At 64.5% G+C, this 459225-nt stretch carries 393 protein-coding genes, 6 tRNA genes, 4 rRNA genes, 2 other RNA genes, 3 pseudogenes and 1 riboswitch (2 of these 409 running past the window's edge); of the genes and pseudogenes, 184 read left to right on the top strand and 224 right to left on the bottom strand.

What is annotated here, in order from left to right:
• The 8 genes in view from CVS48_RS01140 to CVS48_RS01175 are tightly spaced (at most 25 nt apart) and all read right to left on the bottom strand, a layout consistent with a single transcriptional unit that may run on beyond the window.
• On the bottom strand, window positions 1-508 hold the 5' portion of the coding sequence (locus CVS48_RS01140; RefSeq protein ID WP_100852890.1) for an aromatic ring-hydroxylating oxygenase subunit alpha. Its footprint begins 770 nt before the window's first position; only the first 508 of its 1278 coding nucleotides appear in the window; the start codon lies at window positions 506-508; its stop codon lies beyond the left edge, outside the window.
• A gap of 9 nt (window positions 509-517) precedes the next feature.
• Window positions 518-1279, bottom strand: a complete 762-nt coding sequence (locus CVS48_RS01145) for a drug:proton antiporter (protein WP_100852891.1) — start codon at window positions 1277-1279, stop codon at window positions 518-520.
• A complete protein-coding gene (locus tag CVS48_RS01150) occupies window positions 1272-2378 on the bottom strand; it encodes an electron transfer flavoprotein subunit alpha/FixB family protein (RefSeq protein WP_100852892.1) in 1107 nt (368 codons plus the stop codon). Before CVS48_RS01150 ends, CVS48_RS01145 begins: the two co-directional genes overlap by 8 nt.
• Window positions 2378-4276, bottom strand: a complete 1899-nt coding sequence (locus CVS48_RS01155; protein WP_100852893.1) for a (Fe-S)-binding protein — start codon at window positions 4274-4276, stop codon at window positions 2378-2380. The genes CVS48_RS01150 and CVS48_RS01155 overlap by 1 nt, the downstream gene beginning before the upstream one ends.
• 2 nt (window positions 4277-4278) lie before the next feature.
• Window positions 4279-6342 carry an NADH:flavin oxidoreductase gene (locus tag CVS48_RS01160; RefSeq protein WP_100852894.1) on the bottom strand — a complete coding sequence of 688 codons (2064 nt, stop codon included), beginning with the start codon at window positions 6340-6342 and terminating at the stop codon, window positions 4279-4281.
• A gap of 8 nt (window positions 6343-6350) precedes the next feature.
• The gene (locus tag CVS48_RS01165) at window positions 6351-6872 is read right to left on the bottom strand and encodes a 4-vinyl reductase (protein WP_100852895.1); all 522 of its coding nucleotides are present in this window, start codon (window positions 6870-6872) and stop codon (window positions 6351-6353) included.
• Window positions 6873-6884: 12 nt separating this feature from the next.
• Complete coding sequence (locus tag CVS48_RS01170) at window positions 6885-7871, bottom strand: dipeptidase (protein ID WP_100852896.1); 987 nt, start codon at window positions 7869-7871, stop codon at window positions 6885-6887.
• Between the two features lie 25 nt (window positions 7872-7896).
• Window positions 7897-9174: a serine hydroxymethyltransferase gene (locus CVS48_RS01175; protein ID WP_100852897.1), complete on the bottom strand. Its 1278-nt coding sequence runs from the start codon at window positions 9172-9174 to the stop codon at window positions 7897-7899.
• Window positions 9175-9465: 291 nt separating this feature from the next.
• Here CVS48_RS01175 and CVS48_RS01180 point away from each other — a divergent pair, with 291 nt between their 5' ends.
• From CVS48_RS01180 to CVS48_RS01190, 3 genes are all read left to right on the top strand, one after another.
• Window positions 9466-10605, top strand: coding sequence for a GlxA family transcriptional regulator (locus CVS48_RS01180; RefSeq protein ID WP_197723135.1), 1140 nt, complete (start codon window positions 9466-9468; stop codon window positions 10603-10605).
• 168 nt (window positions 10606-10773) lie between these two features.
• A tRNA-Gly gene (locus CVS48_RS01185) sits at window positions 10774-10849 on the top strand.
• Between the two features lie 55 nt (window positions 10850-10904).
• A tRNA-Cys gene (locus CVS48_RS01190) sits at window positions 10905-10978 on the top strand.
• A gap of 100 nt (window positions 10979-11078) precedes the next feature.
• Here CVS48_RS01190 and CVS48_RS01195 read toward each other — a convergent pair.
• Genes CVS48_RS01195 through CVS48_RS01250 form a run of 12 tightly spaced genes read right to left on the bottom strand, consistent with a single transcriptional unit; the run spans window position 11079 to window position 24064 of the window.
• Window positions 11079-12701: an acyl-CoA synthetase gene (locus CVS48_RS01195; RefSeq protein WP_100852898.1), complete on the bottom strand. Its 1623-nt coding sequence runs from the start codon at window positions 12699-12701 to the stop codon at window positions 11079-11081.
• Between the two features lie 9 nt (window positions 12702-12710).
• Window positions 12711-13787, bottom strand: coding sequence for a phosphotransferase (locus tag CVS48_RS01200; RefSeq protein ID WP_100852899.1), 1077 nt, complete (start codon window positions 13785-13787; stop codon window positions 12711-12713).
• Window positions 13784-15010 (bottom strand): acyl-CoA dehydrogenase family protein, encoded by a 1227-nt coding sequence (locus CVS48_RS01205; RefSeq protein WP_100852900.1) that lies wholly within the window; start codon window positions 15008-15010, stop codon window positions 13784-13786. The genes CVS48_RS01200 and CVS48_RS01205 overlap by 4 nt, the downstream gene beginning before the upstream one ends.
• Window positions 15011-15040: 30 nt before the next feature.
• Window positions 15041-15802, bottom strand: coding sequence for an SDR family NAD(P)-dependent oxidoreductase (locus CVS48_RS01210; protein ID WP_100852901.1), 762 nt, complete (start codon window positions 15800-15802; stop codon window positions 15041-15043).
• A 3-nt stretch (window positions 15803-15805) separates the two neighbouring features.
• Window positions 15806-16192, bottom strand: a complete 387-nt coding sequence (locus CVS48_RS01215) for an AtuA-related protein (RefSeq protein WP_100852902.1) — start codon at window positions 16190-16192, stop codon at window positions 15806-15808.
• 10 nt (window positions 16193-16202) lie between these two features.
• Window positions 16203-17561 carry an acyclic terpene utilization AtuA family protein gene (locus tag CVS48_RS01220; protein ID WP_100852903.1) on the bottom strand — a complete coding sequence of 453 codons (1359 nt, stop codon included), beginning with the start codon at window positions 17559-17561 and terminating at the stop codon, window positions 16203-16205.
• A 22-nt stretch (window positions 17562-17583) separates the two neighbouring features.
• Window positions 17584-18561, bottom strand: a complete 978-nt coding sequence (locus CVS48_RS01225; protein ID WP_100852904.1) for a Bug family tripartite tricarboxylate transporter substrate binding protein — start codon at window positions 18559-18561, stop codon at window positions 17584-17586.
• A gap of 37 nt (window positions 18562-18598) precedes the next feature.
• Window positions 18599-20746: an acetate--CoA ligase family protein gene (locus CVS48_RS01230; RefSeq protein WP_100852905.1), complete on the bottom strand. Its 2148-nt coding sequence runs from the start codon at window positions 20744-20746 to the stop codon at window positions 18599-18601.
• A gap of 39 nt (window positions 20747-20785) precedes the next feature.
• Entirely contained in the window at window positions 20786-21757 is a 972-nt protein-coding gene (locus CVS48_RS01235; RefSeq protein WP_100852906.1) for a tripartite tricarboxylate transporter substrate binding protein, read from the bottom strand.
• A 57-nt stretch (window positions 21758-21814) separates the two neighbouring features.
• Window positions 21815-22156: a Zn-ribbon domain-containing OB-fold protein gene (locus CVS48_RS01240; protein WP_100852907.1), complete on the bottom strand. Its 342-nt coding sequence runs from the start codon at window positions 22154-22156 to the stop codon at window positions 21815-21817.
• Window positions 22153-23301, bottom strand: coding sequence for a thiolase family protein (locus CVS48_RS01245; protein WP_100852908.1), 1149 nt, complete (start codon window positions 23299-23301; stop codon window positions 22153-22155). The genes CVS48_RS01240 and CVS48_RS01245 overlap by 4 nt, the downstream gene beginning before the upstream one ends.
• The gene (locus CVS48_RS01250; protein WP_100852909.1) at window positions 23294-24064 is read right to left on the bottom strand and encodes an IclR family transcriptional regulator; all 771 of its coding nucleotides are present in this window, start codon (window positions 24062-24064) and stop codon (window positions 23294-23296) included. Before CVS48_RS01250 ends, CVS48_RS01245 begins: the two co-directional genes overlap by 8 nt.
• Before the next feature lie 202 nt (window positions 24065-24266).
• Here CVS48_RS01250 and CVS48_RS01255 point away from each other — a divergent pair, with 202 nt between their 5' ends.
• Both CVS48_RS01255 and CVS48_RS01260 read left to right on the top strand, forming a co-directional pair.
• The gene (locus tag CVS48_RS01255) at window positions 24267-24587 is read left to right on the top strand and encodes a hypothetical protein (protein WP_100857459.1); all 321 of its coding nucleotides are present in this window, start codon (window positions 24267-24269) and stop codon (window positions 24585-24587) included.
• 2 nt (window positions 24588-24589) lie between these two features.
• Window positions 24590-25180 carry a DUF2946 family protein gene (locus CVS48_RS01260; protein ID WP_100852910.1) on the top strand — a complete coding sequence of 197 codons (591 nt, stop codon included), beginning with the start codon at window positions 24590-24592 and terminating at the stop codon, window positions 25178-25180.
• Window positions 25181-25200: 20 nt separating this feature from the next.
• On the opposite strand, the gene CVS48_RS01265 is transcribed toward CVS48_RS01260, so the two are convergent.
• Window positions 25201-25602, bottom strand: a complete 402-nt coding sequence (locus tag CVS48_RS01265; protein ID WP_050447291.1) for a DoxX family protein — start codon at window positions 25600-25602, stop codon at window positions 25201-25203.
• A gap of 128 nt (window positions 25603-25730) precedes the next feature.
• On the opposite strand from CVS48_RS01265, the gene CVS48_RS01270 reads away from it, so the two are divergent.
• From CVS48_RS01270 to CVS48_RS01290, 5 genes are all read left to right on the top strand, one after another.
• On the top strand, window positions 25731-26663 hold the full coding sequence (locus CVS48_RS01270) for a LysR family transcriptional regulator (protein ID WP_167400932.1): 933 nt from the start codon (window positions 25731-25733) through the stop codon (window positions 26661-26663).
• Window positions 26664-26673: 10 nt separating this feature from the next.
• Window positions 26674-27255 (top strand): NUDIX hydrolase, encoded by a 582-nt coding sequence (locus CVS48_RS01275; protein WP_100852912.1) that lies wholly within the window; start codon window positions 26674-26676, stop codon window positions 27253-27255.
• A complete protein-coding gene (gene aat, locus CVS48_RS01280; protein WP_100852913.1) occupies window positions 27252-28025 on the top strand; it encodes a leucyl/phenylalanyl-tRNA--protein transferase in 774 nt (257 codons plus the stop codon). The genes CVS48_RS01275 and aat overlap by 4 nt, the downstream gene beginning before the upstream one ends.
• Before the next feature lie 40 nt (window positions 28026-28065).
• Entirely contained in the window at window positions 28066-28800 is a 735-nt protein-coding gene (locus tag CVS48_RS01285) for an arginyltransferase (protein ID WP_100852914.1), read from the top strand.
• 64 nt (window positions 28801-28864) lie between these two features.
• Window positions 28865-29908, top strand: a complete 1044-nt coding sequence (locus CVS48_RS01290; RefSeq protein ID WP_100852915.1) for a quinone-dependent dihydroorotate dehydrogenase — start codon at window positions 28865-28867, stop codon at window positions 29906-29908.
• Window positions 29909-30111: 203 nt separating this feature from the next.
• Here the strand turns inward: CVS48_RS01290 and CVS48_RS01295 are convergent, their stop codons facing one another.
• Window positions 30112-30690, bottom strand: coding sequence for a phasin family protein (locus tag CVS48_RS01295; protein WP_100852916.1), 579 nt, complete (start codon window positions 30688-30690; stop codon window positions 30112-30114).
• 383 nt (window positions 30691-31073) lie between these two features.
• Here CVS48_RS01295 and CVS48_RS01300 point away from each other — a divergent pair, with 383 nt between their 5' ends.
• Entirely contained in the window at window positions 31074-32051 is a 978-nt protein-coding gene (locus CVS48_RS01300; protein ID WP_100852917.1) for a tripartite tricarboxylate transporter substrate binding protein BugD, read from the top strand.
• Between the two features lie 69 nt (window positions 32052-32120).
• Here CVS48_RS01300 and CVS48_RS01305 read toward each other — a convergent pair whose 3' ends face one another.
• The 3 genes from CVS48_RS01305 to CVS48_RS01315 form a co-directional block, all read right to left on the bottom strand.
• Window positions 32121-32984, bottom strand: coding sequence for an IclR family transcriptional regulator (locus CVS48_RS01305; protein ID WP_100852918.1), 864 nt, complete (start codon window positions 32982-32984; stop codon window positions 32121-32123).
• 124 nt (window positions 32985-33108) lie between these two features.
• Window positions 33109-33924, bottom strand: a complete 816-nt coding sequence (locus CVS48_RS01310) for a competence/damage-inducible protein A (RefSeq protein ID WP_100852919.1) — start codon at window positions 33922-33924, stop codon at window positions 33109-33111.
• A gap of 31 nt (window positions 33925-33955) precedes the next feature.
• Complete coding sequence (locus tag CVS48_RS01315) at window positions 33956-34765, bottom strand: EI24 domain-containing protein (RefSeq protein WP_100852920.1); 810 nt, start codon at window positions 34763-34765, stop codon at window positions 33956-33958.
• Between the two features lie 64 nt (window positions 34766-34829).
• Between CVS48_RS01315 and CVS48_RS01320 the strand changes: the two genes are divergently transcribed.
• Window positions 34830-35213 carry a thioredoxin family protein gene (locus tag CVS48_RS01320; protein WP_100852921.1) on the top strand — a complete coding sequence of 128 codons (384 nt, stop codon included), beginning with the start codon at window positions 34830-34832 and terminating at the stop codon, window positions 35211-35213.
• A gap of 73 nt (window positions 35214-35286) precedes the next feature.
• Here CVS48_RS01320 and CVS48_RS01325 read toward each other — a convergent pair whose 3' ends face one another.
• The 3 genes from CVS48_RS01325 to CVS48_RS01335 all read right to left on the bottom strand — a co-directional run bounded on the left by CVS48_RS01325 (window position 35287) and on the right by CVS48_RS01335 (window position 38248).
• Window positions 35287-36783 carry a DEAD/DEAH box helicase gene (locus CVS48_RS01325; RefSeq protein WP_100852922.1) on the bottom strand — a complete coding sequence of 499 codons (1497 nt, stop codon included), beginning with the start codon at window positions 36781-36783 and terminating at the stop codon, window positions 35287-35289.
• Window positions 36784-37166: 383 nt separating this feature from the next.
• Window positions 37167-37502: an AzlD domain-containing protein gene (locus tag CVS48_RS01330; RefSeq protein WP_100852923.1), complete on the bottom strand. Its 336-nt coding sequence runs from the start codon at window positions 37500-37502 to the stop codon at window positions 37167-37169.
• Window positions 37499-38248 (bottom strand): AzlC family ABC transporter permease, encoded by a 750-nt coding sequence (locus CVS48_RS01335; protein WP_167400933.1) that lies wholly within the window; start codon window positions 38246-38248, stop codon window positions 37499-37501. The genes CVS48_RS01330 and CVS48_RS01335 overlap by 4 nt, the downstream gene beginning before the upstream one ends.
• A gap of 309 nt (window positions 38249-38557) precedes the next feature.
• Here CVS48_RS01335 and CVS48_RS01340 point away from each other — a divergent pair, with 309 nt between their 5' ends.
• From CVS48_RS01340 to CVS48_RS01350, 3 genes are read left to right on the top strand one after another with little or no spacing between them, the layout of a single operon-like run.
• A complete protein-coding gene (locus CVS48_RS01340) occupies window positions 38558-38776 on the top strand; it encodes a zinc-finger domain-containing protein (protein ID WP_100852924.1) in 219 nt (72 codons plus the stop codon).
• Window positions 38777-38822: 46 nt separating this feature from the next.
• The gene (locus CVS48_RS01345) at window positions 38823-39245 is read left to right on the top strand and encodes a YybH family protein (protein WP_050447305.1); all 423 of its coding nucleotides are present in this window, start codon (window positions 38823-38825) and stop codon (window positions 39243-39245) included.
• Window positions 39246-39262: 17 nt separating this feature from the next.
• Window positions 39263-40363 (top strand): YheT family hydrolase, encoded by a 1101-nt coding sequence (locus tag CVS48_RS01350; RefSeq protein ID WP_100852925.1) that lies wholly within the window; start codon window positions 39263-39265, stop codon window positions 40361-40363.
• Between the two features lie 42 nt (window positions 40364-40405).
• Here CVS48_RS01350 and CVS48_RS01355 read toward each other — a convergent pair whose 3' ends face one another.
• Complete coding sequence (locus tag CVS48_RS01355; RefSeq protein ID WP_172616213.1) at window positions 40406-41929, bottom strand: M48 family metalloprotease; 1524 nt, start codon at window positions 41927-41929, stop codon at window positions 40406-40408.
• 57 nt (window positions 41930-41986) lie between these two features.
• Between CVS48_RS01355 and galU the strand changes: the two genes are divergently transcribed.
• A complete protein-coding gene (gene galU, locus CVS48_RS01360) occupies window positions 41987-42838 on the top strand; it encodes a UTP--glucose-1-phosphate uridylyltransferase GalU (RefSeq protein WP_100852926.1) in 852 nt (283 codons plus the stop codon).
• 25 nt (window positions 42839-42863) lie between these two features.
• Here galU and CVS48_RS01365 read toward each other — a convergent pair whose 3' ends face one another.
• The 5 genes from CVS48_RS01365 to CVS48_RS01385 form a co-directional block, all read right to left on the bottom strand.
• Entirely contained in the window at window positions 42864-43736 is an 873-nt protein-coding gene (locus CVS48_RS01365) for a cytochrome c oxidase assembly protein (protein WP_100852927.1), read from the bottom strand.
• A 98-nt stretch (window positions 43737-43834) separates the two neighbouring features.
• Window positions 43835-44941: a porin gene (locus CVS48_RS01370; protein WP_100852928.1), complete on the bottom strand. Its 1107-nt coding sequence runs from the start codon at window positions 44939-44941 to the stop codon at window positions 43835-43837.
• Window positions 44942-45017: 76 nt separating this feature from the next.
• Window positions 45018-47822, bottom strand: a complete 2805-nt coding sequence (gene mgtA / locus CVS48_RS01375) for a magnesium-translocating P-type ATPase (protein ID WP_100852929.1) — start codon at window positions 47820-47822, stop codon at window positions 45018-45020.
• Window positions 47823-48256: 434 nt separating this feature from the next.
• A complete protein-coding gene (locus CVS48_RS01380; RefSeq protein WP_050447311.1) occupies window positions 48257-48595 on the bottom strand; it encodes a hypothetical protein in 339 nt (112 codons plus the stop codon).
• Window positions 48596-49054: 459 nt separating this feature from the next.
• Window positions 49055-50062 (bottom strand): sodium:calcium antiporter, encoded by a 1008-nt coding sequence (locus tag CVS48_RS01385; RefSeq protein ID WP_100852930.1) that lies wholly within the window; start codon window positions 50060-50062, stop codon window positions 49055-49057.
• 79 nt (window positions 50063-50141) lie between these two features.
• Window positions 50142-50307: riboswitch (yybP-ykoY riboswitch) on the bottom strand.
• A 135-nt stretch (window positions 50308-50442) separates the two neighbouring features.
• Here CVS48_RS01385 and CVS48_RS01390 point away from each other — a divergent pair.
• Window positions 50443-51786 (top strand): aminopeptidase P N-terminal domain-containing protein, encoded by a 1344-nt coding sequence (locus CVS48_RS01390; RefSeq protein ID WP_100852931.1) that lies wholly within the window; start codon window positions 50443-50445, stop codon window positions 51784-51786.
• Between the two features lie 37 nt (window positions 51787-51823).
• Here the strand turns inward: CVS48_RS01390 and CVS48_RS01395 are convergent, their stop codons facing one another.
• Window positions 51824-52288, bottom strand: a complete 465-nt coding sequence (locus CVS48_RS01395; RefSeq protein ID WP_100852932.1) for a TM2 domain-containing protein — start codon at window positions 52286-52288, stop codon at window positions 51824-51826.
• Window positions 52289-52378: 90 nt separating this feature from the next.
• Here CVS48_RS01395 and CVS48_RS01400 point away from each other — a divergent pair, with 90 nt between their 5' ends.
• From CVS48_RS01400 to ruvA, 6 genes are all read left to right on the top strand, one after another.
• Window positions 52379-53542: a UbiH/UbiF/VisC/COQ6 family ubiquinone biosynthesis hydroxylase gene (locus tag CVS48_RS01400; protein WP_100852933.1), complete on the top strand. Its 1164-nt coding sequence runs from the start codon at window positions 52379-52381 to the stop codon at window positions 53540-53542.
• Between the two features lie 152 nt (window positions 53543-53694).
• Complete coding sequence (dusB, locus tag CVS48_RS01405) at window positions 53695-54720, top strand: tRNA dihydrouridine synthase DusB (protein ID WP_167401075.1); 1026 nt, start codon at window positions 53695-53697, stop codon at window positions 54718-54720.
• A 36-nt stretch (window positions 54721-54756) separates the two neighbouring features.
• Window positions 54757-54996, top strand: a complete 240-nt coding sequence (locus tag CVS48_RS01410; protein ID WP_100852935.1) for a helix-turn-helix domain-containing protein — start codon at window positions 54757-54759, stop codon at window positions 54994-54996.
• Between the two features lie 105 nt (window positions 54997-55101).
• A complete protein-coding gene (purH, locus tag CVS48_RS01415) occupies window positions 55102-56691 on the top strand; it encodes a bifunctional phosphoribosylaminoimidazolecarboxamide formyltransferase/IMP cyclohydrolase (RefSeq protein ID WP_100852936.1) in 1590 nt (529 codons plus the stop codon).
• Window positions 56691-57239, top strand: coding sequence for a crossover junction endodeoxyribonuclease RuvC (ruvC, locus tag CVS48_RS01420; RefSeq protein ID WP_100852937.1), 549 nt, complete (start codon window positions 56691-56693; stop codon window positions 57237-57239). The genes purH and ruvC overlap by 1 nt, the downstream gene beginning before the upstream one ends.
• Before the next feature lie 139 nt (window positions 57240-57378).
• On the top strand, window positions 57379-57951 hold the full coding sequence (gene ruvA / locus CVS48_RS01425) for a Holliday junction branch migration protein RuvA (RefSeq protein ID WP_100852938.1): 573 nt from the start codon (window positions 57379-57381) through the stop codon (window positions 57949-57951).
• Here ruvA and CVS48_RS01430 read toward each other — a convergent pair.
• The 5 genes from CVS48_RS01430 to CVS48_RS01450 form a co-directional block, all read right to left on the bottom strand.
• Entirely contained in the window at window positions 57948-58874 is a 927-nt protein-coding gene (locus CVS48_RS01430) for a complex I NDUFA9 subunit family protein (RefSeq protein WP_100852939.1), read from the bottom strand. The genes ruvA and CVS48_RS01430 overlap by 4 nt on opposite strands.
• 140 nt (window positions 58875-59014) lie before the next feature.
• Entirely contained in the window at window positions 59015-59980 is a 966-nt protein-coding gene (locus tag CVS48_RS01435; RefSeq protein ID WP_100852940.1) for a threo-3-hydroxy-L-aspartate ammonia-lyase, read from the bottom strand.
• Window positions 59981-60070: 90 nt separating this feature from the next.
• Window positions 60071-61144 (bottom strand): Holliday junction branch migration DNA helicase RuvB, encoded by a 1074-nt coding sequence (ruvB, locus tag CVS48_RS01440; protein WP_100852941.1) that lies wholly within the window; start codon window positions 61142-61144, stop codon window positions 60071-60073.
• Between the two features lie 104 nt (window positions 61145-61248).
• The gene (locus CVS48_RS01445) at window positions 61249-62850 is read right to left on the bottom strand and encodes a sensor histidine kinase (protein WP_100852942.1); all 1602 of its coding nucleotides are present in this window, start codon (window positions 62848-62850) and stop codon (window positions 61249-61251) included.
• On the bottom strand, window positions 62850-63551 hold the full coding sequence (locus tag CVS48_RS01450) for a response regulator (RefSeq protein ID WP_100857462.1): 702 nt from the start codon (window positions 63549-63551) through the stop codon (window positions 62850-62852). Before CVS48_RS01450 ends, CVS48_RS01445 begins: the two co-directional genes overlap by 1 nt.
• Window positions 63552-63744: 193 nt before the next feature.
• Between CVS48_RS01450 and CVS48_RS01455 the strand changes: the two genes are divergently transcribed.
• Window positions 63745-65079, top strand: a complete 1335-nt coding sequence (locus CVS48_RS01455) for a fimbria/pilus outer membrane usher protein (RefSeq protein ID WP_242001127.1) — start codon at window positions 63745-63747, stop codon at window positions 65077-65079.
• A gap of 132 nt (window positions 65080-65211) precedes the next feature.
• Window positions 65212-67041 (top strand): DNA helicase RecQ, encoded by a 1830-nt coding sequence (gene recQ / locus CVS48_RS01460; protein WP_100852943.1) that lies wholly within the window; start codon window positions 65212-65214, stop codon window positions 67039-67041.
• A 372-nt stretch (window positions 67042-67413) separates the two neighbouring features.
• On the opposite strand, the gene CVS48_RS01465 is transcribed toward recQ, so the two are convergent.
• Complete coding sequence (locus CVS48_RS01465) at window positions 67414-68466, bottom strand: cytochrome d ubiquinol oxidase subunit II (RefSeq protein ID WP_100852944.1); 1053 nt, start codon at window positions 68464-68466, stop codon at window positions 67414-67416.
• Window positions 68463-69806: a cytochrome ubiquinol oxidase subunit I gene (locus tag CVS48_RS01470; protein ID WP_100852945.1), complete on the bottom strand. Its 1344-nt coding sequence runs from the start codon at window positions 69804-69806 to the stop codon at window positions 68463-68465. The genes CVS48_RS01465 and CVS48_RS01470 overlap by 4 nt, the downstream gene beginning before the upstream one ends.
• A 136-nt stretch (window positions 69807-69942) precedes the next feature.
• Between CVS48_RS01470 and CVS48_RS01475 the strand changes: the two genes are divergently transcribed.
• The 4 genes from CVS48_RS01475 to minE all read left to right on the top strand — a co-directional run bounded on the left by CVS48_RS01475 (window position 69943) and on the right by minE (window position 73994).
• Window positions 69943-71712, top strand: a complete 1770-nt coding sequence (locus tag CVS48_RS01475; RefSeq protein WP_100852946.1) for a glutamine--tRNA ligase/YqeY domain fusion protein — start codon at window positions 69943-69945, stop codon at window positions 71710-71712.
• Window positions 71713-71870: 158 nt separating this feature from the next.
• Window positions 71871-72764 carry a septum site-determining protein MinC gene (gene minC / locus CVS48_RS01480; protein WP_100852947.1) on the top strand — a complete coding sequence of 298 codons (894 nt, stop codon included), beginning with the start codon at window positions 71871-71873 and terminating at the stop codon, window positions 72762-72764.
• A 153-nt stretch (window positions 72765-72917) separates the two neighbouring features.
• Window positions 72918-73733, top strand: a complete 816-nt coding sequence (gene minD / locus CVS48_RS01485) for a septum site-determining protein MinD (protein WP_100852948.1) — start codon at window positions 72918-72920, stop codon at window positions 73731-73733.
• Window positions 73734-73736: 3 nt separating this feature from the next.
• On the top strand, window positions 73737-73994 hold the full coding sequence (gene minE / locus CVS48_RS01490) for a cell division topological specificity factor MinE (RefSeq protein WP_050448917.1): 258 nt from the start codon (window positions 73737-73739) through the stop codon (window positions 73992-73994).
• 75 nt (window positions 73995-74069) lie between these two features.
• Here the strand turns inward: minE and CVS48_RS01495 are convergent, their stop codons facing one another.
• The 6 genes from CVS48_RS01495 to CVS48_RS01520 all read right to left on the bottom strand — a co-directional run bounded on the left by CVS48_RS01495 (window position 74070) and on the right by CVS48_RS01520 (window position 78747).
• The gene (locus CVS48_RS01495; RefSeq protein WP_100852949.1) at window positions 74070-74294 is read right to left on the bottom strand and encodes a glycine zipper 2TM domain-containing protein; all 225 of its coding nucleotides are present in this window, start codon (window positions 74292-74294) and stop codon (window positions 74070-74072) included.
• Between the two features lie 189 nt (window positions 74295-74483).
• Window positions 74484-75017 carry an isochorismatase family protein gene (locus tag CVS48_RS01500; protein WP_100852950.1) on the bottom strand — a complete coding sequence of 178 codons (534 nt, stop codon included), beginning with the start codon at window positions 75015-75017 and terminating at the stop codon, window positions 74484-74486.
• 75 nt (window positions 75018-75092) lie between these two features.
• Window positions 75093-75470 (bottom strand): type II toxin-antitoxin system VapC family toxin, encoded by a 378-nt coding sequence (locus tag CVS48_RS01505; RefSeq protein WP_100852951.1) that lies wholly within the window; start codon window positions 75468-75470, stop codon window positions 75093-75095.
• Window positions 75457-75666: a type II toxin-antitoxin system VapB family antitoxin gene (locus CVS48_RS01510; protein WP_100852952.1), complete on the bottom strand. Its 210-nt coding sequence runs from the start codon at window positions 75664-75666 to the stop codon at window positions 75457-75459. Before CVS48_RS01510 ends, CVS48_RS01505 begins: the two co-directional genes overlap by 14 nt.
• A gap of 394 nt (window positions 75667-76060) precedes the next feature.
• Entirely contained in the window at window positions 76061-77734 is a 1674-nt protein-coding gene (gene ettA / locus CVS48_RS01515; protein WP_100852953.1) for an energy-dependent translational throttle protein EttA, read from the bottom strand.
• 86 nt (window positions 77735-77820) lie between these two features.
• Window positions 77821-78747 carry a DMT family transporter gene (locus CVS48_RS01520; protein WP_100852954.1) on the bottom strand — a complete coding sequence of 309 codons (927 nt, stop codon included), beginning with the start codon at window positions 78745-78747 and terminating at the stop codon, window positions 77821-77823.
• 317 nt (window positions 78748-79064) lie between these two features.
• Here CVS48_RS01520 and CVS48_RS01525 point away from each other — a divergent pair, with 317 nt between their 5' ends.
• Window positions 79065-79586 carry a hypothetical protein gene (locus CVS48_RS01525; protein WP_100852955.1) on the top strand — a complete coding sequence of 174 codons (522 nt, stop codon included), beginning with the start codon at window positions 79065-79067 and terminating at the stop codon, window positions 79584-79586.
• Between the two features lie 76 nt (window positions 79587-79662).
• Here the strand turns inward: CVS48_RS01525 and CVS48_RS01530 are convergent, their stop codons facing one another.
• From CVS48_RS01530 to CVS48_RS01555, 6 genes are all read right to left on the bottom strand, one after another.
• Entirely contained in the window at window positions 79663-80652 is a 990-nt protein-coding gene (locus CVS48_RS01530) for an ABC transporter ATP-binding protein (protein WP_100852956.1), read from the bottom strand.
• The gene (locus tag CVS48_RS01535) at window positions 80649-81650 is read right to left on the bottom strand and encodes an ABC transporter ATP-binding protein (RefSeq protein ID WP_100852957.1); all 1002 of its coding nucleotides are present in this window, start codon (window positions 81648-81650) and stop codon (window positions 80649-80651) included. Before CVS48_RS01535 ends, CVS48_RS01530 begins: the two co-directional genes overlap by 4 nt.
• Window positions 81651-81657: 7 nt before the next feature.
• Window positions 81658-82572: an ABC transporter permease gene (locus CVS48_RS01540; protein ID WP_100852958.1), complete on the bottom strand. Its 915-nt coding sequence runs from the start codon at window positions 82570-82572 to the stop codon at window positions 81658-81660.
• Window positions 82572-83561 carry an ABC transporter permease gene (locus CVS48_RS01545; protein ID WP_100852959.1) on the bottom strand — a complete coding sequence of 330 codons (990 nt, stop codon included), beginning with the start codon at window positions 83559-83561 and terminating at the stop codon, window positions 82572-82574. The genes CVS48_RS01540 and CVS48_RS01545 overlap by 1 nt, the downstream gene beginning before the upstream one ends.
• A gap of 67 nt (window positions 83562-83628) precedes the next feature.
• The gene (locus tag CVS48_RS01550) at window positions 83629-85200 is read right to left on the bottom strand and encodes an ABC transporter substrate-binding protein (RefSeq protein ID WP_100852960.1); all 1572 of its coding nucleotides are present in this window, start codon (window positions 85198-85200) and stop codon (window positions 83629-83631) included.
• Between the two features lie 201 nt (window positions 85201-85401).
• Entirely contained in the window at window positions 85402-85908 is a 507-nt protein-coding gene (locus CVS48_RS01555) for a MarR family winged helix-turn-helix transcriptional regulator (protein ID WP_100857464.1), read from the bottom strand.
• A gap of 370 nt (window positions 85909-86278) precedes the next feature.
• On the opposite strand from CVS48_RS01555, the gene CVS48_RS01560 reads away from it, so the two are divergent.
• The 14 genes from CVS48_RS01560 to CVS48_RS01625 all read left to right on the top strand — a co-directional run bounded on the left by CVS48_RS01560 (window position 86279) and on the right by CVS48_RS01625 (window position 103600).
• On the top strand, window positions 86279-88525 hold the full coding sequence (locus tag CVS48_RS01560) for an indolepyruvate ferredoxin oxidoreductase subunit alpha (RefSeq protein WP_100852961.1): 2247 nt from the start codon (window positions 86279-86281) through the stop codon (window positions 88523-88525).
• 13 nt (window positions 88526-88538) lie between these two features.
• On the top strand, window positions 88539-90083 hold the full coding sequence (locus CVS48_RS01565; protein WP_100852962.1) for an indolepyruvate oxidoreductase subunit beta family protein: 1545 nt from the start codon (window positions 88539-88541) through the stop codon (window positions 90081-90083).
• Window positions 90084-90125: 42 nt separating this feature from the next.
• The gene (locus CVS48_RS01570) at window positions 90126-91103 is read left to right on the top strand and encodes a PDR/VanB family oxidoreductase (RefSeq protein WP_100852963.1); all 978 of its coding nucleotides are present in this window, start codon (window positions 90126-90128) and stop codon (window positions 91101-91103) included.
• Window positions 91104-91133: 30 nt separating this feature from the next.
• Window positions 91134-92453 (top strand): aromatic ring-hydroxylating dioxygenase subunit alpha, encoded by a 1320-nt coding sequence (locus CVS48_RS01575; RefSeq protein ID WP_100852964.1) that lies wholly within the window; start codon window positions 91134-91136, stop codon window positions 92451-92453.
• On the top strand, window positions 92450-92941 hold the full coding sequence (locus tag CVS48_RS01580; protein ID WP_100852965.1) for an aromatic-ring-hydroxylating dioxygenase subunit beta: 492 nt from the start codon (window positions 92450-92452) through the stop codon (window positions 92939-92941). The genes CVS48_RS01575 and CVS48_RS01580 overlap by 4 nt, the downstream gene beginning before the upstream one ends.
• 9 nt (window positions 92942-92950) lie before the next feature.
• Window positions 92951-94600, top strand: a complete 1650-nt coding sequence (locus CVS48_RS01585; protein WP_100852966.1) for an AMP-binding protein — start codon at window positions 92951-92953, stop codon at window positions 94598-94600.
• Window positions 94597-95766, top strand: coding sequence for a thiolase family protein (locus CVS48_RS01590; protein ID WP_100852967.1), 1170 nt, complete (start codon window positions 94597-94599; stop codon window positions 95764-95766). Before CVS48_RS01585 ends, CVS48_RS01590 begins: the two co-directional genes overlap by 4 nt.
• A complete protein-coding gene (locus CVS48_RS01595) occupies window positions 95763-97004 on the top strand; it encodes an SDR family NAD(P)-dependent oxidoreductase (protein ID WP_100852968.1) in 1242 nt (413 codons plus the stop codon). The genes CVS48_RS01590 and CVS48_RS01595 overlap by 4 nt, the downstream gene beginning before the upstream one ends.
• A 92-nt stretch (window positions 97005-97096) precedes the next feature.
• The gene (locus CVS48_RS01600; RefSeq protein ID WP_100852969.1) at window positions 97097-97882 is read left to right on the top strand and encodes a cyclase family protein; all 786 of its coding nucleotides are present in this window, start codon (window positions 97097-97099) and stop codon (window positions 97880-97882) included.
• Between the two features lie 35 nt (window positions 97883-97917).
• Entirely contained in the window at window positions 97918-98646 is a 729-nt protein-coding gene (locus tag CVS48_RS01605) for an SDR family NAD(P)-dependent oxidoreductase (RefSeq protein WP_100852970.1), read from the top strand.
• Between the two features lie 186 nt (window positions 98647-98832).
• A complete protein-coding gene (locus CVS48_RS01610; RefSeq protein ID WP_100852971.1) occupies window positions 98833-99984 on the top strand; it encodes an ABC transporter substrate-binding protein in 1152 nt (383 codons plus the stop codon).
• Between the two features lie 18 nt (window positions 99985-100002).
• The gene (locus tag CVS48_RS01615) at window positions 100003-101043 is read left to right on the top strand and encodes a branched-chain amino acid ABC transporter permease (RefSeq protein WP_100852972.1); all 1041 of its coding nucleotides are present in this window, start codon (window positions 100003-100005) and stop codon (window positions 101041-101043) included.
• A complete protein-coding gene (locus tag CVS48_RS01620) occupies window positions 101040-102833 on the top strand; it encodes a branched-chain amino acid ABC transporter ATP-binding protein/permease (protein WP_100852973.1) in 1794 nt (597 codons plus the stop codon). The genes CVS48_RS01615 and CVS48_RS01620 overlap by 4 nt, the downstream gene beginning before the upstream one ends.
• Window positions 102833-103600 (top strand): ABC transporter ATP-binding protein, encoded by a 768-nt coding sequence (locus CVS48_RS01625; protein WP_100852974.1) that lies wholly within the window; start codon window positions 102833-102835, stop codon window positions 103598-103600. The genes CVS48_RS01620 and CVS48_RS01625 overlap by 1 nt, the downstream gene beginning before the upstream one ends.
• Here CVS48_RS01625 and CVS48_RS01630 read toward each other — a convergent pair.
• Window positions 103597-104532: a glycosyltransferase family 2 protein gene (locus tag CVS48_RS01630; RefSeq protein ID WP_100852975.1), complete on the bottom strand. Its 936-nt coding sequence runs from the start codon at window positions 104530-104532 to the stop codon at window positions 103597-103599. The genes CVS48_RS01625 and CVS48_RS01630 overlap by 4 nt on opposite strands.
• Before the next feature lie 224 nt (window positions 104533-104756).
• Here CVS48_RS01630 and CVS48_RS01635 point away from each other — a divergent pair, with 224 nt between their 5' ends.
• Entirely contained in the window at window positions 104757-105728 is a 972-nt protein-coding gene (locus CVS48_RS01635; protein ID WP_100852976.1) for a LysR family transcriptional regulator, read from the top strand.
• Between the two features lie 91 nt (window positions 105729-105819).
• On the opposite strand, the gene CVS48_RS29755 is transcribed toward CVS48_RS01635, so the two are convergent.
• The 4 genes from CVS48_RS29755 to CVS48_RS01650 form a co-directional block, all read right to left on the bottom strand.
• Entirely contained in the window at window positions 105820-105948 is a 129-nt protein-coding gene (locus CVS48_RS29755) for a hypothetical protein (RefSeq protein WP_006226408.1), read from the bottom strand.
• A 187-nt stretch (window positions 105949-106135) separates the two neighbouring features.
• Window positions 106136-107074, bottom strand: a complete 939-nt coding sequence (locus tag CVS48_RS01640) for a sugar kinase (protein WP_100852977.1) — start codon at window positions 107072-107074, stop codon at window positions 106136-106138.
• Complete coding sequence (locus CVS48_RS01645) at window positions 107067-107714, bottom strand: bifunctional 4-hydroxy-2-oxoglutarate aldolase/2-dehydro-3-deoxy-phosphogluconate aldolase (RefSeq protein ID WP_100852978.1); 648 nt, start codon at window positions 107712-107714, stop codon at window positions 107067-107069. The genes CVS48_RS01640 and CVS48_RS01645 overlap by 8 nt, the downstream gene beginning before the upstream one ends.
• A 22-nt stretch (window positions 107715-107736) precedes the next feature.
• On the bottom strand, window positions 107737-108522 hold the full coding sequence (locus tag CVS48_RS01650) for an IclR family transcriptional regulator (RefSeq protein WP_242001126.1): 786 nt from the start codon (window positions 108520-108522) through the stop codon (window positions 107737-107739).
• 254 nt (window positions 108523-108776) lie between these two features.
• Here CVS48_RS01650 and uvrA point away from each other — a divergent pair, with 254 nt between their 5' ends.
• From uvrA to CVS48_RS01670, 3 genes are all read left to right on the top strand, one after another.
• Window positions 108777-114584 carry an excinuclease ABC subunit UvrA gene (uvrA, locus tag CVS48_RS01655; protein ID WP_100852980.1) on the top strand — a complete coding sequence of 1936 codons (5808 nt, stop codon included), beginning with the start codon at window positions 108777-108779 and terminating at the stop codon, window positions 114582-114584.
• Window positions 114585-114589: 5 nt separating this feature from the next.
• On the top strand, window positions 114590-115726 hold the full coding sequence (locus CVS48_RS01660; RefSeq protein ID WP_100852981.1) for an aminodeoxychorismate synthase component I: 1137 nt from the start codon (window positions 114590-114592) through the stop codon (window positions 115724-115726).
• A 457-nt stretch (window positions 115727-116183) separates the two neighbouring features.
• A complete protein-coding gene (locus CVS48_RS01670) occupies window positions 116184-116816 on the top strand; it encodes an aminotransferase class IV family protein (protein ID WP_100852983.1) in 633 nt (210 codons plus the stop codon).
• A 90-nt stretch (window positions 116817-116906) separates the two neighbouring features.
• On the opposite strand, the gene CVS48_RS01675 is transcribed toward CVS48_RS01670, so the two are convergent.
• On the bottom strand, window positions 116907-117845 hold the full coding sequence (locus CVS48_RS01675; RefSeq protein ID WP_100852984.1) for a LysR family transcriptional regulator: 939 nt from the start codon (window positions 117843-117845) through the stop codon (window positions 116907-116909).
• 110 nt (window positions 117846-117955) lie between these two features.
• On the opposite strand from CVS48_RS01675, the gene CVS48_RS01680 reads away from it, so the two are divergent.
• The 3 genes from CVS48_RS01680 to CVS48_RS01690 are packed head-to-tail and all read left to right on the top strand — an operon-like array spanning window position 117956 to window position 120007.
• A complete protein-coding gene (locus CVS48_RS01680; RefSeq protein ID WP_100852985.1) occupies window positions 117956-119194 on the top strand; it encodes an aromatic ring-hydroxylating dioxygenase subunit alpha in 1239 nt (412 codons plus the stop codon).
• Between the two features lie 2 nt (window positions 119195-119196).
• Window positions 119197-119670, top strand: a complete 474-nt coding sequence (locus tag CVS48_RS01685; protein WP_050448951.1) for an aromatic-ring-hydroxylating dioxygenase subunit beta — start codon at window positions 119197-119199, stop codon at window positions 119668-119670.
• Window positions 119671-119695: 25 nt separating this feature from the next.
• Window positions 119696-120007 (top strand): non-heme iron oxygenase ferredoxin subunit, encoded by a 312-nt coding sequence (locus tag CVS48_RS01690; RefSeq protein ID WP_100857465.1) that lies wholly within the window; start codon window positions 119696-119698, stop codon window positions 120005-120007.
• Window positions 120008-120074: 67 nt separating this feature from the next.
• On the opposite strand, the gene CVS48_RS01695 is transcribed toward CVS48_RS01690, so the two are convergent.
• From CVS48_RS01695 to CVS48_RS01710, 4 genes are read right to left on the bottom strand one after another with little or no spacing between them, the layout of a single operon-like run.
• Window positions 120075-120914 (bottom strand): tRNA threonylcarbamoyladenosine dehydratase, encoded by an 840-nt coding sequence (locus CVS48_RS01695; protein WP_100852986.1) that lies wholly within the window; start codon window positions 120912-120914, stop codon window positions 120075-120077.
• A gap of 48 nt (window positions 120915-120962) precedes the next feature.
• A complete protein-coding gene (locus tag CVS48_RS01700) occupies window positions 120963-122372 on the bottom strand; it encodes an efflux transporter outer membrane subunit (RefSeq protein WP_172616212.1) in 1410 nt (469 codons plus the stop codon).
• A gap of 5 nt (window positions 122373-122377) precedes the next feature.
• The gene (locus CVS48_RS01705; protein ID WP_100852987.1) at window positions 122378-124336 is read right to left on the bottom strand and encodes a MacB family efflux pump subunit; all 1959 of its coding nucleotides are present in this window, start codon (window positions 124334-124336) and stop codon (window positions 122378-122380) included.
• A 1-nt stretch (window position 124337) separates the two neighbouring features.
• Entirely contained in the window at window positions 124338-125543 is a 1206-nt protein-coding gene (locus tag CVS48_RS01710; protein ID WP_100852988.1) for an efflux RND transporter periplasmic adaptor subunit, read from the bottom strand.
• Window positions 125544-125924: 381 nt separating this feature from the next.
• Here CVS48_RS01710 and CVS48_RS01715 point away from each other — a divergent pair, with 381 nt between their 5' ends.
• The 6 genes from CVS48_RS01715 to purU all read left to right on the top strand — a co-directional run bounded on the left by CVS48_RS01715 (window position 125925) and on the right by purU (window position 131117).
• Window positions 125925-127133, top strand: a complete 1209-nt coding sequence (locus CVS48_RS01715; RefSeq protein WP_100852989.1) for an MFS transporter — start codon at window positions 125925-125927, stop codon at window positions 127131-127133.
• 4 nt (window positions 127134-127137) lie between these two features.
• A complete protein-coding gene (locus tag CVS48_RS01720) occupies window positions 127138-127800 on the top strand; it encodes a gamma-glutamylcyclotransferase (RefSeq protein ID WP_391441741.1) in 663 nt (220 codons plus the stop codon).
• A gap of 117 nt (window positions 127801-127917) precedes the next feature.
• Complete coding sequence (pdxH, locus tag CVS48_RS01725) at window positions 127918-128547, top strand: pyridoxamine 5'-phosphate oxidase (protein ID WP_100852990.1); 630 nt, start codon at window positions 127918-127920, stop codon at window positions 128545-128547.
• A 39-nt stretch (window positions 128548-128586) separates the two neighbouring features.
• On the top strand, window positions 128587-129111 hold the full coding sequence (locus CVS48_RS01730) for a flavin reductase family protein (RefSeq protein WP_050448957.1): 525 nt from the start codon (window positions 128587-128589) through the stop codon (window positions 129109-129111).
• Window positions 129108-130217: an NAD(P)/FAD-dependent oxidoreductase gene (locus CVS48_RS01735; protein WP_100852991.1), complete on the top strand. Its 1110-nt coding sequence runs from the start codon at window positions 129108-129110 to the stop codon at window positions 130215-130217. Before CVS48_RS01730 ends, CVS48_RS01735 begins: the two co-directional genes overlap by 4 nt.
• Before the next feature lie 45 nt (window positions 130218-130262).
• Complete coding sequence (gene purU, locus CVS48_RS01740; RefSeq protein ID WP_100852992.1) at window positions 130263-131117, top strand: formyltetrahydrofolate deformylase; 855 nt, start codon at window positions 130263-130265, stop codon at window positions 131115-131117.
• An 11-nt stretch (window positions 131118-131128) separates the two neighbouring features.
• Here purU and CVS48_RS01745 read toward each other — a convergent pair whose 3' ends face one another.
• Window positions 131129-132040 carry a LysR family transcriptional regulator gene (locus CVS48_RS01745; RefSeq protein WP_100852993.1) on the bottom strand — a complete coding sequence of 304 codons (912 nt, stop codon included), beginning with the start codon at window positions 132038-132040 and terminating at the stop codon, window positions 131129-131131.
• A 114-nt stretch (window positions 132041-132154) separates the two neighbouring features.
• Between CVS48_RS01745 and CVS48_RS01750 the strand changes: the two genes are divergently transcribed.
• The 4 genes from CVS48_RS01750 to CVS48_RS01765 all read left to right on the top strand — a co-directional run bounded on the left by CVS48_RS01750 (window position 132155) and on the right by CVS48_RS01765 (window position 138661).
• On the top strand, window positions 132155-133858 hold the full coding sequence (locus tag CVS48_RS01750; protein ID WP_100857468.1) for an acyl-CoA dehydrogenase family protein: 1704 nt from the start codon (window positions 132155-132157) through the stop codon (window positions 133856-133858).
• A 50-nt stretch (window positions 133859-133908) separates the two neighbouring features.
• Entirely contained in the window at window positions 133909-134892 is a 984-nt protein-coding gene (locus CVS48_RS01755) for a Bug family tripartite tricarboxylate transporter substrate binding protein (protein WP_100852994.1), read from the top strand.
• 12 nt (window positions 134893-134904) lie between these two features.
• On the top strand, window positions 134905-136017 hold the full coding sequence (locus CVS48_RS01760; protein WP_100852995.1) for a CaiB/BaiF CoA transferase family protein: 1113 nt from the start codon (window positions 134905-134907) through the stop codon (window positions 136015-136017).
• A gap of 1237 nt (window positions 136018-137254) precedes the next feature.
• A complete protein-coding gene (locus CVS48_RS01765; RefSeq protein ID WP_100852996.1) occupies window positions 137255-138661 on the top strand; it encodes an APC family permease in 1407 nt (468 codons plus the stop codon).
• 8 nt (window positions 138662-138669) lie between these two features.
• Here the strand turns inward: CVS48_RS01765 and ggt are convergent, their stop codons facing one another.
• Window positions 138670-140427, bottom strand: a complete 1758-nt coding sequence (gene ggt, locus CVS48_RS01770; RefSeq protein WP_100857469.1) for a gamma-glutamyltransferase — start codon at window positions 140425-140427, stop codon at window positions 138670-138672.
• Window positions 140428-140541: 114 nt separating this feature from the next.
• Here ggt and CVS48_RS01775 point away from each other — a divergent pair, with 114 nt between their 5' ends.
• Window positions 140542-141447 (top strand): LysR family transcriptional regulator, encoded by a 906-nt coding sequence (locus CVS48_RS01775; protein WP_100852997.1) that lies wholly within the window; start codon window positions 140542-140544, stop codon window positions 141445-141447.
• A gap of 99 nt (window positions 141448-141546) precedes the next feature.
• On the opposite strand, the gene CVS48_RS01780 is transcribed toward CVS48_RS01775, so the two are convergent.
• Complete coding sequence (locus tag CVS48_RS01780; RefSeq protein WP_100852998.1) at window positions 141547-142539, bottom strand: tripartite tricarboxylate transporter substrate binding protein BugE; 993 nt, start codon at window positions 142537-142539, stop codon at window positions 141547-141549.
• A 244-nt stretch (window positions 142540-142783) separates the two neighbouring features.
• Between CVS48_RS01780 and CVS48_RS01785 the strand changes: the two genes are divergently transcribed.
• Complete coding sequence (locus CVS48_RS01785) at window positions 142784-143677, top strand: AEC family transporter (protein ID WP_242001125.1); 894 nt, start codon at window positions 142784-142786, stop codon at window positions 143675-143677.
• 94 nt (window positions 143678-143771) lie between these two features.
• Here CVS48_RS01785 and fumC read toward each other — a convergent pair whose 3' ends face one another.
• On the bottom strand, window positions 143772-145166 hold the full coding sequence (gene fumC, locus CVS48_RS01790; protein ID WP_100853000.1) for a class II fumarate hydratase: 1395 nt from the start codon (window positions 145164-145166) through the stop codon (window positions 143772-143774).
• A 161-nt stretch (window positions 145167-145327) separates the two neighbouring features.
• Here fumC and tsaE point away from each other — a divergent pair, with 161 nt between their 5' ends.
• Complete coding sequence (gene tsaE / locus CVS48_RS01795) at window positions 145328-145867, top strand: tRNA (adenosine(37)-N6)-threonylcarbamoyltransferase complex ATPase subunit type 1 TsaE (RefSeq protein ID WP_100853001.1); 540 nt, start codon at window positions 145328-145330, stop codon at window positions 145865-145867.
• A complete protein-coding gene (locus CVS48_RS01800) occupies window positions 145795-147168 on the top strand; it encodes an N-acetylmuramoyl-L-alanine amidase (protein ID WP_145964667.1) in 1374 nt (457 codons plus the stop codon). Before tsaE ends, CVS48_RS01800 begins: the two co-directional genes overlap by 73 nt.
• 223 nt (window positions 147169-147391) lie before the next feature.
• Here CVS48_RS01800 and CVS48_RS01805 read toward each other — a convergent pair whose 3' ends face one another.
• On the bottom strand, window positions 147392-148024 hold the full coding sequence (locus CVS48_RS01805) for a VTT domain-containing protein (RefSeq protein ID WP_100853002.1): 633 nt from the start codon (window positions 148022-148024) through the stop codon (window positions 147392-147394).
• 100 nt (window positions 148025-148124) lie between these two features.
• Here CVS48_RS01805 and mutL point away from each other — a divergent pair, with 100 nt between their 5' ends.
• Window positions 148125-150146 carry a DNA mismatch repair endonuclease MutL gene (mutL, locus tag CVS48_RS01810; RefSeq protein WP_100853003.1) on the top strand — a complete coding sequence of 674 codons (2022 nt, stop codon included), beginning with the start codon at window positions 148125-148127 and terminating at the stop codon, window positions 150144-150146.
• A 2-nt stretch (window positions 150147-150148) separates the two neighbouring features.
• On the top strand, window positions 150149-151114 hold the full coding sequence (miaA, locus tag CVS48_RS01815; RefSeq protein ID WP_242001124.1) for a tRNA (adenosine(37)-N6)-dimethylallyltransferase MiaA: 966 nt from the start codon (window positions 150149-150151) through the stop codon (window positions 151112-151114).
• A 76-nt stretch (window positions 151115-151190) separates the two neighbouring features.
• On the opposite strand, the gene purM is transcribed toward miaA, so the two are convergent.
• Window positions 151191-152240 (bottom strand): phosphoribosylformylglycinamidine cyclo-ligase, encoded by a 1050-nt coding sequence (gene purM / locus CVS48_RS01820; RefSeq protein ID WP_100853004.1) that lies wholly within the window; start codon window positions 152238-152240, stop codon window positions 151191-151193.
• A 392-nt stretch (window positions 152241-152632) separates the two neighbouring features.
• Here purM and hda point away from each other — a divergent pair, with 392 nt between their 5' ends.
• The 4 genes from hda to CVS48_RS01840 are packed head-to-tail and all read left to right on the top strand — an operon-like array spanning window position 152633 to window position 155905.
• On the top strand, window positions 152633-153334 hold the full coding sequence (gene hda / locus CVS48_RS01825) for a DnaA regulatory inactivator Hda (protein ID WP_100853005.1): 702 nt from the start codon (window positions 152633-152635) through the stop codon (window positions 153332-153334).
• Window positions 153331-154029, top strand: coding sequence for an HAD family hydrolase (locus CVS48_RS01830; protein WP_100853006.1), 699 nt, complete (start codon window positions 153331-153333; stop codon window positions 154027-154029). Before hda ends, CVS48_RS01830 begins: the two co-directional genes overlap by 4 nt.
• A complete protein-coding gene (gene pcnB / locus CVS48_RS01835; RefSeq protein ID WP_100853007.1) occupies window positions 154030-155412 on the top strand; it encodes a polynucleotide adenylyltransferase PcnB in 1383 nt (460 codons plus the stop codon). It abuts the gene before it with no gap.
• Window positions 155413-155416: 4 nt separating this feature from the next.
• Window positions 155417-155905, top strand: coding sequence for a 2-amino-4-hydroxy-6-hydroxymethyldihydropteridine diphosphokinase (locus CVS48_RS01840; protein WP_100853008.1), 489 nt, complete (start codon window positions 155417-155419; stop codon window positions 155903-155905).
• Between the two features lie 209 nt (window positions 155906-156114).
• Here CVS48_RS01840 and CVS48_RS01845 read toward each other — a convergent pair whose 3' ends face one another.
• The 4 genes from CVS48_RS01845 to CVS48_RS01860 are packed head-to-tail and all read right to left on the bottom strand — an operon-like array spanning window position 156115 to window position 159858.
• Complete coding sequence (locus CVS48_RS01845) at window positions 156115-157011, bottom strand: sugar kinase (protein WP_100853009.1); 897 nt, start codon at window positions 157009-157011, stop codon at window positions 156115-156117.
• Window positions 157008-157841 (bottom strand): HpcH/HpaI aldolase/citrate lyase family protein, encoded by an 834-nt coding sequence (locus CVS48_RS01850; protein ID WP_100853010.1) that lies wholly within the window; start codon window positions 157839-157841, stop codon window positions 157008-157010. The genes CVS48_RS01845 and CVS48_RS01850 overlap by 4 nt, the downstream gene beginning before the upstream one ends.
• On the bottom strand, window positions 157838-159031 hold the full coding sequence (locus tag CVS48_RS01855; protein ID WP_100853011.1) for a CaiB/BaiF CoA transferase family protein: 1194 nt from the start codon (window positions 159029-159031) through the stop codon (window positions 157838-157840). Before CVS48_RS01855 ends, CVS48_RS01850 begins: the two co-directional genes overlap by 4 nt.
• A complete protein-coding gene (locus tag CVS48_RS01860; RefSeq protein WP_100853012.1) occupies window positions 159028-159858 on the bottom strand; it encodes an HTD2 family dehydratase in 831 nt (276 codons plus the stop codon). The genes CVS48_RS01855 and CVS48_RS01860 overlap by 4 nt, the downstream gene beginning before the upstream one ends.
• A 164-nt stretch (window positions 159859-160022) precedes the next feature.
• Here CVS48_RS01860 and CVS48_RS01865 point away from each other — a divergent pair, with 164 nt between their 5' ends.
• Window positions 160023-160916, top strand: coding sequence for a LysR family transcriptional regulator (locus tag CVS48_RS01865; protein ID WP_100853013.1), 894 nt, complete (start codon window positions 160023-160025; stop codon window positions 160914-160916).
• Window positions 160917-160955: 39 nt separating this feature from the next.
• Here CVS48_RS01865 and paaG read toward each other — a convergent pair whose 3' ends face one another.
• Genes paaG through CVS48_RS01880 form a run of 3 tightly spaced genes read right to left on the bottom strand, consistent with a single transcriptional unit; the run spans window position 160956 to window position 164121 of the window.
• Complete coding sequence (paaG, locus tag CVS48_RS01870) at window positions 160956-161774, bottom strand: 2-(1,2-epoxy-1,2-dihydrophenyl)acetyl-CoA isomerase PaaG (protein ID WP_100853014.1); 819 nt, start codon at window positions 161772-161774, stop codon at window positions 160956-160958.
• Window positions 161771-162901 (bottom strand): acyl-CoA dehydrogenase family protein, encoded by a 1131-nt coding sequence (locus CVS48_RS01875; RefSeq protein ID WP_100853015.1) that lies wholly within the window; start codon window positions 162899-162901, stop codon window positions 161771-161773. Before CVS48_RS01875 ends, paaG begins: the two co-directional genes overlap by 4 nt.
• Before the next feature lie 29 nt (window positions 162902-162930).
• The gene (locus CVS48_RS01880; RefSeq protein WP_100853016.1) at window positions 162931-164121 is read right to left on the bottom strand and encodes an acyl-CoA dehydrogenase family protein; all 1191 of its coding nucleotides are present in this window, start codon (window positions 164119-164121) and stop codon (window positions 162931-162933) included.
• Between the two features lie 224 nt (window positions 164122-164345).
• Here CVS48_RS01880 and CVS48_RS01885 point away from each other — a divergent pair, with 224 nt between their 5' ends.
• From CVS48_RS01885 to CVS48_RS01905, 5 genes are read left to right on the top strand one after another with little or no spacing between them, the layout of a single operon-like run.
• Entirely contained in the window at window positions 164346-164750 is a 405-nt protein-coding gene (locus tag CVS48_RS01885) for a Zn-ribbon domain-containing OB-fold protein (protein WP_050447482.1), read from the top strand.
• Window positions 164747-165919: a thiolase gene (locus tag CVS48_RS01890; protein WP_100853017.1), complete on the top strand. Its 1173-nt coding sequence runs from the start codon at window positions 164747-164749 to the stop codon at window positions 165917-165919. Before CVS48_RS01885 ends, CVS48_RS01890 begins: the two co-directional genes overlap by 4 nt.
• Before the next feature lie 35 nt (window positions 165920-165954).
• Window positions 165955-167475, top strand: a complete 1521-nt coding sequence (locus CVS48_RS01895) for a class I adenylate-forming enzyme family protein (protein ID WP_100853018.1) — start codon at window positions 165955-165957, stop codon at window positions 167473-167475.
• Between the two features lie 58 nt (window positions 167476-167533).
• Window positions 167534-168508 carry a Bug family tripartite tricarboxylate transporter substrate binding protein gene (locus tag CVS48_RS01900; RefSeq protein ID WP_100853019.1) on the top strand — a complete coding sequence of 325 codons (975 nt, stop codon included), beginning with the start codon at window positions 167534-167536 and terminating at the stop codon, window positions 168506-168508.
• Between the two features lie 19 nt (window positions 168509-168527).
• Entirely contained in the window at window positions 168528-169484 is a 957-nt protein-coding gene (locus CVS48_RS01905; protein WP_100853020.1) for an NAD(P)H-dependent flavin oxidoreductase, read from the top strand.
• A 67-nt stretch (window positions 169485-169551) separates the two neighbouring features.
• On the opposite strand, the gene CVS48_RS01910 is transcribed toward CVS48_RS01905, so the two are convergent.
• Both CVS48_RS01910 and CVS48_RS01915 read right to left on the bottom strand, forming a co-directional pair.
• Entirely contained in the window at window positions 169552-170547 is a 996-nt protein-coding gene (locus CVS48_RS01910) for a Bug family tripartite tricarboxylate transporter substrate binding protein (RefSeq protein WP_100853021.1), read from the bottom strand.
• 256 nt (window positions 170548-170803) lie between these two features.
• Window positions 170804-171703, bottom strand: a complete 900-nt coding sequence (locus tag CVS48_RS01915; protein WP_100853022.1) for a LysR family transcriptional regulator — start codon at window positions 171701-171703, stop codon at window positions 170804-170806.
• 151 nt (window positions 171704-171854) lie between these two features.
• Between CVS48_RS01915 and CVS48_RS01920 the strand changes: the two genes are divergently transcribed.
• The 3 genes from CVS48_RS01920 to CVS48_RS01930 are packed head-to-tail and all read left to right on the top strand — an operon-like array spanning window position 171855 to window position 174866.
• Window positions 171855-172769, top strand: a complete 915-nt coding sequence (locus CVS48_RS01920) for an SDR family NAD(P)-dependent oxidoreductase (RefSeq protein WP_100853023.1) — start codon at window positions 171855-171857, stop codon at window positions 172767-172769.
• A gap of 7 nt (window positions 172770-172776) precedes the next feature.
• Window positions 172777-173637, top strand: coding sequence for a MaoC/PaaZ C-terminal domain-containing protein (locus CVS48_RS01925; protein WP_100853024.1), 861 nt, complete (start codon window positions 172777-172779; stop codon window positions 173635-173637).
• Window positions 173634-174866 carry a CaiB/BaiF CoA transferase family protein gene (locus CVS48_RS01930; RefSeq protein WP_100853025.1) on the top strand — a complete coding sequence of 411 codons (1233 nt, stop codon included), beginning with the start codon at window positions 173634-173636 and terminating at the stop codon, window positions 174864-174866. The genes CVS48_RS01925 and CVS48_RS01930 overlap by 4 nt, the downstream gene beginning before the upstream one ends.
• A 319-nt stretch (window positions 174867-175185) precedes the next feature.
• On the opposite strand, the gene CVS48_RS01935 is transcribed toward CVS48_RS01930, so the two are convergent.
• Both CVS48_RS01935 and CVS48_RS01945 read right to left on the bottom strand, forming a co-directional pair.
• The gene (locus tag CVS48_RS01935) at window positions 175186-176709 is read right to left on the bottom strand and encodes a fumarate hydratase (RefSeq protein WP_006217560.1); all 1524 of its coding nucleotides are present in this window, start codon (window positions 176707-176709) and stop codon (window positions 175186-175188) included.
• 326 nt (window positions 176710-177035) lie between these two features.
• The gene (locus CVS48_RS01945) at window positions 177036-177803 is read right to left on the bottom strand and encodes a crotonase/enoyl-CoA hydratase family protein (protein WP_100853027.1); all 768 of its coding nucleotides are present in this window, start codon (window positions 177801-177803) and stop codon (window positions 177036-177038) included.
• A 278-nt stretch (window positions 177804-178081) separates the two neighbouring features.
• On the opposite strand from CVS48_RS01945, the gene glyQ reads away from it, so the two are divergent.
• The 7 genes from glyQ (at window position 178082) to def (ending at window position 184448) form a co-directional block, all read left to right on the top strand.
• Entirely contained in the window at window positions 178082-178993 is a 912-nt protein-coding gene (gene glyQ, locus CVS48_RS01950) for a glycine--tRNA ligase subunit alpha (RefSeq protein ID WP_006217557.1), read from the top strand.
• Window positions 178994-181132 carry a glycine--tRNA ligase subunit beta gene (gene glyS, locus CVS48_RS01955; protein ID WP_100853028.1) on the top strand — a complete coding sequence of 713 codons (2139 nt, stop codon included), beginning with the start codon at window positions 178994-178996 and terminating at the stop codon, window positions 181130-181132.
• A complete protein-coding gene (gmhB, locus tag CVS48_RS01960) occupies window positions 181129-181668 on the top strand; it encodes a D-glycero-beta-D-manno-heptose 1,7-bisphosphate 7-phosphatase (RefSeq protein ID WP_100853029.1) in 540 nt (179 codons plus the stop codon). The genes glyS and gmhB overlap by 4 nt, the downstream gene beginning before the upstream one ends.
• Window positions 181669-181672: 4 nt before the next feature.
• Window positions 181673-182395, top strand: coding sequence for a lysophospholipid acyltransferase family protein (locus CVS48_RS01965; protein WP_100853030.1), 723 nt, complete (start codon window positions 181673-181675; stop codon window positions 182393-182395).
• Entirely contained in the window at window positions 182388-183428 is a 1041-nt protein-coding gene (locus CVS48_RS01970) for a M48 family metallopeptidase (RefSeq protein ID WP_100853031.1), read from the top strand. The genes CVS48_RS01965 and CVS48_RS01970 overlap by 8 nt, the downstream gene beginning before the upstream one ends.
• Before the next feature lie 75 nt (window positions 183429-183503).
• On the top strand, window positions 183504-183899 hold the full coding sequence (gene gloA, locus CVS48_RS01975) for a lactoylglutathione lyase (protein ID WP_006217551.1): 396 nt from the start codon (window positions 183504-183506) through the stop codon (window positions 183897-183899).
• Window positions 183900-183914: 15 nt separating this feature from the next.
• On the top strand, window positions 183915-184448 hold the full coding sequence (def, locus tag CVS48_RS01980) for a peptide deformylase (RefSeq protein ID WP_100853032.1): 534 nt from the start codon (window positions 183915-183917) through the stop codon (window positions 184446-184448).
• On the opposite strand, the gene CVS48_RS01985 is transcribed toward def, so the two are convergent.
• Window positions 184445-186847: an acyl-CoA dehydrogenase gene (locus tag CVS48_RS01985; RefSeq protein WP_242001123.1), complete on the bottom strand. Its 2403-nt coding sequence runs from the start codon at window positions 186845-186847 to the stop codon at window positions 184445-184447. The genes def and CVS48_RS01985 overlap by 4 nt on opposite strands.
• A 148-nt stretch (window positions 186848-186995) precedes the next feature.
• On the opposite strand from CVS48_RS01985, the gene CVS48_RS01990 reads away from it, so the two are divergent.
• The gene (locus tag CVS48_RS01990) at window positions 186996-188225 is read left to right on the top strand and encodes a nucleoside recognition domain-containing protein (RefSeq protein ID WP_100853033.1); all 1230 of its coding nucleotides are present in this window, start codon (window positions 186996-186998) and stop codon (window positions 188223-188225) included.
• 47 nt (window positions 188226-188272) lie between these two features.
• Here the strand turns inward: CVS48_RS01990 and pyk are convergent, their stop codons facing one another.
• Window positions 188273-189715 carry a pyruvate kinase gene (gene pyk, locus CVS48_RS01995; RefSeq protein WP_100853034.1) on the bottom strand — a complete coding sequence of 481 codons (1443 nt, stop codon included), beginning with the start codon at window positions 189713-189715 and terminating at the stop codon, window positions 188273-188275.
• A gap of 106 nt (window positions 189716-189821) precedes the next feature.
• Here pyk and CVS48_RS02000 point away from each other — a divergent pair, with 106 nt between their 5' ends.
• Complete coding sequence (locus tag CVS48_RS02000) at window positions 189822-190964, top strand: glycerate kinase (RefSeq protein WP_100857472.1); 1143 nt, start codon at window positions 189822-189824, stop codon at window positions 190962-190964.
• Window positions 190965-191813: 849 nt separating this feature from the next.
• On the opposite strand, the gene rsmA is transcribed toward CVS48_RS02000, so the two are convergent.
• Genes rsmA through CVS48_RS02015 form a run of 3 tightly spaced genes read right to left on the bottom strand, consistent with a single transcriptional unit; the run spans window position 191814 to window position 196576 of the window.
• Window positions 191814-192599 carry a 16S rRNA (adenine(1518)-N(6)/adenine(1519)-N(6))-dimethyltransferase RsmA gene (gene rsmA / locus CVS48_RS02005; protein ID WP_100853035.1) on the bottom strand — a complete coding sequence of 262 codons (786 nt, stop codon included), beginning with the start codon at window positions 192597-192599 and terminating at the stop codon, window positions 191814-191816.
• A gap of 18 nt (window positions 192600-192617) precedes the next feature.
• Entirely contained in the window at window positions 192618-194180 is a 1563-nt protein-coding gene (locus tag CVS48_RS02010) for a peptidylprolyl isomerase (protein WP_100853036.1), read from the bottom strand.
• Window positions 194177-196576 carry an LPS-assembly protein LptD gene (locus CVS48_RS02015; RefSeq protein ID WP_100853037.1) on the bottom strand — a complete coding sequence of 800 codons (2400 nt, stop codon included), beginning with the start codon at window positions 196574-196576 and terminating at the stop codon, window positions 194177-194179. The genes CVS48_RS02010 and CVS48_RS02015 overlap by 4 nt, the downstream gene beginning before the upstream one ends.
• A 168-nt stretch (window positions 196577-196744) precedes the next feature.
• Between CVS48_RS02015 and CVS48_RS02020 the strand changes: the two genes are divergently transcribed.
• From CVS48_RS02020 to CVS48_RS02045, 6 genes are all read left to right on the top strand, one after another.
• On the top strand, window positions 196745-197785 hold the full coding sequence (locus CVS48_RS02020) for an aminoglycoside phosphotransferase family protein (RefSeq protein ID WP_100853038.1): 1041 nt from the start codon (window positions 196745-196747) through the stop codon (window positions 197783-197785).
• Window positions 197785-198471 carry an N-acetylmuramate alpha-1-phosphate uridylyltransferase MurU gene (murU, locus tag CVS48_RS02025; RefSeq protein ID WP_100853039.1) on the top strand — a complete coding sequence of 229 codons (687 nt, stop codon included), beginning with the start codon at window positions 197785-197787 and terminating at the stop codon, window positions 198469-198471. Before CVS48_RS02020 ends, murU begins: the two co-directional genes overlap by 1 nt.
• A 153-nt stretch (window positions 198472-198624) precedes the next feature.
• Window positions 198625-199323, top strand: a complete 699-nt coding sequence (locus CVS48_RS02030; RefSeq protein WP_100853040.1) for a DUF6776 family protein — start codon at window positions 198625-198627, stop codon at window positions 199321-199323.
• A gap of 119 nt (window positions 199324-199442) precedes the next feature.
• Window positions 199443-201068 (top strand): FAD-dependent monooxygenase, encoded by a 1626-nt coding sequence (locus CVS48_RS02035; RefSeq protein ID WP_100853041.1) that lies wholly within the window; start codon window positions 199443-199445, stop codon window positions 201066-201068.
• Window positions 201065-201292, top strand: a complete 228-nt coding sequence (locus CVS48_RS02040) for a hypothetical protein (protein WP_100853042.1) — start codon at window positions 201065-201067, stop codon at window positions 201290-201292. The genes CVS48_RS02035 and CVS48_RS02040 overlap by 4 nt, the downstream gene beginning before the upstream one ends.
• Window positions 201289-201738, top strand: a complete 450-nt coding sequence (locus CVS48_RS02045; protein ID WP_100853043.1) for a MarR family winged helix-turn-helix transcriptional regulator — start codon at window positions 201289-201291, stop codon at window positions 201736-201738. Before CVS48_RS02040 ends, CVS48_RS02045 begins: the two co-directional genes overlap by 4 nt.
• On the opposite strand, the gene CVS48_RS02050 is transcribed toward CVS48_RS02045, so the two are convergent.
• From CVS48_RS02050 to CVS48_RS02120, 14 genes are all read right to left on the bottom strand, one after another.
• Window positions 201735-202061, bottom strand: a complete 327-nt coding sequence (locus CVS48_RS02050) for a 4a-hydroxytetrahydrobiopterin dehydratase (protein ID WP_050447524.1) — start codon at window positions 202059-202061, stop codon at window positions 201735-201737. The genes CVS48_RS02045 and CVS48_RS02050 overlap by 4 nt on opposite strands.
• Window positions 202062-202070: 9 nt before the next feature.
• Window positions 202071-202718, bottom strand: coding sequence for a YiaD family glycine zipper/OmpA-like lipoprotein (locus CVS48_RS02055; RefSeq protein WP_100853044.1), 648 nt, complete (start codon window positions 202716-202718; stop codon window positions 202071-202073).
• Between the two features lie 100 nt (window positions 202719-202818).
• A complete protein-coding gene (locus CVS48_RS02060; protein WP_100853045.1) occupies window positions 202819-203427 on the bottom strand; it encodes a hypothetical protein in 609 nt (202 codons plus the stop codon).
• A 12-nt stretch (window positions 203428-203439) separates the two neighbouring features.
• Entirely contained in the window at window positions 203440-206604 is a 3165-nt protein-coding gene (locus CVS48_RS02065; RefSeq protein ID WP_100853046.1) for a T6SS effector BTH_I2691 family protein, read from the bottom strand.
• Complete coding sequence (locus tag CVS48_RS02070) at window positions 206601-207656, bottom strand: DUF4123 domain-containing protein (RefSeq protein WP_242001122.1); 1056 nt, start codon at window positions 207654-207656, stop codon at window positions 206601-206603. The genes CVS48_RS02065 and CVS48_RS02070 overlap by 4 nt, the downstream gene beginning before the upstream one ends.
• Window positions 207653-210382 (bottom strand): type VI secretion system Vgr family protein, encoded by a 2730-nt coding sequence (locus CVS48_RS02080; protein ID WP_100853048.1) that lies wholly within the window; start codon window positions 210380-210382, stop codon window positions 207653-207655. The genes CVS48_RS02070 and CVS48_RS02080 overlap by 4 nt, the downstream gene beginning before the upstream one ends.
• Window positions 210383-210398: 16 nt before the next feature.
• Window positions 210399-213113 (bottom strand): type VI secretion system ATPase TssH, encoded by a 2715-nt coding sequence (tssH, locus tag CVS48_RS02085; protein ID WP_100853049.1) that lies wholly within the window; start codon window positions 213111-213113, stop codon window positions 210399-210401.
• Between the two features lie 22 nt (window positions 213114-213135).
• Window positions 213136-214227, bottom strand: coding sequence for a type VI secretion system baseplate subunit TssG (gene tssG, locus CVS48_RS02090; RefSeq protein ID WP_167400935.1), 1092 nt, complete (start codon window positions 214225-214227; stop codon window positions 213136-213138).
• Window positions 214191-216029, bottom strand: coding sequence for a type VI secretion system baseplate subunit TssF (tssF, locus tag CVS48_RS02095; RefSeq protein ID WP_100853051.1), 1839 nt, complete (start codon window positions 216027-216029; stop codon window positions 214191-214193). The genes tssG and tssF overlap by 37 nt, the downstream gene beginning before the upstream one ends.
• Before the next feature lie 52 nt (window positions 216030-216081).
• A complete protein-coding gene (gene tssE, locus CVS48_RS02100; protein ID WP_100853052.1) occupies window positions 216082-216567 on the bottom strand; it encodes a type VI secretion system baseplate subunit TssE in 486 nt (161 codons plus the stop codon).
• Window positions 216568-216634: 67 nt separating this feature from the next.
• Window positions 216635-217138 carry an Hcp family type VI secretion system effector gene (locus CVS48_RS02105; RefSeq protein WP_006226591.1) on the bottom strand — a complete coding sequence of 168 codons (504 nt, stop codon included), beginning with the start codon at window positions 217136-217138 and terminating at the stop codon, window positions 216635-216637.
• Between the two features lie 45 nt (window positions 217139-217183).
• Complete coding sequence (gene tssC, locus CVS48_RS02110) at window positions 217184-218680, bottom strand: type VI secretion system contractile sheath large subunit (protein ID WP_100853053.1); 1497 nt, start codon at window positions 218678-218680, stop codon at window positions 217184-217186.
• The gene (tssB, locus tag CVS48_RS02115) at window positions 218673-219188 is read right to left on the bottom strand and encodes a type VI secretion system contractile sheath small subunit (RefSeq protein WP_006226593.1); all 516 of its coding nucleotides are present in this window, start codon (window positions 219186-219188) and stop codon (window positions 218673-218675) included. The genes tssC and tssB overlap by 8 nt, the downstream gene beginning before the upstream one ends.
• Window positions 219189-219261: 73 nt before the next feature.
• On the bottom strand, window positions 219262-219942 hold the full coding sequence (locus tag CVS48_RS02120) for a tetratricopeptide repeat protein (RefSeq protein ID WP_242001121.1): 681 nt from the start codon (window positions 219940-219942) through the stop codon (window positions 219262-219264).
• 156 nt (window positions 219943-220098) lie between these two features.
• Here CVS48_RS02120 and tssJ point away from each other — a divergent pair, with 156 nt between their 5' ends.
• From tssJ to CVS48_RS02145, 5 genes are all read left to right on the top strand, one after another.
• Window positions 220099-220716 (top strand): type VI secretion system lipoprotein TssJ, encoded by a 618-nt coding sequence (tssJ, locus tag CVS48_RS02125; protein ID WP_100853054.1) that lies wholly within the window; start codon window positions 220099-220101, stop codon window positions 220714-220716.
• Window positions 220717-220780: 64 nt separating this feature from the next.
• Entirely contained in the window at window positions 220781-222127 is a 1347-nt protein-coding gene (gene tssK / locus CVS48_RS02130) for a type VI secretion system baseplate subunit TssK (protein ID WP_100853055.1), read from the top strand.
• 16 nt (window positions 222128-222143) lie between these two features.
• Window positions 222144-222923, top strand: a complete 780-nt coding sequence (gene icmH / locus CVS48_RS02135; protein ID WP_100853056.1) for a type IVB secretion system protein IcmH/DotU — start codon at window positions 222144-222146, stop codon at window positions 222921-222923.
• Window positions 222920-230932 (top strand): type VI secretion system tip protein TssI/VgrG, encoded by an 8013-nt coding sequence (gene tssI, locus CVS48_RS02140; RefSeq protein WP_100853057.1) that lies wholly within the window; start codon window positions 222920-222922, stop codon window positions 230930-230932. The genes icmH and tssI overlap by 4 nt, the downstream gene beginning before the upstream one ends.
• A gap of 25 nt (window positions 230933-230957) precedes the next feature.
• Window positions 230958-231458 carry a hypothetical protein gene (locus CVS48_RS02145; protein WP_100853058.1) on the top strand — a complete coding sequence of 167 codons (501 nt, stop codon included), beginning with the start codon at window positions 230958-230960 and terminating at the stop codon, window positions 231456-231458.
• Between the two features lie 114 nt (window positions 231459-231572).
• Here CVS48_RS02145 and CVS48_RS02150 read toward each other — a convergent pair whose 3' ends face one another.
• The 5 genes from CVS48_RS02150 to CVS48_RS02170 form a co-directional block, all read right to left on the bottom strand.
• Entirely contained in the window at window positions 231573-233891 is a 2319-nt protein-coding gene (locus tag CVS48_RS02150; protein WP_100853059.1) for a DUF2235 domain-containing protein, read from the bottom strand.
• Entirely contained in the window at window positions 233884-234663 is a 780-nt protein-coding gene (locus tag CVS48_RS02155) for a DUF3304 domain-containing protein (RefSeq protein WP_100853060.1), read from the bottom strand. The genes CVS48_RS02150 and CVS48_RS02155 overlap by 8 nt, the downstream gene beginning before the upstream one ends.
• 62 nt (window positions 234664-234725) lie before the next feature.
• Window positions 234726-235706 carry a DUF4123 domain-containing protein gene (locus tag CVS48_RS02160; RefSeq protein WP_100853061.1) on the bottom strand — a complete coding sequence of 327 codons (981 nt, stop codon included), beginning with the start codon at window positions 235704-235706 and terminating at the stop codon, window positions 234726-234728.
• Between the two features lie 5 nt (window positions 235707-235711).
• Window positions 235712-238672, bottom strand: a complete 2961-nt coding sequence (locus CVS48_RS02165) for a type VI secretion system Vgr family protein (RefSeq protein ID WP_100853062.1) — start codon at window positions 238670-238672, stop codon at window positions 235712-235714.
• Between the two features lie 73 nt (window positions 238673-238745).
• Entirely contained in the window at window positions 238746-239615 is an 870-nt protein-coding gene (locus CVS48_RS02170; protein ID WP_100853063.1) for a hypothetical protein, read from the bottom strand.
• Window positions 239616-239807: 192 nt separating this feature from the next.
• Here CVS48_RS02170 and CVS48_RS02175 point away from each other — a divergent pair, with 192 nt between their 5' ends.
• The 5 genes from CVS48_RS02175 (at window position 239808) to CVS48_RS02195 (ending at window position 247693) form a co-directional block, all read left to right on the top strand.
• Window positions 239808-240650, top strand: coding sequence for a M15 family metallopeptidase (locus CVS48_RS02175; protein WP_404976451.1), 843 nt, complete (start codon window positions 239808-239810; stop codon window positions 240648-240650).
• A 10-nt stretch (window positions 240651-240660) separates the two neighbouring features.
• Window positions 240661-242058: a hypothetical protein gene (locus CVS48_RS02180; protein WP_100853064.1), complete on the top strand. Its 1398-nt coding sequence runs from the start codon at window positions 240661-240663 to the stop codon at window positions 242056-242058.
• A 65-nt stretch (window positions 242059-242123) separates the two neighbouring features.
• On the top strand, window positions 242124-245915 hold the full coding sequence (gene tssM, locus CVS48_RS02185; protein WP_242001120.1) for a type VI secretion system membrane subunit TssM: 3792 nt from the start codon (window positions 242124-242126) through the stop codon (window positions 245913-245915).
• The gene (gene tagF, locus CVS48_RS02190) at window positions 245912-246895 is read left to right on the top strand and encodes a type VI secretion system-associated protein TagF (RefSeq protein ID WP_100853065.1); all 984 of its coding nucleotides are present in this window, start codon (window positions 245912-245914) and stop codon (window positions 246893-246895) included. Before tssM ends, tagF begins: the two co-directional genes overlap by 4 nt.
• Window positions 246896-246898: 3 nt before the next feature.
• Complete coding sequence (locus CVS48_RS02195; RefSeq protein WP_100853066.1) at window positions 246899-247693, top strand: OmpA family protein; 795 nt, start codon at window positions 246899-246901, stop codon at window positions 247691-247693.
• Window positions 247694-247774: 81 nt separating this feature from the next.
• On the opposite strand, the gene tssA is transcribed toward CVS48_RS02195, so the two are convergent.
• On the bottom strand, window positions 247775-248920 hold the full coding sequence (gene tssA / locus CVS48_RS02200; RefSeq protein WP_100853067.1) for a type VI secretion system protein TssA: 1146 nt from the start codon (window positions 248918-248920) through the stop codon (window positions 247775-247777).
• 191 nt (window positions 248921-249111) lie between these two features.
• On the opposite strand from tssA, the gene CVS48_RS02205 reads away from it, so the two are divergent.
• From CVS48_RS02205 to CVS48_RS02220, 4 genes are all read left to right on the top strand, one after another.
• On the top strand, window positions 249112-249366 hold the full coding sequence (locus CVS48_RS02205; RefSeq protein WP_100853068.1) for a hypothetical protein: 255 nt from the start codon (window positions 249112-249114) through the stop codon (window positions 249364-249366).
• 82 nt (window positions 249367-249448) lie between these two features.
• On the top strand, window positions 249449-249718 hold the full coding sequence (locus CVS48_RS02210; protein WP_100853069.1) for a PAAR domain-containing protein: 270 nt from the start codon (window positions 249449-249451) through the stop codon (window positions 249716-249718).
• A gap of 152 nt (window positions 249719-249870) precedes the next feature.
• Entirely contained in the window at window positions 249871-251382 is a 1512-nt protein-coding gene (locus tag CVS48_RS02215; protein WP_167400936.1) for an NfeD family protein, read from the top strand.
• 38 nt (window positions 251383-251420) lie between these two features.
• A complete protein-coding gene (locus CVS48_RS02220) occupies window positions 251421-252206 on the top strand; it encodes a slipin family protein (protein ID WP_100853071.1) in 786 nt (261 codons plus the stop codon).
• A 67-nt stretch (window positions 252207-252273) separates the two neighbouring features.
• On the opposite strand, the gene CVS48_RS02225 is transcribed toward CVS48_RS02220, so the two are convergent.
• The 4 genes and pseudogenes from CVS48_RS02225 to CVS48_RS02240 all read right to left on the bottom strand — a co-directional run bounded on the left by CVS48_RS02225 (window position 252274) and on the right by CVS48_RS02240 (window position 254140).
• Window positions 252274-252588 (bottom strand): XRE family transcriptional regulator, encoded by a 315-nt coding sequence (locus CVS48_RS02225; RefSeq protein ID WP_100853072.1) that lies wholly within the window; start codon window positions 252586-252588, stop codon window positions 252274-252276.
• Window positions 252581-252945, bottom strand: a pseudogene (locus tag CVS48_RS02230) (type II toxin-antitoxin system RelE/ParE family toxin). Before CVS48_RS02230 ends, CVS48_RS02225 begins: the two are co-directional and overlap by 8 nt.
• Before the next feature lie 196 nt (window positions 252946-253141).
• Window positions 253142-253217, bottom strand: a tRNA-Lys gene (locus tag CVS48_RS02235).
• 176 nt (window positions 253218-253393) lie between these two features.
• Complete coding sequence (locus tag CVS48_RS02240) at window positions 253394-254140, bottom strand: 3-oxoacyl-ACP reductase family protein (protein WP_100853073.1); 747 nt, start codon at window positions 254138-254140, stop codon at window positions 253394-253396.
• Between the two features lie 115 nt (window positions 254141-254255).
• Between CVS48_RS02240 and CVS48_RS02245 the strand changes: the two genes are divergently transcribed.
• Entirely contained in the window at window positions 254256-254903 is a 648-nt protein-coding gene (locus tag CVS48_RS02245; protein ID WP_100853074.1) for a TetR/AcrR family transcriptional regulator, read from the top strand.
• A gap of 11 nt (window positions 254904-254914) precedes the next feature.
• Window positions 254915-256513 carry a GGDEF domain-containing protein gene (locus CVS48_RS02250; RefSeq protein ID WP_100853075.1) on the top strand — a complete coding sequence of 533 codons (1599 nt, stop codon included), beginning with the start codon at window positions 254915-254917 and terminating at the stop codon, window positions 256511-256513.
• Window positions 256514-256595: 82 nt separating this feature from the next.
• On the opposite strand, the gene CVS48_RS02255 is transcribed toward CVS48_RS02250, so the two are convergent.
• Window positions 256596-258671, bottom strand: coding sequence for an AsmA family protein (locus CVS48_RS02255; RefSeq protein WP_100853076.1), 2076 nt, complete (start codon window positions 258669-258671; stop codon window positions 256596-256598).
• Between the two features lie 271 nt (window positions 258672-258942).
• Here CVS48_RS02255 and CVS48_RS02260 point away from each other — a divergent pair, with 271 nt between their 5' ends.
• Window positions 258943-260868, top strand: coding sequence for an LTA synthase family protein (locus CVS48_RS02260; protein WP_100853077.1), 1926 nt, complete (start codon window positions 258943-258945; stop codon window positions 260866-260868).
• Window positions 260869-260898: 30 nt separating this feature from the next.
• Here the strand turns inward: CVS48_RS02260 and CVS48_RS02265 are convergent, their stop codons facing one another.
• Complete coding sequence (locus tag CVS48_RS02265; RefSeq protein WP_100853078.1) at window positions 260899-261504, bottom strand: DNA-3-methyladenine glycosylase I; 606 nt, start codon at window positions 261502-261504, stop codon at window positions 260899-260901.
• Window positions 261505-261711: 207 nt separating this feature from the next.
• On the opposite strand from CVS48_RS02265, the gene CVS48_RS02270 reads away from it, so the two are divergent.
• Window positions 261712-262173 (top strand): YkgJ family cysteine cluster protein, encoded by a 462-nt coding sequence (locus CVS48_RS02270; RefSeq protein ID WP_100853079.1) that lies wholly within the window; start codon window positions 261712-261714, stop codon window positions 262171-262173.
• A gap of 30 nt (window positions 262174-262203) precedes the next feature.
• Here the strand turns inward: CVS48_RS02270 and CVS48_RS02275 are convergent, their stop codons facing one another.
• Window positions 262204-262989 carry a helix-turn-helix domain-containing protein gene (locus CVS48_RS02275; protein WP_100853080.1) on the bottom strand — a complete coding sequence of 262 codons (786 nt, stop codon included), beginning with the start codon at window positions 262987-262989 and terminating at the stop codon, window positions 262204-262206.
• A 108-nt stretch (window positions 262990-263097) separates the two neighbouring features.
• On the opposite strand from CVS48_RS02275, the gene CVS48_RS02280 reads away from it, so the two are divergent.
• From CVS48_RS02280 to CVS48_RS02310, 7 genes are all read left to right on the top strand, one after another.
• Window positions 263098-263538 carry a Fur family transcriptional regulator gene (locus tag CVS48_RS02280; RefSeq protein WP_100853081.1) on the top strand — a complete coding sequence of 147 codons (441 nt, stop codon included), beginning with the start codon at window positions 263098-263100 and terminating at the stop codon, window positions 263536-263538.
• Window positions 263535-263954, top strand: coding sequence for a hypothetical protein (locus tag CVS48_RS02285; protein WP_100853082.1), 420 nt, complete (start codon window positions 263535-263537; stop codon window positions 263952-263954). The genes CVS48_RS02280 and CVS48_RS02285 overlap by 4 nt, the downstream gene beginning before the upstream one ends.
• A gap of 329 nt (window positions 263955-264283) precedes the next feature.
• A complete protein-coding gene (locus tag CVS48_RS02290) occupies window positions 264284-265195 on the top strand; it encodes a LysR family transcriptional regulator (protein ID WP_100853083.1) in 912 nt (303 codons plus the stop codon).
• Window positions 265196-265407: 212 nt separating this feature from the next.
• Window positions 265408-267018 carry a methyl-accepting chemotaxis protein gene (locus CVS48_RS02295; protein WP_100853084.1) on the top strand — a complete coding sequence of 537 codons (1611 nt, stop codon included), beginning with the start codon at window positions 265408-265410 and terminating at the stop codon, window positions 267016-267018.
• A gap of 148 nt (window positions 267019-267166) precedes the next feature.
• Window positions 267167-267454 (top strand): ClpX C4-type zinc finger protein, encoded by a 288-nt coding sequence (locus tag CVS48_RS02300; RefSeq protein ID WP_100853085.1) that lies wholly within the window; start codon window positions 267167-267169, stop codon window positions 267452-267454.
• Between the two features lie 337 nt (window positions 267455-267791).
• The gene (locus CVS48_RS02305) at window positions 267792-270797 is read left to right on the top strand and encodes an autotransporter family protein (protein WP_100853086.1); all 3006 of its coding nucleotides are present in this window, start codon (window positions 267792-267794) and stop codon (window positions 270795-270797) included.
• 371 nt (window positions 270798-271168) lie between these two features.
• Window positions 271169-273988 carry an autotransporter family protein gene (locus CVS48_RS02310; RefSeq protein ID WP_100853087.1) on the top strand — a complete coding sequence of 940 codons (2820 nt, stop codon included), beginning with the start codon at window positions 271169-271171 and terminating at the stop codon, window positions 273986-273988.
• 96 nt (window positions 273989-274084) lie between these two features.
• Here CVS48_RS02310 and CVS48_RS02315 read toward each other — a convergent pair.
• The 6 genes from CVS48_RS02315 to mnmC1 form a co-directional block, all read right to left on the bottom strand.
• Window positions 274085-274160: transfer RNA gene (locus CVS48_RS02315), tRNA-Lys, on the bottom strand.
• Window positions 274161-274296: 136 nt separating this feature from the next.
• Entirely contained in the window at window positions 274297-275094 is a 798-nt protein-coding gene (locus CVS48_RS02320) for a MetQ/NlpA family ABC transporter substrate-binding protein (RefSeq protein WP_100853088.1), read from the bottom strand.
• A gap of 66 nt (window positions 275095-275160) precedes the next feature.
• Window positions 275161-275814 carry a methionine ABC transporter permease gene (locus tag CVS48_RS02325; RefSeq protein WP_100853089.1) on the bottom strand — a complete coding sequence of 218 codons (654 nt, stop codon included), beginning with the start codon at window positions 275812-275814 and terminating at the stop codon, window positions 275161-275163.
• The gene (locus CVS48_RS02330; protein ID WP_100853090.1) at window positions 275771-276859 is read right to left on the bottom strand and encodes a methionine ABC transporter ATP-binding protein; all 1089 of its coding nucleotides are present in this window, start codon (window positions 276857-276859) and stop codon (window positions 275771-275773) included. Before CVS48_RS02330 ends, CVS48_RS02325 begins: the two co-directional genes overlap by 44 nt.
• A gap of 226 nt (window positions 276860-277085) precedes the next feature.
• Window positions 277086-279311, bottom strand: a complete 2226-nt coding sequence (locus CVS48_RS02335) for a glycoside hydrolase family 31 protein (RefSeq protein ID WP_100853091.1) — start codon at window positions 279309-279311, stop codon at window positions 277086-277088.
• Between the two features lie 269 nt (window positions 279312-279580).
• On the bottom strand, window positions 279581-281455 hold the full coding sequence (mnmC1, locus tag CVS48_RS02340; protein ID WP_100853092.1) for an FAD-dependent 5-carboxymethylaminomethyl-2-thiouridine(34) oxidoreductase MnmC1: 1875 nt from the start codon (window positions 281453-281455) through the stop codon (window positions 279581-279583).
• 145 nt (window positions 281456-281600) lie between these two features.
• On the opposite strand from mnmC1, the gene CVS48_RS02345 reads away from it, so the two are divergent.
• Complete coding sequence (locus CVS48_RS02345; RefSeq protein ID WP_100853093.1) at window positions 281601-282488, top strand: inositol monophosphatase family protein; 888 nt, start codon at window positions 281601-281603, stop codon at window positions 282486-282488.
• Here CVS48_RS02345 and CVS48_RS02350 read toward each other — a convergent pair.
• Window positions 282485-284170 (bottom strand): AMP-binding protein, encoded by a 1686-nt coding sequence (locus CVS48_RS02350; protein ID WP_167400937.1) that lies wholly within the window; start codon window positions 284168-284170, stop codon window positions 282485-282487. The two genes, CVS48_RS02345 and CVS48_RS02350, sit on opposite strands and share 4 nt — an antisense overlap.
• A 76-nt stretch (window positions 284171-284246) precedes the next feature.
• On the opposite strand from CVS48_RS02350, the gene CVS48_RS02355 reads away from it, so the two are divergent.
• Entirely contained in the window at window positions 284247-285443 is a 1197-nt protein-coding gene (locus tag CVS48_RS02355) for a M20 aminoacylase family protein (RefSeq protein WP_100853095.1), read from the top strand.
• 3 nt (window positions 285444-285446) lie between these two features.
• On the opposite strand, the gene CVS48_RS02360 is transcribed toward CVS48_RS02355, so the two are convergent.
• The gene (locus tag CVS48_RS02360; RefSeq protein ID WP_100853096.1) at window positions 285447-286340 is read right to left on the bottom strand and encodes a LysR family transcriptional regulator; all 894 of its coding nucleotides are present in this window, start codon (window positions 286338-286340) and stop codon (window positions 285447-285449) included.
• Window positions 286341-286457: 117 nt separating this feature from the next.
• Here CVS48_RS02360 and CVS48_RS02365 point away from each other — a divergent pair, with 117 nt between their 5' ends.
• The 4 genes from CVS48_RS02365 (at window position 286458) to pagP (ending at window position 290278) form a co-directional block, all read left to right on the top strand.
• Window positions 286458-287564, top strand: a complete 1107-nt coding sequence (locus CVS48_RS02365) for a YeiH family protein (RefSeq protein ID WP_242001119.1) — start codon at window positions 286458-286460, stop codon at window positions 287562-287564.
• A 105-nt stretch (window positions 287565-287669) separates the two neighbouring features.
• On the top strand, window positions 287670-288080 hold the full coding sequence (locus tag CVS48_RS02370; RefSeq protein WP_100853097.1) for an acyl-CoA thioesterase: 411 nt from the start codon (window positions 287670-287672) through the stop codon (window positions 288078-288080).
• 10 nt (window positions 288081-288090) lie between these two features.
• Entirely contained in the window at window positions 288091-289563 is a 1473-nt protein-coding gene (gene mgtE, locus CVS48_RS02375) for a magnesium transporter (RefSeq protein WP_100853098.1), read from the top strand.
• 160 nt (window positions 289564-289723) lie between these two features.
• The gene (gene pagP, locus CVS48_RS02380; RefSeq protein WP_100853099.1) at window positions 289724-290278 is read left to right on the top strand and encodes a lipid IV(A) palmitoyltransferase PagP; all 555 of its coding nucleotides are present in this window, start codon (window positions 289724-289726) and stop codon (window positions 290276-290278) included.
• A gap of 22 nt (window positions 290279-290300) precedes the next feature.
• Here the strand turns inward: pagP and CVS48_RS02385 are convergent, their stop codons facing one another.
• The 11 genes from CVS48_RS02385 to CVS48_RS02430 form a co-directional block, all read right to left on the bottom strand.
• A complete protein-coding gene (locus CVS48_RS02385; RefSeq protein ID WP_100853100.1) occupies window positions 290301-290912 on the bottom strand; it encodes a gamma-glutamylcyclotransferase in 612 nt (203 codons plus the stop codon).
• Between the two features lie 204 nt (window positions 290913-291116).
• Entirely contained in the window at window positions 291117-291575 is a 459-nt protein-coding gene (locus CVS48_RS02390; protein ID WP_006226278.1) for an Lrp/AsnC family transcriptional regulator, read from the bottom strand.
• 87 nt (window positions 291576-291662) lie between these two features.
• Window positions 291663-292445: an SDR family oxidoreductase gene (locus tag CVS48_RS02395; RefSeq protein ID WP_100853101.1), complete on the bottom strand. Its 783-nt coding sequence runs from the start codon at window positions 292443-292445 to the stop codon at window positions 291663-291665.
• 154 nt (window positions 292446-292599) lie between these two features.
• Window positions 292600-294294, bottom strand: a complete 1695-nt coding sequence (locus CVS48_RS02400) for a thiamine pyrophosphate-binding protein (protein WP_100853102.1) — start codon at window positions 294292-294294, stop codon at window positions 292600-292602.
• Window positions 294295-294353: 59 nt separating this feature from the next.
• The gene (locus CVS48_RS02405) at window positions 294354-295340 is read right to left on the bottom strand and encodes a tripartite tricarboxylate transporter substrate binding protein (RefSeq protein WP_100853103.1); all 987 of its coding nucleotides are present in this window, start codon (window positions 295338-295340) and stop codon (window positions 294354-294356) included.
• The gene (locus CVS48_RS02410) at window positions 295337-296092 is read right to left on the bottom strand and encodes a GntR family transcriptional regulator (RefSeq protein ID WP_100853104.1); all 756 of its coding nucleotides are present in this window, start codon (window positions 296090-296092) and stop codon (window positions 295337-295339) included. The genes CVS48_RS02405 and CVS48_RS02410 overlap by 4 nt, the downstream gene beginning before the upstream one ends.
• Before the next feature lie 89 nt (window positions 296093-296181).
• Window positions 296182-296334 carry a hypothetical protein gene (locus tag CVS48_RS29140; protein ID WP_157814445.1) on the bottom strand — a complete coding sequence of 51 codons (153 nt, stop codon included), beginning with the start codon at window positions 296332-296334 and terminating at the stop codon, window positions 296182-296184.
• Between the two features lie 112 nt (window positions 296335-296446).
• The gene (locus CVS48_RS02415) at window positions 296447-297580 is read right to left on the bottom strand and encodes an IS481 family transposase (RefSeq protein WP_100853105.1); all 1134 of its coding nucleotides are present in this window, start codon (window positions 297578-297580) and stop codon (window positions 296447-296449) included.
• A gap of 389 nt (window positions 297581-297969) precedes the next feature.
• Window positions 297970-298698: a VOC family protein gene (locus CVS48_RS02420; protein ID WP_100853106.1), complete on the bottom strand. Its 729-nt coding sequence runs from the start codon at window positions 298696-298698 to the stop codon at window positions 297970-297972.
• A 15-nt stretch (window positions 298699-298713) separates the two neighbouring features.
• Window positions 298714-301449, bottom strand: coding sequence for a preprotein translocase subunit SecA (gene secA, locus CVS48_RS02425; RefSeq protein ID WP_100853107.1), 2736 nt, complete (start codon window positions 301447-301449; stop codon window positions 298714-298716).
• A 176-nt stretch (window positions 301450-301625) separates the two neighbouring features.
• A complete protein-coding gene (locus CVS48_RS02430) occupies window positions 301626-302612 on the bottom strand; it encodes a M23 family metallopeptidase (RefSeq protein ID WP_100857477.1) in 987 nt (328 codons plus the stop codon).
• A 127-nt stretch (window positions 302613-302739) separates the two neighbouring features.
• Between CVS48_RS02430 and CVS48_RS02435 the strand changes: the two genes are divergently transcribed.
• Window positions 302740-303147, top strand: a complete 408-nt coding sequence (locus CVS48_RS02435) for a DciA family protein (protein ID WP_100853108.1) — start codon at window positions 302740-302742, stop codon at window positions 303145-303147.
• Between the two features lie 198 nt (window positions 303148-303345).
• On the opposite strand, the gene lpxC is transcribed toward CVS48_RS02435, so the two are convergent.
• From lpxC to rnpB, 16 genes are all read right to left on the bottom strand, one after another.
• Window positions 303346-304269, bottom strand: a complete 924-nt coding sequence (gene lpxC / locus CVS48_RS02440) for a UDP-3-O-acyl-N-acetylglucosamine deacetylase (protein WP_050449964.1) — start codon at window positions 304267-304269, stop codon at window positions 303346-303348.
• Between the two features lie 238 nt (window positions 304270-304507).
• Window positions 304508-305692: a cell division protein FtsZ gene (gene ftsZ, locus CVS48_RS02445; protein WP_050449963.1), complete on the bottom strand. Its 1185-nt coding sequence runs from the start codon at window positions 305690-305692 to the stop codon at window positions 304508-304510.
• A gap of 192 nt (window positions 305693-305884) precedes the next feature.
• On the bottom strand, window positions 305885-307111 hold the full coding sequence (gene ftsA, locus CVS48_RS02450; RefSeq protein ID WP_006217473.1) for a cell division protein FtsA: 1227 nt from the start codon (window positions 307109-307111) through the stop codon (window positions 305885-305887).
• A gap of 4 nt (window positions 307112-307115) precedes the next feature.
• Window positions 307116-307940, bottom strand: coding sequence for a cell division protein FtsQ/DivIB (locus tag CVS48_RS02455; RefSeq protein WP_100853109.1), 825 nt, complete (start codon window positions 307938-307940; stop codon window positions 307116-307118).
• 12 nt (window positions 307941-307952) lie between these two features.
• Window positions 307953-308903 carry a D-alanine--D-alanine ligase gene (locus CVS48_RS02460; protein WP_100853110.1) on the bottom strand — a complete coding sequence of 317 codons (951 nt, stop codon included), beginning with the start codon at window positions 308901-308903 and terminating at the stop codon, window positions 307953-307955.
• Window positions 308900-310306 (bottom strand): UDP-N-acetylmuramate--L-alanine ligase, encoded by a 1407-nt coding sequence (gene murC, locus CVS48_RS02465; RefSeq protein ID WP_100853111.1) that lies wholly within the window; start codon window positions 310304-310306, stop codon window positions 308900-308902. Before murC ends, CVS48_RS02460 begins: the two co-directional genes overlap by 4 nt.
• Entirely contained in the window at window positions 310303-311379 is a 1077-nt protein-coding gene (gene murG, locus CVS48_RS02470; RefSeq protein ID WP_100853112.1) for an undecaprenyldiphospho-muramoylpentapeptide beta-N-acetylglucosaminyltransferase, read from the bottom strand. Before murG ends, murC begins: the two co-directional genes overlap by 4 nt.
• On the bottom strand, window positions 311376-312569 hold the full coding sequence (gene ftsW / locus CVS48_RS02475; protein ID WP_100853113.1) for a putative lipid II flippase FtsW: 1194 nt from the start codon (window positions 312567-312569) through the stop codon (window positions 311376-311378). Before ftsW ends, murG begins: the two co-directional genes overlap by 4 nt.
• Complete coding sequence (gene murD / locus CVS48_RS02480; protein ID WP_100853114.1) at window positions 312566-314098, bottom strand: UDP-N-acetylmuramoyl-L-alanine--D-glutamate ligase; 1533 nt, start codon at window positions 314096-314098, stop codon at window positions 312566-312568. The genes ftsW and murD overlap by 4 nt, the downstream gene beginning before the upstream one ends.
• Window positions 314095-315264, bottom strand: a complete 1170-nt coding sequence (gene mraY / locus CVS48_RS02485; protein WP_100853115.1) for a phospho-N-acetylmuramoyl-pentapeptide-transferase — start codon at window positions 315262-315264, stop codon at window positions 314095-314097. The genes murD and mraY overlap by 4 nt, the downstream gene beginning before the upstream one ends.
• Entirely contained in the window at window positions 315254-318112 is a 2859-nt protein-coding gene (murF, locus tag CVS48_RS02490) for a bifunctional UDP-N-acetylmuramoyl-L-alanyl-D-glutamate--2,6-diaminopimelate ligase MurE/UDP-N-acetylmuramoyl-tripeptide--D-alanyl-D-alanine ligase MurF (protein WP_100853116.1), read from the bottom strand. Before murF ends, mraY begins: the two co-directional genes overlap by 11 nt.
• Window positions 318109-319839 carry a peptidoglycan D,D-transpeptidase FtsI family protein gene (locus CVS48_RS02495; protein WP_100853117.1) on the bottom strand — a complete coding sequence of 577 codons (1731 nt, stop codon included), beginning with the start codon at window positions 319837-319839 and terminating at the stop codon, window positions 318109-318111. Before CVS48_RS02495 ends, murF begins: the two co-directional genes overlap by 4 nt.
• A complete protein-coding gene (gene ftsL / locus CVS48_RS02500) occupies window positions 319836-320150 on the bottom strand; it encodes a cell division protein FtsL (protein WP_100853118.1) in 315 nt (104 codons plus the stop codon). Before ftsL ends, CVS48_RS02495 begins: the two co-directional genes overlap by 4 nt.
• Window positions 320150-321247: a 16S rRNA (cytosine(1402)-N(4))-methyltransferase RsmH gene (rsmH, locus tag CVS48_RS02505; protein ID WP_100853119.1), complete on the bottom strand. Its 1098-nt coding sequence runs from the start codon at window positions 321245-321247 to the stop codon at window positions 320150-320152. Before rsmH ends, ftsL begins: the two co-directional genes overlap by 1 nt.
• Before the next feature lie 8 nt (window positions 321248-321255).
• A complete protein-coding gene (gene mraZ / locus CVS48_RS02510; protein ID WP_006226256.1) occupies window positions 321256-321684 on the bottom strand; it encodes a division/cell wall cluster transcriptional repressor MraZ in 429 nt (142 codons plus the stop codon).
• Between the two features lie 353 nt (window positions 321685-322037).
• Window positions 322038-322443, bottom strand: an RNA gene (gene rnpB, locus CVS48_RS02515) — RNase P RNA component class A.
• A gap of 129 nt (window positions 322444-322572) precedes the next feature.
• On the opposite strand from rnpB, the gene CVS48_RS02520 reads away from it, so the two are divergent.
• The gene (locus tag CVS48_RS02520) at window positions 322573-324399 is read left to right on the top strand and encodes an ATP-binding cassette domain-containing protein (protein WP_100853120.1); all 1827 of its coding nucleotides are present in this window, start codon (window positions 322573-322575) and stop codon (window positions 324397-324399) included.
• A 126-nt stretch (window positions 324400-324525) separates the two neighbouring features.
• Here the strand turns inward: CVS48_RS02520 and pyrC are convergent, their stop codons facing one another.
• Both pyrC and CVS48_RS02530 read right to left on the bottom strand, forming a co-directional pair.
• Window positions 324526-325590 (bottom strand): dihydroorotase, encoded by a 1065-nt coding sequence (gene pyrC, locus CVS48_RS02525; protein WP_100853121.1) that lies wholly within the window; start codon window positions 325588-325590, stop codon window positions 324526-324528.
• A gap of 12 nt (window positions 325591-325602) precedes the next feature.
• Window positions 325603-326796, bottom strand: coding sequence for a M20 aminoacylase family protein (locus tag CVS48_RS02530; protein ID WP_100853122.1), 1194 nt, complete (start codon window positions 326794-326796; stop codon window positions 325603-325605).
• Window positions 326797-326943: 147 nt separating this feature from the next.
• Between CVS48_RS02530 and CVS48_RS02535 the strand changes: the two genes are divergently transcribed.
• Complete coding sequence (locus CVS48_RS02535; protein WP_006217453.1) at window positions 326944-327222, top strand: SWIB/MDM2 domain-containing protein; 279 nt, start codon at window positions 326944-326946, stop codon at window positions 327220-327222.
• Window positions 327223-327688: 466 nt separating this feature from the next.
• Here CVS48_RS02535 and CVS48_RS02540 read toward each other — a convergent pair whose 3' ends face one another.
• The 7 genes from CVS48_RS02540 to CVS48_RS02565 all read right to left on the bottom strand — a co-directional run bounded on the left by CVS48_RS02540 (window position 327689) and on the right by CVS48_RS02565 (window position 335208).
• A complete protein-coding gene (locus CVS48_RS02540) occupies window positions 327689-328108 on the bottom strand; it encodes a DUF4870 family protein (RefSeq protein WP_100853123.1) in 420 nt (139 codons plus the stop codon).
• 152 nt (window positions 328109-328260) lie between these two features.
• Window positions 328261-328373, bottom strand: a 5S ribosomal RNA gene (gene rrf, locus CVS48_RS02545).
• A gap of 181 nt (window positions 328374-328554) precedes the next feature.
• Window positions 328555-328667 (bottom strand): 5S ribosomal RNA (gene rrf, locus CVS48_RS02550).
• 203 nt (window positions 328668-328870) lie between these two features.
• A 23S ribosomal RNA gene (locus CVS48_RS02555) occupies window positions 328871-331755 on the bottom strand.
• Window positions 331756-332098: 343 nt separating this feature from the next.
• A 16S ribosomal RNA gene (locus tag CVS48_RS02560) occupies window positions 332099-333629 on the bottom strand.
• Together the 16S, 23S and 5S rRNA genes form the textbook arrangement of a ribosomal RNA operon.
• 686 nt (window positions 333630-334315) lie before the next feature.
• Window positions 334316-334495: a hypothetical protein gene (locus CVS48_RS29145; protein ID WP_126376175.1), complete on the bottom strand. Its 180-nt coding sequence runs from the start codon at window positions 334493-334495 to the stop codon at window positions 334316-334318.
• 236 nt (window positions 334496-334731) lie between these two features.
• Window positions 334732-335208, bottom strand: a complete 477-nt coding sequence (locus CVS48_RS02565) for an Lrp/AsnC family transcriptional regulator (protein ID WP_100857478.1) — start codon at window positions 335206-335208, stop codon at window positions 334732-334734.
• Between the two features lie 156 nt (window positions 335209-335364).
• On the opposite strand from CVS48_RS02565, the gene hppD reads away from it, so the two are divergent.
• Complete coding sequence (gene hppD / locus CVS48_RS02570; protein ID WP_100853124.1) at window positions 335365-336477, top strand: 4-hydroxyphenylpyruvate dioxygenase; 1113 nt, start codon at window positions 335365-335367, stop codon at window positions 336475-336477.
• A 113-nt stretch (window positions 336478-336590) separates the two neighbouring features.
• Here hppD and msrA read toward each other — a convergent pair whose 3' ends face one another.
• From msrA to ilvD, 3 genes are all read right to left on the bottom strand, one after another.
• Window positions 336591-337145, bottom strand: a complete 555-nt coding sequence (msrA, locus tag CVS48_RS02575) for a peptide-methionine (S)-S-oxide reductase MsrA (protein WP_100853125.1) — start codon at window positions 337143-337145, stop codon at window positions 336591-336593.
• A 76-nt stretch (window positions 337146-337221) separates the two neighbouring features.
• A complete protein-coding gene (locus CVS48_RS02580; protein ID WP_100853126.1) occupies window positions 337222-337557 on the bottom strand; it encodes a c-type cytochrome in 336 nt (111 codons plus the stop codon).
• A complete protein-coding gene (gene ilvD / locus CVS48_RS02585) occupies window positions 337541-339226 on the bottom strand; it encodes a dihydroxy-acid dehydratase (protein WP_100853127.1) in 1686 nt (561 codons plus the stop codon). Before ilvD ends, CVS48_RS02580 begins: the two co-directional genes overlap by 17 nt.
• A 131-nt stretch (window positions 339227-339357) precedes the next feature.
• Here ilvD and lgt point away from each other — a divergent pair, with 131 nt between their 5' ends.
• Window positions 339358-340146, top strand: a complete 789-nt coding sequence (gene lgt, locus CVS48_RS02590) for a prolipoprotein diacylglyceryl transferase (RefSeq protein WP_100853128.1) — start codon at window positions 339358-339360, stop codon at window positions 340144-340146.
• On the opposite strand, the gene CVS48_RS02595 is transcribed toward lgt, so the two are convergent.
• From CVS48_RS02595 to CVS48_RS02610, 4 genes are all read right to left on the bottom strand, one after another.
• On the bottom strand, window positions 340121-340882 hold the full coding sequence (locus tag CVS48_RS02595; RefSeq protein ID WP_100853129.1) for an SIMPL domain-containing protein: 762 nt from the start codon (window positions 340880-340882) through the stop codon (window positions 340121-340123). The two genes, lgt and CVS48_RS02595, sit on opposite strands and share 26 nt — an antisense overlap.
• Before the next feature lie 90 nt (window positions 340883-340972).
• Window positions 340973-341155, bottom strand: a non-coding RNA gene (gene ssrS / locus CVS48_RS02600) — 6S RNA.
• 32 nt (window positions 341156-341187) lie between these two features.
• Window positions 341188-341499 carry a cell division protein ZapA gene (locus CVS48_RS02605; protein WP_006217444.1) on the bottom strand — a complete coding sequence of 104 codons (312 nt, stop codon included), beginning with the start codon at window positions 341497-341499 and terminating at the stop codon, window positions 341188-341190.
• The gene (locus CVS48_RS02610) at window positions 341499-341945 is read right to left on the bottom strand and encodes a hypothetical protein (protein WP_100853130.1); all 447 of its coding nucleotides are present in this window, start codon (window positions 341943-341945) and stop codon (window positions 341499-341501) included. Before CVS48_RS02610 ends, CVS48_RS02605 begins: the two co-directional genes overlap by 1 nt.
• Before the next feature lie 478 nt (window positions 341946-342423).
• On the opposite strand from CVS48_RS02610, the gene CVS48_RS02615 reads away from it, so the two are divergent.
• The 3 genes and pseudogenes from CVS48_RS02615 to CVS48_RS02625 all read left to right on the top strand — a co-directional run bounded on the left by CVS48_RS02615 (window position 342424) and on the right by CVS48_RS02625 (window position 345471).
• Window positions 342424-342888, top strand: a complete 465-nt coding sequence (locus CVS48_RS02615) for a tripartite tricarboxylate transporter TctB family protein (protein WP_100853131.1) — start codon at window positions 342424-342426, stop codon at window positions 342886-342888.
• Between the two features lie 13 nt (window positions 342889-342901).
• Window positions 342902-344406: pseudogene (locus tag CVS48_RS02620) on the top strand (tripartite tricarboxylate transporter permease).
• A 159-nt stretch (window positions 344407-344565) separates the two neighbouring features.
• Window positions 344566-345471, top strand: a complete 906-nt coding sequence (locus CVS48_RS02625; RefSeq protein ID WP_100853132.1) for an NAD(P)-dependent oxidoreductase — start codon at window positions 344566-344568, stop codon at window positions 345469-345471.
• A 70-nt stretch (window positions 345472-345541) separates the two neighbouring features.
• On the opposite strand, the gene CVS48_RS02630 is transcribed toward CVS48_RS02625, so the two are convergent.
• Window positions 345542-346171 (bottom strand): FMN-dependent NADH-azoreductase, encoded by a 630-nt coding sequence (locus tag CVS48_RS02630; RefSeq protein ID WP_100853133.1) that lies wholly within the window; start codon window positions 346169-346171, stop codon window positions 345542-345544.
• A 199-nt stretch (window positions 346172-346370) separates the two neighbouring features.
• Here CVS48_RS02630 and CVS48_RS02635 point away from each other — a divergent pair, with 199 nt between their 5' ends.
• Complete coding sequence (locus CVS48_RS02635; protein WP_100853134.1) at window positions 346371-347306, top strand: LysR family transcriptional regulator; 936 nt, start codon at window positions 346371-346373, stop codon at window positions 347304-347306.
• Here the strand turns inward: CVS48_RS02635 and CVS48_RS02640 are convergent.
• The 6 genes and pseudogenes from CVS48_RS02640 to CVS48_RS02665 form a co-directional block, all read right to left on the bottom strand.
• Window positions 347300-348229, bottom strand: coding sequence for a 2-hydroxyacid dehydrogenase (locus CVS48_RS02640; protein WP_100853135.1), 930 nt, complete (start codon window positions 348227-348229; stop codon window positions 347300-347302). The two genes, CVS48_RS02635 and CVS48_RS02640, sit on opposite strands and share 7 nt — an antisense overlap.
• 113 nt (window positions 348230-348342) lie before the next feature.
• Window positions 348343-349872: a tripartite tricarboxylate transporter permease gene (locus tag CVS48_RS02645; RefSeq protein ID WP_100853136.1), complete on the bottom strand. Its 1530-nt coding sequence runs from the start codon at window positions 349870-349872 to the stop codon at window positions 348343-348345.
• 6 nt (window positions 349873-349878) lie between these two features.
• The gene (locus tag CVS48_RS02650) at window positions 349879-350307 is read right to left on the bottom strand and encodes a tripartite tricarboxylate transporter TctB family protein (protein WP_100857479.1); all 429 of its coding nucleotides are present in this window, start codon (window positions 350305-350307) and stop codon (window positions 349879-349881) included.
• A 264-nt stretch (window positions 350308-350571) separates the two neighbouring features.
• Window positions 350572-352083: pseudogene (locus CVS48_RS02655) on the bottom strand (sensor histidine kinase).
• A gap of 17 nt (window positions 352084-352100) precedes the next feature.
• A complete protein-coding gene (locus CVS48_RS02660) occupies window positions 352101-352790 on the bottom strand; it encodes a response regulator (protein WP_100853137.1) in 690 nt (229 codons plus the stop codon).
• Window positions 352771-353343 (bottom strand): RNA pyrophosphohydrolase, encoded by a 573-nt coding sequence (locus CVS48_RS02665; RefSeq protein ID WP_006217428.1) that lies wholly within the window; start codon window positions 353341-353343, stop codon window positions 352771-352773. Before CVS48_RS02665 ends, CVS48_RS02660 begins: the two co-directional genes overlap by 20 nt.
• Window positions 353344-353408: 65 nt before the next feature.
• Between CVS48_RS02665 and CVS48_RS02670 the strand changes: the two genes are divergently transcribed.
• The 10 genes from CVS48_RS02670 to CVS48_RS02715 all read left to right on the top strand — a co-directional run bounded on the left by CVS48_RS02670 (window position 353409) and on the right by CVS48_RS02715 (window position 362454).
• Window positions 353409-355139 (top strand): proline--tRNA ligase, encoded by a 1731-nt coding sequence (locus tag CVS48_RS02670; protein WP_100853138.1) that lies wholly within the window; start codon window positions 353409-353411, stop codon window positions 355137-355139.
• A 59-nt stretch (window positions 355140-355198) separates the two neighbouring features.
• Complete coding sequence (ybgC, locus tag CVS48_RS02675) at window positions 355199-355621, top strand: tol-pal system-associated acyl-CoA thioesterase (protein ID WP_100853139.1); 423 nt, start codon at window positions 355199-355201, stop codon at window positions 355619-355621.
• A gap of 2 nt (window positions 355622-355623) precedes the next feature.
• Entirely contained in the window at window positions 355624-356304 is a 681-nt protein-coding gene (gene tolQ / locus CVS48_RS02680) for a protein TolQ (RefSeq protein ID WP_046807611.1), read from the top strand.
• On the top strand, window positions 356304-356765 hold the full coding sequence (locus CVS48_RS02685; protein ID WP_100853140.1) for an ExbD/TolR family protein: 462 nt from the start codon (window positions 356304-356306) through the stop codon (window positions 356763-356765). Before tolQ ends, CVS48_RS02685 begins: the two co-directional genes overlap by 1 nt.
• Window positions 356766-356804: 39 nt before the next feature.
• Window positions 356805-357977, top strand: a complete 1173-nt coding sequence (tolA, locus tag CVS48_RS02690; RefSeq protein ID WP_100853141.1) for a cell envelope integrity protein TolA — start codon at window positions 356805-356807, stop codon at window positions 357975-357977.
• Between the two features lie 85 nt (window positions 357978-358062).
• A complete protein-coding gene (tolB, locus tag CVS48_RS02695) occupies window positions 358063-359313 on the top strand; it encodes a Tol-Pal system beta propeller repeat protein TolB (RefSeq protein WP_391441077.1) in 1251 nt (416 codons plus the stop codon).
• Between the two features lie 31 nt (window positions 359314-359344).
• On the top strand, window positions 359345-359845 hold the full coding sequence (pal, locus tag CVS48_RS02700) for a peptidoglycan-associated lipoprotein Pal (protein WP_050449181.1): 501 nt from the start codon (window positions 359345-359347) through the stop codon (window positions 359843-359845).
• Window positions 359846-359930: 85 nt separating this feature from the next.
• Window positions 359931-360617, top strand: a complete 687-nt coding sequence (gene ybgF / locus CVS48_RS02705; RefSeq protein ID WP_100853142.1) for a tol-pal system protein YbgF — start codon at window positions 359931-359933, stop codon at window positions 360615-360617.
• On the top strand, window positions 360617-361660 hold the full coding sequence (locus CVS48_RS02710) for a FecCD family ABC transporter permease (RefSeq protein WP_100853143.1): 1044 nt from the start codon (window positions 360617-360619) through the stop codon (window positions 361658-361660). The genes ybgF and CVS48_RS02710 overlap by 1 nt, the downstream gene beginning before the upstream one ends.
• Entirely contained in the window at window positions 361657-362454 is a 798-nt protein-coding gene (locus CVS48_RS02715) for an ABC transporter ATP-binding protein (protein ID WP_100853144.1), read from the top strand. Before CVS48_RS02710 ends, CVS48_RS02715 begins: the two co-directional genes overlap by 4 nt.
• A gap of 50 nt (window positions 362455-362504) precedes the next feature.
• Here the strand turns inward: CVS48_RS02715 and CVS48_RS02720 are convergent, their stop codons facing one another.
• Complete coding sequence (locus CVS48_RS02720; protein WP_100853145.1) at window positions 362505-363002, bottom strand: YbaK/EbsC family protein; 498 nt, start codon at window positions 363000-363002, stop codon at window positions 362505-362507.
• 157 nt (window positions 363003-363159) lie between these two features.
• Here CVS48_RS02720 and CVS48_RS02725 point away from each other — a divergent pair, with 157 nt between their 5' ends.
• Entirely contained in the window at window positions 363160-363969 is an 810-nt protein-coding gene (locus tag CVS48_RS02725) for an alpha/beta fold hydrolase (protein WP_100853146.1), read from the top strand.
• Window positions 363970-364003: 34 nt separating this feature from the next.
• Here CVS48_RS02725 and fusA read toward each other — a convergent pair whose 3' ends face one another.
• The 4 genes from fusA to CVS48_RS02745 form a co-directional block, all read right to left on the bottom strand.
• On the bottom strand, window positions 364004-366115 hold the full coding sequence (gene fusA / locus CVS48_RS02730; RefSeq protein ID WP_100853147.1) for an elongation factor G: 2112 nt from the start codon (window positions 366113-366115) through the stop codon (window positions 364004-364006).
• A gap of 323 nt (window positions 366116-366438) precedes the next feature.
• A complete protein-coding gene (locus tag CVS48_RS02735; protein ID WP_050449174.1) occupies window positions 366439-366903 on the bottom strand; it encodes a universal stress protein in 465 nt (154 codons plus the stop codon).
• An 88-nt stretch (window positions 366904-366991) separates the two neighbouring features.
• Window positions 366992-367336 carry a protein tyrosine phosphatase family protein gene (locus CVS48_RS02740; RefSeq protein ID WP_100853148.1) on the bottom strand — a complete coding sequence of 115 codons (345 nt, stop codon included), beginning with the start codon at window positions 367334-367336 and terminating at the stop codon, window positions 366992-366994.
• A gap of 29 nt (window positions 367337-367365) precedes the next feature.
• On the bottom strand, window positions 367366-368781 hold the full coding sequence (locus CVS48_RS02745; RefSeq protein WP_100853149.1) for an aminotransferase-like domain-containing protein: 1416 nt from the start codon (window positions 368779-368781) through the stop codon (window positions 367366-367368).
• 175 nt (window positions 368782-368956) lie between these two features.
• Between CVS48_RS02745 and CVS48_RS02750 the strand changes: the two genes are divergently transcribed.
• From CVS48_RS02750 to CVS48_RS02765, 4 genes are all read left to right on the top strand, one after another.
• Complete coding sequence (locus tag CVS48_RS02750; RefSeq protein WP_100853150.1) at window positions 368957-369877, top strand: DMT family transporter; 921 nt, start codon at window positions 368957-368959, stop codon at window positions 369875-369877.
• Window positions 369874-370518 (top strand): LysE family translocator, encoded by a 645-nt coding sequence (locus CVS48_RS02755; protein ID WP_100853151.1) that lies wholly within the window; start codon window positions 369874-369876, stop codon window positions 370516-370518. The genes CVS48_RS02750 and CVS48_RS02755 overlap by 4 nt, the downstream gene beginning before the upstream one ends.
• A 101-nt stretch (window positions 370519-370619) precedes the next feature.
• Window positions 370620-371507 carry an alpha/beta hydrolase gene (locus CVS48_RS02760; RefSeq protein WP_100857481.1) on the top strand — a complete coding sequence of 296 codons (888 nt, stop codon included), beginning with the start codon at window positions 370620-370622 and terminating at the stop codon, window positions 371505-371507.
• A 99-nt stretch (window positions 371508-371606) separates the two neighbouring features.
• Window positions 371607-372257 carry a GntR family transcriptional regulator gene (locus CVS48_RS02765; RefSeq protein WP_100853152.1) on the top strand — a complete coding sequence of 217 codons (651 nt, stop codon included), beginning with the start codon at window positions 371607-371609 and terminating at the stop codon, window positions 372255-372257.
• A 5-nt stretch (window positions 372258-372262) separates the two neighbouring features.
• Here the strand turns inward: CVS48_RS02765 and CVS48_RS02770 are convergent, their stop codons facing one another.
• A complete protein-coding gene (locus tag CVS48_RS02770) occupies window positions 372263-372772 on the bottom strand; it encodes a multidrug/biocide efflux PACE transporter (protein ID WP_100853153.1) in 510 nt (169 codons plus the stop codon).
• A 95-nt stretch (window positions 372773-372867) separates the two neighbouring features.
• Between CVS48_RS02770 and CVS48_RS02775 the strand changes: the two genes are divergently transcribed.
• Window positions 372868-373749 (top strand): LysR family transcriptional regulator, encoded by an 882-nt coding sequence (locus tag CVS48_RS02775; protein WP_100853154.1) that lies wholly within the window; start codon window positions 372868-372870, stop codon window positions 373747-373749.
• A gap of 18 nt (window positions 373750-373767) precedes the next feature.
• Here the strand turns inward: CVS48_RS02775 and CVS48_RS02780 are convergent, their stop codons facing one another.
• Window positions 373768-374577: a ChbG/HpnK family deacetylase gene (locus CVS48_RS02780; RefSeq protein ID WP_100853155.1), complete on the bottom strand. Its 810-nt coding sequence runs from the start codon at window positions 374575-374577 to the stop codon at window positions 373768-373770.
• A 36-nt stretch (window positions 374578-374613) separates the two neighbouring features.
• On the opposite strand from CVS48_RS02780, the gene CVS48_RS02785 reads away from it, so the two are divergent.
• Window positions 374614-375006: a GtrA family protein gene (locus CVS48_RS02785; protein WP_100853156.1), complete on the top strand. Its 393-nt coding sequence runs from the start codon at window positions 374614-374616 to the stop codon at window positions 375004-375006.
• Between the two features lie 44 nt (window positions 375007-375050).
• Here the strand turns inward: CVS48_RS02785 and CVS48_RS02790 are convergent, their stop codons facing one another.
• Window positions 375051-376130: a glycosyltransferase family 2 protein gene (locus CVS48_RS02790; RefSeq protein WP_100853157.1), complete on the bottom strand. Its 1080-nt coding sequence runs from the start codon at window positions 376128-376130 to the stop codon at window positions 375051-375053.
• A gap of 237 nt (window positions 376131-376367) precedes the next feature.
• On the opposite strand from CVS48_RS02790, the gene CVS48_RS02795 reads away from it, so the two are divergent.
• From CVS48_RS02795 to CVS48_RS02815, 5 genes are all read left to right on the top strand, one after another.
• Window positions 376368-376883, top strand: a complete 516-nt coding sequence (locus CVS48_RS02795; protein ID WP_100853158.1) for a GNAT family N-acetyltransferase — start codon at window positions 376368-376370, stop codon at window positions 376881-376883.
• A gap of 163 nt (window positions 376884-377046) precedes the next feature.
• Window positions 377047-378255, top strand: a complete 1209-nt coding sequence (gene gltS / locus CVS48_RS02800) for a sodium/glutamate symporter (protein ID WP_100853159.1) — start codon at window positions 377047-377049, stop codon at window positions 378253-378255.
• Window positions 378252-379754: a TAXI family TRAP transporter solute-binding subunit gene (locus tag CVS48_RS02805; protein WP_167400939.1), complete on the top strand. Its 1503-nt coding sequence runs from the start codon at window positions 378252-378254 to the stop codon at window positions 379752-379754. Before gltS ends, CVS48_RS02805 begins: the two co-directional genes overlap by 4 nt.
• A 42-nt stretch (window positions 379755-379796) precedes the next feature.
• Window positions 379797-380063, top strand: a complete 267-nt coding sequence (locus tag CVS48_RS02810; protein WP_100853161.1) for a hypothetical protein — start codon at window positions 379797-379799, stop codon at window positions 380061-380063.
• 6 nt (window positions 380064-380069) lie between these two features.
• A complete protein-coding gene (locus CVS48_RS02815; protein ID WP_100853162.1) occupies window positions 380070-380522 on the top strand; it encodes a YaiI/YqxD family protein in 453 nt (150 codons plus the stop codon).
• On the opposite strand, the gene CVS48_RS29335 is transcribed toward CVS48_RS02815, so the two are convergent.
• The 7 genes from CVS48_RS29335 to CVS48_RS02845 all read right to left on the bottom strand — a co-directional run bounded on the left by CVS48_RS29335 (window position 380509) and on the right by CVS48_RS02845 (window position 387577).
• Window positions 380509-380676: a tellurite resistance TerB family protein gene (locus CVS48_RS29335; protein WP_145964666.1), complete on the bottom strand. Its 168-nt coding sequence runs from the start codon at window positions 380674-380676 to the stop codon at window positions 380509-380511. The genes CVS48_RS02815 and CVS48_RS29335 overlap by 14 nt on opposite strands.
• Before the next feature lie 333 nt (window positions 380677-381009).
• Window positions 381010-381084 (bottom strand) — tRNA-Val (locus tag CVS48_RS02820).
• A 61-nt stretch (window positions 381085-381145) separates the two neighbouring features.
• The gene (gene dnaQ / locus CVS48_RS02825) at window positions 381146-381868 is read right to left on the bottom strand and encodes a DNA polymerase III subunit epsilon (protein ID WP_100853163.1); all 723 of its coding nucleotides are present in this window, start codon (window positions 381866-381868) and stop codon (window positions 381146-381148) included.
• 3 nt (window positions 381869-381871) lie between these two features.
• Entirely contained in the window at window positions 381872-384988 is a 3117-nt protein-coding gene (locus CVS48_RS02830) for an efflux RND transporter permease subunit (protein WP_100853164.1), read from the bottom strand.
• A 33-nt stretch (window positions 384989-385021) separates the two neighbouring features.
• Window positions 385022-386107, bottom strand: a complete 1086-nt coding sequence (locus tag CVS48_RS02835) for an efflux RND transporter periplasmic adaptor subunit (protein WP_100853165.1) — start codon at window positions 386105-386107, stop codon at window positions 385022-385024.
• Window positions 386108-386283: 176 nt separating this feature from the next.
• A complete protein-coding gene (gene rnhA, locus CVS48_RS02840) occupies window positions 386284-386745 on the bottom strand; it encodes a ribonuclease HI (RefSeq protein WP_050449156.1) in 462 nt (153 codons plus the stop codon).
• 52 nt (window positions 386746-386797) lie between these two features.
• Entirely contained in the window at window positions 386798-387577 is a 780-nt protein-coding gene (locus CVS48_RS02845; RefSeq protein WP_100853166.1) for a class I SAM-dependent methyltransferase, read from the bottom strand.
• Window positions 387578-387597: 20 nt separating this feature from the next.
• Between CVS48_RS02845 and gloB the strand changes: the two genes are divergently transcribed.
• The 3 genes from gloB (at window position 387598) to fabI (ending at window position 390752) form a co-directional block, all read left to right on the top strand.
• Entirely contained in the window at window positions 387598-388419 is an 822-nt protein-coding gene (gene gloB, locus CVS48_RS02850; RefSeq protein WP_100853167.1) for a hydroxyacylglutathione hydrolase, read from the top strand.
• A 7-nt stretch (window positions 388420-388426) separates the two neighbouring features.
• Window positions 388427-389845: a transglycosylase SLT domain-containing protein gene (locus CVS48_RS02855; RefSeq protein ID WP_100853168.1), complete on the top strand. Its 1419-nt coding sequence runs from the start codon at window positions 388427-388429 to the stop codon at window positions 389843-389845.
• Window positions 389846-389966: 121 nt separating this feature from the next.
• A complete protein-coding gene (fabI, locus tag CVS48_RS02860) occupies window positions 389967-390752 on the top strand; it encodes an enoyl-ACP reductase FabI (protein WP_100853169.1) in 786 nt (261 codons plus the stop codon).
• 47 nt (window positions 390753-390799) lie between these two features.
• Here fabI and CVS48_RS02865 read toward each other — a convergent pair whose 3' ends face one another.
• Window positions 390800-391198, bottom strand: a complete 399-nt coding sequence (locus tag CVS48_RS02865; protein ID WP_100853170.1) for an OsmC family protein — start codon at window positions 391196-391198, stop codon at window positions 390800-390802.
• Between the two features lie 157 nt (window positions 391199-391355).
• On the opposite strand from CVS48_RS02865, the gene CVS48_RS02870 reads away from it, so the two are divergent.
• The gene (locus CVS48_RS02870) at window positions 391356-392048 is read left to right on the top strand and encodes a tellurite resistance TerB family protein (protein ID WP_100853171.1); all 693 of its coding nucleotides are present in this window, start codon (window positions 391356-391358) and stop codon (window positions 392046-392048) included.
• A gap of 52 nt (window positions 392049-392100) precedes the next feature.
• Here the strand turns inward: CVS48_RS02870 and CVS48_RS02875 are convergent, their stop codons facing one another.
• The 3 genes from CVS48_RS02875 to CVS48_RS02885 all read right to left on the bottom strand — a co-directional run bounded on the left by CVS48_RS02875 (window position 392101) and on the right by CVS48_RS02885 (window position 395053).
• Window positions 392101-393090, bottom strand: a complete 990-nt coding sequence (locus CVS48_RS02875) for a Bug family tripartite tricarboxylate transporter substrate binding protein (protein ID WP_100853172.1) — start codon at window positions 393088-393090, stop codon at window positions 392101-392103.
• A gap of 9 nt (window positions 393091-393099) precedes the next feature.
• The gene (nadC, locus tag CVS48_RS02880; protein ID WP_100853173.1) at window positions 393100-393984 is read right to left on the bottom strand and encodes a carboxylating nicotinate-nucleotide diphosphorylase; all 885 of its coding nucleotides are present in this window, start codon (window positions 393982-393984) and stop codon (window positions 393100-393102) included.
• 82 nt (window positions 393985-394066) lie between these two features.
• Window positions 394067-395053 carry an NUDIX hydrolase gene (locus CVS48_RS02885; RefSeq protein ID WP_100853174.1) on the bottom strand — a complete coding sequence of 329 codons (987 nt, stop codon included), beginning with the start codon at window positions 395051-395053 and terminating at the stop codon, window positions 394067-394069.
• Between the two features lie 177 nt (window positions 395054-395230).
• Between CVS48_RS02885 and CVS48_RS02890 the strand changes: the two genes are divergently transcribed.
• The 4 genes from CVS48_RS02890 (at window position 395231) to CVS48_RS02905 (ending at window position 399542) form a co-directional block, all read left to right on the top strand.
• Window positions 395231-395461 (top strand): hypothetical protein, encoded by a 231-nt coding sequence (locus CVS48_RS02890; RefSeq protein ID WP_100853175.1) that lies wholly within the window; start codon window positions 395231-395233, stop codon window positions 395459-395461.
• A 188-nt stretch (window positions 395462-395649) separates the two neighbouring features.
• A complete protein-coding gene (locus CVS48_RS02895) occupies window positions 395650-396357 on the top strand; it encodes a fimbria/pilus chaperone family protein (protein ID WP_100853176.1) in 708 nt (235 codons plus the stop codon).
• A 104-nt stretch (window positions 396358-396461) separates the two neighbouring features.
• On the top strand, window positions 396462-398897 hold the full coding sequence (locus CVS48_RS02900) for a fimbria/pilus outer membrane usher protein (protein WP_100853177.1): 2436 nt from the start codon (window positions 396462-396464) through the stop codon (window positions 398895-398897).
• Between the two features lie 33 nt (window positions 398898-398930).
• On the top strand, window positions 398931-399542 hold the full coding sequence (locus CVS48_RS02905; RefSeq protein WP_126376250.1) for a DUF1120 domain-containing protein: 612 nt from the start codon (window positions 398931-398933) through the stop codon (window positions 399540-399542).
• Between the two features lie 40 nt (window positions 399543-399582).
• On the opposite strand, the gene CVS48_RS02910 is transcribed toward CVS48_RS02905, so the two are convergent.
• Window positions 399583-400287 (bottom strand): response regulator, encoded by a 705-nt coding sequence (locus tag CVS48_RS02910; protein ID WP_167400940.1) that lies wholly within the window; start codon window positions 400285-400287, stop codon window positions 399583-399585.
• 180 nt (window positions 400288-400467) lie between these two features.
• On the opposite strand from CVS48_RS02910, the gene CVS48_RS02915 reads away from it, so the two are divergent.
• From CVS48_RS02915 to CVS48_RS02925, 3 genes are all read left to right on the top strand, one after another.
• Window positions 400468-401187 carry a DUF1120 domain-containing protein gene (locus CVS48_RS02915; protein WP_100853180.1) on the top strand — a complete coding sequence of 240 codons (720 nt, stop codon included), beginning with the start codon at window positions 400468-400470 and terminating at the stop codon, window positions 401185-401187.
• 181 nt (window positions 401188-401368) lie between these two features.
• Window positions 401369-402070 (top strand): DUF1120 domain-containing protein, encoded by a 702-nt coding sequence (locus CVS48_RS02920; RefSeq protein ID WP_100853181.1) that lies wholly within the window; start codon window positions 401369-401371, stop codon window positions 402068-402070.
• 84 nt (window positions 402071-402154) lie between these two features.
• Window positions 402155-402820, top strand: a complete 666-nt coding sequence (locus CVS48_RS02925) for a DUF1120 domain-containing protein (protein WP_157814446.1) — start codon at window positions 402155-402157, stop codon at window positions 402818-402820.
• A gap of 115 nt (window positions 402821-402935) precedes the next feature.
• On the opposite strand, the gene CVS48_RS02930 is transcribed toward CVS48_RS02925, so the two are convergent.
• From CVS48_RS02930 to ribD, 5 genes are all read right to left on the bottom strand, one after another.
• A tRNA-Ser gene (locus CVS48_RS02930) sits at window positions 402936-403026 on the bottom strand.
• A 142-nt stretch (window positions 403027-403168) separates the two neighbouring features.
• A complete protein-coding gene (locus CVS48_RS02935) occupies window positions 403169-404722 on the bottom strand; it encodes a SpoVR family protein (RefSeq protein ID WP_100853183.1) in 1554 nt (517 codons plus the stop codon).
• The gene (locus CVS48_RS02940) at window positions 404719-405978 is read right to left on the bottom strand and encodes a YeaH/YhbH family protein (RefSeq protein WP_100853184.1); all 1260 of its coding nucleotides are present in this window, start codon (window positions 405976-405978) and stop codon (window positions 404719-404721) included. The genes CVS48_RS02935 and CVS48_RS02940 overlap by 4 nt, the downstream gene beginning before the upstream one ends.
• Before the next feature lie 12 nt (window positions 405979-405990).
• Entirely contained in the window at window positions 405991-407907 is a 1917-nt protein-coding gene (locus CVS48_RS02945) for a PrkA family serine protein kinase (protein WP_391441073.1), read from the bottom strand.
• Between the two features lie 771 nt (window positions 407908-408678).
• Window positions 408679-409833 (bottom strand): bifunctional diaminohydroxyphosphoribosylaminopyrimidine deaminase/5-amino-6-(5-phosphoribosylamino)uracil reductase RibD, encoded by a 1155-nt coding sequence (gene ribD / locus CVS48_RS02950; protein ID WP_100853186.1) that lies wholly within the window; start codon window positions 409831-409833, stop codon window positions 408679-408681.
• 196 nt (window positions 409834-410029) lie between these two features.
• Between ribD and CVS48_RS02955 the strand changes: the two genes are divergently transcribed.
• The gene (locus CVS48_RS02955) at window positions 410030-410593 is read left to right on the top strand and encodes a cysteine hydrolase family protein (RefSeq protein WP_100853187.1); all 564 of its coding nucleotides are present in this window, start codon (window positions 410030-410032) and stop codon (window positions 410591-410593) included.
• Between the two features lie 17 nt (window positions 410594-410610).
• A complete protein-coding gene (locus CVS48_RS02960; protein ID WP_100853188.1) occupies window positions 410611-411573 on the top strand; it encodes a GlxA family transcriptional regulator in 963 nt (320 codons plus the stop codon).
• Window positions 411574-411614: 41 nt separating this feature from the next.
• Here the strand turns inward: CVS48_RS02960 and nrdR are convergent, their stop codons facing one another.
• From nrdR to tyrS, 4 genes are all read right to left on the bottom strand, one after another.
• Complete coding sequence (gene nrdR, locus CVS48_RS02965) at window positions 411615-412094, bottom strand: transcriptional regulator NrdR (RefSeq protein ID WP_006217321.1); 480 nt, start codon at window positions 412092-412094, stop codon at window positions 411615-411617.
• A gap of 219 nt (window positions 412095-412313) precedes the next feature.
• Entirely contained in the window at window positions 412314-413564 is a 1251-nt protein-coding gene (gene glyA, locus CVS48_RS02970; RefSeq protein WP_100853189.1) for a serine hydroxymethyltransferase, read from the bottom strand.
• A gap of 323 nt (window positions 413565-413887) precedes the next feature.
• On the bottom strand, window positions 413888-414544 hold the full coding sequence (locus CVS48_RS02975; protein WP_100853190.1) for a YbhB/YbcL family Raf kinase inhibitor-like protein: 657 nt from the start codon (window positions 414542-414544) through the stop codon (window positions 413888-413890).
• 71 nt (window positions 414545-414615) lie between these two features.
• Window positions 414616-415845, bottom strand: coding sequence for a tyrosine--tRNA ligase (gene tyrS / locus CVS48_RS02980; RefSeq protein ID WP_100853191.1), 1230 nt, complete (start codon window positions 415843-415845; stop codon window positions 414616-414618).
• Window positions 415846-416100: 255 nt separating this feature from the next.
• Here tyrS and CVS48_RS02985 point away from each other — a divergent pair, with 255 nt between their 5' ends.
• Window positions 416101-417510: a M23 family metallopeptidase gene (locus CVS48_RS02985; RefSeq protein WP_100853192.1), complete on the top strand. Its 1410-nt coding sequence runs from the start codon at window positions 416101-416103 to the stop codon at window positions 417508-417510.
• A gap of 80 nt (window positions 417511-417590) precedes the next feature.
• Window positions 417591-418724 (top strand): anhydro-N-acetylmuramic acid kinase, encoded by a 1134-nt coding sequence (locus CVS48_RS02990; protein ID WP_279629468.1) that lies wholly within the window; start codon window positions 417591-417593, stop codon window positions 418722-418724.
• A gap of 114 nt (window positions 418725-418838) precedes the next feature.
• Here the strand turns inward: CVS48_RS02990 and erpA are convergent, their stop codons facing one another.
• From erpA to pmbA, 12 genes are all read right to left on the bottom strand, one after another.
• The gene (gene erpA / locus CVS48_RS02995; protein WP_006217313.1) at window positions 418839-419210 is read right to left on the bottom strand and encodes an iron-sulfur cluster insertion protein ErpA; all 372 of its coding nucleotides are present in this window, start codon (window positions 419208-419210) and stop codon (window positions 418839-418841) included.
• Window positions 419211-419296: 86 nt separating this feature from the next.
• The gene (locus CVS48_RS03000; protein ID WP_419191419.1) at window positions 419297-420052 is read right to left on the bottom strand and encodes a DUF6776 family protein; all 756 of its coding nucleotides are present in this window, start codon (window positions 420050-420052) and stop codon (window positions 419297-419299) included.
• A 46-nt stretch (window positions 420053-420098) separates the two neighbouring features.
• On the bottom strand, window positions 420099-421163 hold the full coding sequence (gene argC, locus CVS48_RS03005; protein ID WP_100853194.1) for an N-acetyl-gamma-glutamyl-phosphate reductase: 1065 nt from the start codon (window positions 421161-421163) through the stop codon (window positions 420099-420101).
• A gap of 221 nt (window positions 421164-421384) precedes the next feature.
• A complete protein-coding gene (gene rpsI / locus CVS48_RS03010) occupies window positions 421385-421777 on the bottom strand; it encodes a 30S ribosomal protein S9 (protein ID WP_006217310.1) in 393 nt (130 codons plus the stop codon).
• A 9-nt stretch (window positions 421778-421786) separates the two neighbouring features.
• Window positions 421787-422215: a 50S ribosomal protein L13 gene (rplM, locus tag CVS48_RS03015; RefSeq protein ID WP_006217309.1), complete on the bottom strand. Its 429-nt coding sequence runs from the start codon at window positions 422213-422215 to the stop codon at window positions 421787-421789.
• Between the two features lie 318 nt (window positions 422216-422533).
• Window positions 422534-423244, bottom strand: a complete 711-nt coding sequence (locus CVS48_RS03020) for an ABC transporter ATP-binding protein (protein ID WP_100853195.1) — start codon at window positions 423242-423244, stop codon at window positions 422534-422536.
• Between the two features lie 55 nt (window positions 423245-423299).
• Window positions 423300-424088 carry an ABC transporter ATP-binding protein gene (locus CVS48_RS03025; protein WP_100853196.1) on the bottom strand — a complete coding sequence of 263 codons (789 nt, stop codon included), beginning with the start codon at window positions 424086-424088 and terminating at the stop codon, window positions 423300-423302.
• A complete protein-coding gene (locus CVS48_RS03030; RefSeq protein ID WP_100853197.1) occupies window positions 424081-424962 on the bottom strand; it encodes a branched-chain amino acid ABC transporter permease in 882 nt (293 codons plus the stop codon). Before CVS48_RS03030 ends, CVS48_RS03025 begins: the two co-directional genes overlap by 8 nt.
• 3 nt (window positions 424963-424965) lie before the next feature.
• On the bottom strand, window positions 424966-425847 hold the full coding sequence (locus CVS48_RS03035) for a branched-chain amino acid ABC transporter permease (protein ID WP_100853198.1): 882 nt from the start codon (window positions 425845-425847) through the stop codon (window positions 424966-424968).
• A 172-nt stretch (window positions 425848-426019) separates the two neighbouring features.
• The gene (locus CVS48_RS03040; protein ID WP_100853199.1) at window positions 426020-427174 is read right to left on the bottom strand and encodes an ABC transporter substrate-binding protein; all 1155 of its coding nucleotides are present in this window, start codon (window positions 427172-427174) and stop codon (window positions 426020-426022) included.
• Between the two features lie 260 nt (window positions 427175-427434).
• On the bottom strand, window positions 427435-428529 hold the full coding sequence (locus CVS48_RS03045; protein ID WP_100853200.1) for a TRAP transporter substrate-binding protein: 1095 nt from the start codon (window positions 428527-428529) through the stop codon (window positions 427435-427437).
• 306 nt (window positions 428530-428835) lie between these two features.
• Complete coding sequence (gene pmbA / locus CVS48_RS03050; RefSeq protein ID WP_100853201.1) at window positions 428836-430200, bottom strand: metalloprotease PmbA; 1365 nt, start codon at window positions 430198-430200, stop codon at window positions 428836-428838.
• A 58-nt stretch (window positions 430201-430258) separates the two neighbouring features.
• On the opposite strand from pmbA, the gene yjgA reads away from it, so the two are divergent.
• From yjgA to CVS48_RS03080, 6 genes are all read left to right on the top strand, one after another.
• Window positions 430259-430810, top strand: coding sequence for a ribosome biogenesis factor YjgA (yjgA, locus tag CVS48_RS03055; RefSeq protein ID WP_050447125.1), 552 nt, complete (start codon window positions 430259-430261; stop codon window positions 430808-430810).
• A gap of 32 nt (window positions 430811-430842) precedes the next feature.
• Window positions 430843-431520: an alpha/beta hydrolase gene (locus tag CVS48_RS03060; RefSeq protein WP_100853202.1), complete on the top strand. Its 678-nt coding sequence runs from the start codon at window positions 430843-430845 to the stop codon at window positions 431518-431520.
• Window positions 431521-431953: 433 nt separating this feature from the next.
• The gene (locus tag CVS48_RS03065; RefSeq protein ID WP_100853203.1) at window positions 431954-432970 is read left to right on the top strand and encodes an ABC transporter substrate-binding protein; all 1017 of its coding nucleotides are present in this window, start codon (window positions 431954-431956) and stop codon (window positions 432968-432970) included.
• On the top strand, window positions 432970-433782 hold the full coding sequence (locus tag CVS48_RS03070; protein WP_100853204.1) for an ABC transporter ATP-binding protein: 813 nt from the start codon (window positions 432970-432972) through the stop codon (window positions 433780-433782). The genes CVS48_RS03065 and CVS48_RS03070 overlap by 1 nt, the downstream gene beginning before the upstream one ends.
• A gap of 3 nt (window positions 433783-433785) precedes the next feature.
• Window positions 433786-434622, top strand: coding sequence for an ABC transporter permease (locus CVS48_RS03075; RefSeq protein WP_100853205.1), 837 nt, complete (start codon window positions 433786-433788; stop codon window positions 434620-434622).
• Between the two features lie 9 nt (window positions 434623-434631).
• Window positions 434632-435324 (top strand): cysteine hydrolase family protein, encoded by a 693-nt coding sequence (locus CVS48_RS03080; RefSeq protein WP_100853206.1) that lies wholly within the window; start codon window positions 434632-434634, stop codon window positions 435322-435324.
• A gap of 55 nt (window positions 435325-435379) precedes the next feature.
• Here CVS48_RS03080 and CVS48_RS03085 read toward each other — a convergent pair whose 3' ends face one another.
• The gene (locus CVS48_RS03085) at window positions 435380-437821 is read right to left on the bottom strand and encodes a bifunctional acetate--CoA ligase family protein/GNAT family N-acetyltransferase (protein WP_100853207.1); all 2442 of its coding nucleotides are present in this window, start codon (window positions 437819-437821) and stop codon (window positions 435380-435382) included.
• 119 nt (window positions 437822-437940) lie between these two features.
• Between CVS48_RS03085 and gltX the strand changes: the two genes are divergently transcribed.
• On the top strand, window positions 437941-439347 hold the full coding sequence (gene gltX, locus CVS48_RS03090) for a glutamate--tRNA ligase (RefSeq protein ID WP_100853208.1): 1407 nt from the start codon (window positions 437941-437943) through the stop codon (window positions 439345-439347).
• A gap of 146 nt (window positions 439348-439493) precedes the next feature.
• Here the strand turns inward: gltX and CVS48_RS03095 are convergent, their stop codons facing one another.
• From CVS48_RS03095 to CVS48_RS03105, 3 genes are all read right to left on the bottom strand, one after another.
• Window positions 439494-440693, bottom strand: a complete 1200-nt coding sequence (locus tag CVS48_RS03095; RefSeq protein ID WP_100853209.1) for an MFS transporter — start codon at window positions 440691-440693, stop codon at window positions 439494-439496.
• 98 nt (window positions 440694-440791) lie between these two features.
• A complete protein-coding gene (locus CVS48_RS03100) occupies window positions 440792-441298 on the bottom strand; it encodes a hypothetical protein (protein WP_100853210.1) in 507 nt (168 codons plus the stop codon).
• A 254-nt stretch (window positions 441299-441552) separates the two neighbouring features.
• Window positions 441553-442002 carry an Lrp/AsnC family transcriptional regulator gene (locus CVS48_RS03105; RefSeq protein ID WP_046806515.1) on the bottom strand — a complete coding sequence of 150 codons (450 nt, stop codon included), beginning with the start codon at window positions 442000-442002 and terminating at the stop codon, window positions 441553-441555.
• Between the two features lie 130 nt (window positions 442003-442132).
• Here CVS48_RS03105 and CVS48_RS03110 point away from each other — a divergent pair, with 130 nt between their 5' ends.
• From CVS48_RS03110 to CVS48_RS03130, 5 genes are all read left to right on the top strand, one after another.
• Entirely contained in the window at window positions 442133-445639 is a 3507-nt protein-coding gene (locus CVS48_RS03110; protein WP_100853211.1) for an indolepyruvate ferredoxin oxidoreductase family protein, read from the top strand.
• 303 nt (window positions 445640-445942) lie between these two features.
• On the top strand, window positions 445943-448873 hold the full coding sequence (locus tag CVS48_RS03115; protein WP_100853212.1) for a ribonucleoside-diphosphate reductase subunit alpha: 2931 nt from the start codon (window positions 445943-445945) through the stop codon (window positions 448871-448873).
• A 19-nt stretch (window positions 448874-448892) separates the two neighbouring features.
• The gene (locus CVS48_RS03120) at window positions 448893-450089 is read left to right on the top strand and encodes a ribonucleotide-diphosphate reductase subunit beta (RefSeq protein WP_050447107.1); all 1197 of its coding nucleotides are present in this window, start codon (window positions 448893-448895) and stop codon (window positions 450087-450089) included.
• Between the two features lie 347 nt (window positions 450090-450436).
• The gene (locus CVS48_RS03125) at window positions 450437-451189 is read left to right on the top strand and encodes a histone H1-like DNA-binding protein (RefSeq protein WP_100853213.1); all 753 of its coding nucleotides are present in this window, start codon (window positions 450437-450439) and stop codon (window positions 451187-451189) included.
• 148 nt (window positions 451190-451337) lie between these two features.
• Complete coding sequence (locus tag CVS48_RS03130; RefSeq protein WP_100853214.1) at window positions 451338-451898, top strand: YggT family protein; 561 nt, start codon at window positions 451338-451340, stop codon at window positions 451896-451898.
• Window positions 451899-451936: 38 nt separating this feature from the next.
• Here the strand turns inward: CVS48_RS03130 and CVS48_RS03135 are convergent, their stop codons facing one another.
• The 8 genes from CVS48_RS03135 to CVS48_RS03170 form a co-directional block, all read right to left on the bottom strand.
• Entirely contained in the window at window positions 451937-453382 is a 1446-nt protein-coding gene (locus CVS48_RS03135; RefSeq protein WP_100853215.1) for a D-alanine--poly(phosphoribitol) ligase, read from the bottom strand.
• A gap of 16 nt (window positions 453383-453398) precedes the next feature.
• Window positions 453399-454526 carry an MBOAT family O-acyltransferase gene (locus tag CVS48_RS03140; protein WP_100853216.1) on the bottom strand — a complete coding sequence of 376 codons (1128 nt, stop codon included), beginning with the start codon at window positions 454524-454526 and terminating at the stop codon, window positions 453399-453401.
• 8 nt (window positions 454527-454534) lie between these two features.
• Entirely contained in the window at window positions 454535-454687 is a 153-nt protein-coding gene (locus tag CVS48_RS03145; protein WP_100853217.1) for a hypothetical protein, read from the bottom strand.
• Window positions 454684-455871: a D-alanyl-lipoteichoic acid biosynthesis protein DltD gene (locus CVS48_RS03150; RefSeq protein WP_100853218.1), complete on the bottom strand. Its 1188-nt coding sequence runs from the start codon at window positions 455869-455871 to the stop codon at window positions 454684-454686. The genes CVS48_RS03145 and CVS48_RS03150 overlap by 4 nt, the downstream gene beginning before the upstream one ends.
• Entirely contained in the window at window positions 455849-456088 is a 240-nt protein-coding gene (locus tag CVS48_RS03155; RefSeq protein WP_100853219.1) for an acyl carrier protein, read from the bottom strand. The genes CVS48_RS03150 and CVS48_RS03155 overlap by 23 nt, the downstream gene beginning before the upstream one ends.
• Window positions 456089-456460: 372 nt before the next feature.
• The gene (locus CVS48_RS03160) at window positions 456461-456964 is read right to left on the bottom strand and encodes an outer membrane lipoprotein (protein ID WP_050447100.1); all 504 of its coding nucleotides are present in this window, start codon (window positions 456962-456964) and stop codon (window positions 456461-456463) included.
• Window positions 456965-457167: 203 nt separating this feature from the next.
• On the bottom strand, window positions 457168-458109 hold the full coding sequence (locus CVS48_RS03165) for a carbohydrate kinase family protein (RefSeq protein WP_100853220.1): 942 nt from the start codon (window positions 458107-458109) through the stop codon (window positions 457168-457170).
• A 12-nt stretch (window positions 458110-458121) separates the two neighbouring features.
• Window positions 458122-459225 carry the 3' portion of a DUF3426 domain-containing protein gene (locus CVS48_RS03170; RefSeq protein ID WP_100853221.1) on the bottom strand. Its footprint extends 210 nt past the window's final position, so 1104 of the gene's 1314 nt are visible here — the last part of the coding sequence; the start codon falls outside the window, past its right edge — the gene reads right to left on this strand; the stop codon is at window positions 458122-458124.

Here is a 459225-nt window from a genome sequence, read left to right on the forward strand (position 1 = left end):
AGTCGTCCGGTGCGTTCGGATCCAGGCAGATGAAGATCAGGCCGCTCAGGCTCTCGACCCGCACGGGCTTCAGGCTGTAGAGGCTCTTGTCGAACCCGTCGCCCATGTGCTCGGCGTAGGCCAGCTTGCCGTTCAGTGTGTAGGTCCATTGATGGTAGGAACACACCAGGTTGCCAACCGAACCCTGCGGCTGCACGCAAAGGCGCGCGCCCCGATGCCGGCATACGTTGTGGTACGCACGCACGTGCCCGTCGTCGTCGCGAACCAGCACAACGGACTGCCGTCCCACCTCCACCGCCAGATAGTCGCCGGGTTCAGGAATGTCTGGTTCGACGGCCACGAATATCCAGTGGCGCCCGAATATCTCTTCCATGTCCACATCGAAGATGGCTGGACTCAGGTAGAAATCGGCCTCAAGGCTGTAGCCCTGGCGGCGCCGGGCGATCATCGCGCGGACCGAGTCGTCTACAGGCTGGCGAACCACGGGAATCTGCTTGATGAAGCTCATTGATCCACCTCAGTAATCGATCAGGCTGTGGGTGCGCAGATAGGCGATGACCGCCTGCGCCTTCTCAAGAGGGCTGCCGTCGGTGATGACGGCCCCGCCTCGGCTTTCCATCGTGATGGCGGCCAACAGCCGAGCGTGGCCCGACCGCGATTCGCGCGCAGCCAGCTTGCGCGGGCGCCCGTAAGCCGCTTCGATCCGCAGCGCGGCGAGCGGGGCGGCCACCGCCCTGGGCTCGCGCGCCACAATCTGGCCGGCGCGCTGCCGTGCATAAACGTGGCGCACGTCCAGCGCGGCCAGGGGATGCACGGCCAGCACCGCCGGCAGCGTGGCGGCGACTTCACGCCGTTTTCCTTTGGGCAGCCATTGCTGCGTGACGACGCTGCCCGCGTCTATATCCGCCGACAAGACGGCGGGCAACAGCGGCCTATGCAGCGCCTGCGCCAGCAGATAAGGCAGCAGGCCACTGCCCGCGCCGCTTTCCGCCCGCGTGCCGCACAGCACCAGGTCGTAGTCGCGCACGTGCTCGGCCAGGGCTTGCAGCACGTCGCGGCCAGGGGCAACGTCAATCGCCTCGATCACGGCCGCGCCCAGTGCCAGATAGTCGCGCAGCGCCGGGGCGGCGGGGTCGCCCGCGTGGACCACATCCACGTCACCGTCCGCGAGCATCCGCGCCAATGCCAGTGCAAGCGCATCATTGCGGCTTGAGCGCGCCACCCCGCTGACGGGGTGTTCGCCCACCGAGACCAGCACCACGATGCGCGGCTTAGTCATGGCTGGCCTCGGGGTTGCGACGGGCGGCACGCGCCTGCCTGACTTCGGTCAACAGCGCCTCGGCCACCCGTTTGGTGTCGTCGATGATGCTTAGATCGGCGCGCCGGACCAGCGGCGCGCTGGCGTCCAGGTTGACCGCGATGACGTGGCGGCAGTCTTTGATGCCTTGCAGATGCTGCACCGCGCCCGAGATGCCGAATGCCAGGTATGCGCTGGCGCTGACCGTCTTGCCCGTGGCGCCGATCTGCTGGCCACGAGAGAAGCGCCCGTCGTCAACAGCGACCCGGCTGGCGCCCACCGCTGCGCCCAATGCGTCGGCCAAGGCCTGGAAGCCGGACAAGTCGCGCACGCCATTGCCCGCCGACACGATCAGGTCGGCCTCTTCCAGGCCCACTTCCGTTGCGGGTAGCGTGCGGGTGCCCTGATCGCGGTAGGCCGAGTTCATCGGCAGCGGCATGACGCGCGCGCTCTCGCCCTGCCCGACGAAGGGCAGACGGTCATCGATGGCGTCCGGCGCCAGCAGCACGATGCGCGGCAAGGCCTGGCGCGCCCGGCGCAGGCCCGCCCGCAGATAGGGGCTGGCCACGCTATCGGCGCTCAGTTCCAGCACATGGGCCGCCGCCGTATCGCCCGTGGCTGCCGCCAGGCGCCGGCCCAGGTCGCCGTCGGGCAGGCCGTTGTCAGGCAGGAAGACATGCAGCGGGCGATCACGCTCGATCAGCGTCATCAAGATGGCCAGTTCGGCATCAGGCGCATAGGCGGGCGGCGCGGTGATGACGGTGAGGCGGTCCGCGCCCAGTGCCCCGGCATCGCCGTCGAATTCGCCGAAAACCAGCAAATGCACGAAGGTGTCTTGCTCGGCAAGCAGGGCGGCGGCGGCCACGGCCTGACGCGCGTGCGGGTCCAGTTGGCCACGGTCGCTGTGCGCCACGGCGAGCATGCAGCGCCGTGCCTCGGCGGCACGCAAGGGCTTTTGCGCGGTCCTTTCCTGCAAGTCCGGGCCCGATGAAGGGCTGCCTTCGCCCAGCACGATGCGCCGGATTCCCCCTTCCGCTACGGTGTGGGGCCTGCGCGGATCGACTCTGCGTATGCGATGCATCATGCCTCCAAGGCGTCGGCCACCAGTTCCGCGATATCGCGCACGTCCGGCCTTGGCCCGACCACGCCTTCCAGCATGGCCGTGCAGTTTGGGCAGGCGACCACCACCCGGTGTGCGCCCACGTCGCGAGCGTCCTGGATGCGGATGTCGGGAATGCGCCGTTCGCCCGGAATATCCGTCAACGCGGCCCCGCCACCACCGCCGCAGCAGCGCCCATTCAAGCCGTGACGTGTCATTTCGTTGAGCGTCAGGCCCAAGTGGCGCAAGAGCTCACGCGGCGCCTCGGTCTCGCCGTTGTAGCGGCCCAGATAACAGGGGTCGTGATAGGTCAGGGGCGCGGGGTTGTCGGCCGGCTTCAGCCGCAAGCGGCCCGTGCCCGCCAATTGCGCCAGCAGGCTGGTGTGGTGCAGTACGTGGTAATGGCCGCCCAGCGCGGGATATTCATTGCGCAGGCTGTGCAGGATGTGCGGGTCGGCCGTGACGATGCGCTTGAACGTCAGGTGCGACAAGGTGCGTATGAGTCGGGTGGCCAGCAATTGGAACGTGGCTTCATCACCCAGACGTCGGGCGACGTCGCCGGTGTCGGTCTCGCAAGCCCCCAGCACGGCAAAGTCCACCCCGCCCGCCCGCATCGCCTTGACCAGCGCCCTCAGGCTGCGCTGGTAGCGCAAGCCGAATGCGCCCTCTCCGGCAATCAGCAACACGTCCACGGGTTTTCCGGGCTGGGCCTCCGGCACATTCAAGTCCACCGCCCAGTGGTAGCGAGCGCCAAGGTCATAGCCCCCAGCCGAGCCGGTTTCGCGCAAATTGGCCAGCACCGCGGGCGCCGTGCCCGGCACCGCGCCGTGTTCAAGCGTCTGCTGGCGGCGCATGTCGATGACAGCGTCGACGTGCTCAATCAGCATTGGGCATTCGTGCACGCAGGCACGGCAGGTGGTGCAGGCCCACAGCGACTCGGCGGCGAGCAGCCCCGGCACGATGGCGCTATGAGCCCCGCCCTTGCGCTCGCCCACGGGCATGCCCGGCATGGGGCTGCCGGCGTAAGCGGCATCTGATCCCCCTGCCATGCCCACCACCATGTCCTGGATCAGCTTCTTGGGATTCAAGGGCTGGCCCGCCGCATACGCGGGGCAGGCGGCTTCGCATTTGCCACACTGCACGCAGGCATCAAAGCTCAGCAGTTGGTTCCAGGCGAAGGCCGCCGGCTTGCCCACGCCCAAGGGCGCGGATGCCGGGTCGGCAAGCAGCGGCAGCGGGCGCAAGGCCGCCTTCTGGCCGGGCGACGCGCGGCCGAATCGTTCTGGCCGGGGATGAAAAGCCAGATGCAGCAGGCCTGCCAGCGCGTGCTTCATCGGCCCCCCACGGGCCGCGCCCACCGTCAGTTCCCACGCACCCAGCGCCAGCAGCGCCACCGTGGCAACGCCCGCCGCGCCCGATAGCAACGGCGTCGACACCCCACCAAGCAAGAGCAGGCCCAACGCGAAGGCGCCGAGCATCCAGGGCAGACGGTTCCACACCCCGCGCGACAAGCGCGCTGGCGGCTTGCGACGCCGATGCCAGACGAACAGCAGGCCGCCCAGCATCACCAGCGCCGCCACGGCGATGGCATGGTCCAAGGCCGGAACGTACAACGCCAAGCCGTAGTTCACCGCCACCAGCGCCATGGCGGCCACGGCGGCGCCGGCCGTAGCCACGTGCGTGCGGGCGATATAAGGGTCGCGCGCCACCACGCGATGCAGGTCGACGAAATACCGCTTGGGCACGGCCAGCAGGTCGCGCCAGCGCACCGGTGCGGCACGGCCTACGCGCCATAGCGCGGCCCGACGCAAGCCACCCACGCCCAGACCCAGCAGAGACAGCCAGAACAGCACGGTAATGACGGTGGCGAACGGTTGCATGATCAGAAGTCCTTGCAAAGCCGCAATGCGTCGTAGATGGCCGCGTGGATGTTGTGCATCGACACGCAATCGCCCACGCGAAAAAGCAGGAATCGGCCATCGCCCAAGGGCTGGCCAAGCGCGGGTTGCGGGTCGGCCGCGTACAGCGCATGCACGTCGGTCTGCCCCATGTTGGCGGACTTGCGCTTGAGCATGCCGTACAGCGCGTCGTTGGGCGTGATGCCGTTTTCGATGACCACCTGATCCACCAGGCGTTCTTCGCGCTCTTCGGTGTATTCGTTGCGCAGTAGCGCGACTTTCTTGTCACCCTCGGCGCTGACACGCAGCAGCCAATGGTTGGGGGTGAACACAACCTGCCGCGCATACAGGCGGCGATAGAAGATCGGGAAAGTGGTGCCACCCACGTCGTCGGCCACCTTGGGGTCGGGCGTCACGATCTCTACCTGCGCGCCGCGGCTGGCCAGAAAGTCGGCCACGCCTGCCCCGGCGTGCGTGCTGACGCCGTCATAGACCAATACATTGCGAGCGGGCTCGACCGCGCCCGACAGGATGTCCCAGGAGCTGACGGCCAGCCCGCGTGCAACGCCCCAGTCCGGCTGTTCGTGCACGTGGCTCAAGCCGCCCGTGGCCAGCACCACGATATCGGGACGCTGCGCCAACACCATGTCCTCGGTGGCCAGCGCACCCAGCCGGCAGTCCACGCCCAGGCGTTTGAGTTCCAGCGCAAACCACCGCACGATGCCGTCCATCTGCTCGCGCTGGGGCGCTTTTGCCGCGAGCAGAATCTGGCCGCCGATGGCAGCGCCCCGCTCGAACAGCACCACGTCATGCCCGCGTTCGGCACAGACGCGCGCGGCCTCCATGCCTGCCGGGCCGGCGCCCACCACCACTATTTTTCGATGCGGCCCGCGCGAACGCGGAACCACGTGCGGCATGGTCTCTTCGCGGGCGGTCGCCGCGTTCTGGATGCACAGCACGTCCAGGCCGTCGTACTGCCGATCGATGCAGTAATTGGCGCCCACGCACTGCTTGATCTCGTCTTCGCGGTCGTCACGTATTTTCAGGACCAGGTGCGGGTCCGCAATGTGGGCGCGCGTCATGCCGACCAGGTCGGCGTGGCCCGCGGCCAGCAGGCGCTCGGCCTGCACCGCGTCGCGAATGCTTTGCGCGTGCATCACCGGTATTCGCACCACCGACTTGATGCCCGCCGCCAGATACGCAAAGGGTTCGGGCGGAAGCGCCATCGGCGGCATGCAATTGGCCAGCGAATTGTGCGTGTCCGCCCCCGACCCGATCACACCCAGGTAGTCGATCAGCCCCGTCTCGGCCATGGCTTGCGCAATCTCGCGCAAGGCTTCGTGGTCAAGGCCGTCGTCGTGGAATTCATCGCCGCACATGCGCAGGCCCACGCAGAAATCCGCGCCCACGGCTTCGCGGACGGCTTGCAACACATCCAGCCCAAAGCGCAGACGATTGCGCAAGCTGCCGCCATAGGCGTCGTTGCGGAAGTTGGTGCGGGGGCTCCAGAATTGGTCGATCAGATGCTGGTGCGCGGCTGATATCTCGATGCCGTCCATGCCCGCCTGCTGCACCCGCTTGGCGGCCGCGGCGAAGTCGCCGATGATGCGCCCGATCTCTTCCACTTCGATGGTCTTGGCGTTGCCCCGGTGCACAGGCTCGCGCACGCCGGACGGCGACAGCAGATGCGGCCAGTGTTCGCCATGCCAGGCCGAGCGCCTTCCCATATGCGTCGCCTGGATCATGACCTTCGCGCCATGGCGATGCATGGCGTCGCTGAGTTTTGCCAGCGGTTCGATGACGCGGTCGGTGGTCAGGTTGACTGACCGCCACCAGCCTTGCGGACTGTCTTGCGACACCGGGCTGGACCCGCCGCAGATGGCAAGACCCAGGCCGCCCTTCGCCTTTTCCTCGTAGTAGGCAATGTAGCGGTCACCGGGCAGGCCGCCGGGTTCTGCATGCACCTCGGCGTGCGCGGTGCTGACGATGCGGTTGCGCAGCACCAACCGGTTCAACGTCAACGGCGCAAACAGATGGGGATAACGCATGGCCGGCCTCAGGCGACAGGGCTGACGGTGAATTCGCAGTGCGCGTGCCCTTCCGCGGCGCACTGACTTTCCACACACTGCGCGCGCGTGGCGCCGCCGTGCTGGTCGGCAAGCCAGTCCATGGCCCCCGCGAACCATCCCGAGAACATGTGGCAACACTTGCCGCCCGCCTGTGGTTGGCCAAGCACAAAGGCGGAATGGCGCAACACGATGCGCGCGGTCATCGCGGTGGGATCCGCATCGGTCAAGCGGAACAAGCCCCAGCCTCGTTGCGACAGCCGCGTCAGATAGTGCTCATAGACGGCAAGGCCGGCCAGGCGATGTTCGCGCGCTTCCTGCTCGCACCAGTGGTAAGCCGAACGATGCCCGGCGCCGTACAGAATGCGCGCGTAGGCCTCGTGCCCCAGCTCGGCCTCGATGGCCGCATGGTTATTGATGAAGAAATGGCGCGGCACATACAGCATCGGCATGCCGTCCGTGCTCCAGACGCCCGTCTGTTCATTGACGTTGATCGGAACCTGGGGATTCATTTTGACCGCTCCTTAAGCTGCCTGCACGCCCGAGGGCCAGACTTCGCCGAACACGCGCAGCCAGTTCTCGCCCAGGATTTTCCGGATGTGGATCTCGCTCCAGCCCGCGCGCTGCATCGCGGCGGTCAGATTGGGAAATTCGCCGATGGTCTGAATGCCCTCGGGGTTGCGGATGGCGCCGAAGTCCGTCAAGCGGCGATGGCGGCCCTTGTCGTGCGTCAGCCAATCGAAGAATGGCTGGCCATACCCTTGCGTGAAATCGGTGCCGATACCCACCGCGTCTTCGCCGACCAGGTCGACGACATAGCCGATGGCCTCGACGTAGTCGTCCACGGTGGCCTGCACGCCGCGCTTGAGAAAGGGCGGAAACATCGTCACGCCGATGAATCCGCCGCGCTCTGCAATAAAGCGCAACTGCGCGTCGCTCTTGTTGCGCGGGTGCTCTTTCAGCCCGGCCGGCAGGCAGTGCGAATAGCAAACGGGTTTGGAAGAAGCCAGGATCGCCTCTTCGGACGTCGTGGCGCCTACGTGGGACAAGTCCACCATGATGCCAACCCGGTTCATCTCGGCGACAACTTCGCGGCCGTAGCCGGACAAGCCGCCGTCGCGTTCGTAGCATCCCGTGCCGATCAGGTTCTGCGTGTTGTAGCAAAGCTGGACCACGCGCACACCCATGTCGGCAAAGGCTTCGACCGCGCCCAGGTTGTCCTGGAATGCATGGCCGTTCTGAAAGCCCAGGATGATGCCCGTCTTGCCGTCGCGCTTGGCTTGGCGGATATCTTCGGTGGTGCGCACCAACGTCACCAGGTCATCATTGGCGCGAATCAGCGCTTTCATGGCGGCGATGTTGGCGACGGTTTGTTCAAACCCCTCCCAGACCGACACCGTGCAGTTGGCAGCCGTCAACCCGCCCCGTTTCATGTCTTCGAACACGGACCGGTCCCATTTCGAGATGATCAGGCCGTCAATAACCATACTTTTCTGATGAAGCGTCGTCATGCCGTTCCCCCTGGAATTGTGCCGCTCAGTAGATGGGATGGCGCTGACAGAGCGCCTGGACCTCGCTTCGGATACGCCGCTCGGTGGCTTCGTGCTCGTCAGGGCTGGTGACCAGCATGTCGATCACATGGACGATCATTTCCCCGATGGCGCGAAATTCGTCCTCGCCAAAGCCGCGCGACGTGGCGGCCGGCGTGCCCAGGCGGATGCCGGAGGTGACTGACGGGCTTTGCGTATCGAAAGGGATGCCGTTCTTGTTGCAGGTGATGCCCGCCTGCTCAAGGGCGCGCTCGACATGGGCGCCAGTGAGCCCCTTGGAACGCAGGTCCAGCAATAAAAGGTGGTTGTCCGTGCCGCCCGAAACCAGGTCGATGCCGCCCGCCATCAGCACGTGACCCAGCGTTTTCGCATTGGTCAGGACGCGGTCGATATAGCGCTTGAAGTCCGTTTGCAGGGCTTCGCCGAAGGCCACCGTCTTGGCGGCCACCACGTGCATCAGCGGGCCACCCTGCAACCCGGGAAACACCGCCGAATTGATCTTCCTGGCGAGCGCGCCATCGTTGGTCAGGATGAAGCCGCCTCGCGGACCGCGCAACGTCTTGTGCGTGGTCGAGGTCACGACGTGCGCATGCGGGACCGGGCTTGGATGCTTGCCGGCCGCGACCAGGCCGGCAATATGCGCCATGTCCACCATCAGCAGCGCCCCGGCTTCGTCGGCAATCTGGCGAAAGCGGGCGAAGTCCGGCTGCCTTGGGTAGGCCGAAAAGCCCGCGATGATGAGCTTGGGACGGTGCGCCAGCGCCAGGCGCCGGACTTCGTCATAGTCGATCAGGCTGTCGTATTGGCGCACGCCGTACTGCACGGCGTTGAACCATCGCCCAGACATCGCGGGCCGCGCACCGTGGGTCAGGTGCCCACCGGCATCCAGCGACATGCCCAGCACGGTGTCGCCGGGTTCCAGCAAGGCCAGCATGACCGCGCCGTTGGCCTGGGCGCCCGAATGCGGCTGCACGTTGGCGTAGTCGGCCTGGAACAGCTCGCGCACGCGCAGCAGCGCCAGCGATTCCACCTCGTCCATGTGTTCACAGCCGCCGTAGAAGCGCCGCCCCACATAGCCTTCGGCGTACTTGTTGGTCAACACCGAGCCCTGCGCTTCCATCACGGCGCGGGACACCAGGTTTTCAGATGCGATCAGTTCGATCTGGGTCTGTTGGCGGCGCAGTTCGCGTTCCTGCATGGCCATCACGACCGGGTCGCGCTTGGCCAGCGGTGCGGAGAAAAAAGACGACGAGGACTGGAACATGACGACCCTGCCTTCGGTAGCAACGGCATTCGGAAATCCGGCATGAACCGGCCCTGTGGAGCATTCTTTCCCAAACGTCCTGGACGCTGTTATCTGAACCGGACCAGATCTTGTCCGATTACGACAGCGTCAATCGCCATCGGCCGGCAAGCCGCCTGCAGCAATGTTCTGCGAATTTTCGTATTCGTCCTAAGGGCACAGGCGCAAGGCTGGCCTACGATGCAACGGTCCCATGCCGAATCCTCCGAGCCGGCATCCCAGTGCGACTACATCCGCCCAAGGAGCATCGCCATGACAGCCCCTTTGCCGAGCCCGGATCGCCAGCATCTTCGGCACTTCGGTTTCCTGCCCTTGCCGCAATTCACCATGCTGTCGTTCATGACCGCGATTGAAGTGCTGCGCATGGCCAACCATCTGCTGGGCCGGCCTTATTACCGATGGTCCATCGTCAGCGCATCATCCGGGCCGGTCGTGGCCAGCAACGGGCTGACCGTGCAAGCCAGCATGCCGAACGATGCCGATCCGCCCGACGCCGTGTTCGTTTGCGGCGGCACGCGCGCAAACGCCGACGTCGACCACGCCACATTGGAATGGCTGCAGCACCTGGCCGCGCGCGATGTGACGCTGGGTAGTCTGTGCACGGGCACCCACACGCTGCTGCGAGCCGGCCTGCTCGACGGCTATACCTGCGCGTCGCATTGGGAAGACCTGGTGATGCTGCAACGCGAGTTCCCCAAGAGCCGCTTGTCGCAAGACCTGTTCGTGATCGACCGCGACCGCATCACCTGCACGGGCGGCACCGCGCCGCTGGACATGATGTTGAACCTGGTGGGCGAATCCGTCGGCGCCGGCATCGTCGCCCTGATCGCCAACCAGTTCACCATCGGACATGTGCGCGACCACAAGGACAAGCAGCGCATGCCCGCGTCGATGCGCATGCCCGCCGCGCATCCCGCGCTGGCCGAAGTCATCGCGCTGATGGAGGTCAACCTGAAAGAGCCGTTGTCGCTGGATGAGCTGGCGCATCTGTCGGGGGCTTCGCAGCGTCAATTGCAGCGGTTGTTCCGCGAACACCTGGGCACCACGCCCAAGCAGCACTATCTAAGCCTCAGGTTGCGCCACGCACGCGCACTGCTGCGCCAGACGCCGATGTCGATCACCAGCATCACGTCCGCCTGCGGCTTTCAGTCGGCATGTCATTTCAGCAAGACGTACCGGGCGCTGTATGGGGCCGCGCCCAGTTCGGAACGGCGCAATCCGCAGTCGTTTGACCACGATCGGCGTGGCCCGGCGTTGGGGCCGGGATCGGGGCTGGGATCGGGGCCGGGATCGGAGGCGGGGTTGGATGCCAGATTGGGGGCCGGCCTGGGCACGGATCTGGATCCGAAAGCCTTTTCCCCCCGATCCACCCGCAACGCTACACAAGCCTGAAATTCTGTGTATAATCGCTGTCTTTGGTGAACACGGCCTTCGAGGAAAGCTTCTCGAATTTCACCAAACCCCTGCTGAAAATTTTCATAATTTCAGCGGAAGAAGCAGTAGCAGCGGAAGAAGCAGTAGCAGCGGAAGAAGCAGTAGCAGCAGAAGAAGCAGTACAACGCGGGAGTAGCTCAGTTGGTAGAGCGCAACCTTGCCAAGGTTGAGGTCGCGAGTTCGAGACTCGTCTCCCGCTCCAAATACAAGAAGGAAGCATCGGCCAACACCGCGCTTCCTTTTTTCTTGCAAGTGCTGGCGCAATGGCAGAGTGGTCATGCAGCGGATTGCAAATCCGTGTACGTCGGTTCGATTCCGGCTTGCGCCTCCAGTATCTTTAAGGCTCGCAGCGATGCGGGCCTTTTTGTTTTCTGGCGCGGTGTGGGGATAGCCACGGTCGAATAGCCGCCATTGGATAGCCATCGTCACGATCAGCCAAGCTGGCTGGCGCGGGTTCGCAGGACAAACTTCTGGATTTTCCCCGTTGCGGTCTTCGGCAAGTCGCCGAAGATCACGGTGCGCGGCGTCTTGAAGCCCGCCAAGTGTTCGCGGCAATACCGGACCAGATCCTCCACCCCGCATGCCGACCCGGGTTTCAGCGTGACGAAGGCGCAGGGTGTTTCGCCCCACACGGCATCCGGACGGGCCACCACGGCGGCTTCCAGCACGTCGGGGTGCCGATACAGGAGGCTTTCGATTTCCAGGGTGGAGATGTTCTCGCCGCCAGAAATGATGATGTCTTTGGCCCGGTCCTTGATTTCGATATAGCCGTCGGCATGCACCACACCCAGGTCGCCCGAATGGAACCAGCCACCGGCGAACGCTTCGGCGGTGGCATGCGGGTTGCGCAGGTATCCCTTCATGAGCGTATTGCCTCGCAGCACGATCTCGCCAAGTGTGGCGCCGTCGGCAGGGACCGGCCGCATGGCATCGTCCACCACTTGCACCGCCTCCAGGTTGACCTTGCGCACGCCGATGCGGGCCTTCAGCGCGGCGCGCTCCTGCAGCGGCAGCGCGTCCCATTCCTCGTGCCAGGCACAACTGATGGAGGGCCCATAGGTTTCAGTCAGACCGTACAGGTGAGTCACTCCCATGCCCAGTTGGTCCATGGCTTCGATCACGGCGGCGGGCGGAGCCGCGCCACCGGTCATGGCCTGGACAGGATGCGTGGCGCGACGCCGCAGCGCGGCAGGCGCGTTGATCAGCATGTTCAGCACCACGGGGGCCGCGCAAAAGAAGCCCACGCGACTGCGCTCGATGGCCTGGAAGATCGCCTCGGGCTCGACGCGGCGCAAACAGACGTTCGTGCCCGCCAACGCCGCCATGGTCCAGGGAAAGCACCAGCCGTTGCAATGGAACATGGGCAGGGTCCATAGATACACCGAGTGCGGCGGCATGCCGCAGGTCAGAACGTTGCCGGTGGCATTGAGGTACGCGCCCCGGTGGTGGTAGACCACGCCCTTGGGATCACCGGTCGTGCCCGAGGTGTAGTTCAGGCTCAGGCTCTGCCATTCGTCCTGGGGCCAGTCCCACAACGCATCGGTGGACTGCGCCGCCAACCAGGACTCGTACTCGGCATCGCCCAGGTCGCCATGCGCGCCCCGATATTCGGCGTCTTCGATACGCACCGTCTTTGGTGGCGCGTGCAGGCGCGCCAGCACGCCACGCACCAGATCCGCGTACTCGCTGTCGTACAGCAACACCCTCGCGGCGCCATGCTCCAGGATGAAGGCAAGCGTGCTCGCATCCAACCGTGTGTTCAGCGCGTTCAGTACGCCGCCGGCCATCGGGATTCCAAAATGCGCCTCGTACAGTGCCGGCACATTCGGCGCCAGGATGGCGACGACATCCCCACGGCGCACCCCCCAGTCTTGCAAGGCAGCCGCCAACTGGCGGCAGCGCCCATAGGTCTCGCCCCAACTCTGGCTGCGCTCGCCGTGCAGCAAGGCGGCGCGTTCCGGATACACGCTGGCCGCCCATTGCAGAAAGCCCAGCGGCGTCAGCGCGACGTGGTTGGCGGGGCTGGGCGGCATGTCGGACGGGATGGCGGTCATTGCAATCTCCTAGGAAACGGAATTGGCCAAGCGCGCGGACTCGCGTTGGGCGGCGTCCCACCCGAGTCCGGCCAGCGGTGCCACCCTGGCACCCATCTCCTTCCCATCGATAGCGGCGGCGTTGCCCCCCAAGGCGCGCGCGTAGACGCCTTGCAAGATGGCGGCGATGCGGAAGAAGCTATATGCAAGGTAGAAATCCCAATTCGGCGGCGGCTGGATGCCACGCGCGCGGCAGTACGACCGGACGAACTCGGCCTCGCTGGGAATGCCCAGCGCTGCCAGATCCAGCCCCGCGATGCCTCGCCACAACGACGGCGGGATCCGCCAGCACATGCAGTGGTACGCCAGGTCCGCCATGGGGTGACCCAGCGTGGACAACTCCCAATCCAGCAGGGCGATGGCACGCGGCGCCACGGGGTCGAACACCAGGTTGTCGATTCGGTAGTCGCCGTGTACCAGACGGGTCTGATCGTCTGTGGGAAGGTGGCGTGGCAGCCAGTCGATCAGTGCGTCCATGGCGGGGATCACAGCGGTCTCGGTGTCGCGGTACTGCCGCGCCCAGCGGGCCACCTGCCGTGCGAAGAAATCCCCTGCCCGACCATAGTCCGACAGGCCCACGGCAGCGGGATCCACGGCGTGCAGCGTCGCCAGCACACGGCCCGTTTCGCCATACAGGGCGCCGCGTTCGGCGGGTTCCAGGCCAGGCAGGGCCGGATCCATGAAGACGCGGCCCCGCGCATAGCTCATCAGATAGAACGGCGTGCCCAACACGTCAGCGTCTGCGCAGTAGTGCAGCATGCGCGGAACCGGCACGTCGGTACTCGCCAGCGCGGCCATGACCCGGTATTCGCGGTCGATGGCGTGGGCTGACGGCAACAGCGTGCCGGGCGGCTGCTTGCGCAGCACGCGCGCGCCGGCCTTGTCCTCCAGCAAATAGGTGGGGTTGGACTGCCCCCCCGTCAACGGGCGGACGCTCAGGCTTTGCGCGTCGCACAAGCCATGTTCGGACAGGTAGGCAGCCAGTGCCGGCAGCCAATCGGGCGCGTTGCCGGAGGCAGCCAGGGACGAGTGCGGGGACGCGCTCATACCAGCGCCTTGCGCGGAGCATCCGCTTCGTCCCAGCACCAGAATGCGTCGCCCTCATCCATCAGGTGGCGCGCCAGCACCATCTTGTGTACCTCCGACGCGCCATCCACCAAGCGAGCCTGGCGCGCGTAGCGATAGATCCATTCCAGCGGCGTGTCCTTTGAATAGCCACGGGCACCATTGAGCTGCAACGCAGTGTCAACGACCTTATGCAAGGTCTCTGATACGACGATCTTGGCCATGGAGATTTCCTTGCGCGCAAATGCCCCCTGATCCAGCCTCACAGCCGCGCGCATGGTGAGCAGCCGGCCGATTTCGATCTGCATGGCGGCGTCGCCCAAGAGCCACTGGACGCCCTCGCGGTCGGCCAGCTTCTGCCCGAAGCTGCTGCGCTCGCCCACGTAGTCGACCGCCACCTCCATGGCCCGCCGCGCCAGGCCCAGCCACCGCATGCAATGCGTAAGGCGCGCGGGACCAAGCCGAATCTGCGTCAGCTTCAGGCCGTCGCCCACATTCATCAGGCGGTTCTCGTCGGGGATCTCAAGCCCGTCGAATTCCAGTTCGCAATGCCCCCCGTGTTCCTCGGGGCCCATGATCGGTATGCGGCGCTCAATGCGCCAACCCGGCTGGCTGGCATCGAACAGGAACGCGGAAAGACCTTCGCGCGTATCGTCCGACGTGCGCGCGATCAGGATGAAGTGTTGCGCCGCGCCGGCCCCGGTGATGAACCATTTGCGGCCGTTGATGACCCATTTATCGCCCTTGCGGGTGGCGGTGGTGCGCATCATGGACGGGTCTGAGCCACTGCCGGGGCTGGGCTCGGTCATCACGAAAGACGAGCGCACCTTGCCGTCGATAATGGGTTGCAGCCAGCGGTCTTGCTGATCGGGCCGCGCCACTTGCGCCAGCACGCGCATATTGCCGTCATCGGGTGCGGCGGCATTGAAGGCCGCCGGCCCAAAAATCGAACGGTTCATTTCCTCGTAGCAGGCGGCCAGGCCCACCATGGGCAGCCCCTGGCCGCCCCGCTCGCGCGGCATCTGCAAGGCCCACAGACCTGCCTCGCGGGCCTTGGCGCGCACGCGGTCCAACAAGGCCTCGTCTATGTTCTCGTGGGCATCGTAGTTGCCGCGGTCGGCTTCCAGCGGAATCAGTTCACGGTCGACGAACGCGCGTACCCGCAAGCGGGTGGCTTCCAGTTCGGGGGGCAGGGAAAAATCCATGTTCTAGTCTCCGGATAAAGGAAATTCGGTTCAGATAGAACTTGTCAGGTGGCCGCCGTCCACGTCGATGACGGCGCCGGTCATGTAGGCGGAGGCGTCGGAGGCCAGCAGCAACAAGGGGCCGTCCAGGTCTTCCATGCGGCCCAGGCGGCGCTGCGGGATACGCTTGATCAGCGCCGCCCCGGCCTCCGTGGCAAAGAACTCGCGGTTCAGGTCCGTGCCGATGTAGCCAGGAGCCAGCGCGTTGACGCGAATACCATGGCGCGCCCATTCCAGCGCCAGCGCTCGGGTCAGATGCAACAGGCCAGCCTTGGCGGCGGTGTAGGCGGCAACATGCGAGGCCACGCGCTGGCCCAGGATGGAAGCGATATTGATAATGGCGCCCGACCTGCCACGGCCGTGGAAGTGGCGCGCCGCGCATTGGGCGACACGCCAGGCGCCGTTGAGATTGACGTCGATCAGTCCCGTCCAGTCCGCTTCCGAGATATCGAGCGCCGCGCGCGTCATGGCAACGCCGGCATTGTTAACGACGATATCCACCGGCCCCAGCTCGCTTTCCACCTGCTCGAATGCTGCCTGCACGCTGTCGGGCCGCGTGACATCCATGCCCGCCACGCAGGACTGACCGCCCTGCGCGCGGATTTCGCGCGCCAGATCCTCGCCCAGTTCGGTGCGGCGTCCGCATAGCGCCACGCGCACGCCGGCGTCGGCCAGGCGTAGCGAGAAGTGGCGCCCCAACCCGCTGTAGGCGCCGGTCACCAGCGCAGTTTTGGATTTCAGGTCTTCAAACATCGGCTAGGCTCCTTGGTCCAAGGTGGCGGGCGTCCGACCCTTGCCCGGCCCGCGCAACAGCGGCGACAAAACGTCCGGCACGTCCAACTCGAAACGCAGCACGGCGCTGGCCAGGGACTTGCCGTAGTTGTCGAGCGCCAGGCTGCGCGAGACTCCGCCGCCCAGCGCGCCTTCCAGCACGAAATTCAGCACGCACAGGCCATCGACCTCGTAGCGCGTGATCGGGCCCAGCACCGCTTGCTCGTTGTAGATGACACGCAGCGCCTGCGCGCTGAGCGCCTGCTTGATGTGGGGATAGAAATCCGGCTCGTAGGCAATCACCGCAATGTTCGAGGTGTTGCCCTTGTCGCCGGAACGTGTATGCGCAATTTGACGTAAGGTGACCCGCATGTCGGCTCCTTCAAACGAAATCGATGGTGCATTGCACGGATTCACGCGGTGTCAGCGCCGACCACAGGCCGATGACCTCACGGACCCGATCCTGGTGCGGCACGCGTTTGCCGGTGGAGGCCAACCCGCATACCGCCATGCCGTCGACCTCGCGCCCGATCTTCTCGGCTTCCGCCCGAGAGCCGCTGCGGGCGGCAATGCGCACCGCCACCTCGGCCGGTTCGCACGCGGAGGGCGATGACGCGGCGCCATGCACCGCGTTGACGCCGATGAAGTCGATGCGCAGTGCATCGGCGCGCAAGCCCACAATGCGCAGGCGTTCGCGCAGAATGGTTTCCGCCAGGCGCGCCTTGTCCAGACAGCCCGGTCCGGCGAAAAAGAACATGTCTTCGCCAATATAGCCCTCGGCACATCCCAGCGACACCTTGAGCGTCGACGTGCGCGGATGCCCCGCTATGCCGCTCACCCGCACGCGGTCCGGGCCGGTTTGCACCAGGCTCGCGCCGGTGAAATCCACCACCACGTCCGGCGTGATGTAGCGCGCCGGGTCGTGGACTTCGTAGAACATCTGTTCTTTCACCGTGCGCAGGTCGATGCAGCCGCCTGTGCCGTCCACCTTGCCGATATCGGCGGTGCCATCGGCTTGCACATCCGCATAAGGAAAGGCCAGGTTCCACGGCTGCGGCACGTCTTTGTAGCCAGGATCACTGAAGTAGCCGCCGGTGACCTGCGCGCCGCACTCCAACAGATGACCGATGCCGCTGCCCTGCCCCAACCTGTCCCAGTCATCATCGCGCCATCCAAAGTGATGCATCATCGGCGCCAGGAAAAGCGACGGATCCGCCACCCGGCCGGTGACGACGATGTCGGCGCCTTGGTCCAGGGCCTGGACGATGGCGGCAGCGCCCGCGTAGGGTTCCGCTGAGATCAGGCTGTCCGCGATCGAGGCCACGGGCGCGCCGCTTTCCATGATCGTGGCGCCGCTGGCGGCGATGGTGGCGCTAAGGTCGGTGGCGCTGACCGCCGCGACGCGAGCGTGCGACCAACCCGCCTCGGCGCACAGCTCGGCGATACGTTGGGCCGCGCCACGCGGGTTGATCCACCCCTGGTTGGAGATGATGCGTGTGCCACGCTTCATGCAGTGCGGCAGCACGGCACGCATGCGGTCGTCCAGCCAGGTGTCATAACCAGGAAACGCGGGGTCGCGGCGCTTGCGCACCTGGGCCGCCGAGACCGTCGCTTCGGCCATGGTTTCGAAGCACAGGAAATCCAGCTCGCCACGCTCGGCGTTCCAGCGCGCCGGGTCGATGCGGTCGCCCCACCAACCGGCACCCGAGCCGATACGCAGTGTTGTCGCGTTGTTCTTCATGTCTTCCTCCTGTTCGCGCGGCTTACTGCGCGTGGATGCCGGCCTGGCGTATGACCGTGCGCCATTTGTCGGTGTCGGCGCGGATAATGGCGGCGTAGTCTTCCGGCGTATTGGCGACGGGAATCGCGCCCAGCGCCTCGACCTGTCCGCGCAACGATGCGTCCTGCATGGCGTCGGCCACGACCGCTTGCAGGCGCGCGATGATCGGCGCGGGCGTGCCTGCCGGCGCCAGCAGACCGAACCAGGCATTCACCTCGTAGCCGGGCAGCCCGGATTCCGCCACCGTGGGTACATCCGGCAGCATCGGCACGCGCGTCGCCGTGGTCACGGCCAAGGCCTTCACGGCGCCCGACTTGATCTGACCCATGGCCGAGGGCAAGTTGTCGTACATCAATTGCACCTGGCCACCGATCAAGTCGGTCATTGCAGGGGCCGAACCCTTGTACGGCACATGGCGGACATCCACTTGCGCCATGCTGTTGAAGAGTTCCCCCGACAGGTGTGGAGATCCGCCCAGACTGGTGGACGCGAAGTTCAGGCTGCCCGGGTTGCGGCGCGCGAGATCAAGCAGTTGCGCCACGCTGTTCACACCGACCTTGGGATTCACCAGCAGCACGTTGGGTGAGTTGGCCAGCAAGGTGACCGGCGCAAAATCGCGTGCGGCGTCGTAAGGAAGCTGGGCGTACAGGAACTGGTTGCTGGCCTGCGTGCCGACCGTGCCCATCAACAGCGTGTAGCCGTCGGGCTTGGCCCGCGCCACCGCGGCCGCGCCGATGCCGCCGCCGGCGCCCGGCCGATTTTCCACCACGATGCTCTGCCCCAGACCGGCACTTGCCTCGCGCGCGACCAGCCGCGCCAGCAGATCGGTGGTGCCGCCAGCCGGAAAAGGCACCACTAGCGTAATGGGCCGCGTCGGCCAGTCGCTGATGGCTTGGGCATGGATGGCAGGAGTGGTCGACAGGGCTAGCGCCGCTGCGACCAGAAGGACGAATCTGTGCATAAGGGTCTCCTTGGATCGGGCTTGGGGTGTGCCGTTGTCAGGCTGCAAGGCCTGGCACCGATAAGCTGCTTCCATTGATTTCGACAAGCGCATCCAGCGCCACCGCCCCCTGCCCCATGGCGCCAACCAGCACAGGGTTGATATCGATCGAAGCCAGCCGAGATCCGGCGGACAGCACGTAGCGGCCAAGCGCCACGGCCTGCACCGCCAAGGCCGGGATATCCGCGGGCGGATCGCCGCGCACACCCCGCAACAGCGCGCCGATGCGCAGGCCACGCAATTTTTCGATGACCTGATCGGTGTCGAACGGCGGCATCAGCACCGCCACGTCGCGCAGCGCCTCGACATACTTGCCACCACTGCCGATCATGACGACGGGTCCCAGCACCGGATCCATCCGCGCGCCCAGCGCGCATTCGTGCAGGCCGCGCTGCATTCGCGCCACCAGCCAGACGCCGTCGCGCACCCCCAGGCCGGCCAGGGTTTGCGCCTGTTGCGACAGCGCTGTCCGCAGCGCCGCTTCATCATTCAGTCCCAGCGCCACCAAGCCATGTTCCGACTTGTGCGGCAATTGCGCCGAGCAAGCCTTCAGGGCCACCGGCGCGCCCATACGCCGCCATGCCGCCACCGCCTCATCGGCGTCGCGACAGACAGCATGCGCCACAACGGCCAGTCCGGCCCGGGCCAGTAAAGCCAGGCTCTCGGCCTCAGACAAAAAACCACCAGCCACGCCGGGCGCCAGGCAGCTCGCAATCTGGCCTTGCGGCGCGGCGGGCGCGGCGAGGCTGCTGCGCTCGCGCAGCCGGCGCAGTCGAAACAGCGCCGCCATGGCATCCATCGCCTGCATTTCGTCGGCGTACACCGGCAGGCCGCGCGCGCGGAAGACCTTGGCAACGTTCTCCTGCCAGGCAACCACGGTGACCGGCTTGGACGCCGACCGGGCAAAGTCCGCCGCATCGGCCGCGAACGAGTCCACGTCGTAGCCACGGCCCGCCACCGGGATGTCCAACAGGAACATGTCGGCGGCCGGGTCGGCGCCTATCACCGGCAGCACCTGGCCAAACAGGCCGTTGTTCGACAGCAGTGCCGCGGTGATGTCCACGGGATTTACGGTGGTGGCAAAGCCGGGCAGGCGTTCGGCCAGCGCCCGCTGGGTGGCGATGTTCAAGGGGGCGATGTCCAGCCCCCGATCCGCGGCGGCATCCGAGGCCAGCACGCAACTGGCGCCTGAATTGCTGACCACTACCACCCGAGGGCCCTGCGGCAGCGGGCTGCGCAGGGCCAGTTCGGCGTAGCGCACAAGCTCCTGCGGATCGCGCGCCCGGAGGATGCCGTGATGCTCAAGGAACGCATCCACGGCCCGGTCTTCGTTGGCCAAGGCGCCGGTATGCGAGGCCGCGGCGCGGGCGCCCGCCTCGGACCGCCCTGCCTTGACCACGATCAACGGCACGCCACGCGCCCGCGCCATCGCGGCGGCCTGGGCTAGCGGCCCAGCCTCACGCAGCGACTCAAGGTACAGCAGCACGATGCCCACTTCCGGGTCGCGTAGCGTCGCGCAGGCCAGTTCCGAGACCGAGACGTCGGCCTCGTTGCCGGTGGCATGCACATGCCGCACGCCGATGCCGCGCTGGCGCAGCAGGCCGTACACCATGGCGCACATGCCGCCGCTTTGGCTGATGACCGCCACGGGCCCATCTTCCGGCTCCACCTCCATGAACATGGTCGAGAAGCTGGCGATGGCGCCGTTGCCGAAATTGGCCAGGCCTTGCGAATTCGGGCCCACGATGCGCAGGCCGGCGGCGCGCGCCCGTGCCGTCATTGCATCTTGCAGCGCGCGACCCGCCGGCCCGGTTTCCGAAAAGCCCGCCGAAATGACGATGGCGGCGGCCACGCCCAATTCCGCGCATTGGTCCACGGCCTGTACGGCCTGTTCTCCCGCCACCGCCACGATCGCAAGGTCCGGCGCAACGGGCAACGCGGCCAGGCTGGGCCAGGCGCGTTCGCCCTGGACCTCGGCACGTTGTGGATTGATCGGGTACAGCGTGCCCGCATAGCCGTGACGCCGCATGTAATGTATGGGTCGGCCGCCGATCTTGTCCGGGTTGTCAGACGCGCCGACGATGGCGATAGAGGCCGGGTGAAGCAGCCGTGCAAGGCCTGCTTCACCGGTAAGTACAGAAGCCATGGAACTCCCCTAGCTAGGATAGGTGCGTGGCCGGAGCGGTCAGTTGACCGTCGCCCCGGAAGTCTTGACGACGCTTGCCCATTTGCCGATCTCGGCGTCCAGAAAGCGGGCCGTGTCGGCGGGCGTCATCCAGGCGGAGGCGAAGCCCTGCGCCGCAAACTTTTGCTTGATATCGGGACGTTCCAACACTTTGTGCAACGCGCTGCTAAGCCGCTGCACCACCGCGTCGGGCGTGCCGACCGGCGCCAGCAGGCCATTCCAGGCGGTGGCTTCATACCCCGGCAGCCCAGCCTCGGCCACCGTCGGCACGTCAGGCGCGGCAGCCGAGCGTGTCGCGCCGGTGATGGCAAGCGCCTTGAGCTTTCCACCCTTCACATAGGGCATTGATGACAGCATCGTGTCGAACATGACGTCGGCCTGCCCGCCCATGACGTCGGTCAGTGCGGGCGCGCTGCCCCGGTACGGCACATGCACCATGCGCACGCCGGCCATGGCGTCGAACAACTCTGCCGCCAGGTGGGTGGACTGCCCATTGCCGGACGAGGCGAAGCTGAGCTTGTCGGGTGTGGCCTTGGCCAGCGCGATCAGCTCGCGCACATTGGAGGCGGGCAGGTCCGGCCGGGCGACGATAACCAGTGGCCCTTGGGTCAACAAGGACAACGGCGCGAAGCTCTTGCGCGTGTCGTAGTTCAAGTTCTTGAACAGCGACATATTGATGGCGTGGGCGGTGGTCGCCATCAGCAGCGTATAGCCGTCGGGAGTGCTTTTGGCGACCATGTCGGCGCCGATGTTGCCGCCGGCGCCGGAACGATTGTCGACGATGATGGTTTGCTTGAGCTCGTCGCCCAGGCCCTGCGCCACGACGCGGGCCACGATGTCGGTGGGGCCTCCCGGGGGATAGGGAACCACGAGGGTGATGGACTTGTCAGGCCAGTCCTGAGCGGCCGCGGCGGTGGCCGCCGCCAGGGAAATCACGGCCAGGGCCGTGCGCCATGCTGCGATTGCGCGCATGTTGTCTCCTCCTTGCGGATGTGTTGTTCTACAGAGTGTGGAAATGCCGGCGGCGCATCAAGGCGGCCGGCGCGCCTCGAAACCCAGCAATGCGCGGCCGTCGATGCGCATCGCGCGGCCCACGACTTCCTGGCCAATGGCCACGCCGGTGTCGGCATGGCCCATCAGTACCGCGCCCTCCTCAAGGCGCACCAGAACCAGCGTGTAAGGCACATGCCGACGCCAGAATTCGTCGGGCGCGCGATGCACGTCGGTGCGCGCCAGGACCACGCCCACCCCGCCGCTGTGACGCCATTTCAAGGACGTGCCGCCGCAGGACGCGCAGGCATAGGGGCGCAAGGCCCACCAAGCACCGCAATCGTCGCAACGCTGCAATTCCAACGCGCCGTGCGTGTTCATCGGGCGTCCTCCGCTTGCAGCACCAGGCTGACGTGGGCCGACAGCACACCGCCGTCGGCATGCACCAACGCACAACGGCGCCTGGCCGCCTGGCGTGCCCCGCCACGGCCCGCCAGTTGGGTCCAGGCCTCGGCAACATGCGCCATGCCGCCGGCCACGCCGGAATGCCCGAAGGACAACAGTCCGCCATGCGTATTGAGCGGCAGCGGCCCAGCAGCATTGAAATCTCCGCGCCGCACCCGTTGCGCGGCCCCACCGCGCGGCGCGTAGCCCAGCTCTTCAAGCAGCATGGCCAGCGTGATGGTGAAGGAATCGTAGATGCCCAGGTAATCGATCTGGCCGGGTTCGATGCTGGCATCAAGGCGAGCGCGCTGCCAGGCGCGCGCGGCGCCGGTGTCTTCGACGTCGTTCAGCGCCGACAGGTGCTGGTGGCGATGCGCCTGGCCCGCGCCGCTGATGCGCACCGGGCCATCGTCCGTGCTGATGAGCAGCGCCACCGCGCCATCCGAGATTGGGCAGCAATCGAGCAGGTGCAACGGCGTGGAGATGGGCCGCGAAGCCATCACCTGTTCCACGCTGATGGGCTCCGCCAAGTGCGAGCAGGCGTGGCCGGCGGCGTGGCGCCGCATCAGCACGGCAAGCTCGGCCAGGTCTTCGCGGCGCGTGCCGGTAAGGTGCATGTAGCGGGACGCCAGCAGCGCGTAATAGGCGGGCACCGAGGCGCCATTGGGCACTTCTGTGTCGGCTTCGCCGACCTGCGCCAAGGTCTGGATGGAGGCGTCGACCGGCTGCCCTGTCAATCGGTTCTCGCCGGCCACTACCAACAGGCGGCGGCAACGGCCCGAGCGTACCAGCTCGCGGGCCAGCATGACCATGGCCGCGCCGGTCGCGCCGCCCATCTGCATGCCATGGGCATAGTGAGGGTCCAGGCCCAGCTTTTCACTGAGTAGCGTGGCCAGCATCAAATGCGGGTACGTGGTGGCGTAGCCACACAGCACGCCGTCGATATCGCCGCGCGGCACGCCGGCTTGCGCCAGCGCATCATTGGCGGCCTCGGCCATCAGGTCCAAGGCCGAACGCCCTTCATGGCGACCGAATCGCGTGGTGACGGCGGCAAGCAAGTAGGCGTGGCGGCGATCAAGCATGAGGCATCCACGCGCGTTCGATGGCGCGCGCCTCGGCAGTGAGCGCCTGCGCCAGTTCTGTTTCACGCGATCGGATGCGGTCGCTAAGCGCCGCCACGCTGAGCGCGGCAATGGCGCGTCCGCTGGGACCACGCACGGCCACGCCCAGGCCACCCATCTTGTCCACCACCACGTCCAATAGCATCGAATGGCCGGCCTTGCGGGCGCGGGCCGTCATCCGGTCCATCACTTGGGCCGGGTAGTTCGGGTAGCGGTCGCGCAGCCACTGACGCACGGGCGGCAGCACGGCATGCGCCTCGCTCTCATCCAACGCGGCCAACAGCGCCAGACTGCCCGCGCCGACGCCCAGCGGACGCCGGCTGCCCACATCCAGGTAGTTGGCGCGTATCGGGTAATCGCCGAAACACAGATCCAGGCAAACGGACTCCCAGCCGGTGGGCATGGACAGGATGACGGTGTCGCCGAACTTGCGGGCAAGACGGATCAGCGAGGCGCGCGCCAAGCCGCGCAAATCCAGGCCATCGACCATAGCGTGGTGCATGGCGTAGATCTGCGGTCCCAGCATGTAGTGCTTGCTGACCGGGTCTCGCTCCACGAAACCCTCGGCTTCCAGGTCCTTCAGGATGCGCAGGGCCGTGGAGACATCCAGCTGCGCCGCCTGGGCAATATCCGTCAGGCGCTGGACGCGCCGGCTGGACAGGCTGGCCAGTACGCGGCAGACCTTTTTCGTAGCAGAGACTAGGCTCGTTTCCTGGGATGGCATGGCAGCGGCAAGGCCCGTTGGCTAAGTATGGGCACAAGATAGGCAAGCCCGCAGACCCGGTAAAGTTGCGTCGCAGCAAATTTTCGTCCAGCGAAAATCGCGCGCCCCGCCCCCTCGGCCTCTCGCAACTCGTTACGCATCCCTACGCGCGGACAATCGAATGATTGCTAAGGTGACGCCGTTTTCCACTCACGTCGACGCCATGCACCGCATTCTGATTTCCCGCGCCTGTTCCCCCATGCTTGCCCTGTCGACCGCCGCCTTGCTATCGCTTGCACCGATAGCTGCCCAGGCCGACGACGACGACCGCCACCACCATCGTCACGGACGCGAGTACAAGGAAAAATACTGGGACGGCGCGTGCAAGGTCGAGCGCAAATGGAAGCGCAACGGCGAATACCAGGAAAAGCGCAAGTGCCGCGATGATTACCGGCAGGGGTACTATGCACAGCCTCAGGTCGTCGTACCGATGGCGGCCCCCGCCATTGTCATCACGCCGCCTTCCATCATCATCAGGCCCTGAACATGGATCAATCGGTAAAGGACGCACTCGCCCGCTGGCCCAACGTGCCGGCGGTGTTTGGCTGGCTGTCGCTGGACGGACGCGGCCGGTGGCGCCTGCATCCGCAGGGCCAGGCCGGGCAAGGCGGCGCGGGCGAATCCATTACCAATACCCAGATCCTGGACTTCATCAACCGCAACTATGAACATGACGACGCCGGCCGCTGGTATTTCCAGAACGGGCCGCAGCGGGTCTTCGTGCGCCTGGACGGCGCGCCGTTCGTGCTTCGTCTGAGCGACGACAACCGCCGCCTGCTGACGCATACGGATGTGGCGGTCGACACCATCAGTAGCTGGTGGCTGGACGACGCGGGCCAGTTGTACGCGGTCACGCAAGCAGGCGCCGGCTTGCTGCTGGACCGCGACCTGCCCGCAGTGCTGGAAAAACTGTGTACCGAGGATGGCGCCCCACTGCTTGAGACCTTGGCCGACCTGGCACCTGACACGACGATCTCGGTTTCCTGGCCTGGCGTCTACGCCGCCGCGCCACTGTGCGCGATTACGCGGCAGGATGTGGCGCGACGCCTGGGGTTCGATCCCAATCCGGCTGGCTGATTCGCCTGCGCGGGTTGCTATCAGCCGCGCCCGCTCTTGACCAGGGCGAACTTGCCATCGCCCAGCAGCACCAGCACGGCGGCGGCAACGGTCAGGAAGATCGGATATTCCCAACCGCCGCCGGCATTGCCGAAGCCCCAGCCATTGCCAAAGTGCACGGTGGACGCCACGAACAACTGCACCACCGCGATCGCCGCCACCCAGCGCGGCACAATGCCCAAAATCAACAGCACGCCGGCACCCACTTCAAAGAACGTGACGGGGTAGGCCAGCCAACCAGCGAACCCGATCTTGGCGAAGAACTGCGCGGTGCCGGGCAGCGTGAACACCAGCAGCTTGGTCAGGCCGTGGGCCAGGAACATGACGCCAAGCGCCACGCGCAGCAGCAGCGCGGCGTAAGGCGCGGTACGGGTATCGATCATTGCAATTCCTTGTGCGGTTGGGAATCTCCCGACACGGGAGATCCTTCCAAGGGCGCTATTCTTGCGATTCCAAAAACAAAGATAAACCTGCAGAATTGCAAATTATTGTTCCCCGTTAGGAAACAATCTTGGATACACACACCGCCATGCAGACCTACGCCAAGGTCGTTGAATTGGGCTCTTTCGCGGCCGCGGCCGACAAGATGGGCCAGGCGCGCTCGGTCGTGACGCGGCAGATTGCCTATCTGGAACAAAAGTACGGGGTGCGCCTGCTGAACCGCACCACGCGCAAACTCAGCATGACGGACGCCGGGCGCGCGTTCTATGAGCGGGTGCGCCCCATCCTGGCGGAAGTGGCGGATCTGGAGCTGTCATTGCAGGCCGAGGGCCAGCGCCCCAGCGGCCGCCTTCGGATCAGTGCGCCGGTGTCGTTCGGCATTCTGCATCTGGGGCCCGCCATTGCGGAATATCTGCAACGCTATCCCGACGTAGTCATCGACCTGGACCTGAACGACCGCGTGGTGGACCTGGTGGAAGACGGCTACGACGTGGCGGTGCGGATCGGGCCGCTGCAAGACTCGTCGCTGGTGGCACGCCCCCTGGCCCCGCAGCAATTGCTGGTTTGCGCCGCCCCCGCCTACCTGAAGCGCCATGGCACACCAAAGACGCCCGAAGACCTGAAGCAGCACCGTTGCTTGCACTACGCCTATGCCAGTACCGGCAATGAATGGCACTTCGAGAAAGACGGGGTCACGCATCTGGTGCGCATCACCGCCGCGTTACGGGCCAACAACGGCGACGTGCTGCGCACCGCGTCGCTGGCCGGCCATGGCATTATTCTGCAACCCGAATTCCTGGTCGGCGACGATATCCGCGCCGGCCGGCTGGTGGCCTTGCTGGCCGACTACGCGCACACCCCGATTTCCATGTACGCCATCTACCCGCATCGCCGCTTCCTCTCGCCCAAGGTGAGGTCGTTCGTCGAGCACTTGGAAGAACGGTTCGGCGGCGCCACCCCTGCTGCCCCCGGGGGACGCGCCGGTCCGCGCCGCAGCCGTTAGAATCAAGCCCATGACCGCCAAATCGTCCATCGAATACTTCCCCGCCCCCCGCCGTTCGCTTTTTTGCAGCCAGTGCGGCACGCCCGTCAACCGCCGGGTGCCGGAAGGCGACAACCGTGAACGCGACATCTGTGATCACTGCGGCGCCATCCACTACCAGAACCCGCGTTTGGTGGTGGGCACGGTGCCCGTCTGGGAAAACCGCGTGCTGCTGTGCCGGCGCGCAATCGAACCGCGCTACAACACCTGGACGCTGCCGGCTGGCTTCATGGAGCTGGGCGAAAGCACGGCCCAAGGCGCGGCCCGCGAAACGCTTGAGGAATCCGGCGCGCGTATCCAACTGGGCGAGCTCTACACCATGATCGACCTGCCGCAGATCGATCAGGTACACGTTTTCTATCTGGCCCAGGCGCTGGGGCCCGAACTGGATCCCGGCCCGGAAAGCCTGGAGGCCCGCTGGTACGACGAAGCCGACATCCCCTGGGACGATCTGGCGTTTCGCACCGTGGCGACCACGCTGCGCCATTACTTTGACGACCGCAAGCAAGGCGCGTTCGTGCCCCATCACTACACCCTAGAATCGCACCGTTGAAGCTGCCCTGGCTTGCCGTCGACACTCCGTTTCCGCCCGCGGAATATGCGCTGACGGAACCTGACGGCCTGCTCGCGGCCGGCGCCGACCTATCCACCGACCGCCTGATCCAGGCTTATTCCAACGGCATCTTTCCCTGGTATTCGGAAGGTGAGCCCGTGCTGTGGTGGAGCCCCGACCCGCGCATGGTGCTGGCGATCAAGGACTTTTCGCCATCCCATTCACTGCGCAAGCTACTGCGGCAAATTGCCAGCCAGGAGCAGGACGCGCAGCCGCGCGTGCAGGTGCGGGTGGACACTGCCTTTTCCGAGGTCATGGCGCGATGCGCTGCCCCACGCGCGGGGCAGCCGGGCACCTGGATCACCAGCGCCATGCAGCACGCGTATGCGGACTGGCACCGGGCTGGCTATGTGCATAGCATCGAAACGTGGATCGATGGCGAACTGGCTGGCGGCCTTTACGGCATCAGCCTGGGCCGCATGTTCTTCGGCGAATCCATGTTCACCCGCGCGCCCAACGCGTCAAAGATCGCCCTGGCCTACCTGGTGCGCTATCTGGCGGCGCAAGGCGTGGAACGGATTGATTGCCAGCAGCAGACACAGCATCTGGCCAGCCTGGGCGCCCGCCCTATCCCGCGCACGCAGTTCCTCGAGTACGTCCGCCATGCCACGGCGCAGCCCCCGATTTCCTGGGCCCGGGGCACCCTGGACAGCGCCGCGCGCCTGCTGCCGGACGCCCCATCCGACGGCGACTTAAGCGTTAATATGTAGCCATCCCATCGCGGACGGACCGCGCGATGCGCACTACTCCATGAGCCAGCTCAAAGAACTCCCCTTCTCCACGCTGCAGTTCTACGCAACCGCTCCTTACCCTTGCAGCTACCTGCCGGGTCGCCAGGCGCGGTCGCAGGTTGCCGCGCCGGGCCATCTGATCAACGCGGGCACCTATTCGCAGTTGGTCGAACAAGGGTTTCGCCGCAGCGGGCTGTTCACCTACCGCCCCCATTGCGACAATTGCCGTGCCTGCGTGCCCGTGCGCGTGGACACGGCGGGTTTCGCGCCCAACCGCAGCCAGCGACGCGCCTGGCGTGACCATCAATCCCTGCAGTCGTTCGTGGCCGAGCTGGCCTGGTCGCCCGAACACTATCGGCTCTACACGCGCTATCAGCAGGGCCGGCACCCGGGCGGCGGCATGGACGAAGACAGCCGCACGCAGTACGCGCAATTCCTGCTGACCAGCCGGGTCAACACGCGCCTGGTGGAATTCCGTGACCCCGAGGGTGTGCTGATGATGGTGTCGATCATCGACGTGCTGGATGACGGGCTGTCGTCGGTCTACACCTTCTATGATCCGGACATCGAAGGCAGCCTGGGCACCTACAGCATCCTGTGGCAGATCGAGCAGTGCCGCACGCTGAACCTGCCCTGGCTCTATCTGGGCTACTGGATCGCCGAGAGCCGCAAAATGTCCTATAAGTCCAGCTTCCATCCCGCGCAGTTCCTGGTCGATGGCGAATGGCAGGCTCAGGCCAATCCGTCCCTTTGACTTGATTCCGGAGCCGCCTGGGTTTAGCGCAAGCCAGGCGAAATTCGCTCTACAATTCCGCCCCATGTCTATCCTCTTCCACGCCTATCCCCTGGCCCGCCCGGCGTTGTTCGCCATGGACGCGGAAACCGCCCACGAAGTTACGCTGTCGGGCCTGCAACGCGCGTATGAATGCGGCGCCACGCGCAAGCTGATGCATGCGCAGCCCAAGGCGCCATGCACGCTGATGGGCATGCAACTGGAAAACCCGATCGGGTTGGCGGCGGGGCTGGACAAGAACGGCGCCTATATCGATGCGCTGGGCAACCTGGGCTTTGGTTTTATCGAGGTCGGCACGGTGACCCCGCGCGCGCAGCCCGGCAACCCCAAGCCGCGCATGTTCCGGTTGCCGCGCGCCAATGCGCTGATCAACCGCCTGGGCTTCAATAACCAGGGCCTGCCCGCCTTTCTGGCTAATGTGCAACGCAGCCAGTGGCGCAAGCAGGGCGGCATCCTGGGCCTGAACATCGGCAAGAACGCGGACACGCCCATTGAGCGCGCCGCCGACGATTACCTGATCGGCCTGGAAGGGGTGTACCCGCATGCGGACTATGTGACGGTGAACATTTCGTCGCCGAACACCAAGAACCTGCGGGCGCTGCAAAGCGGCGATGAACTGTCGGCGTTGCTGGCGCAGTTGGCCGACAAGCGCCGGGCCTTGGAAGACCAGCACCAGCGCCGCGTGCCCATGGCGGTGAAGATCGCCCCGGACCTGACGCAAGAACAGATCGACGCCATTGCCGATACCTTGCCGCGCCACGGCATCGACGGCGTCATCGCCACCAACACCACGCTGTCGCGCGACGCGGTCGCGGGTCAGGCGCACGCCGAAGAAGCCGGCGGCCTGTCGGGCGCGCCGGTGCATGAACTGTCGTTGAAAGTGATACGCCGCCTGAAGGAACAGCTGGGCAACAGCCTGGCAATCATTGGCGTGGGCGGCGTGCTGTCGGGCCAGCAAGCGCGCGAAAAAATGGCTGCCGGCGCGGACGCCGTGCAGTTGTACACGGGTTTGATCTACCGCGGCCCTGCCCTCGTGGGCGAGTGCGTACGCGCGACGGCAAAACGCTAGCCATCAAAAAGATGCACCCTCGGGGTGCTTCCCAAGTGCACACTTGGGGCTTGCCGAGTGCACCCTTGGGTGCGCCCCACTGCGCCCGGCCATCGCGCCAGGCAAAAAAAGGGGCCACCCTGTGGGTGGCCCTAATTCCAGCTCTGCTCTGTTACTCAACAGTACTACATTACTGCGATTTGCGCAGCATCGCGCGCCAAGACTCAGGCGGTGCGACGGCTACGGCTGGCAACCTTGGTGGCGGCATCGGCGGCATCCGTTGCTGCCTTGAAGGTCGCGTTGGCGGCGGCATTCAGGTTCGACTCGGCAACTTCAGCAGCCTGCTTGGCGGCCTTGGTCACGGAATCGTAAGCGCTGGTGGCGGTGGCCAGCGAGGACTTGATCAGGGCGACGGCGCTTTCGGAACCAGCCGGAGCGTTCTTCGACAGTTGGTCGACGGCTTCGCTCAGTTGCTGCTGGCTTTCAGCGATTTGCTCTTCGGTCAGCTTGACCAGGCTGCCTTGCACACCGGCAACGATGTCATACACGTGCTTGGTGTAGGCCATGGCCTTTTCAGCGCCCGGCTGCAGCAGGCCCGAGGCAAACGCGGCGGCTTCCTGCGGATCCTTGACTTCAGAGGCTAGCTGCGACTTCTGGGCGACTTCGTCCAGCGTGGCGCGCACGACCTTCATATTCAGTTCGACCAGCTTTTCAAAGCCAGCGAAAACGGCGGACTGGGCAGCCACGAAAGTGTTGATGCTGGCCTTTTGACGGTCCAGGACTTGTTGCGGAATTGCGCTCATAGAATGCTCCTTTAGAGGTAGCCGGACGCTTTCCGGCAAGAAGGATTGGTTGTCTGCGACGAAAGATAAAAACGTGCGCGGAAACTGGTACTACAAGCTACCGCCGGCCCGTTTGATGCACTGCACAATTCACATTCTAGACTGGCAGAAATTGTTGTCAAGCGGTTTTTGTGCAACGCAACAAGTATTTGCACTTTAACGGTGCAGACGTTTGCACGTCTTTGATCCTGGACAAGTTTTTCCCATGATTCGGGAAATACCGGACATGACGGCGTATCAATTCTTTTCTAAACTGCTTGCACGCTGATGACAGAAAAAACAAACCATAAATCAGCGGTCAATAACTAAATCGCAGCAAGCAAAACCCTGCAATTGGAGACTTCATGACCCTAATTCCCCGCACGCTTTCGGCCCTGCTCGCGGCCAGCGCCATGTTCGCGGCCGGCGCCGCCCAAGCGGAATATCCGGAACGCCCCATCAATATGGTCGTGCCGTTCGCCGCGGGTGGCCCCACCGACAACGTAGCCCGCTCCCTGGCGGAAGCCATGCGGCAAAGCCTGGGACAGACGGTCGTGGTCGAAAACAAGGGTGGCGCCGGTGGCACCATCGGCACGACGCAGGTTGCACGCGCCCAGCCGGACGGCTATTCCGTCCTGCTGATGCACGCCGGCTTCACGACCGCGCCCTCGCTGTACAAGAACCCTGGCTACGACCCGTTCAAGGGCTTCGAGCCCGTGGGTCTGGTGGTCGATGTGCCCATGACCATCGTCGCGCGCTCGGACTTCCCGCCCAACAACATCAAGGAACTGGCCGAATACGTCAAACAGAACAAAGACAAGGTGTCGCTTGCCAACGCCGGTATCGGCGCGGCCAGCCATCTGTGCGGCACCATGCTGGTTGAAGCGCTGGGCGTCCAGTTGCTGACGATTCCGTACAAGGGCACCGCTCCGGCCATGAATGACCTGCTGGGCAAGCAGGTGGACCTGATGTGCGACCAGACCACCAACACCACGCAGCAGATCGAAGGCGGCAAGGTCAAGGCCTACGCCGTGACCAGCCTGAAGCGTGTGCCCACGCTGCCCAACCTGCCGACCATGGACGAATCCGGCTACAAGGGCTTTGAAGTGGGTATCTGGCACGGAATGTGGGTGCCGAAGGGCACGCCCAAGCCGGTGGTGGACAAGCTGGTCAAGAGCCTGCAGGCCGGCCTGGCCGACCCCAAGTTCCAGGAACGCATGAAGCAGCTTGGCGCTTCGGTGCTGACCGCGGAAGCGAACCCGCAGGCGCTTGACGCCAAGGTCAAGCAGCAAGTCCCGCAATGGGCCGAGCTGTTCAAGAAAGCAGGGCTTGAACCGCAATAACGCGGTGGGCAAGAGCAAGAAAAGCCCCGCAAGGGGCTTTTCCTTTTCCTCATGGGCAAGCGCCCGGCTCTACGGACGCAGGGCTTCCGCGGCCATACCCAAACCGTTGAAGCCGGTGGAAACCGAGGGTTCGTAACCCAGCGCTTCCGAAATACTGGCCGCGGTGTCGACCAGCGCCTTGATCCAATCGTCCTGCAAGCGTTCGGCGGGCGCCGAGATGGACAGCCCGGCCACCAGCTTGCCGGTGTCATCAAAAATACCCGCGGCGATGCAACGCACGCCCAGCTCAAGCTCTTCGTTGTCCCGCGCATAGCCGTGGCGCCGCACCAGCGCCAATTCGCGTTCCAGGCGGTCCAGGTCGGTCAGGCTGTTGCGCGTATGGCCGGCAAGACCCGTGCGCAGCGCGTAGGCGCGCACCTGCCGCGTGTCGCCGGTGGACAGGAACAGCTTGCCGGTAGACGTCAGGTGCAAGGGGGCGCGGCCACCAATGGCGCGCACCACCTGCATGCCGGAGCGCTCGCTCCAGGCACGGTCGATATAGACAATTTCATCCCCCTGCTGCACCGACAGGTTGATTGTCTGCCCGGTCAGCTTGTGCAGGGAACGCATGGCCGAAATGGCGGCCTCGCGAACATTCAGGCGGCCCTTCACCAATGACCCCAATTCCAGCAGCCGCATGCCCAACTGGTACAGGCCGTTGTCGACGCGCTCAACGTAGCGGCCCACGACCAGGTCATTAAGAATGCGATGCGCGGTGGACGCATGCAGCCCCGTGGTGGCCGACAGTTCCTTCAGCGTGACGGGATCCTGCTGCGCGGCCAGGGCATCCAGCAGACGCATGGCGCGCTCGATCACCTGGATGGCGATGGGATGGCTGGACGCGCCTTCGGTCTCGGCGTCCAAGGGAGTACGGGGTGTCGAAAGACGGGGCATAGGGGTAGATAGGGCTAGCGCCGCAACACCGAAAAAGCCCGGTCTTGCGGCAACGCAGCAAACAGTCCTTTCCCGTATTGTGAAATTTACGACGCCATTTTGCAATGGCTTTTTGCAAGGTTTCCTATGCGGCGGCCGGCGGAGCCAGCTTTCCACCCAACCGCAGGACCTCGGCACGCAGGAACTCAAGCGCCTCGGCGGCACCGACCGGTTCGCCCTTCACACCCAGCTCAATATGGGGCGTTCCGCCGGCTTCGCCCACGCTGGGCAAGCTGAACGCGCGCACATCGGGCCATCGGCTTTCCACGCTGACCATGGCCGGGGTGATGCGTGACTCCGGCATGCTGAACACCAGGAACGAATGCTCGACGTGGACTCGCACATGCTGCAGCGCACGATAGCGGGTGTCCAGCGTCCATTCCAGCATCGGCCAGGCCATTACGGGAAAGCCGGGCACGAAGGTGTGATCCTGAATGAAAAAGCCCGGAATGCGGTTGTACGGGTTCGGCACGATCTCGCAGCCTTCCGGGAACATGCCCATCTGCAGGCGCTGCTGGTTCTCGGGCGCGCTCATGTCGGCCGTGCCCTGCCCCTTCTCGGCCATTTCAGCGGTACGCAAGGCGATGGCCTGCTCGGCTTCCGGGTGCAAGGCCAGCGGCAAGCCCAAGGCGGCGGCGGCGGCCTGACGCGTATGGTCATCGGGCGTGCCGCCGATGCCGCCACACGAAAACACCACGTCGCCCGTGGCGAAGCTGCGCCGATACGCTGCCACCAGGGTGTCGCGGTCATCGGGCAGGAACTCGGCCCAGCCCAGTTGCATGCCGCGCGCGCTGAGCAGCTCGACGACTTTCGAAAAATGCTTGTCCTGACGGCGGCCCGAGAGGATTTCATCCCCGACGATGATGAGGCCAATGCGACGGGCGGCGGATTCTGCGGCCATGTCCAATTCCAGAAGGTAAGTAAAGTTGCGATCAAACGTCGATGACGTTGTCCTGGCGCAAGCGCTTGAGCGCGTCCAGCCCGTAGTGGGCGTAAACCAGCGCCGAAAACACCGGCAGGATAATCCAGGCGGGCGGCAAGAGGTTCAGGAGCGAACAGATCAGGCCGATGGTCCAGAAGCCACGATTATTGCGATCCAGGATCAACTTGCGTTCTTCGGGGCTGGCATGTTCAACGATGGCATCCACGCGCATCATGCGCGAGAACGCGAAGGCCCACCAGAAGATAGACAGGATGATCGCCATGGGCGGCACCAGCCACAGGGGCAGCGTCAGCACCCAGCCGACCGCGAATGCGGCCGACACCCAGACGGCATTCCACACGCTGACCGCCGTTGAAAATTTGCCGCGCCGCGTCACGCTGGCGTATTCGCGCTGCCCCACGTGGCGCAGCACCAGCGGCATCACGAACACCGCGGCAATCGCCAGGCCCAGGATGCCGGACACGGGCAACAAGATGGCGGCGGCAATGACAGGAATGAGATAGATCTTGAGCGAAAACAGGCCCATGGCGATCATCCATTCGTCGGCCCGGTTGACCATGTCCCAGTGCGATACCTCGGCGCGCAGCCAGTCCGTCAACGGCGTCCAGAAGAGGTACAGCAACAGGAACGCGCCAACCAGCGCAATCAGGAAGGGAAGCAGCACCGCGAACAGCATCGTCGGGTGGCATTGGGACACCAGGGCGCGCTTGAACGCCTGGCCGACGCTGACGGCGCCGTTACCCGCGCCAGAGAAACGGCCATTGCCGGGCGTGGCGGTATCAGTGCGTAAAACGGTCATGGGAGCGGAAAAAAGGGGGTGGACATCCCGGGTATGATAGTCAAACACGCCCCGATCTGCTCACATGTCTCTACTCGTACCCGGCAACGACCTGGCCGCGCTGCGCGCGCGTCTTGGCACCCCCCCCGACACCTGGCTCGTCGCCTGCTTCTGCGCGGCATGGTGCGACACCTGCGAACAGTACAAGCCCAAGCTGCAAGCGCTGGCCGACGCGCTGCCGCAACATGTCTTTGCCTGGATCGACATCGAAGACCACGCCGAATTGCTTGGCGACATAGACGTCGAGAACTTCCCCACGCTGCTCGTGCAGATTGGGTCGCGCGTTGTGTTCTACGGCCCCATGCTGCCGCATATCGGGCATCTGGAACGCCTGCTTGAAAGCGTGAACGCAGACAGCCCGGCAGTGGCCACCGAATTACCTGACTTGCCCAAGCTGCTGGCAGCCTGATTGCCGCGCTGCCAACAAAAAACCCGCAAGGCCTTTGAGCGTTGCGGGTTTTTTCATGCGTACTGGCTGGCGATCAGTTCTTGCGCGAACCGCCCAGCAGTACCGCCACTTGGCGCTTGGGCGCGGACGAACCGCTGTCGTTCTTGGGCGCTTGCTCTTCGACGGACGAGGCCGAGGGCGAAGGCTCGTAAGGCTTCAGGAAGAAATCGTCCACCGGCTGACGCGGGCCGCTGGAGGTGTAACCCGAACGACGATCCGACGAACGGCTACCGCGATCACCACGGCTGTCACGGCCGCCTTCGCGCCCTTCACGCCCCTCACGCCCTTCGCGCGAGGACGAACCGGAGCGTTCTTCGCTGCGGCGGTGGCTGCGCGCCACGGCGTCTGCCGGCAGGTCGAGCGTGCCGCGCGGCACTTCGCGCTTGATCAGCTTTTCGATGTCGAGCAAAAACCGTTCTTCGTCGGGCGTGAACAGCGCGATGGCTTCGCCCGAGGCACCCGCGCGGCCGGTACGGCCGATGCGGTGAACGTAGTCTTCAGCGTTGTACGGCAAGTCGTAGTTGATGACGCACGGCACGCCGGCCACGTCCAGGCCGCGCGCGGCCACGTCGGTGGCGACAAGCACTTCCAGGTCGCCGGCCTTGAAGGCTTCCAGCGCCTTCATGCGGTCCGCCTGCGTTTTGTCGCCGTGGATCGATTCGGCCTTGACGCCATCGCGTTCAAGTTCGCGGGCAAGGCGCGCCGTGCCGATCTTGGTATTCGAAAAAACGATGACCTGCTTCAGCCCGCGAGACTTCACCAGATGCACGACCGCGGCGCGCTTGGCGTCGCTGGGCATCTTGTAGGCGATCTGCGTGATATTTGTGGCGGTGGCGTTGCGCGCCGCGACTTCGATCTCGACCGGCTGGTTCAGGTACGAACGCCCCAGCTTGCGGATTTCGTTGCTGAAGGTGGCCGAAAAAAGCAGGCCCTGACGCTGCGCGGGCAACAGGCGGATGATGCGTTCCAGATCCGGCAAGAACCCCATGTCCAGCATGCGGTCCGCTTCGTCCAGCACCAGGATGCCGACCTGGCTCAGGTTCACGTTCTTTTGCTCAACGTGGTCCAGCAGACGGCCAGGTGTAGCCACCAGGATTTCGCAACCGCGACGCAGCGCTTCTTTTTGCGGACCGATGTCCACGCCGCCAAACACCACGGCCGAACGCAGCGGCGTCTGCTTGCTGTAGCGCTTGACGCTTTCAAACACCTGGTCCGCCAACTCGCGCGTGGGCGTGAGGATCAGTGCGCGCACCGGGTGCCGCGCGGGCGATGCGCTGGCATTGGCCAACGGCATCAGGCGATGCAGGATCGGTACGGTGAACGCGGCGGTTTTGCCGGTGCCGGTCTGGGCGGCGCCCATGACGTCGCGCCCTTCCACCACGACAGGGATGGCTTGCGCCTGAATGGGCGTCGGAATGGTGTAGCCGGTTTCGGCGATGGACTGCAGCAACAACGGGTGCAGTCCAAAATCGGCAAACGTCGGCGCGGGCGCGTCGGCGGTGGGTGCTACGGATTGAGTGGATTCAGTCATCAGGGTTTGGCAGATACCGGGACCAGTGAAAAAGAACAAAACGAGAGTGCTACATGCACTGCACTACATACGCATCGGGGCAATCTGAATACACGTGGTCGCGTTGCGACGGCACGCAAATTGACGCGAAGCCGATACGGCTTCACGGACAATCGGCACCCTGCCATGCAGGCCAGCGGGCGCATTCTGGATTCGATACTTATGAGGGCAGTACCAGGCCCGGATTGCTGTGGATAACTTGGATTTTAGCGCAGGCGCCTTACCACAAGGTCAAACCGTGGTTTCAAGCGGGGGCACGAAGCATCGCCGGGCAATGGGCGCGCCCGCTTCCCGGCGATTCGGAGTGTCCACCAGATGGACTAATCATGATTAAAGACCGGACATCAACCGGCTAACCAGCGTAGTCCCCACAACACCAGCATGCCCGCCACAATGACCAACACGGCGCTGCGGGTACGCAAAAAAACCAGGATGGCGACCAGGCCGGCCACCAATTTGTAATCGAACACCGGGCCCAAGCCCGCCTTCCAGGGCAGCAGGTCGGGCACGACGATGGCGGTCAACGCGGCGGCGGGCGCATAGCGCAACGCGCGACGCACGCCATCGGGCAAAGGAATGTAGTCGCCAAACAGCATGAAGCCGGCGCGCGTCAACACGCTGCACAAGGCCAGCAACAGGATGGCCGAATAGACGTAGATCTCGGAAGGCCAGAGGGTCATGGGCGCGCCTTGAAGAATCGTTCGGCCCACATGCCGGCCACCACGCCGGCCACGACGGCCGCCGCCAGCCCCAGCCGCAAAGGCAGCACCTGCCCCGTCCAGGCGACCACACCGGCAGCCAGCATGGATACCAGCATCGGCTTGGAACTGGCCAGCGGCACGGTGATTGCCAGCAGCGCCAGCACCGCGGCGAAATCCAGCGACCACCCGGTGGGCACCATGGTCCCCAGATAAATACCTACGATTGAAGATGATTGCCAGACCAGCCAGCCTGGCACGATCGTGCCCAGGAAGAACCACAGTTGGTCGCGCGTGCCGCGTTCGGCCGAATCCCCGTAACGCGGCATGAACAGCACGAAGCCCATGTCGGTGGTGAAGTAGCCCAGCCCCAGACGCTTGGGCCAGGACAGGTGGCGGAAGTACGGTTGCAATGCCGCGCCGAAGATGATGAAGCGGAGGTTCACGACGAAACCCGCCGCGAAAATCAGCCACAGCGGCGCGCCCGTGGCAATCAGCGGAAGCGACGTCAGTTGGGCCGAGCCCGCGTACAGCAGCAGGGTCATGGCCAGCGCCATGGATTCCGTCAGGCCGGACTTGACCATGGCCACGCCGGTTACCAAGCCCCAGGTCGCGGTGGCGATCAGCGCGGGCACGATGGCGTGGACGCCCGAGCGAAACGCGTTCAGACGTTGCTGGCGAACCGCACCGGGATCTTCGGATTCAGGAAACGCGGATTCAGAGGACAACGGCTGACCCCTGGCGATTCGGACAGGACGACATGGGAACTCTTACGGATTGCGTGGGCCGAATGGCACCACGCCGGTGCGCGAATAGGCCAGTATTGTAACCCCGCCGCTTGATACAATAGGCGCCTGAAATTTCTTGGCTGGTGGCGGCCTGGCGCACTCCAAAATCGACCGTGGTGAATGGCCGCGTCCCGAAGTACCATCACTGGCTACGTAAGATGCGATCTTATTTCGTCATTCGCGCGGGCGGTCCCAGACCGGCCACCTTGCCCAACCTGCCGTTTATCGGTTTTTTATTCAGGAATATCCATGACCGCTGCTGCCCCGGCCGCCGTCCCCAACGCTCACGAAGTCATTGAAGTCGGCGCTGAAGACCTGCCCGTTTTCTGTCCCGGCCCGAAAGCGCCGCTGTGGAGCATGCACCCCCGCGTCTTCCTGGACGTGGCCCGCACCGGCTCCGCCAGCTGCGCCTACTGTGGCGCGCAGTACCGCCTGAAGGCCGGCACGGTGCTGCACGGCCACCACTAAGCACGCCGACGCCGCCCCGCCGCACAACGCCACCGTCACAGCAGCCATGTTTGCCACACCCGAAGAAGCCGAACACGCATTCTACGAAGCCCTCGAACAGGGGGACAGCGTCCGTCTGATGCAGGTGTGGGCCGACGACGAAGAAGTCATCTGCATCCACCCTGGCGGCCTGCGCATCGTCGGACACTCGGCGGTGCAGGAATCCTGGCAACAGGTGCTGTCCAACGGCCCGCTGCACGTACGTCCATTGCGCCCCCTGGTCATGCTGAGCATGATGTGCGCGGTGCACGTGCTGGTTGAGCAGGTGGCCGTACGCACGCGGGAAGGCATGCAGTTTGCAAACTGCTACGCGACGAACATCTACCACAAGGGCCCAACCGGCTGGCGCATGGTCATGCACCATTCGTCTTCGGCGCCCACGGAAGCCGGGGTGCTCGACTTGCACGACGTACCCGACATGCTGCATTGAATCGGGTGGATTTTTAGTTGGCCGCTGCTCGTCTTGACTCGTCCCCCTGCCCCGTTCCCTCCTGGTTGCCCGGAGGCGACAGCCAGACGGTCTACGCGTCCCTGTTCGCGCAATACCATCGGATCGCCTTCGTGCGGGATCGGGTGGACACGCCCGACACTGATTTCGTGGACTTTGACTGGACCGGCCCGGGGCTGTTTCCGCACAAGGCCGCCGATGGCGCGCCTGTCAGCGGACAGGGGCCTGTCGCCAACGGCAAAACCGCCGCGGCGCGCTGGATGACGGCGCCCGACTGGCAGTCCCTGCCGCAGACACCCGACACGCCCGCGCTGATCCTGCTGCACGGTTTGGAAGGCGGCAGCAACAGCCGTTATGCCCAGTCCATCGCCCACTACTTCCGCGCTCGCGGCTGGATCGTGGTGATCGCGCATTTTCGCGGTTGCTCCGGGGTTCCCAACCGGCTGGCCCGTGCCTACTACTCCGGTGATTCCGCCGAAGTGGGCTTTTTGCTGAACACGGTGCGCGACCGCATTCCCCATGCACGCTGGCACGCGGTGGGCGTTTCGCTCGGCGGCAACGCGCTGCTGAAGTACCTGGGCGAACATCAGGAAGACACTCCCTGGCTGACTGCCGCCGCCGGCGTGTCGGTACCGCTGGATCTGGTCGCCTGCGGCAAGACCTTGTCCACCGGTATCTTCAACCGCCGCGTGTACACCGCTCATTTCCTGAAAACGCTCAAGCACAAGGTGCTGGAAAAGGCGCATCGCTTTCCAGGTTCAATCGACGTGATGCGTATCGCACACGCTCACGACCTGCGCGAATTCGATGACACCTACACCGCGCCCATGCATGGCTTTCGCAACGCGCTGGATTACTGGACGCGCGCGTCCAGCAAACCCTGGCTGCCCAAGATCTCGGTACCCACACTGGTTCTCAACGCGCGCAACGATCCGTTCATCCCCGCGGCCTCGCTGCCCAAGCCGGAAGATTGCTCGCCTGTGATCTTGCTGCACCAACCCAGCGACGGCGGGCATGCGGGATTTCCCACGGGCGCGTTTCCCGCGCATCTGAACTGGTTGCCGCAACGCCTGGGGCGCTTCTTCGAAACGGGCCTGTAGGGCAACGCGCCCGGCGTTCAGCCGGGGCGCGCGCCTGCCGCGTCAACCCGATCTGAAGCGTTCCAGCAACTGCCGCTCTTCGGCCAGCTTGTCTTTCACTTCCTTGATCTGCACGTCGATCTGCGATTGTTCGTAGAAATCGGTGGACAGCCCGCGCGCTTGCTGCAACTGCGACTCCGCAGCGGCGAACGCGCCGGTCATCACATAAAAGCGCGCCAGGTCGCGGCGCGCCTGCACCGGTCTGCCGTTGCGTTCTTCGCTTTGCGCCAGCATCTGATAAAGACCGGGTTCGTCGCTGCCCCACTGCTTGATCTTCGCGCGCAGATAGTCTTGCGCGTCGGCATGGCGGCCATTGCCTTGCAACGCCTGGGCATAGGCGATGCCCAGCGCCCGCTGGTCGGGCCAGCGCTTGGTGGCCGACTGCGCCAGTTCCAGCGCGCGCGGGTAGTCCTTGCGGGCCAATGCGATATCGACGCTGAGCTTGGCAAGCTGGGCGGAATTGCGCCCCCCGGCCGTAGCCAGATTCCAGAGCCGCTCCGCTTCCGTCAGGTTGTTGCGCTGAAACGCCTGCAAGGCCAACCCATAGTAGGCAGCCGACTGGCGTACGCCGGACAGCGCCTGCGCCTCATCCTGCAATTGCTGGCCAGCCGACCGCAAGCTGACGGCATCGCGCCCCTGCACCACGCGCATCTTGGCGCGCACGTACCAGAAGTCGTCACTATCAATATGGCGCGAGGGCGGCAGCGAGCGCACGCGGTTCTGCACATCGGACATACGCTCGATGGACAGCGGGTGGGTGCTGGCCCACGAGCCCCCGCCCGCGCCCTCGTTCAAGCGCGAGGCGTTCATCAGGCGCGAGAACATCTGCGACATGCCGTCGGCGTCGTAGCCCGCCTTGGTCAGCATCTGGAAGCCGGCGCGATCCGCCTCGCGTTCGGCGTCGCGTGAAAACCCCAGTTGGCGGTTGATGGCCGCCGCCTGCCCAAACGCCGCGACGCCCATCGCCAGGTTGCCGCCGCCGCCCGCCAACGCCGCCAGCAGCGCGCCCGCCAGGCTGGCCAGCATCACCATGCTGTTCTGGCTCTGCTGCGTCATGCCGCGCGCAATGTGGCGCTGCACGACGTGGCCGATTTCGTGCGCCAGCACAGCGGCCAATTCAGATTCGCTGGCCGACGACACAATCAAGCCGGTATTCACACCGATGAATCCGCCGGGCATGGCGAAGGCGTTGATCTCGGGGTCGCGCACGCCGAACATTTCCACCTCGGGCACGGCGCCGGGCGCAAACGCGGCCAGCTTGCGGCCCATGGTCGTCAGGTATTGGCTGAGTTCAGGGTCATCCACATAGGTGGGATCGCGCCTGCCCTGCGACATGATGGCTTCGCCCAGGCTGCGTTCCAGCATCGGGGACAGCTCGGCGGCGGACGCCGCGCCCATGGATGGCAGGCCAACCGGTTGCGCCCAGGCGGCAACCGGAATGGAGGGGGCGATCAAGGCGGCGCTCAGGCCGAGAATGGCGCTTCGTTTCGCAATAGCGCAAATGGATGGCATTTTCCTGCGGTTCATAAGCCTATGATAGCGATGAGCTTAAAATGTTTCATCGATACTCCCAACGAGGTCTCAATGCGTCCCGTCCGTAAAGCCGTTTTCCCCGTCGCCGGGATGGGCACCCGCTTCCTCCCCGCCACCAAGGCGATGCCCAAGGAAATGCTGCCCGTGGTCGATAAACCGTTGATTCAATATGCCGTTGAAGAGGCCGTGGCCGCCGGCATCACCGACCTGATTTTTGTGACCGGCCGCAACAAGCGCGCCATCGAAGACCACTTCGACTCCGCCCCCGAGCTTGAGTCCGACCTGGAAAGCAAGGCCAAGCACGAGCTGCTTGCCATGGTGCGGGGCATTCTACCCGCGCATGTGAATTGCCTCTATATTCGCCAGTCCGCCCCGCTGGGCCTTGGCCACGCCGTGCTGTCGGCTGCCCCCGCCGTGGGCGACGAGCCCTTTGCCGTGTTGCTGGCCGACGACCTGATCGACGCCGACACGCCCGCCATGAAGCAGTTGGTGGACGTTGCCGTGGCGCAGAACGCCAGTGTGCTGGGCGTGCAGGACGTGCCGCGCGCCGATACCCGCAAGTACGGCATCGTGGCCACCCGTGCCGGCGAGACCCATCTGGATCCCCGCACCGAGCGCGTCACGCACATTGTTGAAAAGCCCGAACCCGACGTCGCTCCGTCGACGCTTGCCGTCGTGGGTCGCTACGTACTGGAAGCCGCCATCTTCGACCATCTGCGCTCGACCAAAATGGGCGCGGGCAATGAAATCCAGTTGACCGACGGCATTGCTTCGATGATGCGCGAACGCGCCGTGTTCGCGCACCGTTTCGAGGGCGTGCGCTACGACTGCGGCAACAAGGCCGGCATGTTCCAGGCCACCGTGGCGCTGGGCAAGAAATACCACGGCCTGATACCGGAATAAGCCCCGGCCCGAGCCCAGGCCCGCGCTAGCCCGATAGCGCCGCCCGAGCCTTGGCCCGGGCGCGCGCATCGCGGTCCACTTTGCGCAGCCGCCCCTTGGCGGACAGGCGCATCAAGGTGCCAAGCGCCACCATCAATCCAATCACCTCGACCAGCGCGGCGGGGATCCACATGGTCAGGCCGCCGATGGTCTGGTCCGTTTGGGCCGACATCGCGATGGCGCGGCCGCACAGTTCAAACAAGGGATAGATATCGCTTTCGGTGAAGGCGATGACAGCGCCCGCCACCATTTGCGGAAGCATGGTCAGCACGGGGGATATGACACGACCGCCCGGCGTCATGGCCGCGGGTGGCGCGGGGCGGCGGTCCAGGATCAGGTTCCAGTACATGAAGCCGCTGATCACGACAGACCAGTTCATCAGGCGGTACAGCCGCCAGTCCAGCATGGAATAGAACTGCACCGACGGAATCAGCCAGATCAGCACCAGAAAGACGAACAGCGCGGGAACGAAGATTTTATTGGTCAGCACCGCGACCGTGACCCGACCGCTGCGCGTGCGCAGGAAATCACGCAGACGAATGCGCCAGGCCATCGGCAGGCCGGCGCGCATGACTTGACCCGGAAAGGCCGCCATCACCAGCAGCGGGCCCAGGTGGTGCAGCACCAGATGCTGGATGCGATGGATGAAGAACATCCGCTCGGCGTAGTAATCCACCCGAGTGTGCAGCGACAGATACAACAGCACCAGCCCCGCCCAGAACAGGAAGCGGCGCCCCCCGGTCACATGGTGCACACGCTGGCCACGCACGAACAGCACGATCGCCACCACGAAGGAAGCGACCAGCGTGGGAGAGAACTCCCAGGGTATGAGCCATTCAAGACTATCCATGCGGGCCATCCGAAAGACACCGGGTAAGACAAAGGCGGCGACTTGCGCCAACCCGTGCGCTGATTGTAGTAGACCGCGCCGGCCCGTGGTCCGGTGGGTCAGCAGGATCAGAAGTGATGCGAAACGCCCGCTCCGACGCGCGTGGTGTGGGAATGGGCGGGGTCAAACTGGTTGTCCAGCGTGTAGTGGGACGCATAGCCGGCAAAGCCGTAGAGCGTCGTGCGCGCGGACAGGGCATAGGTATAGCCCAAGGTCGCCACCTGCGCCTTGCGCGCCGTCATGCCGTTGTCCCATTGCCAGTCGGGCTGCGCCATCGACCACTGCACCAGCACGGCGCCGGGGCCGACGGGCACGCTGGCGCCCAGCAGCCAGGCATTGATGGTGCCGCCCTGCACAAACGGGGCCGGACCCAGGCCCAGGCCTGGCATGTCGGCGTCACCCCCGTTCAAGCCCACATAGCCGTTTTTCTGGCGCGACCAGGCCAGCGACACCTTGAGCACGTCAAAGTCGACGGCCGCGCCCAATTGCACGGCGCGAGGCCGCTTGCCACCGCCAGCCGGGGAATCCGCCAACTGCAATTGGTCCCAGGTGGCCACGGCCAGCAGCGGGCCGCTTTCGAACTTCAAGCCGGCGCTGGCGGCGCGCGGGTTCTGCCGGGTCCGAAAATGATTCTGGCCGTCGGCATCAAAGGAATAGCCGACGCCGATTTGAAAACCGTTCCAGTCCGCCGACGTGACGTTCACCATATTGCTGAACTGGAAGTTGTCCGAGGCCTTGAACGTGGCGCCCATGCCCATGTCCTTCCACGAGGCGATTTCCAACGCGGACCCGTAGATCTGGCCGATGGTGTTTTGGCGCCCAATGCGGACCTCGCCGTAGCGGTCGCTGCCCACGCCCACCCAGGCCGCGTAGTTGAACAGGCGGCCATCATCTTCCGACTTGCCGCTGGACGAATCGAAGCCGCTTTCCAGGCGAAAGCGGGTGCGCCAGCCGCCGCCCAGATCTTCGGTTCCCGACAGGCCCCATAGCGAATCCGTCAGCCCCCCGTTCAACACGGCAGCGCGGCTGCCTTGGCCGGACACCCGGGTCACCGCCACGCCGGCGTCAACCACGCCGTACAACTGCAGGCCAATGTCTTCAACCGCCGCCGCGGCGGCCAGCGCCGGCGGCAAGGTCAGGCCCGCCATGAGGGCCTTGCAAAATGCTTTTTTCATGCTCTTCTCCTATCAGGGCGGACACCCTCGCCCGCCCTGTCCGGTGTGGCCTTATTATCCTGGCCTCACCGTAGTCTTATTGCCAGCCGTATCGGCGTACCCAGATGCCCTTCAGAAACTGCGTCAGCACGCAATAGCTCAGCAACACCCCCACCAGCCAAGGGAAATACGCCCACGGCAAGGCCTGCAACTGGAAGTACTCAGCCAGCGGCGAGAACGGCAACGCCAGGCCTAGCACCACCACCATCGCCGTCATGGCCAGCAATGGCCACGCCGCGCGGCTTTGCAGGAAGGGAATCCGGCGGGTGCGGATCATGTGCACGATCAGGGTCTGCGACAGCAGGCCTTCCACGAACCAGCCCGACTGGAACAGCGTCTGATGCTCGGGCGCGTTGGCCTGGAAGACGAACCACATGATGGCGAACATGGCGATGTCGAACAGCGAGCTGATCGGACCAAAGAACACCATGAAGCGCCCCAAGCCGTCGGCATCCCATTGCTGCGGCTTCTTCAGCAGTTCTTCATCGACGTTGTCGAAAGGAATCGCCGTTTGCGAAATGTCGTACATCAGGTTTTGCAGCAGCAGATGGATCGGCAGCATTGGCAGGAACGGCAGGAAGGCGCTGGCCACCAAGACCGAGAACACGTTACCGAAGTTGGAGCTGGCCGTCATCTTCAGGTACTTGAGCATGTTGCAGAAGGTCTTGCGGCCTTCGATCACGCCGTCCTCCAGCACCATCAGGCTCTTTTCCAGCAAGATGATGTCGGCGGCTTCCTTCGAGATATCCACCGCTGAATCCACCGAGATGCCGACGTCGGCGGCGCGCAGGGCCGGCGCGTCGTTGATGCCGTCGCCCATGAAGCCCACCGTGTCGCCTTGCGCGCGCAGGCTGCGCACGATGCGCTCTTTGTGCGCGGGAGTCAGCCGGGCGAACACGTTGGCGCGGCGCACGGCAATGGCCAATTGCGCGTCGTCCATGGCCTCGATGTCCGCGCCTAGATAGACGTGGCGCACGTCGAAACCCACTTCGCGGCAAACCTTCTGCGTGACCAGTTCCACGTCGCCGGTCAGCACCTTGACCTCGATGCCTGATGCTTTCAGCGCCGCCAGGGCCGGGGCGGTCGATTCTTTTGGCGGATCCAGGAAGGCCATGTAGCCCACCAGCACCAAGTCGGATTCGTCGGCCACGCCATAGGTCAACTGCGTGGGCGGCATTTCCTTGACGCCCACCGCAATCACACGCAGTCCATCGCGGTTAAGTTCCGCCGTCACGCGCCGGATATCCGCGCGCCGCGCATCCGTCAACGGAAGCACCGAGTCGCCCACGCGCAGCCGCGTGCAAGCCAGCAGCATTTCTTCCAGCGCGCCCTTGCAGATCAGTTCGTGATGGTCTCGGCCGTTCTCGGTTTCATTGACTACGACGGACATCCGGCGACGCGAGAAATCAAAGGGAATTTCATCGACCTTGCGGTACCTGGCGGCCAGGTTCAGGCTGCGCTTGACCTCCGCGTGCTGCAGCACCGCCACGTCCAGCAGATTCTTCAGGCCAGTCTGGTAGTAGCTGTTCAGATAGGCATAGGCCAATACGTCGTCGCTGCTGGATCCGTAGACGTCGGTATGCCGTTCCAGCACGATGCGGTCTTGCGTCAGCGTGCCGGTCTTGTCCGTGCACAGCACGTTCATCGCGCCCAGGTTCTGGATGGCGTCCAGCCGCTTGACCACGACTTTACGGCGCGACATCCGCAAGGCGCCCTTGGCCAGCGTGGCCGTGACAATCATCGGCAGCATTTCGGGGGTCAAGCCCACGGCAATGGCCAGCGCGAACAGCAGCGCCTCCAGCCAATCTCCCTTGGTGAAACCGTTGATGAGCAACACGATGGGCGCCATCACCAGCATGAAGCGGATCAGCACCCAGCTGACGCGGTTGATGCCCTGCTGAAACTGCGTCGGCGCACGGCTGGCTTGCGTCACCCGGCCGGCCAACTGGCCGAAATAGGTATTGGCGCCCGTGGCGATGACCAAAGCGCTGCCCGAACCGCTGACCACGTTGGTGCCCATGAACGCCATGTTTTCGAGCTCAAGCGAGTTCTCGGTCGCTTCGCGCTGGACGGCATGCTTTTCAACCGGCAGCGACTCGCCCGTCAACGCGGCCTGGGCGACGAACAGGTCTTTCGCGTTCAGGATCCGGCAGTCGGCGGGAATCATGTCACCCGCAGACAGCAGCACGACATCGCCCGGCACCAGCTCGGCCAGCGGCACTTCCATCTGGTGCGAGCCCGAGTCATGCAAAGGGGCGCCAAACAATCGCCTGGCGTTGCCGGCCGCCGGCGCCTCGGCGTTCACGCGCAGCACGGTGGCGGTGTTCTGCACCATGGCCTTCAGCGCTTCGGCCGCGCGGTTCGACCGCAATTCCTGAGCAAAGCGCAGCACGGTGGAAATCACCACCATCGACCCGATGATTGCCACCGCCGTCCACGATTTGTCGTCAGGCTCGGCCATGCGCACATCGGTCAGCCACGACAGGCCTGCCAATGCGGTCAGCAGCAGATTGAAGGGATTGCGATAGGACAGCCACAGGTGGGATACCCAGGAGAGCGGCTTTTCATGGTCTACCTCGTTGGCGCCATGGCGTTCACGCGCCGCTTGCGCCTGGGCTTCCGACAGGCCGCCCCGGCCGCTGGCCAGCTGCGAGAACAAGGCATCAAGCCCCATGCGCGACCGCTCCAGCATGTGGCGGTTGGCGCGGCGCGAAGCCTCGGACGGCGTCGACACGGCGCCGCTTTGGCCGCCCTGTTCAAGAATGGGAGTGCGCCGGAAATGCCGGCTTGCGCGCCGCCGGCCCGAGGCGGACGAAAAAAATGATTTCAGGAAGGTAAACATCGGAGTGCTCCGGTTCTTGTTTGATTTCTTGTCGGAGACACGGGCGCGCCCACCCTCGGGGCCTGACACGCGGGCAGCGGCGGGCCGCGGCTTTCACGCTGAAAGCCGTCAAGCCGCCCCTGATGGGCGTGCGCAGGCACCGGGGCAAAGTTGCCGGTGTCCGGATCGCATTGAAGTCGCGCCGGAGTGCGTAAAACGGAAAGGGAGCTAGCTAGGAATCGAGTCCGGCGCCTTCGGGCGCGTCCGTCGTCAAAAACGGGGCCTAGGCCGGGGATTCATTGCTGCGGAGTCCGCCAGAACCGGGATGAAGTCCGGCCGGTCGGCTCGCAAGAGTAGACAGGTCAGACAGGCATGCCGGCGCCACACACAGGGCGCAATCGAGGGTCAGGGTCTAAGGCACTAGGCATGATCTCTCCTGTGGGAAACAGCGGTTCTCAAGCGGCCATCGCGGCGGCTTGCGCGCCGAAATGCACGTGGCGAACGGCGGGGTTGGCGCTGAGGCGGCGCGCTTGCGACATCAATTCAGCGCGCAATTCGGGCGGGCAATTGACGGTGATGCAAGCTGAGGCCAGGTTCGGGTCGCGGCCTTGGTCGACCTGCACTTGCGAGACATCCAGGCCGGCGGCGCTGAAGTCCAGGCAGATCTGCTTGCGCAAGGCGCCCAATTCGTCGCGCGGACAAATGACCGTCAAACGCGACGTGCCGCGACGGCGGCTCAGGGCGGTGGCACGGTCTACGCCAGCGCGGCGTAGGAACAAGTCGAAGAAACGCATAACGACCTCCATTGCAAGATGGGGAGCGGTATCGCGAGTACGCGAGCAGCCGGACGCGGCGCATGACGGACGAACACAAGACGTGCACGAACGCTGACGCTGCGACTAGCGGCGGTTCTGGCGGTTTACGTTGGGGAATTTCCCGGCAAGCCGAAGGCCTGCGCTATTGCCCGGGTAGAAGCCCGAAGCTTGGGATACGCCGCAACCTGTATGACAGGATGCGGCAGATGGAGCTCTGCGTGTTTCCTGTCAGACAGCGATGTCGATGCAAGATCGACTACTTTCGCCGGAATCGGTATTCACGAAGACTGCTCCTGAGATGGATAACGGACGGATTTTACGCGGGTTTCCACTGATGGACAAGGTTTTTGCGGTTTAACGTCACAACGATGCAAAAAAGATAAAGCGGCGCAAAAGCGCGTCGGCCTCGCGCCGCTTTTCCCATTCACCTTGCCAGCGTCAGGCGTAGAAATGCCACCCCAGATAGGTGGCGAACAAGGCATAGAAACCACCCACCGCCGACAGTGCCGGCACGGTCATCACCGAGCGGCGGAAACGCAGCCACAGCAGGCCGATCGACAACATGGTGAACAGGCCGGCCGCCAGCAAGGGGGCGTCCAGCAACCACGGCGTCATGAAGATCCCCAATGAGCTGGGAATGGTCGCCTGGATCATCATCGCGCCCGAAATATTGGCCAGCGCCAGGCGTTCCTTGCCCTGGCGCACCCAAATCAGCGCGTTCATGATTTCCGGAAGTTCCGTGGCCACCGGCGCCAGCAGCAAGGCCGCCACGTGGGGCGAGGCGCCCATGGCAATGCCCAAGAGCTCGATCTGGTTCACGAAGACGTGCGACGCGCCGGCAATGACAAGCAACGCCAGGATGGTTTGCGTGGCGGCCCAGAACATGGACGGGTCGGTGTCGCTGGGGCGCAGCTTCAGCGGTTCAAGGTCTTCGCAGTCGGCGCGCGCCTCGTCATGGCTGAGTTCGCGCCTGACGTACATGCCGTAGGTGGCCAGGAACAGGATGCCCAGCCAGGGCTTCCACGCAAAAGCCAGCAGGCCCAGGCCCACCTTGAAGAGGAAGATGCCCATGAACCAGGCCTGGTCGCGGGCCAACCGGCGCTGGTCCGCGTTGATACAGTTGGCTTTTTCCGGCTGGCCGCCGCGGCGTGCACGCCACAGGGCAATACCCACCACCGCGTACGCCAAGGTGGCCAACACCAGCGGGCCGCCCATGGCCGCGCCGACGCCGATGTCTTTCTGTTCAGGGGTGTCGCCGAACACGACCGCCATGAAGGTGACCGCGCTTTCCGGCAACGCCGTGCCAAAGGCCGCCAGAATCGTGCCGGTGGCGGTGGCGCCCAGGTGGAAGCGGTGTCCGACCCATTCCACGCCATTGACGAAGAATTCGCAGGCGAAGTAAATCACTGCCGCGGACAGGAAAAACAGAAACAGGGTGAGCAACATATGAATGCAGCCGGACGAGCAGAAACCAATTGGCGCGACGCAACGGCTCGCCCGGCTAGGGTGAACGCTACGCGGCCAAAGGTCTCGCCTGGCTGATCCATGCGGCGGGCAATGCCGCTTGCATGGAAACCGTTAGCGCCATGGAGTTCTAGCAACCGCTACGCGGCACTGAACCACCAAGTCTGTTGACGCTAACTCCTTTGGGGACAAAGGATGGCTACTCCCCAATGACAGAGCCGCGATTGTAGCAGCGCGAATCGGGCCGTCCAGTGAATCCCGCGCGGCGTTCGCGGGATCCGCATCCACTGTTGTTTGCGCGCGATAGCGGGGTAAAGTAGGCCGCATCCACATCTTTCGCGGGGTTCGCGCCCCTGCCCGCCATGAGCCTGCCTCCCGCTGACATCGCCCCGTTCGTCGCCCGCCGCCAACGCCTGATGGAACGGATGCGCGCCGATGGCGGCGGCATCGCCATCCTGCCGACCGCCCCCGAAGCCATCCGCAACCGCGACGCCGAATTCCCGTACCGCCACGACAGCGACTTTTTCTACCTCACCGGCTTCACCGAACCCGGCGCCTGGCTGGTGCTGATCGCGGGCGCGACGGACCGTGCCTTGCTGTTCTGCCGGCCGCGCCATGTGGAACATGAAATCTGGGAAGGCAAGCGGTTCGGCCCCGAGGCGGCGGCCGATACCTTCGGTTTTAATGATGCCCATCCGATCGATGCGCTGGATGAGTTGATTCCCAAACTGATGCTGGACCATCCCACGCTTTATGCGCCGCTGGCGGGCGACAAGCGCAGTGACGGGCGCCTGCACCGCTGGCTGGCCGCCGCGCGCGACGCTGGCCGCGCGGGCCACGCTCCGCCCGTCCGCCAACAGGACATCCGCGCGGTGTTGGCGGAAATGCGCCTGGTCAAGGACCCGGCCGAAATCGCCACCATGCGGCGGGCCGCCAAGATATCGGCCGGTGCGCACGCGCGCGCCATGCGGGTCACCCGCCCCGGCATGCACGAGTACGAACTGGAAGCGGAATTGCTGTATGAATTCCGCCGCCACGGCGCGCAGGCCGTGGCCTACAACAGCATCGTGGCGGCGGGCGCCAATGCCTGCGTGCTGCACTACCCGGCCGGCGAGGCCGTGCTGCGCGACGGTGACCTGGTCCTGATCGACGCAGGCTGTGAAGTCGACAGCTACGCCAGCGACATCACCCGGACCTTTCCCGTGAACGGACGCTACAGCGGCCCGCAGCGCGCGCTGTATGACCTGACCGTGGCGGCCCAGCAAGCCGCCGCGGCCGCCACAGCGCCCGGGCGCACGTTCAATGACGGCCACGAGGCCGCATTGCGCGTGCTGGCGCAAGGCATGCTGGACCTGAAATTGTTGAAAGGGTCGCTTGACGGCGTGCTGGAGTCCGGCGACTACAGCCGCTTCTACATGCACCGCACCGGCCACTGGCTGGGCTTGGACGTCCATGACGCGGGCGACTACCGCCAGCCCGGCCCGGCGCAAGGCGGCGACCGCCCGTGGCGCACACTGGAACGCGGCATGATGCTCACGATTGAACCGGGCATTTACGTGCGTCCGGCGGACGACGTGCCGGAAAGCTACTGGAACATTGGTATCCGCACGGAAGACGATGCGCTGGTTACTGATGAAGGCTGTGAACTGATCACGCGCGGTGTGCCGGTGGAAGCCAGCGAGATCGAGGCATTGATGCGCGAATAGGCGCGATCGAAAGGGAGAAAACGCGGGTGGGCTGGAACTACAACACCAGCCCGTCCAGCCACCCCATGGCCACCCAGACGTAGACCACCACCATGGCGATGGCGAACATCGACACCACCGACCCCACCAGACACGCCAGCAGCGCCACCAGCACCGGCCCCCAGCCCGTGGACGTGGGCCGGCCCAGCCCGGGGTTGTAGCGCCGGTCGAATTTTTCGTCGGACATCAGCGAAAACACGGCGCTTTCAATGAATCCGTCGATCATGGGAATGAACAACAGGAAGAAGGCGGGGTTGTCGTACCAGACCGGGTAATAGCGGAACGCACAGAACAGGCTGACTGCGGCCAGCAGTGTCACGGCCCAGGCGTAACGGCGGCCCAGATACCACCAGTGCGCACCCAGCCACCCAAACAGACAAGCCAGCAGCCCCACGGCGACCTTGCCGCGCGGACGTCGGGCGGGGGCGGCGGACAGTGAAGGTGAAGCCTGAACCTGCGTCATGGGAATCAACCTGGGGATCAACCGGAAAGGATGGGGCGCGGCCGGCCGCGCTGGCTGTGCCGGATTGTAGTGGACGGTTAAAATCCCGGCATGACTGCATCCGCCTTCGACATTGCGATTCTTGGCGCCGGCCCCGTGGGCCGCGTGCTGGCCCTGATGCTGGCGCGTGTGGCGCCGGACCCGGCGCGCATCGCCCTGCTCGCCGGTACCGCCCCGGCCACCCCCGCCGCCGCCGTGCCCGCCTCGGACCCCCGCGTGCTGGCCATGAACCACGGCAGCCGCGTGTTGCTGGAATTGTTGCAGGCCTGGCCCGAGCGGTCGGCTGATATTCGCAACATCCATGTGTCGCAGCGCGGGCGCCTTGGCCGCACCGTTATCCAGAACACGGATTTCGGCGTACCGCAGTTGGGCAGCGTGGTGGCCTATTCCGGCTTGCACGCCAAGTTGGACGGACGCGTGGCGGCCTGTGGCGTCACCGTGCTGCCTGGCCCCGGCGCCCTGATCGAACGCCAGGACGTGGACGGGGTGCACATCAAGCAAGGGGACCACACCCTGCTGTGCCAAGTCGCCGTACAGTCTGACGGCGCGGGCGCCACCGACGTACGCCGCGACTATGACCAGCATGCCGTCCTGACGACGGCCCACGCCACGCTGCCGCGCCGGGGCTGGGCCTGGGAACGCTTTACTTCCGAAGGTCCGCTGGCCCTGCTGCCGCATCCGCAGACGCCGGACGCCTATTCGGTGGTCTGGTGCAGCGCGCCGGAACGGGCCAAAGAACTGGCCGCGTTGGACAACGCGGCGTTCTCGTCGGCGCTGTCCGCCGCCTTTGGCGACCGCCTGGGCAGATTGTCGAGCCAAGCGCCCCGCCACGTTTTTCCGCTGGCACTGGCCGCCCGCCGCGCCCAGGTGCAAGGGCGCGTGGCCGCCATCGGCAACGCCGCCCAGACCCTGCATCCCGTGGCAGGCCAGGGCCTGAACCTGGGCTTGCGCGACGCCGCCAGGTTGGCCCAGACGCTGGCCGGCTGGCTGGCCCGGCCCGAGTCCAGCCCGACTTCCCTCTTGACCGAGTTTGCCCAGGCCCGTCAGGTCGACCGCGCCATCACCGCGGGCCTGACTGATTTGATGCCGCGCGTGTTCGCGACCGGTCTGGCCCCGGTTGAACATGCCTGCGGGCTGGCCTTGCTGGGAATGGATCTGGCGTCGCCGTTGCGCGCCCCGCTGGCCCAGCATCTGCTGCAAGGCTTTCGCGCCTGATCCACCCGCGATCCGAGCACAATCCGGCCCCGCCACCCGGCCCTGAAATGGGACCCTGGAATAGGGTCGGATCCGCCTGATTTCTCCCTTCTTGTTACCAAGCTGTCGCCCTCGAAAAATGGGGGTTTGATCGAGCCGGTTAAAATGTGACCATGCGCATAGGCCAGTGGACCCTTCCCAACAACGTTCTAGTCGCGCCCATGGCGGGCGTGACGGACCGTCCATTCCGACAACTTTGCAAGAAGTTGGGGGCGGGCTATGCCGTGTCCGAAATGGCCGCCAGCAACCCCAAGCTGTGGGACAGCGTCAAGACGTCGCGCCGCCTGAACCACGACGGCGAAATTGCGCCCATTTCGGTCCAGATTGCGGGCGCCGACCCGGCCATGATGGCCGAGGCCGCCGTCTTCAATGCCGGCAAGGGCGCGCGCATCATCGACATCAACATGGGCTGCCCGGTCAAGAAAGTGTGTAACGTGGCGTCGGGTTCGGCGCTGCTGCGCCATGAAGACCTGATCGTCCGCATCCTGGACGCCGTGGTGTCAGCCTGCGCGCCGTTGGGCGTGCCGGTCACCTTGAAGACCCGCACGGGTTGGGACCGCGACAGCCGCAACGCCTTGCGCGTGGCCAAGCTGGCCGAAAACGCCGGCATCGCGGCCCTGACGCTGCACGGCCGCACCCGCGCCGACCTCTATACGGGCGAGGCGGAATATGACACTATCCGCGCCGTCAAGGCCGAGCTGACCATCCCCGTGATCGCAAACGGAGATATCGACTCTCCTGAAAAAGCCAAGCACGTCCTGGATTACACTGGCGCCGACGCGGTCATGATTGGCCGGGCGGCACAGGGCCGTCCCTGGATCTTCCGCGAAATCGATCACTATTTGCGCACGGGCGTATCACTGGCCCCGCCCTCCCATGGGGAAATGCGCGAGCTGTTGCTTGAACATCTCGACGACCATTACCGCTTCTATGGCGAGCACACCGGCGTACGCACGGCGCGCAAGCATATCGGCTGGTATCTGGACGGCCTGCCGGGCGCGGATTCGTTCTGCGCCCGCATGAACCTGATCGACAATACCCGCGACCAGTGGCGGGCGGTGTCGGATTGGTTCGACACCCTCTCGCGCGACGGCGAGCCCCACCCGGCGCCGGTCGCAGAAGCCCTGCTGGCGGCATGACCGCCTCAACACCAACATAAAAATATCTGTACTCAAATGAGCAAGAAAGATGTCCTGGAAGAATGCGTGCGCGCCAGCCTGGAGCGCTATTTCGAAGACTTGGGTGAATCCGAGCCCCACGATATGTGGGACATGGTGATGCGCTGCGTTGAACGCCCGGCGCTTGAAGTGGCGCTGGAGCGATCGGGCGGCAACCAGTCGCGCGCGTCTGAAATGCTGGGCATCACCCGCAACACCCTGCGCAAGAAGTTGCTGGCGCACAATATCCAGGTATAGCTTTTCCGCGAGGACGGCCCCCCGGCGGGCGCCGCCCTCTCCCACGCCGATTTCCCATCCCGACCTGAACGAGAAAGGCGCACCGCCCGACTCCCGTCCCCCACCATGAAAATCGAAACCGCCCTGCTTTCGGTGTCCGACAAGACCGGCATCGTTGAATTTGCCCGCGCCCTGGCCGCGCGCGGCGTGCGCCTGCTGTCGACCGGCGGCACCGCCAAGTTGCTGGCCGACGCCGGCCTGACCGTCACTGAAGTGGCCGCCCACACGGGTTCGCCGGAAATTCTGGATGGCCGCGTCAAGACGCTGCACCCGAAGATTCACGGCGGCCTCCTGGCCCGTCGCGACAGCGCCGAGCACATGGACACCATCAAGGCGGCGGGCATCGATCGCATCGACATGCTGGTGGTTAACCTGTACCCGTTCCGTGAAACGGTGGCCAAGCCTGATTGCACGTTCGCCGACGCGGTCGAGAACATCGACATCGGCGGCCCGGCCATGCTGCGCGCGGCCGCCAAGAACCACGGCACCGAAGCAGGTGGCGTGACGGTCGTGATCGACCCGGTGGACTATTCGCGCGTGCTGGCCGAAATGGACAAGAACGGCAGCACGTCCTATGGCCTGCGTCTGGCGCTGGCCTCGAAGGTCTATGCCCACACGGCCGCCTACGACGGCGCCATCGCCGCCTACCTGACCAGCCTGACCGAAGCCGAACCGGCCCAGGAGGCCGTGCCGGCCCGTAACGAATGGCCCGGCACGCTGACCTTGCAGGTCAAGCAAGAGCAGGCGCTGCGCTACGGCGAAAACCCCCATCAGACCGCCGCCTTCTACGTGGACGCGCAGCGTCCGGCCGGCCTGTTGGGCAACTACCGCCAACTGCAGGGCAAGGAACTGTCCTACAACAACATCGCCGACGCCGACGCCGCATGGGAATGCGCGCGCAGCTTCGACGCGCCTGCCTGCGTCATCGTCAAGCACGCCAACCCCTGCGGCGTAGCCGTGGCGGCCAACACGCTGGGCGCTTACCAGCAAGCATTCAAGACCGACCCGACCTCCGCGTTCGGCGGCATCATTGCCTTTAACCGTCCGGTGGACGCCGCCACGGCCGAAGCCGTCAGCGCCCAGTTCCTGGAAGTGCTGCTGGCGCCCGCCTACGACGGCGCCGCGCTGGCCATTCTGGCCGCCAAGAAGAACGTGCGCGTGCTGGAAGTGCCGATGGGAGTGGGCCAGAACGCCTTCGACATCAAGCGCGTGGGCGGCGGCTGGCTGGTGCAAAGCCCGGACGCCTACAACGTGCCGCGCGATGCGCTGAAGGTGGTCAGCAAGCGCCAGCCCACCGAGCAGGAAATGAACGATCTGGCTTTCGCGTGGAAGGTTGCCAAGTACGTCAAGTCCAACGCCATCGTCTTCGTGGGCGGCGGCATGACCTTGGGCGTGGGCGCCGGCCAGATGAGCCGCATCGACTCGGCGCGCATTGCGTCGATCAAGGCGGAAAACGCCGGCCTGACGTTGAAGGGTTCGGCCGTGGCGTCGGACGCTTTCTTCCCGTTCCGCGACGGCCTGGACGTGGTGGTGGCGGCTGGCGCAACCTGCGTCATCCAGCCCGGCGGCAGCATGCGTGACGATGAAGTCATCGCGGCAGCCGACGAGCATGGCATCGCCATGGTGCTGACCGGCACCCGCCACTTCCGCCACTGATGCGCGTCCTGGGCATCGATCCCGGCTTGCGCCGCACCGGCTTCGGTGTGATCGATGCCGAGGGCTCGCGGCTGCGCTACGTGGCCAGCGGGACCATCGTGGTCCCGCCGGCACTGACGCTGGCCGAGCGCCTGAAAGTCATTCTGGACAATCTGCGCGAAGTGGCGCGCGACACCCAACCCGATGTCGCCGCGCTTGAAATCGTCTTTCTGAACACCAACCCCGCGTCCACGCTGCTGCTGGGCCAGGCCCGGGGCGCGGCGCTGTGCGCCTTGGCGGACAGTTCGCTGGCGGTGCACGAATACACGGCCTTGCAGATCAAGAAGGCCGTGGTGGGCACCGGCCGCGCCGCCAAGGAGCAGGTGCAGATGATGGTGCAGCATCTGCTGTCACTGGACGGCGTGCCCGCGCCCGACTCCGCCGACGCGCTGGCCTGCGCCATCTGCCACGCGCACGTCGGGCCCTTGCAGGACAAACTGGAACGGCTGGGCACGGCATTGCGCATGGGCGGCAAGACCCGTTTCCGCAACGGCCGCTTGATCGGCTGATTCCTGCCACGGGCGCGCGGCATTCAAGTGCGGCGCGCCGACAATTCCCCCACCCGACTCGCACGGCCGCTTGCGCGTATAGAATGCCCGCATTCGCCGCGCATTCCGCGCGCGCCATTGCTACCAGGCCATCATCACCATGATCGGACGCATTACCGGAACCCTGATCGAAAAGCTGCCTCCCACCATCTGCGTGGACGTGGGCGGCTTGGGGTATGACATCGACGTGTCCATGAGCACGCTGTATTCGCTGCCGGAAACCGGCGCGCGCGTCACGCTTTATACCCACCTGACGGTGCGCGAAGATGCGCACATCCTTTACGGCTTTGGCACCGCCAGCGAACGCAGCGCGTTTCGCGAACTGATCAAGGTCAGCGGCATCGGCGCGCGCACGGCGCTGTCGGTGCTGTCCGGCATGTCGGTGGCGGACCTGGCGCAGGCCATCACCTTGCAGGAAACCGGCCGTCTGACGCGCGTACCCGGCATCGGCAAGAAGACCGCCGAACGGCTGTTGCTGGAAATGCGCGGCAAGCTCGGCGCGGACATCGGCGCCACCTCGCACGCTACGCCGGACAACCAGTCGGACATCCTGAACGCACTGCTGGCGTTGGGCTATTCGGAAAAGGAATCGCTGTCGGCGTTGAAGACGCTGCCCGAAGGCGTGGGCGTGTCCGACGGCATCAAGCAGGCGCTCAAGGCACTGGCGCGCTAGGTCTGGGTAGTGCGCTGCAAATAACGCGGCGCCACGGCCTCAAGACCCGTCGGCACCACGTGCAATTCGGGCGCGATCGGACCCACGCAGATGTTGTCGCGGCGCAAGGAATCCAGGTTGTCGCGCGACATCAGCGGTTCGCCCGGCATGCATTCGAACAGGCGCGCCTGCATGCGCCCCACCCCCATGGGCACGGGAATCACGGGCCGAGGGTTGCCGCTCCAGGCCGCGCACAAGCGCGCGATCTCACCCAGCGTGTAGATCTGCGGGCCACCCAGCTCGTACGTCTTGCCGCAGGTGTGGGTATCGCCCAGCGCCGTCGCCATGGCCGCCACCACGTCGCCCACATACACCGGCTGCATGCGCGCATGCGCGCCCGCCAAGGGCAAGACCGGCAGCCAGCGAGCCAGTGATGCAAACATATTGGTGAAATTGTCGTCCGGGCCGAAGATGACCGACGGACGGAAAATGGTCCAGCCGCCGTCGTTGCCGGGTGAAAACTCGCTTTTGATGGCGGCTTCGCCATCGCCCTTGGAACGCTGGTACATGCTGTCGCCCTGCGAATCAGCGCCTAGCGCGCTGATATGCAGCAGGCGGCGGACGCCATGGCGCTGGCAGGCCCGCGCAATGCGTTGCGGCAGATGGACATGCGCGCGCGCAAAATCAGAGCCGTATGGCTTGCCGACGTTGCCGTGCAGGATGCCCACCAGGTTCACCACCACGTCGCAACCCGCGACCAGCTCGTCCAGCGCGGCATCGTCATGGATGTCGGTCTGGATCAGTGTGGTGGTGGGATGGACTTGCAGTTCGCTGCCGCGCGCCAACAGGCGGGTAGGCACGATGATCTGGTGCAGGTCGCCGGAAAGCCGGGCAATCAGGTGACGGCCGATGAAACCGGTGCCGCCGATGACAAGGATACGCATGCCGCAGCCCCCTGTTCGTCAGGATCGAGACCCGATTCTGCCCTGCACGGACAACAACCGCAAGCACGCATCGTCGGCCCGGGGTGCGGGCCGCTTGATGCGCGTCATGCGTGGGTCAATTCACCTGCCATTCTGGGGGGTCAGGACGCCAGCAGCTTGGCGTAGGCCGGAAGGTCGACGTTGCCGCCGCTGATGATGACCCCGACCCGCGCGCCCTGCACCGGCACCACGTTCTGCATGACCGCGGCCGCGGCCAGGCAGCCCGTGGGTTCCACCACCATCTTCATGCGTTCGGCAAAGAACTTCATGGTGGTGACCAACTGGGCGTCCGACACCGTGACGATGTCGCGCACATATTTCTGGATGAGCGGGAAGGTCAGGTTCCCCAGGTGGGTGGTGGCGGCGCCATCGGCCAAGGTCTTGGGGGCGGGAATTCGGACGATTTCACCCTTGCGCAGCGACTGTTGGCCGTCGTTGCCGGCTTCGGGCTCAACGCCGTACACCAGGCAGCGCGGGCTGAGCGCAAAGGCCGACAAGGCGGATCCCGACAACAGGCCGCCGCCGCCCAGGCAGACGAACAGATAGTCCAGTTCGCCCACTTCCTCGAACAATTCCTTGGCCGCCGTGCCCTGCCCCGTGATCACGTCTTCGTGGTCGTAGGGCGGGATCAGCGTGGCCCCGGTTTCGGCCTGGATACGCCGCGCGATCTGTTCGCGGTCTTCGGTGTAACGGTCATAGGTGACGATCTTGCCGCCGTAGCCTTCGGTGGCGGCGCGCTTGGCCGCCGGGGCGTCCAGCGGCATGATGATCGTGGCCGACACGCCCTGCAGCTTGGAGGCCAGCGCAATGGCCTGCGCATGGTTGCCCGACGAGAACGTCACCACGCCGGCGGCGCGCTGTTCGGGCGTCAGGCGCGCGATGGCGTTGTAGCCGCCCCGGAACTTGAAGGCGCCCATGCGCTGGAAGTTCTCGCACTTGAAGAAGATCGACGCGCCGCTGATGGCGTCGGCCGTGGCCGAGGTCAAGACGGGCGTGCGGTGTGCGTTGCCGGCCAGGCGCTCGCTGGCGCGCACGACGTCATCATAGGTAGGCAGTTCGGGCAGCATGGGAATCCGGTCCTTTGATAGCGGGGATGTCGAAACCCCAGGATCATAAACCCGCCGCGCCGATCGCGCCGCGCCCGCTACCCGACCCGCCTACTTATTGAAGAGTTCGCCGGTGCCGGTGGCCGCGCCAGCGGGAGGCGCCAGGCCCAGATGGCGCCAGGTGGACAGCGTGGCGGTGCGGCCGCGTGGCGTGCGTTGCAGATAGCCGTGCTGGATCAGGTAGGGCTCGATCACGTCTTCGATGGTGTCGCGCTCTTCGCCGATCGCGGCCGCCAGGCTGTCCACGCCCACCGGGCCGCCGTCGAACTTGTGGATGATGGCTTCCAGCAGCTTGCGGTCCATCAGGTCCAGTCCCTGCGGGTCGACTTCCAGCATCGCCAACGCACGGCCGGCAACGTCGGCGTCGATGGTGCCGCTGGCTTTGACCTCGGCGTAGTCGCGCACGCGGCGCAGCAAGCGGTTGGCGATACGCGGGGTGCCGCGTGCGCGGCGCGCCACTTCCGCAGCGCCATCGGGCGTGATGACGGCGTTGAGCAAGCCCGCGCTGCGCGTCACGATATGGCCCAAGTCCGTGGCGTTGTAGAACTCCAGCCGCGAGACGATGCCGAAGCGGTCGCGCAGCGGGTTCGTCAACATGCCCGCGCGCGTGGTGGCGCCCACCAGCGTGAACGGCTGCAGGTCCAGCTTGACGCTGCGCGCGGCCGGGCCTTCGCCGATCAGGATGTCGATCTGGAAATCTTCCAGCGCCGGATAGAGAATTTCTTCCACCACGGGCGACAGGCGGTGGATTTCATCGATGAACAGCACATCGTTCTTTTCCAGGTTCGTCAGCAATGCGGCCAGGTCGCCCGGGCGTTCCAGCACGGGGCCGGAAGTCTGGCGCAGTTGCACGCCCATTTCGTGCGCAATGATGTGGGCCAGCGTGGTCTTGCCCAGCCCTGGCGGGCCGAAGAGCAGCACGTGGTCCAGGGCTTCGCCGCGCTTGCGCGCCGCGGCGATGAAGATTTCAAGCTGCTCGCGCGCGCGCTGCTGGCCCACGTATTCCTGCAGCGCCTTGGGCCGCAAGGCGCGCTCGATCGATTCCTCGTTGGGCGACACCGGCTGCGGCGCCACAATGCGAGGGGCGTCGGGACGAGAGGAAAGGGAATCGGACTGGATGGCCATGGTGCGGAAAACGACAAGGGACGAAGCAGGATGCATCGTACCGTATGGTGGCGCCGGCTAGGGGGGCCGGCTAGTGGCCCCACCCCGGCGTCCGGTTCCACCGGCTAGGCGTTTTCCGAAAGTGGCAGCCTTACCCGCACGCACAGGCCGCCGGATTCCGCCTGGCGAAGCTCCAGCGAACCGCCGTGCGCGCGCGCAATGGCCTCGGCCAGCGCCAGGCCCAGCCCCACGCTGCCGGTGCGCGTGCGCGCATCGTCCAAACGGCTGAACGGGCGCAGCGCCTCCTGGCGGCGTTCGGGCACGATGCCGGGGCCATGGTCCGCCACATCCAGCACCGCCTCGCGCGCTTCGCGGCGCAGGCTGACGTCCACGGGCGGCGCGCCGTGGTTCAGCGCGTTGCCGATCAGGTTGTCCAGCAGGCGGCCCAAGGCCACCGCGTCGGCCTGCACCACCAGCGGTGCGTCGTCGTCCACCGACTTCAGCGTGATGTCGGTACCGGCGCCATGCCATGCGCCGACGCGCTCGGCCAACCATTCGGACAGCACGATGGGCGCATAGCGGTAGGCGGCCGGGTCCGTGCCGCGCACGAAGCCGATGAACTGGTCCACCATGTGCTGCATGTCTTGCAGATCGGTGCGCAGGCCTTCCTTCAGCTTGGAATCGTCGGCCATTTCAATGCGCAGCCACATGCGCGACAACGGCCCTTTCAGATCGTGCGGCAAGCCGGACAGCAGCGTGCGGCGTACCGAGTCGGACTCGGCCAGCGCGTCCAGCATGGCGTTGAAGCGCTCGCCCAAGGCGCGGGTTTCATGCGGCCCCGAGGGTTCCACGCGTTGCGGTTGCCCGGCGGCCAAGCGGTCAGCGGCGTCCGCCAGCCGGGTGATGGGCCGCGTGATGTGCCAAGAGAAACCCACGGCCAGCAACAGCAACAGGCCCAGTCCCCCCAGCCAGGCGGCGATGAAGGGCGTGGCCACGGGCGGGTCCAGACGTTCAAGGGGAATCACCAGCCATTCCCGCAGGCGCGGCACGTCTTCGCTGGCCGAATTGGGCGCCAGCGAGATAAAGATCTCGGGCGTGGGGCCGCGCGACAACGCCACGCGGGTGCCGTCGTTCAGCCGTTCGTTCAGCAACTGCACCAGCGCTTTCAGGTCACGGCGGATGTCGTCGGGCTCTGGCTTGTTATGGCGCCGCATGCGCTCTTCGTGCGCCGCGCGGTCGGCCTCGCGTTGCTGGGCGGTGCGCGTGTCAGTCTGGTCGGCATCGGCCTCGTGCTCGCCGCCGCGCTCGTCGCCACGGTCGTCGCCATGCCCTTCGGGCGGCGGCGGCATGTCGCCAGGCCGGGCGTCCGAAGCCGGCGGGGGTGGCGGTCGGGGCGCTGAGCGGGGCGGCGGCGGCGGACGCCGGCCATTGAAGCGCTGCAACTTGGCTTCGGCAGGCAGCACGCGCGACCACAGCCGCCATTGGTTCTGAGACGCCGTGCGCACGAAATCCGCGCGGTCCTCGGCGGGCACTTCGGACAAGGCGGCGCGCAGGGTGCGGATGGTGGTGACGATGTAGCCGATGGCCACGTCTTCCATGAACTTGTGCCGGAAGTACGACACCGTCACCAGCGTGGCTGCTTGCGTCAGCAGGACGGAACCCAGGATCAGCAGAATCAAGCGCGCCCGCAGCGAGCGCGGCACCAGGAAGCGGGCAAGAAAACGCATCAGGGCGAGAACCGGTAGCCAATGCCCCAAACGGTCTGGATCCAGCGCGGCTGTTTCGGGTCGTCTTCGATCACGCGGCGCAAGCGCAGAATGGCGATGTCGATGGCGCGGTCGTTGCGTTCGCCTGAGTCATCGTCGCGCGCAAGCGCCAGCAGGCGTTCGCGCGACAGCGGCTTGCCCGCGTTGCGCACCAGGGCTTCCAGCAAATTGATCTCGCCGCCCGTCAGCTTGACGACCGTGCCATCGCGCGACAACTGCCGGGTGGACGGGTCGAACAGGAACGGGCCGAAGGTGACCGGCGCGTCCTTGGTCAAGGCGGACGGGCCGCGCTTGCGGCGCAACACGGCTTCAATGCGGGCCAGCAGTTCACGCGGGTCAAACGGCTTGCCGACGTAATCGTCGGCGCCTGCTTCCAGGCCGATGATGCGGTCCACGGCCTCGTCGCGCGCGGTCAGAAGAATGACGGGGATGTCTTCGCCTTGCTCGCGCAGGCGGCGGCATGCGTCGGCGCCGTCGCCGCCGGGCAGCATGCGGTCCAGCACGAGCAGGTCGGGGGCGTAACGGGTAATGCGCGTCGACAGGTCGGTGGCATCTGGCGCCAGCAAGGTGTCGTAACCGTGCCGATTCAGGTAGTCGGCCAGCAGCTGACGCAGGGCCGGGTCGTCGTCGACGACCAGCAGCTTGGTATGAGGATTGTCCATGGCGCCATAGTGCGGCGCGGCGCGTCCAACCGCAAGGGGCAAGAAATCAACTGAAATAGACCTGTTGCATGATGTACGGCGTCTTGTGGCGCGCTTGATCGGCCCTAAAATGGGGCCCTTCGTCTTGCCGCTGGTCCGGTTTACTAAAAATCGTTTACAGCTACGACAGCGTCCCCTCTTTACACTGATTTTTATGGTCGCCCCTGCAATCTGGCGCAGACGGTTGTTGCACGCGGCGCTGACGGCGGGGGTGGTTTGCCCACTGTCGGCCGCGCTTGCCGACACGCTTGATGCGTCCCCCTCTTCCGTTACGTCGCCCGCACCGGGGGCGCCGGTGCTGATGGCACGCGGCATCGGCGTACTGTCGCCGGTGCAGCCGATTCCCGTGCGCCCGGCGCCGTCGATCGCTTCGCGCGCCGTTCCCCTGGACCCGCCCCTGTGCGGTCTGGAAGTTGCCGAGCCCGCCATGGACACCAGCGTGCGCGGGGGCGAAGACGAGGGCGAGGGTTCCGGTTTGATCCCCGGCCTGGACTCAAGCCTGTCGGGAAGCCGCGAAGACATCCCGGTGGAGTGTGTAAACACCCCTGCGGCGGTTATTGAAGACAGCACACCCGACTATTCCTTCGCCTTGGAAGACAGCGACATACCCCGCGTGCCTGTCGTGGTGATCTCGGGCGTTTCGCGCCCGACCCGCCCCTGGTTCGCGTCGGTCAGCGGCCAGGATGGCCTGCGCTACGGCGGCGACCGCAACTGGGTGTACCGGAACACGGCCGGCCCGTCGCTGACGGTAGGCAATATCAACGCCAATGCCCCCGTCTGGGGCAGCAGCGCGCCAGTGGGCGGGGTGCAGATCGCCAACTGGGCCGGCTCGGCCGCCACCGTGCCGGAGGGCAGCTTCGGCTACTCGTCGTCGGTCGGCAAGCTGAACCGGATGGACCCGACCGCGCGGTCGGGCGCGGTGGATTACGGCGCGTCGGTGGGCTCCGGCAGCGTGCGATACGGGCTGACCCCGGCGCTCACCTTGGAAGGCCAGATGCAAAGCGCGCCCGCGCTGACCACGCGCGGCATGGGCACGACCTATGCGGCGGGCGAATACGGCACGTTCCAGGCGGGCGCCACGCAAAGCTCGTTCGACGCTTCCAACGCCTGGCGCTACCGCTTCGGCTACAACGTGGACGTAGCCGACATGGTCAACCTGGGCTACACCAACGAACAGATCGGCGCGGGGTTCGGCGACCTGTCCACCTATTCCGGCGGCGTGGCCTCGGCGCCGCAGATCCGCAACACCCTGTCGGCGGGCGTGCCCATCACTGGCTGGGGCACCGTCAGCGGCACCTATTCGGGGTTGCGCGAGGGCTCGACCCTTGCCGAGCAGCGTGTGGGCCTGTCGCACAGCATGTTCGTGGCACCCAAGGTGCAACTGGCGGTGGGCGCCGACCGTGACATCGTGTCGGGCAACTACGAATGGCGTGCCAACCTCAGCATGCCCGTGGATACCTTCATGCGCGGCACCTGGTTCAGTTGGTAGTGAGCCAGCAGGCCGGCGGGCGCGAGGTGTTACCGGACCCGGACCGCAAGCCGGACGGAAATATCCCCCCGAAAAGAGCCGCCCTGGAATTGCGGCTTAAAATCCCCGCCATGATGCTTCCGGCCTACCCCCATGTCTGACGCGCGCGCCCTCGGCGTCCTGCAGCGCGTTTTCGGTTACGAATCCTTCCGCGGCGACCAGCAAGCCATTGTCGAACAAGTGATCGACGGCGGTGACGCGCTGGTCCTCATGCCCACGGGCGGAGGGAAATCGCTCTGTTACCAGATTCCGTCCCTGGTGCGCGAAGGCACCGGCATCGTCGTGTCGCCCCTGATCGCGCTGATGCAGGACCAAGTCGACGCCCTGACCGAACTTGGCGTGCGCGCGGCCTTCCTGAATTCCACGCAGGATTGGCGCGTGGCTCGCGACGTTGAACAAGCGTTCCTGGCCGGCGAACTTGATTTGCTTTACGTCGCGCCCGAACGGCTGCTGACCGACCGCTGCCTGCAACTGCTTGAGCGCGGCCGCATCGCCCTGTTCGCCATCGACGAGGCGCACTGCGTGTCGCAATGGGGGCATGATTTCCGGCCAGAATACCTGGGCCTGTCCATGCTGCACGAGCGCTGGCCCGACGTGCCGCGCATCGCGCTTACCGCCACGGCCACGGCGGACACCCGCACCGAGATCGCGCAGCGCCTGTCGCTGGACGATGCCCGGCATTTCGTGTCCAGCTTTGACCGCCCCAACATCCGCTACCGCATCGTCGAAAAGAACGAGGTGCGCAAGCAACTGCTGGAAATGATCCGCACCGAACACGACGGCGAGTCCGGCGTGGTGTATGGCTTGTCGCGGGCGCGGGTCGAAGAGACGGCCGAATTCCTGTGCAACCAGGGTATTGACGCAATGCCCTACCACGCCGGCCTCAGCCCGCAGGTGCGCGCGGCCAACCAGTCCCGCTTCCTGCGCGAAGACGGCGTGGTCATGGTGGCCACCATTGCCTTCGGCATGGGTATCGACAAGCCGGACGTACGCTTCGTGGCGCACATTGACCTGCCCAAATCCGTTGAAGGCTACTACCAGGAAACCGGCCGCGCCGGCCGCGATGGCCTGCCCGCCACGGCGTGGCTGGCCTACGGCCTGCAAGACGTGGTGCAGCAGCGTCGCATGATCGACGAATCCCCCGGCGACGAGTCCTATCGCCGACGCCTGGGCCAGCAACTGGACGCCATGCTGGGCCTGTGCGAAACGGTGGAATGCCGGCGGGTGCGCCTGCTGGCGTACTTCGGCCAGCAGATTACCGCCTGCGGCAACTGCGACGTCTGCCTGGAACCGCCGCAAGCCTGGGACGGCACCGTGGCCGCGCAGAAAGTGCTTTCGGCCGTCTATCGCTTGTGGAAGGAACGCGGGCAGCGCTACGGCGCGGGCCACATCATCGACATCCTGCGCGGCAAGGTCACCGACCGCACCAAGCAGCACGGCCATGAAACCCTGAGCGTGTTCGGCGTGGGCGAAGACCTGAGCGACACCGCCTGGCGCGGCGTGCTGCGCCAGTTGCTGGCGCAAGGCTTGCTGACCGTCGACAACGAAGGCTTCGGCACCCTGGCGCTAACGGAAGGCAGCCGCGCCGTGCTCAAGGGCGAACGCCAGTTGATGCTGCGCCGGGAATCCGAAAAGAAGACAAAGTCGGGCAAGACGAGCAGTGGCCGTACCAAGGCGGCGGCGATTGACCTGCCGGCTGAATTGCAACCGGTGTTTGAAGCACTGCGCGCCTGGCGCGGCGAAGTCGCCAAGAGCCACGGCGTGCCGGCATACGTCATTTTCCACGACGCCACGCTACGCGAAATCGCCCTGGCCCAGCCGGATTCGATGGATGCGCTGAGCCACATCAGCGGCGTTGGCGCCCGCAAGCTGGAAGCCTACGGCGAAGAGATTCTGCAGCGGGTGGCAAGACCGGTGTTATGACCGTGGGACGTGGCCTGTGGTCGTCCCGTGATCGTCCGGCGGTCGTCCGGTGGTCGTGGCCCGTGGTCGTGATCCGTGGTCGTGGCCCGTTGTCGTGGCCCGTGGTCGTGGCCCGTGGTCGTGGCCCGTGGTCGTGGCCCGTGGTCGTGGCCCGTGGTCGTGGTCGTGGCCCGTGGCCGTGGCCCGTGATTGTAGGATGGGTGAAGCGCGCAAGGCCGCATAAAAGAATGCTGGCCTGTATCGCGCGTAACCCATCAGACGGCCGCCCCCACCGTGGCCCGCGTTGCGAAAAATTCGGGGCGTTGCATGATGGGTTGCGCGCGATCGATGCCGGGGATTTTGCATTGACCTTTTCGCGCTTCACCCATCCTACTACGAGGGTGGCGGCAATAGCGGGACCGGTGCGCGTTCCTTGCCGAAGACCGACCGGTACGCCAGGATGTTGAACACCAGCACTACCGGCACCCCCACGACCGCGCCGGCCATGACCAGGCGCATCGAACCGAGCGCGCCCGCGCCGTCCCAGAGCGTCATGTCATCCAGGATCAGATACGGGAACAGGCTGTAGGCCAGGCCGCTCAGCATCAGCAAGAACAGCCCCACGCACAGCACGAACGGCAGCCAGCTGAAACGCTCCGCCCGGCCGGGCAAGCGGGCCAGCAGCATTTCAGCCGCGACATACCCCGCCAGCATCAACACCCACACGCTTGCAGCCAGGCTCAGGTGAGCGATGTTGCTCCACTTGTAGAAGATGCCCGCGTTGGCCAGCCCCAGCGTCACCGCAATCGCCACCATACCCACCGCCGTCCAGCGGATGGCATGCCGAGCCCAATAGGCCGCGCGGCGTTGAAGATCGCCGTCCACCCGCATGACCAGCCACGACGCCCCCAGCAGCACGTAGGCCGCCACCGCGCACAAACCCACGAACATCGCGAACCAGCCATAGCCCGCGTCGGATTGATAGCCGGTGGCGATGCGTCCCAGCAGCATCCCCTGCCCGAACGCCGTAATGATGGAACCGGCCCAGAACCCGAAGATCCAGCGCGGCTTCATCTCGTTGCGCGCGCGGATGCGGAATTCGAACGACACGCTGCGCAGCACCACGCCCAGCACCATGAAGGTCAGCGGCCCGTAAAGCTTGCCCAGCACCGCACCCCATGCGAAGGGGAAGGCCGACGCGAACAGTCCCATGCCCAGCAGCAACCAGAATTCGTTGGCATCGCGCCAGGGGCTCAAGAGCGACATCATGCGGCCGCGCTCATGTTCGGGCGCCAGTTGCAGCAGGATGCCCACGCCCAGGTCAAAGCCATCCAGCACCATGCCCGCGGCAATCACCACGAACAACAGCCCCATGAAGGCAAGCGGCATCCAGAATGATGGGTCTTCGGGGCTAAGCCCCTGCGACGCGGCCAACATGGCGATCATGGCGTACCTCCGGCCAATTTACGCACCGGCACCACGCCATAGCGCGCCGCGTGGAACAGCATGCCCGTGAACGCGGCCAGTAGCAGGGCATACAGCAGGCCATAGCCCACCAACCCATAAAGCACCGTGCTGGCCGGCACCTGCCCCAGCACTTCGGATTGCGTAATGGTGCCGTTCACGACGAACGGTTGCAGGCCGATGATGGACACCCACCAGCCCGCCACCACGGCGATACCGCCCGAAAACATCATGCCGCACAGCACGCGCTGCCACCACACGGGCAGGGTCGAGGGATCCATCCCGCGCCGGAACGTCCATAGAAACGTCACGCATGCCACGGCCAGCATCAACAGGCCCAAGGCGACGGCCACGCGCAGCGACCAGAACGTCAGGGCCACGGGCGGCAGCATGCCGGAATATTTATCCAGCCCCTCGTAGGTGCCTTCCGCATTGCGATGCAGCCATCCGCCACCCGCGTTGCGGAAAGTCAGGGCCGACACGTTGGTGTGGCTGCGCGCATCGGGCCAGCCAAACAGCACCAGTTGCGGTTCAGTGCCGCTTTGCCAGAAACCCGCCGCCGCCGCGGCCTTGGCCGGTTGCAGCTTGGCCATGACATGACCGCTGCCGGTGGCAACCGGAATCTGCAAAAACGCGGCCACCACGCCGATGACCAGCGCCGTCTTGAATGCGTTGCGCTCGCCATCGCCCAGCGGGCGGCGCAAGGCCTGCAACGCGGTCACGCCCATCATCAGGAACGAGACGGCCAGCGCCGCCCCCACCGCCACCATGGCCATGCGCCAACCCACCGACGGATTCAGCACCACGGCCACCCAGTCGTAGACTTGGTAGCGCCCGTCGACAAGAATGGCGCCGTCGGGCGTCTGCATCCAGGATTGCAAGGCCAGCACCCAGAACACCGCTACCAACTGGCCCACCGCCACCATCAGCACCGCCAGCGTGTGCGCGGTATCGGACACGCGGCGCTGACCAAACAGCATCACGCCCAGGAAGCATGACTTCAGGACGAAGACCGACAGGATGCCGTAGCCCAGCAGGGGGCCGGCCACGTTGCCGATCTTGTCCATCAGGCCCGCCCACAGGCTGCCGATCTGAATCAGAACGGGCACGCTGGCGGCCAGGGTCAGGACGAAAGCCAGGGCGAAAATGCGCACCCAGAAGCGGTAGGCGGCGGTCCAGCCCGAGCGGCCGGACCAGCGGGCGCGCACCTTGAAAAACAGCAGCACCCAGGCAAGGGCCAGGGAAACCGCCAGGAACAGCGCCAGAAAGCTCAGGCTGGCCACGAACTGCGCACGGGCCAGGGAAAGGGTGGATATATCCATGATGGCCCGTAGTGTAGAGCCAGTTACATGGCTGTGGGGACAGTTTGAAACCGGTTGCACCGGGTTCAAAAAGGCCCCGGTTGCGGAACGTGGCAAAATTGACGCTTTGTCGCCGCTTTTTCCTATTCTTTCAAGAATGACCTCCGCCACGACGCCGACCCCAGCTGCATCCAATTTCCTGCTTAACATCGTCCAGGACGACCTTGAAGCCAACCGCTTCCAGGGCAAACGCTGGGCGGGCAAGCCTGGCCCGGCCGACGTGCAGGCGCAGGGGACGGCCGATCCGGCCCGCATCCGCACCCGCTTCCCGCCGGAGCCCAACGGCTATCTGCACATCGGTCACGCCAAGAGCATCTGCGTGAACTTCGGCCTGGCGCGCGACTTCGGCGGTGTCTGTCATCTACGCTTTGATGACACCAACCCCGAAAAGGAAGACCAGGAATACGTCGACGCCATCATCGAGGCCGTGCATTGGCTGGGCTTTGACTGGAAGGCCGACGACGGCCAGGAAAACCTGTACTTTGCCAGCGACTACTTCGGCTATATGTACGAGTTCGCCGAAGCCCTGGTCGAAGCTGGCCATGCCTACGTCGATGCGCAAAGCCCCGAAGAAATCCGCGCCAACCGTGGCACCCTGACCGAACCCGGCACCGATTCGCCCTGGCGCAACCGCCCGGCCGCGGAATCGATTGCCCTGCTGCGCGAAATGCGTGACGGCAAGCATCCGGACGGCAGCCTGGTGCTGCGCGCGAAGATCAACATGGCGTCGCCCAACATCAACCTGCGCGACCCGGTCATGTACCGCGTGCGCCACGCCACCCACCACCGCACGGGCAACCAATGGTGCATCTACCCGATGTACAGCTGGGCGCATCCGGTGGAAGACGCGCTGGAAGGCATCACGCACAGCGTGTGCACGCTGGAATTCGAAGACCAGCGTCCGTTCTACGACTGGATCCTGACGCGCCTGGCTGAACTGGGCAAGCTGGCCCAGCCGCTGCCGCACCAATATGAATTCGCCCGCCTGAACCTGAGCTACGTCGTCACCAGCAAGCGCAAGCTGCTGCAACTGGTGCGCGAAGGCCATGTGGACGGCTGGGACGACCCGCGCATGCCGACCATCTTCGGCCTGCGCCGCCGTGGCTACACGCCGGCCTCGATCCGCCTGTTCTGCGACCGCACCGCCGTGTCCAAGTCGGATTCGCGTATCGACTACAGCCTGCTCGAACAAGCCGTGCGCGACGACCTCGACCCCATCGCCGCCCGCTCGGTGGCCGTGCTGGATCCGATCAAACTGGTGATCACCAACTACGCGGAAGGCCAGACCGAGCTCTGCACCGCCCCGCGTAACCCGCATGACCCGGAAGCCGGCGTGCGTGAATTCCCGCTGTCGCGCGAGCTCTGGATTGAACGCGACGACTTCCGCGAGGAAGCGCCGAAGAAGTATTTCCGCCTGTTCCCGGGCAACACCGTGCGCCTGAAGTATGGCTACGTGGTGCGCTGCACCGGCTTCACCAAGAACGAAGCGGGCGAAGTCGTTGAAGTCCAGGCCGAGTACCTGCCCGAAACCAAGAGCGGCACCCCGGGCGCGGATAGCGTCAAGGTCAAGGGCAACATCACCTGGGTCAGCGCGGCCCATGCGGTAGCCGCCCAGATCCACCTGTACGACCGCCTGTTCGCCGACGCGCGTCCCGACGGCGGCGACAAGGACTTCCTGACCTGCCTGAATCCGAACTCCAAGCAGACCGTCACGGCCTGGCTGGAACCGGGCACCGTCGCCACGCCGGGCGCCACCTGGCAATTCGAGCGCCTGGGCTATTTCACGGCCGACCTCAAGGATTCCACGGAGGCCGCCCCGGTGCTCAACCGCATCGTGACCCTGCGCGACTCCTGGGCCCAGGGCTAGGCATCCGCGCGCGTATCACGGGAAAAGGCGCCTTGTGCGCCTTTTTCTTTCAGCTTTCGGCCCGCGCGCCCCGGCGTTGGGCGGGTTATCATGCCCGACATCCCGCAGCCGGTTGAACGCGCCTTTTTTCGGCGTCCGGACCGCCAGCCCAAATCAAGATGAACACTGAATCCCTAGCCCTGGACTTCAAAAGCGCCACCCTTTATGCCATCCGGGTGGTACTGCACAGCGCGGACCCCGAACGGCTTGCCGCCGCCCTTGCCAAGCGCATGGCCGACGCCGGCAGCTTCTTCGAAAATGAACCCGTGGTCATCGACGCCAGCCGCGTCGAAGAAACGATCGATTGGAAAGCGCTGGTCGCCGCGCTGCGCGCGCACAACCTGCCCGCGATCGGCGTGGTGGCCGAAGGCGCCAACCTGGCGGCCGCGCGCGAAGCCGGCCTGACGCCGGTTGAGCTTTCCACTCCGCCCGCGCGCCCCGCTCCCGTCGTGGATACCGCGCCGCCCAATGATGTGTCGACGCCCGTGCCGTCGGTGCCGGCCGCCGCCGTTGAAACCGCGCCCGCGCCCACCGACACGTCGGCTGCCGACGTTGCATCCAGCGACACCACCGCGACGGACACGCCGGCCAAACCCGCCTCGACCGAACCGCTGCCGGCTCGCGAGGCCAGCGGCACCACTTCAGCCGCCACGCCCACGCAGGCCGCGCCGCATTCGGCGTCGGCGCTCGTCATCACCAAACCCTTGCGATCGGGCCAGCGCGTGTACGCGCGCCACACGGACCTGGTCGTGATCGGCATGGTGAGCCAGGGCGCGGAAGTCATTGCCGATGGCAATGTGCACGTTTATGGCCCTTTGCGTGGCAAGGCCATGGCGGGTGCGCGCGGCGACACATCGGCCCGCATTTTCACGACGCATCTGGACGCCGAGCTGCTAGCCGTGGCCGGGGTGTACCGTGTCGTGGAAGACAAGCTGGACCGCACGTTGCAAAACCAGCCGGCGCTGGTGCGCCTGGATGGCGACACGCTGCGTATCGAAGCTTTGAAAAGCTGACGCGGGGACTGCTGCGCGGCGTGCGCGCCAGCGCGGTATTTCAGTCGAACATCAGCATCGAACATCAAGTCTCAACACATTCTGTAAGAAGCCTTACACAGGCTTTTTGCTTTACGATAACGCGGTTTCTTCGAACATAAGGGTTTGATCGTCATGACACGCATTGTTGTGGTGACTTCCGGCAAAGGCGGCGTGGGTAAAACCACGACGAGCGCCAGTTTTTCCGCGGGCCTCGCGATGCGGGGCCACAAGACCGCTGTCATCGACTTCGATGTCGGCCTGCGCAATCTCGACCTCATCATGGGCTGCGAGCGTCGCGTGGTGTACGACTTCGTCAACGTGATTCAGGGCGAAGCCACCCTCAACCAGGCGCTGATCAAGGACAAGCAGCTTGAAAACCTGTTCATCCTGCCCGCCTCGCAAACGCGCGACAAAGATGCGCTGACGCAGGAAGGCGTGGAAAAGGTCATCAACGACCTGAAGGAAATGGGTTTCGAATACATCATCTGCGACTCGCCCGCCGGTATCGAAACGGGTGCGCTGATGGCCGCCTATTTTGCCGACGACGCGCTGGTCGTGACGAACCCGGAAGTCTCGTCGGTGCGCGACTCCGATCGCATCCTGGGCATCCTCGCGGCCAAGTCCAAGCGCGCGGTGGATGGCGGTGAACCCGTCAAGGAATTCCTGCTGCTCACGCGCTACAACCCCAAGCGCGTGGTCGACGGTGAAATGCTGTCCTTGGGCGATATCGAAGACATCCTGCGCATCAAGCTGATCGGTGTCATTCCCGAATCGGAAGCCGTGCTGCAAGCGTCGAACCAAGGTCTGCCGGCCATTCACTTGAAAGAGACCGACGTTTCCGAAGCGTACAAGGACGTCGTGGCCCGCTACCTGGGCGAAGACAAAGCGCTGCGCTTTACCGATTACGAAAAGCCCGGTTTCCTGAAACGCCTGTTCGGAGGCAAGTAAGCAATGTCCTTCCTGTCGTTTCTGCTTGGTCAAAAGAAAACTTCCGCTTCCGTTGCAAAGGAACGGTTGCAGATCATCCTGGCCCACGAGCGGGGCCGCGGCGACTCGCCCGACTACCTGCCGCAGTTGCAGCAGGAACTTATCGCGGTGATTTCAAAATACGTGAAGATCAACCCTGAAGACATCAAGGTGCACCTGGAACGCCAGGACACGCTGGAGGTGTTGGAAGTGAAGATCGAGATGCCACAGAACGAACCGTGATGCGGCCAGGCCGCCCTCTCGCGGCCATAAAAAAAAGCCCGGCATTGCCGGGCTTTTTGCATCAAGGACAGGCGTTTAGCGCTTGCCGACCTGATCGCCGATGACGCCGCCGATCGCCGCTCCACCCACCGTACCCAGGACGCCGCCGTTGGTGATCACGGCGCCTGCGACACCGCCCAATGCGGCGCCGCCCACCGTGCTCTTTTGGCGATGGCTCATGCCGTCCCAGGACGAGCAGCCCGCCATGGCGGCGGTCATCGCCAGTGCGACACAGATTTTGGAAAGAGATGCGATTTTCATGTTGAGGCTCCTATTCTTATCCCCGGGGCCGCACCATGGACCTAACGCGAGCGCGCGATCCCCATATGGGTTTAGAAACTTCAGGATCTCAAAATATCGGCGCGCGCGGTGTTAGGTTTGCCCAGGAATTGTGTCAAAGGGCGAGAGAATCTTTGCGCGCCCCTGGGACGATGTTGCAAGCGCCGTCGGCTATTTGACCAGACGTAACACATCGCGAAAGCGCGGGTGCTCGCAAGTTTCCATCCACTCAAATATGGCCATTTCCGAGGTGACGATATCGGCGCCATGCGCCCGCGCGCGCCGCAGCGCAGCGTGGTGATCCGAGGGCTTGCGCGACCCCGCGGCGTCCGACACCAGCACGGCCTTGTAGCCCATGTCCACCAGGCCGATCACCGTTTGCAGCACGCAGATATGCGCTTCGCAGCCGGCCACCAGAATTGTTTTTCGCGCCGCCGGCAGCCACGCTTCAAAGCCAGGTTCGCGCGTGGAAGAGAAGTGCATTTTCTGGAACGTGGACTGCACAAGAGCGCGTAGCGGATCCACAGTAACGCCGAGCATCTTGCCGTGGTGCTCCGTGGCGACAACCGGCACATCAAGTATCCGCGCGGCTTGCGCCAGCTTGTGCGCGGTATGCAGCACGGCTTCGTTATCGTGAATGGCGGGCATCAACCGGCCCTGCATATCGACGATGAGCAACGTGGAATCGGAGGCTTGCAGCAGCATGATGAATCTCCGGGAAACCGGCAACGGAATAAGGGAAACCGCAACGCGGCGAAGCCAACGCCCCGCCCGTGCAGCTCAATGATATAGCGGGGGCTCGACAGACAGGTTCAAGGTCTTGGCAAGAGATCCCAGCCGCTTGTCTTTGGTCCACAGCGAAGCACCGGGCGTCAGGCGGGTCGATGCAAGCAGATGCAGGTCGACATAGCCGATGCCTTTTCCAAATAGCCGTTCGGCATGAAGAAAGTGGATTGCCTCGTCGTGGCTCGCCCGAACCGCCTGTGGCAAAAGCGTCAGTGCGCCCAACACCATGTCCCGCTTATTCAGCGATCCGAGCGCCAGTTCGCCAACGATGAACGGGTGCATCAGGACAAATTCATTGTGGAGCAACTGTTCAAGCCGGGGTTCGCTTGCCCCCAGATGATCGATCCAGATCGACGTGTCAACCAAGATCATCGGGTGTCTCCGTTTGCCGCCGTGGCGTCGGCTTCAATTTGGGTGAACTGCCGCCCAGTTTGGCCAGGCGCTTGGCCGCCTCTTTCTGCACCAGGTTCGTCAGCGCCTGCTGCACAAGCGCAGAGGTTTCCTGTATGCCCGTATAGATTCGCGCTTTCTCGAGCAAATCGTCATCGAGCGTCACTGTGGTACGCATGCCTGTTCCCGCCACGAAGGTGAATCAAAATTAACATCAATTGATGCAATTTTTGATTCTACCATTGGAAAAAATTTCCAGTGCACCGTAGGATGGGTGAAGCGCGACACGACAAAGAAAAGAATGCGATATCGAACGCGCGCAACCCATCAAGCAACGGTGGACCATGGGAAAGATCGGCCATAACGCGACGGTTGCGTAATGGGTTGCGTAATGGGTTGCGTGATGCGTTGCGTGATGCGTTGCGTGATGGGTTGCGCGCGTTGGGCGGTGGGGTTCTTGTGCGTCGCCGTGGCGCGCTTCACCCATCCTACAAGGTACGTTCGCAAAGGGATACGCGCCCACAAAAAATCCCGGCAATGCCGGGATTGTTTTCAACCACTTACCGCAAGGCTTACTTCAGTGCCTTGTAGCGCAGGCGCTTGGGCTTGGCGCCCTCTTCGCCCAGGCGGCGCTTCTTGTCGGCTTCGTACTCTTGGTAGTTGCCGTCGAAGAACACCACTTGCGAATCGCCTTCGAATGCCAGGATGTGGGTGGCGATGCGGTCCAGGAACCAGCGATCGTGGCTGATGACCATGACGCTGCCGGGGAACTCCAGCAAGGCGTCTTCCAGCGCGCGCAGCGTTTCAACGTCAAGGTCGTTGGACGGTTCGTCAAGCAGCAGTACGTTGCCGCCGGCGATCAGCGTCTTGGCCATGTGCAGGCGGCCGCGTTCACCGCCCGACAGTTGGCCCACGACCTTGTTCTGGTCGCCGCCCTTGAAGTTGAAGCGGCCCAGATAGGCGCGAGACGACATTTCAAACTTGCCCACGGTCAGGATGTCGGCGCCGTCGGCCACCGCATCAAACACCGTCTTCTTGTCTTCCAGCGCATCGCGCGACTGGTCCACATAAGCCAGCTTCACGGTCTGGCCGATGGTGACCTCGCCCGAATCCGGCTGTTCGCGGCCCGCGATCATGCGGAACAGCGTGGACTTACCAGCGCCGTTGGGGCCGATAATGCCGACAATGGCACCCGGCGGAATCTTGAAGCTCAGGTCGTCGATCAGCAGGCGGTCGCCATACGCCTTGCTGACGTTTTTGAATTCAATGACCTCGTTGCCCAGGCGCTCGCCCACGGGAATGAAGATTTCCTGGGTTTCGTTGCGCTTCTGGTATTCGTAGGACGACAGTTCCTCGAAGCGGGCCAGGCGCGCCTTGGCCTTGGCCTGACGGCCCTTCGGGTTTTGACGCACCCATTCAAGTTCTTTCTTGATGGTCTTCTGGCGGGCCGATTCCGAAGACTCTTCCTGCTTCAGGCGGTCTTCTTTCTGTTCCAGCCAGGAGCTGTAGTTGCCCTTCCAGGGAATGCCGTAGCCACGGTCCAGTTCCAGGATCCATTCAGCCGCGTTGTCCAGGAAGTAGCGATCGTGGGTCACGCCGACCACGGTGCCGGGGAACTTGTGCAGGAATTGCTCCAGCCATTCCACGCTTTCGGCGTCCAAGTGGTTGGTGGGTTCGTCAAGCAAGAGCATGTCGGGCTTGGACAGCAGCAGGCGGCACAGGGCCACGCGGCGCTTTTCACCACCGGACAGGTTGCCGACGATGGCGTCCCAGGGCGGCAGGCGCAGTGCGTCCGCGGCGATTTCCATCTGGTGTTCGATGTCGTCCGAACCGCTGGACGCGGCGGCGGCGATGATGGCTTCCAGGTCGGCTTGCTCAGCGGCCAGCGCGTCGAAGTCGGCGTCCGGCTCGGCGTAGGCGGCGTAGACCTCGTCCAGGCGCTTCTTGGCGGTGACGACGGCGCCCAGGCCTTCTTCGACCGATTGGCGCACCGTGTGCTCGGGGTTCAGTTGCGGTTCCTGCGGCAGGTAGCCGATGTTCAGGCCCGGCATGGGAATGGCTTCGCCTTCGATCTCTTTGTCGACGCCAGCCATGATCTTCAGCAGCGTCGACTTGCCCGAGCCGTTCAGGCCCAGCACGCCGATCTTGGCGCCAGGAAAAAACGAAAGCGAGATATCACGCAAAATCTGCCGCTTGGGCGGCACGATCTTGCCGACGCGGTTCATGGTGTAGACGTATTGGGCCATGGGCTCGTATAGGGAAAGAAAGCTGATGAACCGTCGATTGTAGGCCGGAACCCTGACAGGCGCGCGTCAGGGACGGAACAGCCCATTCAACCCGCCGCTTTGCCTGCGCGCCCACCCAGGCCAGGCGTGCGCATCTGCGCCAGCATCACACCGGCCAGCGCCAGCAAACCGCCCACGATGTGGAACAGATGTGGCTTTTCGTCCAGGAAGACAGACGCGATGGCCACCGTGCCCACCGGCATCAGGTTCAGGAAAATGCTGGCGCGGTTGGGACCCAGGTGCTTGACGCCCTGCATCCACAGGAAGGGCGCGAACAGGGACGGAAAGATCGCGGCATACAGCACCAGCGGCACGTTGTCGGCATTCAGCGGCGACGGCGCGGCCATCAGGAACGCAGGCAGTTGGAACAGCACGCCGAAGCCGATCTGCACGTAGAGTGACACCCACGGCCCCACCGGCAAGCCCCAGCGGCGCAGCAACACGCCATACAGCGCATAGGCCAGCGCGGCCAGCCCCATCAGCAGGTCGCCGGGGTTCGCGCCCACGGACAGCAACCGGGCCGGGTCGCCTTCGCCGATCAGCAGCGCCAGGCCCGCCAGCGACACCAGGCCGCCCAGCATCGCCATCAGCGTGGGCCGCTGGCGCAACACCACCGTGCCCACCGCGATGGTCAAGAGCGGGATCATGGCGGTGATGATGCCCATGTTGGTGGCCGTGGTGCTGGAGGCCGCCACATAGGCCAGCCCCTGGTATAGCGCCATACCCAAGCCGCCCAGCACGGCGAACTTCGGCAGATAGGGCCAGATCAGCCGGCGCTGCATCCACACGCCCCGCAAGGCAAACGGGGTCAGCACGGCGCCGGCCAGGGCCCAGCGGTAAAACCCGATGACGGCAGGCGAAATGACCCCGGCGGCCATCTTGGTAACGATCATATTGACCGACCAGATCAGGGCCGCCAGCAGCGGAAACAGCAGGTAGCGGGCGGGAATGGCGGAAGATTCGGAGCGCGTCATGGGCGGTGATGCGTAATGGGAATATAGGAACAGGCCGCAAGTGTAGGCCCTGTCCGAATGACGGTGTATCGCCGCCGTACGCCATCTGGATACCGCCTCGGGTCGAGCAATACCGCCAGAAGGAAGGCAAGGGTGAAGGCGAAGGGCATTACGCCTGAATCACTCTTCCGGCTACAGTCCGCGCCGGCCTGACAGCCTTGTCACGCCGCGTCATCCAAGCGTCTGATGCAACGCAACGCCGATCGCGCGACAATAGCGCCTGACTTAATGTATCTTGCCGTGCCGTCGCGGCTTCATCGCGCCCAGGAATCCCCTTCATGTCCGCCTCTGCCACTCCCCCCGCCTCCGTGACCCATTTCAGTGCATCCGAACTGGACATGCTGGCCAAGACCGCCGATGCGCTCAGCGCCTACCTGGGCAAGCCCGTGTTGGCCGAAGTGATCCTGGGCGACGAAGGCACCGAGTGGGTCACGTTCGGTGTCCCGCTGGACGAAGGCGCCGAAGCGGACGAAGAGCAGACCCACGTCCAGATGGGCGGCGCGGGCTCGCGCTTGCTGGGCAATCGCGGCGGCCTGCCGCATGCCGATGACGACACCTACGATTGCCTCTACCTGTGGGCCGTGCAGATTTCGTTGAATGAAGGCGAACGCTTCATCAAGCTGGACCACGACGGAGAAGAATCCGCGTGGTCCGACACTCTGGAAGACGTCCTGCCCTTCGCCCTGACCGAGGAACCGCAGCCGGATCCGAACATGCAGGAAGAGGAAGACGACGAAGACGATGAAGATGACGAGGACGACGACACGCCGTATGACTCGGTGCACGAGCCCCGCCACTGAGACAGAAGGGGCCGGCGTCGGCCGCTGACGACCCACGCACGACCCGCCGGCGCGCTATGCCAGCGCGCCCCTCCATTTACGCGCGGCCTTCCTCCACCGCGTGGCACGCCACGACTGAAACCCCTGCCTGCATCGCCACCGGCGCTTCGGCCCGGCAGCGGTCATTCGCATGCGGGCAGCGCGGATGAAACGTACACCCTGATGGCGGATTCAACGGGTTCGGCACTTCCCCCGCCACCGCCGTGCGCGATTTGCCGGCCCCGTTGATGTCCGGAATGGCCTCCAGCAGCATGCGCGTATACGGATGCCGTGGCCGCGCGAACAACTCGTCGCGCGGGGCCACTTCCACCATGCGGCCCAGGTACATCACGCCCACCCGGTCGGCCACGTGATGCACCACCGCCAGGTTGTGGGAAATGAACAGGTAGGTCAGCCCCAGCTTGCGCTGCAGGTCTTTCATCAGGTTCAGCACCTGCGCCTGCACCGACACGTCCAGCGCCGAAGTCGGCTCGTCGCACACCAGGAATTCCGGATTCACCGCCAGCGCCCGCGCAATCGAAATGCGCTGACGCTGGCCGCCTGAAAACTGGTGCGGATAGCGGCCCTGGTCCGCCGGATCCAGGCCCACCTGCTTGAGCAGTTCGCTGACGCGCGCCACGCGCTCGTCGGCTGTCATCTGCGTATGCGTCAGCATCGGCTCCGCGATGATGCGGCCCACGCGCCAGCGCGGGTTCAGGCTGGCGTAGGGATCCTGGAAAATCATCTGCAAGCGCTTGCGCAAGTTGCGCCCGCCTTTCTCAGACATCCGCGACAGCGGCTGGCCATCGAAACGGATATCGCCGCGCGTCAGCCCGTACAGGCCCACCAGCATGCGCGCGACCGTGGATTTTCCACAGCCCGATTCGCCCACCAGCGCCAGTGTTTCGCCGCGCGCGATGTCGAACGACACGCCGTCCACCGCGCGCAGCATCACGCGCGGCTTGCCGGCCAGCTTGCGTTCCAGCCAGGGCGGCGACACATCGAACCAGCGCGCCGCGTCTTTAACTTCCACCAAGGGCGTGCTCATGCAGCCACCATCGTTTTATCGTCATGCAACCAACAGGCCGCGCGGGACGTGCCCGCCGGCATCAATTCGGGGCGCTCGGTCGCGCAGCGCGGCAAGCGCTGGCCGCAACGCGGCAAGCGCTGGCCGCAACGCGGGTTGAACGCACAGCCCGGCGGAATGGCGTTCAGCCGAGGCATGCTGCCGTCTATCTGCACCAGCCGTTCGGTATGCCCGTCCATGGACGGAATCGACCCCATCAGCCCCGCCGTATACGGGTGGCGCGGCTTGTGGATCACATCGGTCACCGGCCCGATCTCGGCCACGCGGCCCGCGTACATCACCGCCACGCGGTCGGCGGTTTCGGCGATCACGCCCATGTCGTGCGTGATCAGCATCACCGCCGTGCCATGCTCGCGGCACAGGCGCTTGAGCAGCTCGATGATCTGCGCCTGAATGGACACGTCCAGCGCCGTCGTGGGTTCGTCGGCCACCACCAGCTTGGGCTCGGCCGCCAGCGCCAGCGCGATCACCACCCGTTGGCGCATGCCGCCCGAGAACTGGTGCGGATAGTGGTCGATGCGTTCGCGCGCGGCGGGAATGCCGGTCGACGCCAGCAATTCCACTGCGCGGTTGCGCGCCTGCGACCACGTCATATCCAGGTGCGTGACGATGGTTTCGGCCAACTGCCGGCCCACCGTGTACAGCGGGTTCAAGGACGTCAGCGGGTCTTGGAACACCGCGCCGATTTCGCGGCCGCGCACGCGGCGCATCTGCTCGTCGGGCAGGTTGTCGATGCGGCGGCCCGCCAGCAGGATTTCACCCGCGGCAATGCGCCCCGGGGGTTCCAGCAGGCCGATGATGGACGCGCCGGTCAGCGATTTGCCCGCGCCCGATTCGCCCACCACGCCCAGCACTTCGCCGGCCTGGATGGAGAAGGACACGTCGTCCAGGGCGCGTAGCGTGCCGCGGCGCGTGGGAAATTCCACGCGCAGGTTGCGGACTTCTAATAGTGCGCTCATGGTTACCTCAATTCAGCCGCGGGTTGAGCGCATCGCGCAGCCAGTCACCCAGTAGGTTGACCGACAGCACCAGCAGCACCAGCGCCGCGCCCGGGAAAATGGTGATCCACCATTCGCCGGAAAACAGGAAGTCGTTGCCGATACGGATCAGCGTGCCGAGCGACGGCGCGGTCGGCGGAACGCCCACCCCCAGGAACGACAGCGTCGCCTCGGTGATGATGGCGGTGGCCAGGTGCACCGTTGCCAGGACCAGCACCGGCCCCAGCACATTGGGCAGCACGTGGCGGAACATGATCACGGGCGAGGCCACGCCGATCACGCGCGCCGCCTGCACGTATTCGCGGTTTTTCTCCACCAGCGTGGAGCCGCGCACCGTGCGCGCATACTGCGGCCAGCCGGCCAGCGCGATGGCGCCGATCAGCACGGGGAACGCGATCAGTTCATGCATGTCGCGCGGCACCGCGGCCCGCGCCACGCCATCGATCAAGAGCGCAATCAGAATGGCGGGGAACGACAACTGCACATCCGCCACACGCATGATGAAGGCGTCGATGCGTCCGCCCGCGTAGCCCGAGATCAGCCCCAGCACAATGCCGATCAGCATCGACAACAGCACCGATGCCAGCCCGATCAAGAGCGATACGCGGGTGCCGTACAGAATGGCCGAGAACAGATCGCGGCCCTGGCTGTCGGTGCCCAGCAGGTAGTTGGCCTGGCCGTTGTCCTCCCAGGCGGGCGGCAACAAGGCGTCCAGCAGTTCTACCGTGGTCAGGTCGAAGGGGTTGTGGGGCGCGACCCAGCCGGCGCCGAACGAGCCGATCAGCAAGATTGCCAACAGCAGCGTTGCCAGAATGGCCACGGGCGCCCGGCGCCAGGCCCAGGCAATGTCGCTGTCCCACCAGCGTTTGAGTGCGGCGCGCATCAGTGAGCCCCCCCGGCGCGAGTCATTCCCGAACGCAAGCGCGGGTCCACGACGAAATACAGAAGATCGACAACCAGGTTGATCACCACGAAGACCAGCGCGATCAGGCACAGGTACGCGGCCATGACCGGCACGTCGGCGAATTGCACCGCCTGGATGAACAGCAAGCCCATGCCCGGCCACTGGAACACGGTTTCCGTGACGATGGCGAAGGCGATGATGCCGCCCAACTGCAAGCCGGTAATCGTTATGACGGGCACCATGGTGTTCTTCAACGCATGGCCGAAGTGGATGGCGCGACGCTTCAAGCCCCGCGCGCGAGCGAACTTGATGTAGTCCGACCGCAGCACTTCCAGCATTTCCGAACGCACCAGGCGCAGCACCAGCGTCATCTGGAAGAGCGACAAGGTAATGGACGGCAGGATCAGGTGCTTCCAGCCGGTGGCCGTGAACAGGCCCGACGTCCACCAGCCCACGGCGACGGTTTCGCCTCGGCCGTAGCTGGGCAACCAGCCCAGTTGCACGGAGAACACCAGGATCAGCAGGATGCCGATCAAGAAGGTGGGCAGCGATACGCCCAACAAGGATCCGGCCAGCAGCATCTGGGACACCAGGCTGTTGCGCTTGAGCGCGGTGTACACGCCCAGCGGCACGCCCACCACCAAGGCCAGCAAGGCCGCCACCATGGATAGCTCAAGCGTGGCCGGCAAGCGGGATTTCAACAGGGTGGAAACGGGTTCGCTCTGACGCAGGGAGATGCCGAAATTTCCTTGCGCGGCGTTGGCCACGAAATGGCCGAATTGAACGATGGCGGGCTCGTTCAGCCCCAGGCGCTCACGCAGCTCGATGCGCTCGGCGTCGGTGGCGTCCTGCCCCAGCATGATGGTGACAGGGTCGCCGACGTATTGAAAAAGCACAAAGGCCAGTAGCGCGACGGTGAGCATCACCGCTACGGCCTGCAACAGGCGGCGCAGTATGAAAGCAAACATAGGCGGGAAAAACCAAAAGCAAAACGGCGGGAGCCGGGTAGGCTCCACGCCGTCTGGTTAGCCGGGATCAGTCAACCTTGACCCAATCGGCAACAAGGCGATTGTCGGCACGGTGGATGACCGTGACGTTCTTGCGCATCGCCCAGGGGATGACCTGGTCATGCAGCGGGATATGCCCAAAGTCCTTGGCGTGCCCTTGCAGCACGGTGATGATGTCGGCGTCGCGCTTGGCCGGATCGGTCTCGGTCTTGATGCGATCGATGATCACGTCAAGTTCCTTGTTGCTGTAGCCGCCCAGGTTGTACATGCCGTCGGCGCCTTCACCCTTGGTGCGGATCAGGTTCTGCAACGAGTACATCGCGTCGAACGTGGGCACGCCCCAGCCGAACAGGTAGGCGCTGGTGTCAAACGACTGCACCTTGGGGAAGTACGTGGAACGCGGCATGGCGTTCATCGTGGCCTTCACGCCCACCTTGGCCCACATGCCAACCACCGCCTGGCAGATGGCTTCGTCGTTGATGTAGCGGTTGTTGGGGCAGTCCAGCGTGAAGTTCAGGGTGCCGTCGTAGCCGGCTTCCTTCAACAGCTCGCGAGATTTTGCGGGGTCGTAGGGCACGCGCTTGTGCACCGATTCCGACCAGCCATGCACCTGCGGCGCGATCATCGTGCCGGTGGGCGCGGACAGGCCACGCATCACGGCGCGCTTGATGGCGTCCACGTCGATGGCGCGGTACAGCGCTTCACGCACGCGGATGTCCTGGAACGGGTTCTTGCCCTTGATGTTCGAGTACTGCAACTCCGGACGCTTCTGGTCCAGGCCCAGGTAGATGGTGCGGTATTCGTTGCCTTCCACCACTTTCTGCGCCTGGCGCAGGCGTTCCAGATCCTGCGCGGCCGGGTCCAGCACGAAGTCGATTTCGCCCGACAGCAGCGCGGCGGTGCGGGTGGCGTTCTGCTTGATCGGCGTGAACACCACTTCGGTCACGTTGCCAACCTTGCCGGCCTTGTTCCACCAGTCCTTGTTTTCTTCAAAGACGGTGCGCACGTCCACTTCGCGCGTCTTCAACTTGTACGGGCCGGTGCCGTTGGTGTTGCGCGCGCCGAAGGTCTCTTCCTTGTTGACGTAGTCCTGCGGCTTGGCGATGTTGTTCTTTTCCGACCAGGCCTTGTTCATGATGAACACGTTGGTCAGTTGGCGCAGCAGCACCGGGTTGGGCGCCGACGTTTCGATCTCGATCGTCAGGTCGTCGACCTTGCGCGCTTCCTTGATGCCGGTCGTGTAGGCCTTGTAGTTCGACGTGGGCGCCATGGCGCGGTGAATCGAGAACACCGCGTCGTCCGCCGTGAAGGCGGCGCCGTCATGGAACTTCACGCCGGGGCGCAGCTTGAAGCGGTACAGGGTGGGCGACAGTTGTTCCCATTCCGTGGCCAGGCGCGGCACCACCTTGAACGTCTTGTCGTAGTCCACCAGCGGTTCGTAGATGTAGCTGTTGGCGGCGATCGTCATGCCCTCGTTTTGCGAGTGCGGGTCGAACGTAAGAATGTCGCCCTGGGCGGCCCAACGGAAAGTCTTGGCCTGCCCGATCGAGGGCACGGCCACGGCGGCGGCGATCGCGATAGCAATCAAAGTGCGGCGCATAGTGGGTTAACTCCTGACATTAGTCTGAATACCGGCGCGAGTGTGCCTAGCCCCAAGACCCCCGTCAATTCAGGGTTTATGCGTACCGTGACCCCTTTTCACAGAGGGGGATCTATTAAGGGACGTATATGCAAGTAACAAAATAATTGGGTCGAACAGTGTTCGAGTGCGCCGATGCAACGGACGAGGATGCCTCGCTGCTCATTCCTCGTCGTCGATCGGCAACTCCAGCGGCACGTGCTCGGTCATCAGCACTTCCAGCATGTCGATCAGCAGCGCCGCTTTTTCTTCGCCGAATGGCGCCAGCACCGCTTTCTGATGCTGCAAGGCCTGTTCGCACAAGGCGGCGATCAGGTTGGTGCCCTTGGTGGTGATGCACACGCGCGTTTGCCGGCGGTCTGCCCGCACGCCCGTGCGCGCTACCAGGCCATCGGCTTCCATGCGCTGCACCACCTTGCTCAAGGTGGGCTGCTTGGTGATGGCCAGCACCGCCAAGGTGCCGATGGTTTCGCCGGGGCTGCCTTCCAGGCTGGCCAGCACCCGCCATTCAGTCACCGACAACCCGGCCGCCTTCACCTGCAGATGAAATTCGGCCGAGATGCGCTGGCTGGCCTGCGCCAGCAGATAGGCCAGATAGCCGTCGACGAAACGCGGCCCCGACGTACCGCGACCGGTCAAAAGGGTGTCCCGCTGCTTGTCCAACCGCATGTTGCTGTGCTCCCACGCACCGGAATTTCGTGAACGGCCCAGGGCCGCAAAGCGCATTGCACCACGACGGCGCAAACGCGCGCCATGATGTGCCGCAATGCTGTTGCGCAGCACAGGGTATACCCCGAATCGCAACCCGTTTTTGCACCATGCCGGGGATGAAAACACGGCGGGTAGCTAGAGAACAACCAGTATATACATCCTTGTTTTCGCGTGATATTTTTTGATTTCCATGAAATTTCATCTTTTTTGTTGACAGCTAAAACGTTGACTCCTAAAGTATTTTTTAGACGGAAATTTTCGTGACACGACGATGCTGCACGGCAGCAAGGCTTGAGGACCGGTAAGCCGGCCCGACCAGGAGTTCGAGATGGCTGAAAGGTCTTTCAAGAAAGAAGTCCAGCAGTTGCGAATTGGCGCCGGCAAAGAGTTTCGCGGCGAAGGCATACTTGCCGTCACGAAAGCCTTGCTGCAATCGGGCGTGGGCTATGTGGCGGGCTACCAGGGCTCGCCCATCTCGCACCTGATGGACGTGCTGGCGGACGCCAACGAGATCCTGCAAGAGCTCGGCGTGCACTTCGAGGCCAGCGCCTCGGAAGCCACCGCCGCCGCCACGCTGGCCGCCTCCGTCATGTACCCGATACGCGGCGCCGTCACGTGGAAATCCACCGTGGGCACCAACGTGGCCTCGGACGCGCTGGCCAACCTGGCATCAGGCGGCGTCACGGGCGGCGCGCTGGTCATCGTGGGCGAAGACTACGGCGAAGGCTCGTCCATCATGCAGGAGCGCTCGCATGCGTTCGCCATGAAATCGCAGATCTGGCTGCTGGACCCGCGCCCCAACCTGGAAAGCATGGTCAAGGCGGTGGAAGACGGCTTTGAATTGTCGGAAGCCAGCAAGACGCCGGTCATGCTGCAACTGCGCATTCGCGGCTGCCACGTGCATGGCCGCTTCATCGCCAAGGAAAACAAGCGGCCCACGTTCTCGCTGGCCCAGGCGCTGGAAAGCCCGGCGCGCGACACCAGCCGCATCGTGCTGCCGCCCGCGTCCTTCCTGCACGAACAGGAAAAGATCAAGGACCGCTGGCCCGCCGCCATCCGCTACATCAAAGAGCACAAGCTGAACGAGCACTTTGACGGCGATCAGAACGATATCGGCCTGATCCTGCAAGGCGGCCTGTACAACGGCGTCATCCGCTCGCTGCAACTCCTGGGCCTGGCCGACAACTTCGGCAACAGCCGCATTCCGCTTTACGTCATGAACGTGACCTATCCCGTCATTGAAGACGAGGTCACCGAGTTCTGCCGTGGCAAGCGCGCCGTGCTGCTGCTGGAAGAAGGCCAGCCCGATTACATCGAACAGAACCTGCATGCCGTGCTGCGCAAGGCGGGCATCGACACGCATCTGTCCGGCAAGGACGTGCTGCCGATGGCGGGCGAATACACCACGCAGGTGATGCGTGACGGTCTGCGCGAATTCCTGAAGCGCCATCGCCCCGAATCGCTGCAGACGCATGCGGCGGTGGCGGTGGATGCACAGGCCGAAGCACAAGTCGCAACCCGCCAACTGGAAATCACGGAAGTCTCGCGACCGAAGCCTGCCACTCCGGCCACCAAACCGGTCGAACAGCCCATCACCTTCCACAAGCAGGTGCAGGGCCTGGCCTCGGTGGTGCCGCCGCGCCCCGCCGGCTTCTGTACGGGCTGTCCCGAACGCCCCATCTTTTCCGCGCTGACGCTGGCACAGGAAAAGCTGGGCCAGCACCATATTTCGTGCGATATCGGCTGCCACCTGTTTTCCATCCTGCCGCCCTTCAACCTGGGCGCCACCACCATGGGCTACGGCTTGGGCGCGTCCAGCGCGGCGGCGTTCAACGTGCCCGCCGCCAAGCGGCCCATCTCGATCATGGGTGATGGCGGCTTCTGGCATAACGGCTTGTCGTCCGGCATTGGCAACGCGGTCTTCAACAAGTACGACGGCGTCATCGTCATCGTCGACAACTTCTACGCCTCGGCCACGGGCGGGCAGGACATTCTGTCGTCGCGCGCCGACAACCCCGACCGGTCCACCAACAATCCCATCGACCATGCCGTGCGCGGCGTGGGCGTGAAGTGGGTGCGCACGCTGGACCGCACGTATGACGTCGCCAAGGTGCGCGCCACGATCGAAGAAGCGCTGACCACCGACATCAAGGGTCCGAAGGTCATCATCGCGCAGTCTGAATGCATGTTGAACAAGCAGCGCCGCGTGAAGCCGCTGTTCAACAAGGCTGTCAAGGAAGGCCGCCGCATGGTCAAGGAACGCTTTGGCGTGGACCCCGACGTCTGCACCGGCGACCACGCCTGTATCCGGCTGTCGGGCTGCCCGTCCTTGTCGGTCAAGGACAGCGGCGACCCCTTGAAGGAAGACCCCGTGGCGCATGTGGAAAGCAGTTGCGTCGGCTGCGGCAACTGCGGCGAAGTGGCCCATGCCGCCGTGCTGTGCCCGTCTTTCTACCGCGCCGACATCGTGCACAACCCAACCGGCACCGACCGTTTCCTGGCGCGCGTGCGCGGCGCGGTCATCGGTTTCCTGCAACGCCGCCGCGCCGCGCGGCTGGCTCAATACGCCCTGTAAGGACTAGCCCTTCATGAACCCGGTGGCAATGCAGCAAGGCAACCCGATCAAGATCGCCATCCTGGCCATGGGCGGCCAGGGCGGCGGCGTGCTGGCCGACTGGATCGTCGACATGGCCGAGCACGCCGGCTGGTGGGCGCAGACCACCTCGGTGCCTGGCGTGGCGCAGCGCACCGGCGCCACCATCTACTACCTGGAACTGCTGCCCGAAGCCGACGTGGCCCGCGCCGGCCGCGCACCGGCGTTGGCCTTGATGCCCACGCCCGGCGACGTGGACTTGGTGGTGGCCGCTGAACTGATGGAAGGCGGCCGCGCCATCCAGCGCGGCCTGGTCACGCCGGAACGCACCGTACTGCTGTCCTCGTCGCATCGCAGCTACGCCGTCAGCGAAAAGTCGGCGCCCGGCAACGGCATTGCCGACCCCAACAAGGTGCTGGAGGCCGGCCGCGCCGCCGCCAAGCGCTTCCTGTGTTTCGACCTGCAGGACCTGGCCGACCGCGCCGGCAGCGTCATCAGCGCCAGCCTGTTTGGCGCGGTGGCCGGCAGCGGCGCGCTGCCCTTCACGCGCGAAGATTTCGAAGCCACCGTGCGTCGCGCCGGACTGGGCGTGGACGCCAGCCTGCGCGCCTTCGCGCTGGGTTTCGACGCGGCGCATCAGGCGCCCGCCCAACCCGCCGCCATCGACCTGACGCGCCCGGTACCCGACGTACCCGAGCGCGCCGCCAGCCCGAAGACGCAAGCCCTGCTGGACACCATCAAGCGCGACTTCCCCGCCTGTGCGCAGCCCATGCTGACGGCCGGCGTGCGCCGCCAGCTTGAATTCCAGGACGCCGCCTACGCCGCCGACTATCTGCGCCACATGAAGGCCTTGCGCGACCTGGATGCGCAACACGGCGGCGACGCCCAGCAATGGGCGCTGACCTGTGCCGCCGCGCGCTACGTCGCCACCGCCATGGCCTATGACGACGTGATCCGCGTGGCCGATCTGAAAACACGTGGCACACGCTTTGAACGGGTGCGCAGCGAAGTGGGGGCACGGCCGGATCAACTGGTGATGACCACCGACTACATGCACCCGCGCCTGGAAGAAATCTGCGGCACCTTGCCCACGGGCCTGGGCCGCTGGCTGGAAAATTCCAAGTCCTTCGGCGGCTTTGTGGAACGCCGTCTGGGCAAGGGCCGGCTGATGCAAAGCGGCACGCTAAGCGGCTTTCTGATGCTGTATTCGCTGGCCGGCATGCGCCGCTTTCGCCGCCGCACGCTGCGCCATCAGATTGAATCCAAAGGTTTGCAGCAGTGGCTGGACCTGATCACCCGGCTGGTGCCACGGGACTACGCGCTGGCGGTTGAAGCCGTCAACTGCCGCCGCCTGGTCAAGGGCTATAGCGATACGCACGTGCGCGGTGGCGGCAAGTATCGCCAACTGCTTGCGGCGGCCGAACAACTGGTGGGCCGGCCCGACGCCGCCGCCTCGTTGCGCGCCTTGCGCGACACCGCGCTGGCCGACGAGAAGTGCGGCCCCATGGAACGCCAACTGGCCGAAAAGCTGGCGGCCTGATCCCACGACCCGAATACCGGAATACCGATAGAGACAAACGCCGTGCAGACACTGAAACTCATCATCCGCGAAGTCCGGCAAGAGTCGCCGCTGATCCGATCCTTCCGCCTGGCGCGCGAAGACGCCGGGCCGCTACCCGCCTTCGGCCCCGGCGCGCACCTGAAAGTAACGGTGCCAGGCTTGCGCGAACCGCGCTGCTATTCGCTGGTGCAACTGACGCCCGACGCCGGCCAGTTCGCGCAGCCCACGGAATACCGGCTGGGTGTGCGGCTGGAGGAAACCAGCCAGGGCGGATCGCGCCACATGCACGCGCTGGCCGAAGGCGCCACGCTTAGCGTCGAAGGCCCCAAGAACGATTTCCCGCTGCATGAATCCCCCGCAGGCGACGAGCCCGTGGTGCTGATCGCGGGCGGCATCGGCATCACGCCCGTGGCCTCCATGGCCGCCGCGCTGAAAGCCGCCGGCCGCGACTTTCATCTGCACTACTGTGGCCGCAGCAAGGATCAACTGGCCTTCCTGCCCGAACTGGAAGCGCTGGCAGGCTGCAGCCTGACCGTGCACGCAGACGACGACCCGTCCTGCCGCTTCGACCTGCAAGCGTTGCTGGCCGCCTCCAACCCCCGCCAGCACTTGTACGTGTGCGGCCCCAAGGGCCTGATCGACGCCGTCATCGCCGGCGCCAAGGCGCGCCATTGGCCGGATGCCCACATCCACTTTGAACTCTTCGTCACCGCCGCCGCGCAAGCCGGCGACCAGCCCTTTGAAGTGGAACTGCGCCAGTCCGGCCGCACGCTGACCATCCCCGCCGACAAGACCATCGTCGACGTCATGGAAGAAGAAGGCTGCGACCCGATGTACGACTGCAAGCGCGGTGAATGCGGCGTCTGCCAGGCGACGGTGCTGGAAGGCGAGCCCGACCATCGCGACTACTACCTCTCGGACACCGAGAAGGCCAGCGGCAAGATCATCCAGATCTGCATCTCGCGCGCGAAATCGCAGCGCCTGGTGCTGGACCTGTAAGGCCGCCGGCCCGACGACAAGGAAGCGACCATGGCCAAATACCGCGACAACCCCGACGCCATTCGCGCCCTGCTGCGCGACACGGAAGTGCACAAGGACCTGTTCATCGACCAGGAACTGTTCGAGCTGGAAATGGAGCGCCTGTACGCCAACACCTGGGTCTACGTCGGCCACGACAGCCAGGTGCCGAACAACGGCGACTACATCACCACCACCGTCGGCAACCAGCCCGTGGTGATGGTGCGCCACAGCGACAAGAGCGTGCGCGTGCTGCACAACCGCTGCCCCCACAAGGGCACGATGGTGGCGGGCGATGCCTGCGGCAACACCGGCAAGTTCTTCCGCTGCCCCTATCACGCGTGGACATTCAAGACCGACGGCAGCCTGCTGTCGATACCGTTGAAAAAGGGCTACGAGAACACCGGCCTGGAAAACTGCGAAGCCAGCCAGGGCATGGCGGCCGTCAAGGATGTGAAGAACCATCGCGGCTTCGTGTTCTGCCGACTGAACCCGGAAGGCCAGTCGTTCGAGGACTTCTTTGGCGAATCGCTGTCCACGCTGGACAACATGGTGGACCGCTCGCCCGAAGGCCGGCTGGAAGTGGCCGGCGGCGTGCTGCGCTACATGCACCGCTGCAACTGGAAGATGCTGGTCGACAACCAGACCGACACCTGCCACCCGATGGTGGCGCATGAATCGTCGGCGGGCACGGCGGTGAAGGTGTGGGAACAGGCGCCCGAAGGCACGCCCAAGCCCATGGCGGTGGAACTGTTCGCGCCGTTTATCTCGCCCTATGAATTCTTCGAGAATATGGGCATCCGCGTGTGGGAAAACGGCCACGGCCATACCGGCGTGTCGGACTCCATCCATGCCTCGTATTCCGGCGTGCCGGGCTATTGGGATTCGATGGTTGCCGCCTACGGCGAAGAACGCGCCAAGCAGATCCTGGGCGACGTGCGTCACAACACCGTGTACTTCCCCAACATCATGGTGAAAGGTCCGATCCAGACGCTGCGCATCTTCAAGCCCATCGCCGCCGACCGCACGCTGGTCGAGTCCTGGACGTTCCGCCTGGTCGGCGCGCCCGACCTGCTGCTGGAACGCACGCTGATGTACAACCGGCTGATCAACGCGCCCACGTCCGTCGTCGGCCATGACGACCTGGAAATGTATGAACGCGCCCAAGACGGCCTGAATTCCCGCGCGCGCGACTGGGTCAATGTGGGCCGGCTGTATACGCCCGACGAAGCCGGCCAGAAAAACGTCACCACCAACGGCACCAACGAATGGCAGATGCGCAACCAATACCGCGCATGGGGCCGCTACATGACCGGATCGGAGTCGGTATGAGCGCAAGCGACCGCGAGTTGATCGATTTTGTCTACGCCGAAGCGCGCCTCCTGGACGAGCTGCGCTTTGAAGACTGGCTGAACCTGTACACCGAAGACGGCTACTACTGGATGCCGCTGGCGCATGGCCAGACAGACCCGAAGCTGCACGCTTCCCTGATGTACGAAGACAAGCTGCTGCTGCGCGTGCGCGTGGAACGCCTTGCCGGCCAGCGCACGTTTTCGCAGCAGCCCAAAAGCCGCTGCCATCACCTGCTGCAAGCGCCCACCGTCGAACACGGCCACCCCGATTCCTCGCCGGATGAAGGCCGCCATGTGGTGCGCACCGCCTTTCACTATGTTGAAACCCGGCAGGACACGCAGACGCTCTTCGCCGGCTGGGCCACGCACCACCTGGTGGAACAGGACGGCGCGCTGCGCATCCGCTTGAAGCGCGTTGACCTCGTCAACTGCGATGCCGCCTTTGGCAACATTCAATTGTTCATGTAGGAGCGGCTTGTGAGCACCACCGTCCATCAGGCTTTCAGCGACACCGCCGCCCGTTACGGCGCACAACCCTTCTTGTGCATCCTGCCGGAAACGGCCAATGTCTACGGCATAGCCGCCGGCGAACTCTCGTATGGCCGCGCGGCCGACGCCATTGAAACGCTGCGCGCCGCCTATGCGGCGGCGGGCTACGGCCACGGCCATCGCGTGGGGCTGCTGCTGGAGAACCGTCCCGCCTTCTTCCTGCACTGGTTCGCGTTGAATGCGCTGGGCGTGTCGGTCGTACCGATCAACCCGGACCTGCGCGCGGCCGAACTGGAATACCTGACGGGCCACTCCGAGATCGCCCTGGCCATTGCGCTGCCCGAGCGCCACGCCGACCTGCGGGCCGCCGCCGAACGCGCCGGCCGCCCCTTGCGTGTGATGGGCCCGGACGACGCGCCCCCGCCAGCGCCCTTCGCCGCGCCGCTGGCCGACACCGCGCCCACCGAACTGAGCGAATGCGCGTTGCTGTACACGTCCGGCACCACGGGCCGCCCCAAGGGCTGCATCCTGCCCAACCGCTATTTCCTGCACGCGGGCGGCTGGTATGCGCGCATCGGCGGGCTGGCCGCGCTGCGCCCCGGCCAGGAACGCATGCTGACCCCGCTGCCGCTGGTGCACATGAACGCCATGGCGTATTCCGCCATGGCCATGGTGCTGACGGGCGGCTGCCTGATTCCGCTAGACCGCTTCCACCCCAAGACCTGGTGGGACAGCGTGCGCGACTCCGGCGCCACCGTGCTGCATTACCTGGGTGTGATGCCCGCCATCCTGATGAAGGCCGCTCCATCCGACCGCGACTTGCAGCCCGCCATCCGCTTCGGCTTTGGCGCGGGCGTGGACCGCACCCTGCACGCGCCTTTTGAAGCGCGCTTCGGCTTCCCCTTGCTGGAAGCCTGGGCCATGACCGAGACCGGCGCGGGCGCCGTCATCATCGCCAACCAGGAACCCCGCTACATCGGCACCAGCAGCTTCGGCCGCGAGGAAGACGATGTGCAGGTCCGCATCGTGACCGACGCCGGCCAGCCCGCCGCCGTGGGCGAGCCCGGCGAACTGCTGGTGCGCCACGCGGGCGACGACCCGCGCTACGGCTTCTTTGCCGGGTATCTGAAGGACGCGGCCGCCACCGACGAAGCCTGGCAGGACGGCTGGTTCCACACCGGCGACATCGTGCGCCGCGAAGCCGACGGCGCGCTGCGCTTCGTGGACCGCAAGAAGAATGTGATCCGCCGCAGCGGCGAAAACATCTCGGCCGTGGAAGTGGAAAGCGTGCTGATGCAGCATCCGCTGGTCAAGGCCGTCGCCGTGGCCGCCGTGCCCGACCCGCTGCGCGGCGACGAAGTGCTGGCCTGCGTCGTGCCCGAAACCCTGCCCGCCGATGACGCCGCCATGGCCGAGGCCGCGCGCGGCATCGTGCAGTGGTGCCTGCAACAACTGGCCTATTACAAGGCGCCCGGGTATGTGGCGTTTGTGGACAGCCTGCCGCTGACCACCACCAACAAGATCCAGCGCGGCGAAATGAAAGCGCTGGCGCCGACCTTGCCCGGCACGGCGCGCTGCATCGACACCAACGCCATGAAAAAGCGCCAGGAGCCTGCCCGCCTGGAGTCTGCCAAATGAGCCGCCTGGGATACGACGGCATCGTGGCGGCCCTGCCCGTCACCATTCCGTACGAACGCTATTCCACTCACGCCGCGCACTGGTGGCTGGGCCGCGCGCTGGGCGCGCTGATCCGGCAATCCGGCGTGGCCAAGACCGATGTCGACGGCCTGTGCGTGTCCAGCTTCACGCTGGCGCCCGACACCGCCGTGGGTCTGGTTCAGCACCTGGGCATGAGCCCGCGCTGGCTGGATCACATCCCCATGGGCGGCGCCAGCGGCGTGGCCGCCTTGCGCCGCGCGGCCCGCGCGGTGCAGGCGGGCGACGCGAACATCGTGGCCTGCATCGCCGGCGACACCAACCACGTGGACTCGTTTCGCAACACCGTCAGCCAGTTCTCGCGCTTTGCGCAGGACGCCGTCTACCCCTATGGCGCGGGCGGCCCCAATGCCAGCTTCGCGCTGCTGACGGCGCACTACATGCGCACCACGGGCGCGACGCGCGAAGACTTCGGCAAGCTGTGCGTGGCCCAACGCGACAACGCGCTGCGCTACCCGCACGCCCTGATGAAAAAGCCGCTGACGTTGCAGCAGTACCTGGACGCGCGCGTCATCACCGACCCTATCCATCTGTTCGACTGCGTGATGCCCTGCGCGGGCGCCGACGCCTTCCTGGTGATGCGCGAAGACCAGGCCCGCGCCTTGAACCTGCCCTACGCCCGCATCCTGTCCACCATCGAACGCCACAACGCCTGGATCGAGGACCCGATCCAGACGCGCGGCGGCTGGACGATGGACGTGGACGAGCTCTACGGCCAGGCCAATGCCGCACCCGCCGACATGGACTTCCTGCAAGCCTATGACGACTACCCCGTCATCAACCTGATGCAGATCGAAGACCTGGGCTTTTGCGAAAAAGGCGCCGCGCCGGCATTCGTCCGCGACCACACGTTCACCGTGGACGGCAGCTTTCCCTTCAACACCAACGGCGGCCAGTTGTCGGTGGGCCAGGCAGGCGCCGCCGGCGGCTACCTGGGCATGGTCGAAGCGCTGCGCCAACTGACCGGCACGGCGGGCGGCACGCAAGTTCCGGATGCCCGCATCGGCATGGTCAGCGGTTTCGGCATGATCAATTACGACCGTGGGCTATGCACCGCCGCGGCCATCCTGGCAAGGAGCGACGCATGACCGAGCCGCTAGCCAAGCCGCCCCGGAAGAACCCGGTTGCGCGCACCCGCCAGCCCACCTTGCCGCCCGGCTCGCGCAGCCGCACGGCGCTGGGGCTGACGGCCGCCGCCGCCGAAGGCCGCTTCGACTTGCAAACCTGCGCCGATTGCGGCGCGGTGCAATACCCGCCGCGCGAAGTCTGCGGCCATTGCCTGTCGGAACACCTGCCCTGGCGTCCAGCCGACCCCAAGGGCGTGCTGCTGGTCAGCACCACCTTGCATCACAGCAACGACCTGTATTTCCGCGAACGCCTGCCCTGGCGCGTCGGCACGGTGGTGATGGACGCCGGCCCGTCCGTGGTGGCGCACGTGCACCAGGATTGCGCCGACGGCACCCGCGTGCGGCTGGCCCTGAAACTGGACCGCAGCGGCCAAGCCGTGATGATCGCCCTGCCTGAAAGGAACACGCCCAACATGGAAGACGACAAGACCTTGCGCGAAACCTCGTGCGACCCGAAATTCCGCCGCGCGCTGGTCACCGACGGCAAGACCGCCGTGGGCCAGGCCGTGGCGCGGGCCTTGCTGGACGCGGGCTGCCCCACGGTATTCCTGGGCGACGCGCAAGCCTGGAAGCGCGACGCCGCCTTTGACGCGCTGGCCGCCGACCCGCGCGTGCAGTCGGTTGCCCTGGATGTGACCGACTCCGATTCCGTGGACCGGCTTGCCGCTTCCATCGGCGGCAAGGTGGAAATCCTGGTGAACACGGCCGACCTGGAACGCGAAGGCGGCCTGCTTTACCGCAAGGACGTGAACACCGCGCGCGACGCCATGGACGTGAACGTGCTGGGCCTGATGCGCCTGGCGCAAAGCTTCGGCCCCGCCTTGTGCGGCCGCGCCGCCGACGGCGTGAACAACGCCACCGCCTGGGTCAACGTGCTGTCCATCTACGCGCACATGAACCTGCCGTCGCGCGGCATGTGGTCGGCCTCCAAAGCCGCCGCGCTGTCGCTGGCCCAGTGCCTGCGCGCTGAAATGCGCGGCGCGGGCGTACGGGTCGTGAATGTGTTCCCGGGCCCTGTCGACCACGAATGGGAACAGCGCACGCCGCCGCCGCGCGTCGCCCCCGCCGCCATCGCCTCCGCCATCGTGCGGGCCCTGAAGGACGGCGTGGAAGACGTGTATGTGGGTGACGTGGCGCAGGAATTCCGTGCACGCCTAGCCGACAACCCCAAGGGGCTGGAACGCGAGCTGGGCGCCTGACCGCGCCCGCCACGCCACTGCCCCCAAGACAACGCCCCAGATTCCCTCCGGCGCACCGCGCAAGCGACGCGCCCACACCCAGGAGCCGCAGCATGAGCCAGAACATTCTTGCCCAATTCATGACGGAACTCGTCACCGGCCGCATCGGCCTGGTGGACCTGACCGAGACGCTGACGCCGGAATTCCCCACCATCGTGCTGCCGCCGGAGTTCGGCCAGGCCTGGCCCTTCCGCATGGAAGAGATCTCGCGCTATGACGAGCGCGGCCCTGCCTGGTACTGGAACAATTTCTCGTGTTCCGAACACACGGGCACCCACTTCGACGCACCCGCGCACTGGGTGTCGGGCAAGGACCAGCCCGACAACACCGTCGACACCATCCCCATCGACGCCTTCATTGCAAGCGCCTGCGTCATCGACTGTTCCGCCGAGGCCCGCGACAACCCCGACTTCCTGTTGACCATCGACTTCGTCAAGGCCTGGGAAGAAAAGCATGGCCGCATCCCCGCGCGTTCGTGGGTGCTGATGCGCACCGACTGGTCCAAGCGCGCCAAGCCGGTTGAATACCTGAACATGCAGGAAGACGGCGCCCACTCGCCTGGCCCCGACGCGGATGTGGTGCCGTGGCTGATCAAGGAACGCGATGTGCATGGCTTCGGCACGGAATCGGTGGGCACCGATGCCGGTCAGGCCCATCACCTGAACCCGCCCTACCCCTGCCACTACTACATGCACGGCAACAACCGCTACGGCTTGCAGTGCCTGACCAACCTGGACCAGTTGCCGCCGACGGGCGCGGTGATTTTCTCTGCCCCGCTGAAGATCCGCAGCGGCTCGGGCAGCCCGCTGCGCGTGCTGGCGCTGGCGCCGAAAGCCTGAACCGCTGCCACGGTTCACACCCACCAAGGACACGCATGACTCAAAAAAACGTAGCGCTGGTCACGGGCGGCAGCGCCGGCATTGGCGCCGAGATCTGCCGCAGCATGCTGGATGCCGGCTATGAAGTGATTTCGATGGCGCGCCGCGCCGCCGACTTCAGCCACCCGCGCCTGCACAACATGCAGGTGGACCTGCTGGACGCCGACGCCACCGCGCAGGCGGGCCAGGAAGCGGCCGCCAAGTTTCCCATCAGCCACGTGATCCACAACGCGGGCGTCATCTGGCCGAATCTGCTGCCGCAGGTCACGCAGGAAGAGCTGCACGGGTTGACGCAGATTCACCTGGGCGCGGCAATCAGCCTGGTGCAAGCGGCGCTGCCCGGCATGCAGGAGCGCAAGTTCGGCCGCATTGTGATGATGTCGTCGCGCGGCGCGCTGGGCCTGCCCACGCGCACCGCCTATTCGGCCACCAAGGCCGGCATGGTCGGCATGGCGCGTACCTGGTCGCTGGAACTTGCGCCCTACGGCATCACGGTCAACGTGGTGGCGCCCGGCCCCATCCAGACAGACATGTTCTACGAAGTGATCGAACCCGGCAGCGAACGCGAAAAGCAGTTGGCCAACGGGATTCCGGTCAAGCGGCTGGGCCGGTCCGACGACGTGGCGCGCGCCGTGATGTTCTTTGCCGACCCCGCCAACAGCTTCGTCACCGGCCAGACGCTGTTCGTCTGCGGCGGCGCCAGCGTCAGCTCCATCACCATCTAGTGAGCCTTGCGCCGTGCATGCTTCGGGTTTTGACGGATAGGTAAGCACCAAGAGCCCGTCTACAGTGCTGATCCTTGCAGGTTAGAAATTTTAAGCAACAAGTAATTCCCGCAGTCCCCACGCTGTTCCTGTTTTCTCCGCTTTTCAGCTGCACCCCCACTCTGCTCCCTATCCGGAGGTTTTGCCATGCTGTCGAAGAAACTCCCCCTGGTCACGGCCGCCGCCGTTGCCGCCCTGTTCGCCCTGCCCGCCTTGGCGCAAATGAAAGTCGGCGTCGTCACGTCTTCCACCGGCCCGACCGCACTGGTCGGCATTCCGCAGAAGAACACCGTGCCGCTGCTGCCCAAGAAAATCGGCGACCTGACCGTGGAATACATCTCGCTGGACGACGCCAGCGACTCCACCAACTCGGTCACGGCGTTCAAGAAACTGATTTCGGAACAGAAGGTGGACGCGCTGATCGGCCCGTCGGGGTCGCCCAACGCCATGGGCGTGATCCAGTTCGCCGCCGAAGCCGGCGTGCCGATGCTGGCGCCGGTGGGCACGGCAGCCGTGGTGCTGCCCATGAACGAACAGAAGAAGTGGGTGTTCAAGACCACGCAGAACGACGACATCATCGCCCGCGCGCTGGTGGACCACATGGCCAAGACCGGCATCAAGACGGTGGGCTTCATCGGTCTGAACGACCCGTATGGCGAAAACTGGTACAAGGTTTTTTCGGGCCTGGCCACCGAGAAAGGCATCAAGATCACCGCCAACGAACGCTATCTGCGCTTTGACAGCTCGGTCACGGGCCAGGCGCTGAAGATCCTGGCCGCCAAGCCCGACGCCGTGCTGGTGGCCGCCCCCGGCGCCGCCAGCGTGCTGCCGCAAACCACGCTGTTCGATCAAGGCTACAAGGGCAAGTTCTATCAAACCCACGGCGCCGCCTTGCCCGACTTCCTGAAGCTGGGCGGCAAGAAGGTCGAAGGCACGGTGCTGGCGGCCAGCCTGATGCTGGTGTTGCCGGAAATGCCCGACAGCAACCCGTCCAAGAAAGTCGCCACCGACTACATCGCCGCGTACGAAAAGCTGAACGGTTCCAAGCCCGCCACCTTCGGCGCCAACGTCTACGACGCCGGCCTGCTGTTGGAAAAGGCCGTACCCATCGCGGAAAAGGCCGGCAAGCCGGGCACCAAGGAGTTCCGCAGCGCCTTGCGCGACGCGCTGGAACAAACCAAGGAGCTGGTGGGCACGCAGGGCGTCTACAACATGAGCGCCGCCGACCACAGCGGCTTTGATGACCGCGGCCGCGAGCTCATCACCGTCAAAGACGGCAACTGGACGCTCGTGAAGTAACGGCTTGGACCTTTTCGCATGAATGCTCAGATCGCCTTGATACTCGGGCAGGACGGCATCACCAACGGCGCGATCTATGCGTTGTTGGCGTTGTCGATCCTGCTGGTCTTCACCGTTACCCGCGTGCTCTTCATCCCCCAGGGCGAGTTCGTCGCCTTCGGCGCGCTGACCATGGCGGCCATCCAGGCCGGCAAGCCCGTGCTGCTGGTCTGGTTGCTGCTGGCGTTCGCGCTGGCCGAAGCCGTGGCCGACCTCATGGCGCGGGCCAAGCGCCCGGGCCGGTCCCGTGGGCTTTGGCGCATCGCGGCCAAGGCGATCTATCCGCTGATCCTGGCGGCCTTGCTGTACCGGCTGCCGCTGGCGCAACTGCCGATGGCCGTGCAGGCCTTGCTGACACTGTTGCTGGTGGTGCCAATGGGGCCGCAGTTGTACCGGCTGTTCTACCAGCCGATCGCCTCGGCCTCGACGCTGGTGCTGCTGATCGTGTCCATCGCCGTGCACCTGGCGCTGGTTGGCCTGGGGCTCTTGGCCTTCGGCGCCGAGGGTGCGCGCACCGCGCCGTTCTCCGACGCCAGCCTGGCGCTGGGTCCCATCAACGTCAACAGCCAGGCGCTCTGGGTGGTGGCGGTGTCGGCCCTGCTGATCATCGTGCTGTATCAGTTCTTCGAGCGGTCGATGTACGGCAAGGCGTTGCGGGCGGCGGCATTCAACCGGCTGGGTGCGCGGCTGATGGGCATTTCGCCCATCTTCGCGGGCCGCGCCACGTTCTTTCTGGCCGCGCTGATCGGCACGGTGTCGGGCATCCTGATCGCCCCCATCACCACCATGTATTTCGATTCCGGCTTCATGGTGAGCCTGAAGGGCTTTGTGGGCGCCATCATCGGCGGCCTGGTCAGCTACCCGCTGGCCGCGGCCGGCGCGGTGCTGGTCGGCCTGATTGAAGCGTTCTCGTCGTTCTGGGCCAGCGCCTACAAGGAAATCATCGTCTTCACGCTGATCATTCCCGTGCTGCTCTGGCGCTCGTTGAAAAGCCACCACGTCGAGGAAGAAGACGAATGAATCCCCGCATCATCCTCTTCGTGTTTTTGGCGCTTTTGGCGCTGGGGCCGCTGGCCCTGCCGCCTTTCTATGTGACCTTGCTGAACTACATCGGGCTGTACGCGCTGGTGGCGCTGGGCCTGGTGCTGCTGACCGGCGTGGGCGGCTTGACCAGCTTCGGCCAGGCCGCCTTCGTGGGCGTGGGCGCCTACACCACGGCGCTGTTGACCACGCGCGCCGACTCCCTGCCGTCGTGGCTGGCGTGGCTGGGCGCCTCGCCCTGGCTGACGCTGCTGGCCGGGCTGGTGTTGACGCTGGTCATCGCCTACCTGCTGGGCGCCATCACGCTCAAGCTGTCCGGCCACTTCCTGCCGCTGGGCACCATTGCCTGGGGCTTGTCGCTGTACTTCGCTTTCGGCTCCGTCGAAGGGCTGGGCGGCCACACCGGCATTCCCGACATTCCCGCCATCAGCCTGTTCGGCTGGTCATTGCATGAAGGCGGCAACATCTATTACCTGATCTGGGCCTTCCTGCTGATGGCGGTGTGGTCCACGCAGAACCTGCTGGATTCACGCGAAGGCCGCGCCATCCGTGCGCTCAAGGGCGGACGCGTGATGGCGGAATCCATGGGCGTGGACACGGCGCGTTCGCGCATGGTGATCTTCATCATCGCGGCGTTGCAGGCCTGCGCATCGGGCTGGCTGTACGCCCACATGCAGCGCTTCGTGAACCCCAACCCCTTCGGCTTGCAGATGGGCATCGAATACCTGTTCATGACCGTCATCGGCGGCGCGGGCCAGGTCTGGGGTGCGCTGATCGGCGCGGGCGTGTTCACCGTGGCCAAGCAATGGCTGCAAGACTGGCTGCCCAAGCTGCTGGGCCAGACCGGCAACTTTGAAGTCATCGTGTTCGGCTTCGGCATGGTGCTGCTGCTGCACCGCGCGCGCAGCGGGTTGTGGCCGCTGTTGACGCGCTGGATCCGCGTGAAGAAGCCCGTGCGCCGCCTGGACATGAATGCCGAGCCGCTGCCGCGCAAGCCCATGCCGGCGCGGGGCGAGGTGGTATTGAAGGCGGTGGACGTGACGCGCAAGTTCGGCGGCCTGGTTGCCAACAACGCCATGAACCTGGAGATACGCGCGGGCGAAATCCTGGCGCTGATCGGTCCCAATGGCGCGGGCAAAAGCACGATGTTCAACCAGATCTCGGGGGTGGACACGCCCACGTCCGGGCAAGTGACGTTGCTGGGTCAGTCCGTGGCTGGCGCTGGCGCGCGCAAGATTGCGCGGCTGGGCCTGTCGCGCACCTTCCAGCACGTGCGCTTGCTGGGCCGCATGAGCGTGCTGGAAAACGTGGCCATCGGCGCGCACCTGCGTGGCCATCGCGGCGTGCTGCCGGCCGCCTGGCGCCTGGACCGGGCCGAAGAGGCGCGCCTGTTGGCCGAAGCCGCGCGCCAGGTTGAACGGGTGGGGCTGGGCAAGCATCTGCACGACGAAGCGGGCTCGCTGGCGCTGGGGCAACAGCGCATCCTGGAAATTGCGCGCGCGCTGGCGTCCGACCCCTGCATCCTGCTACTGGACGAACCCGCGGCCGGGCTGCGCTATCAAGAAAAATGCGAACTGGCCGAACTGCTGAAGAAGCTGCGCGCGGAAGGCATGGCCATCTTGCTGGTTGAACACGACATGGACTTCGTGATGGGCCTGGTGGACCGCGTGGTGGTCATGGACTTTGGCGAGAAGATCGCCGAGGGCCTGCCCGCCGAGATTCAGAACAACCCCGCGGTGCTTGAAGCCTATCTGGGCGGAGTGGAATGATGAGCGCGAATCTGCTGGAAGTGCGCGACCTGCGCGTGGCCTACGACAAGGTGGAAGCCGTGTCGGGCGTCAGCCTGACGGTGGGCGAAGGCCAGATCGTGACCGTGATCGGCCCCAATGGCGCGGGCAAGACCACCTTGCTGTCCGCGATCATGGGCGTGCTGCCGTCCACCGGCCACATCGTCTTCGGCGGCAAACCGCAAGAACATGCCGAGATCGAGGAAATGGTGGCCGCCGGCATGAACCTGGTGCCCGAAAAGCGCGAACTGTTCGCCGAAATGACGGTGGAAGACAACCTGATGCTGGGCGGCTTTCACCGCTTTCGCAGCGGAGTGCGCGACCAGGACAAGACGCTGGCGGAAGTCTATGAACTGTTCCCGCGCCTGCAAGAGCGGCATGCCCAACTGGCCGGCACCCTGTCGGGCGGCGAACGCCAGATGCTGGCGGTGGGCCGCGCGCTGATGGCCAAGCCGCGCCTGCTGATGCTGGACGAACCCAGCCTGGGGCTGGCGCCGCGCATCGTGCGCGAAGTGTTCCGCATCGTGGCCCGGCTGCGCGAGATGGGCGTATCGATTTTGCTGATCGAGCAGAACGCGCGCGCGGCGCTGCAAGTGGCCGACTACGCCTATGTGCTGGAAACGGGCGCCGTCACGCTGGAAGGCCCCGCCGCCGAGGTGGCGGTGGACCCACGCGTGGTCGAGGTGTATCTGGGCCTGGGGCATGGCGCGTCCGCGCCTGCCGTGCCCACTGCACCCAGTGCGCCCTAGGCCACGCCGCGGCGCCGGTCGCGGCGGTACAGCGCATAGCCCACGGGCCACATCGCCGCCACCATGAATGTCGCCATGGGGTTGGTCAGCCGGTACGCGCCCACCGCCGTGGGCACGCCGGAATGCTTCAAGTGCAGGCGAAAGCGCGTGTACCGCGCGGCCGCCATGACGAATTCGCGCGGCCGGTAGCGGAAGAACTCCAGGTGGTGCTGCAGCATGTCCCAGGCCAGCAGATACAGGCCCTGCGCGTTGCTGCCCACCGACACGGCGCCTTGCGACAGGCCGCCCGGCGTGTCGTGATACGTGCGCACCACGCGGTTGATGAAGCGGCTGAGATAGCCCGCGCGCGCCACCGCCCACCACACCAGGCTTTCCGGCACGAAACCGGCGACGTCCTCGGGAAACGGAAACTTCCTGAGGATGTCGGTACGCATACAGCCAAATTTCTCGCCTTTGATGCGATAGCGGAAATACACGTCCACCGCCGTGCTGTCGAACACGTCCTGCGGATACCGATCGCCCACGATGCTGCCGTCGGGCCGCGCGCACAGGCCCGTGATCGCCACATAGGAATCGCGGCGCGCGGGCGGGATGGCGTCCCAGGCTTCTTTGAAAATGGCCAGCGCATCGGGCGGCATTTCGTCGTCGCTGTCCAGGGCCACGATCATCTGGCCCTGCGCTTCGCGCACGCCCCGGTTGAAGGCGGTTTTCTTGTGCTGGTTGTTCTGCCAGATGTAGCGGATGGGGAAATCCGCCCGCGCCTGCCAGGCCAGAATCGACTCGTGCGTGTTGTCGGTGGAACCATCGTCCACCACCACCCATTCGAAGTCCCTGAATGTCTGCCGGGAGAGCGATTCATACACCCGGTGCAGCGTGCCCGCCCGGTTGTAGGTGGGCGTTAGAACGGTGAAAAACGTTGGTGTATCGGTCATGCCTGCTATGCCCCTTTGCGATCGTCGTGCCACCGCTGCGGTCTTGGTCTGCTTCTTTTCGCCTGAAGTGTAGGGGATATGCCAACCCTAACCGATGCCATGGCATGCAAATTTGCAATCAAATCTGTCAACCCGTGGATTTTTGGGGCGCTATTCGCGATTTTTTTGCATGGGGACGCAGGCGGGAGTGGCGTAAACTCGTGCGGCCAAAAACCGGAATGCCTATGGAAGCTTCGACCGTCCAGCTCAATGACATCGCCTTGTTCGTAGAGGTTGCCAAGCGCAAGAGCTTCAGCCTGGCGGCGCGCGCGCTGGATATGCCCACGTCCACGCTCTCGCGGCGCATCAGCGAACTGGAACGCGCCATCGGGCTGCGGCTGATCAACCGCAATACGCGCAGGCTGGACCTGACCGAGGCGGGCGCGGCCTATATGCGCCGCTGCCAAGGGCTGATTGACGAGGCGCGGCTGGCGCATGAACAACTGCTGTCGCTGTCGGGCGGTCCGTCGGGCAACCTGCGCGTGTCCATGCCCTTCAGCCTGGCGATCTGGCTGCTGCCGGAAACCATCAAGGACTTCACCGACCGCTACCCGGACGTGGAATGCGAATTCGATCTGAGCATGATGACCGCGTCCGACGCGCAAGGCACGCCGTTTGACGTGGTGCTGCGCTTTGGCCGCGACTCGGACTTTTCCACCGCCACGAGCGACAACGGCAATGGCAATGGCAATGGTGGCGCCTCCGGGCGTCCGGCCGGCGCCGTGGTGCAGGAACTGGTGTCGCTGGACAACTACCTGTATGCGTCCGACCGCTACCTGGAACGCCACGGCGAACCCAAGACGCCCAGCGAACTGACGCAACACCAGTGCCTGCGCACCACCATCGACGACGCCCATTCGCACTGGACGCTGCACAACGGCACCGTCAGCGAAGTGGTGCCGGTCAGCGGCCACCTGGCGGCCAACAACATGAGCATCGCCGGCATGCTGGCCGGGCTGGACCTGGCCATCACGCGCATGCCGCACTGCCAGGCGCTGGACCCGATCATCAAGCGCAACTCGCTCAAGCGGGTGCTGCCGGGCTGGTCCGTGGACCCGATCTCGATTTATGTGGTGTTCCCGTCAAGCATCCAACCCGCGAAGACGCGCGCGTTCATGGATTTCATTACCCCGAAGCTGGGGCCGGCGGGCGATTGATAGAAGAACGCCCGCAAAGAAGTACGCCCCCAAAGAAAAATCCCCGCAAGGCGCGAGCCCTGCGGGGATTTTTCAAAACCAAGAGCGTTGATTAGACGCGCTTGATCTTTTCCAGCATCTTGAAAACACCCTTGGGCGACTTGACGAACAAGCGCTTGAAGGCCTTGCCCAGGCAACGGCGTTCCAGGGTGTTACGACGCACGCGTTTGCGTTCAGCCATGTTGATTCTCCTGTTGATTTTGCGGAAATAAAGTCACCGCACAACCGGAAAGCTGGCTGGCGGAAAAATTCGGATAACTTGGCATTTTAGCCTGAAATTTGAAGGCTGCGCCAATGGCAGGGAAAAGGGACGATCAGGAACGGAACTGAATCCGTCCCCGTTACCGCCCTACCCTGCCGGACGGTGTTCAGCCGCCTGGCGATTTCAGCCGTTCGCGCACCTGTTCCGCGCGCGGAAGCGGGTCGACCGCGCCATAGCCCAGCGTGGACAGCGCCGCCGCGACGTTGGCGTAGCGCACCGCGTCTTCCCAGCTATCGCCCTGGCTGCGCCGCGCCAGCAGGCTGCCCGCGAAGCAGTCGCCCGCCCCGGTGGCGTCCACCGCGTCCACGCGCAGGGCGGCCACCGGCGTGCGCGTCTTGCCGTCGTCGATGATGGAACCGTCCTTGCCCAGCTTCAGCACCACCACGCCGGTTGCGCCGCCGTCGCGGATCCAGTCCAGCGTGCGTTCGGGGTCGTTGTTGCCGGTCAGGTGCTGCATGTCGTCCATGCTGGGAAGGAACAGATCGGCCTGGCGCATGGTTTCGCGCAGGATAGCGCGGGCGCGGTCAACCGGCCACAAGCGCAGCCGCAGATTGGAATCCAGGCTGACCTGGGTTTGCGCGGCATGGGCGCGTTCGATGGCGGCGAACACCGTGTCGCAGGCGCTGGTGCTGATCGCCAGGCTGATGCCCGACACATGCAGGAAGCGGCTGCGCTCGATCAGCCCGCTTTGCAGCAACGCCGGCGTCATCAGGCTGGCGGCCGAACCCCGGCGCAGGTAGCTGAAGGCGTGGCCGTCTGGTCCGTGCTGCACGAAATACAGGCCGGTGTGGGCGTCGTCATCGCTTTGCACGCCCGAGGTATCCACCCCTTCGGTTTTCCACAGGTCCAGGAATTGCGCGCCGAAGGCGTCGTTGCCCACCCGCGTCAGATAGGCGCAGCGCGCGCCCTGGCGGGCCGCCGCGATGACGGCGTTGGACGTATCGCCGCCGTAGCCTTGCAGATACTGCATGTGGCCCTTCTGGGTCTGGTTCAGTTCGACCAGGGGTTCGCCCAGCGCGACGATGTCGAAGTCGAAGTCAGCCATGGGCGGCCTCGCGGGTGCGGGTGATTTGCGCCACCAGGGCGGCGGTGTCGCGCGCGGCGAACGCGGCCTTGTCATACAGATTGCTGCCGATGCCCACCAGCCCGGCGCCGGCCGCGAAATACGTGCCCATGTTGTCCTGCGTGATGCCGCCCGTGGGGCAGAAGATGGTGTCGGGGTACACCGACTTGAGCGCGGCCAGATGCTTGGGGCCACCGGTGTCGGCCGGGAACACCTTCACCACGTCCACGCCCGCGCGGCGGGCCGCCAACACTTCGGTGGGCGTGAAGGCGCCCAGCAGGCACAGGGCGTCGGCGGCGTGCGCCAGGTCGACGATGTCGGTGGCCAGGGCGGGCGACACCAGGAAGTCGGCGCCGGCCACCAGCGCGTCGCGCGCCTGGCTTTCGTCCAGCACCGTGCCCACGCCCAGCAGCAGGCTGGGGCCGTGCTTGTCGCGCAGCGCGCGCACCAGGTCGGTCACGCCGGGAATCGTCCAGGTCAGTTCCAGGGTGGTGCAGCCGGCCGCCACGGCCACTTCGGCGGCATAGGCGGCGGTGGCGGCGTCGGTATAGCGCAGCACGGGCACGACCCGGGCCGCCAGCAAGGCGGAAAGCTTGGATGCAAGGGGGGCGGATGCGGTCATGGAATTCCTCTGGGGCTGACGGTCAGGCGCCGCCGGCTGACACCGGCAAGACGGCAAGTTTGGCCACGGCGGCATCGCGCAGCCGCAGCAAGGGATCGATATAGGCGGATTGCGGGTCAGGCTGGCGCCGGAACAGCAGCGTGCTGACGCTGACGCCTGCCACGGGCCGGCCGGCCGCGTCGCAAAGCGCCACGCCATAGCAGACGATACCGGGTTCATTTTCCTGGTCGTCCATGGCGTAGCCACGGCCGCGCGCTTCGTCCAGCACGGCGCGCAAGGCAGGCAGGCTGGTGACGGTGCCGGGCATGCGCGCCGGCAGCGGCAGGCCGCGCAGCAGGCGTTCGCGCGCGGTCTCATCCAAGGCCGCCAGATACGCTTTGCCCACCGCACTGGAATGCAAGGCAACCGACGAGCCAACGCGCGACACCATGCGCACCGGGCCGGGGCTCTCGAGCTTGTCGATATAGATCATTTCGTGGCCGGCCGGCACGGCCAGATGCACGGTTTCGCCCGTGGCGTCGCGCAGCGCCTGCAAATCGGGCGCCAAGGCGGCACGCAGGTCAAATTGCGACCACGCGCGGCTGGCCAAGGACATCAGGCGCGTGCCCAGGCGATAGGCGCCGCCCGACTCGGTAACCATGCCCTGCTCGGCCAGCGCCGCCACGATGCGGTAGACGGTGGGACGTGGATAACCGCAAGTGCGCGCGAGCAGCGCGGCCGTGGGAGGCTCGGGCGCGTCGGCCACGGCTTGCAGCACCGCCATGAATTTCGCGAACGCCGCGGCGCCCGCGACCTTGGTTTCCAACAAGTTCGTCCCCAGATCAAGACCCATGCGTGATGACAAAGCGCCATCCAGTATGAATCTGCAGAATTCGCAAGCCTGACAGTACGAATATCAGACGAATCTGCGATACTGTTTATTTGTACAGCTACACCGCCTAAGCTTGTCCATATTATGGACAAGCGCCTCACAATATAGGCAATTATTCCATATCGCCGCGCTTGGAACCAGCGAAGGGTTATCGCTCGGGCAGGCGCCTACCTCACGCTACGATACCGTCCATGAGCTCCCAAATCCGCATCGTTGGCGCACGCCAGAACAACCTCAAGAACCTGGACCTTACCCTTGCCACCGGCGAACTGGTCGTTGTGACCGGTGTGTCGGGATCCGGCAAAAGCTCCCTGGCTTTCGACACCCTCTACGCCGAGGGGCAGCGGCGCTACGTGGAAACCTTCTCGCCCTATGCGCGCCAGTTCCTGGACCGCATGGACAAGCCGCAGGTTGACCGCATCGAAGGCATCCTGCCCGCCATCGCCATTGACCAGACCAACCCGGTGCGCAGCTCGCGCAGCACGGTCGGCACAATGACCGAACTGAACGACCACCTGAAATTGCTGTTCGCGCGCGGCGCCCGGCTGTACTGCCGGGGTTGCGGCAAGGTGGTCAGGCGCGATACGCCCGACTCCATCTACCACTCGCTGGCCGAACGCGCCGCCGTGGCCGGCGACCCGCGCCTGGTGGTGACCTTTCCCATCGCCGTGCCCGCCAACTTCACCGAAGACGAAGTGCGCGGCTTTCTTGAGCAGCAGGGCTATACCCGCGTGCACGCCGAGGAAACCGCCGTGCCGCGCGCCACCCTCGCCAAAAGCAACAAGCCCGCGAAAGGCGCCAAGAAAGCCAAGGCCGCCAAGGACGCAAGCGAAGAACGCCGCATCCTGCACGTCATCCAGGACCGCTTCCGCTTTGCCGGCACCGAGCGCGAGCGCGTGATGGAAGCGCTGGACACCGCGCTGCGCATGGGCGCCGGGCACCTGGCCGTGTACGTCGTGAACGCCGACGGCGACAACGCGCATATCTGGAAATACAGCGACCGCCTGCACTGCGCCGACTGCAACATCGAATACACCGACCCGCTGCCCAGCAGCTTCTCGTTCAATTCCCCGCTGGGCGCCTGCGAAGCGTGCCGGGGCTTTGGGCGTGTGATCGGTATCGACTTCGGCCTGGTCATCCCCGACGAAAACAAGACCTTGATGGAAGGCGCCATCAAGCCGTGGACCACGCCGTCCTACAAGGAATGCCAGGACGAACTGCAAAAGTACGCGCCGCGCGCGGGCGTGCCGCTGGGCGTGCCCTGGAAAAGCCTGAGCGAGGAACACAAGCGCTGGGTGCTGTACGGCACGCCCGACTGGAAGGGCGGCAACGACGCCTGGAAGCACCAGTGGTACGGCGTGCAGCGCTTTTTTGACTGGCTGGAAACCAAGGCCTACAAGATGCACGTGCGCGTGCTGCTGTCCAAGTACCGCAGCTACACGCCCTGCCCCACCTGCAACGGCGCGCGCCTGAAACCCGACGCGCTGCTGTGGCGCCTGGGCACGAAAGAAGAAGCCGACACCGTGCTGCCGCCCGAAGACGGCCGCTATCAGCGCTTCATGCCCGTCGGCGCCAACTGGTCGCGCGACCAACTCAATAACATCGGCGGCCTGTCTATCCATGACGTGATGCTGCTGCCCATCGAACGGGTGCGGCGTTTCTTTGACGAACTGTCGTTCTCGGGTGCGCTGGACGCGGCCACCGACCTGCTCATGACCGAGGTGCGCGCGCGCCTGAAGTTCCTGTGCGACGTGGGCCTGGGCTACCTGACGCTGGATCGCCAGAGCCGCACGCTGTCCGGCGGCGAAGTGCAGCGCATCAACCTGACCACCGCGCTGGGCACCTCGCTGGTGAACACGCTGTTCGTGCTGGACGAGCCGTCCATCGGCCTGCACCCGCGCGACATGCACCGCGTGGTCGAAGTCATGCACCGCTTGCGCAACGCCGGCAACACGCTGGTGGTGGTGGAGCACGACCCGCAAGTCATGGTGGCCGCCGACCGCATCATCGACATCGGCCCCGGCCCCGGCGAACGCGGCGGCTACATCGTTTTTGACGGCACGCCCAAGCAACTGCGCGCGGCCGACACGCTCACGGGCAACTACCTGGGTGGCCGCCAGCGCGTGGAAGCCCCGCGCCCCATGCCGGTGGCGGCGAACACGCCGCGCCTGCTGCTGGAAGGCGTCAACGCGCACAACCTGAAGAACGTGTCCGTCGAACTGCCGCTGGGCCGGCTGGTCTGCGTGACCGGCGTGTCCGGTTCGGGCAAGTCCACCCTGGTGCAGGACGTGCTGTACCCCGCGCTGTTGAAGCAAAAGGGCAAGCCGTCGGAATCGCCCGGCGCGTTCGACCGCCTCTTGGGCGCCGAACAGATTGCGGACGTGGTCATGGTGGACCAGACCCCCATCGGCAAGACCGCGCGCTCGAACCCCGCCAGCTACGTGGGCGCCTTTGACGCCATCCGCAAGCTGTTCGCCCAAGCCCCGCTGGCGCGCGAACGCGCGTACACGGCCGGCACGTTCAGCTTCAACGGTGGCGACGGCCGCTGCCCCACCTGCGGCGGCACCGGCTTTGAACACGTGGAAATGCAGTTCCTGTCGGACGTGTACCTGCGTTGCCCCGACTGCGACGGCAAGCGCTTCCGCCCCGAAGTGTTGGAAGTGCGTGTCGAACACCTGGGCAAGAGCGCATCCATCGACGAAGTGCTGGCCATGACGGTCAGCGAAGCGCTGGACTTCTTCAAGGGCCTGCGCGACGTGCAGACCGGCCTGGCGCCGTTGGCCGACGTGGGCCTGGAATACGTGCGGCTGGGGCAACCCGTGCCCACGCTGTCCGGCGGCGAGGCCCAACGCCTGAAGCTCGCCGGCCACTTGGCCGAGGCCGCCCGCAGCGGTATTTCCACGGCCAAGGTGGCCAAGAAGGGCAGCCTGTTCCTGTTCGACGAACCCACCACCGGCCTGCACTTTGACGACGTGGCGCGGCTGATGCGCGCGTTCCGCAAGCTGCTGGCCGCCGGCCACACGCTGCTGGTCATCGAACACAATCTGGACGTGATCCGCGCGGCCGACTGGCTGATCGACCTGGGCCCCGAAGGCGGCGACGCTGGCGGCCTGCTGATCGGCGTGGGCACGCCGCAGGACCTGATGGGCAACCCCAAGTCGCACACGGGCGCGGCCCTGCGCGATTACGAAGTCAGCATCCTGCCGGCCGACGTGGTGGTCACCAGCGACATCGACGCGCAAGAAGTCGAGCAAGCCGGCCTGACTGCGCGCATCGCCGAACCGACCGCCGTGTACAACGACGCCGCCGTGGCCACCGACGCCAGCGGCGCGGGCGATGGCACGCCGCTGCAATCCGTGATGCGCGCGCGTCGCCAAGGCAATATGGCGATCGAAATCCGCAACGCGCGCGAGCACAACCTGAAGAACATCAGCGTTGAAATCCCGCACGACAAGTTCACCGTGATCACCGGCGTGTCCGGCTCGGGCAAGTCGACGCTGGCTTTCGACATCCTGTTCAACGAGGGCCAGCGCCGCTATCTGGAATCGCTGAACGCCTACGCGCGCGCCATCGTGCAGCCGGCCGGCAAGCCCGACGTGGACGCCATCTTCGGCATTCCGCCCACCGTGGCCATCGAACAGCGCACCAGCCGGGGGGGCCGCAAGTCCACCGTGGCCACGATGACGGAAATCCACCATTTCCTGCGCCTGCTGTATGTGAAGCTGGGCACGCAGTACTGCCCGGATTGCAACGTGGCCGTTGAACCGCAGAACACGGACCAGATCGTGGCCCGCCTGCTGCGCGACCACAAGGGCGTGCACATCGGACTGCTGTCCCCCCTGGTGACCGCGCGCAAGGGCTATTACACGGACCTGGCCAAGTGGGCCGGTTCCAAGGGCCATACACATTTGCGCGTGGACGGCGAGTTCATTCCCGTGGCCCCGTGGCCGCGCCTGGACCGCTACAAGGAACACACCATTGAACTGCCCGTGGCGGACGTGGTGGTGGACCCGGCCAACGAAGCCGACCTGCGCGCCGCCGTCAAGAGCGCCTTGGAAAACGGCCAGGGCGTGATGTCAGTGGTGTGGCCGGTGAACAAGCTGCACGAAGCGCTGAACAGCGATTTGCAGCAGCAGCATTTTTCGGTGAAACGCGCGTGCCCGTCTTGCGGCACCAGCTTCCCCGAACCCGATCCGCGCCTGTTCTCGTACAACTCCAAGCACGGCTGGTGCACGGGCTGCTTTGGCACGGGCCTGCAATTGCAGGGCTTTGACGAAGAACAGACCGGTGAGGAAACCGCCTGGAACGCCTGGTATGAAGGCGAGGCCAAGGCCTGCACGCAATGCGACGGGCAGCGCCTGAACCGGGTGGCGCGCGCCGTGCGCTGGCGCGACAAGTCCATTGCCGAACTGGCGTCACTGCCGGTGTCGGACGCGCACACCTTCTTCACCGGGCTGGTGACGCGCGGCCGCGAAGGCGAGATCGCCCGCGACATCCTGACGGAAATCCGCGGCCGCTTGAACTTCATGCAGGAAGTGGGCCTGAACTACCTGGCGCTGGACCGCGCCGCGCCCACGCTGTCTGGCGGCGAGGCGCAGCGCATCCGTCTGGCCGCGCAACTGGGTTCCAACCTGCAAGGCGTTTGCTACGTGCTGGACGAGCCCACCATCGGCCTGCACCCGCGCGACAACCGGATCCTGCTGGACGCGCTGGCGCGTCTGGAGGGCAACGGCAACACGCTGGTGGTGGTGGAACATGACGACGACACCATCCGCCGCGCCTCGCACGTCATCGACATCGGACCGGGCGCGGGCATCCGTGGCGGCCGGGTCGTGGCGCAAGGCACGGTGGAAGACGTGATGAACGCGCCGGAATCCATCACGGGCCGCTACCTGAAGACGCCGCTTGCGCATCCGCTGCAAGGCCGCCGCGCGGTCGAGGCCGACACGCCCATGATCGAGATCCGTGGCGCTCGCCTGCACAACCTGCGCAGCGTGGACGCCAAGATCCCGGTGGGCCGCCTGAGCGTGGTGACGGGCGTGTCCGGTTCCGGCAAGTCCACCCTGGCGCGCGAAGTGCTGCTGGACAACCTGATGCAGGCCGTGTCCCAAGGCAAGGCGCCGGGCTGGGCCGGCTGCGAGAGCATCAAGGGCTGGGAAGCCATCGACCGCGTGCTGGAAGTGGACCAGACCCCCATCGGCAAGACGCCGCGTTCGTGCCCGGCCACCTATGTGGGCTTCTGGGACGACGTGCGCAAGCAGTTCGCCGACACCCGCGAAGCCCGCATGCGCGGCTGGACAGCGGCGCGCTTCTCGTTCAACACCGGCGACGGCCGCTGCCCCATCTGCGAAGGCCAGGGCATGCGCACCATCGAAATGAACTTCCTGCCCGACGTCAAAGTGCCGTGCGACGCCTGCAACGGCGCTCGCTTCAACAGCGACACGCTTAGCGTGCAGATGCGCGGCAAAAACGCCGGCGAGCTGCTGTCCATGGAAGTGGATGACGCCATCGGCTACTTCGCCGCGCATCCGAAGATCCACCGCCCGCTGCAATTGATGCAAGACGTGGGCCTGGGTTACCTGACGCTGGGCCAGCCGTCGCCCACGCTGTCGGGCGGCGAGGCGCAGCGCATCAAGCTGGTGACCGAGCTGTCCAAGGCGCGCCTGACCGATGGGCTGATCAAGACCGGCCGCGCCTCGCGCATTCCACACACGCTCTACGTGCTGGACGAACCGACGGTGGGCTTGTCGATGGCCGACGTCGAAAAGCTGATCCACGTGCTGCATCGCCTGGTGGAAGCCGGCAATACGGTGGTGGTGATCGAGCATAATCTGGACGTCATCGCCGAAGCCGACTGGCTGCTGGACCTGGGCCCCGAAGGCGGCACGGGCGGCGGCCAACTGGTGGCCGAAGGCTCGCCGGAACATGTGATGACCCTGGCCGATCATTCCCACACCGGCCGTGTCCTGACGGAATTCCTGGCACATCAAGCGCGGTAGCAAGCATGGATTGTCGTTTTGAAGACCGGCTGGCCGGCCGCGCGTTTCGGTTCGAGGGCTTTTGCTCCCGGATCGAGGCGCGCACCGCCGCCGACGTCGCGCCCGCGCTGGCGGCCATCGAGGCCGCGCGGCAACAGGGGCATTGGGTGGCCCTGTTGCTGGACTATGAACTGGGTGAATGGCTGCTGCCCGAAGCCACGCTGGCCGCGCCGGCCGGCCCCTGGACGCCCCCGCAAGACGACGGCCGGCCCCGGCTGACGGCGCTGGTCTTCGATCGCAAGGTGGACGAAGCGCCCTGGGACGCGCCGGACGCCGCCAGCGCCCCGGCCGCCATCAGCCTGCCCACGCCGCGCATGACCGAGGCCGACTACGTGCGCCAGGTCGACGCCATACGCGGGCTGATCGAAGACGGCGAGCTGTATCAAGTCAATTACACCCAGCCGCTGGACCTGCAATACCAGGGCGATCCGGCCACCTTGTACCGGCGCATTGCCGCGCGCAACCCGGTCGCGCATGGCGCCTTCATTCAGGATGGCGAGCGCACGGTGCTGTCGTTTTCGCCTGAACTGTTTGTGCGACGTGAGGGCTCGCGGCTGACAACCCGCCCCATGAAAGGCACCGCGCCACGCCATCCCGACCCGATCGAAGACGCGCGCCTGGGCCAGGCCTTGCTGGCCAGCGAGAAGAACCGCGCCGAAAACCTGATGATCGTGGACCTGCTGCGCAACGACCTGGGCCGCCTGGCGCAGCCGGGTTCGGTCAAGGTGGATGCGCTGTTTTCATTGGAACGCTACCCCACTGTGTGGACCATGACGTCCACAGTCTCCGCCGAGGCGCCGGGGGCCGGGCTGCAAGCGGTGTTGCATGCGCTGTTTCCTTGCGGGTCGATTACCGGCGCCCCGAAGGTGGCCGCGATGCGCCGGATCCGCCAAATGGAAGCTGCCCCGCGCGGTTTGTATTGCGGCAGCGTCGGCTGGCTGGCGCCAAATGGCGATTTTTCACTGAACGTCGCGATCCGCACGCTGGTGCTGGATGCGCACGGCCACGGCGTGTATAGCGTAGGCGGCGGGATCGTGCATGATTCCGACCCCGCGGAGGAATGGCAGGAATGCCATTGGAAAGCGCGGATATTGCGGGGTTGATGGAAGGGCGACGACGTGTCGGCGTGTGGGCGCAGCGGCGTGTTGGCCCATCGGCCCATCGGCGCAACGGCACATCGGCGCAACGGCGCATCGGCGCGTCGGCACATCGGCACATCGGCCCATCGGCACATCGGCACATCGGCACATCGGCCCATCGGCCCATCGGTACATCGGCGCATCGGCCCATCGGCCCATCGGCGCATCGGCGCATCGGCAATCGTAGGATGGGTGAAGCGCGCGATGGGGTGCGCAAGAACGCGAACGGTTGCCGCGCGTAACCCATCATCCACCGTTTGCGATGTATCCGGCGCCGATTGATGGGTTACGCGCGATTGACGAAGGGGTTCTTGGGGCGGGCGTGCCGCGCTTCACCCATCCTACGACCACGCCCCCGCAATCCACCACTCGGTAGTAGCATAGAGCGCGGTCCACAACCGCGATTTTCCAGGAGCGTCCCATGCAACCCGAATTGATCGAGACCATCCTGGTCGATGCCGAACAGCGCGTGCCCTTGTTGGCACGCCATCTGAAGCGCTTGGAAGCCGCCTGCAAGGATCTGGGTTATGCCTGGGCCGGGCGCGCCGTTGAAGGCGACATCATGATCGCCGCCATGGGTCTGGTCACGCCAGGCCCGCACCGGCTGCGCCTGCTGGTGGCGCGCGACGGCAGCCGCCATATCCAGACCGCCCCGCTGCCCCCGCTGCCCGCCGTGCAGGAAGTGATGCTGGCGCCCGAAACGCTGCGCTCGTCCGAACCGCTGCTGCGCTACAAGACCACGCACCGGCCCTGGTACACCAAGACCATCGAATGGCTGCCCGCGCATCCCAACATCTTTGACCTGCTCTACCTGAACGAACGCGGCGAGCTCTGCGAAGGCAGCCGCAGCAACGTCTACCTGCTGCTGGACGGCCGCTGGTACACGCCGCCCGTATCCAGCGGCTGCCTGCCCGGCGTGCAACGCGGTGAACTGCTGGACACCGCCAACGCAAGCGAGCGTGTGCTGACCCTGGCCGACCTGCACGACGCCGACGAAATCCGCCTGTCCAACGCGCTGCGCGGCTGGTTCACCGTCACGCTACGGGAAGCCTGACTCCCCTGCCGTCTCACCGCCGCGCTACGGGAAACCTGACTCCCCTGCCGTTTCACCACCACGCGACGCGAAACCTGACTCCCCTGCCGTTCACCGCCGCGCTGCGGGAAGCCTGCCCCCTCCGTCCTGATCCGCGAACTGTTCCACCACCACCTGGCGCAGCCATTGATTGGCCGGCTCGCGGTGATTGCGCGCGTGCCAGAACACATTGATGACCGACTCGGGAATCTTCACCGGACAGGGCGCCGTCGCCAGCCCGAAGGGCGTACAGGCGCAATCGGCAAAGCGCCGCGGCACCACCGCGATCATGTCGGTGGCTTGCAGCACCGGCCCTACCGCCATGAAGTGCGGCACCGTCAGCCGCAAGCGGCGGCGGATGCCGGCGCGGGCTATCACCTCGTCCACCACGCCATGCCCCGTGCCCTCGGACACAATCGCCACATGCTCGGCCGCGCGGAATTGCTTGGCCGTCACCCCCGAGCGGGCCAGCGGATGGTCGCGCCGAAAGATGCACACATAGGGCTGGCTGAACAGCTTGCGTTGAAAGAAGCCGCTTTGCAGACTGGGTAGAAAGCCCATGGCCAGGTCGATACGGCCGCGTTCCATTTCATCGCGCACATCAATCGACGTCGTACGCACCGTGCGTATCGTGACGCCCGGTGCGGCGGTGTCCAGGGCCCGCATCAAGCGCGGCAGGAAATAGGTTTCGCCCACATCGTTCACGCCGATCACAAACGCCCGTTCGCTGCGCGCCGGGTCGAACACGGCGCGCGCGTTCAGCGTGCCATGCAACGCACCCAAGGCATCCGCAATGGGCTGCGCCAGCGCCTCGGCATAAGGCGTGGGCACCATCCCGCGCGAGGTGCGCAGGAACAATTCATCGCCCAGAAGCTTGCGCAAGCGGCTCAGCGCATTGCTGACGCCGGGTTGCGAAATACCCAGGCTTTGCGCGGCGGCCGACACCCGGCCGTGCTTGTGCAGTTCGTTGAAGACGACCAGCAGGTTCAGGTCTACGTCTTTCAGGTTCATGCGCTTGTCTCCACCAATATTGATGTTGGTGATGTCTTCTATTGATCAGATTCTATTTATTTATTTCATCGGCTGCCCGATGATGAAGCGATAAAAATAGGAGACAAACCATGCACATCGACCCGCCCTGGCAGGGCGACGGTTCCCACCGTATTCCCTTCGGCGTCTACACCGACGCCGCCTTGCACCAGCGCGAGCTGGAACGCTTCTTCTACCGGGCGCACTGGTGTTACGTCGGTCTGGAAGCCGAAATTCCCAACCCAGGCGACTTCAAGCGCACCGCCGTGGGCGAGCGATCGGTGATTCTGCTGCGCGACCAGAGCGGCCAGGTGCGCGTGGTGGAAAACGTGTGCGCCCATCGCGGCGTGCAGTTCTGCCGTGAACGATCCGGCAACCGCAGCGAATTCGTCTGCCCCTATCACCAATGGAATTACGACCTGGAAGGCAACCTGATCGGCGTGCCCTTCCGACGCGGCGTCAAACAAGACGGCAAGGTCAACGGCGGCATGCCGCCCGATTTCAAGACCGAAGAGCACGGCCTGACCAAGCTGGCGGTGGCCTGTCGAAACGGCGTGGTGTTCGCCTCGTTCGACCACGACGCCGAACCGCTGGAAGACTATCTGGGACCAGACATCCTGCACTATTTCGACCGTGTCTTCGATGGCCGTGAACTGGTCATCCATGGCTACAGCCGCCAGCGCATCCCGGGCAACTGGAAGCTGATGCAGGAGAACATCAAGGACCCCTATCACCCCGGCCTGCTGCACACCTGGTTCGTCACCTTCGGGCTGTGGCGCGCGGACAACCGGTCGGAACTGAAAATGGACCGCCACTTCCGCCACGCCGCCATGATTTCCACGCGCGGCCAAGGCGGCAAGGGCAGCGTCACCAGCGGCGTGTCCAGCTTCAAGGAACAGATGTCGCTGAACGACGACCGCTTCCTGGACATCGTGCCGGAGCCCTGGTGGAACGGCCCCACCGCCGTGCTGATGACGTTGTTTCCCAGCGTGATCATCCAGCAGCAGGTCAATTCGCTATCCACCCGCCACATCCAGCCCGTGGGCCACGACGCCTTCGACTTCGTCTGGACGCACTTCGGCTTTGCCGAAGATACGCCCGAGATGACGCGCCGGCGGCTGCGCCAAGCCAACCTGTTCGGCCCGGCCGGCTTCGTATCGGCGGACGACGGCGAAGTGATTGAATTTTCGCAATCGGGTTTTGAACAGAAACCGTGGCATCGCAGCGTGGCGGAACTGGGCGGCAAGACCGCCGAGAACACCGACCACATGGTGACCGAAACGCTGATACGCGGCATGTATGCGTATTGGCGCCGCGTGATGGAGGCATGACGATGCTGGACTTTCCGCTCTACTACCGCCTGACCTGCCTGTACACCGACTACGCCGCCGCGCTGGACGCCGAGCAATGGGAGAAATGGCCCGACTTCTTTCTGGAAGACTGCACCTACAAGGTGCTGCCCCGCGAAAATCACGAACGCGGCTACCCCTTGGCCACCATGGCGTTCGAAAGCCGCGCCATGCTGAAAGACCGCATCTACGGCGCCACCGAAACGATCTTTCACGACCCCTACTACCAGCGCCATGTGGTGGGCGCGCCGCGCGTGTTGCTGGTGCAAGGCGACCGCATCGAATCCGAAGCCAACTATGCCGTCTTTCGCACCAAGCCCAACCAACTGACCACGGTGTTCAACGTGGGCCGCTACCTGGACGTGGTGCGCAGCACGCCGGACGGCCTGAAGTTTGAATCGCGGCTGTGCATCTTCGACAGCGAGCTGGTGCCCAATTCGCTTATCTACCCTATTTAGCCGAGCCAGGATCACCGCCATGACTATGACTACTCAATGGATCAAGGCCATCGCCCATGCCGATGTGCCCGAAGACGACGTGATCGCCGTGCAGGCGGGCGACCGCGAAATCGCGCTGTACGGCGTGGACGGCGAGGTCTACGCCACCGACAACCTCTGTACGCACGGCAACGCGCGCTTATGCGATGGCTTCTTGACCGGCCATGAAATCGAATGCCCGCTGCACCAGGGCCGCTTTGACGTGCGCGATGGGCGGGCGCTGTGTTCGCCCTTGCGCGACAACGTGGCGACCTACCCGGTCAGGATCGAGGACGGGATGGTGTTCGTGGGGATGTAGCGGCCGCTGCGACTACCAATGCCGCAGCCCACGTGGCCACCGCGATAGCAACCCGCTCGGCCCGCGTTCAGATCGCCATCCGCAACGCTTCGTTGGCCGCCGCCATGCCCATGGCCGCGGTCACCGTCACCACCGACCCGTAACCGGCGCAAGACAAGCCCTGCGGCGCGGGGCTCTGCGCCGCCGCGCCCATATCGTCTTCGCCCTCGATGGGGCGCGTCCAGGCGTCGGGCAGAATGGCCGGCTGGTCGAACCACAGGGCATGCACGCCCATCTTCGGCACGCGCTTGAGCGCCTTGCCGTTCTGGTCGGAGGCGCGGGGAAAACCGTGCTCGCGGCGCAGCTTGTTGCGCAGCTTGGCCAGCAAGGCGTCGTTCACCGACGCCGACAGGTCGCCCGCCCGCAAGGCCAGCGGATCGGTCTTGCCACCCGCGCCGCCGCACAGCAGCATGGGCACGCCCAGCGCGCGCGCATGCAGAATCATCGCGATCTTGGCCTCGGCCTGGTCGGTGCAATCGATGATGACGGTGTATGGGCCGGGCAAGACCTCGGCCACGTTCTCGGGCGACACAAAGTCGTCAATGCGCGTCAGCCGGCATTCGGGGTTGATCTCCAACACCCGCTCGGCCATGGCATCAACCTTGGATTGCCCCAGCGTGGACGTCAGCGCATGGATCTGACGATTGACATTGGATTCGGCAATGTGGTCCAGGTCGATCAGCGTCAACGCGCCCACGCCGCAGCGCACCAGGGCCTCGACCGTCCAGGACCCCACGCCGCCCAGTCCGGCGACGGCAACGTGTGCCTGTTGAAGCCGGGCGGGCGCCTGGGGGCCATACAAACGGGACAGACCGCCAAAACGGCGGTCCAGGTCGGCGGAGGGGGCTGGGTGGTCGGGCGAGTTCATGGCGGCTATTTTAGGGCAGGCATCAAGCTTGTAACTTCAACCCCAGCCTCAGCCCGCATCATCCCCGCCCAGTGCCCGATACACCGTCACCTGGTTCACCAGGCGGTTCAGGCCGTTCTCGTCCCGAGCAATCTCGGCCGTGCGACGCTTTTCCTGCGCGTCCAGCCAGTCCTTCAAGGACACGGCCCCTGCCCGATACCGCACTTCGTACAGGCGCTCGGCCTCGCGCGCCGCGCGTAGCGACACCGCAAGCTGCTCGGCCTGCAAGGCCAACTGGGTTCGGTTCGACAGCGCGTTTTCCACATCAGCCATGGCCTGATACAGCGACTGCCGGAAATTGACGACACGCTCTTCGTAATCGGCCTTCGAGATCTTGATGTTCAGCTGCATCTGGTTCCATTGCAGGAACGGCAGCGTCAGACCCACGCCCAGCGTGGCGACGGGGTTTTGCAGCATGTTCGACAGCGTGGGGCTGGCGCTGCCCACCGCGCCCGTCAGCGTCACCGGCGGATAGAAGCTGGCGCGGGTGGCGTCGACGGTGGCCAGCGCCTCGCGCAGGCGCAGCTCGGTGGCGCGCAAATCGGGGCGGCGGCCAAGCAGGTCCGCCGGCACACCGGCGCGGGCCTCGGGCAGCGGGTATGCCGGCAGGCGGGGCGGGTTGGCCATGCTGCGGTCGGGGGGGCCGTCAAACAGAATCGTCAACGCATTGGTGTATTCCACGCGCTGCTGCACCAGCAAGGTGTGCGCCGCCTGCTGGCTGGCCACGGTCTGCTCGGCTTCGGCCAGTTCCAGCGCCGACGCGCCGCCCGCGGCGTATTGCGCGCGCACCAGGTCTTGCGTGCGGCGCGCGTAGGCGATGCTTTCCTCGCTGCTGGCAATGCGCTGGTTGATGAAGGCCGTTTGCCAATACAGCGTGGCGGTGGTGCCCACCAGCGACAAGGCGGCGGACTGGCGGTCTTGCTCGGTGGCCAGCGCTTCCCATTGCGCCGCGTCCCGCTGGCGCGAGAGCTTGCCCCACAGATCCACTTCGTAGCTGACGGTCAGCTGGGCCTGGTTGGCGCGCGTGATGGCACGGTCGCCATACAGGTTGCGGTTGCGCGTCACGTTGGCGTCGCCACCCAACTGCGGGATCAGCTTGTCTTCGGTCAGGCCCGCCTGGTATTGCGCGCGGCGCACGCGGATGGCGGCCGCGGCCAGGTCGTTATTGCGCGCCAGGACGGCGTCGACCAGCCCGTTCAACACCGGGTCATTGAAATTGCGCCACCAGGCGCCGCCGTCAGCCAAGGGGGCTTGCGAGTTCCCCGCTCCACCGTAGGTCCAGGCGGCGGGCGTCTGGGTCAGCGGGGGTTCGTAGTCGCTACGCAGCAGGCTGCCGCATCCCGCTAAAGCCAAAGGCAGGGCCAAGGCCAGCGCCAACGTCCGCGCGACAGGTTTGCAAATCAGGGAAACCGCTTTCATCGTCCTCATTCCCGGGCCAGCGCCTCGACGGGATCCAGGCGCGCCGCGTTGCGCGCCGGCAAATAGCCAAAAAGCACACCGATCAGCGTCGAGCACGTAAATGCCGCCACCATCGATGCCGTGGAATAAATCATCTGGAACGAGCCGCCCGTGGCCTTGGACACCAGCACGCCCAGGGCCAGCGACAGAATGATGCCCAGCGCCCCGCCGATCAGGCAGACCAGCACCGCTTCAATCAGGAACTGCTGCATGATGTCGCTGCGCCGCGCGCCCACCGCCATCCGCACGCCGATTTCCCGGGTGCGCTCGGTCACCGACACCAGCATGATGTTCATGACGCCGATGCCGCCCACCATCAGCGAGATCAACGCAATCAGCGACACCAGCAGCGTCATCGTGGCGGTGGTGCGTTCGATGGTCTTGCGGATGGCGTCCGTGTTGAACACGAAGAAATCCTTCACCACGTGGCGGCGCATCAACACGCGCTCGATGGCTTTCTCGGCGGCGGCGGGCGGCGTGGCGTCGCTGACGCGCACCGTGATGCTCTTCAGGTGCTGCTGCCCCAGCACGCGCGACAAGGCCGTGGTGTAGGGAATCCAGACGTTCAGGGACTCGTTGTTGCCGAACACCGAGTCCTTCTTGGCGGTCACCCCGATCACGCGCGCCGGCATGGAGCCCAGGAAGATGACCTGCCCGATGGGCTCCGTGTGCGAGCCGAACAGCGCCCGCCGCGTGCCGTCGTCGATCACCACTTCCTGCGCCCGGCGCACGACGCTGGTTTCGTCGAAGAACTTGCCCTCTGCCAGCTTGATGGCGCGCACGCGGAAGTACTGTTCGCCCACGCCCTGTATGGAGCCGTTGACCGACACGTTGCGATAGCGCAGCGTGTTGCTCGTGGCGACTTCCGGCGTGACGCTGTCCACATAGGGTTCACGCGCCAGGGCATCGGCGTCGGCCGCGACCAGCGTGCGGATATTCACGGCCTTCTCGTCGCCGAAATCCTTGCCGGGAAAGACCTCCACCGTATTGGTGCCGATGGCGCTGATGTCTTCCAGGATCTTGCGCCGCGAGCCCTCGCCCAGCGCCACCACCGACACCACGGCGGCAATGCCGATGATGATGCCCAGCATGGTCAGCGACGTGCGCAGCCGGTGTGCGTTCATGGACAAGAGCGCCATGCGCAAGGCTTCGCCGCAGCGGTCCAGGTACGACTGCCAGGCCGGCCGCCTGGGCAATTCGGGCGGTGCGTCGCGCGCGGCGTCCCGGTGTGGGGCGTCGGGGTTGCGCTTGTCCGCCACGATCTCGCCGTCGCTGATCTCGATGATGCGTTGCGCGTGGCGCGCCACGTTCATGTCGTGCGTGACGATGATGATGGTGTGCCCGGCCGCGTTCAGCTCTTCCAGGATGCGCAGCACTTCCTGGCCGGTGTGCGTGTCCAGCGCGCCGGTGGGTTCGTCGGCCAGGATGATGTCGCCGCCGTTCATCAGCGCGCGCGCGATGCTCACGCGCTGCTGCTGGCCGCCGGACAACTGGCCGGGGCGGTGCTCGGAGCGGTCGCCCAGGCCCAGCCGGTCCAGCAGTTGGTCGGCGCGGTCGATGCGCGCCTCGCGGCGCTTGCCGGCGTAGACGGCGGGCATTTCGACGTTGCCCTGCGCGCTCAGGTCGGACAGCAGGTGATAGCGCTGGAAGATGAAGCCGAAATGCTCGCGGCGCAGTTCGGCCAGTTCGTCCGGGTCCAGCTCGCCCGTGCTGCGGCCGTCAACGCGGTAGTCGCCCCGGGTCGGGCGGTCCAGGCAGCCCAGGATGTTCATCAGCGTGGACTTGCCCGAGCCGGACGCGCCCACGATGGCGACCATTTCGCCGGCCTCGATGGTCAGGTTGACGTCTTTCAGGACGGCAATGGTCTGGTCGCCCGCGGGAAACTCGCGGCGCACCCCGGACAGCGCGATCAGCGGACCGCTCATGTCAGGCCCCCGACGCTGCCGGGCCGGCCGCCGCGGCACCGGCCGCCGCCGCCGAATCCGCCGACACGACCCGGTCGCCCACCTCCAGCCCCTCCAGCACCTGCGCCTGGACGTTGTTGTTCATGCCGATCTTGACCTGGCGCACCTCGGTCTTGTTGTCTTGCAGGACCACGCGCACCGCATAGCGGCCGTCGTCGCCGCGCTTGCCCAGCGCCGAGGCCGGCACCACCACGGCGTCCTTGGCTTCGCCCAGCACGATGAACACCTGCGCGGTCATCGAGATGCGCAGCTTTTCGTCGGGGTTGGGCACGTCGAACAGGCCGTTGTAGTACACGGCCGCGGTGGTGGAGCTGCTGCTGGACGAGGTCATCGACGTGGTGGCGTCGTCTTTCTGGACGGAGTCCGGCGCGGGTTCCACGGCGCGCAAGGTGGCGTGATAGCGCTCGTCGGGTTCACCCAGGATGGTGAAGTACACCGGCAGCCCCGGCTTGACCCGGGTGACGTCGGCTTCCGAAATCTGCGCCTTGATCGTCATGGTGTCCACCTGGGCCACCTTGATGATGGTGGGCGCGCTCTGGATCGAGTTGACGGTCTGGCCTTCCTTGGTCACCACCGCCACCACCATGCCGTCGATCGGCGAAACAATGCGTGTGTACCCCAGGTTGACCTTGGCCGTATCCACCTGGATTTCCGCCTGCGCGATCTGGGCGTCCAGCGACGCGATCTCGGCGCGGGTCACGCCCAGCGTGGCTTCGGCGGATTCATAGGCTTCGCGCGAACTGGCGTCGGCCGCCAGCATCTGGCGCTGGCGCTTGAACGCCAGTTCGGCCTGTTTCAGCATGGCGACCTTGGCCGCCCGCTCAGCGCGCCGGGTCTGCAAGGCGGCTTCGGCGTTGCGCAGGTCGTTCTGCTGGGTCAGGTCGTCGATTTCGGCAACCAGTTGGCCTTTCTTGACTCGGTCGCCCAGTTCCACTTTCAAGGACTTCAACTGGCCGGTGGCCTGGGCGCCCACGCTGACGCGCTCGATGGCGTCGATGGTGCCGCTGGCCAGCACGCTGTCTTCCAGGTTGGCCCGGCTGACTTCCGCCACCGCGAAGGTGGGGGGTGGCGGTGCCGAGAAGAACACGGCGCGCACGCCCAGCACCCCCAGGAGGATGACGACGGCGATGATGGCGTAGCGTTTGAACTTACTGCGGGACTTTTTCATTGCACCAGAGGATAAGGGGCGAGCCACGCCGCCCGTATTGCGGAACCAGGACGCCATCCTAAACGGGCCGGATGGCCAATCAACGGACTGTCGTCGGTTGAAACGGGAAAAAAATACTAAGGCGGCACCGCACGACGCAGCGCGCATTCGATTGTTCCGTTGCGTGAACGATACAACGGCAGCGGTCCGCGGGTGAAACCCGCCGCCGGCGCCCGCCGCCATCATGCCGCCAACCTGCCGCATCTTGCGCCGTAAGCGCGCAACTTGGCCGCTAGATGGCGCCTATCTTGTTAACACGCGCAGGAACATTATGCGGCGCTGCAAAAAAAGCGCGCCTCGACATAGGGGGACGATACGCACAGAATGAATGCAGTTAACGCCGTGTCTACCTCCAACAGATCCCCCTCCTCGCCCTCTGGTTCCCCGGAATTTTCCGGGGCGGTGCTGCTGTGCCTGCTGGCGATGATGAATCACGTGGCGCTGACCGGCGGGCGGATCACCGTGTCCTTGACCGCGCTGCAAATGGGGCTGTCCACGTTCAAGGTGGGCATGCTGGTTGCCGTGTTCGCGGTGCTGCCGATGCTGTTTTCGGTGCGCGCGGGGCGCTGGGTCGATCGGGTGGGCATCGTGCGTCCCCTCGTCATCGGCACGTCATTGGTGGCGATCGGCACCGCTTTACCGTTTATCTCGCAGACGCAGACGGCCTTGCTGATTGCGTCCTGCTGTATCGGCATCGGCTTCATGCTGCATCAGGTGGCCACGCAGGACCTGCTGGGCCATGCCGAACCCGCACAACGGCTGCGCAACTTTTCCTTCATGTCCCTGGCGCTGGCAGGGTCCGGATTTTCGGGGCCGCTGATCGCCGGGCTGGCCATCGACAACCTGGGCACGCGCACCGCATTCGGCCTGCTGGCGCTGGGCCCGATCCTGTCCGGTATCGGCTTGTATGCCTTGCGTCACCAATTGAAGGCCGTGGATTCGCAACTGTCGGGCGCCAAGGAAGCGCAGCGCCGCCGCGTGACCGAACTGCTGGCGGTGCCCGCCCTGCGCCGCATCCTGATGGTCAACACCATTTTGTCCGGGGCGTGGGACACGCATTTGTTCGTGGTGCCGATCTTCGGCGTGGCGATCGGGCTGTCCGCCACCACCATCGGCGTCATTCTGGCGTCCTTCGCGGCGGCAACGTTCGTTATCCGCCTGGTATTGCCGCTGATCATGCGCCGGGTGCGCTCGTGGACGCTGGTGCGCGTGGCGATGGCCACCGCCGCCATCGACTTCATGCTTTACCCGCTGTTCACCGACGTTACCGTCCTGATCGTGCTGTCGTTCATCCTGGGGCTTGCCTTGGGGTGCTGCCAACCGAGTATGCTTTCCCTCTTGCACCAGCACAGCCCGCCCGGGCGCGCGGCCGAAGCCGTGGGTTTGCGCATGGCGCTGATCAACGGCTCGCAGGTGTCCCTGCCGTTGACCTTCGGCGCGCTGGGTGCGGTAATTGGCGTCGCCCCGTTGTTCTGGGCCTATGCGCTGGCCTTGATGGCGGGCGGCTGGGCCAATCGCAATCCCCCGCTCGAATCTGAACGGAAACCGTAGAGCTTTGACCATGCAGTCCTCTCCCCCCGCCTCCGGCATCGCCGGCGCCAGCCTGCCCTTCCGTCTTTGGACGCCAGAGGAAAGGCAGGCTTCGCTGGATGACGCGCTGCGCCATTGGCAAGCCGGGGAAGACGTCTGGGTATATGGGTACGGATCACTGATCTGGCGCCCTGATTTCGACTTCATGGAGCGCCGCCTGGCGACCCTGCGCGGCCATCACCGGGCGCTGTGCCTGTGGTCGCGCGTGAACCGGGGCACGCCGGAATGCCCGGGCCTGGTGTTCGGCCTGGACCGTGGCGGCTCGTGCCGGGGCGTGGTCTACCGCCTGGCCGGCAGCCAGGTGCCCACCTATTTCCCGGCGCTTTGGGAGCGCGAGATGTCCACCGGCGCCTACCTGCCCCGCTGGATCAATTGCACGACCGACGCCGGCCCCGTTCGCGCGCTGGTCTTCATCATGAACCGCGACAACCCCGCCTACATCCGCGCGCTGCCCGACGCCGAGCTGCTGGCCATCGTGCGCCGCGCGGCCGGTCGGTACGGCCCCTGCACCGATTACGTGGTGCAGACCGCCCAGGCGCTGCGCGCCGCCGGCATCCATGACGCCCGGCTGGACGCCATCGCGCGGCTGCTGGAAGAAGACGGACACACCCTGCCGGAAGGCGCCTGACCGCGCCGCTGGCCGCCCCCAGGCGGAAAACTTGCCCGAGACTGCGCGGGGTCAATAAGGGAGCGACCGCCCGGGCGGTATAAACTCCCTGTTATCCACGCTGAATCCCACGCCTCCATGTCCGTCTCCGATCTGCGTCAAAGCTACGAAAAGAACGTCCTGTTGGAAAGCCAGGCCGCCGCCTCGCCGTTCGAGCAATTCACCCGCTGGTTCGACGAAGCCCTGGCCGCCAAGGTGCCGGAACCCAACGCCATGACCCTGGCCACGGTCGACGCCAGTGGCCAGCCCAGCGCCCGCATCGTCCTGATCAAGGGCTTTGACGAGCGCGGCTTCACGTTCTTCACCAACTACGAATCCCGCAAGGGCCAGGACCTGCTGGCCGAACCGCGCGCCAGCCTGCTGTTTTTCTGGCAGCCGCTGGAACGCCAGGTCCGCATCGAAGGCGTGGTGGAGAAAGTCGCCCCCGAAGAATCGGATGCGTACTATCACAGCCGCCCCGCCGGTTCGCGCATCGGCGCCTGGGCCTCGCCCCAGAGCCAGCCCATTACCCGCGAAGCGCTGGAAGCCCGTGAAAAGGAATTCCGCGAACGTTTCGGCGAAGCGCCGCCGCGTCCGCCGCACTGGGGCGGTTACCGCCTGAAGCCCACCGCCATTGAATTCTGGCAAGGCAGGCCCTCGCGCCTGCACGACCGTCTGCGCTATGTTGCCGACGGCTCGGCCTGGAAGATCGAACGCCTGTCGCCCTGATGTCGGGCGCCCTGTCGCGCCCGCCCAATTACCGATTGCATGCCCGCCTCCTCCCCTGATTTTGACGCCGCTTTTTTCCGCACCGCGCTGGGCCGCTACGCCACCGGCGTAACGGTCGTGACGGCCGCCGGGCTTGATGGCGCCCCCATCGGCCTGACGGTCAGCTCGTTCAATTCGGTATCGCTGAACCCGCCGCTGATCCTCTGGAGCCTGTCACGCGCCTCATCGTCGCTGGCGATCTTCGAGCAATGCGAGCGTTATGTGGTCAACGTACTGAGCGCCGAGCAGATCGCGCTGGCGCGGCGCTTCGCCACCGGCAAGACGCCCGACCGCTATGCCGGCCTGACGGTGCACTATGCGCCGGGCGGCACGCCGATGCTGGACGGCCACTGCGCCGCCTGGTTCGAATGCCGCAACCGCAGCCGCTACGAAGAAGGCGACCACATCATCATGGTGGGCGAGGTAGAACGCTGCGGCCACAGCCACGAGCCGCCGCTGGTGTTTCACGCGGGCGGCTTCGACCTGACGCCAGCCGGCACACGCTCTGAAAGGAAAGCACCATGAGCGCGGATGTGGATTGCATCGTGATCGGCGCGGGCGTGGTCGGCCTGGCCATCGCGCGCGCGCTGGCCCAGTCCGGCCGCGAAGTGCTGGTGACCGAAGCCACCGAGGCCATCGGCACCGGCACCAGCTCGCGCAATTCCGAAGTCATCCATGCCGGCATCTACTACCCCGCGGGCAGCCTGAAGGCGCGCCTGTGCGTGCGCGGCAAGCATCTGCTGTACGGCTATTGCGCCGAACGCGGCGTGCCGCACAAGCGCCTGGGCAAGCTGATCGTCGCCACCGACCGCGACCAGGCGGCCCAGTTGGAAGGCATTGCGCAGCGCGCTCGCGCCAATGGCGTGGACGACCTGCAATTCATCTCGGGCGAAGAAGCCATGCGCCTGGAACCCGCGCTGCAATGCGCCGCCGCGCTGGTGTCGCCGTCCACGGGCATCGTGGATAGCCATGCCCTGATGCTGTCGTTCCAGGGCGACGCCGAAAACGCCGGCGCCCAATGCGTCTTCCACACGCCGCTGGTGTCTGGCCGCGTACGCCCCGAAGGCGGCTTCGAGCTGCAATTCGGCGGCGATGAAGCCATGACGCTGACCTGCAACGTGCTGATCAATTCCGCCGGGCTGCAAGCGCCCGCGCTAGCCCGCCGCATCGACGGCGTGCCAGCGGCCAGCATCCCCACCGACTACCTGTGCAAGGGCAGCTACTTCACCTTGTCGGGCCGCGCCCCGTTCTCGCGCCTGATCTACCCCGTGCCGCAACACGCCGGCCTGGCCGTCCACCTGACGCTGGACCTGGGCGGCCAGGCGAAGTTCGGCCCCGACACCGAATGGATCGGCACCGAAGACTACACGCTGGACCCGGCCCGCGCCGATGTGTTCTATGAAGCCGTGCGCAGCTACTGGCCGGCCCTGCCCGACAACGCGCTGGCGCCCGGCTACACCGGCATCCGGCCCAAGATCTCGGGCCCGCACGAGCCCGCCGCCGACTTCGTCATTGCCGGCCCCGCCGTGCATGGTGTGCCGGGCTTGGTGAACCTGTTCGGCATTGAATCTCCCGGGCTGACCTCCAGCCTGGCCCTGGCGGAAGAAACCCTGGCGCGCCTTGCCGCCTGATTCCGCCCATCCCTCTTTATCCTTACCCTGGCCTATTCCCGCACCATGCAGCACAACGACTACATCCTGACCCTGTCCTGCCCCGACCGCACCGGCATCGTCTACCGCGTCAGCGGCCTGTTGTTCGAATTGGGTTGCAACATCCTGGATTCGCAGCAGTTCGGCGACGAGGAAACCGGCCAGTTCTTCCTGCGTGTGCACTTCGACCTGCCCGTGGCCGTGAACCCCGACGACCTGCGCGCCCGGCTGGATACGCTGTCGGTGGATTACGGCATGGACCTGAAGCTGCACGACGCGCGCCGCAAGCAGCGCCTGCTGATCATGGTCAGCAAGCAAGGCCACTGCCTGAACGACCTGCTGTTCCGGGTGCATAGCGGGCATTTGCACGCGGAAGTGGCGGCGATTGTGTCGAACCACAACGACTACGCCAGCCTGGCCGCGTCCTACGGCATTCCGTTCCACTACCTGCCCGTTACGCCGGACACCAAGGCCGAACAGGAAAAGCAGGTGCTAGCCATTGCCGACCAGTCCAACACCGACCTGGTGGTGCTGGCCCGCTACATGCAGATCTTGTCAGCGGACATGTGCCGCGCGCTGAACGGCCGCGCCATCAACATCCACCACAGCTTCTTGCCCAGCTTCAAGGGCGCGCGCCCGTATCACCAGGCGCATGCGCGCGGTGTGAAGATCATTGGCGCCACCGCGCACTACGTGACGTCGGACCTGGACGAAGGCCCGATCATCGACCAGGACATCGAGCGGGTCGACCACACGATGACGGCGGCCGACCTGACCCAAGTGGGCAGCGATATTGAATCGCTGGTGCTGTCGCGCGCGGTGCGCAGCCATGTGGAACACCGCATCCTGCTGAACCGCAACAAGACCGTGGTGTTCCGCTGATTCGTTGATCTTCAGTCGGACGCGGCCTGCGCCGCGTCCGGTAGAAACTGGCGTTCCACCAGCGCCATCGCCCTTTGCTGCAAGGGCGTGCGCGCGCCGGCGTGCCAGATCACCTGGCTGATCGAGCGCGCTTCATGCGCGAAGGTGATGAAGCGCGTGCCGGCCAGACCGCTGCGCGACAGGCAGGCCGGCACGATCGACACGCCCAAGCCCTGCGACACCAGCGACGCCACGCTCAGCCAATGCCGCACTTCGTGCCGGATCACCGGCATGAAGCCCGCCGCCACACACATCGACAGCACGGTTTCGTAATAGCTGGGGGACGCCGCGCGGGCGAAGAAGACGAAATCATCGCTTGCCAGTTCGGCCAGCCGCAGTGACTGGCGCCCGGCAAGCGGATGGGAGTCCGGCAGGCACACCACGAACGGCTCGGCGATCAGGTCGCGCGCCAGTACCTCGTCGGGCACCGGGTTGGCGTGGATGAAGCCCAGGTCCTGTTCACCGCGCCGCACGGCTTCTATCTGCTCATGCGAATTAAGTTCGGTCAGCACGTGCTCAACGTCGGGCAACTCCGCCCGCATCACGTTCAACAGCGTCGGCAGGCCGCGATACAGCATCGACCCCACGAAGCCGATGCGCAGCCGGCCCCGCAAGCCCGCGTCCACCCTTTGCACCAGCGTGCGCACCTCTTCCGCCTGCCGCAATAGCGTCAGGGCCTCGCGGTACAGCACGTGGCCCGCGTCGGTCAGTTCCACGTGCCGGCTGGTACGCGCCAGCAGGCGGGCGCCGACGTTGTCTTCCAGTTGGCGGATGGCGTAGCTAAGCGGGGGTTGGGAAATATGCAGCCGGGTGGCGGCGCGGCTGAAGTGGCGCTCTTCGGCCACCGCGATGAAGTAGCGCAACAGGCGCGGGTCCAGATCCATGGTCTCCCCTTATCTATATTTTTTATGGATTGTTCTACACAAAATCGGTATTTGCATAGATTAATGCACCCACGCAACATCGGCCATCTTCCCCGTTTTTTGCAGGATGCCGCCATGGACGCCCCCGCCCGCCCCGTTGCCCCCGCCCCCGCCACGCCCGTTCCGGATTCGCGCGGCCTGAATCTGTTCAGCGCGGACCCCTATGCCGCCGCGCTGAGCCAGCGCTACCTGCCCGCCGCGCTGCACACGCATCTGCTGCCGCATTTGGAACGGCTGGGGGGCTTGGCCGGCGGCGTGATGGACGAACTGGCCGCCACGGCGGACAAGCATCCGCCCACCCTGTCCGTGCGCAGCCGTGCGGGCGCGGACGAATCGCGCGTCGACAAGCATCCTGCCTATGTGGAGCTGGAACGCCTGGCCTACAGCGAATTCGGCTTGGCCGCGCTGTCGCATCGTGGCGGCGTGCTGGGCTGGCCGGAACCCATGCCGGCCAGCGCCAAGTACGCGCTGAGCCACCTGTTCGTGCAGGCGGAATTCGGCCTGTGTTGCCCGGTCAGCATGACGGATTCGCTGGCGCGCACGCTGCGCAAGTTCGGCGACCCCGCGCTGGTCGAGCGCGTGCTGACGCAAGTCACCACCCAGGATTTCGACGCGCTGCGCCAAGGCGCCATGTTCATGACGGAACAGGGCGCGGGGTCGGACGTCAGCGCCACGGAAGTGACCGCCGAAGCGCAAGCCGACGGCACCTGGCGCATTCATGGCGACAAGTGGTTCTGCTCGAATCCCGACGCGGGCTTTGCCATGGTGCTGGCGCGCAGCGAGCCGGAGCCGGGCCTGAAGGGCGTGTCGCTCTTCCTGCTGCCGCGCGACCTGGACGACGGCAGCCACAACCACTACCGCATCCTGCGCTTGAAGGACAAGCTGGGAACGCGCTCGATGGCCAGCGGCGAGATTCGCCTGGAAGGGGCCGTAGCCTGGCTGGTGGGCGAACGTGGTCGCGGCTTCAAGCAGATGGCCGACATGATCAACAATTCGCGCCTGTCCAACGGCATGCGCGCAGCCGGGCTGATGCGCCGCGCGGTGACCGAAGCGATCTACGTGTCGCAGCACCGCCGCGCCTTCGGCAAGCGTCTGATCGACATGCCGCTGATGCAACGCCAACTGGTCAAGATGACGGTATGGGCGGAACAGGCGCGCAGTGTCATGTTCCAGACGGCGCGCGCGCTGGCGGACGCCGATCAGGGCATGGCCGACCCGGCGCTTGCCCGCATCCTGACGCCGCTGATCAAGTTCCGCGCCTGCCGCGACGCCCGCAAGGTGACGGGCGACGCGATGGAAGTGCGCGGCGGCTGCGGCTATATCGAGGAATGGACCGAGCCGCGCCTGGTGCGCGACGCGCATCTGGGCTCCATCTGGGAAGGCACCAGCAACATCGTGGCGCTGGATGTGCTGCGTGCCATCAAGAAAGAAAATTCACTGCCCGCCCTGCGTGCCCACATCGACCAGTTGCTGGCGGCGGGCGTACCCTGCCCGCCCGCCCTGGCCGCGCTGCAAGCGGACGCGCTGGCCAAGAGCTTTACGCTGGCCGAGCAGGCGGCGGCGGGCGACCATGACGAACTGGCCCGTCAGGCCGCATCGCTGCTGTACCACGCCGTGTCCATGGCCGCGCTGCGCTGGGAAGCCACGGGTGCCGGGCTGGAAAGCCGCGCGCAACTGGCCGACCAGGTGCTGCTGCACCGCCTGGCGCCACGCGACCCTTACGCCATTCCCCCCAACGAAAGCGCGGCCTGCCAGGCCATCTTGCAGTACGCGCTGTAATCCGACGCCGGCGGCACAGCCGGCGCGCCTTCCCCACAGGAGACACCACCATGAAACGCATTCTTGCCCCCTTGCTGATGGCTGCGGCCACCGCCGTCATGCCAGCCACGTCCGCGCTGGCGGCCGAGGCCTTTCCCAGCGCCCGCCCCATCACGCTGATCGTGCCGTTCCCGCCGGGCGGGCCGACCGACGCCATGGCGCGCCGCCTGGCCGAGAAGCTGCGCGAGCCGCTCAAGCAAAACGTGATTGTTGAAAACCGCAGCGGCGCGGGCGGCAATATCGGATCGGAATACGTGGCGGGGGCCAAGCCCGACGGCTACACGATTCTGTTCGGCACGTCCGGCCCGTTGGCCATCAACGTCAGCCTGTACAAGAACCAGGGCTACAACCCTGAAACCAGCTTCGCGCCCATCATCCGCCTGGGCCATCTGCCCAACATCCTGGTGGTGAACCCGTCGGTGCCGGCCAACAACGTGCAAGAGCTGATCGCCTACGCCAAGCAGAACCCCACCAAGCTCAGCTACGCCTCGTCGGGCAACGGCGCGTCGTCGCACCTGGCCGGTATCCTGTTCAACAAGATGGCCGGCACCGACATCATGCACATCCCCTACAAGGGCACGGGGCCCGCGCTGAACGACCTGCTGGGCGGGCAGGTGTCCATGTCGTTCACCGACATCCTCACGGCCCTGCCCCACGTCAAGGCCGGCAAGCTGCGCGCCATCGGCCTGGCCAGCGCGCAACGCTCGGACGCGCTGCCGGATTTGCCCACCTTGTCCGAGCAGGGGCTCAAGGGCTATGACGTCAGCGTCTTCTTCGGCATCGTCGCGCCCAAGGGCACGCCGGCCGACGTGGTGAATACCTTGAACCAGGCGTTCAAGGTTGCGCTGTCGGACCCCGCCGTCGAGCAGGCGCTGCGTTCGCAAGGCATCGTGGCGGCCAAGGACCAGACGCCGCAAGGCCTGGCCGACTTCATCGCCGCCGAAGTGCCCAAGTGGCGCGAGCTTATCAAGAGCGCCAACGTTTCCATCGACTGAAGCAGAGATTCCATGGCCCCTACTCTTCCGAACGCCGGCGCGCTGGCCGGCTGCAAAGTGATCGACCTGTCGCGCGTGCTGGGCGGCCCGTATTGCACGCAGATACTGGCCGACCACGGCGCCGACGTGCTGAAGATCGAGCCCCCCGGCGGCGACGAAACCCGTGGCTGGGGCCCACCCTTCCTGGGCGACACCGCGTCGTACTTCATTGGCGTGAACCGCAACAAGGAAGGCATGACGCTGGACTTGTCGCAGCCTGCCGGCCAGGAACTGCTGCGCCATCTGCTGGCCGACGCCGACGTGCTGGTTGAGAACTTCAAGCCCGGCACGCTGGAAAAGTGGGGGTTGGGTTATGACAGCTTGAGCCAGGCCTTTCCCAAGCTGGTGCATTGCCGCGTCAGCGGCTTCGGCGCCGACGGCCCGTTGGGCGGGCTGCCCGGCTACGACGCCTGCGCGCAAGCCATGTGCGGCTTGATGAGCGTGAACGGCGAAGCCGACGGCGAGGCCACGCGCGTCGGCCTGCCGGTGGTGGACATGGTGACCGGGCTGAACGCCGCGGTCGCCGTGCTGCTGGCACTGAACGAACGCCATCGCAGCGGCCTGGGCCAATTCCTGGACATCACGCTGTACGACTGCGCGCTATCGCTGTTGCACCCGCACGCGGCCAATTATTTCTACAGCGGTAATGTGCCCAAACGCAGCGGCAACGCGCACCCGAACATCGCGCCCTACGAAACGCTGCCTACCGCCAGCGGCCCGTTGTTTCTTGCCGTGGGCAATAACCGGCAGTTTGCATTGATGGCGCAGGTGCTGGAAGCGCCGGCGCTGGCCGCGGATGCACGCTATGCGACAAATGCCGATCGCCTGCAAAACCGGCAAGCCTTGCGGGATGAATTGTCGGGGCTGCTGGCAAGCCAAAACGCGGCCGCGCTGGCCGACCGCCTGCTACGCGCAGGCGTCCCCGCCGCCGCCGTGCAAACGGTGGACCAGGCCTTGGCGCACCCACACACGAAGCATCGCGGCATGTTGCTGGAGCAAGGCGAATACAAAGGCGTAGGCTCACCCATCAAACTGTCGCGTACACCGGCTACGCTGCGACAGTTGCCGCCAGCGCTGAAGGCGTGAATTCAATACGTAGGATGGGTGCAGCGCGCGGGAAAGGTCAGAAGAACGCGAAAGACGTTCGCGCGAAACCCATCATGCAGCGCCGGAACCCAGGCTGATTCAGCCACATATCGGTGTGGCCAAGGCATCCCAGACTCCACCGCTGCTTGATGGGTTTCGCGCGGATTGCACTTGGGTTTTTTTGACTGTCCTCTCGCGCTGCACCCATCCTACGAATCCCGACCTGATGTGAAACCGTAGGATGGGTGCAGCGCGCGGGAAAGGTCACAAGAACACTGAAGCCTTTCGCGCGAAACCCATCATGCAGCGCCGGAACCCAGGCTGATTCAGCCACATATCGGTGTGGCCAAGGCATCCCAGACTCCACCGCTGCTTGATGGGTTTCGCGCGGATTGCACTTGGGTTTTTTTGACTGTCCTCTCGCGCTGCACCCATCCTACGAATCCCGACCTGATGTGAAACCGTAGGATGGGTGCAGCGCGCGGGAAAGGTCACAAGAACACTGAAGCCTTTCGCGCGAAACCCATCATGCAGCGCCGGAACCCAGGCTGATTCAGCCACACATCGGTGTGGCCAAGGTATCCCAGACTCCGCCGCTGCTTGATGGGTTTCGCGCGGATTGCACTTGGGTCTTTCTGGCCTTTCCTCTCGCGCTGCACCCATCCTACGAATCCCGACCTGATGTGAAACCGTAGGATGGGTGCAGCGCGCGGGAAAGGTCACAAGAACGCGAAAGACGTTCGCGCGAAACCCATCATGCAGCGCCGGAACCAGCGCTAATCCAGCCACACAACCGTGTGGCCAAGCTTCCCCAGACTCCACCGCTGCTTGATGGGTTTCGCGCGGATTGCACTTGGGTCTTTCTGGCCTTTCCTCTCGCGCTGCACCCATCCTACGAATCCCGACCTGATGTGAAACCGTAGGATGGGTGCAGCGCGCGGGAAAGGTCACAAGAACGCGAAAGACGTTCGCGCGAAACCCATCATGCAGCGCCAGAACCCAGGCTGATTCAGCCACACAACCGTGTGGCCAAGCTTCCCCAGACTCCACCGCTGCTTGATGGGTTTCGCGCGGATTGCACTTGGGTTTTTTTGACTGTCCTCTCGCGCTGCACCCATCCTACGAATCCCAACAACTAAGACATTTCGTTGCACCGCTGTAGCACTGTCTGCATCCTCCTCGCCTTAGACTTTTCGGGTCGCCTCCCCCCAAAGTCCAAGAAAGAGGAGAAAAGAATATGGCCACGAACGAAACGACTGCCCCTTCCATAACGGAGCATGCGCCGCTCAAGCGCGTGATGGGCGCCAAACTATTGTTGCTGTTCATTGTTGGCGACATCCTTGGTACGGGCGTGTATGCATTGACCGGCCAGGTGGCCGCCGAAGTTGGCGGCGCGGCGTGGGTGCCTTTCCTGGTCGCTTTCGCCGTGGCGTTGCTGACCGCGCTGTCTTACCTGGAGCTTGTCACCAAGTACCCCAAGGCCGCCGGCGCGGCACTCTATGTGCACAAAGCCTTCGGCGTGCACTTCCTGACCTTTATCGTTTGCTTCACCGTGATGAGCTCGGGGCTGACATCCGCCGCCACGGCATCGCAGGCCTTTGCGGCCAACCTGTTCGCGGCCTTCGGCATCGAAGCCGACAAAGCCTGGATCACGTTCGGCGCGCTGGGCTTCATGCTGTTGGTGATGTTGGTGAACCTGCGCGGCGCAACCGAAAGCGTCAAGGCCAACGTCGTGCTGACCCTGATCGAATTGTCGGGCCTGTTGATGGTGATCTTGCTGGGCTTCTACGCCATGGCGGGCGGGCAGGCGGATTTCTCGCGCGTGATCGCGTTTGACACGCCCGAGGACAAGAGCGTATTCCTGGCGGTCACATCCGCTACCGCACTGGCGTTCTTCGCCATGGTGGGCTTTGAGGATTCGGTCAACATGGCCGAAGAAACGCACGAACCCAGCCGCATCTTTCCCAAGGTCATGCTGACCGGCTTGGGCATCACCGCCGTGATCTACGTGCTGGTGTCGATATGCGCGGTGGCGTTGGTACCGGTGGGTGAATTGGCCAAGAGCTCGACGCCGCTGGTGCTGGTGGTCAAGCGCGCCGCGCCGGACTTGCCGGTGGAATACATCATGCCCGTGATCTCGATGTTTGCCGTGGCGAACTCCGCGCTGATCAACATGATGATGGCCAGCCGCCTGCTTTACGGCATGTCGCGCCAAGGCGTGCTGCCGTCGTTCCTGGCGCACGTGCACCGCAAGAACCAGACGCCGTGGACGGCCATCCTGTTCACCACCGCCCTTGCGTTTGGCCTGATCATCCTGGTGGCCCTGGCGGATTCGGAAGCCATCCGCGCGCTGGGCGGCACCACCGCCCTGCTGCTGCTTGGCGTGTTCGCCTTCGTCAACGTCGCGGTGCTGGTCCTGCGACGCGACGAGGTCAAGCACGAACACTTCCGCATCAACCGCATCATCCCGTGGCTGGGCGCGGCGGCCTGCCTGTTCCTGGTCACGCCGCTGACCGGCCGCGACGTCATCCAGTATCAAGTGGCGGGTTGGCTCTTGCTGCTGGGAGTGGTGATGTGGGGCGTGACCTATCTGGCGCGTCGCAAGGAAGCGCGCATGGAAATCGACCCGTCCGCGATGGAATAAAAACCGGCTCAGCCGCCCTTGGCCAAGCCTTCGCGGCGCGGGTCCACCCCGCCCTGCAGGCCATTGGCGTCGATGACAATGCCATGGATGCCGCTGGGGAATTCGGTGATACGCACCGGGTGCCCCATGGCTTCCAGCGCGGGGGCCAGCGCTTCGAGCGGCGTGCCTTTTTCCAGTTCCGTTTCTTTGTTGCGGCTGCCCATGTTGGGCAGCGCAATCGCGGCCTGGATGTCCAAGCCCCAATCCAGCACGCCCACAATCGTCTTGGCCACGTAGTTGATGATGGCGCTGCCACCCGGCGACCCCACCAACATCACAGGCTTGCCGTCGCGCAGCACGATGATCGGCGCCATCGAACTGCGCGGCCGTTTGCCCGGTTCGACACGGTTGGCCACCAGCCTGCCTTCAGGGTCCTTGAACGACGAAGAGAAGTCCGTCATTTCGTTGTTCAACAAAAAGCCGCGCACAAAGATCTTGCTGCCGAATTCGCTTTCGATGGTGGTTGTCATGGACAGCGCATTGCCTTGCTTGTCCACCGCCACCAGATGGCTGGTGGACGGCAGCTCCAACGCGTTGTCGCGGCCCAGCGTCAGCAGCTTGCCTTCCGGGTCGCCCGGCAGCGCGACCTTCATGCTGCGATCAGGCTGGATCAACGCGCCGCGCGCGCGCAGATAGGCCGGGTTCAACAAGGCGCGTACCGGCACATCGACGAAGTCCGGATCCGCCACATAGAAATCGCGATCGGCGAACGCCAACCGGCCGGCTTCGGAAAAATAATGCACCGCCTGCACCGAACCCGGTGCATACGTCGACATCGGATACTGTTCCAGCTCGCCCAGCATCTGCAACACGGCGATGGGGCCGCTGCTGGGCGGCGCCATGCCGCACAGTTGGTAGCCGCGATACGCGCCGCACACCGGGTCGCGCGTCTTGGCGCGGTAGTTCGCCAAGTCCGCCAGGCTCAGGTCGCCGGGCGTGGCGTGGCCGTGCACCGCCGCCACGATGTCGCGCGCGATATCACCTTGGTAGAACGCATCGGCGCCCTGCGAGGCCACCACGCGCAAGGTGCGCGCAAACTCGGGGTTCTTCAACACATGTCCCACCGGCCAGGGCGAGCCATCCGGCGCATAGAAGTACGCGGCGGCGGCCGCCTGCTTCGGCAGCGCCTTGTTGCCCGCCAGCAGCGTGTGCAAGCGCGGCGACACGGCAAAGCCTTGTTCGGCAAGCCGGATGGCGGGCTGGAACAAGTCGGCCCAGGGCAGCACGCCTGCCTCTTTGTGCGCCAGTTCCAGGCCGCGCAGCAAGCCCGGCACGCCGACCGCCATGCCGTTGTTCACGGACTGCGCGAAAGGCAGCGGCTTGCCCTCGGCGTCCAGGAAGCGGTCCGGGCGCGCCGCGGCGGGCGCGGTTTCGCGGCTGTCATAGGTTTGGATGCGGCCGGCCTTGGCCGAATACAGCACGACGAACGCGCCCCCGCCAATGCCTGACGATTGCGGCTCCACCAGATTCAATACCAGCTGCGTGGCAATGGCGGCATCCACCACCGAGCCGCCCGCGCGCAGCATGTCGTCGCCTGCCTGCGTGGCCAGCGGGTTGGCGGACACCATCATGTATTGCGGCGCGCGGACCAGTTCGCGCGCCTGGGCGCCGCTGGCCGCTTCGGGGTTGCGATCTTCCGCCGCCGCTGGGGTACGTGCCCAAACGGCCGGCATGGCGGCCAGGGTGGCGGCAAGAAGAATGGCGGCGGCGTGGCGGGAAGCGCGCATGGTCAACTCCAAGGTGGCGCCGGCATGCCGGCAGGCGTTCATCATCGGCCCGGGTGTCCCGCGCCGTCAACCCGACATAGAATCGCGGTTCCGGTCCCTCTTCCCTGCCCTGACATGCGCCTGCGCCACATCGAGATTTTCGAAGCGATCCGCCGTACCGGATCCCTGACCGAGGCCGCCGCCGCGCTGCATATCTCGCAGCCCGCCGCCAGCAAGCTGCTGGCGCACGCCGAAACCCAACTCGGCTTCAAGCTGTTTGAGCGCGTGAAGGGGCGCCTGGTCGCCACGCGCGAGGCCGAAATCCTGACGCCCGAAGTCGCGCGCCTGAACCAGGACTTGAACAGCGTGCGCCGATTGGTCGCCAGCCTGCGCGACCGGCCGAACGGGCACTTGCGGTTGGGCTGCGCGCCCGCGCTGGGCCTGGGCTTGCTGCCCGACGTGGTGCGCGAAAGTCGCGATGCGCAACCCGGCATCACCTTCGACATCCACACGCATCACAGCGCGGAACTGGTGCAGGGTTTGTTGACGCGCGAACTGGACCTGGCCATTACCTTCGACACCAACGACTACCCCGGCCTGACGCGCATGGGCCTGGGCCATACCGAGCTGGTGCACCTGAGCCGCAGGCCCGCCACCGGGCCGATGCGCCTGTCTGAACTGGCCGACCCCAAGGGCGACACGCTGATCGTGCTGGACGCAGGCGATGCCTCGGGCGCGCTGCTGCAGATGGCGTTGGATGCGCAAGGCCTGGCGCCACAAGTCGCTATCCAGGTGCAGACGCATTACGTGGCCTGCGCGCTGGTCGACGCGGGCTGCGGCGACGCCATCGTCGACGCCATCACCGCCCAGGCCATGCTGCGCCCCGGCATGAGCCTGCGCCGCCTGGAGCCCGCGCTGCGCGTGCCGATCAGCATCATGGTGCGTAACCAGGACCCCTTGTCCGCCCTGCACCGCGACCTGATCGACCGGCTGCGCGCCGCCTGCGCCGCGCGCATGGCATCGCTGGACACGCCCGCGTGAGGGACGCGACGCCACCAAAATAAAACGGGCGCCTTGAAATTCAAGGCGCCCGTTTTTACTGGCGTTGGAAACCGGCCCAGGGGCCGGCCCCATGCCGCATCAATCCAGCTTGATGTTCTGCTTCTTCACAACGTCTTGCGCCCAGTCAAACTGCTCTTTGATTTCCTTGGCGAACTCTTCCGGCGTGTTGCCCGACGGCGCCGAGCCTTGGTCGTCCAGCGCCTTGATGACCTTCGGGTCCTTCAGGGCCACGACGGCGGCGTCACGCAGCTTGTTAACGACTTCCATCGGCGTGCCCTTGGGGGCCAGCAGGCCGTACCAGACCGGCTGGTTCAACACCGGGAAACCGGCTTCCTTGAACGTGGGCACACCCTTGATCGAGGAGATCTGCTCAGGCCATGCAATGGCCATGGCGTGCAGCTTGCCCGCCTGGATCTGCGGCATCGACGACGGCAGGTTGTCGAACAGGATTTCGATCTGGCCGCCGACGGCATCCGCCACGGCCGGGCCCGAACCCTTGTACGGCACGTGCACGATGTCGGTGCCGGTTGCCATCTTGAACGATTCGCCCATCAAGTGCAGCACGCCGCAAGTGCCCGAGCTGCCGTAGGAGTACTTGCCCGGGTTCTTCTTCAGTTCTTCGATGAAGCCCTTGAAGTCCTTGGCCGGGAACTTCGGGTTCACGGCAACCACGTTGGCCGTGTTGGCGAAGTTGGTGACCGGCTGGAAGTCCTTGATCGGGTCGTACGGCAGGTCCTTCGGACGGCAGGCCGGGTTGACGGCCATGGTCGACACCGTGGCGATGGACAGCGTGTAGCCGTCAGCATCGGCGCGCGCGGCTTCCGACGCGCCGATGGCGCCGCCTGCGCCACCCTTGTTTTCCACAACCATCGGCTGGCCAAGTTCCTGGCTCATGCGCTGGGTCACCAGACGCGCGATGATGTCGGTGGATCCGCCCGGCGCGAAAGGAACGATCACGCGGATCGGCTTGCTGGGGTACTTGTCGGCGGCATGCGCAACGGAAGCGCCAAGCGTGCCGGCGGCGCCGGTCGCCACGGCGATAGCCAAGGCCAGGGAGCGAACTTTATTCATAGGTGTGTTTCCTCCAAGAGTGCGAGCCCGTATGTAAACGGACCGTTTTGAGATGGTCTCGTCTGTAGACGGGCCAGCAGATAACGGTGGGAGCGCATTGCTTCTGTGCAGCGTGTGTGGCGCTGCTTTTATGAGTTGCTTGTGGCAGACGCGCCCGCCAGAATGACGGAGAATAGCAGCAAATGCTTACACCCGCATAGCGCGCCGATCCCGGCCCGCGCCCCTACAAAAACACCCTGGTCCCATGTCGGTTGCCCTTCTGGTTTTCCCTGATTTCATGCTGGTTGCGCTGGGTTGGGCGCTACGTCACAAGCTGGGTTTTTCACGCGAATTCTTTGCGGGCACCGAGCGCCTTGTGTACTTCGTGCTGTTCCCCGCGCTGCTGTTCCAATCCATTCTTCGTACCCCCATCACGGCCGGCAACGCCGCCCTGCTGCTGCAGGCCACGGCGGCCGTGATCGTGGCGGGCGTGGCCATGGCGTGGCTGGCGGGCCTGGTGCTGCGGCCGTCCTCGCTGGGGCTGGCCTCATCGGCGCAGTGCGGTTACCGCTTCAACACCTATATCGGGCTGGCGCTGTCGGCCAGCCTGGCCGGTTCGCAAGGGCAGACGGTGATGGCGCTGATCGTCGGCTTCGCGGTGCCGATGGCCAACGTGGCCGCGGTCTACGGGCTGGCGCGCCACAACGGCGGCAACCTGCTGCGTGAACTGGCGCGTAATCCGCTGGTTGTCTCGACGCTGTTGGGGCTGGCCTGCAACCTGGCCGGCCTGCAACTGCCCGGCCCCGTGGATACGGTGCTGGCGCGGCTGGGCGCGGCGGCGTTGGCGCTGGGGATCCTGTGCGTGGGCGCCAGCCTGGCGTGGGAAGGCGGCAAGGGCTACGGCGCATTGATCACATGGATGCTTGCCGTGAAGCTCGTGGCGCTGCCCGCGGTGGCCCTGGGCGTGGCGCGGCTAGTGGGCCTGCCCCCGCTTGAAGCGCGCATGCTGCTGCTGTTTGCCGCCTTGCCCACCGCGTCCGCCGCCTACGTGCTGGCCATGCGCATGGGCGGCGACGGGCGGATGGTGGCGGTGCTGATTTCGCTGGGCACGCTGTTCTCGGCCGCCACGATTCCGCTGTGGCTGCTGCTGACCGCGTAGGCTTGATCGCTGCAAAAAAATTGCCGCCCGTCGAGGGCGACCATCTGGTGCGGGCCATCCGGGCAGCCACGGTAGCAGCTGCCGGTCGCGCCGATTACGACTTGTGCGCGTTGGTCATCGACCCAGGCACCACCCATTCGGCGAACTGCGCTTCGGTCACGTAACCCAGCGCCAAGGCCGATTCCTTCAGCGACAAGCCTTCCTTGTGCGCTTTCTTGGCAATCTGCGCGGCCTTGTCGTAGCCGATGTGCGGGTTCAGCGCCGTCACCAGCATCAGGGAACGATCCACCAGTTCTGCGATGCGTTCGTGGTTGGGCTCGATGCCGGCCGCGCAATGCGCATTGAAGCTGGCCATGCCGTCGGTCAAGAGGCGCACCGATTGCAGGAAGTTGTGGATCACCAGCGGCTTGAACACGTTCAGTTCAAAGTTGCCGCTGGCGCCGCCGATATTGATGGCCACGTCGTTGCCCAGCACTTGCGCGGCCAGCATGGTGATGGCCTCGCACTGCGTCGGGTTGACCTTGCCCGGCATGATGGAGCTGCCCGGTTCGTTTTCCGGAATGCTGATTTCGCCCAGGCCCGAGCGCGGACCGCTGGACAGCCAGCGCACGTCGTTGGCGATCTTCATCAAGCCGGCCGCCAGCGACTTCAACGCACCGTGCGCGAACAGCAGCGCTTCGTGCGAGGCCAGCGCCTGGAACTTGTTGGGCGCCGACACAAAAGCCGTGCCCGTGGCATGCGCCAGATCGGCCGACACCTTGGCGCTGAATTGCGGATGCGCGTTCAGGCCCGTGCCCACCGCCGTGCCGCCAATGGCCAGTTGATGCAAGCCGGGCAAGGTCGCGCGGATCTGCTGCTCAACCAGGTCCAGTTGCGCCACATAGCCCGACAGTTCCTGGCCCAGCGTCAACGGCGTCGCGTCCTGCAAGTGGGTACGGCCGATCTTGACGATGTCATAGAACTCGGCGCTTTTCTCGGCCAGGGTCGCGCGCAACTGTTTCAGCGAAGGCAGCAGGTGATGCTCGACTTCGACGGCGGCCGCCACGTGCATGGCGGTCGGGAAGGTGTCGTTGGACGATTGGCCGCGGTTGACGTGGTCGTTCGGGTGCACCTTGCGCGCTTCACCGCGCACGCCGCCCAGGAGTTCGGACGCGCGGTTGGCCAGCACTTCGTTCATGTTCATGTTGCTTTGAGTGCCCGAGCCCGTTTGCCAGACCGACAGCGGAAACTCGTTGGGCCATTTGCCGGCGATGACTTCGTCGGCCGCGCGCATGATGCCGTCGGCGATCGTCGGATCCAGTTCGCCGAGTTCGGCGTTGACCTTGGCGGCCGCGCGCTTCAGGCGGGCCATCGCGTTAACCAGCGGCACAGGCATTTTTTCGGTGGAAATCGCGAAAAAATGCAGCGAACGTTGCGTTTGGGCGCCCCAGAGGTGATCCTCGGGGACTTCGATGGGCCCAAACGTGTCTTTTTCGATGCGGGTCTTCATGGCGCGTACAACTCCGTGGCGGCTGTCAGTCGCAAGTGGCGGTGTCCGCCCGAAGCGACAATTGAGAATAGCAATCACTTATAAGATTAGCAGAAACCCGCATTCCTATAATTGCGGCAATCCGTGATCTCTCCACCGTTTTTTACCACTCGCCCCGCGCCATGTCCGCCCCTCTTTGCACCCTGACCTTGCACCTGCCCGACGAAGCCGCCACGGAATCGCTTGCGCGCCAGCTTGCCCCCTTGGTTTCAGGGGGACAGACTGGCCCCGCGGGCGCTTGCATTCACCTGCAAGGAGACCTGGGCGCGGGCAAAACAGCCTTCACCCGGGCCCTGTTGCGCGAATGCGGCGTGACGGGCCGAATCAAAAGTCCCAGCTACGCGCTGCTTGAATCCTATAAAGTTTTTAACTTATACTTCTATCATCTTGATTTTTATAGATTTAGTGATTCGCGCGAATGGTTAGACGCAGGATTTCGGGATTTACTGCGTGAAGACGCGGTGGTTTTGATCGAATGGCCGGAGCGGGCCGAGGGCCTTTTGCCCCCTCCCGACTTGCTCATTTCACTGGCTTATGCCGATGACGGCCGCGACGCCACCCTGACCGCGTACACCGCTCGAGGACAAACATGGTTGAACGCGATTGTCCCCCCGCCCAAGACGGCGCCCTTCCCTCCGCAGGCGCCACCCGGCGCCGCCTGATCAGCGTCGCCGCCACGCTGCTCGTCTTGCCGGTCCTGCCTCGTTTGGCGCAGGCGGCAACGATTCTGGCTGTCCGGACCTGGCCGGCTGATGAATACACCCGTGTCACGCTGGAGCTCGACAGTGAGCTCAAGGCGGAACAATTCACCCTTGAAAATCCCCACCGGCTGGTGGTCGACATCGAGGGACTGACCCTTAGCTCGGCCCTGAACGACCTGGTGTCCAAGGTCCGGCCCGACGACCCTTATATCCAAAGCCTGCGCGTGGCGCAGAACCGCCCGAACGTGGTGCGGCTGGTGTTCGACCTGAAGCAGCCCGTGGCGCCCCAGGTGTTCACGCTCAAGCCCGTGGCCGACTACCAGTACCGCCTGGTGCTGGACCTGTATCCGAAGGTCGCCCAGGATCCGCTTATCGCCATCCTGAACCAGAGCGGCCCCGACGTCGACGATCCGCTGGCGCGCATCCTGGAAGACATCCAGCGCAATCCGGTCACCCGTGCCGACCCGCCCGAACCTCCGCGCGTGCGCGGGCAGCAACCCGCCCCGCCGCTGCCGACCGCGCCCAAGCCGCCTACCGGCACCGCCAGCCGCGGCAAGCAGCGCACGCTGACCATCGCGCTGGACCCGGGCCACGGCGGCGAAGACCCGGGCGCCATCGGCCGCAGCGGCCTGCGCGAAAAAGACGTGGTGTTGCGCATTGCGCGTCGCCTGAAAGCGCTGATCGACAGCCAGCCTTACATGCGCGCCTATCTGACCCGTGACGACGATTACTTCGTGCCGCTGCATGTGCGCGTGCAGAAGGCGCGCCGGGTGAATGCCGACCTGTTCATCTCGATCCACGCGGACGCCTGGGTCAAGCCGTCGGCCAATGGTTCATCGGTGTTTGCGCTGTCGCAGCGTGGCGCCACCAGCGCTCAGGCGCGCTGGATGGCCGACAAGGAAAACGCGGCCGACCTGATCGGTGGCGTCAACTTGGGCAGCCACGACCGCCAGGTCGCCAAGGTGCTGCTGGACCTGTCCACCACCGCGCAGATCAATGATTCGCTCAAGGTCGGCAACGCCTTCCTGGACGAGATCAAGAAGATCAACCGCCTGCACAAGAACAGCGTTGAACAAGCCGGCTTCGCCGTGCTGAAGGCGCCGGACATTCCGTCCGTGCTGGTTGAAACGGCCTTCATCAGCAACCCGCAGGAAGAAGCTTTGCTGCGGAGTAATTCACATCAGGACAAGCTGGCGCAAGCCATGATGACCGGCATCCAACGCTACTTCACCGCAAACCCACCGCTGGCGCGGCTGGGGTGATATCAGCGCGCTGCTGATAGGTTACGTCGTTCATGTGGGTGGTGCATTGTCCGCTCCACCGCTGCTTGATGGGTTTCGCGCGGCGTACGATGGCGTTCTTGCATGGGCTCTGCCGCGCTGCACCCATCCTACGAATGTTGCGAATGCGCTCCACCGCTGCTTGATGGGTTTCGCGCGGCATACGGTGGTGTTCTTGCATCCGTTTTGCCGCGCTGCACCCATCCTACCGGCGGGATTTGATGAGCTTGAATACGCCGGCGCCCACCACGGGCACGATGGCCGCGGCCAGGCCCACCAGGACGATGGTGTTCAGGTGTTCGCGTACCAAGGGGATGTTGCCGAAGAAGTATCCGGCCGCGACCAGGCTGATCACCCACAGCAACGCGCCCAGGATATTGAACAACTGAAAGCGCGACATCGGCATGTCCGCCACGCCCGCCACGAACGGCGCGAACGTGCGCACGACCGGGATGAAGCGCGACATCACGATTGTTTTCCCGCCATGCTTTTCATAGAACGCATGCGTGCGCATCAGCGCGCCACGATCCAGGAATCGTACGTTCATGGAAAACACGCGCGGGCCGATGTAGCGCCCTATCATGTAGTTCAGCGTATTACCGGTAATGGCCGCCACAATCAACAGCACCGCCATCAGGACCGGGTCAATATGCCCGGTGGCGCCGAACGCGCCCGCGATGAACAACAGCGAATCGCCGGGCAGGAAGGGCATGACGACCAGCCCCGTCTCCGCGAAGACAATCAGGAACAGCACCAAGTACACCCACACGCCATATTGCGCGACCCAGACGCCCAGCGTCTTGTCGATGTGGAGCACCATATTGAAAAATTCAAGCATCAGCGGCCCGGAGTTCGGAATAGGGTTAAACCTTCGCGACTATAGCCCAGCAGGCCATGACGCTAAAATCCTCCACACAGCCCCACCAGACCTACGCCTAATGACAGAACGCCGTTCCATTCTTGCGCTTCCCGACCTGCTCATCAGCCAGATTGCCGCTGGCGAGGTGATCGAGCGGCCTGCCTCCGTGCTCAAGGAAATCCTTGAGAACGCGATCGATGCGGGCGGCCGCGCCATCGAAGTGCGCCTGGAGGGCGGCGGCATTCGCCGTATCGCCGTGACGGACGACGGCGGCGGCATTCCGCCCGACGAATTGCCGCTGGCGCTGGCCCGCCACGCCACCAGCAAGATCCGGTCGTTGAACGAATTGGAATCCGTGGCGTCGATGGGGTTTCGTGGCGAAGCGCTGGCCTCGATTGCCTCGGTGGCCCAGGTCACCATCATTTCGCGCACCCGTGACGGCGAACACGCCTGGCAGATCGACGCGGGCAGCATGCAGGTCAGCCCCGCTTCCGGCCCCCCCGGCACCACCGTGGACGTGCGCCAGTTGTTCGACGCCGTGCCCGCGCGGCGCAAGTTCCTGCGGTCCGAGGCCACCGAATTCGGCCATTGCGTGGATGCCATGGAGCGGATTGCGCTGGCGCACCCGCAGATTGCCTTCCGCCTGTTCCATCACGATCGCGCGCAACGCCAGTGGCTGCCGGCCGAACCGCCTCAGCGCATCCGCGACGTGCTGGGCGCGGAATTCGCCGAACACGGCCTCTTGCTGTCGCATTCGGTAGGCGCCGTCAGCCTGGCCGGCATGATCACCCGCCCGACCGCCGCGCGCGCCCGCGCCGACCGCCAATACCTGTACGTGAACGGCCGCTATGTGCGCGACCGCACAGTCAGCCACGCGCTGCGCGCCGCTTACGCCGACGTGCTGCACGGCGACCGCCAGCCCGCCTACGTACTGTTCCTGGACATCGACCCCGCCGCCGTGGACGTGAACGTGCACCCGGCCAAGCACGAGGTCCGCTTTCGCGACAGTGGCGCCGTGCACCGCTTCGTGTCCCACGCGGTCGGCCAGACGCTGGCACAGACGGGAGGCTCGTCGGCGGTTGCGCCCGCCCGGCAAGATCAGGACGAAGACGGCGGCTTTGAAACCGTCGCGTCCGGCAGCGCGGGCTTGGGCCAGGGTTCGGCTTCGGCGTCGGGATCGGCGTCGGGCTTGGGCTCCAGCTCAGGCTTGGGCGACGGCGCGAGTGCAATCGCGAACACCGCCGCAGCCGCCGCCCATGCGCGTCCCCAAGACGGCCACACCGCCCCGAATTCTCCCCGCCCCGGCTACACCGGCCAGCCCGCCGCCTATGGCCTGCGCCCGTCGCCCGCCCCGCAGCGCGCCCACACGCAGGTGCCGTTCCGGCTGCATGCCGAGCCCGCCGGCATACCTGCCGCCGACTGGCAATCGCTGTACCGCCCCTTGAGCGACGACACGGCGGCCAAGGTCACGCCGATCAGCGAACCCCGGCCCGCCCCCACGCTGCCCGCCGACGAAGAGCACCCGCTGGGCATGGCCCTGGCGCAATTGCACGGCATCTACATCCTGGCGCAGAACCGCCGGGGCATGGTGCTGGTGGACATGCACGCTGCCCACGAGCGCGTCGTCTACGAACAACTGAAGCAGGCGCTGGATGCCCGCAGCCTGCCGCGCCAGGATCTGCTGGTGCCCGTGGTGTTCCACGCCCAGGAAAAAGACGTGGCCCTGGTCGAGGAATTCGACACCCAACTGAACGATCTGGGTTTCGAGATGCGCCCGTCCGGCCCGACGTCGATCGCTGTCCGCTCCGTGCCCGCCGTCCTGGCGCGCGGCGACATCGAAACGCTGGCGCGCGCCGTGCTGCGCGACCTGGGCGCCGTGGGCGTGTCGCGCTTGCTGACCGAACAGCGCAACGAACTGCTGTCGACCATGGCCTGCCACGGTTCCGTGCGCGCCAACCGCAAGCTGACCCTCGAAGAAATGAACGGACTGTTGCGGCAAATGGAAGCCACCGAACGCGCCGACCAGTGCAACCACGGCCGCCCGACCTGGGTGCAATGGTCCGTGTCCGACCTGGACAAGCTCTTTCTGCGCGGACAATAAGCTTGCCCTCATCCCTGCCTTCTTCGCTGCCGCCGGTCATCTGCCTGGCCGGCCCCACCGCCGCCGGCAAAAGCGCGTCCACGCTGGCGCTGGCCGAACGCTGGCCCATGGAAATCATCAACGTCGATTCGGCCACCATCTACCGTGGCATGGACATCGGCACGGCCAAGCCCTCCCCCGAGGAACAGGCGCGCGTTCCCCAACATCTGCTGGACATCCTGGACCCCGCGCAGTCGTACTCAGCAGCGGAATTCCGCGCCGACGCACTGCGCCTGATCGAAGAGATCCGCGCGCGCGGGCGCATTCCGCTGTTGGCGGGCGGCACCATGATGTATTACAAGGCGCTGCGCGACGGGCTGGACGACCTGCCCCAGGCCGACCCTGCCCTGCGCGCCGAGATCGAAGCCCGCGCCGCCATCCACGGCTGGCCCGCGCTGCACGCCGAACTGGCGCTGCTTGACCCCGTCACCGCCGCCCGCCTGGCGCCCAACGACAGCCAGCGCATCCAGCGCGCCCTGGAAATCTGCCAACTGACGGGCCAGCCCATGTCGGCCCTGCTGCGGCGCGGCGAGCAAAAGCCGGATGACGACGCCAACCACTACCTGACCATCAGCCTGGAACCGTCCGACCGCGCCGCGCTGCACGCGCGCATCGAACAGCGCTTTGACGCCATGCTGGCCAAGGGCTTGCTTGATGAGGTCCGCACGCTACGCGCCCGGCCCGATCTGCATCCCGGCCTGCCGTCCGTGCGCTGTGTGGGCTATCGGCAGATGTGGGCGCATCTTGATGGCGAGGTTGATCTGGCCACCGCGCGCGAACAGGGCATTGCCGCCACGCGCCAGTTGGCCAAGCGCCAGATCACCTGGCTGCGCGCCCAGCCTGACCGCGTCATCGTCGACTGCCTGGCCAGCGACGCGGTGGCGCAAACCATCGACGCCGTGGCGATGGCGCTGGCGGGCAAGCGCTAGCGGCACCGTGTACGCCGTCCGCCCATGAAAAAACCCGCCGTCGGCGGGTTTTTCGTTCACGCGGAACCGGTCGGGCTTACACCACGAAGGTCTGCGCCATGCCGTCGGTCTGCTCGACGATTTCGCCGATCTTGCTGACCGTTTCGCCCTGCTCACGCAAGGTTTCAGCGATGGCGTCGGCCTGGGCCGCGTCCACCACCAGCACCATGCCGATGCCGCAGTTGAAGACGCGGTGCATTTCGGTGTCTTCCACGCCACCCTGCTCTTGCAGCCACTGGAACAACTTGGGCATTTCCCAGCCGTCGCGATGCAACTTGGCCGACAGGCCGGCTTGCAGGATGCGCGGCACGTTGTCCAGCAAACCGCCGCCGGTGATGTGGGCCAGGCCCTTGATGTCGGTGCCATGCTTGGCCAGGGCGGCCAGCACTTGCTTCACGTAGATGCGCGTGGGGGCCATCACGACGTCAACCAGCGGCTGGCCGTGGAAATCGTCGGTGGGCTTGGCGCCGGCGCGTTCGATGATCTTGCGCACCAGCGAAAAACCGTTGGAATGCACGCCGCTGGAGGCCAGGCCCAGCACCACGTCGCCCGGCTTGATCGACTTGCCGTCGATGATGGCGGACTTTTCCACCGCACCCACCGCGAAGCCGGCCAGGTCGTATTCGCCGTCCGGGTACATGCCCGGCATTTCAGCGGTTTCGCCGCCGATCAGCGCGCAGCCCGACAGTTCGCAGCCCTTGGCAATGCCGCCCACCACCGACGCCGCCGTGTCCACCGAAAGCTTGCCGCAGGCAAAGTAGTCCAGGAAGAACAGGGGCTCGGCGCCCTGCACCAGGATGTCGTTGACGCTCATGGCGACCAGGTCGATACCCACGGTGTCGTGGCGATTCCACTCGAACGCCAGGCGCAGCTTGGTGCCCACGCCGTCGGTGCCCGACACCAGCACGGGCTCGTTGTACTTCTTGGGCACTTCGAACAGCGCGCCAAAGCCGCCGATACCGGCCAGCACCCCGGGGCGCATGGTGCGCGCGGCGAGGGGTTTGATACGGTCGACCAGGGCGTCGCCTGCGTCGATGTCGACACCGGCATCGCGGTAGGTCAAGGGGGCTTTAGGTTGATTCGTCATGAGAAATGCCGTGGGGTATGTAACAATTGCTGGGAATTTGGTGGAACGCCCCGCATTTTACGATGTTGTGGGCTTGTGCAGGGTTCCGGCCGGCCGCGCGTGGCGAAAGCAATGCGGCCGGGTTGGGCCGCCGCCGGGGCCAAAAGCGCGCAAACCCAAGCCTGGCAAAGCCCTTGGGCGCGACACCATGCCCCCAGGTGGTTTAAAGTGTTGGGTTGGCTGGGTTGGATTTTGCCAGTTTCTGGCGGGCAATACCCGAATCGGCCCCATGCATCACCGTTTTTTGGCTTTTCCGGCAACATCGGCCTGCCCATCGCGCCGCAGCGAGCCCCGCGTATTCAATACCGCGCAGGGCCTTGGAAGTACCGAACAAGCCTGATTGATAACCTCTCATGAACCGCCAGCTGTTGCTTGACGTTCTTCCCGCGCCAGCGCCATCGCTGAACAACTATATCGCCGGCCCCAACGGGGAAGCGCTGGCAGCCGTGCGCGCGCTCGATCCGGGCCGCGCGCTGTACATCTGGGGCGCCGCGGGCTGCGGCCGCACCCACCTGCTGCGTGCGCTGACCGCGCGCCCGGACGCCGTCTTCGTCGACCCCGCCAAGGGCGAAACCATGCTGCGCCGCCTGGCCGAAGCCGATTCCAAATCGCCCATGCCGAAGTTCGTGGCGGTTGACGACGTGCACCGCATGGACGACAGCCGCCAGGCCGCCCTGTTTGCGCTGTACAACCGCTGGCGTGAATCCGCCGCCACGGGCCGCGCCTTTGCGCTGGCGCTGGCGGGCGACCGCGCCCCGCTGTCGATGCCGCTGCGCGAAGACCTGCGCACGCGCCTGGGCTGGGACCTGGTGTTCCGCCTGGACCCGCTGTCCGACGCCGACAAGCTGGCCGCCCTGTCCGCGCAAGCCGCCGAACGCGGCATGCATCTGGCGCCTGAAATCATCAACTGGATGCTGATCCACCACGAGCGCGACATCCGCAAGCTGGCCGCATTGATCGACGCGCTTGACCGCTATTCCCTGGCCACCGGCCGTCCCATCACCCTGCCATTGCTGCGCGCCATGCTCGCAGATCCTGATTCGCAACGCACATGACATCCCGACGTCTCGCCCTGTTCGACCTGGACCACACCCTGTTGCCGCTGGATAGCGACTATCAATGGGCCGACTATCTGGCCCGTACGGGCCGAGCGGGCGATCCCGACGAAGCCCGCCGTCAGAACGACGACCTGATGGACCGCTACAACCGCGGCGAACTCACCGCCGAACAGGCCGCCGAGTTCATGCTGGGCCTGTTGGCGGCGCACTCGCCGTTCGACCTGGCCGACTGGCATGAGGAATTCATGCGTGAAGTGATCCGCCCGTCCATCACCGCCGACGCGCGCGCGCTGGTTCAATCGCACCTGGACGCCGGCGACCTGTGCGCCATCGTCACGGCCACCAACAGCTTCGTCACCGCCCCCATCGCGCGCGCCTTCGGCGTGCCGCACCTGGTGGCCACCGACGCCGAATACCTGCGCGGCCGCTACACCGGCCGCATCCTGGGCACGCCCAGCTTCAAGGAAGGCAAGGTGGTGCGCGTGAACGATTGGCTGGCCAATATGGGATTTGGGCTTGCGGATTTCCCCGAATCGTTTTTCTATAGCGATTCGGTCAATGATGTACCCCTGCTCGAAAAGGTGACCCGTCCGATCGCCGCCAACCCCAGCCCAACCCTGCGCACCATCGCGCAAGACCGTGGCTGGCAAGTGATCGACTTGTTCGACCACATGGAAGACTCGAAGTCATAAATGATCACTGAAACCATAAAAAAATTCGTCGGCCGCTTGTTCGCGCCGGCACCTCGGGGGCCGTTGCGCATTGGGCGCGACAAGCACGGCATTGACCGCCGCAACGTTTCTCGCCACGCCATCAAGGTCTGCGAAGTCCTGCGCCAGCACGGCTATGAAGGCTATATCGTGGGCGGCGCGGTGCGCGACCTGATCGTGGGGCTTGAGCCCAAGGATTTCGACGTGGCCACCAACGCCACGCCCGAACAGATCCGCCCGCTGTTTCGCCGCGCCCGCATCATTGGCCGCCGCTTCCAGTTGGTGCACGTGGTCTTCGGCCAGGAAATCATCGAAACGTCCACCTTCCGCGCCCCGGCGTCCGAAGAGCAGGAAACCGACGAGCACGGCCGCATCCTGCGCGACAACGTATTCGGCTCGCAGGAAGAAGACGCCAAGCGCCGCGACTTCACCATGAACGCGCTGTACTACGACCCGCACAACGAGGAAGTCATTGACTACCACAATGGCGTGGCCGACCTGAAAAAGCGCCAGGTCCGCATCATTGGCGATCCGGTCAAGCGTTACCGCGAAGACCCGGTGCGAATGCTGCGCGCCGTGCGTTTCGCCGCCAAGCTCAACGGCACGATCGACCCGGCCACGCGCCAGCCGATCAGCACCATGGCCGAGCTCATCGAAAACGTGCCGGCCTCGCGCCTGTTCGACGAGATGCTCAAGCTGTTGACTTGCGGCCACGCCATGGACTGCCTGCGGCAGTTACGCGCCGACGGCCTGCACAACGGCCTGCTGCCCTTGCTGGACGTGGTGCTGGAACAGCCCGGTGGCGAGCACTTCGTGGAACTGGCGCTGGAACGCACCGACGCGCGTGTGCGCGCCGGCAAGACGATCAGCCCCAGCTTCCTGTTTGCCGCGCTGCTGTGGCAGCAGGTGGAGGTGCGCTGGAAGCAGTTGCGCGCCCAAGGCGAGCACACCATTCCGGCGCTGTCGCAAGCGGCGGATTCGGTGCTGGACGAGCAAACCGAAAAGCTGGCCATTCAGCGCCGCTTTTCGTCGGACATGCGCGAAATCTGGTTCATGCAGCCGCGTTTTGAACGCCGCATGGGCAAGACCATTTTCCGCATGATCGAACAACCGCGCTTTCGCGCCGCCTGCGATTTCCTGCAGTTGCGCGCCGCCGCCGGCGAGTTCGACAGCGTGTTGGCGCAGTGGTGGATGGACTTGGCCAATGCCGACGACGCCACCCGCGCCGACATGATCGAAGAAGTCTCGCGGCTGCCGCGCGAAGCCGGCGACGGCGGCCCCAGCGGCCCTGCCTCGTCGACGTCCACGCGCAAGCGTCGGCGCCCGCGCCGTTCGCCGTCGCGCGGCCCGGCCACCCCCGAGTAAGCGCGTGTCGCCCCGCTTGGTCCGCGCCTATATCGGCCTGGGCGCCAATCTGGGCGACAGCGCCGCCACCTTGCGCGGCGTGCTGGCCGAGCTGCAAGCCTCGGACGGCATCAAGGCGGTGACGGCATCGCCGTTCTACCGCAGCGCCCCGGTCGAGGCCACCGGCCCCGATTTCGTGAATGCCGTGGCGGCGCTGAACACGAGTCTTTCTCCCCTGGCGTTGCTGGACACGCTACAGGGGTTGGAGAATCTGCATGGGCGGCAGCGCCCGTACAGGAACGCGCCTCGCACGTTGGATCTGGACGTGTTGACGTACGGCGATCTGGCGGTGAATCAGGAACGGCTGACCTTGCCGCATCCACGGATGCATCAGCGCGCGTTCGTGCTGCTGCCGCTGCGGGATCTGGCGCCGGACATGGTGGTGCTTGGCCGGCCGATTTCGGCTTGGGTTGATGAGATTCGGGATCAGGCGATTGAGCGGATGCCCGCCTGATGGGTTACGCGCGCTGAACGCTGGTTCTCGCGCAACGGCCAACCCGCGCTTCACCCATCCTACGAAGGACAGGGCGCCAACATGCACCGTAGGATGGGTGAAGCGCGGGAACCAGGTCAAAAATGCCCAAGCCCCCATCGCGCGCAACCCATCTGCCGAGCCCCATCGCGCAACCCATCCCACCGCCCCGCCCTACGCCCCCCAAACAATCACCCTTTCGCCGCAAACCCCATCATCGCGCGCTCCACATCCTCAACCCGCGGCAACCCGGCCTCATTCCCCAGATACTGGATCTTGTGCGCCGACGCCGCGCGCGCGAAGGTGAAATGTTCCAGCCAGGGCAATTCAGGCCGGTTCAAATACGACCACACATAAGCCCCATGGAACACGTCGCCCGCCCCTGACGTATCCACAATGCGATCGCCCGGCACGTTCAGCGACGGCAGGGTATCCACCCGCCCCGTCTCGTCGTACCAGAGCATGCCGCGCTCGCCCATCGTGACGGCGCCGATGCGGCAGCCTCGGGCTTTCAGCAGGTCAAGCAAGCCTTCCGGGCTCAAGCCCAATTGTTCGCACATGCGCTCCGCGCAGACCGCCACGTCGATAAACCGCAGCAGCTCGTCGGTGTTCTCGCGCATGCCGCCGCCGTCCAGCGACGTCAGCACGCCCGCCTGCCGGCACGCGCGCGCGTAATGCAGCGCGGCGTCGGGCTGGTGCCCGTCCAGATGCAGCGCGCGATAGCCGCTGATATCCAGCTTCGGAAACTCATTCAGGTATTCAACGTCGCGCGCCCGCACGATGGCGCGCTTGCCGTGGTTGGGCATGATGAACGACAGCGACGAACGGCGTACATGCCGCGCATGCAGCGTGATGCCGTGCGCGGCGGCCATGTCGGTGTACATGTGGCCCAGCCAGTCGGGCGCCAGCGAACAGATCAGATCGGGCGGCGTGCCCAGCCGACCGCAGGCGAATGCCGCCGTGACGGCGTTGCCGCCGAAGGACACCGCGTAGTCCCGCGCCACGCTTTTTTCATCACCGGTTGGCCATTGATCCGCCAGCACGGTGACGTCGATATAGGTATGCCCGATAAAGAGCGCGTCGCTCATGTGGGCGCCTGCTCGCCCGCTTGCGCGAGCACCAGGCGCGCGCGTGCAATGACGGGGGCATCGACCATCTTGCCGTCCAGCATGAAGGTGCCTGCCGACGTATCGCGATGCGCGGCGATGACCCGGCGCGCCCAGTCGAGTTCTTCGCGCGCCGGCACGAAGGCGGCGTGAATGACCGGCACTTGCGCCGGGTGGATGCACAGCATGCCGCCGAATCCCATCTGCTGCGCGCGGCCAGCCGCCTGATTCAGGCCGGCCGTGTCCTGCACGCCGGGAAACACACCGTCCAACGCGGGCGCAAGGCCCGCCGAACGGGTATGCAGCAATACCTGCACACGCGCGTGGTCCAGCACCGTCTCGGCGCCGGGCGTATCGGGCGTCAGGCCCATGTCCAGCGCGTAGTCCAGGCTGCCGAACGCCAGGCGCGCCACACCGGGTGTGGCCGCGACTTCGCCGGCGTTCAACATCCCGCGCGCGGTTTCGATCAGGGGAATGACCGGCAGCCCGGCCTGCGCCACATGCCGCACCTGCGCCAGCGTTTCGGCCTTGGGCAGCAGGATGCCGGCAATGTTGGGCCGGCCGCGACACGCTTTCAGGTCATCGTCATGCCACGACGTGGAGGCATCGTTGATGCGCACCCACAGGCGGACGTCGCGATGCGTCCCCAGGAAGTCGCAGAGCGCCTCGCGGGCGGACGCCTTGGCCAGATGCTCGACTGCATCTTCCAGGTCAACGATAACGGTGTCAGCCCCCGCGGCCAGCGCTTTGGGGATGCGCTCGGCGCGGGACGCCGGCACGAACAGGGCGCTACGAACGACGGAATGCGTCACACGACCTCCGATGCATGGAATTGCGCCACCTGATCCGGCGCGTATCCCAACGATGCTAGCACCGCATCCGTGTTTTGGCCCACGGCGGGCACCGCCGCCATGCGCGGCGCGAAAGCGTTGCTGCTGGCGGGCGGCAGCAAGGCGGGCAGCATGCCGGCCGGGCTGTCGACCTGGCTCCAGCGCGCGCGCGCCTGCAATTGCGGGTGCGCCCACACGCCCGCCATGTCGTTGACGCGGGCGTTGGCGATCTGCGCGTCTTCCAGCCGCTGCGTGACCTGTTCGATCGACAGGTCCGCGAACGCCGCCACGATCAGCTCGCGCAGCGCGTCGCGGTTGGCGGTGCGCTGCGAATTCGAGATAAAGCGCGCGTCTTCGGCCAGCGTGGCCTGGCGCAGCACCTGGGCGCAGAACACCCGCCATTCGCGTTCGTTCTGCAGGCCCAGCATGATGGTCGAGCCGTCGCCCACCGGGAACGGGCCATAGGGGTAGATGGACGCATGCGCCGCGCCCGCGCGCACGGGCGGCTTGGCGCCTTCGAAGGCGTAGTACATGGGAAATCCCATCCACTCGACCATGCTCTCCAGCATCGACACGTCCAGGCGGCTGCCCAGCCCGGTTTTCTGGCGCAGCAGCAAGGCATTCAGGATGGCCGAATACGCATACATGCCGGCCGCGATATCGGCGATGGAACACCCGGCCTTGACCGGGTCGTCCTGCGTGCCAGTGACCGACAGAAAGCCGCTTTCGCTCTGGATCAGCAGGTCATACGCCTTCTTGTACTGGTACGGGCCGCCTTCGCCGTAACCCGAGATGTCGCAGACGATCAGGCGCGGGAAGCGTTCGTGCAAGGTGTCGAACGACAGGCCCAGGCGCGCCGCCGCGCCCGGCGCCAGGTTTTGCACCAGCACGTCGGCCGACTCCAGCAGGCGCTGCATGACGTCGCCGGCCTCTTCGCGTTTCAGGTCCAGCGTCAGGCTTTCCTTGGAACGGTTGGTCCAGACAAAGTGCGACGACAGGCCGCGCACGCGCTCGTCATAGCCACGCGCGAAATCGCCGCTGCCCGGCCGTTCGATCTTGATGACGCGCGCGCCCATGTCCGCCAGTTGGCGGGTACAAAACGGCGCGGCGATGGCGTGTTCCAGGCTGACGACGGTAATGCCGTCCAAGGGGCGGGATGCCGGTGTGCTCATTCGGTAAACCTCAGTTCGGCTTGGTGGGCCAGCGTGCCGTCCTGCTCGGCCCACAACTGGGCGACGCCCGGCTCGGTCAAGCGGCCGGCCACCTGGAAGGGGGTGGGCGAAATCAGCGGACGCAGGCCGCGGTAGCTCAGGTGCGTGGGTCGTGCCTTCGGATGGGCGCGGGTGAATGCCGCGACCATTTCGGTGGCGATCAGCGGGCCGTGCACGACCAGCCCGGGATAGCCTTCGACGTCCGTCACATAGGGGTGGTCGTAATGGATGCGATGGCCGTTGAACGTCACGGCCGAATAGCGGAACAGCAGCACGGACGTGGGGTTGACGGTGTCCTGCCATTGGGCTTCGGGCGCAGGCTCGCTGCCCACAAGCTTGGGCGGCGACGGCTGGCGGTAGACGATGTCCTGCTCTTCCTGGATGACGATTTCACCCGCCTGGTGGTATTCATGGCGCACGGTCACGAACAGCAAGGCGCCGGTGCGGCCCGCTTTCTCTTCAACCTTGATCACCGTGGACACGCGCTCGGCCGGTACGCCCACCTTCAAGGGCTGGCGGAATTCCACCCGGCCGCCCGCCCACATGCGGTTGCGGTCCTGCGCGGGCGGCAGGAAGCCGCCGCGCGAGGGGTGGCCATCTGTCCCCAAGCCATCCATGCCCACCGTGCTGATGAAAAACGCCCACTGCCACAAGGGCGGCAAGGCTTCACCCTGGGCCGGGGCGACGCCGCCCAGGGTGGCGGCGATGCGCGCGGCGTGGCCGGGGTCCATGGCGTCCGGCTTGCGTTCGCCGCTGCCGATCCAGGCTGCCGGATCCGTAGAAGTCATGCCTATATCCTTTGGTGGGTTTATTTATGGGGGTTTACTCAGGCATCAAGCATGCCCGCAAGCCGTCCCCGTTGTGAATTCGTTTTTCCTCAAGGCGGGGTTTGCGGCGCCTGAATCGACAAGCCAGGCCCAGCCCCGACGCGGCGCGCCGTAAACTATGCCGCATGCACTTCGACCTAGCCGACCTACGCCTGTTCATCCACATCGCCGAATCTCCCAGCCTGACCCAGGCTGCGAAACGCGCGCATCTGTCCCTGGCCGCCGTCAGCGTGCGGATCAAGGCACTTGAGAACCAGCTCAATTCCCGCTTGCTGTACCGCGACAGCCGGGGCGTGGAAATCACGCCCGCCGGCCAGAAGCTGCTACAGCACGCCCGCGTCATCATGCGGCAGGTCGACCACCTGAAGCATGACTTCCAGGAACAATCCGATGGCGACGCCGGGCATATCCGCATCTTCGCCAACACCACGGCCGTCACCGAATTCATGCCGGACATCCTGGCGCAGTTCCTGTCGGTGCATCCGGGCGTTACGGTCGACCTGCAAGAACGCCTGACGCGCGACATCGTGCGCGGCGTGCTGGACGGCACCACCGACCTGGGCATCGTGGCCGGCCCGGTGGACGCCCCCGAGTTGCAAGCCATCCACTTCAGCACCGACCGGCTGGTGCTGGTGGTGCCCAACGGCCATCCGCTGCAAGACCAGGACAAGGTCAAGCTGGTGGACGCGGTGCGCTATCCGTTCATCACCATGCACGAAGGCTCCACGCTGGTGGCCTTTTTGCGCGACCAGTTGGAGCGCGGCGGCCAACGCTTGCCGCAGCGCATCCAGTTGTATAGCTTCGATTCCATCTGCCGCATGGTGCAGGCCGGCGTGGGCATCGGCGTGATTCCCGATTCCGCCGCCCGCCGCTATGGCGCCGACACCAAGTTGCGCGTGGTAGAGCTTGATGAACCCTGGGTGGTGCGCGAACGCAAGCTGCTGGTGCGCGACATCGACGCCCTGCCCGGCTGCGCGCGCGACCTGATCGAACAGATCCAGACACCGCGCAAGCCTTAGGCGCGCGAAGCGCCGGGCAGCCGCAGTCAAGCTCGGCCCTCAGGTTCCGGTAAACGCAGGCGGCCGCTTTTCCGCGAAGGCGCGCATGCCTTCCAGGTAGTCGTCGGTGTAGCCCAGCTCTCGTTGCAACTGGCATTCCAGGTCGAACTGCTGTGCCAGCGTATTGCCGCTGGACGCATGCAGCGCGGCCTTGGTGGCTGCATACGCGCGCGTGGGCCCCGTGGCCAAGGTGGCCGTGATGTCCGACAAGGTGGATGCCAGTGCGTCGTCCGGCACCACGCGCCAGATCAGCCCCCACGCTTCCGCCTGGGTCGCGCTGACCGACTCGCCGAACAAAGCCGCGCCCATGGCCCGGGCCGAGCCCACCAGGCGTGGCAAGAACCACGTGCCGCCCGCATCGGGCAACAAGCCGATCTTGCTGAAGGCCTGCACGAAACGCGCCGATTGCACGGCGAACACCACGTCGCACGCCAATACCAGGCTGGCCCCGGCGCCCGCCGCCACGCCGTTCATCACGCACACCACCGGCACCGGCAGCGCGCGCAAGCGTGTGATCAAGGGCCGATAGCACTTCTCAAGCATCTGGCTGAGGTCGCGCCGCGCGCCGTCTTCGGCGGGCTTGCGCTCGCTTAAGTCCTGCCCCGCGCAAAAGCCCCGGCCGGCGCCGGTGATGACCAGGCCGCGCAAGCCCGCGTGCGCCTCCATGACATCCAGCGCGCGCGCCAGTTCGGCGTGCATGACCTCGGTGAAACTATTGAGCCGGTCTGGCCGGTTCAGCGTAATGACGCCCACGCCGTCCGACAGCGTGAACTGAATCTGCGTGAAATGTTCGCCCGTGGCGTTGTGCGTTGCGCTCATGCCTGCTCCTCAAGAATCGCCAATTCCTCCAGCATCGCCAGTTGTTCGGCCGTGTCGCCCAGCAACTGATCCACCATGGTCAAGCGCTTGAAGTAGTCGCCCACGTCCAGCTCGTCGGTCATGCCCATGCCGCCGTGCAATTGCACCGCCATCTGCGCCACCTGGCGTCCGGCGCGCGCGGCCTCCAGCTTGGCCGACGCAATCATGCGGCGGCGCTGCACAGCATCGGGTTCGGTCAGGGCGGCCACGGCCACATAGGCCATCGACAAGGCCAGTTCCTTGGCCACCAGCATCTCGGCCAGGCGGTGCTGCAAGGCCTGGAACGACGCCAGCGGCTGGCCGAACTGCTTACGAGTTTTCAGATAGTCGACCGTGATTTCAAGCAGGCGGTCGATGGCGCCGGCCGCGTGCGCGCACAGCGCCGCCGTGCCCCACTGCAAGGCCTGGGCCAAGGCCTCGTCGGCCTGCGGGCCTTCCGCCAGCAAGGCGTCGGCGGGCAGGCCCACCGCGTTGAAATCCAGCCGGGCGCAGCGGGCGCCGTCCAGCGTGGGCGTGTCGGTGACCCGCACGCCCGACGCATCAGCAGGCACCGCCAGCAGCACCGTCTGGCCATCCGCCCCTAACGCGCTCACCAGCCATGCGCTTGCCGCCGCGCCATGCCACACCAGGTGCTTGGCGCCGTCCAGCCGCCAGCCCTGGGCGGACTTGGCGGCGCGGCAATCTTGCGGCCGGGTGTCGTAGCGACGGCCAGGTTCATGATAGGCCACACTGACAATCGTTTCGCCCGAGGCAATGGCCGGCAACCAGCGGCCGCGCGCGGCGTCACCGCAAGCATCCAGCAGCGCCGCGCCCATGACCGCGCTGGGAATGACCGGCTCGGACACCAGCCCACGGCCCAGCTCCACGTGCACGGGCAGCAGGCTGGCGGGCACTTCGCCGAAGCCGCCGAAGTCTTGCGAGATATTCAGGCCCAGTACGCCCAGTTCGGCCAGTGCGCCCCAGGCGTGGGCGTCCAGCGTGCCCCTGGCCTGGCGCGCGCGGCGTTGGGAATACGTCCATGCCTGGTCCACCAGGCGGCGCAGGCTGTCGGCCAGCATGCGCTGTTCTTCGGTATAGAGGAAATCCATGCGTGTCTTCCTGTCGGGTTGCGCGGGGCCTACAGGCCCAGCACCAGGCGGGCGATGATGCCCTTCTGCACTTCGGTCGTGCCGCCGTAGATGGAGGTCTTGCGCATATCGGCATAGCCCGCGCCGGCGGCGGCGGCCATCTCGGGGCCGGGTCCGTGGGTATCGTGATCGGCCAGCAGCCAGTCGGGGTCGTAAGGCCAGGCGTCCGGCCCCGCCACTTCCATTTGCAGCATCGCCAGGTCCTGCTGGATTTCAGACCCGCGTATCTTCAGCACCGAAGCCTCGGGGCCCGGCGTGCCGTCGTTGCTGGAGGCCACGCGCAGAAGCAGCATTTCCAGCGCCATGATGTCGACTTCAATACGCGAAATGCGGTCACGGAAACGGCTGTCGGCCAAGAGCGGCTTGCCGCGCGATTGCGCTTGGGCTGCCATCTGTTTCAGGATGCCCAGTTCGCGATGGCAATGGCCCAGGCCGGCGATGCCGGTGCGCTCGTGGCCCAGCAGGTATTTGGCGTAGGTCCAGCCCTGGTTCTCCTCGCCCACCAGATTGGCGACCGGCACGCGCACGTTTTCCAGCCAGACTTCGTTCACGTCGTGGCCGCCGTCCAGTGTGCGGATGGGACGCACCGTCACACCCGGCGCGCGCATGTCCAGCAGCAGCATCGAAATGCCGCGCTGCGCGCGGGCGTCGGGGTCGGTGCGGGCCAGGCAGAACATCCAGTCGGCGTACTGCGCCAAGGTGGTCCAGGTCTTTTGGCCATTGACGACGTAGTCATCGCCATCGCGCACGGCGCGCGTTTTCAGCGACGCAAGGTCGGAACCCGAACCTGGTTCGGAATAGCCCTGGCACCACCAGTCCTGCACGCGCGGAATGCGCGGCAACAGGCGCGCCTGTTGTTCCGCGCTGCCGTACTTCATCAGCACCGGGCCGATCATCGACAAGCCGAACGGCAGCAGGCGCGGCGCGCCGGCCTTGAAGCATTCCACTTCGAAGATCAGGCGCTGCAAGGCGTTCCATCCCGTGCCGCCATGCTCGACGGGCCAGTTGGGCGCGCCCCAGCCGTGGTCCGCCAGGATGTTGTGCCATCGCACGTAATCGTCGCGCTCCAGGCGCTGATGGCGCAACACCTTGTCTCGGATGTCGGCGGGCAACTGGGTGGCGGCGAACGCGCGCACCTCGTCGCGGAATTGGCGCTCTTGCGGCGTCCAGGTCAGGTTCATGGTCTACCTCCTTTGCCCGGTATCTAGCCATGGCGCGCGCGGCCGGACAATCTGCCTCTTCCGAAGACCGGCTTCGCGCTGGATGTAGGGCGGCGCAGACGGCGCCCGGCGCAGACGGCGCCCACTATCGCTTCGCAAAAGGCCTGCTTCAGCAATGAAGAATGGCAGAACCTTGGCGCAGTACCGACACTAGCAGCCGTCATCCACTGGAATCCCATCGCACCATGACTGTTTCCGATCCCAAGGAAAGCGTGTCGCAGGGCGTCGAGGCGCAGTACCGCCAGGCGCTCGATCAGGGCCGTTTTCTTATTCAGCACTGTGGCGGCTGCGACCGCGCCGTGTTCTATCCGCGCATGGTCTGCCCGCACTGCGGCGCCGACAAACTGGCTTTTGCACCGGCCGACGGACGCGGCACGGTTTATTCCACCACCGTCGTGCGCCGCAAGCCCGAGGCCGGCGGTGATTACAACGTGGCGCTGATCGACCTGCAAGAAGGCGTGCGGCTGATGAGCCGCGTGGAAGGCGTGGCGCCCGCCGACGTGCGTATCGGCATGGCCGTGCGCGCCCGTGTCATTCAACAAGACGGCCACGGCCTTGTGGTCTTTGACCCCACCCAGGAGGCGGCATGACGCTTAACGATTTGCGCGGTGCCGTCGCCGTGGCCGGCGTGGGCCATGCGGGCCTGGGACAGGCCAACGGCTTTACCGAAATGGAAATCCTGGTGCAGGCGGCGCAACGCGCCGTGGCCGACGCCGGCCTGACGCTGCGCGACATCGATGGCATCTGCACCGCCAGCGTCGCCGCGCCGATGTGGGCCATGCCGGTGATCGAACACCTGGGCATCCGCCCCACCTTCATCGACAGCACCATGCTGGGCGGTTCCAGCTTCGTGGCGCACCTGTTGCCGGCCATGCACGCGTTGGCCTCGGGCCAGTGCAACGCCGTGCTGGTCTGCTATGGCAGCACGCAGCGCACGTCTACGTTGAGCCGCGCCGAAGTGGGCCGCGTGCGCAAGCAGTTCGACCCGCAGCCTTATGAAACGCCCTACGACCCGCTAAGCCCGCTGTCGTCCTACGCGCTGGCCGCCGCCCGCCACATGCACCAGTACGGCACGCGCCGCGAGCATCTGGCGCAAGTGGCGCTGGCAGCCAACCAATGGGCGCAGTTGAACCCCGAAGCGCAACTGCGTGAGCCCACCACGCTGGACCAGATTTTGTCGGCGCGCATGGTGTCCGACCCCTTGAGCGTGCGAGATTGCTGCCTGGTCACCGACGGCGCGGGCGCCTTTGTGCTGGTGCGCGCCGACCGCGCCCGCGACCTGCCGCGCCCGCCCGTGTACGTGCTGGGCAACGCCACCGCGGTATGGAACCGGCAGATCTCGTCCATGCACGACCTCACCGTCACCGCCGCCGCGCAATCGGGCAAGCAGGCCTTCGAGATGGCGGGCGTGTCGCCGCGCGACATCGACGTGGTCGAGCTCTACGACGCCTTCACCATCAACACCTTGCTGTTCCTGGAAGACCTGGGCTTTTGCGCCAAGGGCGAAGCCAAGGACTTCATCGCGGACGGCGCCATTGCGCCGGGCGGCAGGCTGCCCGTCAACACCAACGGCGGCGGGCTGTGCTGCGTGCACCCCGGCATGTATGGCGTCTTCATCATGATTGAAGCCGTGCGCCAATTGCGCGGGGAATGCGGCGCGCGCCAGGTCGCGGACGCGCAACTGGCGCTGGTCCACGGCAACGGCGGCACGCTGTCCAGCCAATCAACCGCCATCCTGGGCACCCAGGCCACGCTCTGAACGCACCTTGCACTTTGACCCACACGGCGCTATCGATGTCTCACGCAGAACCCCTCACCCGCATCCATGAACTGCTGGCACGGCAAGCGCGCCAGCAACCCGACGCTGTTGTGCTTTACGAAGAAGGCGGCGGCGCCCTGACCTACGCGCAACTGTGGCAGCGCGTGCAGGCCGTGGCCGAATGGCTGCGTGATCAAGGCGTGCAGCCGGGCCACCGGGTGCTGATGGTGGGGGAAAACTGCACGGCGATGATCGCGGCGCTGTTCGGATGCGGTGTGGCGGGTGCATGGCCGGTGGGCGTGAACGCGCGGCTGTCGGCACGCGAAGTCGACAACATCCGCCAACACGCCCAACCTGAACTGCTGCTCTACACCACGGGTGTGTCTGGCGCGGCGGCCGACCACGCCGCCGCTGCCGGCGCGGTGGATGCGGACCCCGCCGTCTGGGGGCCGGGCGTGCAGGCCGCGCGCACCGCCACCCCCACCCTTGCGGAAAGCGGTGCGCTGGCCTCGGAAGTGGCGACCGTCATTTACACGTCCGGCACCACCGGCGCGCCCAAGGGCGTGCTGGTACCGCATCGGGGCCTGCTGCATTTCGCGCGGGTGTCGGCCGCGTCGCGACGCTTGACGCCGCACGACATTGGCTATGCGGCGCTGCCCATGTCGCACATTTTCGGCATTGCCACCGTGCTGATGGCGACCCTGCACGCGGGCGCCAGCCTGGTGCTGCGCAGCCGCTTCGACGCCGAAGACGCCTTCAAGGCCCTGGCGCATCCAGGCGTCAGCATCTTGCAGGGCGTGCCCACCATGTTCAGCCGCATGATGGCCGTGGCTCCGCCCCGCGCCGACCTGCGCGCCCCCGCCCTGCGTTACCTGTACACCGGCGGCGCGGCGCTGGACCCCACGCTGAAGCGCGACGCCGAACGCTACTTCGGCGTGGCCATGCATCACGGCTACGGCATCACCGAATACGCGGGTTCGATGTTCATCACCCGCATCGACGAACCGCGCGACGACTGCTCGGCGGGCTATGCGGTGGACGGCGTGGAGCTACGCCTGGGCAGCCCCGACGCCGACGCCCCCAAGCCCGGCGAACGCGGCGACATCCTGATCCGTGGCCCCGGCGTCATGCTGGGCTACTACCGCAGCCCTGAACAAACGCAGCAAGCGCTCTTGCCCGGCGGCTGGCTCAACACCGGCGACATCGGCTACGTGGACGACAGCGGCGCGCTGTTCATCGCTGGCCGCTCCAAGGACCTGATCATCCGCTCGGGCTTCAACGTCTACCCCATCGAAGTCGAGTCGGTCATCAACGCGTTCCCGGGCGTGCGCCTGTCCGCCGTAGTGGGCCGCAACACCGCCGACCAGAACGAAGAGGTCATCGCCTTTGTCGAGCCCCTGCCCGGCGCCAAGGTCGACACCGAACTCTTGATGCTGCACCTGCGCGCGCAACTGGCGCCGTACAAGCGGCCCGCTCGAATCATTCCCATCGACACCATTCCCACGACCGTCAGCGGAAAAATCCTGAAGCAACCGCTGAAAGAAAGGCTGGCGTAGGCGCGGACTCGCTGTTTCCGCTCCACGACCGGCCTCTTAACCACAAGGAGACAACAGCGTGAAACTCAAGACCCTCTTTGCCGTGGCCGCCGCCACGGCAGCCTTCGCCATGGCGTCCTCGGCCAGTGCCCAGGCGTATCCCGACCGCCCCATCCGCCTGCTGGTGGGCTACGCCCCTGGTGGCCCCGTCGACACCACGGCCCGCGTCTTCGCCAAGTATCTGGGCGACAAGCTGGGCCAGACGGTTGTCGTGGAAAACCGCGCGGGCGCCAGCGGCATGATCGCGTCGGACGCCACCGCCAAGGCCTCGCCCGACGGCTACCTGCTGGGCTTTGCCGCCAGCCCCACCCTGACCATGTCGCCCCTGGTCCAGCGCAGCAAGCTGTTCGATCCGCGCAGCGACTTCTCGCTGATCGGGCTGGTGGTTGATTACGCCAACGTGCTGCTGATCGGCCCGCAGATTCCCGCCAAGAACGTCGGCGACCTGGTCAACTACGCGCGCTCGCATCCCGATGCGGTGTCGTTCGGATCGGCCGGCATCGGCGCCTCGAACCACTTGTCGGCCGAGCTGCTGAAAAAACAGGCCGATGCGCCCATGCTGCACGTGCCCTACCGGGGCAACTCGCCCGCCATGATGGACGTGGTCAGCGGCAAGGTGACGTTCATGTTCGACATCACCAGCACCGCCATTCCCTTCATCAAGAGCGGCAAGGCGCGCGCGCTGGCCGTCACGTCCAAGACCCGCAACCCGGAACTGCCGGATGTGCCCACCATGATCGAAGCCGGCATGAAGGACTACGAAGTCGTGGGCTGGTACGCGCTGGTCGGCCCGAAGAAATTGCCTGACGCCGTCTCGGCCCGCCTGACCCGCGCGCTGCAAGACGTGTCGCAAGACCCCGCGTTCCGCAAAGCCATGACCGAAGGCGGCTACGCCATCAACACGGGTGATTCCAAAGCCCTGCAAGCCCGTATCGACCGCGAGTACGCCTTGTGGTCGGACGTCATCCAAAGCGCCAACATCCAGGCCAACTGACCTCTACCGGAGCCCACTGATGCATCCTCCGCTTGCGCTACGCGCCCAGACCCGCCTGCCGATCATCGGCGCCCCCATGTTTCTGGTCTCTGGGCCCGAGCTGGTCGTGGCGCAATGCGCGGCGGGGATCATCGGCACCTTTCCATCCCTGAACGCCCGTCCGCAGGAACAGTTGCAAGACTGGCTCACCCGCATCGAAGACGGCCTGGCCGCCCGCCGACGCGCCCACCCCACGGCCAAGGTGGCGCCCTACGGCGTGAACCTGATCATCCACCCCAGCAACCCGCGCTGGCAGGGCGACCTGGCCATCTGCGCCGAACGGCGCGTGCCGCTCATCATCACGTCACTGCATGCCCCCGAAGCCGTGGTGCAAGCCGTGCATCCCTACGGCGGGCTGGTCTATCACGACGTCACCAACGTACGGCACGCCAAGCGCGCACTGGAGGCGGGGGTCGACGGCCTGATCCTCGTAGCGGCGGGCGCGGGCGGCCACGCGGGCCAGATCAACCCCATTGCGCTCATCAACGAAATCCGCGCTTTCTACGATGGCCCCTTGGCGCTATCGGGCTGCATCAGCCATGGCAAGGATGTGCTTGCCGCCGAGGTCCTGGGCTGCGACTTCGCCTACATGGGCACGCGCTTCATCGCCACGCAGGAATCATTGGCGGGCGACTCCTATCGCGAGATGGTGTTGCAAGCCCAGGCGGCTGACGTGACTTACACCCCGTACTTCTCCGGCGTGCCCGCGAACTACTTGTCGGCCAGCATTCTGGCGGCGGGATTGGACCCCGTGGCCTTGTCCCGCAATGGCGAAGCGCCCCCGGCCAACATGGACAAGAACTCGCGGCCCAAGGCCTGGAAGGACATCTGGAGCGCCGGACAAGGCGTGGGCGCGGCGCAGGAGATTCTGTCGATCGCGACGCTGGTGGATCAGTTGGAAGCGGAATATCGCGGTGCGCGGGCGGCGTTGCGCTGACCCGGTAGAGACACAACAAAAAAGGCGGCGTGCTCGCTTTCCGCTTGCACGCCGCCTCTTGCTTGCGTTATTCCAGCTTGATATTCGCCGTCTTGATCAAGTCGCGCCATTTCACGATTTCGTTGCGCACGAATTCGCCGAATTGCTCGGGCGTGCCGGGCTTGGGCTCGGCGCCTGCCGCGATCATGCCCTTGGCCGTGGCCGGGTCCGACAGCACCTTCACCATGTCGGCGTTCATGCGCTTGACGATATCGGGCGGCGTGCCCTTGGGCGCCATCACACCGCTCCACGAATAGGCCTCGTAGCCGGGCAGGCCCGACTCGGCGATGGTGGGCACGTTGGGCAGCATGCTGGACCGCGTGGGGTTGCCCACGCCCAGCGCGCGCACCTTGCCGCCGCTTAAGTGCGGCACTGCGGACGGGCCATCCGCGAACATCACCTGCACCTGTCCACCCAGCAAGTCCTGCATGGCGGGCGCGCTGCCGCGATAGGGCACGTGCTGGATGCGCGTGCCGGCCATGGCGTTGAACAGCTCTCCGGCCAGGTGCGTGCCGCCGCCCGTGCCCGATGAGCCGAACGACAGCTTGCCGGGGTGTTGCTTGGCATAGGCGATCAGTTCGCTCACCGTGTTCACCGGCATCGACGCATTCACCACCAGCACGATGGGAAACACCGCCGCCATGCCCACCGGCACGAAGTCGGTGGTGATGTCGTAGGTGAGGTTGTTGCGCAGGCTGGGCAACACCGCGTGGTGGATGGAAGCGAAGAAAAAGTTGTAGCCGTCCGGCGCCGCCTTGGCCGCGAACTGCGCGCCGACGATGCCACCCGCGCCCGACTTGTTGTCCACCACGGTGGGCACGGACCACATCTGGCCCAAGGGCTGCGTGGTGAAGCGGGCGGTCGTGTCCACCGGGCCACCGGCGGGGAACGGCACGATGAACGTCACGGCATGGCCGGGCCAGGTGGCGGCGCGGGCAACGGAAGAAAATAAGGTGGGCAGTACGGCCGACGCGCACGTGGCGCCCAGCCCCGCGAGCACGCGGCGGCGTTGAGGATCAATCACTGCAGTCTCCAGGTCTTGGTGTTATGCACGGTCAAGCTTGGTACTGCCGCCCGCCGTTTTTATGCGCGCTTGCTGATTGCGCTTTTTTTATTATTTGCCCAGCGCCCGGATTCACCGCTACACATTTTCAAAAGCCCCTCTTTCGCACGAATTGAATGTTCGGTAAGCGGACAGGATTTTCCCTAGGGCCTGGCGCGGATACGACATCCGGCGCAGGCCAAAGGGACGACAGGCAACGCGTACTGAACCCGTGCGCCTACTGTCCGCGCGCGGCGCGTTGCACGTGTTCGATGAAGCATTCGGCGAAGCTGGGCAGGTCTCGGCCGCGCTGTCGGCACAGCAACCGGTCGCGCAGCGCCCAGGGGTCTTCCAGCTTCAATACGTGCAGCGCATCGGGCCGGCTGTAGCGCGCGGCGCAGGCGCGTGGCACCACGGCAATGCCGGCTCCTGCTTCCACCATGCGGCACACCGCTTCAAAGCTGCCCACATGCACGCGCTGGCAGATGCGCTTGCCCAGGCCGCTGGCAATGTCTTCCAGAAAGGTCTGGATGGCGCTGTCAGGGTGGATGCCCACGAACTGATAGGCGTCGACCAGGTCCACGAAATGCGCGGACTTGGAGGCGGCCAGCGGGTGGTCCAACGACGTCACCACGGTGAGCTCGTCGCGAAACAAGGGCGTGACATCCAAGCCTTCTACATCGATATTGCCGGCCACCAAGCCCAGGTCGCCCGCGCCCGCGCGGATGGCAATGACAATGTCGCCAGAAATTTTTTCTTCCAGCTCGACATCCACGTCAGGGTTTTCCGCCAGGAAGGTGGACAGCGCATCGGCCAGGAAGGAATTGGTGGCCGTGGTGTTGGCCAGCAAGCGCAAGCGCCCTTTCAGGCCGCTGGCATAGGGCTGAAGATCGGCGTTCAGGCATTCCAGCTGGCGAAAGACCGCATTGGCGTGCTTCAGCAGCACTTCGCCCGCCGGCGTCAGCGCCACGCCCGTGGCCAGCCGCACCAACAGGCGCGCCTTGAAGGCTTCTTCCATGTGCTTGACGCGGGCGCTTGCCGCCGGCAAGGACAGGAACGTGCGTTCCGCCGCCCGGGTCAGGTTAAGGGTTTCGCCCACGTTCAAAAACAAACGCAGGTCGGTCAGATCATGTCTCATGTTCCACCACGCAGAAGGGGGGCATTTCTAATTTTGAATTCTTCGAATGCCGTCCCGAATCTACCATGGGGCATTCCCATGAACCAGACCGGTTGATGCGGAACTGTTTTCCAACGACGGCGCGTGCGCCGCAGCAAAGGAGTCAGAGTCAATGAGCGGCATCGTTTCCGGAAAGGTAGTGGTCGTCACCGGCGCGGGCGGCGGCATCGGGCGCAGCATTGCGCTGGCGATGGCCGAAGCGGGCGCCAAGGTGGTGGTGAACGACATCGGCGTGTCGCTCACGGGCGAAGGCGGCGCGGAAGGGCCGGCGCAGGAAGTCGTGCGCGAGATCGTGGCGGCCGGCGGACAGGCCGTGGCCAACACCGACAGCGTGGCGGCCTACGACAGCGCCAGCCGCGTCGTGCAGACGGCGATCGACGCCTTCGGACGCATCGACGCGGTCATCAACAACGCGGGCAATCTGCGCGACCGCGTTTTCCACAAGATGAGCGAAGAGGAATGGCGCCAGGTGATCGACGTGCACCTGAACGGTTCGTTCTTCATGAGCCGCGCGGCGGCGCCGTACTTCCGCGAGCAGGAATCCGGCGCGTTCGTGCACATGACGTCCACCTCGGGTCTGATCGGCAACTTCGGCCAGGCCAACTACGCCGCCGCGAAGCTGGGCATCGTGGCGCTGTCCAAATCCATCGCGCTGGACATGGCGCGCTACAACGTGCGCTCGAACTGCATTGCGCCCTTCGCCTGGAGCCGCATGACGAGTTCCATCCCGGCGGAAACCGATGAAGAGAAGGCGCGTGTCGAAAAGTTGAAGAAGATGGAAGCGGGCAAGGTCGCGCCGATGGCCGTGTTCCTGGCCAGCGATGCGGCCAGCGAAGTCACCGCGCAGATCTTCGCGGTGCGCGCCAACGAGATCATGCTGATCAGCCAGCCGCGTCCGCTGCGCACGGTGCATCACAGCGAAGGCTGGACGCCCGAGCGCATTGCCGACATTGCCGTGCCGGCGATGCGCAAGCACTTCTATGCGTTGGAGCGTTCGCCCGACGTGATCGACTGGGACCCTATCTGAGACCGCCATGCCGCTGGATTACGCCACCGTGAAAGACTGGCGCTTTGACGAGGTCCGTCAGCGCTACGACCAGAAAGACACCATGCTGTACGCGCTGGGCATCGGGCTGGGCCAAGACCCCGAGGACACCCGCCAGTTGCGCTACGTGTACGAAGAGGGCTTGCAGGCGTTTCCCACGATGGGCGTGGTGCTGGCCTACCCCGGCTTCTGGGTGCGCGACCCGCGCACCGGCATCGACTGGGTGAAAGTGGTGCACGGCGAGCAGCGGCTCACGGTGCACGCGCCCTTGCCGGCGTCGGGCATGGTCGTGAGCCGCACCCGCAACACGCATGTGATCGACAAGGGCGCGGACAAGGGCGCCATCGTCATCAACGAGCGCACGCTGCATGGCGAAGACGGCGCCTGCCTGGCCACCTTGCGCCAGAGCACGTTCTGCCGGGGCGACGGCGGCTTCGGCCAGGGCGATGCCAGCCCCGAGCCCCTGCCCGCCACGCCCGATGGTGAGCCGGACCTGCGCTGCGAACTGCGCATCGCGCCCAATGCCGCGCTGTTGTATCGGCTGAACGCCGATCCCAATCCGTTGCATGTGGACCCCGAGGTAGCGCGCCAGGCGGGGTATCCGCGGCCCATTCTGCACGGGCTGTGCTCGTACGGCGTGGCCGCGCACGCCATCGTGAAAAGCTGCTGCGACTACGACGCCTCGCGGCTGACCAGCTTGAACACGCGCTTTTCCGCGCCGGTGTATCCCGGCGAAACGCTGCAATGCGATATCTGGCGACAGGCGAACGGGCAGATCCAGTTCCTGGCGCGCTCGCGTGAACGCAACGTGGTGGTGATGAGCCACGGTACCGCGACGGTGCAACCATGACGCGGCCGCCCGCGCTGGACGGCATCCGAGTATTGGACTTGTCGCGCATCCTGGCCGGCCCCTGGTGCACGCAGAACCTGGCTGATTTGGGCGCCGACGTCATCAAGATTGAACGCCCGGGCGTGGGCGACGACACGCGCGCCTGGGGGCCGCCGTACCTGAAGGATGCGAACGGCCAGGACACGAGTGAATCCGCCTACTACCTGAGCACGAATCGCAACAAGCGTTCGGTGGAAGCCGACATGGCCACGCCCGCGGGCGCGGCGCTGATCCGCGAACTGGCGGCCGTTAGCGACATTCTGGTCGAGAACTTCAAGGTGGGTGGGCTGAAGAAATATGGGCTGGACTACGACAGCCTGAAGGCCATCAACCCGCGCCTGATCTATTGCTCGGTGACGGGCTTTGGGCAGGACGGACCCTTTGCGCAGCGCCCTGGGTATGACTTCATGATCCAGGGCATGGGCGGGCTGATGAGCATTACCGGTGAACGTGATGACCTGCCCGGCGGCGGCCCGCAGAAGGCGGGCGTGGCGGTGACGGATATCGTCACGGGCATGTACGCTACGGTCGCGATTCTGGCGGCGTTGCAGGAACGGCATCGTAGCGGCTTGGGGCAGCATCTGGACATCGCCCTGCTGGATAGCCATGTGGCGTTGCTGGCGAACCAGAATTCCAACTACTTCAATTCCGGCGTGGCGCCCACGCGCGCGGGTAACGCGCATCAGAACGTGGTGCCTTATCAGGTGTTCGCGGCCAGCGACGGCCATCTGATCGTGGCCACGGGCAACGAATCGCAGTATCGGGCGTATTGCCGCGCCATCGGCGTGCCGGAGCTGGGCGACGACCCGCGCTTTGCCACCAACCGCTTGCGCGTCACGAACCGCGAGGAATTGATCGGGATCCTGACGGCGATCATGCAGGAAGGCCGCCGCGACGATTGGATTGCGAAGCTGGAAGCGGTGGGGGTGCCGTGCGGCCCGATCAACAACATTGCACAGGCCTTCGCGCACCCACAAGCCGAAGCCAGACAGTTGCGCCGCGATTTGCCGCATCCCTTGGGCGGCACGGCACCCGTCACGGCCAGCCCGTTAAGATTTTCGGATTCGCCAGTGGTCTACCGCCGCGCCCCGCCGCTGTTGGGCGAGCACACGGAAGAAGTGCTGCGCGAGGTATTGAACAAATCCCCCGCCGCCATCGCCGAATTAAAAAAATCGGCAGATGGAAGGTAGGATGGGTGCAGCGCGGCAGGCCCAGGGCAAGAACCCCAAAGCCGATCGCGCGAAACCCATCAAGCAGCGCCCGTAGGATGGGTGCAGCGCGGCAGGCCCGATGCAAGAACCCCACCGCCGATCGCGCGAAACCCATCAAGCAGCGCCGGGTCCTTAACCAAATCAGCCACAGCACCGCCGTTGCATGATGGGTTTCGCGCGTTAAACGTCAGCGTTCTTCTCCGCGTCCGTGCGCGCTTCACCCATCCTACGATGGGCCTGCACGTCCATCGCCGAATTAAAAATGGGTGGGTCATACCCACCCACCAAAAAACAGCGTTTACGCCACCGCGACCGGAATCTTCCCGATCTTGGCTTGCCATTCCTTCGGACCCGTCGTGTGGACCGAGGTGCCCTTGGCGTCTACCGCCACGGTTACCGGCATGTCCTTCACGTCGAATTCGTAGATGGCTTCCATGCCCAGGTCGGCAAAGCCCAGCACCTTGGCGCCGCGAATGGCCTTGGACACCAGGTACGCCGCGCCGCCCACCGCCATCAGATACGCCGAGCCGTGCTTCTTGATGGCTTCAATCGCGACCGGGCCGCGTTCCGACTTGCCGATCATCGAGATCAGGCCGGTCTTCTCCAGCATCATGTCGGTGAACTTGTCCATGCGCGTGGCGGTGGTGGGGCCGGCGGGGCCGACCACTTCGTCGCCCACTGGATCCACCGGGCCCACGTAATAGATCACGCGGTTGGTGAAGTCCACGGGCAGCGGTTCGCCCTTGGCCAGCATGTCCTGGATGCGCTTGTGCGCGGCGTCGCGGCCGGTCAGCATCTTGCCCGACAGCAGCAGCGTCTGGCCCGGCTTCCAGCTGGCCACTTCTTCCTTGGTCAGCGTGTTCAGGTCCACCTGCTTGGACTTGTTGTAGTCCGGCGCCCAATGCACTTCCGGCCATTCGGACAGCGACGGCGGATCCAGGCGCGCGGGGCCCGTGCCGTCCAGTTCAAAGTGCGCGTGACGCGTGGCGGCGCAGTTCGGGATCATCGCAACCGGCTTGGACGCGGCGTGCGTGGGGAAGGTGCTGATCTTGACGTCCAGCACGGTGGTCAGGCCGCCCAGGCCTTGCGCGCCGATACCCAGCGCGTTGACCTTTTCGTACAGTTCGATGCGCAGCTCTTCCAGCTTGTTCTGCGGGCCACGGGCCAGCAGTTCGTACATGTCGATGTCTTCCATCAACGACTGCTTGGCCATCAGCATGGCTTTTTCAGCGGTGCCGCCGACGCCGATGCCGAGCATGCCCGGGGGGCACCAGCCGGCGCCCATCGTCGGGACGGTCTTCAGCACCCAGTCCACCAGCGAATCGCTGGGGTTCAGCATGGCGAACTTGGATTTGTTTTCCGAACCGCCGCCCTTGGAAGCGATTTGCACGTCGACCTTGTCACCCTGGACAAGCTCGACGTGCAGGATACAGGGCGTGTTGTCGCGCGTATTCTTGCGCGCGAACAGCGGGTCGTCCAGCACGGAGGCGCGCAGCGGATTGTCCGGATTCAGGTAGCCACGGCGCACGCCTTCGTCACACAGTTCCTGCAGGGTGCGCTTGGTGTCAAAGCGCACGCTCATGCCGATCTTCAGGAAGACGTTGACGATGCCGGTGTCCTGGCACAGCGGACGCTTGCCTTCGGCGCACATGCGGGAATTGGTCAGGATCTGCGCCATCGCGTCACGCGCGGCGGGGCTTTCCTCGCGCTCGTAGGCGCGCGCCAGATGGCGGATGTAGTCGACGGGGTGGTAGTAGCTGATGAACTGAATGCCATCGGCTATCGACTGGATGAAGTCTTCTTCTTTAATGATGACGGACATGGCGATTTGCGGGTCTAGATGGAAAACATGGAAACGCGGCTGGCACTAACGGCCAACCGCCGTGAAAAGAACAATTTTTGCCGCCGGGCCGCCCCAAGGCAAAAAGCGGCCCCCTCGGGGGGCAGCAAGCGAGCGGAGCGAGTGCGGCGTGGGGGCCATTTTTGCCGCCGGGCCGCCCCAAGGCAAAAAGCGCCCCCCTCGGGGGGCAGCAAGCGAGCGTAGCGAAGTGCGGCGTGGGGGTATTTTCATACCGCCGGGCCGCCCCAAGGCAAAAAGCGCCCCCCCGGGGGGGCAGCAAGCGAGCGTAGCGAGTGCGGCGTGGGGGCTCATTTACCCTGCCAGACCGGCTTGCGCTTTTCAGCGAAAGCGGTCGCGCCTTCCTTCGCGTCGGCCGACGAAAAGATATGGGCGATCAACGGGCGTTGGCGGTCGAACATGCCTTCCTGCTCCCAATCAACGGCCTGCGACACGATGCTCTTGGCGGTCTGCACGGCCAGCGGGCCGTTTTCGACGATGGCGCGCGCCAGTTCCAGCGCGCCGGTCAGCGCACCGCCCGGTTCGGTCAGACGGTTGACCAGGCCAAACGAATACGCGCGTTCGGCGGTCAGCATTTCGCCCGTCAGGATCACTTCCATGGCGATGTGGTACGGCAGGCGGCGCGGCAGGCGCAGCATGCCGCCGGCGCCGGCCACCAGGCCGCGCTTGACTTCCGGCAGGCCGAACTTGGCGTTGCTGGCGGCCACGATCAGGTCGGAAGCCAAGGCCATTTCGCAGCCACCGGCCAGCGCGTAGCCTTCCACGGCGGCAATCAGCGGCTTCTTGGGCGGGCGTTCGTTCAGGCCGGCGAAACCACGGCCTTCAACATAGGGACGCTGCCCGGATTTGGCGAATGCCTTCAAGTCCATGCCCGACGAGAACGTGCCGCCGCCACCCGTCAGGATGCCGATGCGGATGTCGTCGCGGCTGTCCAATTGGTCCAGCGCGGCGGCCATGGCCTGGGCGGTTTCCAGGTTGATGGCGTTCTTGGCTTCGGGGCGGTTGATCGTGATGATCTGGATGCCGTCGGTGACTTCCACCGTGATCAGGTCTGACATAGGACTGCTCCTTCCGGGATTTCTCGGAATCGGGTTCCGGGTTTTATATAAGACTTGGGACGTAACCCGGAATCATACGACCATTGGTTTGCAGGCGCAGCCGGGCTGCTTGCCGAGCGTCCGCCAGGGGCACACTCGGCCCAGCGAGGGATGCCGCCGGGGCATAGATGTAACCGCCCGGCGGCGCCCGCCAAACGGGAAGACCCCAGGCCAGTTAAAATGCCCGGTTTCCTACGCCCACGGCAGGCCTGCCTGGCGAGTCGAATTCCAAGAATCCTATGCTCACCTTTCAGCAAATCATCCTTACGCTCCAGGAATACTGGGACAAGCAGGGTTGCGCCCTGCTGCAACCCTACGACATGGAAGTCGGCGCCGGCACCTCGCACACGGCCACGTTCCTGCGCGCGATCGGCCCGGAGCCGTGGCGCGCCGCCTACGTGCAGCCGTCGCGTCGCCCCAAGGATGGCCGCTACGGCGAAAACCCCAACCGCCTGCAGCACTATTACCAGTACCAGGTGGTGCTCAAGCCCGCGCCGCCCGACATCCTGGACCTGTACATCGGTTCGCTGAAGGCGCTGGGCATCGACCCCACCCAGCACGACATCCGCTTTGTCGAGGACGACTGGGAAAACCCCACGCTGGGCGCCTGGGGCCTGGGCTGGGAAGTCTGGCTGAACGGCATGGAAGTCACCCAGTTCACCTACTTCCAGCAAGTGGGCGGCCTGGATTGCACGCCGACCACGGGTGAAATCACCTACGGCCTGGAGCGCCTGGCCATGTACCTGCAGGACGTGCAAAGCGTGTACGACCTGGTCTGGACCGAAGGCGCCAACGGCAACCGCGTGCTGTACCGCGACGTGTTCCACCAGAACGAAGTCGAACAATCGACCTACAACTTCGAACACTCGTCGGCCGACATGCTGTTTGCGCACTTCAACGACTACGAAGCCGAAGCCAAGCGCCTGATGGACGTGCCGCTGGCGCTGCCGGCCTACGAGGCCGCGCTGAAAGCCGCGCACACGTTCAACATGCTGGATGCGCGCGGCGCCATCAGCGTGACCGAGCGCGCCGCCTACATCGGCCGCATCCGCAACCTGTCGCGCGCCGTCGCGCAGGCTTATTTCGATTCCCGCGAACGACTGGGCTTTCCCATGCTGCGCCGCAATCAGGCCGCCGGGGAGGCTGCATAAATGACGACGAACATCCGCCCGCTGCTGGTCGAACTGCTGACCGAAGAACTCCCGCCCAAGGCCCTGCAAAAGCTGGGCCAGGCCTTTGCCGAAGGCGTGCGCGCCACGCTGGAACGCCACGGCCTCTTGGCCGAAGGCTGCGCCGTGACCGCGTATTCCACGCCGCGCCGCCTGGCCGTGCACCTGTCCGCCGTGCTGGCGCAGGCGCCCGACCAGCCCTATGCCGAAAAGCTGATGCCCGCCAAGATCGGCCTGACCGAAGACGGCCGCGCCACCCCGGCGCTGCAAAAGAAGCTGGCCGCCAAGGGCCTGGAAAATATCGACTTGGCCACGCTGGACCGCGAATCCGACGGCAAACAAGACTACCTGGTGGCTCGCGGTACCGCCCCCGGCTCGTCGCTGGCCGCCGGTTTGCAGGAAGGCATCGACACGGCGTTGAACAGCCTGCCGATCCCCAAGGTCATGCGTTACCAATTGGCCGACGGCGTCACCACCGTCAAGTTCGTGCGCCCGGCGCACGGCCTGGTTGCGCTCTTCGGCGCCGACGTGGTGCCGGTATCCGCGCTGGGCATGCAGGCCGGCCGCGACACGCTGGGCCACCGCTTCATGTGCGCGGGCCCGGTATCGTTCACCGACGCCGATTCCTACGCCGCCACGCTGGCTGAAAAGGGCCGCGTCGTGGCGTCGTTTGAAGGCCGCCGCGACGACATCCAGCGCCAGTTGCTGGACCACGCCGGCCGCCTGTCGGCCACGCTGGGTGACGACCCGGAAGTGGCCGCGCTGCTGGATGAAGTGACGGCACTGGTCGAACACCCCACCGTCTACGTGGGTCAGTTTGAAGAGCAGTTCCTGCAAGTGCCGCAGGAATGCCTGATCCTGACCATGCGCTTGAACCAGAAGTATTTCCCGCTGTTCGACCCGGCCACCGGCCGCCTGACGCACCGCTTCCTGATCGTGAGCAACATGCACACGGACAAGCCGGTGAACATCGTCGAGGGCAACCAACGCGTGGTGCGCCCGCGCCTGGCGGATGCGCAGTTCTTCTTTGAAACCGACCGCAAGACGCCGCTGGCCTCGCGCGTGGAACAACTGGGTTCCATCGTTTATCACAACAAGCTGGGCACCCAGCTTGAGCGCGTCGAGCGCGTGCGCGCCATCGCGCGTGGCGTGGCCGAGCAACTGGGCGGCGACGTTAGCGCCGCGGACCGCGCCGCCATGCTGGCCAAGGCCGACCTGGGCTCGAACATGGTGGGCGAATTCCCCGAGCTGCAAGGCATCATGGGCGCCTACTACGCAGCGGGCGACGGTGAACCGGCCAGCGTCGTCGAGGCGCTGCGCACGCAATACCGCAACCGCTACGACGCCCCCGTCACGCAAGACACCCTGACTGCCGCCACGCTGTTCATCGCCGAGCGCGTGGAAACGCTGGTCGGCATCTGGGCCATCGGTCTGGCGCCCACGGGCGAACGCGACCCCTTCGGCCTGCGCCGCGCGGCGCTTGGCCTGATCAGCGCGTTTGAACAATTGGCGGCCGGTGGCTGGCTGAAGGTCAGCCAGGACGGCCCGCTGTCGCTCAACGGCCTGCTGGAACTGGCTGCGGGCACGTTCCCCGCCGGCAAGATCCCCGCCGACACGCTGGCTGAAGTGCGCGCCTTCATCTACGAGCGCTACCGCAACCAGCTCATCAACGACTTCGACCGCAACGCAGTCGAAGCCGTGATTGCGCTGACGCCGCCGCTGCATCAGGTGGCCGAGCGCGTGCGCGCCGCCGCCGCGTTTGCGCAACTGCCCGAAGCCGCCAGCCTGGCCGCCGCCAACAAGCGCATCGGCAATCTGCTGAAGAAGGCCGAAGGCGAGATCGGCGCCGTGAACGAGGCCGCCCTGGTGGAACCCGCCGAACGCGCGCTGGCCGCCACCGTCGCCAAGCTGCGCCCGCAAGCCGAAGCGCAATTGGCCGCGGGCGATTTTGCCGGCAGCCTGTCCACGCTGGCGCAAGCCCGCGAACCGGTGGACGCCTTCTTTGCCGACGTCATGGTCATGGCCGAAGACCCGGCCGTGCGCGCCAACCGCCTGGCGTTGTTGAGCCAGTTGCATGGCCTGATGAACCAGGTGGCCGACATTTCCAGGCTGGCACAGTGAAACTCATCATCCTAGACCGCGACGGCGTCATCAATCAGGACAGCGATGCGTTCGTCAAGAATCCCGACGAATGGATTGCCCTGCCCGGCAGCCTGCAAGCCATTGCCCGGCTGACGCAGGCCGACTGGAAGGTGGTGGTTGCCACCAACCAGTCCGGCCTGGCGCGCGGCCTGTTCGACATGGACACGCTGACCGCCATCCACACCAAGATGCGGCGTGAACTGGCCGCCGTGGGCGGCGCGGTCGACGCGGTGTTCCTGTGCCCGCACGGGCCGGATGACAACTGCACCTGCCGCAAGCCGCGTCCCGGGCTGTTCGAACAGATTGGGCACCGCTACGACATCAACCTGGCCGGCGTGCCCGCGGTGGGCGATTCGCTGCGCGACCTGCAGGCGTCGTCCGCCGTGGGTTGCGCGCCGTGGCTGGTGCAAACCGGCAACGGCAAGAAGACGCTGGCCAAGGGCGGCCTGCCCGAGAACACCCGCGTGTGCGAAGACCTGTCGGCCGTGGCCGACATTCTGCTTCAGGACAATTGATTCAATGGCCCGGCTCCGTTCGTTGCTGTATTTCCTGTTCCTGGCCATCACGGTCATCCCCTACGCCTTTCTCTGCATTCTGTGGACGCCGCTGCCGCTGCACTGGCGCTACAAGCTGACGGTGGGCTGGCCGCGCCTGGCCATCTGGGGCGCCAAGGTGTTCTGCGGTATCCGCTGGCAGGTCAAGGGCTGGGAAAACCTGCCCGAGGGCCCGGCCGTGATCCTGTCCAAGCACCAGTCGGCCTGGGAAACCCTGTTCTTCCCGGCGCACATGCCGCGCGAGGTTTGCTTCGTCTACAAGAAAGAACTGCACATGGTGCCGTTCTTCGGCTGGGGCCTGGCGCTGCTGCGCATGATTGCCATTGACCGCTCCAAGGGCCGCGACGCCTTCGACCAGGTGGTCAAGCAAGGCCAGACGCGCATGGACGAAGGCCGTTGGCCGCTGCTGTTTCCCGAAGGCACGCGCGTGGCGCCGGGCAAGACGGCGCGCTTCAAAATGGGCGGCGCGCTGCTGGCGTCGCGCACCGGCGCGGTCGTCATTCCGGTGGCGCATAACGCCGGCGAATGCTGGCGGCGCAATGCTTTCGTCAAATATCCCGGCATGGTTACCCTGTCGATCGGTCCCGCGATAGAATCCAAGGGACTCTCCCCCGATGAACTGAACCTGAAGGTTCAGGAATGGATCGAAGGGGAAATGCGGCGTCTCAATCCCGAAAGGTATGCCTAGCACTGATCAGCTCGAACTCCTGTTCGACGTACAAGACCACGACGCGACCCAAGGCGCGTCGTCACTGATCGCGCTCCAGGGCGCGTCGCCGCTGATCGCCACGCCGAAGCCGCGCCCAGGCCCCCCGCTCGCGCCGCCGCCCCAGGCGGACAGCCCGCAGCCCGTCACCCCCACCAACTTGTTTCCCGATGCCGCCACGGCCGACACGCCCAAGGGCGAGCCGCTGCTGACGCTGTCGCCCAATGCGTCGTCGCGCGTGCCCACGCCCTGTCCGGACCCGCTGCCGCCCGGCGCGCGCTGGCGTGAAGTGCCCACCGAGCAGCAGCCGATTGGTTTCGTGCTGCTGCGCTCGCGCCGACGCAGCATAGGCTTTGTCATTACCGACGACGGCCTGCGGGTGACGGCGCCCAGTTGGGTCACGCTGACACAGATTGACGACGCGGTGCGCGAGAAAGCCCGCTGGATCCTCACCAAACTGCGCGAATGGCATGCCCGCAAGCAGCAACTGGCCATCGCGCACACGCGCTGGCAGGCCGGTGGCGAACTGCCTTACCTGGGCAAGCGCATCGTGCTTGGCGTGGGTGGCGACAGCCGCCAGTCCCGCTTGTCCGGCGATGCCGACGCCCCGCAAGACGGCGACACCCTGTTGCTGGCGCTGCCGTCCGCGGCCGATCAAAGCCGTATCCGCGATGCGGCGCAAGCCTGGTTGCAGCAGCGCGCCGGCGCCTGGTTTGGCGCGCGGCTGGCGCATTTTTTGCAGATCAGCGGCCTGAAAATCCGCCGCTGGCGGCTGTCGTCGGCGGCCACGCGCTGGGGCTCTTGCACCAGCGACGGCAATATCATGCTGAACTGGCGCCTGATTCATTTCGCGCCCGGCATCATTGATTACGTTATCGCGCATGAACTCGCGCATCTGCGCGAGATGAACCACAGTCAGGACTTCTGGCGTGAAGTGGGCCAAATCCTGCCCGACTTCGAAGACGCCAAGAACATCCTGCGGCGCCACGACCCGGCATCGCTGCCTCAGTTCTAAGACGCATTATTCTGGAAAGCACCGGCGCCCCCCGGGCGCTTTCCCCCACCTCTCATCGCTTTAAGGAAGATTTCCATGCGTATGCTCCACACCATGCTGCGAGTCGGCAACCTCGACAAGTCCATCGATTTCTACACCAACGTGCTCGGCATGCGCGTCCTGCGCCGCAATGATTACCCGGACGGCAAGTTCACGCTGGCCTTCGTGGGCTATCAGGACGAGTCCGAAGGCGCGGTCATTGAACTGACCCACAACTGGGACACCGACAAGTACGACCTGGGCAACGGCTACGGCCACATCGCGCTGGAAGTCGACAACGCCTATGAAGCCTGTGACAAGGTCAAGGAACGCGGCGGCAAGGTCACCCGCGAAGCCGGTCCGATGAAGCACGGCAAGACCGTGATCGCGTTCGTGGAAGACCCGGACGGCTACAAGATCGAGTTCATCCAGAAGAAAGGCCGTCAGGACTAAGCAGGAAAGCCCGCCATGATCCACCCCATCCTGAAAATGGGCGACCCGCGCCTCTTGCGCGTGGCCCCGCCCGTGGAGCGCTTCGACACGCCCGAACTGCACGCCCTGATCGACGACATGTTTGAAACCATGGCGGCAGCGCAGGGCGTGGGGCTGGCCGCGCCGCAGATCGGCGTGGACCTGCAAGTGGTGATCTTCGGCTTTGAGCGCAACGAGCGCTACCCGGACGCGCCGCCCGTGCCGCAGACCATTCTGTGCAACCCGGTCATCACGCCGCTGTCGGACGAGATGCAGGACGGCTGGGAAGGCTGCCTGTCGGTGCCTGGCCTGCGCGGTCTGGTGCCGCGCTATCGCCACGTCCGCTACAGCGGCCGCGACCCGTACGGCCAGTTGATCGAGCGCGAAGCCGAAGGCTTCCACGCCCGCGTGGTGCAGCATGAATGCGACCACCTGATCGGCCGCCTGTACCCGTCGCGCATCCAGGATTTCTCGAAGTTCGGCTTCACGGAAATCCTGTTCCCCGGCATGGACCCTAACGCGGACGACTAAGCGTCCGGTTCGGGGTCCGGGTTGGCCTTGGGCTTCGCTTCCGGATTTGCTTCGGGGTTCGCTTCCAGATCTGCTTCGGAGTTGGCTTCGGAGTTGGCTTCGGGATGTGCCCCCGCGGCCGCGTCGGGTGTGCGTGCCGCCTGCGGCGACAGCGCTTCCGGCGCAAAATCATCCACCTGCAAGACCTTCAATACCCAGGTCTCGGCCGCTTCCAACTGCGCGGCCTGCGCATCGGTGACGGCGCCACGCTGATGCGCCTCGCGCCAATCGCGCACGTTCGACTGGCGCAGGCGGTCTCGCAGGGGCTGCACGGCTTCGACCAGCGCAAACGCGCGGGTCAGGTCCGCAAGCGGGTCGCTGCCCGCGCGGCCACCGCCCAACAGCACGGCGGCCGACGGCCCGGTGCCGCTACTGGGCTCGCGTTGCAAGTCCGCCGCCAGCCGCGCATGCGTGGGCGACGGCTTCAACAGAAGCTCGGCGCAGGCGCGCGTCAAGGCGTCATCCGGGCCCCGCGCCAGGCGCAGCGGCAGGATGGCGGCGCGCAAGCCCCAGGCCATCACCCGCCCCGGCAGATTGCGCAGCACTTCATCCAGGCTTTTTTCGATGCTGGCGTACCCCTGCGCCATGCACCAATGCACCAGCGGCAGGTCGTCGTGCTTGCGGCCTTCGTCTTCCCAGCGCTTGAGCACCGCCGACAGCAGGTATAGCTGCGACAGGACGTCGCCCAGGCGCGCCGAGATCATTTCACGCCGCTTCAGCCCGCCGCCCAACTGCGCCAAGGTGGCGTCAGCCAGCAGCGCGAAGCCCGATGCATAGCGTCCAAGCCTGCGGTAGTGGCCCGCCGTGGGGCCGGACACCGGCGACGGCGCCAGCAAGCCGCCCGTCCATGCGCGGCCGATGGCGCGCAGCGCGTTCTTGCCGGCGTGCCGCAGATGGCGCCAGAACACGTCATGAAAGACTTCGATGCCGCGTTCTTCGTCGGGGTTGGCCAGCGCCATCATTTCCGGCATCAGGTACGGATGCGCGCGGATGGCGCCCTGCCCGAAGATGATCAGGTTGCGCGTCAGGATGTTGGCGCCCTCGACCGTGATCGCGATGGGCACCGCGCGATACAGCGCGCCCAGGTAGTTGCTGGGGCCGTCCATGACGGCGCGCCCGGCGTGCACGTCCATCGCGGCGTTGACGGATTCGCGCATGCATTCAGTGGCGTGGTATTTCATGATGCCCGACACGACGGCGGGCTTCACGTCCTGGTTCAGCGCGGCGCAGGTCAGGCGCCGCGCGGCTTCAACCAGATAGGCGTTGCCCGCCAGGCGGGCCAGTTGTTCCTGCACGCCTTCGAACTTGCCGATGGGAATACCGAACTGCTCGCGCACCCGGGCGTACATGCCCGTGGTGTGCGCGCACATGACGGCGGCCGCGGCCGACAGCGACGGCAGCGAAATGCCGCGCCCCGCCGCCAGCGCGCTCATCAGCATCTGCCAACCCTGGCCGGCACGCGCCTCGCCACCGATCAGCGCGTCCAGGGGCACGAACACGTCATGGCCCTGGTTGGGGCCGTTCTGAAACACTTGCATCGCCGGCAGATGGCGCCGCCCGATCTCCACGCCCGGCGCCTCGGTGGGCACCAGCGCCACTGAAATGCCGATGTCTTCGGGGCCGCCCAGAATGCCGTCGGGGTCGGACATCTTGAACGCCAGCCCCAGCACCGTGGCCACCGGCCCCAAGGTGATGTAGCGCTTGTGCCAATTAAGACGGATGCCGATGAGCTCGCGGCCGTCCACCACCTGGCGGCACACCACGCCGGTATCCACCATGGACGCGGCATCCGAGCCCGCTTCGGGGCTGGTCAGGCCAAAGCACGGCACTTCGCGGCCGTCGGCCAGGCGCGGCAACCAGTAATCGCGCTGCGCGGGCGTGCCGAACTGCATCAGCAATTCGCCCGGCCCCAACGAATTCGGCACCATGACCGTGACGCCCGCCGTGATCGAATAGGCGGAAATGCGCCGCACCACTTCGGAATGCGCATAGGGGGAAAAACCCAGGCCACCGTAGCGGCGCGGAATGATCATGCCGAAAAAGCGCTGGGCCTTCAGAAAGTCCCATACGCGCGGAGGCAGGTCACGCCGGTTCCAGGTGATGTCCCATTCGTCCAGCATGGCGCATAGCTGCGCCACGGGGCCGTCGATGAACGCCTGTTCCTGCGGGGTGAGCGCGGCGACCGGCACGTCCAGCAGCTTGCGCCAGTCGGGGTTGCCGGTGAACAGGTCGGCGTCCCACCAGGAGTCTCCGGCCTCGATGGCCTCGCGCTCGGTTGCCGACATGGGGGGCAAGGCGTTGCGCGCCCAGCGATACGCGGGTTCCGAGATGCGGCGACGGCGCCAGGCATTGAAGTCCATGAGTGTCCCTCACTGTTATGGCCCTAGGGCGTGTCGGTGCAAAGTACCAGAATTGACGACGCGCGGCCAAGCTCGCAAGGGCTGACTCTGCGACAATGAGCGTCCCCGCGCTGGTGCGCAATCAACCGCTATCCGGGCATCGCCACGCATGCTGAACAAACTCTGGCTGGGCTTCTTCCTGACCGCCGCCGCTGCCGCGCTCTACCGCTGGCTGGCCATTGGAGACCCCGACGTCTTCCGCCTGATGGTGGCCAGCCTGTTCGACATGGCGCGTGTGTCGGTGGAAGTCATGGTGCTGCTGTTCGGCACGTTGACGCTGTGGCTGGGCTTCCTGCGCATTGCCGAACGCGCCGGGCTGGTGGAAAAATTGGCGCACCTCTTGGGGCCGCTGTTTGCGCGCTTGATGCCCGAGGTGCCGCGCAACCATCCGGCTATCGGCCTGATCACGCTGAACTTCGCCGCCAACGGCCTGGGGCTGGACAACGCCGCCACGCCGATCGGCCTGCGCGCCATGCGCGAACTGCAATCGCTGAACCCCACGCCGGAAACCGCCAGCAACGCGCAGATTCTGTTCCTGGTGCTGAATGCGTCGTCGCTGACACTGCTGCCCGTCACCCTGTTCATGTTCCGCGCCCAGCAAGGCGCGGCCGATCCCACCCTGGTGTTCCTGCCCATTCTGCTGGCGACCAGCGCGTCGACGCTGGCCGGCTTCCTGGCCGTGGCCGCGTGCCAGCGCCTGCGCTTGACCGACCCCATCGTGATGCTTTGGCTGGGCGGCGCGGCGCTGGTGTTGGGCGGCTTCATGGCGCTGTTGGCCAGCATGTCGGCGGCGGCGATTGCGTCGCTGTCCTCGCTCATGGGCAACCTGGCGCTGTTCGGCATCCTGCTGGCGTTCCTGGTCGTGGGTGCCTGGAAAAAGGTGCCGGTCTATGAAGCGTTCATCGACGGGGCCAAGGAAGGCTTCGACATCGCCAAGAGCCTGCTGCCGTATCTGGTGGCCATGCTATGCGCCGTGGGCGTGCTGCGCGCATCGGGCGCGCTGGATTTTCTGCTGGACGGTATCCGCTGGATGACGCTGCAGGCCGGCTGGGACACGCGATTCGTTGACGCCCTGCCCACCGCGCTGGTCAAGCCGTTCTCGGGCAGCGCGGCCCGCGCGATGATGCTTGAGACCATGACGCACTACGGCGTGGACAGCTTTCCGGCCTTGCTGGCTGCCGTGATGCAGGGCAGCACTGAAACCACCTTCTACGTGCTGGCGGTGTACTTCGGGTCGGTGGGAATATTGCGCGCGCGCCACGCGGTGGGTTGCGCGCTGATCGCCGATGCGGCCGGCGTGATGGCCGCCATCGGCGTGTGCTACTGGTTCTTCGGCTAAAAGTTAAGGGCTAAGCGGGGCAGCAAGTGCCCCGCCCTGCCCTTGCGTCAATCCACCATCAGGATCTTCATGCCGTTGGTGCCGCCGCTGTCGCGGTAGAAATCGCCCTTGGTCAGAATGACCCAGTCGCCCGTCTTGACCAGGTTGCGCTTGCGCAGTTCTTCGATGGCGGCCTCGCTGAGCTCGGCCGGTTCGTAGTCCGACGGCGCGAACGGAATGGTGTAGACGCCACGGAACATCGCCACGCGATTCTGCGTCAAGCTGTGCGGGCTGTAGCAGTAGATCGGCACGCCCGAGCGGATGCGCGACATGATCAGCGGGGTGTGCCCGCTTTCGGTCAACGCAATGATGGCCTTCACGCCGGGGAAATGGTTGGCCGCGTACATGGCCGCCAGCGCGATGGTTTCATCGCAGCGCGTGAAGGTTTCGCCCATGCGGTGGTGCGACACGGTGGACGTGGGGTGCTTTTCGGCACCCAGGCAAACGCGCGCCATGGCTTGCACGGTTTCAACGGGATACTGGCCCGACGCGCTTTCCGCCGACAGCATCACGGCGTCGGTGTAATCCAGCACCGCGTTGGCCACGTCCGACACTTCGGCGCGGGTCGGCATGGGGCTGGAAATCATGGATTCCATCATCTGCGTCGCGGTGATGACCACTTTGTTCAACGTGCGCGCGTGCTGGATGATGCGCTTCTGGATGCCCACCAATTCCGCGTCACCCACTTCCACGCCCAGGTCGCCGCGCGCCACCATCACGCCATCGCTGGCGCGGATGAGTGAGTCCAGCGCTTCGTCGTCGGCCACGGCCTCGGCGCGTTCGATCTTGGCGATGATCCAGGCCTGGCTGCCGGCTTCTGCCAACAAGGCGCGGGCTTCGTCGATGTCGCTGCCATAGCGCGGGAACGACACGGCCACGTAATCGAGTTCCATCTCGGCGGCGAGCTTGATGTCGACGCGGTCCTTGTCGGTCAGGCTGGGGGCGGACAAGCCACCGCCACGGCGGTTGATGCCCTTGTTGTTCGACAAGGGGCCGCCCACCGTCACCGTGGTGTGGACTTCGTCGCCTTCAACGCGGTCCACCACCAGCACGACGCGGCCGTCGTCCAGCAAGAGCTCGTCGCCCACGCGGCAATCGGTGACCAATTCGGGGTAGTCGATGCCGACGATGCTGGCGGTACCGGCATCCTTCGGATGCACGCGCGACAGCGTGAACGGCTGGCCGACTTGCAACTGCACCAGCTTGTCGGTGAAACGCGCGATGCGGATCTTCGGGCCTTGGAGATCGCCCATGATGGCGACAAAGCGTCCTTGCTGGGCGGCGATGTCGCGCACCAACTTTGCGCGGGCGCGATGGTCGTCCGCGCTGCCATGCGAGAAGTTCAAACGAGCCACATCCAGGCCCGCGCGGATCAGCGCTTCAATGCGTTCGGGCGTCGACGTCGAAGGCCCCAGGGTGGCAACAATTTTGGTGCGGCGCAATACAGGCATGACGGTCCACTCTCGCAAAAACAACGAAAGCGCTATGGTACGCCGCCTGCGTCTGCACGGGTATCATGGTCAGCATTCCGACCCACAACCAGCCCCTCCCGACACCGTGAAAATCGTCATTGCTCCCGACTCTTTCAAAGAAAGCGTTTCCGCGCCTGACGCGGCGGCGGCCATTGCACGCGGCGTGAAAGCCGCCTGCCCCGGCGCCCACACTGTCTGCATTCCCATGGCCGACGGCGGCGAAGGCACGGTTGAAGCCGTGCTGGCTGCCACCGGCGGGAAGGCGCGCCAGCTTACGGTGAACGATGCGCTGGGCTACAAGGTCGACGCCGTCTGGGGTTTGTTGGAAGACGGCACCGCCGTGATTGAAATGGCGGCGGCCGCGGGGCTTGAACTGATCTCGCCATCCAAGCGCGACCCCATGCGCGCCAGCAGCCACGGCGTGGGCGAACTGATGCTGGCCGCCGTCAACGCGGGCGCCACGCGCATCATCCTGGGTCTGGGCGGATCGGCCACGAACGACGCGGGCGCCGGCATGCTGACGGCGCTGGGCGTGCGCTTGATGGATGCCGCCGGCAACAGCCTGCCGCCCGGCGGCGGCGCGCTGGGCAAGCTAGCCAGCATCGACACACGCGGGATGGACCCGCGCCTGGCCAAGATCCGTATCGATATCGCCTCGGACGTCGACAACCCGCTGTGCGGCCCGCAAGGCGCTTCGCATGTATTCGGGCCGCAGAAAGGCGCCACGCCGGAACAGGTGCTGGCGCTGGACCAGATGCTGTCGAATTTCGCGGACGTCTGCGCGCGGCATCTGGGCGTGGATCATCGCAACGAAGCCGGCGCGGGCGCGGCGGGCGGCCTGGGCTTTGCCGCCAAGGCGTTCCTGCAGGCGCACTTTCGGCCTGGCGTGGAGATCGTCGCGGAGTTGGGCCGGCTGGCCGAGGCGATTGAAGGCGCCACGCTGGTGTTCACTGGCGAAGGCCGCATGGACGCACAAACCCTGCGCGGCAAGACGCCAGCCGGCGTTGCAAAAATCGCGCAGCAGGCCGGCGTACCGGTCGTGGCGTTGGCGGGGTCACTAGGCGAGGGCTACGAAGCGCTGCACGCCGGCGGCATTACCGCCGCCTTCAGCCTGGCACCCGGCCCCATCACCTTGCAGCAAGCGCTGACGGACGCGGAGAAACTGCTTACGGAGCGGGCAAGAGACATCATGCAGCTCTGGATGGCGGCGCAGAAACGGATGCTGTGAGCGATGAGGCCCGCGCGGGCCGACATCATAGAAATGATGGTTATCGCTCGGAGCCAGCTTTAATTCCACCTTCGTCTGATGGGTTTCGCGCGTTTGGCGTCTGTTCAATACTGACGTGGTCTTCGCGCTGCACCCATCCTACATGGCCACGTCGTGGTTGGTCGTAGGATGGGTGAAGCGCGGGAAAGCGGGCAGAAGGGAAACAATGCCGAGCGCGCGCAACCCATCGGGCGGCGTCGGCGGTGTGGCTGAATCCGGTTCGAAATTCAGCGATGCCTATGTGGCTGATTCTGGCTTTAATTCCACCTTCGTCTGATGGGTTTCGCGCGTTTGGCGTCTGCTTAATATTGACGTGGTCTTCGCGCTGCACCCATCCTACATGGCCACGTCGTGGTTGGTCGTAGGATGGGTGAAGCGCGGGAAAGCGGGCAGAAGGGAAACAATGCCGAGCGCGCGCAACCCATCGGGCGGCGTCGGCGGTGTGGCTGAATCCGGTTCGAAATCCAGCGATGCCTATGTGGCTGATTCCGGCTTTAACTCCACCTTCGTCTGATGGGTTTCGCGCGTTTGGCGTCTGCTTAATATTGACGTGGTCTTCGCGCTGCACCCATCCTACATGGCCACGTCGTGGTTGGTCGTAGGATGGGTGAAGCGCGGGAAAGCGGGCAGAAGGGAAACAATGCCGAGCGCGCGCAACCCATCGGGCGGCGTCGGCGGTGTGGCTGAATCCGGTTCGAAATCCAGCGATGCCTATGTGGCTGATTCCGGCTTTAATTCCGCCTTCGGCTGATGGGTTTCGCGCGATCTTCGTCTGTTCTTTATTGACGTGATCTTCGCGCTGCACCCATCCTACGAGAGCAGGCCGGCCTTGACCAAGGCGTCTGACAGGCGGATGTAGCGGTCGACCGAAATATCTTCGGCGCGGGCGGTGGGGGCGATGTCCAGGGCTTCCCAGGGGACTTGCGGCGCCCAGTCGGCCAGCACTCGGCGCAGCATTTTGCGGCGCTGCGAGAATGCGCGGGCCACCGCCGTTTCAAAGGCACGCACGCTGACCGGTTGAAGGCGGTCAGCCGGCAAGGGCACCATGCGCACGATCGCGGACACCACCTTGGGCGGCGGGTCGAAGGCTTCGGGCGGCACATCAAACAGCTTGTGCATGCGGTAGCGCGATTGCAGCATCACCGACAGACGGCTGAAATCACCCGAACCCGGTTGCGCCACCATGCGGTCGATCACTTCGCGCTGCAGCATGAAATGCTGGTCGCGGATGTGGTCGGCCCAGGTCATCAGATGAAACAGCAACGGGCTGGAAATGTTGTAGGGCAGGTTACCCACGACACGCAGCGCGCTGCCGAACTGCGAAAAATCCACCGTCAGCGCGTCGGCCTCGACCACGGTCAGGCGCGACGCCTCGAACTGCTTGCGCAGGCGCGCGGCCAAGTCGCGGTCGATTTCAACCGCGGTCAGGTGGTCCAGACGCTCAAGCAGCGGCCGGGTAAGCGCAGACAAACCTGGGCCGATCTCGACCACGGCATCGTTACGGGCGGGTGCTACCGCCCGGACGATGGACTCGACGACGCTTTCGTCGGTCAGGAAGTTCTGGCCGAAGCGCTTGCGCGCCTGGTGTTGAGACATGAAAAGCCTGTAATGCGTTTAGCGGTTGTTCTGCTGGATCTTTTGCTGCTTTTCAAGCCGGTTGTCGATATAAGCCTGAGCGCGCAACTGCTCGAGCCAATCTTCAAAAGCCGGTTGTGCACGGCGCTCGAACAAGGTCTGGCGCGCCTTCATGCGGGCCAGTTCGTCGGTGACGTCATGCTGGCGGCGCTCTTCAACCTGGATCAAGTGCCAACCGAAAGGCGACTGGACCGGCTGGCTGATTTCGCCCGGCTTCAAGGCATTCATGGCGGCTTCGAACGGCGGCACGGTTTCACCCGGGTTCAACCATCCCAGCTCGCCGCCCTGCGGCGCGTTCGAATCCTGTGAGTACTGGCGCGCCATGTCCTCGAACTTGGCGCCACCCGACACCAGGCGCTGACGCACCTGTTCCAGGCGTTGGCGCGCGCTCTCGTCACTCATGACGGTGGACGTCTTGATCAGGATGTGACGCGCGCGGGTCTGCATCACTTCAGTGGGGCCTTGCTGCGCGGGCGCTTGCGGACGCGCGGCGGGCTGCGGCGCGGGCGTGGGAGCCGGCGCGCGCGCGGTGCGGCCCGGGGCCGGCTGTGCCGTGCCGCGGTCCATCACCTTGATGATGTGGAACCCGTTTCCGCTCTGGATCAGGTTGCTGACCTGGCCCTTTTGCAGATCGCTGACGGCCTTGACGAACAGGTCGGGCCAGCCGTCCAGGGGACGCACGCCCATGACGCCGCCTTGCAGCGCTTCCGGGCCGTCAGACGCGGCGGCCGCCAGGCTGGCGAAGTCGTCGCCACGCTTGGCGCGGGCCAGGATGCCTTCAGCCTTTTTGCGCAGCGCCGCCAACTGTTCGGGCGACGAGCCTTCCGGCACGCGCACCAGAATCTGCGCCAGCGCATAAAGCATAGGACCCGAAGGCGCCGCGGCTTGCTCGGGCGCCGGCTCAGGCTGCGCCTGCGGCTGGGGCTGCGCCTGGGGCGCGGCGCCAAACGCCGGGTTGCGGCGCTGGTCCTTCAGGAACGCGTCGACTTCGGTGTCGGAGATGACAATCGTGGAATCCACCGCGCGTTGACGCAGGCGGTCGGTGCGGATCTCGTCGCGCAGCGACTTGCGATAAGCGTCCCACGTCGTGCCCGACTTTTCGATTTCGGCGCGCAATTGCGCCACGCTGATCTTGTTGCGGCCGGCGATGGTCTGGATGGCCTGATCGACTTGCGCGTCGTCCACGCGAATACCCAGACGGTCGGCTTCATGGCGCTGCACGCGCTCCATGATCAGGCGCTGCAACACTTGATGCTGCAAGGTCTGGTCGTCCGGCACCTGGATGCCGCGCGACTTCAGTTCGGCCGAAATGCGGGTCGACGCGTCGCGCAATTCGCGCAGCGTGATCACGTCCTTGTCGACCACCGCGGCAATGCCGTCCACGAACTGCTCGCCCTGCGGCGCGGCGGGCGCGGCCTTGGCGCCGTTGTTCGCGGCCCGGCCTGTCTGCGCGGCCGCGGGCGCGGCGGACAGACCGGCGCAAAGGGCCAACAACAGCGCACTGCCGGACAGGCGGCGCAAAGAGTGCAACCTACGCATCATTCATACCTTTCAAATGTGGTCCCGGCCGGCACGGGCGGTGTAATGCTGGTGTAGCCGGGGATACTTCTGTTCAGCAGGTTCATCGGGTCGGTTCCCAAGGAACCCAGTCCGGTCAGCTCAAGCTGGAAGAACACTGCGGAGTTGGCGTCCGTTGCCGATACGGCATAGCGCTGGTAGACCACGCGGCCCACCCAGCAGCAATCCCCCTTGTACTCCAGGCCGGCGATGGCCTGCGTCACGCGGGGAGATTCCGTCGTATTGGCGACCGTGCTGGACGGCCCGGAGCGCAAGGAATAGTCCACCCGGCCCACACCGTACCAGCGCTTGGTAAACGGCCATTGGACCGCCAGGCTGACCTGATTCTGGCCCTGGGGCTGGTACTGAACACCCGTTTGCGGGTCACGCTGATAACGATACGACACCGCTACCGTGGTCAGCCGCTGCGGCGACCAGCGGGCGCTGACCAGGCCACGCGACCACTGGTTGTCGTAGGGGTTGTACTGCGCCGCCACGTCGGTGCTCAGCGTGTCGGTCAGTGCCGCGCTGGCGCCGACCAGGAAGTCGGAACGGACGTTTTCACGCGGCGTTTCGCCGGGCAGCGTGACCTTCTGGTCTTCAAAGTACAGGCGCTGCGCCACGGCCAGCGACAGGCGCTCGAAGCCGGTGTTGGCGTCCAGCCAGCGCGAGGTCAGCGCGGCGGTCAGCTGGTTGGCGTTGGATATACGGTCCCAGCCGCCGGTATAGATGTTCTCTTCAAAGGCCTGCGAGAAGCTGAAATCGGCCAGCGACGTATCGTAGACCGGCATCTTGGACTGGTCGCGATACGGCACGCGCAGGTAGTACAGGCGCGGTTCCAGCGTTTGCGTGGAGGCCTTGCCGAACAAGCTCGTGTCGCGTTCGAAAATCAACCCGGCGTCCAGCGACATGATCGGCACGGTGCGCGATTGCGAGCGCGGCAGGCCGTCGGCCGAACCGCCGTTCAAGCCGAGCGCGTCCATGCCATGCCATTTGGTCTGGTACTGGGTGTAGTTCACGCCCGCCTTCGGGATGATGAACCAGCCCGGCCGCACGATCGGGTAGGACACGGTCGGGTAGGACTGCAGGCGGTCGCCATCGGGGTAACGCACCGTGGAGCCGAAATCGGGCCGGCGGAAACGCACGGCGGTCGAGGTCCAATCCACGTCGAAGCCGCCCCAGTCGTAGCGCGCGCCGCGCAGGTAGAGCTCGGGTTCCTTGTCATACGGCGGCACCAGCGGCGCGTCCGGATCCTGCAGCGTCTGGTACTTGTAGACCTGGGCGTAAGTGCTCCAGTAGTCGGACGCCCAGCCCACGCGGCCGCGCTGCGGCAGGTAGGTGGTGGACGCCTGGTTCAGACCCAACTGCGAGATATCCCGGAAGTAATCGTCGTCCGATACCTTGGCGATGTCCCAGTCGGCATAGAAGCCGTGCGAGAACGTCTGCTGATGACGCCACCAGTACATCCAGCGGTCTTCGCTGGTGATGTTGTCGTTGGGCAGGTAGGTGCCGTCGATGGTGCCGACATACGACGAACCCAGGTAACGGAATTCGCCGCCCAACTGCATGCCGCGCTTGGAGAAATAGCGCGGCTGGACGGTCAGGTCGTAATTGGGGGCCAGGTTCAGGTAGTACGGCAGCGAAAAGTCAAAGCCGCCCTGGCTGGTGGTGCCGTAGGTGGGCATCAGGAAGCCCGACTTGCGCTCTTTCTTGACCGGGAAGGTCATGTAGGGCGACGCCAGGATCGGCACGTCCTTGAAATACAGCACGCCATTGCGCGCCACACCTTCGTTCTCGTCGAAGTCGATGTCGACGGTATTGGCCTTGATGTACCAGGACGGCGTTTCGCACGAGCAGCCGCTGTACGTGACCGTATGCAGCCGCATCTGCGACTTGCTGAAGATGTCGGCGCGGTCGGCCACGGCAAAGCCGCCGGTGGCGCCCATCCAGAAATTGGGCTGTTCGACCTGGCCTGAATACTTGTCGACGTTGAACTTCGCGTTCGGGCCGGTCACCAAGGTGCCGTCGCGCATCATGCGCGCACTGCCCTGGACGTCGACTTCGCCGGTGTCCTTGCGGTAGTTGATGCGGTCGCCCTTGATGATCCCGTCGATGCGGCGCACTTGCGCGCTGCCGCTCAGGGTCAGGTCGGATTCGGGATCGCCCTCGATGCTGTCCGCTTCCAGGTACGCGGGAATGCTGTCGTCCGGCAGGCGATGCATCCGCAAACCCGGCGACGTGCGCAACACGGGAGCCGCGGGAGTGGCGGTTGCCGAGCTTGCTGACGGTGCAGCGGGAGTCGAACCTTGGCTACCTTGAGCCTGGACGGCTCCGGCGGCGACGCTGACAGCAGAGAGGATCAACCACCGAACCTTGCGCACGAGTGAAAACAGCCCTTTTTGACGATGGAAATGCCTGGCACCGACGGCAAAGAACCGCCGATGCTGGTGGAATCGAGCCGGTATTATAGAGAAGCCGCGCCATACGCCCAGCCTTATGTGCGCCGAACGCAAATTTCAGCAATATTGCCCTTCTGACACGGATCCTCCTTGAAAAACGATCACGACCCCCGCCTGGCGCAGATCCGCAACTGGCTGGAGAGCCTGCCCGCCGCCTTGAACCTGGCCGTGGACTCGCTGCGCCCGGCCTCCGCCGACGCCAGTTTCCGCCGCTACTTCAGGCTGGACGCCGGCGAGCGCACCCTGATTGTCATGGACGCGCCCCCCGCCCACGAAGACTGCCGTCCCTTCCTGCACGTGGGCCAGTTGCTGGCCGACGCCGGCCTGAACGTGCCCAAGGTGCTGGCCCAGGATCTGGACCAGGGCCTGCTGCTGCTGTCCGATCTGGGCGAACAGACCTACTACCAGCGCATCCAGGCCGGCCTGTCCGACAGCCAGCTTCAGACGATGTACCGCGAAGCGCTGGCCGCGCTGGTGCGGCTGCAACAAGCGGCCACCACCGGCCTGGCCACCTACGACACCCCCCGCCTGGCCGACGAGCTCACCCTCTTTCCCCAGTGGTACGTCGAGAAGCACCATGGCGTGGCGCTGGACGACAAGACCGCGAACGCCCTGGAAAAAATCTTCGCCCTGCTGTCGGCCAGCAATGGCGGGCAGGCGCAAGTGCTGGTGCACCGCGACTTCCATTCCCCCAACCTGATGGTCTGCGACCAGCCGCAATATGGCCCCAACCCAGGCGTCATCGATTTCCAGGATGCGCTGGCCGGCCCCATCACCTATGACCTGGCGTCATTGGTGACCGACGCGCGCACCACCTGGGAAGAGCCGCAACAGTTGGACTGGGCCATCCGCTATTGGGAAATGGCGCGCGCCGCCGGCTTGCCCGTCGAGCCCGACTTCGCGGATTTCCACCGCGCCTACGAATGGATGGGCTTGCAGCGCAACCTGCGCATCCTGGGCGTATTCGCCCGCCTGAACCACCGCGACGGCAAGGCGCATTACCTGGCGCACATGCCGCGCGTGAACGGTTACGTGCGCCAGGTGGCCCAGCGCTACGGTGTCTTCACGCCCTTGCTGCGCCTGCTGGACAAGCTGGACGACCGCCAGGTCCGCGTCGGGTACACGTTCTGATGCGGGCCATGATTCTTGCCGCGGGCCGCGGCGAACGCATGCGCCCCCTGACCGACCACCTGCCCAAGCCCCTGCTGGCGGTGGGCGGCAAGCCCCTGATCGTCTGGCACCTGGAACGGCTGGCCGCGGCGGGGTTCCGCGACGTGGTCATCAACCACGCCTGGCTGGGCCACGAGATCGAACGCGCGCTGGGCGACGGCAGCGCGTTCGGCGTACGGGTTCGCTATTCCGCCGAAGGCACCGCGTTGGAAACCGCCGGCGGCATCGCGCAGGCGCTGCCGCTGCTGGGCGACGCGCCTTTCCTGGTCATGAACGGCGACGTCTGGTGCGACTGGAATCCCGCGCTGGCACCAGCCCTGGCGGCCGACGTGCCCGACGGCGGCGCCTGGCTGCTGATGGTCGACAACCCTGTCCAGCACCCGGCCGGCGATTTCCGGCTGTCGTCGGACGGCGGCCTGCATGCCGACGGCAACCCGCGTTTGACCTATGCAGGCATCGGCGTCTACCATCCCTCGTTGTTCGCGGATGTCCAGCGCGGCACGGCGGCGCCCCTGGCGCCCTTGCTTCGGCAAGCAATGGCCCGGAACCTGGCGCGCGGCGCGCATCATGGTGGCCGATGGACCGACGTCGGCACTCCGCAACGGCTTGCCGACCTGGACGCGGAGCTTCTCGCAGCGGCACGCTGACGCTCACATATTTCACAATATCAAGGTGCGCAACCAGGATTTTCCGCGCACCCAACCGCCCTGGCTAACGGGGTATTCTCTGACGCTTTGACGCGCGCGCGGACACCGTCGCGGCGGACAAGCACACACACAGGAAGTTTTCTAGGAATGGGGATGTTTGGAAGATCGCAACGGGCCGTGTTCAAGCCCTCCGTATACCAACCCGGTCAACGCACGCGGCGCCTGCCGCGCTGGCTTGTCCTGCTTCTGGTGGGAATTGCCCTGGGTGCGGGCGGCGTGCTCTTCCTGCAAACCAATTACGGCCCGCAACGCCTGACGGTCGAGCAGTCCGAGTCGCTGCACAGCGAGCTGAGCGCCTCCAATCTGGAGCGCCAGCGCCTGCAAACGCAATTGGAAGAAGCCACCCAGCAGCGCGACGCCAATAAATCCGGCCATGAAAAACTGACGACCGAACTGGCCGACGCCCGCGCCAAGATCGACACGTTGAACAAGGAACTGGTCCTGTTCCAGGACGCCATGCCGCCGGACCCGCGCGGCGGCAATCTGGGCATCCGCTCGGCCACCTTCAAGCGCGGCACCGGCCAACTCGGCTACCAAGTGCTGGTCATGCGCGATGAACCGTCGGGCGCGCCCTTCCAGGGCACGCTTACGTTCGCCATCGAAGGCAGCTACCCCAACGGCCGCGCCGCCACGATCACCCCCGAAGGCCCGGCACTCAATGTCGACCGTTACGATTACGCGCTGGGCGACCTTACCCTGCCGGACGGCTTCAATCCTCGCGTGGTGGTGCTGCGCGTGTTGGACGGCAACCAGAAGCAGCAAGCAATGCGCATCTATAACGTGCGCAAGTAAGCGCGCCGCGCTGGCCCCGAAAACCCGCCTCGGCGGGTTTTTTTGCGTCCTCGCAAAATCGTTGCGCACGCAACTTATTAAGCATATAGTTACGCAAACAACCAAATTCCAGAGACAAGATGCCGCTCCCCTCGCACGTACCCGTTCTGATTGCCGGCGGAGGCCCCGTCGGGCTGACCCTGGCCGCCCTGCTGGCCGAATACGGCATCGCCTCGCTGACTGTCGAGGCGGACGACGACTATTGCAGCGGCAGCCGGGCCATCTGCATTTCGCGTCGCTCGCAGGAAATCATGGCGTGGGCCGGCGCCGACAAGCCGCTGGTAGCCACCGGGCTGCCCTGGACCGGCGGCCGCAGCTACTACCGCGACCGCGAAGTGCTGCACTTTGAAATGCCACACGACCCGCTGCAACGCTATGCGCCGATGGTCAACATCCAACAGTATTCGATCGAGGAATACGCCCATCAGGCCATGCAGCGCCACCCGGATCTGGCGGCCTTGCAGTGGTCGGCCCGCGTGGCCGGCCTGCGTACCGAAGCGGACGGCGTCAGCGTCGACATCGACACCGACGGCCAACGCCAGACCGTGCGCGCCGACTGGCTGATTGCCTGCGACGGCGGACGCAGCACCGTGCGCGAAGCCATGGGGCTGAAGCTGGAAGGCATGCAGTACGAAGGCCGCTACGTCATCGTCGATATCGAACAAGCATCCAGCCGGCCCGTGGAACGCCTGGCCTGGTTCGACCCGCCGTCCAACCCCGGTTCCACCCTGCTGATGCATCGCCAGCCCGGCAACGTCTGGCGGGTGGACTACCAGATCCGCGACGACGAAGACCCCGAAGAAGCCGTCAAACCGGAAAACGTGCTGCCGCGCGTACAAAGCCATCTGGACATGATCGGCGAAACCGCGCCCTGGAAGCCGTTGTGGATCTCGGTCTACAACGCCAAGTGCCTCACGCTGAACCAGTACCGCCACGGGCGCGTGCTGTTCGCCGGAGACGCCGGCCACCTGGTGCCCATCTTCGGCGTGCGCGGCTTGAATTCCGGCCTGGACGACGCCGGCAACCTGGCATGGAAACTGGCCTGGGTCTTGAAAGGCCAAGCGCCCGACGGCCTGCTGGATAGCTACAGCATCGAGCGCGTCCACGCCACCCGCCAGAACTTGGCCTACGGCGCCAAGAGCACCGAATTCATGGCGCCGCCCGACTTCGGCTTTCGCCTGATGCGCGAAGCCGCGCTGCGCCTGGCCTTGGTGGACGCAACGGTGCGCCCGCTGATCAACCCACGCCAGTCCGCGCCCATTTCCTACGATGCCTCACCCTTGAACCTGACCGACGGCGCACCGCAGGCCCGCCCCGCCGCCGCCCCCGGCCAGCCCGCGCCCGACGCGCGCCTGCATGACGGCGGCAGGCCCTGCTATGTCAGCGAGAGCTTCGGCCGTGGTTTCGTGTTGCTGGCTGTGTCGCCCTCGGCATCGCTGGCGCGTGGATTGGACGCCCTGGCCGCTGACACGCAAGCTGCGCCGCATCCGCTGCGGGTGCTTAGCGTTGGCGACGGCGGCTTGGACGATGCCCACGGCCAGTTGCGCGAGCGCTATGGCGCCAGCGCGGGCGCCGTCATCCTGATCCGCCCCGACGGTTATGTGTTGGGCCGCTGGTCCGCACCGCAAGCCGCGCAACTGCGTGCCGCCCTGGCGCCCTACTACCCCGTGATCGCCCAGTCCGCAACACAGGAAGGCCAAGCATGAACAACGACGAACTTGACCAGGTCTACACCCGCATGGCGCAGACGCTGACGCGCGTGGGGGAATCCCAGGCGCCGCTGTTTCTATCGATATTGGGCTTGTCGCTGTTAAGCCGGCAGCCAGACGCGGCCACGGCGCTGGCGCTGCTGGCCGAAGCGGAAAACGCCTGCCAGGGCGAAGCCGCTGTGGCAAACTACCCCGCCACCACTCCTGCCCGCCCGACGTGAAACCGCCCGCCCTGGAACGATTCCTGACGTATCGCCTGCACGTGCTCAACAAGATCACGGACCGGGATACGAATCGCGCCTATCTGGAAGACTGCGGCATTCCCTTGGGTGAGGCGCGCTGCCTGGCCGCGATCGGGCGCTATGCGCCGCTGTCCGTCAACGACCTGGCGCGCGCGGCGAATCTGAACAAGGGGCAGGCCAGCCGGTCGGCGCAGGCGCTGGTGGATCGCGGGCTGGTTGAAAAGGCGCTGTCCACGTCCGACGGGCGCGGCGTGGTGCTGACGCCCACCCAGGCGGGCATGGCGCAATACCAGCGCATCATCGACCTGATTGCGCAGCGCAATGAAGAGATCTTCGGCTGCCTGAACGCCAGCGAACAGCAGGTGCTGGGAGAGATGCTCGACCGCCTGATCGAGCATCTGCAAACCCAGGAAAACGACGGCTAGGCGTCGGACTTCGGCGCCGTGGCGCCCATCTGCGCAGCCGCTTCGTCCATGAATTGCGCCATGCGCACATCCAGCTCGGTCACCCCGCCCGCGTCATGCGTGGTCAGCGTCACGTCCACCCGGTTGTAGACGTTGGTCCATTCTGGATGATGATTCAGCTTTTCCGCGAACATGGCCACACGCGCCATGAACCCGAATGCCGCATTGAAATTTGGAAAACGGAAGCGTTTTTCAATGGCATCACGCATGGCCACGGCCTGCCATCCGGTCAGGGCGGCCACGGCGGTATCGGTGCCGATACGGGCGGGGGGAAGCATGCTCATGGCTAGGCCTTATTGCTTGACGGCGTACAAGTAGATCTCCACGCGCCGGTTCAGCGCGCGCCCTTCGGCGGTGGCATTGTCGCCGATGGGATCGTTTGGCCCGCGCCCTTCCGTGCTCATGCGGCCGGCGGCCACGCCCTGCTTGGCCAGGTAGTCCGTCACGCTCTTGGCGCGGTTGACCGACAGGGTCTGGTTATGCGCCAGCGCGCCGGTGCTGTCCGTGTGGCCAACCACCTTGGCGCGCAATTCGGGATGCTGGTTGAGCGAACGCCCCACGCTGTCCAGCACCGGCAGCAAGGCCGGCTTCAACTGCGTCTTGTCCGTATCGAACGACACGCCGCTGGGGATGTTGACCTTCAGGCTGCCATCGGGCATTTCGACGACATCGATGCCCAAGGACGATGCGCCCGATTGCTGTACGTCTTCCTTGACGACCTTCCAGTTGTAGCCCACGAGGCCACCCGCCACGGCGCCGATGCCGGCGCCGATGGCTGCGCCCTTGCCGTGCCCGATCAGCGCGCCAATGCCGGCGCCCACCGCCGCCCCCGCGCCCGTTCCCACGGCAGTATTGGTTTGCTGCTGCGTGGCGCAACCGGCCAGCAAGGCCCCCGCCGCCGCAACCACCGCCATCCGGTTGAGCATTGTTCTTGAGTTCATGGCAACCTCCACGATTCCTGCGTGCGCCGGGTCATTCCGGCGTAGTCCATGCTAGCAAGGGCACGCGGCGCCACGCGCAACATTTTGTACTGGCCGCGGTTCAGCCGCGCCTGCCGACCAGCATCGCCAAGCCGAACAACGCGCCCAGTCCGCCCACGATCGCCAGCGAGATCGACGGCTCGCGCATGTTCAGCGCCATTGCAGCCGCCGCGACGCCCAGCCCGGTGATGAGCGCGCCCACCAGGCGGCCGCCGGTGGATCCATAGAAATGCGTGCGGCGCGCGGGCTCGGTGCCGGCGGGCTGGCGTTTTTGCCAGGCGTTCAGCGCCTGTTCGAAGTCGCGCAGCAAGCGCTCGCGGCTGGGCAGGTCCACCGCGCTGACCAGCAGCGTCGGCAGGCCCGGGCGGATCAGTTTCAGGTAATCGTCCGTGCCCCAGCTTTTCAGGTCGGCAAAGGCAATCGGCCCCCGCCGTGAAAACTCCAGGCCATCAGGCGTGACCTTGACGGCATTGCGGGTGGGAAAGCCCTTGAACGCCACCAGCGGCGGCACCAACAGGCCCAGCACGGCCAGCACGATGGCCAGCACGATCGGCCCCCGGTTGAACACCACCAGCATGAAGCTGCCGGCCGCCAAGGCAAAGGCCAAGGGCACCGACAATTGATGCCAGCGCGTATAGACGGCCGCCTGGATGCCTTCGTTGCTATTCATGCTTGGACCCTGTCAATTTTCGGCTCTTACAAGATTGGTGCCGTTGCCGCCCACCGGCAGCGAGCGCACTTCCGGCATGCGTTCCGGATCCGGCCAGAATTCCACCTTCAGAAACGCTTCGGTGAAGATATCGTCATCGACCAGGACCTCGGTGCGCAACACCGCGTAGCCATTATGAACTTGGAATTGAACCGAATCTTCCCACGGCTTGCTGGTGAATTCGACGGACTGGCTGCGGTCCTTGCGTACCCAGCGCCAGATGTCGGCCCACCCGGGGCGCGAGCTCAGGCTGTTCACGTAGTCGTCCGCCTTGTCCATCCACGTCTTGGGGTCGGGCCGGCCGGCCACCATCTGCGCCTGCGACGGGCCGCGCGGTTGCAGCTCCGGGTCCTGCGCGCGCACCGAGCCCTTGCTGGACACCACGGCGGTGACGCCCGCCCCGCCCAGCTTGAGGCTGTAGGCGTAGTCGCTGCTTTGGGTATAGCCGGGCATGATCACTTCCAGCACCAGACGGTCGCGGCCCAGGACTTCCCCGCTCCAGAAGCCATACCATTGCAGCGACACACGCACGCCGAACACCGCGCGGTTGAAGTCGTCCAGTTCGTCCTCGCGCGTCGCGTAGACCTCGCGGCCCTCCACGCCTTCGAACTCTTCGGCCCGCATGCAGCAGCGCGTATACCAGACCTCAAGCTCGCTTTCGGTGGCGCTGTCGCCCCAGAACTTGAAGTACAGGCCTGCAACCAGCAGGCATAGCCCCAGCGCGATCCAGCCCCACACCGGAATGCCCAGCAGCACCGTACCGCCGCTGGTCAGGCCCACCATCGCGCCGCCGAAGCCCCCCGCGCCCGCCGCCACGCCCGCCGTGCTGAACGCGCCGCCCACCGCGATGACGGCGGTGGCCACCCCGGTCAGGCTGGACATCAACAGGAAGGCGGACGACGTTGCATAAGCGCCGCCCGCTTCGTAGTTGTGGACGTCGTACTGGTCTTTGGCGTTGAGCGCGTTGTTGGCGCTGTCGACGAAGGTCGCCGCGGTGGCGAACACCGCGCCCGCCGTGCGGAAGGTGGCCAGCCGCATATTCAGCCGCAGGTTCATCGTGAACGCGGTGTTCGCGCCCACGCGCGCGCCGATCGCGCCGGTGGTGACTTCGATCGCCACGCTGCCCACCCCCAGCACGCCGGTGGTGATGCCGAACCAGGCCTTGCGTTCCTTCTTCGCATCCTGGACAGCTTGCGCCGCATTCAGCTCCGACACCGATGTATAGATGGCCACCAGCGCCATCACGCCCGTGGCGCCCGCGTAGGAGGCATCGCGCGACTTGGCGTACTTGATCAGCCCCGCCATGGGCGACATGGTCGGCGCGGGCAAGGCCAGCACCGGTAGCGGCGCGGGCAGGCCCAAGGGCGGCGATGCGCCCGCCCCGGGTCGTGGGCGCGTCGTGGATGCGGCATTCGTTGAAGCCGCATTCGTTGAAGCCGAATTCATCTGCGCGTCCACTTCCTCCGGAATCACGTAGTTGATCGTGACCGATCGCGACGCCTCGGATTGTGTGCCCATCCATCCGGCGTTCATGTGCTGGGTCGCGCTGACGCCGCCCCCCGCCGTAATCGACGTGGACCGGTTGTTGGGTTCCCAGATGATCTCGTGCATGTCGGCGATCATGCGCGGCACCGTGGTCGTGTGGCTGCGCACCACCAGCACGGTATTCATGCGCGCCGCCATCGTCATCGACACGCGCGCGGCAACCCGTTCCGCGATCGGGTCGCGCGCCAGCGTCAGCCGCAGCAGTTGGGTCGCCATGAAGCGGCCGATCGCGGTCGTGGCCGCCCGGGTTGGTGTCGGCAAGCCCTTTGCCCGGCGATCCTTCAGCCAGTCGTTGTAGCTCTTGATCATCTTGCGGACGTTGGAGATCTGCTTGGACAGCTTGCCGCGCGCCTCCTTTTGCAGGAAGGCCAGCAGTTCGCCGTCGTTCGAGGCCAGCCCGCGCCAGATCGCTTCGTACAGTCCGTCCTTGTCGTCTTCCTTCAAGGACTCATCGATGGCCCTGTGTTCGCTGTGCACCGCGCCCGCGCCGTCCACGCACAGCGCAAGGTCTTCCTCCAGCCGCTGGCCCGCCACGGCGTCGTTGGGCGAATACGCCTTCAGCGTCATCCAGAAGGCCTCGCGGCCGTACCACCACGCCCAGTCCTTGCCCGCCCCCTCGATCAGGTCCTTCATGCGGTCGACGCTGGCGCGGTTGTCGCTGATGGTCCTGGAGACCTTGCTCATGTTGATGCGTTCGTGCATTCGCCGGATCTCATCACCCGACGAGTCCATCTGCTTTTCCAGGCCCAGGATGATCTGCGCCACGCCCACTTCGCGCAGCCGCGTCGGGTCCATGTGATGCTCGGCCAATTCGCCCATGCGCTTGTTGCGCCACGTCGAAATGTCCGCCAGCAGGCCCACCGGGTCGCGCAGCGCCAGCACCACCCCGCCCTTGGGCGTCATCTGCCGCATCTTGGTCGCCATCTCGGCGGCCTTTCCGCCGAAGGTGGTCACGCCCGGACTCAAGGTGTTGTTGAACAAGGTGGCGGCGCTGGCCGCATCGCGGAATTCGATGGAATGCGCGGCCAGGTTGGCGCCGTCTTCGGTCACGCGGTAGCCGGTATCCGGCTTGGGATGCCCGCCGCCCCAGACGGCGCGCGCATCCAGTTCAACCATGATCTTGCCGCGCCACCGATCGTCGCGCGTCAGCTCGCGGCGGATGTCACGGGTCCACCACACGCGCGAATAGCCGACCCACACCGAGCGTGATGCATTGGCCGGCGCCTCGACGTTGATCAAGGCCGATTCCAGGCCGTGGCCTTCTCGCGTGCAGGTAAACGTGGGCTGCTCCGACGGACGGTTGTCGTCGTCCACCGGCACTTCCTTCATCTGGCCCGTGGCGGTGGCCGCGAAGGCGCGCCACCCGTAGCTGCGGCGCGGGTCCCACACGTACACATAACCCGCCGTGATGGCGCGCAGCATATAGGCGCCCTGGCGCATGGTTTCGTAGTGCAGTTCGGCGTCCGCGTACACGCCGTTGGGCAGATCGTTCCGGCCGCCCGGCACATACGCCACCCGCATCGGCAGGATCGGCAAACCCGGCCGGCCGCAAAACTTGCCCTTGCAGGGAAGCGCGTCGTAGTCAGTCGTCATGCTTGTCGATCCTCCCGTGCCTGCGCCTGCCGCGCAAACAACCGCCAATCCTCGTCATCCATGTCTTCGGCCGCGTTGCGCAAGCGGCCGCCCTCTTCCTGAATCTCGCGCAGCAGCGCGGCAAACGACGGCGCGCGTTCCAGCGGCGCGTCCAGGCGCACGCGCCAGGCCGCGAACAACGCCGCGTCTTCGTCGTCGTTGATGCCGCAGGCGCTGGCCACATCCAGCGCGCGGCGTATCGGCTCCAGCGCCGATGGGCCGTAGTCCAGCCCGCCCGCGTTCAACCGTTGCAGCACCGCGTTCACCTGGCCCAAGCGCGCCAGCCGTGGCCAGTCCGGCGTGGCCGTCTGCATGGGGCCGGGCGTGTCCGGCAGCGCCTGCCAGCGCGCAAAGCCGTCGATGCACATCCACGCCGCGCCCGCGATCCACGACGCGGGCGCGCAGCCCGCATACAGCTCGCTTTGAAACTGCGTCGTGCGCGGATCCCAGAAGCGCAGGATGCGCATGCGCCCCTGCGCGTCGCGCAGCCGCGCGCGCAGGATCAGGCGCTGGGCCACTTCCGCCAAAGGCAGGTCGGTGGCCAGCCACGCCGACATCGACCGCGCACGCTTGACCGCGGGCGCGGGGCGCAGGGCTTCGTCCACCGCCAGCCGAATGCTGGCGTTGACCAGCCTTTCGTACCGGATCTCGTCGGGCACCTCGGCCAGATACAAGGGCGGCGCGGACGCGCCCTGCGATATCAGGTCCACCGCGCGCCGCGCCAAACCCGCCGTGGCGATCTCATCAGCCAAGGGGTCGGCCAGCGTGGAGTCGCACAGCAGCAGCACGCGGCGGCTGGCGCGCGCGTCCAGTACCGCGCGCATGCCGGCAATGGCGTGTTCGACGGCGGCCTCCGCGCGCGCCGACCGGGACGCGGCGCCTGCCTGCGTCGGGTCCGCTGGATCCCTCGGATTCTTTGGGTGCGTCCGGTGCGTCGGGTCCTTCGGCGGCGCCGGGTGAGTCCGGTCCTTCAGGTCCGTCGGATGCACCGGGTGCGTCGGGTCTATCCTCATGCCGCCAGCGCCCCACTGCCGGCCGCGTCTTCCAGCGCCGCGGCGCAGCCTTCCAGTTCACCCTGCGGCGGCTGCGCCGGACCGGTTCCGCTTTGCGGCCCCACCCAGCTATGCACGCCCGCCTTCAGCTCCACCTTGCCCGGCGCGTGCAACTGGATGCCGCCGCCTTCGACGCGCAGGTAAGCGCCCGCCGCCGTGGCCAAGACCTTCTTCGATGCGTTCACATCCACCGCGCCCTGCGCCGACACCAGCGTCACCGCCTTTTCGGCGGCCAGGCGCATGCGCGCCTTCTGGCTCTGCAAGCGCAACTTGCCGCCCGCCGCGTGCAAGCGGATGCCTTGCTCCGCCACCGCGCGTCCGTTGCCGCCCAGGCCCTTGGTGAACAGCACCACGCCTTGCGCGACGCAGACGGCCAGGTTCGCGCCCGCCGCCCAATTCACGTCCGGGGCCACCTGGCACAAGGTCGCGCCCGCCACGGTGTAGGCGTTGTGCGGCGTGTACTGGCCGATGCCCTTGGGCGCGCTGACCTGAATGTGCGGCAGCGTGTAGGCGGGCACCGCAGTGGCTTCCTCACCCTGGGTTGCAGCCCCCTGGGTTTCAGCCTCCTTCGTGCCTTCGATCACCTTGCGCACGGCCTCCAACTCATTGACCGCCCGCGTCTTGTCCCCGTCGCCGGACAAGCCCGCCTCCTGGCGGCCCGCCGAGGCGGACAGCTCGGCCGCTTGCTCGATGGCCTTTTCCATCTGCTGGATGGCTTCTTCGCTGTCCAGCAGGCCGCCCGTCGCGCCCTCGCGCTTGTCGGCGCTGATCAGCAAGCCCTCGCCCGCGCGCAGCGCCAGCGCTTCGCTGGTCGCCAGTTCCGCGCCATGGCCCAGGTCGGACAAGCGTTCGTTGTCGCGCTGCTGCTTCAGGTGGCCCAGGTTCAGCCGCGCCTCGGCCTGCGTGGTCGACGCGGTCAGGCGCGACTGGCCCGGCGTATCGTCCTGCACCAGTTGGTTGTAGCCGCCCATGCCCCGGCCGCTTTCGGCCAGGGCCTGCGTCTTGAAGCCCGACATCACTACGTTATGCGCGTGCCCGTCCTGCGTGCCCGCGAACCACGCCGGTGCGTTGCCGGTGGCCTTGGCCGCGCCGCCCTGCACCTGATTGTTGGCGGCATTCTCCGTGCCCGCGCCGTTGTACAAGGCGCCCACCACCACCGGGCGGTCGATATCGCCATGCAAAAACTGCACCAGCACCTCTTGGCCCAGGCGCGGGATGAAGTGCCCGCCCCAATCCAACCCGGCAACCGGTTCGGCCACGCGCACCCAGGTGCCCAGCGCCTCGGATGCGGGCGCGTTGTCGTCCCCGGCGGGATGCGCCTGCCGATTGCTGGACGCGCTGCCCCGCTGCCAATGAAACTGGATCTTCACGCGATGGTCGCGGTCGGTGTGGACGGGGTCGGCCGCGCCCACCACCAGCGCGGTCTGCGCGCCGTGCACCGTGGGCCGCGGATGCAGCCGTGCCCCGTGACCGTCGCGCGTGCTGGGCCGATATTCCAGCGTGGCGGCAATCGCCTCGAAGCGGTTGCGATAGAACTCCGTATCGCCGTCCTCTTGCGTACCGGCGGCCCCCAACGCCTGGGCCACCGCCCGCCCCAGGTCTTCATCGAAATTGTTTCGCGCCTCATGCTGCATGCGCATCACCACGAAATCGCCGCCTTCACCTTGCGACGGCGCCCAATGGCCGGTCAGGGTAAAGCGCTGCCCCGGCGCCAGCGTGCGCACCGTGCCGTCGCCTTCGTACAAGGACTGGCCCACGCGCTGCGCGGCCAACGCATTGTGGGCCAGGCGCTCGCCCTGCCCGCTGTCTTCAAACAAGTATTGGCCGGGATAGTCCGAGTCGGCCAATTCCAGCGTGTTCGGCATCTTGTCATCGACCTGCGCGCTGGCCTGGCGGGCCTGCATGGCGCGATAGTCCCAAGTGGCGATGCGCACCGCGTTCGTGCGCCAGGCGCGCCGCTTGCGCCAGCCCTGGATGGTGTCCTCGCTTTCGGTGGCATCGGCACGCTGGAACTTCACGCTGGCTTGCGGGCCGTTCTTGAAGGCGCCGTTGTGGTCGGCGATGACGACGGTATGGGTGCCCGGCTCGCCGTCGCCCGCCTCGTGTTCAACCCAATAAAACAGCCCCTCTTCGGCCAGCAGCCGTTCGACGAAGGCGTAGTCGGTTTCGCGATACTGGATCGTCAGGCTGCGCTTGGCGTAGCCGTCGCGGTCTTTCAGTTCCCAACGCCATTGCGGCGCCACGGCGCCCTGGCCGTTGTAGTCGCCAAAGACGCGGTCAACAATGTCGATTACGGACAGGTCCTGAAAGGCAAAGCTGTCGCGCCGCTGGCGCAGCAGCGCCAGCCACGGCTCGATGCGCAGCCGATAGCGCGCAAAGCCGCCGTTGGCGCCTTCAAAGCGCGCCTCGGAAACCAGCCCGCACCACACCCGGGGTTCATCGCGGCCCAAGGCCGTCTGCAACGCGACCTGCACCGGTTGGCCGATCAGCGTCTTCAACGGAATATGCGCGTCATCGGACAGCGCATCCACGTGCAAGAGGTAGCCGCCGTCGCTCAATTGCTCGGTGGCGTGCAGCCGTTCGGCCAGCAGCTTGTCCTGGCCCAACGGCGTGCTCAGGTCCAGCAGGCGATCGGCCTGTGTGAAGCCGGCTCCCAACAGGCTGGCGGCGGCAAGTTCGAGGGCCATGTCGACGTCTCCCGGCTCAGCTCATGCGAAAACGGAAATCGCCATTCTTGCCCGCGCCCACGCGGATCTTGGCGATGGCTTCGCCCTGCGCCATGCGGCCCAGCACCTGCTCGGCAATCTCGGGCAGCAGCGATCCATTAAGAATGTGGTCGACGTTGCGCGCGCCGGTGTCCACCTCGGTGCAGCGCGCCAGCACGGCTTCCACCAGCGCGTCGTCCCACTCGAACAACGCGCGGTGCGTCGCCTGCACGCGGCGCGCGATGCGGCCCAGCTTCAGGCCGATGATGTGCGCCAGCGCGTCGTCATCCACCGGAAAGTAGGGAATGGTCTTCATGCGCCCCAGGAACGCGGGCTTGAACGCCTTGTACAACTGCGGCGCCAGCAGTTCCGACAACTGCTCCGGCGTTGGGCGCTCTTCGGCGGGCTTGTTCAGGCAGGCCTGCATGATCGTGCTGGACCCCACGTTGGACGTCAGGATGATGAGCGTGTTGCGGAAGTCGATCTCGCGGCCTTCGGCGTCGTCCATCACGCCCTTGTCGAACACCTGAAAGAACATTTCCAGCACGTCCGGATGGGCTTTTTCAATTTCATCCAGCAGCACCACGCTGTAGGGCTGGCGCCGCACGGCTTCGGTCAGCACGCCGCCTTCGCCATACCCCACGTAGCCCGGCGGCGAACCCTTCAAGCCCGAAATGCTGTGCGCTTCCTGGTACTCGCTCATGTTGATGGTGATCAGCTTGCGTTCGCCGCCGTACAGAATGTCGGCCAGGGCCAGCGCCGTCTCGGTCTTGCCCACGCCCGACGGCCCTACGAACAGGAACACGCCCTTGGGCTTGTCCGGGTCTTCCAGGCCGGCGCGCGCCGTGCGCACGCGTTGTGCGATGGCGTGCAGCGCGTGGTCTTGCCCGATCACGCGCTCGGCCAGCATCGGCTGCAATTGCAGCACGGTGCGGATCTCATCGTTGACCATGCGGCCCAAGGGAATACCGGTCCAGGCCGAAATGATCTCCGCCACGATCTGCCCGTCCACGCAGGCGGGCACCAGCGGCTGTTCGCCTTGCAGCGCACGCAGCTCATCCATCAGGCCGGCCAGGCGCTGCTGTTCCGGCGTCAGCGCGGGCTTTGCGGCCTTGCGGCGTGAGGTCGTAGATGCCGGGGCTGGGGCGGCGGCATCGGCATCGGCGGCGGACGCATCCTGCCCCTGCGCTTCCAGCTCGGCGCGCAGCGCATGGATCCGTTCCACCAGGCTCGTCTCCGCCACATGGCGCGCTTCCGCGTCCGCCAAACTCTGTTCCACCGTGGCGATCTCGGCATCCAGTTCCGTCAAACGCGCTTGCGGTGCGCCGGTGGCGGCTTCGCGGCGCAGCGCCGCCTGTTCGGTGCGCAAGCGCGTCAGGCGATGGCGCGCATCGTCAATCAGCGCGGGCGTGGCGCTACGGCCCAGCGCCACTCTGGCGCAAGCCGTGTCCAACACGCTGACCGCCTTGTCGGGCAACTGCCGCCCGGTGATATAGCGGTGCGACAAGCGGGCCGCCGCGCTGATGGCCTCGTCCAGAATGCGCACGCCAAAATGCCGCTCCATCAGCGGCGCCATGCCGCGCAGCATGGACGCGGCCAGCGCTTCGTCGGGCTCTTCCACCTTGACGACCTGAAAGCGCCGGGCCAATGCCGCATCTTTCTCAAAATACTTCTTGTATTCGCTCCAGGTGGTGGCGGCGATGGTGCGCAGTTCGCCGCGCGCCAACGCGGGCTTGAGCAGGTTGGCGGCATCGTTCTGGCCCGCCTGCCCACCGGCCCCGATCATGGTGTGGGCTTCATCGATGAACAGGATGATGGGCGACGGGCTCTTCTTTACCTCGTCGATCACGTTCTTCAGCCGGTTCTCGAATTCGCCCTTGACGCTGGCGCCCGCCTGCAACAGGCCCATGTCCAGCACGCGCAGCGTCACGTCCGCCAGCGCGGGCGGCACATCGCCCGCCACGATGCGCAGCGCCAGGCCTTCCACCACGGCGGTCTTGCCCACGCCGGCCTCGCCGGTCAGGATGGGGTTGTTCTGCCGCCGCCGTGTCAGGATGTCGATCATCTGGCGGATCTCGGCATCGCGGCCGATCACCGGGTCGATCTTGCCGTCGCGCGCGCGCTCGGTCAGGTTCGCCGTGTATTGGTCCAGCGCGGGCGACGGCGACAAGGCGGGCGCGGGCTGGCCGTCATCCCCCTGCAACGGCGCGCCATCCGCAAAGCCCACCGCCTGCCCCGCCTCTTCCGAGCCTTCCGTCAACGCGGCGAAGTCATGCTTCAACGCATCCAGGCGGAACGATTCGAACAACGACGAACCCCGCCGCGCCAACTGCGCCAGGTCCGGCTCGGTCAGCAAGGCCAGCAGCAGATGCCCTGAGCGGATGCGCGTCGTCTGCGTGTCCAGCGAGGCAATCAGCCACGCATGCTCGAACAGCTTGGGCAGATGCGCGGAGAACACCGGCGTGCGCGTGTTGCCATTCTTGAAGCGGCCGATTTCGGCTTTCAGGTCCGCTTCCAGCGCATCGGTGTGGATGTGGCAGCGCCGCGCGATGATGCTCACGTCGCTGGCCGGCTTCTCCAGCAGCGCCAGGAACAGGTGTTCCAGGTCCACCTCGTAATGGCCTTGCGCCATGCACAGGCTGGCGGCGCGCTCGGCGGCCTGGCGGCAGGTCTGGTTCAACTTCCCAATCAAGGTCTTCAGCGGTGTGGCCATGAGTTTGTTCTTGGTCTGTGGATCAGTGGATCGTGTGGAGTTCGTAGCTGGCGTCGTCGCGGTCGGCCGTGGCGGGTTCGGTGCTCAGGAATGAATTCCAGCCCAGCCGCACATCGCCGCCTGCGCCCAGGCGGCTGGGGCCGATGGCCTCGCGCGCCAGCACCAGCCGCACTTCATATTCAAAGGTCATGCCGCCAAACATCGTCAGCAGCTTTTCCAGCGCCTGGGCGCGTTCGCCGCCCGGCAGAAAATCGGCAAAGGCCTGGCGCGACAAGGGGCCGATCCATAAGCGGATGCGCAGGTCCCGCTGCCAGATGCGATCGCCCGCCAGCGCCGACACGCCCAGCACGGCGCCGGGTTTTCCCAACTGCGTGCGGTTCTGCGGGGGCACGTCATACCAGCGGCCCACGAACTGCTCAACGCGCAAGGGCACGCCAAAGTAGTCCTGCAACACCCGCTGCAAGAAAGGGGCAGACACCGGCCGTTGCCGCGCCGCGGCCGCGTAATGCGCCACCGACTCGTCAAAGATGCGGCCCGCGCCGTTGTGCAAGCGGTCCCGCAGCGCCGGATGGCCGATGCCGCCCAGCGCCAGCAACAGCGGCAGGTAGTGGTGGTCTTGCTCGGTTTCATGCCGCAAGGGCATGCGGTACTTCTTCCAGGCCGCGTAGAACAACGCGGCGGCCCGGTTCGAAAAAATATCGAAGAAGGCGCGGGCGCCACGGTCGCGCCGCAGGCTTTCCCGGTTGGCCAGCATTTCGGAATAGTGCAGCGGCAACGCGCCCTGCGCGCCCAGCAATCCAAAGAACGCCGGCGTCAGGTCCACGCGGCCCAGCCGCCCTTCGGCCACCGCCGCCTGGCGCGACGCCTCGTCGGCCAGCACGTCGCCGTTCTTGTCGTAGGCCACGGCGTCCACGATTTCGCTGGGCGGAAACCCCAGCCCGGGCGAATTCGGAAACCGCAAATGCACCGGCACCGTATGGCGTGTGCCGCCGCGTTCCTGGCGCGCAAAGCACTGCTCCAGCAGACGCACCGCCTGGAAAAACTTGAAGCGCTGCGGCTCTGCCAGCAGCGCGTCCATCACGCTAGTATGGCGTCGCCGTTGCATGGGGGGCATCGTAGTAATTCCTCTGCGCCTCGGCGCGACAGCACCACCAACTGCACAAAGCTGTTGGCGTGCACATACAGGCCGAAGAAGCGGTTGATGACGGCCACGAAGGTGTGCAGGCTGGTGCCCACAAAATGGTCTTCGTTGACCGTGAGCCGGATTTCAATGCCGCGCACGAAGGTGGCGAAAGGCTCGCCCGGCATCCAGTGCGTGGCCGGCTTGTAGTCCAGGCCGACCAGCCCTTCGATCTGGCGCGCGGCCACCGCCGAGCCCGACAGGTCGTACAGGCGCAGCGTTTCCTTCAAGGCGGGCAAGCCGCTTTGCACCAGCGACAAATGATTCAGCGCCAGATGCGAGATCAAGCGCCAGTGCGCCGCGCGCCCCTGTTGAAAGCGATGGGTGTGGGTGGGGCGGCGCAGCATGCGGATGGCGCGCGCCACGGTGCCGCCTTCCATGAACAGGTCACCGCCCGACTGGCCAACCGCAATCTGCGAGGGCAGGTCGCGGTTGGTGCAGGTCAGGTCCAGGCTCAGGGTTTCGGTTTGCGGAATCGAGGGATCGAAATCGATGTCCACGATCGAGATCTCGGTTTCGTAGCCGGGGCTGCGCTGCGCCATCGCGGCATCGCGGCGCATCGTCCAATAGTGCCCGGCGGTTTCCGGCGATTCGCCATGGTGCAGCGAATAGAAGGGGCGGAAGTCCACCACCGCGTCGCCCTGGGCGTTCTGCCGCACCTGGCGCACGCGGTCGATGGAATAGACCTCGTAGCCATAGGCGCGCCGCGCGTCCGCCACCACCGGGTACGAGGCGGAGGCGTGCGTCACCCGGATGGGGTCGGCGCGCTGCGCAAACAGGTTCACCACCGGCGTGCATCCCAGCCGCAGGTTGTCGGCCGTGATGGATTCCAATAGGCGCGCGGTGTTGGAATCAGCGCGCAGGCCCGCCACCGGCAGATGCAGCGTGAACTGGCGCACGGTGCCCAGGTAGGGGCGCAGCGCGGCCAGGTCGATATCGACAAAATTGAATTTCTCGGAGAAAACAAAGTACTCGGCCAGCAGCCGATACGCGGGATGCGAGCTGGCCGGAAAATCAATCAGCGCGTCGTCTTCCGCCAAGCCCACCTGGGCCAGCGGAATCTCGGGCAAGCGGTCCCAGCGGCCGGGTTGCAGCTCGACATAGGCCGCCGCCGTGCGCAGGAACAAGGCGTCGCGCAGCGCCGCCACGAACGAGGGCTCGCCGTGCAGGTACACGCGCAGCTTGTCCAACCCCGGCATGCCGAAATGCTGATTTTCACCCTGGCAGCCCAGCGTGACGGTGAAGCGGCCCGTGACGCCCGCCGGCAGCTTGGCCGTGGCCGGCGCATTCGCGCTAGAGAAAAACCCCGCGCGCAGGACCTCGATGGGCGCCAGCGTCACGTCGTAGGCCGTGCGAAAGCGGCACGACACGCCGCGCACCGGATGCGATTTCAATTCGGTGCCGCGCGCGATGCGCACCGCCGCGGACAACTGCGCGCCCGCGCCGCCCAGGTCAAACTGCGCCACGCTGCATGACGGAAACGGCCGCAGGTAATGCGGGTACATCACCTCGAACAGCGCTTCGGTGAATTCGGGGTAATCGTCGTCCAGCTTCTTGTTGATGCGGGCGCTCAACAAGGCGAACGATTCGATCATGCGTTCAACGTGCGGGTCTTCGCAGGTTTCGCCCGACAGCCCCAGGCGCGCGGCAATCTTCGGATAGCGCTCGGCGAAGTCGCGCGACGAGGTCCGCAAAAACCCCAGTTCGCGCTCGTAATAAGGCAGCAATTCTTCCATTGTTGTCTTCCCTTCCAGCGCGCAAGGTGCATCCGCACGACAAATTTATTCTTCAGACCGTGGCGGGACTCTTGGCCCAGCCACGGGTCACGGAGTACTGCAAGGTCGACGGCTGCAAGGTCGCGTCGAAGGTCACGGGTTCGTGGGCGGGACCCACGTCCAGCATGGCCGTAATCGCGAAATACAGTACCGAGGTCGCCCGGCTATCCACCTGCAGCATCACCCGAACATGGGTCAGCCGGGGTTCGTGCCGCGCGATGGCCTGCTCCAGCGAGCGGCAGATGAACTCGCGGTCGTAGTGGCTGGCCAGGCTGAGCCCCGAGAAATCCGACAGCCCATACGTCAGTAACGAGCGCTGGCAATTCGGGTAGCGCCGCAAGTCTTCCTCGGTGAACACCATGCGGGTGTTCAGCAGCGCCTCGATATCGCGCGCCACCGTTTCCTTCATTTCCTCGATCGACAGGCGCCGAAGCGCGTAGGGCGATTGGCCCTCGCCTTCGAACAGCTTGTCGAACAGACTCGGTTCGAATCCTTTCATCGGGGCCTCAAACAAAAAAAGACGGCGACCCGGCTCGGGCCGCGGTCTTCTGCCTGCCAGGCCGCGATCAGACCGAGTAGGTCTTGTCGTTCTTGGTCAGGCTCCAGGCGCCCTGGGCGTTACCGCCCTGATTGCCGCCCACCTTCTGCTGCGTGTACTTCCACTGCACGGCGGCGTACTTCAGCGAGAACGATTCGTGCGGCAGCCCTTCGGCCACCACTTCGGGCGCCACGCGCGCGATGATCACGTACTTGAGCTTGATTTCCAGGTACTTGACGCGGTTGCCCTCGCCGTCGGCGCGCAGGAAATCGATGGTGACTTCATCGAATGTGGTGCCGCCCGAGGCGTGCTGATACAGCAGCGGGCTGACGACATCCAGGTCCTTGGTGAAGACCATTTCGCCATGTTCGGTGCGTTCGGCGGTATGGCCACCCGAGGTCGACGCCGTAGCGGAACGCGGCTGGATGATCTCGTGACGCCACGAGCTGACTTCGATCCAATCCGGGTGGTCCTTGTCTTGCGATTCGCCCTTGAGCGCCGGATTGCCGAACTTGACGTAGATGTCCTTCATTGTTGTAAACCTCTTTGAATGGATGAGTTGTCAGTGCAACGACGATCAGGATTTCTGAGCCTGCGCCGGCAATTCGGCAACCAGGCGCAACGAGATCGAGAGTTCGTCAAGCTGGAAATGCGGCCGCAAAAACGCCACGGCCCGGAAGACGCCCGGACGTCCAGGCACCTCGGCCACCTGCACCGAAGCTTCGCGCAGCGGGAACTGCGCCTTTTGTTCCTGCGTCGCGTTGTCGTCCAGCAGCACGTACTGCGAGACCCAGCGATTCAGGAAACTCTCTACGGACTGCGCCGACGCGAAGCTGCCGATCTTGTCGCGCATCATCGCCTTCAGGTAGTGCGCCACGCGCGACACCGAGAAGATGTATTGCAGTTGCGCCGACAAGACCGCGTTGGCGTTCGCGCTGTCCGTGTTGTATTTCTTGGCCTTCTGCACCGACTGGGCGCCGAAGAAGGCCGCGTAGTCCGAGTTCTTGCAATGCACCAGCGGGATCAGGCCCTGGTCGCTCAGTTCTTTTTCGCGACGGTCGGTGATGGCGATTTCGGTCGGGCACTTCAGCGCGATTTCGCCGTCGTCCGTCTTGAAGGTGTGGGTGGGCAGGTTTTCGACCAGGCCGCCACCTTCCACGCCGCGGATCGCCGCGCACCAGCCAAAGTCCGCGAACGCGGCCGTCAGGCGGGCGCCAAACGCCCACGCGGCGTTGCACCACAGGTACTTGGAGTGGTCGGTGCCATCCACGTCTTCCACGAAGTTGAAGCCTTCGACGGTGGTGCCTTCCACCGGGTCATAGGGCAGACGGCCCAGGAAGCGCGGCATGGTCAGGCCGACGTAGCGCGAGTCTTCCGAATCGCGGAAGCTGCGCCACTTGGTGTATTCCACCGTATCGAACACCTTGGCCAGGTCGCGCGGGCGGCCCAGGTCGGCAAAGCTGTCCAGCCCCAGCAGTTCCGGCGAGGCGGACGCGATGAACGGCGCGTGCGAGGCCGCCGCCACGTGCGACATCTGCTCGATGAAGTACATGTCTTCGGGCTGGCGCGTGATTTCAAAGTTGCCCAGCAAGGCGCCGAAGGGCGCGCCGCCGAAGGTGCCGAATTCTTCTTCGTAGACCTTCTTGAACATCAAACTTTGATCAAAGTCGATCGCAGTCTGGAAGTCGCGAACCAGATCACGCTTGGTGGTGTTCAAGACCTTGATCTTCAGCATCGGGCTGGTGTCGGTCTCTTGGCACAGATAGTGCAGACCGCGCCAGGTGCTTTCCAGCTTCTGGAATTCGGGCGCGTGCATCACTTCGCTGAGTTGCGCCGAGATCAGGCGGTCTAGCTCGGCCACGCGCGCGTCCAGCATGGCCGACAGGTTGTCGGAGACGACCACGGTGCCCTTCATGACTTCGCGCACCAGCTCGCCAATGATGTCCTTGGCGCGGTCGTGCTCGGCGGTGGACTTGGCCACGCGGCTCTGCTCGACAATCTGGTCCAGCAGGCCGTTCTGGGCGTCGGCCGATGCGGCGGCGGTGGCGTTCTGTGCGGCGGCGGAATTACTCATTGCGGCCTCCCTTGTCGGTCTCGCTGGTCAACTGTTGCAGTTTTTCCGTGCTGGTCAGCACTTCGCCCAGCAGGTCTTCAAGCTTATCGTTACCGGCAAGCTTGTTGCGCAGGTCGGCCAGCTTGGTGCGGATGTCCAGCAGTTCGCGCAGCGGGTCCACCTGCTGCACCACGGCTTCCGGACGGAAATCCTCGATGGAACGGAACTTCAGGTCGACACCGAACGTGCCGCCCTCTTCGGTCAGGCTGTTCTTCACGCGGTACGCCGCGCGCGGCTCCAGCCCGCGCATCACGTCGTCAAAATTATCGACGTCGATGTTGACGAACTTGCGGTCTTTCAAGCGCGGCAGTTCGGCTTCGGATTGCGCGCTGAAATCACCCACCACGCCGACCACGAACGGAAGCTCCTTCTGTTCAATGGCGTCGCCCTTCTCCACGTCGTAGGTCAACTGAACACGCGGCGGGCGGACTTTCTGCAGTCGTTTCTGAACGCTTTCTTTCTTGGCCATGGAAGGCTCCGTGCAAAGGATCTTGTCTGTCGGTCAGTCGTGCGCCGCAGGCCGCGGCGCACGCTGAGGCGAATTACTTGGTGAGCAGATCGCCGAAGGGATTCGGCGCGCGATTAGGCTGCGAGGCGGGTGGAGTAACGGGTTTGGGCGCGGCGGGAGTTGCGGCGGGTGCAGCACCAGGCGATGCGGCCGGCGCAGCGGATGCAGGCGCCGAAGCGGCTTGCGTTGCGGCGCTGCCCGCGGGCACGGCGGGTTCCACCTTGCGTTGTTGTTGGCGACGCGGCGGCGGACGGCGGCCTTCGGGAAACAGCACATCTTGCCCCAAGGTTTCACGCATGGCGGCGGCCAGCGCCACCGCATCCGCACGCGCATTGCCGGCCAGCAGCGCATCGGCGCGCAGATCGGCCAGGGACTGCATCGCCACGCGCAGGCCGCCCACCGCACGCACCGTCTTGGCCACGAAATCCTGCGGGTCGCGGCTTAGCGTTTCGTCGGCGGCAACAATGGCCTGGCCATATTTCTGTTCGTCAAAACGGATCTTCGCAATGTAGGACCAGGGCTCGCCCTTGGTCGGATTGCGTTGGGCAATCTCTTCAAACTGCGCGACGGCCTGATCCGCGCCCTTCTGCGCCAGCGTCTTTTCCGCTGCGGCCATGGACTGTTTGTATTCGGCTTCCGACTGCGGTTTTACCGACGCACAGCCGGCCATCAAAACGACAAGACCGGCGACAACGACGAGGCGGGAAAAGGGCATTTTTTAAGCACCTAGCAGGGTTGTAACTAGGGGCCGTATTTCAACAACCTTTTGTTAGTACAGCGCTACAGCGCGTGTCTTCATGTTACTCACGTCGAAATTGCACGCATCGTGCAGCCATCTGTATTGCTTCACACTCTTCCGGTATAAAGGGCCATGTCCAAACATATCCATTTATCACGTTTGTTCGCAGTGGCCGCCTGCTCGCTCGCAAGCACCGCAATCACTGGATGTGCGGCCGTTTCGGCCATCGGCGCAGTGGCCGGTTTGACCGGTAATGCGATGGAGATGGCGGGCTTGAAAAAGCAGGAAAACGCGCCCGTGGAAGTGAAATTGACGGTGCACGCCGGAGAAAATTTGAACGCCGGCAGCGGACAAGCGACGGCGGTAGTTACAAAAATATACTACCTGAAGAATCCTGAGCAATTCCAACGTGCGCCGCTCACGCAATTGATAGACACTGCGCAGGAGAAAACCGCGCTGGGGGAAACGGTGCTGGGTTCGCGCGAGCTCACGCTCACGCCGGGACAGCGTGTCGAGACCGTTGAAAAAGTCCCCAAGCAAGCGGAATACATCGCGGTTGCCGGGCTGTTCTATGCGCCGGCGCCGATGCGTTGGAAGTACGTATTCAAAGTCGACGACGTTGAAGACAGTGGCATTGTCCTGGGCGCGCACGCCTGCGCGCTGACGGTCGCCACTGGCAAACCCACGTTGCCGGCGGGCATACCAACCTACGACCCGTCTCGCCTTTCCGGCGTCCAGTGTCCCGGTTGACGCGCACCGCGCGACTGCCCGCCTTCTATATATATAGAGATAGAAAGACCTGAAGGAGCGTCACTTGAGTTATTCAGCCAAAGTCCTCTGGGGTGAGGGCTTGTTCCTCCGCCCGCAGCATTTTCAGCGGCAGGATGCGTATCACGAAGACCGCTTGGCCGAGATGGCCCGCGCGCTGCATCCCTATGCCTGGGGCCTGCGCTCGGCGCGTTTCGATGCCTCGGCGCTGGCCAACGGCATGTTGCGCGCCATTGAAATGACGGCCGTGTTTCCCGACGGCGAGCTCTACAACGCGCCGCACGGCGACGAGCTTCCCCCGCCCGTCGCGCTGACCGCGCTGGATGGCGTGAGCGAAGCGGTGTTCTATCTGGCCATCCATCCGCTCAAGGCCATCGGCGGCAACTACCGCGACGGCCAGGCGGCAGCCAGCTTCGACACCCGCTACACGCACGACAACGCCCCCGCGCCCGACCTGTACACCGGCGCCACCACGGCCGAACTGACCTACCTGCGCAAAGACGTGCGGCTGATTTCCGAATTCGAGCCGCGCGACGAACTGCTGGCGATTCCGGTGGCGCGCGTGCGCCGCACGGCCAGCGCCGGCTACGAACTGGACACCTCGTTCATCGCGCCCAGCCTGTCGCTGACGGCCTCCGGCGCGCTGCATGAACAACTGCGCCGCCTGCTGGACGCGCTACAGGCCAAGGTCAACGCGCTGTACGGCTTTCATCGCGAGCCCAGCAAGAACATCATTGAATTCCGCTCGGGCGACGTGGCTTCCTTCTGGCTGCTGCACACCGCCAACGAAGCCTACGCCACGCTGTCGCACCTGTTCCATCACCCGCAACTGCATCCCGAACGCCTGTTCCAGGAACTGGCGCGGCTGGCGGGCGCGCTGATGACCTTTTCAAAGGTGCATACGCTGGCCGACCTGCCGGTGTACCGCCACGATGCCCCCGGCCCGGCGTTCGCGCGCATGGACGAGATTCTGCGCGACCTGCTGGAAACGGTGATCTCGACGCGCTACTTCTCCATCGTGCTGGAAGAGCTGCGGCCGTCGTTCCACATGGGTCGGCTGGATTCCGACAAGCTAGACGAAACGACCTCGCTCTACCTGTCGGTGCAAGCCGCGATGCCCGCACGCGAGCTCTCGGAAAGCGTGCCCATGCGCTTCAAGGTGGGCGCCCCGGAAGACGTCGACAAGCTGGTGCTGTCCGCCATGCCGGGCGTGCCGCTGACCTATACGCCGCAAGTGCCGCCCGCCGTGCCCGTGAAGCCCGGCGCGGTGTACTTCGCGCTGCAAACACGCGGTTCGCTTTACGACCGCATGCTGCAAGCGCGCAGCATCGCCATCTATGCCCCCGCCGGCATTCCCGAACTCAAGCTGGATTTGATCGCAGTTACCCGATGACAGGAACGACATCGCCATGACCGCTGACGCCCCCTCTCTGATGCCCGGCGCAACGCTGCCTCAACGTGCCGCCGAATTCCATGCCAGCCGGCCCGCCAAGTCCTTGCTGGACCTGCTCTACGACGGCTTCCTGATGCTGTTCCTGGTCAAGAGCGGGCAGGAGCCCACCGACGCCGCCGCGTTCTCGGCGCGCGTGCAGCAGTTTCTGGCCGACTACGAACGCGCCGCCAAGAAGCTGGATATTGCGGCGGAAGACATCTACGCCACCAAGTACGCCTTCTGCGCCGCCGTCGACGAAACCGTGCTGAATTCCGGCTTCGCGATACGCGACGCCTGGATGTTGCAACCGCTGCAACTGACCTTGTTCGGCGAGCAACTGGCGGGCGAGAACTTCTTTGCGCGCCTGGAAGACCTGCGGGCGCAAGGCGCGCCGCGCCTGCAATCGCTAGAGATCTATTACATGTGCCTGCTGCTGGGCTTCCAGGGCAAGTACCTGATCGAAGGCCAGGAAAAGCTGGGCTACCTGACGGCGCGGCTGGGCGACGAGATCGCGCTGCTGCGCGGCAAGCGCACCGGCTTCGCGCCGCATTGGCCGCTGCCCGACAAGGTAGCCCACACGCTCAAGCGCGACGTGCCGCTGTGGTCGATCATGACCGTGTTCGCCCTGCTGGGCCTGCTGGCCTTCCTGGGAATGGGCCACTTTCTGAACACGGAAATGCAGACGGCGATGGCGCCGTATCACGACATCGTCAAGCTGGGTCCCCGCGCCGCGCACCTGACCATCTCGCTGCCATGAACGCTTTGCCTTCGAACCCGTCAACCGCATCGGCCTACTTGTCGATGAACATCGCCACCCTGTCGCAACAAGCGCGCATGCTGCGCGTCAGCACGCCGCTGGATGCTGAACTGGTGGCCGAACAGATGACGTTGCGCGAAGGCGTATCGCGCCTGTTCACGCTGACGCTGGACTGCCTGGCGGCCAGCGCCGAGCTTGATGTGGCGTCCTTGCTGGGCAAGGAGATCAGCGTCAGCCTGCTGCTGGCGGACGGTTCAATGCGCCGCTGGCATGCCGTCGTCGAAGGCGTGGACGCGCTGGGCGCCGATGGCGGCCTGGCCCGTTACCGCCTGCACGCCGCGCCCTGGCTGGCCGCGCTGGCCTTGCGGCGCGACAGCTTCATCTATCAGGACCGGTCGGTGCAGGACATCGTCAGCGAGATTTTCGCGGACTATCCGCAGGCGGCCTTTGCGTTTGAACTCAGCGACACCCTGCCCCCGCTTGCGACCTGCACGCAGTACCGCGAGTCAGACCTGCAATTCGTCCAACGCATCCTGGCCGAAGCGGGCCTGTCGTATCGCTTTGAACATCAACAGGACGACGGCCAGGCGGCGGGTGGCGGCGCGCGCCATCGCGTCGTGATCTTCGACGCGGGCGCGGCGCGCCCCGAAGACCCGGCGTCGCCCCTGCGCTTTCATCGCAGCGACGCCACTGAAACCCGCGACAGCATCACGCATTTCTCGGCGGCGCAGGCCGTGCGCCCCAACGCCGTGGCGCGCGCCGCCTGGAACGAACGCACGCTGACCGCGCATGCCGCGCAAAGCCGCTCGCCCGTGCAGGTGGAAGCCTTGCCGGTGCTGGAAGACTACGACTACGCCGGACACGGCCGCTACGCCGATGACGACGCCGCCGAACAAGGCGCGGCGCGCTCCTTGCGCGCCCATGAATCGCGCATCGTCCGGTTCGCGGGCGCGGGCACGGCAAGGTCCCTGGCCCCCGGCCGCTTGTTCGCGATGACCCAGCATGAACGCTATGCCGACGGCGGCGGTGGAGGCAGCGAGGGTGGCAGCAAGCAGGCGGTGGATGAACTGGCCGGCAACCGCTATGTGGTGCTGGAGGTGGTGCACGAAGCCAGCAACAACCTGGGGGCCCAGGCCACCCAGGTGCTGAACACCGCCGACATGGAACGCGGCACCTACCGCAACCGCTTCACCGCGCAGCCCGAAGCGGCCGCGCTGATTCCCGCGTGGCGCCCCCGCCCCACCGCCCCCGAAAGCCTGGCCGCCGTGGTGGTCAGCGCCAGCGACGCCCCCATCACGTCCGACCGCGACCTGCGCGTCAAGGTGCAATTCCCCTGGCAGCGCGGCGACAAGCCCCTGACGGGCGGCCTGCCGCATCGCACGCACGGCGACGCCAGCGGCAACGCCCCCGGCGACGAACGCTCGGGCACCTGGCTGCGCGTGGCCAGCGCCCAAGCCGGCCCCAACTGGGGCGCGCATCACCTGCCCCGGGGCGGCACCGAGGTCATCGTGGAATTTATTGATGGCGATATCGACAGACCGGTTGTTGCCGGTCAGCTCTACAACGACGCCGATCTTCCGCCCTGGTCCGCCGGCGAGAATGCCGAGACCAATCACGCGGGCGTGCTGAGCGGATGGCATAGCCAAGGCCTGGACGGCGCGGGCCGCAACCAATGGGTCTTTGACGACACGCGCGGCAAACTGCGCACGCGGCTGGCCAGCTCCACCGCCGCGACCCAGCTTGGGCTGGGTCATCTGGTTGAACAGGAACTGGACGACGCCAACCGTGGCGCATGGCGCGGCACGGGCTTTGAACTGCGCTCCGACGCCTGGACGGTCGTGCGCTCGGGCCAGGGCATGCTGGTGTCGGCCACCGCGCGCGAACAAGCCAAGTCCACCCAGGCGGACGCGCAAGAAGCCTTGCTGCTGCTGCGCGGCGCGCAAGACGCGTCGCGCCGCTTGAATGACAGCGCCGGCCAGCATCAGGCACGCCCGATGGCGGCGGCCGAGGGCTACGACGAACTGCTTGCCGTGCTGGACCCTGAACAAGACGGGCGCTATACCGCCCAGGTCAACGGCCAGGCCGCCGGCAAGGCCGCGAACGGCCAACGCACCGACTCGGCCGCCGTTGAACGCATCAACGGCCCGCATCTGCTGATCGACGCGCCGAATTCCCTGAACCTGGCCACCCCCGCCAGCGCCGTGCTGCATGCGGGCGAACACCTGCACGCCACCGCGCAGTCGGACGCGCACGTGGCCGCGCAGCAGACGTATTCGGCGGTCTCGGCGCGCTCGGCCAGCGTGTTCGCGCAGCAGGGCCCGATTCGCGCCATCTCGGCGCAGGCACCGGTGTCGCTGCACGCGCACACCGACATCCTGGAAGCGCTGGCAGGCCAGGACATCACCGTGACCTCGTCGGCCGAAGGCATCGAGATCCTGGGCAACCAGCGCGTGACCTTGCAGGCCGCGGGCGGCAGCGTCACGCTGGACGGCGCCGACATCGTGTTCAAGGGGCCGGGCCTGTTCTCGGTCAAGGGCGCCACGCACAACTTCGTCGGCCCCGGCAGCGACGCCGCCAACCTGCCCGCCTTGCCCAGCACCACCGTCGACGACCCACTGATCGTCAGCGCGGAACTGGTACACAAGGACGGCGCGATGGCGTCTGCCGCCAAGAAGGCGGCCTCTGGATTAATGGCGGGCTTCGGCGGTGCAGCCGGCGCTGGCGCTGCCGGCGTTGGGACTGCCGGGCTGGGCGACATCATGCCCAGCGGTTTGGCGGAACTGGGCCAGAAGGCTGCGGGCGCGGCGTCCAAGCTGTCGCAGCTTGCCGGCCAGGCGAATACGCTGGCCGGGATGGCCAAGAACCCGATGGGCGCGCTGTCTGCCGCGCCGGGCTTGCTGGGCAACACCAGCCCTGCCATCGGCGGCATGCTCAGTAGCGCCAAGAGCGCCATGGGCATGGTCTCGCAGGCGCAGGCTTTGGCCGCGAACCCCATGTCGGCCCTGCCGACTGCGTCGAAGCTGCTTGGCTCGGTAGCGCCGGGTGCAAGCGGCATGATCGATTCCGCCGCATCGGCGGCCGGCAAGGTGTCACAAGCCGCCGCGCTGATCAAGGACCCGTCGGCGGCACTGCCGGCTGCCACGGAAATGCTGGCTTCGGTTGCGCCGGAAGGGGCATCGACGATGATTTCCGGAGCGGCGGAGTTCGCGGGGATGGGCTCGGGTGCGGGGTCGGGTGTTGGTTCAAGTGTTGGATCGGGCGTAGCCTCGGGTGTTGGAACAGACGCTGGCGCAAGCGCCGTTGCGGGCGGAGCCGCCTCGCAAGCATCGGGTGACGCAGCCACGTCCGTGGCTAGCGCCGCACCGGCCGCGTCTTCCACATCTACAGCATCTGCTGCATCTGCCACATCCGCCGCTGCTGATCCGGCTGTCAGCTCGTCCACCGTCGCGTCAGAACCTTCGATTGCAAGCACGTCCCCATCCGCGTCGCCGCCTGTCGCCAGCGCTACACCGGCGAATGCCGCTACGGGTGCGCCCTTCGTTGGGACGACCGCTGTGGATACACCTTCGACAGGTTCGCTTGGCGCATCACCCGTGGCAACGGCGGATTCCGCATCGGCGCCATCGACCGTTGCGTCCGTCGCGACCGTGGGTCAGCCGTCGGTTACCGCCGCAGGCGCGGCGGCTGGCGCGTCTTCATTGGCCTCTGTCGTCAGGCCCACGGGTGCGTCCTTCGATGCGCCCTCCATGGGTTCGGCTTCAGATGCCTTCGTAGCACCTACCCTTGAAACCGCAGGATCGCCAACCTCGTTGCTGTCCTCCCCCGTCTTCACGGCGTCTGCGGCAAGCCCCGCCTTGCCCGACATTGGCGCTTCGACTGCACCCGCGCTAGCCGACCCGGCGGTCGGCGGCATCACGGGGGCCATCGCAACGCCTCAGGCAATCGCCGCGACAGATCTCGGCATGCCGACTGTCGGCACCAGCCAGATCGCGACGTCCATGCCTGCCGACACATCCATCAATGCTTTGCCTGCCGGCTCGCTTTTCGGTGCTGACGCCAGCACAGTTTCCACGGCGCTTAGCAACGCGTCCGACACGACGCTGGACGTGGCAAGCGCATCGACGCTGGCGACGACGGACCACCCGCCGATGTCTGCCGCCGCAGCGCTCGTGAGCGCTTCCGGCAGCGGCAATGGCCTGCTCACCGCCGCCGTCGCGACGGCAGGCGCGGCCACCTCGCTGCGCGCGCACGCGAATGACCAAGGCCAAGCGCGCGTTACCGACGATTCCGAAGCATCTGGCACGTCGGCTATGTGCGAGGTGTCGGCCGACTCTCCTGCTTTGGCTAACGCGCCTGACTCGACCCGTCTTTCTGCATCGGCCGCCACCTCGGCGTCGGACTCTTCTTCTTCGGCCTCATCCCCTGCTTCCGTCAGCCCAACCGGATCCGTCGATTCGGTTGCCCGCGATACCGCAACCGCTGCGACGGCGGCTGCGACTGCATTCCACGCGACGGCAAGCACCGAACCGAAGACGCGCGCGCAGTCGGAACCGAGGCTGGCTGATGCCCGCATCGCAGCCGGCTCTGCCGCACTCCACGTCACATCCGACACCGCGTCCGCCCAGGCAAACGGCAATGCCGCACACTCGACGCACGCCGCCAGCTCCTCAAACGCCGCGACGACACCGCCTTCGTCGTCCTTCACCGCCCCCGGCACGCCCGTTGTGCAAGACGCGGCTTCGGTCGACGCACGCGCCGATGCTCGCGAGGCGCAGGGCGTATCCGCGTTGCCCAACGCCACGTTGCTTGCGTCCCTGGCCGCCAGCGCAGGCGCCTTGTTTGCCAGCGCGGCTAATGCAGCCAGCAATGCGGCGAACGCGACACCGTCGGCGACCGCTGCTGGCGGCGCGATGTCTGGCGCCGTCGACCTGGGCAACGTTGACCCATCGGCCGCCACGTTGCAAGGGGTCAACCTGCCCGACGCCGCAAGCGGCGCAGCGGCGTCCTCCGCCGCGGGCATGGCGAACGACGAAACGCTCGTGCAACTGACAGGCGCCGACCACGGCACGAACTTGGCGACGATCACTTCCGCTGATGTCTCCGCCGCTGATGTCTCCGCTGGTGTCTCCACTGAGGTTTCCGCTGGGGTGCCCGCTGAGATGTCCGCTGATATCCCCGCCAATATCTCCGCTGACGCAGCAAGCCTTGCCACGCCTGATGCCGACACATTGATCGCATCAAGCGACACCATGCCGACGACCGGCGGCCTGTCTGGCGACGCACCGCCCCTGCCCCCCGGCGTCTCCACGCAAACGCCTGGCTTCGTTTCCAACACGCAGAGCCCCCTGCCGCAAGGCGCGGGCCTGCCCGGCGGCCCAGGAGAAGGAGGCCTGAACCTTCCCGGCACACAAGCCTCTGCTGGCGCAAGCGCGGCATCCGGCGTGGCGGGCGTCGGTGCCGCTGGTGCAGGTGCAGGTGCAGGTGCTGGTGCTGGTGCAGGTGCCACCAGCGCGGACCTGGGAGCCTCCGGCAGCAGCGCGGCAGGCTCGACCACCGCCACGACCACCGCCGCTACCGGCTCCACCAACAGCGTCGCCACCGCCGCCGCGCCCTCGGCGGCCCAGGCTGGCGCCGAGACCGGCGCCGCAGCCACCGCCCCCACGAATGCCGGCACGGCCTCCGTGGCCGGAGACTCCAGGGTTGCCGATGGAGCCGGAAGCGAATCCGCCTCTGTTGCGTCGGCAGGCACGGGCGCCAACACGCCTGGCAACGCGTCGGCCAACGCATCGGCCACCGCCACCTCTCCCTCGACAGCAACGGCCAGCACAGCCTCCGCCAACGGCGCGTCGCCCTCAGCCGCCCCGTCCTCGCCCGCCGGTAGCGCTCCCATTCCCAAGGCGCCCGCCGCCACCCCTCCCGCCTCGGCAGGCACGGCGATCACCGCCGCCCCCGCCACGCCGGACGCGAACCTGGGCAGCGCTACCGCGCGCGCGGCGGGCATGTCCGACAGCACCCCCGCCACCCGCGCCACGGATCTTTCCGCCGTGGGCGGCGCGGGCGCGTCGGCCGCTGCCACCACGGCAAGCGGCTCCGGCGCGTCAGGCATCGCCGCCGTCGCGGGCGGTGGCGGGCTGGCGACGTTCGCGCAGCAAGCCAGCGCCGCGTCCACCGCGCTATCCAGCGCGTCCACGTTTGCGGCGGGCGGCGTCAGCGCCAACGTCAGCGCGGCCATCGTGCCGGTCATGACGCAGGCGCTGAACGCCAGTGGCGACCGCATGGCGGCCCTGAGTTCCGCCGTGGACACGCTCTTCACGCTGCCCGACGTCAAGCAAGCCAACATCCCGTCAGTAGCGGGCGCCATCCTCAGCATGCCGGGCCTGTCTTCATCCTCGGTGCCGAGCGTGATCGGCGCCATCCTGCAATCGCCCACGCTGGCCACCGAGACGCTGCCCAAGGTGGCCGAGGTGCTGATGAAGATTCCCGGCGTGGCCGACTCCCCGCTGCCGCAGATTGCGCGCGACGTGCTGGACTTGGTCGGGCTGGGTCCCGTGGCGCGCACCCAGGGCACGAACCTGCCCGGCGGCGCGCCGCCAGCCGGTGGCTCCGGCCGCGTCGTGCCCGGCGTATCGACCTATCGCGCCCGCCAGGACGGCGCGCGCCTGCAATACGTGAACCTGGACCAGGTTGCCGAACGCTGGAACGACGGCAACGCGCTGACCACCACTGAACGGCAGTCGAACCGCCCACGCATCCACGTGGAGTTCAACCGCCCCGGCCAGCACCGCTTCACCATCACCGTGAAGGCCGACCCGGCCAACATCCCCTACTCCGCCCGTGAACGCGGCCGTCGCGCCAGCTATCAGGAACCGCACAGCAACCCGCGCAGCTACGTCACCAACGCCGATGGCACCCGCATCGTCGACGACATCGCGTTGCCCGCCGCCGGCCTGAACCTGTACCTGTTCGAGGTGCGCGACGAACGCGGCCAACTGATCAAGACCGAGCGCGTCGAGACCGTGCGCCGCCTGTACATCCAGGAAGTCATGTGCATGAGCGCGCGTCCGGCGCATCATCTGGCCGACGTCACGCCGGTCACCGCGGAATTCGCGCTGCACGGCATCGACATGATCCAGCTTCCGCGCCTGCAATTCCGGGGCCGCTCGGCGGTTGACGCCGCCGACACCCCCGAGTCCCAGCAGGCCATCATGAACGCCGTACGAGGCGTCTACGCCAGTTCCGCCGGCAAGCAGCGCGAGCCGTATACGCTGGTGGTCTGCCATGTCGACCGCCTGGCCGCGCCGGGCGTCAGCGGCGACATGCGCCTGCCGGTGCCCGCCGGCCCGGGCGGGCGCGTCATGACCGTACCCATCGTCAACGACGACCGCAGCCAATCCAGCCTTTGGTACGAGTTCGACGCCAGTGACGACTGGCTGGTGCACGCACGCTACATCCACACGGACGCCTCGGGCGCCGAGCGGTCGATTCCGATTCCGCGCCACCTGATCACCCCCATCCGGGAAAGCAATGGCTCGGTCTGGTCGGTGTCGGTGGACCTGACCCGCGTGTCGCCCACGCCGCTGACCGGCATACTGAACATCCAGTTCAACACCGTGGCCGCCAGCTACGCCGGCCTTGCCATCACGGGCACCAACCTGCTGTTCGTCTCGACGCTGGACCCCTACGAGCCCAACTCGCAGGCCTACCTGACCGAGACCCTTGCCCACGAAATGGGCCACTTGCTGGGCATGGTGCCCAGCGGCCCCGACTGGCCCGGCCTGCGCACCCAGGACGACTCGGCGGACGATTCAAAGCTGGACCCGCCGCCGCACTTCTACTACAACGCAGGAGGCCACTGCTACTACGGCCTGCCCGACCAGAACGGCGAATACAACGAAGAAATCGGGCAATGCGTGATGTACGGCATCACCTGCGCGAACATTCATTTCTGCCCAAGCTGCAGCAAGGCCGTGCGCAAGGTCGACTGCTCCGAAGGCTGGACGGCGTTCTGACGCCGGCCCTTTTTAGAAAACCGACATGCCCATCATGACGACCGACTGGATTGAACCCGCCACCTTTGCTTCGGTGCCCGCGCACTCGCAGAAGGAACACGCCTGCATGCCGCCGCTGCAAGGCTACGACGCGCAGATGCGCATCGCCGCGCCCACCCGCGTGACCATCCGCGACGGCAGCACGCTGACCATCCCCGTCTGCGCACGCGGCATCCTGCCCGTGGTGGAAGACCCGCAACTACCGCGTTTCGTGGCGGTGGATACGCGCACCGGCAAGGTGTATCGCGGTATCGCGTTCAACTACGTGCGGCCCAAGCTGCCCAATGTGTCGGTCGACCCCAGCGAGGGCGCGCCCCCGCCCAAGATTCCGCTGCCGCCCGGCATGACGGTAGAAACGCGCTTCACCACTGATATGGCCGGCGTACTGCACCTGCCCGCCACGCCCGCCACGTACGAGGTGTATATCGAGGCAGAGCACGTGAAGTCGAATACGGTGACGATCGAGGTGGAGGCGGGGAAAAAGTAAGGGCGGAAATCGAGGCAGATTCAAGACCGGATCAAAGTCGGGCCGCCCCGCAAGCAAGAAAGGCCGCACCTAGCACCGCGCCCCATACCCGACGCATGTCTGTCGCTTGCCCCGTCAAGGCCGCACGGGGGTCATCTGTTGAATGTTCTGCTCTGCTCGCGCGGCTTGGGCCTCTACCTTTTCCGCGTTGCGCATGTTCTTGGCTCGCTGCGACATCTCCGCCTTGGCGTCGGTCTTGGCGAACACGTCCTTGTCGCGGACGCGGAAGTACATCGTGGTGCTGGCCAGCAGGTGATCGGGCCAACTGCTCAACATGGCGTCGTGCACCAGCCAGTCGAACAAGGTCATGACCTTGGGGGGCAACTGCGTTTTCCCGTCGCGGGCATCGCGCCAGGCGGTCAGCAGGCGCTGCTGAACCGCGCGCTCGGTCTTGATGTCGGCCAGGGGATCGACCGCCTTTTCAGGCGTGCCGCCGCCACGCTTGATCAGGTCATTGCGCATGTTCTCGCGGTCGCGCATGTCCTGATCCATCAACTCCATGGTGCGCAAGACTTGCGGGCTATTGCGCTCCAGGTCCGCGCGGCGCTGCGCGGTATCGGCATCCTGCTGTTCAGCGCGTTCCAGGCTCTTGTATTCCTCTTCCAGACGTTCCCAGAGCGGTTTGAATCGTTGCGGCGGCAATTCGCCACGGCTTTCCGAGGCACGTTCCCAACGCTCATTCTTAAGCGCCTCCAGCTCGCGCAAGCGGGCCGTATTTTCCGGCTTGTTGCGTTCCTCGGCGGGCAATGCCGACACGCGCCGCAGCTCTTCGTTGTACTCCTGTTCCGGCGTGAAGTAATCCCGGTCCTTGATCCAAGCCTCGGCCGGATCCGACAGTTCGGCGCGGAACGTTGGGTCTTGATAACGCACGGCCAGCCAACGCAGGAATGCCTCCATATGCGGCATGAAGTCTATGCCGGGCTCGTACTTGACCACCTCTCGATACGCTTTGACCAGATCCAGGATCTGGTTCTTCGTACTGCCATCCACAATCGGTTCGGACAGCGAAAACTGCAGATAGGTGTCGGGCTTCAGGTCGGCCAGCCTCTCCATGCTATGAAAGGCCGCGCCGTGCGAAAGGGCCTGGTTCATCATGTCGCGCAGCGCCACGCGCGACAGCTCTACGCGCGCATTCAGCGACCCGGGCGGACTGACGCCCGTCACATCGCCACTGGACCCCGGATACAGATACTGCAGGCCGCGCGTCTTCTCCAGGCTGTCCATGCGCTGGTTGCGACGCAACTCATGCGCGGCCGCGTAATGCACGCACATCTGCACCGCGGCCGGCACCGTCAGCGTCCGATCCTTGTGCGTCTGTTTGATGAGGTCAGTGACAGGAAAGAAGCCCAGGAACGTGTTTTCGTCCATGATGGACGCGACCGAATCAAGCAGACCCATGAAGCGGATCTGGATATCGGCATCTGACTTGTTCTTGGTTCGGTCGCCAATCACCGCCAGGTCCGCATCGTGACGACGGCGGTACTTCTTGACCAGGTCATTGACGAACTGGCGCGCGACCACGCCCCCCCGGTCCGCGCCGAACACGGTGATTTCAATGCGGCGCACATTCTGCCCTTCGCTCACGGCGTCGTAGGCCGCCTTGAACTGGCGCAATGCCGAGTCCACGCGCACGTCAACGCCCGTGCCCATCAGGTAGGCCACCGTTTCCTGGTCACGGATGATCGGCACCGTTTCCATCATGGTTGACTTGGCCGCTTCCTTGCCGGCCGTCCAGGCGACCTTCAGCGGATTTTTCTTGAAGCCCGACCAGAAGCCGCGAATGGTCGCGCGCGCACGGTTCACCACGCGCTCGGGGTCCCACGCGTTCCAGATCCGGACGGCCTTTTCGGGCAGCGTTCGCACATCTTTCACGACGTCCTTGTACGCCTTGACCATCGGCTGATAGGACGACTCACGCAGCGACTTCTTCACCGCCGCCGTCAGGCGCCCGGTGAGCTTATGGTTCGGAATCTCATCCGTGCGCAAGACATTGCCGACGTTGGCCGATATCGCCTTTTGCGCGTTGCTGGCCGCTTTCATGCCCGCCTTTGCGGCGGCATAGATCATGTCGTCATTCTCCGCATCCGCATTCAGATCCGTGCCCAGGCCCGAGTAGTAAAACCGGAACCAGTGGTGCTTTTCAGGGCGACCGGGATCGCTCTGGACGTAGTGCGCTTCCCATAAGCGGCAGATGTTCGAGTAGTACGTCGGGTGCTTCGCATCTTCATCGCGGCTGCGGCCAAAGCCATCAAAGAAGAACCCCATCCGCAGAACCGCACCGCATTCATTGCAGTCGTCCTTGGGGTAAGCCGCCTCGTTCTGGGCCATCGCCTTCAGCACCGATGCCGGCGTACGGTTCTCTGGCGGCAGGTCACTGGATTGCGCGTCAGACATTCTTATCTCCCGGCGGGGTGCCCATGGCTTTGATCTGCTCCAGCTTCGCCTGCGGCAACGCCGCGACCTCTCGGGCAAAGTCGCCCGGCGCGCGTCCCGGCTTGTCCAGAATCGCCTTCACCTGCGCATCCGAATCGAAATTCGATGCCACCGTGAAGTACAGCAGCATGTATTGGCGCAGGTCTTGCTTGTCTTCAATGCGGTATTTCTTCCATGCCGACTGCAACACCTTCGCGGTCGCGCGCAGCAGTTCGGCGTCGCTGCGGTAGGCGCCAAGCGATGCGCGATGCTCCCGCCACAGCCAGTCCACCGTATCGACAATGGGAATCCGCGTCTGGCCCAGCAGCTTGCGGCTTAGCGCCAGCTCCATGTGCTCGTCGGGGTAAATGTGCAGTTCCAGATACAGCGGACCATCACCCGCCGGGATCTCGGCGGCCGGGAAGTTGATGGCGCCATGCCGGTCGAAATAGAGCGAGTCGGCCTTGCCGTCGTGCAAATGCTTGCGCAGCAACTCGGCGTCGACGCCGCGCCAGTCCACGGTGAACTCGGTGCCCTTGAGCGTGAAGCAGCAGGTCACCGAACCCTCGCCGCCCCCCGGGCTGACCTGCATCGTCGAGGCGACGCCATCACCCTTGTCCTTGACGCTGATGCTGCGGATATTCCACGGCGTGTAGTTATAGGCGATGAAACTGACGCCTTGATAGACCGGCTCGCTATTGCAACCCGCCAGCATGCCCAGCCACAACAGCGCGGCGATCAATCCCTTACGCATTCGTATCTCCTGAATCGAAATTCGGCGCCACGGTTAAGGCCGCCAGCCTGGTGGTCACACCCCTACGCATCACGACTATCCTGACCAGCCCAATGCAAGGCCTGCACCTCGTCCCACACCGCGTCCGGCACGCCTGCCAGCGCCTTTGCCAGCGCGCCGTCATCGCCCGGCTGATACCCCCGCAAGCCCTCACGGATCAGCGGATGCTCATCAAAGCGCGGCGAAATCGATACGCCCCACGCCACATAGTCAAACGTGTCCTTGTCGCCCGCCACACCATGCGCGCGCGCGCGTTCCAACTGCGCTTGCACGCGCGGCACCAGCGCGTCCTGATCCGGGTCGCCGGGCAGCAGACCGGGATACAGGCGGCGTAGTTGCACCGCGATCTTGTCGGGGTAGTCCAGGTCGAACAGCATCTGGTGCTGCTCGGGCGTGAAACGTTGGATGCCCTCGGGTTGGTCTGCAGGCAGCCTGCCTGTGCCGGTCAGTTCCGCCTGCGATCCGTCACGCAGCGCGTAGCGCAAGGTGATGAGCGGTGAGGCGAAGCGGGTGCGTTGTTCGGCGGCCCAGACTTGCAGGGCGCGCGCCAGGATGCGGGTGTCGTACCAGTGCAGGAAGAACTCGCTGGCGTCGGGCAAGGCGTAGTCGCAGAAGCGGCCAAAGTGCGCGATCAGTTTTTCCAGGGGCACGGCGGACGCGAAGCTCATCATGGCGTAGCGGCCGCTGCTGCGTTCGTGCAGGGCGTTCAGTACGCGGACCAGCGGCGTACTGAAATCCGCCCGGGGCGGCCCGCGCAGCACGCCCTGCGATGCGCCGTCCACTTCAATCAGCAGGGGCGCCACGTCGCCGTAGATGTCCAGCCCGGTCTGCGCCCAGACCGAGCCAAAGCTCAGGTCTTCGGTGGCGGTGATGCGGGCCAGCAGATCGGGGTGGCCACGAAAATCGACGATCACGTACGCCCGCGCGGCTTCGCCGTAGGGGCCACGGTGATGCGGCAATTCCGCGAAGGTGGAAAGCAGCGCTTGCTGCCAGGAATAAGCCATCGCCCTTACGCCTTGTCGGTGATGGACTGCACGCTCTCCTGGGCGTCCAGCACGCAGCTTTTGCAGACCGTGAACTGCGGAAACGGATACGGCATCTGCGTGGGGCCGGAGAATTGCTTGTTGCCGGTCTTGACGTCGATGCGGCCCGGCGCGGTGACCGTGATGTTGCCGCCTTCGATGACGATGCTGGCGCCCGCTGCGTTGGCGATGCGGATGCGCTTGGGCGAGGCGTATTCAATGCCGGCGTTGGCGCTGATCATGCGCAAGTCCTGCTGCGCCTGCACGGTCAGCACGTCGTGCTGCGAGATCACGTCGACCTCGCCCGTGCCGGCGATCAGGTCCAGGCCCGACTCGGCGCCGCCCTTTTGTACGCCGGCCACGATGCCCAGCGCCTGGCCGGTATGCACGCGCAAAGAGCCGACGACGGCCAGGTTGTGGTCTTGTCCGGCCGACCAATGCACCAGTTCGCCCGCCGCCACCTGCACATTGCGGCCGGCTGCCTGGGTCAAGCCGGCGCGGCCCGCCATCAGCACCAAGGGGTCGGTCAGGTGCGGCACTTTGCCGTCGACCACTTCCGTGTGCTTGGCCGAGGCATCGCCCGCCGCTCCACCGACAGCCTGGCCGTCCACCGTGCCGGAGACGGCGTGCGTCATGGCGGCCAGGGGTGCGCGTTCGCCGTCCAGGCGGCTGGCGCCCGCCGACGTGGTGCCGCGTGCCGAGGCCAGGCGCACGCCTTGGTGCGCGCCGATCACGCCATCAAACGACTGCGCCATGATGTCGGCCTGCCCGGCCAGCGCCAGGGGCGCCGCCGCGTCGCCGGCGGGTTCGCTGCCGCCGGCCGTGTAGGTGGTGAGCAGCACGCCCGCGCCGCCGCGCAAGGCGCCGAACGCATCGGTGCGCAATTCCGCGCCCACGCCGCGCACGTTGCCGCGATAGTTGCCGGCCTGGTGGATCAGGTGGCCCAGGTTCAGTTCACTGGCGGATTGCGTGGATTTGATCTGCATGCGCAACTGGCCGTCGGTGTCGTCGAAGACGATCTGGTTGTAGCCGTCGCCGCCAAATTCCTTGCTCTTGAAGCCGCTTAGCGCCGCCGCGTTGCGATGCTGTTCGTCGCCAGCCGCCGCGCCATGCCAGGCTGGTGCGTTGCCACTGGCCAGGTTGGCCTGCGCGCTGGACTTGCCGTCCGTTGCGGCCGCGTACACCTCGGTGTTCATGGGTTCGCCGGACTTGCCGCCCGGCGTGGACGGAATGCCGCCTTCGCCGCGTCCGTTGTAGAGCGCGCCAACAACTAGCGGCTGATCGATGTCTTCATCCAAGAAGCGCACCAGCACTTCCTGGCCGATACGCGGCACGAAGCTCATGCCCATGCCCGCGCCCGCCTGGCGTTGCGCCACGCGCGCCCAGCGGCTTTTAGCGAGACCATCGCCATCGGCCTGCCAATGAAAGCGCACGCGCACGTCGCCGCGCGCGTTGCGGTGGATCTCGTCTTCGCCGCTGGCCTCGGTGGCGCCTTCGGCGTTGGTAACGATGGCGGTGTGTACGCCCACGGCGGACGGCGCGCCCGCGAGCCTTGCCCCGCGTGCTGCGGCGGGCAAGGCTCGCCATGGGCGGTCGCAGCGCACGGCGCGAAAGCGGTTGGCATAGCCGACCTCGTGCGCGCGCGCCAGCACGGCGGCATCAGGGCGGCCAGCGCCGATACGTGCGTCGTCTTGATGCAGGTCGGGGCCGATGGCGTCATCGATGGCGTCGTCGATGGTGCCGTCAATGGCGTAGTGGATCACGTGGCCACTGTCCGCGCCGTGTTCCGCCTCGGAAGCCTCGTCGTCTTCAAAGCACAGGAAGTCGTCCAGCGCGCCCAGCTTGTCGGCCAGGCTGGCGTCTGCCTGCCCGGGCAAGTTGTTGATGCCGACGTGTTCCAGGCGATCCAGCGCGAAGGCGGGCTCGAACCCCGCTTCGCCCGCTGGCCCCAGCGGCGACATGTCTTGCAGCGTGAAGCGCGTGCCCGATCGGAAGGTGCGCACGTTGCCGCGTCCGATGAAGGTCTCGGCGCTGGCCTGGGCGGCCTGCATCAACAGGCTCGCCTGAAACTGCGCGTGCGCCTGGTTCAGCAAGCCGCCGTGGCCCAGCGGTTCAAACCATTCCAGGCCGGCGCTGTCTTCGTCTGAGCCATTAGCGGGGCCGGCCAGCGCCTGGCCGGTCACGGCATGCTTGCCGCTGTCATGCCACGCCAGGACCGTTACCCGCTCGGCCGCACGGCGTTGCCTGCGCACCAGGGCCTGCACGCCGTCGCGCGTTTCCGTGGCGTGCGCGCGTTGAAAGCGCACGCCCGCGCCTGCGGACTCGGTGTCTTCGGGCAAGCCACGGCTATCGGCGAAGATCAGCACGGCATGGCGCGCGGGCGCGCCGCTGTCTTCCACGGTGGTCCAACCCAGTCCCGATTCCGCAAGCAGGCGGGACAGGAAGGCGTAGTCCGTTTCGCGGTACTGCGTGGTGTAGGGGCGCGCGGGCAGGTCCGCCAGGTGGCGCTCGACATCGTCGGCGACTTTATAGGTGTAGCCCTCGTAGCTGTCCAGCACGTGGCGCACGATGTCCAGCACCGGCTGGTTCTCGTAGATGCGGCTATCGCGCCGCTGGGTGGCCAGCCACAACCAGGGCGCCAGCGTGACGCGGTAGCGCGCCTTGCCCGCATTGCCGCCCAGCATTTCGGCGGCACGCACGATGCCGCTGCGTCCGGCTTCGCTGCCGTCGGCGCGCGTGGCCCACAGCGTGGCTGGGCGCGACACCATGTCATTCAGGTCCAGGCCCGCGTCTTGCGACAGCGCCACCACGCGCGTTTCGCCCAGGTCCGACAGGCCTTCGCGCGCGACCCAGCCTTCCACTTGCAGGGACGCCAACGCGCCCTCACCGTCCAGCCGGTAAAGGCGGGACTCGGCGCTGGCGCTGCCGTTGCTAGGGTTCACAGCCATGGAGCAAAAACCTTAAGGGAGGACGTCGGTGATAAGGGCCGCATTGGGACGGTGACGGTTAAACGATGGCGATTCAGGGGTCGACGTTGGCCTGCGGCGTGGGGCATTCGGCGGCGGTGCCCCACTGGCCCGCGCACACTCTCAGCCGGCATTGCTCGCCTTCAATAAAGCTGAGCTTGCGGCATTCCTTCAAGCGCTCGGACAAGGAGGATCCCGGCATCTCGCGCATGAAGATGCCATCGGTCTTGTACACGCGGGTGCCGGGTGGCGAAGCAGGCGGCAAGCCGTAGTTCATCAATGCCGACAACAAGGCCGCATCGGTATCGGCCGGCGTGGCGGACTTGCGCGCGGGGTTGGCCTTCGGGGCAGCTGCGGACTTGGCCGCGCGCGGGGCGTCGTTGCCATGCAGCGTGCCGGCTTGCCGCGCGCGCTGTTCGGCCGCCTGGCGTGTGGGACCAGGCGCGGCCGCCGTGGCGGGCGGCGTCATCGCCAGCACGGACAGCGGATTGGAGGGTTCGCGCAAGGGTTCGGGATCGCCACGGCCCAGGTCCGCGTCTTGCGCGGGTGGCGACTCATCGATGATGGCGGCGACCTCTGGCGGTTTATCAACAGGCGCGGGCGCCACGTTGGCGACGGGCGCAGTTGAAGGCCCCGTCGCCACGGAAGGGTCGTTGGCCTGCGCCTGCAACGGCGCTGCCGTGTCCTGATGTATGAACCAAGTGATGCCGCCCGCCAACAGCGCCAGCAACAATGCCAGCGCCACCCAGCGACCCGCGCGTGTTCCACGCTGCGTCGCAAGGTGTTTGACCTCGGCTTCGGGCGCGCGCCCTTCAAGCGCGGCCAGGATGCGCGTCGGCTCGGCATCGCCACGCGCACGCGCGGAGCCACTGAGCAAACTCGGCGCGGTCGTCGTAGGGCGAGCTTCTTTTTCGTCTTCTGCCATGCGGGTTCCCGTGTCAGCAGGAGGCGTGTGCAGCCCCCCTGTAACCAAGCCCGTCGAGAATACCCGAACACCTCTTTTCGATCACTCTTCCTTGTTACGATTTCTAAGGGACCGACGCGGTTTGCAACGCCGGATCGCTTGCCTCAAGGGCGAATAGAACAAAAGATTACGCCTTCACATGAGGGACCTATCTTGTTACTGCTACTGCCCCTGTATTTTTTACTGGCGGTGGGCGTCTCCGCTCTCCTGTTTTTTCCGGCTCTGCGCCAAGGCGCGGTCCGGAGTTTGCGCGCGTGCGCACAGGGCGTGGCACGGGGCGCTACGCGCGGCGCAAGCCATGCGGGCGGTGCCGTGGGCGGTACGGCGGGCGCCGTGCAAGGTGGGCTGAAAGTGTCTGCGGGATGGGTCGCGCGGCATCGTTGGCAAGTGGCAATCGGGCTGACAGTTGTATTGCTTCCATCACTTTTTGCTTTCCTCATGCGACACAATCACACATTCGTTTACAGCCCTCAAATGACGGGTCCGGACCGCAGAATCCAGGCTTTGTTGGAGGGTGAACGGCTGGCGACACCCGCCCCCTTGCCGCCCGAAGCGTTCACCACGCGCGAAGTGGAATTGGTGCGTCCGAAGCTGGGCGGCGCCAGCCGCAATTGGGATCTGCTGGATGCCGATTTCCGTCAGCGCCTGCTGCTGGCCTACCGCATCATGCGTGAGCAGCACGGCTACGAAATGGCGCTGATCGAGGGCTATCGCAGCCCCGAGCGGCAGGAAGAACTGGCGGGCATGGGCTCGCACGTGACGAACGCGGGTGCGTTCCAGAGCTATCACCAATATGGTCTTGCCGCCGACAGCGCGTTCTATCGCGACGGCAAGATCGTCATCTCGGAAAAAGACCCCTGGGCCATGCGCGGCTATGAGCTGTTTGGCCAGACCGCCGAACTGGTCGGGCTGACCTGGGGCGGGCGCTGGAAGATGATGGACTTTGGCCACGTAGAGCTGCGCCGGCCCGGCGTGATGCAACGGTCGGGAGGCTGACCGGACACCCATGGGACGCTTGCTGAAAAAAAGTCTGCTGGTTCTGGCGCTGTTCGCGGTGGTGTGGCTGGCCGTCATCATCTGGTGGCAAGAGTCGCGCACCTTGCCCACCGGCGTGGACATCGGGCTGTATCTGTTCGCGCTGCCGCTGGCCGTGCTGGGCGCGCTGTGGCTGGGTGCGCGGGCGGTGCGTGCCGCGCGTGCGCCCAAACCGCAGCCGTTGGCATCCGCGCCCGCCGCAGACGAAGCGCCGGCGGCCTTGGCCAAACTGCGCATCGTCGCCGTGGCGGCGCGCGCAGCCGCCGGCCCGGACGCGGCGGGAATCGCGGAGGCGCTGGCTGAACAGCAACGCCCCGAGCTGGACCCTGAACTCAAGACCTTGCAAGGCTTTCCCATATTTGCGGCGCGCGTGCCGCAGTTGGATGACGTTGAACTCTACGCGGCCGCGCGCGAACGGGGCGCGCCCGCCGAGGCGCTGGCCACGGCCGGCCTGCGCGCAACGGCCCTGCTGGCCGACATTGCCGCCACGCTTACCAACGACGCACATCGCCGCGTGACCGAACTGGATGTGCCGGCTCGCGATGAAGACTGGCCCTTGCTGCGCTTTGACATCGTGCTGCCCGCAAGCTGGCCACAGGCAGCCCGCGACCGCGCGCGTGCGCAAGTGCTGGCGGCGGCCGGGGTCTGGCCCGATACGCGCGTCAGCGCCACCGAGCACGGCGCGCGCGACGCCATGGCCGTCGACATGCTGCTGCGCGAACTGGCCTCGGCATCGAGCAGCGCCGCCGACGCCCCCACATGGCGCATCGTGCTGGCCGCCGACGGTTATGTGGACCAGGACCTGGTGGCGCAATGGGACGCCGACGCCATGCTGCTGACGCACGCGAACCCGCAAGGCCGCGTGCCGGGCGAGGCCGCCGCGGGCGTGCTGCTGGGCCAGGCTCATTCCACGTCGACCGCCGACGCCACCGACGTGCATGTGGCCCTGTCACCCGTGACGCATCGCCAGAAGCCCGCCGATGCCCGGGGCGCGCAAGCCGAACCTGCCCTTGCCGACCTGACGCGCGACCTGGTGCAGCGCGCCGCCATTGCGCCCGACAGCGTCATCCACGTCATCAGCGACGCCGACCATCGCGGCAGCCGCCCGCTTGAAGCGCTGAACGTGGCCTCGCAATTGTTTGAACATCTGGACACCGCCAAGGACTGCCACGCCGTGGGCGTTGCCTGCGGCCATACCGGCGTGGCCGCATCGCTATTGACCCTGGCCGTGGCCAGCGAAGCCTGCATGCAGTCCGAACCGCAGCCCGCGCCACAGCCCCAACCCGCCGTCGTGACCCTTACCCTGCAAGACCCCGCATTGCGCTGCGCGTCCCTGGTCTACCGACCCGCCGCCAGCACTACCGCCTGACTCGGAAAATAACAGCGAAAACCATGCGTAGCCCCTCAGGATTCCTATCCCGCCTTTCCAGTTCCATGAGCGACATCCGCTATTGGAGCTCACGCGTGTTCGCCAACCCGCGCACCTTCATGGTGATCGGGTTAATCGCGCTTATCGTGTTTCTGTTCCTGTTCGCGCAGACCATGCAGATTGCGCTGGTCTGGGCCGGCCTGCTGCTGGGCGTGCTGCTCGTGCTGTGGTTATGCGTGCATCTATGGCGGCGGCGGCGCACGCGGCGCGCCAACCAGCAGTTGGGCGACATGCTGGAGCAGCAGGTGCAGACGGGCGCCGCCGCCAGCCCGGCCGCCAACCGCAATGAAATCGACGCCCTGCGCCAGCGCCTGACGCAGGCGGTGCGCACGATCAAGACGTCCAAGATTGGCCAGGCCTCGGGCAACGAAGCGCTGTATGAATTGCCCTGGTACATCGTCATCGGCAACCCGGCGGCGGGCAAGAGCAGCGCGGTGATCAATTCGGGCTTGCAGTTTCCCTTTGCCGACAAGAACGGCGCCGCCGTGCGCGGCGTGGGGGGCACGCGCAACTGCGACTGGTTCTTCACCACCGAAGGGATCCTGCTGGACACGGCGGGCCGCTATTCGGTGCACGAAGAAGACCGCAACGAGTGGATGAGCTTTCTGGACCTGCTCAAGCGCCACCGTCCCAAGGCGCCGATCAACGGCATCATCGTGGCGGCCAGCATCAGCGAACTGACTGATTCGGGCCCGGAATTTGCCATCAACCTGGCCAAGAACCTGCGCCAGCGCGTACAGGAACTGACCGACCGGCTGGAAGTGTTTGCGCCGGTGTACGTGATTTTCACGAAGGCGGACCTGATTGCCGGCTTCTCGGAATTCTTCGCCGACGCCGACCCGCGCGAGCGCGACCGCGTCTGGGGCGCCACGCTGCCTTACGGCGCCGACGAAAGCCGCGACGTGCTGACGCAGTTCGACGAGCGCTTCGACGAGCTCTATGAAGGCCTGAAGGAAATGGGCACGGCGCAGATTTCGCTGCGGCGCACCGGCCCCCTGCCCCCGGGGCTATTGACGTTCCCGCCCGAGTTCGCCGGGATCAAACCCGCGCTGCGCACCTTTCTGTCGACCCTGTTCGAGACCAATCCCTTCCAGTACAAGCCGGTGTTCCGAGGCTTTTACTTCACCAGCGCCTTGCAGGAAGGCGCCTCGCGCAGCACGTCCACCGAGAAGCTTGCCGAACGCTTCAGCCTGCGCCCGGCCACCCGCGAAGCCACGCAGGCTACGCCGTCGCACAAGGGCCTGTTCCTGCGCGACCTGTTTTCCAGCGTCATCTTCGCGGACAAGAAACTGGTGCGCCAGCACGCCAGCCCCAACAAGGTGCGCATGCGTTACCTGAGCTTCTTCGGCCTGGTGCTGGCGCTGGGGCTGGTGCTGGGCGGCTGGAGCTGGTCGTACCTGGGCAACCGGCAACTGGCCACCAACGTGCAGGCGGATCTGGACAAGGTGGTGCGCCTGCAAAGCGAACGCACCGACCTGCAAAGCCGCCTGGAAGCCATGGAGATTTTGCAGGACCGTATCGAGCAGCTTGATCGCTATTCTTCCAGCCGGCCGCTGTCGCTGGGCCTGGGCCTGTATCAGGGAGATGTGCTTAAGGAACGCCTGCTGGCCGAGTACTACAACGGCCTGCGCCAGTTCATGCTGGTGCCGGTGAAGGCCAGCCTGGAAGACTATCTGGGCCGCGTCGACGTGTCGCAGGTTGCCGCCGCTGGCGCGACAGCCACCGCCACGCCGGCCGTGGCGCAGGCGCAATCCCAAGCCCAAGCGCAACCCGCGCGCGCCAATGCCGGCGATACCTTGTTCCAGGACGCCTCGCCCACCAACGTCGATGACGCCTACAACGCGCTCAAGACGTACCTGATGATGGCGAACCGCGAACACGTGGACCCCACCCACCTGTCGGACCAGATCACCCGTTTCTGGCGCGGCTGGCTGGAAACCAATCGCGGCGCCATGCCGCGCGATCAGTTGATCCGCAGCGCCGAACGGCTGATTTCTTTCTACGTGGCGCGCGCCGCCGATGCCGACTGGCCGCAGATCGACACCAACCTGGCGCTGGTCGAGCGCACCCGTGGCAATCTGCGCAGCGTGATGCAGGGCATGCCGGCACGCGAGCGTGCGTATTCCACCTTGAAGGCGCGGGCCGCCACGCGCTTCCCGGCCATGACGGTGGCCCGCATCATGGGCGAGGCCGACGCCGCCGTGGTGGCCGGCAGCTATGCCGTGCCGGGCACGTTCACCCGCGAAGCGTGGGAGCAATACATCGAGCCGGCCATTGGCGAAGCCGCACGCCGCGAAGTGCAGACCAGTGACTGGGTGCTGGGCGTGAACGCCCGCGACGACCTCACCCTGGAAGGCAGCCCGGAGCAGATCCAGAAGAGCCTGGCCACGATGTACAAGACCGAGTACGCGCAGGAATGGCAGAAGATGCTGCGCGGCGTCTCGATCAAGCCCTTCAACAGTTTTGACCAGGCGGTGCATGGCATGAACCGGCTGGGCGATCCGCAGAATTCGCCGCTGGTGAAGCTGATCAACACCACCTACGAGCAGACCTCTTGGGACAACCCTTCGCTGATCAACACCGGCATCGCGCAAGCGCAGACGGGCGTGGTCGCGTGGTTCAAGCGCGTGATCCTGCGTCAAGGCCAACCCAAGCCGGCGGCAACGACGGCGAACGGCGAGCAGATCCCGATGGGCCCCGTGGGACGCGAGTTCTCGGACGTGGCGCGGCTGGTGGTCACGCGCGACAACCAGTCGCTGATGGGCAATTACATGACCGCGCTGTCGAAGATCCGCACGCGCTTCAACCTGATCAACAACCAGGGCGACCCCGGCCCGGGCGCGCTGCTGCTGATGCGCCAAACGCTGGAAGGCAAGGACTCCGAGCTGGCCGATGCGCTCAAGCTGGTCGACGAGCAGTTGCTGGCGGGCCTGACCCCGGCGCAACGCGAGACCCTGCGGCCGTTGCTGGTGCGCCCGCTGATCCAGGGCTATGCCGTGGCGATGCAACCGGCACAGACCGAGCTGAACAAGGTCTGGAACGCGCAAGTGTTCCAACCCTTCTCGCAAAGCCTGGCCGACAAGTACCCGTTTTCGACCAAGGCCGGCATCGAGGCCAGCGGTGAAGAGATTGGCCAGGTCTTCGGCCCGCAAGGCAGCATTGCCAAGTACGTGAACGACACGCTGGGCCCGCTGACCGTGCGCCGGGGCGACATCCTGACCGCGCGCACCTGGGGCGACATGGGCATCGACCTGCAACCCTCGTTCACCGCCAACTTCGCACAGTGGGTCGCCCCGCTGGCCGGTGGCGCGGCGGGTTCCGGCGCCGCCAGCCAGCCGCAGACGCTGTTCCAGATTCAGCCCAAGCCGGCCAGCGGCGTTACGGAATACACGATTGAAATCGACGGGCAGCAACTGCGCTACCGCAACACGCCACCGCAATGGGTGAACTTCGTGTGGCCCAACGCACAGGGCGCGCCGGGCGCGCGCATCACGGCCACCGCCTTTGACGGCACTGTGGTCGAGATCGTCAATGAACCCGGCCGCTTCGGCCTGGAACGCCTGATCTCGGGATCGCAGCGCAAGCCCAATGCCGACGGCAGTTTCGAGATGAGCTGGACCAAGTCCAACATCACGGTGCCGGTCAAGCTGCGCATCATCAGCAACGCCCAAGCGGCCAGCGCCGGCGGCACCGAGCCGGGCAGCCAAGGCCTGCGCAACCTGCGCCTTCCCGCCACGGTGGTGGGCGCTTCCCCTCAAACCCCCGTCGCCCCGACGCCTGCCGGAGCGCAGCAATGAGCCATCCGCAGTCACCCATGTTCCGTACGGCATACTTCGGCAAAATCCCGTCGCGCGGCGACTTCGTCAAGAACACCTCGCACCCCCAGCTGATGGCGACGCTGGATGCATGGGTCGCCAACACCATGGAGATCCTGGCGCAGGATCCCCACTGGAAGACGCTGTACGACGAGGCCCAGCCCGTGCCCTTCGCGGTGCTGGGCTCGCGCGGCAAGCTGGCCATAGCAGGCCACTTGCAGCCCAGCCGCGACCAGTCCGGGCGGCGCTTTCCGTTCATCACCGCGACTTCGGTGGAAGTGGCGCGCCCGCTGGATTTCATTGCGCGCAGCCCGCTGGCGTTCAGCCGCATGTGGAACCGCATGGGTAGCGCCGCCGCGCAATTGATGCTGCCCGGCGACCCGGCCGCCGCGCTACAGACGCTGAACGATCTTGAAGGCGAAATCCGCACCGCCGCCGACGATGGCTTTGACGCCTTTGTCGACCTGCAAACCATCGAGCGCGTCGAGGCCATGCTGCGCAGCAACGGCCATGCCGCCAGCGTGCACGACATTGTGTTGGCGCTGGGCATACTGCTGGCGCCCGTGATGTCCAGCGGATCATCGCAGTTGGACACGGGCCTGGCCCTGCCGCTGCCGGACGACCCGCTCTACATCAATCTGGTCGCCACGTACTGGATGACGCTGATTGCGCCGTTCCTGACCCGCGCCGACTTCGAGATTGCGATGTTCGTTGGGCAGGTGGCGGGCAAGCATCGGCTGGTGGTGGGCTTTCGTGGCGCCTCGCCGCAAACGCTGGCCAGCCTGCTGTCCACGCCGCAGACCTTGGCGCAGCACTACATCGTGCTGGAAAGCGCCCCCTGGGTGCGCGACCACGTCAGCGCCAGCCATGGCCTGGCCAAGCTGTCGAGCTATCTGGATCAACCGCGGCTTTCCTTGCGCCAGGCGCTGGAAACGTTCCGCGAAGTCTTTATCGGAGCCTAGCGCATGCGCACGCTTATTCTTGCCCTGGCCGCCGCCCTGTCCTGCGCGGCCCATGCCCAGGATGCCGCCACGGTGGTTCCGGCCAACGTCATTCCCCAACCCGGCCAGGTGGTGGCCAGCGGCGCCGTGCCCGACGAGGCCACCAAGGCCGACGTGCTGGCGCGTCTGCAAAAGGTCTATGGCGTGGGCAACGTGATCGACCGCATCGACGTGGGCGGCGTGGTGGCGCCGCCAAACTGGTCGCAACACGTGAGCAAGCTGCTGGACAGCCCGCTCAAGCAGATCAACCGTGGCCAGCTTGAAATCGACGGCACGCAGATCCGCCTGCGCGGCGAGGTCGACAACGAAGCGTCGCGGCAGCAGATTGCCAGCACGTTCGCCACGTCCTTGAACCCCACCTACAAGATCGTCAACGGCCTGCGCGTATCGGCCAGCAAGGACGAACAGGATGTGCTGGACAACCTGCTGAGCGACCGCGTCGTGGAGTTCGAGACGGGCAGCACGCGCCTGACCTCTCGCGGCCGCGAACTGCTGGACCGCGTGGCCGACGCGGTGCCCAAGCTGCGCGCCGACAAGATCCAGATCATCGGGCATACCGATAGTTCAGGCAGCCGCAGCACCAACCTGGCGCTAAGCCAGGCGCGCGCGGATGCGGTGCGTGATTATCTGGTGGACAAGGGCCTGCCGGTCTCGCGCTTCGAGGCCATGGGCGCAGGCCCCGACCAGCCGGTGGCCACCAACGCCACGGCGGAGGGACGCGCGAAGAACCGGCGCATCGAGTTCCGCGCCGCGCGCTGAGGCGGCGCTGGGCGTGAAGTTTCGGCCTTGAGGCTTCGGATTCGGCTTGGGCTTGGGCTTGGGGGCTTCAGGCCCCGGCCGTCAGGAGTTCTCGCCCGCCTTCTTGATGCCCAGCAACTCTTCCAGGCCCGACAGGGTCTCGTCGTTCTTGACCACGGTGCGCAGCCACAGGTGCAAGGACATCTCGCCCCAGCTTGCGGCTTTGTCGGCCAGATAGGCGACGGGGCTGTGCGGCTCGGTGCGGCGGAAGAAATCGGCCACCTCGCGCAACTGCGCCAGGGCTTGCTCGCGCGTCTGGATCGGGCCGCGCGCGGCATGCGGCACGGCGTCGCCGGCCGGTGCGGTGGAAGAGTTTTCGGCGCCGGGGAATGCGTTGACAGCAGTCAAGGTGGGCTCCACACGGGTGGGAACGGCGGGCGCCCCCTGAGTCGACGTTGGTGTCGGCGCTGGCGTGATGTCGGCGCGCACCAGCAGGCCCGCGTCGCGCGCAAACCGGTGCGCCAGTTCGGTAACGTTGCGCAGCGCTTCACGCACCCGCGAAAACGCCGGGCTCTCGTCGCCCAAGCGCTCGTCCAGCGTGCGCTCAAGCTGCGCCAGCGCCTGGGCGCAACCCTCCAGTTGGGTGTCCAGTTCGGAATAGAACGACGGCGGGGTGTCGCGCCGCGCGGCATCAAAACGGTCAAGCGTGAGCTTGCCCCGGGTCAGTTCGTTGGCATTGTCGGGCGTGCGCTTGACGGCGTTGGCCAGTTGGCTGGCGGCTTCCCACAGCACCGCGCCGTAACGCGCGCCGTCGGCCTGCGTCAGCGGAATCTCGCCGATCAGTTGCTGCGAACGCGACAACAACCACGCCAGGTTGCCCACGCGCTGCTGCACGTCGCCATCCTCGGGCACGGGATGCAGGCCTTCCCAATAGTCGCGGCACAGGCCGTCGATCAACAGGTAGCCGTCGCGCAGGCCCGCAAAGCCGCGCGTCTTGGCCCAGGCTTCGGCCAACCACGAGGCAATGCGGATGTCCTTGCTGCGATTGCGCAAGACTTCGGAACAGATGCGCGCGACTTCCGGCCAATCGGCTTCTTTCAGGTCTATGACCCAATCGCCCTGGTCCAGCTGGGGGTCGTCGTGCCGACGCGCTTCGCGGATGGCGTCGAACTCGGGGGAAAACACCAGGTCCACGCCGCAGGGCGCATCGCCGGGTATCGGTAGCAACAAAGCGTTGATGTCGGTCATATCGCAATGGAGAGGTGACGAAAGCTGGCGGCAGCAAGCCCAGACAGGCGATGCAGACGGGCGGCCAGCGGCGGCAATGGCGGAAATCATCCCACATTCGCTTACGCATAACGTTCAAAGATGACACGTCCTATTACAAGGCGCATCACGATGCATCGTTATTATTTGCGCTCCTATCCCAAGGAGCGTCCATGACGACGAAATCGATTCGTATGCTGCCCAACGGGCACTTCATTGCCGGCGCACCCCGCCGTGCGCCCGACGGCACCTATGTAGGCGGCGAAGGCCCCATCACCCGCGCGCCCGACGGCAGCTACGTGGCCGGCACCCCGCAGCGCGCACCGGACGGCACCTACAAAGGCGGCGGCGGCCCCGTGCGCATGGCGCCCGACGGCACCTTCGTGGTCGGGCCCGCCCGGCGCGCGCCGGACGGTACGTATCTGTAGGCCCCCGCTGTAGCTCAAGCTGTAGCGCATGCTGTCGCTCAAGCTGTAAGCCCAAGCCATAACACCAAGCACTCGCCCAGCCATGTCCCAACGCTCTGTTATCCGCAAAGGCGACAAGACGTCGCACGGCGGCGTCGTCGTGACCGGCGATGAAACCGTCATCATCTTCGGCCAACCCATGGCGCGGGTTGGCGACCGCGTCACCTGCCCCAAATGCGGCGACACACACACCATCGTGGAAGGTGTGCAGAACGTCAGTTCAGACCGCATGACGGCGCTGGAAGGCATGCGCACGTCCTGCGGCGCAACACTGATCGCCAGCCAGAATTTCTATCAGCTTGAGTTTGGCTAGGGGCCGGAACCCTTCCTCCCGCTATTGGCCGCACACCAATAATCGGAGTACCGTGCATAAGTATGGGAGGCAGCAATTCCCCCATGCACTACGGAGGGACCCAGCTCATGGTCATTGGTCGACCTCAGCGGCCGGCGGTCCGAACGCCCTCGATGCTTCGCGCTTTATGCGGCATTGCTTTGTTGTGGATGCTGGCAATCGCCAGCGCCTGGGGCGAAACCCCACCAGATAGCGCCCAGCGGCGATCCGCCATCGTGCTATCCCTGGACGGCATCGTCGGCCCCGCCACGGCGGATTATCTGATCCGCGGCCTGGCTGCGGCGCACGCACAGAATGCCGCGGCAGTCATCTTGCGTATCGACACGCCCGGCGGGCTTGATACGTCGATGCGCGACATCATCCGCGCGATACTCGCGTCGCCCGTCCCGGTGATTGCCTATGTGAGTCCCAACGGGGCACGCGCGGCCAGCGCCGGCACCTACATCCTTTACGCCAGCCATGTCGCGGCAATGGCGCCTGCCACGAACCTGGGCGCGGCTACGCCCGTTGCCTTGGGCGGTGGGTTTCCCAAGCCGGACGAGAAAGAGCCCGGGTCTGGCGACAAGCCCGCCGAGACGTCGTCCGATAAGTCGCCCGAGACGTCGCCCGCAAAGTCTGCCGATAAGGCCACAGATAAGGCCACGGACAGCAATGGCGACAAGTCCTCGGCAAAGCAAGCCGTAGACAAGCCACCCGCAGCGGCCCCCAAGAACGCCAGCGAATCCAAAGCCATCAACGACGCAGTCGCCTACATCCGTTCACTGGCTGCCTTGCGCGGGCGCAATGCCGACTGGGCGGAAGACGCCGTGCGCTCGGCGGCCAGCCTGTCAGCCCGCGAAGCCCACGCGCAGCAGGTGATTGACCTGATCGCCGACGACATCCCGGACCTGCTGGAACAGGCGGATGGCCGCACCGTCAGAGTCGGCAATTCCCAGATTGAACTGCAAACCAAGGGGCTGCAGGTACAGCACAGAGAACCCGATTGGCGCACGCGCCTCCTGAGCGTCATCACGAATCCCAACCTGGCGCTCATGCTGTTGATGGTTGGTGTGTACGGCCTGATATTCGAATTCATGAACCCGGGCGCCCTCTATCCCGGCGTGGTCGGCGCGATATGTCTGCTGGTCGGACTCTACGCCTTGTCCGCGCTACCACTGACCTATGCCGGACTCGCGCTTGTCTTGCTGGGCGCCGCGCTCATGGTGGCGGAAATATTCACGCCGTCGATCGGCATTCTGGGAATAGGAGGCGCCATCTCCTTCGTGCTGGGCTCGCTCTTGCTGGTCGACACGGAGTCACCCGCCTACGAGGTATCGCTTCCGCTCGTGGCGGGCGTGGCCGTGGCAAGCCTGGGGATGACGTTCCTGATTGCCCGGCTGGCGCTGCGATCACGCCGCGCGCCGATCGTCAGCGGTGCCGAAGCGCTGATCGGGCAGCGCATCAAAGTGCTTAGCTGGAACGGAGAACAAGGCCATGTCGCCGCGTCCGGAGAACGCTGGCGGGCGGTTGGCCCCGAGGGCCTGGCGCCTGGCGACACGGTAGTGATCGCGGCCGTGCACGGTGTCACCTTGCATGTGCGCGCGGACACCCCTCTTTTGCCGCCCGAGCCCACCCGGGGAGGATGAAGCCTCAACGTAACGCCAACCCTACTCAGGAGCCTGCCATGTTTACGCAACTCGCCTTCTACGGCCCCATCGTTGTCCTGATAATCGGCATCTTCGCCCTGTCGGTGCGGATCCTGCGCGAATACGAGCGCGGTGTCATCTTCACGCTGGGACGCTTCACCGGCGTCAAAGGCCCCGGCCTGATCCTGATGGTTCCGGTGATCCAGCAAATGGTGCGCGTGGACCAGCGCATGAGTGTTTTCGACGTCCCCAGCCAGGACGTCATCTCGCGCGACAACGTATCGGTCAAAGTGAACGCCGTCATCTACTTTCGCGTGATTGATCCGGAACGCTCCGTGATCCAGGTAGAGAACTTCCGGCAAGCCACCAGCGAACTGGCGCAGACGACCCTGCGCTCGGTCCTGGGCAAGCACGACCTGGACGAAATGCTGTCCGAGCGGGACAAGCTGAACAACGACGTGCAAGAGATTCTGGATGCGCAAACCGATGCGTGGGGCATCAAGATGGCGAACGTGGAGATCAAGCACATCGACCTGAACGAAAGCATGATCCGCGTCATCGCCCGCCAGGCCGAGGCAGAACGCGAACGGCGCGCCAAGATCATCCACGCCGAAGGCGAAGAACAAGCCGCCCAAATGCTGCTGAACGCCGCCCGCACCCTGTCGCAGCAACCTGAAGCCATGCAATTGCGCTACCTGAGCACACTGGCCATGATCGGCGCGCAGAACAACTCCACCATCGTGTTCCCCTTCCCCACCGAGCTGGGTCAGGTGCTGAAGGGAATGGTGGGGAAAAATCAGGGGGATGTGTCGGCGGCGGGGTAGATCGCGGCGTAGATCGAGGGCTAGCGCGCGTCGCCGAACTGAAGGCACTGACGCGACGCCGGAAACATTACGCGGCCAGGTCGGAGAAGTTGGTGATCTTTACGGCTCCGTCCGGGAACCGAGCGATCACCTCAAGTTCGCCTCCCATTGCCTCAATGTGGCTGCGTAGCGTTGAGATATACATGTCCGTGCGCTTCTCCATCTTTGCGATGGAAGGCTGTTGGACGTGCAATACCTCAGCCAGAACCTTCTGCGACAAGCCCCGCGCCTGTCGCAGTTCGTGAAGCGGCATTTCCTGGAGCATATGCTTGGTAGCCGCCTTGGCGCGAAGCTGCGATTCCGGCGACATGGCGGCTCGGAGCATTCCAAATTTCTTAGCCATTTATCTGCCCTTCCTTACGCAATAGATTTAAATGATCGTCATATAGCTTGTCTGCCAATGGCACAAAGTCTCGTACCAACGATCGTTACCGGTCTTGTCCCCACCGATCAACAAGATTGCTGCCCGTCTTGGATCAAAGGCATACAAGGTACGCAAGGGGCGGCCTCCGGCTTGAGTTCTGAGCTCCCGCATATGCTCGTGCCTAGAGGCGTTGATCCCGCTCGAATGTGGGAACCCTAGGGTCGTGCCTCGCTCTTCCAAAAGTCCGACTGTTGCGGCGACAGCCTCCTGTTCGCCCTCGGACAGACTATTCCACCAGACCTCAAACTCGTCGGTGAATTCAACTTCCCAGGCCATCATTCCCCCGTCCTCAGCAAGTGGGGAAACTATAGCCCCCAAGGAATATTCCCTCAAGGGAATATTCCCGCTTTTGACGCTTTGGTCGGCCTTGGTTGAGTTTGCGCAGAGGCATTCAAGTCATGAGCAATTCGGACGCCCAATGAAAAATGCCCCAGTCGCTAAGCGACTAGGGCATTAATTTCAATACGAATTCTGGTGGGCTGTGAGTGGCTCGAACACTCGACCTACGGATTAAGAGTCCGCTGCTCTACCAACTGAGCTAACAGCCCTACGCAATTCACGCCACTTTGATTCGTTTTCAACCGCGCCGTTTAGTCGATATTTGCTATCGGTATTCGGTGCCGCTGGCTGCGTTTCGTTGTGTGTGCAGTGCGAAGAAGCAAGATTATATGTAGGTTTTTTTGTTTGTGCAAGTCACACGCAAAAAACTTTCATCTTCGCGACATCAAGCTGCGTATCCGCCATCCACCGCCAGGCTAGCCCCCGTCACGTAGCGCCCTTCGGGGCCGGCCAGAAACGCGACCATGCAGGCGATGTCGCGGGGTTCGCCGTAGTGCGGCAGGGACAGCACGGCCACCAGTTCGCTCGCGTGGTCACCATTTGCCGGATTCATGTCGGTGTTGATCGGGCCGGGGTGCACCACGTTGACGGTGATGCCGCGTGGGCCCAGGTCGCGCGCCAGGCCTTGGCTCAGGCCGATCAGCGCGGACTTGCTGGCGGCGTACAGCGCCACGCCCGGGCGGCCGGCGCGCTCGGCCAGGCAACTGCCGATGTTGATGATGCGGCCGCCGTCGGGCATGGATGCCTGCGCGGTGCGGATGGCGACGAAGGGTGCGCGCACGTTGATGTTCATCATGCGTTCGTAGTCGTCCAGGCTGGTGTCACCGATTTCGCCGGTGACGAATATGCCTGCGTTGTTGACCAGCACATCCACCGGCCCCAGCGCGCTGATGGCCTGCTCCACCGCTAGGCGTGTGGCCAGCGCGTCTTCGGCGTCGGCCTGGATGGCGACGACGCGGCGGCCGTCCACCGACAGTTCCGTTGCCAACGCTTGCGCCATGTCGGCGGAAGACACGCTGACGTAGGTAAAGGCCACGTTGGCGCCGTCGGCGGCCAGGCGTCGCACGATGGCCACGCCAATGCCGCGGCTGCCGCCGGTAACGAATGCCACTTTCCCGTTCAAGTTGCCCATGCTTCATCCTTAATTTGTAGTGATCAGTACAAATATCATCGCCGCACACGATTTCTTTCGTCAACCATTTTTTTATCGATCAACACAAAATAGGCGACGCGAGTAAAATCCCGCCATGGCAGAACGTGGGCGTCCCCGGAACTTCGACCGGGACCAGGCCTTGCAAAAGGCCATGGAGGTTTTCTGGTCGAAGGGATATGAAGGCGCATCGCTTGCGGATTTGACCGAGGCGATGGGGATCAACTCGCCCAGCCTATACGGCGCATTCGGCTCAAAAGAAGGACTATTCCGCGAAGCCGTGGCGCTGTATCGCGACACAACGGGCGGGTCGTCGCGGCGCGCTCTGCAAGATGGCGCCACCGCGCGCGACGGCGTCCAGGCCATGTTGATGTCGGCAGCCGAACGCTACACCGCTCCGGGCACCCCGCCCGGCTGCATGATCGTGCTGGGCGCGCCGTCCGGCAGCGTGCACCACGACAGCGTCGGCGGATTCCTCTGCGATAGCCGCCGAGAAATGCAAAGCCGCATCCAGGCCCGCTTGTCGGGCGGCGTGGACAACGGCGAATTGCCGGCCGGCGTCGACGTGAAAGGCCTGGCGGCCTTCTACACAACGGTCCTGCATGGCATGTCGATCCAGGCGCGCGATGGCGCCAGCCGCAAGACGCTGCAATCCGTGGCGCGCCAGGCCATGTGCGCCTGGGACGCGCTGACGGGCAGCCGTCCGCCGTCGGGCGTTCCGCCGGCCGGCAACGCCCGTTCCTGACGGATACCGCCATGTTCCGCCTTGACCTTCGGCGCCTGATCCTGTGGATCTGTTTGCTGTCGGTGGTATTGGTACTGGCGGGCGGGCTGCATGCCAGTTATCTGGTGCAGCGCGACTTGCTGCTGCACAACGCGCTTGAGGTCAACCGCGCCTACGCTTCGAAGCTTGCCGTCACCACCGACCTGTTCCTGGCCGACCTGCGCCGATACCTGGCGTACAGCGCCGACGTGCTGGCCGACATGGAAGCCCGGCCCGAATTGATGGCCGAGGAAACGCGGCGGCAGCAAGCGCAGCTGGGCCACTTCAATTCCAGCATGGTGGTGTCGCCGACCGGCAAGGTGATCGCGGTGTCATCGGCGTACCCGCAGTTGCTGGGCCAGCATCTGGCCAGCGATGCGTCCCAACACGCGATCCGCACGCAGCAGCCCGCCATCAGCGAACCCTACCAAGCCAACTCCGGCCGCTGGGTGATTCTGTATTCGCATCCGATTTTCTCGCGCGACTACCGCTACCTGGGCTATATCGCCGGCACGCTGTACCTGCATGAAGACAATGTGCTGGATCGCCTGCTGGACAAGCACTTCTACCGTGACGACTCCTATCTGTACGTGATGGATCGCAATGGCACGTTGATCTATCACCCGGATCGCAGCCTGCTTGGCCGCAAGGCGCCCGACAACGACGGTTTCGCCGCCGCGCGGCGCGGTGAAACTGGCGAACGACGCTTCACGGACACGCACGGCAACGACATGCTGGCCGGCTATGCGCCGGTGCCCAGCACCGGCTGGAGCATCGTCGCGGAACGGCCCGTGGCCAGCACCTTGCGCCCCTTGGTCGACTTGCTGATCGCCACCGCCCGCAACACGCTGCCCTTGCTGCTGCTGTCCATCGCCACGATCTGGCTGTTGTCGGGCTGGATCGCGCGCCCGCTTGGCGAGCTGGCCAGCATTGCCCGGCGCATGCAGGACCCGGATTCCGCCGATAGCCTACGCGGCGTGCGGTCCTGGTATTTTGAGGCGGCCGAGCTCAAGCGCGCGTTGCTCATCGGCCTGGCACCGATACATCACAAGATTCGGGACCTGCGCCGCGAAAGCACGACGGATACGCTGACGGGCTTGTTGAACCGCCGTGGCCTGGACGAAGCGATGGCGCTGCTGCAAGCAGAGGGTTCGCCCGTGGCCTTGCTGGCCATCGACATTGACCGCTTCAAGACCATCAATGACCGCTTTGGCCACGTCGCGGCGGACCGCGCGTTGCAGGCGCTGGCAGCGGTCATGAACGAAGGCTCGCGCGCGGGCGACACGCTGGCGCGCGCCGGTGGCGAAGAGTTCGTGGTGTTGATGCCGGGCGCATCGCTACGATCCGCGGCGATGGCCGCCGAACGCCTGCGTCACCGCATTGCCAACCAGCAGATGCCCGATGCCATCGGCACACGCATCACGGTGTCGGTGGGCGTGGCGCGCTTTCCCGACCATGGCGCCACACTGGAAACCGTCTACCAACGCGCGGACCAGTCGCTGTACCACGCCAAGAACCACGGCCGTGACGGGGTCTACGTCGCCGACGACACCGCGCCCGACGGCGCGCGGCGGGTGACACCGGAGGAATAGCGGGGGCGCCAAGCCGGGGGCGCCAAGCCGCGGGCGCCAAGCGGCGTTTTTCACGCCGCCTGATGGCTGCCGCGCTAGCCGACTATTTCGCCTTCGGGGCGGGCGCGGTCGGCGGCTTGCGCATCTGTTCCAGCAAGGGTCCGCAGGCATTCTCATCGTTCGTGCTGGGTGCAATCAGCGCCAGCAAGCCTGCCGCCGGCGTCAGCAACACGCCCAGCGCCACCATGCCCGCGCCGCGCGCGGCCAGCGGCCCCACGTGTACGCCCACATCGGGGTCGCCGAAAGTGCCACGCACGTACAAGGGCGAACGCAGGGAAAAGATGCGGAAGCCCTTGCTGTCAGGCGTGATGTCCATATCGATCTTCTCGTTTTTGAAGTCGGCGCTGCCGGTAATGCTGATCAAGGCATTTTCTGTGTCGAAGACAAAAACGCGCGGCGTCATCTGGCCGTTCTTCATGACAAGGTCGGCGGCGCCGCAATTGATATTCACCTCATCGTCGCCGAACAGTTTGGACACCACGTAGTTGGCCACGTTCAAGCCGGCGATTTCCATCAGGCTGCGGCTGATGACGCCGTCGTTGACCAGCATCTTGACGTCGCCGGTGGCCGTGCCCAACAGCGCCGCCACCGAATTGCCGGTGCCGCTGACGGCCATGTCGCCATTGAGTTCGCCCAGCGTTTTCTGCATGGCGTCGGTAGCGGGGAACAGTTGCTTGAGCCGCAGGCGGCGCGCGCGCAGGTCCACGCGCCCATCCATGGCCTCGCGGGCGCCATCCAGCTTGATGGTGCCGCCGATGGTGCCGCCCGCGATGCCGAAGCGAAATGGGTCGAGCGTCAGCTTGCCGTCCTGAAGCAGCACATGCACCGACAAATCGGACAAGGGCAGCTTGCTGTCGTGCACGATGCGGCCTGCATCCAGCTCAACGTCCGCGTCCATGTCGCGCCAGCGGTCGGTGCGGAACGCCTGCGTGGGCAGCACCTTGCCGCCCTTGGGCTTGGCCGGCGCGTCCTTGGCCTTGTCGGCGGGGGCCGCCTTGGTGCCGTCGGCCGGCACCCCGATCAAGGGCCCCAGGTCCACCATGCGCAATTGCTTGGACAACAATTTCCCGGTGAGCTTGGGCCGGGGCGCGCCCAGCGCGAACGAGATGTCGCCGTGCAGATCGCTATTGCCGACCTTGCCGTTGAAATCCTTGTAGTCGAACACCGCGCCGCCGGGATTCTTCAGCTTGGCCACCAGGTGCCCGTCCGTGGAATACGGGGGTGTGTCAGGCAGCGTCACGCCGGTCAGCGGATACAACTGCGCCATCGACGCACCCGCCAGTTTCAGGCGCAGGTCCAACGCGCCCAGGTTGGCGGGGTCGGTCAAGGTGCCGGTGACCGACGCCTTGGTGCCGCCAATGGCCACGTCGGCCTGTATAGGAAACGGTTGTTTGGGATCCTGCATGGCCAGCATGCCGCCAACCTTGCCTTCGCCCTGGGTCGCGAGGCCCTTGAATTTGCCATCCACTTTCCACCCGAAGACGTAGTCACGGGGCGCGGGCGCCTGCCCGTCCTGGGGCACGAAGGCGGCGCCGGCCACGTCCGCGAAAGGCACGGGCTTGCCCAAGGGATCCACCAGCACCGTCAGATCCGCCTTGAGAACCTCGTCGACGTAGCCGACCCGACCCTTGTCGAATCCGATCTCGTTGATGTCCAGTACCCACGGCGACGGTTCGCCGGATTCGGGCAGCGTGAAGACCCAGTTCGCGCGGCCATCGGCCAGGCGTTCCAGGTCGGCGGCGGGCTCGGTCAGTTGGATCTTGCGGATGACCACGCGCTGGCGCAGCAGCGGCAAGGGCGCCAAGCTGAATTCGCCGCGCTTGAGCGTGGCGAAATGCGGCGCCTTTGCCCATGGCGCATTGCCCACCGAGATGTCATTGGCGACGACGTGCGGCCAGGGCACCCAGGCGCGCCATCCGCCCTCGGCCGGCTCGCGGCCCCATTCGACGCTCAGGTCGCCATTGATGGCGAAGGGCCGCCCGATGGCGGCGCTGGCGCGTTCGTTGATCATGGGCTTGGCCCGGTTCCAATCGAAGGTGGCAATCACCACCACGAACACCAGCACGATGAGGGCCATAGCCCCTACAATCCCGATCGCTATTTTTCTTGTGCGCGTCATGGTTATCATCCTTGGCGTTATGGCCAGCCTGTGACCGCCGGCGCTCGTTACCATCAAGGGTATCGCGGCCCATCAGCAGGGTTAAGCTTCCCGGCCCCATAATGTGTGCGGATTTTTCCAGATGAATACGGCGCGGGCGGGGCGACAATGCACGGCAACGCCATGCCGTCGCGTCTGCGCGCAGCATGCGGCGTGCCTGGGGCGCTCGGCGCACTGCTATGCAGTTACAAAGCGAAATGGCTTCGACCGTTCCGCACAACCTGGAGGCCCAATGCGGCATTCAACCTTGATTTTTGTCGTGGCGGCGTTTGCGCTACTGACGCTTAGCCGCTTGGCGCTGGCCGCCTGGCAGTGGCAGCGCGTGCGCAATGCCGGCGGCCTGGTCCCCTTGCTGCTGGGCGGGCTGCGCATCGACGCGCATCAGATCGCCGTGCTGGCCGCCTTGCCGGCGGTGTTGTCCCCCTTGCTGGGCCACTTTCCCATTGCCGCATCGATAGCCGGCTACTGGTATCTGGTCGCCTTCATCCTGCTGGCCTTCCTGGAAGTGGCCTCGCCGCCATTCATTCTGGAATACGACTCGCGCCCCAACCGGTTGTTTGTCGAATACCTGAAGCATCCGCGCGAAGTCTCGGGCATGCTTTGGCGCGGCTACAAGCTGGCGCTGCTGGGCGGTTTTGGCGCCCTGGCCATCATTGGGTGGGGTGCATTCAATCTATTCGGCCACGCCCAACCGGACGCGCAGCTTGCGTGGTGGCAAATGCCGATCGCCAGCGTGGTCATCCTGGCCATCGTCATTCTTGCCATACGCGGCACGCTGAGCCACCGGCCCATCAACCCGTCGTCGGTGGCCTATTGCTCGGACGGCATGCTCAACACGCTGGCGCTGAACTCGCTTTACAACGTGTTCTACGCCATCTACAGCATGAAGAACGAAAAGTCGGCGTCGGCGGTATACGGCGGCATGGACGAGGCCAAGATGCATGAGCGGGTGCTGACGCAGTCCGGCCTGCCCAACCCGCCCGCCAACCCCGACTACCCCAGCCTGCATCGCCAGACCGCCACGCGCAAGACGGCGCGCCCGCTGAACCTGGTGATCATCCTGGAAGAAAGCCTGGGCGCGCAGTACAGCGCGGGGCTGGGCGGCGCCAACCTGACGCCGGAACTGGACGCGCTGGCGCGCGAGGCCTGGACCTTTACCCGCGCCTATGCCACCGGCACCCGTTCCGTGCGCGGGCTGGAAGCGGTGACCACCGGTTTTCTGCCGACGCCGGCCCAAGCCGTCTTGAAACTGCCCCGTTCGCAACGCGGCTTTTTCTCATTGGCCGATCTGCTGGGCCGCCATGGCTACCATTCGCGCTTCATCTACGGCGGCGAATCGCACTTCGACAACATGAAGGGCTTCTTCCTAGGCAACGGCTTCAAGCAAATCGTTGACCGCGCCGACTTCGTCGACCCCGCCTTCGTGGGCACCTGGGGCGCCTCGGACGAAGACATGTTCAATCAGCTAGACCGCCTGCTGCGCGAGGACGGCGACAAGCCCACCTTCACGCTGGCCTTCAGCGTATCGAACCACACCCCTTGGGAATACCCCGCCGGGCGCATCCAGACCGAAGGCAACCCGGCCACCGTGGAAAACACCGTGCGCTATGCGGACTGGGCCCTGGGCCAGTTCTTTGAACGCGCCAAGGCCTCGCCCTATTGGGAGAACACCGTGTTCCTGGTGGCGGCCGACCATGACTCGCGCGTGTTCGGCGCCAGCCTGGTGCCCGTGCGCCACTTCCATATTCCTGCCGTGATCCTGGGCGGAGGCATCGAAGCGCGCCGCGACGACCGCCTGATCAGCCAGATCGACCTGCCCCCCACCCTGCTGTCCTTGATTGGCGTGGACACCGAGCACCCGATGATCGGCCACGACCTGACACGCAGCACCCCGGGCCGGGCCATCATGCAGTACGACAGCACCTACGGCTATCTGAAGGAAAACGACCTGCTGGTGCTGGCGCCCAACAAGACGCCGGTGCAGTACCGCTACACCGCGCCGGAAGACTATGCGCCCGTCGCGCTAAACCCTGAACTTGCCACCGAAGCGCTGGCGCATGCGCTGTGGCCCAGTTGGGCGTACCGCGAGGGCCGCTACTGCCTGCCCGGGCACACGCCCGAAACCACCGCCGCGCCCTCGTCGGAAAATCCGCGATAGCGACAGCGGCTGTTACGACAGCGGCCGTGACTACACCGGCCTTTTGAAACCCCGGCGCGCCTTGTCACTCAGCGCATGGCAATGGCAGCCCGGGCTGTGGTCATTGACCATGCCCACCGACTGCATGAACGCGTAGACGGTGGTGGGGCCCACGAATTTCCAGCCGAGCTTCTTCAGCGCCTTGGACAAGGTAATGGACTGTTCCGAGGTCGAAGCGCCCAAGGTGGACGGCGCCCCCGCCGGCGCCTCGAAGCGCCAGAAGAACGCGGCCAGCGACCCCTCTTTGTCGATCATTTCCAGCGCGCGGCCCGCATTGTTGATGACGGCTTCAATCTTGCCGCGATGGCGCACAATACCGGCGTCGGCCAGCAAGGCCTGCACCTGCTTGTCTCCAAACGTCGCCACCCTGGCGGGATCGAAATTGGCGAACCCACGGCGGAACGCTTCGCGCTTGTTCAGGATGGTGCGCCAACTGAGCCCCGACTGAAAACCTTCAAGGCAGAGCTGTTCAAACAGCGCGCGGTCGTCGCCTTGCGGGCGGCCCCATTCGGTGTCGTGATAGGCCATGTATTCGGCGGACGTATCCACCCAGCCGCAACGGGCAAGGCCATCGGGAAAATCGTTTTTGGCGTTCAAGGCAAAGCTCCAGGCGGCGATCAGGCACCGATGCTACCGCAGCAACGTCCCTGAAAAAAGTCGTAGCGGCCGCAGTCGGAATCCCGCTACTATTTGCAGCGCAGATCCCGCGCTGGCCACGTCCCAGCGCGCCCCGGATCCCCGACGGGCTTGCGCCGATGCAAGCCCGTTTTGCGTCTACTCCCCCCACATGTCGCCACCCCCAACATGTCGCTGCTAGAGACCGCTGTCCTTACGTTCGTGTCGCCCGCCGTTCTGGCCGGTGACAAGCCGGACGCCAACCCTTGCCTGGATTGCGGGGCCTGTTGCTCGCATTTCAGGGTGTCGTTCTATGTCGGCGAACTGGCGGGTGAAAACGGCGGCCAGGTGCCGTTGGACCTGGTGACCCAGATGAGCCCATTGCGAGCCTGCATGAAGGGCACCGAGATGGGCGGCGGCCGCTGCGTGTCGTTGCGCGGAGAACTGGGCCAGCCCGGCATCCACTGCGCCATCTACGAAAATCGCCCCACGCCCTGTCGGGAATTCGATATCTGGATGCCGGACGGTTCGCCCAATCCGGATTGCCAGCGGCTGCGGCTGGGCTTGGGCCTGCCGCCCGTGGCGCCCCGCCCCGATGCGGAAAACGACCCGCAAGGGCCGATGCATCCGGATCAGCCGGCGGCGGCATAAAGCGGGTTGAGGCAGCTCAGCAACTGAAAGTTAAAGCGGCCGCAATCCAGCTAGATAGCGCGTGGGCGTCATGCCGAAGGCGGCGCGAAAGCTGCCGATGAACGCGCTGGTGCTTTCATATCCCACCGACAACGCAGCCTGCGTCACCGAGCCGCCCCGGCACAGCATTTCCAGGGCGCGCAACAAGCGCGCCTGCTGGCGCCATTGCCCCAGCGTCACACCCGTCTCTTGGCGAAAGCGCCGCATCAGCGTGCGCGACGACATGTTCAGCCGTTGCGCCCATTCGTCGATGCCCGCCGTGTCGTCCGGCGTATCCAGCAAGGTATGGGCAAGATCCTGCAAACGCGGATCAACCGGCATGGGCAAGGGCTGCGGCGCATGCGCGCGCGTATCCAGTTCATGCAGCAGTACATCGAATAGCTGCGCCAGATAAGCGTCGGAGATGTCGCCGGGCTGGCCGCTGGTGAAGCGGTCGATCAGGGCCTCGATCAATTTGGACGAGGGCCACGACCAGCAACACGCCGGCAAACGGCCGCAGACGTCTTGCCGCACGTACAGGAACGAGCCGCGCGCCTCGCCAAACCAGCGCGCGCCATGCGGCGTGCCGGGCGGAATCCAGCCCAGGCTGCCGGGCATCACCGTCCAAACCTCGCTGCCTGCCTGCACCACCACCAAGCCTTCGTGCACCAGCACCAGCATGCCCTCGTCATGGACATGCGAGGGCACGGCAATTCCTTTGGATACCCGCCGGCCCTGCACGCTGAACGGAGTCAGCAGCATGTCTGGCCGGGCAGGCGCGATAGCCACGTGAAGCATGGTTGGCAAGTTTGAGGTACAGGTTGACGGGTTCCCGTTAGCGGGCGCACATGAAAATGTACATCATTCTCATTAGTCGGGCATCAGCCCCCCGAATGGAGAAATCATATGGACACCACGCGGCTGCGCGACGCCGGCATCAAAGCCACCTTCCCCCGCCTCAAGATTCTTGACCTCTTTTATCAGCACGCGAATCAGCACATGAGCGCGGCCGACATCTACCGCAACCTGCTTTCCGAGCGCAGCAATATCGGCCTGGCCACGGTGTATCGCGTGATTACGCAACTTGAAGACGCCGGGCTGCTCAAACGAACGCAGCTTGACGCCCACACCACGGTGTTCGAACTTAACGACAAGGGACACCACGACCATCTGGTCTGCACGCACTGCGGGCAGATCCTGGAGTCCAGCGACCCCGCCGTGGCGCAATTGGTGCGCAAGATCGCCAAGCAGAACGGCTTCCTGCTGGACTCCTACAGCCTGGTGCTCTACGGAAGCTGCGGCTGCAAACCCGGCGCGCCCGCCATTGCCCACGGAGAATTCGAATGAACCGCGACCACTTTTTCTTTCACGACCTATCCCGCTTTCCCATCGTGACCGCCAAGCACGGCGGCGCCCCCAAGGGCTATGCCGCCACCTGGATACGCGAAATGGAGATGCTGGTGGACAACCCGCAATCCTTCGTCATGGTGGTGCCGGACATGCGCCAGGAAGCCGGCCACGACGACCGCAAAGCCATGATCGAATGGCAGACGCTCAACATGCCCCGCTTGAAAGCGCGTTGCCGCGCCTTCATCGCCGTGGAACGCGAACCGCAGGCGCTGGACAAGATCCGCAAGCGCGGCGAAAAAATGGCGCGCGCCTTCGGCATGCCGTTCCTGGCCGTGGCCACTCCCGCCGAAGCCTTGCAATGCGCGCGTGAGCTGCTGGGCCACAGCGGCCCAGGTGGATTTGTCGTGGACTGATTTGCTGATTTAATGCCGGCTTACTGAGCGCGCCTTCGGGCGCGCTTTGCATTTCTGGCGCGCCGCCGATGTGTTGGTGGCGCGGCCGGCAACGCAGCCCAAGAGGTGACCCATGAGCCAGCCCATGAAGTGACCCATGAAGTGGCCATATCCCGGCGATTGCCGAAATTAGAATGCAATATTGATAATTTTGCGATTGTGGCAGAAGGTGTTGCTGGCATAAATTCCACGCTTGCGAAGGCCGTTTTCGATGCCATCCGCCCGCGCGCGCCGAACTTGCGGCTGCCAAGCACCTGGACTCGACATTGAGATTTACGGCATCCACATCAATGAAGCGATTCCACTTCGATAGCACAGCGCTTCGTTATTTCCTTACCGTCGTCGACACGGGATCCGTCAACGGCGCCGCCGCGAGGCTGAACGTCGTCAGTTCGGCCGTCAGCCGGCAGATCGCGGGTTTGGAACAACGCCTGCAGAACCAGTTGTTCGAGCGGCACCCCAAGGGCATGCGCGTCACCGAAGCGGGCCGCATCCTGGCCGACCACGCGCGCCGGGTGGAAGCCGACGCGGCGCGCACCTATGCCGAGATCGGCGGGCACAATGGCCGCTACACGCAGACCGTGAAAATCGCCGGCGCCCATGGTGTCGCGGCCAATGCATTGCCACCGAAGTTTGCCGCGTTCCAGGCCCATCATCCCTGCGTGCGCTTTCACTTGACGGTGCTGGATGCCGGCCTGGTCACCGAGCGGGTGCGCTCGGCGCAGGCGGACATCGGGGTGACCTACAGCCATGCCGCCGAAAAAGACATCGCGGTGGTCTACGCCCGCCCTGCCGAGATCGTTGCCGTGATGCGGCCCGGCCATCCCCTGGCCGCCCATGGCACGGTGCACCTGACGCAACTGTCGGCGTATCCGCTGGCGCTGCCCGAAGGCGGTAGCGCATTGCGGCGGCTGTTGGACACGGCGGCAAGCCTGTACAACACCACGCTGTCGCCGGCGTTCACGTCCAACTATCCCGAGGCCGTCTACCACTATGTGCTGGCCGGCAATGCCGTGAGCTTGTGTGCGCGACTGACCGCAGCTGCACAACTGAACGACGGCAAGCTCATCTGTCGCCCGGTCGATGATGCCCTGCTCAATGGCGGGCAAATCCAGGTCCAGACCCATGTGTCCCGGCCGCTGCCGGATGCCGCGCACCGCTTCCTGCGTTTCATGCGCAGCGACACGGCGGACCTGTTCTGACCGCTTGAGCGAGGTTGCTCCCCGGCGATCCCGGAGCGGCCTCGGCGCAGGCCGGTGCCGGGACGCCTGGGCCTTGCGTTGCCAAAACAAGAACGTGCCAGTGAAAAATGATCAATTGTTAAATTTGTAATGCATATTTACATTTGACGCGGGTTTATCACCAGATCACGGCGGCGGCCTGATGGCCGGCCACCCTTGCAGGAGCCTCGCGCATGTTTAAGAACCTGAAAATTCGAACCGGACTGTTTGCCGTCCTGACTCTCTTTGTCCTGGCCCTGGCGGGCGCCACCACCATGGGCTGGTCTTTTGCCAAAGCGGCCGACGACGCCGTCGACGACTTGAACCGGGTGTCCACGGAACAGACCCGTCCGCTCTACGAGACCCAGGTGCTGCTGCTGCGCACCCGCATCACGCTTGTAGCCGCCTTCCTGGATGTGCAGGCCGGCCGCGCGTCCCAGGCGCAAGCCAGCGTGGACCAGGCCGCCAAGTTCCTGGGCGACGCACGCCAGCGTTATGCCGTCTTTCAGCAGGTGCCCAAACTGTCTGACGCCGCCCGAAAAATGACGGCGGACCTGGACGGCGTGTTCGACGCTTATGTGCGCAGCATCGATGCGCTGGCGGAAGCGCTACAGAAGCAGTCCGCCGACAACTACGTCAACGCCGTGGCGCAGGCCCGTACCGCCGATGCCCAATTTGAACAGCGGATCAGTGCGCTCCTGAACCACACCGAACGCCGCGCCATCGAGATCAATGACGCCTCGGACCGGCGCTACCTGCAAGCCGAAACCGCCGCGATCATCATGTTGGGCCTGGCCCTGATCCTGGCGATTGGGTGCTGGCGGTTCATCAGCCGCCAGGTGCTGTCGCCGCTGAAAGACGCCGCCGTGCACTTTGACCGCATCGCCTCGGGCGACCTGACGCATCGCGTGGCCGCCGGGGCAGACAACGAGATCGGCGTGTTGTTCGCGGCCTTGAAGCGCATGCAGGAAAGCCTGACGCGCACCGTGGCCGAAATCCGCCGCAGCGTGAATGAAATCAACACCGGCTCGGCCGAGATCGCATCGGGCAACACCAATCTGTCTTCGCGCACGGAAGAGCAGGCCGCATCGCTGGAAGAAACCGCCGCCAGCATGGAAGAGCTGGCCACCGCCGTGAAGCAGAACACCGCACACGCCCACCAGGCCAACGCGCTGGCCGCCGAGAGCCGGAGCGTGGCCATGCGTGGCGGCGAAGCGGTGAATCAGGTGGTGCAAACCATGTCCCGCATCTCGGACAGTTCGCGCCGCATCGCGGAGATCGTCTCCGTTATCGACGGCATCGCGTTTCAGACCAACATCCTGGCCCTGAACGCGGCGGTGGAAGCCGCCCGGGCCGGCGAGCAAGGCAAGGGCTTCGCAGTGGTGGCGGGCGAGGTGCGGTCGCTGGCGCAACGCAGCGCGCAAGCCGCGCGCGAGGTCAAGGACCTGATCGAGCAATCCACGGGCAACGTGGACAGCGGCGCCGAGCAAGTGCGCCAAGCCGGTGAAACCATGCAGGAGATTGTCTCGTCGGTGCAGCGCGTGACCCAGATCATGGCTGAAATCACGGAAGCGTCGACGGAGCAGTCGCTGGGCATCGACCAGATCAACCGTGCCGTCACGCAGATGGACGACGTCACCCAACAGAATGCCGCGCTGGTGGAGGAAGCCGCCGCCGCGGCCTCGTCGCTGGAAGACCAGGCCAAACGCCTGGCCGCAACCGCCGCGTTCTTCAAGGTGCCCGCCGAAACCATTATCGACGTCACGCCGCAGCCAGTTGCGTTAAACCGCGCCTACGCAAGCTGAGACTCAGTGACGATTTCATACTTTCGTATTAATACGTACGTCCCAGGGCGGATGTCGGCTTAAGAGTTGGCCCGGCAGGCCGTTGTCTAAGGGTAAGGTGCCGCGACTCCGCGGCGCCCCCGCCAACCGACGATGAGCCGCCCGCCGCATGAATCGCGCACTTGCCTGTATTTTTTGCCATTCGACGCTGGCACAGGGCGCGCCGCTGCTTGAAAAGAACGGCGCCGCCATCTGCAAAAACTGCGTGGACCAATTCTCGGAACGTTTTACTGAACGAGCGTGGGTCATGGCGGCCACGCTGGAAGAACAGCTGGATGTGCTGCTGGAAGAAAGCAGGCGCGCGTTGGCGCAAAGTGAATCGCTGTCCGAACGCGCCCGCAGTTGCGGATTAAGCCTGCACGCCTTGTCGGGTGCGGCGACTCGCACACCGTCCTGAAAGGCGAAACGGGGACATATGGAAATTCGAAATATAGGCACTTCCACAGCCCTTCTTTACGGCTTTGAACGTGTCAGCAATCCGTAAGATTGTTTCGCACCTCGCAAAAGGCAAGCTTCCCCAGCGTGATTGACAAGCTCATTCACCGCATTCCAGTTATCCCCAGATTGAAAATAATCGACTGGTTTGTGAGCCCGATCAGCACCGCGCCGTCATTTTTTTGCCGCGTGCCGTCTTACTCAATTCATTTTCCGATTTATTTTCTCTTCGTCTGCGACATGGCTATTGAAGACTTGCGCCATTACGCCGTCTTCCGTGTATCTACTGAATAGCGAAAATGCCTCCTTACCAACTGAAAAAACGGGCGATTGTTCTTGCGTTGCAAGCGCTTGGCCTGACCGGCGCCTGCACGCTAAGCCTGGTTGCCGCTTCGCCGGCGGCCGCGCAGAACATTACATGGAACGGCACGCAAAGCAGTGATTGGCAAGACCCGCTGAATTGGTCGTCGGCATCGCTTCCCGGCACCACCGGTTATCTATTCATCAATAGCGTGACGCCTAACGCCCCCATTATTGACAACAGCATTGCACAGGCAGGCATCGTATTTCTTGGTGCCATCGGCGGGCCATCGCTCACCCTGCAAAATGGCGGACAGCTGACCAGCGGCACCGCCATTATCGGCAACTCCACCAATGGTTTTACGGCCGGCGTTTCCGGACTTGAATCCGCCACGGCCACCGTTAATGGCGTTGGCTCCCAATGGAACGCGGAATCGTTAAACGTTGGCTTTTATGGCACGGGCACGCTGAACATTACGGGCGGCGCCAAAGCCATCGCATCCACCACTGTTTCGCTGGGATCCCACGTGGGATCCCACGGCACGCTGAATATCGTGGGTTCCGGTAGCGCGTTGACGTCCGGGCAGCTCACCGTCAGCGACAGCGGCGTCAGCCTCGTCAGGATTTCCAATCACGGCACGGCGCAGGCTACCGGCTTGCTGGTTGGCAATAGCGCGGGCTCGCAAGGCACTGTCGAAATCACTGGCCCGGGGGCTTCACTGACAACCAGCGAAAGCATGACGATTGGCTCCCGTGGTACGGGCACGGTAGACATCAAAGGTGGCGCCTCGGCCACGTCCGGGAACCGAACCGATGTGGGGCAAGAGGCAGGTGGTATTGGCAAGCTATTGGTTTCCGGCACCGGCAGCCAGTTTTCAACGTTAAACCATTGGATTTCCCTTGGCTACAACGCAGGATCAAAGGGCGAATTGATCGCGACCGACGGCGCGCTGGTCGATGCGCTTCAGATTATCGCGGGGTTCAACGCATCAACCGAAGGCATCATCATCGCCGATGGCCCGCAAACCAGGCTCAGAACCTCCAGCGTCTTCCTGGTTGGCTATAACGGCGATGGCACCGCCACCGTGTCCAACGGCGCCACCATCGAAACGGCGAACCGACTCCGGATCGCCGATGCCACGGGCTCGACCGGCACCGTGAATATCGGCGCGGCCGCGGGCAATGCCCCCGCGGCGCCAGGTGTGGTGCAGGCGGCGCAGGGCGTGCGCTTTGGCAACGGGACCGGCAAGCTGGTCTTCAACCATTCCAGCTCGAACTACACCTTTGCCCCCGCCATCAGCTCCTTGTCGCCAGGCATGGGCACCATCGATCTGCTGGCGGGAACGACCATATTGACGGGCGATTCCAGCGCTTTCAGCGGGCAGACCAACGTGCTGGGCGGCGCCTTGACGGTGAACGGCAGCTTGGGCGGCTCCCTGAACGTGGCCAGCGGCGCCTCTCTGCACGGCGTGGGCCAGGTCGGCACGACCACGCTGCAAAGCGGCGCCACCCTGGCGCCGGGCAAAGTCGGCGGCACGCTGAATGTGGCCGGAAACCTGACGTTCTCGCCGGGTTCGGTCTACCAGGTGGCGGCCGATCCGCAATCGTCGACAAGCAGCCGTGTGGTGGTCAGCGGTACGGCGAATCTGGCGGGGTCGGCGGTTCACATCGGGCCGGACGGCGGGTTCCAGGCGCAACAGCAATACACCATTCTTAGCGCGGGCACGATCAATGGGCAGTTCGGCAGCGTATCGTCCAACTACGCTTATCTGGACCCCACCTTGCGCTACGACGCCCAGAACGTGGTGATGCAGCTTAGCCGCAAGCAGGTGCCCGGAGGCCCGGGTTCCCGCCCCATCACCTTTGCCGACGCGGCGCAAACCGGCAACCAGCGATCCGTGGCCAACGCCCTGGACAGCCTGCCCGCCGGCAATCCGCTGCACGACTACATCCTGACGCTGCCCGAAGGCGAGACGGCCGCAGCCTTCAACAGCTTGTCTGGCGAAGCGCATGCCAGCGTTACGTCCAGCCTCACAGGCTTCAACAACACGGTGCGTACCGTGCCCCTGGCCTACCTGCGCGCCAATCTGGGCGCGGGCATGCGGGCGGGCGCTCCCACGGCGCAAGCCGGTGGCACCCTGCCCGCTTCCGCCTTGCCCTCCTCTAACGCGCAGCCCGCCTGGGCCGAAGTCATCGGCAATTGGCAGACCTTGAAAGGCAACAGCGACGCCGGACAAGTCCGCCAGAAGACAGGCGGCGTCTTCGCCGGCGTCGACCATGCCTTAAGCGGCGGCTGGCGACTGGGTGGCGCCGTGGGATTCACCGACAGCAACATTCAAGTGGACGACCGTTCGTCCCAGGCGGACGTTGCCGGCTACAGCGCGGCGCTGTTTGGCGGCAGAGTGTTTGAAGTCGGCCCCGGCAAGTTGAACCTGATGGCCGGTACCTCCTACACCTGGCACGACATTTCCACCGAACGCCACGCCAGCGTCTCGGGCGTGTCCCAGGCGCTGACCGCCGACTATGGCGCCAGCACCACCCAGTTGTTCGGCGAGCTGGGCTACGCCTTGCCCGTGTCGGAGCGCGTCAGTATCGAGCCCTTCGTCGGCCTGGCCTGGAGCGATACGCGCACCCGCGGCTTCTCGGAGTCCGGCGGTTCCGCCGCATTGCGCGGACAGAAGGACAGCAACAAACAAACCACCAGCACGCTGGGCTTGCGCGCGTTGACGGACTTTGCGGTGGGCCAGACCGAAGGCCGCCTGCAGGCAACCTTGGGCTGGCGGCACGCTTTTGGCGACGTGCAGTCTCAGACCATCATGTCCTTCGATGGCGGCCAGGCCTTCAGCGTGGCAGGCGCGCCCATCGCACGCGACGCCGCGATGGCTGAGCTTGGCGTCGAAACCGCGATCACCAGGAATGCCACCATTGGGCTGACCTACAGCGGCCAATTCGGCGGCGGCAACCGCGAAAACGCGGGTTCCCTGCATATGACCTGGCGGTATTGACAAGCCATCCCCGCATTCAGGGCACCGAATGCGGGGAGGTGAAATCTGGCGTCGCGTGCGTCAAAATATTTCAGTGCGAGTTTGTCTTTCAATAATAATTAATGTTTCAACTCGCACGATTTATATAGCTCGGATGGTATCCATCACTGATTAATTAATACTACGGTTGGTATCCATACCGCCATAGGTTTTTAATCAGGATGGTATCCCTGCATTAATTCTTGGTTATATAAAAAAACTGGTATAAATTGCGTCCTTTTTTTCGATAGCCCATTGGATTCAAGCAGATCGGCTTGTTACGTAGCAATACGTTTAAAGCAATCCAGCAATGTTTGAACCTCGGATTATTAATCGAGATAAAGGACGCAGTTTTGAACTACGGCACGAAGAAGTGGCTGACGGCGACGCTGGCGCTGGGCACGACTTACTGCGGGGGCGTCATGGCCGCCGACCTGACGGTTTCCCCGGGAAATACCCAAGTATTCGATGGCTCGGCCAACTTTCCTGGCGGGGTGGATGTCAACGGCGGCACGCTGGTGATCGGCGGCAACGGTGGCGGATCCGGCGTCACGCTGGGTGGGAACGTCAACGCAACCTCAAACGGCATCGTCGCGGGCTTTGGTTCCATCAATGGCGACCTCAACGTGAGCGGCGCGCGGGTCGCCCCCGGCTACGAAGTCGGCACGCCGACCGGTGTCTCCAACGGCAACCTGGTCGTCAACGGCAACCTGTCGATGAACAACGCCGAGTTCGCCTTCGAGACCGGCTACGCGGGCTTGCCCATTACGCAACCCGGCACCGGCGACAACATCACGGTCGGCGGCAACGCAGCCATTAACAACACGACGTTGAACGTCACGGTCAATACCTTGGGCGTAAACGCCGGCTACTACCGCATCCTGTCGTACGGCGGCACCTTGAGTGGTAACGGCCTGACGCTGGGCAACGTCAGCGGCGACTCCGTGCCCGGGGCCACCATTCAATCGCTGACGGGCGACAAGCAGATCAACCTGATCCTCGGCCCCAGCACCACCAATCTGTGGAACGGCGACGGCGCGGCATCCGCCTCGCGCGCGGGTGGCGGCAACGGCACCTGGACCGCCGCCAGCACCAACTGGAACAGCCCCAGCAATGCCACCGGCGCCCTGCCCGACGGCGGCTACGCCATCTTCACGGGCGCGGCCGGCACGGTCACCGTGGATGGCGGCGCGGGCCCCGTGCGCGTGTCGGGCCTGCAATTCGCCACCGACCGCTATCGCCTGCAAGGCGCGCCCATCACCCTGGTCGGCAGCGGCGGCAACCCGCCGGTCATCGTCGTTGGCGATGGCACCTATGCGTCGGGCCAGTTCGTCGACATCATCGACAACCCGCTGCAAGGCACGGAAGGCTTCGTCAAGACCGGCCCGGGCTCGGTGATCCTGACCGCCGACAGCAGCGGCTTGACCGGCCCCATCCTGATCGCCGACGGCGCCCTGGAAATCGACGGCAAGTTGAACGGCCCGATGGATATCGGCCGCGAAGTCGTACTGGCGGGCGTCGGCCAAGTGGGCACCACGACCCTTTACCCGACCGCAGTCATCTCGCCGGGCAATGATGGTTCGCCCATGGGCACGCTCACCGTCAATGGCAACCTCAGCTTCGGCCAAAACGCCATCTATCGCGTACACGCCGACCCCACCAGCAACGCCAGCGACCGCATCCACGTCACCGGCGTGGCCACTCTGGATGGCAGCGTGGCGCACGTGGGCCCCAACGGCAACTATGCGCCGCGCACCACCTACAACATCCTGACGGCGGACGGCGGCATACAAGGCAGGTTCACCGGCGCTTCAAGCGCGTATGCGTTCCTGACCCCCACGCTCAGCTACGACGCGAAAAACGCCTTCATGACGCTGACGCGCAACGACGTGCCGATCGGCAGCGTGGGCGAAACCGGCAACGAGAGCAGCGTGGGCGATGCGCTGGACCAGGAAGACCCGCCCGTGAGCGGGAACGGATCGTCGTCGGCAGGAAATGGATCGTCGTCGAATGGGAACGGCAACGGGACTACGTCGACGGCCCCCGAAGCCGGCTCGTCGCTCATCGCCAGCGGCAGCGCCGCAGGCAAGGACACTGGCGCCAGCCAGGTGACGACGGCGGTTCTTTCCATGACGCCGGCGCAAGCGCGCTCGGCATTGACGCAGCTTTCCGGCGAAGCATACGCAAGCACCGCCAGTGTGTTGCAGGGCCAGGGAGACACCGTGCGCACACTGCCGATGGCCCACCTGCGCGGCAACCTTGACGCACCGATGCAGGCCGGACGGCCGACGGCCCAATTGGGTTCGTCCTCATCCGACGCACTGCCGCAAAGCGGCGCTTATCCCCTCTGGGCACAAGCGTTTGGCAATTGGAGCAAGTTCGGTAGTGACGGCAACGCGGCCAGCGTAAGCCAGTCGGCCGGCGGCTTCTTTGTGGGCGGCGACGGCGCCGTGGGCAACGGCTGGCGCTTGGGCGGCGCGGTGGGCTACACCGGCAGCCATAGCTCGGTCGCGGACGCCGCGTCGCGCACCAGCGTCGACAGCTACACGGCCACGATGTTCGGCGGGAGAAACTTCTCCGCGGGTCCCGGCCACATCCGCTTCATGGCCGGCGCGGCCTACACCTGGCACGACATCGACACGAAGCGCGACATCGCGGCCGGCAGCCTGAACCAGCGACTGGAATCGTCGTATCACGCCTCGTCGACGCAAGTGTTCACGGAACTGGGCTACAAGCTGCCGCTGAACGACGGGACCAGCATCGAACCCTACGCCGGCCTGGCCTGGAACCAGCTGCGCACGCGCGACTTCCAGGAATCGGGGGGGACGGCGGCCCTGCACGGGTCGGGCACCACCGACGACGTGACCAGCACCACGCTGGGCTTGCGCGGCGCCTGGGAGTTCGGAGCGGACCGCGCACCGGGTCGATTGACTGCGTCGTTGGGATGGCGCCATGCCATGGGTGACGTTAAGCCCAAGCAGCAACTGGCGTTTGAAGGTGGCAGCACGTTCTCGGTGACGGGCGTTCCCATCGCGCGTGACGCCGCCGTGGTGGGGCTGGGCGCTGAAATGTCCATCACCCGCAACACGACGGCAGGCGTGGCCTACGACGCGCAGTTCGGCGGCGGCAACCGCCAGCAGTCGGGCATGTTCAAGCTGGCGATGCGGTTCTAAGGCCGGCGCCAGACGAAAAAAAGCGCCGCTAGTAATAGCGGCGCTTCTTCATTGCGGCGCTTCTTCATTGCGGCGCTTTTTCATTCCGGTGTTCTGTGGTGGGCTGAGCGAGACTCGAACTCGCGACCAACGGATTAAAAGTCCGCTGCTCTACCGACTGAGCTATCAGCCCGACCGAAGCCAGAAATTATGGCGGATTTCTTTGGTCTTGTCAAAAAGATTAACGTCGCCAGCCGGTAAAGCCCTGGAGCCGCCCAGAAAAAACGGCCGCTTGCGGCGGCCGTTCCGGGGCTTGCGATGGACCTGGATTACCAGGCGGCCACCACGGCGCCCTTGTACTTGGTCTGGATGAACTGCTTCACGGCCGGGCTGTGATAGATGCTGACCAGCTTGGCGAATTCAGCGCGGTCCTTGTCCTTTTCGCGCACGACCAACACGTTGGCGTACGGCGAATCCGGCGATTCCTGGGCGATGGCATCCTTGGCCGGATCCAGGCCGGCTTCCAGCGCAAAGTTGGTGTTGACGGCCGAAGCGTCGGTGTCATCCAGCGAACGCGGCAGTTGGGCGGCGTCCAATTCAATGAAGCGCAGCTTCTTCTTGTTCTCGATGACGTCGATCGGCGTTGCCTTCAGGCCCGCTTCCGGACGCAGCTTGATCAGGCCATTGGCTTGCAGCAGCAACAGGGCGCGACCGCCGTTGGTGGGGTCGTTCGGCAAGGCGATGCGAGCACCGTCCTTCAGTTCCGACAGCGACTTGATCTTCTTGCTGTAGATGCCGATGGGGAAGATCACGGTCTTGGCGATGCTGACCAGCTTGTAGCCACGGTCGGCGTTGGCGTTGTCCAGATAGGGCTGGTGCTGGTAGCTGTTCATGTCCAGGTCGCCCGCGGCCAGCGCCACGTTGGGCTGCACGTAGTCGGTGAATTCGATGACCTGGATGTTCAAGCCCTGCTTGGCCGCTTCGGCCTTGACCACATCAAAGATCTGCGCGTGCGGGCCGGCGGTAACGCCAACCTTCAGCGGCTTGTCCTGAGCCAGCGCGGGCTGGGCGAATACGGCTGCGCCGAGGGCAAATGCAGCCAGCGACTTCAAAACCTTGATGCTCATGTTGCGATATCCCGAGTAACGGAAGTAGAAAGAAGATTGCAGCGAAAACGGAGGGCGCCGCGGCGCTCAGCGATGCGACATGCGGCGCACGAAGCGGTCGCCAAGGCTTTGGATTGCCTGGACCAAAACGATCAGCACAATCACGACCGCGGCCATGACGTCCGATTGAAAACGTTGATATCCGTAGCGGATGGCCAGGTCGCCCAGGCCGCCGCCGCCGATGGCGCCGGCCATCGCCGAATAGCCGATCAGGCTGACCACGGTAACGATGGTGGCGGCGATCAGGCCCGGCAAGGCTTCCGGCAACAGCACCTTCAGGATGATCTGCATCGGCGATGCGCCCATGGCGCGCGCCGCAGTGATCAGCCCCGGGTCCACTTCGCGCATGGCGTTTTCCGCGATGCGGGCCATGAACGGAATCGCGGCCACCGACAGCGGCACGATGGCGGCCGTGGTGCCGATGGAGGTTTGCGCGATCAGGCGCGTGAACGGAATGATGGCAACCATCAGGATGACAAAGGGCACCGAGCGAGTGGCATTGATGATGGCGCCCAGCACGTGGTTGACGGGCTGGTTTTCCAGCATGTTGCCGCGCGCCGTCACGGTCAGCGTCACGCCCAGGGGGATGCCGATCACCACCGCGATGGCGCTGGCCACGCCCACCATCAGCAGGGTGTCAAGCAGCGACGTAATAAGCAGATCGATCAGTTGCGGACTCATGAGCTATTTCTTTAACGGTAATGTCACGGGCGGCCAACGCGGCAATCGCGTCCTTGACCGCTTCGGGCGCGCCTTGAACCAGCACGAACATCGTGCCCACGGCCACGCCCTGGATATCTTCAACACGGGCCTGCACCAGGCCCACGTCCAGCGAGAACTGTTTGGACAGATCGGTCAGGAACGAGCCCGACGAATCCGTGCCGGTCAAGGACAGGCGCAAGAGGCGCACGGCCTGGGTGGGCGCGGCGGCAACCAGCGTGGCGATGCGTTCTTTCACGGCCGCCAAGGTGGCGTCGGTCAGGTCGGACGCCGTGGCGGCCGACACCATGCCGCGCGTGACTTCGTGGCGCGGCTGCGCGAACACTTCGCGCGTGCTGCCGATTTCGACCACTTCGCCTTGGGACAGCACGGCCACGCGGTCGCACACTTCGCGCACCACTTCCATCTGGTGCGTGATCATGACGACCGTCACGCCCGTCTTGCGATTGATGTCGCGCAGCAGGGCCAGGATGTTGTGCGTGGTTTCGGGGTCGAGCGCGGACGTGGCTTCGTCGCTGAGCAGCACGTCCGGGTTGTTGGCCAGCGCGCGGGCGATGCCCACACGCTGCTTTTGGCCACCGCTGATCTGGCTGGGATAGCGATCGCGCAGATGTTCCAGGCCCACCAGCGCCAGCAGGCGTTCCACACGGGCCGGAATCTCGGCCTTGGCGACACCGGCAATTTCCAGCGGCAGCGCCACGTTGCCATAGACGGTGCGGCGCGACAGCAGGTTGAAGCCCTGGAACACCATGCCGATACGGCGGCGCTGGCCACGAAGCTGCGCCTCGTTCAGGCCGGTAAGTTGCTGTCCGCCGATGGCAATCGTGCCTTCGTTGGGACGTTCAAGCAGGTTGATGCATTGGACCAGCGTGCTTTTGCCGGCCCCGCTGGGGCCGATGATGCCGAAGACCTCGCCCTGCTCGATATGCAGGTTGATGCCTCGCAGCGCCTGGAATTGTCCATGCGGCGTGGCATAGGTCTTGGATAGGTTCTCGATGTGAATCATGGCAAGCGATTTTGTATCTTTTCTCTTCTAAAGAGAACGACCGTTTTTTTCATTTTTAATAACTACAAGTAATATGCTGCGCCCTCAGAGCCCCGCCCGCTCGTCACCAAGGGGCGGCTGCGCGCTGCAATAGGGCGTCGGCAAAACGCGCAAAGGGCAGTCGGAAGGAAAGCCTTCCTGACTGCCCCTTTTGATGACGGTAGCCGGCAAGCCGGCCGCGTCGATATCAGCGAGCGCGAGAAATGCGGACTTCCGCCCCCCGGCGCTTGACCTCAAGGCCTTCGGACGGCGAGATGCGCAGCCCTTCCAGCCCCTTGATGTAGCTGGAGCCTTGCATCTGCATCACGCGGATCTTGTTGCGCATGACAACCGGGTTATGCACCGGCATGCCAAACATCCAGACCTCGTCCAGGATGCGGGCCGAGTTGAACTCGCCCGTATGCTGCGCGGCGGGTCCCAGACAGAGCATGTGCCCTTCGCGGCCAAAAACCGGGAACTGGCCCAGTTCGCAGTCGATCGTCCAGGTGGTACCGCCTTCGTAGCGATGCCCGGTGTTCAGATCCCACCAGGCCTCGCCCTTGGGCAGATACACGCGCACCTGCTTGCCCGGTTCGGTGACCGGAGCAACCAGCAGGGCCGGGCCCAGCAGGTATTGCAGGTCCCACTCGTGGGCGTGCGGATCGTTCGGGAAAGACAGGGCCATGGAACGCTGCACCGGCAGGCCGGTACGGGCGGAGTCCTCGATGGCGCCCAGCACATAGGGCACCAGGCGATAGCGCCACTGCATCCAGGTCTTGGCCTGCGCCAGGGTTTCGTCGCCGAAATCCCAAGGCATCAGCCCTTCCACGCCCTGGAACGAGAAGTTCGCCGAGAACACGCCCACGGTCAGCCAGCGCAAATACAGTTCGGACGTCATGCCCGCGCGGTCACGCGATGCCGAACCGATGCCGTGCACCTGCACGGGCACGCCGCTGGCGCCGATCGACAAGGCGGTGCGCAGCGTATGGCGCAAGCCGTCCCAGGAGTTCTCGGCCTGCGGCCCCACCTGCCACGGCAGACGTTGCGCGGCGGGGAACAGGTCGGAACTGGGCACGACGCCTTCGGGCGGCACTTTGAGGCCGGCCACGGCATCAAACAGCGCGCGGCGCACCAGCAGCGGATACATGCTGCGCAGCGCCGGGCCGGTTTCACCGTTGCGGGCCGTCACGCCGTCGGGAATGGCAAGCTGGGCATCGCAAGCGGGCGCGTCCAGACCATCTTCGATCAGTTGGCGGTGACGCTCCACCCACATGTTGTAGATGTCGCGGTAAGTCAGGTCCAGCAGGCCGAACGGCTGGCCCGACGTGGCGGCGATGCCGTCGAACACCTGGGCGGCGCCGTCTTCCTTGGCCAACAGCCAGCCGCGGTCTTCCAGTTCCTCGAACAAGGGGCTGGTCTTGAGCACGCCGGGGAAACCGGATGCCGCGACATGCACGTTGTGCTTGTGGAACAGGGCCAGCATCTGCTTGGCGTCGGGGAAACGCTGGGCGTCCCATTCGAACACCGCCTTATCCGACTGGAAGCCCCACGCCGCCGGCTGGGCCAGCGTCACGGCATCCACGGGAATCTGGTTTTCGCGCATGCGAGCCAGCAAGGCGACGGTCTGCGTGGGCATTTCGCCCGTGGCCTGTTGCAGCCACGCGCCCATCGCCCACAGCACGGGCTGGCCGGCGCGGCCGGTCAACGCGGTGTACTGGTTCAGGATTTCGGCGGGCTCGCCGGCAAACAGGAACACGTCCAGCACGGCGTCGTCAACGGTCAGCACGTAGGCCGAATCCGCCGGGGCGACGCCCACGGAATGTTCAACGCGGCGCATCGTATTGACGTAGACGCCCCAGCCACGCGGGCTCCATGCCAGAGGCAAGGCGCGGTGCTCGGGGTCATCGGACACCACCGATTCTTCGCGGCGGTTCAGGTCGCCCGGTGTTTCCCCCAGGCCGAAGATGCGTTCGTCGGCCAGCAGGGTAAAGCCCGCCGTCCACACCGCATCGTCTTCCTGGTCCAGCGCGTTGTGCCCGAATGCGGGCGTATGCGCGGAAACCTCGGACTCGAACACCCGTTCCTCGTTGCGATAGATCGCGACGCGCACGGGGTTGGACTGGATCTCCAGGGCAACGTCGCCCTGTGTGATCCGCCAGCCGTCCCCGCCTTCGCGAGGGGCAATAGAGGCCTCGCCCACGGCCTCTTGGCGCGCGAGCAACATCTCGGCCACGGCGCGCGCACGCGCGCCGGGCTTGTCATCATTCAGGTGGTTCGCCTCGCCGCAGCGCAGGCGAAAAACACCAGGCGCATGCGCCTCGACTACCAGGTGCAACCCATCGCCCGCGTCGAAATCGAAGCGACTGGGGCGGGACGTCAGCAGCTCGATGGTGTCGAGCTGGGTAGTATGGGCAAAGTCGAACTTGGGCGGCACAGAGCATCCCCCGGCTTAAGCCAAAAACCATCAAAAGACGCTATTTTGACGGATTTGAGCTTTGAAATAAACTCGGTCCCTCTTCTGGATGGGTTTCTCATCCATAAAAAGGGGTCGTAAAGCCCTCGATCAGCGCCTATCGGCCTAGAGCCGCGCGCCGTCGAAACGCCAACAACGAGGCCAATACGGCCTATTTGGCGCCAAATCCTGGCAATTACCGCAATTCTACGCCACCTGGGTCGAGCCCCCATTCGTGGCCAAACTTTTTTTCACCGTGGTGAAATAAGTTTGGACAGATCGGTTTCCAGCAACGCCGGTTCGCCAGCCAGGCGGGCGCCGATCAAATCGCCCATCAAAGCCGACCACGACAAGCCGCGCGAGGCATAGCCCACGGCCAACCACAGGCCAGGCGCGTGCGGCAGTTCCCCGACTGCGGGCAGGCGCCCGGGCAACACGGCCCGCCATCCCGCCCAACCGGGCAATGTGCCGGGCACCAACGCATCGAATACCGGGAAGTGACCGCTCAGTAGTCCGGCCGCCTTGGCTAGCGTGGTGTGTTGCCCTTCCGGGCTGACCACCGCCTGCGTGGCGCCATGCACGTAGGTGCTGCCGACCACGCAGCCGCCCCCCACGTCCGGCAGCAGATAGCCCTCGCCACCGACGATGCAGCGTGGCCCGCCCGCAAGGGCCTCGCCGGGCACCAGCGTCACCTCGCCCGCCAGCGCGTGCATCTGCTCCACACGCGGCAAGGGGTCCAGCAGCCCGCTTTCAGCCAGCACCGCGCGCGCGCCAAAGGCATTGGCCAGGATGACGGTGTCGGCTTGCGCCAATTCCCCGCCTTGCGCATCGCGTACGCTCCATCCTTGCCCCTGTCGTTCGACCCGGGCCGCCTTGCCCGGCAAAACGCTCACGCCGGGGGTTTCCAGCAAGGCGTCGATCAGTCGGTTCGGTTGAACCAGCATGCCCTGCGCGAAGTACACACCACCGCGCGCCACCGGCAAGCCGGCCAGGGCGCTGGCCTCGTCGCGATCCACCTGCCGTACCCAGTCGCGCGGAAACGCCAGCGTTTCCAATGTGCCCGCCAATGCGGCGGATTTGCCTGCGTCGCGCTCGACCTGAAGCGTGCCGCACACGCGCGGCGCGGCGTCGCCAGCCAGCCCTTGCCATCGCGCCAGCGCGCGCTGGCTGCCGGCGCGCGACAGGCGTGCCCGCGCATTGTCATCACGCGCCACCACGGGCGTCAGCGCCGCAGCCACATGACCGGCATGCGCCGGCGTCCCCAGCGCCCGACCCGCGTCCAACACGGTGACTCGCCAACCCCGCCCGGCCAGCGCTTGCGCGATGCCGGCGCCCGCCAGCCCGGCGCCCACCACCACCGCATGCTTGACGGCCGCAGCCGTCGCGGCAGCCCCGGCCGCTCGGCCCTGCACGCGGGCGGTGGCTTGGATCATTTGCGGCTTGCCGCCGTCGATCGGCACGCAGCGCGCGTCGAATCCCGCATCCTGCAACGCACGCCGTAATGCTTCCGTGCCGACCGCAGCCGTTAAGGTGGCCCCGGACGCCGCCAATTGCGCCAGCGCGCGTAGCAACGGCGCTGACTTCGGGTCGGAATCGCGTTCTGGCATGTAGCCGTCCAGAAAGAATGCATCCACGCGCGCGTCCAGGCGCGGCGCAAGCACCTGCGCATCGCCAAAACCCAGCGTCAGCGTCACCGCGCCATTCTCGAATTCCAGCCGATGCAGCCCCGGCAACAGCGTGGGCCACTGCTCCACCAGACGCCGCGCCAACTCGACCATGGGCGCCGGCGCATAACGCGCCAGCAATGCCGACAAGTCACCCATAGTGAACGGGTGCGCTTCCATCGACACGACATGCAACGCCGAGGGCCGCTGCGGGTCTTGCCGCCACGCGTCCCACAGCGCCAGAAAGTTCAGGCCCAGGCCGAAACCGGTCTCGCAGACGGTGTATGCACTGCGTCCGCGCCAGCGCTCGGGCAGACCGTTGCCTCGCAGGAATACGTGTTCCCGGTCGCCGAACGATCCAGAAACCATGGGATAGACATCGCCAGACTCGGCGCTATAGAGCTTGCCGTCGGCATCAAAGTCGACCACTGCGGGGGTCAGGGGAACGTAAGGCGCGGACATGGACTCTTTGAAGAAAGGATCAAGGTGGTGACAAACGCGAATTATCGACTGGCCACGGCTCGGGCGTTGGATAGACGCCACGCGGCGGCGCGGATTCCCATGGCTGCCGCGGATTTGACGCATACCTGGGCTTACACTGGTTTACATGGACACCTATGATCAGCCTCGCTCACTGGCCCAACCCATCGACCTGTGCGCCGCGATCGACGCGGCAGTCACTGCGGCGCATGCGGGTGCAGCCATCCTGCAATCCTACGCGCATCATCGGGCCGACCTCGTGATCGACCGCAAGGCGCGCAACGATCTCGTATCGCAAGCAGACCGCGAAGCCGAGGCCGTGATCATCCAGGAACTGCAAACGCGCACGCCCAAATTCGGCATCGTGGCTGAAGAGACGGGCGGCAAGCCCCAAGGCCGCGCCACCTGGTACATCGACCCGCTGGATGGCACCACCAATTTCCTGCACGACATCCCTCACTATGCCGTGTCGATCGCGCTGATCGCGCATGCGGGCACCGCGGTGTCAGCCACGGAAACCCTCACTGAAGACACGCCCGTGGCCGGCGTGGTTTACGACCCCAACCGCGAAGAACTGTTCACCGCGGTGTATGGCATCGGCGCCTGGCTGAATGGACGCCGCATCAAATGTTCGCGCACGCAGACCATTGAAGATTCCGTGCTTGCCACCGGCTTTCCGTTTCGCGACTTTTCCTTCGCCGGGCAATACATGCCCATGTTGAACGACGCCATCAAGCGCGCGCGCGGCGTGCGTCGCATGGGCGCGGCAGCGCTGGACCTGGCCTGGACGGCTTGCGGCCGCTACGACGGTTATTGGGAAATGGGGCTGGCGCCGTGGGATGTGGCCGCCGGCACGCTGATCCTGCGCGAAGCGGGCGGCACGTGTTCAGACATGCACAAGCTGGATCCCTGGCCTATCGGCGGGCGCGTTGTGGCGGGCAACCCCGCCATCGAACGCGCCCTGCACGAGATGATTGCGCCGCACCTGGGCGGCGAGCCTCCCGACGAAGCCTAAGAGGCTTTGGCCGGCGCGTCGGGACGCAATTCCCGACGCAGAATCTTGCCCACGTTGCTCTTGGGCAGTTCATCGCGGAATTCCACAAAGCGCGGGCGCTTGTAGCCCGTGAGCTTTTCGCGACACCAGTCCTGCACCTGCGCCTCGGTCAATGACGCGTCGCTTTTCACCACGAACACTTTTACGGCTTCGCCCGAGTGTTCGTCCGGCACGCCGATGGCCGCGCATTCCAGCACACCGGGCATCTGCGCCACCACGGCCTCGACCTCGTTCGGATAGACCTTGAATCCGGACACCGCGATCATGTCTTTCTTGCGGTCCACGATGCGCGTATAGCCCTTGTCATCCATGATGCCGATGTCGCCCGTGCGAAAGAACCCGTCCGCCGTCATGGACTGCCGGGTTTCGTCGGGCTTCTGCCAATAGCCCAGCATGACCTGCGGCCCGCGTATGCCCACTTCGCCGCGTTCGCCCAACGGCACTTCGTGGCCGGCATCATCAAGAATGGCCATGTCGGTGGACGGCAGCGGCAGGCCGATAGAGCCGGAATAGGCCGTGGCGTTGGTGGGGTTCACCGTGGCCACGGGCGAGGTTTCCGACAAGCCGTAGCCTTCGATCAGCGGCCGGCCGGTGATCTTCAACCAGCGTTCGGCCACGGACTGCTGCACGGCCATGCCACCGCCCAGCGTCAGGCGCAGCGCCGAGAAATCCAGCTTGGCGAAATCCGCGTTATGCGCCAGCGCATTGAACAAGGTGTTGACGCCGGGAAACAGATTGATCGGCACCTTGCGCCACGCGCTGATCAGCGAAGGCTGGTCGCGCGGGTTGATGATCAGCACGTTGCGCATGCCCGCATGCATGCCATACAAGCCGCAGACGGTCATTGCAAACACGTGGTACAGCGGCAGCGCGCTGATGATCGTAAGCTGGGTATCCGACAAGTCATGCACCACAGGCTGCGCCACGGCTTCGGTCTGCAGCACATTGGCGGTCAGGTTCCGATGCGACAGCATCGCGCCCTTGGGCACGCCGGTGGTGCCGCCCGTGTACTGCAGCACCGCGATATCGTCCATCGTCAGCGTGGGTGGCGTAAACGGCAAGTTCGTGCCCACCGCCAAGACCTTCGGCAACGGTTGCGCGCCGTCGATGCTCCAGGCCGGAACAATCTTCTTGATACGGCGCGCCACGAAGTTGACCAGCGGCGCCTTCAGGCCGCCCAGCAGGTCGCCCGGCGCCGTCACGACCACATGCTTGAGCTGGCCGCGGTTCTTCACGGCCTGCAAGGTGTGCGCAAAATTTTCCAGGATCAGGATGACGGACGCGCCGCTGTCCTGCAATTGGCGTTCAAGTTCATCGGCTGTGTACAGCGGGTTCACGTTCACCACGACCAGCCCGGCGCGCAACGTGCCCAGCATGCCCACCAGATAGGCCGGCACATTGGGCATCATCAACGCCACCCGGGCGCCCTTCTCCAGGCCCAGGCTTTGCAGCCATCCGGAAAATGCGCGCGCATGCCGATCCAGTTGCGCATAGGTGATATCGCTGCCCATCGCCGTGCAGGCGATGCGGGTGGCGTACTGCTTGCAGGCCCGGTCCAACAGGTCGGCCAGCGAGGAATAGCCCTCGGTGGAGATCTCTGCCGGCACCCCCTGCGGATAGTGAGCAAGCCACGGTCGCGTCATGGTGTTTGTCTCCATTAAACAGATTTTTGAATGATGATAACCTTGTTGCGTTCCCTTTTTCCGCCCCCCTTCTCCCATGAAACTGCTCGAACCTATCGTCGCCTGGCACCAGGATATTTCGAAGATCCGCCGCGACATCCACGCGCATCCCGAATTGGCCTTCGAAGAATTCCGCACCGCCGACGTCGTGGCGGCCAAGCTTGAAGAATGGGGCATCGAGATTGATCGCGGCCTGGGTGGCACGGGCGTGGTCGGCATCATTCGCGGCAAGCTGCCCGGTGACCGCGCGGTGGGCCTGCGCGCCGACATGGACGCGCTGCCCATGCAAGAGGTCAACAGCTTCGCGCACGCCAGCAAGAACGAAGGCAAGATGCACGCCTGCGGCCACGACGGCCACACCGCCATGCTGCTGGCCGCGGCGCAATACCTGTCCCAGCATCGCGATTACGCGGGCACGGTATATGTGATCTTCCAGCCAGCTGAAGAAGGCGGCGGCGGCGCCAAGCGCATGATCGACGACGGCTTGTTCAAGCGGTTTCCGATGGAAGCGGTGTTCGGCATGCACAACTGGCCCGGCATGAAGCCCGGCCAGTTCGGCCTGACCCCCGGCCCCATCATGGCGTCCAGCAACGAATTTTCGATCGTCGTCAAAGGCAAGGGCACCCACGCAGGCATGCCCAACCTGGGCATCGACCCCGTCATGGCGGCGGTGCAGTTGGCGCAATCGCTGCAGACCATCATCACGCGCAACCGCAATCCGCTGGATGCCGCGGTGCTCAGCATTACCCAGATCCACGCGGGCAGCGCCGACAACGTGGTGCCGAACCACGCGGAACTGCGCGGCACCGTGCGCACCTTCACGCTGGACGTGCTGGACCTGATCGAACGCCGTATGGAAGAGATCACGCGCCACACCTGCGCGGCCATGGACTGCGAAGTGGAGTTCACGTTCCAGCGCAACTATCCGCCCACGATCAACCACGCCGAAGAAGCCGCGTTCTGCGCCGACGTGCTGCGCGATATCGTGGGTGATGCCAACGTCAACGACCACGTGCAACCGACCATGGGCGCGGAAGACTTTGCGTTCATGCTGCAAGAACTGCCGGGCTGCTATGTCTGGATCGGCAACGGCACCGGCGAACACCGCGACAGCGGCCACGGCCTGGGCCCCTGCATGCTGCACAACGGCAGCTACGACTTCAACGACGAGCTGCTGCCCCTGGGCGGCACGTACTGGGTCCAACTGGCCTTGAAGCGCCTGGCCAAGGCCTGAGCCCTACCCGCCGTCTGCCGCCCCGACCGCCAGGCACATTGCCAGAAAGCGTTCGGCGGCGCGGGCGGCGGCATCGGCGTGCGGCACCAGAATGCTCAGCGTGCGTGTCAGCGGCCTGGGCAACAGACGCAACGCCGCCAAGGCGCCGTCTTCGTGCCGCATCGACATCACCGACACGAACCCCACCCCCAGCCCCGCACGCACCGCCTGCTTCACGCCTTCCACGCCCGCCAGTTCCAGCCCCACGGACGGGGTCAGCCCGGCATCGGCGAAGGCGCGCTCAACCAGTCGGCGCACCCCCGAACCCGGCTCGCGCATCACCAGCGGCGAGGCCGCCAGGTCCCGCAAGGTCACTGCCCCTTTGGCGGCCAGCGCATGGTCGGCCCGCACAATCGCCACCACCTCGTCCTGGCGCCAGGCATGCACCGCCGTGTCCGACGGCAAGCCTGACGGCACATCGCCTTCAATGAACGCCAGATCCAGCGCGGGCAGACGCTCGACGATCTCCCGGGTGTTGCCATCCGACAAGTGCAGGCTGACCGCCGGAAACGCCGAGCGGAAATCCGCCACCAGGCGCGGCAACAGATAACTGGCGGGTGTGGTGCTGGCGCCCAGGCGCAAGGCGCCCGTTTCCAATCCCCGCCAGGATTCCCGCACCGCCTGGGCCTGCCGGTAGACCTGCCGCAATTGCCGGGCCTGCTCCGCCAGGCGCTCGCCCGCCTCGGTCAGGACGATGCCGTGGCCGCTGCGGCGGTACAGGGGTTCGCCGAACCAGTCTTGCAGCGCGCGCAATTGGCCCGACACGGCGGGCTGCGACAAATTCAGCACCTGAGCGGCGCGGCTGATGTTGCCCGTGTCGGCCACGCAAGCAAACGACAGCAACTGGTCTGGTGTCATAACAGCCCCTTCGATATCAGAATTTCCGATATTAAATATTCAAAATAAAGATTTTTCAAATAACGGTGCCGCCTCTAATATTTCGGGAAGTTATTTAGATATGCCCAAAGGGCCGTCATGAGCACCTCGACCACCACCACCGTTCCCCTCACCCCCGCCGCCCCGGCCCCGTCGGCCAGCAGCGCCAACCCCTCGGCCACCGTCACCGCCACCCCCTGGCGCGACAAACTCAACGGCGTGCTCTTCGTCGGGCTGATGGCCGCCGCCGTGATGCAGTTGGCGGACCTGCCAGCCATCCGCCAGTTGGGCTTTTCGCCCCTGGTGGTGGGCATTGTGTGCGGCATGCTGTACGGCAACTTCCTGCGCGGCACGATGCCGGCTGACTGGGGCGTGGGCGTCAACTTCACCGCGCGGCGCCTGTTGCGCATTGCCGTGGCCTTCTACGGCCTGAATATCAGCATCCAGCAGATCGCAGCCGTGGGCTTGCCCGGCCTGGCCGTGTCGGTGGCCGTGGTGTTGGGCACCTTGCTGATCGGCACCGTTGTCGGGCAACGCATTCTGGGCCTGGAGCGTGACACCGCCATGCTGACCGCCGCGGGCAGTGCCATTTGCGGCGCGGCCGCCGTGCTGGCGTTCGAACCCACGCTGCGGGCCGCCCCCCACAAAAGCGCGGTCGCCGTCGCTACCGTAGTGCTGTTCGGCACGCTGTCCATGTTTCTGTATCCCATCCTGTATCACGCCGGCTGGCTCGGGCTGGACACCCAGGCCTTGGGCATCTATATCGGCGGCACCATCCATGAAGTGGCTCAGGTTGTGGGCGCCGCCAGCAATATCGACCCCGCCACCACCGAAGTCGCCACCATCGTCAAGATGACCCGCGTGGCGCTGCTGGTGCCGGTGCTGCTGGTGCTGGGCATGTACCTGCGCAGCGCGGCCAGCCAGGCGGGCGGCCAGGCCAAGGGCGGCAAGCTGCCCATTCCCTGGTTTGCCGTCGGCTTCCTGGTGCTGGCCATCATCAATTCGCTGAATATCATCCCCGCCGACGCCATTGCCGCCATCCGCCGCCTGGACGTCTTTGCGCTCACCATGGCCATGACGGCGCTGGGGATCGAAACGCGCTTCGCCCAGATCAAGAAAGCGGGCCCCCGCGTGATGGCCCTCGGCCTCATCCTGTATGCCTGGCTGTTGGTTGGCGGCTACGGGATCGTGAAGTTGGCCACCTGATTTCCAAGCCGTCGCGGCAAAGCGCCGCGACGGCTTGCGCCACGCACGCCGCTGTCTCGTTTTTCCTGCATAATCGGCTGATTCCCATGCATTGGAGTCGGCCGCATGACCTCCAGCCCCAAATCCCCGTTTACAACTTTGCCCGCCAATCGCGACGCGGTATTGCGCGTCATGCCGATGCCGGCCGACGCGAATATCCACGGGGACGTTTTTGGCGGCTGGATCATGGCCCAGGTCGACATCGCCGGGTCCATTCCCGCCGCGCGCCGCGCCGCCGGCCGGGTCGCCACGGTGGCGGTCAACGCCTTCCAGTTCAAAGAGCCCGTCTTCGTGGGCGACCTGCTCAGCTTCTACGCATCCATCGTCAAGACCGGCAACACGTCCATCACGGTGTCGGTTGAGGTCTACGCGGAACGCCAGCGCCTGGACGCCGAAGTCGTCAAGGTCACCGAGGCCACGCTGACGTATGTCGCCACCGATGAAGCACGGCGCAGCCGCCCCCTCCCTTCTCTTTGAGCCGTAACGCATGACGCAGTCCGCCGCCGCGCAGAAACCGCCCGCGACGCCCCGCCGCCTCGACCCGGAAGACGCACAGATCGCCCTGGCCGAAGTGCAGGAACGCTTGCGCCGCCAACAACTGGTGGCCGACCTGGTGCATCGCCAGGAAGAAGGCGACGCCAAGGCCACGCTGGTCGAAGACCTGGTTCACCGCCAGCACGAGGCCGAACTCAAGACGCTGCTGGACGGCCTGCATCCGGCCGACATCGCCTTCATCCTGGAATCGCTGCCCAAGGATGAACGCCAGGCCATCTGGAAACTGGTCAGCCCCGAGCACGATGCCGACGTGCTGCTGGAAGTTGAAGACTGGGTGCGGGAATCGCTGATTGAAGCGATGGATCGTCAGGACCTGGTTGCCGCTACCGGCAACATGGACGCCGACGAACTCGCCGACCTGGCGCCCGACCTGCCGCCCGACGTGGTGGCCGAAGTACAAAAAGGCCTGACCGAAGAAGAGCGCGCGCAGTTGCTGGAAGCCATGGGCTATCCGGAAGACAGCGTGGGCGCGATCATGGACTTCGAAATGGTCCGGGTGCGCGAGGACGTCACGCTTGAAGTGGTGCTGCGCTACCTGCGCCGCCTGCACGAACTGCCTGACCACACCGACCAGATTTTCGTGGTGGACCGCCAAGACAAGCTGCAAGGCATCCTGCCGCTTTCGCGCCTTCTGGTCAGCGAACCGGAAACCGAAGTGCGCGCCGTCATGAACGCCGACTTCCTGACGCTGAACCCCCTGGATTCCGACGCCGACGCCGCGGGCGCCTTCGAACGTTACGACCTGGTCTCCGCCCCCGTGATGGACGACCAGGGCCGCCTGATCGGGCGCGTGACCATCGCCGATGTGGTGGACGTGATGCGCGAAGACTCCCAGGAGCAAGCGCTGTCGCGCGCGGGTCTGCAAGAAGAAGACATCTTCGCGCCCGTCACCACCGCGTTGCGCAACCGCGCGCCGTGGCTGCTGCTCAACCTCTGTACCGCCGCCACGGCGTCCTTCGTGGCGTCGCGGTTTGAAGGCACCGTCAGCCACATCGTGATCCTGGCCTTCCTGATGTCGATCGTGGCCGGCATCGGCGGCAACTCCGGCAACCAGACCATGACGCTGATCATCCGGGCGCTTGCCATGGGCCGGATCACGGGCCGCAACCTGTGGCAATTGGTCAAGCGCGAATTGTTCGTGACCTTGCTGGTGGGCCTGTGCGGCAGCCTGGTGGCCGCCTTGTTCGCCTGGGTGATTTCGCGCTCGCTCTCGATTGCGCTGGTGATGATGGCGGCGATGATCTGCAATATGCTGGTCGGGGCCTCGGTGGGCGTGCTGGTGCCGATGGTGCGTGCGCGCTTCGGCAAGGATCCCGCCATGGGGTCGTCGGTGCTGCTGACCTTCGCCACCGACTCGCTGGGGTTCTTCATCTTCCTGGGCTTGGCCACCATATTCCTGCTGTAGCGCGGCCACCACAGAGAATTCTTGATTTTGCGTTCGCCTGACCGCCCCTTCCCTGGGGCTGGGGCTTCGAACGCCGTTTGATGAAAGCGTTCCGACAGGGATCGAGCGATGACAACAAGTACAGTCATGAACTTGTCATCTTCATCCCTCAGTACCCATCATGACCGCCACATTACGAGCAGCCATGCTTTGCCTGCTGCTCTCGACTTTCACTGCCGCCGCGCAAGCCTGTGAAAGCATGCCCTCGTGGGCACAGTCCGCGTGCAACCGCATTGACCAGATCTGGACCGAAGGCGGCAACGACCTCTACGTTTCCGGCTACGCCTGGCACAACCGCGCCATGTACAGCAAAGAAAAAATCGACAGCTTCAACGAGCTGGCGTGGGGCGCCGGCTATGGCCGCAGCATCTACGACGAAGACGGCGACTGGCAGGGCCTGTACGCCATGGCGTTCCTGGATTCGCACAGCAAGGTTGAACCCATTGCCGGCTACGGCTTCTTGAAAATCGGGCAAGTCAGCGAGAACTTCCGCCTGGGCGCGGGCTACACGGTGTTCCTGACCGCGCGGCACGACATCATGAGCTACATGCCGTTTCCCGGCATCCTGCCGCTGGTGGGCGCCGGCTACAAAGACGCCATGTTCTACGCGACCTACATCCCCGGCTCAAGCGGCGCGGGCAACGTGCTGTATATGTTTGGCCGCTGGCACTTCTAAGCCAAGGCGCAAGGGCCAACGCTCAGAAAGCCTGGCCCAGCCTGCGCACCAGATCGCCCAGGCGCCAGTCGTCGATGCCGTGCGCGCGCAAAGCGCGCTCGGTCTCCACCACGTAGTCCAGACACGGTCCCGACTGGCCAACGGCATTGCGCACGGACGCGATCAGGCGGTCGTCGCTGAGATCAGCAGCGTACTCATCGCAGGCGCGATTCAGCAGGAAGACCAGTCCGCGCACCGGCGCGGCTTCGGTATGGCAAGTAATCCAGCGGGGGGTGTAGGCGCCGGTGACCATCTCGCGACGCCACAGCGCCTGGAACACTTCGGGCACATCGGCCGCCGCGATCTGGTAGGCCACGCCCCTGCAGCACCCGCCCCGGTTCAAGCCAAATACCAGGCCGGGGTTGTCGGGGGAGCCGCGATGATCGTGCGACCACAGGCACAACGACCGGTGATAGCCGCGCACCGTCGCCAAGCGCCGCTCGCGCCACGCAAAGCCGGGATGCCAGATCAGGGACCCATAGGCGAACACCCATAAGTCGTCGACGCCGTTCCAGTCGGCCAAAAGGTCGTCCACCGATCGCGCTTGCCGCGCTTTTGCCATACCGGCGCAGCCGGCGGGTACTGCGAACGACATAGGATCCTCTGATATCCCGATTCATTTCCCGATGGGAACGAGAGATATCCTACGCCGCACACTGCGCAAAAGCATTGCGAGATAGGCCTTGTGCAACACGCCGAAAGAAATTTGCATCCGCTGCGGCGGGCGGACTAGAAAAATTTTTGCTCAATTGCCACAACGCCGACACAACGGCGCCAAAACAACGCCACTACCCCGCCACTACACCGCGTCCAGCGGCAGTTCCGTGGTGCTCTTGATGATTTCCATCGAGAAACTGGCGCTGACGTCCAGCAGGTCCACCGCGCCGATCAGCCGACGGTAGAAGCGGTCATAAGCCGCCATGTCCTCGACCACCACCTTGAGCAGGTAATCGATATCGCCCGCCATACGGTGAAACTCCACCACGTTCGGCAAGGCCATGACGGCGTTGATCAGGCTTTGCGTCCATTTCTCGTTGTGCTGGCTGGTCTTGATGGACACGAACACCGTCAGGTTCAGGCCCAGCGCACGCGGGTCCAGCAGGATGGCGTTGCGCGCGATAACGCCGTCGTCCTTCAGCTTCTGGATGCGGCGCCAGCATGGCGTCACCGACAGATTCACCTGTTCGGCAATTTCAGCAACCGAACAGGTAGCGTCCTTCTGCAGCAACGCCAGGATCTTGATGTCAGTCTGGTCCATGAGTTTTTCTCGAACGCGATGGGAGCCAATCTTGCCCGTTAGTCCGGCGCGCGTCCAGCCGGAAGCCGACGCCACCCGTGGCGGGATTCAGTACGTGCCGGGGTAGCCGCCCCCATCAATCAAGAGGCTTTGCGCCGTCATGTAGCCCGCTTGCGCCGAACACAGATAGGCGCACAACGCGCCCACTTCTTCCGGCTGGCCAAAGCGCCCGGCCGGGTTGGCGCGCCCGCGCTCTTCCCACAGTTGGTCGAAGGTCTTGTCTGATGACTGCTCCAACATGCCCCGCACGTGCCTGACCTGCGCGTCGGTGGCAAAGGCGCCCGGCAACAGGTTGTTGATGGTGACGTTGTGGCGCACCGTCTGCCGTGCCAGGCCGCCCACGAAGCCGATCAGCCCCGAACGCGCGCCGTTGGACAGGCCCAGCTCGGCATGCGGCGCCTTCACGCTGCGCGACACGATGTTCACGATGCGGCCAAAGCGACGTTCGACCATGCCGTCGACCACGCGTCGGATCATGTCGATGGGCCCCAGCATCATGGCGTCCAACGACGCAATCCAGTCGTCGCGCGTCCAGTCCCGGAAATCGCCGGGCAGCGGGCCGTCGGCGTTGTTGATCAGGATGTCGGGCTGCGGGCACGCGGCCATGGCCGCATCGCGACCGTGCTCCAGGGTCAGGTCGGCCGACACCCAGCCCACGCCAATGCCGGCTTCCTTGGAAATCTCGGCCGCGGCCTGTGCAAGCGTCTCGGGATTGCGCGCGGCAATGGTTACCGCCACCCCCTCGCGCGCCAACTGCAGCGCACACGCGCGCCCCATGCCACGGCTGCCGCCGAACACCAAAGCCGTCTTGCCACTGATCCCCAGATCCATGCCCGATTTCCCTTTGACGTGTTGCAAGCCACGCGGCGACGCCGCGCCAAAGCGGATCAGTATAGGACCAGCCCCAGGCACCTTCGACCAAAAAAAAGAGGCCCCGAAGGGCCTCTTGCGTTGACTGCGCGGTCAATGCGCCGTCAGGTGCGTATCAACCCATCCACTGGCTGACGGGCGCCGCCGTATCTTGCAGCGGCTGCGCCACCACGTCGATCAGTGCCGGGCCGTCGTGTTCCATGGCGGCCTTGATGGCGTCGTCCAGCTTGGCCGGGTCTTCCACGCGCCACGCCTTCACGCCGTAGGCTTCGGCAATGCGGGCATGGTCGGTGCGGTTGAAGTCCACGCTGTAGTAGCGCTGGTCGTAGCCCGCCTTCTGGCTGGCCTTGATCCAGCCGTAGACCGAATTCGAAAACACGATCATCAGCAGCGGCGCCTTGTGGCGCACGATGGTTTCCAGTTCGCCCACGGTGAAGCCGAAGCTGCCGTCGCCCATCACCGACACGCACTTGGACTGCGGCCGGCCAACCCAGGCGCCCAGCGCGGCCGACATGGAAAAGCCCAGCGCGCCGTGCGCGCGGTTGGTGATGAAGTGGCGGCCGGGGCGCGACACATCGTAGTAGGCCGAGAAGTACGGGCAAGGCGTGCCCGGGTCCGCGCACACCACCGCATCGTCGGGCAGCAAGCGGTTCAGCGATTGCACCACGCGCTCGGGGCGGATCGGCGTTTCAAGGCTGTTGGCCAGCGGCTCCAGTTGCGCCAGGCGCGCGGCCTTGGCGCGGCCGGCCAGCACCGCGCCGTCTACCGCGTCCGAATTACGGTGTGCCAGGCGCGCCTGCACTTCGGCGCCCAAGGCTTCCAGCGCCAGCTTCGCGTCGCCCACCAGGCCGACTTCGGTCAGGTAGTTGGCGCCGATCACCATGGGATCGATGTCGATGTGCAGGATGGGCACGTCGCGGTTCGGGAAGCGCCAATGTTCCGTGGACGTCGAGCCGGCTCGGCAACCCACGAACAGCACCACGTCGGCCGCCGCCACCACGTCGCGGGTGGCCATCACGCCGCCGTTGGAGCCCACCACGCCTGCATTCAGCGGATGCGTGTCGGCCAGGCTGCCTTGCCCGCTGACCGTCACGCAAACCGCCGCCTTCAAGCTTTCCGCCAGTTCCTGCAAGGCGCCGCTGGCGCCCGCGATGACCACGCCGCCACCGCAGATGATCACGGGCGCCCGCGCGCCGATCAGGCGCTGCGCGGCACGCGCCACATCGGCGGGATCCGGCGCGAAGCGCATGGCCGGAAAGCGGCCGTGCTCGGGCTGCGCCCAGATATCGGACGCATCCACCTGCTGCTTCATTACGTCATACGGAAAGCACAGGTGCGCCGCACCTGGCTTGCCGGTGGTCATGGCGCGGAATGCCGCGCGCACCATGCCGGGAATCTGGTCGGCGCGGTCAATCGTGCGGTTCCACTTGGTCAGCGGACGGTACAGCGCTTCCTGGTCCAGCTCGGTCAGCGGGTATTTCCCGCGCGACCCCACCGCCACGTCCGACGTGATGCCCAGCACGGGAATCGAGGACTCATTGGCTTCAACCAGGCCAGGCAACAGATAGGTCGCGCCGCCACCGCTGGGGCCTTCGCACACGCCGACCTTGCCGGTGACGCGGGCGTAGGCGTCCGCCATGTACCCGGCGCTGCGCTCGTCGCGCGTCAGGATGTGCTGCATGCCGTGATCCAGGCGGTACAGCGCATCGTAAAACGGCAGGCTGGTGTCGCCGCACAGGCCAAAAATATGTTTGACGCCGTTGTGCTGCAGCATCCGCACCATGGCTTCGGCGCCGTTCAGGTTTTCCATATCATCTCCACGTAGTTGGCCGACAGGACCGGGCGGCGCGCCACCCGGCCACCCGTCGCTCAGTTATCCAGATTGATGTTGTTCTTCTTGATGAAGGCGCTCCACCGGTCGTATTCCGATTTCACGTAGGCATCCAGCGCGGGGCCGTCCGAGGCCACGATCTCGAAGCCCGCTTCAGTGATCTTCTTCTTGATTTCCGGGTCCGCCAGCACGGCCTTGAAATCGGCCGTCAGCTTTTTCACCGTGGCCTCAGGCGTGCCCTTGGGGGCGAACATGCCGCTCCACGAGTAGGCAACAAAGCCAGGGAAGCCCGACTCTTCCACCGTCGGCACGTTGGGCAGTTCGGGCAAGCGCTTTTCACCCGCCACCGCCAGCGGCTTGATCTTGCCGGCCTGGATCTGGCCGCGCAGCGCCGCGAAACTCAGCCACGTCATATTGGCCTGCCCGCCCACCACCGCCTGGATGGCCGGCCCGCCGCCGCCATACGGCACGTGCAGCAGCTCGACTTTCGACAAGCGCTTGAGCTCTTCGGGCGCCAGGTGGTTCAGCGAACCGACCCCGGTCGAGGCGTAGTTGAATTTGTTGGCCGATTCTTTCGCGGCGGCCGCCAGGAACGCTTTCAGGTTATCCCCCGGCACGCTGGGGTTGGCGCCAATGACCAGCGGAAAGCGCACGGTCTGCGAAATGGCGACAAAGTCTTTGAAGGTGTCGTAAGGCAGCTTGGGCTTCACGGCGGGGTTGATGCCATGGTTGTCAAAGCTGACCAAGAGCGTGCTGCCATCGGGCTCGGCGCGCGCCACATGCGCGGTGGCGATCTGGCTGGCCGCACCGGGGCGGTTTTCCACGATCACCGTGCGTCCGCCCAGTTGCTGCGACAGACGCGGTTGCAGAATGCGCGCCAGGATGTCGGTGCTGCCGCCCGGCGGGTACGGCACCACCAGCACCAACGGCCGTTCCTCGGCGGCGGCGGGCGCGGCGACAAAAGCGCCCCCCGCGGCTGCCAGCGTGCATAGGCCCGCCAAAATCCGCTTCATCGTGTGAGTCATTGTTTTTCCCCTGCTGTTGTGGTGTTGGCCGGCGCTACCGTGGCGGGTTCGGCCTGGTCCCGCATGTAAATCGTTGAAAACCCCGTACGGATCACGTCGGTGATCTGGTCCAGGCGGCGTCCGATGTGTGCGCTGATCAGCGCGGACAAGGCGTCCAGATCGCGCTGTTCCAAGGTCTGGACGATACGCAGATGCTCGCCCTGCGTATGGCTGCGTCGGCCCTGCTGCATGTCGATCCAGCGCACGAAATGAATGCGGGCATTCACGCTTTCCAGCGCGCGCACGAATTCTTCATTGCGAGACAGGCGCGCCAGATGCAGGTGAAAGGCTTCGTCCAGTTCCAGAAGGCGCGTCGCGTCGCTGTCTTCCGGCACATCGCGGGACCGTTCCACGAACTGGCGCAGTTCGGCCAATTCTTCGTCGCTGGCGCGCTCGCAGGCGGCCCGCACGATGCCCGCCTCGAGCACCGTCCGGTACTCGTACAAACTGTGGATCTGCTTGGCGTCCAACAGCCGGGCAATGAAGCCGCGGTTCACGGAGCGAGTCAGGAAACCTTCGACCATCAATTGGTTCAGCACTTCGCGCAGCGGCGTCCGGCTGACATTCAAGCGCCGCGCCAGATCCACTTCGTTGATGCGCTCACCCGGCTTGAAATCAAACCGCACCGCCATCGCCTTGACCGCGCCATACAGCTCGGCCTGCCCGGCAGACGTGCGGGCGGCAGGGCGAATCGCTGAAGGGGGCTGCGTCATGGCTGGTCGATTTGAGTGGGGCTGATCAGCGGGTAGAAAGTGCATACTAAAGTGCATACACTTTGCGACGCAAGCAGGGTTTGCCCCGATCACGAATGGCCGTGGCCGATGATGACCAACATCCCCATGCCGTTGCCACGGCGACGGGCCGTTGCCATCGTAGGATGGGTGCAGCGCGAAGGATTTCTAATAAAGAAACCAATATCAAACGCGCGAAACCCATCAGGCAGCGATTGCGTCATGGCTGATCCAGCCAAAAATTCAACCGTTGCTTGATGGGTTTCGCGCGTTTGTATGGACCGGGGACATGGGTGACACATGTTCGGGGACATGGGTAACACATAGGTTTTTATCCTATTGGCGTGCTCTGAGGTCGATCTGTTGAACAATTTTGTACAGGAAGACGACATCAAGCACGCCGTCTTGCGAGGAGGGTCTGACCGCGACAGGCAGACCCGCCATTCCCTCTCCGACGAAGACGACGCGTCCGTTCACAATGATCTGCCCTTTGGTCCTGACCTTGAGCACTCGATCGCCCGGCTCGTATTCGATCGGGGGCAACGAGGCAGGATAGCGACGAGGGCTAGGTCGATATCTCGACAGGGGCGGCATCTGCCCCAACGCCTGGTGGGGCCGGACGTGGTTGTACTGTTCACGCCACTGATCCATGGCTTGCTGGCAGTCCAGCAGACTGCTAAACCCCCGGGCCTGGATCAACTCGCGCTTGAGCGTTCGATGCAGGCGTTCTAGCTTGCCTTGGGTTTGCGGGTGGCGAGGGCGACTGTGGCTGATACGCACGCCCAGCCGCATGAGCCAAACCTCCAGGCCTGTCAGCCCCAGGCCGCGCACCGATGCCCAGGATGGGCCGTTGTCCGCGGTGATCCGTTCGGGCAATCCGTAACGGCGAAATACGGCCTTCAGGTGCTGCTGCACAGTTTTGCTGCGCTCATCGCCACAAGCCTGGATGCACAGGGCGTAGCGTGAGTGATCGTCCAATAGCGTCAGCGGATGGCACCGTCCCTGACGCGCGTCGGTCAGGGCAAAGTGCCCCTTGAAGTCCATCTGCCACAACAGGTTTGGCGCCTCATGCTCAAAGCGCTGGTTCGCCAGCCCGACGTTCGAGTCCTCGCCTTGGACCCGATAGCCATGTCGTCGCAAAATTGCCGAGATGGTACTGGGCGCGGGCGCCGTAGTCGGCCCAAGCAGCGCCCGCAACTTGCGAGGCCCCCAGTACGGGTAACGCTTGTGCAGGTCGATCACCTGCGCTTCGATTTGCTCACACGTGCGCCCAGGACTATTGCCTGGCCTGCGAGACAGATCTTGCAACCCAGCCTGGCCGTTCTGCTCGTAGCGGCCCAACCACTTGTATGCGGTCTTGGCGCTGATATCGAAACGCCGGCAAAGCTCCCGCACATTGCTGCCCGGTTGCAGGGCAAGCTGAACGAACTCCATTCGGCAGGACATAAGGCTTGACTCCTTCCACGGCATCGCTCGCTCCTAAAAACGACCATACCGTGATGCTAGAAGTGTTACCTATGTCCCCGAACACCCGTTACCCATGTCCCCGGGCCATACACGCGTTGTTATGTCGGGGTTCTAGCGGCGAGATTCGCGCGCTCCACCCATCCTACGCGCCAGTGGCCGTTGCCGGTGCCGTTCATTGCTATTGCCACGGCCGGTGCAATCGTAGGATGGGTGCAGCGCGAAGGATTTCTGAAAAAGAAACCAATATCAAACGCGCGAAACCCATCAAGCAGCGATTGCGGTATGGCTGATCCAGCCAAAAATTCAACCGTTGCTTGATGGGTTTCGCGCGTTGTTATGTCGGGGTTCTAGCGGCCAGTTTCGCGCGCTGCACCCATCCTACGTCCTGGCGTCTAGGGCGCGGGTGTCCCTGTGTCCAGGGTGTAGTGGGCGCCGTCGCGGTTTTCCAGGGTCAGCGTGGACAGCGTGGGGGCTGACGCTGCCGGGTCAGTGTGCACGTGGATGCGCAGGTTGGCCAAGGGCACGTCCCAACCGCCATCGACAGCTTCAGCCGTGACGTCCGCCACCAACGCCAGGCGCTCGGCCACGGCTCGGGCATCGGCCGCGCGTGCATCAATGCGCATCAGGCTGCGTGCGCCATTGGGATGCGCCATCAGGTCCGGCGACCAGACACACTCGGGTGTCAGATGACGGCAGAAATACATGCGGATGCCGGGCAAAGGCTGCTCGGCAAAGCGCACGGTGTGGAATCGGGCCTGCACTTCCTGACCGTCCAGCATCGCCGGGCGCGTCAGTTCCTGCACCGGGTTCACCGCAAACCCGGCCGCCTTCAGGCGTTCGTAGGTAGCGTCGGCGTCATACGTGCGAAACACCAGCGCTTCCAACCCAAACGGCGAATCAGCGATTTCCTTGCGGGCCGGTGGGGCGCCCGTGGGCCATCCCAGCAGCTCGACATACGTGCCTTCCAGCACGATCAGGCGATTGCATGAACCCAGGTTATGCACCGCCTTGTCGCTCAGGTGAAACCCCTGGCGCTCGAAATGCGGGGCCAGGGCATCCAGCCGGTCGCGCACCATCACGACGGCGTGGTCGAACTCGGTGCGGCCGACAGAATGCAGCATGGCGTTATCCCCTGATCAGACCAGTTTGCCGTGGCACTGCTTGTACTTCTTGCCACTGCCGCACGGGCACGGATCGTTGCGTCCGACCTTGGGCAAGGCATTGCGCACGGGTTGCTCGCCCTCTTCCGATTCCGTCTTGGCCAGCGCTTCGTCGTAATCGGAGTGGTGGTACTGCACGTTTTGCACGTGCGGTTGCGCGGCTTCGGCTTCGGCCTGTTCGACTTGCTCCGACGACTGCACACGCACCGTCATCAACACGCGCACCACGTCGTCGCGAATGCGATCCAGCATGCCCGAGAACAGTTCGAAGGCTTCGCGCTTGTATTCCTGCTTGGGATTCTTCTGCGCATAACCGCGCAAATGGATGCCCTGGCGCAGGTAATCCAGCGACGACAGGTGTTCGCGCCAATGCGTGTCGATCGACTGCAACATGATCGAACGTTCAAACTGCGACCACGATTCGGCCCCAACCTGGTCAACCTTGGCCTGGTAGGCATCGCGAGCAGCCGTCACCACGCGCTCACGCAGGTCTTCGTCGGTCAGGCTGGTTTCCTTGTCCAACATTTCGGTCAGCGGAAGGTGCAGGTTCCAGTCCGATTCCAGAGCCCTTTGCAGGCCCGGCACGTCCCATTGCTCTTCCACCGATTCCGGCGGCACATAGGTGTTGAACATTTCGACCACGGCAGCGTCGCGCAGGCTATTCACCGTGTCGCCCACGCTTGCGGCTTCCAGCACGTCATTGCGCTGCGAATACAGCACCTTGCGCTGGTCGTTGGCCACGTCGTCGTATTCCAGCAATTGCTTGCGGATGTCGAAGTTGCGGCCTTCCACCTTGCGTTGCGCGGTTTCGATCGAGCGCGTGACCATGCCCGCCTCGATCGGCTCGCCCTCGGGCAGCTTCAGGCGTTCCATGATGGCGCGCACGCGGTCGCCCGCGAAGATGCGCATCAGCGAATCTTCCAGCGACAGGTAGAAACGGGACGAACCCGGGTCACCCTGGCGACCGGCACGGCCGCGCAACTGGTTGTCGATACGGCGCGATTCGTGGCGCTCGGTGCCGATGATGCGCAGGCCGCCCGCTGCCTTGACCTGCTCGTTCAGCGGCTTCCATTCAGCGCGGATCTTTTCGATGCGCGCGGTCTTTTCAGCTTCCGACAGCGATTCGTCGGCGCGGATCAGATCAACCTGCTTGTCCACACTGCCGCCCAGCACGATGTCGGTACCACGACCGGCCATGTTGGTGGCGATCGTGATGTGACCCGGCTTGCCGGCTTCGGCCACGATCTCGGCTTCGCGGGCGTGCTGCTTGGCGTTCAGCACTTCGTGCGGCAGCTTGGCCTTTTTCAGGAGGCCCGACAGCAGCTCGGAGTTTTCGATGCTGGTCGTACCCACCAGCACCGGCTGGCCACGCTCGTGGCAGTCGCGGATGTCTTCGAGGATCGCGTTGTACTTTTCCGGATCGGTCTTGAAGACCTGATCGTTCTGGTCCTTGCGGATCATCGGCTTGTTGGTCGGGATGATGACCGTTTCAAGCCCGTAGATTTCCTGGAACTCGTACGCTTCCGTATCGGCCGTGCCGGTCATGCCGGATAGCTTTTCGTACATGCGGAAGTAGTTCTGGAACGTGATGGATGCCAGCGTCTGGTTTTCGTGCTGGATCTTCACGCCTTCCTTGGCTTCGACGGCCTGGTGCAAGCCATCGGACCAACGGCGGCCCACCATCAGGCGGCCCGTGAATTCGTCGACGATCACCACCTCGCCATCCTGGACCACGTATTGCTGGTCGCGGAAGAACAGGTTGTTGGCGCGCAGAGCCACCATCAGGTGGTGCATCAACGCAATGTGGCGGGGGTCGTACAGCGATTCGCCTTCCGGCAGGATGCCCAGGCGGGCCAGGATGGCCTCGGCGTTTTCATGGCCGGCTTCCGACAGGTAAACCTGCTGGCTTTTTTCGTCGACCCAGTAATCACCTTCGGGTTCCGGCTCCTGCGGCTTGGGTTCGGTGGCCATGCGCGTCAGCAGCGGCGGCACCGCGTTCATGCGGATGTAGAGCTCGGTGTGATCTTCGGCCTGGCCGGAAATGATCAGCGGCGTACGGGCTTCGTCGATCAGGATCGAGTCCACTTCGTCGACGATGGCGTAGAACAGCACGCGCTGGCGGCGGTCCTCAACACGGAATTCCATGTTGTCGCGCAGGTAGTCGAAACCGAATTCGTTATTCGTGCCGTAAGTGATGTCGGCGGCGTAGGCGGCCTTCTTCTCTTCGTTAGGCTGCTGCGGCACCACCACGCCCGTGGTCATGCCCAGGAAGTGGTACAGGCGCCCCATCCATTCCGCGTCGCGGCGGGCCAGATAGTCGTTCACCGTAACAACGTGCACGCCCTTGCCGGCGCATGCGTTCAGGTAAACGGGCAAGGTCGCCATCAGCGTCTTGCCTTCCCCCGTGCGCATTTCGGCAATCTTGCCGTTGTGCAGCGCGATGCCGCCCAACAACTGAGAGTCGAAGTGCCGCATCCCGAACACGCGCTTGCCCGCTTCGCGCACAACGGCGAAGGCTTCCGGCAGCAGGTCGTCCAGCGACGTGCCCTGCGCGTATCGAGATCGGAATTCGTCAGTCTTGGCCGCCAGCTCCGCATCGGAAAGCGCGGAAATCTTGGGCTCCAGCCCATTGATCTGGGTTACCAGCTTGCGATACTGCTTAAGCAGCCGGTCGTTGCGGCTACCTATGAGTTTTTTGAGCAGAGAAACCATGCGTATGTCGGCCGCACGAGCCACGCCGCGCCTGCAAAAGGCAAGGGCAGCGCCTCCCGTGACTTTGATGTTATTGGTTGAGCGGGGGTCCGCTGGGAAACGAACCAGTTTAACGCACCTGGCGCGTAATAGCCTGGACCTATTGCCAGAGTACTGATGTTGAGCGGTTTGACCGGTCAGCGCACCACAGGTTCAGTCCCCGCGGCTTGCGCCATGGCAGGCGGCGCATTCTGTGGCGTTCCCAGGAACAAACGGGGGTCGAGCGGTTGCCCGGCAAGGCGCACTTCAAAGTGCAGATGGGGTCCGGTGGAACGGCCCGAACTGCCCACGCGGGCCACTTGCTGGCCACGCTCTACAAGCTCGCCCTGCTTCACCATCAAGGACGAAGCATGGGCGTAGCGGGTAATCAAGCCATCGCCATGGTCGATTTCGACCATATTGCCGAAGCCCGGCAGGAACTTGGCTTCGAGCACGACGCCGCCCGAGGCGGCAAGGATCGGCGTGCCGGACGGGGCCGCGAAATCCAGCCCTTCATGCATGGCGGTGCGCCCCGTGACCGGGTTGCGGCGCCAGCCGTAGGACGAACTCAGATACGGGTAATCCGTGATCGGCATGGCGGTCGGCATGCGCGCCTGATCCGCGGACCGCTTGGTCAGGGCAGCATCAAGCAGCTTCAGATTGTCGGACTGCTGCGCCAGGCGCGCCTGGATTTCGTCCAGTTGGCGCCCCAGTGCCTCGGCCGATGCCGCGCTGGGCGGCGGGTGGTCGGTAAACAGGTCATCCATGACGTGGGTGGCTTCAGGCTGCGTCAGCGCCTCGGGCTGCGCCACGGCCAATTGCTTGGCCAATTCGGGGTCGGTATACGCCACACCCGCCACCTTGGCCACGCGCTGGCCAAGGCCATCGATGCTGACCAGCTTTGCCTGCAGCGCCCCCACCTTGGCGGCCAGCAGGTTCATGTTTCCCCGCAGGAAATCGGTGTCACGGCCAGGCTGCTGCGCCAACGGCCAACCCACGGCATGTACGGCCGGCAGGATCGGAGTAAGGTATCGCTGAATGGCGGCGCCAAAGATGGCCGCGGTCATCAGCGCCGCCCCAAGCAACAACGCCAGCCGCGCACCGCCCAGGGTGAAATGCCCGTCCCGCCCGTCCCGGGCGTGCATAATCACGATTTTCAAGATTGCTTCCTAATTCTATAGAGCCGGGATGAATAGACCCACTTCATACCGTCAACGTTCCAGTTCCAGCCGGCGGAAAGAAAATACCGCCCTGGGATGGCTGGGTCATGACATGCGGGGCGCCGGTGTGTTGGCGACTGCCCGCAAGCACTTGCAAATTCAGTATGCGGTGGCGGCGGTTCTGCCCGCCCCGCTAGGTGCTGTGTGCCAGGTCGGCAAGCTGGAAAACCAGTGCCTGCATCTGGTGGTGCCCAGCGCCGCACATGCAGCCAAGATGCGTCAATTGGCGCCGCGCGTGGCGCGCGCCCTGGCCGATCAAGGCTGGAACCTTAACGAAATCGCCGTCAAGGTACAAGCGGGTTTACCGAAGCCCGGCGCCCGTCAGGCGCGCCCTCCCAAAGAGGCGCAACCCCTGGGCGACAAGGCCCTGGGCGCATTCGAATCGCTGCACGACAAGCTGCGTCCCGGCCCGTTGGCAGACGCAGTCGCCAAACTCTTGAAGCGTCACAAGAGTAGCTGAAGCCATCCGGCCCTGTCCGGCGCCACGGGCGCCTGGAAACGAAGCGAAACCAAGTTCTCGGGGGTTTAGATCCGATGGTTTGCAACCGGATGGGGATTTTTTCGCTAACGGAGGGTAGCCAGCGCCATCCTTTAAGCAGGGACCTGATGTGGATACCGGGGACACTTCCCCGGTTCAGGCCCGATCAGGAACCGGGCGTTATGCCAGCTTCCATTCGTGGCGGAAGGCCTGCGGCGCTTCTGCCTGCGATTCATAGGTGACCATTTCCCAGGCGTCTTGCTGAGCAAGCAGCGCGCGGGCCAATTGGTTGTTCAGGCCGTGGCCCGACTTGCACGCCACATAGCGCGCCACCAGCGGTTTGCCCAGCAGATACAGGTCGCCAATGGCGTCCAGGATCTTGTGCTTCACGAATTCGTCGTCATAGCGCAGCCCGTCGCTGTTCAGCACACGGTATTCGTCCATGACGATGGCGTTGTCCAGACTGCCGCCACGGGCCAGGCCCATCGAGCGCAGCGCTTCCACTTCATTCACGAACCCGAAGGTTCGCGCGCGGGCAATTTCGCGCACATACGAGTGCGTCGCGAAATCAATCTCGGCGAAATTGGCGGTGGAATCAATGGCGGGATGGCGGAAGTCAATCGAGAAGGCCAGCGCGTAGCCCTCGTGCGGTTCCAGCCGGGCCCATTTCTCGTTGCGGCCTTCGCCCTCGCGCACTTCCACGGTTTTCTTGACGCGGATGAACTGCTTGGGCGCGTTCTGCTCAACGATGCCCGCCGAGCGCAACAGATAAACAAAGGTTGCCGCACTGCCGTCCATGATGGGGACTTCTTCGGCAGTGAGGTCGATATGCAGGTTGTCGATACCCAGGCCGGCCAATGCCGACATCAGGTGCTCTACCGTGGAAACGCGGACGTTACCCTGTTGCAGGACCGACGCCATGCGCGTATCGCCCACGCCAGTGGCCTGAGCAGGCAGGTCCACGACTTCAGGCAGGTCCACGCGGTGGAAAACAATGCCCGTATTGGGCTGTGCCGGACGCAGAGTAAGTTCTACCCGCCGTCCGGAGTGGACGCCGACGCCTGTCGTGCGGACTAGATTCTGAATGCTGCGCTGTCGGAACATGGTGCTTGGGTATTAGAGCCAGGAAGCCGGCACGAAGAGTACAGATTGCCGGCGTAACTGACGTATTGTAACGCTGTCCGATCCTTGGCGCCATCAAGCAACCCGGACCGACCGATACTTCCGTCCCTTAAAGAACCGTGCAAGGGAAACACGGACCGCTCCGCCTCCGGCTCGCCCGCGGGGACAAGCGAGCCGGAGATGAGGGAGTGCGATTAGAGCCTGTAATCGGCTCTTTCGTTCAATCTGCCTGCTTGCGCAAGAACGCCGGGATGTCGAAATGATCCATTCCCGAGCTTTCCAGAGCACGCACTTGAGCCGACGCCTGGCTGCGCGGATTGCGCATGACAGACGGCATGTCCAGATTGCGGTAATCGCCGCCTTGACCGGCCGGCATCGTGCCCATGGGCATGTTGTCGGTACCGGTGCGCAGCACCTCAGCGGTGTTTTGCACCAATTGCGGACGCGACTGCGCACGGCCCAGGCCGGTTGCAACCACAGTCACGCGCAGGTTTTCACCCATGGACTCGTCGTAGGCGGTACCGAAGATCACGGTCGCGTCGTCCGAAGCGTAGCTGCGGATCGTTTCCATGATTTCGCGCGTTTCGCGCATCTTCAGCGTGCGGCTGGCGGTGATGTTGACCAGCACGCCACGCGCGCCGTTCAAGTCCACGCCTTCCAGCAGCGGGCAAGCAATGGCGTGCTCGGCGGCGACACGCGCGCGGTCCGCGCCCGATGCCGATGCCGTGCCCATCATGGCCTGGCCCTGCTCGCCCATGATCGTCTTGACGTCTTCGAAGTCGACGTTGACGTTACCTTCGACGTTGATGATTTCGGCGATACCGGCGCAAGCGTTGTGCAGGATATCGTCGGCCGAACGGAAGCAGTCTTCCTGCGTCGCGTCCTCGTCCATCAATTCATAGAGGTTCTCGTTGAGCACCACGATGAGCGAATGCACGTGCTTGGCCAGTTCGGCAATGCCGTCCTCGGCCATCTTCAGGCGCTTGTTGCCTTCAAACGTGAAAGGCTTGGTGACCACGCCAACGGTCAGGATGCCCAGTTCCTTCGCCACTTCGGCCACGACCGGACCCGCGCCGGTGCCGGTGCCACCGCCCATACCGGCGGTGATGAAGACCATGTGAGCGCCGTTCAGCGCAGCACGGATCTCCTCGCGCGCGGTTTCAGCCGACGCACGTCCTTGCTCGGGCTTGGCGCCCGCACCCAGGCCGGTACGGCCCAGACGAATTTGCACCGGGGCATTGGTTGCCGCCAGTGCTTGCGCATCGGTGTTGGCGCAGATGAAATCCACGCCGTGCACGCCGCTGCGAATCATGTGCGCGACGGCATTGCCGCCCGCACCGCCCACACCAACGACCTTGATTACGGTCCCTTTGGTGTTGTTCTCAAGCATCTCAAAGTTCATCATGATGACTCCCTCACAAGTCCGATTTTGCAAATCACAAAAATTCCCCAACAACCTATATTTTGTGAATCGCCTCAAAGCCGATGCCGACTGCTATGGCCCGCCACGGGTTTGAGACGCCTCCCCGTTCTGGCCCGCCCCGCAATACCGCCGCGATGCGTGCCAAGGAGCAGGCCCCAACCTGCCCCTTCCTCTTTAATTCATGAACCATTCCTTCATGCGCGCAAGCAGGCTCTTGAAATTGCCTGTCTGAGCGGCGACCTTGCGACCGCGCACCCGCTGCATCCGTGCTTCCTGCAACAAGCCCATCACCGTCGAGAAGCGCGGGTTACGCATCACGTCGGCCAAGCTTCCTTCGTACTCAGGCACCGCCACGCGAACCGGCTTCAGGAACACGTCCTCGGCCAGTTCGATCATGCCGGGCAACTGCGCGGAACCGCCGGTCAGCACAACGCCTGACGCCAGCAGATCTTCGTAGCCGGAATCGCGCACCACCTGCTGCACCAGCGTGAACAGTTCTTCGACACGCGGCTCGATCACGGCGCCCAACGCCTGGCGCTTGACCTGGCGCGGACCGCGATCACCCAGGCCCGGCACTTCCACGGATTCGTCCGGGCTGGCCAGCACCTGCTTGGCCACGCCGTAGCGCAGCTTGATTTCTTCGGCGTCCGGCGTCGGCGTGCGCAGCATGGCCGCGATGTCGTTGGTGATCTGGTCACCGGCAATCGGCAGCACCGCGGTGTGGCGGATCGCGCCGCCCGTGAAGATGGCGACATCGGTCGTGCCGCCGCCGATGTCCACCAGCACGACACCCAGTTCCTTTTCATCGGCCGTCAGCACGGCCAGGCTCGAGGCCAGCGGTTGCAGGATCAGGTCTTGCACTTCCAGGCCGCAGCGGCGCACGCACTTGACGATGTTCTGCGCGGCGCTGACCGCGCCCGTCACGATGTGCACGCGCACTTCCAGGCGCAGGCCGCTCATGCCGATGGGCTCGCGGATGTCTTCCTGGCCGTCGACGATGAACTCCTGCGTCAGCACGTGCAGCACTTGCTGGTCGGTCGGGATGTTCACCGCCTTGGCGGTCTCGATGACGCGGGCAACGTCGGTGGCGGTGACTTCTTTGTCTTTCACAGCGACCATGCCGCTGGAATTGAAGCTGCGGATATGGCTGCCGGCAATGCCGGTATAGACGTCGCGAATCTTGCAATCTGCCATCAGCTCGGCTTCTTCAAGCGCGCGCTGAATGGAATTCACAGTGGTCTCGATATTGACGACCACGCCCTTGCGCATGCCGCGCGATTCGTGCTGGCCCAGGCCTAGCACTTCGAATCGCCCTTCGGGCAAAATTTCAGCCACCACAGCCACCACCTTGCTGGTGCCGATATCGAGGGCGACGATAAGGTCCTTGATGTCACGGGTCATGGCGTTAGCGTTTCTTGGGAGGTTTCGGTGTGGATTTGGATTTGGTTTCCGACGCGGGCAACGGAGCCAGCGCCAGGGCGAAACCATTCGGATAGCGCAGGTCGGCCTGCGTGATGGTGCGCCCTTCCAGGCGCCCCGCTACGCTGGGCCACGCCTGCACAAAGCGTTGAATACGTGCCGCGAACGGCAAGGCGCCGGGCAGGCCGTGCGGGTCCGGCGCATCGGCGCCCGGATCGCGGCCCAGGTCCAGCAGCATGCCGTTGGACAACACCACCCGCCAGGCATAGCGCGGGCTCAGCTCCAACTGTTTGACATGCATGTCCAGCGGCGCGAACCAACGCGCCAGCTCGGCATAGCGCTGCACGACCAGCGGCTCGGTGCCCTCGGGCCCGGAGAACTGCGGCAACACGGTTTCGTCGTCCACCTCGCCCGTGTTCGCCGTGAACGCTTCGCCCCAGGTGTTGATCATCTGGTTCTCGTTCCACAGCGCCAGGGGTTGCTGTTCCTCGATCCGCACACGCAGCACATTGGGCCAGATGCGGCGCACGGTGGCGTGGCGTACCCACGGCACCGATTCGAAGATCTCGCGCGCGTCGTCCAGGTCCACCGTGAAGAAGTTGCCCTTGAAACGGCCCGCGATCGCCGAGCGCACCGCCTGCGGCGACACATAGTGCAATTCGGTGTCCGGCATCGATTCCAGCTCGATCGCCGTCAACGTGAAGAACGGGCGTTGCGCTACCCAGACCACGCCCGCGATGAGCATGGCGCAAACCGCCAGCACGGCTAGCGTGTTGGCGATCAGGTTGGTAGTGCGAGCGTCGTTCCACACGGATTATCCAGGTCAAGCGTTACGCGAGGCGCTGTGCACTTTGCACGAGGCTTCGGACAAAATCGCCACGCACAGATCGGCATAGCTGATCCCCACGGCCTTCGCGGCCATCGGCACCAACGAATGGCTGGTCATGCCAGGCGAGGTATTCATTTCAAGCAGCCACGGCCGGTTGTCGCGGTCGAGGATGAAATCGGCGCGGCCCCAGCCTTCGCAGCCCAGCGCCACATAGGCCTTGACGGCGATATCAGCCACTTCTTCGGCAACGCCGTCCGGCAGCGTCGCGGGGCAGAAATACTGGGTATCGTCCGAGAAATACTTGTGTTCGTAGTCGTAGTTGCCACCGGGCGCGGCGATCTCGATCACGGGCAGCGCGCGCGCCCCCTTGCCCGCGCCCAGCACCGCCACGGTCAACTCGCGGCCGGTGATGAACTGTTCGGCCAGTACTTCGCTGTCAAAGCGCGCGGCCGCGGCATAGGCTTCCTTCATGTCGGAATAACCCACAACCTTGGTGATCCCGACGGTGGAACCTTCATGCGGCGGCTTGATGATCAGCGGCAGGCTCAGGCGGTCGGGCACCAGACGCAGCTCCGTGTCGGCGTCCAGCACTTCGAATTCGGGCGTGGGCAGGCCGTTTTGCAGCCACACGCGCTTGGTCATGGTCTTGTCCATGGCCAGCGCGGACGCCATCGGGCCGCTGCCGGTGTACGGAATGCCCAGCAATTCCAACGCGCCCTGAATCGTGCCGTCTTCGCCGTAGCGGCCATGCAGCGCGATGAAGACGCGGTCGAAGCCTTCGGCGGCCAATTCGGCCAGGCTGCGTTCGCCCGTGTCGAACAGGTGCGCGTCCACGCCGGCGCTGGCCAGCGCCTGCTGCACGCCCTTGCCGGACATCAGCGACACTTCGCGCTCGGCGGAGCGTCCGCCATACAACACACCCACTTTGCCGAATTGCGTGCTCATGCCAGTTCTCCTACTTGGGCGGGGACCTTGCTGATCGAACCCGCTCCCATCACGATGACGACGTCGCCGTTGCGCACGAAGTCGATCACGGCCTGCGGCAGTTCAGCCACGTCTTCAACGAACACCGGCTCAACCTTGCCGGCCACCCGCAGCGCGCGTGACAGCGCGCGGCCGTCGGCGGCCACCAGCGGCGGCTCGCCAGCGGCGTAGACCTCGGTCAGCAACACGGCATCGGCGGTGCCCAGCACCCGCACAAAATCTTCAAAGCAATCGCGCGTCCGCGTGTAGCGGTGCGGCTGGAAGGCCAGCACGATGCGGCGATCGGGCCAGGCGCCGCGCGCGGCGGCCAGCGTGGCGGCCATCTCCACGGGGTGATGGCCGTAGTCGTCGATCACCGTGAAGGTGCCGCCGCCGTGGCTGGCCGGCACCGGGAATTCGCCGGTCTGCGTGAAACGGCGGCCCACACCCTTGAAGGCGGCCAGCGAATCACGGATGGCGTCGTCCGATACGCCCAGCTCGGTGGCAACGGCAATCGCGGCCAGCGCGTTGCGCACGTTGTGCAGGCCGGGCAGGTTCAATTCCACTTGCAGGGGCGGCAGCAGCGTGTCGAGGTGCGTGCGCTGCACGTTGAAGCGCATGCGCGTACCGGACGGCTGCACTTCGTAGGCTCGCACCTGCGCCTCTTCGTTCAGGCCATAGGTGGTGATCGGCCGCGACACGAAGGGCATGATCTCGCGCACGTTGGCGTCATCCGAGCACAGCACCGCGCTGCCATAGAACGGCAGGCGTTGAGTGAATTCGATGAAGGCGCTTTTCAGGCGCGCCACGTCGTGCCCGTAGGTGTCCATGTGGTCGGCATCGATGTTGGTCACGATGGCCATCACCGGCAACAGATTCAGGAACGACGCATCGGACTCGTCGGCCTCGACCACGATGTAGTCGCCCTGCCCCAGGCGCGCGTTGGCGCCGGCCGAGTTCAAGCGTCCGCCGATCACGAAAGTGGGGTCCAGGTCGCCAGCGGCAAGCACGCTGGCCACCAGGCTGGTGGTGGTGGTCTTGCCATGCGTGCCGGCTACCGCGATGCCGCGCTTCAAGCGCATCAGCTCCGCCAGCATGACGGCGCGCGGCACCACGGGGATACGCGCGGCCCGCGCGGCGATCACTTCGGGGTTGTCGCCCGCCACCGCCGTGGACGTGACGATGGCAGCCGCGCCCGTGACGTTGCTGGCCACGTGGCCGATTGCGATCTTTGCACCCAGACCGGTCAGACGGCGCGTCACCGCCGACTCGTTCAGGTCGGAACCACTGATCGTGTAGCCCAGGTTGAGCAGCACTTCGGCAATGCCGCTCATGCCAGAGCCGCCGATGCCTACGAAATGGATATGTTGAATTCTGTGTTTCATGATGAACGCCCCGCTGCTTGTTCGCAGACATCGGCGATATGGACCGCGGCTTCCGGCTGCGCATGTGCGCGGGCCCGGACGGCGACGGCCTCGAGTTCTTGTCGGGTACGCTGGGCCAGCCAGTCCGCCAGCCACTCGGGCGTCATGGCGGCCTGCGGCTGCAACCAAGCGGCCTCTGCGTCGCTCAAAAAGCGCGCGTTGGCGGTCTGGTGGTCATCGATGGCATGCGGCAAGGGCACGAACAGCGCGGCGACGCCCGCTGCCGCCACTTCGGACACCGTCATGGCGCCCGCGCGGCAGATCAGCAGGTCGGCATCGCCCAAGGCGCCCGCCATGTCATCGATGAACGCGCGGCAATCGGCCTGCACGCCCGCTTCGGCGTAGGCCTGCTGCAGCGCGGGCAGATGTTGTTCGCCGGCCTGATGGACGACCATCGGGCGACGATCTTGCGGCAGGCGGGCCAACGCCTGCGGAACCACCGTGTTCAGTGCCTGCGCGCCCAGGCTGCCACCCACAACAAGCAGGCGCAACGGACCGGAACGGCTGGCGTAGCGAACGGCCGGATCGGGCAGCGCGCACAGGTCGGCACGCACGGGATTGCCCAGCGCTTCACCCTTGGGCAGCACGCCCGGAAAGCCGCTGAGCACGCGGCGCGACATCTTGGCCAGGCACTTGTTCGCGGTGCCGGCCACGGCATTCTGTTCGTGCACCACCAGCGGCGTGCCACGCAGGGCCGCGATCACGCCCCCCGGGAAGGCGACGTAGCCGCCCATGCCCAGCACCACATCCGGACGCACATCCGCCAGACGCGACCACGCTTGTGCAAACGCGCGCAGCAGCAGGAACGGCAGCTTCAGCAGCGCGGACATTCCCTTGCCGCGCACGCCTTGGAAGCGCAGCGGCACGAGTTCAATACCGCGCGGCGGCACGAGCTTGCCTTCCATCTTGTCCGGGTTGCCCAGCCACAACACGCGCCAGCCGCGCTCGCGCAGCACGTCAGCCACGGCCAGGCCCGGCATGATGTGCCCGCCGGTGCCGCCGGCCATGATCAGGATGGTGCGGGCCGCGGTCATACTCGCCCCCCACGCATCATCACGCGGTTTTCCACGTCTACCCGGATCAGCATGGCCAGCGCGCACAGGTTCATCACCACGCCCGATCCGCCATAGCTCATCAGCGGCAGGGTCAGCCCCTTCGTCGGCAACAGGCCCAGACACACGCCCATGTTGATGAACGACTGCACGCCAAACCACATGGCCACCCCATGCGCCACCAGGCCCGCAAACGTGCGTTCCATGGCGATGGCCTGGCGGCCGATATCAAAGCCGCGATAGATGATGATGGCAAACAGCGTGATCACCAGCATGACGCCGGCAAAACCCAGTTCCTCACCCACCACCGCCATCAGGAAGTCGGTATGCGCTTCGGGCAGGTAATGCAGTTTCTCGACACTGGCGCCCAGGCCCACGCCCAGCCATTCGCCACGGCCCAGCGCAATCAGCGAATGCGACAACTGATAGGCGCTGCCGTAGGCGTTGTCTTCGTTCCAGGGGTCCAGGTACGCGAACAAGCGCGCACGGCGCCAGGGAGACAGCCAGATCAGCGTCAGGAAGGTGCCGACCAGCACGCCCAGCAGGCTGCTGAAGTACTTGCCGTTGATGCCACCCAGGAACAGGATGCCAATGGCGATGGCAACGATCACCATGAAGGCGCCCAGGTCGGGCTCCAACAGCAGCAGCATGCCCACGCCGGCCAGCGCGAACGCCATCGGCAGAAAGCCGCGGGCAAAGGCCTGCATGTGTTCCTGCTTGCGCACGGTGTAATCGGCGGCGTACAGCAAGGCCGCCAGCTTCATCAATTCGGAAGGCTGGAAGTTCAGCGGGCCCAGCGGAATCCAGCGGTGGGCGCCGTTGACTTCGCGGCCGATGCCGGGAATCAAGACCGCCACCAGCAAGACTATCGCCACCATGAACAGCGGCACCGCCATGCGCTGCCAGACGCGGATCGGAATGGCCAGCACCACCGCGCCCGCAAGCAGGCCGGCACTGACGAACAGGCCATGGCGGATCACGAAGTAATAGCGCCCGTAAGAGGCGTAGCGCGGGCCATCGGCCAGCGCGATCGACGCCGAATACACCATCAGCAAGCCCAGCAGCAACAGCGTCGACGCCGCGATGACCAGCGGCAGATCGAAGTTGCGCATCTTGGTACGGCCGGGCCGTACGGCATTGACGCTGGCGGTGAGATCGGCGATCAGGCTCATGCCACCTCTCCCCGGTCGCGGGCCAGGTCTTCGACCTCTTCCACGAACACTCGGCCACGATGCGGATAGTTGCGGAACATGTCCAGGCTGGCGCAGGCCGGCGACAGCAGCACGGCGTCACCGGGTTGCGCCAGGTCAGCCGCGCCGCGCACGGCGGCATGCAGCGAATCAACGGTGATGCAGTTGACGCCAGTGGGCGCCAGCACACGCGCGATCTCGGGCGCATCCACGCCGATCAGCATGACGGCGCGCGCATGGCGCGACACCACCGGAATCAGCGGCGAGAAATCCTGGCCCTTGCCCTGTCCGCCCGCGATCAGCACCACGGGCTGGCCCAGGCCTTCCAGCGCGGCCACCGTGGCGCCCACATTGGTGCCCTTGCTGTCATTGATGTAGTCGACCCCGCCAATCTGGCGCACAAACGCCGCGCGGTGCGGCTCGCCGGCGTATTCGCGCAGCGTGCGCAACATGGCGCCCCAGCCCAGGTCCAGGCAACGCGCCAACTGCAAGGCGGCCAAGGCGTTCAGGGCGTTATGAATACCGCGGATGCGCAACGCATCCACGGGCATCAGGCGGCTCATGCGGCCGTTGGCGCGCACCGGCTCGGGCGCGTCTTTCTTGCGGCGCGTGGGCGGCGCGGGTTCGTCGAAATCGATGGGTTCGCAGGCGACCAGCCAGGCCACGCCCTGGCCCAATTCCAGCCCCATGTCGCCGACCAGCTCGGGCATGTCGCGGCCGAAGCTGCGCACATTCAAGGCGTTCACGGTCTTGACCATGGCCACCGTAAGCGGGTCGTCGCGGTTGACGATGGCGATGCGCGCCATCGACAAGATGCGCGCCTTGGCCGCCGCGTAGGCGTCCATGCCGCCATGCCAGTCCAGATGGTCTTGGGTCACGTTCAGCACGATGGCCGCGTCAGCCATCAACGAGTGCGTCGTTTCCAGTTGGAAGCTGGACAGTTCCAGCACCCACACCTGCGGCAGCGTGTCGTTGTCCAGCGCGTCCATCAGCGCCGTCAATGCGGCCGGGCTGATGTTGCCGGCGGCCACGACCGACAGGCCACTGGCGTCGATCAGGTCGCGCGTCAACGCGGTCACGGTCGTCTTGCCGTTAGTGCCCGTCACCGTCAGCAGGCGCGGACGATATTCGCGCCTTTCGGCCAGATCGGCCAGCGCGCGAGCAAACAATTCGATCTCGCCCACCACTTCGATGCCACGGGCCTCGGCCTCGCGCAGCAAGTCGGCGGCAGGCGCTTGCGTGGGCGCCAGGCCGGGGCTCAGCACCACTTGCGTCACGCCATCCAGCAGCGCCACGTCGAACGACGCATCGCAGCCCAGGCGGTATTCCACTTCGCTTTGCGCCAGCGCGTCGCGCAGCGCGGCCAGCCCACCCGGTTCGGCGCGTGTGTCGGCCACGCGCAAGCGGGCGCCCAGGCGGGCGCACCAGCGTGCGGCGGCGACACCCGTCTCGCCCAATCCGAGGATCAGGACAAGCGGCGCGTCAGCGCGGGAGGTTTCCATCGTATTCATCGCAACTTCAGGGTTGAGAGGCCAATCAGCACCAGCATCATGCTGATGATCCAGAAACGCACGACCACCTGGGTTTCCTTCCAGCCGCCCACTTCAAAGTGATGATGCAACGGGGCCATGCGGAATATGCGTCTACCTGTTCCATAACGTCGCTTGGTGTACTTGAACCACGTCACCTGGATCATCACCGAGAGCGTCTCGACCACGAACACACCGCCCATGATGAACAGCACGATTTCCTGGCGCACGATGACGGCGATGGTGCCCAGCGCGCCGCCCAGCGCAAGCGCGCCCACGTCGCCCATGAACACCTGGGCCGGATACGCGTTGAACCATAAAAACGCGAGTCCCGCGCCCCCTATCGCCGCGCATAGCACCATGAGTTCGGACGCGCCGGGAATATACGGAAACAACAGGTACTTCGAATAGTCCACGCGGCCAACCACGTAGGCGAAGATGCCCAACGCGCTGCCCACCATCACGGTGGGCATGATGGCCAGGCCGTCCAGGCCGTCGGTCAGGTTCACGGCATTGCTGGTGCCGACAATCACGGCCCACGTCAGCGCCACGAATCCCAGCACGCCCAGCGGATAGCTCACCGACTTGAAGAACGGCACGATCAGGTCGGCGCGCGTCGGCAGCGACATCGTGAAGCCGCTTCCCACCCAGGCCTTGAACAGCGGCCAAAGATCGGTGTTGGCGGGCGCCGATACGGCAAACGCCAAGTACACCGCGGCGATCATGCCGATAGTGGCCTGCAAAAAGAATTTCTGCCGCGCGGGCATGCCTTCAGGGTCGCGATAGACCACCTTGCGGTAATCGTCCATCCAGCCGATCCAGCCGAAGCCGAACGTCACCAGCAGCACCACCCACACAAAGCGGTTGGTCCAGTCGGCCCACAGCAAGGTGCTGATGGCGATGGAAATCAGGATCAGCACGCCGCCCATAGTGGGGGTGCCGGTCTTGACCAGATGCGTTTCCGGGCCATAGGCGCGCACGGCCTGGCCAATCTTCATTTCGGTCAACTTGCGAATCACACGCGGACCGGCCACCAGGCCGATCAGCAACGCCGTCGCGCACGCCAGCACGGCGCGCAAGGTGATGTATTCAAACACGCCCAAGGCGCGCACATCATCGGAAAGCAGACGGGCCAGTTCAAGCAGCATGCTGCTCTCCCTGCGCCTTGGCCGTCTGTTCGTCGTTCGTGGAAAAAGCCGTCACTACCCGCTCCATGCGCATAAAGCGCGATCCCTTTATCAATACGCTGGACGGGCGCAAGCCGCGCAAGGCGGCCACCACTTCGTCTACCGATACGCAGGCGTGCGCGCCAGGACCGTAAGCGGCCGCGGCCGCCCGGCTGGCTTCGCCTAGCGTGATAAGCGCGTCAAGCCCTTGCTCGCGCGCATAGTTGCCCACCTCGGCATGCAAGGCGGGGCCGTTGTCCCCGATCTCGCCCATGTCGCCCAACACCAGGACACGCGTGCCTCCGATACGCGCCAGCACGTCGATGGCAACGCGAACCGAATCGGGGTTGGCATTGTAGGTGTCGTCGATGAGCAGCGTTCCGTCGCTCATTTGCTTGTGCTGCATGCGTCCCGCCACCGGAGCAAAGCCAGCCAGCGCGCGCACGGCGCTGTCCAGCGGCACGCCCGCGGCGATGGCGCTGGCGATGGCGGCCAGCGCATTGCGCAAATTGTGCAGGCCGGGCACCGGCAGAACCAGGTCCGTCACACCCACCGGCGTCACGACGCGGCAGCGCGTCGAGCCGACGTCGGCAAGAATGTGTTCGGCGTAGACGTCCAGCCCCGGCTGCAAGCCAAAGCGCAGCACGCGGCGCGGTTGGGCCAGCGCGTCCCATATTTCCGAATACGGCTCGTCGCCGGGGTACACGGCAACGCCGTCGTCCGGTAGCGCCGCGATGGCCGCGCCGTTCTCGTGCGCCACCGCTTCCACGGTGTGCATGAATTCCTGATGCTCGCGTTGCGCATTGGTCACCAACGCAACCGTGGGCGCCGCCATGGCAGCCAACTGGGCGATTTCGCCCGGATGGTTCATGCCCAGCTCAAACACCGCGGCGCGATGTTCGGCGCGCAAACGCAGCAGGGTCAACGGCACGCCGATGTCGTTGTTCAAATTGCCGGCGGTGGCCAAACGGCCCGATTCGCCCTGCCATTCGGCCAGCATGGCCGAGATCATTTCCTTGGTGGTCGTCTTGCCGTTGCTGCCGGTCACCGCCACCACGGGCAAGGTGAACTGCGCGCGCCACGCCGCGCCAATGCGCATCAGCGCAATGCGGGTATCGCCCAGCACCAGTTGCGGCAGCTTGGCATCAGGCACGGCATGCGCCACAACCGCCGCGCACGCGCCACGGCCTTCGGCCTGGTCCAGATAGTTGTGCGCGTCGAAGTTCTCACCGACCAGCGCCACGAACAATTCGCCAGAGCCTATGCGCCGCGTGTCCGTCGACACGCCTTTGACCTGCGGCAGCAGCAGCGCCAGGCGCGCCCACTCGCGGTCATCGAAGGGCAGCTTTTCACCCGCGATGTCTTGATAGGTTTCGTGCCCCTTGCCCGCCAGCAGCACGACGTCTTCAGGTGACGCCGACCAGATCGTCTGCATGATGGCGCGTGCGCGGTCGACTTGAACGTCGGCATGCGCGGCTTCGGGGATGCCGGCCAGGATCTGGTCGACAATCGCCTCGGGCGATTCGGTACGTGGGTTGTCGCTGGACACCACGACGTGGTCGGCCAGTTCCGCAGCGATGCGGCCCATCTCAGGGCGCTTGCCGGGGTCGCGTTCACCGCCGCAACCGAACAGGCAGATCAAGCGGCCCGACCGCGCAACCGCCACGGCGCGCAACGCGGTCAACGCGCGTGCCAACGCATCCGGCGTGTGTGCGTAATCCACCACCACCAATGTTCCCCGGCCAGCGGAAGCCTGGGTAGTAACGGGCACGGCTTCCACCGTTTGCAAACGGCCGTCAACCGGATCCGTCGCGGCCAGCTCACGCGCGATCTGCGCGAACGGCAGGCCCAGCTTGTACAGGACGCCTGCCACCAGCAACAGGTTCGACACGTTATGCGCCCCCAACAGGCGCGTCACGATCTGGGCCTCGCCATGCGGGGACACCAGCGTAAATATCTGGCCTTGCGCCGTAGCCTGAAGGTCTCGCGCACGCATCGCGGCGGGAATCTCGGGCGAATCGCTCAGGCTGTAGCCCATGGCGGCCATGCCCGCGGGCAAGTCTGCGATCAAGCGGCGGCCGGCTTCGTCGTCGGCATTGACGACGGCGGCGGTCAGGCCGGGCCACTTGAACAGGCGCGCCTTGGCGGCCTCATAGCGCTCCATCGTGCCGTGATAGTCAAGATGGTCGCGGGTCAGGTTCGTGAAGGCAGCCAAGGCCACGCGCACGCCGTCCAACCGACCTTGTTCGATACCGATCGACGAGGCTTCCATGGCAACAGCTTGCGCTCCAGCGTCGCGCATCGCGGCCAGTGTGCGGTGCACAGTCAGCACATCGGGCGTGGTCAGGTCACCGCCCAAGGTGCTGCCGTCGGGCAATACGGCGCCCAAGGTGCCGATGGTGCCGCAAGGCTTGTCGTTGCGGCTCAGCGCATGCGCAATCCATTGCACCGACGAGGTCTTGCCGTTGGTTCCCGTTACCGCCACCACCGCCAGCGCGGCCGAAGGCCGGCCGTACCAGGTGTCGGCCAGCTCGCCCAGCAACGCGCGCAAGCCGTTTACCGGCAGCATCGGCGTGCCGGCCGCAGTGGCCAGCATGGCGTCGCTGGCAGGTGCTTCGAACAGCACGGCGCTGGCGCCCAGCGCCAAAGCCTTATCTATATAGAGACGTCCGTCGCTGGACAGGCCGGGGCAGGCAACAAACACGTCGCCCGGCTCGATATCGCGCGAGTCCAGCTTCAGATGCGCCGTCAACGAGACGTGCGCATGCAACCACGCCACGGTCTCTGCAACCGTGGCGGCTGGGGGAAAGAGGAAGCCGTTGGCGCTCATCTGCCTGGCTCCTTGAGACCAGCAACAATCGTGGATTCGAAGGGCGCGTCCGGCCGCACCCCCATCAATCTCAGGCTTCCCCCGACCAGGTGGGAGAACACGGGCGCCGCAATGGCGCCGCCGTAGTAGCCGCCAACGGTCGGTTCGTCGATGGACACGGCCACGACGATCTTCGGATCCGACACCGGTGCGAAGCCCACGTACGAGCTCCGGTAGCGTTGCATGCTGTACTTGCCGTCAACAATCTTGCGCGCGGTGCCGCTCTTGCCCGCCACGCGGTAGCCCTGCACCTGGGCGGCCTTCGTGCCCTCGGGGCCGGCTGCGGCTTCCAGCATGGCGCGCACCATCGCGGTGGTTTTTGGCGTGTAGATCTTGACGCTGGTGGGGTCGCTGTCGCGCTTGACCAGCGTCAGCGACACCATGTCGCCATCACGGGCGAAAACGGTATAGGCGCGCGCCACTTGCAACAGCGACACAGACAGGCCATAACCATAGGCCATCGTGGCCTTTTCGATCAGGCGCCAACGGTCCCAGGGACGCAGACGGCCCGGCGCGGCGCCGGGGAATCCCACCTGAGGCGCCTGACCCAGGCCCAATTCAGTGAAGCGATCCCACATCTCGCGGGATTCCAGCTTCTCGGAAATCATCGTCATGCCAATGTTGCTGGACTTGCGCAACACGCCCGCCACGTCCAGCGTGCCGTTGCGGCTGACGTCGCTGATCGTGCTGCCTTGGTAGCTGAAGCGGCCATTGCCGGTTTCGAACAGCGTGGACGTGGTGATGCGGCCCAGGTCCAAGGCCAGCGCCGCCGTGAACGGCTTCATGATCGAGCCGGGTTCGAAGGTGTCGGTGATGGCCTGGTTGCGCAGCTTTGCGCCGTGGAAGGTCTCGCGATTGTTCGGATCAAAGGTAGGCACGCTTGCCAGCGCCAGGATTTCGCCGGTATGCACGTCCACGATCACAGCCGTGGCGCCCTTGGCCTGGTGCTTGTCCATGGCGTCCTTCAATTCCTTGAACACCAGGTACTGCAGACGGGTATCGATGGACAGGCGCAGGTCCCGGCCGTCTACCGGCAAGGTCACGGCCTGCACGTCTTCAATCACGCGCCCCAACCGGTCCTTGATGACGCGACGGCTGCCCGGGCGGCCTTGCAATTGCTGGTTGAACGTGAGTTCGACGCCTTCCTGGCCCTGGTCTTCAACGTTGTTGAAGCCGACCACATGGGCCATCACGTCGCCATCCGGGTAGTAGCGACGGGTTTCAGGCTGCTGGTGCACGCCGGGCATGTTCAGATGCTTGATCTTGTCCGCCACGTCCATCGAGACCTGGCGCTTCAAGTAGACGAAGTTCTTGTCTTCGTCCACCAAGCGACGGCGCAGGTCGGCCACGGGCGTGTCCAGCAGCTTTGCCAGGGCGTCCATCTGCGCGGGCGTGCCTTGCTTGGCGTCTTCTGGAATGGCCCAGATGGCTCGCGCGGGCACGCTGGACGCCAGCACGGCGCCGTTGCGGTCCAGGATCTTGCCCCGCGTGGCGGCAAGGGTCAATGTGCGTTCATAGCGGCGTTCGCCCTGCTGTTGCAGGAACTCCGTCGACAAACCCTGCAGGAACAGAGCGCGCCCCGCCAGCACCGCGAATCCGCCGAACAGCAGAATCAGCACCAGGCGCGCGCGCCATGTGGGCAACTGCCCGCGCAACACGGGGTTATCGAAGAAGGGAACGCGCTTCATTGCCCGCCCCCGGCAGCGGCAGCGGCAGCGGCGGCGGCGGCGGCGGCGGGCGCTTGATTCACATACAGCGTGCGGTCCGGAACGATGGAAATCATCTTCAGGCCATCACGGGCGATGGCATCCACCCGCGCATTGCGGGCGAGTTCGGCGCGTTCCAATTGAAGCCGGCGCCAATTGGTTTCCAGGTCGCGTGCCTGTGCCTGATCACGTCCCAGCTCAACAAAGAGCAGGCGCGACTGATACCGGCTGGTGACCAGGGAAATGGCCGACAGCATCAGTAAAGCCGCAACGATCAGGTTGACACGCCCCATCAGCGCCGCCCCCCTTTGCCGCCGCGGCGAGGCGGCGGAGCCAGATCGCTGCCGGGCAGCGAACCGATCTTCACAAATGCGAAGCCGCCCTCGGGAGGCAGCGGCGTCTGCGTACGTTCGGCAACGCGCAAGACGGCGGACCGGGCGCGCGCATTGGCCGAGACTTCGTCGTCTTCGGCCAGAACACGGCCCAGCGACCGCAGGACGGGTTGGGGCATTTCACTTTCGCGCAGGGGCAAGCGTGCATGCGCGGCGGCTGGCCGAGCCGCCGCCACGATGCACTGTTTGACCATGCGGTCTTCAAGCGAATGAAAACTGATCACCGCCAACCTCCCCCCCGGAGCAAGCAGGTCTAGAGCTGCCGCGAGGGTGCGCGCGAGCTCTTCGAGTTCCCGATTGATGTAAATCCGTAAAGCTTGAAAGGTGCGTGTGGCCGGATGCTGCCCCTTTTCGCGCGTGCGGACGGCGCTGGCGACGCACTCGGCAAGCTCGAGCGTGGTGCACAGCGGCCGTGTTGCGCGGCGAGCAGCAATCGCCTTTGCAACCTGAAAAGCAAACCGTTCTTCGCCATAATCCGCTATGACCTCCCGCATCTCATCCACACTGGCTTGCGCCAGCCATTCCGCCACCGTGGGACCACGAGTGGTGTCCATCCGCATATCGAGCGGGCCGTCTCGCATGAACGAAAAACCGCGCTCGGCGTCATCGATCTGAGGCGACGAAACGCCCAGATCCAGCATCACGCCATCGACCTTGTCGATACCAAGCTGCTGTAATTCTTCCGCCATGGTGGCAAAGCCCCCATGCACCACCGTGACCCGCGAGTCAGCTGCCGCCAACGCATTGGCTACCGCGATCGCCTCGGGGTCCTTGTCGAACACGACCAGCCGCGCGGACTTGCCCAAGCGCCCAAGCAGTTCGCGACTATGCCCGCCGCGGCCGAATGTGCCGTCGACAAACACGCCGCGTTCCGCCCGCGTAGCCGTATCCGGCTCGATCTGGGAGGGCGACCGTGCCGCGCCTTTACCGCCAAAATCAGGCAGCAATAGTGCGTCCACCGTCGGCTCCAGCAGAACGGGCCGATGTTCGAATTCCATAAAATTTTTCAGAACGAAAACTGGTTCAACACATCCGGCATACCCTTGGCCAAATCTTCCGCCTCGCGGCTGGCCAGAGTAGCGGCGTCCCACAGCTCGAAGTGCGCGCCCAGACCGAGCAGCATCACATCGCGCGTCATACCGGAAGCGTTGCGCAGTTCAGGAGCGATCAGGACCCGGCCGGAGCCATCCAGTTCCACGTCCTGAGCGTTGCCCAGCAACAGCCGCTGCAACGCACGAGCCGTCATGGGAAAGGCGGCAATCTGCTCGCGCTTCTTTTCCCACTCGGGCCGCGGGTACACCAGCAAGCAGCCGTCAGGGTGGCGGGTCAGGGTCAGCCGGCCATCGGCCTGCGACATCAGCGCGTCACGATGCCGGGTCGGAATCGAGATCCGCCCCTTCGCATCCAGCGTGAGCGCGCTGCTTCCCTGAAACACCACTTTTACCCCACTTAATTGCACAATTTCCTACTATTTCCCACTCTACGGTATGGCAATGGGGCGGTCAAGCGCGTGGTTGCAATTTTTTCAATCACAACAAGGACTTAGACCAATATGTAAAACCGCAAAAAGAAAAACCTCCTGATATATCAGGAGGTTGCGACACACTCTAAAAGTCCTTAGTAAGAAGTAGCGGCTAACGATGCCTTTGCATTGTTTTACGCCGCCCCCTCCGCCCCGGCTGACAAGGCTTCCCGCCAATCGCATGCTTCGGTCGCCCAAAAAAATGGCGGGCGCATGCCATGCGGCCCGGGTTCGATGCCCCGGATCGCACGTGGAGGAGAAATTCGATGCAAGACGGGTCTATAGGCCGGATTCTGTACACCAGGTTGCCCTGGCGGACGATCATTCCTCTGCGCGGATCATTGCTGAGCCGCTCTAGCCACCTACCCGCATGCTTGGACGGAGCCGCCCTTCGCAGCCCGAGGGCCGCACGCATGCCTATTTGATGTTGCTCCGGGTAGAGGTTGCCGCGTTTCACCCTGCGACGCCGCGGTTCGTTGCCGAACCGCGCAATACGGAGATAGCCGTATCGGTGCGCGCAATGCGCGCCCGCTTCCCAGTCTCGTCTCTGTGGCCCTATTCCTCAACCGCGCCCGAAGACGCGGCCGGACGGCCGTTAGCCGTTACCCTGCCCTATGGAGTCCGGACCTTCCTCGATGGATTCGCATCCACCGCGATCGCCCGACCCGCCTTGCGGTTCGTATTCTATTACAGGTCGCGGCACTGTCCCCAAGAACCGCTCGGCGCCCGCCCAACGAGCTGCCGACGTTCCTGCGACAATACGCCCTGATCCACTTGTACGCCGCAGAAAAGACAGACTACATGGCCCTCGCTACCCTCATCACCCTTACCGACATCCAGCTCGCCTATGGGCACCACCCGTTGCTGGATCACGCCGATTTCGCCATCCAGGCCGGCGAGCGCATTGGCCTCATCGGCCGCAACGGCGCCGGCAAGTCGTCGCTGCTGAGGCTGCTTGACGGCCGCACCGTCCCCGACGATGGCGACATCGCCCGCAGCTCGGGGCTGCGCGTGGCCACGGTCGAACAAGAACCGGAACTGGATGAAAACGCCACGGTGTACGACGTCGTCTGCAACGTGGAAGACGACCACGAAGATTGGCAGCGCCCGTCGCGCGTGCGCGCGATGCTGGAAAAGCTGGGCCTGCCGGCGGGCGTGCAAATCGCAGGGTTGTCGGGCGGCACGCGCAAGCGCGTGGCCCTGGCGCGCGCGCTGGTCGAGGAGCCCGATCTGCTGCTGCTGGACGAGCCCACCAACCATCTCGACTTCGAAGGCATTGCGTGGCTGGAAGAGATGCTGCGCAGTTGGCGTGGCGCGGCAGTGATCATCACCCACGACCGCCGATTCCTGGACGCAGTCACCACCCGCATCGTCGAACTCGACCGCGGCCGCCTGCTGAGCTTCCCGGGCAACTTTTCGCAATGGCAAGAACGCAAAGCCCAATGGCTGGAATCGGAACGCCTGGAGCAGGCCCGCTTTGACAAGCTGCTGGCGCAAGAAGAGGTGTGGATTCGCAAGGGCGTCGAAGCCCGCCGCACCCGTAACGAAGGCCGCGTGCGCCGTTTGGAAAGCCTGCGGGTCCAGCGCGCCGAACGCCGCGAGCGCATCGGCGACGTCTCTTTAGCGCTGGCCGAAGGTCAACGCTCGGGCAAGCTGGTAGCCGAACTTGAACACGTGGGCAAGACGTTCGGCGACAAGATCGTGGTGGACGACTACACCACGACCATCCTGCGCGGCGACCGCATCGGCATCATCGGCCCCAACGGCGCGGGCAAGACCACGCTGCTCAAGCTCATCCTGGGCGAGATGCAACCCGACACCGGCACCACCCGCCTCGGCACCAACGTGGCGGTCGCGTATTTTGATCAGATGCGCGCGCAGTTGGATGAAGAGGCCTCGCTGGTGGACATCATCAGCCCGGGCAGCGAATGGGTTGAAATCGGCGGCACACGCAAGCACGTGATGACCTACCTGGGCGACTTCCTGTTCTCCCCGGCCCGGGCCGGCTCGCCCGTCCGCAGCTTATCTGGCGGCGAACGCGCGCGCCTGTTGCTGGCCCGATTGTTCGCCCGCCCGGCAAACGTGCTGGTGCTGGACGAGCCCACCAACGACCTCGACATCGAAACGCTGGAGCTTCTGGAAGAACTGCTGCAGGAATACGCCGGCACGGTGCTGCTTGTCAGCCACGACCGCGCGTTCCTGAATAACGTCGTCACGCAGACGATCGCGTATGAAGGCAACGGCCGCTGGCGCGATTATGTCGGCGGATATGATGAATGGGTCGCCCAGCGTCCCGCTCCCGCCACCACGTCGCCCGACGAGGATGCAGCATCCAAGCCTGTGGACGAAGGCGCGGCACGCGCCAAAGTTGCCCGCGCCAAGCCGGCCAAGGCCAGCAAGATCAACGCGTGGGATTTGCGCGAACTCGAAGGTCTTCCCGATGCCATCGCCGCACTCGAAGCGAAGCAGGTCGAGCTGGCCGGCAAGTTGGCGGACGGTAGCCTCTACCGCGAAGCGCCAGCAGAAGTGGATCGCATCAACGGCGAACTCGCCAAACTGGAAAGCGAACTAGAAGAGAAGTTCGCCCGCTGGGAACTGCTGGAAGCGCGCCGCGACGGCACGCTCTAGGCAACGCCGCTATATATATAGGCACACCGAAAAAGACGGCGCGGCAAAAGAAACGGGGTGGACGGCATGATGCCGTCCACCCCGTTCACATTAGTGGTCCCGCCGTCAGACCCCGCGTCTAGCGACTCAAGCGTGCGCCCGCCACGCCAATGCTTCACCCGCGGCGAGCGGCACCAGCGTCGTATTGCCGAAGGCCAGCTCTTCAGGAACCTGATAGGTCTCACGCGCAAGCGTCAGCGTACCGGTGTTGCGCGGCAGGCCATAGAAGTCGGGGCCATGAAAGCTTGCAAAGCCTTCCAGCTTGTCCAGTTTGCCCACGGCGTCAAAGGCGGTCGCGTAGAGCTCCATCGCGTGCAGCGCCGTGTAGCAACCCGCGCAACCGCAGGCATGCTCTTTCAGACCACGCGCATGGGGCGCGCTGTCGGTGCCCAGGAAAAAACGCGGACTGCCGCTAGTCGCGGCCTCAACCAAGGCCAGGCGATGCGTCTCGCGCTTCAGGATCGGCAGGCAGTACCAATGTGGACGCACACCGCCCTGGAAAATTGCGTTGCGGTTGTACAGCATGTGCTGCGGCGTGATGGTCGCGGCGGTCGGCCCTTCGGCATCGCGCACATATTCCGCGCCTTCTTTTGTCGTGATGTGTTCGAACACCACCTTCAAGGCCGGAAACGCGCGGCGCAACGGCTTCATGACACGCTCTACGAAAATGGCCTCGCGGTCGAACACGTCAATCGCCGGATCGGTGACTTCACCGTGCACCAGCAGCGGCATCCCGCATTTCTCCAAGGCTTCCAGCGCCTTGGTGCACTTGCCCAGCAAGTCCGTAACGCCAGCATCCGAATTAGTCGTGGCGCCTGCCGGATAGAGCTTTACCGCGTAGACCTGGCCGGACGCATGCGCGGTACGGATCTCTTCGGCAGACGTGTTGTCGGTCAGATAAAGCGTCATCAGCGGCGTGAAGGCATCCGGATTTCCGCCGGCCTTGCGCAACGCTTGAAGGATGCGATCCCGGTAGGCCAGTGCCTGCTCGGTGGTTGTCACCGGCGGCTTCAAATTCGGCATGATGATGGCACGTGCGAACTGCCGTGCGGTATCCGCCACCACTGCCTCCAGCGCCGCGCCATCGCGCAAGTGCAGGTGCCAATCGTCCGGGCGGGTGATCGTGAACTGAGTCGTGCTTTGAGTAGACATGGAAAGGGCTTCTTATTCTGCCAACGGCATGCCCCGTTCTGCCAGCGCGCAAAACATCGCGCTGCCCAGGGGAATGACCGCATCGTTGAAATCAAAATGGGAGTTGTGCAGGACGCAGCCCGACTCGGCGCCACCTTGGCCCAGGCGGAAATACGCGCCCGGCTTGCTCTGCAACATGAACGAGAAATCTTCGGAGCCCATCGAGGGCACCAGGTCACGCACCACGTTTTCCTTGCCGATCATTTCGGTGGCGATATCGGCCACAAGGTTAGCGTGCTGCGGCGTATTGAGAGTGGCGGGATAGATGCGCTCGTATATCAATTCGGCCGTGCCGCCAAACGCGCTCGCGATAGCGGTGACCAGCTCGCGCATGCGCGTCTCAACCATCTCCTGGACGGATTTGCGGAATGTGCGCACAGTGCCCACCAGCTTGGCCTCGCGCGGGATCACGCTCATCGCACCGGGGTGTCCAGCCTGCATCGAGCCAATCGACACCACTGCCGAATCCAGCGGGTTCACGTTACGCGACACAATGGTCTGCAATGCGGTGATGATCTGCCCGGCGATAGTCACCGGGTCGATCGTCTGGTATGGATGCGCGCCGTGGCCGCCACGTCCGGTGATCTGGATTTCAAAGCGATCGGCCGCCGCCATCATCGGCCCCGGATTGATGCCGATGGTACCGGGCCGCAGCCCGGGCCAATTGTGCAGGGCATAGATCGCATCACATGGAAACGTGTCGAAAAGACCATCCTCCAGCATGGCGCGCGCTCCGCCGCGCCCTTCTTCCGCAGGCTGAAAAATCAGGACGGCGGTGCCGTCGAAATTACGCGTCTGCGCCAGATACTTGGCTGCCCCGATCAACACCGCGGTATGACCATCGTGCCCGCATCCGTGCATCAAGCCAGGCTTGGTCGACTTATGACCAAAGTCATTGTCTTCGGTCATGGGCAAGGCATCCATGTCGGCGCGCAGGCCGATCATGCGGCCGCTATCGCAGCGCCGGCCGCGGATCACGCCCACCACACCGGTCTTGCCGATCCCGCGGTGCACTTCGATCCCCAACGCCTCCAGCGCGCCCGCCACGATGCCGGACGTGCGGACTTCTTCAAAACCGAGTTCGGGATGAGCATGCAAATCGCGCCGCAGCGCCGTCAATTCGTCATGAAAAAGCCGAATTGATTCCAAAGCAGATCGTGCGTACATAGGACGTTACAGAATGGCGTGATAGAGGGGACGATCTACGCATTTTAGTTGCTACAGAGGATAAATGCCTTTGTCTTTACCAGAGAGACACGTTATGCTCCGGCCGCAGGACAATTTTTCCAACAGCCAGAGAAGGAGCGCCGCATTATGGCCACAACCTCCAAACCCGCGACCGCGCGCAAGCCGAACGCTGCATTCATGAAGCCCCTGACCCCCAGCGCCGAATTGGCCGCTGTCATCGGCTCGGAAGCCGTGCCGCGTACCGAGGTCACCAAGAAGATCTGGGAATACATCAAGAAGCACAACCTGCAAGATGCCAGCAACAAGCGCAACATCAACGCCGATGCCAAGCTGCGTCCGATCTTTGGCAAGGATCAGGTCACGATGTTCGAACTGACCAAGTTGGTCAACGCACATCTGAAGTAAGCAGGCAAAGGGCGTACCCCGTACGTCCCTGCCTCGTGGATTGTCGCGATGCCCTGGCTTTTCGCCGGGCTAGCTCACTACCTTCGCACCACCTTCACGCATCCGCCATTCTCGGCGCGCAACATACCAGTCCACACCTTGTGGAGGCGGCAAAGCACCGTCTTGCTGTCGCCCTGATCTTTTCGATCTCCCGCTGGCGCCACGCTTCTTCAGTTCCCGCAAAACATATTGGCTCTCGCCACAGCTCGGCTGGCACCTGCATGTGCATCCAGCAGCAAAGGCACGCTCACGCCCTTGAAGGCACCACCACGCGCTACCCAAGTTGCACGCAAAAGACCCCATGCCCTGCCACGGCGCATCGTCTCAAGGCATTCTGGCGAACGTGACCGGCCCCGCAGTTGCAGGCACGAGAAAAAGCCGGCATCTCTGCCGGCTTTCCATTTGCCTCAAGGGCTGTCTCTACAGGTCAAGCGTACGTGGTCGGTGCGCCACCATCCAGCAACGCCAACCAACCCTTAATCAACCGGTACAGCACCCACACAACGGTCGCGATCAGGCTGATCCAGCCAATGAAGATATAGATGGCAATTGCGCTGATGGCCAGCCACAACATCGCCCACCAAAATGTGCGCAGCATCCAGTCGAAGTGGGAGGCGTATACGGTACCGGCAGCGTCCGAACGTTTCACGTACATCAGCACCACGGCGGCCAATGTCGCAATGCCCAGAATTCCACTCGTCAAAAAGCCCAAGGCGAATAAACCGTAAGCCACATGGGTCAGTGTGCGAAGGTCTAACGTTGTACCGGGCAAAGGGGTCTGGGGATCACTCACGATAACGCTCCAACGAATTGACTCGGTCAATCTTACCGCACAAAACAGGCCCATCTACGGGCGTTGTTATTTCGGCACAATCAGCATTGGCGCGGGTTGCAGCCTGATTGACGAGGCGGCGGCGTATGAGTTTTGCCGACCGGTACGAGCCTGCTTCGCCAAAGACAAAGCCCCGCCGGTTCCCGGCGGGGCTTTGCGATATAAGAGCTTAACGATGACCTACTTTCACAGACGTCCGTCCACTATCATCGGCGCGAAGGCGTTTCACTGTCCTGTTCGGGATGGGAAGGAGTGGTACCACCTTGCTATGGTCGTTAAGCGTAACTGCTTGAACGGTTGACTGATGCGTCAACCCTTCGAATTTTGGGTACTGCCTGGCATTGCACGAACACACACCACAACCGTGATCGCAGCCACTACATGCAACCACACGTGCGTCTGTTCTCACTTATATAAAACAAAACCCCACAGGATCACCTGTGGGGTTTTGCGCAATAAAAGCCTGACGATGACCTACTTTCACAGACGTCCGTCCACTATCATCGGCGCGAAGGCGTTTCACTGTCCTGTTCGGGATGGGAAGGAGTGGTACCACCTTGCTATGGTCGTCAGGCGTAACGGGTTGAGCGGCTGCGGGTTAGCGCAACGGCTCCAATCTTGGAAGAAACACAACGTGTGGGTGACCAGAGGCAAGCTCGATGATCACGCACAAGGGGTATGTAATTGGTGTTGGCTGGCTGCTGACGGTGCAGCCAGATTTTGTATTGAACGACACTTGGAACGCTATATCACCAGGTCAATAACCATCAGTGTTATAGGATCAAGCCTCACGAGCAATTAGTATCGGTTAGCTTAACGCATTACTGCGCTTCCACACCCGACCTATCAACGTCCTGGTCTCGAACGACTCTTTAGGGGGATCAAGTCCCCGGGATACCTAATCTTCAGACGAGTTTCCCGCTTAGATGCCTTCAGCGGTTATCTCTTCCGTACTTAGCTACCCGGCAATGCCATTGGCATGACAACCGGTACACCAGAGGTACGTCCACTCCGGTCCTCTCGTACTAGGAGCAGGCTCCGTCAAGTATCCAACGCCCACGGCAGATAGGGACCAAACTGTCTCACGACGTTTTAAACCCAGCTCACGTACCTCTTTAAATGGCGAACAGCCATACCCTTGGGACCGGCTACAGCCCCAGGATGAGATGAGCCGACATCGAGGTGCCAAACACCGCCGTCGATATGAACTCTTGGGCGGTATCAGCCTGTTATCCCCAGAGTACCTTTTATCCGTTGAGCGATGGCCCTTCCATTCAGAACCACCGGATCACTATGTCCTGCTTTCGCACCTGTTCGACTTGTCAGTCTCACAGTCAAGCACGCTTATGCCATTGCACTATCAGCACGATTTCCGACCGTACCTAGCGTACCTTCGAACTCCTCCGTTACACTTTGGGAGGAGACCGCCCCAGTCAAACTGCCCACCATGCACTGTCCCCGATCCGGATAACGGACCAAGGTTAGAACCGCAAACAAACCAGGGTGGTATTTCAAGGATGGCTCCACGTGATCTAGCGACCACGCTTCAAAGCCTCCCACCTATCCTACACAGGCCGGTTCACAGATCAATGCAAAGCTACAGTAAAGGTTCATGGGGTCTTTCCGTCTAGCCGCGGGTAGATTGCATCATCACAAACACTTCAACTTCGCTGAGTCTCAGGAGGAGACAGTGTGGCCATCGTTACGCCATTCGTGCAGGTCGGAACTTACCCGACAAGGAATTTCGCTACCTTAGGACCGTTATAGTTACGGCCGCCGTTTACCGGGGCTTCGATCAAGAGCTTGCACCCCATCACTTAACCTTCCGGCACCGGGCAGGCGTCACACCCTATACGTCGACTTTCGTCTTTGCAGAGTGCTGTGTTTTTAATAAACAGTCGCAGCCACCGATTCTCTGCGACCCCATCATGCTAAGCGCGCAGGCGCTTCACACTACCGGGGTATACCTTCTCCCGAAGTTACGGTATCAATTTGCCGAGTTCCTTCTCCTGAGTTCTCTCAAGCGCCTTGGAATATTCATCCCGTCCACCTGTGTCGGTTTGCGGTACGGTCTCGCACAGCTGAAGCTTAGAGGCTTTTCTTGGAACCACTTCCAATCACTTCGCAAGCAATGCTCGCTCGTGCCATACCCTTGATTTACGCGCCCGGATTTGCCTAAGCGCCATCTTCGATACAGCAACAGGGACATCCAACACCCTGATGATCTTCCGCGATCCGTCCCCCCATCGCACTGTACGACGGTACTGGAATATTAACCAGTTTCCCATCAGCTACGCATCTCTGCCTCGCCTTAGGGGCCGACTCACCCTGCGCCGATGAACGTTGCGCAGGAAACCTTGGACTTACGGCGAGGGGGCTTTTCACCCCCTTTATCGCTACTCATGTCAGCATTCGCACTTCTGATACCTCCAGCAGCCTTTACAAGCCACCTTCGCAGGCTTACAGAACGCTCTCCTACCGCGTGCACTAAAAGTGCACACCCGCAGCTTCGGTTTATCGCTTAGCCCCGTTACATCTTCCGCGCAGGACGACTCGATCAGTGAGCTATTACGCTTTCTTTAAAGGATGGCTGCTTCTAAGCCAACCTCCTGACTGTCTATGCCTTCCCACTTCGTTTCCCACTTAGCGATAATTCGGGACCTTAGCTGGCGGTCTGGGTTGTTTCCCTCTTGAGTCCGGACGTTAGCACCCGGTGCTCTGTCTCCCAAGCTGTACTTGCGGGTATTCGGAGTTTGCCATAGTTTGGTAAGTCGCCATGACCCCCTAGCTATAACAGTGCTCTACCCCCCGCAGTAATACTTGAGGCACTACCTAAATAGTTTTCGGAGAGAACCAGCTATTTCCAGATTTGTTTAGCCTTTCACCCCTATCCACAGCTCATCCCCTAATTTTTCAACATTAGTGGGTTCGGTCCTCCAGCACGTGTTACCGTGCCTTCAACCTGGCCATGGATAGATCATCTGGTTTCGGGTCTACACCCAGCGACTGAATCGCCCTATTCGGACTCGCTTTCGCTACGGCTTCCCTATTCGGTTAACCTTGCCACTGAATGTAAGTCGCTGACCCATTATACAAAAGGTACGCAGTCACCCCACAAGGAGGCTCCTACTGTTTGTATGCATACGGTTTCAGGATCTATTTCACTCCCCTTCCGGGGTTCTTTTCGCCTTTCCCTCACGGTACTGGTTCACTATCGGTCGATCACGAGTATTTAGCCTTGGAGGATGGTCCCCCCATCTTCAAACAGGATTTCACGTGTCCCGCCCTACTTGTCTTACGCTTAGTTCCACACACAAGATTTCATCTACAGGGCTATCACCTGCTACGGCCGGACTTTCCATTCCGTTCGACTATCTTGCGTGCTAAAACGTAAAGGCTCTTCCGATTTCGCTCGCCACTACTTTCGGAATCTCGGTTGATTTCTTTTCCTCGAGCTACTGAGATGTTTCAGTTCACCCGGTTCGCTTCCACTAGCCTATGTATTCAGCTAGGGATACCGCATTGCTGCGGTGGGTTTCCCCATTCGGACATCTACGGATCAAAGCTTGTTTGCCAGCTCCCCGTAGCTTTTCGCAGGCTACTACGTCCTTCATCGCCTGTGATCGCCAAGGCATCCACCATATGCACTTAGTCGCTTGATCCTATAACGCTGTAGGCTATAGGACCTGAGTATTAGCGTTTGTGCCGTTCATAAGTTTCAAAGCAGTCTGAGGTTATTCACCTCAGTCTTGAGAACTTGGAACAAAATAATGCAATCACAACCCGTACTTATTTTCTTCAGCTTGCGCCGAGTACTTAATAAGTACATTTCGTTGTGCTTCTTCCAGATTGTTAAAGAACGAATATAGCTGTTGAGTAAAACCCAACGCATAGCGCTGCAAGCAGCGCTATGCGTTAACTTCTACGCCAGGCCAATCAATATTGACCCCAGCTACAAAAAACAACCGATAAGAGTGGACGCTTAACACGAGCACTTAAGCTCTGAAAGGAGGTGATCCAGCCGCACCTTCCGATACGGCTACCTTGTTACGACTTCACCCCAGTCATGAATCCTACCGTGGTAATCGCCCCCCTTGCGGTTAGGCTAACTACTTCTGGTAAAACCCACTCCCATGGTGTGACGGGCGGTGTGTACAAGACCCGGGAACGTATTCACCGCGACATGCTGATCCGCGATTACTAGCGATTCCGACTTCACGCAGTCGAGTTGCAGACTGCGATCCGGACTACGATCGGGTTTCTGGGATTGGCTCCCCCTCGCGGGTTGGCGACCCTCTGTCCCGACCATTGTATGACGTGTGAAGCCCTACCCATAAGGGCCATGAGGACTTGACGTCATCCCCACCTTCCTCCGGTTTGTCACCGGCAGTCTCATTAGAGTGCCCTTTCGTAGCAACTAATGACAAGGGTTGCGCTCGTTGCGGGACTTAACCCAACATCTCACGACACGAGCTGACGACAGCCATGCAGCACCTGTGTTCCGGTTCTCTTGCGAGCACTTCCAAATCTCTTCGGAATTCCAGACATGTCAAGGGTAGGTAAGGTTTTTCGCGTTGCATCGAATTAATCCACATCATCCACCGCTTGTGCGGGTCCCCGTCAATTCCTTTGAGTTTTAATCTTGCGACCGTACTCCCCAGGCGGTCAACTTCACGCGTTAGCTGCGCTACCAAGGCCCGAAGGCCCCAACAGCTAGTTGACATCGTTTAGGGCGTGGACTACCAGGGTATCTAATCCTGTTTGCTCCCCACGCTTTCGTGCATGAGCGTCAGTGTTATCCCAGGAGGCTGCCTTCGCCATCGGTGTTCCTCCGCATATCTACGCATTTCACTGCTACACGCGGAATTCCACCTCCCTCTGACACACTCTAGCTCGGTAGTTAAAAATGCAGTTCCAAAGTTAAGCTCTGGGATTTCACATCTTTCTTTCCGAACCGCCTGCGCACGCTTTACGCCCAGTAATTCCGATTAACGCTTGCACCCTACGTATTACCGCGGCTGCTGGCACGTAGTTAGCCGGTGCTTATTCTGCAGGTACCGTCAGTTTCACGGGGTATTAGCCCATGACGTTTCTTTCCTGCCAAAAGTGCTTTACAACCCGAAGGCCTTCATCGCACACGCGGGATGGCTGGATCAGGGTTTCCCCCATTGTCCAAAATTCCCCACTGCTGCCTCCCGTAGGAGTCTGGGCCGTGTCTCAGTCCCAGTGTGGCTGGTCGTCCTCTCAAACCAGCTACGGATCGTCGCCTTGGTGAGCCGTTACCCCACCAACTAGCTAATCCGATATCGGCCGCTCTAATAGTGCAAGGTCTTGCGATCCCCTGCTTTCCCCCGTAGGGCGTATGCGGTATTAGCTACGCTTTCGCGTAGTTATCCCCCGCTACTAGGCACGTTCCGATACATTACTCACCCGTTCGCCACTCGCCACCAGACCGAAGTCCGTGCTGCCGTTCGACTTGCATGTGTAAGGCATCCCGCTAGCGTTCAATCTGAGCCAGGATCAAACTCTTCAGTTTAATCTCTGTATTTGTTTCGTATTCTTGGTCCGAATAAATCCGAACCAGGTCATACGTCGCTACTCAAAGGAAGTGAGGTATGTTCTTAAACTTGACGTCTAAGGTACTTCACTTCTAGTGAGCACTTGATTTCATTGTGCTTGTGATAAAGCCAGGATTTAACTCCCAACTTGATCACAGTGCATCGCATCAAGCGCCCACACTTATCGGTTGTTTAATTGTTAAAGAGCGGTACTGCTAAATTCTGTACTACCAACTTCTTGCTACCTACTGAACCCGCCAGCTTCGCTGCGGCTTTCGCCTTGCGTCGCTTGCTGTTTTCAGCAGCAGAGAGGCGAGATTATGAAGAAGTTTTTATCGCTTGTCAAGTCAGCTTCGTTCGCTTTCGCGCCACCGCTTTCTTGCTTGCGACCTCTTCAGGTCACCCTCCCTTAGCAGCTATCGAAACATCAGAACACCCATTCGGGTTAACCCTAAGTTTTCGGCAACTGCCAAGCCTGAAACTATAACACAACTTTTGCAGATTATGCAACCGGCTCTTGCCTAATTTGCATCCTATCTTGCAACCCCGCCGCTCGCTTGCGCTTTGCGTTGGCTCTGGAATCCAGAGGTTGGTTACTGAACCAGGTGGCTCGCAATATTTATCCGGGTAAACCCTGAATCAGCATCACCAGCCAAGCCCAAGACTATAGCACAATTTTTGCAGATTGCGCAACTGGCTTTTGCCTGATTTGCTGCAATCCTTGCAATAACCGCTTGGCTGCCGGCATAACTATCTGCTGGCTGCTTTGCGGCAGGCCGGGGAAGGTTTCCTTGCGGATCGCTTGCCGGTTGACCTGTTGCGCTTGCTTGGCTTCGCGATTCAAAAACTGCCTGAACTGCGAAGGAGCGAGACTATAGCACGGAAATTTCGACTAAGGGCTCCACATGACACCCATTTTTCACAAAGATGAAGATTTATAGGGACGCACCCTTTCAAGAAAGGCGTGCACCTATATATGGAGGTGCGCCGGTAGCACCACGAACGTGGGCAGGCCCTCTATATATAGAGCACACCACTTCCTATATAGAACACACCACTCCCCCATCTCCGCCCCCAATGTCAAAGCCTTAGCTCGGTCGTTTCCTTGATCTGCTGTAACGCGAAGAAGGAACGCATATCCACGACGGCGGGGTGGCGCATCAGCGTGTCCATGGCGAATCGGGAAAAGTGCGCCAGGTCGGCCACCTGGATTCGAAGCAGATAGTCCATATCGCCGGACATTGCATAGCACTCCACCACTTCAGGCCAAAGCTGCACGTCGCGCGCGAAGTCGCTCATTGGCGCGTGACTGGAGCCGCTATGCTTGTTCAGGCGGATGTTGACGTAGGCCAGCAGACCGAGCCCGACTTTCTCAGCGTCGATCAGCGCTACGTACTTTTTGATATAGCCCTTCTCTTCCAGTCGGCGCACCCGCCGCAAGCAGGGGCTGGGCGACAGCGACACGCGGTCGGCCAATTCCTGGTTGCTAAGGCGTCCATCGCGCTGCAGTTCGGCCAGAATCCTTAGATCTGTCCTATCAAGCTCGATATCAGACATTTTTTGCCCTTGAATTTTCATATACGGCAATATTATTGCTCAAATAGGGCACTCCGACGCCATGTTTGCAATTGTCTGCTCGTCGATCCTACCTACAATCTTCTTCTAGACTTGAATAACAAGTCGTCCTGAAAAACGATGCAAGGGAGCAGACTTATGAGCAGCGCTTTCCAACCCTGGGACAACCCGATGGGCACCGCCGGGTTCGAGTTCATTGAATATGCCGCGCCGGATCCCGCTGCGCTGCGCAAGGTGTTTGAACTTTTGGGCTTCAAAGCCATTGCCAAACACCGCCACAAGGACGTCACTCTGTACCGTCAGGGCGGCGTCAATTTCCTGATCAATGCCGAACCGGATTCCTTTGCCCAGCGCTTTGCGCGCCTGCACGGACCGTCGATCTGTGCAATTGGTTTCCGCGTTCAAGATGCCAATGCCGCTTACAAGCGCGCATTGGAACTGGGCGCATGGGGATTCGACTCGCATAGCGGCCCCATGGAACTGAACATTCCAGCCATCAAAGGCATCGGCGACTCGCTGATCTACCTGGTTGACCGCTGGACTGGCAAGGAAGGCCATGGCGGCATTGGTGACATCAGCATCTATGACGTGGACTTCGTCCCCGTGGATCCGGGCAATGCGCAGGCGGACCTGAACCACCGCGGAGCCGGCTTGACGTTGGTGGACCACTTGACGCACAACGTGCACAAGGGCCGCATGGCTGAGTGGTCGGAATTCTACGAGCGCCTGTTCAACTTCCGTGAAGTGCGCTACTTCGACATCGAAGGCAAGGTGACCGGCGTGAAGTCGAAGGCGATGACGTCGCCGTGCGGCAATATCCGCATTCCGATCAATGAGGAAGGCACCGAGGAGAAGGGGCAGATCCAGGAATATCTGGACCTGTACCGCGGCGAAGGCATCCAGCACATTGCCATGGCGACGGATGACATCTACAGCACCATTGAAGCGCTGCGCGAGTCGGGCGTGGTGTTTCTGGATACGCCGGAAACGTACTACGAACTGCTGGACCGCCGCCTGCCCAATCACGGGGAAGATGTAGCGCGCCTGCAGAAAAACCGTATCCTGCTGGATGGCGCGCCCGGTGGCGGCCTTTTGCTGCAGATCTTCACGGAGAACCAGATCGGCCCGATCTTCTTCGAGATCATCCAGCGCAAAGGCAACGACGGGTTTGGCGAAGGCAACTTCAAGGCCCTGTTCGAATCGATCGAACTGGACCAGATGCGCCGCGGCGTGGTGAAGAACGTCGAGTAAGCGCTTCCCCCGCCAGTGCCCAAGTGCCCTAGCATCGGCACTGGCTTTGTAGCCTCACCTTGTGGTGAGGTTTTTTTTGCCCGTTCGAACCGGCCCGGGCGTCCACGCAGCAGTTAGCGCTTCAGACGATCCTGGAATTGCTTGCGGAACTTGGCAACCTTGGGTGCGATCACGAACTGGCAATAACCTTGCTCGGGGTGCAGGGCAAAGTAGTTGCTGTGGTAATCCTCGGCTTGCCAGAATTTGGCGGGCGCCAATAGCTTGGTGACGATGGGCGCGTCGTAAACCTGTTGCGCCTCGACCTCGGCGATGACTGCTACAGCTTGCTCACGCTGAGACTCGTTCTGCCAAAAGATTGCCGACTCGTACTGCGGACCGATGTCGTTGCCTTGGCGGCCCGGCGTGGTGGGATCATGCGTGGCGAAGAACACGCGCAGCAAATCACTGAAGGACAGCTCGGTAGGGTCGAATTCGATTCTGGCGACCTCGATATGGCCCGTGTCCTTGCCGCACACCTGCTCGTAGCTGGGGTTGTCGACGTGCCCGCCGCTGTAGCCGGGCAACACGCTCTTCACGCCGCGCAGATCGACGAAGACCGCTTCGACGCACCAGAAGCAGCCGCCGCCAAGGACGGCAACCTCATTGCCTGGGGATGGTTGTTCTGTCATGACAATTCCTCATTGATAAGGGGCCACGCCGCGCGGCCCACTTCCCGCGCTTCACGCCGGGGCATCAAGAATAAGACTACTGCTTGGCCGGCGCCAGCGACAGTATCCATTCGGCCAGCAGACGGGCGTCTTCCTGGCTGACATGGGTCTGGGCTGGCATGGGAACCGCGCCCCAGGCACCGCGGCCACCCCCGCGAATCTTGCCGGCCAGGTAATCCACCATGGCGTCGCCCTGCTCCGCATAACGTTCCGCCACACTCTTCAAAGGCGGGCCCACACGCTTGGCCTCTACCTGGTGACAAGCCATACAGGCCTTGCTCTTGGCCAGGTCCAGGCCGGTCGTTTGCGCCTGGACCGCGCCTGCGCTCAACACGCAGGCGACGGCCGCCAACAGACTAATCTTCAAATGCATCGGTAACTGCCCCACGGCTCGCGGTGCTGGCGAGCTTGCCGAACTTGGCAAGCACACCGCGTGTATAACGCGGCTTGGGCTGGACCCAGGCCTGGCGACGAGCCGCCAGGTCTTCGTCGCTGATGTTGAGCTGCAGCAGCAGCTTGTGGGCATCGATGGTAACCGAATCACCTTCCTGGATCAGAGCGATCGGCCCACCCACGAATGCTTCCGGCGCCACGTGGCCAACGACCATGCCCCAGGTGCCGCCGGAAAAGCGGCCATCGGTGATCAGGCCGACCGTTTCGCCCAGGCCCTGCCCCACCAACGCGGAAGTGGGCGCCAGCATTTCGCGCATGCCTGGCCCCCCTTTGGGGCCTTCGTAGCGGATGACCACGACATCGCCGTCCTTGATACGCTGCGCCATGATGGCGGTCATCGCGTCGTCCTCGGAGTCAAAGACGCGCGCCGGACCGGTCATGACCGGATTCTTCAGCCCGGTGATCTTGGCCACGCAGCCTTCCGGCGACAAGTTGCCCTTGAGAATGGCCAGATGCCCTTGCGGGTAGAGCGCACGATCCAGCGGCATGATGACGTCCTGATCCGCGCGTGGCGCATCCGGCACATCGGCAAGCGTTTGCGCGATGGTCTTGCCTGTGATTGTGATGCACTCGCCATGCAGCAGGCCGGCATTGAGCAACAGCTTCATGACTTGCGGGATCCCGCCCGCACGATGCAGATCCGTTGCGACGTACTTGCCGGATGGCTTCAAGTTGCACAGCACCGGCACGCGCTTGCGGATACGCTCGAAGTCATCGATGGTCCACGGCACTTCGGCGGCATGGGCAATGGCCAGGAAGTGCAGCACCGCGTTGGTGGATCCGCCCGTGGCCATGATGACCGACACGGCGTTTTCGATGGATTCGCGCGTGATGATGTCGCGCGGACGCAGGTTGCGCCGGACCGCGTCGACCAGCACGCGCGCCGACTCGGCGGCCGAGACGACTTTTTCGTCATCTTCATTGGCCATCGTGCTGGAATACGGCAGGCTCATGCCCATGGCTTCAAAGGCGGAGCTCATGGTGTTGGCGGTGTACATGCCGCCACAGGAACCCGAGCCGGGGATGGCGCATTTTTCGATCTGCTTGAAATCGGCCTCGGGCATGCGGCCCATCGTATATTCGCCGACGGCTTCGAAGACCGAGACGATGGTGAGATCGTTGCCCTTGTAGTGGCCCGGCTTGATGGTGCCGCCATACACGTAGATGCCCGGTACGTTCGTGCGCGCCAGGGCGATCATGCCGCCCGGCATGTTCTTGTCGCAACCGCCAATGACCACCACGCCATCCATCCACTGCCCTTGGGCGGCGGTCTCGATACAGTCAGCGATGACCTCGCGCGAAACCAACGAGTACTTCATCCCCTCGGTGCCCATGGACATGCCGTCGGAAATGGTGGGCGTGCCGAACACCTGAGGGTTGGCGCTGGAGGACCGGATGGCGTCGATGGCGGCGTCTGCCAAGCGCTGCAGGCCGCTATTGCAGGGCGTGATCGTGGAGTGGCCGTTGGCCACGCCTATCATGGGGTTGTTGAAATCGGCTTCCTTATAGCCCAGCGCGTAGTACATGGCGCGATTGGGCGCGCGTGCTACGCCTTCGGTGATGTGGCGGGAACGTTCGTTGTTCGGCATGGTCTGTCTCTCCTGTCGGCGTCGGGGCGCGGACATGGCGAACGCACCCGGGAAGCTGGCTCGCTTGCATGCATGCGAATCTTCAATGCTCGCCGGTTATTATCATTCAACTTCATTGTGTCGGGCAGAACATGCTGCAATATCCAAAATTCGATCCCGTAGCCTTGCAGATCGGGCCGCTTGCCATCCACTGGTACGGCCTGATGTATTTGGCGGGCTTCGCCCTGGTGTACGTGCTTGGCCGCCGGCGCATCACCAGCGGGCACACCACATCGCTGAACGTGCGTGATCTGGAAGACCTGATTTTCTACAGCGTGCTGGGCGTCGTGCTGGGCGGTCGACTGGGGTATGTGCTGTTCTACAAGCCTGCCTACTATCTGGCGCATCCGCTGGAAGTGGCGTACTTGTGGCAAGGCGGCATGTCGTTCCACGGGGGCCTGATCGGCGTGATCCTCGTGATGCTTCTGTTTGCGAGGAAGAAGAAGCTGCCCTTTTTCGCGGTCAGCGATTTCATCGCGCCGCTGATCCCGCTGGGCCTGGGGTTTGGCCGCTTGGGCAACTTCATCAATGGCGAGCTTTGGGGCCGACCGACCGATGTGCCGTGGGCCATGGTGTTTCCCGACAGCGGCGATGGGCTGGCGCGCCACCCGTCCCAACTCTATGAGCTGGGCCTGGAAGGCATTGTGCTGTTTGCGCTGCTGTGGTGGTTTTCGAGCAAGCCGCGTCCACTTGGACAAGTGAGCGGGCTGTTTTTGATGGGCTACGGAACGTTCCGCTTCCTGGTGGAATTCACCCGCGAGCCAGACAACTTCCTGGGCCTGCTCGCGGGCGGATTAAGCATGGGACAGTGGCTGTCCCTGCCGATGGTCGCCTTGGGCGCCATCATGTTCAGCCTTACTGCAAAACGATCGTCCCGTTGACGGCAACGCTGACCGTGACGTCTCCCGCTTCCAGCGGGACGTCCGGGCTGTAGCCGCCAGAGGCGTCTTTGGCCATGGCCGCGCCAAGCATGCGCGGCATCGGCACGGGGCCGCCCGAGCCGCCGAGTTCCAACTTGGACAAGCGGTAACCCGAAAAGCCGAATGCGTTGGCAGCAGCCAATGCACGATCCTTGAACGCTTGTGCCGCTTCTTTCAGCAGCTTGCGTTCTTCGGCCTCGCGCGCCGGACGCGACAGCGAGAACCCGATGTTGGAAATAGCGGTCTTGTCCGACAGCTTGGCTGCCAGTGCGGCAGCGGCTTCGAAGTCCTTGGACTCCAGCACGATCTCGCCCTGACCGCGCCAAGACGCAATCTTGCCCTTGCTGTTCGTGTTGGGCCACACGTTGAAGCCGCCCGTGCGGACTTCCACGCCTTTGGTGTCGCGCGCGCGCTTGACCACATCGTCCAGCACGGCCGTCAGCTTCTTGCCGGCGGCGGGCTGATCAGGCGCCTCGACCTCGGCGGACAAGGAAATGCGAACGGTGTCCTGCTTGACCTCCGACGAGGCGGCCGCTTGCAGTGTCATTTCCGGCGAACGGTTCGTGGACGCTTCCGCCGTTGCGGGTGCGCTGGGCGCCTGCGTCTGTGCGAATGCGGGTTGAACAGCAGCAATGGCGGCCACGGCTGCGCACGCTGCGCCGAGTTTCGTCAGCGAGAGAACAGGGTGTTTAAACATGGACGGGTCCTAGGAGGGAGGACAGAGAGAAAGAGAGGGGGATGGTTTGGCACCCGACGCGGACCTGCGCTGTTGGCAGGCCCGCTGGGTAAATGCCCCGCCTGTGCCGTCAAGGCCGGCATCTCGAACCCTAGGGTAAGAGGTGGTCGCGTTCCGCAGAGCGTCGGGTTCGTCTACGAGAGACGATCACTCCAGCTCTACACTCCCGCAACCATATGCCGAAAGCATAGGTTCAGAGAATGTATGGCCTAGTCACGAACACGGCAGGGACAAACTGAAAATTCTTGAATACAGCTTTATGAACGTTAGAGCAGTTTTTCCTGACCCGACAAGGCGTCATCGAGTACTGCGTTCATGTCCTCAATTCTACGCTTGAAGTCGCCAACCGCCAAACCCCCTAGCGGACCATCGGGCGCTTTCATGGCAAGAAGCTCGCCGGCGACCTGCAACGCCGCCATGACGGCGATGCGTTCGTTGCTGGAAATTTTGCCGGTTCCCTGGATGCGGAGCATCAGTTGGTCGACGTGGCGCACAGCGGCCATCAGCGTGGGCTTCTCTTCAGCGGAGCAAGCCAGCGAATAGTCGCGTCCCAATATGGTTACGTCTACGCGTTCCATCAGTGTTGCTCTCCAGCCGGTGCACCCGGCAGGCGGGCCAGCACGGCGTCAATGCGCTCGCGGGCCGAGGCGGCGGCCACGCGCAAGCGTTGTAGTTCGGTGTCGCGGGATTGCAGGCTGCCCTGCAGTTCGGTTTCGCGCGCAGTGAAACGTGACTCCAGCGATTGCCGTTCGGCGGATTCTCGGGCAAGCTGCTCGCGCAAGGCGGCTTCGGCCTGCTGGGCTTGCTCGAGCATTGAGGAAACCGCGCCGTCGTGATCCTGAAGCTTGCTTTGCAACGTGGCGATGTCAGCCTCGCGCTCTGCCGCGCGTTGCTTCAGCACGCGCTGTTCGGCTTCGAATTCGTTCAGACGGAGGCGCAACGCATCACGCTCTGCGTGGAGTTGGCGGGTGCGATGCACCAGTTGCCCGATTCGGGCGGCGAGTTGGTCTAGGTCTTGCAGCATGGGCGCTATCGTAAACCATCCTGAGGTGAACCGGGCCACTTCACGCAAGGTGAGAAACCCGGCAATATTCGGTAGGAAATTCGGTGTTGAGTGGGGCGGCGCGAGACTAACCGATTCCGGCAGAACAAGAAAAGCGCCTCCTCCAAAATCCCCGCATCCGGCCGATTCGGCTTTCGCATTTCTTTCTATAAACTTTCACTTAGCTTTCAAAAAACCCTCATTCTTCCTGTGGCGTTACATCTGAGGCTGGGGAGTACCCGAATTCTAGGGAAAACCCCAGCCTTTCACCGACCTTACAGGGTTTGCAGCATGGCAGGCGTCCATTACCATTCGCCCTTTCAAGAAACCACGCCGCCGCTTTCAGAATAACTAATGGCACCCCGAAGTGCCTTTTTTGTGCCTGTCACTCGCCTTTCGGCGAGTCCCATCCGGCTACAAACTTTTTTATCTACATGCTGTAAATAGGAGCCAACCAATCATGCAGCTACGCAATCGACAGGACTTCTGGTCGGGGGTGATGTTCATCGCCCTTGGACTGGGATTCGCCTGGCAGGCCAGCAGCTACCAAATGGGTACTGCCGCCCGAATGGGCCCAGGGTACTTTCCTTTCTGGCTAGGCATTGTTCTGGCTTTGCTGGGCGCCATCGTGCTGCTTGGCTCGCTTTCCAAGAAAGCCCACGAGACGCATATCGATAAGTTCGATTGGCGCATTGTCTTTCTCGTCGTGGGTTCCGTGGTCTTGTACGGATTCATCCTCAAGCCGCTGGGCATCTATCTTTCGGTATTCATCCTGGTTGTCGTAAGCAGCCTGGCCAGCCATGAGTTCAGCCTGAAGGTCGCCGTTGCCAACGCGATTTTCCTGGTGCTCTTCTCGTATCTGGCATTCGTCAAGGGGCTGGGGCTGATCTTCCCGCTGTGGCCGTCCTTTCTGGGCATGAACTAAGGAGCAACCGGTCATGGAATTGTTTGACAACCTAATGTTGGGCTTCTCGGTGGCGTTTACGCCCGAGAACCTGGCTTACGCACTGCTGGGCTGCATCCTGGGTACGCTGATTGGCGTGCTGCCGGGCATCGGCCCGGTCCCGACCATCGCGATGCTGCTGCCGATCACGTATGTGTTGCCCCCGATTGCCGGCCTGATCATGCTGGCCGGCATCTATTACGGCGCGCAATACGGCGGTTCGACCACGGCGATTCTTGTGGCGCTGCCAGGGGAAACGTCCGCGGTGGTGACCGTGCTGGACGGTCACCAGATGGCCCGCAATGGCCGTGCGGGCGCCGCGCTGGCCATCGCCGCGCTGGGCTCGTTCTTCGCCGGTTGCGTGGCAACGCTGTTGTTGGCCGCGTTTGCTCCTCCGTTGGCTGAAGTGGCGTTCAAGTTCGGCCCCGCCGAGTACTTCTCGCTGATGTGCCTGGGCCTGGTCGGCGCCGTGGTGTTGGCTTCGGGCTCGCTGCCCAAGGCGATCGCGATGATCATCCTGGGCCTGCTGTTGGGCATGGTGGGCACTGACGTCAACTCGGGCGTTGCCCGCTACGACTTCGGCATTCCCGAACTGCAAGACGGTATTGACTTCGCCATCGTGGCCATGGGCGTGTTCGGCTTCGCCGAAATCATGACCAACCTGGAGCAGAAGGAAAACCGCGTCGACATCACCGACAAGATCGGCACGCTGTACCCGAACCTGCAGGAATTCAAGGAAGCCGCTCCCGCCGTGCTGCGCGGTACGGCCCTGGGTTCGGCCTTGGGTATCCTGCCGGGCGGTGGCGCCGTGCTGTCGTCGTTCGCGTCCTACACGCTGGAAAAGAAGATCTCGAAGAATCCGGAACGCTTCGGCAAGGGCCACCCGGCCGGCCTGGCTGGCCCGGAATCGGCGAACAACGCTGCCGCACAGACGTCGTTCATTCCGCTGCTGACGCTCGGTATCCCGGGTAACGCCGTGATGGCGCTGATGGTCGGCGCAATGACGATCCACAACATCCAGCCCGGCCCGCAGTCATGACGAGCCACCCGGAGCTGTTCTGGGGCCTGATCGCTTCGATGTGGATCGGCAACCTGATGCTGGTGGTGCTGAACCTGCCGCTGATCGGCCTGTGGGTCAAGCTGCTGAAGGTGCCCTATCGCATCCTGTTCCCGGCAATTCTGGTGTTCTGCACGATCGGTGTGTATTCGTTGAACTACAACTCGTTCGACATCTTCACCACGGCCATGTTCGGCATCATCGGCTACGTGTGGTCGAAGCTGAAGTGCGAAGGCGCACCGCTGCTGCTGGGCCTGGTTCTGGGCCCCATGATGGAAGAGAACTTCCGCCGTGCCCTGCTGCTGTCGCGTGGCGATTTCAGCACCTTCGTGACCCGTCCCCTGTCGGCTTCGTTGCTGGCCGTGGCGGCCTTCCTTGTGATCCTGGTGGCGCTGCCCGCCATCCGCAAGAAGCGCGAAGAGACCTTCGTCGAAGAAGAGTAAAAAGCGGTCAGGCCGCCCAGCGCGGCGCCTTGCCTCTTTCCAAAACCCCTGGGCTTGCCCCAGGGGTTTTTTTTTGATGGACTGGCCGCCGGCTTTTGGATTGCGTTAAGGTTAGTTCCCTAAGACTGACCTTACTCACATTGAGCGGAGTTTCCTGCAATGGCAACGATCGGTACCAAGAGCTACGACGCGGTCGTAGCCCAGAAAGTCGCTTTCCTCGGCCTGGGTGTCATGGGCCTGCCCATGGCCGGCCATCTGGCCCGCGCCGGGCACGACGTGACGGTCTATAACCGCACGCCCGCCAAGGCTCAGGCCTGGGTCGCGGAGTTCGGCGGCCGCCATGCGGGCACGCCGCGCGAAGCGGTGGCAGGTGCACAGATCGTCTTTGCCTGCGTGGGCAACGACGACGACCTGCGCAGCGTCGTGCTCGGACCCGACGGTGCGTTTGCGGGCATGGCGCCCGGCGCCGTGTTCGTCGACCACACCACCGCGTCGGCCGATGTGGCCCGCGAACTTTACGCGCAAGCCAAGGGCCTGGGCCTGAATTTCGTGGATGCGCCCGTGTCCGGCGGACAGGCCGGCGCCGTCAATGGCGCGCTGACCATCATGTGCGGCGGTGAAGAAGCGGTATTCGAAGCCATCAAGCCCGTGGCCCAGTGTTTTGGCCGCGCCGTAACGCTGGTGGGCGCGCCCGGTTCGGGCCAATTGGCCAAGATGGTCAACCAGATTTGCATCGCCGGCCTCGTGCAAGGCCTGTCCGAAGCCGTGGCTTTCGGACAGGCGGCCAAGCTGGACATGAAGTTGGTGCTGGACGTGATCAGCAAAGGCGCGGCGCAAAGCTGGCAGATGGAGAACCGGGGCGGCACCATGGTCGACGACAAGTTCGACTTTGGCTTTGCCGTGGACTGGATGCGTAAAGACCTGGGCCTGGTGCTGGCGGAAGCGCGCAACAACGGCGCGCGCGTACCCGTGACCGCGCTGGTGGACCAGTTCTATGCCGACGTTCAGAAGATGGGCGGCGGCCGCTGGGACACGTCCAGCCTGGTGAAGCGGCTACGCGACTAGGCACTTAGCATGCAGCAATGAAAAGGCGAGCCACGAGGCTCGCCTTTTTTTCAACCAGCGGATGAGGCGATCAGGCGGCCAAGCCGTCCTGAGCCGCGTCCAGCACCAGGGCATCGATACGCTGCTTGGCCAGCGTCACGCCTTCCAGCGCAGCCACTTCGCCCATCGCCATGCCTTCGGCGGCGATGAACGTGACGTCGTCCATGCCAAGGAAACTGAGCATCTGACGCAGGTACGGCGTCATCGTGTCGGACGGCGTGCCTTCGGCTTTGCCGCCACGCGCCGTCAGCACGAACACCTGCTTACCCTTGACGAGGCCTTCCGGCACGCCTTCGGGCGTATAACGGAACGTGACGCCGGCACGGGCTACGAGGTCAAGATAGCTCTTGAACTGAGCGGGCAGATTGAAGTTGTAGACGGGCACAGCGAACACGATGCGGTCGGCTTGCATCAGTTCGGCAACCAGCGAATCGCTGAGCTCGACGATGCGTTGCTGCTCCACGCTACGGGCCTCTGCAGGGGTGAACAGCGCGCCGGCCGTGTTGCCGTCGAAGTACGGAATGGGCTGCGCGCCGAGGTCGCGGATTTTCACGGTATCGGCCGGGTGGGCGGCTTTGACGCGCGCCATGAAATGGTCGGCCAATTCCGTGCTGTGGGAACGGTTGCCAAGAATCGAGGACAGGATGACAAGGGTCTTCATTGCGAATTTCTCCAGTGGTGGCCTGGCAGGGGCAGGCGAGGGATCCGTCAGCGCCACGTCCGATTCATAAGGGGTCGCGGACTGGGCTGGGCGCCGGGTGGCGTTGGCAGATCCCGAGTGCATGGCGTCACTGTAGACCGGTTCATTATTCACATAAACCCAGCTATGATGAACTATTCGTTCCAGGAATAGAACAATCATGCAAGACCTAAACGACCTCTACTACTTTTCCCAAGTCGTCGAACAAGGCGGCTTCAGCGCGGCGGCCCGAGCGCTGGACATACCAAAATCCCGCCTTTCAAGGCGGATTTCGCATCTTGAGGAAAGCCTTGGCGTGCGCCTGCTGCAACGCACGACTCGACGCCTGAGGCTCACGTCCGCAGGCGAACGCTACCTGCATTACTGCCGTGAAATGGCGGCATCCGCGCGCGCCGCGGACGACGCCATGCGGCAACTGCAATCCGAACCAGCAGGCCCGGTGATCGTCAGTTGCCCCGTCTCCATAGCGCAGGATGTGCTGGCGCCCCTGCTGCCCGAATTCCTGGACGCATGGCCGGCGATATCGGTGCAGTTGCTGGTGACCAACCGGCGCGTGGACCTGATCCGCGAAGGCGTGGACCTGGCCTTGCGCGTGCGGACCAAGCTGGATACCGACGCCGAGCTGGTAGTGCGCCACCTGGGCACGGCGCGCGGCACACTGGTGGCCAGCCCGGGCTACCTTCAGCGCCATGGCACGCCGGACACGCCACAGGACCTGGCGTCACACACCACGCTGAGCTTTTCAGATCCGCAAAACGAAGTGCGCTGGCCACTGCGCAATGACAAGGGCGAAGAGCTGCAGGTTGAGCTCAAGCCGCAACTCTCGTGCAACGACTTCATCGTTCTGACCGCGGCCGCGGTGCGTGGCCGCGGCATTGCGCTGCTGCCATCCATCGCCACGCAAGAGGAACTGCGCCAGGGCCAGTTGGTGCAGGTGCTGCCGCAGTGGCAATCGCCGGAAGGGATCGTGCATTGCATCTATCCGTCTCGGCGCGGCATGATGCCGGCGGTCAGGACGTTGCTGGATTTCCTGTCTCAACGCCTGCCGTCGATGTATCAGCGGCTGGAAAAAGCCGCAACGCCTCCGGCTCAGTAGCCCCGAGTGCGTTCGACCACGCCTGTGATGGGTTCACCGCGCATAAGTTGCGCCACCTTGCCGGCGATTTGCTCGATGCTTTCATCTCGCAGCGTGCGCGCGGCAATGTGCGGCGTGACATGCACACGCGGATCGCGCCAGAAGGGATGATCGCTGGGCAGTGGCTCGGTGCGGAATACATCCAGCGTAGCGCCAGCGATCTCGCCTTCTTCGAGCATTTGAACCAGGTCGTCTTCGACCAGGTGTTCGCCACGGCCCACGTTGACCAGGTGCGCGTCAGGCAGCAGTTGCGAGAGCGTGTCGCGATTCAGGATGCCGTGCGTGTCGGGCGTCAGCGGCAACACATTCACCAAAAAGCGCGTTCTGGCCAAGAAGGCCGGCAAGGCGGCTTCGCCCGCGAAGGATTCCACGCCAGGCAAATCGCGCGGGGACCGCGACCAGCCCGCCACGGGGTAGCCGAAGTCAGCCAGGGTCTGCGCGACGCGCGCGCCCACCTGCCCCAGGCCCAGCACGCCAACGGGCCAATCCGCCTGGCGCGTGCCTTCGCGGGTATCCCAATGCTGGCGCGCCTGCGCCTGGTCGAACGCTTCGAAATCACGCGACACGCGCAGCAGCGCATACAGGGCGTATTCGGCCATCTGCACGGACATGCCGGCGTCTTCGAGGCGCACGATGCGAACGTGCTCGGGAATCTCGGGCATCTTCAGCAGGGCATCCACGCCCGCGCCCAGATTGAATAAGGTCGAGATGTTGGTTTCGTGCTTGAACAGTTCCACGGGCGGACGCCAGACCAGCGCCACTTCCGCCCCCGAGGGCGGGCCATCGGGGTTCCACACCGAAATGCGGCAGCCGGGCATTGCGGCTTCCAGACGGGGCACCCAGACATCGGGATCGTGTAGGGGGCAAGCAAAAAGGATATGCATGGTGGCGGCTCTGCAAGGCGGTTTTCGAAACCGCAAGCATGCAGGATGGCGCCTCACAAATCAAACGGCCCGGCATGAAGCCGGGCCGTCTTGCACCTGCGCAGCAGCCTGGTTTAAGCCGTCTGTGGAACTTCGGGCTTGTTCTTGCCCTTACCCTTGCCACGGCGCGCGAACGCCCAAATCTGCAGGAAGATCAGCAACGCGCTGGCACCGATGAACCACGCACTGATGGGGCGCTCCACGAACACCGCCAGGTCGCCGCGCGAGAGCAGCAGCGCGCGGCGGAAGTTCTCTTCCACCATCGGCCCCAACACAAAGCCGAGCAAGATGGGGGCCACCGAGAACTCCAGTGTCATCAGGATCGCGCCGATCACGCCGAACGCCAACACTTCCCAAATCTGAAAGAGGCTGTTCTGGGTACTGAACACGCCCACCGCGATGAAGAAAAGCGCGGAAGGGAACAGATAGCGATACGGCACTTGCAGCAGTTTGACCCACACGCCGATCAGCGGCACGTTCAGCACCATCAGCAGAACGTTCCCTACCCAGAAGCTGGCGATCAAGCCCCAGAAGATGTCCGGATGCTCGGTGATCAACTGCGGACCCGGCTGGATGCCTTGAATCAAGAGCGCGCCCAGAATCAGCGCCATGACCGCGTCGCCCGGAATGCCCAGACTCATCGTGGGGATGAAGTCGACCTGCGTCTTCGAGTGCGACGACGCTTCGGGTGAGGCCACGCCGGCGATCATGCCGGTGCCGAACTTTTCGGGCGTCTTGGATATCTTGCGCTCCAGCGCGTAGGCGACGAACGTGGTGATGGTCGGCCCCGTGCCGGGCATGGCGCCGAACAGCGTGCCCACCGCGGTGCCGCGCACCATGGGCCAGAACGCCGTCTTCAGCTCCTGCTTTGTCGGCCGCATGTCTCGAATGCGCAGCTTGGCGCCGCTGCCGATGATGGTCATTCGGTTGACGCTCATCAAGAAGTCGGCCACACCGAACAGGCCCATCGAAATGGCCACCAGTTCCAGGCCGTCGGACAAGTCCAGCAAGCCAAACGAGAAACGGATGGTGCCCGTGTTCACATCCGTGCCGACCACGCCGCACATCAGGCCGAAGAGCGTCATCGCAACGCCCTTGAGAGGCGACCCGCGCGACATCGTCGCCCCGGCCAACAGGCCCAGCAGCATGATCGAGAAAATTTCGGTCGGGCCGAACTTGAATGCCACTTCGACCAGCAACGGCGAGGCAAAAATCATGACGATGATGCCGACCGACGCCGCGAAGAACGAGCAGATCATCGTGATGCCCAGCGCCGTTCCCCCCTTGCCCTGCTTGGTCAATGGATAACCGTCAAGGCAGGTCACCGCGTGCGGCGGGTGCGAAGGCAGGTTGAGCAGGATCGCGCCGATGGCGCCGCCATATTGCGAGCCGTAGAAAATACCGGCCAGCATCAGGATGGCGGGCACGGGATGCATCACATACGTAAGCGGCAACAGAATCGAGATTGCCGACAAGGCGCCCATACCAGGCAGCACGCCGATCAGGTTGCCCACCAGCACGCCAAAGAACGACCACATCAGGTTGTGCCACTGAAACGCAACGCCGAAGCCGTACCACAGGTCCATCAAAGATTGAGAGATCATGGCGCTTCAACCCCAACGAAACAGCGGCAACTGCAATTGCAGCGCCCACCAGAATACGACGACCGCGATCGCGGACATCGCGATAGACAGCAGGATGGCTTGCTTGATGGTGTTTTTGCGGTCACCCAACGCCGAGATGAAGACGATGGCGAAGGTGGCCGGCAACAGGCCGCCGTACTCGCCCAGCAGCAGAAACGCCAGGATGCCAAGAATGATGCAGACGCTGCCGCGCAGGTCGGGCAAGCCGTGTGCATGGCCGTCGCCCGGCGCGGGAGGCGTGGAATCACCCGACCGCGCGGACATCGCGATCAGCACGCCCGTCAATGCAAGCAGGCCGCCAAGCGCGGCCGGAAAAAATCCGGGTCCCATGTGGCTCAACGTGCCAATGTGATAGTCGGTGCCGCCGTATATCGCCCCCAACCCGATCAGGACCATCAGCGCACCGCCGTAGTAGTCCTTTCTGTTGATATTTTTTTGCACTTGCTTCCTCCTTCCGGGTGCAGGACCGTGCTGGCCCTTGATGCGCCGCTCGACACGAGCCTCGCCCGGTCCTTAACAACGAACCGGAGCGCAGATTACGAAGGGAAGCTGCTAATCCGCTTTCTATGCGCTGTCGCATTCCTGAATCCGGGGGTTATCCCTGACAGAAATAGGATTAAGAAAGGGGAAGAAGAGAAAAAAATCTGAAAGCCAGACGGCTTACTGCTCGCCGTTCAGGTCCACATCCGCAGGACGCGGATACTGCGAAACAGTGGGCGCCAATGGCAGCCACAGCACTGACGCCAAGCCCATGCCGCCTTGCGCGTTGGGTTCGCCGTCACGCAATTCGATATCGCCGTCGTTGCGGCGCGCGTAGGCCCGGGCGATCGCCAGGCCCAGCCCGGAACCCGACGACACCACAGGCTTGTCGGTGCCGACCCGCTCGAAACGCGCAAAGGCCCTGCCGCGCAACACGGGATCCAGGCCCGGACCGTTATCCGACACAGACACCTCGGCGCGATTTTCCAGGCGGCTGACCGATACCGTGATGCGCGCGCCGACCGGCGCGTAGTTGATGGCGTTGTGAACCAGGTTGGACAAGGCTTCGTGCAGTTCGGCTTCGTTGCCCGACACCGGTGCGGACGTTTCCAGTCCCTCTTCGGAGCCCGCTTGCACCCATCCCAGGTCTTGCTGCTTTTCGTGAGCCAGCGGCAGGTATTGCAGCACGACCTCGCGCGACACCGCGTTCATGTCGAGCAACTGTCGCGGCAGTGGCTCCGCCTGGTTGGCGTGCGCCAGGGACAGCAATTGTTCGGTCAGGCGGCGGGTACGGCCCAACTGGTCGACGATGGCTCTCAGGCCTTCGCGTGTGCGCGCGGGGTCGCGCTCGCGCAGCGCGTATTGCGCCTGCGTCAGCATGATGGCCAGCGGTGTGCGCAGTTGATGCGAGGCGTCGGCCAGAAAATGGGATTGCTCATCCAGCACCCGCCGATAGCGGGCAATGTGATGATTGACGGCATCGACCAGCGGCGCCACCTCGCTGGGTACGCGCGAGGCGTCCAGCGGCGTCAGGTCATCGGGACGGCGGTTGCGGATATCGGCGCGCAGGCGGCGCAACGGTTTGAGCGCCCAGGACACGCCCCACCACACCAGCAGCACCACCAAGGCCAGCATGCGGGTATCGCGCAGGATCTCTTGCCGCCGAGCGTTGTTTTCGGCTTCGATCCGTTTGCCCGTGCTTTCGGCGACCACGACCAGCACCTGGCGATGCAGGCCTTGGTAGTAAAGATCGCGGACCACGGCCACCACCCGCACCGGGTCATTGCGGTAGACGCCGTCGTAGAAGACGGGCTGTCCATTCGAACGTGGCCAAGTCGGCGGGCGCGGCATCTCCGGCATGCCAAGAAGGGTCTTGCCCTGCTCTTTAGGTACCGCCGATTCGTCCGGGATGGGCGGGTCAATCTGTTCGATGCGGAAGTACTTGCGCAGGCCGGCCCGGGATTCCAGCATGACCTACGCGTACAGCGGCGTTGCCACCTGCAGATTGCCCTCGGGCGTGAATTCCAGGCTGCTTTCAAGCACACGGGCGGGTTCCACCAGCGCGCTGTCATAGGCTTCGTTGGTGATCTCGGACAGAGTGCGGTAGTCGTTCAGGCTGTCGATGACCAACAGCACCACCACGCCGGGCAGCAGCAGGATGATAAGCAGCGCGCGGATGCCGACGCGCGGCAATCCGGGGATCCGCAGGCTCACTCAGCTTCCGTGGATTCGCTGGCCACGCTTTCCAGCATGTAACCCAGGCCGCGCACCGTCACGATGCGCACATCGCTGCCGGCGAGCTTTTTGCGAAGGCGGTGCAGCACGACTTCGATGGCGTCGGGATTGGCTTCGCTATCGTGCGTGAAGACCTTGCCGAATAGCTGGGATTTGTCGACGGGGTAACCGCTGCGGGTCAGCAGCGCCGCCAGCGCGGCATGTTCGCGCGGGGTCAGGAACAGCAGCGAACCGTCCAGCGTGAACGCCCGGCTTTCACTGTCGTAGGAAAGCGAGCCGCATTGCAGACGCGGATGCTGGCGGCCACGGCTGCGGCGTACCAGGGCGGTCAGCCGCGCTTCCAGTTCTTCCAGCGCAAAGGGCTTGGTCAGGAAATCGTCCGCGCCCAGGTTCAGCCCACGCACCCGGTCTTGCAACGCGCCTTGGGCGGTCAGCAAGAGCACGGGGGTGCGGTCGTCACGGTTACGCATTTCGCGCAGCACCACCAGCCCGTGCTTGTCGGGCAGGCGCAGGTCCATCACGATGGCGTCATACTCGGTGCCCGCCATGAAGGCCTCGGCCGTGCGGGCGTCGGCCGCGTGATCCGGCACGAATCCGCTTTGGGCGAGCGCACGCATCAACCAGGACGCCATGTCCCGTTCGTCTTCAACCAACAATATGCGCATGACCGTCCGTTCCTTCGGGCAAATTCTCTGCTGCCCGCTGCCCATGCACGCGCTGGCGCAGGTAGCGGGTTTCGTGATGACGCCGAAAGAGGATCGCCGACAACTCGTTCAACGCCTGGGTGTAGACGTCTCGCTTGAACTCGATCACCGCGTCCAGGGGCACCCAATACTGGCTCCAACGCCAGGCATCGAATTCCGGATGCTGCGTCGCGCGCAGGCAAACATCGCTGTCGCGTCCTACCAGGCGCAACAGGAACCAAATCTGCTTTTGTCCTTTATAGTGGCCACGCCACTCACGCCGGACGAAGTGATCGGGCACGTTATAACGTAACCAATCTCGTGTACGCCCCAAAATACGGACATGCTCGGGCTTCAAGCCCACCTCTTCATGGAGTTCGCGATACATGGCCTGCACCGGGCTTTCGCCATATTTGATGCCGCCCTGGGGGAACTGCCATGCATGTTCCCTGATACGCTTGCCCCAAAAGACCTCGTTTCGACTGTTGACGAGAATGATGCCGACATTGGGGCGGTAGCCTTCGCGGTCAAGCATGGGCCACCCCCACCGAATTCAATACAATTACAGTCGATTATACGTATCTGCTGCCACCTTTAAACATGCGCGCATCCAACTACCACATCAACACCCTCAAAGAAGCCCCTTCCGAAGCCGAAGTCGCCAGCCATCAGCTGATGACCCGGGCTGGAATGATCCGCAAGCTCGCGGGCGGCATCTACACCTACATGCCCCTTGGGCTGAAGATCATCCGCAAGGTCGAGGCGATCGTCCGGGAAGAAATGAATGCGTCGGGCGCCATCGAGCTGCTGATGCCGGTGGTGCAACCCGCCGAGCTCTGGCAGGAATCGGGCCGCTGGGAGCAGTACGGCGCCGAACTGCTGCGCATCAAGGACCGCCACCAGCGCGACTTCGTGCTGCAGCCGACGTCCGAAGAGGTCATCACCGACATCGCGCGCAATGAAATCCACAGCTATCGCCAACTGCCGCTGAATTTCTATCACATTCAGACCAAGTTCCGCGACGAACGCCGTCCGCGCTTCGGGCTGATGCGTGGCCGCGAGTTCACCATGAAGGATGCCTATTCCTTCGACCGTGATGAAGCCGGCGCCTTGAAGAGCTACGACACCATGTACGCCGCGTACATGCGAATTTTTGGCCGCCTGGGCCTGCAATTCCGCGCGGTGGCGGCTGACACGGGTTCCATTGGCGGCACGCGCAGCCATGAATTCCAGGTCATCGCCGACACCGGTGAAGACCTGCTCGTCTACAACGCCGAAACCGACTACGCCGCCAACATCGAGCTGGCCGAAGCCGTGGCGCTGTACCCCACCCGCGGGGACGCCACCCAAGCCATGGCCGACGTCGCCACCCCTGGCGCAGCCAAGTGCGAAGACGTGGCCAAGCTGCTGGGCCTGCCGCTGGAAAAGACGATCAAATCCATCGTGCTTGCCACCGATGGCGACAAGGGCAAAGTGGACATCTGGCTGCTGCTCTTGCGCGGCGACCACGAGCTGAACGAAATCAAGGCAGGCAAGCTGCCTGGCCTGGCGGGCTTCCGCTTCGCCACGGAAAGCGAGATCGTTGAGTACTTCGGCTGCAAGCCCGGCTACCTGGGCCCCGTCAAGACGGTCAAGCCCGTACACGTGATTGCTGACCGCACCGTCGCCCACATGGCCGATTTCGTCTGCGGCGCAAACAAGGAAGACTTCCACATCCAGGGTGTGAACTGGGGCCGCGACTTGCCCGAACCCGAGCTGGTGGCCGATCTGCGCAACGTCGTCGCGGGCGACCCGTCGCCGGACGGCAAGGGCACGCTGTCAATTCAGCGCGGCATCGAAGTCGGACACGTCTTTTATCTGGGCAAGAAGTACTCCGAGGCCTTGAAGGCGACCTTCCTGGACGAAACCGGCAAGCCGGCCGTCCTGGAGATGGGCTGCTACGGCATTGGCGTGACCCGGATCGTGGGCGCGGCCATTGAGCAAAACCACGATGCGCGTGGCATTATCTGGCCGCGCGCGATCGCGCCTTTCGAAGTGGTGATCTGCCCGGTGGGCTGGGGCAAAAGTGAAACGGTGCGTGACACCGCCGTGAAGCTGTATGAATCGCTGTTGGCGCGGGGCGTGGATGTCATTCTGGACGACCGCGATGCGCGCCCCGGCGTGATGTTCGCCGAGTGGGAATTGATCGGTGCGCCCTTGCGTGTAACAGTTGGAGAACGCGGCTTGAACGATGGTGTGGTGGAATTGCAAGCGCGTCGGGAAACCGAAGCCGCCAAGATTCCGGTAGAGTCCGCGCTTGAAATGGTGCTGACGAAACTCGACACCCTTTAAACCCTATAGTAGATACGGACTTCCCCGCGTCCCGACCCGCTTCATTGCTTATCCGTACCGTGACCGATCCGAAGTCCAGCGAATCCCTCCTGCAGGTCCGTGTCTATTACGAAGACACGGATGCGGGCGGGGTCGTTTTCTACGCCAACTACTTGAAATTCCTGGAACGCGCACGCACTGAGTGGTTGCGCGACCTGGGAGTCAACCAGTCCGGGCTGGCCGCCAGCGAACAACGCTTGTTCGTTGTCCGCTCCTTGGACATGTCCTACCGGAAACCGGCCAAACTGGACGATTTGCTTACCATACGCAGCCGAATCACCAAACTCGGCCGCGCTTCGATACACTTCGCGCAGCGCGCGGAACGCAACGGGGAACTGCTCGCCGAGGGCAACATCCAAGTCTGCTGTGTCGATGCCATTCATATGCGGCCGGCGGAGTTGCCGGCCGACGTTCGCGCAAAACTGGAATTCATTCAGGAATAACCATGCAAGTCACCAACGACATGTCGTTGCTTTCGCTGATTTCGCACGCCAGCGTGCCGGTCCAGCTGATCATGCTGATGCTGTTGGGCATCTCGATCATGTCCTGGACCTACATTTTCGCCAAGCGCTTGGCCATCAAGCGCGCACACACCCAAACCCGCCGTTTTGAAGACGACTTCTGGTCCGGCGGCGACCTGTCCATGCTGCAACAAGCGGTGGCTTCGCGCCGCGACGAGCAAGGCGCCCTGGCGCGCATCTTCGATGCCGGCATGACTGAATTCCTGAAAGCGCGCCGCGGCAATTCCGCCGGCGACGCCACCGCCCTGCTGGACGGCCCGCGCCGCGCCATGCGCGCTGCCTACCAGCGCGAAATGGACGCGCTGGAATCGCACCTGAACTTCCTGGCATCCGCCGGTTCCGTGTCGCCGTACATCGGCCTGTTGGGTACGGTTTGGGGGATCATGCACGCCTTCATCGGCCTGTCGAACATGCAGCAAGCCACGCTGGCTTCGGTGGCGCCCGGCATTGCGGAAGCGTTGATCGCAACCGCCATCGGCCTGTTTGCCGCCATCCCCGCAGTGGTCGCCTATAACCGTTTCACGAATGATATCGACCGCATCTCGATCCGTTTCGACAGCTTCGTCGACGAATTCCTGAACATTCTGCAACGGCAGGTACGCTAATGCCCTCGGTAAGCTCACGCGGCAGGTCCGGCCGCCGCATGAAGGCCGACATCAACGTGGTGCCGTACATCGACGTGATGCTGGTGCTGCTGGTCATCTTCATGGTGACCGCTCCCCTGATCACGCCCGGACTGATTCAGTTGCCCTCGGTTGGCGCGGCCTCGGACGTGCCCGTGAAGCCGCTGGAAGTCCAGATTTCGGAAGATGGCAAGATCGCCCTGCGTCTGCGCGAACCCGGCGCCACCATGCAGGACATCGCGCGCCCCGAACTCGTGGCGCAAGTGCGTTCGCGTATTACCGCTGAAACGCCGGTGGTGATCGCTGCGGATGGCAAGGTGCCTTACGAGACGGTCGTGAAGGTGATGGACGAATTGCGCACCAACGGCATCACCCGCCTGGGCTTGCTGGTGGACCAATCCGCCGCCGGCACTTCCCAGCCCGCATCCGCGACTAAACGCTAACGCGCCGCCTTCCGCCGGCTCGGCCGGCATGCAACGCCCATGACGCCACCCATTATTAGACACCGCAGCGGCCCACCGGCCACCCCGCCCAACAACGACAACCGGAATGCGCTCATTCTGGCCGTATCGGTGCATTTGCTGCTGCTGGTCGCCTTGATCCTGGGCGTGAACTGGCGCACGGAGGCCCCCGGCCCCGTCGAGGTCCAGCTCTGGGCCGACGGCAATTCGCCCGTCGCCCCGCCGCCCACGCCGCAACCCGAACAACCCAAGCCGCAAGCCAAACCCGAGCCGCAGCCGGAGCCCGAGCCTGAAAAGGCGCCCGAGCCGCCACCACCGCCGCCCCCTCCTCCGCCTCCGCCGCCCGAACCCGAGGTTCAGCCGAAGACTGAGGAAGTCGACCCCGAAATCGCGATTCAGGAAGCAAAGAAGAAGCGCGAGCAGGAAGAAAAGGCGCGTGAGACCGCTGAAGCCAAGGAAAAGGCACGCCTGGAAGAAGAGCGCAAGCAAGCCGAACTGAAAGAAAAGAAGCGCCTGGAGCAGGAACGCCAGGCTGCCGAGAAGGCTGCTGCTGAAAAGGCGGCTGCTGCAAAAGCGGCCGCCGACAAGGCAGCGGCTGAAAAGGCGGCGGCTGAAAAGGCCGCTGCCGACAAGGCCGCCGCGGAAAAGAAGGCCAAGGACGACGCAGCCAAGAAGGCTGCCGCCGAAAAGGCAGCGACTGAAAAAGCCGCGGCCGAGAAAGCAGCGGCTGACAAGGCTGCGGCAGCCAAAGCCGCCGCGGAAAAGGCCGCTGCTGAAAAGGCGGCTGCCGAGAAGGCCGCCGCCGCCAAGAAGGCGGCCGCGGACAAGGCGCTGAAGGACGCGTTCCGCAATGACGCCCTGGGCGCCGCAGGCATCCCGGGCGGCACGGCAGACCGCAACCAAGCGGGCGGCGGCCGAGATAACGGCTATGCCGCGAAGGTCCGCGCGTGCATTCTTCCCGGCGTCGCTTACCAGCCTCCGCCGCGTAATGGCTCGGCGAATCCCACCGCACAATACCGGGTACAGTTAGGAACTGACGGGAAAGTGAACGGCGTGAACTTGACCCAATCTTCGGGGAATCCGGCCTTCGACCGCGCGGTCGAGACGGGCATCCGCCGTTGCAACCCCTTCCCGAAGCCCTCGACGGGCGGCTACGACAAGTTCATTGACGTAGTGCACAAAATGTATGATTGACAGGAGATTGATGAATATGACTCCCGCTTATAGCCGAAGAGGTTCCCTCCTCGCTCTCTGGCGATCGTATGGGCTCGGTTTGCTGATGATCGCGTTATGCCTGATGGCAGCCAAACCCGTCCATGCGCAACTGCGCGTTGATATTTCCGGCACGGGCGCCACGCAATATCCCGTGGCGATCGCCGACTTTGCCGTCGACGATACCCACGGCCGCGCCTTGGCTGAAGTGATCCGCGCCGACCTGACCCGCACGGGCCAGTTCCGCCTGATCAACGCCGCCGGCTCCGGCCTGAATGTCGACTCCCCCGTTGCCCACGATGATTGGCGCGGCAAAGGCGCCGACTTCCTGGCCTATGGCAGCATCACCCGTGGCGCCGATGGCCGGTACGACGTGCGCTACCGTCTGGCCGACACGGTCAAGAAGGGGCAATTGGACGGCGTGGCGTTTTCGGGTACCGAGCAGGAACTGCGCCGCGTCGCCCACCAGATCGCGGACCGTATCTACGAGAAGATCACCGGCGTTCGCGGCGTGTTCTCGACCCGCATTGCCTATGTGCTGAAGAAGGGCGCCACCTACGAACTGCAAGTGGCCGATGCCGACGGGCAAAACCCGCAGGTTGCCCTGCGTTCGCGCGAGCCCATCATTTCGCCGTCCTGGTCGCCCGATGGCGCCAAGCTGGCCTATGTAAGCTTCGAGTCCGGCAAACCCGTTGTGTACGTGCATACGCTCGCCACCAGCGCACGTGTACCGGTTGCCAACTTCAAGGGTAACAACAGCGCACCTGGCTGGTCGCCCGACGGTTCCAAGCTGGCAGTGGCCTTGACCCGAGACGGTCTGTCGCAAATTTACGTCGTTGGCGCGACGGACGGGGCCAATCCCACGCGAATTACGCGTTCTCCCGGGATTGACACCGAACCGACCTTTACGCCGGACGGGGCTTCCATTATCTTTACGAGTGACCGCAGCGGCGGGCCGCAAATCTATCAGACCGGCTCGACAGGTGGCGAAGCTCGCCGCCTCACGTTTAATGGTGGTTACAACATATCACCCCGAATTTCCCCCGATGGATCGACGCTGCTGTACGTTGCAAGACGCGACGGCGCGTTTCGAATCGCATCGTTGAACCTGTCCACAGGCTCCGAATCCTTGATCACTGATGGTCGTGACGATCAGTCGCCAAGCTTCGCGCCGAATGGCATGCAAGTCCTATACGCCGCCATTCAAAATGGTCGTAGCGTACTTGCGGGTGTCTCGAGCGATGGCCGCGTACGACAGACGCTTTCGGTACTGAACGGGGAAATACGTGAACCGACTTGGGGCCCATTTACCCGATAACACGTGTGACTCTCTTTGCAAAGGAACTATCATGAAGTCGCGCATTGCCAAAAGCCTGACCATTGCCGCTCTGGCCGCCACCCTGGCGGCTTGCAGCTCCGTCCCTCTCGACGATAAAGCGGGTCAGGGCGGAGGCGCTGGCCAAGGATCTTCGGCCTCTGGCCAAATCCTTGATCCCTTTAACCCCCAAAGCATCCTGGCGCAACAGCGCTCGGTGTACTTTGATTTCGACAGCTACACCGTGTCGGACCAGTACCGCGGCTTGGTCGAAACCCACGCCCGCTACCTGGCTTCGCACCAGCAGCAGAAGGTCAAGATCGAAGGCAACACCGACGAACGCGGCGGTGCTGAGTACAACCTGGCCCTGGGCCAGCGTCGTGCAGACGCCGTGCGTCGCATGATGACCCTGCTGGGCGTCAGCGACAACCAGATCGAAACCATCAGCTTCGGCAAAGAAAAGCCGAAGTCGACGGGTACGTCGGAAGCCGACTTTGCTGAAAACCGCCGCGCCGATATCGAATATCTGCGTTAAGCTTTTCGCTTAGTCCAAGAGCCCTACCACGCGTCGGGACGGTCAGCCGGCCGTCCCGACGTTTGTTTTTATACCGGGAATATTTATGCGCGATAACGTTCTGTCCCTGCGTCCTCTGATTGTGGCCACCGGCCTGGTGCTTGCGGCTCTGGCGGCACCCGCTCACGCTTTTTCCGACGATGAGGCCCGCAAGGCCATCCTGGATTTGCGCCAGCAGGTTCAGCAGCAGAACGAGCAAAGCCAACGCGCCAAGCTTCAACTGGCCGACCAAATTCAAGCCTTGCAGCAGGAAGTTGCCCAACTGCGCGACCAACTGGAACTGGTGTCCCGCCAGCAGCCCAGCGCCAAGCCGGGTGCTCCCAGCGGCACGAACCCGCCGGGCGCCGCCGCCGGCGACCCGCAAGAACAGGCCGCCTATGACGGCGCGATGGACCTGTTCCGCAAGGGCCAGTACAAGGACGCCGCCGAATCGCTGGCCGCCTTTACCGCGCTCTACCCGAACAGCCAGCTTGCACCCAGCGCCCAGTTCTATCTGGGCAGCAGCCGCTACGGCATGAAAGACTTCAAGGGCGCCATCGAGCAGTTGACCGCCATGGTGCAGAAGTCGCCCGACAACGCACGCGCGCCGGACGCCTTGTTGATCATCGCGGGCGGCCAGATCGAACTGAATAACCGCGCAGGCGCCAAGGCCACCTTGCAACGCATCGTTCGCGACTATCCGAACGCCCAGGCCGCCAGTACCGCCAAGAGCCGCCTGCAATTGCTGCAGTAATGTCGAACGCCGCAAGCGCGGTCAGCGCCTACCGGCGCATCGTGCGCCGCCGCGCAGGGCTTATCGCCCTGCTGCTGGCGGCGATTTTCATGGCGCTGCTGATCGACTTCACCATCGGGCCTTCCGGCCTGCCCTGGCGAGATCTATGGCGCACTTTGACCACGCCCGCCTCCGCCGACGCCACATATCGTGTGATTGTCTGGGACATCCGGCTGCCGTCCGCGTTGATGGCGGCGCTGGTGGGCATGGCCCTGGGACTGGCCGGCGCCGAGATGCAGACCATCCTGAACAACCCGCTCGCCAGCCCCTTCACGCTGGGCGTGTCATCAGCCGCCGCGCTCGGCGCTTCGCTGGCGATTGTTCTGGGGTTGGGCGTGCCGGGCATTCCCGACGCCTGGCTGATCACCGGCAACGCTTTCCTGTTTGCGATGCTGGCAGCGCTATTGCTGGACGTGGTGGCACGATGGCGCGGCATGAACACCTCGGGCGTCGTGCTGTTCGGCATCGCGATGGTGTTCTCGTTCAATTCGCTGGTGTCGCTGGTGCAGTTTCTGGCCAGCGCCGAGGCGCTGCAAAGCCTGGTCTTCTGGACCATGGGCAGCCTGTCCCGTTCGAATTGGACAAGCGCCGGGGTGGTGGCCCTGTCCGTGGCCATTGGCCTGCCCCTGGCGATGCGCCAGTCATGGAAGCTGACCGCACTGCGGCTGGGCGAAGACCGAGCCGCCAGTTTTGGCGTTGATGTACGCCGCGTGCGCGTGGCGGCGTTGGCGCGGGTCAGTCTGCTGTCGGCATTGGCCGTGGCGTTTGTCGGCACGATCGGCTTCATCGGCCTGGTGGCGCCGCATATCGCCCGACGGCTATTCGGCGAAGATCATCGCTTTTATCTACCCGGCAGTGCGCTGGTGGGCGGCTTGATCCTGTCGCTGGCGTCGGTCGTGTCCAAGAACCTGGTGCCCGGCGTGGTCGTGCCCGTGGGCATCGTCACGGCGCTGGTCGGTATTCCATTTTTTATCGCGGTGATCTTGCGCCGCCAACTGCCATGACGCGCGGCATGGCCTTGAACGTGCACCAACTGAATGCGGGCTATGCCCGCGACGATGTACTGCATGCGCTGTCGATACCGTCGCTGGCCGCGGGCGAAGTCACCGCCCTGCTTGGACCGAACGGCAGTGGTAAATCGACCCTGCTGAAAGCCCTGGCGGGCTTGGTGCGCACCCGCAGCGGCAGTGTCTTGCTGGACGGCCAAGACCTAAGCCGGCTGGGGGTGGGAGAACGCGCCCGGCATCTGGTCTACCTGCCGCAGAGCCTGCCCGCCGCTGTGCATTTGCGGGTGTTTGAATCCGTGCTGGTCGCGGCCAACGCCAGCCGGCACTCGCAGGCGCCCCCGCTGGCATTGACGGATATCGACCGCCTGCTGGAGCGGCTGGGCATTGCGCACCTTGCGCTGCATTACCTGGATGCGCTTTCCGGCGGACAGAAGCAATTGGTGGGATTGGCGCAAGCGCTGATCCGCCAACCTCGCGTGCTGCTGCTGGACGAACCCCTGTCCGCGCTGGACCTGAACTACCAATTCCACGTGATGCGACTGCTGAAACAGGAAACGCAGGAACATGGGCTGATCAGCGTCATCGTGCTGCATGACCTGAACGTGGCGCTGCAACACGCCGACCGGGCGGTGATGATTCAACACGGTCGGCTGCACGCGCAAGGCACGCCGGCCGAGGTGATCACACCGGATTCACTGGCCACGGTGTATGGCGTGCAGGGCCGCGTGGAAGCGTGTTCGCGCGGACTGCGGCAGGTGCTGATCGACGGGCTGGACGAGCATCCGCGCTGAACTCGGCGCTTGGCCGACGTGCTCGCCAATCATGGCCTATACGTGCGGGCTCAGCCGCGCTGGGCCACGTCCACCACGGGAGCGCCAGTCATGTCGGCAAGCTGCTTCGGCGTCAGGTTGAACACCGCGTGCGGGTGGCCGGCGGCGGCCCACAGGCTGTCGTAATTGAAGAGATCCGCGTCCAGCAGCATGACCGGTTTGACGGCGTGGCCGATCGGGCAGACGCCGCCGATGGCGTAGCCTGTCATGTCGCGCACGAATTTGGCGTCGGCCTTGGCAAGCGCCCCCACCTGCTCCGCCACCTTGGCCTCGTCCACGCGGTTGGCCCCGCTGGCGATGACCAAGACCGGTGCGTCATCGGACGCGCGTCGGAAAATGATCGACTTGGCAATCTGCGCCACCTCGCAGCCCAAGCCCGCTGCCGCCTCCGCCGAGGTCTTGCCGGTTTGCGGCAGGACCACGACCGGCTTGTCATGCCCAATTTCCAACAACAGGCGGGCGACACGTTGGGCGGATTCGGGCAACAGGGCAAGAGACTCAGGGGACATCGTGACAGACTCCATGAAGACAAGACGGCAGCGATGCAGGCGCTGCGTTCGGAAAGCCGACGATGAGTTTATCAGCGCTGCCCGAGGTGATCGGCCAGATGGGCAGCCGGCAGTGCCGGGCTAGAATGCGGACCTGGCCTTTCCGCTTTCTTCCCCCATGCGTTCCGAACCCGTTCTCCCCCTGCAAACCGCCCTGATTGGCGGCTACGCCATGTCCTACACCGAGTACGGCAGCGGCGTGCCGCTGGTGCTGGTGCACGGGTCGCTGTCAGACTGCCGCTACTGGAAGTCGCAGATGGCGCCGCTGGGCAAATCGTTCCGCGTGCTGGCCGTGTGCCTGCGCCGGTATTGGCCCGAGACCTGGGACGGCGAAGGCGAGGGCTTTTCCATCGAGCAGCACGCCGCCGACGTGCTGGAATTCATCGATACCGTGGCCGGTGGCCCTGCCCATCTGGTGGGCCATTCCCGTGGCGGCCGCGTGGTGCTTGAAGCAGCGCTGGGCCAGCCTGATGCCGTGCGCAGCCTGACCTTGGCCGACCCTGGCCTGCCGCTGCCTGGCGGTGGCGATGCGCGCGGCGGCTTTCGCCAGCGGGCATTGGGGCTGATCCGCCAGGGTGAGGTCGAGCAAGGCCTGGCGCTGTTCGTCGACACCGTGACGGGGCCGGACACCTGGCAGCGCATGGTGCCCTGGTTCAAGGAAATGGTGCGCGACAACGTGGGCACGCTCTTCGGCCAAGCCGACGAACACCCCGAGGCGCTGACCCCGCAACAGATCCGTACCCTGAAGCTGCCCACGCTGTTGATCGGCGGGGCACTGAGCCCCGCCCCCTATCCCGCCGTGCTTGATGCCTTGTCGGAATGGCTGCCGCACGCGCAGCGCGTGACCGTCGTGGGTTCTTCCCATGGCATGAACCTGGGCAACCCCCGCGCCTTCAACGGCGCCATCCAGGAGTTCATCGGAGGCTAAGGCTCAAGCGCTGCGCTGCACCGCGCGTGAGCGCTCAGCGCCCCGAGCCTTGGGCCGCGATGATTTCCTGCGCCACCTGGCGCGGCGCTTCGGCGTAGTGCTTGAACTCCATCGTGTACGTGGCGCGGCCCTGCGTCAGCGAGCGCAATGACGTGGAATAGCCGAACATCTCGGCCAGTGGCACCTCGGCGCGCACGACCTTGCCGCCGCCACCCGCGATGTCTTCCATGCCCTGCACCATGCCACGCCGCGAGGACAGGTCGCCCATCACGTTGCCCGTGAAGTCTTCAGGCGTTTCCACCTCGACCTGCATCATCGGTTCAAGCAAGACCGGGTCCGCGCGACGCATGCCTTCCTTGAAGGCCATCGAGCCCGCCATCTTGAAGGCGTTTTCGTTGGAGTCCACGTCGTGGTACGAGCCGAAGAACAGCGTCGCCTTCACGTCGACCACCGGATAGCCCGCCAGTACGCCCGCATTCAGGGACTCGCGGATGCCCTTGTCGACCGCCGGAATGAATTCGCGCGGCACCACACCGCCCTTGATGGCGTCGACAAACTCGTAGCCCTTGCCGGGTTCCTGCGGCTCAAGTTTCAACACAACATGGCCGTACTGGCCGCGTCCTCCCGACTGCTTGACGAACTTGCCTTCGACTTCGTTGCAGGCCTTGCGGATGGTTTCGCGGTACGCCACCTGCGGCTTGCCGACGGTGGCCTCCACGTTGAACTCGCGCTTCATGCGGTCGACCAGAATTTCCAGGTGCAGCTCGCCCATGCCCGAAATAATGGTCTGTCCGGATTCCTCGTCGGTGCGCACGCGGAACGACGGATCTTCCTGCGCCAGCCGGTTCAAGGCAATGCCCATCTTTTCCTGGTCGGCCTTGGTCTTGGGCTCCACCGCCTGGGAAATGACCGGCTCGGGGAAGACCATGCGTTCCAGGATGATGATGTGGGCGGGGTCTGAAAGGGTGTCGCCGGTGGTGACGTCCTTGATCCCCACGGCCGCGGCGATATCGCCCGCGTACACCTCGGTGATTTCGCGCCGCTCGTTGGCGTGCATCTGCAGGATGCGGCCCAGCCGTTCCTTCTTGCCCTTGATGGGGTTGTAGACAGAGTCGCCGGATTTCACCACGCCTGAATACACGCGGAAGAACACCAGTTGGCCGACGAAGGGGTCCGTCATGATCTTGAACGCCAGGGCCGAGAACGGTTCGTTGTCGGCGGAATGGCGTTCAATCTCGCCATCGCGTTCGTCGTGGCCCTTGATGGCGGGCACGTCCAACGGCGACGGCATGTAGTCGATGACGGCGTCCAGCATGGCTTGCACGCCCTTGTTCTTGAAGGCGCTGCCGCACAGCATGGGCACGATCTCGTTGGCGATCGTGCGCGCGCGCAGGCCCTGCTTGATCTCGTCTTCCGTCAGGGTTTCGCCCGACAGGTATTTTTCAAGCAGGGTTTCATTGGCTTCGGCGGCCTTTTCGACCATCTTGTCGTGCCACTTCCGGGCCTCGTCCTGCATGGCAGCGGGAATGTCCACGTACTGGAATTTCACGCCCTGGCTGGCGTCGTCCCAGATGATGGCTTTCATCTTGACCAGGTCGATCACGCCTTCGAAGTGGTCTTCGGCGCCCACGGGCAGTTGGATCGGCACGGCGTCGCCTTTCAGGCGTTCGGCGATCTGGCGCTGCACGCGCAGGAAATCGGCGCCCACGCGATCCATCTTGTTTACGAACGCCAGGCGCGGCACCTTGTACTTGTTGGCCTGGCGCCAGACGGTTTCGGACTGCGGCTGCACGCCGCCCACGGCGTCATAGACCATGACGGCGCCATCCAGTACGCGCATGGACCGTTCAACTTCAATGGTGAAGTCAACGTGGCCCGGCGTGTCGATGATGTTGATGCGGTGTTCGGGGTAATTGCCCGCCATGCCCTTCCAGAAGGCGGTGGTGGCGGCCGACGTGATGGTGATGCCGCGTTCCTGCTCTTGTTCCATCCAGTCCATCACGGCGGCGCCGTCATGGACTTCGCCGATTTTGTGGGTGATACCGGTATAGAAGAGGATGCGCTCGGTCGTCGTCGTTTTGCCCGCGTCGATATGGGCGCTGATGCCGATGTTGCGGTAAAGCTCGATGCGCGTCTTGCGAGTCATGGCCTCTTCCTTGCAGTAAACCACTAGGCAGTACGGCAAGCCCGACCGGGCGCTGCCGCGGCGGGCGCCATGCCGCGTTTCGTGTGGGGTGATGCGTAACCGCGCCCGCGCTGATGCGTGAATATTACGCGCCGCGCGCCAAGTTTCAAGCTTTGCCACTACGGCCGACAAGGAAACCCGGCATCGCGGCTTTACCGCCGCCCCGCCGGGCGGCAACGCGTGCGCAACGCCCACAAAAAAGCCCCTCTTGAAAGAGGGGCTGTGCACGGCACGCGAGGCAGCAGCGATAGGCGAGGCGCGCACGCCCGGCCTTGCCGCCCGCCTTACTTCTTGTCTTCTTTGACGCGATACACCAGCACGGCGGTGGTCGCCAGCGACAGCACCTTGGCGGTGACGCTGCCCAACAGCAGGCGCGACAGGCCGCTGCGGCCGTGGCTGCCGATGAAGATCAGGTCGCAGCCGACGTCGGAAGCGGCTTGCACGATGCCGTCCGCAACGTTGAAGTTGGACACGGCGCGCGATTCGGATTTGACCCCGGCGGTATCGGCGCGGTCGGTGATCTGCTTCAGATACTTGTCGGCTTGCTCTGCCGATGCCTTCTCGTAGTCTTCGTCGGTGATGGCGTAGGCGGCGGCCATGCCGTCAAACCCGATGGTGGCCGCAAACGGCTGGGTGACATACAGCGCGACGACTTCCGCGCCGACCGAACGTGCGAAGGAAATGCCCGCATTGGCGGCTTGGGCCGACAACGGCGAACCGTCGGTGGGAATCAGGATCTTCTTGAACATCTTGCCTGCTCCTGTTTGAGAGGGATCTTTATGCTACCGGAAAGCCGCCCGGCCCACATCAATGTGAGCCCGGCGATCTTGACGTGCGTCAACCTAATTGCTGAGCGGCGGCGTACAGGTTGGTGCAACGGGTGCCGGTGCGGCAATAGGCCAGCACGGGGCCCGGCAGGGTCTTAAGCAGTTCGGCAAAGCGAACGACATCCGACACCGTCATGGCGCTGCCCACCACGGGTTGGTATTCGATTTTCAGGCCGGCCGCTTCGGCGGCCTTGGACACGTCGGCGGCGGTGGGCTGGTCCGGGCCGCCTTCGAAGTCGGGGCGGTTGATGATGACGCTCTTGTAGCCTGCGGCGGCCACTTCAGCCATGTCGTCGGGGCCGAGTTGCGGCGCGACGGCGAAGTTTTCAGTCAGGGGTTTGATCGGTGCGGACATGGCGGTTCCTTCAAATAGATAGCTGCATATTATTGATTGTAGGAGCCGTTTTGCGCGAAGAGTTTTTCCAATTGGGTCCAGATCCCACGGTCGTCGGCGATCGAGACGGAAAAGCGCAGCATGGTCGACGGCGCCTGCGACGGCGAAAACAGCGTGCCCGGCGCCAGCAGCATCCCCCGGTCGGCGGCCTCGCGCGCCAGCACCTCGCTATCGCGTCCGCAGTCAGCCCAGACAAACATCCCGGCATTGGGCTCGTGGGGCACTGTCAGGCCCAGCTTCAGCAAGCCTTTCAGGCAGCGCTGGCGCGCGTCGTCCACCCTTGCGCGCACGCGCTCGATGTGGCGCCGGTACTGCCCTTCCATCAGCACGCGATGGATCACGCGCTCGCCCAGTTCAGGCGAAGTCAGGCCGGCCAGCATTTTCAAGTCGGCCAATTTCTGAAGAATGTCGGGGTTGGCCGCGACATAGCCCACGCGCAGGCTCGCGGCCAGCATCTTGGAATAACCGCTGACCAGGATGACGCGGTTCAGCCGGTCAAGCACGGCCAGCTTCATGGCGCCGCCCGGATGCAGTTCGCCATAGGTGTCGTCTTCGACGACCATGAAGTCGTGGCGTTCGGCGATGCGCAGGATGTCGTAGGCCACACCGGCCGACAGCGTATGGCCGGTGGGGTTGTGGACGGCGCTGTTGATGATGAACAGCTTGGGCTTGTGCTCGGCGGCCAGTTGCTCTAACAGGGCGATATCCGGGCCATCGGGCCCACGCGGCACGCCGATCAGGCGGGCGCCAAATGCCGCCAGGCGGCCGAAGATGACGAACCAGGCGGGGTCCTCGACCAATACGGTGTCGCCGGGTTTGACCAGGTACCGGGCGATCAGGTCCAGACCGTGTGTAACCCCGTTCGTGGTCAGCAGATTCAGTTCGGGGTGCGCGGGCACCCCGTCGTTCTGCAATGTGGCCGCAATCTGCTGCCGCAACGGCGCAAAGCCCTGCGGGTGGCCGTAACTGACCAGGTTGGCGCGTACCGACCGCCCCACCGCGCGCACCGCGCCGGCCACCATTTCCGGATCCAACCAGTCGGCCGGCAACAAGCCCGCGCCGCCCGGCATGCCCTGAGCAGTGGTTTCGCGAAACATACTGCGCAGCAACCAGGCGATATCGATGCGCGCGGGCGGCGCGAGCGATGCGGCAGGGGCCGTGGCCACCGCCGCCAAGGGGCCGCTGCGCGCGCGGACGAAGAAACCAGCCCCACGACGCGACTGCACCAGCCCTCGAGCGACCAGGCGGTCATAGGCCTCGACCACGGTGAACCGGCTGACGCCGGACTGCTCGGCCATTTTGCGAATGGACGGCAGCCGCGTTCCCGGACGCAGGCCTTGTTCGTCGATACGGCGCGCCAGGCCGTCGGCCAACTGCGACACCAACGAGGCATCGGCCTGACGCACGGGTAGCCAAGGCAGGGAGGAAGCGGGGGGAGGAGCAACTGTCATGGGAATTTGACCAGGCCAGTGATTAAAGTGATATGCCAAAGTGTACCGGTACTGTACCGATAACTATGCGTAGAGTGACAGCAATACGGCTTGCCCGCAATGGGTGACGTCCTCCTGTTTCGGTAATCACATGACCCGCTCCACGCTCTATCCCCCGGCCCCGACGTTGCCCGCCGCGCCCTCCTCTGTCTGGGAAGGCTATGGATACGGCTTCCTGGGTGTCCTGGTCTTTTCCCTGACGCTGCCCATGACCCGCTTGGCCGTGGCCGAACTGGCTCCGCTATTGGTCGGGCTGGGACGAGCGCTGGTGGCGGCGGTACCGGCCGTCGCCCTGCTTTGGGTGACGCGCAGCCGGCGACCGAACCGGCAGGAATGGCCCGGCGTCATTCTTGCCGCCTTGGGCATCGTGGTGGGCTGGCCCCTGGCGTCGTCCATGGCAATGCAGACGGTGCCTGCCGCGCACGGCGCCGTGTTCAACGGGCTGCTGCCGCTGTCGACCGCTGCCTTTGCCGCATTACGCAGCGGCGAACGACCTTCCGCCTCCTTTTGGAGCTGGGCGATCGTCGGCGCCGCGCTGGTAACGGTTTATGCGCTGCGCCAGGGCGACGGCACCTTGAGCACGGGCTACCTGTGGTTGCTCGTGGCGGTTGTGCTGGGCGGCATGGGCTATGCGGAAGGTGGACGCGCCGCGCGCACGCTGGGCGGCTCGCGCACCATTTGTTGGGCGCTGGCGATCAGCGCGCCCGTCGTCGCCGCGCCGGTTGGCTGGATGGCGGCGCAAGCCACCTGGCCAAGCGCCGCAGTGGTGTCAGCTTGCGCGTATCTTGCGATCGGATCTATGTTTCTTGGCTTCTTCGCCTGGTATCGCGGCCTGGCCGTGGGCGGCATTGCCCGGGTAGGCCAAGTGCAGTTGCTGCAGCCCTTCCTGACCGTCGTCGCGGCCGCATTGTTGTTTGGCGAAACCGTGGAGGCGTCGACATTCGTCTTTGCCGCTGCCGTGATCGCCGTTATTGCCGGCGGACGCCGCGCCATCGTAAGGACCCAAAAATGAATCTGTTCCCGACCAACTGGGCCGACGTGCCCCTGGCTTCCATGTCGCTGTTGGGGCCGCTGGCCCTGTTTGCGCTGGTCAGCTCGATTACGCCGGGACCCAATAACGTCATGCTGGCGTCGTCCGGCTTGAACTTTGGCTTTCGCCGCAGCCTGCCCCACCTGCTGGGGGTGAACCTGGGATTCACCTTGATGATCTTCCTGGTGGGCATCGGACTGGGTTCGGCGTTCCAGCAGGTGCCCGAGCTTTACACCGCTCTGAAGTACGCCGGCGCGGCCTACCTGCTTTACCTGGCCTGGAAGATTGCCAACTCCGGCGACATGGAAGATGGCGAGGCGCGCGGCAAGCCGTTCACTTTCCTGCAAGCGGCGGCGTTCCAGTGGGTCAACCCGAAGGCCTGGGTCATGGCGGTGGGCGTGGTGGCCACCTATACGCCGCAAAACGGCTTCTTCGCCAATCTGGTCATCGCCACCGTGGTGTGCGGCGTGGTCAACCTGCCCAGCATCGGCGTGTGGGTCACATTCGGCACCGCCCTGCGCCGCGTACTGCACAAGCCCTGGGCGATTCGCGCGTTCAACGTGGGCATGGCGCTGCTGCTGGTGGCATCCCTGTATCCCGTGGCGCTGGATCTGCTGCGCTAAAGCCAAAGGCTGGCGGGCGGGCGCGGAGTGTTGACGGCCCCGCCGCATCCGGGAGTATGCTGACGGCGGAACCCAGCCGGCCCGACAGGGTCATATTTTCCATGCCCGCCCTGACCCGCTTTTCGCCCCGCCGACTATTCGTCGCCGCCCTGCTGGCCGCCGCCAGCGTGGTCGGCTGCTCGCAGCTGGACTCCTGGCAACGCCAGACGATCTTCTCCCCCCAGTCAGAACCGCAGACATGGTGGCGCGAACCCGCCGCCGGCACCGAGGTCTACGACCTGAAGCTGGCCAACGGCGACCAGATTCGCGCCTGGTACCGGCAAAGCGCCCAGGCAAACGCGCCCACCGTGCTTTACCTGCATGGCGCGCGCTGGAACCTGAACGGCAGCGCCTTTCGCATCGACGGGTGGGCGCGCATGGGCTATTCGGTGCTGGCCATCGACTACCGGGGCTTCGGGGCCTCGACGCCGCGCCTGCCCTCGGAAGAAAGCGCGCTGGAAGACGCCATGGCGGGGCTGAAGGAATTGGCCCGGCTGCAACCTGACCCCGCCCGCCGTTTTGTCTATGGACATAGCCTGGGCGGCGCCATCGCCATCGACCTGGCGGCCCGCCCCGAACAACCCGATTTTGCCGGCCTGATCGTGGAATCCAGCTTCACCAGCATCGGCGCCATGCTGGGCACGTTGCGCTGGGGCAAGGTGCCCGGCGCCGGGCTGCTGGTCACGCAGCCCTTTGACTCGGTGGACAAGCTGGCGCGCATGCATACGCCCATGCTGTTCATGCACGGCACGGCCGACCGCGTCGTGCCGCACACGATGAGCGACGAACTGTTCGCCGCCGCGCGCAACGTGGCCCCGGAGCTGAAGCGCTTGGTCAAAATCGAAGGCGCCTCGCACTCGGGCGCCTTTCGTAGCGGCCCGCAGTACGAGGCCGCCGTAAGAACCTTCATGCAGGACGCGTCGCGCGCCTACACGCGCAAGGAAGGCTGAGCGCGCCTTCGCTCGCGCCAATGCGCTAGGTTACGATACGGATCGGCGCAAACAGCTGGCCGGCAAGCAATGGTGCAAACCGAAGGAAAGCAATAATTCATGGCTGGAGCAGAGCCCAAGCGACGCGCTGCGGACGTCGCCTACGGCCAGATCGAAAGCATGATCGCCACGCTGCAATTGGAACCCGGCAGCGCGGTCGTGGAAGCGGATCTGGTTGAAAAAACCGGCCTGGGGCGAACGCCGCTGCGGGAAGCGCTGCTGCGCATGGTGGCTGCCGGCCTGATCCGCCAGGAACCCAGGCGCGGCCTGCGTGTATCGATGATCCAGTTGGCGGATCACATGGATCTGATTCAGACCCGCCGCGCGCTGGAACATCTGATAGCCGCCAACGCCGCACGCCGGGCCACGCCCGTGCAACGCAGCCAGATCGTGGAATGCGCGGCGCAGATGATCCGCGCCTCGGAAGGCGGCAACCTGGACGACTACATGCACGCGGACCAGTTGTTGGACCATGTCTGCCATGAGGCCTGTCGTAATGAGTCGGCGGTGAACGCCGTCGAGCCACTGATCATCCAATGCCGGCGCTTCTGGTACGCCTATCAGCATGAAGGTGACATCGCCGAGGGTGCGCGCCGCCACATGTTGATGGCCCAAGGCATCGCCACCGGCAACGAAGCCGACGCCATCAAGGGCGCCGATTCGTTGATGGACTACCTGGAAATGTTCACGCGCAAGGTGATCAACGCGTAATTTAATCAGCGCGTAATGGGAGCGACCGTCGGGGGAGCGACCGTCGGCGGCGCCTCGTCCGCCTTGCCCCGGCCCAGCCACTGCATGACGCGCGGGCGCGAGCGGTCGTAGGCCAGGTTGTACAGGAAGGCGTAGGGCAGGTAGAACAGCACCAGCGCGATGTCCAGCACGAAGGCTTCCCACAGGCTGATATTGAGCCACCAGGCCGCCAGCGGGATCACGATCAGAATCAGGCCCAGCTCGAAGCCGAAGGCGTGAACAACCCGCACGCGCATGTTGCGGGTGAACCCCAAGCGGTTTTCCAGCCGGTCGAATCCGGCGTTGTAGATCATGTTCCACACCAGCGCGATCCAGGCGATCACCGCGGTCAGCACGCCCATTTCGAACAAGGATTTGCCCATGGCCCAGGCGGCAGCCGGCGCGCACAGGCCGATGGCCAGGATTTCAAACAGGAAAGCGTGGAAGAAACGTTCTTTGAGGGTTTTGGTGCTTGGGATTTTGGAGGATTGCGACATGACCCACCTGCGGTCTATTTAAAGGAACGGCAACGATTTTCGACGATATTTCCGGTACGATAAAGATACTATCCATCGGAAAACCCGATATAACCATGCGCCACTCGCTTGAATCCCTGGCGGCGTTCGCCCAAGTCGCCTCTGAAGGTTCCTTTTCTGCCGCCGCCCGCAAGCTGGGCAAAAGCCAGTCCACCATCAGCGAGACCATCGCGAACCTGGAGGTGGACCTTAACGTCACCCTCTTCAACCGCAGCCAGCGGCAGCCCGCCCTGACCGAAGCCGGCCAGGTGCTGCTGGGCCAGGCGCTGCAGGTGCTGGCCGCCAACGACCGCTTCAACCGCAGCGCCAACCAGTTGGCCGACGGCCTGGAACCCCGGCTGACCGTGGTGCTGTCGGACACGTTCCAGTCGAAGACATTCGAGAACATGCTCAGCCAGATCGACCGGCGCTACCCGGCGCTGCGCTTTGAATGCCTGATCGCCGAATACGAAGACGTGGTGGCGCTGGTGCAGCAAGGCCGCGCGCATTTGGGCCTGATGGCCGCGCAGGACGATTACCCGCCCGACGTGGCGCACGCAACGTTGTCGGAGCTTTCCGAAATCGTCTTGTGCGTGGGCCGCAACCATCCACTGGCCAGCCAGCCCAGCGTCGGCACCGATGCGCTCAGGCTCGAACGCGAACTGCGCCTGAGCACCTACGAGCTTGACGACAAGGACGCCGCGCCGCCGAACGCAACCTGGTCGGCGCCGGGTTACCTGATGCTGCTGGAAATGGCGAGCCTGGGTTTTGGCTGGGCCGAACTGCCCCGCTGGATGATCCAGCGCTTTGGCCGCGACCAACTCGTGGAACTGACGGTGCCGGGCTGGCCGCGTCACATCCGCGTGGACGCCGTCTGGTCCACCCGACGTGCGTTGGGGCCGGCAGGCGCGTGGCTGCTGGATAGCCTGACCCGCGACGCATCCCCGCAGGCCGCCTGATTCGCGCCCTTCCCCCCTTCAATACGCAGGCAGCCGAGAGATGCGCACGCCATTGGCGTTCATCCAGTCACCCAGCTTGGGGCTTGCCAGCACATCGAACTCGGCACGGCGTTGGCTCGACATCGGATTGCCGTCTTGCACGCGCATGGCGGGATGGCACATCAGCAAGTCGCCGTCGCGCGCATTGAACAGCCAGTGCTGCAGCAGATCCGCATAACGCCGCTTGCCGCCTTCGAATCCATACACGCCCAGCAGCCGGCGATTGGTACGCAGCCCGACGCGGCTGGCCTGACGCGCCAAGGCCCCCGCACCCAGCGCCCCGATGACGCGCGCCTTGATCGACTCCTTGAGCGGAATGCCGCAAAGCATGCCCGGGGCGGTCTGACGCAACCAGGGCCTGTGCGCACCCTGGCGACGCTTCAACTGCGACAGCACCTGATCGCGTATGCCCGGCAGCTGATGCACGTGCTGATGGCCATCGACATAATCCGGCACGCGGCCGAACGCGGCTTCAAACGCATCGAACTGCTGGTCCAGTTGTGCCTGAACCCAGTCCGTGTCCAGGCGGCCCGCATAGGCGTTGAAGATCAGCTTGCCCAAGGCAGGCATGGGCTCAGCCCCGGCGCCCAGCGATTCGGTCAGGTTCACGTGCAGGCCGATATCGACATTGCGCTCGCCCAGACGGTGGGCGTTGGCGGCGAACGTAGGGCCCAACGCCAGGCAACTGACCGCGCTGATTCGGCCCATGTCGGCCAGTGCGATCATGCCTTCATCGATGTCGGCATTCATGCCAAAATCGTCGCCGCAGACTATGACTCGTTTGCTCATCGCGTTTACCTCAAGATTCTCATTCACGCCGGCCCAATGCGCGCCTTGCTTCACCAGATCAGCCTCTTTGTTGCCGTTGGATGCGCCGCAGCCGCAACCCATTGGGCAGTTGCCGTCGGCTGCGTCGAGGCCTTCGCCATGCGGCCGCTTGCCGCCAACCTGATCGGATGGCTGGTCGCCTTCGCGGTGTCGTTCGCTGGCCACTATCGGCTGACGTTCCAACATGCCCAAATTCCCTGGACCATAGCAATCCGTCGTTTCTTCTTGATTTCAGCAGCGGGCTTCGTCATCAACGAGTCGGCCTATGCGCTGTTGCTGCGCACCACCAACATCCGCTATGACCTCTTGCTGGCCCTGATCCTGATTGGCCTGGCGTTCGCCACGTTCGTAGCGAGCAGGCTGTGGGCCTTTCGCAAGCCCGCCAAATAAGCGGCGCACGTGCCGGGATGAGACGCCAACGCCAGACGCCAGGCTCAGTCCCCAGGCTTGCCGGGCTCCGTGTCGGCATCCATGGGCCGGCCACGGCGCTGGCGCACCACATACAGCGGCCGCCCCTTGACCTCGTCAAAGATGCGCGCGACGTATTCGCCCACGACTCCCAGCGAAATCATGTTCACGCCAGCAAAGAAAAGCACGGCGGTGACGATGGTCGTCCACCCCGAAACAGGGTTACCCGAGCGCAGGTAGTCGCCCACCAGAAAGGCCGCGTAAGACATCGCCGCGAACGCGAAGACCACGCCGGCCAGGCTCACCAGCCGCAGCGGCCAGGTGGTAAAGGCCGTCAAGCCATCCAGCGCCAGGCGAAACAGGCGCAGGCCGCCGAAGCGGCTGTCGCCATGCATGCGCTCGTCAGGGGTGTAGGGCAACGCTTCGCCTTTGAAGCCGACCCAGGCGTACAAACCCTTCATGAAGCGAGTGCGTTCGGGCAAGGCGTTCAGCGCGTCCACGACGCCCCGGTCCATCAAGCGAAAGTCGCCGGCGTGTGCCGGCACATCGACGCCCCGCGCACTGCTCAACAGCTTGTAGAACCAGCGCGCGCCGGAACGCTTGAACCAGGATTCGTCCTGCCGGGTTTCGCGCACGGCGTAAACCATCTCGGCGCCCGCGGCCCAGCGGGCCAGCATCTGCTCAATCAACGCGGGCGGATGTTGCAGGTCCGCATCCAGGCAGATGACGGCGTCGCCGATGGCGGCTTGCAGCCCGGCGCTCAGCGCGGCTTCCTTGCCAAAGTTGCGTGATAACTGCACGTAGCGAAAGCCCGCGTGTTGCGTCCATTCGGCCATAAGTGATTCCGTGGCGTCTGTACTGCCGTCGTCCGCCACGATGATTTCCCAGCGGCTGCAAAGCGCCGACAGCCGACTGCGCAAGAGCGGCAGCAAGACGCGTAGATTCTCGGCTTCGTTCAGGCAGGGAACCACGCAGGAGATACAACTGTCATATGGCACCGCCGCCGCGGACGCGACCGCTGCTCTCGCGGCCCAAGGCGTTTCCAGCGGGTACGGGTGAGTCAGCACGCGCTGAGGAATCGGGTCAGACCGGAAATGAAGATGCATACGACGGTGGTCTAGGAATGCAGGGAGTGCAATGACGCGAAGTATGTGCGGCACTGCGTCAAATTTTCATGAAATGCCCAAGCGCCAACCTGCCGGCCCGGCCGGCGCAGGCCCCATGGCCGCAGTTATACGTCCCTGATTCGTCACGCCCCGCGAAGCGGCGTCCCGGCCCGCATCGGTAAAATGCGCGGCAGATTTTTGTCTTTACAGGTTGTTATGCAATACCGAGTCCGACCTATGCTTGCCAGCGACGTGGACGGCATCTTGGATACCCAGGCCCTTGCCTATCCCGACTTTCTGCTGGAAAGCGCTGCCTTCTTTTTGAATCGCTTGATGCTCGCGCCCGATCACTGCTGGGTGGCTTGCGCGTCAGACGATGACGCCGTGCTGGGTTATCTGATTTCGTATCCCTGGGACGCGGGCTTGCCGCCTGCCCTGGGGGTGGCGTTGACGGCGCTGCCCACGCAGGCTGACCACTGGTTTCTGCACGACTGCGCCGTGGCGCCGTCCGCGCAAGGGCTGGGCGTGGGCCAGGCGCTGCTGCGCACAGCGGCTTCACGTGCCATGGAATGCGGACTGCAACGCGCCAGCCTGGTGTCGCTGGCGTCGGCGACAAGCTACTGGCATCGCCACGGCTACCGTCCCATGTCCGAAACAAACGCCGCGCCCGATGAAAACGATTTGGCCTTGGCCGACAAATTGGCGGGCTATGGCCCTCAAGCCAGCTACATGGCGCGCAGCTTCCCGCTGTAGCCGCCCTGTCCCGGGCCTTGCATCGCAAGGCCCCGCGCGTTGACGCTTCTTTTCTATACATCACGACATTCGCGGCCGTAATATAGGGCCGCGGTTCATTGATGTGGCCGCAACGGTTCCGATAGTCTGACTTGCTGCGCCCCGCCCGGGCGCGAAGGTTTATATGATCTCGCTTTCGCCCGTCCAGTCCCTGCTAGCCTGCTGCCTGGTGCTGGTCATCGGCCGCGTGCTGACCACCAACATCGGCATCCTGCGCCGCTACAGCATTCCCGACCCCATCGTAGGCGGCCTGTTGTTCGCCATACTGGCCTACGCACTGGCGAACTGGGGCGGCGTTTCCGTCTCGCTGGAAACCAGCATCAGGCCCACCTTGCTGCTGCTGTTCTTCGGCTGCATCGGCCTGACGGCAAACCTGAAATTGCTGGCCAAGGGCGGCCCCCGCCTGATCGCCTTTCTACTGGCGCTGATCCCCTTCCTGATTTTGCAGAACGCCGTGGGTCTGGGCATGGCCTGGCTGCTGGACATGCATCCGCTGATGGGCCTCCTGGGCGGCACGATCACTCTTGTGGGTGGACATGGAACCGGCGCAGCTTATGCGACGCGCTTTGCCGACTTCAACAACATCCAGGACGTCATGGCTTTGGCGATGACCTCCGCCACCTTGGGTCTGGTGCTGGGCGGCGTGGTGGGCGGCCCGGTCGCGGAATGGCTGATGCGCCGGCACAAGCTGGCCGGCAGCCTGGACCCGCGGGCAGATACCGGCAACAAGGTGCCAGACCTTGCCGAGCCCACGGAACCCGCCACCGCCGGGTCGTTCATCGTGTCGATGACGGCGGCGTTTGTCTGCCTGGTCGTGGGCGGCTATCTGGCCATGCTGGTCGAGGGTGCCCCCGTCAGCCTGCCCAACTTCCTGTGGTGCCTGGCCACCGGCGTGCTCATCCGCAACGGCGGCGCGCGCCTGGGTCTGAAGCTGGACGACCGAGCCACCGAGATCATCGGCACCATCGCGCTGTCGCTCTTCCTGGGCATGACCATGATGACGCTGGACCTGTCCAGTGTGGCGCGGCTGGCCGGCCCGCTGGCCCTCATGCTGATAGTGCAGACGCTGTTTTGCGCGCTGTACGCCGCATGGGTGGTCTTCCGGCTGCTCAAGCGCGACTACGAAGCCGCCATTATGTCGGCAGCCTTCTGCGGCTTCGGCCTGGGCGCCACCGCCACCGCCATCGCCAACATGCAGGCCTTGACGCGCCGCCACGGCCCAGCGCCGGAGGCGTTCATCGTGGTGCCGGTCACGGGCGCGTTCCTGGTCGACATCCTGAACGTCATCGTGCTGACGTCCTTGATCTCCTTGCCGTTCGTGGGGGGGATGTGACCATGTTCAAACGCCTTGTCCTGATCGCGCTCTGCCTGATGCTGGCCGCTTGCGGCCGCGCACCCGACGCCGATGCGCTACGTGCCGACGTCAACACCGCCCTGGCCACCACCTATGGCGAAGGTCTGTTCCGCATCACGGACCTGAAACGGCGCGGCTCCGCCTCCGACAGCAATGCGCCCGCGGGCGAAAGCCGTCGCGTGGTGTATTACGACGTCGAACTGACCTTGGGGCGCGACATCGCGCTGGGCGCCTGGGACCAACCCGGCGCCGCGTCGCTGGTGACATTGCTGGGTGCGGGTCCCCGCAGCATCACTGGCGTGAAATCTGGCGGGAACCAGGCAGGCGACCGCCTGGTGGCGCACGCCAGCGCCATCTATCGCCAAGAGGGCGACACCTGGAAACGCGTTACGCCGGCGGGATTCAAGGCCGCCGAAGCGCCGTCGCTGGATACCGGCGCCCCGCCCCCCGTCACCCGGCGATTGCTGGACGCGCTGGACCAGATCACCCATTCCGTCGCCTATAGCGCGTCAAGCACGGCACAGAATGTCGTGCAGCAGGAACTTGAGCGGTCGGTCGCGCGCATCAACGGCCGGTTGGCGCGCCTGCAACAAGGCTACCCGCTGGCGGGCGGCCCCGATGGTGGCGAATACGTGGCGTTCGCGCGCGCCCTCAGCGCCGTGGCGCGCGCCCGCCAGATCCGTGTAACACCGCTTATTACTGGCGGCGGCGCCGAGAACATCGCGCTGCTGCGCAGTGGCGACGCCGTGGTGGGGTTGGCGCAAGCCGACACCGCGCGCCTGGCCTATGAAGGCCGTGGCCCATTCGCCGCGCAGGGGCCCTTCGGCAGCCTGCGCGCGCTGGGCAGCCTGTATCCGGAACTGGTTCACATCGTGGTGCGCGACGACCCCGCATTGCGGGGCGTGCGTGATCTGAAGGGCAAGACCATTGCGTTGGGGCCGGAAGGCTCCGCCGTGCGCGCCACATTGGAGGCCGTGCTGGCCGCCCACGGGTTGCAAGCGGGCCGCGATTACACGGTGGCCGACACCCCGTTCGCCGCGTCATTACCTGCGCTGAACGCCGGCTCGGTGGATGCGGCGGCTCAAGTGATCGGCGTGCCCGCCACGCCGCTGCGCGATGCGCTGACCCAGGCCCAGTTGAAACTGCTGCCCCTGGACCCTGCCGCCATCAAATCGCTGACGGCCGGCAACGGCGACCTGATGCCGTTGGAAATCGCGGCAGGCACGTATCCCAACCAGACCGCGCCCATCGCCACCGTCGGCACGGCGGCGCTGTTGCTCACCACGGCAAACCTGACCCGCGACGAAGCGCTGGTGGTGGTGCGCGCCGTCTATCAAACCGGCCAGGACCTGCTGGCTGCCGGCTCGACCCAAGGCGCGCAGGTGTCGGTCGCCAATGCGCGACGCGGCCTGAGCGTGCCGCTGCACGACGGCGCCGAGGAAGGTTTGGCGGGGTTGGAGCACGCCAAGCCGCGCTGATCGCGGATGCGCTTATGATTGCGCTCCTAATCAGGAATTCCCATGAATAAATTCGACCTCCAAAAAACCCAGGCCTTGAAATTGGCCGGCCAGCTCAAGCAGTCCGCCACCCCCGACCGCTTCGGCGTGGCCTCGCAGGCGCCCGACCGCCGTGAACAGCGCAAGCTGGACCAGGCGGCTGGCCTGGTGCCGTTTCCGCTGAAGCTGTCGCAGGCGCATGCTGACAAGCTGCGTGCCCTGGCCGCCGAACGCGGCGTGTCCACGAATGACATCGTGGCCGACGTCCTGCAGAAAGCCTTGGGCGAATAAGCCCGTATGCACATCTGGGTCGATGCGGACGCCTGCCCCGTAGTCATCAAAGACATTTTGTTCCGCGCGGCGCAGCGCTGGCAGGTGCCGTTGACCTTGGTGGCCAACCAGGCGCTATTCACGCCCCCTTCGCCGCTGATCCGCGCGGTGCAGGTGCCACGCGGCTTCGACGTAGCCGACGCGCACATCGTCGAACGCGCGGAACCCGGCGACCTTGTCATTACCGCCGACATTCCGCTGGCCGCCGAAGTGCTGGCCAAAGGCGCGATGGCGCTCAACCCGCGAGGCGAGCGCTATTCACCTGAAACCATCCGGGAAAGGCTGACGGTGCGCGACATGATGGAAGAACTGCGAGCCGCCGGCATCGATACGGGCGGCCCGCCCTCGTTCAGCCAGGCCGACCGCAAGGCGTTCGCCAATCAGCTGGATACGCTGCTGGCGCGTCTCAATAAAAAGTGATGTAGGCCTTGTACAAGATGGTGCCGATGGCCGTGATCAGGCCAACGCCCATCAATCCCATCCCGATATTGCGGTCGCGAAAACCGAAACCGACCAGCATCATCGCCACGCCCGTGACGATGATGATCAACATGGTGTTGGTGTGGGCATACATGGACGTCTCCCAGGCGCCGACAAGCGCCGCTTCCCTATGTTCCGGCAAGCGCCGCTGAAGGATTTCCTTCCGCGAGTTGCCGCAAAACAATCATAGGGACCTGGGGACACGCTGGCGCACAACGGCAAGCGCCATGCTTGCGCCAAGTCAAGAAAACAAAAAAGCCAACCGGTTAGGGTTGGCTTGCTTTGCTTTTTTTTCCTTTCTTTTTCTTTCTTCTTTGCTCCCCAGCTTTTCAACTGGTTTGCTGGTTCCAAATGACACTGCGCTTTCACGCTTTGCTTGGGCAACAACGGCAATGAATAAATTCCTGCGCTGTCTTCCAAGGGTCTTTGGTGGGTGGTACAAGTTTCGAACTTGTGACCCCTGCCGTGTGAAGGCAGTGCTCTACCACTGAGCTAACCACCCTGAAAGAGGCGAAATAATAGCATAGATTTAAAAACGTGCGCAAGCGGACTGCGGCGATTATTTACGTCGCAGTCACCGGCGCATCCAGCTTGCGCCACACGCACTCGCCGCCCACCGACTTGTCCAGCGCAGCCAGATAGGCGTCATGCTCGGTCAGCTCTTCATCGCTGGCCTTCAGTACGATCAGACCCGAAGCGTCAAACTTCGCCAACACGATGCCGTCGCTGCCCGCGCCGTCGTTGTCGTCAACATCGATCAGCAGCGCGTCCTGGCCGCGCGTCATGGCCAGCCACACTTCCGCCAGCAATTGCGAGTCAAGCAATGCGCCGTGCAGCGTGCGGTGCGCGTTCGAAATGCCGAAGCGGTCGCACAGGGCGTCCAGCGAGTTGCGCTTGCCCGGGAACAACGAACGGGCGTGCAACAGCGAATCGGTGATGGTTTCGCAGAATTCCGAGATCGGACCCCGGCCCGTCTTCGCCAGTTCGGCGTTGAAGAACTTCACATCGAACGCGGCGTTGTGCGCGATCAGTTCGGCGCCCTGGATGAATTCGACGAACTTGTCCGCCACCTCGGCAAAGCGCGGCTTGTCGGACAGGAACTCCGTTGTCAGCCCGTGCACGGCCAAGGCCTCGGGGTCGCTGTCGCGGTCCGGGTTCAGGTAGATGTGCAGGTTATTGCCCGTGGGCATCCGGTTGACCAGTTCCACGCAGCCGATCTCAACGATGCGGTGACCCTGTGCGGGGTCCAGTCCGGTGGTTTCCGTGTCAAAGATGATCTGGCGCATAACTTATTCCGACGCTGCATTGGCCGACGACGGCGGCGTGTGGGCGCCCGGCGGGTGAGCCGGCGGGTGCTCCGCGCTACCGGCGTGGCCGGGTTTCTTGCGTGCGGTGGCAATCAGCGTATAGGCCACCGGCACGACGAACAAGGTCAGTAGTGTACCCAGCAACAGCCCTCCCACCAGCACCCAGCCGATCTGCTGGCGCGATTCCGCCCCCGCCCCCGTGGACAAGGCCAGCGGCACGGTGCCCAGCACCATCGCCCCCGTCGTCATCAAGATCGGGCGCAGCCGCAGCACGCTGGCCTCGATCACGGCGGTGAAAAGCTCTTTGCCTTCGTCCCGCAACTGGTTGGTGAATTCCACGATCAGGATGCCGTGCTTGGTAATCAAGCCCACCAGCGTGATCAGGCCGATCTGGCTGTAGATCGACAGCGTGCCGCCCGTCAGCCACAGCGCCAGGAGCGCCCCCGTCATGGACAGCGGCACCGACAACATGATGATGAAGGGGTTGCGCCAGCTTTCGAACTGCGCGGCCAGCACCAGGTAGATGAAGGCCAGCGCCATGCCGAAGACCAGATAGATGCTGCCCGATGAATCGCGGAACTCGCGCGACTGGCCGTCCAGGTCCGTGATGATGGTGTTGGGCAGTACGTCACGCGCCACCTGATGCATGTGCGTCAGCACCTCGCCCAGCGCGTAACCCGGCGCGACCGCCGCATCAATTTTGACCGCGCGCAGGCGGTTGAAGTGGTTCAGCGACTGCGGCGACACGCCTTCATGCACGCCCAGCAGGTTGTCCAGCTGCACCATGCTGCCGTCGCGCGCCCGCACGTAGATGCCGGAAATATCGGTGGGGTTGGCGCGGTCGCGCGGCGTCACCTGGACGATCACGTCGTACTGCTCGCCCTCGTCCTTGTAGCGCGTGACCTGGCGCCCGCCCAGCATGGACTCCAGCGTGCGGCCCACGGTGTCCACGTTGGCGCCCACGTCGGCCATCTTGTCGCGGTCCACGCGCACCCGCAATTCGGGCGTGTTCAAGCGCAGATCCGTATCCAGGTTGAGCAAACCGGGATACTTGCGCAGCTCGGTCAGGAAGACCTCGGTCAGACGCGCCAGCTCTTCGTACGACGCCTGGCTCATGATGATGAATTCCACCGGCTTGGACCGGGCGGACTGGCCCAGCGACGGCGGGTTGGTGGGAAACGCACGCACGCCAGGCAGGGACGCAAACTGCGGCTGCAACTGCTGGGTGATTTCCTGCTGCTTGCGGGTGCGCTCTTCCCACGGCTTCAGGCGCAGAATGGCGGTGCCGTCCGTCACGGTGGGAAAGCCCACCGTGACCTGGCTGCCGCTGGCCTCGGAAATCTGTGAATAGAACTTCTCGATACCCAGCATGCTGTCCAGCGTGTAGTTCAGCGTCGCGCCTTCCGGCGAATTGACGATGCCGAACACCACGCCCCGGTCTTCGACCGGCGCCAGTTCGCTTTTCACCACCGAGAACAGTACGCCACTGCCCCCCGCCACCGCCGCGCCTATCACCACCACCAGCCAACGATGACGCAGCGATGCGCCCAGCAGGCGGCGATAGCCGTTGCTCATGCCGTTGAGCCAGCCTTCGATCAGGTTGTACCAGCGGTTGTGATTGCTTTGATGGCGCAGCAGCACCGAGCACATCATGGGCGTCAGCGTCAGGGCCACGAAACCCGACACCAGCACCGCACCGGCCAGCGCCAGCGCAAATTCAATGAACAAACGACCGGTGCGGCCCGTGGCGAAGGCAAGTGGCGCGTACACCGTCACCAGCGTCATCGTCATGGCCACCACCGCGAAGCCGATTTCCTTGGACCCTCGCAGCGCCGCTTCCTTGCGCGGCATGCCGTCTTCGATATGCCGGTAGATGTTCTCCAGCACCACGATGGCGTCATCCACCACCAGCCCGATCGCCAGCACCATGGCCAGCAGGGTCAGCGTGTTGATCGAAAAGCCGAAGAAGTACATCAGCGCACACGCCCCGACCAGCGACACGGGGATCGTGACGATGGGGATGATGCTGGCGCGCAGGTTGCGCAAAAAGAAAAAGATCACCAGCACCACCAGGACGATGGCCTCGCCGATGGTGTGGAACACGGAATCAATGGAGCGCTCGATGAACACCGACGAGTCATACGCGATGTTCAGCTTCATGCCCGCCGGCAGCGTTTCGTTCAGCCGCGCGACTTCCTGGCGCGCCGCCGTGGACAGTTCCAGCGGGTTGGCGGTGGATTGCCGCGTGACACCGATGTTGATGGCGGGCTTGCCGTTAAAGCGCGAAAGGATGCGGTCGCTGGCCGCGCCGATCTCCACATTGGAGACATCGCGCAGGCGCACCGGGTAGCCCTTCACGTTCGCCACGATCACGTCTTCAAACTGCGCGGGCGTTTGCAGGTCGGTGGACGACACCACGGAAAACTCGCGGGCCCGCGATTCGATGCGGCCGGCCGGAATCTCCACGTTCTGGCTGCGCAGCGCGGCCTCTACGTCCTGCACGGTCAAGCCGTACGCGGCCAGCTTGTCGCGGTCAACGTAGATGCGCATGGACGGCAGGCGTTCGCCGAACACACGCACTTCCGCCGCGCCGGGCAAGACGGACAGCCGGGTCTTGATATAGCGATTGATGTAGTCGGACGTCTGGATCGCCGAGTACGACCCCGACTCCACCGCGATGTAGATGATGGGCTGGGAATCGGCTTCAACCTTGCCGATGATGGGCTCGTCGATCTCATCGGGCAAAAAGCGCCGCGCGCGTGAGACTTTGTCGCGCACTTCGGCCGCCGCCGCGTCCGGGTCGCGTGACAGGTTGAACTTGATGTTGATCAGGCTGCGCTCGGAACGGCTGCGCGAGGTCATCACGTTCACGCCCTCGATGCCGGCCAACTGGTCTTCCAGCGGCTTGGTCACCTGGGACTCGATCACCTCGGGCGAGGCGCCCTTGTAGGTCGTATCCACCGAGACAATGGGTTCGTCGATCTTCGGATATTCGCGCACCGTCAGGCGCGAATACGAGATCAGTCCAATCAGGACAATGATCAGCGACAGAACCGACGCAAACACCGGCCGCTTGATGCAGGTTTCCGAGATACGCATGGCGTCACCGCTAGAAAGAGAGAGGGGCCGCGCTCACGAGCCGCCGCCGACGACGTTCACGGCGGCGCCGTCCGTCACGCGCTGTATGCCCGCCACCACAAGTTGGTCGCCCGCCGCGACGCCGGTCAAGATTTCGACACGGCCTTCGCGGCGCTCGCCGATGGTGACTTCGCGCCGCTCGGCCTTGCCATCCTTGACCCGGTAAACGTACTGCGTTTCACCCGATGGAGACAATGCGGCTTCCGGCGCCACCAGGGCCTTGTCCTGATTGAACAGCAACTGCACGCGGGCGAACATGCCCGGGCGCAGCACGGCGTCGCTGTTGGCCACCGTGGCGCGCAGCAGGATCGACCGGCCGCCCGCGTCAACCAGCGGGCTGACGGCATAGACCTGCCCTTGGCGCTCCTGCCCCGGCAGCGCGTCCAGGCGCAGCGTCAGTTGCTGGCCCACCCGCACCTTGCTCAAGTACATTTCCGGCACGCGGAAGTCCACTTTCAAGGGGTCGATCGCCTCCAGCGGCGCCAGGTCCTGCCCCTGGTTGACGTAGTCGCCCACGGACACGCTGCGCAAGCCCACGATGCCGGCGAACGGCGCCGAAATCGTCATCTTGTCCAGGCGCGCCTGCGCCAGCGCCACGGCCGCTTCCTGCACTTTCAGCGTGCTGGCGGACTCATCGCGCGCCTGCTGGCTGACGAAACCCTTGCCCTGCAATTCCACGGCGCGCCGGTAATGGCTTTGCGCCAGCGTCAAATTGGCGCGCGCCTGCGCCAGCTCGGCGCGCGGCACGGAATCGTCCAGCCGTACCAGCACCTGGCCCCGGGCAACCGGCTGGCCTTCCTTGAATTCAATGGCTTGGATCCGCCCCACCACTTCCGGCCGCAGCACGACGGATTCATCCGAACGCAAGCTGCCCACGGCGGACAGGCCGCGCGCGAACGGAATTTCCTTGACGGTGGCAACCTCGACCCGAACGGGAGCGGCAGGCGTCGCAACCGGCCGGGCGGTGCTCTGAGCGGGAGGCGTTGCGCCGGGCGCTAGCCACCGCGGCACGAAAACGCCCAATGCGGCCCCCGCGGCCAACCCGGCCGCGACGGCGGCCAGCAGTACAGCTTTTTTCATGCGCGAATGTGGCTTTGATGCGGCGCGCCCCGGATTCCCCACTTGGACGACACCACAGGAACTGGAATGGGGAAGGCACTGTAGCACCCGAATTTACATACTGGAACAATCCAGAAGCCGGATGAAAGAACTAAATCCCCCTGTCCAGGCGGATTTCAGGGTATTTCCCGATGTCTTCAGGCCCGTCGAGCCACTTCCACGCCCAGATTCGCCAACTGGTCGGCCCGCTCGTTGCCCTCGTCGCCCGTGTGGCCGCGCACCCAGCGCCACGACACCTGGTGCCGTTGCACCTGCTCGTCCAGCGCCTGCCACAGCTCGGCGTTCTTGACCGGCTTCTTCTCCGCGGTCATCCAGCCGCGGCGCTTCCAGTTCACCAGCCATTCGGTCATGCCTTTCATGACGTACTGCGAGTCCGTGTGGATCGTGACGACGCAAGTGCGCTTGAGCGCCCGCAGGCCTTCAATGACGGCCATGAGCTCCATGCGGTTGTTGGTGGTTTGGAGTTCTCCGCCATGCAGGGTTTTCTCGTGGCCACCCGCGCGCAGCAAGACGCCCCAGCCGCCCGGACCGGGGTTGCCCTTGCAGGCCCCGTCGGTCCACATTTCCACTTTCTGGTCGATCGCTTTGTTGTCCTGCATGGTGCTGCTTGATAGTCCTTGTTGGTGCAAAGTAAAACGCGTGGCGCCGCGCTCAAGAAGGGTCGAAACCGTCGTCCGCCTGGCGGTTGACCACCACGGAAGCGGCGCGTGCGCGCTTGGGCTTGGTCTTCCAGGGGGCCCCGATGATACGCATGCCGGCCACGCGCTTGACGGCCGACACCATGTACACCGCGCCGCCCACGCTCCACCAGCGGGCGCCGGCCGACTCCAGGAAGCCCCAGCGCTGGAGCCATTTTTCGCTGCGGCAAGCCGGCGCATAGCAGCCGAACTGGCTTTCCTCGACCTCAAGCGACAGCAGCTTGAACCAGTCTTTCAGGCGCGGCAGCGACACTTGCGACGAGGGCGGTTGCGGCAGCCAGGGTTCCATGCCGGGCATGCGCGTGCGTGCGCCCCACATGCTCCAGGGATTGAACCCGGAAATCACGACCCGCCCTTCCGGCACCAGCACGCGCTCGACCTCGCGCAGGACGTTGTGCGGGTCCTGCGTGCACTCAAAGGCATGCGGCAGAATCAGCAGGTCCACGCTTTGGGATTCGAATGGCAGGGCCTCGGGCTCGGCCAGCACCACGCGCGACTGCCAGTCGGCCACGCTTTCCGCCGAGGGGGTTTCCGTGCCCACATAGCCCTTGAAAGGCATGCGATTGGCGCGCAGCAGATTCATGTCGGCCAGGCCGACCTGCCAGGCATAATAGCCAAACACATCCGCGACAGCCGCGTCGAACTGCGCCCGTTCCCAGGCCAGGGCGTACTGCCCCGGTGGCGTCTGGAACCATTCGGCCAGTTCTACAATCGGCGGAGTTTCTTCTGCCACGTTCTATTCCTTCGAATCTCATGCAAGCCTTGACCGCCCCCGCAGGCGGCCGCGAGCAACATGCCGCGGTCTTGCCTCTACCCGCCTTCACCGACAACTACATCTGGGCCATCGTCCATGGCGAAAACGCCGCCGTGGTGGACCCGGGCGAAGCCGGCCCGGTCGTGCAATGGCTGGAGCAGGAAGGCTTGAGGCTGCGCGCCATTCTACTCACGCACCATCACGGCGACCATGTGGGCGGTGTACTCGAATTGTCACGCATGGCGGACCTTACCGTATACGGTCCGGCGCGGGAAAGCCTGCCGCGCTGCGATGTCGCGTTGGCCGAAGGCGACCGCGTAGCCCTGCCCGAACTGGACCTGGACCTGCGCGTGCTGGACGTGCCCGGGCACACCGCCGGGCACATCGCTTACACCGGCCGGGCGGCCGGAATAGAACCCGTTCTGTTCTGTGGTGACACGCTGTTTGCCGGGGGCTGTGGTCGGCTTTTCGAGGGAACTCCCGCGCAAATGCATGATTCCTTGGAAAAATTTTCCGTTTTACCGCCAGATACACAGGTTTTTTGCGCGCACGAGTACACTCTAGCGAACTTGCGCTGGGCATTGGCTGTGGATCCCGCCAACCGCACCCTGCATCAGTGGTATCAGCGAGCCCAGCAATTACGAGCAGAAGGTCTTCCCACGCTTCCATCGACGATCGGTCAGGAACGCGCGACGAACCCGTTTTTGCGTACGCAGCAAGTGGACGTCATCCGCGCCGCAGCCAACTGGGCCGGAAACAATCAACCTACGCCGGTAGAGGTCTTTGCCTCCCTGCGTGAATGGAAGAACGACTTCAAGTGACCGCCTGATGAATCTATCCCGACTCCTTCTGCCACTCATGTTGGCAGTCCTCGCCGGTTGCGCAGGAACCAAAGCCCCCGACAGTAAAAACCTCACCACCAATTCCCAAGGGCGTTACATCGCCCGGGATACGTCCCGAACGGTTGACCTGACCAACCCGCCGAGCGACGCCTGGGACCGCATCCGCCGCGGTTTCGCCATCCCCAACCTGAACACCGAGCTCTCGCAGCAGTGGACCGATTACTACGCGTCCCACCCCGAGGCCGTTCAGCGCATGGCCGAGCGCGCGGGCAAGTACCTGTACTTCATCGTCGACGAAATCAACCGCCGTGGCCTGCCCACGGAATTGGCGCTGCTGCCCTTTGTGGAAAGCGCCTACAACCCCACCGCCCTGTCGCGCGCACAGGCGTCGGGCCTGTGGCAGTTCGTGCCGGCCACCGGCCAGCACTTCAACTTGAAGCAGGACTGGTGGCGCGACGAGCGCCGCGACCCCATCGCGTCGACCAACGCCGCCCTGGACTATCTGGAAAAGCTGTTTGAGATGCAGGGCGACTGGTATTTGGCGCTGGCGTCCTACAACTGGGGCGAAGGCTCGGTGCAGCGCGCCATGGCCAAGAACGAAGCGGCCGGCCAGAACACGGACTACCTGTCCCTGAACATGCCCAGCGAAACCCGCAACTACGTGCCCAAGTTGCAGGCCATCAAGAACATCATTGCCGACCCGCAGCGCTACGCGGTGGCGCTGCCCCCCGTGGGCAACACGCCCTACTTCGTGACGGTGCAGAAGAACAGCGACATCGACGTTGAAATCGCCGCCAAGCTGGCCGAGATGCCGGTGGACGAATTCAAGGCGCTGAACCCGTCGTTCAACCGCCCGGTCATTCGTGGCGATCACGGCCCGACCCTGCTGCTGCCGGCCGACCGCGTCGAGATCTTCAACGCCAATTTGACGAACTACAAGGGCGACCTGAGCGCCTGGAAGATCTATCACTCGCGCCGCGGGGAATCCTACGCCGCGATCGCGAAGCGCTTTGGCGTGACGCTGGCCGAACTGCGCGAAACCAACGACATCAGCTCGCGCCAGAAAGCCGCGTCAGGCCAGGCCCTGCTGGTGCCCGGCGAACCCGGCAACGCTGGCGTGCAACTGGCATCGCTGGCAGCACCGGTGGGCGCGCTGGAGCAGGCGCCGTCGGACAACAAGGCGGTTGCTCCGCGCGGCCGCGCCGCCCCGGCGCCCGCCTCCCGCGTGGCCAGCGCCCGCCCCAATGTGCGCACCCACAAGGTCCGCCAGGGTGACACGCTGTTCTCATTGGCCAAGCAGTACGGCACCTCGGTCGATGCCTTGCGTGCCCTGAACAACATCAAGGGCAGCGCCCTGAAGATCGGCACCCCTTTGCGCGTGCCGGGCACCAACGCCCGCGGCTGATATTCTCCAGTCGTCCACACAGAACGGCGCCCCCAGCGGGCGCCGTTTTTACAAGTACGCGAAGCCGCCAAACTCCTTAAAATGGGCGGTCTTTCTGCAGGAAAAAACTAAAGGAACCATCATGGGCTTTCTCGCCGGCAAGCGCATTCTCGTAACGGGAGTGCTTTCAAACCGATCCATCGCCTACGGCATCGCGCGCGCCTGTCACAAGCAAGGCGCCGAACTGGCGTTCACCTATGTGGGCGACCGCTTCAAGGATCGCGTGGTCGAATTCGCCGCTGAATTCGGCAGCAAGATCGTGCTGCCTTGCGATGTGGCCGAAGACAGCCAGATTGAAGGCGCCTTCACGGAACTGGCCCAGCATTGGGACGGCCTGGACGGCCTGGTGCATTCCATCGGCTTCGCCCCCCGCGAAGCCATCGCCGGCAACTTCCTTGATGGCCTGTCGCGTGAAGGCTTCCGCATCGCCCACGACATTTCCGCCTACAGCTTCGCCGCCATGGCCAAGGCCGCGCTGCCGCTGATGGAAGGTCGCAACGGCTCGGTGCTGACCCTGACCTACCTGGGCGCCGAGCGCGTGGTTCCCAACTACAACACCATGGGCTTGGCCAAGGCATCGCTGGAAGCCAGCGTGCGTTACCTGGCCACGGCGCTGGGCCCGCGCGGCATTCGCGCCAACGGCATTTCGGCCGGCCCCATCAAGACGCTGGCCGCAAGCGGCATCAAGGACTTCTCGTCCATCCTGAAGTTCGTGGAATCGCAGGCGCCGCTGCGCCGCAACGTCACCATTGACGACGTGGGCAATGTGGCGGCGTTCATGCTGTCGGACCTGGCCGCAGGCGTCACCGGCGAGATCACCCATGTGGACGCCGGCTTCTCGACCGTCGTCCCGGGCATGGAAGACTGATTCTTCACCTGGGGCGGGGCGGTTTACCTCCCCACCCCAGGGTCGGTTCAAGCCGGCCGCACCACCAGCGTGGACACCTGCACGTCCACCGCCGTCATCAGCTTGTGGATCGGGCATTTCTCGGCCACGGCCAGAAGCTCATCGATCTGGGCGTCTGACAGCTCACCATGCAGCGTCAGCTTGGCCGTCAGGCGATACACGCCCTTGCGCTCCTCGCTGGCGTCGCGCACCACCTCCACATCCACCGACTTCAGCGGCAGCTCCTTGCGCTGCGCGTAGACCATCAGCGTCATTGCCTTGCAGCCACCCAGCGCGGTGTCGAAATAGTCATGCGGATCGGGGCCCTCTCCTTGCGGCCGCGGCATCGCCAGCGGCAAGTCGTGGCCCTCGGCCGTGGCGGTGAACTGCAACGTGTCGGGTGCATTCTGATGGACGCGGATGCTCATGAATCGGATCTCCTGGAGTTGGCATCCGTCGCGGACGCCGCAAGCCCACTTGTAGCATCCGCCGGCGTCATCCACACCTGACGGAATGCTGAACTTATTCTTAAGCCACTGGTCGGATATCCCTATCCGCAATTCACGAACTGACTTAGGGGGACGCATGAGCGCCAGACAACTTCTTGATCAATTGCTGCAATCGGGCCAAGGCCTGCTTTCGGACGCCACCAACCGCGTGCAAGGCGCGACGGGCGGCTCGGCAGGCGGCAAGGGTTCGTTCCTGACCGGCCTGGGTGGGGGTGCGCTGGGCGCAGGCGCGCTGGGCTTGTTGATGGGCAGCAAGAAGGCACGCAAGATCGGCGGCAAGGTCGCCATGTATGGCGGCATGGCGGCGCTGGGCGCGCTGGCCTACCGTGCTTACGGCGACTGGCAGCGCAACCAGGCCGGTGGCGCGCAAGCCGCGCCGCCTCAAACGCTGGACCGCCTGCCCGCGCCGGAAGCCGAGCAGCACAGCAACGCCGTGCTGACCGCCATGATCGGCGCGGCCAAGGCCGACGGCCACATCGGCCCCGAAGAACGCGGCCTGCTGGAAACCGAATTGGCCAAGCTGTCATCCGACGCGCAGGACCGCCAGTGGCTGGAAACGGAATTGTCGCGGCCGCTGGACCCGGCTGCCGTGGCCCAGTCCGCCAAAACACCCGAAATGGCCGCCGAAATGTATCTGGCCAGCCTGCTCGTCGTGGACGAGGAAAGCTATATGGAACGCGCCTATCTGGACGAATTGGCGCGTCAGCTTCGGCTGGAACCCGGCTTGAAGGAAAAGCTGGAACAGCACGCCAAAAGCGCGGTCGCCTGATCGGCAGAGATGGCGTCAGCACACCGCCGACGCCATCGACACCACCGCCCTGTCAATCCGCGCGCAGGCCGATGGACGCCGTCAACGCCGTATAGCGGTCGATGTCAGCATTGATCATCGACTGAAACTCTTTCGGTGTGCTGCTGGCGGGCGTGAAACCTTGTTCGCGCAGCGCGGTCTGCGTCTCGGGCCGCCGCACGATCTTCGTCACGGCGGCATTCAGTTTGTCGACCACGGCGCGCGGCGTGGCGGCTGGCGCCAGCAAGCCATGCCACTGGTCCAAGGCGTAGCCCGCAACGCCCTGCTCGGCCACCGTGGGCACGGTGGGCATCAACGGCGAACGCGACGGTGACGTCACCGCCAACGCGCGCAGCTTGCCCGCGGCAATCAGCGGCGCCGCGCTGGACGCCGTCACGACACCCATCGCCACCTGGCCTGCCGTCACATCCTTCAGCGCGGGGCCGCACCCCTTGTAGGGCACTTGCTGCAACACCGCGCCGCTGGCTCGCGCCAGCATTTCCCCGGCCAGGTGTTGCGGCGTGCCGTTGCCGCACGAAGCAAACGGCAAGGGTGCGCCCGGCACGGCCACGGCCAGCGCGTCCCCCAGGGATTGCAGCGGCGATGCGGCCGGCACCACGAAGACGGACGGCACGAACGCCACATTGATCACGGCGGCAAAATCCTGCTTCGGCGAAAAATCCAGGTTCCGATAGACCCCCGGATTGATAGCGAATGAACTGTTCACCATCAACACCGTGTAGCCATCTGGCGGCGCCTCGGCCACGATGCGTGCGCCGATGTTGCCGCTAGCGCCGGGCCGGTTCTCGACGATCACCGGCTGGCCCAATTCTTCTTGCAGGCTGGCGCCGATGCGACGCGCCAGCAAATCCGTGCCACCGCCCGGCGGAAATGTCACCACGATTGTGATGGGGTGCGTGGGGTAGGTGGCGTCGACCGCCGCGTCGCCCGACGGCGAATTGCCGCAGGACGCCAGCGGAAGAACGGCAGACAAGGCAAGACTAGTTCGAAGCAGGCTTTTCATGATGCGCTCTCAGGCATCCAGGCCGATGTCCAGCACCTTGGCGCTGTGGGTCAACCAACCGACGGCAATCTGGTCCACGCCGGTGGCGGCCACGGCGGCGGCAGTGTCGGGAGTGATGCGGCCCGAGGCTTCGGTAATCGCGCGGCCACGCGCCATGTCGACGGCGCGGCGCAGGTCATCCAGGCTCATGTTGTCCAGCAACACCACGTCCACGCCTAGCGACAGCGCCACTTCCAGTTGCGCCAGCGTGTCCACTTCCAGCTCGATCTTGACCATGTGGCCCACGCTCGCGCGCGCACGCTGCACGGCGTTGGCAACGCCGCCCGCCAGCGCAATGTGGTTGTCTTTGATGAGCACGGCGTCATCCAGGCCGAAACGGTGATTGCTGCCCCCGCCCACGCGCACCGCGTACTTTTGCACGGCGCGCAAGCCAGGCAGGGTCTTGCGGGTGCAGGTCACGCGCGCGCCGTAGCTGGAAATGGCACGCGCAATCGACGCCGTGGCGCTGGCCACACCACTCAGGTGGCACAGGAAGTTCAGCGCCACCCGCTCCGCGGTCAGCATCGCCCGGGCATTGCCATGCAAACGTGCAATCTCGGTTCCGGGTGACAGATCGGCACCGTCGCGCAGCGATGCGCTGAAGCGGATGCCCGGGTCCATGGCTTGAAACGCCAGGCGCGCCAGGTCCAAGCCGGCCAACACGCCCTCTTGGCGCGACACCAACCGGGTTTCCGCGATGGCGTCGGCCGGCACGATTGCGTCGGTGGTCAGGTCGCCGGCGCGGCCCAGGTCTTCAAGCAAGGCCGCTTGAACCAGCGGCACGAGCATGATGTCCGGCAGAGGCGCGACATTCAGGCGAAAGGCATTCGTAGGCACTTCGGCATTAATGCTCATTTTGAGTATTTATGAGTTAAAAAAAGGCGCGCAGAGGTTGCGCACCAGTTATGCTAAATACGAGCATAAACCTTGTCAAGCGTCACAAGGTTCGTGACAAGGGCAATTTGCTACCGGCAATGGCGCGTTCCAGCAGCACGTCGCGCCGGAAACGGAACAGCTTGGCCGGCCGGCCCGCCGTGCCCGTCGCCATCTCGCCCGTTTCTTCAACCAACGCCTGCTGTTCGATCAGGCGACGGAAATTCTGTTTATGCAGCGCCCTGCCCGCCAAGGCCTCGACCGCCAATTGCAGCTGCAGCAAGGTGAACTGGGCCGGCATCAATTCAAACACCACGGGCCGATACTTGATCTTGGCACGCAAGCGCGCAATACCGGTCGCCAGAATGCGGCGGTGATCGTGGCGCATCGGCTCGCCCGGCAACACCGCCTTGCCTCCCCCGCGCCGCACGGCCTCGGGCACCGCCCCCGCCTCGAACAGAAGCTCGTAGCGCTGCAACACCATATCTTCATTCCATGCAGCGCCGTCCAGGCCGAAGGTAATGGCGGCGCGCTGCTGGCGGCGCGTGCGCACGGCGGGGTCAGCACTGGCCTCGCACCATTGCGCCAACCACGGCACGATCACATCCTCGACCAATGCGGGCGCACCGGCACGCCGGTCTTCCCACGGGAAATAGCGGTACCAGTCTTGCCAGCCCACCTGCGCCACGCCGGTTTCGCCGGCTTCGCGCGTCAGGCCCAGATAGCTGACCGACATGACGCGCGCGCCGGATTCGTCGGAACGGTCGCCGTCGGCAAAGGTGTAGAGCTGCTCAACATAGCCCAGCGGATGATGGGTTTGCGTTTCCACCCAGGCGCGCAGGCCGGCCTGCAAGGAACGATGCGATAGTTCGAACGGCCCGGCCGGCAAGGCGCTTGCGTCATCCGTGGTCAACACGCGCGGCTCGCCATTGGTCACGGCCACCAGCACGGCGACGAGTTCGGTATGGACGGAGCGTTCGACGGATTCGGTCAAGGATGGAGGTCGTGAAGGGTGGACGAAGGGGTGAGCAAAGGGCGTAAGCAAGCGCATTGCGCAAGCCTCGCCGCGAAACGGCGAGGAGCCGGAATTATAAGGTTCTGGCGCTGCAACAGCCCCTTGCAAACGTGACAGGCCGGATGGCCGCCAGAGCGTGCCCAAGGTCTAAGATAAATCGTAGGTATACAGGCGCGTCGCCATCCTGGGACGCCCGCAAGCGGAGCAAGAGCCATGTTGAAAACTGCCCCCGACCCCCAAGCCCCGACTAACCCCAAGGCGGTCGACCCACGCCCGCCCACCGACCCGCGCAAAGGTACGGAAACGCTGCCGATGCCGGACCAAAGCAAGCAAGTGGCAGGCATGCCACGCGACGGACGCGCCATTGCGCAACCCGGCGAACCCGGCGTCATCACGCCCGAGGACGATGTGCTGGATACGTCTTACGAGAACCGCAAAACCTGACGCAGCGCAACAAGCGATGGTGCGCGAGCCGCATCGACACGGTTAGCGTGCGGGCCGGACCGGCAACGGTCCGGCCCGTCGCGCTTGAACGCGGGAAATAGGCGCTCGCCTATATCAAGCGGGGGCCACCCGTTTCTACACTGCTACGCTTTCAAGGCCCTTTGGGCCGATGCCTTCGCGATATCCCCATGTTCAAAAATTCCTTTCCGCGCATCGTCGCGGCATCTCTATTCGCCCTCCTTTTCCCCACCAGCCAAGCCCTTGCAATGGGCATCCAGCCTGAAACGTCGGTCGTGCTCGTGCACGAAAATACCGGCGAAGGCACGATCGGCATCAAGAACACGGGCGACGAACCCGTGCTGCTGATCTCCACGATCGAACACATTGCCGAAGACCAAGACAATTGGGTCATGGTGTCGCCGCCCGCTGCCGTGGTGGCTCCCGGCAAAACGCAATTGGTGCGCTTTTTGCTCACCCACGACAAGCCGCTGGACGTGCAGCGCATGAAGCGCGCCATCTTCGAAGGCATTCCGCAAACGGGTGAACAAGGCAACAAGCTGCACCTGACCATCCGGCAGGATCTTCCGCTGATCGCGCTGCCCAAGAAGGTCGCCAACGACAATGCCCCGTGGCGCTCGCTGCAGTGGGCAGCGCATGACGGCAAGCTGAAGGTGCACAACCCCAGCCCCTACATCGTGCGCATGGACCAACGCGTCAATGTGCAGCCGTCGGATCAGGCGCTGACCCTGCCCAAGACCTACGTCTTGCCGGGTGAAACGCTAGAACTGGTCGGCGCGGATGCCCCCCTGCAAGAGGGCCAGTCAAGCGTTCGCCTGTATCCCGCCAGCGTCTACGGCTATCAAGTCTCGTCCTTCGACGCGCCGATCAAGAACTGACGGCATCACTGCCCCCACGGGGTATCAACACGCTTGGCCATGCTCGCAATACCCGGCTACCGGGTATTGCGGGCGTTGCGCGCCGGCTCCACTCATGGCTTTTCATGTTCTGCACCCGCTTACGCAATGCTCGCGGTGGCGCCTTCGTCGCCGCGAGCCTCCTGCTGTGCCTGCACCGGGCTGCCATCGCGCAGTCCGGCGCGGGCGGGTTCGACCTTGAAACGCTGAAAAGCCGCGGCTTGAATCCAGCCATCGCATCGCACTTCAAGAACGGGCCGCAATTCCTGCCAGGCCAACACACCGTGCACGTGAGCGTCAACGGGCGCAGCGTCGGGCGCGCCTTGGCCACATTCGATACCGGCGGCAAACTCTGCCTGACCTCGGAACTGCTGACCCTGGCCGACCTGAAGGTGCCTGAAGCGCAAGGCGGCGACTCACAGGCCTGTCCTGACGCATTTCTTCAAGCCTGGCCCACCACCACCATCGCGCTGCAGCCCGAACGCTTGGCCGTGGACATCGTCGCGCCCCCGGGCGCAATGGACCGATCGGCCAGCACCACGAACTATCAATCGGGGGGCCGCGCAGCCATCCTGAACTACGACGTGCTGTCCAGCCAGACGCGCCATACCGGCGGAAAGTCGAATTATCTGCAGGCTTATACCGAACTGGGCCTGAACGCGAACGATTGGATCCTGCGCAGCAACAGCACCTATTCCAATAGCGGCGGGAAGTCGACGTGGAACCACGTCGATGCTTACGCCCAGCGTACATTGCCCACCTGGCACACCACCTTTCAGGCGGGGCAAATCAATCTGCGAGGCTCGCTGTTTGCCGGCGTTCCCGTCAACGGCATGCAGTTTTTCCCGGAAACCGCGCTGCAAAGCAGCAAGCAGGAGGGTCCACCCATCACCGGCATCGCCCACACGCAGGCGCGCGTCGAAGTGTTGCAGAACGGCATTCCGCTTGCGTCCGCCATCGTGCCCCCAGGTCCGTTCACCATGACCGATGTACTGCCCCGGTCATTGACGCAAGACCTCAAGGTTGTCATCCACGAAACCTCGGGCGAAGAGCGCGTGTTCTACGTGCCCGCGGCCGCGTTGCAGGTGGACCGTGTAGGCGCGCCCGCCGGATTTACCGGCGGCTTGGGCATGCTGCGCCAAACGGGTGCTGGAGGTGGCGAGACCATGCCGGTCGCGGCGGCGGAATACGGTATCGCGTTGGGCAGGCGCGCCAACGTCGCGGCCGGACTATTGCTGACCCAGGACTATCGCTCGCTGGGCGCCCGCTCGGATATGGCTCTGCCAGGCAGCATCCACACCGGCGTACAAAGCACGTTCTCGCAAAGTTCGCGTACCGGGCGCAGCGGCGCGCAGCACATCGTGTCGGTCTCCGGGCAAGTGCTGCCGGGCGTGTCTACGAACCTCTCGCTCTTGCGGCGTACCGACGGCTACAGCGAGGTGCTGGACAGCGCCAGCAGGCCGACGGGCGGTGCGCAGTGGTATCCAAATTTTCGCGAGGACCGCATCAAGCAGCAGATCAGCGCAGGATTGGGCTGGAGCGGATCCACGCTGGGCGGCTTCAATATGAACGTCAGCGAGTCCCGGAGCACGCGCGGCAACTTGTCGCGTCGTGGCATGTTTAGCTGGGGCAAGAGCTTCGGTCGGGCCAGCGTGTCGCTGTCATACGAACGCGACATGGGTTCCAGCCACCGCAATCAGGGCAGCCTTATGTATCTGAACCTGAGCTTGCCCTTGGGCAAGCAAAGCGTCAGCGCGTCGATGCAACGCCAGGACAGCGGCACAAGCTACGGCGTCAATACCGGCGCCTCCATCAACGAGCAGAGCAGCTACACCCTGGCGGCCACCTCCAGTTCGCACGGCCGGACCAGCTATTCCGGTTCGGTCGGCGTCAACTCAGCCTATACGCATCTGAACCTGGCGGCCAGCAGCTTCAAGGGCGGATACAGTCATTCCGCGCGCATGCGCGGCGGGTTGGTCGGGCACGCACATGGCTTGAGCTTTTCGCCCTACCGGGTGCAGGACACGTTCGCCATCGCGTCCGTGGGCGGTCTGTCCGGCGTCCGCTTGAGCACGCCGGCGGGCAGCGTGTGGACTGACCCCTGGGGCCGGGCCGTCATCGCGTCGCTGCCTGCGTACCGTAACGGGCAGATCCAGGTCGCCACGCCATCGCTGGCGCGCAACGTGGACCTGATCAACGGCCACTACAGCCTCGATCCGGCGCGCGGCTCTGTATCGGCGGTGGACTTCAAGGTGGTTACTGTTCGCCGTGCGTTGCTGACCGCCACCTATGCCGACGGCTCGCCGGTGCCCAAGGGCGCGGCCGTGCTGGATGCCAATGGGGTGTTCATTACCCTGGTGGGCAGCGGCGGCCAGATATTCCTGCCCGACATGCTCGCGGGCGCCACGCCGTTCAGCGTGGCGCCTTCGGAGGAGGCGCCGTGCACGCTCGAATTCGACATCGCCGATACACCGGACCTGAACGCGTTGTACGAACGCGCCCAGGCGACGTGTGCGCCGTAGACGCCCCCATCTCGTCAATCGCAAAAGGACCCCATGACTCTCGCAACCCTTCGTCTCCTTCGATCATGCCTGCCCGCACCGACGGTGGCCGCGCTGCTGGTGGCCGGCGCCTGGACCACGCCCGCAGCGGCGCAAGCATTGCCCTCCCCGTCCATGACGCGCGAAGCAGTCGCGGCGCCGATAGCGGGCTGCATGATGTCATTCGGTCAAGCCACCGTCGACTATGGCAGCTTCACAGCCGGACAACTGAGGCTGGATGGCAACCGGCGCTATCAGCTTGAGCCGCGCGTGGTGCCATTGACGATCAACTGCCCTACCGCCCGCCCCATTGCACTGCGCCTGAACGCCACCGCAGGGCAACACGGCGCCGCGAAGTTCGCCGGCAACGGCGCTTTGCACGTCGTGCTCAGCCACGTCCGGATCGACGGCGACGAAGCACGTGTGATCAATCCGGACGCGCCCCATGGCGCCCGACCTCAGATCAGCATGCGGCCCGGCGACACCGTGATGTTGGAGCATGGCCGCGCCGGACGTAGCCTTACCGCCCAGATTGCGTTGAACCCCGAAGTCAGTGATGCCGACGTCCGCGTCGCCGACCAGACGGAATGGTCGGCAATCTTGCAGCTTGAATTGGTAGACCTGTAGCGCGCGGCCGCTCGCGATCCGCGCGGTTGAACTCTCGTGTTTACAGAAGCCCGCACAGCTTGAACAAGCCGTTGTCCGTCGTGACGCCCAGCTTGCGATAGGCGGTGCCCTTTTGCGCGCTGATGGTTTTGGGGCTGCGCCCAAATTTGATCGCAATGTCGGAAATGGTCATGCCCGCGAGCAGGCAGCGAATCACTTCACGTTCACGGCCAGACAACGACGCGCCATCCAGCAGGCCGCTTGTCGAGGCCGACAAGGCTGGGTCGGCCGGCGGCGTGTCACGCGCCAAGGGCTCGACTTGCTCGGTGCTTGCGCCAGACAGCAGGTACGTCATCTGGGGATCGCAGTAGGTACCGCCAGCCGCCACCTTGCGTAGCGCCAGCACGATTTCGTCTTCGCGCCCGCCCTTGCCCACAAAGCCGTGGGCACCGGAACGCAAGGCCAATGCCACCGTGGCCGGGTCGTAGAGCGCAGAGAACACCAGAATGCGCGCGTAGGGAAACTTGATGCGCAACATTTTGATCAGCGAAATGCCGTCAACTTCGGTCGGGCCCAACGAATAGTCGATCAACAGCACGTCGACGGGTTGATCCGCAAGCGCCTGGATCATGGCTCGGCTGGTCTCGAATTCGCCGATGACAAAGATGTCGCGGTTTTGCGACAGGTAGGCGGACATGCCAGCCCGCACCACCGGATGGTCATCCAGGATTGCAATGCGCAACGGACGAAAATTGGATGCTGACAATATGGAATTCCCCGGTAGAGCCCAGATTTTCCACTGTTTCTCGTTGAGCGAAAAACCAACGTGGACAAATAGTAACGCAACCGTTTACGCAATCGTAATGAAGATTAGGCGAATGCCTATATCCGGAAAGTCATCCGTTTCCTAGAGTGATTCTTTTGTCCCACCAGCAACTGGATAGTCATGAATCACTCGGTACGCCCCCTGCCCGCTCTGCGATACCTCCTGGCCGCAAGCTTTTTGATCGCCGCCTCCGCCCAAGCTGCTCCCACCGCGGACCTGACAATCACCGGTGTCATCAAGCCGCCGTCGTGCGATCTTTCACTAGACGCAGATGGAAAACTCAATTTCGAAGACCGCGCATTTAACTCCCTCGCCGTGGACGGCACCAAACTGGATGCAAAAACGATCGGCCTGAACATCACCTGCAACGGCCATACGCGCGTCGGCCTGCACGTGGTAGACAACCGCGCCGGCAGCAAAGTTCTGAAAAGCTCGTTAAACGTCAATGCGTGGGCCTCAAACAACGCCACCATCAGCGACGCCTTCATCTTCGGCCTGGGCTCCGTAGACGGGCCCGAAAACACGCAGATCCCCATCGGCGGCTATATGTTCGGATTCAAGGAAGGCGACGTCTACGCCGACAGCAACAGAGCCGTCGTCCTCTACAGCGCGGACAAGCGGACCTGGTACGCCGAGGCCATACAGCGGCAGTTCATCAGCCCCAACTACACCTATGCATTCTTCGTGGGCTCGCCGGGCACTGGTGCCACGCCATTAGCGGTCTCGTCGGTAACTGGTACGCTGACCGTCACCCCGACGATCAACCGCGCCGCAGCGCTGCCGACCACCACAGAGATTAATCTGAACGGCAGTGCCACGATCTCGCTGGTTTACCTGTAAGCGTACCGCGCAGGGCGCGCTGTGGCGCCCTCTCGCAATCGAACAAGCCCTAAAAACAAGCGCAGCGTCCGGCTGTGCGGCCTTTGACGGCCGCGCAGCCCCGCTGCAATTGCGCAACACCAGGGCGAGTTCGTTCGCTGCCTCTAGAGGACGGCGTTTGTTGACATCAGGAAGGTTCATTATGAAAAATAAATTCTTTGTCGGCGTGGCGTTTGCCACGTTAGCTGCCGCATCGCACGCTACCGGTACTGGCGATCTCACCGTGACAGGCAAGCTCAAGCCCGCAGCATGCAACGCCCATTTCGGCGGTAACGCAACGCTCGACTTTGACGCCATTGTGTTCAACGCCTTGGACAGCAACGGGACGAATCTGGGCAGCAAAAACACTGCTCTACAAATCAACTGCGGCGGCCCCACGCGCGTCAGCGTTGTCGCGCTGGATAACCGGGCAGGCTCGGGAATCACGCTCCAGGAAGCGCCCAACCTGAACTGGCCATACCAGAACGACACGAATGGCCCCAAATATTCCTGGGGGCTGGGCTTTGCAGACGGCAAACAGATCAAGACGGGCGCATTGATCGCATTGATCACTCCGCAAACCACCACGGTCGACGGGGTGGTCCTGACCACAGCGGGTGCGCAGAAGATCCTGGCGCGCCCCACAGGCAGTAATAGCTGGTCGGTCGCGTCATCGCATTACTCGATCAACCTCAGCCCTGACTTTGAATACTCGTTCGGCCCGACGGGCGGACCCGCCATACCGATTACCAACGCGCAGTTGACGATCGGGCTCTCCCCCATGATCGGAAAACCGTCAACCTTGCCCGCCGCGAACGAAATCCCCTTGGACGGCTCGATCACGTTCACGCTGCGTTACCTGTAACGACGTTCCCATGGGATCCGCACGAACCTGACTCTCTTTGCTCACATGATGAAATCCCTGCCACGCCTTTGCGCCGGCTTGGCTATGGTCGCTGCAAGCACCACGCATGCCGCCACCAACCAAGCCAATCTGGTCATCGGCGGCAAACTCACCCCGCCAGCTTGCAACATGGGCTTTGGCGGGGCAAGCCCCGTCGACTTCGGCACCCTGCCCTTTCATAACCTGAACCGCAATGGAACGTTGCTGCCTGAACAGCGTCCGCGCCTGGAAATCGCGTGCGGTGGCCCCACGCGCGTGTCTTTCACGGTTCAGGAGAACCGTCCGGATACTGCCATCACGCGTCAGGAAGCCACCGCCAACGGCATGCCATGGCCCTATCAAAATCCGCAGAACGGCACGCCTCACGCTTGGGGTCTGGGCCGTATCGACGATGTCAAGATCGGTGCCGCCGTGCTGCTGGTGCGTCCTGAGGTCACTGTGGTGGACGGCATCCCGCCCTTCCTAAGTACGTCCATGGTTCTTTCCCGGCCAAGCGGTAGCGCAAGCTGGCCTGTTCAGTCCGCCATGGACACCATCAACGTGAATCCGGCGGACGAATACTCGTTCGGCAAAGATGCTACCGCCATGCCCATCACGACCGCATCCGTCAGCTTCGCCGTGCTAGCCATGCTGAATGGAACCGCTGCTTTGCCGACGACCAAGGAAATTCCACTGGATGGTTCGGTGACGTTCACGTTGCGTTATCTGTAGTCGCGCGGGCGGTTGCAATACAAAAAGGCCCCCGACTTCAATGAAGTCGAGGGCCTTATCGTTTTCATCCCTACCGGATCGGTAGGGACTGGATGGTGATCACCATCAATGTTCCTGGCGGACAGAGGGGGATTCGAACCCCCGATACGCTTTTGACGTATACACGCTTTCCAGGCGTGCGCCTTCAACCGCTCGGCCACCTGTCCTAATCGGCATTTTCGTAGGCAAAAAGACACTACGAAAATTGCGAATCCGCGATTCTAGCAGGTTTCGGCGCGACGCAGCAAGCCGAAGCAGAAAGGGGGACGCACTGAGCAGTCTTGCTCAGCGTGCCCGCCCTTGTGCCCTTCAGTGCGAGGACGGCGGTTCCTGCTCGCGGTAAGAACTGACCGTGCCGTCCGGTTCGGTTTCTTCCAGTCTGACCTTGAAGCCCCACAGACGCGCCAGATGCTTCATCACCTGCTCGGCATCGTCGCTCGCCAAGGGCCGGTCACGGCTCTTCAAATGCCGCAACACCAATGAACGATCCGAATCGCGGTTGAAGCGCACCACCTGGATATCCGGCACCTGGTTGTCGCGGTTGTGCTGCGCGGCCAGCAAGCGGCGAATGTCGCGGTAGCCCTCATCGTTGTGGATGGCGGCCACTTCCAGCTTCGGATTCGACTGATGGTCCGAGATTGCAAACAGGCGGAACTCGCGGATCAACCGCGGCGACAGGTACTGCGAGATGAAGGACTCGTCCTTGAAGTTGCGCATGGCGAAGTCCAGCGTCTTTTGCCAGTCGCCGCCCGCAATATCGGGAAACCACTTCCGATCCTCGGGCGTGGGCGCTTCGCAGATACGGCGGATGTCCGTCATCATCGCAAAGCCCAGCGCATACGGGTTGATGCCGCCATAACCGCGTTCGTCAAAGCCGCGCTGGCTGACCACGTTGGTATGGCTTTGCAGGAACTCCATCATGAAGCCGTCGTTGACCAGCCCTTTTTCATGCAGGCGGTTAAGGATGGTGTAGTGCCAGAACGTGGCCCACCCTTCGTTCATGACCTTGGTCTGGGTCTGCGGGTAAAAATACTGGGCGATCTTGCGCACGATACGGACCAACTCTTTTTGCCACGGCGCCAACTTGGGCGAGTACTTCTCAATGAAGTACAGCAGGTTCTCTTCGGGCTCCGGCGGAAACACCGATGCCTCTGTGCGCGTGTCCTTGTCGGTTTCCAGGCGCGGCAACGTGCGCCACAAGTCGTTGTATTGCAGCCGCGCGTGTTCCTTGCGCTCGGCCTGGCGCGCGGCCTCTTCCTTGAAAGACATCGGCGCGGGCCGCTTGTAGCGGTCCACACCGTGGTGCGACAACGCATGGCAGGAATCCAGCAACGATTCCACCGCGTCGATGCCGTAGCGGTCTTCGCACGACATCACATACTTGCGCGCGAACACCAGGTAGTCCAGCACCCCATCGGCGTCGGTCCATTGCCGGAACAGATAGTTGCCCTTGAAGAACGAGTTATGCCCGTAGCACGCATGCGCAATCACCAACGCCTGCATCGTCATGGAGTTTTCTTCCATGAGATAAGAGATGCACGGGTTGGAATTGATGACGATCTCGTACGCCAGGCCCTGCATGCCGCGTCGGTAGTACTGTTCGTTGCGGATGAATTCCTTGCCGTAAGACCAGTGCGGATAGCCAATAGGCAGCCCGGCCGACGCATAAGCGTCCAGCATCTGTTCCGAGGTGATTACCTCGATTTGGTTCGGATACGTGTCCAGGCCGTACTCGGCCGCAACCTTGGAAATCGCGTCGTCATAGGACTGGATCAGTTCGAACGTCCATTCGGAACCTTGGGATATCGGCCGAGCGCCGCCGGCCGTATCCGGCTCCACGAGAGCACCCACGATGGCATTCATGCGGTTTCCTTCTTGAACAGGTCATGGAACACGGGAAAGATTTCGCCGCGATCGCAGATGCGCCGCATGACGAAATGCGGCTCCAGCTTCTGTTCATACTCGGCCCACAGGCTGCTCTTGCGAGCCTCTTGCGAGTCGGGAATTTCGATATAGGCAAAGTACCGTGTCGACGGCAGCAAGTGTTCGGCCAGGAAGCGTGCGCTCTTGCCCGCGTCGGCGCCGAACGAATCGCCGTCGCTGGCTTGTGCCGCGTACACGTTCCAGGCCGAGGGCGGATAGCGCTTTTCCAGAATCTCGCGCATCAGCTCCAGCGCGGACAGCACGATGGTGCCGCCGCTCTTGGGGTCGTAGAAGAACGTTTGCTCGTCCACTTCCTCGGCGTTGTCCGTATGGCGGATGAAGACCAGGTCCACATGCTCGTACTTGCGCGACAGGAACAGGTACAGCAGCGTAAAGAAGCGCTTGGCCAGGTCCTTCTTGCCTTCGTCCATGGACCCCGACACGTCCATCAGGCAGAACATGACCGCGCGCGCCATCGGAATGGCGACCGAAACGCGATTGCGGTAGCGCAGGTCCAGGTCGTCCAGGAACGGCACGCGGGCAAGGCGCTCGCGGCAGTCCTCGACATCCTGCTCCAATGTGCGGATGGTCGCGGCGGGCGCACTCGCCGCTCGCGCATCGGCCAAGGCCTTTTCGGCATCTTCAAGATCGGCGCGCGCTTTCACGTTTAGCGCAACACGCCGCGCCAACGATGACTTGAGCGTGCGGCTGATGCTCAACATGCTGGGCGAGCCGGTCGTGGTGTAGCCGGCGCGCTGCCATTTTTTCTGGCTGACTTCGCCCAACTGGTTGCGCGCCAGATGCGGCAGTTCCAGGTCCTCGAAGAACAGGTTCAGGAACTCGGCCCGCGACAGGCTGAAGGTGAATTGGTCTACCGATTCCCCTTCACCCGGGTCGGACCCGCCCTCGCCTTGGCCGCCCTGCGGCCGGTCGATGGTGTCGCCCTTGGCGAATTCGCGGTTGCCAGGGTGCACCATCTCGCGGTCACCGCCCGAGCCGTGCCGGAACGTCGGCTCGGAAATATCCCGGGCGGGCAGGTTGATCTCTCCGCCTTGATCCATATCCTGAATGGAGCGGTCACGAATCATCCCGTGAACCGCCTTGCGGATCTGGTCCTTGTAGCGCCGCAAAAAACGCTCGCGGTTGACGGCGCTTTTATTGCGCCCGTTAAGACGGCGATCGATCAGTGAATTCATGATTCACCTCGCTCAGGAAGACTTCCTCACTCGGAGGTACCACTCGCACAGCAGCCTGACCTGCTTTTCCGTGTAGCCCTTTTCCACCATGCGATCCACGAAGCTCTGGTGTTTCGACTTGTCCTCGGCCGAAGCCTTGGCATTGAACGAAATCACCGGCAGCAGATCTTCCGTATTCGAGAACATCTTCTTCTCGATCACTTCGCGCAGCTTTTCATAGCTGGTCCAGGTCGGGTTGCGGCCGTTGTTGTTGGCACGCGCCCGCAGCACGAAATTCACGATCTCGTTGCGGAAGTCCTTCGGGTTCGCAATTCCAGCAGGCTTCTCGATCTTTTCCAGCTCGTCGTTCAACGCGCTGCGATCGAAGCTTTCGCCCGTTTCCGGATCGCGGAACTCTTCGTCCTGAATCCAGCAATCGGCAAACGTGACGTAGCGGTCAAAGATGTTCTGGCCGTACTCCGAATACGACTCCAGGTAGGCGGTCTGAATTTCCTTGCCGATGAATTCCGCGTAACGCGGCGCCAGGAACCCCTTGATGAACTCCAGATAGCGCCGGCGGATCTCTTCCGGGTAGTCTTCGCGGCCGATCCGTTGTTCCAGCACGTACATCAGATGCACCGGGTTCGCGGCCACTTCCGTCTGGTCGTAGTTGAAGACGCTGGACAGGATCTTGTACGCGAATCGCGTGGACACCCCGTTCATGCCTTCGTCCGTGCCGGCGTAGTCCTTGTATTCCTGCAAGGCCTTGGCCTTCGGGTCTACGTCCTTCAGGCTTTCACCGTCATAGACGCGCAGCTTCGAATAGATGCTGGAGTTCTCGGGTTCCTTCAGGCGGGTCAGCACCGAGAACTGCGCCATCATGTCCAGCGTTCCCGGCGCGCACGGGGCGGACGACAACGAGCTGTGATGCAGCAGTTTTTCGTAGATGCGGACTTCTTCAGACACCTGCAAGCAGTACGGCACCTTGACGATATAGATACGATCAAGGAACGCTTCGTTGTGCTTGTTGTTGCGAAAGGTCTGCCATTCGGATTCGTTCGAGTGGGCCAGGATCGTGCCGTTGAACGGGATCGCGGAGAAGCCTTCCGTGCCCTTGAAGTTGCCTTCCTGGGTGGCCGTCAACAAGGGATGCAGCATCTTGATCGGGGCCTTGAACATCTCGACGAATTCCAGCAGGCCCTGGTTCGCCAGACACAAGCCACCGGAATAGCTGTAGGCATCCGGGTCGTCTTGCGAGTGGCGGTCCAGCTTGCGGATATCGACCTTGCCGACCAGCGAGGAAATGTCCTGGTTGTTTTCGTCGCCCGGCTCGGTCTTGGCGATGGCCACTTGGCGCAGCACCGAAGGGTTCAGGCGCACGACGCGGAATTGCGAGATGTCGCCATCGAACTCTTTCAAGCGCTTGACCGCCCAGGGCGACATGATGCCCGTCAGGTAGCGGCGCGGAATGCCGTATTCCTTTTCAAGCGTGTCGCCAAAGCGTTCCGGATGGAACAGGCCGAGCGGTGATTCGTTGACGGGCGAGCCCTTCAAGGCATAGATGGGATAGCTTTCCATCAGGGCCTTCAGCCGCTCCGCGATGGACGACTTGCCGCCGCCCACAGGGCCCAACAGATAGAGGATTTGCTTGCGCTCTTCCAGCCCCTGCGCGGCGTGTTTGAAGAACGCGACGATCTGCCCGATCACGTCCTCCATGCCGTAGAACTCCTGAAACGCCGGATAGCGCCGGATGGTCCGGTTGGAAAACAAACGGGAAAGACGTGGGTCGTTGCGTGTATCCACGACTTCGGGTTCACCGATTGCCGCCAGCATTCGCTCAGCGGGACTGGCGTACGCCATGGGATCACGTTTGGCGAGGTTCAGATACTCCTCAAGAGAAAGCTCTGACTCCTGCTCTCTTGCATACTGCGACTTGAAGCCTTCGACGATGTTTTGCACGGAAACCTCCTACAACACGCGAAAAATTCACTACGCCTACGTGTCCCCATTGTGCCTCAGTGCCTGCGCATTACTAGACAATCTCGCGATTAGCATTTTCGGCCTGTTGTTATGTTGCTTTCGCCACACAACAACCATGAAGCACGCTCGAACCCTTTCCGTTTAGGCTGCACCCAGCGGACACAAGTTCCGTCAGGGAATGCAACTTACGTGAATAAGTTAACTGGCTCGTCTTCAGCATATTGCTATGGCAGGCACGCGTGGTGCGACTGCACATGAAATGGTCAGCAATGATTTGAAGGGATGAGCGATATCCCGGTGGATTCTTATGATTCGGGCAGTAGCCCGATGCGTCCGCCATGCGATGGCGGCGAACGTTCTGAAGAGCGCGTTGCGCTTCGTTCAGCAGCGTGCCGGTTCGGTTATGAAAAAGCGCCGATATCGCGGCACGGGAATCCGTGGTGACGAGGGCGTGTAGCGCTGTTCGGTGATGGCCGTATGCACGAAGCGCCAAGTCATGTGCCTATGCTAAAGCCAATTGACGGTTTTGTGGCAATTCATTTGGCGTAATGATCAAAATCGTAATGCGGGTTTTCAGCAAGAAAACCGGGCGAGCAAACACTCGCAAACTTGCCTCAATTGCCTTGCTGAACGCGACACAGATCATCGCCAAGACGACTTACACGCGGGATTAGCAGCCATTGAGCTTGAGTGCTAGCACGCGCGAAATCGAGCAATGGCTTGCGCGGCACTGCACAGCATTCACGACGCAACCGGCGGCAGCGCCACGCGCTGCATAAGTGCGCGCCACGTGCCTTCCACCCGCGCGCGCAGGCGAAAATCCGCGCCCACTTGTGCGCTATCGATGAATGCGTAACGCCGCGCGGCGTCCAGATGCTCAAGCATCGGCAAGCGCACCATGCCCGCCGCATCGCCAAGCAGCACAGGCGCCAGATACAACAGCAACTCATCCACGCAACCCGCCGCCACCAGCGCGCCGCTCAAGCCCGCGCCGGCCTCGACATGGACCTCGTTGAACTGGGCCTGCGCGAACCACTGCATCATGCCGACAAGGTCCACACGCCCTGGCGTCGGGCCCGGCAACACCACCACTTGCACATTCTTGTCCGCCAGGCGCGCCGCTTTGGCGGCGTCTTCGCGCGCGGTGAAGACGATAACGGGCCCGCCGTCGAACAGGCGGGCGTTTTCGGGAATACCGAACAGGCCGTCCACCACCGCCCTACGCGGCTGGCGCGGCGTATCCACGTCGCGCACGTTCAGCAGTGGATCATCCTTCAGCACGGTGCCCATGCCAGTCAGCACCACGCAGCTACGCGCTCGCCAACGATGGCCATCCGCACGGGCTTCCGGGCCGGTGATCCATTGGGACATGCCGTTATGCAAGGCGCTGCGGCCATCCAGCGACGCGGCCATCTTCATCCAGACCCAGGGCAGGTCTCGGCTCATGCGCGAGATGAAACCCGCATTGATGGCCAACGCTTCTTCGGCGCAGACGCCCGTGGTTACCGCGATGCCTGCCGCGCGCAAGCGGGCAAGCCCTTGGCCGTTGACCAGCGGATTCGGGTCGCCGATGGCCACGACCACGCGCGCCGGCCGGGCCGCCAGCACCGCGTCCACGCATGGCGGCGTGCGCCCGAAGTGGCTGCAAGGCTCCAACGTGACATACAGGGTGGCCCCCTCGACCGTCTCGTTGCGCGCCTGGGCGTCGCGCAATGCGCGGATTTCGGCATGAGGGCCGCCCGGCGGTTGGGTCGCCCCTTCGCCCAACACACGGCCGTCGCGCACGATCACACACCCTACGCGGGGGTTGGGCGCGGTGGTGTAGAGCACGCTTTCGGCCTGCGCCAGGGCGCGCCGCATCCAGAAGATATCGTCGGAATCGCTTGGGGTCGTCATGGCGGAATTGTATGTCCGGCAGCAGGCCCGCGGTGGCTCACCGCCCACTGCCAAGAGGTATGCTGGCGTCAAACGCGCCTTTTACGGGTATGTCCGTTTTAGGCCGCTATGTGGCTTGGGGCGATCTCGCGGGCTGCGGAAATTGCCCGCAGAATGCATTCACCCCCTCTAAAATCCTAGACCAGGAGCCCGAAACATGAAGCAAGCACTGATCGTCATCGACGTACAAGAGTCCTTCCGTCACCGTCCGTTTTGGGACGAAGCCGAATATCCCGCATTTCTGGACAAGATCCAGGGCTTGATCGATTCGGCCAGCGCCCAGGATATTCCAGTGCTTCAGGTGTTCCACAAAAGCCCGTCCGACGATGCCACCAACCCGTTTTCACTGGCCTCGGGGTATGTCAGGACGCTTGAAGAATTACGGATCTCCCCTACCGCCGTGTTCCACAAAACCGTGCATTCGTCGCTGTATGCACAGGGTGCGGACGGCACAACGCTGCACGACTGGCTGCGCGAAAACGGCATCGAGGGCATCATCGTCAGCGGTATTCGTACCGAACAGTGCTGCGAAACGACCGCGCGCCACGCCAGCGACGCCGGCTTCAAAGTGGTGTTCCCAACGGATGCCACGCTGACTTTCGCCATGCAAAGCCCGTCGGGCAAGCACTACACGCCCGCCGAAATTCGGGACCACACCGAGCTGGTGCTGAACGGTCGCTTTGCCCGCGTCACGCGCGCCGCCGACGCATTGGCTGGCTGAGCAAAGCGGAGCCGCGCATGATCCCCGTGTATTTCATCCTGACCCGGGGTATCGTCCTGCTGGACCTGGCGGGGCCCGCCGAGGCGTTCCGCGTCGCCGAAAAGCTATGCCCCGGAACCTTCGAACAACACTTCTGCGGCCCGACGCCTGAAGTGGAAAGCGGCTTGCCGGGATTGAATCTGGCGCGCATCCGGCCGTTACCGACCGCCCTGCCCGCCAACGCGCTTGTCATTATTTCGGGCGTAGTGGGCAAGCACACGCGCCTGGACTCGCCGGATGCGCACAGCATCATCGACTGGCTGGCCGTGCGCCACCCCGCCGACCAGTTCACGCTGATGACGGTGTGCGCGGGCGCGCTGTTCGCCGCCTCCGCCGGGCTGACCCGCCAGCGCGACTGCACCACGCATCATTCCTGCCTGGCGCAGTTGGCCGGCATCGACCCCAGTGCGCGCGTGCACGACAACCGCATCTTCGTCGAAGACGGCAACCTGCTCAGCAGCGCCGGCATTACGGCGGGCATCGACCTGGCGCTGCATATGGTGGCGCGCCATTGCGGGCCGCGTGTGGCCAGCGAGGTGGCGCGCGACATGGTCGTCTACCAGCGGCGCGCGGGCACGGACACCACGCTGTCGCCGTGGCTGGAACACCGCAGCCACATGCACCCCGGCGTACACCGTGTCCAGGACGCGGTGATCCGCAATCCGGCGGCGCCGTGGTCTGCCCAATCGTTGGCGGACCAGGCGCACACCAGCCCGCGCCACCTGACGCGACTGTTTCGTGAGCATGCCGGCTGCACGCCGATGGACTATCTCTATCAGATCCGGGTGGCGCTGGCGCGCGACCTGCTGCGCGAAACGCGATTGGATCTGGAGCGCGTGGCGGAGAAATCCGGTTTCGGATCCGCGCAGCACATGCGCCGGGTCTGGCGCAAGTTCCAGCCCAATACGCCTAGCCTGGCGCGGTCGGCCCCCATGCAATAACGGCGCCGAAGCGCCGTTATTCGCGGTCGTGTGAACGGCGTTTATTCCTTGCGCAGCTTGCCCGGCAGCAGCGGGCCTTGCATCTCGCGGATAGCCTCGACGAATTCGCCGATGTCTTCGAAGCTCTTGTAGACGGACGCAAAGCGCACGTAAGCCACCTTGTCGAGCTTGCGCAGTTCGTTCATGACAAGCTCGCCGATATGCTCAGACGGCACTTCACGCAGCCCGCTGGCCAGCAACTGCTCTTCGATGCGCGCGACCGCGGCATCCACGTCCTCGGTGCTGACGGGGCGCTTGCGCAGCGCCAGGCTCAGGCTGGCGCGCAACTTGACGGGGTCGTAGTCGCTGCGGCTGCCGTTGCGCTTCACGATGGAAGGCATGGCGAGCTCAACCCGTTCATAGGTGGTGAAGCGCTTGTCGCAGGACAGGCAACGGCGGCGGCGACGAATGGCATCGCCCTCTTCCGAGACCCGGCTGTCGACAACCTGCGTTTCGGCATGGCCGCAAAATGGACACCGCATGTGTGTTCCCTATAGGCACGGATAGCAAAATTTCAGCATATTGTAACGACGCTCCCCCGGGAAGCGTCGAGACGGGCTAATTCGTCCCCAATATCATCACGGCTAGCAACGAGGATAGCGCCCGCCGCCCTGAAAGCAAAGGGACGGCGCCTTGCGGGGCCGTCCCTTTCCGTAGTGGCCCTTCGGCGGGAAGCCCCCCGAAGGTGTGCCGCTGGCTGTTTATTGCTTGCTATAGACCGGCAGGCGCGAGGTCAGTTCATTGACGCGGGCGCGCACGGCGGCGATGTTGGCCTCGTCGCGCGGGTTGTCCAGCACGTCGGCGATCAGGTTGGCGGTGAGTTCGGCCTCGGCTTCGGTGAAGCCGCGCGTGGTCATGGCCGGCGTGCCCAGGCGGATGCCGCTGGTCACGAAGGGCTTTTCCGGATCGTTCGGGATGGCGTTCTTGTTGACCGTGATGTGGGCCTGGCCCAGCACCGCTTCCGCTTCCTTGCCCGTGATGCCCTTGGCGCGCAGGTCAACCAGCATGACGTGGCTTTCGGTGCGGCCGGAGACGATGCGCAGGCCGCGCTTGACCAGCGTGTCAGCCAAGACCTTGGCGTTTTTGACCACTTGCTGCGCGTAGTCCTTGAAGCTGGGTTCCAGGGCTTCCTTGAACGCCACGGCCTTGCCGGCGATCACGTGCATCAGCGGGCCGCCTTGAATGCCCGGGAAGATGGCCGAATTGATGATCTTTTCGTGCTCGGCCTTCATCATGATGACGCCGCCGCGCGGGCCGCGCAGCGACTTGTGCGTGGTCGACGTGACGAAGTCGGCGTGCGGAACCGGATTGGGGTAGGCGCCGCCGGCGACCAGGCCTGCGTAGTGGGCGATGTCGACCATGAACAGCGCGCCGTTTTCACGCGCGATGCGGGCCATGCGCTCGAAATCGATGTGCAGGGCATAGGCCGATGCGCCAGCCACGATCAGCTTGGGCTTGTGTTCCTTGGCCAGTTGTTCGACTTGCGCGTAGTTCAGGACTTCGTTTTCGTCCAGGCCGTACGAGATGAAGTTGTACAGCTTGCCCGAAGCGTTGACCGACGCGCCGTGCGTCAGGTGGCCGCCTTCGGCCAGGCTCATGCCCAGCACGGTGTCGCCCGGCTTCAGCACGGCCATGTACACGCCCTGGTTGGCTTGCGAACCCGAGTTGGGCTGCACGTTGGCGGCTTCGGCGCCGAAGATCTGCTTCAGGCGATCGATGGCCAGTTGTTCAACCACATCCACGTACTCGCAACCGCCGTAGTAGCGCTTGCCCGGGTAGCCTTCGGCGTACTTGTTCGTGAGCTGCGTGCCCTGGGCTTGCATGACGGCCGGGCTGGCGTAGTTCTCCGAAGCGATCAGCTCGATGTGCTGCTCTTGGCGTACGTCTTCCTTCTGGATGGCGGCCCAAACGTCCGGGTCAGCCTTGGACAAGGTGAGGTTGCGGTCAAACATGACGGGGGATTCCTGAGGCGGTAAGAGAGGAGAAAGCAGTGTCGGGTGGGTAAACCCGAAGAATTCGCTTAGTTTACCGCGTCAGCCGGAATCAATTGCCGCCAAAATGCGCCGAAGGTGAGCAAAAACCGTGCGACGAGCACGAAAACCACGCTATCGCTCGGCGCCCGAAAACCGCTCTCAATCCGACTTGAGAAACTTTCATGCAAACAAAGCGCGTCAAGAATCTACGCGCTAGTAGCTGAAGGGCCGCGTACGGAAGGCAAACGAAAAAAAGCCGCGATATCGCTATCGCGGCCTTTTTTGCGCTGCCAGCCAAACAGTTACGAGGCGGAGGTCGCGCCGATCTGCTTGGGCGCCAGCCGGGGGTTCAGCGTGTAGGTGCCCGTGACGGAAGCCTGGGCCAACACGTGTTTCTGCATGGCGCGCAGCGCGTCTTCGCCCGTGAACGAGCCGTTCAGGTTCAGGCTGCTGACGTCCAGCGCATATAGGGTGAACACGTAGCGGTGCACGATGGAATCGTTCCAGGGCGGGCACGGGCCGTCATAGCCGAAGTAATCGCCGCTCATGTCGTGGTCGTTGGCGAACCACGAGGAATACGAGTTGATGCCCTGGCGGGCATCCATCGGCGCCAGCGGGCCGCCTTTTCCGCGCGGCGTGATCCCATTGGAGAAGGCGCCTTCGTCGATGTCCCGCAGATCAGCCGGCAGATCCACCAGCACCCAATGGAAGAAATCCACGCGAGGCAGGTCGGCAGGCACTTCGCGGCCTTCCTGGTTGACGTCATCGGGCCGCGACGGCACGTCCGGATCATGGCAGATCAACGCGAACGACTGCGTTCCCGCCGGGACGTCGTCCCAGGAGAACTGCGGGTTGTAGTTATCTGCCAGCGCGACGTGCGATTGCGCATCGATCTTGCCGAACGCATAGCGTTCCGGAATCGACTCGTGATCGGAAAAAGACAAACTCGAAAGTTCCATGTCGTGCTCCTTGAATGCCGCAAGGGCGTACCAGCCCTTGTCCGTTTGCTCAGCGTATCAAAACTTCGCAATCATGGGTTCAAGTTAACACGCGCGAACTTGCGCTTGCCCACCTGCACCACGTAAGTTCCAGCCGGCAATTGCAACGATTTATCTTCGACCCGATCGCCGTTGACGCGCACGCCGCCCTGCTCCACATTGCGTTGGGCTTCCGAGCCGGAGGCCACCAGGCCCGCCTCGCGCAGCAGCTTCAGAATGCCCACAGGCGCGCCGCCAATGTTCACTTCGGGCATGTCTTCAGGAATGGCGCCGTCACGGAAGCGTGCCTCGAAAGAGGCCAGCGCGTCGTCCGCCGCCTTGGCGGAATGGAAGCGGGTGATGATTTCCTGAGCCAGCATGACTTTCGCATCGCGGGGGTTGCGGCCGCCATCCGTCTCTTGCTTGAGGGCGGCGATATCTTCCAGCGAACGGAAGGACAGCAGTTCGAAGTACCGCCACATCAGCGTGTCGGAAATCGACATGAGCTTGCCGAACATCGAGTCGGGCGACTCCGAAATACCGATGTAGTTGCCCTTGGACTTGGACATTTTCTCGACGCCGTCCGTACCCACCAGCAGCGGCATCGTCAATATGCACTGGGGCTCCTGGCCATATTCCTTTTGCAGCTCGCGCCCGACCAGCAGGTTGAATTTCTGATCGGTGCCCCCCAGCTCCAGATCGGACTTCAGCGCCACGGAGTCATAGCCCTGCATCAAGGGATACAGGAATTCGTGCACCGAAATCGGGATGCCGCCCTTGAACCGCTTGGTGAAGTCTTCACGTTCCATCATGCGCGCCACCGTATAGCGCGAGGCCAACTGGATCATGCCGCGCGCGCCCAGGGGATCGCACCATTCGGAGTTGTAACGGATCTCGGTGCGTGCCGGATCCAGCACCAGGCTGGCTTGCGCGTAGTAGGTCTTGGCGTTGGACTCGATCTGTTCGCGGGTCAGCGGCGGGCGGGTGCTGTTGCGGCCGCTGGGGTCGCCAATGGTGGAGGTGAAGTCACCAATCAGGAAAATGACGTTATGCCCCAGATCCTGCAATTGGCGCATCTTGTTCAGCACCACCGTATGGCCCAGGTGAATGTCCGGCGCGGTGGGGTCCAGCCCCAGCTTGATGCGCAGCGGCACGCCGGTCGCGCGGCTCTTGGCCAGCTTGCGAGCAAACTCGGATTCAACCAGCAATTCGTCGCAGCCGCGCTTGGCTATACGCAGATCGGCTTCGACTTCAGGAGAAATAGGGGCTTCAGAGGGAGACATGGCAGGGGGACCAAAGCGGCTTCAGCCGACAAAAAGGTGTAAAAAGTGACGAAAACTATCGAAAATTCTAGCCGAATCAGCTAGGATACCGCCCAATCATACGCAACTGCCATCTATACGCAGTTGCGGTTCAGCCTACCACCCGTTGTTCACAAGATGCGCCTAGCGCCAGCCCTTGCCCCGGATATCGGGCGCGCGGGGGCCGATCGTGTTACGCACCCTGCGAGCCCAGCCACCTGAGAGGGTTACTTCACGATGAATCGTGGCCTCCACGAACTGGCGAGTAGCATCAAGCGCAAAGTTGCTGCCCTGTTTGCGCCCGTTGAGCCCAAGCCCCATCGCTCGGGACTTTTCCGCCGCACTCTTCTCGTCACCGCAATTGGTTTGTTTGCCGGCGCCGCCGCCTTGGGCATGGTGCAGCAACCCGACCGCTCCGAACTCCCCCCGTCCCGCATTATCCAGAGCATTCTGCCGCTGACCGCCGAGCAAGTCGAAGTCAGCACGCCGAGCGCCGCCCCGTACATCAGCGAAACGCGCATCCGCCCTGGCGACACGCTCTCGGCGGTGCTGCAACGGCTGGAGCTGGACGCGCCCAACCTGCAAAGCTTCCTGACGCACGACGCCAGCGCCCGCAGCATCTACAAGCTTTATCCGGGGCGCTCGGTACAGGCCGCCACGGACGAACAGGGCAATCTGGTCTGGCTGCGTTACATCCACACGCCCGGCAACGAGTCTGACGGCCAGGTCGTGACGCGCATGCTGCATGTTGCCCCGTCGGGCGATAGCTACAAGGCCGAGGAAGTCACCGAAAGCACCGACCGCCAAACCCGGGTGGCCGTGGGCACGATCAAGTCGTCGCTCTTCGGCGCCACTGACGGCGCCGGCATCCCGGATTCGGTCACCATGCAGATGGCCGACATTCTCAGCGCCAAGATCGACTTCCTGCGCGACCTGCGCCAAGGCGACCAATTCCGCGTGGTGTATGAAGTCCGTTCGCACGACGGCCGCTACGCCGGCGCGGGCCGCGTTCTGGCCCTGGAATTCATCAACGGCGGCAAGACCTATAACGCCGTGTGGTTCAGCCCGGACGAAAAGTCGGGCTCGTATTACGACTTTGACGGCACCAGCCTGCGCGGGGCCTTCCTGCGCACCGCGCTGAAGTTCAGCCGCATCAGCTCCACGTTCGGCATGCGCATGCACCCGATCCACAAAACCTGGACGGGCCACAAGGGCGTGGACTACGCCGCGCCTTCGGGCACGCCGATTCACGCCACGGCCGACGGCACGGTTGAGTTCTCGGGCTGGCAGAACGGCTACGGCAACGTGGTCATCGTGAAGCATCACGGCCAGTATTCGACGCTGTACGCTCACCAGAGCCGCATCGCCGCCGGCATCACCAAGGGTTCCAAGATCTCGCAAGGCCAGTTGTTGGGCTATGTGGGATCCACGGGCTGGGCCACCGGCCCGCACCTGCATTACGAGTTCCGCGTCAACAATGTGCCCATCGATCCCCTGTCGGTCGACCTGCCTGTTGCCCGCGCCCTGGAACCGGCGGAAGCCCGCGCGTTCAACCAGGCCGTGGCGCCGTACAAGCAACAGATCCAACTGCTGACGCAGTTCCAGCAGACGCTGCCCGACGCACTGACCAACGTGGCCAGCCGCTAGACGGCGCGCCACAGCAAACGTCCCGAAAGGCGGCCCGTGCACACTCTGCCGGCCGCCTTTTTTCTTTCTTCGAGGCGCTCGTGAGTTCCACCGTACCTGTATTGCCCGCCAGCACGGCACTCTATATCGGCTTGATGTCCGGCACCAGCGTGGATGGCGTGGACGGCGTGCTGGTGCGCTTGGGCGACACCCAAGCACCGCAGGTGCTGTCCAGCGCCAGCCTGCCCATGCCGGAAAACCTGCGGCGCGAGCTCTTGGCGTTGAACCGGTCTGGCGACGACGAACTGGCGCGCGCCAGCCTTGCCGCCAATGCACTGGCCAGGCTGTATGCCCAAGCCGTGACCGGCTTGCTGCAAGACGCGGGGCTGCATGCCCGCGATGTGACCGCCATTGGCGCCCACGGCCAGACCGTCAGGCACCGTCCGGACAGCGGCTACACCGTGCAACTCAACGCGCCCGCGCTGCTCGCAGAACTGAGCGGCATCGACGTGGTGGCGGATTTCCGCAGCCGCGACGTGGCGGCGGGCGGCCAGGGCGCGCCACTGGTTCCGCCCTTTCACGCCGCAATCTTCGGCGCGCCGCAAGGCCGCGCCGTCCTGAATCTGGGCGGCATCGCCAACGTCACGCTGCTCGCGCCCGACCAGCCCGTAAGAGGCTTCGATACGGGGCCTGCCAATGTCTTTCTGGATGCGTGGTGCCAACGGCATCTGGGGCTGCCCTATGACGCTGATGGCCGCTGGGCCGCGACGGGCAAGGTCATCGCCCCCTTGCTTGAACAGTTGATCGCCAGCGAGCCCTGGTTCGCCCTGCCGGCGCCCAAATCCACCGGACGCGACCTGTTCAACCTGCAATGGCTGGATGACCGTCTGGCGGCCTTTGACGGCCCCACGCCGGCGCCCCAGGACGTGCAGGCCACGTTGCAGCGCCTTACGGCCCGAACCGTTGCCAACGCCATCGACGCGGCCGCCGCGCACACGCAGGAAGTTTTCGTCTGCGGAGGTGGCGCCCGCAACGCCGGCCTTATGCAGGAACTGGCGTATTGCCTGCAGCGACCCGTGCACCCGACCGACGTGCTCGGCGTGCCGGCGCAGCAAGTGGAGGCGCTGGCGTTCGCATGGCTGGCGCAGGCCTTCGTCCAACGCAAGCCCGCCGGGCAGCCGGCGGTGACGGGGGCTCGCGGCCCGCGGATTCTGGGTGCGCTGTATCCGGCATAGCAACACCCGGGGCGCCCTGAGCGCCCTATGCGCGCATCGCGTACGCGTATTCCGTCACCCCATGCAAAAAGCCCTTCGGCATGCCGAAGGGCTTTTACTTTCCTGCCAGGGCGGTTAGACCGAGAACGAGGAACCGCAGCCGCAGGTGGTGCTGGCGTTGGGGTTGCGGATGACGAACTGGGCGCCTTCCAGGTCTTCCTTGTAGTCGATCTCAGCACCGACCAGATATTGGAAGCTCATCGGGTCAACCAGCAGTTGAACGCCAGCCTTGTCCAGCACGGTGTCGTCTTCGTTCACAACTTCATCAAACGTGAAGCCGTATTGAAAGCCCGAACAGCCGCCACCTTGGACGAAGACGCGCAGCTTCAGGTCGGGGTTGCCTTCTTCCGCCAGCAAATCCTTCACTTTGGCGGCAGCCGAGTCGGTAAATACCAAGGGCACAGGCGGGGCGGCCTGAAGATCGACGGTTTCGGTTACTGCATTCATGGTTCACTCCTGGCCGGATCGGCCATATTTCGGTGAGCGGCAACGGCGCTCGCATGGTGTCACTATAGCGCAGGGCTTGACTAGACTCAAAGTTCGAGTTTGACACTTCGCGTGGCGCGGACGGTTTCGCCTTCCAGGACGCTGACGGTCACGCTTTCGGGGACAAATCCCTCGGGGATCGCCAGGATGCCCTGGCTGCGTTGGTACTGATCAAATTGCAAGGCCAGCAACGCTGCTGACGTCGACTCGGCGGCGGCCGAGGCCGATACCGGGCCGGTTTCGGCCTTGACCTGCATGGGGGCAAGTTCCACCGTGACGGTCTCGCCCTTGAGCACACCCGTGGCCTGGAACCGCAGCGCGCCCGCGAAAGAAGCGCCGCCATTGCGGCCGCTGCGCATCAGCAGCACTTTGTAGCGCAAACCACCGCCTTCACGGTCGATCTGCACCCCTCGTATATCCACGGACCCTTCCGGCCCGGCGGGCAAGAGCTGCTCGTAGAACGCCAGTTGGTCGCGCACCCGACCGACCTCAGCCTGGGCGGTGCGTAGCTGGGTTTCAAGCTCTTGGCGTGCCGCGCGCTCGATGACGAGTTCGCCGTCCGCCGTATCCAACTGGCCTTGGGTGTAACGCAACTGCGCGCCCTGCTGGCGCATGGCTTCGGCCTGCTCTTCAACCTGTTGCCTGCTGATGACTACCGCGTCTTGTGGCCGTGCTTGCCACTGCGCGTAGCCATAGCCGGCGGCGCCACCTACCAATACGCCTATCAGCAGCCCCGCAATCGCGCGCAGCAACCCCCTCGCGGAGCGAGGTTGCGGGCCGGGGGGTGTGGAGTCGACTGGCATAAAGCGAGCGGGGCCGGCGACACACGCCGCCAGCCCGTGCAAAGCCTCAAGGCAGAATGGCCACCTGGTCCAGACCCGTGGACTCCGCAACGCCGAACATCAAATTCATGTTCTGCACCGCTTGGCCAGCGGCGCCCTTGACCAGGTTGTCCTGGACGACCATGACGATCAATTGGTCACCATTGCCCGGTCGGCTGAGCGCAATCCGCAGGTTGTTGGACGCGCGCACCGAACGGGTTTCGGGCAGGCTGCCTGCGGGCATGACGTCAACGAACGGCTCATTGGCGTAGCGCGCTTCAAACAGCGCCTGGAAGTCTGTGTCGCGGGCCTCGGGCAGGATGCGGGCGTACAGGGTGGAGAACATGCCACGGATCATCGGCACCAGGTGCGGCACGAACGTCAGCCCAACCTTGCCCCCGGCGATCTTCTCCAACTGGGCAACGATTTCCGGATGATGCCGATGGCCGGACACGCCATAAGCCTTGAAATTGTCGGACGCTTCCGAGAACAGGGAGCCCACTTCCGCCTTGCGGCCCGCACCCGACACGCCGGATTTGCAATCGGCGATCAGCGTTTGCGCATCCACCAACGACTTGCCGCCTTCCAGCAGCGGGGCCAGGCCCAACAGCACCGTGGTCGGGTAGCAACCGGGGTTGCCGATGACACGGGCCTTGGCGATGGCGTCGCGGTTCAGTTCCACCAAGCCATACTGGGATTCAGCCAGGATGTCGGGGCACGTGTGGGGAATCTTGTACCAGCGTTCGAACGTGGGGATGTCTTGCAGGCGGAAATCAGCGGCCAGGTCGATGACGCGGGTGCCCGCGGCAATCAGTTCCTGGGCTTGCGCCATGGCGACGCCATGAGGCGTGGCAAAGAACACCACGTCGCAGTCAGTCAGCGACGCTTTTTCCGGCGCGGAGAAGGCCAGGTTCACGCGGCCTCGCAGGTTCGGGTACATATCAGCAACCGGCAACCCGTCTTCCTTGCGGGACGTGATGGCGGTCAATTCCACATTGGGATGCTGCGACAGCAAGCGCAACAGCTCGACGCCGGTATAACCGGTGCCGCCGACAATACCAACCTTGATACGGGTATTCGATGCTTGGGCCATGATAGGTATGAACTCTTCGTAGGACGAAAACAGATTGTATCGCCCGGAGAATACAGGGTTGCGCCGACGCGAGCATCGCGATGGGCGATCTGGATTCATCCGACCGGAAAAGGTGGGGCGGAGTTCCGCGTTGCCGAAGGCGGACGGGGCGAATCCGACACCCTGCCATCATCACCGCCCAAAAACAAAAAACCCGCCGAAGCGGGTTTTTTGCAGCAACATTAACGCTTGCTGAACTGCTTGCGACGACGTGCCTTGCGGAAGCCGACCTTCTTACGTTCGACTTCACGGGCATCGCGGGTCACAAAGCCAGCTTGCGACAGTGCGGGCTTCAGGGTCGCGTCGTAGTCGATCAGGGCACGCGTGATGCCGTGACGGACTGCGCCAGCCTGGCCGGTTTCACCGCCGCCGTGGACGTTGACTTTGATGTCGAACGATTCCAGGTGGCCGGTCAGTTCCAGCGGTTGGCGCACGATCATGCGACCAGTTTCGCGGGCGAAGAAATCGTCAACGGGCTTGCCGTTGACAACGATCTTACCCGTGCCCTTCTTGATGAAAACGCGAGCCACCGAAGTTTTGCGACGGCCGGTTCCGTAATTCCAGTTACCGATCATGGCGTTTCCTTAGATATCCAGCGTCTTGGGCTGCTGGGCGGTGTGCGGGTGCTCGGCACCAGCATAGACCTTCAGCTTCTTGATCATGGCGTAGCCCAGAGGACCCTTGGGCAGCATGCCCTTGACGGCCTTCTGAATGGCGCGACCGGGAAAACGCTCTTGCATTTTCTCGAAGTTCGTTTCGCGGATACCGCCCGGGTACGTGGTGTGGCGGAAGTACTTCTTGTCCTTCGCCTTGGTACCGGTAACGACGATATCGGAAGCGTTGATGATGACGATGTAATCGCCAGTATCAACGTGCGGCGTGAATTCAGGTTTGTGCTTGCCACGCAGACGACGTGCGACTTCGCTGGCCACACGACCGAGGACTTTGCCCTTGGCGTCGATCACAAACCAGTCACGTTGGACTTCATGCGGCTTGGCCACAAAGGTCTTCATGATGGTTCCTAAGAATAAAAAGTTCTTGCTGGCTAGAACGTCTAGCCAGTGTTCTTTCCCCAACTGGGCAAAACCTGATGAACTGAAACCACGAATTTTGGTTCGGGTTTTTGTCTTTGGTTTTGCCTTTATCGACGTCCCGCCTAAGCGTTATTACCCGCCCGTGCAATGGTCAAAATGAGGGAAAGCCTGAAATTCTAACACGGCTGCTCAAAGATTGGGCAAGCGAAAAGAACTCAGGCAGCGGCTGGCCGCAAGCAACGTTGCAGCCAGCGCACATGCAAATCCGGGGACAAAACCCCGAAACGCGAGGCGCGGTCAGGCGCCCAGATACGCTTCCAGCACCCGCGGATGGCCCAGCAATTCGCGGCCCGTGCCCGTCAGCGCCATCGCGCCGTTTTCCAGCACATAGCCGCTTTGGGCAATCTTCAGCGCCTGGCGCACGTTCTGCTCCACCAGGAACAGGGTCAGGCCATCGGCGTTGATGGCGCGCAGCGAACGGAAGATTTCCTGCACGACGATCGGCGCCAGCCCCATCGACGGTTCGTCCAGCAGCAGCAGGCGCGGCTTGGCCATCAAGGCCCGGCCGATGGCCAGCATCTGTTGTTCGCCGCCCGACAGGTTGCCAGCGATACCCGTGATCCGTTCCTTCAGGCGCGGAAACAGGTTGAACACGTATTCCAGGTCGGGACCCACGTTCTTCAGGCCCCGGCGGTAGGCGCCCAGTTCCAGGTTTTCCTGCACCGTCATGGTGGTCAGGATGGCCCGGCCCTCAGGCACCTGCACGATGCCGCGCGCCACCAGTTGATGGGGCGCCAGGTTGGTGATGTCTTCGCCTTCGAACAGGACGCGGCCGCGCGCCTTGGGCAACAGGCCCGACAGCGCCAGCAGCGTGGTCGACTTGCCGGCGCCATTGGCGCCGACCAGGGCGGTGATCTCGTTGGCGTTCAGGTCCAGATCGATGCCGCGGACGGCTTCGATATGGCCGTAGTTGACCTCGAGCCCGCGGACTTCAAGCATCGCGCTCATTGTGCAACCTCCGCGCAACGCGCTACGGTATTCGTCTTGGGAGCGGCCCGGCGACTCATTTGGCGGCCTCCACTTGTTCGGTGTCTTCGTCGTCTTCGCGGCCCAGATAGGCCTCGATGACCTGCTCGTTGTTGCGAATTTCGTCAGGGCCGCCGCAAGCGATGATCTTGCCGAAGTTCAACACCGCGATGCGCTCGCACAAGCCCATGACAAAGCGCATGTCGTGCTCGATCATCAGGATGGTGTAGCCGCGATCACGAATGGCGAGGATCTCGCGCATGAGTTCGGCGCGTTCGTTGGTGTTCATGCCCGCAACCGGCTCATCCAGCAACAGCAGCTTGGGCTCGGTGGCCAGCGCGCGCGCCAGCTCCAGGCGGCGCTGTTCGCCGTAAGACAGGTTGTCGGCCAGATCATTGGCCTTGTGATCCAGGCGCATCCACGTCAGCAGTTCATGCGCGCGTTCGCGGGCGCGCTTTTCGTGCTCGCGATAGCCCGGCAGGCCCAGCAGCAGGCTGGGGAAGCCGTAGTTCATGTGCCGGTAGGCGCCGACCACCACGTTCTCCAGCAGCGTCATCTCTTTGAAGAGACGAATGTTCTGGAACGTACGGGCAATGCCCATGCGCGTGATGCTGTGCGGCTTCTTGGCCAGTACGCTTTGGCCCTGGAACGTGATGGTGCCGCCGCTGGGCGGCAACAGGCCGGTGATCAGGTTGAATACCGTGGTCTTGCCGGCGCCGTTGGGGCCGATCAAGCCGAAGATGGAGCCTTCGGGCACGGACAGACTGACGTCGTGCAGCACATGCAGGCCGCCGAAGCTCTTGGAGACGGAGGAAAGCTCAAGCATGGCGCTTGCCTCCCTGGCCACCCTGGCCGTGACGCATCCAGCGCTTGAAGCGCGCCGGATCCCAGATGCCTTGCGGCAGGAACAACACAATCACCACCAGAATCACTCCGTTGGCGACCAGGCGCAGATCCGCAAAACCGCGCAGCAATTCCGGCAGCACGGTAATGATGAAGCTGCCCAGCACGGGACCGGCCAAGCCGCCGATGCCGCCCAGGATGGCCATGGTCAGGATTTCAACACCACGGTCAAAGCCGTATTCATTGGGGCCGATGAAGAAGGTCAGGTGCGCGTTCAAGGCGCCGGCCAGGCCCGCGATCATCGCGCCGGCCACGAACGCCAGCATCTTGTTGGCGCGCACGTCGATGCCCATCAAGCCGGCCGCCGTTTCGTCGCCACGGATGGCGTCGAACGAGCGTCCGATCTTGGAAGCGCGAACGCGCCACAGCACGAACAGGACGATGACCACCGCCAGCACCACATGCCACCACTGCGTCAGTTGCGGAATGCCGTTCAGGCCCAGCGCGCCGCCGGTGATGGAATCGGTGTTCAGGATGGTGACGCGCACCACTTCGCCGAAGCCCAGCGTGGCCATGGCCAGATAGACCCCTGACAATCGCAAGGTCGGCAAGCCGATCAACGCCGCCACCAACGCGGGCGCGGCCATGCCCCCGGCAAGCGCAACAGTGAACGGGGCGTCATAGTTCATGGTGAGCAGCGCGGCGGTATACGCCCCGATGCCCATGAAGGCGGCGTTGGCCATGGCCAACATGCCGCAGGCCAGGGTCAGCCAGATGGAGAGGGCCAGCAACGCGTTGGTGCCCAGCGTGAGCACCAGGTTGCCGTAGATGGCCCAGAAGTTTTCGAATCCGCTCATTCTTTAAGCCTTGCGTTGAACCACTTTGCCGAACAGACCTTGCGGGCGCACCAGCAGGATCAGGAACAGCAGGCCGAAAGCCACCGCGTCGCGCATGGTGGAGCCGATATAGGCCACCGACAGCACCTCGGCGAATCCCAGGAACAGACCGCCCAGCATGGCGCCGCGTATGTCGCCCATGCCGCCCAGGATGATGACCGCGATGCCCTTGTGCAGCATCGGCTGGCCCATCAGCGGGAACAGCGCGTTCGAGTACAGGCCGATCAGCACGCCGGCCACGCCACCCAGGGCGGCAGCGGCGAACGAGGTCGTGACGAACAGCTTTTCAACGTTGATGCCCAGCAGCCAGGCGGCCTTGGGCGATTCGGCAATGGCGCGCAGCGCGCGGCCGAACTGCGTGCGGCGCATGACGTACATCAGCACGGCCATCAGCGCGAACGACAGGAAGATGATGCCCAGTTCGATGACGGTCAGGTGCAGGCCCGCGACTTCGATCACTTCTTCGGGCACGGTGCCGTGCGGGAAGCGCAGGTTGCTGGCGCCGAAGATGCTCTGGGCGCCGTTATTCAGGATGATGCCCACGCCGATGGTGGCGATCATGGGGATCAAGTGCGGCGCGTTGCGCTTGCGCAGCGGCTTGAGCACCAGGTAGTCGATGATGACCCCGGTGAAGCCTGCCACGAAGAACGCGGCCATCAGCGCCGCCCACAGGGGCAGGCCGAATTGCTGGACCACGAACAGTGCCGCGTAGGCGCCAACCATGAAGACGGCGCCGTGCGCCAGGTTGATCACCCCGAGCACGCCGAAGATCAGCGTGAAGCCCAGCGCGAACAGTGCATACACACAGCCCAGCGACAAGGCATTGACGAATTGTTGTTCGAACATGATGGGACTTTCCAGATCTATGAGGGCCCCATGCAGCGCCCACTGCATGGCCTGACGCCGCCCGCGAAGACGGCATGGCTTTTATTGGGACGGCCCTGCGATAAAAAGCGCCTTGCGGGCTGCCTGACGGCGGTCCGCAAGGCGCATCCCCCCGCGCGGGGATGCGTAGCGCTTACTTCTCGATGACGTACTTGCCGTCCTTGGTCACGCTGACGATCGGCAGTTGGTCGGCATCATAGCCGGCGGGCTTGCCGGCGCGGTCCTTGGCTTGGCGGAACTTGAACGGACCGGTGGCGCCGGTCCAGGTCACGGCGGGCAAGGCGTCGCGCAGGGCCGCGCGGTCCTTGGCCAGTTCACCGGTGATCTTGGTGTTTTTCAGGGCCTGGGCCACGATGTACAGGGCGTCATACGACTGCGCCGCGAACTGGTCGGGCGAACCGTTGAACTTGGCCTTGTAGGCGTCGATGAACTTGACGTTCTCGGGGGCCTTGTTCTCGATGGACCACGGGCTGCCGATCCACAGATTGTTCGATGCGCCGCCAGGGGCCAGGTCGAAAATCTTGACCGAGTTCATGCCGTTGCCGCCGATGACGGGCACGTTCAGGCCCAGTTGGCGAGCCTGCACCATGATGGGCGCGCCTTCGGCCAGCAGTGCGGACAGCACGATGGCGTCGGGGTTGGTGCCCTTGATCTTGGTCAGCTGGGCCTTGAAGTCCACGTCGCCCTTGGCGAACGTTTCGGTCGTGGTGACCGGAATCTTCTGGTCTTCCAGGGCCTTCTTGAAGTTGTCGTAGCCGCTCTTGGTGAAGACGTCGTCATTGCCGTAAAGCACGGCCACGTTCTTCAGGCCGGTCTTTGCCTTGACGGTGGAAATCGTCGCCGGCAGCACGTCGGCTTCGGTGACCGAGTTGCGGAACACGTAGTTTCCGATCGACGTAATGCCGTCAGCGGTGTTGGACGTGCCGAAGGCAACCGTCTTGGCCGCTTGGGCGACCGGGTCGGCGGCTTGGGCCGAGTTCGACAGCGTCGGGCCGAAGACCATCAGGACGTTGTCTTTGAAGATCAGTTTCTTGAAGACGTTGATGGCTTCTTCTTTCTTGCCTTGTTCGTCTTCAACCACCAGCACCAGCTTGTTGCCGTTGATGCCGCCCGCGGCGTTGATTTCGTCAGCGGCAAGCTGGAAACCGTTGCGGATCGACACGCCGTACTGAGCGGCGCCGCCGGACAGGGCTTCCGCCACACCCAGCTTGATGTCAGCCGCGTGCGCAGCCGGGACGATACCGGCGGCGATCAGCGCGGCCAGCAGCTTCTTGGTCTTGGATTGCATGGTTGATACCACCTTAAAGTCTGTCTCGGAATATTGGTAATCCGGGCTGGTGTAGTCCCGCCGGATTGACGTCATATGCCGCCTAAAGGCGCCATGGTTGCGCGTCAAGACCCGCGATATTACTCCTTTGTATCAGGCCGAAACTCGAATGTGGTTCGAGAAAAGCCCGAAAACCGCCCATTTTTTTGTAAAAAATGCGGTATTGCTAGCAAAAACCCTACTTTGCACCGAATGCCATTCGGCCGTCGGTACCCTCCCTGCTACCTGCCGGAAAGCGCCACGGCCACATACTGGCCGTAGGCGTTTTCCGTCAAACGGAACCAGGGCATCTCGCTGTCGCGAAAGCCCATGTAACTGTCGTGTATAGCCTTGAACCGCGCGTCTTTGGCGGACAAATCCTGGTAGACCTGCTGGGTGGCTTCAAACGCCATGTCCATGATGGAGCGCGGAAATGCGCGCACTTGCGCGCCGCTTGCCGACAATTGCGCGACGGCCGCCGGGTTGCGCGCGTCGTAGCGCGCCGTCAGCGACCCATGCGTGGCCAGCGCAGCGGCCTGCACCACCGACTGGTAATGCTTGGGCAGCTTGTTCCAGGCTTCGTCATTGATATAGAGCGACAACTGTTCACCGGGAACCGACCAGCCGGGTCCGTAGTAATACTTAGCTACTTTATTCAGCCCCAGCTTGGCATCGTCATAGGCGCCTGCCCCCGCGATGGCCTGCAAGCCCTCTTTCTCGAACGCTTCCGCCAGCGGGACCTGGCTGGCGGGTTGCGGCGCCACGCCCAAGCGCGCCAGCACATTGGCGGCAAGCCCAGCCACCTGCATCTTCAGATCTTTCAGGTCGGCCTGGCGCTTGATTTCCTTGGCGTACCAACCGTCCATCTGCGCGCCCGTGTTGCCCAGCGGGAAGTTGATGATCTTTTCAGGTTTGAATAGTTCGCGCGTGAGACGCAGGCCGTCGCCTTCGCTCATCCAGGCGTTCATCTGACGCGCGTTCAGTCCGAACGGCACGGCGGCGTCAAAACAGAATGCCGGACTCTTTGCGTAAAAGGCGCGTGAAGAACCGTGCCCGCATTCCACCTTGTTGGTGGAGACGGCCTCGAGCAGGTCGGCGGCCGGCACGATCTCACCTTCGGGGAAGTGGCGGATATTGAATTTTCCGCCCGTGGATTCCGACACGAATTTGCAGAATTGCTCGCCAGCGCCAATGCGCAAGTCCAGCGCTGCGGGAAAGGCGGACGCCAGGCGCCAACTTAACGACGGCATGTCTTGCGCGAACGCGGGCGTGCTGACCGCGGCGCCCGTTGCAACGGCGCCAAGCCCTGCGTGCTTCAAGAATGAACGTCGTTGCATCGCGATGCTCCTGACCAGCAGCTTCTAGGGACTTCGAGCAATACCCGCCGGATATTACACGCTGAGCGGGGGGTGGGAGAGTAGAGGAATTCCCGGGCTGTTGGTGGTGGGTTGGGTGGGATGGTGGTGATGGGTTTGCGCGGGAGGTTGCTGATGGGTTTGCGCGGTGGCGGGTTGTGTTTTGGTTTAGGGGGTGCCGCGCTACACCCATCCTACGGTTGTAGGATGGGTGTAGCGCGAGACGGTCGCCAAAAGGACGAAACCGGGCAACGCGCAAACCCATCATGCCTGTCACGCCGCGATCAATCAGGTTCCGGCAATCGCCATTTGCTCGATCAAAATCGAACCCGTGGTCTTCGTGCCGCGCGAAATGGTGTCCGCGCCCACTGCCACGATCTGCTGGAACATGTCGGCCAGATTGCCGGCGATGGTGATTTCCTGGACGGCGTGCTGGATCTTGCCGTTTTCCACCCAGTAGCCGAATGCGCCGCGCGAGTAGTCGCCCGTGACGTAGTTGACGCCCTGCCCGATCAGTTCGGTGACCAGAAAGCCCGTGCCCATCTTCTTGAGCATGGCTTCGAAATCGTCACCGCGCTTGGTCTGCGTGGAGCTGAACACCAGGTTGTGCGAACCGCCGGCGTTGCCGGTGGTGGCCATGCCCAGCTTGCGCGCCGTGTAGCTGGACAGGAAATAGCCTTCCAGCACGCCGGCCGACACGACGTTGCGGCGGCGGGTTCGCACGCCTTCGTCGTCGAATGGCGAACTGCCCATGGCGCCCGGGATGTGCGGATCTTCGGTCAGGTTGATGTGCTTGGGGAAGATGGGCTTGCCCAGCGCATCAAGCAGGAAGCTGGCCTTGCGGTACAGCGCCCCGCCATTGACGGCTTGGGTCAGCGCGCCCACCAGGCCCAGCGCCAGCGGGGCCTCGAACAGCACCGGAAACTTGCCGGTGCGGATGCGGCGGGCCGACAGGCGCGACAAGGTGCGTTCGGCGGCATAGCGGCCGATGGACTCGGGCGACGCCAGCTTGGCGGGATCGCGTTCGGACGTGTACCAGTAGTCGCGCTGCATGCCATTGCCACGGCCGGCGATGGGGGCCACGGACAGGCTGTGGCGCGAATAAGGGTAGCCGCCCAGGAAGCCGCGGCTGTTGCCCATCACGAACTGGCCTTCGTAGGTGCCCACGGTGGCGCCGTCGGTGTTGGTGATGCGCGGATCGACATCGCGCGCGGCGCGTTCGGCGCGCAACGCCAGTTCAGCGGCTTCCTCGGTGGAAACCGTCCAGGCGTGGTGCAGATCCAGATTGGGGAATTCAGTAGCCAGTTGATCGGCGTCGGGCAAGCCGGCGGCCGGATCGGCGGCGGTGTGGCGGGCGATGTGCCAGGCGGCCTCGACCGTCTGGCGCAGGGCGGCTTCGGAAAAGTCGGAGGTCGAGGCGGAGCCGCGGCTCTGGCCGGCGTAGACCGTCAGGTCCAGCGAGCGATCGCGCGTCTGCTCAACGGTCTCGATGTCGTTCTTGCGGACCGAGACCGACAGCCCCAGGCTTTCCGAGACTTCCGCCGCCGCGTCCGAGGCGCCGATCTGGCGCGCGTAGGCGAGGGTTTGTTCGACGAGTTCGGAAAAACGCGCGTGATTCGCCGCCAGCGGCAGGGATGAGGAGGATTTAACCATTGCTGTCCAATTTGCAGAGACGGTTATCATAGCCAAGTCTGTCATTGCGCAGTTTTCCATGAATTCCCATACTGAAGAAGAATCCGTCGACGACGGTTACGACGAGAACGGCTACGACCGTCCCAGCAAGTCCCAGGTCAAGCGTGAAATGCACGCCCTGCTGGACCTGGGCAAGCAGCTGATCGAACTGTCCCCCGACCGCCTCAAGCAATTGCCGCTGGCCGAACGCCTCTATGAGGCGATCCGCACAGCGCAGCGCACGACCGGGCGCGAAGGCCGACGCCGCCAAGTCCACTTTGTGGGCAAGCTGATGCGCGACGCGCCCGCTGACGAAATCCGCGCCCAGCTTGATGTCTGGGAAAACGGCTCGCGCGAGGAAACCGCCGCCATGCACCGCCTGGAAGGGCTGCGCGACCGTCTGCTGGACGACGACGACGCGCTGACCACGCTGCTGGCGAAAAACCCGCAAGCCGATGCGCAGCAACTGCGCACGCTGATCCGCGCCGCACGCAAGGAAAAGCTGGGCAACGCCTCGCTGCTGCAAGGCCAGGAACCGCAAAAGAAGCACTATCGCGCGTTGTTCCAGGCTCTGAAGACCCTGACGCTCTGATTCCCCCTTCCTGAAATTTCCCCGCGGCCGCCATGAACGCTCCTACCGACCTGCTTGATTGCATCGAGATCGAAACCGCCCCCAACCCCACGCACGCCGTCATCTGGCTGCATGGCTTGGGTGCCGATGGCAACGACTTCGCCCCCATCGTGCCGGAACTGGACTTGCCCGCCGGCCTGGGGGTGCGCTTCGTGTTCCCGAACGCGCCGGTCCAGCGCGTGACGATCAACAACGGCATGGCGATGCGTTCCTGGTACGACATCCTGGTCATGGACCTGGTGCGCGTGGAAGACGCCAAGGGCATCCGCGCGTCGGAAGCCGCCGTGCACAAGCTGATCGCCCGGGAGAATGCGCGGGGTATTCCGACGTCGAACATCGTGCTGGCGGGCTTCTCGCAAGGCAGCGCCATGACCTTGCATACGGGGTTGCGGCTGCCGGAGAAGCTGGCGGGGATGATGGCGCTGTCGGGGTATCTGCCGCTGGTGGACACGGCCGAGGCAGAACGCCACGCCGCCAATAACGCCACGCCTATCTTCATGGCACATGGGCAGTACGACCCGGTCGTGTCCCTGGCGCGCGCCGAGGCGTCGCTGACGGAATTGAAGCGTTTGGGTTACGACGTGCGCTGGCACACGTATCCGATGCCGCATTCGGTTTGCGCCGAGGAAGTGCGGGACATTTCAGCGTTTTTGAATGACGTGCTGGGGTGATGTTGGGGTCGACTGTCGCGGAGGTGTGATGGGTTGCGCGCGGTTGGCGGCGGGGATCTGCTGCGCGTGATTTCGCGCTTCACCCATCCTACGGGGCGTGACTTTCGTTTGTAGGATGGGTGTGGCGCGCCCAGGTCGCCACGCGGGCATTACTTGTCAGCGCGCAAACCCATCATCTCGCCAAAACTCCATTCTGTATACCAAGCAGTATTCAAGCCCTAAATTCTCCTGGGCTGAACGGCGCGCGTCCATAGAGAAAAACGCCAATCCCAAAATACTTGTCGCCCTCTTGTATTGAATATAGTATTCGATCCATGCCTTATCGGCCCGGGCAGCAAGTGTTCGGGCTTCCCTGTTGTTGTTGTCGATTCCACCCCATTGGCCATGCTGCGCCGGGTTTCGGCGTGCCATACAAGACGCAGGAGAAAGTCCCGTGAAATCCTTGCCATTGCCTCGCCTGGCGGGCGCGGCGCTGCTCGCGCTGATCGCCCCGCTGTTTGCCCCCTTGGCCGCTCAGGCCGAAGCCTTGAATCCCCCCGTGAAGGTTCGCTACGAAGAGGTCGTGCGATCCATCCTGTACGTGCCTAAATACGTGGCCCTGTCGCAGGGCTATTTCAAGGACGCCGGGCTGGACGTGTCCATGAAAACCTCGCAGGGCACCGACAAGGGCATGACCGCGCTCTTGTCCGGCAGCGCCGACATCGTGCTGATCGGGCCCGAGGCGTCCATCTATGTGCAGAACAGCGAATCACCGGTCAAGCCGAGGATCTTCGCGGGCTTGACCGCCACCGATGGCTTCTTCCTGCTGGCGCGCAAGCCGATCGAAAAGTTCGACTGGTCCATGCTCAAGGGCAAGGAAATCATTGGCTTTCGGCCCGGGTCCAACCCCATCGTGTTTCTGGAAGCCGCCTTGCGCAAGCATGGCGTAGACCCGCAGAAAGACGTGAAGCTGCTGAACAACATTGGCATCCCAGCCCGTGCCGGCGCATGGATGGCAGGCCAGGGCGAATACGGCATCTTCCTGGAACCCGAGGCCGGCGAACTGGTCCGCAACGGCAAGGGCTATATCGTGGCCTCGGTGGGCCATGAGGTCGGCCAGGTGGACTACACCGTCTTTACCGCCACCGACAAATACATACGCGACAACCCCAAGGTCATCCAGGCCTGGACCAATGTGGTCGCGCGCGCCGAGAAATACGTGAAGGACACGCCGGCCGCCACGCTGGCGCCGCAGATCATGACGTTCTTCCCGGGCATGGACCAGGGCGCGGTGACCGAGGCCATCGAGCGCTACAAGCAATACCAGATCTGGAAGACGACGCCGCTGGTCACGGCCGAGGCCATGAATCGCCTTCAGGACATGCTGATTGCCAGCGCCGTGATGAAGGACACCGCCCGCGTGAAATACGAGGACGTGGTGGTGGCCGACTTTGCCAACAAGGTGCAGTGATGGGAGCCGCCGTCCACAACCTGAAGCCCGCCACCGCCACGGCGAAGATCGAAGTGCGCGACGTGTGCCTGTCGTACTTCACGACCGAAGGCGAAACCGAGGCGCTATCGAACGTGTCGTTTTCGCTGGCGCCGGGCGAATTCGTCAGCCTGATCGGCCAAAGCGGCTGCGGCAAAAGCACCCTGCTGTCGCTCATTGCGGGATTGATCCCGCCGACATCCGGCGCGGTGATGATCGACGGCCAAGGCGTGACCAAGCCGAACCCGCGCATTGGCTACATGCTGCAGCAAGACTATCTCTTCGAATGGCGCACCATCCTGGACAACGTGATGCTGGGCGCCGAGATCCAGGGCCGGCGCGATGCGCGCAGCGAAGCCCGGGCCGTGCATCTGCTGGAAAAGTGCGGGCTGGGCGCGTTCCTGTCGCACACACCGCGGCAGTTGTCGGGCGGCATGCGCCAGCGCGCCGCGCTGGCGCGCACGCTGGTGACCGAGCCTGACGTGATCCTGCTGGACGAACCCTTTTCGGCGCTGGACTCGCAGACGCGCCTGGCGATCTCGGACGAAGTCGTGGACATCCTGCGGCGCGAAGGCAAGACCGTGGTGCTGGTCACGCACGATATCGGCGAAGCCATTGCCATGACCGACCGCGTCATCGTGCTGTCGCGCCGGCCCGGTCGGCTGAAAAGCCAGTACCGCATCCACTACGGCGACGGCGCGCGGCCCACGCCCTTCCAGGCGCGATCGCGGCCCGAGTTCAACGTCTATTTCAAACAGCTATGGGACGAGTTGGACGTCCATGTGGAGGGTTGACCCATGAATGCTCCCGTCGCCAATACCGTGCCCCTGCGCGCCGTGCCCGCGCCCAGCGCCAAATACCTGGACTACCTGCGCCGCGACCGCGCCAAGAAGCGCAACATCCGCTTGACCCAGGCCTTGCTGCTGATTGTGTTCCTGTGCGCATGGGAAATCCTGCCGCGCATGCACATCCTGAACCCGCTGCTGACCAGCTACCCCAGCGCGCTATGGCCCACCTTTCTTGACCTGTGGACCAACGGCCAACTGGCCAAGCACATCATGACCACGCTGTCGGCCACGCTGGTCGGCTTTACCTTGAGCATGGTGATCGGCATCGTGGTGGCCGCGGCGCTGTGGTGGTCGGACTTTCTGTACAAGGTGCTGGACCCCTTCCTGGTGGTGGCCAACGCCATGCCCAAGATCGCCTTCGTGCCGATCTTTTACCTGTGGCTGGGGTCTGACTACGCCGTGTATGGCATGGCGGTCGCCATCGCGGTGTTCGTCACCATCATGGTGGTGTACGCGGGCTTTCGCGGCATCGACCTGAACAAGGTGAAGCTTGCCCACACCTTCGGCGCCAGCCGCTGGCAGGTGCTGACCAAGGTGGTGCTGCCCGGCAGCGTGCCCACCCTGATCGCCGCCGTGAAGATGAACATCGGCCTGGCGCTGGTGGGTGTCATCGTGGGCGAATTCCAGTCAGCGGATTCCGGGTTGGGCTTTCTCATCATGAACGGCAGCCAGGTGTTCAAGCTGAACATCGTCATGACCGCCATCACCATGCTGGCGCTGATTTCCAGCGTGATGTACATGATCATCTACCGCATCGAAGCCGCCGTGGCGCGGCGTTACGGATAAGGAATCGTCATGGAATTTCCGCAATGGGTACAAGATCGCGTCGTGGCGCGCCAAGGCTGCCTGCATCCGTATGACGAACTGCCCGCCGGCCGTACTGCGGTGGTCGTGATCGACATGCAGCAGTATTTCACCCTGCCCGGCTATCAGGGCGAATGCGCGCCGGCCCGCGAGATCATCTCCCCCATCAACCGCCTGTGCGACGCGGTGCGCGCGGCGGGCGGCACGGTGGTGTGGGTGCAGACGGCGTCCGACAATGCCGACGCTTTCTGGTCGCACCATCACGGCGTGATGCTGACACCCGAGCGCAGCAAGCGCCGGCTGGAAACACTGCGCCGCGATTCGCCGGGCTTTCAACTGCACCCCGACCTGCATGCGGCCGATACCGACCTGCGCGTGGTCAAGCGCTTCTACAGCGCCATGGCGCCGGGTTCGTCTGAACTGGAACCGCTGTTGCGCGGCTTGGGCGTGGACACGCTGCTGATCGCCGGCACGGTCACCAACGTGTGCTGCGAATCCACCGCGCGCGACGCCATGATGCGCGACTTCCGCACCATCATGGTGGACGACGCGCTGGCGGCGGTGACGCCTGCCGAGCACGAGCATTCGCTACAGGGGTGGATGCTGTTCTTTGGCGATGTGCTGTCGGTGGACGAAACCACGGCGCGGCTGACGCCCGCGCAGGCCGCGCGCAAGACCGCCTGACGGCGAGCGCGGCGGCCCTTCACGGAGCCGGCCGCGCGCCTTGGCCGACATAGCCTCAGGTCAGGTTCAGCCAGACGCGACGCATGGTCGGGTCTTCCGGATCCGCGTCGTTGGTGAAGCCCAGGCTCGTCATCAGCGCCAGCATGGGCCGGTTGGTCGACAACACCAGGCCATCGATGTATTCCAGCCCCTGCTCGCGCGCGGCGTCGATCAGCGCCGTCATCAACTGACGGCCCAGGCCACGCCGCTGCCAGTCGTCGCCGATCACCAGCGCGTACTCCGCGCCGCGCCCATCCGGGTTGCGCAGATAGTGGGCAAAGCCCACGATCACCTCGCGCGGATGCCCCCGGTTGGCCGGGTTGGGCACCTGCGTGGCCGCCACCAGCGCCAGCTCGCGGTGATAGTCCACCTGCGTGTAGCGTGACACCATGCGCGGCGTCAGTTCGCGCATCATCGACACAAACCGCATGTAGCGGGACCGCTCCGAAAGACCGCGAATGAATTCCTGCAGCGCGCTCCCGTCTTCCGGACGAATCGGGCGCAGCACCCATGGAATGCCGTCGTTGAAGCGGCGCACATGCACCAGCCGCGCCGGGTACGGGTGGATCGCCATGTGCGGATAGCCCGAGGTCTGCGGTGTTTCGCAGCCGGGGGTCTCGGTCAGCGTCATGCGCAGCCCGCCCGCGCGCAGATGCGTTTCACCGGCGTAGAGCGGGTCGATATCCAGCGATTCGATGTCGGGCAGTTCCGACACCAGTTCAGACACCAGCACCACCGCCTGCTGCAAGGCTTCCGCCGCCATGTGGCCGACGCGCGGCGCCAGCACGCGGCGCCACAGCCGGCTGCGCTCAATCAACTGGCGGGCCAGAAAGCCGTTGAGCGGCGGCAGGTCCATACCTCGGTCGGACACGGACAGCACCGCGTCGGGGCCGCCCGCGCCAAAGCGGATGACCGGGCCGAATTGGGGGTCGCGCCACACCTGGATGGCCATCGGCCGGGACTCGGGTTCCGCCGACGCAACGTCGATCGGCATGTCGCGCAGCGGCACATAGAAAAGGCCCAGCAGCGTCCGGATTTCGGAAGTGTTCAGCTCGCGCCGGCAATCGGCCCGCACGCGCGCGATGAGCTCGCGCGCGGCGGCCAGGTCGGGCACGTGGCTGGGGGGTTCCTGCGGTTGCGTCTGCAGCAGCAGTTGCTGGTTGTAGTGGTGGGACGCCAGCACCCCAAACGCATCGGCGGCCGATTCCGGAGTGCGGAAGGCAGGTGTGCCCGCGTCGTCCAGCATGCGCCGCAAGGGCCGCATGCCGGCGTCGCCCATGAAGCAACTGACGACCGGCTTCTTGGCGGTGGGCGCAATCTGCGCCAGCTCGCGGGCAACCGCCGGCATGTCGGCCAGCGCGTCGGGCGCCAGCAGCACCAGCACGCCGTCCACGCCCACGTCGTCCAGCACCGTTTCCAGAATGGCGCGTATGCGCTCGGGCGTCAGCGGCGTGTAGGTAATGACCGGGTTCTGACAGGCCGCGTCCGGCTCCAGCATGGCCTCCAGCGCGCGGCGGGTGGCGGGAGCAAGGTCGGCGCGCAGCACGGCGGCGTCGGGGCCGATCAGGTCCATCGCCAACTGGGGAGGCCCGTTGCCGTTGGAGATCAGCGCCACGCGCCGGCCTTTGGGGCGGCGCGTGTAGCCCAGCACTTTCACGGCCGAGAACAGTTGCACGAAGTAGCGCACGCGCACGGCGCCCGCGCGGCGCAAGGCGGCGTCGAAGATGGCGTCGCCGCTGTCGGCGTCGGACCGGCCGGCCTTGAGCACGATGACCGGCTTCACGCTGGCCGCCGCGCGCAAGGCGCTCATGAATTCGCGCGCGGGGCCCACGTCTTCCAGGTACAGCACGATGCTGTCGGTGCGGGGGTCGCTGGCCAGGTAATCCAGCACCTTCGACAGCCCCACCACCGCCTCGTCGCCCAGCGACACCGCCGTGGAAAAACCGATGTGCACGTCTTCGGCCCAGTCCATGACCGCGGCCATGATGGAGCGCGACTGCGCCACCAGCGCCACGCGCCCGGCGCGCGCCAGCACCGGGTGCTGGCTGAAATTCAGGCCTGCGTGCGGCCGCTGCGCGCCAAAGGAACGCGGGCCCAGCAGTTCGCAACGATTTTCTTCCGCCCACGCCCGGCACAACGCCCATGTGCCGCGCGGATACGGGTCCGGCAGTGGATGCGGCAGCAGGATCACGGACCGGGGCGCCAACGCCGACAGCCGGCGCAGCGTTTCAGGCAGCACGGCCGGCGACACGCAAACCAGGGCCAGATCGGGCCGCGCCCCCGCCGCCAAGCCTTCCAGCGTTGCGGGCAGTTCCGGCGCGGCGCCCGGCTCGCAATCCACCACCGTGGTTTTCGCCTTGAGCGCGGGCGACAGCGAGCCCGCCGCCGGCAAGGGCCGGTCGGCAACGATCACCAGCGAACTGGGTTCGAACATCGGGGCAAGCGCGTGTCGCAACATAGGGAGGGTCGCCCTAATCTAAAATACCGTTCATCGTAACAAGACAAGCCCGCCGTCCGCTTGATGTGGACCGTATCCGACGCCGCTTTGTGGCGCCGCAGCCGCTATCATTGCCCCCTATGACTTCCAACGCCACTTCCCCCATCCGTACCCGCTTCGCGCCTTCGCCCACGGGCTTTTTGCACTTGGGCGGCGCGCGCACCGCGCTGTTCTCCTGGGCGTTCGCACGCCATCACCAAGGCACGTTCGTGCTGCGCATTGAAGACACGGACGTCGAGCGCTCCACGCCGGAAGCCGTGCAGGCCATTCTGGACAGCATGGAATGGCTGGGCATGCAGCCCGACGAAGGCCCCTTCTACCAAATGCAGCGCATGGACCGCTACCGCGAGGTGGTGGCGCAGATGCTGGCCGCCGGCACCGCTTACCATTGCTATAGCTCGCCCGAGGAAGTGGAAGCCATGCGGGAAGCCGCCCGCGCGCGCGGCGACAAACCGCGCTATGACGGCACGTGGCGCCCGGAACCGGGCAAGACGCTGCCCGCCGTTCCCGAAGGCCGCAAGCCGGTGGTGCGCTTCAAGAATCCCCAGGAAGGCGCCACGTCATGGAACGACATGGTCAAGGGCACGATCAGCTTCGACAACACCGAACTGGACGACCTGATCATCGCGCGCCCCGACGGCACGCCCACCTACAACTTCTGCGTCGTGGTCGACGACTGGGACATGGGCATCACCCACGTGCTGCGCGGCGATGACCACGTCAACAACACGCCGCGCCAGATCAACATCCTGCGCGCGCTGGGCGCGACGCTGCCCGAATACGGCCACGTGCCCATGATCCTGGGCCCGGATGGCGAAAAGCTGTCCAAGCGCCACGGCGCGGTCAACGTCATGGAGTACGACAACGAAGGCTATCTGCCCGAGGCCATGATCAACTACCTGGCCCGCCTGGGCTGGAGCCACGGCGACGACGAGCTTTTCTCGCGCGAACAATTGGTGTCGTGGTTCGACACCAAGCATTTGTCGAAGTCCGCGTCGCAATGGGATCCGAAGAAGCTGAACTGGGTCAACGCCCACTACATCAAGCAGATGGACAACGCGGAACTGGCCGAGCGCGTGGCGCCGCGCGTGGCGAACCGTGGCGGCCATCCGGAAAAGATTGATCTGCCGGGCGTGATGGGCTTGTTGAAAGACCGCGCGGAAACGCTGGAGCAACTGGCCGACGGCGCCATGTTGTTCTGCGCGCCGTTCACGCCCGCCGCGCCGGAACTGGTCGAACAGCACCTGACGCCTGCCGCGCGCGAAGCGCTGGCTGACTTCGCGCAGCGCGCCAAGGATACGGACTGGACCCGTGAAGCGCTGTCGGCCCTGATCAAGGCGGTGCTGGCCGACCGTGGCTTGAAGATGCCGCAACTGGCGATTCCGCTGCGCGTGGCGGTGACGGGTCAGACCCAGACGCCGGCGGTTGATGCGGTGTTGGCGTTGCTGGGTAAGGAAACGGTGCTGGGACGGTTGGGGGGGGTTTAAGGTTTGGGGCCCTTGGTGGCGCTGGTGTTTTTGGGGCCCCACCATGGGTTGCGAGTGATCGGCGGTGGTGTTCGGTGTAGAACCGCATGGGTTGCGCGCGATCGACACTAGTGTTCTTTTGGGCGCGGTCTCGCGCTTCACCCATCCTACGGGGTTGAGGGTTTGGGGCGGGTTTTCAGGGCGCGGGCGAAGAAGGCGCCTAGCAGGGGGAGCAGGATGGCGGAGCCGCCGAAGAGGGCTGCGGCGCCTATCTCGTCTACTACCGCGCCCGCCAGCGCCACGCCGGCCGCCTGGCCCATGAACAGGCAGGATGCAAACCAGGCCACAGCAGTGCCGCGCGCTGACGGCACCATCTGCGTGGCGTTGGTTTGCAGGGTGGCGTGCAGCAGGTAATAGCCAAAGCCGGCCAGCACGCTGGCAAGCAGGCTCCACATCCACACCGGCCCCAGTAAGTACGACAGGAAGGCCACGCCCAGCACCAGGCCGCCCGCCACCGCCAGGCCGCGTTCACCCAGGCGCTTGAGGATGCGGCCGGCCACCACCGTGTAGATCAGCCCGCCCACCGCGTAGACTGCCACCAAGGCGCCCGCGGCAGTCAGCGAAATATCGAAGCGTTCGTGCAGATAGGACGGGGCAAACGCCAGCGCACCAAAGACCAGCAGGCCTTCGACGAACACCGTCGCCAACACGATACGCGCCCAGGGGGTGCCCAGCACCAGCCGCGCCTGCCCCACAAAGCCCTGGCGGACGGCGTTGGGGTCCACCTGCGCAAAGCCCGCCGCGCGTTGGCGGCGCACTTCCAGGTGCAGCAGCACGCCAACGATCAGGTAGCCGGCCACCAGCGAGGCAAAGGCCCAGCGCCAGCCCACCGTATCGGCGAACAAGCCGCCGGCCAATTGGCCGGCCGACATGCCGAGGATGGTGCCGGTCAGAAAGCGCGCCAGCGTTGCCTGCCGGCGCTCATAGGGCACGTTGTCGCCGATCCATGCCATGGAGAGCGGGACGATGCCCGCCCCTGCCGCGCCCGACACGGCGCGGCACAAGACCAACATATCCAGGGAATCCGCCATGACGGCGCCGGCGCTGCCCACGGCGCAGGCCACCGTCGCCACGCTGACGACGCGGTACTTGCCGTAGCGGTCGCCCACCGGGCCGAAGAACATCTGCAACACGCCATAGGCCACGGCAAACGCCGTCACCACGCGCGCGGCCTGCCCGGTAGATGTGCCGAATTCCGCCGCCAGTTGCGGCAGCATGGGATCACAGATACGGAAGGCGCTGGCGCTGACGAAAGCAGCCAGGGCAAGCAGCGCGATGGCGCGTGCTTCAGAAGACATGGCGGGCATGGGAAACCGGCGGCAAGGCAAAAGTCGAAGCCCGCACCTTACCGCAGCCAGCCCATCCTGGCGCGGCGGACGCACGCAGTGTCCGCCCCGCGCAACGGTCAGTAAGGCAGGCGGTAGCCCTGCGGCATGCGACGCGCGGTCACCAATTGACCGCCGCTCTTGAGCTCGCGCAGCGTCAGCTTGGCGCGCTCGACCTTTTCGACGCGGTAGCGGCTCAGGTAGATGGGGTCCTTGGTATCCACGGGCTCGCCGGCGGATTTGGTCGTCTGCATCGTGTAGACGTTGTCGGCCACGGTCCAGCAGCCGGTCTCACGCAAGGCCGGACGCGCCTTGCGCCCGATCTTGAGCAACGACTCATAGGCCATGGTGCCATCGGCGGACAAGACGATCAGCGATTGCAGTTCCCCGCTGACGTCGCGCGGCCGCGTGTTCGACAGCCATGTCCCGATCATGGGGTCACCCGTTTTGGCGGGCACGCAGGCCACCGGTTTGGGCGGTGCCTCGGGCTGGCCGTCGGTGATGGCGGCGGGCTTTCTGGCCACGCAACCGGCCAGGACAAGAACGGCACAGGCGATGCTGGCCGAACGCAAATACACACTGCTCATGACTTCCTCAACACGTCTGTCGACGCGGCGTACCGATCAGACCGGCACGGGCTTCGCGCAGCAAACATGACGCACTCTAATGAGCCGCTAGGTAAGAATCAACGACGATCCGCGCCGTGTGCAATTGCGCAACAGTGCACGCCGGAATGCGCCGGTTTTAGGTGTGGAACGCGCACGAATGCGTTGGTTTCAAGCGACACCGTGGCCGTGTGTCGCGTCGGCGCTCTCTATATATAGAGAGCGCCATCCATCCCTTACAGCGGCAGCCGTTGTTCGTGCTTGATCTCGCGCAGCGCCACGATGGTGCGTGTCTGGCGGATGCCGGGCATGTTGAACAGGAAGCGGTGCAGGAAACGGTCGTACGCTTCCGGGCTTTCCACCAGGATCTTCAACAGGAAGTCGGAATCGCCGGTCACCGCATAACACTCCAGGATCTCGGGCGCGTCGCGCACCGAACGCTCGAAGTGCTCGACCGTGTTCGAGGAATGCCGCTCCAGGCTGATCTGCGCAAACATGCAGCCCAGCCCCACCTTGCTGCGGTCCACCTGGGCGCTATAGCCCTGGATGACCCCGCTGGCTTCCATCGCCTTTACCCGCCGCCACACGGGTGCGGCCGATAGCCCCACCTTGTCGGACAACTGCTGCGCCGAAGCCCGGCCGTCCTCCTGCAAGGCCTTGAGGATGCCGATATCGGTCTTGTCCATCGCTTTGTCTCCTGGTTTTTGTCGAACACGAAATGTTCATTGCGTATTATAGGGATAGCACGATCCAAAAACGCAATAAATCGGATGCTCCACGAACCTATCATGGTGCCAAATACCAGGAGCATTCATTATGGACGGCACTCCCGCCCCCGATCCCCAGTTGGACCTTGACTACCAGCTTGCCGACAACCTCACCCGAGAGTCCGGCCGCATCTTCCTGACGGGGACGCAAGCGCTCGTGCGGATCATGCTCACGCAGGCGCGGGTCGACCGCGAACGCGGGCTGAACACGGCGGGCTTTGTGTCGGGCTATCGCGGTTCGCCATTGGGTGGCGTGGACATGGCGATGTGGAAGGCGAAGAAGGCGCTGGACGCCAGCCAGATCTCGTTCTTGCCCGGCATCAATGAAGACATGGCGGCTACCGCCGTCATGGGCACACAGCAGGCCGGCGTACGCGCCGACCGCAACGTCGATGGCGTGTTCGCCATGTGGTACGGCAAGGGCCCGGGCGTGGACCGCGCGGGCGACGCGCTGCACCACGGCAACGCGGCGGGCGCCTCGCGCAACGGCGGCGTGCTGGTGGTGGTGGGTGATGACCACACCGCCGTGTCGTCGTCCATTCCGCACGCCAGCGAAGCGTCGCTGATCGGCTGGCAGATGCCCATCGTGCATCCGACCTCTATCGACGAGTATGAAACGTTCGCGCTGTGGGGCTGGGCGCTGTCGCGCTATGCCGGCACCTGGGTCGCGTTCAAGGCGGTGTCCGAGACCATCGAAAGCGGCCACTCGTTCACGCCAGCCGCCGTGCAGGACTACGACATGCCGGCCGACCCCGACATGCCGCCCGAAGCGCTGGAATATTCCGCGCGCGACTTCCTGTCGCTTGCCGTCGAAACGCGCATGAACCTGCGCATGAAAGCCGTTGCCGCGTTCGCGCGCCGCCACAGCATCGACCGCCTGACCTGTCCCGCGCCCAAGGCGACCGTGGGCATCGTCACGGTCGGCAAAGCGCACCTGGACACCATGGAAGCGCTGGCGCGCCTGGGTGTGGACACCGTCACCGCCAACGCGCCCGTGCGTATCTACAAGCCGGGCCTGACCTGGCCGATGGACGGCGGACGGCTGCTGGAGTTTGCGCGCGGGCTGTCGCACATTCTGGTGGTTGAAGAAAAAGGCGCCGTGGTCGAAAGCCAGATCAAGGATCTGCTGTTCAATTTGCCCGAGCGCCCGACGGTCATCGGCAAGAAGGGCTTTGATGGCGAAACGCTGGTGCCCTCGGCCGGACAACTGCGCCCGTCGCTGCTGGCCCAGCCGCTAGCCGCCTGGTTGACGCGCACCGCCGGCCTGCCGCTGGGCGCGGACCTGGCGGCATTCGAATGCCAGGCCGCACTGTCCAACGATGCCGATGGCATGCGCCGCCGTCCCTATTTCTGTTCGGGCTGTCCCCACAGCACGTCGACCAAGGTACCCGAGGGCAGCCAGGCGCTGTCGGGCGTGGGCTGCCACTACATGGCCGCCTGGATGGACCGCGACACGGGCGGCCTGACGCAGATGGGCGGCGAAGGCGTCGACTGGATCGGCTTGTCGCGCTACACCAAGATGCCGCACATCTTCCAGAACATGGGAGAAGGCACCTATTACCACTCGGGCTATCTGGCGATCCGCCAAGCTGTAGCCGCGCGCGCCAACATCACCTACAAGATCCTGTTCAACGACGCGGTTGCGATGACGGGCGGGCAGCCGGTGGACGGGCCGATCTCGGTGCCGCAGATCTGCCAGCAGCTACGCGGCGAAAACGTGGCGCGCATCGTCGTCACCAGTGACGAGCCTGAAAAATACCAGGGCGTGGATCTGGGCCCGAACATCAAGGTGCACCATCGCCGCGAGCTGGACGCGGTGCAGCGCGAGTTGCGCGAGATTCCCGGCGTGACCGTGCTGATCCATGATCAAACCTGCGCCGCAGAGAAGCGCCGCCGCCGCAAGAAGAACCAGTTTCCCGACCCGGCACGCCGCATGCTGATCAACAGCGCGGTGTGCGAAGGCTGCGGCGATTGCGGCGTGCAATCGAACTGCCTGTCGGTGGTGCCGCTGGAAACGCCGTATGGCCGCAAGCGCGCCATCGACCAATCCAGCTGCAACAAGGACTACTCCTGCGCGGAAGGGTTCTGCCCCAGCTTCGTCTCGGTGATGGGTGGCAAGCCACGCAAGAGCGCGGCGCCCAAGACCGATCAGGAACGCCTGCAACGCCTGATCGAACAGTTGCCGCAGCCCGCCACGCCGTCGCTGGACCGCCCCTATCGCCTGCTGGTGGCCGGCATGGGCGGCACGGGCGTCATCACCATCGGCGCCATCGTGTCGATGGCCGCGCACCTGGAAGGCCTGTCGGCCGCGGTTCTGGACCTGACCGGCCTGGCGCAAAAAGGCGGCACGGTCGTGAGCCATATCCGCTTGGCCCCGGCGGGCGCGCCGGCAGGCCCCGTCCGCCTGGATTGGCAGCAGGCTGATGCCGCCATCCTGTGCGACCCGGTGGCCTCGGTGGCGCCGGATTCGCTGGGCGCGCTGCGTCGCGGGCACACCCAGGTCACGGTCAACACCTACGTTGCGCCGGTATCCGAATTCACCCGCAATCCTGATGCGGCCATGCGGCCGAAAGCGCTGCTGGCCAAGATCCGGCACGCCGCGGGCGATGCCAACACGGCCGCCATCGATGCGCACGAAGCCGCGCTGGCCTTGTTCGGCGACAGCATCCTGTCCAACATGTTCATGTTGGGCTATGCGTGGCAACGCGGCGGCGTGCCGCTGTCGCAAGCGGCCATCAACCGCGCCATCGAGCTGAACGGCGTGGCCATCGCGGCCAATCGCGCCGCCTTTGACAGCGGCCGCCTGGCCGCGCACCAGCCCGATGCGCTGGAAAGCGCCTTGCGTCCACGCGCCCAGGTCGTGCAATTGCATGTGCCGGAAACGTTCGACCGCGCCGTGGCCCGCCGCGTCGCGGACCTGACGGCCTACCAGGACGCCCGTTATGCGCGCGTCTACCAGGACGTCGTCGAAGCCGTCGCGGCGCGCGAGCGTGAATTGGCGCCCGACAGCAAGTCCCCGCGCCTGGCCATGGCCGTGGCGCGCGGCCTGTTCAAGCTGATGGCCTACAAGGACGAATACGAAGTGGCGCGCCTTTACACCGGCGACGCGTTCCAGGCGCAATTGAAGGGCCAGTTCGAAGGCGACTACAGCCTGCGCTTTCATATGGCCCCGCCGATCTTCGCGCGCAAAGACCCGCGCACCGGCGTGCCGCGCAAGATGACGTTGGGCCCGCGCACCATGACGGCACTGAAATTGCTGACGCGGATGAAGGGCCTGCGCGGCACCTGGTTCGATCCCTTCGGCCACACCGCCGAACGCAAGATGGAACGGGGGCTCGTCACCGAGTATCGCCAGACCATAGACCAACTTCTTGTAGGGTTGAACCGGGACAACATCGCGCAAGCAGCTACAATCGCCGGCCTTGCAGAAACCATCCGCGGCTACGGCCACGTGAAGGCAGCAAGCGTCGAGAAGTACCGGACGCAATTGGGTCGATTGATGCAAAGCTATACAGCACCGGCCCCGCGCGACATGCCCCTGCGGAAAACCGCATAAACAGTCGCTTTGAGCCGTGCACTACTGGGCGCGCCTTACTGGGCGCGCCCAGTGCATTTAGTAACAATCTTTTGTGAGATTCGTCATACCTTTTTCTTGTTCCCGTAGTTCTCGATCACTAGAATTAGTGTCCAACGAGGGGTGCTACACTACATGTTGTGGTCGCCTAAGCGCTGATTCTCGTCGGCCACGCCTTTTGGACTAAGCCGTCCAAGCCGTTCCGACCCCCTCAAAAGATCCACATTCATACCCGGCATGACCGCCGTCATGTCGCTATCTACGCGTTTTCGCACAGGAGCTTCCATGCAGACTACGATCGCCTCTGTGACCCGGCCTTCGGCCGTGCCGCCCTCACAAACCGATTCCCCTGCCGACGCCAATGGCGGGCAATGGGCCAGCTACAACATCATTCGCCGCAATGGCTCGGTGGTTGGGTTTGAACCCAGCAAGATCGCCATCGCCATGACCAAGGCCTTCCTGGCCGTGAACGGTGGCCAGGGCGCCGCGTCCGCCCGTGTGCGTGAACTGGTCGAGAACCTGACCAGCCAGGCCGTGAACGCCCTGGTGCGCAACCGCCCCAACGGCGGCACCTTCCATATTGAAGACATCCAGGACCAGGTTGAACTGGCGCTGATGCGCTCGGGCCAACATGATGTTGCCCGCGCCTACGTCCTGTACCGCGAGAAGCGCACGCAAGAGCGCGCCGCCGCCGCTGCAGCCGAAGGCCAGGAAAAGGCCGCCGCCGCGCCCGTGGAACACGTGCTGAACGTGACCGACGCCGGCGTGCGCCGTCCGCTGGACCTGGCTGAACTGCGCGCGACCATCGTCGCCGCCGGCGAAGGCCTGGCCGAATTCATCGACAGCGAATCCATCCTGAAGGAAACGGTCAAGAACCTGTACGACGGCATCCCCGTCGACGAAGTGTTCAAGTCGGCCATCCTGTCGGCGCGCGCGCTGGTTGAAAAAGACCCGGCCTACAGCCAGGTCACCGCTCGCCTGCTGCTGCACACGATCCGCAAGGAAGTGCTGGGCGAAGAAGTCTCGCAAGACGGCATGATCGCGCGCTACGCCGAGTACTTCCCCACCTTCATCGCCCGCGGTATCGAAGGCGGCCTGCTGTCGCCCGAACTGGCCAACTATGACCTGACCCGCCTGGGCAAGGCCTTGAACGCCAAGCGCGACCTGCAATTCGGCTACCTGGGCCTGCAAACCCTGTACGACCGCTACTTCCTGCACATCCGCGGCACCCGCATCGAACTGCCGCAGGTGTTCTTCATGCGCGTGGCCATGGGCCTGGCGCTGCGTGAAGCCGACCGCGAAGCGCGCGCCATCGAGTTCTACGAGATCCTGTCCTCGTTCGACTTCATGAGCTCGACGCCGACGCTGTTCAACTCGGGCACGCTGCACTCGCAGTTGTCGTCGTGCTATCTGACCACCGTGTCGGATGACCTGGAAGGCATCTACGACGCCATCAAGGAAAACGCGCTGCTGGCCAAGTACGCCGGCGGCCTGGGCAACGACTGGACCCCGGTGCGCGCGCTGCGCAGCCACATCAAGGGCACCAACGGCGAAAGCCAGGGCGTGGTTCCGTTCCTGAAGGTCGTCAACGACACCGCCGTCGCGGTGAACCAGGGCGGCAAGCGCAAGGGCGCGGTGTGCACGTATCTGGAATCGTGGCACCTGGACATCGAAGAATTCCTGGAACTGCGCAAGAACACCGGCGACGAACGCCGCCGCACGCACGACATGAACACGGCGAACTGGATTCCCGACCTGTTCATGAAGCGCGTCATGGAAGGTGGTGAATGGACGCTGTTCTCGCCGTCCGACTGCCCCGACCTGCACGACAAGTACGGCCGCGCGTTTGAAGAAGCGTATATCGGCCACGAAAAGCGCGTCGCCAGCGGCGAGCTCAAGCTCTACAAGAAGATGCCGGCGCTGACGCTGTGGCGCAAGATGCTGTCGATGCTGTTCGAAACCGGCCACCCGTGGATCACGTTCAAGGATCCGTGCAACATCCGTTCGCCGCAGCAGCACGTGGGCGTGGTTCACAGCTCGAACCTGTGCACCGAGATCACGCTGAACACCAACGAATCCGAAATCGCGGTGTGCAACCTCGGTTCGGTGAACCTGGTCGCGCACATGAAGCCGGCTGCCGGTGGTGGTTTCGAACTGGATCACGACAAGATCAAGCGCACCGTCAGCATCGCGATGCGCATGCTCGACAACGTCATCGACATCAACTACTACGCCGTCGAGAAGGCCCGCAATTCCAACGCGCGCCATCGTCCGGTGGGCATGGGCATCATGGGCTTCCAGGATTGCCTGCAGATGATGCGCGTGCCGTATGCATCGCAAGCCGCCGTTGAATTCGCTGATCGTTCGATGGAAGCCGTTTGCTATCACGCCTACTTCGCGTCGAGCCTGCTCGCCGAAGAACGTGGTCGCTATCAATCGTATGAAGGTTCGTTGTGGTCGCGTGGCATCTTGCCGCAAGACACGTTGAAGATGCTGCGTGATGAACGCGGTGGTCATGTTGAAGTTGATGAATCGAGCACGCTCGATTGGGATACGTTGCGCGCGCGCATCAAACAACATGGCATGCGCAACTCCAATTGCGTGGCAATTGCCCCAACCGCGACTATTTCCAATATCATTGGTGTATCTGCGTGCATCGAACCTACTTTCCAGAACTTGTACGTCAAATCGAATCTCTCCGGCGAGTTCACGGTCGTTAACGATTACCTCGTGCGTGACCTGAAGAAACTCGGTCTCTGGGACGAAGTCATGGTCGCCGACCTCAAGTACTTCGACGGCAGCCTGTCCCGCATCGATCGCGTACCTTCCGAACTCCGCGAACTCTACGCCACCGCGTTCGAAGTCGAACCGAGCTGGCTGGTTGAATGCGCGTCGCGCCGTCAGAAGTGGATCGATCAAGCCCAGTCGCTGAACATCTACATGTCGGGCGCATCGGGCAAGAAGCTGGATGACACCTACAAGCTGGCATGGCTGCGTGGCCTGAAGACCACGTACTACCTGCGTACCCTGGGCGCCACCAGCGCCGAGAAGTCCACTGGTCGCGGCGGCGAATTGAACGCCGTCACTGCTGGTGGCCAATCCACGGCCGCGGCCGTGGGCGCCGCACCTGTTTTGCCGGAACCCGAAGTTCTCGGGGCGGTTTGCACCATGCGGCCGGGCGACCCCGGCTTCGAAGAGTGCGAAGCCTGCCAATAACCGCCTCCGGAGAATTGAAATGATTAATTGGGAAGACGACACCACCGCCACGCAACCTGCTTCCCCCGCCCCCGCGGGCGGCCAGCAGGCTGCGCCCGAAGTCCGGGCGGCGACGGGTGTGTTCGGCGACACCGCCATGCCTACGCCTGCCGCGCCTGAACACGCGGCGGGTCTGGCCGCCAGCGGCGCAGCCACCGCGCAGCGCGTGAAGGTTGCCGACAAGCGCATCATCAACGGCGAAACCGACGTCAATCAACTTGTGCCGTTCAAGTACAAGTGGGCGTGGGAAAAGTATTTGGCCACGTGCGCCAACCACTGGATGCCGCAAGAGATCAACATGTCGCGCGACATCGCGCTTTGGAAGAACCCGAACGGGCTCACCGAAGACGAACGCCGCATCGTCAAGCGCAACCTGGGTTTCTTCGTCACGGCCGACTCGCTGGCCGCGAACAACATCGTGTTGGGCACCTACCGCCACATCACGGCTCCCGAATGCCGCCAGTTCCTGCTGCGCCAGGCATTCGAGGAAGCGATCCACACGCACGCTTATCAATACATCGTCGAAAGCCTGGACCTGGACGAAGCCGAGATCTTCAACGCTTATAACGAAGTTCCGTCCATCCGCGCCAAAGACGAGTTCCTGATCCCGTTCATCGACGCGATCGCGGACCCCCACTTCAAGACGGGCACGCCCGAAGCCGACCAGACGCTGCTGAAGTCGCTGATCGTTTTCGCATGCTTGATGGAAGGCCTGTTCTTCTACGTGGGCTTCACGCAGATCCTGGCGCTGGGCCGCCAGAACAAGATGACCGGCGCGGCCGAACAGTACATGTACATCCTTCGCGATGAATCCATGCACTGCAACTTCGGCATCGACCTGATCAACACCGTCAAACTGGAAAATCCGCATCTGTGGACGCCGGCTTTCCGCGAAGAAATTCGAGAACTCTTCCGCAAAGCGGTCGAACTCGAATACGCTTACGCCGAAGACACGATGCCGCGCGGCGTGTTGGGCTTGAACGCACCTATGTTCAAATCCTACCTGCGCTTCATCGCCAACCGTCGTTGCCAGCAAATCGGTATCGAACCGCTGTACCCGCAGGAAGAGAATCCCTTCCCTTGGATGGCGGAAATGATCGATCTTAAAAAGGAACGCAACTTTTTTGAAACTCGCGTGATCGAATACCAAACCGGTGGCACGCTGAGCTGGGAGTAAAGCAGTACGTCATCAGGCCCGGCGCGGGCACGCTCTGCCAACACAGAGCGTCGCGTTCGCGACAGGCTTGATGACGCGCTTCCTGGTCAGGGTGTTTTCGAACACGTAGAACAAGCGGTCGGCGGCCTGTGATCAGGCTGCGACCGGCGCCATTTGAAATGGCTCGCGCCAAAGGAGCGGGGGCCATATCAAATGGCTGTGCCGAATTCATTAGCGCAAACCGTAGTAGCTGTTGCTCGCACAGAACAGCGGCATGCGCCGATGAATAGCCCGGGCACGATTCGCTTTGTTGGCGAGTCGGGGCACGGGTTTAAGTTCTGGGACCCCTGAACCTAAGGAGCATGACCATGGCAACAGCCAAGAAAGCCGTAAAGAAAGCCGCGGCGAAGAAGCCCGCCGCCAAGAAGGCAGTCGCTAAGAAGGCCGCACCGGCCAAGAAAGCCGCTGTCAAGAAGGTAGCAGTCAAGAAAGTCGCCGCCGCCAAAAAGCCGGCAGTGAAGAAGGTTGCCGCCAAGAAGCCGGCAGCCAAGAAGGTCGTCGCCAAGAAAGCGGTAGCCAAGAAGGCCGTCGCCAAAAAGGCAGTCGCCAAGAAAGCGGTAGCCAAGAAGGTTGTCGCCAAGAAGGCCGTTGCCAAGAAAGCGGTAGCCAAGAAGGTTGTCGCCAAGAAGGCCGTTGCCAAGAAGGCCGTCGCCAAGAAAGCGGTAGCCAAGAAGGCCGTCGCAAAGAAGGCAGTTGCCAAGAAAGCCGTCGCCAAGAAGGCCGTCGCCAAGAAAGCGGTAGCCAAGAAGGCCGTCGCCAAAAAGGCCGTTGCCAAGAAGGCGCCCGCCGCCAAGAAAGCAGTTGCCAAGAAAGCGGTAGCCAAGAAGGCCCCCGCTGCCAAGAAGGCGCCTGCTGCCAAGAAGGCTCCCGCTGCAAAGAAGGCTCCCGCCGCCGCCAAGCCGGCTGCTGCCGCCAAGCCCGCTGCTGCCAAGAAGCCTGCCGCGAAGAAAGCCGCTCCCAAGAAGCCCGCAACGCCGCCCTCCACGGCTGCTGCCCCGGGTGCAAAGACCGCGCTGAATCCCGCCGCTTCGTGGCCGTTCCCCACGGGTGGCCGTCCCTAATCAGGACGGTTCGAAGCTGTAGCTTCACTAGAGCCGCCTGGCCTTGGCTAGGCGGCTTTTTTGCGTCATCCCCATCCGCCAAACGCCGCAGCAAACTTTCCACGCAGCGTGCGACAATTGATTCCTCATTTTTTCGGTGATCGCGTCCATGCTCGGTGAAATCTTCCGCTTCCTCCTCGAAATCGTGTTCACGCTGTTCGGCGCGGCATTGATTGCCCGCGCCTGGATGCACGCGATCCGCCTCCACGCCTTCAACCCGATTGCGCGCACCATCTACCAAGCCACGAACTGGCTGGTGATGCCGCTGCGCAAGGTCATTCCCGCCGGCAACAAGATCGATTGGACGAGCCTGGTCGCCGCCTGGCTGGCCGCGTTGCTGTATATCGTGCTGATCTGGCTGCTGGCGCTGGGCGCGCTGATCCCCGCCGCGCTGCTACCAGCCGCCATGGGCTCGGCCCTGATCATGACCATCAAGTGGGCGCTGAACCTGGTGGTGTGGTTGACGCTGATCCAGGCCGTGCTGTCCTGGGTCAATCCGACGGCGCCGATGATGCCGCTGCTGCAGGCGCTGACCGCGCCCATGCTGGACCCCATCCGCCGCATCCTGCCGCGCACCAGCATCGACTTTTCGCCCTTGGTGCTGCTGATCGTGGCGCAGGTGCTGCTGATGGTGCTGGCCAATCTAAGCCAGCGCATGATGGGCCTGTAGGCCAAGAAACGGGGCATCGCGCCCCGTTCTTTTTTCCGCTACGCCGGAATCCCGGCGTAGATCTCGACCAGCTTCTTGCGGTCGATTTTGTGGTTGTTCGACATTGGCAATGCCGGGCACGCCACCAGTTCCGACGGCACCATATAGGGCGGCAGACGCTGGGCCAGCCGCGCTTTGCAATCGGCCAAGGCATCGGGCGCCAGCAAACGCGCATCCGGCTCCCGCGCCACGCCCGCCACAAAACCAATCAGGCGCACCGCCGTTCCATCGGGACGGCGCAGCACCGCGCAGGCGCCGCCTTCCACCCCCGGCAGACCGTGCAGCGCCTCGTCGATTTCCGCCAACTCGATGCGATAGCCGTTCAGCTTGATCTGGTCGTCCATGCGGCCTCGGCAAAACAGCAAGCCGCCCTCTTCCATCTGGCCCAGGTCGCCCGTGCGGAAAGCGCGGCGGCCGTCTTCGTGGGTGTAGAGCTTGGCGTCGTTCAGATCGGGGCGGTTCAGGTAGCCGCGCATGACGTGGTCGCCCACGATGCAGATCTCGCCTTCGTCCACGATCAACAGGCTATCCGGCTTGGCGTGGCCCACCGGCAGTGGGTCGTGCGCTGCCAGCACGGCGTCGGTGACTTCGATCCAGGTGGTGGCCACGGTGGCTTCCGTGGGGCCATACGTGTTCAGGATGACGGCATCGGGGAACCGCTGGCGCAGCTTTTTGGCCAAGGCCGCGGGCAGCGGCTCGCCGCAGAACAGGAAAGTGCGCAGCGCAGGCAAGGTGGCCGGGGAAAAATCCCGGTTGGCCAACTGCTGGTGGGCGAATGATGGGGTCGACACCCACACCGTCACGCCATGTTGTGCCAGGCGCGGCATCCACGTGCCCGCCGCCGCGATCTGCTCGCGTGCATTCAACACGCAGGCGCCGCCCGAGGCCAGGGTGCCGAAGACCTCGTACATGGACAGGTCGAAGCTGAACGGCGCCTGGTTCATGAACACCGGTGCATCGCCCAAGCCAAAGCTGCCCAACATCCAGTCGCCCAGCAAGCCCACGCTTTCTCGGCCGATCTGCACTCCCTTGGGGTCGCCCGTGCTGCCCGAGGTAAACATGACGTAAGCCAGGCCGCGCTCGGCAAGCAACGCGCCTTCGCCTTGGGTGAACGTGCCGGCGGCGGCATCGTAGACGGCCGCGGCGCGCACGATCTCGACAATGCGGCGCAACCGCTCCACCGGGTAGATGGTGTCAACCGGCACGAACGGCGCGCCGATCAGCAGCGCGCCCACCATGGCGACGAAGAACGACGCTTCTTTGTGGCCGTAGATGGCCACCGGCACATCCGGGCCCGCGCCATGCTTGCGCGCGTTCTCCGCCCAGGCGTGCGCCTCGTCACGCAACTGCGCCCAGCTTAAAGAGCGATCGGCGGCGGCGACGGCCAAGGCGTCGGGCGACATTCCGGTATCAACGAACTGGAACGTTTTCAGGTCAAAACGCATGCCGATACTCCCAGCGTCAGATGGGGCTGCGGCCGCTGAACACGTACAGCGCCAGCGCGGCCAGAATCAAGGTAAGCACGCGGCCCAGGAACCGCATCACCGGATGCGCCAGCGTGGACTGCAAGGCGGGCCGGGTGCGCGCCGCGTTGACCAGCAGGTTGTGCCCCACCGAATACGCGCCGAACATCAGCCCGCTCACGATGTAATGCAACGACAAGCCGTTCCACACGCCCATGGCCAGCAGCGTGGCGAAGATGCCGATGTTCTGCGCCGCCATGCGATGGCGTCCGAAGAACCTGGTCTTGCTCAACGCCTTGTAGATCGGCATGAACACCACATCACGCAACCACTCCGACAAGCTGATGTGCCAGCGGCGCCAGAAGTCCTGCGGGTTCAGCGTGGCCAAGGGGTTGCGGAAGTTGATCGGCAAGGTGAAGCCGAACAGCATGCCGATGCCGATCGCCATCGTCGAATAGCCGGCGAAGTCGAAGAACAGATACGCGCTGTACAGCGAGGCGTTCAACACCACGCCCGTGAACGAATAGTCGTGCGCGTCCAGCGTGGCCAGGCCATAACGCCAGATCAGCTCGGCCAGGCCGAACTTCTGGATCACGCCCAGCATGATCAGCTCCAGCCCGGTCAGCCAGGTATTCAAATTCACGCCTTCATAGCCGCGCTTGAGATCCGCCTGGAAATTGCGCCAGCGGTACATGGGGCCGGCCAACAGCGTCAGCGGGAAGAACAGGTAGATGAAGTAGTCCAGCGGCGACACGCGCTCGTTGCGTTGCGCGAACAGCAGCACGTCGATGGCGCGGAAGGTGGCGAACGACAGGCCCAGCATCGCCCCCAGGTGCGACACGCCGGTCTTCACCAGCAGCAGCGGCGTCATGGTGATGATGACGGCCAGCCAGGTGGGAATGTAGTTGCGGCGCACGGCCCACAAGGCGCTACCCGAAATAGCCAGCAGCGCGATGGGCTGATAGGGTCGCGCCCAGAACACCGCCATCCAGACACCCAGGCAGATCACCCCGATGATGTGGCGATAGCCGATGCGAAACGGCATGCCGAACGAGCGGTATGCCAACAGGCCCAGGCCGCCGCACAGGGCGCCGCCAAAAAAGCTCAAGCTTGCAAACAATTCCATGGCGCGGCTCAGAACTGCTGATATTGGAATTCGACCTTGATCGGTCCGCCGCTGCCCGTGGTGGGCTGTGCCTGCAGCACAAACACGAGGATGACCCCGAGGTACAGACACAAATGCCAAAAAAAGCGACGCCCGGCGCCGTCTTTGCGAAAGAATTTCATCGGGAAAAGTACTCCGCAATACCTTGGTCCGCCATGGCCCAGCCCAGCTCGGCCAGGTGCATGTCGTCACGCAGCATGCCCGGTTCGAACGGGATGCTGTAAAGGTCCAGGCAACCCATCTGATAGCGCGTGCACATGCCCGTAATGGCGGCCACCACCGGATCAAAGCGCTCGACGTCCAGAATGAGCTTGGGGTTGAACGGCTGAATGACGAAGTAGGCCTTCACCTTGCGCTTTTGCAGCAAGGCCATGACACGCGACAGATCGCCCAGCTCGGCGCGGGTGATGGGGTCGACGTCGGCGAACTCGTTGCGGGCCGGCGAGTACAGCGGCGCCAGATACTGCTTGTAGTAATCGTCGCGCACGTCGTAAGGGTTATGGCCGCCCAGCCTGTGCTCCACCTCGCGCGCCTGATGCGTCAGTTGCCCCCACTGCCCTGCGTTCAAGCGCGCGGCGGACGGCCAGGACACGAAGCGGTGCGCGGGCACGGACAGCTTGGTGCGTGGGCGGTCGGGCGCGGGTTCCTGGCGGGCATGCCACCACAGCGCCAGCTTGTCTTTCAGCTCGGCCGCCTGACCGTTGGCAATCAGCCAGAGCAGCCCCCAATTCGCGTTGTCGGTGATCCAGGTCTGCATCTGCTCGCGCGTGCTGGGCTGGTCCCACAAGCGGTCCCAGACCGGGCCGGTCACGTGCTCGGCGAACGCGCTGCGCGGCAACTGACCACCCGAGGCGAACCACGCGGGCGACACCATGATCACCAGCCGCGTGTTCGGCGTCAGGGAATCCGCCACGGATTCCAGCACGCTGACGATCCCGTAAGACTGGAACATGGCGTGGCCATAGGCCAGCGTCGGCATTTTCAGTTCTTCGGGAAAGAAGCGGTAGGGAACAAAACGCAGGTCGTGGCTGGACAGCTCGGACGAGCCCAGCACGACCAGCGTGCCGTCGCTCAGGGCGTTGCCCAGACGATTCAGGTTGACGTGCTGGGTGCCCCAGTCCGGTCCCAGATTAGGCAGGTAGTTGTTCTTGCCGGCCGTGGCCGACAAGGGCGCGGCGGCGGGCGTCACGATGCGGCTGAGCAGATCGTCCGCCCCCCAATACGCGCGAACCGCCAGTGCAACCGCCGTCGCGGCAGCCGCGACGTGGGACAGCAAGCGCGTGTTACGCAGAATGGGCAGCAACATAGCCGGCAAGCGTACGGACCGACTGCAGGATTTCCGCGATTTCAGGAGCCGGGATGCTGCAGCCGTACTCCGATTCAACCGCCAGCGTGATGTCCACGGCAGCCAGGGAATCCACCAGGCCAGTGGCGATCAATTGCGTGTCGGGGGTGACTTTCTTCATGACGATCGACTCGACGATATCGCCGATCTTGGTGTGGAGTTCTTGCTCGGTATACATAAGGTGTGCGGGGCGCCTCGTCGGCGAAACACCCCCGCTCGCAGGGATTCAGGTGCTTGAGGATATAGAAAAAAGCTGAAGCTCAACTGACGGCATTCAGCCATTCAGAATGACGCCAAGATGCACTCGGTTACATCAAAAACCGGGTTTGGCCTCGTTCGCAGGCGCAATCATTGCACTTCGACCGTTGAATCGCCATCGAACTTTTGGGCTTGATGGCGAGAAATGGCCGGGAAAGGCGACACCTGCGGGTAAATCCTGGGGGGTCACGTTGCGGCCGAGCGACATTCAGGCAAAAAAATGGCCCCTCGATAGGGGCCTGTGCGCGCCTTGGCGCGGCTATCGAAAAGCCCGCTTGCGCGGGCTTTTGAATTACATCGGGGTCACGCGCGTCGGGCCTGCGCCGCTGATCACCTGCACGCGCTGGCCCACGCTGATGGGCAAGTCTGCTTCTTGCGCCACGACGCGGGTTTCGCCGTTGTCCAGGCGCACCGTGATTTCGTAGCCGGAATTCTTGCCGACCCGGTTTTCCACGGCGTTACCGGCCAGGGCACCCAGGATAGCGCCGCCCACGGTGGCGATGGTACGGCCCGTGCCGCCGCCGACAGCGTTGCCGGCCACGCCGCCCAGCGCACCGCCGGCCAACATGCCGACACCGCTGGACTTGTCATTCTGGATCACGATGGGGCGCACGCCCGTGACGGTGCCCGTGCGAACGATCTGCTCGCGCTGGGCTTGGTCGTAGCTATAAACCCCGCTGGATGCGCTGGGATTCGCGCAGCCGCCCAAGACTGCCATCGACGTCACGACGGCCGCAACGGCCAGCCACCGGCCAGTACGCGGCGTTACCAGGGAAAGAGATTTGCTTTGGTTCATTTGGACTCCTCGATCGGGCACTGCCGACGACGTTGATCATACCGCGCCCGCCATCTTGGCCAGGCTCGGCTGCAACACACTGAAACTCACGGCCAAAGCCAGAAAACACCTGCTGAAAGCGGTGGCGATAGCGCCACCGCATCAGACGTTTGGACGACCGTTCGACCGTGCAGCCGCGAGGCAGTTCCCGCGCAGTCCAGGGTTCACGCCGGCAAATGGATGCCGTAGGTGGCGTGCAGCACCGCGTCGATATCAGCGCGCGACGGCGCGTGGTTCTGCGGCCCGCGCGAAGCAATCTTGAGGGCGCCCATGACGTTGCCCAGGCGGCAGCTGTCTTCCCAGTTCCAGCCGCTGGTCAAGCCGTAGAGCAGGCCGCCGCGCTGCGCGTCGCCGCAACCCGTGGGGTCGACGACCTGCGTCGCCTTCACGGGCGCGATGGAAATGGTCTTGCCGCCGGTCATCAGCGTGGCGCCTTCCGCGCCGCGCGTCACCACCACGGCTTGAAGCGTCTGGGCAATGTCGGCCATGCTGCGGCCGGTGCGCTGCTCAACGACGCCCGCTTCGTAATCATTCACGGTCAACGCCTGCGCCATCTTCAGCATGCGTTCGAGGTCGGCGCCGTCGAACAAGGGCATGGCCTGGCCCAGATCGAAAATGAAGGGGATGCCGCGCTGATGCAGGCGTTCGGCGTGGGCGAACATGCCTTCCTTGGCGTCCGGCGCCACGATGGCCCAGGCCGCGTCCGCGTCGCTCAGGTCGTTGTCCGCCGCGAACGACATGGCGCCCGGGTGGAACGCGGTGATCTGGTTGTCGTCCAGGTCGGTCGTGATGAAGCACTGCGCGGTGAACGTGCCGGGCACCACCTTGACGCGGGAGGTGTCGATGCCCAGGCCCGACAGGCGCTCCATGTATTCGCCGGCGTCTTCACCCACGGTGGCCACGGGCACCGGCTTGCCGCCCAGCAGATTCATGTTGTAGGCAATGTTGCCCGAGCAACCGCCATATTCCTTGCGCATGCTGGGCACCAGGAAAGACACGCTCAACGACTGGATGCGGTCGGCAAGAATGTGCTCTTTGAAGCGGCCTTCGAACACGGCGATCGTGTCGAACGCCATCGAACCGCAAACCAGGACGGGGGTTGCCATGCGTGTCATCCTTTAAGGAAAGAACTTATCAAGTTGGTAGCCATTGACTTGAACGCCAGTCACTTCAATGGGCACTGAAATTTTGAGCTCGCCCGCCGGGGCGAAGGGCCCGCGCAGTTGCTCGGGCGTCAGGTAGTCCTCGGGCTTGAGCACCTTGCGCACGACCACCGTGTCGGACAGATCCGTCAGGTCCAGCACCAGCGCGGGCCAATGCTGCGGCTTGTCGTAACGGTTGCGCAGCACCAGATTCAACACCAGCCGGCTGCGGCCGTCATCAATCGCGGCGGCACCCGTGGGCGGTTGCAGCGACGACGAAGAAATGGCGATGCGTTCCAGGCGGCGCGCATACCCCACGGTGCAGCCCAGCGGCTGGCACACGGTTTCCAGCACCGGGCGCAAGGCGGGCGCGGAATTGGCGATGTCGGTGCGGTAGACGTAAAGCAGTTGCAGGCCCAGGGCGATCAGACCCAGCAGGCAGGCATAGCCCCAGATCTTGCGCATCAGGCCCCGGCGTTCGCTGCGGTCCTGATCCAGGAACTCGGGCGGCGCGCGGCCGACGTCGGTGGCGCTGGAATAGCGGGTGCGCGCCTCGCCCAGCACGGGCTCGCGGTCGTCGTCCAGGTCGCGGTCGTCGCCGAGGTCGTCGTGGCGGTCACGATCGTCGTCATCATCGGGCGCGTCGCGGTCGTCCCACTTGATGATCGGTTCGTTGTCGCGCGACGCGATGATGGGCTTTTGGTAGCCGGAATCGGTGCGGAAGTTGTCGGTACGGCCGGTATCGACGCGGCCATGCGGCGCTTCACGCACCTCGTCTTCCAGGTCGTGATCGTCGTAGGGCTCGTCTTCCGGCAACGTGTCTTCGGGCTGCACGGGGCGGCGTATCGCATCACGCCCCCGCAGGACCGCCGGCGGGATCGCGGGCGTGGCCACGGGCGAAATCACGGGTTCGGCACGCACGGTTGGCGCAACGGGAGTGAAGGGCGCGACGGGAGCGGGCGGCGGCGCGGCGGGCGCAATGGGCGCGGACCGTGGCGCGGCGGGTTCGTCTTCCCAGGGTGGGGTCTGGCGCGGCTCGGCTGACGGGCGCGCCAGCGTCGGCGCCAGGACCGGCGCGGC

The organism is Achromobacter spanius (assembly GCF_002812705.1).
Classification (GTDB): Bacteria; Pseudomonadota; Gammaproteobacteria; order Burkholderiales; family Burkholderiaceae_B; genus Achromobacter; species Achromobacter spanius.

Coding starts and splice junctions, on each gene's coding strand:
- CVS48_RS01145 (WP_100852891.1), bottom strand. CDS start 1,279: ATGACTAAGCCGCGCATCGTGGTGCTGGTCTCGGTGGGCGAACACCCC.
- CVS48_RS01150 (WP_100852892.1), bottom strand. CDS start 2,378: ATGCATCGCATACGCAGAGTCGATCCGCGCAGGCCCCACACCGTAGCG.
- CVS48_RS01155 (WP_100852893.1), bottom strand. CDS start 4,276: ATGCAACCGTTCGCCACCGTCATTACCGTGCTGTTCTGGCTGTCTCTG.
- CVS48_RS01160 (WP_100852894.1), bottom strand. CDS start 6,342: ATGCGTTATCCCCATCTGTTTGCGCCGTTGACGTTGAACCGGTTGGTG.
- CVS48_RS01165 (WP_100852895.1), bottom strand. CDS start 6,872: ATGAATCCCCAGGTTCCGATCAACGTCAATGAACAGACGGGCGTCTGG.
- CVS48_RS01170 (WP_100852896.1), bottom strand. CDS start 7,871: ATGACGACGCTTCATCAGAAAAGTATGGTTATTGACGGCCTGATCATC.
- CVS48_RS01175 (WP_100852897.1), bottom strand. CDS start 9,174: ATGTTCCAGTCCTCGTCGTCTTTTTTCTCCGCACCGCTGGCCAAGCGC.
- CVS48_RS01180 (WP_197723135.1), top strand. CDS start 9,466: ATGACAGCCCCTTTGCCGAGCCCGGATCGCCAGCATCTTCGGCACTTC.
- CVS48_RS01195 (WP_100852898.1), bottom strand. CDS start 12,701: ATGACCGCCATCCCGTCCGACATGCCGCCCAGCCCCGCCAACCACGTC.
- CVS48_RS01200 (WP_100852899.1), bottom strand. CDS start 13,787: ATGAGCGCGTCCCCGCACTCGTCCCTGGCTGCCTCCGGCAACGCGCCC.
- CVS48_RS01205 (WP_100852900.1), bottom strand. CDS start 15,010: ATGGATTTTTCCCTGCCCCCCGAACTGGAAGCCACCCGCTTGCGGGTA.
- CVS48_RS01210 (WP_100852901.1), bottom strand. CDS start 15,802: ATGTTTGAAGACCTGAAATCCAAAACTGCGCTGGTGACCGGCGCCTAC.
- CVS48_RS01215 (WP_100852902.1), bottom strand. CDS start 16,192: ATGCGGGTCACCTTACGTCAAATTGCGCATACACGTTCCGGCGACAAG.
- CVS48_RS01220 (WP_100852903.1), bottom strand. CDS start 17,561: ATGAAGAACAACGCGACAACACTGCGTATCGGCTCGGGTGCCGGTTGG.
- CVS48_RS01225 (WP_100852904.1), bottom strand. CDS start 18,561: ATGCACAGATTCGTCCTTCTGGTCGCAGCGGCGCTAGCCCTGTCGACC.
- CVS48_RS01230 (WP_100852905.1), bottom strand. CDS start 20,746: ATGGCTTCTGTACTTACCGGTGAAGCAGGCCTTGCACGGCTGCTTCAC.
- CVS48_RS01235 (WP_100852906.1), bottom strand. CDS start 21,757: ATGCGCGCAATCGCAGCATGGCGCACGGCCCTGGCCGTGATTTCCCTG.
- CVS48_RS01240 (WP_100852907.1), bottom strand. CDS start 22,156: ATGAACACGCACGGCGCGTTGGAATTGCAGCGTTGCGACGATTGCGGT.
- CVS48_RS01245 (WP_100852908.1), bottom strand. CDS start 23,301: ATGCTTGATCGCCGCCACGCCTACTTGCTTGCCGCCGTCACCACGCGA.
- CVS48_RS01250 (WP_100852909.1), bottom strand. CDS start 24,064: ATGCCATCCCAGGAAACGAGCCTAGTCTCTGCTACGAAAAAGGTCTGC.
- CVS48_RS01255 (WP_100857459.1), top strand. CDS start 24,267: ATGCACCGCATTCTGATTTCCCGCGCCTGTTCCCCCATGCTTGCCCTG.
- CVS48_RS01260 (WP_100852910.1), top strand. CDS start 24,590: ATGGATCAATCGGTAAAGGACGCACTCGCCCGCTGGCCCAACGTGCCG.
- CVS48_RS01265 (WP_050447291.1), bottom strand. CDS start 25,602: ATGATCGATACCCGTACCGCGCCTTACGCCGCGCTGCTGCTGCGCGTG.
- CVS48_RS01275 (WP_100852912.1), top strand. CDS start 26,674: ATGACCGCCAAATCGTCCATCGAATACTTCCCCGCCCCCCGCCGTTCG.
- CVS48_RS01285 (WP_100852914.1), top strand. CDS start 28,066: ATGAGCCAGCTCAAAGAACTCCCCTTCTCCACGCTGCAGTTCTACGCA.
- CVS48_RS01290 (WP_100852915.1), top strand. CDS start 28,865: ATGTCTATCCTCTTCCACGCCTATCCCCTGGCCCGCCCGGCGTTGTTC.
- CVS48_RS01295 (WP_100852916.1), bottom strand. CDS start 30,690: ATGAGCGCAATTCCGCAACAAGTCCTGGACCGTCAAAAGGCCAGCATC.
- CVS48_RS01300 (WP_100852917.1), top strand. CDS start 31,074: ATGACCCTAATTCCCCGCACGCTTTCGGCCCTGCTCGCGGCCAGCGCC.
- CVS48_RS01305 (WP_100852918.1), bottom strand. CDS start 32,984: ATGCCCCGTCTTTCGACACCCCGTACTCCCTTGGACGCCGAGACCGAA.
- CVS48_RS01310 (WP_100852919.1), bottom strand. CDS start 33,924: ATGGCCGCAGAATCCGCCGCCCGTCGCATTGGCCTCATCATCGTCGGG.
- CVS48_RS01315 (WP_100852920.1), bottom strand. CDS start 34,765: ATGACCGTTTTACGCACTGATACCGCCACGCCCGGCAATGGCCGTTTC.
- CVS48_RS01320 (WP_100852921.1), top strand. CDS start 34,830: ATGTCTCTACTCGTACCCGGCAACGACCTGGCCGCGCTGCGCGCGCGT.
- CVS48_RS01325 (WP_100852922.1), bottom strand. CDS start 36,783: ATGACTGAATCCACTCAATCCGTAGCACCCACCGCCGACGCGCCCGCG.
- CVS48_RS01330 (WP_100852923.1), bottom strand. CDS start 37,502: ATGACCCTCTGGCCTTCCGAGATCTACGTCTATTCGGCCATCCTGTTG.
- CVS48_RS01340 (WP_100852924.1), top strand. CDS start 38,558: ATGACCGCTGCTGCCCCGGCCGCCGTCCCCAACGCTCACGAAGTCATT.
- CVS48_RS01345 (WP_050447305.1), top strand. CDS start 38,823: ATGTTTGCCACACCCGAAGAAGCCGAACACGCATTCTACGAAGCCCTC.
- CVS48_RS01355 (WP_172616213.1), bottom strand. CDS start 41,929: ATGAACCGCAGGAAAATGCCATCCATTTGCGCTATTGCGAAACGAAGC.
- galU (WP_100852926.1), top strand. CDS start 41,987: ATGCGTCCCGTCCGTAAAGCCGTTTTCCCCGTCGCCGGGATGGGCACC.
- CVS48_RS01365 (WP_100852927.1), bottom strand. CDS start 43,736: ATGGCCCGCATGGATAGTCTTGAATGGCTCATACCCTGGGAGTTCTCT.
- CVS48_RS01370 (WP_100852928.1), bottom strand. CDS start 44,941: ATGAAAAAAGCATTTTGCAAGGCCCTCATGGCGGGCCTGACCTTGCCG.
- mgtA (WP_100852929.1), bottom strand. CDS start 47,822: ATGTTTACCTTCCTGAAATCATTTTTTTCGTCCGCCTCGGGCCGGCGG.
- CVS48_RS01380 (WP_050447311.1), bottom strand. CDS start 48,595: ATGCGTTTCTTCGACTTGTTCCTACGCCGCGCTGGCGTAGACCGTGCC.
- CVS48_RS01385 (WP_100852930.1), bottom strand. CDS start 50,062: ATGTTGCTCACCCTGTTTCTGTTTTTCCTGTCCGCGGCAGTGATTTAC.
- CVS48_RS01390 (WP_100852931.1), top strand. CDS start 50,443: ATGAGCCTGCCTCCCGCTGACATCGCCCCGTTCGTCGCCCGCCGCCAA.
- CVS48_RS01395 (WP_100852932.1), bottom strand. CDS start 52,288: ATGACGCAGGTTCAGGCTTCACCTTCACTGTCCGCCGCCCCCGCCCGA.
- CVS48_RS01400 (WP_100852933.1), top strand. CDS start 52,379: ATGACTGCATCCGCCTTCGACATTGCGATTCTTGGCGCCGGCCCCGTG.
- dusB (WP_167401075.1), top strand. CDS start 53,695: ATGCGCATAGGCCAGTGGACCCTTCCCAACAACGTTCTAGTCGCGCCC.
- CVS48_RS01410 (WP_100852935.1), top strand. CDS start 54,757: ATGAGCAAGAAAGATGTCCTGGAAGAATGCGTGCGCGCCAGCCTGGAG.
- purH (WP_100852936.1), top strand. CDS start 55,102: ATGAAAATCGAAACCGCCCTGCTTTCGGTGTCCGACAAGACCGGCATC.
- ruvC (WP_100852937.1), top strand. CDS start 56,691: ATGCGCGTCCTGGGCATCGATCCCGGCTTGCGCCGCACCGGCTTCGGT.
- ruvA (WP_100852938.1), top strand. CDS start 57,379: ATGATCGGACGCATTACCGGAACCCTGATCGAAAAGCTGCCTCCCACC.
- CVS48_RS01430 (WP_100852939.1), bottom strand. CDS start 58,874: ATGCGTATCCTTGTCATCGGCGGCACCGGTTTCATCGGCCGTCACCTG.
- CVS48_RS01435 (WP_100852940.1), bottom strand. CDS start 59,980: ATGCTGCCCGAACTGCCTACCTATGATGACGTCGTGCGCGCCAGCGAG.
- ruvB (WP_100852941.1), bottom strand. CDS start 61,144: ATGGCCATCCAGTCCGATTCCCTTTCCTCTCGTCCCGACGCCCCTCGC.
- CVS48_RS01445 (WP_100852942.1), bottom strand. CDS start 62,850: ATGCGTTTTCTTGCCCGCTTCCTGGTGCCGCGCTCGCTGCGGGCGCGC.
- CVS48_RS01450 (WP_100857462.1), bottom strand. CDS start 63,551: ATGGACAATCCTCATACCAAGCTGCTGGTCGTCGACGACGACCCGGCC.
- CVS48_RS01455 (WP_242001127.1), top strand. CDS start 63,745: ATGGTCGCCCCTGCAATCTGGCGCAGACGGTTGTTGCACGCGGCGCTG.
- recQ (WP_100852943.1), top strand. CDS start 65,212: ATGTCTGACGCGCGCGCCCTCGGCGTCCTGCAGCGCGTTTTCGGTTAC.
- CVS48_RS01465 (WP_100852944.1), bottom strand. CDS start 68,466: ATGATCGCCATGTTGGCCGCGTCGCAGGGGCTTAGCCCCGAAGACCCA.
- CVS48_RS01470 (WP_100852945.1), bottom strand. CDS start 69,806: ATGGATATATCCACCCTTTCCCTGGCCCGTGCGCAGTTCGTGGCCAGC.
- CVS48_RS01475 (WP_100852946.1), top strand. CDS start 69,943: ATGACCTCCGCCACGACGCCGACCCCAGCTGCATCCAATTTCCTGCTT.
- minC (WP_100852947.1), top strand. CDS start 71,871: ATGAACACTGAATCCCTAGCCCTGGACTTCAAAAGCGCCACCCTTTAT.
- minD (WP_100852948.1), top strand. CDS start 72,918: ATGACACGCATTGTTGTGGTGACTTCCGGCAAAGGCGGCGTGGGTAAA.
- minE (WP_050448917.1), top strand. CDS start 73,737: ATGTCCTTCCTGTCGTTTCTGCTTGGTCAAAAGAAAACTTCCGCTTCC.
- CVS48_RS01495 (WP_100852949.1), bottom strand. CDS start 74,294: ATGAAAATCGCATCTCTTTCCAAAATCTGTGTCGCACTGGCGATGACC.
- CVS48_RS01500 (WP_100852950.1), bottom strand. CDS start 75,017: ATGCTGCTGCAAGCCTCCGATTCCACGTTGCTCATCGTCGATATGCAG.
- CVS48_RS01505 (WP_100852951.1), bottom strand. CDS start 75,470: ATGATCTTGGTTGACACGTCGATCTGGATCGATCATCTGGGGGCAAGC.
- CVS48_RS01510 (WP_100852952.1), bottom strand. CDS start 75,666: ATGCGTACCACAGTGACGCTCGATGACGATTTGCTCGAGAAAGCGCGA.
- ettA (WP_100852953.1), bottom strand. CDS start 77,734: ATGGCCCAATACGTCTACACCATGAACCGCGTCGGCAAGATCGTGCCG.
- CVS48_RS01520 (WP_100852954.1), bottom strand. CDS start 78,747: ATGACGCGCTCCGAATCTTCCGCCATTCCCGCCCGCTACCTGCTGTTT.
- CVS48_RS01525 (WP_100852955.1), top strand. CDS start 79,065: ATGTCCGCCTCTGCCACTCCCCCCGCCTCCGTGACCCATTTCAGTGCA.
- CVS48_RS01530 (WP_100852956.1), bottom strand. CDS start 80,652: ATGAGCACGCCCTTGGTGGAAGTTAAAGACGCGGCGCGCTGGTTCGAT.
- CVS48_RS01535 (WP_100852957.1), bottom strand. CDS start 81,650: ATGAGCGCACTATTAGAAGTCCGCAACCTGCGCGTGGAATTTCCCACG.
- CVS48_RS01540 (WP_100852958.1), bottom strand. CDS start 82,572: ATGCGCGCCGCACTCAAACGCTGGTGGGACAGCGACATTGCCTGGGCC.
- CVS48_RS01545 (WP_100852959.1), bottom strand. CDS start 83,561: ATGTTTGCTTTCATACTGCGCCGCCTGTTGCAGGCCGTAGCGGTGATG.
- CVS48_RS01550 (WP_100852960.1), bottom strand. CDS start 85,200: ATGCGCCGCACTTTGATTGCTATCGCGATCGCCGCCGCCGTGGCCGTG.
- CVS48_RS01555 (WP_100857464.1), bottom strand. CDS start 85,908: ATGCGGTTGGACAAGCAGCGGGACACCCTTTTGACCGGTCGCGGTACG.
- CVS48_RS01560 (WP_100852961.1), top strand. CDS start 86,279: ATGGCTGAAAGGTCTTTCAAGAAAGAAGTCCAGCAGTTGCGAATTGGC.
- CVS48_RS01565 (WP_100852962.1), top strand. CDS start 88,539: ATGAACCCGGTGGCAATGCAGCAAGGCAACCCGATCAAGATCGCCATC.
- CVS48_RS01575 (WP_100852964.1), top strand. CDS start 91,134: ATGGCCAAATACCGCGACAACCCCGACGCCATTCGCGCCCTGCTGCGC.
- CVS48_RS01580 (WP_100852965.1), top strand. CDS start 92,450: ATGAGCGCAAGCGACCGCGAGTTGATCGATTTTGTCTACGCCGAAGCG.
- CVS48_RS01590 (WP_100852967.1), top strand. CDS start 94,597: ATGAGCCGCCTGGGATACGACGGCATCGTGGCGGCCCTGCCCGTCACC.
- CVS48_RS01595 (WP_100852968.1), top strand. CDS start 95,763: ATGACCGAGCCGCTAGCCAAGCCGCCCCGGAAGAACCCGGTTGCGCGC.
- CVS48_RS01600 (WP_100852969.1), top strand. CDS start 97,097: ATGAGCCAGAACATTCTTGCCCAATTCATGACGGAACTCGTCACCGGC.
- CVS48_RS01605 (WP_100852970.1), top strand. CDS start 97,918: ATGACTCAAAAAAACGTAGCGCTGGTCACGGGCGGCAGCGCCGGCATT.
- CVS48_RS01610 (WP_100852971.1), top strand. CDS start 98,833: ATGCTGTCGAAGAAACTCCCCCTGGTCACGGCCGCCGCCGTTGCCGCC.
- CVS48_RS01615 (WP_100852972.1), top strand. CDS start 100,003: ATGAATGCTCAGATCGCCTTGATACTCGGGCAGGACGGCATCACCAAC.
- CVS48_RS01620 (WP_100852973.1), top strand. CDS start 101,040: ATGAATCCCCGCATCATCCTCTTCGTGTTTTTGGCGCTTTTGGCGCTG.
- CVS48_RS01625 (WP_100852974.1), top strand. CDS start 102,833: ATGAGCGCGAATCTGCTGGAAGTGCGCGACCTGCGCGTGGCCTACGAC.
- CVS48_RS01630 (WP_100852975.1), bottom strand. CDS start 104,532: ATGACCGATACACCAACGTTTTTCACCGTTCTAACGCCCACCTACAAC.
- CVS48_RS01635 (WP_100852976.1), top strand. CDS start 104,757: ATGGAAGCTTCGACCGTCCAGCTCAATGACATCGCCTTGTTCGTAGAG.
- CVS48_RS29755 (WP_006226408.1), bottom strand. CDS start 105,948: ATGGCTGAACGCAAACGCGTGCGTCGTAACACCCTGGAACGCCGTTGC.
- CVS48_RS01640 (WP_100852977.1), bottom strand. CDS start 107,074: ATGGCTGACTTCGACTTCGACATCGTCGCGCTGGGCGAACCCCTGGTC.
- CVS48_RS01645 (WP_100852978.1), bottom strand. CDS start 107,714: ATGACCGCATCCGCCCCCCTTGCATCCAAGCTTTCCGCCTTGCTGGCG.
- uvrA (WP_100852980.1), top strand. CDS start 108,777: ATGAGCTCCCAAATCCGCATCGTTGGCGCACGCCAGAACAACCTCAAG.
- CVS48_RS01660 (WP_100852981.1), top strand. CDS start 114,590: ATGGATTGTCGTTTTGAAGACCGGCTGGCCGGCCGCGCGTTTCGGTTC.
- CVS48_RS01670 (WP_100852983.1), top strand. CDS start 116,184: ATGCAACCCGAATTGATCGAGACCATCCTGGTCGATGCCGAACAGCGC.
- CVS48_RS01675 (WP_100852984.1), bottom strand. CDS start 117,845: ATGAACCTGAAAGACGTAGACCTGAACCTGCTGGTCGTCTTCAACGAA.
- CVS48_RS01680 (WP_100852985.1), top strand. CDS start 117,956: ATGCACATCGACCCGCCCTGGCAGGGCGACGGTTCCCACCGTATTCCC.
- CVS48_RS01685 (WP_050448951.1), top strand. CDS start 119,197: ATGCTGGACTTTCCGCTCTACTACCGCCTGACCTGCCTGTACACCGAC.
- CVS48_RS01690 (WP_100857465.1), top strand. CDS start 119,696: ATGACTACTCAATGGATCAAGGCCATCGCCCATGCCGATGTGCCCGAA.
- CVS48_RS01695 (WP_100852986.1), bottom strand. CDS start 120,914: ATGAACTCGCCCGACCACCCAGCCCCCTCCGCCGACCTGGACCGCCGT.
- CVS48_RS01700 (WP_172616212.1), bottom strand. CDS start 122,372: ATGAAAGCGGTTTCCCTGATTTGCAAACCTGTCGCGCGGACGTTGGCG.
- CVS48_RS01705 (WP_100852987.1), bottom strand. CDS start 124,336: ATGAGCGGTCCGCTGATCGCGCTGTCCGGGGTGCGCCGCGAGTTTCCC.
- CVS48_RS01710 (WP_100852988.1), bottom strand. CDS start 125,543: ATGAAAAAGTCCCGCAGTAAGTTCAAACGCTACGCCATCATCGCCGTC.
- pdxH (WP_100852990.1), top strand. CDS start 127,918: ATGTCCGTCTCCGATCTGCGTCAAAGCTACGAAAAGAACGTCCTGTTG.
- CVS48_RS01730 (WP_050448957.1), top strand. CDS start 128,587: ATGCCCGCCTCCTCCCCTGATTTTGACGCCGCTTTTTTCCGCACCGCG.
- CVS48_RS01735 (WP_100852991.1), top strand. CDS start 129,108: ATGAGCGCGGATGTGGATTGCATCGTGATCGGCGCGGGCGTGGTCGGC.
- purU (WP_100852992.1), top strand. CDS start 130,263: ATGCAGCACAACGACTACATCCTGACCCTGTCCTGCCCCGACCGCACC.
- CVS48_RS01745 (WP_100852993.1), bottom strand. CDS start 132,040: ATGGATCTGGACCCGCGCCTGTTGCGCTACTTCATCGCGGTGGCCGAA.
- CVS48_RS01750 (WP_100857468.1), top strand. CDS start 132,155: ATGGACGCCCCCGCCCGCCCCGTTGCCCCCGCCCCCGCCACGCCCGTT.
- CVS48_RS01755 (WP_100852994.1), top strand. CDS start 133,909: ATGAAACGCATTCTTGCCCCCTTGCTGATGGCTGCGGCCACCGCCGTC.
- CVS48_RS01760 (WP_100852995.1), top strand. CDS start 134,905: ATGGCCCCTACTCTTCCGAACGCCGGCGCGCTGGCCGGCTGCAAAGTG.
- CVS48_RS01765 (WP_100852996.1), top strand. CDS start 137,255: ATGGCCACGAACGAAACGACTGCCCCTTCCATAACGGAGCATGCGCCG.
- ggt (WP_100857469.1), bottom strand. CDS start 140,427: ATGCGCGCTTCCCGCCACGCCGCCGCCATTCTTCTTGCCGCCACCCTG.
- CVS48_RS01775 (WP_100852997.1), top strand. CDS start 140,542: ATGCGCCTGCGCCACATCGAGATTTTCGAAGCGATCCGCCGTACCGGA.
- CVS48_RS01780 (WP_100852998.1), bottom strand. CDS start 142,539: ATGAATAAAGTTCGCTCCCTGGCCTTGGCTATCGCCGTGGCGACCGGC.
- CVS48_RS01785 (WP_242001125.1), top strand. CDS start 142,784: ATGTCGGTTGCCCTTCTGGTTTTCCCTGATTTCATGCTGGTTGCGCTG.
- fumC (WP_100853000.1), bottom strand. CDS start 145,166: ATGAAGACCCGCATCGAAAAAGACACGTTTGGGCCCATCGAAGTCCCC.
- tsaE (WP_100853001.1), top strand. CDS start 145,328: ATGTCCGCCCCTCTTTGCACCCTGACCTTGCACCTGCCCGACGAAGCC.
- CVS48_RS01800 (WP_145964667.1), top strand. CDS start 145,795: ATGGTTGAACGCGATTGTCCCCCCGCCCAAGACGGCGCCCTTCCCTCC.
- CVS48_RS01805 (WP_100853002.1), bottom strand. CDS start 148,024: ATGCTTGAATTTTTCAATATGGTGCTCCACATCGACAAGACGCTGGGC.
- mutL (WP_100853003.1), top strand. CDS start 148,125: ATGACAGAACGCCGTTCCATTCTTGCGCTTCCCGACCTGCTCATCAGC.
- purM (WP_100853004.1), bottom strand. CDS start 152,240: ATGACGAATCAACCTAAAGCCCCCTTGACCTACCGCGATGCCGGTGTC.
- hda (WP_100853005.1), top strand. CDS start 152,633: ATGAACCGCCAGCTGTTGCTTGACGTTCTTCCCGCGCCAGCGCCATCG.
- CVS48_RS01830 (WP_100853006.1), top strand. CDS start 153,331: ATGACATCCCGACGTCTCGCCCTGTTCGACCTGGACCACACCCTGTTG.
- pcnB (WP_100853007.1), top strand. CDS start 154,030: ATGATCACTGAAACCATAAAAAAATTCGTCGGCCGCTTGTTCGCGCCG.
- CVS48_RS01845 (WP_100853009.1), bottom strand. CDS start 157,011: ATGAGCGACGCGCTCTTTATCGGGCATACCTATATCGACGTCACCGTG.
- CVS48_RS01855 (WP_100853011.1), bottom strand. CDS start 159,031: ATGAGCACACCGGCATCCCGCCCCTTGGACGGCATTACCGTCGTCAGC.
- CVS48_RS01860 (WP_100853012.1), bottom strand. CDS start 159,858: ATGACTTCTACGGATCCGGCAGCCTGGATCGGCAGCGGCGAACGCAAG.
- CVS48_RS01865 (WP_100853013.1), top strand. CDS start 160,023: ATGCACTTCGACCTAGCCGACCTACGCCTGTTCATCCACATCGCCGAA.
- paaG (WP_100853014.1), bottom strand. CDS start 161,774: ATGAGCGCAACGCACAACGCCACGGGCGAACATTTCACGCAGATTCAG.
- CVS48_RS01875 (WP_100853015.1), bottom strand. CDS start 162,901: ATGGATTTCCTCTATACCGAAGAACAGCGCATGCTGGCCGACAGCCTG.
- CVS48_RS01880 (WP_100853016.1), bottom strand. CDS start 164,121: ATGAACCTGACCTGGACGCCGCAAGAGCGCCAATTCCGCGACGAGGTG.
- CVS48_RS01885 (WP_050447482.1), top strand. CDS start 164,346: ATGACTGTTTCCGATCCCAAGGAAAGCGTGTCGCAGGGCGTCGAGGCG.
- CVS48_RS01890 (WP_100853017.1), top strand. CDS start 164,747: ATGACGCTTAACGATTTGCGCGGTGCCGTCGCCGTGGCCGGCGTGGGC.
- CVS48_RS01895 (WP_100853018.1), top strand. CDS start 165,955: ATGTCTCACGCAGAACCCCTCACCCGCATCCATGAACTGCTGGCACGG.
- CVS48_RS01905 (WP_100853020.1), top strand. CDS start 168,528: ATGCATCCTCCGCTTGCGCTACGCGCCCAGACCCGCCTGCCGATCATC.
- CVS48_RS01915 (WP_100853022.1), bottom strand. CDS start 171,703: ATGAGACATGATCTGACCGACCTGCGTTTGTTTTTGAACGTGGGCGAA.
- CVS48_RS01920 (WP_100853023.1), top strand. CDS start 171,855: ATGAGCGGCATCGTTTCCGGAAAGGTAGTGGTCGTCACCGGCGCGGGC.
- CVS48_RS01925 (WP_100853024.1), top strand. CDS start 172,777: ATGCCGCTGGATTACGCCACCGTGAAAGACTGGCGCTTTGACGAGGTC.
- CVS48_RS01930 (WP_100853025.1), top strand. CDS start 173,634: ATGACGCGGCCGCCCGCGCTGGACGGCATCCGAGTATTGGACTTGTCG.
- CVS48_RS01935 (WP_006217560.1), bottom strand. CDS start 176,709: ATGTCCGTCATCATTAAAGAAGAAGACTTCATCCAGTCGATAGCCGAT.
- CVS48_RS01945 (WP_100853027.1), bottom strand. CDS start 177,803: ATGTCAGACCTGATCACGGTGGAAGTCACCGACGGCATCCAGATCATC.
- glyQ (WP_006217557.1), top strand. CDS start 178,082: ATGCTCACCTTTCAGCAAATCATCCTTACGCTCCAGGAATACTGGGAC.
- glyS (WP_100853028.1), top strand. CDS start 178,994: ATGACGACGAACATCCGCCCGCTGCTGGTCGAACTGCTGACCGAAGAA.
- CVS48_RS01965 (WP_100853030.1), top strand. CDS start 181,673: ATGGCCCGGCTCCGTTCGTTGCTGTATTTCCTGTTCCTGGCCATCACG.
- CVS48_RS01970 (WP_100853031.1), top strand. CDS start 182,388: ATGCCTAGCACTGATCAGCTCGAACTCCTGTTCGACGTACAAGACCAC.
- gloA (WP_006217551.1), top strand. CDS start 183,504: ATGCGTATGCTCCACACCATGCTGCGAGTCGGCAACCTCGACAAGTCC.
- def (WP_100853032.1), top strand. CDS start 183,915: ATGATCCACCCCATCCTGAAAATGGGCGACCCGCGCCTCTTGCGCGTG.
- CVS48_RS01985 (WP_242001123.1), bottom strand. CDS start 186,847: ATGGACTTCAATGCCTGGCGCCGTCGCCGCATCTCGGAACCCGCGTAT.
- CVS48_RS01990 (WP_100853033.1), top strand. CDS start 186,996: ATGCTGAACAAACTCTGGCTGGGCTTCTTCCTGACCGCCGCCGCTGCC.
- pyk (WP_100853034.1), bottom strand. CDS start 189,715: ATGCCTGTATTGCGCCGCACCAAAATTGTTGCCACCCTGGGGCCTTCG.
- rsmA (WP_100853035.1), bottom strand. CDS start 192,599: ATGTCTCAACACCAGGCGCGCAAGCGCTTCGGCCAGAACTTCCTGACC.
- CVS48_RS02010 (WP_100853036.1), bottom strand. CDS start 194,180: ATGATGCGTAGGTTGCACTCTTTGCGCCGCCTGTCCGGCAGTGCGCTG.
- murU (WP_100853039.1), top strand. CDS start 197,785: ATGCGGGCCATGATTCTTGCCGCGGGCCGCGGCGAACGCATGCGCCCC.
- CVS48_RS02030 (WP_100853040.1), top strand. CDS start 198,625: ATGTTTGGAAGATCGCAACGGGCCGTGTTCAAGCCCTCCGTATACCAA.
- CVS48_RS02035 (WP_100853041.1), top strand. CDS start 199,443: ATGCCGCTCCCCTCGCACGTACCCGTTCTGATTGCCGGCGGAGGCCCC.
- CVS48_RS02040 (WP_100853042.1), top strand. CDS start 201,065: ATGAACAACGACGAACTTGACCAGGTCTACACCCGCATGGCGCAGACG.
- CVS48_RS02050 (WP_050447524.1), bottom strand. CDS start 202,061: ATGAGCATGCTTCCCCCCGCCCGTATCGGCACCGATACCGCCGTGGCC.
- CVS48_RS02055 (WP_100853044.1), bottom strand. CDS start 202,718: ATGAACTCAAGAACAATGCTCAACCGGATGGCGGTGGTTGCGGCGGCG.
- CVS48_RS02060 (WP_100853045.1), bottom strand. CDS start 203,427: ATGAATAGCAACGAAGGCATCCAGGCGGCCGTCTATACGCGCTGGCAT.
- CVS48_RS02065 (WP_100853046.1), bottom strand. CDS start 206,604: ATGACGACTGACTACGACGCGCTTCCCTGCAAGGGCAAGTTTTGCGGC.
- CVS48_RS02070 (WP_242001122.1), bottom strand. CDS start 207,656: ATGAGGATAGACCCGACGCACCCGGTGCATCCGACGGACCTGAAGGAC.
- CVS48_RS02080 (WP_100853048.1), bottom strand. CDS start 210,382: ATGGCCCTCGAACTTGCCGCCGCCAGCCTGTTGGGAGCCGGCTTCACA.
- tssH (WP_100853049.1), bottom strand. CDS start 213,113: ATGGCCACACCGCTGAAGACCTTGATTGGGAAGTTGAACCAGACCTGC.
- tssG (WP_167400935.1), bottom strand. CDS start 214,227: ATGCCCCCCATGCAACGGCGACGCCATACTAGCGTGATGGACGCGCTG.
- tssF (WP_100853051.1), bottom strand. CDS start 216,029: ATGGAAGAATTGCTGCCTTATTACGAGCGCGAACTGGGGTTTTTGCGG.
- tssE (WP_100853052.1), bottom strand. CDS start 216,567: ATGAAAGGATTCGAACCGAGTCTGTTCGACAAGCTGTTCGAAGGCGAG.
- CVS48_RS02105 (WP_006226591.1), bottom strand. CDS start 217,138: ATGAAGGACATCTACGTCAAGTTCGGCAATCCGGCGCTCAAGGGCGAA.
- tssC (WP_100853053.1), bottom strand. CDS start 218,680: ATGAGTAATTCCGCCGCCGCACAGAACGCCACCGCCGCCGCATCGGCC.
- tssB (WP_006226593.1), bottom strand. CDS start 219,188: ATGGCCAAGAAAGAAAGCGTTCAGAAACGACTGCAGAAAGTCCGCCCG.
- CVS48_RS02120 (WP_242001121.1), bottom strand. CDS start 219,942: ATGCCCTTTTCCCGCCTCGTCGTTGTCGCCGGTCTTGTCGTTTTGATG.
- tssJ (WP_100853054.1), top strand. CDS start 220,099: ATGTCCAAACATATCCATTTATCACGTTTGTTCGCAGTGGCCGCCTGC.
- icmH (WP_100853056.1), top strand. CDS start 222,144: ATGACCGCTGACGCCCCCTCTCTGATGCCCGGCGCAACGCTGCCTCAA.
- tssI (WP_100853057.1), top strand. CDS start 222,920: ATGAACGCTTTGCCTTCGAACCCGTCAACCGCATCGGCCTACTTGTCG.
- CVS48_RS02145 (WP_100853058.1), top strand. CDS start 230,958: ATGCCCATCATGACGACCGACTGGATTGAACCCGCCACCTTTGCTTCG.
- CVS48_RS02150 (WP_100853059.1), bottom strand. CDS start 233,891: ATGTCTGACGCGCAATCCAGTGACCTGCCGCCAGAGAACCGTACGCCG.
- CVS48_RS02155 (WP_100853060.1), bottom strand. CDS start 234,663: ATGCGTAAGGGATTGATCGCCGCGCTGTTGTGGCTGGGCATGCTGGCG.
- CVS48_RS02160 (WP_100853061.1), bottom strand. CDS start 235,706: ATGGCTTATTCCTGGCAGCAAGCGCTGCTTTCCACCTTCGCGGAATTG.
- CVS48_RS02165 (WP_100853062.1), bottom strand. CDS start 238,672: ATGGCTGTGAACCCTAGCAACGGCAGCGCCAGCGCCGAGTCCCGCCTT.
- CVS48_RS02170 (WP_100853063.1), bottom strand. CDS start 239,615: ATGGCAGAAGACGAAAAAGAAGCTCGCCCTACGACGACCGCGCCGAGT.
- CVS48_RS02180 (WP_100853064.1), top strand. CDS start 240,661: ATGGGACGCTTGCTGAAAAAAAGTCTGCTGGTTCTGGCGCTGTTCGCG.
- tssM (WP_242001120.1), top strand. CDS start 242,124: ATGAGCGACATCCGCTATTGGAGCTCACGCGTGTTCGCCAACCCGCGC.
- tagF (WP_100853065.1), top strand. CDS start 245,912: ATGAGCCATCCGCAGTCACCCATGTTCCGTACGGCATACTTCGGCAAA.
- CVS48_RS02195 (WP_100853066.1), top strand. CDS start 246,899: ATGCGCACGCTTATTCTTGCCCTGGCCGCCGCCCTGTCCTGCGCGGCC.
- tssA (WP_100853067.1), bottom strand. CDS start 248,920: ATGACCGACATCAACGCTTTGTTGCTACCGATACCCGGCGATGCGCCC.
- CVS48_RS02205 (WP_100853068.1), top strand. CDS start 249,112: ATGACGACGAAATCGATTCGTATGCTGCCCAACGGGCACTTCATTGCC.
- CVS48_RS02210 (WP_100853069.1), top strand. CDS start 249,449: ATGTCCCAACGCTCTGTTATCCGCAAAGGCGACAAGACGTCGCACGGC.
- CVS48_RS02215 (WP_167400936.1), top strand. CDS start 249,871: ATGCTTCGCGCTTTATGCGGCATTGCTTTGTTGTGGATGCTGGCAATC.
- CVS48_RS02220 (WP_100853071.1), top strand. CDS start 251,421: ATGTTTACGCAACTCGCCTTCTACGGCCCCATCGTTGTCCTGATAATC.
- CVS48_RS02225 (WP_100853072.1), bottom strand. CDS start 252,588: ATGGCTAAGAAATTTGGAATGCTCCGAGCCGCCATGTCGCCGGAATCG.
- CVS48_RS02240 (WP_100853073.1), bottom strand. CDS start 254,140: ATGGGCAACTTGAACGGGAAAGTGGCATTCGTTACCGGCGGCAGCCGC.
- CVS48_RS02245 (WP_100853074.1), top strand. CDS start 254,256: ATGGCAGAACGTGGGCGTCCCCGGAACTTCGACCGGGACCAGGCCTTG.
- CVS48_RS02250 (WP_100853075.1), top strand. CDS start 254,915: ATGTTCCGCCTTGACCTTCGGCGCCTGATCCTGTGGATCTGTTTGCTG.
- CVS48_RS02255 (WP_100853076.1), bottom strand. CDS start 258,671: ATGACGCGCACAAGAAAAATAGCGATCGGGATTGTAGGGGCTATGGCC.
- CVS48_RS02260 (WP_100853077.1), top strand. CDS start 258,943: ATGCGGCATTCAACCTTGATTTTTGTCGTGGCGGCGTTTGCGCTACTG.
- CVS48_RS02270 (WP_100853079.1), top strand. CDS start 261,712: ATGTCGCTGCTAGAGACCGCTGTCCTTACGTTCGTGTCGCCCGCCGTT.
- CVS48_RS02275 (WP_100853080.1), bottom strand. CDS start 262,989: ATGCTTCACGTGGCTATCGCGCCTGCCCGGCCAGACATGCTGCTGACT.
- CVS48_RS02280 (WP_100853081.1), top strand. CDS start 263,098: ATGGACACCACGCGGCTGCGCGACGCCGGCATCAAAGCCACCTTCCCC.
- CVS48_RS02285 (WP_100853082.1), top strand. CDS start 263,535: ATGAACCGCGACCACTTTTTCTTTCACGACCTATCCCGCTTTCCCATC.
- CVS48_RS02290 (WP_100853083.1), top strand. CDS start 264,284: ATGAAGCGATTCCACTTCGATAGCACAGCGCTTCGTTATTTCCTTACC.
- CVS48_RS02295 (WP_100853084.1), top strand. CDS start 265,408: ATGTTTAAGAACCTGAAAATTCGAACCGGACTGTTTGCCGTCCTGACT.
- CVS48_RS02300 (WP_100853085.1), top strand. CDS start 267,167: ATGAATCGCGCACTTGCCTGTATTTTTTGCCATTCGACGCTGGCACAG.
- CVS48_RS02305 (WP_100853086.1), top strand. CDS start 267,792: ATGCCTCCTTACCAACTGAAAAAACGGGCGATTGTTCTTGCGTTGCAA.
- CVS48_RS02320 (WP_100853088.1), bottom strand. CDS start 275,094: ATGAGCATCAAGGTTTTGAAGTCGCTGGCTGCATTTGCCCTCGGCGCA.
- CVS48_RS02325 (WP_100853089.1), bottom strand. CDS start 275,814: ATGAGTCCGCAACTGATCGATCTGCTTATTACGTCGCTGCTTGACACC.
- CVS48_RS02330 (WP_100853090.1), bottom strand. CDS start 276,859: ATGATTCACATCGAGAACCTATCCAAGACCTATGCCACGCCGCATGGA.
- mnmC1 (WP_100853092.1), bottom strand. CDS start 281,455: ATGTCCGCGCCTTACGTTCCCCTGACCCCCGCAGTGGTCGACTTTGAT.
- CVS48_RS02345 (WP_100853093.1), top strand. CDS start 281,601: ATGGACACCTATGATCAGCCTCGCTCACTGGCCCAACCCATCGACCTG.
- CVS48_RS02350 (WP_167400937.1), bottom strand. CDS start 284,170: ATGACGCGACCGTGGCTTGCTCACTATCCGCAGGGGGTGCCGGCAGAG.
- CVS48_RS02355 (WP_100853095.1), top strand. CDS start 284,247: ATGAAACTGCTCGAACCTATCGTCGCCTGGCACCAGGATATTTCGAAG.
- CVS48_RS02360 (WP_100853096.1), bottom strand. CDS start 286,340: ATGACACCAGACCAGTTGCTGTCGTTTGCTTGCGTGGCCGACACGGGC.
- CVS48_RS02365 (WP_242001119.1), top strand. CDS start 286,458: ATGAGCACCTCGACCACCACCACCGTTCCCCTCACCCCCGCCGCCCCG.
- CVS48_RS02370 (WP_100853097.1), top strand. CDS start 287,670: ATGACCTCCAGCCCCAAATCCCCGTTTACAACTTTGCCCGCCAATCGC.
- mgtE (WP_100853098.1), top strand. CDS start 288,091: ATGACGCAGTCCGCCGCCGCGCAGAAACCGCCCGCGACGCCCCGCCGC.
- pagP (WP_100853099.1), top strand. CDS start 289,724: ATGACCGCCACATTACGAGCAGCCATGCTTTGCCTGCTGCTCTCGACT.
- CVS48_RS02385 (WP_100853100.1), bottom strand. CDS start 290,912: ATGTCGTTCGCAGTACCCGCCGGCTGCGCCGGTATGGCAAAAGCGCGG.
- CVS48_RS02390 (WP_006226278.1), bottom strand. CDS start 291,575: ATGGACCAGACTGACATCAAGATCCTGGCGTTGCTGCAGAAGGACGCT.
- CVS48_RS02395 (WP_100853101.1), bottom strand. CDS start 292,445: ATGGATCTGGGGATCAGTGGCAAGACGGCTTTGGTGTTCGGCGGCAGC.
- CVS48_RS02400 (WP_100853102.1), bottom strand. CDS start 294,294: ATGGAAAACCTGAACGGCGCCGAAGCCATGGTGCGGATGCTGCAGCAC.
- CVS48_RS02405 (WP_100853103.1), bottom strand. CDS start 295,340: ATGACTCACACGATGAAGCGGATTTTGGCGGGCCTATGCACGCTGGCA.
- CVS48_RS02410 (WP_100853104.1), bottom strand. CDS start 296,092: ATGACGCAGCCCCCTTCAGCGATTCGCCCTGCCGCCCGCACGTCTGCC.
- CVS48_RS29140 (WP_157814445.1), bottom strand. CDS start 296,334: ATGACGCAATCGCTGCCTGATGGGTTTCGCGCGTTTGATATTGGTTTC.
- CVS48_RS02415 (WP_100853105.1), bottom strand. CDS start 297,580: ATGCCGTGGAAGGAGTCAAGCCTTATGTCCTGCCGAATGGAGTTCGTT.
- CVS48_RS02420 (WP_100853106.1), bottom strand. CDS start 298,698: ATGCTGCATTCTGTCGGCCGCACCGAGTTCGACCACGCCGTCGTGATG.
- secA (WP_100853107.1), bottom strand. CDS start 301,449: ATGGTTTCTCTGCTCAAAAAACTCATAGGTAGCCGCAACGACCGGCTG.
- CVS48_RS02430 (WP_100857477.1), bottom strand. CDS start 302,612: ATGCACGCCCGGGACGGGCGGGACGGGCATTTCACCCTGGGCGGTGCG.
- CVS48_RS02435 (WP_100853108.1), top strand. CDS start 302,740: ATGCGGGGCGCCGGTGTGTTGGCGACTGCCCGCAAGCACTTGCAAATT.
- lpxC (WP_050449964.1), bottom strand. CDS start 304,269: ATGTTCCGACAGCGCAGCATTCAGAATCTAGTCCGCACGACAGGCGTC.
- ftsZ (WP_050449963.1), bottom strand. CDS start 305,692: ATGATGAACTTTGAGATGCTTGAGAACAACACCAAAGGGACCGTAATC.
- ftsA (WP_006217473.1), bottom strand. CDS start 307,111: ATGACCCGTGACATCAAGGACCTTATCGTCGCCCTCGATATCGGCACC.
- CVS48_RS02460 (WP_100853110.1), bottom strand. CDS start 308,903: ATGAGCACGCAATTCGGCAAAGTGGGTGTGTTGTATGGCGGACGCTCC.
- murC (WP_100853111.1), bottom strand. CDS start 310,306: ATGAAACACAGAATTCAACATATCCATTTCGTAGGCATCGGCGGCTCT.
- murG (WP_100853112.1), bottom strand. CDS start 311,379: ATGACCGCGGCCCGCACCATCCTGATCATGGCCGGCGGCACCGGCGGG.
- ftsW (WP_100853113.1), bottom strand. CDS start 312,569: ATGAGCCTGATCGCCGATCTCACCGCCAGCGTCAATGCCGTACGGCCC.
- murD (WP_100853114.1), bottom strand. CDS start 314,098: ATGAATACGATGGAAACCTCCCGCGCTGACGCGCCGCTTGTCCTGATC.
- mraY (WP_100853115.1), bottom strand. CDS start 315,264: ATGCTGCTTGAACTGGCCCGTCTGCTTTCCGATGATGTGCGCGCCTTG.
- murF (WP_100853116.1), bottom strand. CDS start 318,112: ATGAGCGCCAACGGCTTCCTCTTTCCCCCAGCCGCCACGGTTGCAGAG.
- CVS48_RS02495 (WP_100853117.1), bottom strand. CDS start 319,839: ATGAAGCGCGTTCCCTTCTTCGATAACCCCGTGTTGCGCGGGCAGTTG.
- ftsL (WP_100853118.1), bottom strand. CDS start 320,150: ATGGGGCGTGTCAACCTGATCGTTGCGGCTTTACTGATGCTGTCGGCC.
- rsmH (WP_100853119.1), bottom strand. CDS start 321,247: ATGGAATTCGAACATCGGCCCGTTCTGCTGGAGCCGACGGTGGACGCA.
- CVS48_RS02520 (WP_100853120.1), top strand. CDS start 322,573: ATGGCCCTCGCTACCCTCATCACCCTTACCGACATCCAGCTCGCCTAT.
- pyrC (WP_100853121.1), bottom strand. CDS start 325,590: ATGTCTACTCAAAGCACGACTCAGTTCACGATCACCCGCCCGGACGAT.
- CVS48_RS02530 (WP_100853122.1), bottom strand. CDS start 326,796: ATGTACGCACGATCTGCTTTGGAATCAATTCGGCTTTTTCATGACGAA.
- CVS48_RS02535 (WP_006217453.1), top strand. CDS start 326,944: ATGGCCACAACCTCCAAACCCGCGACCGCGCGCAAGCCGAACGCTGCA.
- CVS48_RS02540 (WP_100853123.1), bottom strand. CDS start 328,108: ATGGGCCTGTTTTGTGCGGTAAGATTGACCGAGTCAATTCGTTGGAGC.
- CVS48_RS02565 (WP_100857478.1), bottom strand. CDS start 335,208: ATGTCTGATATCGAGCTTGATAGGACAGATCTAAGGATTCTGGCCGAA.
- hppD (WP_100853124.1), top strand. CDS start 335,365: ATGAGCAGCGCTTTCCAACCCTGGGACAACCCGATGGGCACCGCCGGG.
- msrA (WP_100853125.1), bottom strand. CDS start 337,145: ATGACAGAACAACCATCCCCAGGCAATGAGGTTGCCGTCCTTGGCGGC.
- CVS48_RS02580 (WP_100853126.1), bottom strand. CDS start 337,557: ATGCATTTGAAGATTAGTCTGTTGGCGGCCGTCGCCTGCGTGTTGAGC.
- ilvD (WP_100853127.1), bottom strand. CDS start 339,226: ATGCCGAACAACGAACGTTCCCGCCACATCACCGAAGGCGTAGCACGC.
- lgt (WP_100853128.1), top strand. CDS start 339,358: ATGCTGCAATATCCAAAATTCGATCCCGTAGCCTTGCAGATCGGGCCG.
- CVS48_RS02595 (WP_100853129.1), bottom strand. CDS start 340,882: ATGTTTAAACACCCTGTTCTCTCGCTGACGAAACTCGGCGCAGCGTGC.
- CVS48_RS02605 (WP_006217444.1), bottom strand. CDS start 341,499: ATGGAACGCGTAGACGTAACCATATTGGGACGCGACTATTCGCTGGCT.
- CVS48_RS02610 (WP_100853130.1), bottom strand. CDS start 341,945: ATGCTGCAAGACCTAGACCAACTCGCCGCCCGAATCGGGCAACTGGTG.
- CVS48_RS02615 (WP_100853131.1), top strand. CDS start 342,424: ATGCAGCTACGCAATCGACAGGACTTCTGGTCGGGGGTGATGTTCATC.
- CVS48_RS02625 (WP_100853132.1), top strand. CDS start 344,566: ATGGCAACGATCGGTACCAAGAGCTACGACGCGGTCGTAGCCCAGAAA.
- CVS48_RS02630 (WP_100853133.1), bottom strand. CDS start 346,171: ATGAAGACCCTTGTCATCCTGTCCTCGATTCTTGGCAACCGTTCCCAC.
- CVS48_RS02635 (WP_100853134.1), top strand. CDS start 346,371: ATGCAAGACCTAAACGACCTCTACTACTTTTCCCAAGTCGTCGAACAA.
- CVS48_RS02640 (WP_100853135.1), bottom strand. CDS start 348,229: ATGCATATCCTTTTTGCTTGCCCCCTACACGATCCCGATGTCTGGGTG.
- CVS48_RS02645 (WP_100853136.1), bottom strand. CDS start 349,872: ATGATCTCTCAATCTTTGATGGACCTGTGGTACGGCTTCGGCGTTGCG.
- CVS48_RS02650 (WP_100857479.1), bottom strand. CDS start 350,307: ATGGTCCTGATCGGGTTGGGGGCGATATACGGCGGCACCGACTATCAC.
- CVS48_RS02660 (WP_100853137.1), bottom strand. CDS start 352,790: ATGCGCATATTGTTGGTTGAAGACGAACGGGACATGGCGTCCTGGTTG.
- CVS48_RS02665 (WP_006217428.1), bottom strand. CDS start 353,343: ATGCTTGACCGCGAAGGCTACCGCCCCAATGTCGGCATCATTCTCGTC.
- CVS48_RS02670 (WP_100853138.1), top strand. CDS start 353,409: ATGCGCGCATCCAACTACCACATCAACACCCTCAAAGAAGCCCCTTCC.
- tolQ (WP_046807611.1), top strand. CDS start 355,624: ATGCAAGTCACCAACGACATGTCGTTGCTTTCGCTGATTTCGCACGCC.
- CVS48_RS02685 (WP_100853140.1), top strand. CDS start 356,304: ATGCCCTCGGTAAGCTCACGCGGCAGGTCCGGCCGCCGCATGAAGGCC.
- tolA (WP_100853141.1), top strand. CDS start 356,805: ATGACGCCACCCATTATTAGACACCGCAGCGGCCCACCGGCCACCCCG.
- tolB (WP_391441077.1), top strand. CDS start 358,063: ATGATCGCGTTATGCCTGATGGCAGCCAAACCCGTCCATGCGCAACTG.
- pal (WP_050449181.1), top strand. CDS start 359,345: ATGAAGTCGCGCATTGCCAAAAGCCTGACCATTGCCGCTCTGGCCGCC.
- ybgF (WP_100853142.1), top strand. CDS start 359,931: ATGCGCGATAACGTTCTGTCCCTGCGTCCTCTGATTGTGGCCACCGGC.
- CVS48_RS02710 (WP_100853143.1), top strand. CDS start 360,617: ATGTCGAACGCCGCAAGCGCGGTCAGCGCCTACCGGCGCATCGTGCGC.
- CVS48_RS02715 (WP_100853144.1), top strand. CDS start 361,657: ATGACGCGCGGCATGGCCTTGAACGTGCACCAACTGAATGCGGGCTAT.
- CVS48_RS02720 (WP_100853145.1), bottom strand. CDS start 363,002: ATGTCCCCTGAGTCTCTTGCCCTGTTGCCCGAATCCGCCCAACGTGTC.
- CVS48_RS02725 (WP_100853146.1), top strand. CDS start 363,160: ATGCGTTCCGAACCCGTTCTCCCCCTGCAAACCGCCCTGATTGGCGGC.
- fusA (WP_100853147.1), bottom strand. CDS start 366,115: ATGACTCGCAAGACGCGCATCGAGCTTTACCGCAACATCGGCATCAGC.
- CVS48_RS02735 (WP_050449174.1), bottom strand. CDS start 366,903: ATGTTCAAGAAGATCCTGATTCCCACCGACGGTTCGCCGTTGTCGGCC.
- CVS48_RS02740 (WP_100853148.1), bottom strand. CDS start 367,336: ATGTCCGCACCGATCAAACCCCTGACTGAAAACTTCGCCGTCGCGCCG.
- CVS48_RS02750 (WP_100853150.1), top strand. CDS start 368,957: ATGACCCGCTCCACGCTCTATCCCCCGGCCCCGACGTTGCCCGCCGCG.
- CVS48_RS02755 (WP_100853151.1), top strand. CDS start 369,874: ATGAATCTGTTCCCGACCAACTGGGCCGACGTGCCCCTGGCTTCCATG.
- CVS48_RS02760 (WP_100857481.1), top strand. CDS start 370,620: ATGCCCGCCCTGACCCGCTTTTCGCCCCGCCGACTATTCGTCGCCGCC.
- CVS48_RS02765 (WP_100853152.1), top strand. CDS start 371,607: ATGGCTGGAGCAGAGCCCAAGCGACGCGCTGCGGACGTCGCCTACGGC.
- CVS48_RS02770 (WP_100853153.1), bottom strand. CDS start 372,772: ATGTCGCAATCCTCCAAAATCCCAAGCACCAAAACCCTCAAAGAACGT.
- CVS48_RS02775 (WP_100853154.1), top strand. CDS start 372,868: ATGCGCCACTCGCTTGAATCCCTGGCGGCGTTCGCCCAAGTCGCCTCT.
- CVS48_RS02780 (WP_100853155.1), bottom strand. CDS start 374,577: ATGAGCAAACGAGTCATAGTCTGCGGCGACGATTTTGGCATGAATGCC.
- CVS48_RS02785 (WP_100853156.1), top strand. CDS start 374,614: ATGCGCGCCTTGCTTCACCAGATCAGCCTCTTTGTTGCCGTTGGATGC.
- CVS48_RS02790 (WP_100853157.1), bottom strand. CDS start 376,130: ATGCATCTTCATTTCCGGTCTGACCCGATTCCTCAGCGCGTGCTGACT.
- CVS48_RS02795 (WP_100853158.1), top strand. CDS start 376,368: ATGCTTGCCAGCGACGTGGACGGCATCTTGGATACCCAGGCCCTTGCC.
- gltS (WP_100853159.1), top strand. CDS start 377,047: ATGATCTCGCTTTCGCCCGTCCAGTCCCTGCTAGCCTGCTGCCTGGTG.
- CVS48_RS02810 (WP_100853161.1), top strand. CDS start 379,797: ATGAATAAATTCGACCTCCAAAAAACCCAGGCCTTGAAATTGGCCGGC.
- CVS48_RS02815 (WP_100853162.1), top strand. CDS start 380,070: ATGCACATCTGGGTCGATGCGGACGCCTGCCCCGTAGTCATCAAAGAC.
- CVS48_RS29335 (WP_145964666.1), bottom strand. CDS start 380,676: ATGTATGCCCACACCAACACCATGTTGATCATCATCGTCACGGGCGTG.
- dnaQ (WP_100853163.1), bottom strand. CDS start 381,868: ATGCGCCAGATCATCTTTGACACGGAAACCACCGGACTGGACCCCGCA.
- CVS48_RS02830 (WP_100853164.1), bottom strand. CDS start 384,988: ATGCGTATCTCGGAAACCTGCATCAAGCGGCCGGTGTTTGCGTCGGTT.
- CVS48_RS02835 (WP_100853165.1), bottom strand. CDS start 386,107: ATGAAAAAAGCTGTACTGCTGGCCGCCGTCGCGGCCGGGTTGGCCGCG.
- rnhA (WP_050449156.1), bottom strand. CDS start 386,745: ATGCAGGACAACAAAGCGATCGACCAGAAAGTGGAAATGTGGACCGAC.
- gloB (WP_100853167.1), top strand. CDS start 387,598: ATGCAAGCCTTGACCGCCCCCGCAGGCGGCCGCGAGCAACATGCCGCG.
- CVS48_RS02855 (WP_100853168.1), top strand. CDS start 388,427: ATGAATCTATCCCGACTCCTTCTGCCACTCATGTTGGCAGTCCTCGCC.
- fabI (WP_100853169.1), top strand. CDS start 389,967: ATGGGCTTTCTCGCCGGCAAGCGCATTCTCGTAACGGGAGTGCTTTCA.
- CVS48_RS02865 (WP_100853170.1), bottom strand. CDS start 391,198: ATGAGCATCCGCGTCCATCAGAATGCACCCGACACGTTGCAGTTCACC.
- CVS48_RS02870 (WP_100853171.1), top strand. CDS start 391,356: ATGAGCGCCAGACAACTTCTTGATCAATTGCTGCAATCGGGCCAAGGC.
- CVS48_RS02875 (WP_100853172.1), bottom strand. CDS start 393,090: ATGAAAAGCCTGCTTCGAACTAGTCTTGCCTTGTCTGCCGTTCTTCCG.
- nadC (WP_100853173.1), bottom strand. CDS start 393,984: ATGAGCATTAATGCCGAAGTGCCTACGAATGCCTTTCGCCTGAATGTC.
- CVS48_RS02885 (WP_100853174.1), bottom strand. CDS start 395,053: ATGCGCTTGCTTACGCCCTTTGCTCACCCCTTCGTCCACCCTTCACGA.
- CVS48_RS02890 (WP_100853175.1), top strand. CDS start 395,231: ATGTTGAAAACTGCCCCCGACCCCCAAGCCCCGACTAACCCCAAGGCG.
- CVS48_RS02895 (WP_100853176.1), top strand. CDS start 395,650: ATGTTCAAAAATTCCTTTCCGCGCATCGTCGCGGCATCTCTATTCGCC.
- CVS48_RS02900 (WP_100853177.1), top strand. CDS start 396,462: ATGTTCTGCACCCGCTTACGCAATGCTCGCGGTGGCGCCTTCGTCGCC.
- CVS48_RS02905 (WP_126376250.1), top strand. CDS start 398,931: ATGACTCTCGCAACCCTTCGTCTCCTTCGATCATGCCTGCCCGCACCG.
- CVS48_RS02915 (WP_100853180.1), top strand. CDS start 400,468: ATGAATCACTCGGTACGCCCCCTGCCCGCTCTGCGATACCTCCTGGCC.
- CVS48_RS02920 (WP_100853181.1), top strand. CDS start 401,369: ATGAAAAATAAATTCTTTGTCGGCGTGGCGTTTGCCACGTTAGCTGCC.
- CVS48_RS02925 (WP_157814446.1), top strand. CDS start 402,155: ATGGTCGCTGCAAGCACCACGCATGCCGCCACCAACCAAGCCAATCTG.
- CVS48_RS02935 (WP_100853183.1), bottom strand. CDS start 404,722: ATGAATGCCATCGTGGGTGCTCTCGTGGAGCCGGATACGGCCGGCGGC.
- CVS48_RS02940 (WP_100853184.1), bottom strand. CDS start 405,978: ATGAATTCACTGATCGATCGCCGTCTTAACGGGCGCAATAAAAGCGCC.
- ribD (WP_100853186.1), bottom strand. CDS start 409,833: ATGACGACCCCAAGCGATTCCGACGATATCTTCTGGATGCGGCGCGCC.
- CVS48_RS02955 (WP_100853187.1), top strand. CDS start 410,030: ATGAAGCAAGCACTGATCGTCATCGACGTACAAGAGTCCTTCCGTCAC.
- CVS48_RS02960 (WP_100853188.1), top strand. CDS start 410,611: ATGATCCCCGTGTATTTCATCCTGACCCGGGGTATCGTCCTGCTGGAC.
- nrdR (WP_006217321.1), bottom strand. CDS start 412,094: ATGCGGTGTCCATTTTGCGGCCATGCCGAAACGCAGGTTGTCGACAGC.
- glyA (WP_100853189.1), bottom strand. CDS start 413,564: ATGTTTGACCGCAACCTCACCTTGTCCAAGGCTGACCCGGACGTTTGG.
- CVS48_RS02975 (WP_100853190.1), bottom strand. CDS start 414,544: ATGGAACTTTCGAGTTTGTCTTTTTCCGATCACGAGTCGATTCCGGAA.
- tyrS (WP_100853191.1), bottom strand. CDS start 415,845: ATGTCTCCCTCTGAAGCCCCTATTTCTCCTGAAGTCGAAGCCGATCTG.
- CVS48_RS02985 (WP_100853192.1), top strand. CDS start 416,101: ATGAATCGTGGCCTCCACGAACTGGCGAGTAGCATCAAGCGCAAAGTT.
- erpA (WP_006217313.1), bottom strand. CDS start 419,210: ATGAATGCAGTAACCGAAACCGTCGATCTTCAGGCCGCCCCGCCTGTG.
- CVS48_RS03000 (WP_419191419.1), bottom strand. CDS start 420,052: ATGCCAGTCGACTCCACACCCCCCGGCCCGCAACCTCGCTCCGCGAGG.
- argC (WP_100853194.1), bottom strand. CDS start 421,163: ATGGCCCAAGCATCGAATACCCGTATCAAGGTTGGTATTGTCGGCGGC.
- rpsI (WP_006217310.1), bottom strand. CDS start 421,777: ATGATCGGTAACTGGAATTACGGAACCGGCCGTCGCAAAACTTCGGTG.
- rplM (WP_006217309.1), bottom strand. CDS start 422,215: ATGAAGACCTTTGTGGCCAAGCCGCATGAAGTCCAACGTGACTGGTTT.
- CVS48_RS03020 (WP_100853195.1), bottom strand. CDS start 423,244: ATGAGCGCGATGCTTGAAGTCCGCGGGCTCGAGGTCAACTACGGCCAT.
- CVS48_RS03025 (WP_100853196.1), bottom strand. CDS start 424,088: ATGCTTGAGCTTTCCTCCGTCTCCAAGAGCTTCGGCGGCCTGCATGTG.
- CVS48_RS03030 (WP_100853197.1), bottom strand. CDS start 424,962: ATGAGCGGATTCGAAAACTTCTGGGCCATCTACGGCAACCTGGTGCTC.
- CVS48_RS03035 (WP_100853198.1), bottom strand. CDS start 425,847: ATGTTCGAACAACAATTCGTCAATGCCTTGTCGCTGGGCTGTGTGTAT.
- CVS48_RS03040 (WP_100853199.1), bottom strand. CDS start 427,174: ATGCAATCCAAGACCAAGAAGCTGCTGGCCGCGCTGATCGCCGCCGGT.
- CVS48_RS03045 (WP_100853200.1), bottom strand. CDS start 428,529: ATGCAACGACGTTCATTCTTGAAGCACGCAGGGCTTGGCGCCGTTGCA.
- pmbA (WP_100853201.1), bottom strand. CDS start 430,200: ATGGTTAAATCCTCCTCATCCCTGCCGCTGGCGGCGAATCACGCGCGT.
- yjgA (WP_050447125.1), top strand. CDS start 430,259: ATGAATTCCCATACTGAAGAAGAATCCGTCGACGACGGTTACGACGAG.
- CVS48_RS03060 (WP_100853202.1), top strand. CDS start 430,843: ATGAACGCTCCTACCGACCTGCTTGATTGCATCGAGATCGAAACCGCC.
- CVS48_RS03070 (WP_100853204.1), top strand. CDS start 432,970: ATGGGAGCCGCCGTCCACAACCTGAAGCCCGCCACCGCCACGGCGAAG.
- CVS48_RS03075 (WP_100853205.1), top strand. CDS start 433,786: ATGAATGCTCCCGTCGCCAATACCGTGCCCCTGCGCGCCGTGCCCGCG.
- CVS48_RS03080 (WP_100853206.1), top strand. CDS start 434,632: ATGGAATTTCCGCAATGGGTACAAGATCGCGTCGTGGCGCGCCAAGGC.
- CVS48_RS03085 (WP_100853207.1), bottom strand. CDS start 437,821: ATGTTGCGACACGCGCTTGCCCCGATGTTCGAACCCAGTTCGCTGGTG.
- gltX (WP_100853208.1), top strand. CDS start 437,941: ATGACTTCCAACGCCACTTCCCCCATCCGTACCCGCTTCGCGCCTTCG.
- CVS48_RS03095 (WP_100853209.1), bottom strand. CDS start 440,693: ATGCCCGCCATGTCTTCTGAAGCACGCGCCATCGCGCTGCTTGCCCTG.
- CVS48_RS03100 (WP_100853210.1), bottom strand. CDS start 441,298: ATGAGCAGTGTGTATTTGCGTTCGGCCAGCATCGCCTGTGCCGTTCTT.
- CVS48_RS03105 (WP_046806515.1), bottom strand. CDS start 442,002: ATGGACAAGACCGATATCGGCATCCTCAAGGCCTTGCAGGAGGACGGC.
- CVS48_RS03110 (WP_100853211.1), top strand. CDS start 442,133: ATGGACGGCACTCCCGCCCCCGATCCCCAGTTGGACCTTGACTACCAG.
- CVS48_RS03115 (WP_100853212.1), top strand. CDS start 445,943: ATGCAGACTACGATCGCCTCTGTGACCCGGCCTTCGGCCGTGCCGCCC.
- CVS48_RS03120 (WP_050447107.1), top strand. CDS start 448,893: ATGATTAATTGGGAAGACGACACCACCGCCACGCAACCTGCTTCCCCC.
- CVS48_RS03125 (WP_100853213.1), top strand. CDS start 450,437: ATGGCAACAGCCAAGAAAGCCGTAAAGAAAGCCGCGGCGAAGAAGCCC.
- CVS48_RS03130 (WP_100853214.1), top strand. CDS start 451,338: ATGCTCGGTGAAATCTTCCGCTTCCTCCTCGAAATCGTGTTCACGCTG.
- CVS48_RS03135 (WP_100853215.1), bottom strand. CDS start 453,382: ATGCGTTTTGACCTGAAAACGTTCCAGTTCGTTGATACCGGAATGTCG.
- CVS48_RS03140 (WP_100853216.1), bottom strand. CDS start 454,526: ATGGAATTGTTTGCAAGCTTGAGCTTTTTTGGCGGCGCCCTGTGCGGC.
- CVS48_RS03145 (WP_100853217.1), bottom strand. CDS start 454,687: ATGAAATTCTTTCGCAAAGACGGCGCCGGGCGTCGCTTTTTTTGGCAT.
- CVS48_RS03150 (WP_100853218.1), bottom strand. CDS start 455,871: ATGTTGCTGCCCATTCTGCGTAACACGCGCTTGCTGTCCCACGTCGCG.
- CVS48_RS03155 (WP_100853219.1), bottom strand. CDS start 456,088: ATGTATACCGAGCAAGAACTCCACACCAAGATCGGCGATATCGTCGAG.
- CVS48_RS03160 (WP_050447100.1), bottom strand. CDS start 456,964: ATGAACCAAAGCAAATCTCTTTCCCTGGTAACGCCGCGTACTGGCCGG.
- CVS48_RS03165 (WP_100853220.1), bottom strand. CDS start 458,109: ATGGCAACCCCCGTCCTGGTTTGCGGTTCGATGGCGTTCGACACGATC.